The organism is Micromonospora sp. CA-111912, assembly GCF_050948415.1.
Taxonomy (GTDB): Bacteria; Actinomycetota; Actinomycetes; order Mycobacteriales; family Micromonosporaceae; genus Micromonospora.
Map to the genome: position 1 here is coordinate 2,875,343 of NZ_CP192007.1, position 461,373 is coordinate 3,336,715.

Annotated in this window: 323 protein-coding genes and 5 pseudogenes (2 of these 328 only partly in view); 197 read left to right on the forward strand and 131 right to left on the reverse strand. The window is 71.6% G+C overall.

The window, feature by feature from the left end; all coding sequences use genetic code 11:
- The 4 genes in view from ACQPZO_RS12110 to ACQPZO_RS12125 are tightly spaced (each overlapping or abutting the next) and all read left to right on the forward strand, a layout consistent with a single transcriptional unit that may run on beyond the window.
- Positions 1-178, forward strand: partial view of a cytochrome P450 gene (locus ACQPZO_RS12110; protein ID WP_433349756.1) — the 3' portion only. The gene continues 1,058 nt to the left of window position 1, outside the view; the window shows 178 of its 1,236 coding nt (coding positions 1,059-1,236); its start codon lies off the left edge, out of view; its stop codon occupies positions 176-178.
- A complete protein-coding gene (locus tag ACQPZO_RS12115; RefSeq protein WP_433349759.1) occupies positions 175-1,731 on the forward strand; it encodes a condensation domain-containing protein in 1,557 nt (518 codons plus the stop codon). Before ACQPZO_RS12110 ends, ACQPZO_RS12115 begins: the two co-directional genes overlap by 4 nt.
- Entirely contained in the window at positions 1,731-3,005 is a 1,275-nt protein-coding gene (locus ACQPZO_RS12120; RefSeq protein ID WP_433349761.1) for an ATP-grasp domain-containing protein, read from the forward strand. The genes ACQPZO_RS12115 and ACQPZO_RS12120 overlap by 1 nt, the downstream gene beginning before the upstream one ends.
- Entirely contained in the window at positions 3,002-3,736 is a 735-nt protein-coding gene (locus ACQPZO_RS12125; protein ID WP_433349763.1) for a LuxR C-terminal-related transcriptional regulator, read from the forward strand. The genes ACQPZO_RS12120 and ACQPZO_RS12125 overlap by 4 nt, the downstream gene beginning before the upstream one ends.
- Here the strand turns inward: ACQPZO_RS12125 and ACQPZO_RS12130 are convergent.
- From ACQPZO_RS12130 to ACQPZO_RS12150, 5 genes are all read right to left on the reverse strand, one after another.
- On the reverse strand, positions 3,706-5,337 hold the full coding sequence (locus ACQPZO_RS12130) for a BTAD domain-containing putative transcriptional regulator (RefSeq protein ID WP_433349764.1): 1,632 nt from the start codon (positions 5,335-5,337) through the stop codon (positions 3,706-3,708). The genes ACQPZO_RS12125 and ACQPZO_RS12130 overlap by 31 nt on opposite strands.
- A gap of 210 nt (positions 5,338-5,547) precedes the next feature.
- Positions 5,548-6,504, reverse strand: coding sequence for a GNAT family N-acetyltransferase (locus tag ACQPZO_RS12135; RefSeq protein WP_433349766.1), 957 nt, complete (start codon positions 6,502-6,504; stop codon positions 5,548-5,550).
- Positions 6,505-6,636: 132 nt separating this feature from the next.
- A complete protein-coding gene (locus ACQPZO_RS12140) occupies positions 6,637-7,893 on the reverse strand; it encodes an MFS transporter (protein ID WP_433349768.1) in 1,257 nt (418 codons plus the stop codon).
- 2 nt (positions 7,894-7,895) lie between these two features.
- Positions 7,896-9,455: an AMP-binding protein gene (locus tag ACQPZO_RS12145; RefSeq protein ID WP_433349771.1), complete on the reverse strand. Its 1,560-nt coding sequence runs from the start codon at positions 9,453-9,455 to the stop codon at positions 7,896-7,898.
- Between the two features lie 37 nt (positions 9,456-9,492).
- Positions 9,493-10,575, reverse strand: coding sequence for a ferritin-like domain-containing protein (locus tag ACQPZO_RS12150; protein WP_433349773.1), 1,083 nt, complete (start codon positions 10,573-10,575; stop codon positions 9,493-9,495).
- 268 nt (positions 10,576-10,843) lie between these two features.
- On the opposite strand from ACQPZO_RS12150, the gene ACQPZO_RS12155 reads away from it, so the two are divergent.
- The gene (locus ACQPZO_RS12155; RefSeq protein WP_433350952.1) at positions 10,844-13,678 is read left to right on the forward strand and encodes a helix-turn-helix transcriptional regulator; all 2,835 of its coding nucleotides are present in this window, start codon (positions 10,844-10,846) and stop codon (positions 13,676-13,678) included.
- A 26-nt stretch (positions 13,679-13,704) separates the two neighbouring features.
- On the opposite strand, the gene ACQPZO_RS12160 is transcribed toward ACQPZO_RS12155, so the two are convergent.
- The 6 genes from ACQPZO_RS12160 to ACQPZO_RS12185 form a co-directional block, all read right to left on the reverse strand.
- The gene (locus ACQPZO_RS12160; protein WP_433350954.1) at positions 13,705-15,276 is read right to left on the reverse strand and encodes an acyl-CoA carboxylase subunit beta; all 1,572 of its coding nucleotides are present in this window, start codon (positions 15,274-15,276) and stop codon (positions 13,705-13,707) included.
- Between the two features lie 98 nt (positions 15,277-15,374).
- The gene (locus ACQPZO_RS12165) at positions 15,375-16,607 is read right to left on the reverse strand and encodes an amidohydrolase family protein (RefSeq protein ID WP_433349776.1); all 1,233 of its coding nucleotides are present in this window, start codon (positions 16,605-16,607) and stop codon (positions 15,375-15,377) included.
- Positions 16,604-20,911: a type I polyketide synthase gene (locus tag ACQPZO_RS12170; protein ID WP_433349777.1), complete on the reverse strand. Its 4,308-nt coding sequence runs from the start codon at positions 20,909-20,911 to the stop codon at positions 16,604-16,606. Before ACQPZO_RS12170 ends, ACQPZO_RS12165 begins: the two co-directional genes overlap by 4 nt.
- Positions 20,908-25,311, reverse strand: a complete 4,404-nt coding sequence (locus ACQPZO_RS12175; RefSeq protein ID WP_433349779.1) for a MupA/Atu3671 family FMN-dependent luciferase-like monooxygenase — start codon at positions 25,309-25,311, stop codon at positions 20,908-20,910. The genes ACQPZO_RS12170 and ACQPZO_RS12175 overlap by 4 nt, the downstream gene beginning before the upstream one ends.
- The gene (locus ACQPZO_RS12180) at positions 25,308-30,458 is read right to left on the reverse strand and encodes an amino acid adenylation domain-containing protein (protein WP_433349780.1); all 5,151 of its coding nucleotides are present in this window, start codon (positions 30,456-30,458) and stop codon (positions 25,308-25,310) included. The genes ACQPZO_RS12175 and ACQPZO_RS12180 overlap by 4 nt, the downstream gene beginning before the upstream one ends.
- Before the next feature lie 17 nt (positions 30,459-30,475).
- The gene (locus tag ACQPZO_RS12185; RefSeq protein ID WP_433349782.1) at positions 30,476-31,261 is read right to left on the reverse strand and encodes a DUF5829 family protein; all 786 of its coding nucleotides are present in this window, start codon (positions 31,259-31,261) and stop codon (positions 30,476-30,478) included.
- Between the two features lie 275 nt (positions 31,262-31,536).
- On the opposite strand from ACQPZO_RS12185, the gene ACQPZO_RS12190 reads away from it, so the two are divergent.
- The 4 genes from ACQPZO_RS12190 (at position 31,537) to ACQPZO_RS12205 (ending at position 35,753) form a co-directional block, all read left to right on the forward strand.
- Positions 31,537-32,637 (forward strand): beta-ketoacyl-ACP synthase III, encoded by a 1,101-nt coding sequence (locus tag ACQPZO_RS12190; RefSeq protein WP_433350956.1) that lies wholly within the window; start codon positions 31,537-31,539, stop codon positions 32,635-32,637.
- A gap of 26 nt (positions 32,638-32,663) precedes the next feature.
- Positions 32,664-32,906, forward strand: coding sequence for an acyl carrier protein (locus ACQPZO_RS12195; RefSeq protein ID WP_433349784.1), 243 nt, complete (start codon positions 32,664-32,666; stop codon positions 32,904-32,906).
- Positions 32,903-34,117, forward strand: a complete 1,215-nt coding sequence (locus tag ACQPZO_RS12200; protein WP_433349786.1) for a beta-ketoacyl-[acyl-carrier-protein] synthase family protein — start codon at positions 32,903-32,905, stop codon at positions 34,115-34,117. Before ACQPZO_RS12195 ends, ACQPZO_RS12200 begins: the two co-directional genes overlap by 4 nt.
- A 91-nt stretch (positions 34,118-34,208) precedes the next feature.
- The gene (locus ACQPZO_RS12205; RefSeq protein WP_433349788.1) at positions 34,209-35,753 is read left to right on the forward strand and encodes a GMC family oxidoreductase; all 1,545 of its coding nucleotides are present in this window, start codon (positions 34,209-34,211) and stop codon (positions 35,751-35,753) included.
- Positions 35,754-35,861: 108 nt separating this feature from the next.
- On the opposite strand, the gene ACQPZO_RS12210 is transcribed toward ACQPZO_RS12205, so the two are convergent.
- Together ACQPZO_RS12210 and ACQPZO_RS12215 are read right to left on the reverse strand one after the other, a co-directional pair.
- Entirely contained in the window at positions 35,862-37,169 is a 1,308-nt protein-coding gene (locus ACQPZO_RS12210) for a phospholipase D-like domain-containing protein (RefSeq protein ID WP_433349790.1), read from the reverse strand.
- Between the two features lie 354 nt (positions 37,170-37,523).
- A complete protein-coding gene (locus ACQPZO_RS12215; protein WP_433349792.1) occupies positions 37,524-38,954 on the reverse strand; it encodes a helix-turn-helix transcriptional regulator in 1,431 nt (476 codons plus the stop codon).
- Between the two features lie 130 nt (positions 38,955-39,084).
- Here ACQPZO_RS12215 and ACQPZO_RS12220 point away from each other — a divergent pair, with 130 nt between their 5' ends.
- The 4 genes from ACQPZO_RS12220 (at position 39,085) to ACQPZO_RS12235 (ending at position 43,476) form a co-directional block, all read left to right on the forward strand.
- The gene (locus ACQPZO_RS12220) at positions 39,085-39,258 is read left to right on the forward strand and encodes a hypothetical protein (protein ID WP_433349794.1); all 174 of its coding nucleotides are present in this window, start codon (positions 39,085-39,087) and stop codon (positions 39,256-39,258) included.
- A gap of 68 nt (positions 39,259-39,326) precedes the next feature.
- Complete coding sequence (locus ACQPZO_RS12225; protein WP_433349796.1) at positions 39,327-40,352, forward strand: ATP-grasp domain-containing protein; 1,026 nt, start codon at positions 39,327-39,329, stop codon at positions 40,350-40,352.
- On the forward strand, positions 40,349-41,341 hold the full coding sequence (locus ACQPZO_RS12230) for a TIGR04500 family putative peptide maturation system protein (protein WP_433349798.1): 993 nt from the start codon (positions 40,349-40,351) through the stop codon (positions 41,339-41,341). Before ACQPZO_RS12225 ends, ACQPZO_RS12230 begins: the two co-directional genes overlap by 4 nt.
- Positions 41,338-43,476 carry a peptidase domain-containing ABC transporter gene (locus tag ACQPZO_RS12235; RefSeq protein WP_433349800.1) on the forward strand — a complete coding sequence of 713 codons (2,139 nt, stop codon included), beginning with the start codon at positions 41,338-41,340 and terminating at the stop codon, positions 43,474-43,476. The genes ACQPZO_RS12230 and ACQPZO_RS12235 overlap by 4 nt, the downstream gene beginning before the upstream one ends.
- Before the next feature lie 105 nt (positions 43,477-43,581).
- Here ACQPZO_RS12235 and ACQPZO_RS12240 read toward each other — a convergent pair whose 3' ends face one another.
- Entirely contained in the window at positions 43,582-44,247 is a 666-nt protein-coding gene (locus ACQPZO_RS12240; RefSeq protein ID WP_433349802.1) for a maleylpyruvate isomerase family mycothiol-dependent enzyme, read from the reverse strand.
- 174 nt (positions 44,248-44,421) lie between these two features.
- Between ACQPZO_RS12240 and ACQPZO_RS12245 the strand changes: the two genes are divergently transcribed.
- Positions 44,422-45,435 (forward strand): sigma-70 family RNA polymerase sigma factor, encoded by a 1,014-nt coding sequence (locus ACQPZO_RS12245; protein WP_433349805.1) that lies wholly within the window; start codon positions 44,422-44,424, stop codon positions 45,433-45,435.
- Between the two features lie 113 nt (positions 45,436-45,548).
- Here ACQPZO_RS12245 and ACQPZO_RS12250 read toward each other — a convergent pair whose 3' ends face one another.
- Positions 45,549-47,018, reverse strand: a complete 1,470-nt coding sequence (locus tag ACQPZO_RS12250) for a hypothetical protein (protein WP_433349806.1) — start codon at positions 47,016-47,018, stop codon at positions 45,549-45,551.
- A gap of 128 nt (positions 47,019-47,146) precedes the next feature.
- On the opposite strand from ACQPZO_RS12250, the gene ACQPZO_RS12255 reads away from it, so the two are divergent.
- The 8 genes from ACQPZO_RS12255 (at position 47,147) to ACQPZO_RS12290 (ending at position 52,872) form a co-directional block, all read left to right on the forward strand.
- A complete protein-coding gene (locus ACQPZO_RS12255) occupies positions 47,147-47,767 on the forward strand; it encodes a SigE family RNA polymerase sigma factor (protein ID WP_433349808.1) in 621 nt (206 codons plus the stop codon).
- Positions 47,757-49,163 carry a hypothetical protein gene (locus ACQPZO_RS12260; protein WP_433349810.1) on the forward strand — a complete coding sequence of 469 codons (1,407 nt, stop codon included), beginning with the start codon at positions 47,757-47,759 and terminating at the stop codon, positions 49,161-49,163. The genes ACQPZO_RS12255 and ACQPZO_RS12260 overlap by 11 nt, the downstream gene beginning before the upstream one ends.
- A gap of 268 nt (positions 49,164-49,431) precedes the next feature.
- Entirely contained in the window at positions 49,432-50,043 is a 612-nt protein-coding gene (locus tag ACQPZO_RS12265; protein WP_433349811.1) for a hypothetical protein, read from the forward strand.
- A 6-nt stretch (positions 50,044-50,049) separates the two neighbouring features.
- On the forward strand, positions 50,050-50,640 hold the full coding sequence (locus ACQPZO_RS12270; protein ID WP_433349813.1) for a MauE/DoxX family redox-associated membrane protein: 591 nt from the start codon (positions 50,050-50,052) through the stop codon (positions 50,638-50,640).
- Positions 50,637-51,185, forward strand: coding sequence for a hypothetical protein (locus tag ACQPZO_RS12275; RefSeq protein WP_433349814.1), 549 nt, complete (start codon positions 50,637-50,639; stop codon positions 51,183-51,185). Before ACQPZO_RS12270 ends, ACQPZO_RS12275 begins: the two co-directional genes overlap by 4 nt.
- The gene (locus ACQPZO_RS12280; RefSeq protein WP_433349816.1) at positions 51,182-52,117 is read left to right on the forward strand and encodes a peptidoglycan-binding domain-containing protein; all 936 of its coding nucleotides are present in this window, start codon (positions 51,182-51,184) and stop codon (positions 52,115-52,117) included. Before ACQPZO_RS12275 ends, ACQPZO_RS12280 begins: the two co-directional genes overlap by 4 nt.
- Positions 52,114-52,287, forward strand: a complete 174-nt coding sequence (locus ACQPZO_RS12285) for a hypothetical protein (RefSeq protein ID WP_433349819.1) — start codon at positions 52,114-52,116, stop codon at positions 52,285-52,287. Before ACQPZO_RS12280 ends, ACQPZO_RS12285 begins: the two co-directional genes overlap by 4 nt.
- A gap of 87 nt (positions 52,288-52,374) precedes the next feature.
- Positions 52,375-52,872, forward strand: a complete 498-nt coding sequence (locus ACQPZO_RS12290; RefSeq protein WP_433349821.1) for a hypothetical protein — start codon at positions 52,375-52,377, stop codon at positions 52,870-52,872.
- A 71-nt stretch (positions 52,873-52,943) separates the two neighbouring features.
- Here the strand turns inward: ACQPZO_RS12290 and ACQPZO_RS12295 are convergent, their stop codons facing one another.
- Positions 52,944-53,852 carry a hypothetical protein gene (locus tag ACQPZO_RS12295; protein WP_433349822.1) on the reverse strand — a complete coding sequence of 303 codons (909 nt, stop codon included), beginning with the start codon at positions 53,850-53,852 and terminating at the stop codon, positions 52,944-52,946.
- Between the two features lie 165 nt (positions 53,853-54,017).
- On the opposite strand from ACQPZO_RS12295, the gene ACQPZO_RS12300 reads away from it, so the two are divergent.
- Together ACQPZO_RS12300 and ACQPZO_RS12305 are read left to right on the forward strand one after the other, a co-directional pair.
- On the forward strand, positions 54,018-54,878 hold the full coding sequence (locus ACQPZO_RS12300) for a MerR family transcriptional regulator (protein ID WP_433349824.1): 861 nt from the start codon (positions 54,018-54,020) through the stop codon (positions 54,876-54,878).
- A gap of 54 nt (positions 54,879-54,932) precedes the next feature.
- Entirely contained in the window at positions 54,933-55,664 is a 732-nt protein-coding gene (locus ACQPZO_RS12305) for a hypothetical protein (protein WP_433349826.1), read from the forward strand.
- 309 nt (positions 55,665-55,973) lie between these two features.
- Here ACQPZO_RS12305 and ACQPZO_RS12310 read toward each other — a convergent pair whose 3' ends face one another.
- Positions 55,974-57,782 carry a S8 family serine peptidase gene (locus ACQPZO_RS12310; RefSeq protein ID WP_433349827.1) on the reverse strand — a complete coding sequence of 603 codons (1,809 nt, stop codon included), beginning with the start codon at positions 57,780-57,782 and terminating at the stop codon, positions 55,974-55,976.
- Between the two features lie 47 nt (positions 57,783-57,829).
- Entirely contained in the window at positions 57,830-59,572 is a 1,743-nt protein-coding gene (locus ACQPZO_RS12315) for a hypothetical protein (RefSeq protein ID WP_433349829.1), read from the reverse strand.
- Positions 59,573-59,884: 312 nt separating this feature from the next.
- On the opposite strand from ACQPZO_RS12315, the gene ACQPZO_RS12320 reads away from it, so the two are divergent.
- Complete coding sequence (locus ACQPZO_RS12320; protein ID WP_433349832.1) at positions 59,885-60,466, forward strand: sigma-70 family RNA polymerase sigma factor; 582 nt, start codon at positions 59,885-59,887, stop codon at positions 60,464-60,466.
- A 106-nt stretch (positions 60,467-60,572) separates the two neighbouring features.
- Here ACQPZO_RS12320 and ACQPZO_RS12325 read toward each other — a convergent pair whose 3' ends face one another.
- The gene (locus ACQPZO_RS12325; RefSeq protein WP_433349835.1) at positions 60,573-61,115 is read right to left on the reverse strand and encodes a hypothetical protein; all 543 of its coding nucleotides are present in this window, start codon (positions 61,113-61,115) and stop codon (positions 60,573-60,575) included.
- A gap of 59 nt (positions 61,116-61,174) precedes the next feature.
- Positions 61,175-63,847 carry a right-handed parallel beta-helix repeat-containing protein gene (locus ACQPZO_RS12330; protein ID WP_433349837.1) on the reverse strand — a complete coding sequence of 891 codons (2,673 nt, stop codon included), beginning with the start codon at positions 63,845-63,847 and terminating at the stop codon, positions 61,175-61,177.
- Between the two features lie 205 nt (positions 63,848-64,052).
- Here ACQPZO_RS12330 and ACQPZO_RS12335 point away from each other — a divergent pair, with 205 nt between their 5' ends.
- From ACQPZO_RS12335 to ACQPZO_RS12365, 7 genes are all read left to right on the forward strand, one after another.
- Positions 64,053-66,803, forward strand: a complete 2,751-nt coding sequence (locus tag ACQPZO_RS12335; protein ID WP_433349839.1) for a hypothetical protein — start codon at positions 64,053-64,055, stop codon at positions 66,801-66,803.
- A gap of 26 nt (positions 66,804-66,829) precedes the next feature.
- Positions 66,830-67,342, forward strand: a complete 513-nt coding sequence (locus tag ACQPZO_RS12340) for a WXG100 family type VII secretion target (protein ID WP_433349841.1) — start codon at positions 66,830-66,832, stop codon at positions 67,340-67,342.
- A gap of 48 nt (positions 67,343-67,390) precedes the next feature.
- The gene (locus tag ACQPZO_RS12345; protein WP_433349842.1) at positions 67,391-68,155 is read left to right on the forward strand and encodes a hypothetical protein; all 765 of its coding nucleotides are present in this window, start codon (positions 67,391-67,393) and stop codon (positions 68,153-68,155) included.
- A gap of 28 nt (positions 68,156-68,183) precedes the next feature.
- Positions 68,184-72,227 (forward strand): type VII secretion protein EccCb, encoded by a 4,044-nt coding sequence (gene eccCb, locus ACQPZO_RS12350; RefSeq protein WP_433349845.1) that lies wholly within the window; start codon positions 68,184-68,186, stop codon positions 72,225-72,227.
- Between the two features lie 121 nt (positions 72,228-72,348).
- Positions 72,349-72,720 carry a WXG100 family type VII secretion target gene (locus tag ACQPZO_RS12355; RefSeq protein WP_433349847.1) on the forward strand — a complete coding sequence of 124 codons (372 nt, stop codon included), beginning with the start codon at positions 72,349-72,351 and terminating at the stop codon, positions 72,718-72,720.
- Positions 72,721-72,747: 27 nt separating this feature from the next.
- Positions 72,748-73,074 (forward strand): WXG100 family type VII secretion target, encoded by a 327-nt coding sequence (locus ACQPZO_RS12360; protein WP_433349849.1) that lies wholly within the window; start codon positions 72,748-72,750, stop codon positions 73,072-73,074.
- Positions 73,075-73,113: 39 nt separating this feature from the next.
- Positions 73,114-74,505 carry an EsaB/YukD family protein gene (locus tag ACQPZO_RS12365; protein WP_433349852.1) on the forward strand — a complete coding sequence of 464 codons (1,392 nt, stop codon included), beginning with the start codon at positions 73,114-73,116 and terminating at the stop codon, positions 74,503-74,505.
- Between the two features lie 55 nt (positions 74,506-74,560).
- Here the strand turns inward: ACQPZO_RS12365 and ACQPZO_RS12370 are convergent, their stop codons facing one another.
- Positions 74,561-74,884, reverse strand: coding sequence for a YbaB/EbfC family nucleoid-associated protein (locus tag ACQPZO_RS12370; protein WP_433349855.1), 324 nt, complete (start codon positions 74,882-74,884; stop codon positions 74,561-74,563).
- Positions 74,885-75,111: 227 nt separating this feature from the next.
- Between ACQPZO_RS12370 and ACQPZO_RS12375 the strand changes: the two genes are divergently transcribed.
- The 3 genes from ACQPZO_RS12375 (at position 75,112) to ACQPZO_RS12385 (ending at position 102,943) form a co-directional block, all read left to right on the forward strand.
- On the forward strand, positions 75,112-85,623 hold the full coding sequence (locus tag ACQPZO_RS12375) for a hypothetical protein (RefSeq protein ID WP_433349856.1): 10,512 nt from the start codon (positions 75,112-75,114) through the stop codon (positions 85,621-85,623).
- A 102-nt stretch (positions 85,624-85,725) separates the two neighbouring features.
- Positions 85,726-100,791 (forward strand): hypothetical protein, encoded by a 15,066-nt coding sequence (locus tag ACQPZO_RS12380; RefSeq protein ID WP_433349858.1) that lies wholly within the window; start codon positions 85,726-85,728, stop codon positions 100,789-100,791.
- A gap of 139 nt (positions 100,792-100,930) precedes the next feature.
- Positions 100,931-102,943 (forward strand): hypothetical protein, encoded by a 2,013-nt coding sequence (locus ACQPZO_RS12385; RefSeq protein ID WP_433349860.1) that lies wholly within the window; start codon positions 100,931-100,933, stop codon positions 102,941-102,943.
- Between the two features lie 43 nt (positions 102,944-102,986).
- On the opposite strand, the gene ACQPZO_RS12390 is transcribed toward ACQPZO_RS12385, so the two are convergent.
- A complete protein-coding gene (locus ACQPZO_RS12390) occupies positions 102,987-103,646 on the reverse strand; it encodes a LuxR C-terminal-related transcriptional regulator (RefSeq protein WP_433349861.1) in 660 nt (219 codons plus the stop codon).
- 301 nt (positions 103,647-103,947) lie between these two features.
- Between ACQPZO_RS12390 and ACQPZO_RS12395 the strand changes: the two genes are divergently transcribed.
- The 3 genes from ACQPZO_RS12395 (at position 103,948) to ACQPZO_RS12405 (ending at position 108,049) form a co-directional block, all read left to right on the forward strand.
- Positions 103,948-104,751 (forward strand): zf-HC2 domain-containing protein, encoded by an 804-nt coding sequence (locus ACQPZO_RS12395; RefSeq protein WP_433349863.1) that lies wholly within the window; start codon positions 103,948-103,950, stop codon positions 104,749-104,751.
- Between the two features lie 131 nt (positions 104,752-104,882).
- Positions 104,883-106,238: an MFS transporter gene (locus ACQPZO_RS12400; protein ID WP_433349865.1), complete on the forward strand. Its 1,356-nt coding sequence runs from the start codon at positions 104,883-104,885 to the stop codon at positions 106,236-106,238.
- Positions 106,235-108,049 carry a glycoside hydrolase family 2 protein gene (locus tag ACQPZO_RS12405; RefSeq protein WP_433349867.1) on the forward strand — a complete coding sequence of 605 codons (1,815 nt, stop codon included), beginning with the start codon at positions 106,235-106,237 and terminating at the stop codon, positions 108,047-108,049. Before ACQPZO_RS12400 ends, ACQPZO_RS12405 begins: the two co-directional genes overlap by 4 nt.
- On the opposite strand, the gene ACQPZO_RS12410 is transcribed toward ACQPZO_RS12405, so the two are convergent.
- From ACQPZO_RS12410 to ACQPZO_RS12420, 3 genes are all read right to left on the reverse strand, one after another.
- Complete coding sequence (locus tag ACQPZO_RS12410; protein ID WP_433349869.1) at positions 108,034-109,014, reverse strand: DUF2804 domain-containing protein; 981 nt, start codon at positions 109,012-109,014, stop codon at positions 108,034-108,036. The two genes, ACQPZO_RS12405 and ACQPZO_RS12410, sit on opposite strands and share 16 nt — an antisense overlap.
- Before the next feature lie 114 nt (positions 109,015-109,128).
- Complete coding sequence (locus ACQPZO_RS12415) at positions 109,129-111,387, reverse strand: carbohydrate-binding protein (protein ID WP_433349871.1); 2,259 nt, start codon at positions 111,385-111,387, stop codon at positions 109,129-109,131.
- A gap of 142 nt (positions 111,388-111,529) precedes the next feature.
- Entirely contained in the window at positions 111,530-113,560 is a 2,031-nt protein-coding gene (locus ACQPZO_RS12420) for a ricin-type beta-trefoil lectin domain protein (RefSeq protein WP_433349873.1), read from the reverse strand.
- 608 nt (positions 113,561-114,168) lie between these two features.
- On the opposite strand from ACQPZO_RS12420, the gene ACQPZO_RS12425 reads away from it, so the two are divergent.
- Positions 114,169-115,131 carry a prenyltransferase gene (locus ACQPZO_RS12425; protein WP_433349874.1) on the forward strand — a complete coding sequence of 321 codons (963 nt, stop codon included), beginning with the start codon at positions 114,169-114,171 and terminating at the stop codon, positions 115,129-115,131.
- A gap of 37 nt (positions 115,132-115,168) precedes the next feature.
- On the opposite strand, the gene ACQPZO_RS12430 is transcribed toward ACQPZO_RS12425, so the two are convergent.
- The 5 genes from ACQPZO_RS12430 to ACQPZO_RS12450 form a co-directional block, all read right to left on the reverse strand.
- On the reverse strand, positions 115,169-115,477 hold the full coding sequence (locus ACQPZO_RS12430) for a hypothetical protein (RefSeq protein WP_433349876.1): 309 nt from the start codon (positions 115,475-115,477) through the stop codon (positions 115,169-115,171).
- A 677-nt stretch (positions 115,478-116,154) separates the two neighbouring features.
- On the reverse strand, positions 116,155-116,649 hold the full coding sequence (locus ACQPZO_RS12435) for a hypothetical protein (RefSeq protein WP_433349877.1): 495 nt from the start codon (positions 116,647-116,649) through the stop codon (positions 116,155-116,157).
- 618 nt (positions 116,650-117,267) lie between these two features.
- Positions 117,268-118,038: a hypothetical protein gene (locus tag ACQPZO_RS12440; RefSeq protein ID WP_433349879.1), complete on the reverse strand. Its 771-nt coding sequence runs from the start codon at positions 118,036-118,038 to the stop codon at positions 117,268-117,270.
- A 261-nt stretch (positions 118,039-118,299) separates the two neighbouring features.
- Positions 118,300-118,857 (reverse strand): DUF2087 domain-containing protein, encoded by a 558-nt coding sequence (locus tag ACQPZO_RS12445; protein WP_433349881.1) that lies wholly within the window; start codon positions 118,855-118,857, stop codon positions 118,300-118,302.
- Between the two features lie 71 nt (positions 118,858-118,928).
- Positions 118,929-119,258, reverse strand: a complete 330-nt coding sequence (locus ACQPZO_RS12450; RefSeq protein WP_433349883.1) for a DUF6204 family protein — start codon at positions 119,256-119,258, stop codon at positions 118,929-118,931.
- Between the two features lie 251 nt (positions 119,259-119,509).
- Here ACQPZO_RS12450 and ACQPZO_RS12455 point away from each other — a divergent pair, with 251 nt between their 5' ends.
- Positions 119,510-120,064 (forward strand): DUF2087 domain-containing protein, encoded by a 555-nt coding sequence (locus ACQPZO_RS12455; RefSeq protein WP_433349885.1) that lies wholly within the window; start codon positions 119,510-119,512, stop codon positions 120,062-120,064.
- Positions 120,065-120,134: 70 nt separating this feature from the next.
- On the opposite strand, the gene ACQPZO_RS12460 is transcribed toward ACQPZO_RS12455, so the two are convergent.
- A complete protein-coding gene (locus ACQPZO_RS12460) occupies positions 120,135-120,839 on the reverse strand; it encodes a TetR/AcrR family transcriptional regulator (protein ID WP_433349886.1) in 705 nt (234 codons plus the stop codon).
- A 123-nt stretch (positions 120,840-120,962) separates the two neighbouring features.
- On the opposite strand from ACQPZO_RS12460, the gene ACQPZO_RS12465 reads away from it, so the two are divergent.
- The 3 genes from ACQPZO_RS12465 (at position 120,963) to ACQPZO_RS12475 (ending at position 123,157) form a co-directional block, all read left to right on the forward strand.
- Entirely contained in the window at positions 120,963-121,733 is a 771-nt protein-coding gene (locus tag ACQPZO_RS12465) for a HipA family kinase (RefSeq protein ID WP_433349888.1), read from the forward strand.
- Positions 121,730-122,125: a DUF3037 domain-containing protein gene (locus ACQPZO_RS12470; protein ID WP_433349890.1), complete on the forward strand. Its 396-nt coding sequence runs from the start codon at positions 121,730-121,732 to the stop codon at positions 122,123-122,125. The genes ACQPZO_RS12465 and ACQPZO_RS12470 overlap by 4 nt, the downstream gene beginning before the upstream one ends.
- A 291-nt stretch (positions 122,126-122,416) precedes the next feature.
- On the forward strand, positions 122,417-123,157 hold the full coding sequence (locus ACQPZO_RS12475; RefSeq protein WP_433349891.1) for a YoaK family protein: 741 nt from the start codon (positions 122,417-122,419) through the stop codon (positions 123,155-123,157).
- A gap of 69 nt (positions 123,158-123,226) precedes the next feature.
- Here the strand turns inward: ACQPZO_RS12475 and ACQPZO_RS12480 are convergent, their stop codons facing one another.
- From ACQPZO_RS12480 to ACQPZO_RS12570, 19 genes are all read right to left on the reverse strand, one after another.
- Positions 123,227-124,891, reverse strand: a complete 1,665-nt coding sequence (locus tag ACQPZO_RS12480) for an ammonium transporter (RefSeq protein ID WP_433349893.1) — start codon at positions 124,889-124,891, stop codon at positions 123,227-123,229.
- A gap of 6 nt (positions 124,892-124,897) precedes the next feature.
- On the reverse strand, positions 124,898-125,944 hold the full coding sequence (gene yut / locus ACQPZO_RS12485) for an urea transporter (protein WP_433349895.1): 1,047 nt from the start codon (positions 125,942-125,944) through the stop codon (positions 124,898-124,900).
- A gap of 19 nt (positions 125,945-125,963) precedes the next feature.
- Complete coding sequence (locus ACQPZO_RS12490; protein ID WP_433349897.1) at positions 125,964-126,881, reverse strand: urease accessory protein UreD; 918 nt, start codon at positions 126,879-126,881, stop codon at positions 125,964-125,966.
- Positions 126,878-127,507, reverse strand: a complete 630-nt coding sequence (ureG, locus tag ACQPZO_RS12495; RefSeq protein WP_350885456.1) for an urease accessory protein UreG — start codon at positions 127,505-127,507, stop codon at positions 126,878-126,880. Before ureG ends, ACQPZO_RS12490 begins: the two co-directional genes overlap by 4 nt.
- Positions 127,508-127,608: 101 nt before the next feature.
- Entirely contained in the window at positions 127,609-128,286 is a 678-nt protein-coding gene (locus ACQPZO_RS12500) for an urease accessory protein UreF (RefSeq protein ID WP_433349899.1), read from the reverse strand.
- Positions 128,287-128,306: 20 nt separating this feature from the next.
- Positions 128,307-128,870 (reverse strand): urease accessory protein UreE, encoded by a 564-nt coding sequence (ureE, locus tag ACQPZO_RS12505; RefSeq protein ID WP_405110163.1) that lies wholly within the window; start codon positions 128,868-128,870, stop codon positions 128,307-128,309.
- A 61-nt stretch (positions 128,871-128,931) separates the two neighbouring features.
- A complete protein-coding gene (locus tag ACQPZO_RS12510; protein ID WP_433349901.1) occupies positions 128,932-130,650 on the reverse strand; it encodes an urease subunit alpha in 1,719 nt (572 codons plus the stop codon).
- A gap of 48 nt (positions 130,651-130,698) precedes the next feature.
- Complete coding sequence (locus ACQPZO_RS12515; protein ID WP_433349903.1) at positions 130,699-131,160, reverse strand: urease subunit beta; 462 nt, start codon at positions 131,158-131,160, stop codon at positions 130,699-130,701.
- Between the two features lie 42 nt (positions 131,161-131,202).
- Positions 131,203-131,505 carry an urease subunit gamma gene (locus ACQPZO_RS12520; protein ID WP_405097087.1) on the reverse strand — a complete coding sequence of 101 codons (303 nt, stop codon included), beginning with the start codon at positions 131,503-131,505 and terminating at the stop codon, positions 131,203-131,205.
- A 335-nt stretch (positions 131,506-131,840) separates the two neighbouring features.
- Positions 131,841-135,200, reverse strand: coding sequence for a CARDB domain-containing protein (locus tag ACQPZO_RS12525; protein WP_433349905.1), 3,360 nt, complete (start codon positions 135,198-135,200; stop codon positions 131,841-131,843).
- Between the two features lie 785 nt (positions 135,201-135,985).
- Positions 135,986-137,212 (reverse strand): S8 family peptidase, encoded by a 1,227-nt coding sequence (locus tag ACQPZO_RS12530; RefSeq protein WP_433349907.1) that lies wholly within the window; start codon positions 137,210-137,212, stop codon positions 135,986-135,988.
- Positions 137,213-137,596: 384 nt separating this feature from the next.
- Positions 137,597-138,619, reverse strand: a complete 1,023-nt coding sequence (locus tag ACQPZO_RS12535) for a fatty acid desaturase family protein (RefSeq protein WP_433349909.1) — start codon at positions 138,617-138,619, stop codon at positions 137,597-137,599.
- Between the two features lie 318 nt (positions 138,620-138,937).
- Complete coding sequence (locus ACQPZO_RS12540) at positions 138,938-139,561, reverse strand: bifunctional 4-hydroxy-2-oxoglutarate aldolase/2-dehydro-3-deoxy-phosphogluconate aldolase (protein WP_433349911.1); 624 nt, start codon at positions 139,559-139,561, stop codon at positions 138,938-138,940.
- The gene (locus ACQPZO_RS12545; protein ID WP_433349913.1) at positions 139,548-140,891 is read right to left on the reverse strand and encodes an FGGY-family carbohydrate kinase; all 1,344 of its coding nucleotides are present in this window, start codon (positions 140,889-140,891) and stop codon (positions 139,548-139,550) included. Before ACQPZO_RS12545 ends, ACQPZO_RS12540 begins: the two co-directional genes overlap by 14 nt.
- Positions 140,888-141,871 (reverse strand): 1-phosphofructokinase family hexose kinase, encoded by a 984-nt coding sequence (locus tag ACQPZO_RS12550; protein ID WP_433349915.1) that lies wholly within the window; start codon positions 141,869-141,871, stop codon positions 140,888-140,890. Before ACQPZO_RS12550 ends, ACQPZO_RS12545 begins: the two co-directional genes overlap by 4 nt.
- A gap of 4 nt (positions 141,872-141,875) precedes the next feature.
- Complete coding sequence (locus tag ACQPZO_RS12555) at positions 141,876-142,862, reverse strand: sugar phosphate isomerase/epimerase family protein (protein WP_433349917.1); 987 nt, start codon at positions 142,860-142,862, stop codon at positions 141,876-141,878.
- Between the two features lie 29 nt (positions 142,863-142,891).
- Complete coding sequence (locus tag ACQPZO_RS12560) at positions 142,892-143,926, reverse strand: ABC transporter permease (protein WP_433349919.1); 1,035 nt, start codon at positions 143,924-143,926, stop codon at positions 142,892-142,894.
- Positions 143,923-145,476, reverse strand: a complete 1,554-nt coding sequence (locus ACQPZO_RS12565) for a sugar ABC transporter ATP-binding protein (protein WP_433349921.1) — start codon at positions 145,474-145,476, stop codon at positions 143,923-143,925. Before ACQPZO_RS12565 ends, ACQPZO_RS12560 begins: the two co-directional genes overlap by 4 nt.
- A 19-nt stretch (positions 145,477-145,495) precedes the next feature.
- A complete protein-coding gene (locus tag ACQPZO_RS12570) occupies positions 145,496-146,557 on the reverse strand; it encodes a sugar ABC transporter substrate-binding protein (protein ID WP_433349923.1) in 1,062 nt (353 codons plus the stop codon).
- Positions 146,558-146,998: 441 nt separating this feature from the next.
- On the opposite strand from ACQPZO_RS12570, the gene ACQPZO_RS12575 reads away from it, so the two are divergent.
- Genes ACQPZO_RS12575 through ACQPZO_RS12610 form a run of 8 tightly spaced genes read left to right on the forward strand, consistent with a single transcriptional unit; the run spans position 146,999 to position 154,187 of the window.
- Positions 146,999-147,580, forward strand: a complete 582-nt coding sequence (locus ACQPZO_RS12575; protein ID WP_433349924.1) for a glucose-6-phosphate isomerase family protein — start codon at positions 146,999-147,001, stop codon at positions 147,578-147,580.
- On the forward strand, positions 147,567-148,259 hold the full coding sequence (deoC, locus tag ACQPZO_RS12580) for a deoxyribose-phosphate aldolase (protein ID WP_433349926.1): 693 nt from the start codon (positions 147,567-147,569) through the stop codon (positions 148,257-148,259). The genes ACQPZO_RS12575 and deoC overlap by 14 nt, the downstream gene beginning before the upstream one ends.
- Entirely contained in the window at positions 148,256-149,194 is a 939-nt protein-coding gene (locus tag ACQPZO_RS12585) for a hypothetical protein (protein ID WP_433349928.1), read from the forward strand. The genes deoC and ACQPZO_RS12585 overlap by 4 nt, the downstream gene beginning before the upstream one ends.
- Entirely contained in the window at positions 149,191-149,997 is an 807-nt protein-coding gene (locus ACQPZO_RS12590; RefSeq protein ID WP_433349930.1) for an MBL fold metallo-hydrolase, read from the forward strand. Before ACQPZO_RS12585 ends, ACQPZO_RS12590 begins: the two co-directional genes overlap by 4 nt.
- Positions 149,994-150,881: a MurR/RpiR family transcriptional regulator gene (locus tag ACQPZO_RS12595; protein WP_433349932.1), complete on the forward strand. Its 888-nt coding sequence runs from the start codon at positions 149,994-149,996 to the stop codon at positions 150,879-150,881. The genes ACQPZO_RS12590 and ACQPZO_RS12595 overlap by 4 nt, the downstream gene beginning before the upstream one ends.
- Positions 150,878-152,392, forward strand: coding sequence for a xylulokinase (locus ACQPZO_RS12600; RefSeq protein WP_433349934.1), 1,515 nt, complete (start codon positions 150,878-150,880; stop codon positions 152,390-152,392). The genes ACQPZO_RS12595 and ACQPZO_RS12600 overlap by 4 nt, the downstream gene beginning before the upstream one ends.
- 11 nt (positions 152,393-152,403) lie before the next feature.
- Positions 152,404-153,258 (forward strand): class II fructose-bisphosphate aldolase, encoded by an 855-nt coding sequence (locus ACQPZO_RS12605; protein ID WP_433349936.1) that lies wholly within the window; start codon positions 152,404-152,406, stop codon positions 153,256-153,258.
- Positions 153,255-154,187, forward strand: coding sequence for an NAD(P)-dependent oxidoreductase (locus ACQPZO_RS12610; RefSeq protein WP_433349937.1), 933 nt, complete (start codon positions 153,255-153,257; stop codon positions 154,185-154,187). The genes ACQPZO_RS12605 and ACQPZO_RS12610 overlap by 4 nt, the downstream gene beginning before the upstream one ends.
- A gap of 21 nt (positions 154,188-154,208) precedes the next feature.
- Here ACQPZO_RS12610 and ACQPZO_RS12615 read toward each other — a convergent pair whose 3' ends face one another.
- Entirely contained in the window at positions 154,209-154,928 is a 720-nt protein-coding gene (locus tag ACQPZO_RS12615) for an RNA polymerase sigma factor SigF (RefSeq protein WP_433350958.1), read from the reverse strand.
- A 438-nt stretch (positions 154,929-155,366) separates the two neighbouring features.
- Here ACQPZO_RS12615 and ACQPZO_RS12620 point away from each other — a divergent pair, with 438 nt between their 5' ends.
- Both ACQPZO_RS12620 and ACQPZO_RS12625 read left to right on the forward strand, forming a co-directional pair.
- Positions 155,367-155,855 (forward strand): hypothetical protein, encoded by a 489-nt coding sequence (locus ACQPZO_RS12620; protein WP_433349939.1) that lies wholly within the window; start codon positions 155,367-155,369, stop codon positions 155,853-155,855.
- A 153-nt stretch (positions 155,856-156,008) separates the two neighbouring features.
- Entirely contained in the window at positions 156,009-157,358 is a 1,350-nt protein-coding gene (locus ACQPZO_RS12625; RefSeq protein ID WP_433349940.1) for an FAD-dependent oxidoreductase, read from the forward strand.
- Between the two features lie 127 nt (positions 157,359-157,485).
- Here the strand turns inward: ACQPZO_RS12625 and ACQPZO_RS12630 are convergent, their stop codons facing one another.
- Positions 157,486-158,697, reverse strand: a complete 1,212-nt coding sequence (locus ACQPZO_RS12630) for an MFS transporter (RefSeq protein WP_433349942.1) — start codon at positions 158,695-158,697, stop codon at positions 157,486-157,488.
- A gap of 582 nt (positions 158,698-159,279) precedes the next feature.
- Between ACQPZO_RS12630 and ACQPZO_RS12635 the strand changes: the two genes are divergently transcribed.
- The 8 genes from ACQPZO_RS12635 to ACQPZO_RS12670 all read left to right on the forward strand — a co-directional run bounded on the left by ACQPZO_RS12635 (position 159,280) and on the right by ACQPZO_RS12670 (position 175,194).
- Positions 159,280-160,035, forward strand: coding sequence for a LuxR C-terminal-related transcriptional regulator (locus ACQPZO_RS12635; RefSeq protein ID WP_433349944.1), 756 nt, complete (start codon positions 159,280-159,282; stop codon positions 160,033-160,035).
- 5 nt (positions 160,036-160,040) lie between these two features.
- Positions 160,041-160,880, forward strand: coding sequence for an aminoglycoside phosphotransferase family protein (locus ACQPZO_RS12640; protein WP_433349946.1), 840 nt, complete (start codon positions 160,041-160,043; stop codon positions 160,878-160,880).
- Between the two features lie 187 nt (positions 160,881-161,067).
- Positions 161,068-164,295 (forward strand): non-ribosomal peptide synthetase, encoded by a 3,228-nt coding sequence (locus ACQPZO_RS12645; RefSeq protein ID WP_433349948.1) that lies wholly within the window; start codon positions 161,068-161,070, stop codon positions 164,293-164,295.
- Positions 164,288-166,558, forward strand: coding sequence for a beta-ketoacyl synthase N-terminal-like domain-containing protein (locus tag ACQPZO_RS12650; RefSeq protein ID WP_433349950.1), 2,271 nt, complete (start codon positions 164,288-164,290; stop codon positions 166,556-166,558). The genes ACQPZO_RS12645 and ACQPZO_RS12650 overlap by 8 nt, the downstream gene beginning before the upstream one ends.
- Positions 166,558-166,824 (forward strand): phosphopantetheine-binding protein, encoded by a 267-nt coding sequence (locus ACQPZO_RS12655; RefSeq protein ID WP_396672296.1) that lies wholly within the window; start codon positions 166,558-166,560, stop codon positions 166,822-166,824. Before ACQPZO_RS12650 ends, ACQPZO_RS12655 begins: the two co-directional genes overlap by 1 nt.
- Entirely contained in the window at positions 166,824-170,270 is a 3,447-nt protein-coding gene (locus ACQPZO_RS12660) for a non-ribosomal peptide synthetase (protein ID WP_433349953.1), read from the forward strand. The genes ACQPZO_RS12655 and ACQPZO_RS12660 overlap by 1 nt, the downstream gene beginning before the upstream one ends.
- Entirely contained in the window at positions 170,267-173,155 is a 2,889-nt protein-coding gene (locus ACQPZO_RS12665) for a beta-ketoacyl synthase N-terminal-like domain-containing protein (RefSeq protein WP_433349955.1), read from the forward strand. Before ACQPZO_RS12660 ends, ACQPZO_RS12665 begins: the two co-directional genes overlap by 4 nt.
- Positions 173,152-175,194 carry a non-ribosomal peptide synthetase gene (locus tag ACQPZO_RS12670; RefSeq protein ID WP_433349957.1) on the forward strand — a complete coding sequence of 681 codons (2,043 nt, stop codon included), beginning with the start codon at positions 173,152-173,154 and terminating at the stop codon, positions 175,192-175,194. The genes ACQPZO_RS12665 and ACQPZO_RS12670 overlap by 4 nt, the downstream gene beginning before the upstream one ends.
- Before the next feature lie 161 nt (positions 175,195-175,355).
- Here ACQPZO_RS12670 and ACQPZO_RS12675 read toward each other — a convergent pair whose 3' ends face one another.
- Positions 175,356-176,339 (reverse strand): GlxA family transcriptional regulator, encoded by a 984-nt coding sequence (locus ACQPZO_RS12675; protein WP_433349959.1) that lies wholly within the window; start codon positions 176,337-176,339, stop codon positions 175,356-175,358.
- Between the two features lie 110 nt (positions 176,340-176,449).
- Between ACQPZO_RS12675 and ACQPZO_RS12680 the strand changes: the two genes are divergently transcribed.
- The 8 genes from ACQPZO_RS12680 (at position 176,450) to ACQPZO_RS12715 (ending at position 183,060) form a co-directional block, all read left to right on the forward strand.
- Positions 176,450-177,385 (forward strand): NADP-dependent oxidoreductase, encoded by a 936-nt coding sequence (locus ACQPZO_RS12680; protein ID WP_433349961.1) that lies wholly within the window; start codon positions 176,450-176,452, stop codon positions 177,383-177,385.
- A gap of 138 nt (positions 177,386-177,523) precedes the next feature.
- On the forward strand, positions 177,524-179,071 hold the full coding sequence (locus ACQPZO_RS12685) for an MFS transporter (protein WP_433349962.1): 1,548 nt from the start codon (positions 177,524-177,526) through the stop codon (positions 179,069-179,071).
- 5 nt (positions 179,072-179,076) lie between these two features.
- The gene (locus ACQPZO_RS12690; RefSeq protein WP_433349964.1) at positions 179,077-179,649 is read left to right on the forward strand and encodes a TetR/AcrR family transcriptional regulator; all 573 of its coding nucleotides are present in this window, start codon (positions 179,077-179,079) and stop codon (positions 179,647-179,649) included.
- Between the two features lie 37 nt (positions 179,650-179,686).
- On the forward strand, positions 179,687-180,247 hold the full coding sequence (locus ACQPZO_RS12695) for an AAA family ATPase (protein ID WP_433349966.1): 561 nt from the start codon (positions 179,687-179,689) through the stop codon (positions 180,245-180,247).
- Between the two features lie 52 nt (positions 180,248-180,299).
- Positions 180,300-180,641, forward strand: coding sequence for an ArsR/SmtB family transcription factor (locus ACQPZO_RS12700; RefSeq protein ID WP_433349968.1), 342 nt, complete (start codon positions 180,300-180,302; stop codon positions 180,639-180,641).
- A 3-nt stretch (positions 180,642-180,644) separates the two neighbouring features.
- On the forward strand, positions 180,645-181,151 hold the full coding sequence (locus ACQPZO_RS12705) for an SRPBCC family protein (RefSeq protein ID WP_433349970.1): 507 nt from the start codon (positions 180,645-180,647) through the stop codon (positions 181,149-181,151).
- Entirely contained in the window at positions 181,151-181,816 is a 666-nt protein-coding gene (locus ACQPZO_RS12710) for a dihydrofolate reductase family protein (protein WP_433349972.1), read from the forward strand. Before ACQPZO_RS12705 ends, ACQPZO_RS12710 begins: the two co-directional genes overlap by 1 nt.
- Before the next feature lie 728 nt (positions 181,817-182,544).
- A complete protein-coding gene (locus ACQPZO_RS12715) occupies positions 182,545-183,060 on the forward strand; it encodes a hypothetical protein (protein ID WP_433349973.1) in 516 nt (171 codons plus the stop codon).
- 221 nt (positions 183,061-183,281) lie between these two features.
- Here the strand turns inward: ACQPZO_RS12715 and ACQPZO_RS12720 are convergent, their stop codons facing one another.
- Together ACQPZO_RS12720 and ACQPZO_RS12725 are read right to left on the reverse strand one after the other, a co-directional pair.
- Positions 183,282-183,842, reverse strand: a complete 561-nt coding sequence (locus ACQPZO_RS12720) for an HD domain-containing protein (RefSeq protein ID WP_433350960.1) — start codon at positions 183,840-183,842, stop codon at positions 183,282-183,284.
- Positions 183,843-183,924: 82 nt separating this feature from the next.
- A complete protein-coding gene (locus ACQPZO_RS12725; protein ID WP_433349975.1) occupies positions 183,925-184,683 on the reverse strand; it encodes a helix-turn-helix domain-containing protein in 759 nt (252 codons plus the stop codon).
- Between the two features lie 141 nt (positions 184,684-184,824).
- Between ACQPZO_RS12725 and ACQPZO_RS12730 the strand changes: the two genes are divergently transcribed.
- Positions 184,825-184,995: a hypothetical protein gene (locus ACQPZO_RS12730; RefSeq protein ID WP_433349977.1), complete on the forward strand. Its 171-nt coding sequence runs from the start codon at positions 184,825-184,827 to the stop codon at positions 184,993-184,995.
- Positions 184,996-185,056: 61 nt separating this feature from the next.
- Positions 185,057-186,184 (forward strand): helix-turn-helix domain-containing protein, encoded by a 1,128-nt coding sequence (locus ACQPZO_RS12735; RefSeq protein ID WP_433350962.1) that lies wholly within the window; start codon positions 185,057-185,059, stop codon positions 186,182-186,184.
- Positions 186,185-186,404: 220 nt separating this feature from the next.
- Here ACQPZO_RS12735 and ACQPZO_RS12740 read toward each other — a convergent pair whose 3' ends face one another.
- Entirely contained in the window at positions 186,405-186,680 is a 276-nt protein-coding gene (locus ACQPZO_RS12740; RefSeq protein ID WP_433349979.1) for a hypothetical protein, read from the reverse strand.
- 543 nt (positions 186,681-187,223) lie between these two features.
- Between ACQPZO_RS12740 and ACQPZO_RS12745 the strand changes: the two genes are divergently transcribed.
- Complete coding sequence (locus tag ACQPZO_RS12745; protein WP_433349980.1) at positions 187,224-187,676, forward strand: hypothetical protein; 453 nt, start codon at positions 187,224-187,226, stop codon at positions 187,674-187,676.
- A gap of 32 nt (positions 187,677-187,708) precedes the next feature.
- Here ACQPZO_RS12745 and ACQPZO_RS12750 read toward each other — a convergent pair whose 3' ends face one another.
- Positions 187,709-188,308 (reverse strand): RNase adapter RapZ, encoded by a 600-nt coding sequence (locus tag ACQPZO_RS12750; protein WP_433349982.1) that lies wholly within the window; start codon positions 188,306-188,308, stop codon positions 187,709-187,711.
- Between the two features lie 61 nt (positions 188,309-188,369).
- Positions 188,370-188,826 (reverse strand): annotated as a pseudogene (locus ACQPZO_RS12755) (transposase family protein); the annotation flags it as partial.
- A gap of 50 nt (positions 188,827-188,876) precedes the next feature.
- On the opposite strand from ACQPZO_RS12755, the gene ACQPZO_RS12760 reads away from it, so the two are divergent.
- Positions 188,877-189,815: a GNAT family N-acetyltransferase gene (locus tag ACQPZO_RS12760; RefSeq protein WP_433349984.1), complete on the forward strand. Its 939-nt coding sequence runs from the start codon at positions 188,877-188,879 to the stop codon at positions 189,813-189,815.
- Positions 189,816-190,277: 462 nt separating this feature from the next.
- The gene (locus ACQPZO_RS12765; RefSeq protein ID WP_433349986.1) at positions 190,278-191,039 is read left to right on the forward strand and encodes a hypothetical protein; all 762 of its coding nucleotides are present in this window, start codon (positions 190,278-190,280) and stop codon (positions 191,037-191,039) included.
- A gap of 79 nt (positions 191,040-191,118) precedes the next feature.
- Here ACQPZO_RS12765 and ACQPZO_RS12770 read toward each other — a convergent pair whose 3' ends face one another.
- The 4 genes from ACQPZO_RS12770 to sthA form a co-directional block, all read right to left on the reverse strand.
- Positions 191,119-192,177 carry a methyltransferase gene (locus tag ACQPZO_RS12770; protein WP_433349988.1) on the reverse strand — a complete coding sequence of 353 codons (1,059 nt, stop codon included), beginning with the start codon at positions 192,175-192,177 and terminating at the stop codon, positions 191,119-191,121.
- 82 nt (positions 192,178-192,259) lie between these two features.
- Positions 192,260-193,723, reverse strand: a complete 1,464-nt coding sequence (locus ACQPZO_RS12775) for a M28 family peptidase (RefSeq protein ID WP_433349990.1) — start codon at positions 193,721-193,723, stop codon at positions 192,260-192,262.
- A gap of 42 nt (positions 193,724-193,765) precedes the next feature.
- Complete coding sequence (locus tag ACQPZO_RS12780) at positions 193,766-194,959, reverse strand: cytochrome P450 (protein ID WP_433349992.1); 1,194 nt, start codon at positions 194,957-194,959, stop codon at positions 193,766-193,768.
- A gap of 382 nt (positions 194,960-195,341) precedes the next feature.
- Entirely contained in the window at positions 195,342-196,745 is a 1,404-nt protein-coding gene (gene sthA, locus ACQPZO_RS12785; protein WP_433349994.1) for a Si-specific NAD(P)(+) transhydrogenase, read from the reverse strand.
- 343 nt (positions 196,746-197,088) lie between these two features.
- Here sthA and ACQPZO_RS12790 point away from each other — a divergent pair, with 343 nt between their 5' ends.
- The 7 genes from ACQPZO_RS12790 to ACQPZO_RS12820 are packed head-to-tail and all read left to right on the forward strand — an operon-like array spanning position 197,089 to position 219,786.
- Complete coding sequence (locus ACQPZO_RS12790; RefSeq protein WP_433349996.1) at positions 197,089-201,447, forward strand: hypothetical protein; 4,359 nt, start codon at positions 197,089-197,091, stop codon at positions 201,445-201,447.
- A 55-nt stretch (positions 201,448-201,502) separates the two neighbouring features.
- Positions 201,503-205,192: a DUF6603 domain-containing protein gene (locus ACQPZO_RS12795; RefSeq protein ID WP_433349998.1), complete on the forward strand. Its 3,690-nt coding sequence runs from the start codon at positions 201,503-201,505 to the stop codon at positions 205,190-205,192.
- 1 nt (position 205,193) lies between these two features.
- Complete coding sequence (locus ACQPZO_RS12800) at positions 205,194-210,155, forward strand: hypothetical protein (protein ID WP_433350000.1); 4,962 nt, start codon at positions 205,194-205,196, stop codon at positions 210,153-210,155.
- Positions 210,152-214,906 carry a hypothetical protein gene (locus ACQPZO_RS12805; protein WP_433350002.1) on the forward strand — a complete coding sequence of 1,585 codons (4,755 nt, stop codon included), beginning with the start codon at positions 210,152-210,154 and terminating at the stop codon, positions 214,904-214,906. Before ACQPZO_RS12800 ends, ACQPZO_RS12805 begins: the two co-directional genes overlap by 4 nt.
- Positions 214,903-216,825: a hypothetical protein gene (locus tag ACQPZO_RS12810; RefSeq protein ID WP_433350004.1), complete on the forward strand. Its 1,923-nt coding sequence runs from the start codon at positions 214,903-214,905 to the stop codon at positions 216,823-216,825. Before ACQPZO_RS12805 ends, ACQPZO_RS12810 begins: the two co-directional genes overlap by 4 nt.
- A gap of 52 nt (positions 216,826-216,877) precedes the next feature.
- On the forward strand, positions 216,878-218,755 hold the full coding sequence (locus ACQPZO_RS12815) for a hypothetical protein (RefSeq protein WP_433350005.1): 1,878 nt from the start codon (positions 216,878-216,880) through the stop codon (positions 218,753-218,755).
- A gap of 44 nt (positions 218,756-218,799) precedes the next feature.
- Positions 218,800-219,786: a peptidoglycan-binding domain-containing protein gene (locus ACQPZO_RS12820; protein WP_433350007.1), complete on the forward strand. Its 987-nt coding sequence runs from the start codon at positions 218,800-218,802 to the stop codon at positions 219,784-219,786.
- A 119-nt stretch (positions 219,787-219,905) separates the two neighbouring features.
- On the opposite strand, the gene ACQPZO_RS12825 is transcribed toward ACQPZO_RS12820, so the two are convergent.
- Complete coding sequence (locus ACQPZO_RS12825) at positions 219,906-222,077, reverse strand: HelD family protein (RefSeq protein WP_433350009.1); 2,172 nt, start codon at positions 222,075-222,077, stop codon at positions 219,906-219,908.
- 337 nt (positions 222,078-222,414) lie between these two features.
- Positions 222,415-222,618 (reverse strand): winged helix-turn-helix transcriptional regulator, encoded by a 204-nt coding sequence (locus ACQPZO_RS12830; protein WP_433350011.1) that lies wholly within the window; start codon positions 222,616-222,618, stop codon positions 222,415-222,417.
- Between the two features lie 114 nt (positions 222,619-222,732).
- Here ACQPZO_RS12830 and ACQPZO_RS12835 point away from each other — a divergent pair, with 114 nt between their 5' ends.
- The 4 genes from ACQPZO_RS12835 to ACQPZO_RS12850 all read left to right on the forward strand — a co-directional run bounded on the left by ACQPZO_RS12835 (position 222,733) and on the right by ACQPZO_RS12850 (position 227,887).
- A complete protein-coding gene (locus tag ACQPZO_RS12835) occupies positions 222,733-224,316 on the forward strand; it encodes a methyltransferase domain-containing protein (protein WP_433350013.1) in 1,584 nt (527 codons plus the stop codon).
- 188 nt (positions 224,317-224,504) lie between these two features.
- Positions 224,505-224,666 (forward strand): hypothetical protein, encoded by a 162-nt coding sequence (locus ACQPZO_RS12840; RefSeq protein WP_433350015.1) that lies wholly within the window; start codon positions 224,505-224,507, stop codon positions 224,664-224,666.
- Positions 224,667-224,793: 127 nt separating this feature from the next.
- The gene (locus ACQPZO_RS12845) at positions 224,794-226,329 is read left to right on the forward strand and encodes a hypothetical protein (RefSeq protein WP_433350016.1); all 1,536 of its coding nucleotides are present in this window, start codon (positions 224,794-224,796) and stop codon (positions 226,327-226,329) included.
- Positions 226,330-226,471: 142 nt separating this feature from the next.
- Positions 226,472-227,887, forward strand: coding sequence for a peptidoglycan DD-metalloendopeptidase family protein (locus tag ACQPZO_RS12850; protein WP_433350018.1), 1,416 nt, complete (start codon positions 226,472-226,474; stop codon positions 227,885-227,887).
- Here ACQPZO_RS12850 and ACQPZO_RS12855 read toward each other — a convergent pair.
- From ACQPZO_RS12855 to ACQPZO_RS12865, 3 genes are all read right to left on the reverse strand, one after another.
- Positions 227,774-228,889 (reverse strand): hypothetical protein, encoded by a 1,116-nt coding sequence (locus ACQPZO_RS12855; RefSeq protein WP_433350020.1) that lies wholly within the window; start codon positions 228,887-228,889, stop codon positions 227,774-227,776. The two genes, ACQPZO_RS12850 and ACQPZO_RS12855, sit on opposite strands and share 114 nt — an antisense overlap.
- A complete protein-coding gene (locus ACQPZO_RS12860; protein WP_433350022.1) occupies positions 228,886-230,058 on the reverse strand; it encodes a WxL protein peptidoglycan domain-containing protein in 1,173 nt (390 codons plus the stop codon). The genes ACQPZO_RS12855 and ACQPZO_RS12860 overlap by 4 nt, the downstream gene beginning before the upstream one ends.
- Positions 230,059-230,148: 90 nt before the next feature.
- A complete protein-coding gene (locus tag ACQPZO_RS12865; protein WP_433350023.1) occupies positions 230,149-231,657 on the reverse strand; it encodes an HtaA domain-containing protein in 1,509 nt (502 codons plus the stop codon).
- 191 nt (positions 231,658-231,848) lie between these two features.
- Between ACQPZO_RS12865 and ACQPZO_RS12870 the strand changes: the two genes are divergently transcribed.
- Genes ACQPZO_RS12870 through ACQPZO_RS12895 form a run of 6 tightly spaced genes read left to right on the forward strand, consistent with a single transcriptional unit; the run spans position 231,849 to position 236,685 of the window.
- Entirely contained in the window at positions 231,849-232,685 is an 837-nt protein-coding gene (locus ACQPZO_RS12870; RefSeq protein ID WP_433350025.1) for a hypothetical protein, read from the forward strand.
- Positions 232,682-233,743, forward strand: coding sequence for an ABC transporter substrate-binding protein (locus tag ACQPZO_RS12875; protein ID WP_433350026.1), 1,062 nt, complete (start codon positions 232,682-232,684; stop codon positions 233,741-233,743). Before ACQPZO_RS12870 ends, ACQPZO_RS12875 begins: the two co-directional genes overlap by 4 nt.
- Positions 233,740-234,828: a FecCD family ABC transporter permease gene (locus ACQPZO_RS12880; RefSeq protein ID WP_433350028.1), complete on the forward strand. Its 1,089-nt coding sequence runs from the start codon at positions 233,740-233,742 to the stop codon at positions 234,826-234,828. The genes ACQPZO_RS12875 and ACQPZO_RS12880 overlap by 4 nt, the downstream gene beginning before the upstream one ends.
- Positions 234,825-235,715 (forward strand): heme ABC transporter ATP-binding protein, encoded by an 891-nt coding sequence (locus ACQPZO_RS12885; protein WP_433350030.1) that lies wholly within the window; start codon positions 234,825-234,827, stop codon positions 235,713-235,715. The genes ACQPZO_RS12880 and ACQPZO_RS12885 overlap by 4 nt, the downstream gene beginning before the upstream one ends.
- Before the next feature lie 2 nt (positions 235,716-235,717).
- On the forward strand, positions 235,718-236,383 hold the full coding sequence (locus tag ACQPZO_RS12890) for a heme oxygenase (biliverdin-producing) (RefSeq protein WP_433350032.1): 666 nt from the start codon (positions 235,718-235,720) through the stop codon (positions 236,381-236,383).
- Positions 236,380-236,685: a DUF2470 domain-containing protein gene (locus tag ACQPZO_RS12895; RefSeq protein WP_433350034.1), complete on the forward strand. Its 306-nt coding sequence runs from the start codon at positions 236,380-236,382 to the stop codon at positions 236,683-236,685. Before ACQPZO_RS12890 ends, ACQPZO_RS12895 begins: the two co-directional genes overlap by 4 nt.
- Positions 236,686-236,864: 179 nt before the next feature.
- On the opposite strand, the gene ACQPZO_RS12900 is transcribed toward ACQPZO_RS12895, so the two are convergent.
- Positions 236,865-237,521 (reverse strand): TetR/AcrR family transcriptional regulator, encoded by a 657-nt coding sequence (locus ACQPZO_RS12900; protein ID WP_433350036.1) that lies wholly within the window; start codon positions 237,519-237,521, stop codon positions 236,865-236,867.
- A 172-nt stretch (positions 237,522-237,693) separates the two neighbouring features.
- Between ACQPZO_RS12900 and ACQPZO_RS12905 the strand changes: the two genes are divergently transcribed.
- Entirely contained in the window at positions 237,694-239,862 is a 2,169-nt protein-coding gene (locus ACQPZO_RS12905) for an ABC transporter permease (protein ID WP_433350038.1), read from the forward strand.
- 133 nt (positions 239,863-239,995) lie between these two features.
- Entirely contained in the window at positions 239,996-241,291 is a 1,296-nt protein-coding gene (locus ACQPZO_RS12910; RefSeq protein WP_433350040.1) for an MFS transporter, read from the forward strand.
- An 84-nt stretch (positions 241,292-241,375) separates the two neighbouring features.
- On the opposite strand, the gene ACQPZO_RS12915 is transcribed toward ACQPZO_RS12910, so the two are convergent.
- A complete protein-coding gene (locus ACQPZO_RS12915) occupies positions 241,376-241,786 on the reverse strand; it encodes a hypothetical protein (RefSeq protein WP_433350042.1) in 411 nt (136 codons plus the stop codon).
- Positions 241,783-242,229: a hypothetical protein gene (locus ACQPZO_RS12920; protein ID WP_405109923.1), complete on the reverse strand. Its 447-nt coding sequence runs from the start codon at positions 242,227-242,229 to the stop codon at positions 241,783-241,785. Before ACQPZO_RS12920 ends, ACQPZO_RS12915 begins: the two co-directional genes overlap by 4 nt.
- Before the next feature lie 575 nt (positions 242,230-242,804).
- Between ACQPZO_RS12920 and ACQPZO_RS12925 the strand changes: the two genes are divergently transcribed.
- From ACQPZO_RS12925 to ACQPZO_RS12985, 13 genes are all read left to right on the forward strand, one after another.
- A complete protein-coding gene (locus tag ACQPZO_RS12925) occupies positions 242,805-243,557 on the forward strand; it encodes a M23 family metallopeptidase (protein WP_433350044.1) in 753 nt (250 codons plus the stop codon).
- Positions 243,558-243,693: 136 nt separating this feature from the next.
- Positions 243,694-244,032, forward strand: coding sequence for an ABC transporter permease (locus ACQPZO_RS12930; RefSeq protein WP_433350046.1), 339 nt, complete (start codon positions 243,694-243,696; stop codon positions 244,030-244,032).
- A 347-nt stretch (positions 244,033-244,379) separates the two neighbouring features.
- Positions 244,380-245,582, forward strand: coding sequence for a dipeptidase (locus tag ACQPZO_RS12935; protein ID WP_433350048.1), 1,203 nt, complete (start codon positions 244,380-244,382; stop codon positions 245,580-245,582).
- Positions 245,583-245,587: 5 nt separating this feature from the next.
- A complete protein-coding gene (locus ACQPZO_RS12940) occupies positions 245,588-247,204 on the forward strand; it encodes an ABC transporter substrate-binding protein (RefSeq protein WP_433350964.1) in 1,617 nt (538 codons plus the stop codon).
- A 32-nt stretch (positions 247,205-247,236) separates the two neighbouring features.
- The gene (locus tag ACQPZO_RS12945; protein ID WP_433350050.1) at positions 247,237-248,190 is read left to right on the forward strand and encodes an ABC transporter permease; all 954 of its coding nucleotides are present in this window, start codon (positions 247,237-247,239) and stop codon (positions 248,188-248,190) included.
- 25 nt (positions 248,191-248,215) lie between these two features.
- Positions 248,216-249,097 carry an ABC transporter permease gene (locus ACQPZO_RS12950; protein WP_433350052.1) on the forward strand — a complete coding sequence of 294 codons (882 nt, stop codon included), beginning with the start codon at positions 248,216-248,218 and terminating at the stop codon, positions 249,095-249,097.
- Positions 249,098-249,099: 2 nt separating this feature from the next.
- A complete protein-coding gene (locus tag ACQPZO_RS12955; RefSeq protein ID WP_433350053.1) occupies positions 249,100-250,281 on the forward strand; it encodes a M24 family metallopeptidase in 1,182 nt (393 codons plus the stop codon).
- The gene (locus ACQPZO_RS12960; protein WP_433350055.1) at positions 250,278-251,114 is read left to right on the forward strand and encodes an alpha/beta fold hydrolase; all 837 of its coding nucleotides are present in this window, start codon (positions 250,278-250,280) and stop codon (positions 251,112-251,114) included. The genes ACQPZO_RS12955 and ACQPZO_RS12960 overlap by 4 nt, the downstream gene beginning before the upstream one ends.
- Positions 251,111-252,094, forward strand: a complete 984-nt coding sequence (locus tag ACQPZO_RS12965) for an ABC transporter ATP-binding protein (protein ID WP_405109906.1) — start codon at positions 251,111-251,113, stop codon at positions 252,092-252,094. Before ACQPZO_RS12960 ends, ACQPZO_RS12965 begins: the two co-directional genes overlap by 4 nt.
- Positions 252,063-253,067 (forward strand): ABC transporter ATP-binding protein, encoded by a 1,005-nt coding sequence (locus ACQPZO_RS12970; RefSeq protein WP_433350058.1) that lies wholly within the window; start codon positions 252,063-252,065, stop codon positions 253,065-253,067. Before ACQPZO_RS12965 ends, ACQPZO_RS12970 begins: the two co-directional genes overlap by 32 nt.
- A 31-nt stretch (positions 253,068-253,098) precedes the next feature.
- Complete coding sequence (locus ACQPZO_RS12975) at positions 253,099-254,301, forward strand: dipeptidase (protein ID WP_433350060.1); 1,203 nt, start codon at positions 253,099-253,101, stop codon at positions 254,299-254,301.
- Positions 254,302-254,389: 88 nt separating this feature from the next.
- Positions 254,390-255,133: a GntR family transcriptional regulator gene (locus ACQPZO_RS12980; protein ID WP_405109897.1), complete on the forward strand. Its 744-nt coding sequence runs from the start codon at positions 254,390-254,392 to the stop codon at positions 255,131-255,133.
- A gap of 94 nt (positions 255,134-255,227) precedes the next feature.
- On the forward strand, positions 255,228-255,677 hold the full coding sequence (locus ACQPZO_RS12985) for a hypothetical protein (protein WP_433350062.1): 450 nt from the start codon (positions 255,228-255,230) through the stop codon (positions 255,675-255,677).
- 128 nt (positions 255,678-255,805) lie between these two features.
- Here ACQPZO_RS12985 and ACQPZO_RS12990 read toward each other — a convergent pair whose 3' ends face one another.
- Complete coding sequence (locus tag ACQPZO_RS12990) at positions 255,806-257,452, reverse strand: DUF4127 family protein (RefSeq protein WP_433350065.1); 1,647 nt, start codon at positions 257,450-257,452, stop codon at positions 255,806-255,808.
- A gap of 181 nt (positions 257,453-257,633) precedes the next feature.
- Positions 257,634-258,602 (reverse strand): LacI family DNA-binding transcriptional regulator, encoded by a 969-nt coding sequence (locus ACQPZO_RS12995; protein WP_433350066.1) that lies wholly within the window; start codon positions 258,600-258,602, stop codon positions 257,634-257,636.
- A gap of 567 nt (positions 258,603-259,169) precedes the next feature.
- Here ACQPZO_RS12995 and ACQPZO_RS13000 point away from each other — a divergent pair.
- Positions 259,170-260,573, forward strand: a complete 1,404-nt coding sequence (locus tag ACQPZO_RS13000) for a glycosyltransferase (protein ID WP_433350068.1) — start codon at positions 259,170-259,172, stop codon at positions 260,571-260,573.
- 140 nt (positions 260,574-260,713) lie between these two features.
- Here the strand turns inward: ACQPZO_RS13000 and ACQPZO_RS13005 are convergent, their stop codons facing one another.
- Positions 260,714-262,339, reverse strand: a complete 1,626-nt coding sequence (locus ACQPZO_RS13005) for a glycoside hydrolase family 43 protein (RefSeq protein ID WP_433350070.1) — start codon at positions 262,337-262,339, stop codon at positions 260,714-260,716.
- 252 nt (positions 262,340-262,591) lie between these two features.
- Here ACQPZO_RS13005 and ACQPZO_RS13010 point away from each other — a divergent pair, with 252 nt between their 5' ends.
- A complete protein-coding gene (locus ACQPZO_RS13010; RefSeq protein ID WP_433350072.1) occupies positions 262,592-263,884 on the forward strand; it encodes an extracellular solute-binding protein in 1,293 nt (430 codons plus the stop codon).
- 55 nt (positions 263,885-263,939) lie between these two features.
- A complete protein-coding gene (locus ACQPZO_RS13015) occupies positions 263,940-264,944 on the forward strand; it encodes a carbohydrate ABC transporter permease (RefSeq protein WP_433350074.1) in 1,005 nt (334 codons plus the stop codon).
- Positions 264,945-265,063: 119 nt separating this feature from the next.
- On the opposite strand, the gene ACQPZO_RS13020 is transcribed toward ACQPZO_RS13015, so the two are convergent.
- Positions 265,064-266,176, reverse strand: a complete 1,113-nt coding sequence (locus ACQPZO_RS13020) for an RNA-guided endonuclease InsQ/TnpB family protein (protein ID WP_433350076.1) — start codon at positions 266,174-266,176, stop codon at positions 265,064-265,066.
- Positions 266,177-266,278: 102 nt separating this feature from the next.
- Between ACQPZO_RS13020 and ACQPZO_RS13025 the strand changes: the two genes are divergently transcribed.
- The 3 genes from ACQPZO_RS13025 (at position 266,279) to ACQPZO_RS13035 (ending at position 268,842) form a co-directional block, all read left to right on the forward strand.
- On the forward strand, positions 266,279-267,118 hold the full coding sequence (locus tag ACQPZO_RS13025) for a carbohydrate ABC transporter permease (protein ID WP_433350078.1): 840 nt from the start codon (positions 266,279-266,281) through the stop codon (positions 267,116-267,118).
- Between the two features lie 99 nt (positions 267,119-267,217).
- A complete protein-coding gene (locus tag ACQPZO_RS13030; RefSeq protein ID WP_433350080.1) occupies positions 267,218-268,204 on the forward strand; it encodes a LacI family DNA-binding transcriptional regulator in 987 nt (328 codons plus the stop codon).
- Positions 268,201-268,842: a M23 family metallopeptidase gene (locus tag ACQPZO_RS13035; RefSeq protein ID WP_433350082.1), complete on the forward strand. Its 642-nt coding sequence runs from the start codon at positions 268,201-268,203 to the stop codon at positions 268,840-268,842. Before ACQPZO_RS13030 ends, ACQPZO_RS13035 begins: the two co-directional genes overlap by 4 nt.
- 77 nt (positions 268,843-268,919) lie before the next feature.
- Here the strand turns inward: ACQPZO_RS13035 and ACQPZO_RS13040 are convergent, their stop codons facing one another.
- Positions 268,920-269,663 (reverse strand): YqjF family protein, encoded by a 744-nt coding sequence (locus ACQPZO_RS13040; protein ID WP_433350084.1) that lies wholly within the window; start codon positions 269,661-269,663, stop codon positions 268,920-268,922.
- 217 nt (positions 269,664-269,880) lie between these two features.
- Between ACQPZO_RS13040 and ACQPZO_RS13045 the strand changes: the two genes are divergently transcribed.
- From ACQPZO_RS13045 to ACQPZO_RS13065, 5 genes are all read left to right on the forward strand, one after another.
- Positions 269,881-272,139: a catalase gene (locus ACQPZO_RS13045; protein ID WP_433350086.1), complete on the forward strand. Its 2,259-nt coding sequence runs from the start codon at positions 269,881-269,883 to the stop codon at positions 272,137-272,139.
- A 263-nt stretch (positions 272,140-272,402) separates the two neighbouring features.
- On the forward strand, positions 272,403-273,950 hold the full coding sequence (gene mmsA, locus ACQPZO_RS13050) for a multiple monosaccharide ABC transporter ATP-binding protein (protein ID WP_433350088.1): 1,548 nt from the start codon (positions 272,403-272,405) through the stop codon (positions 273,948-273,950).
- A complete protein-coding gene (mmsB, locus tag ACQPZO_RS13055; protein ID WP_433350090.1) occupies positions 273,947-275,245 on the forward strand; it encodes a multiple monosaccharide ABC transporter permease in 1,299 nt (432 codons plus the stop codon). The genes mmsA and mmsB overlap by 4 nt, the downstream gene beginning before the upstream one ends.
- A gap of 53 nt (positions 275,246-275,298) precedes the next feature.
- Positions 275,299-276,399, forward strand: a complete 1,101-nt coding sequence (locus ACQPZO_RS13060; RefSeq protein ID WP_433350092.1) for a substrate-binding domain-containing protein — start codon at positions 275,299-275,301, stop codon at positions 276,397-276,399.
- 110 nt (positions 276,400-276,509) lie between these two features.
- A complete protein-coding gene (locus ACQPZO_RS13065; protein WP_433350093.1) occupies positions 276,510-277,775 on the forward strand; it encodes an ROK family protein in 1,266 nt (421 codons plus the stop codon).
- 3 nt (positions 277,776-277,778) lie between these two features.
- Here the strand turns inward: ACQPZO_RS13065 and ACQPZO_RS13070 are convergent, their stop codons facing one another.
- Entirely contained in the window at positions 277,779-278,393 is a 615-nt protein-coding gene (locus tag ACQPZO_RS13070; RefSeq protein ID WP_433350095.1) for a TetR/AcrR family transcriptional regulator, read from the reverse strand.
- 108 nt (positions 278,394-278,501) lie between these two features.
- Here ACQPZO_RS13070 and ACQPZO_RS13075 point away from each other — a divergent pair, with 108 nt between their 5' ends.
- The 4 genes from ACQPZO_RS13075 (at position 278,502) to ACQPZO_RS13090 (ending at position 282,801) form a co-directional block, all read left to right on the forward strand.
- Positions 278,502-278,969: a MarR family transcriptional regulator gene (locus ACQPZO_RS13075; RefSeq protein WP_433350097.1), complete on the forward strand. Its 468-nt coding sequence runs from the start codon at positions 278,502-278,504 to the stop codon at positions 278,967-278,969.
- Complete coding sequence (locus tag ACQPZO_RS13080; RefSeq protein WP_433350099.1) at positions 278,966-280,609, forward strand: MDR family MFS transporter; 1,644 nt, start codon at positions 278,966-278,968, stop codon at positions 280,607-280,609. Before ACQPZO_RS13075 ends, ACQPZO_RS13080 begins: the two co-directional genes overlap by 4 nt.
- A 151-nt stretch (positions 280,610-280,760) precedes the next feature.
- Positions 280,761-281,612 carry a phosphatase PAP2 family protein gene (locus ACQPZO_RS13085; protein WP_433350101.1) on the forward strand — a complete coding sequence of 284 codons (852 nt, stop codon included), beginning with the start codon at positions 280,761-280,763 and terminating at the stop codon, positions 281,610-281,612.
- 316 nt (positions 281,613-281,928) lie between these two features.
- Positions 281,929-282,801 carry a hypothetical protein gene (locus ACQPZO_RS13090; RefSeq protein WP_433350103.1) on the forward strand — a complete coding sequence of 291 codons (873 nt, stop codon included), beginning with the start codon at positions 281,929-281,931 and terminating at the stop codon, positions 282,799-282,801.
- 124 nt (positions 282,802-282,925) lie between these two features.
- Here ACQPZO_RS13090 and ACQPZO_RS13095 read toward each other — a convergent pair whose 3' ends face one another.
- Positions 282,926-284,158 (reverse strand): ATP-grasp domain-containing protein, encoded by a 1,233-nt coding sequence (locus tag ACQPZO_RS13095; protein WP_433350105.1) that lies wholly within the window; start codon positions 284,156-284,158, stop codon positions 282,926-282,928.
- 454 nt (positions 284,159-284,612) lie between these two features.
- Here ACQPZO_RS13095 and ACQPZO_RS13100 point away from each other — a divergent pair, with 454 nt between their 5' ends.
- Positions 284,613-287,051, forward strand: coding sequence for an ATP-binding protein (locus tag ACQPZO_RS13100; RefSeq protein WP_433350107.1), 2,439 nt, complete (start codon positions 284,613-284,615; stop codon positions 287,049-287,051).
- Positions 287,052-287,262: 211 nt separating this feature from the next.
- Here ACQPZO_RS13100 and ACQPZO_RS13105 read toward each other — a convergent pair whose 3' ends face one another.
- On the reverse strand, positions 287,263-287,949 hold the full coding sequence (locus tag ACQPZO_RS13105) for a hypothetical protein (RefSeq protein WP_433350109.1): 687 nt from the start codon (positions 287,947-287,949) through the stop codon (positions 287,263-287,265).
- A 309-nt stretch (positions 287,950-288,258) separates the two neighbouring features.
- On the opposite strand from ACQPZO_RS13105, the gene ACQPZO_RS13110 reads away from it, so the two are divergent.
- The 7 genes from ACQPZO_RS13110 (at position 288,259) to ACQPZO_RS13140 (ending at position 295,507) form a co-directional block, all read left to right on the forward strand.
- A complete protein-coding gene (locus ACQPZO_RS13110) occupies positions 288,259-288,435 on the forward strand; it encodes a hypothetical protein (protein WP_433350111.1) in 177 nt (58 codons plus the stop codon).
- A gap of 351 nt (positions 288,436-288,786) precedes the next feature.
- On the forward strand, positions 288,787-289,935 hold the full coding sequence (locus ACQPZO_RS13115) for a hypothetical protein (protein WP_433350113.1): 1,149 nt from the start codon (positions 288,787-288,789) through the stop codon (positions 289,933-289,935).
- A 197-nt stretch (positions 289,936-290,132) separates the two neighbouring features.
- On the forward strand, positions 290,133-291,164 hold the full coding sequence (locus ACQPZO_RS13120; protein WP_433350114.1) for a 3-oxoacyl-ACP synthase III family protein: 1,032 nt from the start codon (positions 290,133-290,135) through the stop codon (positions 291,162-291,164).
- Positions 291,161-291,898 (forward strand): glycosyltransferase family 2 protein, encoded by a 738-nt coding sequence (locus ACQPZO_RS13125; protein ID WP_433350116.1) that lies wholly within the window; start codon positions 291,161-291,163, stop codon positions 291,896-291,898. Before ACQPZO_RS13120 ends, ACQPZO_RS13125 begins: the two co-directional genes overlap by 4 nt.
- A 33-nt stretch (positions 291,899-291,931) precedes the next feature.
- Entirely contained in the window at positions 291,932-293,422 is a 1,491-nt protein-coding gene (locus tag ACQPZO_RS13130; RefSeq protein ID WP_433350118.1) for a class I adenylate-forming enzyme family protein, read from the forward strand.
- Entirely contained in the window at positions 293,415-294,557 is a 1,143-nt protein-coding gene (locus ACQPZO_RS13135) for a cytochrome P450 (protein ID WP_433350120.1), read from the forward strand. Before ACQPZO_RS13130 ends, ACQPZO_RS13135 begins: the two co-directional genes overlap by 8 nt.
- Positions 294,558-294,589: 32 nt before the next feature.
- Positions 294,590-295,507 (forward strand): NAD-dependent epimerase/dehydratase family protein, encoded by a 918-nt coding sequence (locus tag ACQPZO_RS13140; protein ID WP_433350122.1) that lies wholly within the window; start codon positions 294,590-294,592, stop codon positions 295,505-295,507.
- 498 nt (positions 295,508-296,005) lie between these two features.
- Here the strand turns inward: ACQPZO_RS13140 and ACQPZO_RS13145 are convergent, their stop codons facing one another.
- Positions 296,006-298,120, reverse strand: coding sequence for a cellulose binding domain-containing protein (locus tag ACQPZO_RS13145; RefSeq protein WP_433350124.1), 2,115 nt, complete (start codon positions 298,118-298,120; stop codon positions 296,006-296,008).
- Positions 298,121-298,440: 320 nt separating this feature from the next.
- Complete coding sequence (locus tag ACQPZO_RS13150) at positions 298,441-300,006, reverse strand: class I SAM-dependent methyltransferase (protein WP_433350126.1); 1,566 nt, start codon at positions 300,004-300,006, stop codon at positions 298,441-298,443.
- 264 nt (positions 300,007-300,270) lie between these two features.
- On the opposite strand from ACQPZO_RS13150, the gene ACQPZO_RS13155 reads away from it, so the two are divergent.
- The 4 genes from ACQPZO_RS13155 to ACQPZO_RS13170 all read left to right on the forward strand — a co-directional run bounded on the left by ACQPZO_RS13155 (position 300,271) and on the right by ACQPZO_RS13170 (position 307,725).
- Positions 300,271-302,331 (forward strand): putative bifunctional diguanylate cyclase/phosphodiesterase, encoded by a 2,061-nt coding sequence (locus ACQPZO_RS13155; RefSeq protein ID WP_433350128.1) that lies wholly within the window; start codon positions 300,271-300,273, stop codon positions 302,329-302,331.
- Between the two features lie 81 nt (positions 302,332-302,412).
- Positions 302,413-303,489 carry an NYN domain-containing protein gene (locus ACQPZO_RS13160; protein WP_433350129.1) on the forward strand — a complete coding sequence of 359 codons (1,077 nt, stop codon included), beginning with the start codon at positions 302,413-302,415 and terminating at the stop codon, positions 303,487-303,489.
- 412 nt (positions 303,490-303,901) lie between these two features.
- Entirely contained in the window at positions 303,902-305,947 is a 2,046-nt protein-coding gene (locus tag ACQPZO_RS13165) for an ABC transporter transmembrane domain-containing protein (RefSeq protein WP_433350131.1), read from the forward strand.
- Entirely contained in the window at positions 305,944-307,725 is a 1,782-nt protein-coding gene (locus tag ACQPZO_RS13170) for an ABC transporter ATP-binding protein (RefSeq protein ID WP_433350133.1), read from the forward strand. Before ACQPZO_RS13165 ends, ACQPZO_RS13170 begins: the two co-directional genes overlap by 4 nt.
- On the opposite strand, the gene ACQPZO_RS13175 is transcribed toward ACQPZO_RS13170, so the two are convergent.
- From ACQPZO_RS13175 to ACQPZO_RS13185, 3 genes and pseudogenes are all read right to left on the reverse strand, one after another.
- Positions 307,711-308,073, reverse strand: a complete 363-nt coding sequence (locus ACQPZO_RS13175) for a hypothetical protein (RefSeq protein ID WP_433350135.1) — start codon at positions 308,071-308,073, stop codon at positions 307,711-307,713. The genes ACQPZO_RS13170 and ACQPZO_RS13175 overlap by 15 nt on opposite strands.
- 212 nt (positions 308,074-308,285) lie before the next feature.
- Positions 308,286-308,611, reverse strand: a pseudogene (locus ACQPZO_RS13180) (IS110 family transposase); the annotation flags it as partial.
- Between the two features lie 421 nt (positions 308,612-309,032).
- The gene (locus tag ACQPZO_RS13185; protein WP_433350137.1) at positions 309,033-309,269 is read right to left on the reverse strand and encodes a GntR family transcriptional regulator; all 237 of its coding nucleotides are present in this window, start codon (positions 309,267-309,269) and stop codon (positions 309,033-309,035) included.
- 185 nt (positions 309,270-309,454) lie between these two features.
- Between ACQPZO_RS13185 and ACQPZO_RS13190 the strand changes: the two genes are divergently transcribed.
- Together ACQPZO_RS13190 and ACQPZO_RS13195 are read left to right on the forward strand one after the other, a co-directional pair.
- Entirely contained in the window at positions 309,455-309,658 is a 204-nt protein-coding gene (locus ACQPZO_RS13190; RefSeq protein WP_433350139.1) for a hypothetical protein, read from the forward strand.
- A 54-nt stretch (positions 309,659-309,712) separates the two neighbouring features.
- Positions 309,713-310,594, forward strand: a complete 882-nt coding sequence (locus ACQPZO_RS13195) for a helix-turn-helix domain-containing protein (protein ID WP_433350140.1) — start codon at positions 309,713-309,715, stop codon at positions 310,592-310,594.
- Positions 310,595-310,741: 147 nt separating this feature from the next.
- Here the strand turns inward: ACQPZO_RS13195 and ACQPZO_RS13200 are convergent, their stop codons facing one another.
- On the reverse strand, positions 310,742-311,602 hold the full coding sequence (locus tag ACQPZO_RS13200; protein ID WP_433350142.1) for an SDR family oxidoreductase: 861 nt from the start codon (positions 311,600-311,602) through the stop codon (positions 310,742-310,744).
- A gap of 124 nt (positions 311,603-311,726) precedes the next feature.
- Between ACQPZO_RS13200 and ACQPZO_RS13205 the strand changes: the two genes are divergently transcribed.
- From ACQPZO_RS13205 to abc-f, 7 genes and pseudogenes are all read left to right on the forward strand, one after another.
- Positions 311,727-312,347 (forward strand): TetR/AcrR family transcriptional regulator, encoded by a 621-nt coding sequence (locus ACQPZO_RS13205; RefSeq protein WP_433350144.1) that lies wholly within the window; start codon positions 311,727-311,729, stop codon positions 312,345-312,347.
- Between the two features lie 243 nt (positions 312,348-312,590).
- Positions 312,591-313,028, forward strand: coding sequence for a hypothetical protein (locus ACQPZO_RS13210; protein ID WP_433350146.1), 438 nt, complete (start codon positions 312,591-312,593; stop codon positions 313,026-313,028).
- Between the two features lie 925 nt (positions 313,029-313,953).
- Positions 313,954-316,533, forward strand: a complete 2,580-nt coding sequence (locus ACQPZO_RS13215) for a GmrSD restriction endonuclease domain-containing protein (protein WP_433350147.1) — start codon at positions 313,954-313,956, stop codon at positions 316,531-316,533.
- Between the two features lie 496 nt (positions 316,534-317,029).
- Positions 317,030-317,260, forward strand: coding sequence for a hypothetical protein (locus tag ACQPZO_RS13220; protein ID WP_433350149.1), 231 nt, complete (start codon positions 317,030-317,032; stop codon positions 317,258-317,260).
- A 156-nt stretch (positions 317,261-317,416) separates the two neighbouring features.
- The gene (locus ACQPZO_RS13225; RefSeq protein WP_433350150.1) at positions 317,417-317,776 is read left to right on the forward strand and encodes a hypothetical protein; all 360 of its coding nucleotides are present in this window, start codon (positions 317,417-317,419) and stop codon (positions 317,774-317,776) included.
- Positions 317,777-317,996: 220 nt separating this feature from the next.
- A pseudogene (locus ACQPZO_RS13230) lies at positions 317,997-318,347 on the forward strand (T3SS (YopN, CesT) and YbjN peptide-binding chaperone 1); the annotation flags it as partial.
- An 802-nt stretch (positions 318,348-319,149) separates the two neighbouring features.
- A complete protein-coding gene (abc-f, locus tag ACQPZO_RS13235; protein ID WP_433350152.1) occupies positions 319,150-320,787 on the forward strand; it encodes a ribosomal protection-like ABC-F family protein in 1,638 nt (545 codons plus the stop codon).
- A gap of 147 nt (positions 320,788-320,934) precedes the next feature.
- Here the strand turns inward: abc-f and ACQPZO_RS13240 are convergent.
- Positions 320,935-321,033 (reverse strand): annotated as a pseudogene (locus ACQPZO_RS13240) (hypothetical protein); the annotation flags it as partial.
- A gap of 56 nt (positions 321,034-321,089) precedes the next feature.
- Between ACQPZO_RS13240 and ACQPZO_RS13245 the strand changes: the two are divergent.
- Together ACQPZO_RS13245 and ACQPZO_RS13250 are read left to right on the forward strand one after the other, a co-directional pair.
- Entirely contained in the window at positions 321,090-322,619 is a 1,530-nt protein-coding gene (locus ACQPZO_RS13245) for a serine/threonine-protein kinase (protein ID WP_433350154.1), read from the forward strand.
- A gap of 268 nt (positions 322,620-322,887) precedes the next feature.
- Positions 322,888-323,566: pseudogene (locus ACQPZO_RS13250) on the forward strand (YoaK family protein).
- A gap of 75 nt (positions 323,567-323,641) precedes the next feature.
- On the opposite strand, the gene ACQPZO_RS13255 reads toward ACQPZO_RS13250, so the two are convergent.
- Positions 323,642-326,314 (reverse strand): ATP-binding protein, encoded by a 2,673-nt coding sequence (locus ACQPZO_RS13255; protein ID WP_433350156.1) that lies wholly within the window; start codon positions 326,312-326,314, stop codon positions 323,642-323,644.
- Between the two features lie 130 nt (positions 326,315-326,444).
- A complete protein-coding gene (locus ACQPZO_RS13260) occupies positions 326,445-328,742 on the reverse strand; it encodes a phospholipase A2 (protein WP_433350158.1) in 2,298 nt (765 codons plus the stop codon).
- A 508-nt stretch (positions 328,743-329,250) separates the two neighbouring features.
- Here ACQPZO_RS13260 and ACQPZO_RS13265 point away from each other — a divergent pair.
- Positions 329,251-329,895: a CHAP domain-containing protein gene (locus ACQPZO_RS13265; RefSeq protein ID WP_433350160.1), complete on the forward strand. Its 645-nt coding sequence runs from the start codon at positions 329,251-329,253 to the stop codon at positions 329,893-329,895.
- Positions 329,896-330,015: 120 nt separating this feature from the next.
- On the opposite strand, the gene ACQPZO_RS13270 is transcribed toward ACQPZO_RS13265, so the two are convergent.
- Genes ACQPZO_RS13270 through ACQPZO_RS13295 form a run of 6 tightly spaced genes read right to left on the reverse strand, consistent with a single transcriptional unit; the run spans position 330,016 to position 338,079 of the window.
- Complete coding sequence (locus tag ACQPZO_RS13270) at positions 330,016-332,163, reverse strand: alpha-N-acetylglucosaminidase TIM-barrel domain-containing protein (protein WP_433350162.1); 2,148 nt, start codon at positions 332,161-332,163, stop codon at positions 330,016-330,018.
- A 2-nt stretch (positions 332,164-332,165) separates the two neighbouring features.
- Complete coding sequence (locus tag ACQPZO_RS13275; RefSeq protein WP_433350164.1) at positions 332,166-333,467, reverse strand: Gfo/Idh/MocA family protein; 1,302 nt, start codon at positions 333,465-333,467, stop codon at positions 332,166-332,168.
- Positions 333,468-333,520: 53 nt separating this feature from the next.
- Positions 333,521-334,381, reverse strand: coding sequence for a carbohydrate ABC transporter permease (locus tag ACQPZO_RS13280; RefSeq protein WP_433350166.1), 861 nt, complete (start codon positions 334,379-334,381; stop codon positions 333,521-333,523).
- Positions 334,378-335,334: a carbohydrate ABC transporter permease gene (locus ACQPZO_RS13285; RefSeq protein WP_433350168.1), complete on the reverse strand. Its 957-nt coding sequence runs from the start codon at positions 335,332-335,334 to the stop codon at positions 334,378-334,380. The genes ACQPZO_RS13280 and ACQPZO_RS13285 overlap by 4 nt, the downstream gene beginning before the upstream one ends.
- Positions 335,331-336,707: an ABC transporter substrate-binding protein gene (locus tag ACQPZO_RS13290; protein ID WP_433350170.1), complete on the reverse strand. Its 1,377-nt coding sequence runs from the start codon at positions 336,705-336,707 to the stop codon at positions 335,331-335,333. Before ACQPZO_RS13290 ends, ACQPZO_RS13285 begins: the two co-directional genes overlap by 4 nt.
- A 34-nt stretch (positions 336,708-336,741) precedes the next feature.
- Complete coding sequence (locus ACQPZO_RS13295; protein WP_433350172.1) at positions 336,742-338,079, reverse strand: alkaline phosphatase family protein; 1,338 nt, start codon at positions 338,077-338,079, stop codon at positions 336,742-336,744.
- A gap of 97 nt (positions 338,080-338,176) precedes the next feature.
- Between ACQPZO_RS13295 and ACQPZO_RS13300 the strand changes: the two genes are divergently transcribed.
- Complete coding sequence (locus tag ACQPZO_RS13300) at positions 338,177-339,199, forward strand: Lrp/AsnC family transcriptional regulator (RefSeq protein ID WP_433350174.1); 1,023 nt, start codon at positions 338,177-338,179, stop codon at positions 339,197-339,199.
- 110 nt (positions 339,200-339,309) lie between these two features.
- Here the strand turns inward: ACQPZO_RS13300 and ACQPZO_RS13305 are convergent, their stop codons facing one another.
- A complete protein-coding gene (locus ACQPZO_RS13305; protein WP_433350176.1) occupies positions 339,310-342,147 on the reverse strand; it encodes a M48 family metalloprotease in 2,838 nt (945 codons plus the stop codon).
- Here ACQPZO_RS13305 and ACQPZO_RS13310 point away from each other — a divergent pair.
- Together ACQPZO_RS13310 and ACQPZO_RS13315 are read left to right on the forward strand one after the other, a co-directional pair.
- Complete coding sequence (locus ACQPZO_RS13310; protein WP_433350178.1) at positions 342,098-342,988, forward strand: hypothetical protein; 891 nt, start codon at positions 342,098-342,100, stop codon at positions 342,986-342,988. The two genes, ACQPZO_RS13305 and ACQPZO_RS13310, sit on opposite strands and share 50 nt — an antisense overlap.
- A 119-nt stretch (positions 342,989-343,107) precedes the next feature.
- Positions 343,108-344,985, forward strand: a complete 1,878-nt coding sequence (locus ACQPZO_RS13315; RefSeq protein WP_433350180.1) for a tetratricopeptide repeat protein — start codon at positions 343,108-343,110, stop codon at positions 344,983-344,985.
- 130 nt (positions 344,986-345,115) lie between these two features.
- Here ACQPZO_RS13315 and arsB read toward each other — a convergent pair whose 3' ends face one another.
- Together arsB and ACQPZO_RS13325 are read right to left on the reverse strand one after the other, a co-directional pair.
- Positions 345,116-346,204 (reverse strand): ACR3 family arsenite efflux transporter, encoded by a 1,089-nt coding sequence (gene arsB / locus ACQPZO_RS13320; protein WP_433350182.1) that lies wholly within the window; start codon positions 346,202-346,204, stop codon positions 345,116-345,118.
- Positions 346,205-346,292: 88 nt separating this feature from the next.
- Positions 346,293-346,670 carry an ArsR/SmtB family transcription factor gene (locus tag ACQPZO_RS13325; protein WP_433350184.1) on the reverse strand — a complete coding sequence of 126 codons (378 nt, stop codon included), beginning with the start codon at positions 346,668-346,670 and terminating at the stop codon, positions 346,293-346,295.
- Between the two features lie 140 nt (positions 346,671-346,810).
- Here ACQPZO_RS13325 and ACQPZO_RS13330 point away from each other — a divergent pair, with 140 nt between their 5' ends.
- The 3 genes from ACQPZO_RS13330 to ACQPZO_RS13340 all read left to right on the forward strand — a co-directional run bounded on the left by ACQPZO_RS13330 (position 346,811) and on the right by ACQPZO_RS13340 (position 351,357).
- Positions 346,811-347,308 carry an N-acetyltransferase family protein gene (locus ACQPZO_RS13330; protein ID WP_433350186.1) on the forward strand — a complete coding sequence of 166 codons (498 nt, stop codon included), beginning with the start codon at positions 346,811-346,813 and terminating at the stop codon, positions 347,306-347,308.
- A 71-nt stretch (positions 347,309-347,379) separates the two neighbouring features.
- Positions 347,380-348,795: an FAD-dependent oxidoreductase gene (locus ACQPZO_RS13335; RefSeq protein ID WP_433350188.1), complete on the forward strand. Its 1,416-nt coding sequence runs from the start codon at positions 347,380-347,382 to the stop codon at positions 348,793-348,795.
- A 348-nt stretch (positions 348,796-349,143) separates the two neighbouring features.
- Positions 349,144-351,357, forward strand: coding sequence for a proprotein convertase P-domain-containing protein (locus ACQPZO_RS13340; RefSeq protein WP_433350189.1), 2,214 nt, complete (start codon positions 349,144-349,146; stop codon positions 351,355-351,357).
- 93 nt (positions 351,358-351,450) lie between these two features.
- On the opposite strand, the gene ACQPZO_RS13345 is transcribed toward ACQPZO_RS13340, so the two are convergent.
- Positions 351,451-352,185: an SDR family oxidoreductase gene (locus tag ACQPZO_RS13345; RefSeq protein ID WP_433350191.1), complete on the reverse strand. Its 735-nt coding sequence runs from the start codon at positions 352,183-352,185 to the stop codon at positions 351,451-351,453.
- Between the two features lie 302 nt (positions 352,186-352,487).
- Between ACQPZO_RS13345 and ACQPZO_RS13350 the strand changes: the two genes are divergently transcribed.
- Positions 352,488-352,853 (forward strand): SCP2 sterol-binding domain-containing protein, encoded by a 366-nt coding sequence (locus tag ACQPZO_RS13350; protein ID WP_433350192.1) that lies wholly within the window; start codon positions 352,488-352,490, stop codon positions 352,851-352,853.
- A 4-nt stretch (positions 352,854-352,857) separates the two neighbouring features.
- A complete protein-coding gene (locus tag ACQPZO_RS13355) occupies positions 352,858-354,942 on the forward strand; it encodes an amylo-alpha-1,6-glucosidase (protein ID WP_433350194.1) in 2,085 nt (694 codons plus the stop codon).
- A 96-nt stretch (positions 354,943-355,038) separates the two neighbouring features.
- Here the strand turns inward: ACQPZO_RS13355 and ACQPZO_RS13360 are convergent, their stop codons facing one another.
- The 4 genes from ACQPZO_RS13360 to ACQPZO_RS13375 form a co-directional block, all read right to left on the reverse strand.
- Complete coding sequence (locus tag ACQPZO_RS13360; RefSeq protein ID WP_433350196.1) at positions 355,039-357,846, reverse strand: cation-translocating P-type ATPase; 2,808 nt, start codon at positions 357,844-357,846, stop codon at positions 355,039-355,041.
- A 102-nt stretch (positions 357,847-357,948) separates the two neighbouring features.
- Positions 357,949-358,839 carry a universal stress protein gene (locus tag ACQPZO_RS13365; protein ID WP_433350198.1) on the reverse strand — a complete coding sequence of 297 codons (891 nt, stop codon included), beginning with the start codon at positions 358,837-358,839 and terminating at the stop codon, positions 357,949-357,951.
- 231 nt (positions 358,840-359,070) lie between these two features.
- Positions 359,071-360,633, reverse strand: coding sequence for an aminotransferase class I/II-fold pyridoxal phosphate-dependent enzyme (locus tag ACQPZO_RS13370; RefSeq protein WP_433350200.1), 1,563 nt, complete (start codon positions 360,631-360,633; stop codon positions 359,071-359,073).
- Between the two features lie 23 nt (positions 360,634-360,656).
- Entirely contained in the window at positions 360,657-361,979 is a 1,323-nt protein-coding gene (locus tag ACQPZO_RS13375) for an NAD(P)/FAD-dependent oxidoreductase (RefSeq protein ID WP_433350202.1), read from the reverse strand.
- A gap of 341 nt (positions 361,980-362,320) precedes the next feature.
- Between ACQPZO_RS13375 and ACQPZO_RS13380 the strand changes: the two genes are divergently transcribed.
- The 4 genes from ACQPZO_RS13380 to ACQPZO_RS13395 all read left to right on the forward strand — a co-directional run bounded on the left by ACQPZO_RS13380 (position 362,321) and on the right by ACQPZO_RS13395 (position 366,988).
- Positions 362,321-364,381 carry a serine hydrolase domain-containing protein gene (locus ACQPZO_RS13380; RefSeq protein ID WP_433350203.1) on the forward strand — a complete coding sequence of 687 codons (2,061 nt, stop codon included), beginning with the start codon at positions 362,321-362,323 and terminating at the stop codon, positions 364,379-364,381.
- Between the two features lie 43 nt (positions 364,382-364,424).
- On the forward strand, positions 364,425-365,783 hold the full coding sequence (locus ACQPZO_RS13385; RefSeq protein WP_433350205.1) for a sensor histidine kinase: 1,359 nt from the start codon (positions 364,425-364,427) through the stop codon (positions 365,781-365,783).
- Positions 365,780-366,436: a response regulator gene (locus ACQPZO_RS13390; protein WP_433350207.1), complete on the forward strand. Its 657-nt coding sequence runs from the start codon at positions 365,780-365,782 to the stop codon at positions 366,434-366,436. The genes ACQPZO_RS13385 and ACQPZO_RS13390 overlap by 4 nt, the downstream gene beginning before the upstream one ends.
- 162 nt (positions 366,437-366,598) lie before the next feature.
- Complete coding sequence (locus ACQPZO_RS13395) at positions 366,599-366,988, forward strand: hypothetical protein (RefSeq protein WP_433350209.1); 390 nt, start codon at positions 366,599-366,601, stop codon at positions 366,986-366,988.
- 106 nt (positions 366,989-367,094) lie between these two features.
- Here the strand turns inward: ACQPZO_RS13395 and ACQPZO_RS13400 are convergent, their stop codons facing one another.
- The gene (locus ACQPZO_RS13400; protein WP_433350211.1) at positions 367,095-370,238 is read right to left on the reverse strand and encodes a GH92 family glycosyl hydrolase; all 3,144 of its coding nucleotides are present in this window, start codon (positions 370,236-370,238) and stop codon (positions 367,095-367,097) included.
- 245 nt (positions 370,239-370,483) lie between these two features.
- Between ACQPZO_RS13400 and ACQPZO_RS13405 the strand changes: the two genes are divergently transcribed.
- The 4 genes from ACQPZO_RS13405 to ACQPZO_RS13420 all read left to right on the forward strand — a co-directional run bounded on the left by ACQPZO_RS13405 (position 370,484) and on the right by ACQPZO_RS13420 (position 376,922).
- The gene (locus tag ACQPZO_RS13405) at positions 370,484-371,701 is read left to right on the forward strand and encodes a PP2C family protein-serine/threonine phosphatase (RefSeq protein ID WP_433350213.1); all 1,218 of its coding nucleotides are present in this window, start codon (positions 370,484-370,486) and stop codon (positions 371,699-371,701) included.
- Positions 371,702-371,843: 142 nt separating this feature from the next.
- Entirely contained in the window at positions 371,844-372,263 is a 420-nt protein-coding gene (locus ACQPZO_RS13410; RefSeq protein ID WP_433350215.1) for a VOC family protein, read from the forward strand.
- A 544-nt stretch (positions 372,264-372,807) separates the two neighbouring features.
- Positions 372,808-375,861: a non-ribosomal peptide synthetase gene (locus tag ACQPZO_RS13415; RefSeq protein WP_433350217.1), complete on the forward strand. Its 3,054-nt coding sequence runs from the start codon at positions 372,808-372,810 to the stop codon at positions 375,859-375,861.
- A gap of 2 nt (positions 375,862-375,863) precedes the next feature.
- Positions 375,864-376,922: an LLM class flavin-dependent oxidoreductase gene (locus tag ACQPZO_RS13420; protein WP_433350965.1), complete on the forward strand. Its 1,059-nt coding sequence runs from the start codon at positions 375,864-375,866 to the stop codon at positions 376,920-376,922.
- On the opposite strand, the gene ACQPZO_RS13425 is transcribed toward ACQPZO_RS13420, so the two are convergent.
- Complete coding sequence (locus tag ACQPZO_RS13425; RefSeq protein ID WP_433350218.1) at positions 376,879-377,877, reverse strand: thioesterase domain-containing protein; 999 nt, start codon at positions 377,875-377,877, stop codon at positions 376,879-376,881. The genes ACQPZO_RS13420 and ACQPZO_RS13425 overlap by 44 nt on opposite strands.
- 233 nt (positions 377,878-378,110) lie before the next feature.
- Here ACQPZO_RS13425 and ACQPZO_RS13430 point away from each other — a divergent pair, with 233 nt between their 5' ends.
- The 4 genes from ACQPZO_RS13430 (at position 378,111) to ACQPZO_RS13445 (ending at position 391,571) form a co-directional block, all read left to right on the forward strand.
- A complete protein-coding gene (locus tag ACQPZO_RS13430) occupies positions 378,111-383,456 on the forward strand; it encodes an SDR family NAD(P)-dependent oxidoreductase (RefSeq protein WP_433350967.1) in 5,346 nt (1,781 codons plus the stop codon).
- Positions 383,443-385,626 (forward strand): lantibiotic dehydratase, encoded by a 2,184-nt coding sequence (locus ACQPZO_RS13435; RefSeq protein WP_433350220.1) that lies wholly within the window; start codon positions 383,443-383,445, stop codon positions 385,624-385,626. Before ACQPZO_RS13430 ends, ACQPZO_RS13435 begins: the two co-directional genes overlap by 14 nt.
- Before the next feature lie 181 nt (positions 385,627-385,807).
- Entirely contained in the window at positions 385,808-386,767 is a 960-nt protein-coding gene (locus ACQPZO_RS13440; protein ID WP_433350222.1) for a quinone oxidoreductase family protein, read from the forward strand.
- Positions 386,754-391,571, forward strand: coding sequence for an amino acid adenylation domain-containing protein (locus tag ACQPZO_RS13445; protein WP_433350224.1), 4,818 nt, complete (start codon positions 386,754-386,756; stop codon positions 391,569-391,571). Before ACQPZO_RS13440 ends, ACQPZO_RS13445 begins: the two co-directional genes overlap by 14 nt.
- A 3-nt stretch (positions 391,572-391,574) precedes the next feature.
- Here ACQPZO_RS13445 and ACQPZO_RS13450 read toward each other — a convergent pair whose 3' ends face one another.
- From ACQPZO_RS13450 to ACQPZO_RS13475, 6 genes are all read right to left on the reverse strand, one after another.
- Positions 391,575-391,814 carry an acyl carrier protein gene (locus ACQPZO_RS13450; protein ID WP_433350226.1) on the reverse strand — a complete coding sequence of 80 codons (240 nt, stop codon included), beginning with the start codon at positions 391,812-391,814 and terminating at the stop codon, positions 391,575-391,577.
- 9 nt (positions 391,815-391,823) lie between these two features.
- Positions 391,824-392,897: a GNAT family N-acetyltransferase gene (locus ACQPZO_RS13455; RefSeq protein ID WP_433350228.1), complete on the reverse strand. Its 1,074-nt coding sequence runs from the start codon at positions 392,895-392,897 to the stop codon at positions 391,824-391,826.
- An 806-nt stretch (positions 392,898-393,703) separates the two neighbouring features.
- Entirely contained in the window at positions 393,704-394,789 is a 1,086-nt protein-coding gene (gene trpS, locus ACQPZO_RS13460; RefSeq protein ID WP_433350230.1) for a tryptophan--tRNA ligase, read from the reverse strand.
- Between the two features lie 706 nt (positions 394,790-395,495).
- The gene (locus ACQPZO_RS13465; protein ID WP_433350232.1) at positions 395,496-396,293 is read right to left on the reverse strand and encodes an ABC transporter permease; all 798 of its coding nucleotides are present in this window, start codon (positions 396,291-396,293) and stop codon (positions 395,496-395,498) included.
- A gap of 29 nt (positions 396,294-396,322) precedes the next feature.
- Entirely contained in the window at positions 396,323-397,099 is a 777-nt protein-coding gene (locus ACQPZO_RS13470) for an ABC transporter permease (protein ID WP_433350234.1), read from the reverse strand.
- Positions 397,096-398,043 carry an ABC transporter ATP-binding protein gene (locus tag ACQPZO_RS13475; protein ID WP_433350236.1) on the reverse strand — a complete coding sequence of 316 codons (948 nt, stop codon included), beginning with the start codon at positions 398,041-398,043 and terminating at the stop codon, positions 397,096-397,098. Before ACQPZO_RS13475 ends, ACQPZO_RS13470 begins: the two co-directional genes overlap by 4 nt.
- Before the next feature lie 214 nt (positions 398,044-398,257).
- On the opposite strand from ACQPZO_RS13475, the gene ACQPZO_RS13480 reads away from it, so the two are divergent.
- The 3 genes from ACQPZO_RS13480 (at position 398,258) to ACQPZO_RS13490 (ending at position 399,502) form a co-directional block, all read left to right on the forward strand.
- On the forward strand, positions 398,258-398,524 hold the full coding sequence (locus ACQPZO_RS13480; RefSeq protein WP_433350238.1) for a hypothetical protein: 267 nt from the start codon (positions 398,258-398,260) through the stop codon (positions 398,522-398,524).
- Positions 398,525-398,621: 97 nt separating this feature from the next.
- Positions 398,622-399,236: a superoxide dismutase gene (locus tag ACQPZO_RS13485; RefSeq protein ID WP_433350240.1), complete on the forward strand. Its 615-nt coding sequence runs from the start codon at positions 398,622-398,624 to the stop codon at positions 399,234-399,236.
- A 5-nt stretch (positions 399,237-399,241) separates the two neighbouring features.
- The gene (locus ACQPZO_RS13490) at positions 399,242-399,502 is read left to right on the forward strand and encodes a superoxide dismutase (protein WP_433350241.1); all 261 of its coding nucleotides are present in this window, start codon (positions 399,242-399,244) and stop codon (positions 399,500-399,502) included.
- 89 nt (positions 399,503-399,591) lie between these two features.
- On the opposite strand, the gene prfH is transcribed toward ACQPZO_RS13490, so the two are convergent.
- The 4 genes from prfH to ACQPZO_RS13510 all read right to left on the reverse strand — a co-directional run bounded on the left by prfH (position 399,592) and on the right by ACQPZO_RS13510 (position 403,827).
- Positions 399,592-400,206 carry a peptide chain release factor H gene (gene prfH / locus ACQPZO_RS13495; protein ID WP_433350243.1) on the reverse strand — a complete coding sequence of 205 codons (615 nt, stop codon included), beginning with the start codon at positions 400,204-400,206 and terminating at the stop codon, positions 399,592-399,594.
- Positions 400,203-401,372, reverse strand: coding sequence for an RNA ligase RtcB family protein (locus tag ACQPZO_RS13500; protein WP_433350969.1), 1,170 nt, complete (start codon positions 401,370-401,372; stop codon positions 400,203-400,205). The genes prfH and ACQPZO_RS13500 overlap by 4 nt, the downstream gene beginning before the upstream one ends.
- Positions 401,373-401,620: 248 nt before the next feature.
- A complete protein-coding gene (locus ACQPZO_RS13505) occupies positions 401,621-403,324 on the reverse strand; it encodes a tetratricopeptide repeat protein (protein WP_433350245.1) in 1,704 nt (567 codons plus the stop codon).
- A gap of 323 nt (positions 403,325-403,647) precedes the next feature.
- Positions 403,648-403,827 (reverse strand): hypothetical protein, encoded by a 180-nt coding sequence (locus tag ACQPZO_RS13510; RefSeq protein WP_433350247.1) that lies wholly within the window; start codon positions 403,825-403,827, stop codon positions 403,648-403,650.
- A gap of 574 nt (positions 403,828-404,401) precedes the next feature.
- Here ACQPZO_RS13510 and ACQPZO_RS13515 point away from each other — a divergent pair.
- Positions 404,402-405,454 carry a S1 family peptidase gene (locus ACQPZO_RS13515; RefSeq protein WP_433350249.1) on the forward strand — a complete coding sequence of 351 codons (1,053 nt, stop codon included), beginning with the start codon at positions 404,402-404,404 and terminating at the stop codon, positions 405,452-405,454.
- 183 nt (positions 405,455-405,637) lie between these two features.
- On the opposite strand, the gene ACQPZO_RS13520 is transcribed toward ACQPZO_RS13515, so the two are convergent.
- Positions 405,638-406,975, reverse strand: a complete 1,338-nt coding sequence (locus ACQPZO_RS13520; protein ID WP_433350251.1) for a PLP-dependent aminotransferase family protein — start codon at positions 406,973-406,975, stop codon at positions 405,638-405,640.
- 98 nt (positions 406,976-407,073) lie between these two features.
- Between ACQPZO_RS13520 and ACQPZO_RS13525 the strand changes: the two genes are divergently transcribed.
- On the forward strand, positions 407,074-407,889 hold the full coding sequence (locus ACQPZO_RS13525) for an alpha/beta fold hydrolase (protein WP_433350253.1): 816 nt from the start codon (positions 407,074-407,076) through the stop codon (positions 407,887-407,889).
- A 38-nt stretch (positions 407,890-407,927) separates the two neighbouring features.
- Here ACQPZO_RS13525 and ACQPZO_RS13530 read toward each other — a convergent pair whose 3' ends face one another.
- From ACQPZO_RS13530 to ACQPZO_RS13540, 3 genes are read right to left on the reverse strand one after another with little or no spacing between them, the layout of a single operon-like run.
- A complete protein-coding gene (locus tag ACQPZO_RS13530) occupies positions 407,928-409,001 on the reverse strand; it encodes a zinc-binding dehydrogenase (RefSeq protein WP_433350255.1) in 1,074 nt (357 codons plus the stop codon).
- Positions 408,998-410,416 carry an aldehyde dehydrogenase family protein gene (locus ACQPZO_RS13535; protein WP_433350257.1) on the reverse strand — a complete coding sequence of 473 codons (1,419 nt, stop codon included), beginning with the start codon at positions 410,414-410,416 and terminating at the stop codon, positions 408,998-409,000. The genes ACQPZO_RS13530 and ACQPZO_RS13535 overlap by 4 nt, the downstream gene beginning before the upstream one ends.
- A gap of 49 nt (positions 410,417-410,465) precedes the next feature.
- The gene (locus tag ACQPZO_RS13540) at positions 410,466-411,131 is read right to left on the reverse strand and encodes a TetR/AcrR family transcriptional regulator (RefSeq protein WP_433350258.1); all 666 of its coding nucleotides are present in this window, start codon (positions 411,129-411,131) and stop codon (positions 410,466-410,468) included.
- A gap of 85 nt (positions 411,132-411,216) precedes the next feature.
- Here ACQPZO_RS13540 and ACQPZO_RS13545 point away from each other — a divergent pair, with 85 nt between their 5' ends.
- Together ACQPZO_RS13545 and ACQPZO_RS13550 are read left to right on the forward strand one after the other, a co-directional pair.
- Positions 411,217-412,365, forward strand: a complete 1,149-nt coding sequence (locus tag ACQPZO_RS13545) for an acyl-CoA dehydrogenase family protein (protein ID WP_433350259.1) — start codon at positions 411,217-411,219, stop codon at positions 412,363-412,365.
- Between the two features lie 42 nt (positions 412,366-412,407).
- Complete coding sequence (locus ACQPZO_RS13550; protein ID WP_433350260.1) at positions 412,408-413,580, forward strand: acyl-CoA dehydrogenase family protein; 1,173 nt, start codon at positions 412,408-412,410, stop codon at positions 413,578-413,580.
- Positions 413,581-413,715: 135 nt separating this feature from the next.
- Here ACQPZO_RS13550 and ACQPZO_RS13555 read toward each other — a convergent pair whose 3' ends face one another.
- Positions 413,716-414,282 carry a winged helix-turn-helix domain-containing protein gene (locus tag ACQPZO_RS13555; RefSeq protein WP_433350262.1) on the reverse strand — a complete coding sequence of 189 codons (567 nt, stop codon included), beginning with the start codon at positions 414,280-414,282 and terminating at the stop codon, positions 413,716-413,718.
- 395 nt (positions 414,283-414,677) lie between these two features.
- Here ACQPZO_RS13555 and ACQPZO_RS13560 point away from each other — a divergent pair, with 395 nt between their 5' ends.
- Complete coding sequence (locus ACQPZO_RS13560) at positions 414,678-418,958, forward strand: S8 family serine peptidase (protein ID WP_433350264.1); 4,281 nt, start codon at positions 414,678-414,680, stop codon at positions 418,956-418,958.
- Between the two features lie 133 nt (positions 418,959-419,091).
- On the opposite strand, the gene ACQPZO_RS13565 is transcribed toward ACQPZO_RS13560, so the two are convergent.
- Positions 419,092-419,625, reverse strand: coding sequence for a winged helix-turn-helix domain-containing protein (locus ACQPZO_RS13565; RefSeq protein WP_433350266.1), 534 nt, complete (start codon positions 419,623-419,625; stop codon positions 419,092-419,094).
- Positions 419,626-420,107: 482 nt separating this feature from the next.
- Here ACQPZO_RS13565 and ACQPZO_RS13570 point away from each other — a divergent pair, with 482 nt between their 5' ends.
- The 6 genes from ACQPZO_RS13570 (at position 420,108) to ACQPZO_RS13595 (ending at position 425,000) form a co-directional block, all read left to right on the forward strand.
- Entirely contained in the window at positions 420,108-420,689 is a 582-nt protein-coding gene (locus tag ACQPZO_RS13570) for a pyridoxamine 5'-phosphate oxidase family protein (protein ID WP_433350268.1), read from the forward strand.
- Positions 420,690-421,007: 318 nt separating this feature from the next.
- The gene (locus ACQPZO_RS13575) at positions 421,008-422,252 is read left to right on the forward strand and encodes a PucR family transcriptional regulator (RefSeq protein ID WP_433350270.1); all 1,245 of its coding nucleotides are present in this window, start codon (positions 421,008-421,010) and stop codon (positions 422,250-422,252) included.
- Between the two features lie 144 nt (positions 422,253-422,396).
- Positions 422,397-422,600, forward strand: coding sequence for a hypothetical protein (locus ACQPZO_RS13580; RefSeq protein WP_433350272.1), 204 nt, complete (start codon positions 422,397-422,399; stop codon positions 422,598-422,600).
- Between the two features lie 304 nt (positions 422,601-422,904).
- Complete coding sequence (locus tag ACQPZO_RS13585; protein WP_433350273.1) at positions 422,905-423,186, forward strand: potassium transporter TrkA; 282 nt, start codon at positions 422,905-422,907, stop codon at positions 423,184-423,186.
- Positions 423,183-423,623 (forward strand): hypothetical protein, encoded by a 441-nt coding sequence (locus ACQPZO_RS13590; RefSeq protein ID WP_433350275.1) that lies wholly within the window; start codon positions 423,183-423,185, stop codon positions 423,621-423,623. Before ACQPZO_RS13585 ends, ACQPZO_RS13590 begins: the two co-directional genes overlap by 4 nt.
- A 93-nt stretch (positions 423,624-423,716) precedes the next feature.
- Entirely contained in the window at positions 423,717-425,000 is a 1,284-nt protein-coding gene (locus ACQPZO_RS13595; RefSeq protein WP_433350277.1) for an NAD(P)/FAD-dependent oxidoreductase, read from the forward strand.
- Here the strand turns inward: ACQPZO_RS13595 and ACQPZO_RS13600 are convergent.
- The gene (locus tag ACQPZO_RS13600) at positions 424,951-425,682 is read right to left on the reverse strand and encodes a B3/B4 domain-containing protein (RefSeq protein WP_433350278.1); all 732 of its coding nucleotides are present in this window, start codon (positions 425,680-425,682) and stop codon (positions 424,951-424,953) included. The two genes, ACQPZO_RS13595 and ACQPZO_RS13600, sit on opposite strands and share 50 nt — an antisense overlap.
- 16 nt (positions 425,683-425,698) lie before the next feature.
- Positions 425,699-426,307, reverse strand: coding sequence for a LysE family translocator (locus tag ACQPZO_RS13605; RefSeq protein WP_433350280.1), 609 nt, complete (start codon positions 426,305-426,307; stop codon positions 425,699-425,701).
- An 83-nt stretch (positions 426,308-426,390) separates the two neighbouring features.
- Between ACQPZO_RS13605 and ACQPZO_RS13610 the strand changes: the two genes are divergently transcribed.
- Positions 426,391-427,893, forward strand: coding sequence for a PLP-dependent aminotransferase family protein (locus tag ACQPZO_RS13610; protein WP_433350282.1), 1,503 nt, complete (start codon positions 426,391-426,393; stop codon positions 427,891-427,893).
- Between the two features lie 110 nt (positions 427,894-428,003).
- Here the strand turns inward: ACQPZO_RS13610 and ACQPZO_RS13615 are convergent, their stop codons facing one another.
- Together ACQPZO_RS13615 and ACQPZO_RS13620 are read right to left on the reverse strand one after the other, a co-directional pair.
- Positions 428,004-429,017, reverse strand: a complete 1,014-nt coding sequence (locus tag ACQPZO_RS13615) for a cupin-like domain-containing protein (protein WP_433350284.1) — start codon at positions 429,015-429,017, stop codon at positions 428,004-428,006.
- Positions 429,014-429,298 (reverse strand): hypothetical protein, encoded by a 285-nt coding sequence (locus tag ACQPZO_RS13620; RefSeq protein WP_433350286.1) that lies wholly within the window; start codon positions 429,296-429,298, stop codon positions 429,014-429,016. The genes ACQPZO_RS13615 and ACQPZO_RS13620 overlap by 4 nt, the downstream gene beginning before the upstream one ends.
- Before the next feature lie 282 nt (positions 429,299-429,580).
- Between ACQPZO_RS13620 and ACQPZO_RS13625 the strand changes: the two genes are divergently transcribed.
- The 13 genes from ACQPZO_RS13625 to ACQPZO_RS13685 are packed head-to-tail and all read left to right on the forward strand — an operon-like array spanning position 429,581 to position 445,844.
- On the forward strand, positions 429,581-431,239 hold the full coding sequence (locus ACQPZO_RS13625; protein ID WP_433350288.1) for an ABC transporter substrate-binding protein: 1,659 nt from the start codon (positions 429,581-429,583) through the stop codon (positions 431,237-431,239).
- A gap of 19 nt (positions 431,240-431,258) precedes the next feature.
- Positions 431,259-432,269, forward strand: coding sequence for an ABC transporter permease (locus tag ACQPZO_RS13630; RefSeq protein ID WP_405109561.1), 1,011 nt, complete (start codon positions 431,259-431,261; stop codon positions 432,267-432,269).
- Positions 432,269-433,162 carry an ABC transporter permease gene (locus tag ACQPZO_RS13635; RefSeq protein WP_433350291.1) on the forward strand — a complete coding sequence of 298 codons (894 nt, stop codon included), beginning with the start codon at positions 432,269-432,271 and terminating at the stop codon, positions 433,160-433,162. The genes ACQPZO_RS13630 and ACQPZO_RS13635 overlap by 1 nt, the downstream gene beginning before the upstream one ends.
- 5 nt (positions 433,163-433,167) lie before the next feature.
- Positions 433,168-435,246 carry a dipeptide ABC transporter ATP-binding protein gene (locus ACQPZO_RS13640; protein ID WP_433350971.1) on the forward strand — a complete coding sequence of 693 codons (2,079 nt, stop codon included), beginning with the start codon at positions 433,168-433,170 and terminating at the stop codon, positions 435,244-435,246.
- A complete protein-coding gene (locus tag ACQPZO_RS13645; protein ID WP_433350293.1) occupies positions 435,243-437,294 on the forward strand; it encodes a hydantoinase/oxoprolinase family protein in 2,052 nt (683 codons plus the stop codon). Before ACQPZO_RS13640 ends, ACQPZO_RS13645 begins: the two co-directional genes overlap by 4 nt.
- Positions 437,291-438,979 carry a hydantoinase B/oxoprolinase family protein gene (locus ACQPZO_RS13650; RefSeq protein WP_433350295.1) on the forward strand — a complete coding sequence of 563 codons (1,689 nt, stop codon included), beginning with the start codon at positions 437,291-437,293 and terminating at the stop codon, positions 438,977-438,979. The genes ACQPZO_RS13645 and ACQPZO_RS13650 overlap by 4 nt, the downstream gene beginning before the upstream one ends.
- The gene (locus ACQPZO_RS13655) at positions 438,972-440,642 is read left to right on the forward strand and encodes a hydantoinase B/oxoprolinase family protein (RefSeq protein WP_433350296.1); all 1,671 of its coding nucleotides are present in this window, start codon (positions 438,972-438,974) and stop codon (positions 440,640-440,642) included. Before ACQPZO_RS13650 ends, ACQPZO_RS13655 begins: the two co-directional genes overlap by 8 nt.
- Entirely contained in the window at positions 440,639-441,910 is a 1,272-nt protein-coding gene (locus ACQPZO_RS13660) for an amidohydrolase family protein (protein ID WP_433350298.1), read from the forward strand. Before ACQPZO_RS13655 ends, ACQPZO_RS13660 begins: the two co-directional genes overlap by 4 nt.
- Positions 441,907-442,377 (forward strand): nuclear transport factor 2 family protein, encoded by a 471-nt coding sequence (locus ACQPZO_RS13665; protein WP_433350300.1) that lies wholly within the window; start codon positions 441,907-441,909, stop codon positions 442,375-442,377. Before ACQPZO_RS13660 ends, ACQPZO_RS13665 begins: the two co-directional genes overlap by 4 nt.
- A complete protein-coding gene (locus tag ACQPZO_RS13670; RefSeq protein WP_433350302.1) occupies positions 442,374-443,378 on the forward strand; it encodes a zinc-binding dehydrogenase in 1,005 nt (334 codons plus the stop codon). Before ACQPZO_RS13665 ends, ACQPZO_RS13670 begins: the two co-directional genes overlap by 4 nt.
- Positions 443,375-443,704, forward strand: coding sequence for a TIGR04076 family protein (locus ACQPZO_RS13675; RefSeq protein WP_405109535.1), 330 nt, complete (start codon positions 443,375-443,377; stop codon positions 443,702-443,704). The genes ACQPZO_RS13670 and ACQPZO_RS13675 overlap by 4 nt, the downstream gene beginning before the upstream one ends.
- The gene (locus ACQPZO_RS13680; RefSeq protein WP_433350304.1) at positions 443,704-444,702 is read left to right on the forward strand and encodes an LLM class flavin-dependent oxidoreductase; all 999 of its coding nucleotides are present in this window, start codon (positions 443,704-443,706) and stop codon (positions 444,700-444,702) included. The genes ACQPZO_RS13675 and ACQPZO_RS13680 overlap by 1 nt, the downstream gene beginning before the upstream one ends.
- Positions 444,703-444,716: 14 nt before the next feature.
- Complete coding sequence (locus tag ACQPZO_RS13685; RefSeq protein ID WP_433350306.1) at positions 444,717-445,844, forward strand: alpha/beta hydrolase family protein; 1,128 nt, start codon at positions 444,717-444,719, stop codon at positions 445,842-445,844.
- A 109-nt stretch (positions 445,845-445,953) separates the two neighbouring features.
- Here the strand turns inward: ACQPZO_RS13685 and ACQPZO_RS13690 are convergent, their stop codons facing one another.
- Positions 445,954-446,589 (reverse strand): helix-turn-helix domain-containing protein, encoded by a 636-nt coding sequence (locus tag ACQPZO_RS13690; protein WP_433350972.1) that lies wholly within the window; start codon positions 446,587-446,589, stop codon positions 445,954-445,956.
- A gap of 143 nt (positions 446,590-446,732) precedes the next feature.
- Complete coding sequence (locus tag ACQPZO_RS13695; RefSeq protein ID WP_433350308.1) at positions 446,733-447,863, reverse strand: FAD-dependent oxidoreductase; 1,131 nt, start codon at positions 447,861-447,863, stop codon at positions 446,733-446,735.
- A 24-nt stretch (positions 447,864-447,887) separates the two neighbouring features.
- Here ACQPZO_RS13695 and ACQPZO_RS13700 point away from each other — a divergent pair, with 24 nt between their 5' ends.
- Entirely contained in the window at positions 447,888-448,613 is a 726-nt protein-coding gene (locus ACQPZO_RS13700) for a TetR/AcrR family transcriptional regulator (RefSeq protein WP_433350310.1), read from the forward strand.
- A 33-nt stretch (positions 448,614-448,646) separates the two neighbouring features.
- Here the strand turns inward: ACQPZO_RS13700 and ACQPZO_RS13705 are convergent, their stop codons facing one another.
- The 3 genes from ACQPZO_RS13705 to ACQPZO_RS13715 all read right to left on the reverse strand — a co-directional run bounded on the left by ACQPZO_RS13705 (position 448,647) and on the right by ACQPZO_RS13715 (position 453,549).
- The gene (locus ACQPZO_RS13705; protein WP_433350312.1) at positions 448,647-449,255 is read right to left on the reverse strand and encodes a class I SAM-dependent methyltransferase; all 609 of its coding nucleotides are present in this window, start codon (positions 449,253-449,255) and stop codon (positions 448,647-448,649) included.
- An 81-nt stretch (positions 449,256-449,336) separates the two neighbouring features.
- Positions 449,337-450,050, reverse strand: a complete 714-nt coding sequence (locus ACQPZO_RS13710; protein WP_433350313.1) for a hypothetical protein — start codon at positions 450,048-450,050, stop codon at positions 449,337-449,339.
- A 382-nt stretch (positions 450,051-450,432) separates the two neighbouring features.
- Positions 450,433-453,549 carry a CHAT domain-containing protein gene (locus tag ACQPZO_RS13715; protein WP_433350315.1) on the reverse strand — a complete coding sequence of 1,039 codons (3,117 nt, stop codon included), beginning with the start codon at positions 453,547-453,549 and terminating at the stop codon, positions 450,433-450,435.
- Positions 453,550-453,684: 135 nt separating this feature from the next.
- Between ACQPZO_RS13715 and ACQPZO_RS13720 the strand changes: the two genes are divergently transcribed.
- Positions 453,685-454,041 (forward strand): hypothetical protein, encoded by a 357-nt coding sequence (locus ACQPZO_RS13720; RefSeq protein ID WP_433350317.1) that lies wholly within the window; start codon positions 453,685-453,687, stop codon positions 454,039-454,041.
- Between the two features lie 91 nt (positions 454,042-454,132).
- A complete protein-coding gene (locus tag ACQPZO_RS13725; protein ID WP_433350318.1) occupies positions 454,133-454,480 on the forward strand; it encodes a hypothetical protein in 348 nt (115 codons plus the stop codon).
- A gap of 188 nt (positions 454,481-454,668) precedes the next feature.
- Here the strand turns inward: ACQPZO_RS13725 and ACQPZO_RS13730 are convergent, their stop codons facing one another.
- From ACQPZO_RS13730 to ACQPZO_RS13740, 3 genes are all read right to left on the reverse strand, one after another.
- A complete protein-coding gene (locus ACQPZO_RS13730; RefSeq protein WP_433350320.1) occupies positions 454,669-456,249 on the reverse strand; it encodes a DHA2 family efflux MFS transporter permease subunit in 1,581 nt (526 codons plus the stop codon).
- Between the two features lie 320 nt (positions 456,250-456,569).
- Positions 456,570-457,862: a low temperature requirement protein A gene (locus ACQPZO_RS13735; RefSeq protein WP_433350322.1), complete on the reverse strand. Its 1,293-nt coding sequence runs from the start codon at positions 457,860-457,862 to the stop codon at positions 456,570-456,572.
- Positions 457,863-458,033: 171 nt separating this feature from the next.
- A complete protein-coding gene (locus tag ACQPZO_RS13740) occupies positions 458,034-458,333 on the reverse strand; it encodes a tetratricopeptide repeat protein (protein WP_433350324.1) in 300 nt (99 codons plus the stop codon).
- Between the two features lie 367 nt (positions 458,334-458,700).
- Between ACQPZO_RS13740 and ACQPZO_RS13745 the strand changes: the two genes are divergently transcribed.
- Positions 458,701-461,373 carry the 5' end (the start) of an RHS repeat-associated core domain-containing protein gene (locus ACQPZO_RS13745; protein WP_433350325.1) on the forward strand. Its footprint extends 7,041 nt past the window's final position, so the window shows 2,673 of its 9,714 coding nt (coding positions 1-2,673); its start codon is at positions 458,701-458,703; the stop codon falls past the right edge of the window.

The following is a 461,373-nucleotide window of genomic DNA, read 5'->3' on the forward strand; positions in this document are numbered from 1 at the left end:
CGCACCGCTGGCGCGGATGACGCTGGCCGTCTTCTTCACCGAGTTGTTCCGGGCGTTCGACCGGATCGAGCTCGACGGGCCGGTGGAGCACCTGGCATCGAACTTCATCGCCGGCATCACACATCTGCCGGTGCTGACCCGGCGGCGCACCGCATCCCCGAGGGAGTTCGACGAATGAGCGACGCGACGCAGGCCATGGTGAAGATCTGGCGACGGCACCTCGGTGACCAGCCGATCGGTCCCGATGACGACTTCTACGCCCTCGGCGGGGACTCGCTCATCGCCCTGCGGGTGGTCGCGGACGCCAACGCGCGGGGTATCCCGATCGAACTGCGCGACCTGCTGTTCTTTCCGACGGTCAGCGAGCTGGTGGCGGCGGTGGCCGGCCGCCACGGACGTGACGAACCTGGCGACGGAGGGCGTGAGCACCGGCCGTTCGCTCTCCTGGATCCCTATGACCAGGCGTTGATGCCGGCGGGGGTACGCGACGCCTGGCCCGCCTCCGCCCTGCAGGTGGGGATCATCTACCTGAGCGAGGCGTCGGGTGATCCCCGTCTCTACCAGGACCTCGTCGGTGTCGAGGTGACCGGGCCGTTCGACGAGGCGCTGTTCACCGCCGCACTCGCCGAGCTGTGTGACCGTCACCAGGCGTTGCGTTCCTCCTTCGACCTGGGCGGCTACAGCGTCCCCGCGCAACTGCTGTGGTCCTCGGTGGACCCACCGCTGGCCGTCGAGTACGCCACCACGGCCGAACCGGTCGCCCGTTGGCGCGAGACGCAGTTGTCCCAGGCCCTCGACTGGGGGCGCCCGCCGGTCCTCCGCTGCCACGTGGTGGCCCTCCAGGACCGCTTCCACCTCACCCTCACGATCCACCACGCGATCCTCGACGGCTGGAGCTACGCGCGACTCTGCTACGAACTGCTGGCGCTGTACGACGCGAGACTCACCGGCCACCCGGCCGGCCTGCCGCTGCCGCCGGAGTCTGGCCAACGGGAGTTCCTCCGGCTGGAACGGGAGGCGATCGACGACCAGGAGGCCGCCGACTACTGGCGCACCGAGGCGGACGTACCCGGGCTGCTGCTCGACCGGGGGCGGTTCGGCGGTGCGGCTGACCCCCGCGAGACGATCAGCTTCGAGGTGGGGGAAACCCTGCTGGACGGCCTCCGGGCCGCCGCCGGGACCATCGGCGTTCCCCTGAAGAGTCTGGTCCTCGGCTGCCACGTCCGGGCCCTGAGCAGCTGGACCGGGCGTGACCGCGACGTGGTGACCGGCCTGACGGTCAACGGGCGGCCGGAGACCGCCGGTGCCGACCTGCTCGTCGGGTTGTTCCTCAACACGGTGCCCATTCGTGTCCCGGTCGTGCCGGCGGACCAGGGGGAGCTGTGCCGCAGCGCCCTCGCCGCCGAGCAGCGGGGGATGGGGCACCGCCGGTACCCGTTGGCGATGATCGAGCAGCGGCTGGGCCGGCCACCGTTCGACGTGGCGTTCAACTTCACCCACTTCCATGTGTACGACCAGTTGGGTCAGTTGACCGCGATCCGGCCCGGCGCGTGGTGGGCCTTCGACAAGGCCAGCTTCCCGTTCATGGTCGACTTCATGATCAACTCTCGTGACTTCGGCACCGCCGTCGCGGTCGCCTACGACCCCGACCTGTTCGACAAGGCGCAGGCGACGACGTACCTGGAGCTGTACCGCAGTGCGCTGCACTCGGTGGCGGGGATGCCCGGCTGATGGCCGGCCCGCTGGTGGTCGTGTACGACCGCGGCGCCGCGTCGGCCGCGGAGATCGCCGTCGGGCTGGGGGCACTCGGCCCGGTGGCGTTCCTGGTCAACCCGAGCGACCACACCCGCCGGACCGGGGAGGTGCTGCGCCGGCTGGGCGACGTCGTACCGTTGACCGTCGACCGCGAGGCGGATCTGGCGGCGGTGCGGCGGCTCAACCCGGCGGCGGTGCTGACCTTCTCCGAGCCGATGCTGCCGGTCACGGCGTGGCTGGCCGATGCGCTCGGACTGCCCTTCCACCCGATCGCCACGACCGAGATCCTGACCAGCAAGGTGCGGCAACGCGAGCGGTTGCGCCTGCGCGGCGTCGACGACGTCCGGAGCCGCCCGATCTCCTCGGTCGACGAGTGGGCCGCTGCCCGGGAACACGTCGGCCTGCCCGCCGTGGTCAAGCCCGTGTACGGCCAGGGCAGCCGCAACACGTACGTGGTCACCGACGACGCGGCGGCACACCGGGTGCTCGCCTCGCTCCTGCCCGCCGGCCGGACGGCCACCGTCGTGGTGGAGGAACTGCTGGTGGGCCGGTCGGACGGACCGTACAGCGACTTCGTGTCGGTGGAGAGCTACCACGGGCCGCACGGCCTGCGGCACCTCGCCGTCACCGGGAAACTGCCGCTGGCACCGCCCTTCCGGGAGGTGGGGCAGTTCTGGCCGGCGGCGGTGACCGACGCGGAGCGACAGGAGATCCTGGACCTCGCCACGCGTGCCCTCACCGCGCTCGACCTGGGCCCCGGTCTGACCCAGACCGAGATCAAGCTGACCGGGCGCGGGCCCCGGATCATCGAGGTGAACGGTCGCCTGGGCGGTCACATCAACGCCCTGGCCCGGCACTGCGCGGGCTTCGACGTGGTCCGCCTCGCCGGGCAGTTGGCACTGGGCCAACCGGTGACCGCACCCCCGGTCGACCAGCCGGGCCAGGTCCACTTCCAGTACCACACCCTGGCCCCGGTCGAGCCCTGCGAACTCCTCTCGATCGGCGGCGCGGCCGAGGTCCGCAGCCTCGACGGCATCGACGGGTTCCGGGCGTACGCACGGGTGGGTGACGTCCTCGCCGCCGACGTGATGACCCGGCACCTCGACCTGCTCTGGGGCCGCTGTGACCGGCATGCCGACCTGGCCGCGTTGCTCGGTGAGGCACAGCGGCGGATCCGTTACGAGTTTCGGTTCCGCGACGGAGCACAGCGATCGAGCGCAGCCGACCTGCAGACAGAGGTGCCGAGATGACGATGGTCCAGGGCACGACGCACCAGTTCCGGTCGCGGCCGACGTCCGACGGTGGCGAGACCCGCCCCCACCTGCGGACCCGTGTCCTGGTCGCGGACCACGACCCGCTCTGGCGTCAGCTACTGCACGACGTGCTCAACGGCAACGGCCAGCTCGACGTCGTGGCGGAGGTGGACAGCCGCCGCCCCTTGGCGGACTGGCCCCTGCAACGCGTCGACGTGGCGGTCCTCGGAGCCAGCCACGGGGAACCGATGGTCGGTGCGATCCGGCAGTTGACCGCCCGACGGATCAGGGTCGTTCTGCTGTGCCTGGACTGGTCCCGGCGCAGTCTCGACGCGGCGGTGTCGGCCGGCGCGGCCGGCTGCCTGGTGAAGGAGGCCGACCTCGGCGGTGTGGCCGGCAGTGTGCAGGCGGTCACCGGCAGGAACCGGGTGCTCTCCCCGGCCCTGCTGAACCTCTACGTCAACCCGGCTGCGACGGACCGACGGTCCCAGGACGCCGTGCAGAAGCTGACCGCCCGGGAACGCGAGGTGCTCTGCCGGCTCGGCGAGGGGCTGACCACCGCCGAGGCGGCGGAGCTCTGCGGGGTGTCGATGGCCACCGTCAAGAGCCACGTCTCGCACGCGCTCGCCAAGCTCGGTGCCCGCAACCGGCTGGAGGCCGTGCTCATGGTGCGGGACGTCCTGGGTGCCCCGGCGACCTACGGTGCCCCGGAGGCCGTCACGAGCTGATCCCGAGGGGCCGCCACGAGGTGGCCGGTGCCGGGTACGTCGGCGGCGGCCTCGACCGTGGACCGGGCGTCGACTCGGGTCTCTGGCACCCGCAGTTCGGCGGCCAGTTCCGCCAGTCGCAGCCCCGGGAAGTTGGCCGTCTGGGCGGCGGTCACCGCCAGGGTCAGCGGGTTGCCGCCGCAGTAGTCGACGAGGTCGGTCACCGCCGCCGGCTCGGCGGCGGTCCGATCGACGCCCAGGCGCCGTTCGAGCAGCTCCCGCGCCTCGACATCGGACAACGGGCCGAGCGAGAGTGGCAGGGCCGTACCGGTGGCCAGCAGGCTGGTGAGCCTGCTGCGACTGGTCACGATGACCGGGCAGCCCGTTGCTGCGGGCAGCAACGGCCGTACCTGGTGGGCGTCCGCCGCGTTGTCGAACACGATCAGCATCCGGCGGTCGACGAGCAGGCTGCGGTACAGCGCCAACTGGCCGTCCACACTGACGGGCAAGCGGTCCGGCGGCACGCCCAGGGCCAGCAGGACGGTCCGGATCACCTCCGGAACGGACAGCGGTGGACAGAGGGCGTCGAATCCGCGCAGGTCCACGTAGAGTTGCCCGCCCGGCAGGTGGTCGGCGAGCCGGTGCGCCAGGTGGACGGCGAAGGTGCTCTTGCCGATGCCCGCCGGGCCGCTGAGGACGAGCGTCTTCGGACGCCAGCCCGCGCCGTCCAGCAGCCGGGTGCCCGTCTCCAGCTCGGCGGCCCGACCGACGAAGATCGGCGGGGCCGGCGGCAGCAGCCGGGGGACGGCCGGACGGGCCTCGACCGGAACCGTCCTCCGCAGGATCCTCCGCTGGAGGTCATGAAGGTCGGGTGCGTCGAGGCCACGGCACGCCAGCAGGGTCAGTCCCTCCCGGCAGACCTCGGCCGCCTCGTCCACCCGCTGGTCGGCATAGAGCGCCAGCGCCAGCAGGCGACGCACCTTCTCGTTGTACGGATCAACGGCGAGCATGCCGGCGAGTTCCCCCGTGGCCTCGACGTAGCTGCCGATCTCGACAAGCGCCTCGGCGCGGATCTGCATCGCGGAGCGGCGCAGGGCGTCCAGGCGATTGATCTCGGCCGTGGCGCCCCACCAGTGGGCGATGTCCGCGAACGCGGTGCCGCGCCACAGCGCCAGTCCGTCCCGGAGCAGCTTCGCCGCCTGCCGCGCCTCCGCGGTACCGCCGGTCCGCAGCAACCGGCTGCCGTCGACCACCGCGTTCTCGAAGACGTGTGCGTCGATGCTGTCCCGCTCCATTTCCAGCAGGTAGCCCCTGCTGGCCGGCGTACCCACCGTCCGCACGGTGGCCGCCGGGCCGTCCCGCCCGGGCGGGAGTTCCAGCTTCTGGCGCAGGTGCGAGACGTGGCTGCGAAGAGTCGTCTCGGCTGCCGCCGAGGCGGACCTACCCCACAGCAGGTCGACGAGCTGGCGCGCGTCGGCCGGCCGACCGACGCGGAGCACCAGCGCCGACAGCAGGCCGGAGACCTTCGGCCCGAGTGGCACGGTGCGATTGAGGTGCTCGACGCGCAACGGCCCGAGCACGGAGATCCTCGTCGCTGCTGGCACGGTCTGCTGGTCGGGCATCGATCTTCCCTGAGTGAGGTCCGTGTTCATGGGGACATCCGGAGCCGACGACGGGGCACGTGCGCCGCCTCGGCGGACGAGCAGGCGCAGACGAGCGAACAGACCATTTCCACCCTCACAATCGGGGGCTGTGCGGCTCAGGTTCCCTGGGTAGGTCAGGTCCGCAGCGGCCGGTGGGTACGACGGTGAAGCAGGACTGCGACTCAGGGCTCAGACGCTGGTAGGGGCCGTCGGCGTCGGCAGGTCGACGCGGCTGACCGTGCGGACGGTGCGGGTGGTGTACCGGTCGACGTCGACCTCCGGCCCGGCACCGTAGACGTGGGTGGTCAGTCGGGGCGCGCTGACGGCATCGTGGGAGTCGTCATCGGCGTAGCCCAGCACGACCACGGGTGTGGTCAGCGCCTCGACGGAGAGCAGCAGGTCGGCGCAGTCGCCGGCCGGGGCCCGGCCGATGGGTTTGGCGGGTACCGGCTCGAAGCCGAGGCGGGTCTTGAACAGGAACAGGCCGGGTTTGGCGACGTGCCCGTACAGGTTGGGGTCGTTGCCCATGGTCACCTCGGGCCAGCCGCGCCTGCGGGTCTCCTCGAAGGCGTGCAGGTAGATCACCCGGCCGAGGCTGTGCTCCCGCCAGCGGGGCTCGACGGCGGAGAACAGCAGCCACACCGAGTTGTCCTGCGGGTACTCCCGGCACAGGCAGCCGCCGACCAGCTTGCCCTTCTCGTAGGCGAACACGCCGAAGGTCGTCGGATTGTCGATCATGCCGGCGCGCATCGAGCCGGCGAACGAGAAGCCGAAACGCATGCCATTGACCCGGTTCTCGTACAGGGCGAGGAACGGGTCGAGCTGGTCGCCGCTGAGCGTCTGGTGCACCTCGATGCGTACGTCAGCGCCGGCCGCCCGGTCGATGGCCCGGCGGAGGTCCTGGCGGGCCTTGCGGGTGAGCCGGGCGGCGTAGTCGTCGACCGAGCACGGCGTGGGCGCCCGCCAGCTCAGCCAACTCGGTTTGCGGACGAATCCGGCCCGGGCGAGGTCCGCCCAGGCGTCCCGGGGCGGGGCGGGAACCCGGATGAGTGCGACCGGGGGCAGGTCACCGGCGCGGTGTGCGGCGAGTGCCTGGTGCGCGTCCGCTTCGGCGATGCTGAGCCCGTAGTCGTCTCGAACGTGCATGTCGTTGGCGCCTTCCGCAGTGCTGACCGGTCACGGGTGGATCGGGGGGACGTGGACCGTTGGGGTTGTCGGGACGTCGCCGAGGCTGCCGACGTGGGGCGTCGGGGTCGGCGGGATAGGCCGCAGTGGTGGTCACGTCCGGGCCGGTTCGGCGGTGGTCGCCGTGGTGGGCGGTGGTTCGTCCAGGCGGCGCCAGCGGGCGGGACGCAGCACCAGGGTGAGCGCCACCAGCAGGTACAGCAGTCCACTCAGGGCGATCGCGGTGGTCAACCCGAGCGCGGAAGCGGCCCAGCCGCCGAGTACGCCGCCGATCGGGATGCTGGCCCAGGAGACCGCCGTGGCGAGGCCGAACATCCGGGCCTGCAACGGTGGCGGGGTGCGTTCCAGGATGGTGGCGGCGATGATCGGATTGACGGAGGACAGCGCCACGCCGCAGACGAAGGTGATGGCGATCACCACCAGCAGGTCATGGCTGAACGCCAGGGCCAGGAAGCGCGGGGCCCCACCGACGAGCAGCCCGAGCGTGAAGGTGAGGTACCGGGGCAGCCGGGTGGCGGCGATGGTGAAGCCGATGTTGCCGACGAGCGCGCCGAGGGCGAGCGCGGCGCTGACCGCGCCGAGCGCGGCCGGGTTGCCGAGCACCCGGTCGACCCAGACGGGGATGTAGACGGCGACGCTGGCCTGGTTGAACAGGTTCATGATGAACATCACCGCGAAGATCCCGACGGCGACCTGGTCCTGGCGCAGGTGACGCAGCCCGATGCCGAGCGCCTTCAGGTACGGCTCCCGGTCCGCCGCGGCGGTGTGCGTGGGCCGCCCGATGGACGCCGGGATCAGCGCCGTCACGACGGCCGCGGCCACGGCGAAGGACGCCGCGTCGATCAGGATGGCCTGGGTGATGCCGAACCAGGCGATGATCACACCGGCGGCCGGAGCGCCGACGAGGATGCTCGTCCGGTGCAGGCCGTCGTCGATGGCGCTGACCCGGGCCATGGACGCGCCTGCGGCTGCGATGGTGGCGTGCGCCATCGCCCGCTTGGCGTTGTCCCCGAGACCACGGAGGACACCGATGACGGCGACCAGGCCGAGCAGCGTGGCGAACCCGAAATGGTAGACGCTGGCCAGCAGCACCATGCCCGCGGCGCTGGCCAGGTCGGCCGTGATGGAGACCCGGCGGGCACCGAGCCGGTCCACCAGCGGCGGGCCCAGCGCGCTGGTCAGCACGTAGGGCAGCATCTCGGCCGCGACGACCAGGCCCATCTGGGTGGGACTGCCGGTGGTGACCAGGACCAGCCAGGGCAGGGTCACCGTGGACACCCGGGTGCCGGTGTCGGAGATCGTTCCGGCGGTGAGCAGACCGACGAGAGCGACCCGGGACCGGGTGGGCACCGTCACTCCGGTGGACCGACTGCCGTGCCGGTACGGGCGAGATAGCGGTCACGGAGTGCGCGTTTGTCGACCTTCCCGTAGCCGATCATGGGCAACGCGTCGACGAACTCCACGTCGCGCGGGGTCCAGTTGGTGTCGAGCCGCTCGGTGACCAGGTCGCGGAGCTCTTCGGGGGTGACGGTGGCGCCCGCTACGGGCACGACGAAGGCGTACGCCGCCTCGCCGTAGGCGTCGTCCGGTACGGCGGTGACGGCCGCGTCGTGGACGTCGGGGTGGGCGGTCAGGACGTCCTCGATCGGTCCCGGGTAGACGTTGACCGCACCGGGACCGGTGACGATCAGCTCCTGGTCGCGCCCCACCAGGTAGAGGTAGCCGTCCTCGTCGAGATGTCCGGTGTCCCCGGTGCGCAGCCAGCCGTCGACCAGTGTTCCGGCGGTCAGCTCCGGCTGACCCCAGTACCCGGCCATGACCAGCGAACCGGAGATCCACACGTGACCGTGCTGTCCGGGCGGCAGATCCCGCCCGGCGTCGTCCCGGACGGCGATGCGCACGTCGCCGTAGGCCCGTCCGCAGGAGCGCAGCAGGTGAGGCCGGCTCGGGTCGTGCTCGTCGCCGTTGAGTTCGGTGATCAGGGGCGCCTCGCTCATCCCGTAGGCGACGCGCACGATGGGCCCGAAGCGTTCGAGTGCCTGGGTCAGCCGGGCCGGGGCGACGGTCGAGCCGCCCAGGGTGATCATCTCCAGGCTGCTCAGGTCGGTCCGGCCGAGCAGCGGGCAGTCCAGCATCTCGTACAGGCGGGGTGAGGCGGCGTTCGTGCTGGTGATGCGCTCCTGCTCGATCAGGGTGAAGAACCGCGCCGCGTCGAAGGAGTCGCACATCACCTGCGTCCCACCGGCGAACAGCATGCCCATGACGCCTAGTTGCGAGCTGACGTGCCAGAACACGCCGTAGTAGAGGTGGCGGGTCGGACGGCCCTCTCCCGCCCACCGGGTGGCGAGTTCCAGGATCGTCTGGAAGAGCAGGTTGCGGTGGTGGACCAGCTTGGGGCGTCCGGTGGTGCCGCTGGTCTGGAAGACCGACGCGGGCTCGCCCGTGGCGTCGGCCGGGTCCACCGCAGTGCGGGGGGCCCGCCACAGGTCGGTGCCGAGGGTGCCGGGGCCGAGGCTGAACACGGCCGGGGCAGCGGCCCGGCGGGCCAGTTCGACGCCGGCCTCGGCGTGGGTGCGGGGGTCGTACACCAGGGCGTCCGGGCGGGCCTGGTGGAGGAAGCCGAGCTGGTGCTCCAGGGGTGCGCGGGCCACCCAGACGGACCGGCAGCCCAGTAGGTGCAGCGCGAAGTGCAGCATGACCACGTCGGGGTGGTTGTTGGCGACCACCGCCACCGCGTGGCCCGCACCGATTCCCTGCCCGCGCAGGGCCTCGGCCAGGTGCTGGACGCCTTCCCGCAGGTCGGCGTAGGTCAGCCGGCGGTCCTGGTGCACGATCGCCTCGGCCGGACCGTACTTCTCGAACAGCGCCAACGCCTGCGGGACGTAGTTGATGGACTCAGCGGGGGTGCGCACGGGGCGATCTCCTTTCGGACCGGCCGCTCGGTGGGAGTCAGGACGAATCTGCGCCGAACCGGATCGCCTGCGCGACCTGTTCCCGGCGCAGCCGGTCGACCTCGTCGGCGACGGTCTCGTCCTCGGCCATCAGCCGGTCGAGGTCGGCGTCCTGGTAGCTGAGCACGCCCATGTCCCGGAAGGCCCGCTGGAGTTTCGGGCCGAACAGGCCGATGTCCTTGAGGGTGGGCACGATCCGGGAGAACAGCTTGGATCGGAAGTACTGGTAGTGCTCGGACTCGCGCATGAAGGCCACGCACTCGGCGGCGTCCAGGTCGAGTGCCGTCCAGACCTCCTCGCCGACGAAGCGCTGCTGGAGCATGTAGCAGGCCTCGATGCAGAACTCCTCGCGCTCGTCGCGCTCGGCCTGGGTCAGCTCGGGGTAGTAGTCGCGCAGGGCCAGTCGACCGAATGCCACGTGCCGTGCCTCGTCCTGCATCACGTAGGCGTTGAGCGCCTGCGCGAGGGGTTCCTTGGAGTAGTCGCGGATCTGCCCGAACGCGGCCAGGGCAAGGCCTTCGATGAGGACCTGCATGCCGAGGTAGGTCATGTCCCAGCGCGAGTCGGAAATGATGTCGTTGAGCAGGGCCTTGAAGTGCGGGTTGATGGGGTAGGCGAAGCCGATCTTCTCTCGCAGGTAGCGGGAGTACACCTCGACGTGGCGGGCCTCGTCCACCACCTGGGTGGCGGCGTAGAACTTGGAGTCGATGTCCGGCACGGTCTGCACGATCTTGGCGGAGCAGATGAGGGCGCCCTGTTCGCCGTGAAGGAACTGGGAGAATTGCCACGAGTTCATGTGTAGTCGGACGTTGGCCTTTTCTCTGCTGTTGAGTGATTGCCACGTGCGCGACCCGTAGATGGCGACCGATTCCTCCGGTATGCCCATCGGATCATCATGATCGATTTCGATGGTCCAGTCGAGTCGTTCCGCTGCGTTCCACTGCCGCTGTTTGCCCTTTTCATAGAGGCTGAGCAGTTTGTCCCGGCTGTCGTCGTAGTCCCAGTCGAATACGGTGGTGTTTCCCGCTTTGATGTGCCAGCCCGTCTGGTCGACAGGGAGGGCGTACAGCCGTCTGCTCAAATGACGCCTCCATCTCACGCATGGCTACCGTAGATTATGGACTTGTGGCTGTTTGTCGGGCACTGGGGAGTTCCCTAGGATCAAGCACATGCATGGGCGCGCGTGGCGTGAATCTGGTGTCGATAACGGCCCGCAAACCAATCCAACCCTGCTAATCTCCATTGCGGGTGATGGCTCATCTGGAAGGCGGTAGTCGATCTAGAATGGCCGGTTCCTGGGCTCGATGGACATCTGACGGCGGCGTGCCAGCGTCGGGGCAGTGGTGCTGATGACCCCGTTCGTGGGCCGGGACACCGAACTGGCGGCCCTGCGGAGCGTCCTGGAGGCGACCGGTCGAGCCGGAGTCCGGGTGGTGGCGGTCACCGGCGATCCCGGCATCGGGAAAACCCGGTTGCTTGGCGAGTTCGGTGAGCTGGCCCGTCGCCAGGGCGCCCGGGTGGTGTCCAGCTCGGCCACCCGGGGCCAGCGGTCACAACCCCTGGCCCCGTTGCTCGACGCGTTGATCGACTGCGACCGGTGCGCCAACCGGCAGACCGCCGCGGGCGGGGCGTCGGGTGCCACCGCGCCCAGCCGCCTGGTGCGTGACCTCGTAAAGCGGGCCGGTGACCCGGACGCCAACACCCTGGTCGTGCTCGTCGACGACATGCACTGGGCCGACGAGACGACCATCGCACTGCTGAACCAGCTCGTGCGCTCCCCGTCGCCGGTGCCGCTGCTGGTCGTGCTGGCCTATCGGCCCCGGCAGGCCCCGGTACGCCTGCACACCGCCCTGGTCGGCGCGCCGGGCGACGAGTGGGTGCGGGAGATACCGCTCGGGCTGATCAGCGAGCAGGACGCGCAGACCTTGCTCGGATCGCAGTGCAGCGCGCCGTGGCAGTCCGCCGTCTACCGCCACAGCGGTGGCAACCCGTTGCACCTGCACGCGCTGGCCGCCGCCGCCACCGGGTTGTGCAGCACCGCGTCGGTGGTCGTCGGTGAGCTGCCCGCCGCGCTGCGGATGAGGCTGGTCGGGGAGCTGGAGGCTGCCTCCCCGCTGAGCCGCATCGTCCTCGACGCGGCGGCGGTGGCGGGAGAGGTGTTCGAGCCGGCGCTGGTCGCGCAGATCGGCCAGTGCCGTGACGCCGAGGTGCACCGAGCGCTGGACGAACTGGCCGAACTGGACGTCGTCCGTCGGGTTCCCGGTGGCCGGCTGATCGGCTTCCGGCATGCGGTGCTGTGGCGGGCGGTCTACGACGCGGTCAGCCCGGGCTGGCAGTTGGCCGCGCATGACCGGGCGGCGGCCGCGCTGTGCCGGCGTGGTGCCCCGCCCCAGGCGCTGGCCCCGCATGTCGCCCGCACCGCCCGTCCCGGTGACCTGACCGCGGTGTCGACGCTGCACCGGGCGGCCATGGCGGTGCAGCACCACGCGCCGGTCACCGCGGCGCACTGGCTGCGCGTGGCCCTGCGGCTGCTGCCACACCGGCCCGACCACGACCAGCGGCGCGTGATGCTGCTGGTCCGCCTCGCCCAACTGGCCGCCGCCGTCGGCGAACTGCTGGCGAGCCGGGACGCGCTGCACGAGGCGCTGCGGCTGCTGCAACGTCGACCGACGACCCGCCGTGCGCACGCGGTCGCCCTTTGCATCATGGTGGAGCTGTCGCTGTCCCGACGTGCCGAGGCGGGTGCGCTGGCCCGGGCGGAGCTGGCCGCGCTGCCCGCCACCCAGAGCATCGGCCGGGCCATGCTCACGTTCGAACTGGCCTGTCTGGAACTGGCCGCCGGTCACGCCGACGCCGCCCGCGAGATGGCCGCCGTGGCGTACGCCGCAGCCCATCGCCACCGGGTCCGTTCGGCGGAGGCCACCACGCTCGCCCTGCTGGCGGTGGCGGACACCGCCGCGTTGGACATGCCAGCCGCGCGCCAGCGGCTGGACCAGGCGGTCGACCTGCTCGACGCGATGCTCGACGGCGAGTTCGTTCGCAGTCTGCGGGCCGCCGCCTGGGTGATCGAGGCCGAGATACTGCACGAACGCTTCGACGACGCGCTCCGCCACCTGGACCGGGCGGTCGCTGGCGCCCAACAGGGCGGGCAACTGCTGCTGCTCACCCGGCTCTACGCGGCCCTGGTGGTGACGATGCAGGCCAGAGGCAGGTTGATCCAGGCGCAGGAGTGTGCGCAGCGGGCGGTGGAGGTGGCCACCGCGGTCGGCGGCGACCGCGAGATCGCCGTGGCCCGCACCCTGCTGGCCTGGCTCGACAGCCAGATACGGCCCACCACGGAGGCCGACCCGGACGTGGATGCCCTGCCGGTGCTGCCCGAGGGCCCGTACGCGCTGCTGGTCCGCCGGCTGCTGGTGGAGATCGGGCTGGCCGGCGGGAACATGGCCGGGTACCTGGCCCGGGCCCGGCTGGGTGACGACGGCCCGCCCGCTTCCGACCTGTGCTCGCAGGCCAGTTGGTGCGAGGCGATGACGCGGGCGGAGCTGGTCGCGGGGCGGGTCGAGCTGGCGGCGCACTGGGCCGACCGCGCCGCCGCCGTCGCCGCGGTGCTCGACCTGCCGGGCCACACCGGTCTGGCCCTGCTCGCCCGGGCGCAGGTGCTGGCCGCCGAGGACCCGGCGCGGGCGGTGGCCGCCGCGCAGGTGGCGGCACGCGAACTGGCCTCCGCCGGCATGGTGGTGGACGCCGCCAGGGCCCGGATGGTGGCCGTCGGCCCGCTGGCCGCGCTCGGCCAGGTCGACGACAGCTACCGGGAGATCAAGGCGGTCCAGGCTGCGTTCGAGGGATGGGGCGCGCACCGGCTGGCCCGACGGGCCGTGGTGGAACGGCGTCGGCTCGCGGCGCGTTCATCGCGTCGGGCAGGCCCGGACGACCGTGCGGAGGCGGCCGGCCTCAACCTGCTCACGCGTCGGGAGGGGCAGGTCGCCGTGCTGGTGAGCCAGGGCCTGACGAACCGGCGGGTGGCGCAGGAACTGTTCGTGACCGAGAAGACGGTGGAGATGCACCTGTCGAACATCTTCGCCAAGCTGGGTGTGTCGTCCCGGGCGGTGGTCGCCCGTCTCATCGGGGCGACGGGGCCTCCGGTCGGTGCCGCGGTGCCGGCCGGGGAGGCGGCGGCTACCTGACGGTGGCCGTCGCCGTCGGCGGCAGATCACAGGGGGATGTTGCCGTGCTTCTTGGGCGGCGGGATGACCCGCTTGTTGCTCAGGGCACGCAGGGCGCGGACGACCGTGGTTCGGGTCTCCGACGGCAGGATCAGGTCGTCGACGCAGCCGTGTTCGGCTGCCCGGTAGGGCGTGAGCAGCTGGTCCTCGTACTCCTGGACGAGGGCCTGACGGAGCAGCGCCGGATCGTCGGCCCGGGCGAGGGCCTGGTGGTGCAGCAGAGCGACCCCGCCCGCCGCGCCCATCACGCCGATCTGTGCGGTGGGCCAGGCGAAGCACAGGTCGGCACCCAACTCCCGGGAGCCCATCACCGCGTACCCGCCACCGAAGGCCCGCCGTACCACGATGGTGACCTTCGGCACCGTCGCCTCGATGTAGGCGAACGCGAGCTTCGCCCCCCGACGGATGATGCCCTGGTGCTCCTGGGCGGTACCGGGCAGATATCCGGGGACGTCGACCAGGGTGAGCACGGGGATGTTGAACGAGTCGCAGAACCGGACGAACCGCGCGGCCTTCTCCGCGGCGTCGATGTCGATGGCACCGGCCAGGTGCAGCGACTGGTTGGCGACCACCCCCACCGTGCCGCCTTCGATCCGGGCGAAGCCGCAAATGATGTTGGGGGCGAAGTGGGGCTGCACCGCCAGCAGGTCGCCGTCGTCGACGATCCGCCGGATCACCTCGTGCATGTCGAACGGGGTGGTGGCCCGGTCGGGTACGAGCGTGTCGAGTTCCCCGTCGGCGGCGGTGGACTCCAGTGCGGACGCCGGCGGCCAGGCCGGGGCCGTGTCGAGGTTGTTGGCCGGCAGGTAGGACAACATGTCCCGGACGTAGTCGATGGCCTCGGCCTCGCTCGCGGCGGCGTAGTGGGCGTTCCCGCTGCGGGTGGTGTGCACCGTGGCACCGCCGAGGGCCTCCATACCCACCCGTTCCCCGGTCACCGTCCGGATGACGTCCGGGCCGGTGACGAACATGTGCGAGGTGTTCTCCACCATGACCACGAAGTCGGTGAACGCCGGGGTGTAGACGGCGCCACCCGCGCAGACGCCCATGATGAGGGAGATCTGCGGGATCACCCCGGATGCGGTCACCATGCGCCGGGCCACCTCGCCGTATGCGGCGAGGGCCAGCACCCCCTCCTCCACCCGGGCACCGCTGGAGTCGTTGATGCCGACCACCGGGCAGCCGACGCGCAGGGCGTGGTCGAGTATCTTGCTCACCTTCGCGCCGAAGACCGCTCCCGCGCTGCCGCCCCGGTGGGTCGCGTCGTGCGCGTAGACGCACACCTGCCGACCGTCGACGGTGCCGTAACCGGTGACGACACCGTCCCCGGGGGGCTGCGGCCCGGCGTACCCCCCGACCTCCCGACGGGCCAGCCGGTCGGTCTCGACGAACGAGTCGGGGTCGAGCAGGGCCAGGATCCGCTCCCGCGCGGTCATCCGGCCCCTGACGGCCAGCCGGCGGGCCGCCCGGGCCGAGCCGGGCTGCTCCGCCTCGGCGCGGCGGCGCCGCAGCTCGGCCAGCTTCTCGGCGGTGGTTGGGGCGGCCACCCTCCCGGCTATGCCGAGGACGGGCGGGGCGGTGGTGCCGTTGGGCCGGCTGTCGGCCCGGTCCGGCCCCACGGCGGCGGCCGTCGGCCGGTGTCCGTGCGGTGCCGGGGTCACCTGCGGGTGTCCTTGACGATCGTGCCGTTGCTGACGACGAGGACGACCCGGTCCGGGTCGTCGAACAGGTCCGGCGCGGTGAGCGGATCGAAGTCCACGGCGACGAGGTCGGCCAGCTTGCCCACCTCGACCGACCCGAGTCGGTCGGCGACCCCCATGATGCGGGCGTTGACCGAGGTGGCGGAGACGATCGCCGCCATCGGCCCCAGGACGTGGGCCTTGAGTACCAGCTCCAGGCCGCGGTGGTTCTGGTCCGGCCCGATCAGGTCGGAGCCGGAGCCGACCAGCACACCGGCCTCACGGGCCAGCAGCATGGCGTCGATCATGCGCTGGGCGGTGTCGCCGACCCGGTCCCGGAACCCGGGGGCGAGCCCCTGCCGCTCGGAGTCGGTACGCATCATCTCGGCGATGGCCAGGGTGGGTACCAGGTGCACGCCGTGGGCGGCCATCATCGCCGCGGTGACCCCGTCGATGCCGGTACCGTGTTCGACGCAGCCCACGCCCGCCCGGACGGCGTTGCGGATCCCGGCGCCGTTGTGGGCGTGCACGGTGACGTACGTGTTGCGGGCCCGGGCCTCGGCGACGGCGACCGCGATCTCCTCGACGGTGTACTGGGTGTCCTCCAACGAGTCGGACACCGAGATCACCCCGCCGGTGACGGCCATCTTCAGGAACGACGCGCCCTGACGGAAGCACTCGCGGGCGGCCCGGCGGACCTCCTCGACGCCGTCGGCGTTGGGGGTCATCCCGGTCAGGCCGCGTACCGAGAACGGTGACGGACCTGCGGGGGCCAGCGGCGAGCCCAGCCGACCGTGCCCGCCGGTCTGGGACAGCGCCACGGCGGCGGCCCAGATGCGGGGGCCGGGTACCAGTCCGCGGCGTACCGTGCGCAGCACCCCGAGGTCGAGGCCACCGCAGTCCCGGATCGTGGTGAACCCGGCCGTCAGGGTCTCGCGCAGGTTGCGGAAGATGTCGGCGGCCCGTTCGGCCACCGACAGCTCCCCGGTGAGCATCGCGCGTACGTCGCTGGAGTAGCCCACGTGGGTGTGCGCGTCGATCAGCCCCGGCAGCAGGGTCAGCCCACTCAGGTCGACCAGGTCGGCGTCGTCGGTCGGGGCTCGGACCCCCACCTGCGTGATCCGGTCGGCTTCGATCCGTACGGCCCGGTCGGTCACCGGGTCGCCGCCGAGCCCGTCGATGAGCGTGGCCCCGGTCAACAGCATGGTCATGGCAGCAGGTCCTTCTGGGCGGTGTCGGGCCGGGCCGGATCGCCGTCCGGCGGTGCGGGCAGGACTCCGCCCCGGGCGAGGAAGCCCAGCATCCGCGCGAACAACGCGGCGTCCAGCTCCGGTGGGCGGGCCAGGTCGGCCGGCAGCGCCGACCGGACGTTGTCGCAGCGCATCCGGGGCATGTCCCGGTCCGGGGTGTCGCCGAGCATCGCCATCAGTGGGGCGAAGCTGTTCGCCGTCTCGTCGGCCTCGATCTGCTCGGTGAGCTGGTGGCGCCAACGCTGCCAGTCGACGCTCGGCACGCGGTAGCCGCAGGCCCGCAGGTGGCGGAAGATGTCGTTCCAGTCCAGCGGGTCGGGGTTGACGGTGTGGAAGGTGCCGCCGGTGGTCTCCGGGCGCAGGGACAGGGCGACCACGGTACGCGCGACGTAGTCGACGGTGGCGGCGGCGAAGGCGTACCGGCGGGTGGGGGCCAGACCGAGCTCGACGCAGCCCTGGATGACCTTGGTGACGTAGTCCTCCCGGTTGGTCGCGCCGGTGCGGCTGTCCCCGAGCACCGCGCCGGCCCGGTACACCGACACCGGTACGCCGCGGTCCCGGGCGAGGCCGATGAGCCCCTCGGCGACCCACTTGCTCTGGCTGTAGGCGGTGTCGTGGCCCACCGGTGGTGGCAGGGGGTCGTCCTCGTTGACCTGCGTGGCACCGTCGGCGACGGCTCCGGCGAGGACGGCCAGGGTGGAGATGTGATGCACGGGGGTGGGGCGGCCCCGGGTGGACAGCCGCAGGATCTCCTCGGTGCCGCGCACGTTGGTGGCCTTGAGGGAGCGGTACGGGCGCACGAAGTTGACCCAGGCACCACAGTGGTAGATCACGTCGACCTCGTCGGCGAGGGCGTCGAAGTCGGCCGGGGCCAGGCCGAAGCGGGGACGGGCCAGGTCGGCGGGGACGACGCGCAGCCGGTGCCCGGGTGGTGCGGGCAGGCCGTAGGAGGTCAGGACGGTGTGCAGGCGTTCGGTGCCCTCCTCGGGGTTGGCGGCCCGGACCAGGCAGACGATCTCGGCGCTGGTCTGCCGGGCCAGCTCGGCGCAGAGGAACGCGCCGACGAATCCGGTGGCACCGGTGAGCAGCACCACCCGGTGCGGGCCGGTGCGGGCCGGCGCGTCCCGGTCGGGGGTGACCGCCGGGTCGAGGACGACCTCGCCGGCGAGGTCGGGGCCGGCGCCGTGCACCTCGATCAGCGGTCGCCCGGAAACGGCGGCCTCGATCCGGGCGGCCAGGCCGGCGACGGTGGGGCTGGCCAGGACGTCGCCGGCGGTGAGCTGGGGTGCGCCGAGGCGGCGCAGCTCCCGGGCGGCCTGCGTGATCATCAGGGAGTGGGCGCCGCAGTCGAACAGGTCGTCGGTGACGCCGATGCGGTCCAGGCCGAGCAGGTCGCACCACACCCGCGCGACCTGGCGTTCCCGCTCGGTACGGGGGGCGAGGTGGCCGTCCTCCGGCGTGCCCGCCAGGTCGGTACCGGCGGGCGCGTCGCCCGGATCGACGGTGCCGGAGGCCGGGTCGACAGTGCTGCCGGCGGTGTCGACCAATCCGGTGGCGGTCGCCCCCGGCTCCACCCAGTACCGGCGGCGCTGGAACGGGTAGCCGGGCAGGCTGACCCGCCGGGGCGGGCGCGCGGTGTGCAGCGCCGGCCAGTCCACGCTCACCCCGGCCTGCCAGAGCCGGCCCACTGCGGCCATCAGGTGCGCGGTGTCCGGCAGCCGGTCGCGGGGGTGGCCCAGCGAGGCGACCGCGGTCGGGGTGGGGGCGATCCCCTGTCCGGGTACCAGCGCGGTCAGCGCCCGCCCGGGCCCGACCTCCAGCAGCACCCGATCGGGCGTGGTCAGCACCGTCCGCAGCGCGTCGGCGAAACGTACGGGTTGGCGCAGGTGACGAGCCCAGTAGTGCGGGTCGGTGGCGTCCCCGGCGCGGATCCAGGTACCGGTGACACAGGAGACGAACGGGGTGTGCGGTGGCCGCAGGTCGCACTCCTTGACCCGGGCGGTGAACTCGTCAAGGAGCGGTTCGACCAGCCAGGAGTGGCTCGCCGCCGGTACGTTGATCCGCCCGCAGTCCACGCCCCGGTCGGCCAGCCGCCGGTCGAGGGCGGCGATGTCGTCGTCCGGCCCGGCCACCACGGTCAGCTCCGGCGCGTTCACCGCCGCGATCGACAGCCGTTCGTCGAGCAACTCCGCGACCTGGGCCTCGGGCAGCGGTACGGCCAGCATCCGGCCCGGTGCCATCCGGGCGAACAGCTCGCCACGGGCGTAGGTGACGGCGAGCGCGTCCCCGAGGGTGAACACCCCGGACAGGCAGGCGGCGACGTACTCGCCGAGGCTGTGGCCGAGCATGGCGACCGGTGCCACGCCCCAGGACTGCCACAGTTTCGCCAGCGCGTACTCCACCGCGAACAGGGCGGTGACCACACCGGGCCCCTCGGCGCTGCCGAGCGCGCGTCCCCGTCGCGGCCCGCCACCGTCGCTGGGGAACAACAGCGCGGTGAGGTCGACGTCGAGCCGGTCGCGCAGCAGGGCGGCGCACTGGTCGATCGCCGCCCGGAACACCGGCTGCCCGCGGTAGAGGTCGGCGCCCATGGCGCGGTGCTGGTTGCCGCCACCGGGAAACATGAACACCGCCCGGTGGCCGGTCTCCGGGGTGGTGCGGGTGACCAGCCGGTGCGGGTCCTCCCCACGCAGCACCGCCACCAGGTCGGGCAGATCGGCGCAGGCGGCGAACCGGCGGACCGGGAAGCCGCGCCGACCGTTCTGGAGGGTGAAGGCGACGTCGGCCAGGTCGAGGTCCGGGTGGGCCTCCAGATGGTCGGCCAGCCGGTGGGTGGCGGCGTCGACGGCGGGGCGGCTGCGCGCGGACAGCGGCACCAGATGCCAGCCGGATGCCGTCGGTGCCGGGTCGGGGCTGGGTGGTGGCTGTTCGAGGACCACGTGGGCGTTGGTGCCGCCGACACCGAAGGCGCTCACCGCGGCGCGGCGGGGCCCGGAGCCGGCCGACCAGGCGGTGGCGCGGGTGGGCACGTAGAAGGGGGAGGTGTCGAGGTCGAGGTCGGGGTTGGGGGAGCGGAAGTTCACCGTCGGCGGGATCTGCCCGTGCTGGACGGCCAGGGCGGCGCGCATCAGACCGGCGGCCCCGGCGGCGGCGTCGAGGTGGCCGATGTTGGCCTTGACCGAGCCGAGGGCGCAGAAGCCCCGCCGGGCGGTGCCGACGCGGAACGCCTGGGTGAGCGCGGCGACCTCGATCGGGTCGCCCACCCGGGTGGCGGTGCCGTGGGCCTCCAGGTAGCCGATGCTGCCCGGGGAGAGCCCCGCCAGGGCGTGCGCGGCGGTGATGACTCGGGCCTGCCCGTCGGGGCTCGGTGCCGTGAAACCGGCCTTGACCGCACCGTCGTTGTTGACCGCGCTGGCCCGGATCACCGCGTAGATGTGGTCCCGGTCGGCCACGGCGTCGGTGAGCCGGCGCAGCACCAGGGCCACGGCGCCGTTGCCGGGCACGGTCCCGGTGGCGTCGGCGTCGAAGGGCCGGCACTGCCCGTCGGGGCTGAACACCCCGCTGTAGGTGTGTGAGTAGCCGGCCCGCAGCGGCAGGTTGATCGTCACCCCGCCGGCGAGCGCCAGATCCGACTCGTAGGTCAGCAGGGACTGGCAGGCCAGGTGGGTGGCGACCAGGGAGGTGGAGCAGGCGGTCTGCACGGTGTAGGCGGGGCCGTCCAGGTCGAGCAGGTACGCCACCCGGGTCGCCAGGAAGTCCTTGTCGTTGAAGATGCGGGCCAGGGGCGCCATCGCCGAACGCTGGAAACGGGGGTTGGTGGCGAGGTTGGCCATCAGGTACTTGTTCATGAACATGCCGGCGAACACGCCGACGGAGCCGTCGGCGCGCTCCGGGGTGTGGCCGCTGTCCTCCAGGGCCGCCCAGGCGGTCTCGCAGAAGACCCGTTGCTGCGGGTCCATCGTCTCGGCCTCGGCGGTGTTGTAGCCGAAGAACTCCGCGTCGAAGTGGTCGGCGTCGTCGATCACCGCGCCCGCCGCGACGTACTCGGGGTCGGCCAGCAGGTGCGGGTCCACGCCGGCCGCGCGCAGTTCGTCCGGGGTGAAGTGGGTGATCGAGTTGACGCCGTCGAGCATGTTCGCCCAGAACCGGGGGACGGTGTCGGCACCGGGCACCCGGCAGGCCATGCCGATGATCGCGATCGGTTCGACCCCGTCGGGCGGATCGGCTTCGGGGGCGGTTCCGGGGCTGTCCCGGTGCGCGGTCACGACTGGTCAGCCCGTCGTACCCGCCGCGGGCCGGCGGCGGACAGGGCGGCGGCCCGCCGCCCGGCGGCCTGCCGGGCCCCGACCAGCGCGTCGGGGCGGTCTGCGGTGGGGGAGCAGGCGGCGGCGAGCGTACGCACCGACGGGTAGCGGAACAGGTCCACCAGCGACACCCCGGTGACGTCGCGGGCCTGCAGCCGGGACCTGGCCTGGACCGCCAGCAGCGAGTTGCCGCCGAGGTCGAAGAAGTTGTCGTCGAGACCGACCCGGTCGCGGCCGAGCAACTGCGTCCACACCTCGGCGATGGTCTGCTCGACGTCGGTCCGGGGGGCCAGGTAGCGGGCGGGCCCGGGGGTCTGCGGATCGGGCAGCCGATTGCGGTCGATCTTGCCGTTCGGGGTGAGCGGCAACTCGTCGAGGACGGTGACGGTGGCCGGCACCATGTAGTCCGGCAGCACGTGGGCCAGGGCGGCCCGTAGCGCCGCCGGGTTCAGCACCGCACCGTCGGCGTGGCCCGCCTCGCAGTAGGCGGCCAGGCCGCGGTGGGCGCCGGTGCCGCGTACGACGACCACGGCGGCGCGGACGCCCGGCTGGGCGGCCAGCATGCTCTCGATCTCGCCGAGTTCGATCCGGTGGCCGTGGATCTTCACCTGGTGGTCCAGCCGGCCGAGGAACTCCAGGGTGCCGTCGGGGCGCCATCGGGCCAGGTCACCGGTGCGGTACAGCCGGGAGCCGTCGGCGGCGAACGGGTCGGGGACGAAGCGTTCCGCGGTCAGGGCGGGGCGGCCGTGGTAGCCACGGGTGACGGCCGGCCCGCCGAGCAGCAGTTCACCGGGCACGTTGACCGGGGTGGGCCGCAGGTCCGCGTCGACCACGTAGGCGCGTACGTCGGCCAGCGGACGGCCGAGCGGCACGGTCGCGGCGACCGGCCCGGTGCCGGTGACCGGCTGGGTGCTCGCCCACACGGTCGCCTCGGTGGGGCCGTACATGTTGTGCACACCCCCGCTGACCAGGCCGGCGAGGTCGGCGCCGAGCGCGGCGGGCAACGCCTCCCCACCGACGAGCAGGCGGCGCAGGTCGCGGAGCGCCTCCCGGCTGTCGGGGTCCTCGGCCAGCACACCGGCCAGCGACGGCGTGCACTGCAGGTGGGTGACGTGGTGGCGGCCCAGTTGCGCGGCGATGGGCTCGTCGGCCAGTGCCACCCGGCGGCGTTCCTCGCTGATCTCCCGGGCGGTACGCAGGTGCGGCAGGGCGGCCAGGACGTGGTCGTGGTCGACCCCGAAGTCGATCAGGCAGGCGACCTCGTCCACCTCGATCGCCTTGAGCCGGTCCACCAGGTCCGCGGCGGCCTCGGGGGTGCCCAGCAGGGCGGCGGTGTCGAAGAACCGGTCGAAGGCCTGCCCGACCAGGGCGTCGAGTTCCTCCTCGGGCAGGTGGCGGAAGTCGCTGCTGCTCCCGGACACCGCGCCGAGACCGGAGAGCAGGTCGAAGGAGCTCTTCAGGTACGCGCACAGCGGCGCTCGGACCAGCTCGCGGACCTGCTCGGCGTCGGTGCCGAGGAAGGTGTGCAGCATCAGGGTGACGTGGCCGGAGCCGGCGTGGCCGGCCTCCCGCCAGGCCCGACGGTAGATGGTGATCTTCTCGGCGAGCTGTTCCACGGAGTGGCCGAGCAGGTGGGTGAGCAGCCCGGCGCCGATCTCACCGGCCATCCGGAAGGTGTCGGGGCTGCGTGCGCTGGTGACCCAGACGGGCAGCTCGGGCTGCACCGGTGGCGGGTACACCCGCACGCTGACCTCGTCGCCGCCCGGGCGGGTGCGGCTGACCGTCTCGCCCCGCCAGAGCCGACGTATCTCGTCGATGCCCGCCAGCATCAGGTCCTTCCGGTCGGTGTACCGCTGCGGGGCGAGGACGAAGTCGTTCGGTTGCCATCCGGAGGCGACCGAGATGCCGACCCGCCCGCCGGAGAGGTTGTCCACCACGGCCCACTCCTCGGCCACCCGGAGCGGGTCGTGCAGCGGTACGACCACACTGCCGGCCCGGATCCGTACCCGTTCGGTGATGGTGGCGATGGCGGCGGCGGTGACCGAGGGGTTCGGGTAGAGCCCACCGAAGTCGTGGAAGTGCCGTTCCGGGGTCCACACGGCGGCGAAGCCGTGCCGGTCGGCGAAGCGGGCGCCCTCGATGAGCAGCCGGTACCGGTCGTCGACGGAGCCGCCCCGGTCGCCGCCGAAGTAGAAGAGGCTGAAGTCCATCGGCCTGGCCTGCACCTCGGCGGGTACCGGAACACCGGTGGCGGACGCGGTGCCGGGTTCGTCCCCCCGGATGACGACCTCGAAGCCGCAGGTGAGGGTCCACAGCAGTTCCAGCACCGAGATGTCGAAGGAGGTGCTGGTGACCGCCAACCAGGTCGGCGCGGCCCCGTCCCGGTCCGCGTCGGCGTCCGGGCCGAACTCGCGGTCCATCCCGGCGAAGAAGGTACCCACGTTGCGGTGGGTGACCAGCACGCCCTTGGGACGCCCGGTGGAGCCGGAGGTGTAGATGACGTACGCCAGGTCGTCCGCGTGTGGCGGTACGGTCGGCCCGGTGGGTGCCGGATCGGCCGGCGGCGTGCCGGGGACGACGGCGGTGACCGGCAGGCCGCCCAGCCGGCCGGCGAGATGGTCGGTGGTGACCACCACCCGGGCGCCGGAGTCGGTGACCATGAAGGTGAGCCGGTCGGCGGGCAGGGCGGGATCCAGCGGCAGGTACGCTCCGCCGGCCTTGAGGATGGCCAGCAGGGTCACCGCCAGGTCGGTGCTGCGGCGCAGCAGGACGCCGACCGGGAGGTCCGGGCCGACGCCGTGGCCACGCAGCGTGGCGGCGAACCGTTCGGCGCGCTCGTCGAGCTCGCGGTAGGTCAGTCCGGGCTGGTCGCCGGGTCCGGCGTCCCGCACGGCGACCCGGTCGGGGGTGCGCCGGGCCTGCGCGGCGACGAGTTCGTGCACGAGAACGTCGGTGCGGCGGTCGACACCGGTGGCGGTCCACTCGGTGAGCAGTTGGTGACGCTCGCCCGGGGTCAGGATGTCCAACCGGCCGACCGGCCCGTCCGGATCGGCCAGGGCCGCGGCGAGGACCTGCCGGAAGCGGGCGGCCATCCGTTCGGCGCTGTCCGGGTCGAACAGGTCGGTGCTGTACTCCAGGCGGCCGGTCAGGTCCGTCCCGCGCCGGGTGAGGGACAGGGTGAGGTCGAACTTCGCGGTGGCGGTGTCGCCGGGGACCGGGGTGACCGCGCAGCCGGGCAGGTCCAGCCCCGCGGCGTCGGTGTCGTGGTAGCTGAACAACACCTGGAACAGCGGGTTGTGGGCCAGGTCCCGGCTCGGGTGCAGCTCCTCGACGAGTTTCTCGAACGGCAGGTCCTGGTGGGCCAGGGCGTCGCGGGTCTCGTCGCGGGTCCGCTCGACCAGTTGCCGGAAGGTCGGGGCGCCGGTGAGGTCGATGCGCTGCACCAGAGTGTTGGCGAAGAACCCGATCAGCGGCTGGATCTCGGGGCGTTGCCGGCCCGCCACCGGCGAACCGACGACGACCTGCTCCGTGCCGGTGTGCGCCCGCACGACGACGGCGAAGGCGGCCAGCAGCACCGCGAACGGGGTCGCGGCGACCTGCCGGGCCAGCGCGGTCACCGCATCGCTGACGTCGTGCTCGAAGTCCAGGTCCAGGTGTGCGCCGCGGTAGGTCTGCGTCGGCGGGCGGGGCCGGTCGGTGGGCAGGCTGGCCAGCAGCGGTACGTCGGCGAGCCGGTCCCGCCAGTGGTCGACGAGCCGGTCGAGGGTGGCCCCGGTGAGGTGGGTGTGCTGCCACTCGGCGAAGTCGGCGTACTGCACGGGCAGGTCGGTTAGCTCCCGTCCGGCGTAGGCGGCGGTCAGTTCCCGCTCGAGGACGGCCAGTGACCAGCCGTCGCAGACGATGTGGTGGACGGTGAGGCACAACTGGTGGTCCTCCGGGCCCAGCCGCAGCAGGGTGGCCCGTAGGACCGGGCCGTCGACCAGGTCGAACCGGGTAAGTGCCTCGGCCCCGGCCAGCGCCGCCGCCTCGGCAGGGTCGGCGACGTCGTGCACGGTCAGGGGGGTCTGCGTCGGCGGCAGGACGACCTGACGCGGCTGGCCGTCCACCGCCCTGAACACGGTACGCAGCGCCTCGTGCCGCCGGACCACCGTGGTCAGGGCCCGCTGCAGGGCGTCGACGTCGAGCGGCCCACGGATGCGGTAGCCCAGCGGGATGTTGTAGACGGGGTTGTCCGGGCTGAGCTGGTCGAGGAACCACAGCCGCTGCTGCGGATAGGACAGCGGGTGGCTGCGCTGGGCCAGTCGCTGGGCCAGGTGCCGGGCCAGTTGGGCCCGCCGGGCGTCCGTGCCGGCGTCATTCATCGATCCACCTCGTTGTCCGTGAAGTCGTGCAGCAGCTGGTCGACCTGCTCGGGGGTGAGCTGGTCGATGTGCCGCAACAGGTCCTCCATCTGCTGCCAACTACCGGGTGCGATGCCGCCCTGCCCGGTCGGGTCCGTGGCCGGTGTGCGGGTGTCGAGGGCGGCCACCAGCCCGGCGACGGTGGGCGTACGCAGGAAGCGGGCCAGTGCCACGTCGGCACCGAACGTCTCGTTCACCCGGGCCACCAGCCGCATGGCGAGCAGGGAGTGCCCACCGAGGGCGAAGAAGTCGTCGTCGAGGCCGACCTGGTCGAGCCCGATCAGCTCGGCGCAGATCGCGGCGACGGCCCGTTCGGTGTCGGTCTGCGGGGCACGGAGGGCCACCCGCAGGTCGGGGCGTTCGGCCTCGGCGGCCGGCAGTGCCGCCCGATCGAGTTTGCCGTGCTCGGTGAGGGGCAGGGCGGTCAGCGACACGTACGCCGTTGGCACCAGGTAGGGCGGCAGCCGCTCGGCGAGCCAGCCGCGCAGCTCCGTGGCGCCCGGCCCGGGTCGGCTCGCCGGGGGCACGACGTAGGCGACCAGGCGTCGACCGGCCGGGCTGTCGTCGACGACGACCGCCGCGCCGGCCACGGCCGGGTGGTCGAGCAGGGTGTTCTCCACCTCGCCCGGCTCGATCCGGAACCCGGAGATCTTGACCTGGCCGTCGGTCCGGCCGAGGAACTCCAGCACCCCTCCGCTGCGCCAGCGCACCACGTCACCGGTGTGGTAGAGGCGGGAGCCGTCGGCGCCGAACGGGTCGGGAACGAACCGTTGCGCGGTCAGCGCGGGCCGACCGGCATAGCCCCGGGCCATCCCGGGACCACCGAGGTAGAGCTGACCGGGTACGCCCTCGGGCACCGGACTCAGCTCGTCGTCGAGGACGTACGCGGTGGTGTTGGCGATGGGCCGGCCGATGGGTACGGAACTGGCCTCGTCGGGCAGGTCGGTGATGTGGTGCACCACGGCGAAGGTGGTGGTCTCGGTGGGACCGTAGCCGTTGAGCAGCCGGGCCGGGGCGTACGGGCCGCGCAGCAGTTGGCGGATGCGGACCGGGTTCAGCGCGTCCCCGCCGACGAGCAGGTTGGTCATGGTGGCGAAGCTGTCCGGCCGGTGCGCCATGACCTCGTTGAACAGGGCCGAGGTGAGGAACATGCTGGTGATCCGGGACCGGCGCACCTCGTCGCCCAGCCGGCCGGGGCTCAGGACGGTGTCGCGGGGGATGACGCAGACGGTGCCGCCGTGCAGCAGGGCGCCCCACACCTCGAACGTGATCGCGTCGAACGACGCGTCGGCGACCTGGGCGATGCGTTCGTGCGGCCCGAACCGGACGAAGTCGGTGCCGCAGACCAGGCGCAGGATCGCGCGGTGCGCGACCACCACTCCCTTGGGCCGTCCGGTGGAGCCGGAGGTGTAGAGGACGTAGGCAGCGCTGTCCGGGCGGGCGGCGGGGGATTCCGGCCCGGCGTCGGGCCGGTCCTCGGGCCCGGCCTGCGGATCGTCGCCGGTCACCACCTCCACGCCGTCGACGGGCAGCAGGCCGGCCAGGTCGGCCCGGGTGACCACCAGCCGGGCCCCGGCGTCGGCCAGCAGCCAGCGCAGTCGTTCGCCCGGGTAGTTGGGGTCGAGCGGCACGTACGCGCCGCCGGCCTTGAGCACGGCAAGGAAGGCGGTGATCAGGTCGGGGCCGCGTGCGAACAGGACACCGACCGGGGTGTCGGCGCCGACACCCCGCCGGCGCAGCAGCCGGGCCAGCCGCTCGGCGCCGGCGTCGAGATCGGCGTAGCTGAGGGTCTGTCCCTCGTACTCGACGGCGGGGGCGTGCGGTCGCCGGGCCACCTGCGCGGCGAACAGGTCGGGCACGGTGCGGTCGGCCGGGAAGGCGACGGCGGTGCGGTTGTACGTGTGGACGATCCGGGTCCACTCCTGTGCGTCGAGCAGCGGCAGCCGGCCGACCGGCTGGTCGGGGCCGGTCATCGCCGCGTCGAGCAGCCGGACGTAGTGTCCGGTCATCCGCCGCATGGTCGAGGCGTCGAACAGGGCGGTGGCATACTCCCAGATCAGGGTGATCGGGGCGGCGTCGTCCCGGTGGCCCTGCCCGGCACGCTGTTCCGCGCGGGGCAGGACCACGATGTTCAGGTCGGTCTTGGCGGTGCCGTTGTGCCGTTCCAGGACGGTGCCGGTCAGCCCGGCGAAGGTCAGCTCCGGCATCGGGGAGTCGTGGAAGCTGAACATGGTCTGGAACAGCGGGTTGCGGGACGGGTCGCGTACCGGGTCGAGGGCCTCCACCAGCCGGTCCAGCGGCACGTCGGCCCACTCGTGGGCCCGTGCGGCGCGGGTGTGCACCCGGCGGACCAGTTCGGTGAAGCCGGGGCGGCCGGACAGGTCGACGCGCAGCAGCAGGGTGTTGACGACCATGCCGATCATGCGTTCGGTCTCGGCGAGGCGGCGGTTCGCCACGCCACTGCCGATGATCATGTCGTCCTGGTGGGCGTAGCGGCCCAGCAGGGCGGCGAAGCCGGCGAGCATGGTGGCGTAGAGGGTGACCCCGTGCCGGCGGCTGTACCCGCGCAGTCGCGCGCACAACTCGCCGGGGAGTTCGATCCGCAGCGCCGCGCCGGTGAAGCTCTGGGTCAGCGGACGGGCGCGATCCAGGGGCAACGCCAGCTCGTGCGGTGCGCCGGCCAGTTCCCGGGTCCAGTGCGACAGGTGCCGGTCGAGGGTCTCGCCCCGCATCCACCCGCGCTGCCAGAGCGTGAAGTCGCGGTAGCGGCAGGACGGCGGCGGCAGGTCCGGTTCCCGCCCGGCGGCGTAGCTGGCGTAGAGGGCGGTGAGCTCCTCGACGAAGACGGCGAAGGACCAGCCGTCGTGGACCAGGTGGTGTTCGACGTGAACGAGGCTGTGGTCGTCGTCGGCGTGCCGGACCAGTGCCCACCGGGCCAGCGGTGGACTGGCCAGGTCGAAGGGTTCACGTAGGTGACCGGCCACGATCTGCTCGGCCCGCCGGCCGCGCTCCGGCTCGTCGTACGCGGACAGGTCGACCAGCGGGAGATCGACGGCGCGGTGGGCGGTGACGTGCTGCTCGGGACCGTGCGGCCCGGCGACGAAGCCGGTACGGAAGATGTCGTGGCGGCGGACGATCTCGTCGAGCGCGGCCCGTAGCGCCGCTGCGTCGAGCGGCCCGCGCAACCGCATGGTGGCCTGGGCGTGGTACGCCCGGTTGCCGGGGTCGAGCTGGTCGAGGAACCAGATCCGCTCCTGGGGCAGGGAGAGGGGCGCGACCGCGTCGGGGTCGGCCGGGGTCAGCGGCGGCGGGGTGGGTGCGCGATCGGTGTCGTCCGCGTCGTCCAGCGCGGCGGCCATGGCGGCGACGGTGGGGGATCGGTAGATGACCACGACCGGCAGCTCACGGCCGAGTTCGGTGCGGACCCGCGCGGCGAGCCGGCCGGCCATCAGCGAGTTGGCGCCGAGAGCGAAGATGTCGTCGTGCACGCCGAGGCGGAGCGCGGCCGGCGGGTCCGTGCACGGCGCCGGGTCCGGCCCGGCGCTGGTGTGGCCGAGCAGGTCGGCGAGGAACCCGGCGAGGAGCCGCTCGGTGTCGGTGCGCGGGACGGTGACGGGTCCGGTCAGGCCGGCGCTGGCCCGGTCCGGCTCGGGCAGGGCGGACCGGTCGATCTTGCCGCTGACGGTCAGCGGCAGCGCGTCGAGGGTGACCACCACGTCGGGTACCAGGTAGGCGGGCAGCCGTTCGGCCAGGAAGGCGCGCAGCCCGGCTGGATCGTGGTCGGTGGCGGCGTAGCCGACCAGCCGGGTGGCGTCGCCGGAGCCCCGGGCGACCACCACCGCGTCGGTGACGGCGGAGTGCCCGGCCAGCACGGCGGCCACCTCGTCCGGTTCGATCCGGTGTCCCCGCAACTTGATCTGGTGGTCGATGCGCCCGAAGAAGTCGAGAGTGCCGTCGGGGCGGCGGCACACCTGGTCGCCGCTGCGGTACCGGCGTGCGCCGGGCGGCCCGTCCGGGTCGGGGACGAACCGTTCGGCGGTCAGCCCCGGCCGGGCGTGGTAGCCCCGGGCGACGCCGGCCCCGCCGATGACCAGTTCGCCGACCTGGCCGTCGGGCACCGGCCGGCCGTCGGGGTCGACCACGGCGACGTGGACGCCGGTGACCGGTACGCCGATGGACGGTCGCCGGTCGTCGGGCCGCACCTGCGCCAGGGTGGCCCAGACGGTGGCCTCGGTGGGGCCGTAGGCGTTGAACATGCGCCGGCCGGGCGCCCAGCGCCGCACCAGCGCGGCGGGGAGCGCCTCACCGGCGCAGACCAGCACGGCCAGGTCGGGCAGGGGCTCGTCGGGCAGGGTGGCCAGCACCGACGGGGGCAGCGTGAGATGGCTGATCCGCCGAGTACGCAGGGTGGCGAACAGGTCCGGCCCCGGGGCGATGGCGTCCCGGTCCGCCAGCACCAGGGTGGCACCCGTGGCCAGCGCCATGGCGGTCTCGAACACCGAGGCGTCGAAGCTGGACGGGGCGAACTGGAGCACCCGGTCACCGGGGCGTACCCCGAAGGCGTCGGCCTGGGCGCGGACGAGGTTGGCCAGGCCGGCGTGGCTGAGCAGGGCACCCTTGGGGCGTCCGGTGGACCCCGAGGTGTAGATCATGTATGCGAGGTGTCGACCGGTCGGTGCCGGTGGCAGCGGGTCGGGTGCCGGGCCGGACTCCGCGGCGGCCTCGGCCGGGTCGATGCGGCGGACCCGCCCGGCCGGCAGCCGGTCCATGGTGTGCGCCTCGGCGACGAGCAGGTCCACGCCGGAGTCGGTGAGCATGTAGGACAGCCGCTCGGTGGGGTAGGACGGGTCGAGCGGCACCCAGGCGCCGCCGGCCAGCAGGGTGCCGAGCACCGCGACGACGGACTCGGTCGAGCGGTCCATCGCGATCGCGACCGGTACGTCGGGCCCGACGCCGTGGCGGCGCAGGTGGAGCGCCACCCGGCGGGCACGGGCGGCCAGCTCGGCATAGCTCAGCGACCGATCGGCGGACTCCACCGCGACCGCGTCGGGGTCACGGGCGGCATGTGCGAGGACCGCCTCGTGGAACAGCACGGATTCGCCGGGCATCGACGCACCTATCCTCATCAGGCCGGTGGGGTGAACGTCCAGTGGGCGGTGCCGTTCTGCCGCAGGACCAGTCGGGAGGTGCCGCCGAAGACGAAATCCTGGTGCTGCTGCGGTGCCTCGTGCAGGGCCGTGGTGATGTCGAGGACACCCTCGGGCGCGGTGGCCGAGCCGACGAGTCCGATGTCGACACCCGGACCGGTGATCCGGTACGTCGGCCCGGTACCGGCGGCGGGGTCGCCGGTGTGCTCAGGTGGGGTGGTGGTGGCCCGGTAGCCCAGCGCGGTGAGCGCGGCGGCCATCCGGGCCGCCCGTTGCGGGCGTACCCGGAGGGTGACGGCGGTGATGTCGCGCAGCCACCGCCGCCCGCCGGTCCCGAACGCCGCGTCGAGGTAGCCGCTGCGCAGCAACTCGCCGTCGGGTCCCCGGCGGGCGGACACCGAGTCGTAGTACTCGGGGGTGACCTCGTTGAGGAACATCAACAGTGGGCTGTCCTCGCCGAGGTCGGTACGCAGCATGTGGTACCAGGGGCGGAACTCGCCGGTGTCGGGGCTGGTGCGCTGGACCAGCTCGTAGTGGCCGCCGATGCCGGGGCCGGTGTCGAGCAGCTCCCGGGCGCGTTGCACGGAGCCGGGGTGTTCGAAGGAGAACACCAGCCCACCGGTGAGCCGACGCGGGCCGGGCAGCGCGCCGTCGAACAACTCCAGCAGGGTGTTCTCGCCGGCCAGCCCGAGCGCCGAGTACTGCCCGGCGATCGAGCTGGTGACTTTTTTCGGCTTCACCCGGGCAAATTGTTCACGCAGCATGGCGCAGGCATATGTATCGCGGAAGGCGGGCCCGTCGAGCAGTACCACAACGTGGTCAAGAAGTGGAGCGGGTATGGTGCGCGAATTCCCCGGCGTGAATGGCACGTCGATTTCCTCTCGTCGCTTTCTGGACGTTCCACCAGGGGATGTGAGCGAGATCAGCCTAATTTCGCTGCCGCGCGTCCGAGTATTGGGGGAAACCCCAACGGGCGGAACCTAGGGGGCGCGGGGCGGGTGTCGCGGTGTTAACTGGTTGCTGGTTCGGGCTCAAAGAGATGCAAGGGATTCAATATGAACCTACCCATTCGGCGGGTACCGTGACGGCCCGGTCGGCAGTGCTCGCCGGGGTGGGTGGCTGGGTGCCGCCGCGCGTGGTCACCAACGCGGACCTTTCCGCCGGACTGGACACCTCGGACGAGTGGATCCGGTCCCGCACCGGCATTGCGCAGCGCCATTTCGTCGATCCCGGCATGTCCACCTCGGACCTCGCGGTCGAGGCCGCCCGGCGCGCCCTGGTCTCCGCCGGGACGCCGGGCGTCGACGCCGTCGTGGTGGCCACCATGACGCCGGACCGGTCCTGCCCGGCCATCGCACCCGAGGTGGCCTCCCGGCTGGGCCTGACCGGGGTGGCCGCCTACGACCTGGGTGCCGTCTGCACCGGGTTCGTCTACTCGCTGGCCACCGCAGCAGGCCTGATCGCCACCGAACTCGCCGACCGGGTCCTGGTGATCGGTGCCGACGCGCTCTCCAGCGTGACCAACCCGGCCGACCGCACCACCGCTGTGGTCCTGGCCGACGGGGCGGGGGCGGTCGTCCTGCGCGCCGGCCGACGCGACGAGCCCGGCGCGCTCGGCTCCTTCGACCTCGGCAGCGACGGGGGCGGGAGCGACCTGATCCAGGTGGCCGCCGGCGGGGCCCGGCAGCGGTTGTCCGGTCGAACGCCCGACCCGGCCGACTTCTACTTCACGATGGACGGACGCGAGGTGTTCCGCAACGCCGTCGTGCGGATGGCCGCCTCGTCCCGTACGGTCGTGCGGCGCGTCGGCTGGCAGCTCGCCGACGTCGACCGGGTCGTCAGCCACCAGGCCAACATTCGCATCCTCAACGCCCTCGCCGACGAACTCGACCTGACCCGGGACCGGGTGGTGGCCAACATCGACCGGGTCGGCAACACCGGTGCCGCCTCCATCCCGCTGGCCCTCGCCGACGCCGGTGCCACCGGTGTGGTCGCCGCCGGCGACCGGGTCCTGATCACCGCCTTCGGTGGGGGGCTGACCTGGGGATCGACCGTACTCGTCTGGCCACGGCTACGACCAGCCGAACGGCCTGGCGACCCGACAGGACCCGCCGCCGGAACAGCCCCGGCCAACCGGTGACCGACAAACCACGAGGAGCGTGTGAGATGACCGACGTCTACCAGCGGGTCGTGCAGATCCTCACCACCCGCTTCGAGGTGGAACCGGACGAGATCGGTCCGGCCGTGACCTTCGAGGAACTGGAGCTGGACTCGCTGTTCATGGTGGAGCTGGCCCTGGTGCTGCAGAAGGAGTTCGACCTGAAGATCGCTGACGAGGACGCCACACCACGCACCACCATCGCGGCGCTCGCCGGCGTCATCGAAGCCTCGTTGGCCCGCGCGGCGTGACCGGGACGGAGACCGCCATCACCGGCCTGGGGCTGGTCACCCCGGGCGGGGTCGGCGTGGCACGGACCTGGCAGACGGTCTGCGCCGGGGTCTCCACGGCAGCCCACGACCCCGACCTGGCCGGCATACCCGTCGACCTTTCCTGCCGGGTACCCGACTTCGACCCGCGTGCCGCCGTCGGCCGCCGCCACTGGCAGTACGACCGTCTCGTGCAGTTCGCGCTGGTAGCGGCCCGGGAGGCGGTGGCCGACGCCGGCCTCGACCCCGCGACCTGGGACGGCGCCCGGGTCGGCGTGGTGATCGGCTGCGGCATGTGGGGGGTGTCCACCACGGCCGCCCAGCACGCCGTCCTGGCCGCCGAGGGGGCGCAGGCGGTCTCCGCGTTGTTGCTGCCGATGATGCTGTCCAACATGGCCGCCGGCCAGGTCGGCATGGACCTGCGCGCCGGCGGGCCCAACCTGGTCACCGCCACGGCCTGCGCCTCCGGCAGCACCGCCATCGGACTGGCCCACGACCTGCTGCGCAGCCGGGCCTGCGACGTGGTGGTGGCCGGTGGCACCGAGGCCGGCGTCACCCCGCTCGCCGTCGCCGGGTTCGCGCAGATGGGGGCACTGTCGCGGCGCGCCGACCCGACCGCGTCCCGGCCGTTCGACGCCGGCCGGGACGGTTTCGTCCTCGGTGAGGGGTGCGGCCTGCTGGTCCTGGAACGCGCCGAGGACGCCGCCGCCCGCGGTGCCCGGGTGCGGGCGCGACTGCTCGGCTTCGGGGCCAGCGCCGACGCGTACCACCCCACCACCCCCGACCCGGAGGGCCGTGGTGTCCAGCGGGCCGTGCAAACCGCGCTGGGTGGAGCGGGTCTCGTCCCGGCCGACGTGGACCACGTCAACGCGCACGCCACCGGCACGCCCGCCGGTGACCTGGCCGAGGCGCGGGTGCTCAGCCGCCTGTTCGGCCCGCTGCCGGTGGTGACCGCGAGCAAGGGCTGCCTCGGCCACGCCCTCGGGGCCGCCGGTGGGATCGAGGCGGCCCTGACCGTGCTGGCGTTGCAGCACGGCCTCGTCCCACCGACCGCCAACCTCGACGAACAGGACAGCGCCATCGACCTGGACGTGGTCACCAAGGCGTCCCGAAGACAGCGCATCGAGGTGGCCCTGAGCAACTCGTTCGGCTTCGGTGGCCAGAACGCCGTCCTGGTGCTGGCCGCCACCTGACACCGCACGCCCCCGCGCCGACACCGCCCCGGGGGACACCGCACGTCGCCCGCGTGGGTCCCCCGCGCCGGGCCGAAAGGGGGCAACACACGTGGCAGCGACACCTGCCGGCGCCGACGTGGTCGTCGTCGGCGCCGGCTCCGCCGGCTGCGCCCTGGCCCGCCGGCTGGTCGAACGCGGACTGCGCGTGGTCGTCCTGGAGGCCGGCGGCGAGGACACCAACCCCGACATCGGTACGCCCGGACGTCTGGCCCACCTCTGGTTCGCCAAGGAGGACTGGGCCTACCACACCACGGCGCAACCGCATGCCGGGCACCGGCGGCTGCACTGGCCACGCGGACGGGTGCTCGGCGGTTCCAGCGCGCTCAACGGCATGATCTGGGCCCGTGGCGCTGCCGCCGACTACGACCACTGGGCGTACCTCGGTAACGACGGCTGGTCGTGGGCCGACGTCCTGCCCGTGCACCGGCGCATGGAGGACCTCGACGTGGTGGCCCCGCTGCGCGGCACCGGCGGACCGGTCCACGTGATGTCCCAGTACCGCCCGGATCCGATCTTCGAGTCCTGCGTCAAGGCGGCGCAGGAGATCGGGGTCGGGATCAACCCCGACTACAACTCCGGCGAACTGGACGGGGTGTCGCTCACCCAGTTGACCATCCGCGACGGCCGGCGGCAGAGCGCAGCCGTCGGATACCTGCGCCCCGTCCTGGGCCACCCGGGGCTCACCGTCGTCACCCGCGCGCACGCCCGTCGGCTGCTGTTCACCGCTGACCGCTGCACCGGCGTGGAGTGGGAACGCGACGGAGCCGTCCACACCACCCGCGCCGACGTCGAGGTGATCCTGTCCGCCGGCAGCATCGAGTCCCCCCGCCTGCTGATGCTCTCCGGCATCGGCGACGCCACCGAGCTGCGCCGGCACGGCATCGACGTCCGGGCGCACCTGCCCGGCGTGGGCCGCAACCTGCACGACCACCTGCTCACCCCGGTCATCTTCAGCACCAACCGCCCGGTCGGCCGCTCGCCCGACCTGTCGCCGATGCAGAGCCACCTGTTCTGGCGCAGCCGGTCCGGCCTGCCGGTCCCCGACGCGCAGACGCTGCACTTCCCGGTCCCGATGTACCAGCCCGGGATGTCGGGCCCGTCCGACGGGTTCACCCTCCAGGCCGGCCTGGTCCGCCCGGTGAGCCGGGGACGCATCCGTCTCGTCGCCGGCGACCCGCACGCCGGGCTCGACATCGACCCCGCGACGCTGGCCTGCGCGCAGGACGCCGACGTGCTCGTCGACGCGGTGATCCTGGCCCGGGAGATGGGTGCCGGTTCGGCCCTGGCCGACGAGTGGGGTGCTCGGGAGGTCTACCCGGGTCCGCAGGTCCGCAGCCGCGACGACCTGCGCGCCTACGTACGCGCCACCGCCGGAACCTTCCACCACCAGGTCGGCACCTGCAAGATGGGTGCCGACGACCAAGCGGTGGTCGATGCCCGGCTGCGGGTGCACGGAGTACGGGGACTACGCGTCGCCGACGCGTCGATCATGCCGGCGGTGACCACCGCCAACACCAACGCCCCGGCGATCCTCGTCGGTGAACTGGCCGCCGACTTCGTCACCGCCGAGCACACCCGGCGGAACCAGCCGTGACGCCGGCGCTGACCGACCGGGTCTGCCGGCGCTTCAGGGCCAGCGGCGTGGGCCGCGAGATGGGCGCGGCCGGGATCGCGGCCACGCGTACTCGACGGCACCGGCCGCTCAGGACCTCGCCGAGACAGCCTCACCCGCCCCGGTGCGGCAGAGGCTGCGCACTTTGTAGAAGAAGCTCAGGTAGCTGGCGTGGTACGAGGCGCTGGTGATGCGCAGCAGCGCCTGGTCCGACGAGCGCAGCGACGAGCCGTCCAGGTTCGGGCTGCCGGTGTACACGCGCGGGGTGAGGTCGCCGTTGTAGTCGCCGTCGATCAGCATGAACTTGTTGTGCGGGCGGATGTCGATGCCCGGCGCCACGTTGACCATGCAGTGCAGCCGCTGGATGCCGGCGCCGTCCAGCATGCCCTCGACGGTCGGGTCGCTCTCCGCGTAGATGACGTCGATCCAGCACCCCTCGGCGCGCAACGCGGCGAGCTTGGTCGCGACCTGCTTGCGTGACTTGAGGAAGTGCAGCACCACGATGCGGATGTCCGTCTGGTGCTTCTTTCCGTCGGCGCCGGTGTAGCCGCACGCGACCTCGTCCAGCGCGTTGACGATGGTGTCGCTGGTGGGCTCGTTGTACGAGGAGTCGGCACGCGGGAAGAAGTAGGCGCGGTATGTGGTGCCGGTCGGGGTGCTGCGGTAGTAGCCGTTGTCGCCGGTGCTGGAGTACCGCAGCCGCCGCTGGTCCTCGTGGTGTCTCGCGTACGCGTCGTAGACCGTCGCGTCGGTGAAGGTCACCGCGTCGTTGTACGACTCCACCTTGTACCAGTCGGTGAGGTTCGACGAGGTCTGGAGCACCACCTTCTGGTACGTGGTGCCGTCGTCGAACGGGCCGACCTTGGAGAACAGGAAGAACTTGTTGTGGTTGTAGGCCGGGCCAGGCGGCGCGGTGGCGATGCAGCCGCGGCTGACGTCGTCGACGCCGTCGTTGTCCTCGAACTGGTCGTCGCAGACCACCACCCACGACGGCTTCCTGTCATCCGTGCCGAGCCCGGTAACCGGATTGCTCAGCGTGTTCCAGGCGGGGCTGTTCTTGGGGCTGCCGTTGGCGTCGAGATACGACGAGTCGTCGAGGATCACCTTTACCCGCACGCCGCGGCGAGCGGCCGCGTTGAGTGCGTCGGCCACGGCCGCGTCGCTGAATTCGAACACGGAAGCCCGGATCTCCTCGCCCGAGGGCGTCGCGTTGACCAGCGCGATGATCTGCGTGAAGATCGCGCTCTGCTGCCCCGGCGCGCCGACCGGGTCGTTGAACACGGCGCCGTTGATCACCGGCTTGGTCGCCGCGGCCGCAGGGGTGGCGCGGCTCAGGTCGGCGACCATCAGTGCGGCGAGGATGAGCATCGTGGCGAAACAGGCTGAGGATTTGCGCATCAGGTGGCGGTCCTCTCGGTGGGGAACGGCTGCGGCGGCAACGTGGGCACGAATCGCGGCCACCGGCGTGGTCGCCGTCACGCCGGCCGGTGCAGCCGGCCCGCTGAACCCGAGGTGCGCCCCGCTGTGCCGAGTGCCCAGTTGGAGGCGACAACGGCGCGAGCCCGACCGCACCGAACCGCTGGCGCAGGGGCCGCAACGGAATCGGACGGACTGGACGACCGCGACCACGACGATCGCGCCGGCGAGCCCGGGTCGTGTCCAGCTGACGCACGACGGGTGGGCTGCCGACGTCCACAGTGTCCCGCACCCCGCGTGACCGCGCTACCTTCCGGAGGCGTCCGGGTGCCCCGGTCAGCCCGTTCGGGTCCGCCGGGTGGCGAGTTCGGTGCGGTTGCGGACGCCGAGTTTGCGGAAGATGTTGCCGAGGTGGAACTCGATCGTCTTGACCGAGAGGAACAGGCGCTGGGCCGCCTCCCGGTTGCTGAGCCCGTCGGCGATCGCGGTGGCGACCCGTGCCTCGGCGCCAGTCAGCGACGGCTGGCCGGTCCAATTCGCGAGCCTCGGCACCGCGTCGAGAGCCGGCGGCCCCTCGGCGCGGACCGGGCCTACGGCCGAGGGCGTGGTGGTCGGCGGACCGCCGAGCAGCCGCAGGTCGTTCAGAACCAGCGCCAGCATGCCGGCGGCACCGGTCCGGGCGTACCCCGCACACGCCTGTTCCAGCAGCCGGGCTGCCTCGCCGCGCCGGCCGGACCGCCCGTGGTGGGCGCCGAGCAGCCAGGCGATGCGGGCCGTCAGTAGCTGCTCGGCGGGCCGGGTCAGCTCGCCGAGCGAGGCCGCCAGCGCGTCCGTGGTCACCGGCGAGTCCGGGGCGAGGATCCAGGCCCGCCACGCCGGCAGCGCCGGACCGCCCGGCCACGACGGGGGTGGGTCGTCGACGGCGGCGAGCAGGCCGGCGGCCACCCCCGGCCGGCCGGCCAGGGCGTGGTGGGTGGCCAGTTCCCAGCGGTGCTCGTAGTGCAGGCCGGCGGTCACGCCGGTGTCGGTGGCGACCACGAGTTCGAGCAGTCCCGCCCAGGCATCCAGGTCGCCACGGGCGAACGCCAGCGCGGCCGTGCACTCGGGGAGGTGCCGGGCGACCCAGGCCGACCCGACCCGCGCAGCCAACTCCCGGGCCTGGTCGAGGTGGGCCGCGGCCAGGTCCAGGTCGCCACGGAGCGCATCGCACTTGGCCAGCCACGATGTTGCCTCGGCCTGCACGTCGAGGCTGCCGGAGAGCATGGCGAGCCGTGCCGCCTCCCGAAGCTCGGCCTGCCCCCGAACCAGGTTGCCGGCCCACGCGTCACCGACGCCGATCATCGCGAGCATTCGCGCCCGGTCCACCGGGGCGAGGTCGAGGGCGTCGACCAGCGGGGCGAAGCGCCGCGCCTCATGCGGGCGCATCAGTGTCATCACGGCCGTCAGCGCGCACTCGACCAGAACCGGATCGTCTCCGAAGGCGTTCTCATCGAAGATCCGTACGGCGGTGTCGAGGTACTCCGGGCCGTCGGCGAGGCGGGCCCGGGTGGCCACGATCCCCACCAGCGTGCAGTAGATCAGTTCCGTCCGCGCCGAACGGCTTGCGTCACGTGCCTTCTGCACGCGGGCCACGAGCGGGAACATCTGGTGACTGTCGGCGGTGCGGGACAGCGCGACGAACGCCTGGAACACCAGGCGCGCGGCCCGGTCCGGGCCGGCGCCGTCAGCTGCCGACAGGATGCGTTCGGCCACGATTTCGGTAGACACCGTGAAAGCGTAGAACCGGGGTCCAAGCCCAGGGATCACCCTGGTGCCCGCCGCCACCCGCCGGCCCACACTGCTTCCTACCCGGCCGGCGATGACCGGTCGGCGTACCGATGTGGATAGAGGTAGGACCATGAGGCGCAAGACCGTGCGGATCGACACCATCCCCGCCGACGGGGTGGAGCTGGCCGACGAACAGCTCGCCCGGATGCTCGGCGGCCTGCCGCCGGCCAACGGGGCCGGCTCGTCGAAGACCATCAACGACATCCCCGGCGGGGGACGGCCGGACACCGACACCGACTTCTGATCAACTGCCGTCGACGGTCCGGCCGCACCGGTGTCCGGGCCGTCGACGGCGACCCGCCCGGAGTGCACATGATCCTCATCCTTACCGCCCCCGACGACGTGCACGCCGACGCGGCCGAGGCCGAGCTGCGCCGGCGCGGCGCCGCCTGGATCCGTTTCGACCCGGCCGACGTGCCGTCCCGCGCGTCGCTGTCGATCGCCATCCGAGACGGGCGGCTGACCCGCACCCTCGGTTGGCGCGCCGGCGCCTGCGGCACCGGCTCGGGCGGGAGCCACCGGGACGCGGCCGGCCGCCAGGTCATCGATCTCGACGCGGTCACCGCCGTCTGGTTCCGCCGCCCCGGCGTGCCGATCGCGCCCGCCCACCTCGGCGAACCGTATGCCAGGTTCGTGGTCGAGGAGAGCCGGCAGTTCGTCGGCGACGTCTGGGAGACCCTCGACGTGCCGACCCTGCCCGCGGCCCGACCGGTGGTACTGCGGGCGCAACAGAAGGTCCGCCAGCTCCAGCTCGCCCTGCGCCTCGGCTTCGACCTGCCCGCGACAGTGGTCGGCAACGACCCGGACGCCGTGCTCGACCTGTTCGGCCACACCGGCGGCCAGTTGATCGCCAAGCAGGTCGGCCACTCCAGCATCGGCGACGAGCTGATGCGTTACACCGAGCCGGTCAGCCACCGCGACATCGGGCACGTCGACGGGGTGCGGCACTGCCCGTTCATCGCGCAGGCCCGGGTGCCCAAGAAGGTCGAGCTGCGGGTCACCGTCGTCGGCGACCGGGTGTTCACCGCGGCCATCGACTCGCAGCGGTCCAACCACGCCCGCTACGACTGGCGTCGGCAGGACGACCGGAACACGCCGATGAGCACGTACGAGCTGCCCGGCGACGTCGCGGCGCGCTGCGTGGCGCTGACCCGCCTGCTCGGTCTGCGCTACGGCGCCCTCGACCTGATCGTCACCCCCGACGACCGGTACGTGTACATCGAGATCAACCCCAGCGGCCAGTACCTGTGGGTCGAGGAGGAGACCGGGCTGCCCATCACGGCCGCCGTGGTCGACCTGCTCACCGAGGCCGTGCCCACCCCCGGAGCTGCCACATGACCACCCTGGAACCCGCCCTGCTCGACGAGGCCCTCGCGCTGGTGCGTGAGCTGACCACCGGGCGCGCCAGCTCGCGCGACGCCCGGGACCGGCTCGCGCCCCTGCGGGAGCGCTGGCCACAGGCCGATCTCGCGGTCGTGCGTGACGAGGAGCCCAGCGACGGGTCGGTCTCCTTCGACGTGTTGCTCCGCGAGCCCGCCGGCACTGTCTCCGTCGCGTACAGCCCGGCGCCGGCACTGCCGTGGCCGCTGCGCGGGGCGATCCGGCACTCCGACCACCATCTCGCCCGGGTCGGCACCAGGACGCTTCGGGTGGGGGAGGCCCTGACCGCACTCGACTTCCTCTGGTACGACCACGACGTGCTCACCCGCCTGGTCGACACCTGCCTGATCGCCGCCGAACTGGAACTCCACCCCGTCGAGATACCCGACGAGGAACTCCAGGCGGCGGCGGACGCGTACCGCCGGGCGAAGGGTCTGCTCGACCCGGCGTCGACCGCGCGGTGGCTCGCGGAGCGGGGCCTGTCCGCCGAGGACTTCGCCGACCTGGTCGCCGATACGGTGGCGGTCGGTCGGCTGCGCGCGCGCGTGGTGGGCGACCGGGTGACGGCCTGGTTCGCGCGGCACCGGTCCTCGTTCGACACCCTTGTCGTCGCCTGGACCGCCGAGGGCATGCTGCCCACCAGCCGCGAAGCGGCACTCGCGGCGGTGGCCGCCGCCGTCCGCGACGGCCGGGCGGCCGGGGTGCTGCGGACGGTCGCCGCCGCAGCGGCACCCGAGGTACGCGACGCCACCGGGCCGGTGTCGACGGCGGTCGCCGGGACGCCGGTGACGGCCGTGGTGGTGGCACGGGAACCGGCCGAGCTGGACACCGCCACCCGAGCACTGGTCGAGCAGGCCGTGTTCGACGAGTGGCTGGCCGGGCGGCGGGCCACCACCGACATCGAGTGGTTCTGGCTGCCCCGTGACCGGACGGCACCGACCAGGTGATCCGCCGGCGGCGGGTGCCGGTGGTCCTCCAGGTCACCGCTACCGACTGCGGCCCCAGCGCGCTCGCCATGCTGCTGGCGGCGTCGGGTCGGGCGGTGCCCGTGTCGCAGCTGCGGGCCCGGCTCGATGTCGGCCGCGACGGGCTGAGCCTGCGCGACCTGAGGGACGCGGCGCAGGAGTTCGGGCTGCGTTGCCGGGCGATCGCGTTGCCGGCGCTGCGGGAGGACGCGACCCGCCTGCGGGAGTTGGCGCTGCCCCTGGTGGCGCACTGGAACGGCGACCACTACGTGGTGGTGCAACGGATCGGGCGGCGTGGCATCGAGATCGTCGATCCGGCCGTCGGCCGTCGGCGGCTGTCTCCCGCGCAGTTCTCGGCCGGCACGACCGGGGTGGTGCTGCTGGCCGAGCCTGCCGGCCCGGCGCCGCCGGCCGCGCCGACTCCCGCACCGGCGTGGGGGCTGCTCGTACCGGTGCTGCGCCGGCACGCGGGGCTGCTCGCGGTGCTGGCGGTGGCGTCCCTGCTGATCACCGTGGCGGGACTGGCCGTGCCGTGGGCGACGGCCGCCATCGTCGACGACGCCGCGCCCCCGCAGGCGTCGTGGCTCGTCGCCGCAGCCGTACTGGCGTTGGTGACCGGAACGCTGTCGCTGGTGCGCGGGCTGGCCGTGACTGCCCTGCAACGGCGGATCGGCATCCGGCTCGGCACCGACACGGTGAGTCGGCTGTTCGAGGTGGTCTACCGGTACTTCCACCGGCGGTCGGCCGGCGACCTGATCGACCGGGTCCGCGCGGTGGGCTCCGTGCGGGACCTGCTGGCGTCGTCGCTGGTGGCCACGGCGCTCGACGCGCTGCTGGCCGTCGGCTACCTGACCGTGGTGTCCGTGCTGGCGCCGGTGCTGGGCCTGGTGGCCGCCGGTGTCATCACCGTGCAGGTCGTCACGGCGCTGTGGGTCGGCGGCCGATCCGGCGCCCTGCAACGGGAGGCGCTGCTGGCCTCGGGCGAGGAGTCGGCCCGGCTGGCCGACGCGTTGCAGGGCATGGCGGCGATCCGGGTCGCCGGGGCGCAGGGGCGGGTGCTGCGACGGTGGCAGGAGTCGTTCCAGCGGGGGATTTCCGCGTCGCACCGGCTGGCCCGGCTCTCGGCGGTCTCGGACGCCGTCCTCGCCGCCTGGTCGGTTGCCAGCCCGGTACTCGTGCTCCTGGTGGCGGCCCGGCGGGCCGACTCGCCGGGGCAGGCGGTTGGCCTGGCGGCGCTCGCGGTCTCCGCGATCACCCCGGCGGTGACCCTGGCGCAGCGACTGCCGTCGTTCACGTTGCTGCCGCCCACGGTGGACCGGCTGGCCGACATCGCGCAGGCGCCGGTCGAACAGCCCACGCCGGGACGGCCCGCGCCCGCGCTGACCGGGCTGGTCAGCCTGGCGGGCTTGGGCTTCCGGTACGACCGGCGTTCCCCCTGGGCACTGCGCGGAGTAACCGCCGTGTTCCGGCCGGGTACGAAGGTGGCGGTGGTCGGCGGCTCCGGCAGCGGCAAGAGCACCCTGGTCGGGCTGCTGACCGGGCTGTACGCGCCGACCGAGGGACAGATCCACTTCGACGGCCTCGACCTGGCCACGCTGGACCTGTCCTCGGTGCGCCAGCAGATCGGGGTGGTGTTGCAGGAGACCTACGTCGGGGCGGGCACCCTGCGCGAGGCGCTGACCCTGTCCCGTCCCGACGCCTCCGACGCCGCGATCGCGCGGGCGATCCGCCTGGCCGCGCTGCACCACGACGTGGCGGCCATGCCGATGGGACTGCAGACCCGGATCGGCGACGGCGGGGCCGGCCTGTCCGGCGGGCAACGCCAGCGGGTCGCCCTCGCCCGGGCACTGCTGGCCGATCCGGCGCTCCTGATCCTGGACGAGGCGACGAGCGCGTTGGACACCGTGACCGAGGCGACGGTCGAGGCCGGGCTGCGGGAGCTACCCATGACCCGGTTGGTCATCGCGCACCGGCTCTCCACGGTCGCCGACGCCGACCTGGTGCTGGTGCTCGACGGCGGCCGGCTGGTGGAGTGGGGGCCGCCCGCCGTCCTGCTGGCCGCCGGCGGCCCGTTCGCCCGGCTGGCGGGCCCGACCACCCACGTCCCCGTCTTGTGAGAGGCAGCCACGACGTTGGCGGGCGGGAGGCGTGGCCGGCGGGAAACCGGTAGCGGCGCGGCGGAACGCGTGGAGCTGCTTCGGGACTGCCGCAGCCGTTGTGGATCAGGCCGGGGCGCAGCGGTCGCGGAGGACCGCGACACCGCCGCCCTTGAGCTCGTCGCAGTACCTCGTACGCCCGGTCATCGCCATGGTCAGTGCCAGGGTGGTGCCGGCCACGAGTGGCCCGGAGCCGGTGGTGAAGGGGCCGTCGTTCGCGACGAGGCGCAGGCCGCGGACCCGGCCTTTGGCCAGGACGACCTGGTCGGAGCCCCGGTAGTACCGGGCGACCTGCGTGATGGTCTCGATCGGGTAGGCCCGGCGGATGTCCAGTGGGCGGCGGATGTCCTCCCCGTGCACGATCGTCTCGCCGAGCATCGCCATGGTCGGCAGTGGCGGTTTGGTCCTGCTCATCACGATGCCCCGGAAGCGTTCCAGTGTCTCGGCGGCGGTCGCGCCCAACCGCTCGTTCAGCCGCATCGTCACCTGCTTGTCGAAGTCGAATCCGCAGCGGATCACGCCCGCCAGCCATCGCCAGGGGTTCAGGCTGGCCGCTGCGGTGAGGTGCGCGAGCACCTCGCGTACCGTCAGATCGGTGCACAACGACGGCGTCTCGAACTGCTGATCGGTCAGGCCCGCGAGGTCGGCTGCCAGTGCCGCGCGTTCTGCGTGGATCCGAGACCAGGTGTCGCTTCCACGATCGATACGGACACTTGCCTGTCTTTCGGTCATGTCGAGGTCTCCTGCGGTGCTCGAGGCGTCGGCGCTCAGCCGGGCGGATCGGCGGCCGTCCAGCGGTAGCCGGCTGCGGTGCTGAGGGTCTGTCGGAGTGGAGACCGCCGCCGCGGGGCAGAATCGTCGCTCATGGGCAAGAATTCTCTCGGGTTGGCTGGAGATCCGGCTGCGGTGAGCGCCACGGACGCTGATCTTGGCCGGGCGCGCCAGGGTGACGACGGCGCCTTCACCCGCCTGGTCCAGCCGCTGCGCCGGGAGTTGCACGCCCACTGCTACCGCATGCTCGGCTCAACCCACGATGCCGACGACGCTGTGCAGGACACCCTGCTGCGGGCTTGGCGAGGACTCGGGGGCTTCGAGGGGCGCGGCTCGCTGCGCTCGTGGCTCTACACCGTGGCCACCCGGGTCTGCCTGAATGTCGTGGAGTCCCGTGGTAGGCGGGCGATGCCCGTCGATCTCGGCCCCTCCAGTGACCGTGCGGTGCTCCAGGGCCGGCCACTGACGGAGCTCGCCTGGCTGGGCCCCTATCCTGACGCCGGCCTCGGCGACGGTCCAGCCGGTCCAGGCGCACGGTACGAGCAGCGTGAAGCCGTCGAACTGGCCTTCGCCGCCGCGTTGCAACACCTGCCCGGGAACCAGCGAGCGGTGCTGCTGCTCTTCGAGGTTCTCGGCTTCTCCGCGGCCGAGATCGCCGACACGATGAACACCTCGACCACATCGGTGAACTCCGCCCTCGCCCGTGCCCGCCGGGTCATCGCGGCGAAGGTACCGTCCCGGTCCCAGCAGCAGACCCTACGAAAGATCGACGACACCCGCGTGCGGCAGATCGTCGCCGAGTTCTCCACCGCCTTCGAACGCGGTGACGCCGACGCCCTCGTTGCGCTGCTCACCGAGGATGTCACGTGGTCGATGCCCCCGATGACGCACTGGTACCGCGGGATCGAGGCCGTCGCCGACTTCGCCGTTCAGGTCCCACTGACCCGCTGCCCGAGTTGGCGGTATCGTCCGACGACCGCGAACGGTCAGCCCGCCGTCGCGTTCTACCTCGGCGAAGACCAGTCAGGTCCACACCTTGCCTGGTCGATCACAGTGCTGACCTTGCGTGACGAGCAGATCGCGGAGATCACCTCGTTCCTCGGCGCGGAACACTTCCCGTCCTTCGCACTGCCGACGTCACTACCCTGACCTGGCCAGCCGCCCCACTCGAGCCGCAGCCTCGATCACCCCCGAGGGTAAACACGGAAATCAGGGCTCTGACCCTGGCTGTTCGAGTTCCCTCGTGCTGGTGGTTCGCGGGGTCAGACGCCGGCGAGGGTGAGTAGCCGTTCCATCTCGGCCACGGGCAGGGCCGCCGCGAGGGCTGCCGCGTGTGCCACCGACTCGCTCGGGTCCGCGAGCAAGGCACGGCGCATGTGGATCGGAAGGTTCGGGTGTCCGGCGACTGCGTGGCGAACTGCGCTGTCGGGGTCGGTGGCCAGACGTTCGGTCAACTCGACGGGCAGGTCTGCGTTCCGGGGTGCCAGGCATCGCATCCGCGGGTCCGGATCGGTGGCGAACCGCCGTAGGGCCTGCGGCGGGAACGTGAGCACGTCGGCCGGACGCCAGCGCGTCTTCTTGTCCGGCCCGAACTCACGGTCGATACGCTCGGCCGTAGCTGGGTCGACCAGGTGCGGGGCGTGCGTGGCCATGGTCGTACGTACGCCACTGTCGTCGTCGTTGAGCAACTGGATGACCGCGTCGGTCGGCAGCGTCTGGCTTCGTGCTGCGGAGCGGCGAAAGCAGATGTACGGCGAGGATACGTACGGCAACGGGTTGTCGGTGACCCAGTCCACCCGCAGGTGCCGTAGCTCGGCGACGGCCATGTGGTCTTCGACCTGCTGTAGCAGCGCATGGTCGTCGAGTTCGTCGTCGAGCAGGTCGGTTGGCGGACCGTCGTCCTGCTGGATCTGCGTGTAGATGCGGTGGCGTACCGGCTCGGGTGTGTCCGGGCGGCTGAAGACACCGACGCGCACGTTCGCGCTGGGATCCTCGGCGAGCAGGTCCCGCACCGGTGGGGGCAGCTGCGGGTGTTCGGCGACCTGGCGGCGAACCTGGTAGTCGGGGTCGTCAGCCAGCCGTGCGGCCAGTTCCGGGGTCAGGACTGCGTGGCGTACGGCCCCGGCGCGGGACACCGGATCGGCGAGTAGTCCCGTCACGAGGTCGGGCGGCGGCACCGGATGCGGCAGCCGCGCGTAGTAGGTCGAGCAGGCAGTCGCACGGACCTCGTCGACGGGGTCGGTGAGCAGGACCCGCCGGACCGCCTCGGGGGCCTGCGTCCACCACCGTGCGAGTGTGGCCCGCACCCTCGGGTCAGGGTCGCGGGCGAGCCGGGCGAGCAGACCGGCCGGTACGTCGTCACGTCGGGCGAGGTAGTCGCGCACCTGCGGTTCCGGATCGTCGATGAGTCGCTCGTACAATTCGTGGGGCGCGTTACGGGCGGCCACGGCCAGGGCAGCCCGGATGTCGGGATCGGTGTGGGCGGCCAGCCGCATCCGGACGGCGTGCGGCAGTTGGCGGTTGAGTGCGAGCGAGTGCAGCAGCCGGTGATGATCCGAGGCGAGGATCTCCTCAATCGTCTCAGCGGTCAGGTCCGCGCGTGTGGCGACGTGGCCGAAGCCGCGTCGGTAGCGCACCAGCCGGCGAATCAGCCCGGCCGGCAGCGCCGGGTTCTCGGCGAGACCGTCCAGCACCTTCGTCAGGTGGACCGGTGTCGGCCCGTCATCAGCCATCCGCCGCACCTCCCCGTATCCGGCGGGTGGTCATGTCGACCAGAACCGTCCCGTCGGCGGTCAACCTTTTCCGCCTTCTCAGGGTCATCTTCTCAGCAAAGATGCCCACGTGGGGCTGGAGGGTGCACGTGACGGATGATGGCTTCCGCGAGTTCGTCGAGATCCGGTATGCGGATCTGCTGCGAACCGCGTACCTGCTCACGGGTTCACGGCACGCGGCCGAAGACCTGGTGCAGAACGCGCTGATGCAGGCGATGCGCCGGTGGCGGCAGGTGGACGAACCGATGGCATACGTCCGCCGGATCATGGTGAACGAGCGGGTCAGCCTCTGGCACCGGTTCGGTTCCCGGGAGTTCCTGGCCGGCGTGACCGGTGCCTGGCGGCTGCACGCCGACCGGGGCCGGAGCCGGGACGTGGCGGACGACGTCGTGGTACGCGAAGAGGTCCGCGACGCCTTGCGCAGTCTGCCGGCCCGGACTCGGGCCGTCCTGGTGCTGCGTTACTGGGAGGACCTCACCGAGGCGCAGACCGCCCAGACGCTGGGTTGCTCGGTCGGCACGGTGAAGAGTCTCGCGTCGCGCGGGATCGGCCGGCTACGCGCGGCGCTGCTGACCTCGTCGGCACGATCACCGCTGCCGGACGAGCCGGGGCCGCTGCCGGACAAGCCCGTGCCACTGCCGGGCGACCGGTCACCGATGGTCGTGCCGCCCGCCGTGACTAGCTGGAGAGGTGCAAACGATGGCCGATGAGATCAAGGAAGCGTTGACCCGGCTCGCCGAGCCGGTGCTGCCGCGCCCCGACCCGTATCACCGGTTGCTGGTCCGCGTCCGGCGGCGCCGACAGCGACGTATGGCGGTGGCTGGCGTGGTCGGTCTGGCGGCGGTGGCGGCGGCGCTGCCGGTCTTCGGTGCGGCCGGCCTGCCGGGGGCCAACGACGCGGCGGCGTCACCCCCACCCGCGATCGGGACGTACCAGCCGGCGAGCCGGATCGACAAGCCGATGGTACGGCGGTTGTTGGACTCGCCGACCCGGGGCAACCTCGCCGGCGACGAGGCGCTGATCGCGGACATCAAGCGGCAATACCGCGCGGCCCGCGACCAACTGCTGGTCGACCCGGCGCTGGACGAGGTGAAGGTACTGCTCGCACACGACGCACCGGGTGCCCGGGCGGTGGTGGTGGCCTTCCTGAACGACTCGCACGCGTCGCTCCGACACGGGCTCGGTGCTGCCGGAGCATCCGTCCCGGAATTGCTGAAGAAGACCGGCACCCCGGACGAACCGCAACCCCTGGAACCGTACGTCTTCCTCGGCCGGCAGGCTCCGGTCGCCGACCACTACGTCGCCACCCTCGCGGTCGGACTGGCACCGGCCGGCTGTCGCGCCGAGACCTCCGCCGATGGCCGGATCCAGCCGGACGGAACGATCACCCGGAGCTGGCAGGCGGTCAGCGACGACGGTTTCGTGGTCCGGGGGACGGGCCAGGTGGCCGATCGGTGGCGGTTCACCTGCGACGGCGTCGTGCGGTACGCCGGGCCGGGGGGCGGTGGGCTGGGCGCGGTCAGCTCGGTGGGGAAGACGCTGTCGGGTTCCACCACCGGTGCACCCGGCTCGGTGGACGCCACTTTCGCCGCCACCGCTGTGCGCGAACTGCAGGGCATGCTCGAGAGCCACGGGCTCACCGGGCCGGTGCCCCAGGTGGTCTGGAAGGGACGGTTGCCCGGCTGGGTGTCCGGCTCGACGGCGGCCGTGCTGGTGAGATCCTGTTCCACTGCCGGCGGCTGCGCCGCCCTGCTCGTGGCCAATGCCGATTCGTCGCGGCAACCAGGGGCCGCGTCACCGGTTGACTACGTGACCGTCGCCACGGGGCAGCCTGACCTGATAGCCGTCCAGGTGCGAGGCGCGACGCCTGGCGTGCTGGTCGTCGGGCCGAAGTCGGCGGTCCGCGCCGAGTTGCTCGACGGCGCGGGGCGGACGATCGCCAGCGGCCGACTGGAAGCCGGTGCGGGCGCCATCCGCGCCGATCCCCGCCAGGTCAGCAAAATCAGGATCCTCGACAGGGACGGCCGGATCCTGCGGACCGAAGCCACGCCGAGCCTCAGCGCCGGCTCCGGCCAGATCGGCGAACCGACCGTCTGGGCCTGGTGACGACGGCACGTTGACCGCGTGCCCGGTCCGACCCGGCTGGGGACGGGCCGGGCACGCGGTTCCCGGCGTCGGAATTACTGTCGGCCGGCAACGCCGATCCACCTTGTCAAATATTTACATAGCCGTATATCGTGCCGGTGATAAGTTCCGGAACCGGACGAAGGGCGGTCGCATGGCAGCCAGAGGGGCGCCGGTGACACATCGGGCAGTCGACCAAGGTCGGTTCCTGCTCGATGGTTCACTCGATCTCAGCGCACCGTTCACGTCCGTGGCCGATGTGACGATCGGCGGCCGACTGCACGAGTTCACGGCCGGGTCGATCGGGCTCGCGGACGACGTGGCCCGGACGCTCGGCGTCGAGAAGTTCGACGAGGAACTCACCTACCAGGGCGGAACGCTGCTGACCGCGCGCATCCGATCCTACGACCCGCAGATCCAGCTGACCGAGGATCGGCTCGTGGCGGTCTGGCGGGGGCGGGGACACTGCTTCTTCACCGAGATGTACGGTGCGACGACCATCGATCTGCTCGGGGCGTTGCGGACCCTGCGCATCGAGGAGCACGACGACGGCCTGACCCTGCGCCCGACCCCGAAGACCGGCACCGAGTTCGCCGAACCCGCCACCGTGCTCAAAGAGGTTCCCGGGCTCGGTCTGCTGGAGATCGCACCGCTCACCAAGCAGCGTACCGGGCAACTGCCCTCCTGGCGGGGCCTGCAGACGCAGGCGGGCGAGCTGTTCAGGGACGTGCTCCCCGACGGGCAGCCCTACTTCGTACTGGCCGCGGCGGACGTCTGGCTCAGCCTGGTGCCGTTCGCCGACACGGCCGTGGAGCAGGTGCCCGCCCTGGTGAACCAGCTCCACGTCCAGCGGGCCAGGTAGGCCGGGATGTCCGGACTGCTGAGCAGCGTGGCCGCGTACACGGTCCTGTTCACCCTGCTCGTCAGCACCGCCGAGCACCTGTCGCGACCGGCGGCGCTCGCCGAGGCGTTGGCCGCGCACCGGGTGCTACCGGCTCCGGTCGCGGTCGCCGCTCTCACCATCGCGAGCGAAGGTCTGCTCGCCGGCGCCGGGATCGTGGCGCTGCTCCTCGACAGCGGTGCAGGACTGCTCATCGCGGTCCTCGTCGGCGGTGCCGCGCTACTCGGCCTGTACGCCGGCTACGGCCTGTACCTGATGTCGACCGGGCGCACCGGATCGTGCGGGTGCTCCCGGGTGGAACTGCCGATGACCGGTTGGGTGGTGGCCCGAGCGTCGATCCTCGCCGGGCTGGCACTGGTCGCACTGTTCCTGTCCGGCTCGATCGTTCCGGCGAATCGAATCGACGCCTCACTCGCCGTCGTGCTGCTGGCCTCCGCCACGTTCACCGCGCTGCTGTGGCATCTGCCCGCCGCGATGTACGAGCCGGCCACGGCACCGGCCGAGCGGCCCACGTACGCCCGGTCCATCGGCATGACAAAGGGGGGCCTGCCCGGATGAGCTTTCAGACCAGCGCACTGATCCTGAGCTGGATCGCGATCCTCCTGCTGGCACTCACGGTCTCGGGCCTGGTACGCCAGGTGCACGCGCTGTCGAGCGGGACAGTCCAGCGTCGTCGTGAGTCGGTCGGCCTGCGGCCGGGAGCAGCGGCCCCCGGATTCGCCCGGTTGGCGCCGGTGGCACCGGAGGTTCCGCTGGTGCTGCTCTTCCTGGAGCCCGACTGCGGGACCTGCACCGAGGTGCTGGCCGAGGCCAACGGCCACGTCGACCGCCCTGGCCTGGAGTTCCGGGTCCTCTACCGGGACGCCCCCTCGGCGCAGGCGGCGGGACTGCCGATCACCGTGCTCGGCGGGCAGGCGGAGCTGTTCGAGCGGTACGACGTCCTCGCCACCCCGTTCGCCACCGTTGTCGACCGGGCCGGGCGGGTGCTCCGCGCCGAGCCGCTCGGCTCCCGCGCGGCACTGCGCCGCCTGCTCGACGAGATCGACAGCCCATCCGGCGGCTCCGGGCCGGCGGTCGCCACGAATCAGGGAGCTCGGGCATGACTGATCTCGCTACCGTGCCCTGGCTGCGCGGAACCGACCCGGGGACCGGGTCCGCCGTCCGGCGGGTGCCGGTTGAACCGGGCGGCCGCAAGCGTGCGGGCTGGGAGCTGTCTCGACGTACCCTGCTCCGGGCGGGCACCGCGGTGGGTATGGCCGCGCTCAGCGTGTTTCCGGCAGCCCGTCGCGCCTACGCCGACGGTTACACGATCTATGCCGGGTGCCCGACGTACGCCAGCAATCACAACTGCTCGCCGGGGTGCGGCCCGAGCACGATCTTCGCCGACTCCTGCAACACCAGTGGAACGAACATCGGATTCCACAAGAACGACGGCGTCACCTGGATCCTGCGACCGAACCAGTGCTACAGCGGGACGTACGACGGCTGGTTGTGGCTCTACCAGGGGGCGTGCGGCGCCTGTGCCTGCTCGGTCGAACGCCGATGCCACGACGGATACAAGAAGACCAGCTCGGGCTGGGTGAAATCGATCTGCCGCTGGAACACCAAGTGCGGATGCCTGGGCACGGTCAGTTGGCCCACCACCCAGCGGACCAACACCGGGGTGAATGTCTACACCGTGCAGCACCTGCTGACCGCTCGGGGCCACGCGACCGAGATCGACGGGATCTTCGGTAGCGACACCGAGGCGAAGGTGAAGAGCTTCCAGACAGCGGCCGGCCTCGGAGCCACCGGCGTCGTCAACGCGACCACCTGGCCGGCGCTCGTGATCACGGTCCGCTCCGGGGTCACCGGCGACGCCGTCCGCGCCGCGCAGCGCCAGCTCAACAGGCGCGGTTACGTGCTGGTGGTCGACGGGGACTTCGGCCCGGGGACCGACGGCGCGACGCGCGACTTCCAGCGGCAGAACGGGCTGACGGTCGACGGTGTGATCGGGGTCAATTCCTGGCGGACCCTGACCGGTGCCGCTGTATGACCCGAACGTCGCCAGACCCCGTGCGGGCGGTACGCCGCTGGGGCGGTGATCCTCTCGCACCCTTCCTGCTGCTCGCCGTCGGTACGCTCGCCGCCGCCGCGTACGGGAACGTGCTCACCTGGGCGATGGTCGGAGGGCTCGCCGGTTACACGCTCTCCGGCTCGGTTTGAACGCACAACAGCGCGCACGCGCTGTCCTCGCCCGGGTGGCGAGATCGAGATCGGCAGAGCGTCGTCCTCGCCCTGTTCGTCACCGGGTTGATCGTCGGTGGCTCGCTCAGCGGGCTGGTGTTGGGGTTGCTCTCGGGGCTGTCGGCTCCCCTGCCCGGCCCGTGGCGGTACGCCGGCGTCGTGGCGGTGGCGGTGCTGGGGCTGCTCCGCGAGTTGGGCCTGGTACCGATCCGGCTACCGCAGAACGCCCGGCAGGTACCGCAGGACGTGCTTCAGCGCAGCCTGCGGCGCGGGGCGCTGCAGTTCGGCTTCGAACTCGGCACCGGGGTCCGCACCTACGTCTCGGCGAGTGCTCCGTACGTGTTGGCCGCCGCCCTTCTCCTCGGCGGTCAGCGCCTGCACGTCGCGCTGCTCGCCGGGGTCGGATTCGGTGTCGGGCGCGCGTTGACCCCGCTGGCCCGTCGTGCCGCTGGCACCGGCGACAGGTGGGACGCCGACCTCCGGGTCCGGATTCGGACGATCACCGTCGGGGCGGGCTTCGTGCTCGTGGCCGCCCTCAGCCTGCTGGCCGTGCGGCAGATCTGAGGGCGGCGCGGAGGTCTTCAGCGCCGCCCGGCCAGCGCCGGTGAGCGGGTATTCCACGCCCGCCGGCGGTCTTAGCGGGTGGCGTCGCCCGGTCGACCTGGACCGGTCCCGGAGCGCCGGTGACCGATGCGGGGAGCCCGCACCACCGGGGAACTGCCGGACGCCGGGCGGAAATCCCGGGCCGCGTCGGCCACCATCGCATCGGGATCGCGACCGAGGGCCTGCCGGATGTGCGGCGGGACGAACTCGGATGTCGCCATCGCCAGCCGGACCTGCACCGAACGGTCGTCAACCAGGCGTTCCAGATCCGCCTCGGCCAGTTCAACCGAGCGGACCAGCGCGGCACGGACATCGACCACGGAGTCCTGGGCAAGCGCGCTGCGCTGCTCGGCGGTGGTCCGCGGATTGCGGGCGACCCCCTTGCGCACCCGTGCGGTGCGGTCGGCCATCAGGGCGGTGATCACGTCGGGGTCGTGGGTGTGGGTGGCGAGTCGTTCCCGTACCTCGGGTGAGACGTCGTCGATCAGCTTGGCGGCCAGCTCAGGCTCCAACTCCCGCAGCTCCGCGAGGAGACCACGAAGCTCCTTGTCGGATGCCTCCGACATCACCTGGCGAATCGACTCGTCGCAAGCCGGGTTGCCGGCGACCGCCCAACGGACCCACCGGTCGTCGTCCTTGACGAGACGCAGGAGATTGCCGACCGAGGCCGAAGGGTTTCTCGCGACGGCCTCCCGAACCTGACGATCGTAGTCCCGGGTCAGCGGTCGCAGTGCCTGCGCGGGTGCGTCGGCCCGGGCCGCGACCGCCTTACGGACCACGACCGACGGGTCGGACGCCAACTCGAAGAGGGCCATCTGTGATGTTGCGGGGTCCTGCGCGAGGGCGAGCCGCGCGTCGACGCTGTCACCGGTCGCACGGTGGGCGGTGGTATCTGACCCGCTGTGACCGTCGGGCCCGCCGACGTCCTGCTGCTTCCCCATGGGCGCAATCATGTCACGGGCCCACCGGGCAGCTACCACGGCCGGCAGTAACCGTCAGTAGCGCTCGGCGGCGTGGGCGTGGTCGGACCAAGGGGTCGCCGTTTCGCGTGGGTGGCCAGCCGTCATGGTTGACCTCGCCCCAGGGGCAGGGGACAGACTCCCGATATGCCACGGTGGTTGACGAGCGGTGAGTTCCTGATTCAGTCGCGACTGAGTCCGAAGGCGTTGCGCCTCTACGGCGGACGGAAGCTCCTGACCCCGGCGCACGTCGACCCTCACACCGGTTACCGGTACTACGGTCTCGACGAGCTCGACCGCGCTCGCCGGATCACTCTGCTCCGCGCGATCGGCATGCCTCTGGCGGACATCGCCGACGTGCTCAGCGTCTCCGGCCCACAATCGGTCAGCAGGGTGGAGGCGTACTGGCGTGACGCCGAGACCAGCCACTCCGCCCGCCGGCCGCTGGTGAGCCACCTGTTGGAACTCCTCAACGATCAAGGAACCCCCATGGCCTACAAGGTGCATCATCGCGACGTACCTGCTCAAAAGGTGATCTTCATCCAGCGACACGTGACCGCCGATCGGCTTCCCGACTTCCTGCCCGAGGTCACGCAGTTGCTGTTCGACCACCTCACCGCTGCCCGCGGCGTGCTGTCCGGCCCGGTGTTCGTCGCCTACCACGGGCTGGTCAGCGAGGACTCCGACGGGCCCGTCGAGGTGTGTGTCCCGACGAGCGACCCGGTCGAGCCCGAAGGGCCGGTCGGGGTCCGGATCGAGCGAGCACACCGGCAGGCGTACGTGTCGCTGACGAAAGCGCAGGCGACGTACCCGGCGATCCTGCAGGCCTACGACGCGATCGGTACGTGGCTTCGCGAGAACGACCAGGTGCTGAGTGCGTCAGCCCGGGAGATCTACCTTCCGAACTGGGCCACCGCCGCCGACGAGGAGCATTGCGTCGACGTCGGATTCCCCTGCCAACCCGCCGCGCGGGCCGTTGCGGGTCCAGACGAACGGCGAACCACGTAGACCCCTGCGGCTGTACGACTTCTGCGCGAGAGCCGGTAGCGGGCTAGCCTCCTGATGGAGATCACTGAGGAGTTGGCCATGCTGAACCTGTTGATCCGCCCCGCGTCTGCCCTTCGTGCCGCTGCCGCAGCGGTGCTGACCGCCGGTGTCGCCGCATCCATGCTGGCCTGCGCAACGCAGGCCCCCGAGGCCGGGAGTTCCGCCGCCTCGCCGACGACATCGGCACCCACCACCGACAGCGGCGCGACCGGGAACGTGCCCTCGCCCACCGGCGGCTCAAGGTCGGAAGGCGGGTCGCCGGCGGGCGGCGCGGACCCGATCCTGCGGGGTGAACGGCAGGTCGTGTTGCGGCCGGTCGGGTCGTTCGAGTCGATTCTGGCGGTCGACGCCAAGGGCCGGCTGAACCTGACCGACGGCGACACGGACAAGAGTCTGTTCGTGTTGCTGCCCGCCAGCGGGAACAAGTACCAGATCAGGACCGCGAAGGCACACAACGGCGGTGAGCCCGACTGCATGGGCCTGCGCGACAACGGCAGCGCACCGGCGACGGTCGTGGCGGCCGCCTGCGACTCCCGCCGGGCCGGTCAACTGTTCACCATCGAGAAGACGCGGGAGAGGGATCAGGGCCGCCCGACGTACACCATCGGCGGCGAGGGCAAGGTCTACCTGCGCGCGGTGGACGGGCAGGGCCTGACCGCCCAACGGGTGGGCGGGGGCGACGCGGGCGAGGGCCTGACCTTCGACTTCGTCGACAACGGCGTCGCCCCCGCAGGCCCGGGCGACTGAGCCCTTGACCGGTCGTACGGCCCGGACCCCCGTCGGCAGGGGATCCGGGCGAACACGTCGAGCACCGCCTACGGCATGCCGATCAGCGCCGGAACAGCATGTCGGCCGGCCAGCTGTTGCCCGATGGGCACGGCCGGGTCTGTAGCTTCTTGTCGGACGCGGCCAGGCTGGTGCACCGACCGGTTTCCAGGTTGCGATAGGCGACCACCGTGCCGGACGGTGCCGGCCCGCTGGCCTGAGGATGATCGACGGCTGGGCCGCCTTCGTGGGGCTCTGGGCGCCCTGTCGTGCCGACTCGGACCGGGAGTTCTATTCACGTACGGAGGGGGCGGATTGCCGGGGTAGCAGGCTCGTCTTCGTCGGATCCGCGGGTGCAGGCGACATACCGGGGCCTGACCGATGGCGCCCGCCGACACCGACAGCGGCTTCGCCGACTGAGGGCACCGCGCCCCCGGGTGACGCTCCGCCGCCCCCGGTGTCCCCCCGGTCGGGGGCCTTACCCGGTGAACCGTCGGCCGGCCCGTCCTGGGCCGGGTGTACCAGTCGGCGCACCCGGAAGGCCAGCAGTCCGGCGGCGACCAGCCCCACCACGCCGACGATGATCAGCGCCATGGTCCGGTTGCCCGAGGTGGGGCCATCGTCGACCGAGCGCCGGGCCGTCGGGGCGACCGCGTGATGTTCCTCGGCCAACTCGCGGGTGACAGCGGCGGCGGGGTTGATTGTCCCGTACCCGTAGCGTTTGTCCGGCACCGCGTCCGACATCTTGTCGGCGGTCACCTGCACCCGGTGGGTGACCTGGGCCGCGTCGAGGCCCGGGTAGGCGGCCCGGACCAGGGCCACCTCGGCGGCCACGAACGCCACCGCGTATGGGGTGCCGTTGCTGGCCAGTACGCCGGTTCCGGTAACCCCGAGGGTGGTCACGTTCAGCCCGGGCGCGACGACGTCGACCATGCTGGGTCGGTAGGAGGCAGCCGACTGGCCGCCCACTCCGACACCGCCGACCCGGAGCACCCCGCCACCACCGGCAACCATGTCCGGTCCGGCGGGCGCGGCCGTGGTCGGCGCGCCGAACACCACCACGATGTTCCGGCTGACGGCCGCCGCGACCGCCTTCGCCACGGCGGCGTCACTGGTGTTCACGTAGGAGCCGAGCGCGATGACCGTGGCACCGGCCGAGGTGGCCACCTCGATGCCGGCCGCCTGGTCGGAGGCCCGGGCCTTCGCCTTGGTGGTAACGATCCGCACCGGCATCACGGTGGCGTCCGGCGCGATGCCGGACAGCGCGCTGCCCTGCGTGGGCTTGGCCACGATGATGCCCGCCATGCCGGTGCCCGAACCCAGGCAGTCGGTGTTGCCACGGCCGCTGCCGGAGACGACGTCCGCGCCGAGGGCCACGCGCCCGGCCAACTGCGCCAGGCTGCCGTCCGCGCCGGAGTCCACGATCGCCACCAGTTGACCCTTGCCCCGGCTGTGCGCCCAGGCCTGGTCGGGGGCCAGGCGCAGGGCGGCCCAGTTGGACTGGGAGTTGGAGGTGGTCGCGGCGGCGCACTGGCCGCTCTTGTAGGTGGGCTTGGGCGCCGCGCTGGGCACCACGGCCGGGTTGCCGGCGCGGGGTGCCTGGGTGTTCGTCGGTGCGCGCGGGGGCGTCGACTGCCCGGGCGTCGCCGGTGCCGGCGCCGAGCCCGAGCCCGAGGGCGCGGGCTTCGAGTTCTTCTGGGGCAGCAACCCGTACTGCACGCCCGTGCCGACCGCGTCCCAGGGCAGCACCAGTTGCCAGCCGGGACGCAGGATCTTGGGGTCGCTCAGCTTGTCGCCGTTGAGCTGCGTGCGGCCCACGTTCAGGCTGAAGATCTCCACCGACCGGTCGGTGGTGCCCAGGAACCGCTGGGAGATTCCGCCGAGCGTCTCCGGGGCGCCCTGGTAGGACGACGTGACGGTGTAGTACTTCACGTATTCGGCACCCTCCGAGGGCGCCGCGCCGGCGGGGCGACCGGCCAGCAGCAGCCCCGTCACGATCGCGACGAGACCCGCCACCGCCCCGGTCACCGTGCCGTACCGGCGGCCGGTGCTGGCCGTCCCGGGACGGCGGAAGCCAACATTCACCTGGTCAACAGCCACCGTTGGTCCTTGGCGTAGGTCTGGGTTGACATCATGATTTCTGACTCCTAGCCCCACGTGGCGTTGTCGAGCTGGAAGTTCCCGACCCAGTTCGGGTAGGTGGTGCCGACCGCCTGGAAGGTGACCTCGATCCGGGTCACCGACGACACCGAGGACCAGTTGGCCAGGTTCACCGAGAGGGTCGTCCAGGTGTCCGCCGGGGGGGCGAGGGTCGCGATCACCCGGCTGCCGTCGCTGCCGGTCAGCGCGACGGTCGCGCGGTAGCCGGTCGCGCCCTGCACCCCACCGAAGCAGTTGAACTGCACCTTGAACATGGCCTTCTTGGACATGTTGATCGGTTTCGCGGGCGCGATGTACACGCTTCGCGGGGTGGTGCTGGCGATGTACTCGCCGACGGCCTGCAGGCAGGATCCGGCGTAGCAGGTTCTCGGACGGTTCTCGAACGAGGTGACCCGCTCCACGCGAGCGATGTTCTGGCCACGCTGCCAGCCCATGGTGCCGGATTCGAAGTTGTAGCCGGTCGGCGCGGCAGGCGGGTTGGGCCGCGGCGCGGCAGGCGACTGGGCGGCGGGCGGCGGGCTGGCGGGTGACTGGCTGGGTGACGGCGCGGGCGACTTCGAAGGCGACGCCGAAGCTGTCGGTGAGGGCGGCGCGCCGAGCCGCTTGTCCTTGGCGTAGTGGTCCACGTAGGCCAGAACGCGATTGGTGTTGTCCTGGAGCGCTGGGGCCTGTGGTGCGCCGCCGGCCGCACGGACGGCGCCGGTGCCCCACTGGAACGCCGCCAGAGCGAGCGTGTACGGGTCGCCTGCGGTCAGTGCGGAGAGCTGCCCGGACAGGTCGCACATGACGCTGCCGAGCAGGGGGATCGCGGAGTGGGGGTCCCAGGGCGAGGCGCCGGGGGAGTTCGACGCGGCCGTGTACTGGGCCCAGATCTCGGGGAGGAACTGGGCGATGCCCTGGGCGCCGTTGGCGGAGCGCATGTTCGGGTCGAAGCCGGAGGCGGCCATGAGTTGGGCGGCGATCCGCGCCGGGGTGACGGCGAGGCAGATGTTGCCGGCGCGGACGACGTCGGCGACGTACTGCTGGGGTAGAGGTTTGGCGCTGGCCGCCGCGGCGGCCAGCGGGAGGCCGGGCGATGCGTTGGCGGTGGGGTCCAGGCCACCGAACTGTGGTTGGCGGCTGTACCACTCCGCGTACGCGGAAACGGTGTCGACGTAGTTCTGGGCGCTGGCCGGTATGGCCTTGACGTCGAGCACCGCTTGCAGCCCGGCATGGGTGGCGGCGACGGCAGTGCGCCAGGGGTCACCCGAGACCCCGGCGGCTCGGAGTTGGCCGACCATCTCGCAGGTGTGGTGGGCGAGGGCAACGACGTTGGCCCGTCGATCGCTGAGTTGCGCCTTCGGCCATGGCTCCCACCTGCGCCACGTGGTGTCGTCGAGGCCGGCGAGGCCCCGGACGTTGCCGCGGGCGACGGCGCCGGAGTCGAAGCCGCTGGCGGCCATGACCTGTGCGGCCAGGCGCGGCCCGGTCAGCGCGGGGCAGGACAGTGCGGCGCTCTGGATGGTGGGCAGGTCGCCGGCCGGGACCGGTTTGCCGGTCAACCGGTCGTTGCGGGCCTGGGCCGGGGCGAACTCCAGGAGGCCCACCGTGACCAGCGCCATCACCAGCACCAGGGCCAGGGCCAGGTCGATGCGCTGCAGGCGGCTCTGCCCGCGGGCCATTCGGGCCACTGGGCGGGCGACTGTCGCGGCGTGCCGGGCCAGCCGTCGGCGCAAGGCGGTTACCTTCACGGATCGCTCTCCCCTGTACGTTCGTTGTCGCGTGCACGACGAGCGAAAGCCGAAGCCGGTTCATTTTCCGGCATCACGATATCGGACGCGGTCGGACCGAAGCGGTGCAGCGGCCCGTCGGAGGCCCACGATGGACGGCCGAGTTCCGAACAGGGCACGTCTCGCCGGGAAGGTTAGCCATGTGTCGGTACCTCCGCCGATGTCTGGATATTTCGGCCCGCCGCGCCTGCCGGAGGCGTCGGGACGGCCACGATCATCTTCTGGATTGTTTCCGATGTGAACCTTGAGGGGTACTGCCACGTAGTGCAGTCCATGGACTCGGCCGTGGGACACTCGTCGCCTACTGAGGGACGTCCCGCCCGGACAGATGATGGGGCGCTACGTCACCTGTACCAGGCGCACGCCCCCATCCTGCTGAGCTACCTGCTGCGCCTGACCAACGGTGACCGGCACCGGGCGGAGGACATCGTGCAGGAGACCCTGCTGCGCGCCTGGAAACATCCCGAGGCGCAGTCGGCGGACGGCCGCTGGAGCCGGGCCTGGCTGTTCACGGTCGCCCGGCGGATCGCCATCGACCAGGTCCGCGCCGCACAGGCACGGCCCGCCGAGACGTCGGACGAGCGGATGGAATCGTTCTCCCGGCCCGACGACGAGATCGACCGACTGCTCGACGCGCGCGAGGTGCGGGCGGCGCTGGCCGCCCTGCCCGAGCGGCTGCGCACGGCGCTGGTGGCCGTCTACTTCCAGGACTACTCGATCGCCGAGGCAGCGCAGGCGCTGGACGTGCCGCCCGGCACTGTGAAGTCCCGAACCTTCTACGCCCTGCGGGCACTGCGGGAGCAACTCCTCGAGCGCGGGTTCACGCCGGGCACCCAGGCGCGCGACGAGCGCTGAGCGCACCCGCCGCGCGCCCGGCCAGAGGCGCGGCCCGTCGCCGTCGCCCCGGCGGCGGCGCGAACCCTCCGAGCCACCACCGCCGGGGCGACGACGGCCCACCCGGTCACTCCGTCGGCACGAAGGATTTCTTGTCGGCGTTGGTGTAGACCTGCGGCACCGTGTTCAACATTCCGACGTACTCGCCGACCAGGTACAACGTGTCCGCGATGGCCAGCAGGCCGTTGTCGAGCGCGGCCCGCATATCCGGCGTGTTCTTCACCAGCTCTGGGCTGGGATGGACGCTCTTGGGGGTATTACCCGTGCCCCTTCCTTCCCTCGCCGCCGAGTACACATACTTCACGTCACCGAGGTCGCCCTTATGGTCCTGCTGGAAGACCCAGTCCTTGTATTCGTTGGTCATGTTCTTCAGCGCCTCGTACGACGTCACCGCGTCCATCAACGGCGGGAGGAGAGCGTTCTGCGCGTCGTAGAACGGGGAGAGCACCACCGAGAACTCCGGCACGATGGGGACGGAGGCGTTCGGGTCCCCCTCGCCGGCCGTCGCGTCCGGCAGTTCCCCGGTGATCTGCTTCGGCCAACCAGCAGCGTTCATCGTCACGTCGGGCGGGGTGACATCCTTGAGTGGGGTCTTTACCTCGTCGGCCACTGGGCACTCCTCTCGGGTCGGGTGGTCTTCCTCCGCAGGTCGGCGTCACGGCCGCCGCCTTACTGCTCCCGCAGTGGGCCCTCCTCCGGCACGTCCGCAGGTAGCAGGGTGCTGAGCTGTTCCTTGGTCGGGTCGTTGTCGTCGGCGATCCGGTAGGCGTGCCGCTCGGTCATCTCCTGGAAGACCTGGCGGGCGAACCGACCGTTGCCGGACCGCTCCGCCTGGCGCACCGACGAGAAGTAGGTGTTCAGGGCCGCCCGGGTGACATCGGCCAACTGGTACTCGTGCTGGCCGGCGTGGTGCGCCACGATGTCGACCAACTCGTCGGGCACGTAGTCGTCGAAGGTCAGGGTGCGGTTGAACCGTGACGACAGGCCCGGGTTCGCCGCGATGAAGCGGATCATCTCGTCCGGGTACCCGGCGACGATCACCACCACCTGATCGCGGTGGTCCTCCATCAGCTTGACCAGCGTCGAGATGGCCTCCTGGCCGAAGTCGTTGGATTGGCCGTCGGGCACCAGGGCGTACGCCTCGTCGATGAAGAGCACGCCGCCGATCGCCCGGCGGAACGCGGCCTGCGTCTTCGGTGCGGTGTGGCCCACGTACTCACCGACCAGGGAACCCCGGTCGACCTCCACCAGATGACCCTGCGTGAGCATCCCCAGCGCGTTGAGGATCTGCCCGTAGACCCGGGCGATCGTGGTCTTCCCAGTGCCCGGGTTGCCGGCGAAGACCAGGTTGCGGGAGAGCGGCGGCGGGGCCAGGCCCGCCTCCTGCCGGCGCTTCACCATTTGCATCAGCCGGACCAGGGTGCCCACGTCGTGCTTGACCCGGGTCAGCCCGACGAGATCGTTCAACTGCCCCAGCAGGCTGTCCAGATCCGGTCGCTCCTGCGCCTCGGTCTCCGACCCGGCACCGGCCGCCGCCGGTGCGCCGCCCGGCTGACCGGCCAGCACCCGGCGGGCCGGCGTCTCGGTGGTCGGCATGCTGACCGACCGCACGTTGCTGGTCGTGCAGTCGACGAACGTCGGCTCGCTTCCCTCGGCCAGGTTCAAGTCGCTGTCGGTGTCCTCCACGTGGCACCGCCGGATCCGGGGACTGGCCTGCGCGCCCAGGAAGAGGGCGGGGAAGTGGCTCCCCGAGACGGTCAGGTCATCCACCACCCCGGCGCTGCCCGTGCCGAAATAGACCCCGTTCTTGCCGCAGTTGCGCACCCGCAGCGTGCGCACCACCGGCCGGGCGCCGTCCCACACCACCAGGCCGCTGCCCCCGGCGTCGAGGATCACGCAGTCCTCGATGGTCGCCGCGCTGTCCCTGTCGAGGAAGACCCCGGCGCCGCCGCTGTCGGAGAAGTGGCTGTCGCGTACGGTCGGGCCGGAGCCCGGCCCCGCCTCCAGGCCGGCCTGGGGCGTCGAGCGGACCGTGCAGTCCTCGAAGAGCGGCCGGTGGGAGCTCTCCACCCGGATCCCGACGGCCACGTTCTCGATGGTGGTGTGCCGCACCGTCGCGTCGCCGTCCTCCTCGACCTGCACCCCGGTCATCTCGGTGCGCTTCACCGTGCCGCCGGACATCCGCAGGAACGAGCGCCCGGTGACCCGTACCCCGTGCTGCGGGGTGCCGCTGATCGTGCAGTCGTCGAGTTCGACGTCGGCGTGCCCGGCCAGGTGCACCGAGCTGAACGAGGAGTCGCGCAGCGCGCAGCGCCGCAACACGACGTGGGAGTCACCGTCGGCGAAAAGGCCGTTGGCACCTGCCCCGTTGAGCGTGGACTCGGCCGCCTCCAGGCGCGCGTCCCGGACCGCCAACCCGGTGCTGCCGGTGGTGCCGATCTCGCACCCGGTCAGGACCATGCGTGCGCCCGACTGCGCGTACAGGCCGCTGCGCGTCGAATCGTCCACCTTGACGCTGCGCGCCGTGAGCTGCGCCGCGCCGTACGCCGAAAGGCCGTTGCCGCCGCTGCGGGTGACGACGGTGTCGCCCACCTCGGCCTGGCATGCCCCCGCGTCCGCCGCCGGCGGATGCGCATCGGCGGAGTCCGCGTCGCGCGCCACGCCGACCAGGCGGATGCCGTCGCCGGCGGTGTCGCTGACCCGCCCCGCGCGCAGCGTCACCCGGGCCTGCTCCTGCGCGTGTACGCCCACGCCGCCGGTGTGCGTCACGGTGCACTCGTCGAGCTCGGCCGAGGCCCGGTCCGACACCACGATTCCGTTGCCGGTCGGCCGGGTGATCGTCGTGTGGCGCAGCGTCATCCGGGCTGACTGGCCGACCACCACGGCGTCGCCGTCGACTTCCTCGATGGCGCAGCCGATCACCTCGGCCTGGGCGTCCCCGCGCAACCGCAGCCCTGCTCCGACGGTCGAGTGAATGCGGCAGTCGCGCAGCACCGGCCGGGCCCACCCGTCCGCCGCCACCTCGCCGCCCGACACGTCACAGTCGACCAACGTCAACACACCGTCGCTGGTGTGCACCGCCCCACGCACGGTCAGGCCGTGCACCATGGCCGCGCCCGCCCGGCTGACCAGGGCCGGGCCGTCGGTCGACACCAGTTCCACCGGGCCGTGCTCGCGGTCGGCCACGATGCTGATGTCCCGGTCGATCAGAACGCTCTCGTGGTAGACGCCCCGGGACACACTGATCACCGAACCGCTGGACGCCGCCCGCAGCGCCGCAGTGATGGTGCGGTGGCTGCCCCACCCCCTGGCCGCGACCCGCTGGGTGCCACGGCCCCTCACCGGTGGGGGGCTGGGCGGTGTGGTGGCGGTCATGGCCGTGTAAACGGTGGCACGCGGGCGATGGTTCATGTCCCGCTCGTTGGGTCGGCCGGGGTCGCTCGAATCGGCCACTGCCATGTCCCCGTCTGCGTCTGGCAGGCTGAGCCGCGCCCGCGCCGTGCCAGTCGCCCCGCGCGGACGAGCCGGTCGCGTGAGGAGCTAGCCGATGGCTGAACAGCAGGTCACCCAGCCGGACGGATCGACCGTCTACTACGACGACGAGTCAGGCCAGGCGAATCGCCAGGTATGGCCCGACGGTCAGGTGACGACGTTCGAGTACCGGGGCGAGCAGTACGTCACCACGACGGGTGAATCGCATGTCTTGTATACGGCGGATGGGGTTCGGGTAAAGGCGTGGGAGGGCGGGGATGAGTCGTCGGCGTCGTTTTTTGGGGATCTGGGTGGTGGCCGTTATTCGTTGACTGGCCCTGATGGCGGGGTGGCGGAGTATGCGGCGGATGGTCAGGTGTTGTTGCAGCGGTCGCCTGATGGTGTGGTGACGTCGTTCGAGCATCGTGCCGGTGGTGCATATGTGGGTACGACGGGTGATTCGCATGTGTTGTATGGGGCGGACGGTAATCCGGTCAAGGTGTGGAAGGGTGCGGACGAGGGTTCGGCGTCGACGTATTCGCGGTCGGGTAATGGTTCTTATTCGTTGACTGATTCTGACGGTTCGAGGACGAGTTTCTCGGCTGATGGCCGTATGGTGGAGCGGGTTGGTCCTGACGGCGAGGTCACGACGTTTGATTATCGCGGTGATCAGTATGTGGGTACGACCGGTGATTCGCATGTGTTGTATGGGGCGGACGGTAATCCGGTCAAGGTGTGGAAGGGTGCGGACGAGGGTTCGGCGTCGACGTATTCGCGGTCGCCGGATGGTTCGTATTCGTTGACTGATTCTGACGGTTCGAGGACGAGTTTCTCGGCTGATGGCCGTATGGTGGAGCGGGTTGGTCCTGACGGCGAGGTCACGACGTTTGATTATCGCGGTGATCAGTATGTGGGTACGACCGGTGATTCGCATGTGTTGTATGGGGCGGACGGCAACCCGGCCAAGGTGTGGAAGGGCAATGACGAGGGTTCGGCGTCGATGTATTCGAGGTCGCCGGATGGTTCGTACTCGTTGACCGACCCTGACGGTTCGAGGACGAGTTTCTCGGCTGATGATCGTATGGTGGAGCGGGTTGGTCCTGACGGCGAGGTCACGACGTTTGATTATCGCGGTGATCAGTATGTGGGTACGACCGGTGATTCGCATGTGTTGTATGGGGCGGACGGCAACCCGGCCAAGGTGTGGAAGGGCAATGACGAGGGTTCGGCGTCGATGTATTCGAGGTCGCCGGATGGTTCGTATTCGCTGACGGACCCTGACGGTTCGAGGACGAGTTTCTCGGCGGATGATCGTATGGTGCAGCGGGTTAGTCCCGATGGGGAAGTGACAACGTTCGATTATCGCGGTGATCAGTATGTGGGTACGACCGGTGATTCGCATGTGTTGTATGGGGCGGACGGCAACCCGGCCAAGGTGTGGAAGGGCAATGACGAGGGTTCGGCGTCGACGTATTCGAGGTCGCCGGATGGTTCGTACTCGTTGACCGACCCTGACGGTTCGAGGACGAGTTTCTCGGCGGATGATCGTATGGTGCAGCGGGTTAGTCCCGATGGGGAAGTGACAACGTTCGATTATCGCGGTGATCAGTATGTGGGTACGACGGGTGATTCGCATGTGTTGTATGGGGCGGATGGTAGTCCGGCTAAGGTGTGGAAGGGCGATGACGAGGGTTCGGCGTCGACGTATTCGAGGTCGCCGGATGGTTCGTATTCGCTGACGGACCCTGACGGTTCGAGGACGAGTTTCTCGGCTGATGATCGTATGGTGGAGCGGGTTGGTCCTGACGGCGAGGTCACGACGTTCGCGTATCGCGGTGATCAGTATGTGGGAACGACCGGCGACTCTCACGTCTTGTACGGCGAGGACGGCAACCCGATCAAGGTATGGAACGGCGACGACGAGAGTTCGGCGGCGTTCTACAAGAACCTGCCCGGTGGCGGTTACCAACTCGACGGCCCGGACGGCGTGGTCGAGTATTCGGCGGACGACCATCTGATGAGGTCAGTCTCCAAGGAAGACGGCACGATCACCACTTACGAGTACCGGGGCGATCAGTACGTGGGGACGAGCGGCAACACCCACGTGTTGTACGGGTCGGACGGAATTCCGATCAAGATTTGGCAGGGCGATGACGAGTCGAAAGCCTCGACATACAAGGTCCTCGATGACGGCCACTACGCGCTGACCGATCCCGACGGCGTGGTGACGGAGTACAACGAGACCGATCAGGCGGTCCGGATCGAGAAACCCGGTGAGCAGCCGCAGACGATCGATTGGCTCTCCGATAACTCCTACATCGTCACCCAGGGTGACGGACACAGCAAGTACGACGCCGAAGGCCATCTGGTGCAGACCTGGACCGGCAACGACCCGTCCACCGGCACCCACTACCACTATCCGTCCGGCGGGGGCGTCGTCACCCAAGGTCCGAACGGCACCACCTCGTACGGCCCGGACGGTAGGCCGATCGTGACGATCAGCCCAGACGGCAAGGTGACCACCTGGAGGGTCGACCTGCCGGCGTTGCACGAGGCCGCCAACTCGGTGCAGAAGGCGAGGGACCTCATCGCGGAGCGCCTGAAGACCGTCCAACGGAACTTCGACACCATCCAGTCCATGTGGATGAGCCCCGCCGGCAACACGTTCTCGTTGCTGGCAGGGAACTTCAAGAAGGCGAGCGACGTCCTCGACGAGGCGCTGGGGGAGGGGGTGCAGCGGATGCGTTCGTCCTATCTGAACTACGTCATCTCCGAGGAGCAGAACGCCGCCAACATCGCCGAGATAGCGAAGGCCGGACACAAGTAGCCAGGCAACCAGCGGAGAGGCATCGGATGACCAACCCGGACGAACACCCGAACGAAGCAATTCCCTACGACTACGCGGGGAGACGGATCGTGGTCAACCCGACGGAGGTGGCGGGCTGCGCGAAGGAGCTGGACAGGGCTGCCGGCGAGATCGAAACTCTGATCCAGAGCGTGCACTCGATCTGGGAGGGCCTCAAGCTGGGCTGGACCGGCCGGACCCAGGCCGAATCGGAGGAGTTCAACGAGCTGTGGCTCCGCGCGATGTCGGACATGTTCGCCTCGAAGGACGGTGAGCCGGGTGCCCTGTCGAAGATTCACTACATGGCGAACGCCGCTGCGGCCAACTACGCCCACGCCGAGGACTCGTTGAGCAAAACGCTCCGCGATTTCTGGCTGGCCCTGGAGGGCGAGGGCGACCGCAAGCTGCCCTCAGCAGTCCCCTATATGCCGGCGGGTGCCCCGGCACCGCCGCCCGAGCCGCTCAAGCCTGGCCCTCGCACCGCCGGGCCGATCACGGAGGTGATACCGGCAAGCCCGTGAACCCGGGCACCCGTACGGGCGTTTAGGGGGAGTTGAGCAAAAGAGCGGATGAGGCAGGTCGTGACGGGCGTCGAGACGCAGCACCGGGACAGAGGGTTCGGCCCGCCCGCTGAGCAACGGCGGGAGTTCACCCGTGCGTTCAGGGAGCAGGGCTGGGCGCGACCGAATCTGGAGCGGCCGACCGCCAAGCCGCACGTGACGATGGTCGTGGCCACGGTTGCGACGCTTATCGCGCTGCTCGGCGGCGTAATCATGCAGTTGATCAAGCCGGTGAAGCTGGAGTCGGCCAAGGCGGCCCCGGCGGCACCCACCGCCGGGGCCAGCTACACGGCGGTCGCCGGCTGGGACTGCGCGGCGGCCGACGACCACGGCTTCACCGCCAACGGGCGCGGGCCGACCTGGTTGACCGTCGGCCAGGGTGGCTGGAGCAAGGACGGCTGCCACGGCGACTACGTGGCGGTCCCGTTCTCCGGCACCGGCTCCGGCGCGGCGACCCCGGCCACCGCCCAGTGGTGGTTCCGGCCGACGACCGAGATGCGCAGCTGCACCGTCGAGGTCTTCGTGCCGGCCCCGGACCGGGCCGCCTACCGGCCGGTGGCGCGCGCCGCGTACTCGGTGCTCAACGAGCCGGGCGGCGCGGAGTTCGCCCGGTTCGAGGTCCGGCAGGACGCCGCCGAGGGCGGCTGGGTGACCGGCGGGACCTGGCTGGTCGGAAAGAGTGGCATCGCGGTGCGGTTGTCCGCAGCGGGCGACCCGCCGGCCAAGCGGGCCATGCTCGCGGTGGCGCACGTGAGGGTCAGGTGCACCGGGTGACGCGGTCGAACCGGCAGGGGAAGAGGGCATGACTCGACTGGCATTCCACCGGCCGCCGCGGTTCCTGCCGCCCGCGCTCTCCACCGAGCCGATCGCGTTGCCGCCACCACCGGAGGCCGGCACCGGCACGAACACCAGTGGCTGGGTCGCGATGATCCTGCCGCTGCTGAGCTCGGTCAGCATGGCCGGTTACATGATCACGTATGGCCGTCCCATCCTGATCGCCTTCGGTGTGCTCTTCGTGGTGATGTCGATCGGTGTGGCCATCGCCATGCGATCGCAGACGCGCAGCAGCAACCGTCGGGAGGTGCGCCGCCAGCGCCGCCGTTACCGGGCGCACCTCGACGAGGCCCGCGCGCAGGCCAGGGCCCACGCCGCCGCGCAGCGCACGGTCAACGCGGTCAACCAGCCGGACCCGCTGCGGCTCTGGTCCATCAGCACGTCGCTGGACCGGGTCTGGGAACGCCGCCCGGAGGATCCGGACTTCATGCGGGTACGCATCGGCCTGGGGCGGGTCGCCCTGAGCCCGCCGATGCAGATGAGCCAACGCCTCGACCCCCTGGGCGAGTACGACTGGGAGTCACTGACCGCCGCGAAGAAGCTCGTCTCCCGCCTGGGCTGGGTGGAGGACCAACCGGCCGTCGTGGACCTCGCCGAGGCCGGCGTGGTGAGTCTGCTCGGGCCACCGGAGAGGACCGAGGGCCTGGCGCGGGCGATCCTGACCCAACTCGCGGTCCTGCACGCGCCGGACGACGTGGTGATCGCCGTCGAGTCCTCCGGCGGCGGGAACTGGGAGTGGGCCAAGTGGCTGCCGCACGCGCTGGAGCCGGACGCCGCCGGCGAGGCCGGCGTGCTGCCCCTGGTCCGGGTGGACCCGGTCGATCTCGCCGGCTTCCTGGATCGGGAGATCCGCAAGCGTCAGGAGCAGATCGCCGTACGGCGCGTACAGATCAGTTTCGACCGCTCCCAGACGCCTCGGATGCAGCGCCTGGTGGTGCTCTTCACCGGCTTCCAGCCGGTCTCCGAGTGGGGTCGCTCGGAGCTGCTGCGCTCGCTGTTGCAGGCGGCCGGCCCGCAGCTCGGCATCACGGCGCTCTTCCTGGCCCGGCGTGAGCTGGACGAACCGAGCCGGGTCGACCTGCGCATCCGGCTGACCGAGGACGGCCACGCCGCGGTGGAGGGCCGCGCCGAGCTGATGACCGCCCCCGTACCCGACTGCGCGCCGGACAGCCTAAATATCCGCGTCGCGGAACTGGTCGCCCGCCGCCTGTCGCCGCTGCGCCTGATCGACGAACGCGACCAGGTGCTGATCCGGGACGTGTCGCTGACCGACATGCTCTTCGTGGGCGACCCGCTGGCCATCGACCCGACCACCCTCTGGGTACGACCGGACAGCAGCCGACTGCTGCGCGTACCGATCGGCACCGACAGCGAGGGCGGCACCGTCCTGCTCGACCTCAAGGAGGCGGCGCAGGGCGGCGCAGGCCCGCACGGGCTGATCGTCGGCGCGACCGGCTCCGGCAAGAGCGAGCTGCTGCGGACCCTGGTGACCGGCCTCGCGCTCACCCACTCGCCCGAGGTGCTCAGCTTCGTGCTGGTCGACTTCAAGGGCGGGGCCGCGTTCGCGCCGCTGGCCGGGCTCCCGCACGTCGCCGGCCTGATCACCAACCTGGTCGGCGACCAGACGATGATCAGCCGAATGCACGCCGCGCTCCTCGGTGAGCAGCAGCGCCGGCAGCAGATGCTGCGCGACGCCGGCGACGTGGACTCCATCCGCGAGTACCAGACCCGCCGGGCCGCCGGGGTCAAGAAGGCAGACGGTACGGAGCTGGATCCCATGCCGTACCTCATGATCATCGTGGATGAGTTCAGCGAGCTGCTCTCCGGTCGACCCGAGCTGGTCGACCTCTTCGTGCAGATCGGCCGAGTCGGGCGAAGTCTCGGCATGCACCTGCTGCTGGCCACCCAGCGACTCGAGGAGGGCCGGCTGCGCGGTCTCGACTCGCACCTGTCCTACCGGATCTGCCTGCGCACCTTCTCCGCCAGCGAGAGCCGCACGGTGATCGGCACCACCGACGCCTACCAACTGCCCTCGATCCCCGGCTCCGCCTACCTGAAGGTCGGTGAGTCCGTCTACCTGCGGCTGCGGGTGGCGCACGTCTCCACGCCGTACCTGACCAGCGAGCAGCGCACCGAGGCGGGCGGCCTGCTCCGCGCGGTCGTCCCCTTCACGGTCGGGCCGCTGCCCGACAGCGCGCTCCAGCAGCCCGCCGAGGAGGCACCGGTGGGGGAGCCGACGCCCGCCGGCCCGACCGAGCTCCAGGTCCTCGTCGACCGGATGAAGCCCATCGCCGTCCTGGCCCACCAGGTGTGGCTGCCGCCGCTGCCGCCGGTCATCCCGTTGGACCTGCTGCTCGGCACGCCGGCCGTGCGCAGCGGTCGCGGCCTCTGCGCCCCCGAATGGCCGGGGTCGGACATGAAGGTCGCCATCGGGGTGCTCGACCGCCCGCTGCACCAGGAACAGCAACTGCTGATGATGGATTTCGGGGGCACCCAGAGCAACCTCGCGCTGGTCGGTGCCCCGCAGACCGGTCGAAGCAGCTTCCTGCGCACGGTGCTGCTCAGCGCGATGCTCACCCACACCCCGGAGGAGATGCAGTTCTACTGCATCGACTTCGGCGGCGGCACGCTCTACCCGTTCGCCGACGCCCCCCACGTCGGCACCGTGGCCGGGCGCAGCGACGAGGAGTTGGTTCGCCGCACCCTCAGCGAGGTCCACACCCTGATCGCGGAGCGCGAGGAGCAGTTCCGCTCCCTCGGGGTCGACTCCATCGCCGAGTTCCGGGCCCGGCGTTTCGCCGGGCGGTTGCCCCGGGGCGTGCGGACGGCCGACATCTTCCTGCTCATCGACAACTGGGGTGCGCTGCGCGCCACCTTCGAGGAGGCGGACGCGATGGTCGCCGAGATCGCCTCGCGAGGGCTCGGCGTCGGCATCCACCTGGTGCTGACGGCCGGCCGCTGGATGGAGATCCGTCCGGCGCTGCGGGACTCCATCGGCACCCGGATCGAGCTGCGACTCAACGACCACAACGACTCGGAGATCAACCGTAAGCTCGCCGCGCAGATCCCGGCCGGTGTGCCCGGCCGGGGGCTGACCGCTCCCGGGCTCTACCTGCACATGGCCGTGCCCAGGGTGGACGGGGCCGAGACGACCGACGGGCTGCGCGAGGCGCAGGCGGCCGTCATCGAGGAGGCGGCCAGGAACTGGTCGGGGCCGGTTGCCCCCCCGGTCAAGCTGCTGCCCGCCACGATCTCGCTGCCCGACGTGCTGGCGCTGCCCGCGCGGCAGGACGACGGGACGCCCATCGGCATCGCCCAGCGCGACCTGGGGCAGGTCACCCTCGACCTCTCCGGCGACGAGCGGCACCTGCTCGTCTTCGGCGACAGCGGCTCGGGTAAGAGCTCCTTCCTGCGTACGTGGATTGCCTCCACGGTGGCCCGCCGCTCTGGCTGGGAGGTCCGGTTCGTCGTCGCCGACTACCGTCGCAGCCTGCTCGGCGTCGTCCCCGAGGAACACCTGGGTGCCTACGCGGCCGACCCGGAGACGCTGAAGGTCTATGTCGAACAGGTCGCCGGCAAGCTGCGCGAGCGGATTCCCCCATCCACGGTGACCCCGCAGCAGCTCGCCGCGCGCAACTGGTGGGAGGGGCCGGACATCTACCTGGTGGTGGACGATTACGACCTGCTCGGCGGCGGCATGAACGGCCCGCTGCGGGCGCTCGTCGAGTTCCTGCCGCACGCCCGCGACATCGGCTTCCACCTCGTGCTGGCCCGCCGCGTCGCCGGCTCCTCCCGGGCGCTCATGTCCGACCCGCTGGCGACCCGGATGCAGGAGATGGGCACCGTCGGGCTGATCCTCAGCGGCGACCGCCGGGAGGGCGCGCTCGTCGGCGACCACCGGGCGGCCCAACGCCCACCCGGCCGGGGCGTGCTGGTGACGCGCTCGGGGGCCGAGCTGATCCAGGTGGCGCTCAGCGAGGACGCGATGGCAACCAGCGGGGCCGCTTCGTGACACCCCCGCAGCGGCATCACCGGTGTCCGGTGATCGGGGAACTACCGGTGTCCTCTCCGCAAGGCCCAGGCTGTTACGGACGTGGCCGACCGGTCGCGCCGACGACGATAAGGAGCGGATTGTGACGCAGTACAACGTCACCCCGGAGTACGTGACGCAGGCCGCAGCGGACTGCGACCGCGTCGCCAACGACGTGAAGACTCAACTCACGGCGCTGCAGACCTTTGTCACCGGGCTGGGTGCCAGTTGGTTGGGGGTGTCCGCCCTGCAGTTCGCCGAGTTGATGAACAACTTCCACATGCACTCCGTCCACCTGCACGACGCGCTGGTGGAGATCGGCCAGGGCCTGCGCAGCAACGTCGTGAACTACGTCGAGAGCGAGGCGGACAACGTCCGGGGCCTCAGCTCGATCAACGGCGGCCTCAACCCGGGCGTGTACGCGCCCATGAGCCACAACCCGACCGGAAACGTCATCCCACCCGCCAACCTCTGACCTCGCCTTCGTCGTAAGGAGCCGACCGTGCCCAGCATCGAGTCAAGCAATTTGCAGGTACCGGCCGAACTGGCCGAGGCCGGAACCCACATCCGCAAGATCTCCGGCGACCTCGCCGCCGAGCTGGCGGCCCTGCAGGCCCAGCTCGCCCCGTTGGAGGAGTCCTGGACGGGTAGCACCTACCAGCACTTCAAGGGGCTGGAACAGGAGTGGAACATGGCCGCCGCGGGCCTGTGGGGCGACGGCGGGGCGGGCAGCGTCGGTCTGCTGCCGTTCATCGCGCGCGCGCTCGACATTTCGTACCAGAACTACACGAACGCCGAGCAGGCCAACACGAAGACCTGGCAGGTCTGACGCGTGTACCGAAACCGGGAGATGAGAGGGACCGCACCGATGTTGGACAGACGTAGCCGGGTCACCGTGCACGGCGGCGGGAAGCGGGTCGACGTCGCGCTTCCCAGCGAGAGCCCGATCGGGGAGTACGTGGCGGGTCTGGCCGAGCTGTGCGGTCAGACCGGCGGCGGACTGATGGCCCCCGCCTGGTCGTTGGCGCCCGCCGGCGGGGTGCCCTTCTCGATCGAGTCGTCGCTGGCCGAGGCCGGGGTCGCGGACGGGCAGGTGCTCTACCTGCGCGACGTCGCCCGCGACCCGGGCACCGCCCCGGTGGTGGAGGACATCGAGGAGCTGGTGGCCGCCGAGGCGCAGGAACACCGGATCGACGCCCGCGACCGGGGTGTGCTGACGGTCTGGATCGGCGCCGGCTGGCTCACCCTCGTCTCGGCGGTGGTCGCGGCGCGTCCGCACCACAGCGACCTCTTGGCCGCGGTCGGTCTCGTCCTGGTCAGCATCGTCGTGCTCTCCCTCGGGTGGGTGCTCAACCAGAAGCGGGCCCGGCTCCCGGCATCGGCGTGCCTGGCCATCTCGCTGTCCGCCGTGCCCTGCCTGGCCGCCGCCGGCGGCCTGGTCGGCCAGTCGCTCGGCGGTGGGCTCTTCTGGTGCGGGGTGGTGCTGGGGGCGAACGCGGGCATGCTGATGGCCCTGGCCGCCACGCCGGAGCAGGCCATCCTCGCAGTCGAGGTGCCCCTCGCGCTCGGCGGCGTGTTCGCTCTGGTGCTCGTCTTCCTCGACGCGGACGCCACCCAGATCGCCGCCGCCGCCGTGCTCGCCGTCCTGCTCATGGTGGCCGTGGCCCGCCCGCTGGCCGCCTCGGTCGCGGCCTGGAGCACGCCCATGCCGAAGGCTGCGGCCGGGGTGGCGCCGGCCACCGCCCGGTTGATGCTGAACGCGCGCCAGTTGCTGGCGCTCAGCCTGGTGTTCCCGGCGCTGGCCCTGGCCGGTGCGTTCCCGGTGCTGGCGACCTCCCGCCAGGGGTGGTCGGTGGGCCTGGCGGCGGTGGCCGGGGCGGCGCTGGTGATCCGCGCCCGCCAGGTCGGCTTCGTCAGTGAGGTGATCCTGCTGGCCGCCCCCGGCGCGATCGGGCTGTTCAGCGTGATCGCTGCGGTCGGTTACTGGTATCTCGCCTCGGGCCCGTCCGTCCTGGTGCTGCTGCTGATCGGGACCACCGTGGTCGGCGTCGGCGTCGCCGTCGCGCTTGGCTCCCGCCCCCGCGCCGCCGCCAGGGAAGACGGCCAGACGCCGTTCGGGCCGGTCGTCGACACCCGGGACCGGGGCAGGTTCGTCGAGACGATCGGCGTTGTCTGCCTCGTGCTGTCGGCGACGCTGGCGTTGGGGGTGTTCGGCGTCTTCACCGAGCTCTTCAAGATGGGCCGCGAAATGGTCGGCTAGGTCGGGCCTCGCCCGGGTACGGTTCCGGCCGCCCCGCCGACCCGGGCGATGCCCGTCACTGCCCCGGCGACAGCCGATTCAGCTCGTCGGTCAGGGGCCGCATCATCTGCTCCATGAGGTTGCGCACGTTGTCGAGCGCGTTCTGCATCGCCTCGGCGACCCTGCCCTCCAGATGACGCAGGTTGTCCGGGTTCACCGCCTGCGGGTCGATCGTCACCGCACGGACCTCACCGGATGTCGTCAGTGTCACCCGTACCGCGCCGCCCGCGCACGTGCCGGTGACCTCGCGGTCGGCCATGCCGGCGCTGGCCGCGCTGGCCTGCATGGTGAGCTCCTGGGTCTGACGGAGGAAGTCGTTCAGATCGTCCTGGTACGCCATCGTGCTCTCCTGTCCCGAATCCGGACGGCTCCCGGGTGTTCCGGCGAGCCCGTGGTCTTCCACCCGGAAGACGGCCGCGCCGGTGCCGGGGTTCACCAGGGGACCTGGGACGTCCTCGCTGGGGGGCGGCGACGTCCTCGTTTCTGGGCACTGTGCGACTAGGCGCCGACGGTGGCACCGTTGGCCAATGCGGTATCTGTCCGGTGTGTCGGTGGAGGGTACGGAGAATGCCTGAGATCGACGGCGTCTCATATCCAAACCCGGATAAACTCGACGAATTGTCCGCCGAGTGGGGGCGAGCTGCCGACAAGTTGGACGTCCTCGGCAACCAGATCGCAACCGTTCAGATGGGGTTGGCATGGACGGGCCTGGCGGCGGGTTACTTCGTCGAGGTCACCAGCCAGGTGTGGAAACAGGTGACCGAGGTCGCCGGGGTGGCCCGTTCCATCAGCGGGGACATCAAGGAGTACGCGAATCAGGTCCGGGAGATGATCGCGCAGGCCATCAAGGCCGGGCTCATTACCCTGATCTCCACCTTCCTCGGTTTCGCCGCCTTCTGGATACCAGGGCTCGGCGCGCTGATGGGGAGACTCATCCAAGGGCTCACGAAGCTCCTCACCACGGTCGGCAATCTGATGGCCAAAGTCGTGCCGACGAGCGTGCGGGCACTGGTGGCGCCGTTCGTGTCACCGAAGGTCATCGCGGAGGTGGTGGCCAGCGGCGCGGTCGGTGCGACAACCGAAGTCGCGATCTCCTTCATCGCAGAGTTCACCGCTTCCGGTGTCACCGACACGGATGTGCATATCGATCCAATGACCTTCGGTCTCGCCGCCGGGGTTGGATTCGCGGGCGGCGGGTTGTTCGCCCTGGTGGCCACTAACAGCAGATTTCGGGGCGGTGGCTTCTTGGAACGCCACCCATTCCCTTTCACTCGCACCAGCAAACCGAAAGTGTCGTCCAGCGGCGCTCCCCGAACCAGCTTCGGCAGCACCGGAAAGGGCCAGCCGAAGGTCATCGATTCGATCGACCCGGGCGAGGTCGGGGCCCCAACGACAGCCGTGACGCCGCCCTCGGGAAAGGGCGATCCCGGCAGCGGGATCGAAGGCGGCAGCGGGATCTCGCCGACCGGGCTGCCCCACGCCGGAATTCCAGGTGGCGGTAAATCGTCCGCCAACGGCCAGGCAAAATCCGGCGCGGGCCAGCGCGCAGTGCCCGAATCAGGCCGTTTCACCGACCCGCCGGAAGCCGGGGTGGGACCAAACGGCGGCGCGCGGTTGTCCGTCGACGGCAGCGGCCCGATCCTCCCCGCCCCCGCCCGGCTGGACAACGGCCCGCCCGTGAACGGCTCGGGGGGCCCGCTGACGCGTAACCCACCGGGCGGTGCCGAGGGGCGGCAGAACATCGACGTCAACCGGCAATCGGTCAACGAGCCCCCGCTCCGAGGGCAAAACGCTCCCCCTGTGGCCTCCGCCGATGGCGGGCGGGTCCACGCCGGCGGCGGCCCTCGGCAGCCCGGCGGGACGGAGGGATTCGAACCGGCCGCCTCTTGGGCCAAGGCTGGCCAGGACGGGGTCATCGACGGCATTACCGTGCCGCCGCGCGCACAGGCCGAGACCGTGCGGCCACAGCTGGACGGCCCGGGTACGCCCAGCCAGCGGGCACGCTTCCTGGGTCCGGATGAGGTGGTGCCGGGGCGTGTGGGTGAGGGGCCGTTGGTGACTGGCCGTGGCGGTGATGGGCCGTTGGTTACCGGCCGTGTGGGTGATGGGCCGTTGGTTACTGGCCGGGTGGATGAGGTGGTGCCGGTTAATCGTGGCGGTGAGGTGTCGGTCGTTCCGGGGCGTGTGGGTGAGTCGCTGGTTTCGGGCCGTCCGAATGAAGGGTCCCCGTCGGTTTCTGGGCGTGGGGGCGATGGGCCGGCTGAGCGGGTCTTTGGGGCTGAGGAGGCTGGCTCGCCGGCGGTGGGGCGTCGTGAGACTGCCGATGGTGCCGGTGCTACGCCGGTGGATGCACCGCCGGTGCGGGCTGACGCTCAGGTGTCCCAGGCTGGTTCGGCGGCCCCCCGTGGTGACGCCGCTCCGGCTGTGGCGCGTGATGGTGGGTTGGTGGGGGCGCGTGAGGCTGGCACGTCGCCGGTGGTGGGGCGTCGTGAGGTTGGCGGCAGTGAGGGCGTGGCGGCGCGGGCGGACGGAGTTTCGGCGGTAGCGGGGCGGGGTGAGGCCAAGGGCGGGCAGGGCGAGCGATCGGCAGTTGGCAGTGCTGGTGACCGCCCAGCCTCGTTGGACGCTGCGTCAGGGGTTTCCGGTGCTCGGAGCCGTTCGGATTCCTCCCTGAGCCACCGCAGCTCCGCCGTAGCCGAAGGAAACGCGACAACTCCGAGTCGTCAGGGGGCACCGGAGGCCAGTGCCGCGCCGTCGCCCACGCAGACGGGCCGGCAAGCCTCGGATTCCCCCGCACCATCCGCCTCGGGTTCGCCAGGCGAACGGACGGCATCGCCGCAAAGCGACCCCACCCCGGATGCCGCACCTGGCACTCCGACGTCGGAGCGGGCGGGCAGTCAGCCGGCCACCGAGAAGAGCCCGGGACAGCGTCTGCAACGCCGCCAGGGTCAGCCGGAGGGCATGCATCCCGACCGCGAGGGCCCGGCTTGGCGCCGCAACCGTGAGGCATACGAGCAGAGAGCACGGGAAGAGGCAGGCAATCTGGCCGAGTTCCGAAAGCGGGAGCAACAAAAGACCCACGCGCTCGGCGAGATGAAGCAGCGCATGAATGAGACGGGGGGCATGCCGCTGGAGCGCTTCCGCTCGGAGTACACCGCCTGGCAGGAGAGGACCGGCAAGAGCTATACCCCCGAGCAACTGGCCCGGGCGGAGGAAGGATTCGCCAAGCAGGCGGCGCACCTTTGGCAGACCAAGTTCACGCACGCGGAGCGTGTCCGGGGCGGCAGGTACGACATCTTCTACCGCAACTGGCCGCCGGAGGTCGCCCGGTTGGCCAGGAACTTCAGGTTTGACTTCTACGCAGATCTGCACGTGGCACAAACTCGTGCGGGCCAGGCGTTCGATGATGCACGGTTGAACATCGAGCGGGCGCAACCGGGCAGCGGTCGGACGGCCGAGGACTTCGCGGAGGCGAGGGCCCAGTATGTCGACCTGGTCACCAAGACGTACCGGATCAACTACCAGGCCGACCGGGCCGCGAGGGCGGATGGGTCGTACGAGACCTGGAAGCCGCAGGTGGACCGGAGCTTCGCGAGTTGGCAGAAACAGCTGGAGAACGGGTTGCCGGCCCGGTTCGACAAGGAGGTCGAGCTCGACACCTTCATGAAGAGCCAGTTCTCTCAGCGGCTTGGCCAGTGGAAGCAGAGCCGAGGCCTGGCCGATGGCCGGCTCCCGTGGGAGGAGAAAGTCGCCGAGGAATTCCGGCTGGAGCAGCGTCCCCTCCTGACGGACGGTCCGAGTCCGTACCAGCGGTCTTCGGCGAGCACCGACCAGCCGGGCGGCGGCGAACGCTGGCAGGATGTTGCGGTCGATGCGTTGCCGGGTCGCTTCGACCGCGCCCAGGAGGTGCTGACGCGCAGACTCGCCGACGAGCGTGAGTTGGAGAGCTTCCACGCGCTTGAGGACGGCAGTCCCTTCGACAGGGTCTTGGCCGATCTTCCAGAGGCGCAGGCGGCGGTGCTCAACAAGGACGCCATCGCCCGCGAGCGCACCGCTTTCCTGACGCGTTCCCGCGAGGCCTATTTCGATGCCCTTACGGGGGGGAACCCCGACGAGGCGGTGCCGAAATGGCAGGAGGGCAGGGCCCAGGCCGAGAAAGTGGCGGCCGACAATCTCGCCCTCGAGGTTCAACGGAATCAACTCATGGCCGACCTGCGGCAGCGCCGCATCGATCAGGCCCAGGATCCTACCCTTCCGGCCGACGGCATGGTTCGGGTACGTGAAGCGTTCCAGTCGGACCTGGAGAGGGCGTACCAGGATGTCTGGGGTGAGCACCCGGGCGCGTTCGCGAAGGGGCCGGGCGACGAGAGCCTCAAGGAGGTCTGGTCCCGCTGGGCGTTCCGCACGGAGGATCTTAACGGGCGGCTGGACGTGCACATGCTGCACGAGGAGCGGCTACGCAATGTTCTCGACATCGCGGCCCGGGATTTCGAGTCAGTCTTCGGTCTGGATGACCCGCCCATTCTACCCGGCTTGGAAAGCATGAACCCCAAGGCCCGGTACAAGATTCCGTACGAGGAGCGCGTCGCAATTGCCGACGAATTCCGTCGCCAGTACGTCTCCAACTACCACGAAAAACTCGGCCGCCCGAACGAATCTGTCGACGGTTGGCTGGCCCACGAGAAGATGTTGACCAACCAGTTCGAGCGTACGACTGAATGGTTGAGAGTTCTGCGGGAGCGGGACTCGGCCGCCGGTGGAGACTCCGGCGCTGACGCGCTGGCAGCTGACCGTCCTAACCGGGTCTCTAAAACCCGACACGGGAAGCTCGGCGATGTAAGTTGGGAGCACAAGGGTGATTATGTTGTGTGGCATGAGCCGTGGGGTGAGTCCGCGTTCCGTAGGAATGTGATTGTTCGTCGGACGACGTCTGATGGGAATGAGCTGACGGAGTTCGACGGCAGGGGGCGGCCGACTGCGGGTGTGGGGCCGGATGGTCAGCGGTTCACCATTCGTTATAGCTGGCCTGAGAGTCGCAGCGGGGTGATTCATTACCGGGACGATTCTGTGCTGTTCACGTTGGATGATTCAAAACGGTTGACGGCTGGCATGGATGCCGGTGGTCGTAAGTTCACGGTTACTTACGACGATAAGCGTGGTGTTGCACATCGCGAGTATTACGATGGCTCTGTCGAGGAGATGAAGGCCCCCGATATTCGGTACGACCCGAAGGCGTTGGCCCGGTTGGTCGATAGTGTGGATTTGCCGGAGGTGTCGCCTGTTCTTGATAAGAGTCCGGAAGGCGGGGGTGGCGGGAGGGTCTCTGACGAGGTGCTGGCGGCTGATCGTTACGTGTATGACAGTTCGGGGCGTGTCGCCGGGATCCGGAACGGAAAGCTCGGCGATGTGAGTTGGGAGCACGAGGGTGATTATGTTGTGTGGCATGAGCCGTGGGGTGAGTCCGCGTTCCGTAGGAATGTGATTGTTCGTCGGACGACGTCTGATGGGAATGAGCTGACGGAGTTCGACGGCAGGGGGCGGCCGACTGCGGGTGTGGGGCCGGATGGTCAGCGGTTCACCATTCGTTATAGCTGGTCTGAGGGTCGCAGCGGGGAGATCCATTACGGGGACGATTCTGTGCTGTTCACGTTGGATGATTCAAAACGGTTGACGGCTGGCATGGATGCCGATAATCGAGAGTTCACGGTTACTTACGACGATAAGCGGGGTGTCGCGCACCGTAAGTATGACGATGATGGCTCCGTCAAGGAGATGAAGGCTCCTGACATTCGGTACGACCCGAAGGCGTTCGCGGAGGGCTCGTTCAGTGGCCTGGCGGAGAGGCCGTTGGTGCGGGCGGAGGGTGTGAGCGCGCCGGAGGCTTCGTCTTCTGCGGGTGGGATTTCGGGTGGTGTGGTGGGCTCGCGACCCGATGTCTCGGCGCAGGTTGGTGGGGATGTTCCGGCGGTGGTGCCGGAGGGTGGGCCGGTCGGTGGAGGGTCTCGGCGGGGGCCGTCTGCTTCCACGGGCACCGGATCGGGTGCTGACGTCGCTGGGGAGGTGCCGCCGGTCAGGGATGGTGCTGACGTGGTTTTGCCCTGGCGGGATGACCCGGCCAGCGGCGTAGACACTGGCGGGCGTACCAATGGGCGGACCGGGACTGCCACGTTGGTCGCGGAACGTCCGCCGGTCGACGACGTGGTGGCCCGGATGTTCGGGGCACGTCCGCCAGCCGACGACGTGGTGGCCCGGATGGTTGCGGCGGCGCAGGGGCAGGGTGTGGATTCGCCGGAACTCTCCCCTGCTGCTGCTGTGCGGGGAGCGGAGAGCGATGGCGGCGCTAGGGCCTCTCATGACGTGCTGGCGGCTGACCGTGTCGAGTCTGACAGTTCGGGGCGTGTCGCCGGGATCCGGAACGGAAAGCTCGGCGATGTAAGTTGGGAGCACGAGGGTGATTATGTTGTGTGGCATGAGCCGTGGGGTGAGTCCGCGTTCCGTAGGAATGTGATTGTTCGTCGGACGACGTCTGATGGGAATGAGCTGACGGAGTTCGACGGCAGGGGGCGGCCGACTGCGGGTGTGGGGCCGGATGGTCAGCGGTTCACCATTCGTTATAGCTGGTCTGAGGGTCGCAGCGGGGAGATCCATTACGGGGACGATTCTGTGCTGTTCACGTTGGATGATTCAAAACGGTTGACGGCTGGCATGGATGCCGATAATCGAGAGTTCACGGTTACTTACGACGATAAGCGGGGTGTCGCGCACCGTAAGTATGACGATGATGGCTCCGTCAAGGAGATGAAGGCTCCCGACATTCGGTACGACCCAAAGGCGTTCGCGGAGGGCTCGTTCAGTGGCCTGGCGGAGAGGCCGTTGGTGCGGGCGGAGGGTGTGAGCGCGCCGGAGGCTTCGTCTTCTGCGGGTGGGCCTTCGGGTGGTGTGGTGGGCTCGCGACCCGATGTCTCGGCGCAGGCTGGTCGGCATGCTCCGACGGTGACGCCGGAGGGCGGGCCGGTCGGTGGAGGGTCTCGGCGGGGGCCGTCCGCTTCCACGGGCACCGGATCGGGTGCTGACGTCGCCGGGGAGGTGCCGCCGGTCAGAGATGGTGCTGACGTCGTTGGGGAGGTGCCGCCGGTCAGGGATGGTGCTGACGTGGTTTTGCCCTGGCGGGATGACCCGGCCAGCGGCGTAGACACTGGCGGGCGTACCAATGGGCGGACCGGGACTGCCACGTTGGTCGCGGAACGTCCGCCAGCCGACGACGTGGTGGCCCAGCTGGTTGCGGCGGCGCGGGGGCAGGGTGAGGTCTCGCCTGTTGCTGCTGTGCGGGGAGCGGAGAGCGATGGCGGCGCTAGGGCCTCTCATGACGTGCTGGCGGCTGACCGTTACGTGTATGACAGTTCGGGGCGGATCGCCAGGACCCGGCACGAAAATCTCGGCGATACGGTTTGGGAGCATCACGGCGACAATTTCACCTGGGACGGGCCGTGGGGCAAGTTCGCGATTCGTGCTGATGCGATGGCGACCTCCGGGAACTCCGCAGGAGTAGCCCTGGTTCTTCGGACGACGGCTGACGGAAATGCGCTGACGGAGTTCGACAACGTCGGGCGGCCGACTCGGGGTGTGGGGCCGGACGGCCGGCGGTTCGATATTCGTTATGGAACTGCCGGGGGCCGCGCCGGGGAAATTACTTACCAGAACGGTTATGCGCTGTTCACGCTGGATCATTTTGGTCGGTTGACGGCTGGCGTAAACGCCGGTGGTCAGTCGTTCACGGTCGTGTACGACGATAAGCGCGGTGTTGCGCACCGTCATTATTTCAATGGCTCCGTCGAGGAGATGACGGCTCCGCCCATCCGGTTGGATCCGAAGGTGGTGTTCGCGGAGCGGCCGCTGACGGGCAACGCGATGGCGGATTTGTTGTTCTCGCAGGCGTGGGCGGAGGGCTCGATCCGGCCCACGGCACCGCCATCGGCCGACGTGAGGGCGGGCGGGCCCCTGAGCGATGAGGCCGCCGACCTGGCCGGCGCACCGACCGGGACCCGAGGCGGGCAGTCCTCGTCGCCGGCTACCGGCCGCGGTCCCGAAGCCGCCGCGCAGGTCCCGCCGGTCAGGGACGGCTCCGTCATCCCGCCGTCCCGGCTGGACGGGCCGGTCGTCGGCGCTGACACCAGTGGGCGGACGGGGTCCCGCGACGTAATCGCGGAAGGCCCGCCGGTCGACGCCCAGCGCAACACCTCACGGCGCCCGGTGTCCGGGGTCGTCGCCCCGCAGGTCTCCTTGCGGAGCCCGTTGGCCACCGTCGGTGCCTCGCCCCGCTCGCACGCTCCGGTTGTTGCCCCGGCGAGCCCACGAGTGCCGGCTCTCGCCCCGCCGGTCCCACATCTGCCGGCTGTCGCCTCGCCGGTTCCACATCTGCCCAGTTCGGCGTCGCCGGCCCCACCTCTGCCAAGTTCGGCCTCGCCGGCCCCACATGTGCTGACCGATGTCGAACGGGGCGGCGGCGATGCCGTCCGCCGGATGCTCGCTTCCGGGCCACCGCCGGTTGCGGTGCTCCCGCCCGCATCCGGTCCCGGGCACCTGGCGCACCCGCCGTCCGGGCCCGCGCCGGCACCACTTCCCAGGCCACTACGCCCGATGCGGCGTACCGGGCCCGACTACTTCGCCGGCCCGCTCGACGGGCTGGCAGCCACCGCCAGCGGCCGGGCCGTTCTCCTGCACGAGGGCCCGGCTCCGACGCTGCCTGCGGCGGACCGGCCACGCGGTTCCCGGGCCGGCCTGACGGTCGCTCTCGATCTGGACGGGCAGCGGTTGGCCCAGGTTCCGGAGGCCCTGCGGCGGCTGCGCCCGGAGTTCCAGTCGGGGCTGACCCTCCAGTTCGCCGGCCGATGGCCGAGCCTCTCCCCGGAGCGGGCCGAGTCGATGGCGAACGAGCTGCTCCGGAAGCTGAATCCCACCGCCGCGCTACAGGTGCCGGCGGGCGAGCTGGTCGGTCGCCCGGCACCGACTCCCTGGGTGGTGCCCGTCGACCAGCGTGGCAACGCCACCTTCACGGCCATGGCCACCGCCTTCCGCTTTCATGCGGGCAACGCCGTCCATGCGGGCGACGACTTCCGTCCGGGCGACGCCGCGCCGGCATCCAGGATCCGTAACCCGTACGGTCTCCCGTCGGGTCCATGGCCCGGCACGTACGAGTTGGCCCTCGGCTGGTACATCGACGCGCGGGATCCGGACAGGTTGTGGGTCGGACGGCACCTGCCGGAGACCGTCGTCCCCCGGCGCGGCGGTGCCGCGGGGCCGGAGACCGCTGCCCCCCGGCGCGGCGGTGCCGCAGGGCCGGTGCCCATCGTGGTCGGCAATGCGGGCGAGGTCGTGCCGGACGAGGTGCTGGCGCAGCTCGATCGCATCCGGGTGGCCTCGGCGCCGACGGAGATTGTGCTGGTCGGGCAGACGCTCACCGACGGGCAGCGGCAGCAGTTGGCGCAGGTCCGCGCCGCGCTGCCGGACGGCTGGCAGGCGCATCCCGTCCCGGCGGGTTGGGTCGTCGCTGCGGCGGGGGCGGTCCCGGCGGACCCGGGCGTGGCGGCCACCCGCACGTCGTACCCGGGCGCGCGGGTGTTGTTCGTGGATCCGGCGGGCGTCGATGCGGCGGCGGTCGCCCGGTCCGTGGTGGGCCTGGTGGCGGCGCTGCCGAGCCCGTTGCGGGACCGGGTGGTGGTGCAGCCGGTGCCGGGCGCGGCCGTGCCGTGGCAGGCGCTTGCCGAGCTCAGTGCCATGCTGCCGGGGCGTGCCACCGGGGTACCCGCCCTGGTGGTGCCGGTGGCGCGGCTGGCCGAGACGCCGCCGGCGTCCGCGCGGGGCTTCGTGCCGATGACGTGGAGCCCGTCCGGCCCGGTGCGTACGCTGCCACACTTCGCCGACCACTACCGGGTGTACGGGCCCGGCGCCACGCCGCGTGAACCGCTGCCGGCCGGCCTCGCCGCGGGTGACGGCCACGGCCGGTTCGCAATCGATCTTCCCGGCCTACTGGGCTGGGTGGTCGACACGACGTACCCGGGCATGGTGCACATCCGTCCCGGCGGCGTCGAACTGCCGCCCCCGCCGTTCGCGGCCACCACGGCACGTCCGGACGCGGTGCGGGTCAGGGTCAGCGGAGCGCCGACCCAGTCCCAGCGGGCCGGAATCTTCACCGTGCTGGAAGGGCTGCGCGCGGGCCGTCCGCTGGACGTCGCCCTCGCGGACGAACCGGACGGTCTGCGTGCGCTGGAGAACGCCGCCGTGCGCGAGAGCCTGCCACCGGGATTCACCGCCCATCAGCTTCCGGCGGGTCACCTGGTGGCGCGGGGCACGGAAAGGCCGGCGGAGCTGGACGGCGCGCGGGACATCCCGCCGGCGGCGGACGTGACGCTCATTCAGCTCGGCGCGGGTGTGCCGGTCGGGGTGATCCTTGGGTCGCTGCCGTCCGGCGTGCGGGATCGGGCCGTGCTGCGGCGCAGCGACGACCCGCCGCTGCCGCCCGCCTGGGTGCCGCTCTACCTGCGACGCAGGCAGTGGCCCGCCGAGCGCGTCGGGGACCGGGGCGAACGCTCGCGGCTGATCGACAACGAGCGGCTCACCGCCCTCCAGACCGCGACGACCCGGACGTGGGTGGAGCAGGCCGTCGGCCAGGCCACCGTCGCGCCCGTGGTCGCGGCGTCGTCCAAGGCGCTCCGGCTGGCCAACCTCGGTCACCAGGAGCTGGCCGAACACCACCTTGCCGCGCTGCACGTCGAGTCGGACACGGACCAGTTGACCTCGCTGCTGCGTGGGGCGGGGTTCGCCCTGCCGCCGCCGGTGTCCCTCGGTGGCGGCGCGGGTGCCAACCAGTCGCAGCACGCCAATGCAGCGATGCTCGAGGCGATCCGGCTCTTCCTCTCCGACCGGCCGGATCGGGCGTACGAGGTGATTTTGCGCAATCGGAGCGCCCTGGTCGGTCGCCAGCGCATCGACTGGGTGCGCTGGCTGGGCGAACTGCGCGACGCACTCCCCGATCGACGCGAGGGCATCGGCACATTGGCCGACCACGTCATGACGTGTTGATGCCCGACGATTGAATTCCTCCCGTCTGGTAGCCGGAATGAACCTTGGCGCACGGAGAGGCGTCTTACGGTGACGGCGTTTCCACGACGATGAGGGAGCGGCATGCCCGGTACCGGCACGTCCGTAGTGATCTGTCCTGATGGGCGGGTCATTCCGGTCGCCAGCGGTGTGTATGTGCACAAGCGCGCTCCGGGGACCGGGCTCTCCGATCCGGTCGACGAGGTCTCGCTGGCCCGGGCGTCGTTCTACGAACCGCGCTCGGACGCCACCCTGGTGCACCTGGCCCCGGGGGCGGAGCTCTCCTCGATCGTCCGGAACTACCTGGAAGGGCTACCCGACCGCGTTCGTGATCATCTCGTCGTGGTGCCGACGCCGACCCTGACCGAGGGGTTGGACCCGGCGGCGGTGCGGGCCCTGGAAGAACTGACCGACCTCTACCACCTGCCCATCGAGGTCCCGGTGGCGTTGGATCTGCGCCAGTCGCCGCGCGCGGTGCCGATCGACGGCCACGGCCATCAGGTGCCCTGGCCACAGGCAACGGCGGTACGGCTGCTGGACCGCCCGCAGGCTGCCGCCCGGGTCGCCCTGGGCGCGGCACTGGCCATCGCCCAGAACTCGGAGCCGCCACCGTCGATGCGCCGCCTTGAGCAGGTGCTCACGATGGCGGCCGAGACCGAGGACGACTTCTTCGTACCGCCGGAGACGTCGCTCGCCGCAGCGGCGGCTGCGGCCGAGGTCGCTGCCGTCGTCGCCTACCTCGGTCGCTACGGTGTGCCGCCCGGGCTGGACGTGGACGCCGTGGGCCGGTCGACGCTGCCGCGGGCGGCGGTCGCCGACACGGTGGCCGGGTTCCTCGCCGACGGGGTGACCGCCGACGTCGAGACGCTGGTCGAAGAGCTGCGCGAGGCGCCCGGCTCGGCGGTGCTGGTGCGCTCGCACACCGGGGGCGCCACCCGGACCGCCTGGCTCATGTCGGGCGACGCCGACGCGCCGGGGCTGTGGTGGGTGGAGCCCCAGACCGACGGGAGCCTGCTGCCGGTCGCCTTCGACCCGGACTCCGACGACGGGCGGGTCGGGGCGCTGCGCGCGGCCGACACCCGGGTGAGCCGCGTGGACCGGGCTGGTCTGCCGGTCGGGCGCAATCTGCCGGTGGTGCCGTGGGCTGAGCTTCGGCGTGACTTGGAAGACCGGCTGGCTGTGGTGTTGCCGCAGGGGCGTGCGGTGGGGGATGCGCTTGAGGATTGTCTGGATCGGTTGGAGGCGGTGCGTCGGGGTTGGTTCGGTGCGCCGGTCGCGGTCGATGATGCGGGGTTGGGTACGGGGCGGGTGCAGGATCGGTTGGCGGCTGCGCTGGGTGGTGATTGGCGGCCGGTGGGGGATTCGTTGGGGCCTGTGGTGGGCCGGTTGCGGGAGTTGGGTGATGGTGCGGTGGCGTTTGTGTTGGTGGCGCCGCCGGCTGGGCCGCGTCATGGGATCGTGGTTGCGGCTTGGCGGGGTGGTGTCTTTGTGGTGGAGACGCAGAATGTGGTGGGGGAGCGGGTTTGGGATGTGGTTGATGGGGCGGGGAATGTGGTGGCGCCGGCGTGGTTGCCGGGGTTGTTGGGTGCGCGGGTCATTGTGGCGGGTCCTGATGGTGTAGCGGTGCCGTTCGCGGATGGTGGGCTTGGGTCGGCTGTCACCGGGGCGACCACGGTGAACGCGCTTGTTGATCCCGCGCCGGGGTTGCGTTATCTGGGATCGGCCGACGAGGGCGAGTTCAGCAACATCCTATTCGGGATGCCCGGAGCGGCAAGGCTGGGCGCGCAGATTGCTATGGGGCCTCACGGTGCCCAGCTGACATTGGAATTGAAGAAGGCCTACACCGACAGAAACCGAACGTCGGCGTGGCGAAACAGGCCAGAAAAACCCTTTACCGCGCCGACCTTGGTGCCGCTGGCTGAGTTCGTCGCCCCGGTGTCGAGCTCGTTTCCAAACGAGCCGGGCGCGGATAGGGAGGCCATCCACGAGGTGCGTAAGCAGGTGGCAGAAGCGTTTTCCACGGCGCACTTCAGCGACAAACGGCAGCCGCTGTCGGACGTACTGACGCCGGAGATGGGGTGGCTAATCCACCCTGACTGGCAGAATGTTCAAATCGGCCAGCGTCTGATCGGCGGTTGGACGGGCATCCTGCCGCAGTACAACCACGATGTCCCGTTCGCGGGAGTCGCGAAGTTCCTGGAGTTCGTCGCGGAGAACACCTGGCGGACGAAGGTAAACGGGCATCCGCACTGGGCCAAGGAGCACCTCAATGACGGTCTGAACCTTGGGCTTCGAGTGGCCGCCGACTACGTCTACTCGCAAACCGGCCGGCGGGTGCCCTTCCGGGAGTTGCTCGAGCGGCCCCACGCGGAGACCGAGACAATTCGGGGCCTCATCGCACTGAACTACGTGACATTCGCGATGGGCAGTATGGCTGAATGGAGGGCCTACGATCCAGATCGTAGCGGTCGAGGCACCTTGAAGAACGACGCCGCAGCTCTCCTGCGGAATGATAAGCGGCTCGTCTTCCAGGCATTACCCGCGGGGGTCAGAGAATTCTTCGCGGCTCAGGGTGCTGGCATCATGAGCCAGTTCAAGGCCGCATTTCGGGCCCGGTTCGGCCTTCCCCTCGGCATTCCTGACTATTACCTGACGCAGGCTTGGAATATCGAGGAACACTCGGAGATTCGCGACGGTCTGGGCCAGCCCCGCGTGGACGAAGATGGGGACGATCTCGTCGACGTTATGACGATCGTCCCCATAAATACCCGGATGGCGTTGTCCAGGCTCGTCATCGAGGTTCGGGCCTACAAGGCCCGGGAGGTGGACGTCCGTACGGTCCAGACCTACACCGAAGAGATCGTCCACCAGGAGCGCGAGGCGTACTACCACGCCGAGCGGCTGGAGGCGACGGCTTCGAGCGGCGAGGGCATCGGGGACCACTTCATGCTCGCTCATGACGACAGCCCAAGTGGTGTGCCCGGGATGGCCCTGTCGAACCTGCCGGCGTCCGATTCCGAGCAGTCGGACGCCGACGAGTCCGCGTCGGTGGTTCCTCTTTCGCCTGATTCGTATGGTGAGCCGGACCTGGCGGTTTCGATGGCTGAGGTGCGGCGTGAGTTGGAGGATCGGCTGGCTGTGGTGTTGCCGCCGGGGCGTGAGGTGGGGGTTGCGCTTGAGGATTGTTTGGATCGGTTGGAGGCGGTGCGTCGGGGTTGGTTCGGTGCGCCGGTGGTGGTTGATGATGCGGGGTTGGGTACGGGGCGGGTGCAGGATCGGTTGGCGGCTGCGCTGGGTGGCGACTGGCGGCCGGTGGGGGATTCGTTCGATCCGCTGGTGACGCGGTTGCGGGGGTTGGGTGATGGTGCGACGGCCTTCGTGTTGGTGTCTCCGCCGGCGGGCCCGCGCCATGGGATCGTGCTTACCGCCTGGCGGGGTGGTGTCTTCGCTGTCGAGACGCAGAATCGTGTGGGGCAGCGGGTCTGGGATGCCGTCGACGGGGCGGGGCATCCGGTGGCTCCGCCTTGGTTGCCGGGGTTGTTGGGGGCGCGGGTCATCGTCGCTGGCCCTGATGGTGTCGCGGTGCCGTTCGCGGATGGTGAGGCCGGGTCGGCTGTCACCGGGGCGACCACGGCGAACGCACTCGTCGACCCCTCGCCCGGGCTGCGTTATCTGGGATCAGCCGACGAGGGCGAATTCAGCAACATCCTCATCGGTGTGGCCGAAGGGACGAGGCCACAGACGCTGATTGCTATGGGGCCCCATGGCATCCAGTTGACGTTGGAAACACGAGACGTCTACAGCAACCGCGAGCGAACGTCGTTCTGGCAATCCAGGCCACACACACCCTGGACCGAGCCGGTGTACGCGCCGCTGGCAGAGTTCGTCGCCCCGGTGTCGAGCTCGTTGCCGGGAGAGCCGGGCGAGGACAGGCAGCAGATCCACCGGGTGCGCAGGCAGGTGGCAAGAGCGTTCCGTTTGGCGCACGATAGCGGAACACCGCAGTTGCTGTCGGAGTTGCTGACGCCGGAGATGGGGTGGCAGATGCATCCTGCCCGGCAAAATGTTCAGGTCGGGCAGCGTCTCATCGGCGGTTGGACGGGCATCCTGCCGCAGTACAACCACGATGTCCCGTTCGCGGGAGTCGCGAAGTTCCTGGAGTTCGTCGCGGAGAACACCTGGCGGACGAAGACGAACGGGCATCCGCACTGGGCCAAGGAACACCTCAATGACGGTCTGAACATTGGGCTTCAGGTGGCCGCCGACTACGTCAACTGGCGCACCGGTCGGCAGGTGCCCCTCCAGGAACTGCTCGATCGGCCCCACGTGGAGACCGAGACGATCCGAGGCGTCATCGCACTGTACTACGAGACGTTCGCAATGGGCAGTATGGCCGAATTCCACTCGCGCAATCCAGATCGAGCCCGACGGGGGACCCTCAAGAACGACGCCGCAGTTCTTGTGCGGAATGATAAGCGGCTCATCTACCAAGAGTTGCCCGAGGGGATCAAAGCATTCTTCGCGGCCCAGAGCGCTGACATCCTGAGCCAGTTCAAGGTCGCCTTCCATACGCAGTTCGGCCTTCCCGCCGATTACCTGACTCGGGATTGGGACATCGCGGAACACCCTGATGTCATCGGCGGCCTGGGCCAGCTCGCGGAGGTCGATCCGAATATCGATCGATTGCGAGAATTGAACGGCGAGGACTTCGAGGATGTGGACGCCGAGCAGGTGGACACCATGACGATTGTCCCTATCAACAGGCGGATGCCGTTGTCCAGGGTCGTCATCGAGGTTCGGGCCTACAAGGTCCGGGAGGCACCCGCCCGTGCCGTCCAGACCTATACCGAAGAGCTCGTCGCACAGGAGATCGAGGCGTACTCCCACGCCGAGCGGTTGACGGCGGCGGCTGCGGGCGGCCAGGACGTCGGTGACCATTTCACCTCCGATTATTTCGACAGCACGTTCGGCGCGGGTTCCTCGATATTGCCGGCGTCTGCCTTCGAGGGGCCGTATCCCGATGCCGCGTACCCTGGATCGGATACGGCGGCGCTGTACGACTTGGAGGCGGGTATAGGCGTCCCTGACCAATCGGCCCCCCCCGTCCTTTACACCACATACGGCGCGGGTCTCTCGATATTGCCGGCGTCTGCCTTCGAGGGGCCGTATCCCGATGCCGCGTACCCTGGATCGGATACGGCGGCGCTGTACGACTTGGAGGCGGGTATAGGCGTCCCTGACCAATCGCCTTATACGGATCCGAGTGCTTTCCCGGAGTCGAGGAATCCGTTCTCGCCGGAATCGTATTGGGAGTCGGCGCGGCCTGCGTTCTCGGAGTCGGAGACGCCGTTCTCGCCGGATTCGTATGGTATGCCGGACATGCCGATCATGGACAATTTTCCGTCGTCCGATGGCACCGCCGAGCCAGCGGCCGGGGAGACCAGCAGGGGCGCCGGAAGGCGCGGGAGGGGGCGGCGGGCGCCGGAGGACGTGGATGTGGTGCGTGCCTCGGGTGAGCGCCCGGCGGCCGTGGCCTCGCTGGTGGGGAGCGCCGAAATTGATGAGCTGCGGCTGACCGTGTTGCCGCGGACTGCTAATACGACCGCGTACGACGTCGTGGAGGGGGTTTCCACCGAGCGTGGGTTGCCCCAGATGGTCATCGATTCTCATGTCGCGTTTCAGGCTGAGCAGCGTGATGGGTCGGTGGCGGGTGGCCTGTCCGAGGTTGAGCTGAGTCGTGTCGATGTGCCTCGGGTGAGTTTGAGTCGTTCTGTTGAGGGGCCGGTGGCGTTTGACTATCGGGTTTTGGAGGCCGCTGATGGTCGGCGGGTGCAGGATTTCACGGTTCGGGTGTTTTTGAGTCCGCGGGACGCTACTGCTCGCGCGGCGGAGGCGGAGGTGCGGGAGCGGGTTGCGAGGGCTGTTGATGATGCGTTCAACGAGCAGTTCTGGATCGGTGCCGATCAGCTTCACGTGAATGTCGAGTTCGTGGCCGAGCCCGAGCTTGCGCATGCGACTGTGGGTCTCTTCGGCGAGGAGGGTGTCGCCACCACTCAGACGGAGTGGTCGGTGAGTGATAGTGATCTGCGGTTTGCCCACGAGATTGGTCATTATCTTGGCCTGCCTGATGAGTACGTCGACCCGGTGGGTGACGAGCGGCGGATGTTGCTGAGTAGGGATCGGTCGTCGGCGGTGTTCGGGGACAACTCCTTGATGGCCACGACGAAACCGGGCGACCGGCCGCAGTTGCAGCCACGGCACCTCGATCGGATCGCCGCGACCGTCGCCAGCGAGGTCTCCCCGCACGTCGCCGATTCCAGCCTGCCGATTGCGCCCCGCGACCCGGACGAATTCGTCCGCACCCGCCCGGCCCCGCCGACGGACAAGGGCAAGGGCAAGGCGCAAGAGGACGGGGACACCGAGGACCAAGCCCGGGTGGCCACCTGGGGCTGGAAAGCTGTCTCGGCGGAGAGCGCGTTGTCCGCGCCGGTGCAGCAGGCCCTGACCGTCAACGGCCTGCGCGGCCTGGCCGACCAGTCCGGGATGCCGTTCTTCGCCAAGGTGGCGGCGTCGGCGGGTTACCAGGGTGACCAGCAGTTGGGGTACCTGGACGCGGACTCGGTCCGAACGATGGTCCAGGCCTACGCGAACAAGCTGCGGGAGGCCCGGGACTGGTCGTCGTTCGGAGTGCCGGAGCCCGGTCCCGCACCGGTCCAGCAGATCGACGACTGGATCGCCGGCGGCCTCGATCCGGATCAGGTGCCGGGAGTGTTGACGGCTGGCCTGCCGGCCTCCTCCGCCGCGACCGAGGTGCTGCTGCGGTTGACGGCCCCGGCGCTGGCCCGGCAGATCCAGTTGATTCGGGCCGATGGCACCGTTGAGTGGCACAAGCCTTCCGACGTGGCGGCGGTCGAGTACCCGGTCATCACGTTGGTCGAGGGCGCCGCCGCCGTGCTGGCCACGGTGCCGCTCGAGACCGTACCGGCGGTGCTGGCTGCGGTTGAAGGCAGCCTGATCAGCCCGGTGGTGTCGGCCGGTCCGCCGGTCGGACTGCCCGCCGACGAGCTTGCCTTCAACGACCTGGCCAGCTTCCTGGCAGCCGTCTCAGGCGACGCATCCGTTACCCTTCCGCCGGACCTCTCCGATCGGCTGCGTGCGGCGACGCTGCGCGAGGAGGCTGGCCTGGTTGCCGGGCCGGGCCTGGAAGAAATCCTCACCGCCGTCCGCGAGGCCGTCGCGAAGAACGCCAAGCCACTACTGCCCGCTGAGCCCTCGAAGTGGCAGCGGGTGCCCGCAGGGCAGGGCTATCCGGAGCTGACCACCGACCAGGCCAACTATCTGGCCGACGGTGGCCGGGCTGCGGTGTGGAACCCGGCGGCGCCGAGCGGATTCTTCGAGGCGTTGCTTCAGGCCGCCGAACACGACCAGTACCGGTTGCGGGGCCTCTCCGATTGGCCGGCTGCGGAACTGCGCGTGATGTTCGGCGCCCTGCTGCGGGCTGACCTGGCGGCGGCGGGTGACGCCTGGCCGCTGCTCGGGGCGACGTCACAGGAATTCAGCAGCAGTCGGGACGAGCTGCTCAAGTGGGTGACGGACCTGTCCACGCCGGGGGTTCCTGCCCCGACGGACACACCGAAGTGGCTGGCCCCCGCCGTCGCGCAGCTGTTCGGGGTGAACGTGCTGCTCGTCGAGCCGGATGTGCGGCTCGGCGGAGCGATGATCGCCCCCGACTGGCCGCAGCTCGTGCTGGTGACCAGTGCAGACGGCCGAGTCATGGCCACGGTCCCGGCCGATCCCGCCGAAGCGGGCACCGTGCGACGCCTGGAGAGCGTGGAGATCCCGGCGGTACCGCACGATTGGCCGGGAGCCGAGCAGGCCGGCGGCTCGGAGGCGGAGCCGGGCCGAAGCATGGAGGCGCCTGAGACATCGGCTGCCGCCGGGTCGGCCGGCAAATCACCCGCTGAGGAGTCCGTCGAGGAGCCGTCCGCCGCGCTGGGCAGGCCGAAACCGGAGCCGGTAAACGTTCCGGCTGCGGGCGAGTTGATCGGTATAGACCCCTCGGCGTATCCGATGGGTGTCCCGAAAGAGGGTCTGCCGCACCTGGACCAACTGACCGCACAGCTACGCGACGCCCTGCGCGGTGAAGGGGTCACGCTGGGCGAGGACGAATGGCTGAAGCTGAGGCAACGGCTGCTCGCCAACTATCGGAAGATCACGTCGCCAAGCGGATATCTGGAACGCCAGGGCCACCTCGACCTGCGGTTCCGGCTCGAGATGGGTGAAGCTCGGGCGGCAGGCGACCCGGCAGCGCCGCCGGTGCCGGGCAAGCCGGCTGAGGACGCCAAGGGCAAGGAGTCGCCGATCAGGGGCGTCGGGGCGATTCAGATGACCGTGGCAACCGGCGGCGACTCGGGGAGCCGTACCGGCCAGACCTCCGCGACGCGGGGCGGCCTCAGCATCAACGGATCACCACCCGTATTGAAGTTCATGACTTTCAGGGCGGGCCCCAGGTTCACGGCGACCATGAACAAGGTCGATCGGAGCACCGGCTACTTCACGACCGCCGAGACCGCACACGTCGACGACACCCGCTCGGAATCCGTACTGACCAAGGTTGACACCAAATGGTCCTTCTCGATCGGCAAGGGCGTGCGGGGGGAGGACTACCGCTGGTCCGCGCCGACGCCGGTCGTGGTCACCGGGGAGAAGCAGCCGCTGGTCCTGTGGATGCCCCTGCAGTATGTGGGGCAGCCGAGCGCCGACCAGGTCCGGGCAATCGCGCCCGCAGCGCCACAGCCGGATGCTACGCCGCAGGAGATCGAAATCTTCAAAAAGCGGAGTACGCGGTTCGAGCAAAACCGGGAGCGGATCCCGAGGAACTTCTTCGCCGCAGGCCTGGGCGGGCTCTCCGATCTCTATGCCGACGGCGTCGGGCTGCTGCAAAGAGCCGGGCTCCGGGTGGACTCCGGCACGTTGCTCCAACAGGTGGCGCGCGCCCTGTGGAACCTCGACACGCACCTGGACACGGCGGTGAACGACCCGCGCGGATACGTCATTCCGCTCGTCGACGAGGTGGGAAGGGACATCGGCCGGCTGGTCGCGCGGGGCAGGCGAAAAGGGACTCCGCGGCCGGTCGGCACGCCCAGCAACCAGGCCCACCTGGAGAAGGTCCGGACCGCCATCTCCACGCACACCAGCGGTTTCAATTTGACCAACGAGAGCGGGTTGGGCGTCGAGGCCGCGTTCGACCTGGTGAAAGCGCCGATGATCGCTGCGGGACCCGAGGCGAGGATGACGTTCACCGCGACCAACAGTGACGGCGTCTCGGCGTCCCGTAACGGGCTGAACGTGCTGGTGTCTCGCTACACGGGTTACACCGTGGCATTCAATCTTAAATTCGACTTCGACCTGGAACTGACTGTTCTCAACGACCGGAACAAGTCGTTCAAATCCCCCCGGCCGACGCCGGGTGAGACGCTGCTTCGGATTCCGGAGAAGGACGCGTTCGACTACAGCTTCCCGGTCGACCGGGCGGCCCTCAAAGAGGACGTGCCCAGCGCGAAGGAGGTTCCGTTCGTCGAGGATGCGGTGCGTGATTCGCGCGCCGAGAACGAGGTCAGCGACGCTCGGCTTCCCGCCTACCTCCTCAGGGGAAGAGGAGCAGGTCACGCGTTGGTGGAGGTCGACACCGCCTTGCCCGGCAAGCTGTACGAAGCGGTCAGCGAAGAGCTCCGAAAGCGCGGGTACGTGTCCAATGATCTGGACCTCCCGTTCGCCAAGCAGCTGAAGACCGTCGGCCGGAGCACTTTCCTGCCCGACATCGTGAGGAGCGAGAGCGAGGCAGCGGTGCAGAGCCGGCAGCGCAACGACCGGGTGCTGCGGCACTTCCTGTCCTCGGACAGTCTGGATTCTCATTACGATCAGGCTCATCAGGATGGCATGTTCCTGACACTGCGTAGGTGGAACCGTTACGGCCACGAAAAAATCATCCGTGTCTCGGTCGTGGCCACGCAGGAGCTGACCGAAGAGATAGACCCGAAGAACAAGAGCTCTGTCTACATCAAGGACCTGACGGACGACTACTCGACCGTCAACCTGGCAATGGGCCTGGACGTTGCCGGGCAGAGCGCCGGTGGGAGCACGAACATCAACTTCGGGCTCGGCGGATATGCCCGCGTCGCAAAGGGATTCCTGGGCAGGTTCGGCCTCAGCCTCGGTTACACCCGAAGTGTCGGCGCGGTCGAGTCCAACAACATCGTCACGAACATGCCTCAGCTTCAGGAGTCCACCGCAAAGGCTCACGAGCTTGAGCTCCCCTCCGAATACAAGATCAAGCTCGAATTTGAGGACGACAAAGAAAAGAGCTGGAGCAGCGACGCCATCGGCGCAACGGCCACCGTGCACCTGTTGGAGGACTTTAACGTGGCGCAGACGACCACGCCCATGCGTGGTCGAGCTCCACAAAACACCCCGCCTGAGGTCATGGAGAACGCGGTCGTCCTGCACCTGGACAGCACGGGGGTGTTGGCAGCAGCGCGGAAGGTCCTGCGTGGGTTCACCAAGCCAGGCAGGGAGGCGGACGAGCCGACGTCGAGGTTCACCTCGAACGTCACCCTGCACGCGCACCTCAAGGAAATGATGGCGGACCGGTACACCACCGACAGCTTCTTCAGGCCCGGATTCTTCCGCCACCAGCTCGGATCGTTGGGCATCAAGGCAGAAGTTGGTCGGTCGACCTTCGTCGGCGTCACGAATGACAACTTCACTCTCGGTTTGATCAAGTTGTCGTTGACCCAGTCGTCCCAGAACGCCAACAGGTCGCACAAAGGCATCGCAAGCGGGGAGTTCACCTTCGGCGGGACCACCCCAGCCCCCAGCGGGGAAGCCGCGGACCATGGTGGGGGCGGTGGGGGCGTCGTGGGCCACGGCATTGAGGGCCCTGGCGCCACGGGTGGCAGCGCGGCGACGCCCACGAACGCGGCGGACGCCAACTACGGCGGGGCCGCCGGGCTGGCAATTTCCTACACCAGGGCCTACACGAAGAAGCGTGGTGCGCGGCAGACCGGGGGCAAGGAGTACCTGGAGCTGAATTTCGCCCGCGCGTACGTGTTCGACGCGCCGGCCGGCTTTACGGTGCAGGCCGTGCGGGAGAAGCACGGGAAGCTGATGTTGAACAAGGGTGAGATCAGCGAGCCGGAAAAGGTTCCCGAGGGCTCCCTGCGGTACGCGCTGTCCGAGCCGGATGCTCTGAAGGAGTTCGCCGCAGGGCGGGTCGACCTCCCCGAGAACCAGTTGGCCGACGTGTTCGAGCGATGGATCAGCGAAAAGACGGAATTCAGCATCAAGGCTCTGGTCGGTGCCCTGGTGCAGTGGCACAACTCCGTGGCGGACTCCGGGGTGGTGGACCCGTACCGCAACGAACGCGAGTCATGGGCGCGGAAGCTTGCCGAGAAGCACCGGAACGACACTGGTCGGATCTACGACCCTGCGGACCTCACGCTCTTCGCCGAGACGTTTCCGGAGATCCCCCTGGCACCCGTCGCGGCCGACGAGGATCTGCCGAATGCTGCCCCCAAGACCTACCTCCCGCCCTACTTCCTCGAAGGCGCGCCTCGGGCACTCGGTCATGCCGGCATCCACTCGCTCACTTACCAGGACCCGAGCGTTCCGGGCGAGAACTTTACGGCCTATGACCTGGTCCGCCGAGAAATCGACAAGGTCGTGCCGGGGTTGCTCGGCCGGGAAAGAACGGACTGGAAGAACGCGCGGGTCTGGCGTGGGTCGTTCTTCGGCGACTCGGGGAAGTCCCAGATCGGCCGGGTGCAGGGCGGGTTGGACGGGCTGCAGGCCATGCTGGCCGGTGGGCGTGATCAGCCACTGATCGAGGACATGCTCGGCGACGACCCGTTCCGGTTCTCCATCGTCAACCCGATGGGTTGGCTGCTGAGCGACGTGGTCGACGTGAAGATAAGCGTGAAGTGGCGCGACGGCGAACCAGAGCCGATCGACCTGGTCCCCGAGAGCGGTCTGGAGAACTACTTCCACGGTTACCAGATGGACTCGACGGGAAAGGGCCGCGACTCGATCTACTCGGCCACCCTGAAGGGAAACTTCGCTCCCACTTATTCGAGCAAGGGCACGACGGTGGGCGGGGCCGCTCAGGTTGCCGGCGGCCAACGCCGTTCCCACAACCAACACGTCGAGCGAATCGAGGAGGCTACTGCCTACTCCTGGACTAAGGCATACCACTATCGGCGACCGATCACGATATCGATCGAGGCAAATCGTCAGATGATGCCGGGCCGGGTCGTCAACAACATCCTCGCCAAGATCCGTCGTCCGGCGCCGCGATCGGAGTCCGCCAGCTACCCCGGCGAGCTGATCGTGAAGCTTCCGCAGGGCCTGGTGGAGTCGCCGCCGGTGCAGGGGCCGGCTCCGCTGCCGACCATGCATCCGTTGCCGAAACTGCCTGCCGATCTGGCGGTCATTTCGTTCAGGCTCGAAAACGCGCTGCCGGTCGCGGAGGAACTCCTGAGGAAAACGTTCGGCGAGGGGACCACGAAGAAAATCTTCGGCCCTTGGCTGGCGACATCCGTGTTCGGGAAGGAGGCCGACAACTACCGGCCCAGTCTCTCGCTGTCGACCCTGCTTTCTCCCCACCACCTCAGCAACCACCTGCCGAAGATGCTCGCCGGGCAACGTCACCGACTGACGCCCACGCTGTTGGAACCGGGGCATTCGCGCGTCCGGGCCGACTTCCACATCTGGGGCGAACTGCACGAACTCAGGGTGGTCCGGATGATCGACGAAGGCATGGGCACCGGTCGTTATGTGAAGGACATCAGCAACAACAGCGTCAACGTGTCGCTGGACAAGCCCGACGCCGCCGCGAGTCTCGAGGTCGGTCAGAGCGGGACCGTGAACGATAGGCAGGTCGGCTCGGAGCAGATGCCCGACAAGATGAGTGGATCGACTCCCTTCTCCCGTCAGGCCCCGCTCGGCAGCAGCGCCGACGCAAATCTCGCGCAGCGCGGGGAGCAACACTCCAAACAGCTTGGGCCGAGCTACCTGGTGGAGGTGAAAGGCCGTTTCTTCCTTGAGATGGCCCCGTACAAGCAGGGGCTCTTCAGCTCTGAGAACAAGAAGCGCGGAAATGTCGTCCGGAGCGCACCGATCTTCGGCGAGGGCTACATCCAGGCATTCGGTGAGCAGATCGAAGAGATGCAGCGGCAGCTCCATGAGTTCCGAACCGCCCCAACCAAGGAGCCGACCCCGTGGCCCGCCGCGGAGGGGGCACCGCGGGAGGTGGACCTCGATCGGAGCCTGTTCGAGGCCGCGAAGAATGGCGGTCTGGACGCGCCAGGCCAGGTGGCCCAATCACTACGCCAGCCGCAGGAGAAACAGCCAACGCTCATTTTCTCCACCCATGTCGGGCAGCGCGCCTACCTGACCTACAAGGCCGTCTCGGAATGGGAGTTCGACCTCCGCTACCCCGGCGCGGCGGCCGATTCCGATGCTGCGCGGGCGGCGAACCAGGAGCGGCTGACAACGCTCGACGGTCTGGCACCCAAGGCCGAGACCCCGGCGGGCGTCCGGGAGCTGGAAGGCCTCGTCGATGAGGCCATCGCAAGGGCGGGGGCCCTCGGCGCGTCGCCGCCGAGCACCCTCCTGCGCGCGCTGGGCGGCAATCCGGTCTACCAGGCACAGGAGATCGCCTTCCGGCTGAACACCCACGTCGAGGTCAGGCAGGCGGGCTACAGGTGGCGGGAGTCGGCGTCGCCAGGGGACCCCGAGACCGCCATCGACCGGATCTCCCCGGATGGGCGGATCACGCCGGTCAACTACCCGGGGGTCGACGCACCGGCTGGTCCGGTCGGCGAGCCGCAGGCGTCGCGGTCCGGGCGACCGCCGGCGGCCGCGCCGGCCCCGCTGCCACCGGCGAACTCGCCGGTCCAGCCGCCGGTGCCAGCGCCGCAGGGCAGCCGATGGGACGGGAACACCCTGGTGATCGGCACGTGGGGAGGGCCGTCCTTCAATGAACTCACGCAGGTGGGGCACTGGTCGGCCGAGAACCCTCCCGGAATCCTGATCGCGGTGAAGCCGACCCTCGACAAGGGCGCTCAGCTCGTCCTGGACCAGTTGCGGACCGCGTTGCAGCGGACCGCCCGAATCGGCGTGATACCGACCGTTGTGTTCTGGAACACTCCCCCAGGCCTGTTGGCGGAACTCCGCGCGGACTACGCGTTCAGCACGCTGCAGCGTCGCGTGGTCAACCTCGACGACAGCTCGTGGCAGCTCTCCGGCCCGGACGGTCGGTTGGCGGGGCTCTACGACGTCATCACCGACGCGCTCGACGCCCAGAAGAGCGCCGCTGGTCCCCCCACCGAGGAGATCTCCGCCCGGCTCGCCTCCCGGAAGCTTCCTCCGGCGCTGGCCGGGTGGCTCTCCGAGAACAACTGGCAGGACCGGGAGACGTACCTGCGAGCGCATTTCCAGGAGTTGCTCGCGCCCGAGGTCCAGGCGGTGCTCGGGCGAAACGCCGACGGCACGATGACCGGGTTGCCGGCGGGCGAGGACGGGAACCTGGCGGGAGCGGCCCAGGTGATTCTGGACCTGGTACGCGCCAACGGCGGCCCGGCTGCCGAGGACGCGCCCCGGCTCGCACCCGCTGCTGACATCCCGAGTCACAAGTTCGAGCCGCCCGTCACGCTGGAGGGGCCGCTGCGCGAGACCTTCGCGTTCGACTACCTGTTGCCGAGGCCGAAGCCGAAGCCGTCGACCGTCCGCACGGAGCGGGCGAGTTGGGATGATCTGCTGCTGCGCCTGTTCAGCATGGGGAAGCTGACCGGTCCGCAGATGGTGGCCCTGGCCAACGGGGTCGCCGAGGGCAGCCGAGGTGTCGCCAACGCGACGGTCTTCGCGGCCATCGCCGCGGTGATGCGGATGCCGCAGAAGGTGGCCGAGCTTCCCACGCACGACAACAGCGAGTTCGGGAGGTTGGCCGATGCCGTGGCGAACTGTGACGTCCTTCCGGCCGATCGGGTGAGCTGGGTGGCGCGCTTCGACGCCTTCCACGAGCAGGTGGCCGGTGGGCAACCGGGCCATGCCGCTCTCCTTCACGTGCTGCTGGAGAAGCTGACGAACTGCTGACGCGCCCGCAGCCCACGCACCCGCTCCGCACCTTGGAGGACCGATGAACCTGCCCCTGCTCATCCGAACGAATTCCGAGCCCCGACCGAAGTCCGAGCTCTGCGCCGACGGCCGCATCGTCCCGCTTCGCTCGGGCGGGATGTATCTGCATCTGGGAACCAAGGGCAAGATCGATTCAGATCCCTTCCTGCAGGAGCTCGACCGCCGACCACGGATGCCGCAGATCGTGCCGCTCAGCTTCGAGCCGGACGGCCTGAGCTCACCGTTGGTCACCAACTACCTGGGCCGCCTGCCGACCCTGACGCTCGACCAGATGATGTACGTGCCACCGAAGGGCAGCCTGCAGGAGCCGCCGGACGAGGTCGAGCTGGCAGAGTGGGCGGACGGCCTCGGCATTCCGGTGCAGGTGCCGGTGGGGCAGCTCACACCGGGCCGCACCCTGCCCTCCGGACGGCAGCACCGGGTGCTCCCACTGGACAGCGCGGGCAGGATCACCAGCGTCGGCGAGGCGCACAGCGTCCGGGTGCTGCCGAAGCTCTCCCGGGCGGTCGGCGTACACGCTAATCCGAGCCCCGAGGTGGCGCGGATGGCGGCGGGGCGCCCGTACCTCTCCGGGCGCATCGTCTTCGGCCCGGAGGGCGTCGAGCTGGGCATACCGGCAGGGCTGGTCGAAGCGTGGTTCGGCGAAACGGTGACCCGGCTCGGCCGACCGCTCGACGGGAAGGACGTCGCCGCAGCGCTCGCGGACAAGACCGCGTCGACCGTGCAGGTGGACGGGTACGTCGAGCTGATGCGGCGGCTCGAGGCCCTGCCGCCGCAGAGTCAGGCGCTGGTCGGGGTGGCCGACGGGGTGGATTCCGCCGTGCACCTGGCCCAGCGGGACCTGACCGGGGTGTCGTTCCTGGACCCGGGCGCGGCGGCGGCGGCGAGCTTCCCCAGCGACCCGACCCGGATCGAGCTCACCGTACTGCCCGACACCATGGCGCTCGCGGACCGCCTCGACGTGCTCGACGCCGCGCGGTACGCGGCCGAACCGCAGGCGAGCTGGCCCATCCGCTGGCCCGACGGGGCGGCCGTGACGTTCGACGGCACCAGCCCCGATCGGGACGTCGTGGTGATCGGTTCGGCAGAGACCGAGCAGGAAAGCTTGCTCAACACGGTCTACGGGGCCATCGGCAAGCTCGACCAACCGGTGATCGTCCTGGCCGTGGAGCACACCCGGACACCCCTCACCCCGGCGCGGATCGCGGCCGTCCGGACCCTTCTGGAGCAGTACGGCTGGCGCAACCGGGTGCCCGTGGTGGTCACCCGGGGTCAGACCAGCAAGGACCTGTTCGAGGTGCTGGACAGCTACGGTGCTGCGCTGGTGCACCGGGTCGCCGCGGCGTCGACGGCCTCCGGCGGGCTGTCGGTGAACTTCGGCCCGCAGTGGAGCTGGACGGTGCGCCAGCCGGGCAACGCGACGGGGGCCGCGACGGTGCGCCAGCCGGGCAACGCCACGGGGGTCGGCTCGACTCCGGGCGTGCAGTCGGAACTGACCCTGCCCTTGTTGCTGACCGCCGCTGGCCGGCACCGGACCCCGAGGTTCGGCCGCCCGTCGAAGCAGGTGGCGACCTTCCTCTCCACGTCGTTGACCGATCACCTCGGCGATGGTCGGTTGGCGGCTGATCTACAGAGCCCGGGGGTGAAGACGCTCAAGCCGCTGGTCGAGCAGATTGCCCTTCGCGACCCGTCGTTCGCCGCCCACGACGCCACCCTCCAACTGGCCGACCTTGGCCAGGGCGACGCCGTCGTCAACTACCTCGGCGCGGGTGAGGCGCGCGGCGACGCCATCTTCGAGCCCCTCGTCAACGTCGACGCCGAGACCGCCCAGGCGACGGTCGCCGAGCTGCTGCCACACCTGGCGACGCTGGCCGGCGGCGGTCTGAACGACTTCGCCAGCCAGGCGATCCTGATGGCCATCGCCGGGCAGCTCGACGGCTCGATGACGCCTGAGCAGATCAACAAGAGCATCGAGGGCCACAAGGCCTACCTGCCCCGGGGTGGCCGCGCCGACTGGGTCCGCCGGATCGGCGCCCTACAGGACAAGCTCCCGGATCACCAGTTGGGGCTGGCGGAGATCGGCACCATGATCATGCAATGCCCGGACTGACGGGCGTCGGCGCAGGACACCGGCCGCGTAACCGCCACGGCGGCTACGCGGCCGGGTACGTCTGCCGGCTCTCCGTCAGGTGTCCCAGCTCGATCGCCATCCGGGTCAGCTCCGCCTTGTTGCTCACGTTCAGCTTGGCGCGGATCCGCTTCGCGTAGGTGTTCACCGTGGCCTGGGACAGGCCCATCCGGGTGGCGACCTGCGCGTGCGTGAAGCCGAGCGCGATCCACCGGAGCGTCTCGACCTCCCGGGGGGCCAGGCCGCTCGGGTCATCGTCGGCCTGCCGGGTCAATTCGGTCTGGAACCGGCCGACCAGCCGGGGGCACAGGTAGAAGCCGCCCGCGGCGACGATGCGCAGCGCGTCGCGGACCGCGGTCTGCTCGGTGTGCCGGGTGATGCAGCCCTGTGCCCCGGCGCGGATCGTGGCCAGGAGCGTGGGCGGCTGCTCCCAGGACGCGCACACCAGCGGCCGGCCGATCCCGGCGACCCTGGAAATGATCTCCAGGGCTCTGCCGCCGCCATGCGCCGGCAGATCGACGATCACGACACGGTACGCGTCCCGGCCGGTGTGCGGCAGGTCGTCGACGGCGCCGACCGAGGCCACCACCTCCAGCGCTGGATCGTCCGACACGAGCTTCTCCATGCCAGCCCGGGACACGGGTTGATCGTCGACGATCGCGACGCTGAACACATCTACCTCCACGGCCCGCCTGGGTATGTCGCCGACCTGAAGACGGACAGGCCTGTGGGGTGGTTCACGGACCGGGCCACTTTCGGCGGGCGTGCCTTGCCCCCCGATCGGGGACTCCGGCGGCTTCGAGGCACCGGCGAATGTATCGGCGACGTTTCCCACACGCGTCCGGGCCCGACATCGGGGCCGCCGGCAAAATCGCCTCCCGCAACCGTGAACCGGATGACGGAGGGGCCCGTATTAAGAACAGTAGTTCGCCGGAGTGGCTTTGAGGATCGGATGCCGAGTGACGGACTCCACCGATGAATGGCATGTGCGGCAATCGCTTGGGATGTACCTGCTGGGCTCGTTGAATCCGCAGGAGCGTGACGAGGTGGAGCGCCACCTCGCGGTCTGCCCTGCCTGCCTCGCGGAGTCCGACGAGCTCGGTGAGGTGGTCGCCGTGCTGGCGCTGATCTCCGAGGAGGACAGGCGCGGGATCGTCGAGGAGTTCGGTGCGCCGCGGCTTCCGGCGCGGGACGCGGCGGCGGCGACGTCAGGGGCCGCGACGTCAGAGCCGGCACCGCCGGCGGCCGACCGGCCGGTCTCCGACGCCGCCTCGCGTACCCGAACCAGGGCGGGCACCGGGCCCGGCAGGCCCTCGTCGGCGAGCCGTCCCGGAACCCGGCGTTCGGTACGGGCCAGAAGACTGGTCGGCATCGCCGGCCCGGTGCTGGTGGTGCTGATCTCGGCCGGGTTGTTCGTAGGCCTGGCGGCCGGGGGCGAAGACGGGGACAGCGGCCGGACCGCGCCGGCGGACGTCACGCTCGCCGCCACCGCCGCCGCCGATATGGACGGAGCCACCCTCTCGGTCGTCGCCGTCGGACACGACGGGGCGGTCACCGTGCGGGCCACCGTCACCAAACTGAAGCCCGGCACCCGGTACCAGCTCTACGCGGTGACCACGGACGGCAACACCCACCTGGTCGCCGGCTGGGTCGGCTCCGACACCGTGCCGGAGGTCACCGGCGAGGCGCCGGTGGACGTGGGCGCGTTGTCGTTCTTCGCGGTCACCCGCGCCGACGGCACCCCGGTCGTCTCGGCGTACGTGTCGAGGCAGGCCCCGCCGTCGCGCTGACCGGACTGCGGAATCGACGACGCGGCCCTTCGTGGGCGGGAGCCGGTCGGGCCTGAGTTCGGGTTGGGCGTACCCCGTTCTCGCAGAAGGCGAGAGTAGTTCATCATGTGCTGACCGCCGAGGAGGTCGCCATGTCCGTCCCGCACCAGGTGCCGCCGCGCACCGACGGCCGCAGCACCACTGACGTGCCCACCGACGATCCCGCGCGGCTGCGGTCGCGTACCTGGGTCGCGGTGGTGCTGCTCGGCCTGGTGGGCCAGATGGCCTGGACGGTCGAGAACATCTATCTGAACCTCTTCGTCTACGACACGGTCACCGCCGACCCGACCGTGATCGCCACGATGGTCGCCGCCAGCGCCGCCACCGCGACGCTCGCCACCCTGCTGCTGGGCGCGCTGTCCGACCGTCTCGGGCGGCGCCGGGCGTTCGTCGCGGGCGGCTACCTGCTCTGGGGCGTCTGCACCGCCGCGTTCGGCTTCCTCACCGTGGGCGCGACGGGTGACATCGCGCCGGTGGCGAACGTCGTCCTGCTCACCGTGCTCGCGGTGATCATGCTGGACTGCCTGATGTCGTTCCTCGGCTCGGGCGCCAACGACGCGGCGTTCCAGGCGTGGGTCACCGACGTCACCCGGCCGGCCAACCGTGGCCGGGTCGAGGCGGTGCTGGCGATCATGCCGCTGCTCGCCATGCTGGTGATCTTCGGTGGCTTCGACGGGCTGGCCCGCGCCGGTGACTGGCGGACCTTCTTCCTGATCATCGGGGCGGTGATGGCCGGGGCCGGCGTCGCCGCCTGGTTCCTGGTCGAGGACAGCCCCACCCTGGTACGCAACGACGCCGGTTACCTGCGCTCGGTGTTCCACGGCCTGCGGCCGTCCGCGATGCGCGCCAATCCGGGCCTCTACCTGGCCCTGACCGCCTGGTCGGTCTGGGGCATCTCGACGCAGGTCTTCCTGCCGTACCTGGTCATCTACCTGCAGCGCTACCTGAAGGTCGAGGGGTACGCGGTGGTGCTCGCCGCCGTGCTGGTGACCGCGTCGGTGGTGAGCGTGCTCGCCGGTCGGGTGATCGACCGGGTCGGCAAGGTCCGGTTCGTGCTGCCGGCCGCCGCCGTCTACGGCACCGGCCTGCTGCTGATGTTCCTGGCCCGGGGCACGCTGCCGGTGATCGGCGCCGGGATCGTGATGATGTCCGGTTTCATGCTGGTGCTGGCGCCGCTGGGCGCGCTGGTGCGGGACCACTCGCCGCCGGAGCGGGCCGGTCACGTGCAGGGGCTGCGGATGGTCTTTGCCATCCTGATCCCGATGCTGGTCGGCCCGTACCTGGGCGCGGCGGTGATCAGCAACGCCGACGAGACGTACCAGGACCTGGGGGTGGTCAAACAGGTGCCGACGCCGGGCATCTTCCTGATGGCGCTTTCCGTGCTGACGCTCATCGTCGTGCCGGTGCTGGCGCTGCGCCGCCACCGGGTCGGGAGGGAAGACGCGTGACGCTGACGACCGAGTGGGGCGAGGCGCTCGACCCCGAGCAGGTGCTGCCCGAGTACCCGCGCCCGCAGTTGGTCCGGGACAGCTACCTCAACCTCAACGGCCGGTGGGCGTACGCGATCACCGACGACGCCCGGGAGCCGGCGCGCTACGACGGTGAGATCCTGGTGCCCTTCTCCCCGGAGGCGCCGCTGTCCGGGGTGGGGCGGCAGCTGCTGCCCGGCCAGACCCTCTGGTACCGCCGCACGTTGCGGCTGCCCGACGGCTTCCACCGGCCCGGCCACCGGGTGCTGCTGCACTTCGGCGCGGTGGACCAGACCTGCTCCGTCCTGCTCAACGGGGTGCCCGTCGGCGGGCGCACCGGCGGCTACCTGCCGGTGCGCTGCGACGTCACCGACGCGCTGCGCGACGGCGAGAACGTGCTGGTCGTCGCGGTGCGCGACGACAGCGACACGGGCTACCACGCGCGCGGCAAGCAGAAGCTGCGCCGCGGCGGCATCTGGTACACCGCCCAGTCCGGGATCTGGCAGACGGTCTGGGCCGAGTGCGTCCCCGAGGCCCACGTCGAGCGGCTCACCCTCACGCCCGACCTGGCGGCGGGCTGCGTCGAGGTGACCGTGCACGCGGGCGCGGCCGTTGGTGACGCGGAGATCCGGATCCTGGCCGGCGGCGTCGTGGTCGCCGAGGCGAGCGCCGCCGCCGGGACCGCCGTGCGCCTGCCGCTGCCCGAGGTGCGCCCCTGGACCCCCGAGGACCCGTTCCTGTACGACGTGACCGTCGGCTACGGCGAGGACCGGGTCCGCGGCTACGTGGGCATGCGCTCGTTCGGTGTCGGGCCGGACGCGAACGGGGTGCCGCGGCTGCTGCTCAACGGGCAGCCGTACTTCCACGCCGGGGTGCTCGACCAGGGGTACTGGCCGGACGGCCTCTACACCGCGCCGTCGGATGCGGCGATGGTCGCCGACATCGCCGCGATGAAGCGGCTCGGCTTCACCATGCTGCGCAAACACATCAAGATCGAGCCGCTGCGCTGGTACCACCACTGCGACCGGCTCGGCATGCTGGTCTGGCAGGACATGGTCAACGGCGGCAGCGCGTACCGCCCGTTGGTGATCACCGCGCCGGTGCTGACGCCGCTGCGGCTGCCCGACCGGGGCGGGTGGCGGCGCTGGTTCGGCCGCGCCGACGCGGCCGGGCGCGACGAGTTCCGCGCCGAGGTACGCGAGACCGTCGAGCACCTGCGCAACGCGGTGAGCATCGCCGTCTGGGTGCCGTTCAACGAGGGCTGGGGTCAGTTCGACGCCGCCGAGGTCGCCCGGGAGGTGAGCGCCCTCGACCCGACCCGTACCGTCGACCACGCCAGCGGCTGGCACGATCAGGGCGGCGGCGACCTGCGCAGCCTGCACGTCTACTTCCGTCGCTTCCGCGCGTCGCGGCGTCGACCACGACGCGACGCCGCGCCGGGCGGGGGAGCGGTCCGCGACGGCGCCGCGTCGGGCCGGGACCGCCGGGCCCTGGTGCTCTCCGAGTACGGCGGTTACCACCTACGCGTCGACGGGCACACCTTCGGGCCGGCCGAGTTCGGGTACAAGCGCTACCGCACCGGCGCCGAGCTGGCCGGGGCGTTCACCCGGCTGCACGAGGAACAGATCGTGCCCGCGATCCCGGCCGGTCTCGCGGCCACCGTCTACACCCAACTGTCCGACGTGGAGGACGAACTCAACGGCCTGTTCAGCTACGACCGGCGGGTGCTCAAGCTGCCCGAGGAGGTGGTCCGGCAGGTCAACGGCCGGCTGCGTCACCAGCGGTTCTGAGCCTCCTCGGCCCAGCCGACCAGGCCGTCCAGGTCGACCCGCTCGCCGTCGTCGGCGGCCGCCCAGCCGGTGAAGTGCCCGAAGCACTGGTGCGTCTCGTTGGCGAGCACACCGAAGTTGGTCCGGGCGATCTTCTCGTGGAACGGGTGGAACTCCACCACCACCCGCTCACCGGTGATCCGCCACGGTCGCAGCCAGTCGGTGCGGTCGTACTCCCAGCGCAGCTCGTCGCCGATCTTGTGCAGCCGGCCGTCGACGAAGAGGCCGTTCTCGGTCGAGCCGGTGCCGTCGGTCCACTTACCGCCGAGCTGGATCGCCCGACCCGGGCCGCTGCCGGCGGCCCAGTTCCAGCGGATCGCGTACGGCCACCGGCCGCGGCCGTGGTCGAGGACGGCGAAGGAGTCCGCCTCGGCGACCGGGTGGTCCACCCCGTCCACCCGCAGGGTGCCGCGAACCGGGCGGCCGACGTCCTTGACGGTGTACTGGAACCGGCGGGTGCTCCAGGGCACCACCACGCCGAGCGACTCGTGACCCGCCGGCAGCGGCACCACGAGATCGACCTCCAGACCGGGGGCGGTGGCGCGGATCGTGGTCCCCGAGGGCACCTGGTCGATGTCGATCGAGAGCCCGCCACCGTGGGCGCGCACGGCGCCTGCCCCGCTGACCGGCGGGAAGACCGTGCCCCGGGCGAAGGGGACCACCGCACCCCTGTCGATCTCGACCTTCGTCGCACGGTCGAGCACGTAGAGGCCGTGCACGCCCGCGTAGTCCAGCGACGAGGCGACCAGGCCGATGATGTGGGTCGGGGTGACGATGCCCCAGTACTCCCAGCGCTTGTTGCGGCCCCAGCCGCGCAGGTTCGCCCGGTGCACCGGGCGGCGGCTCCAGCCCACTGCGGCGGGCTGGAGCCGTCCGCCCGGAAGGCACAGGTCGGTCGGCTCGGTGATCTCGTTCTCGTGCGTCACGACGGCGAGGCTATCCGGTCGGGCGGGACCGCGTCGGCGACGGCGTGGCCGGTTCGAGGCCCTACCTCTCATCATCCCCGCCGGCACAGCCGACCGTGGTCGGTCAGGTCCGACTCACGAGTCGCGAGACAGCGCCTGGGGCGCGAGCCGGAGGTAGTCGAGGTTGAATCCCCAGGTCTCGCAGTACAGCGTGACGACCTGGTCGCCCGCCGGTAGCTCGACGGTCGCGTGCGCCGGCTGGTAGGTCGCCCAGCCGCCCGTGTCCGGTGCCGAGACGGTGGCCAGCACATTGCCCGCGGCATCGCGCAGCGACAGCGCGTCCGTGATGGGGGAGCCCATGCCGGTGGCGACGCTGACCTCAAGGTCGTACGTTCCGGCCCGGGCGACGTCGATGTGGTACTTCAGCCACTTGCCACCCTCGGTCCAGCCGACGTTCTTTCCGCCGCTGGCCGCAGGGTTGCTCTCGATGAAGTTGCTGCCCCCCTCGGTCCACCCGTGTTGCTCGACGTATGCCTCGGCCTCGACCCGCTCGCCGATCGGTGCGCCGTGCGGCCGCACGTTCACGCGAACAGTCACCGTGTCGTTCGCCATGCCGTCGGTGACGGTGAACGTCAGGTTCTGTTCGCCGGCGACGGTCGGGTGGAGCGTCACCACGCCGGTGGCGGCGTCGACGCGGACGCCGTCCGGCAGCTCGGGCGCGTAGTAGGCGAGCCGGTCGTGGTCGCGGTCGAACGCGGTCAGCGGCACCTGAACCGTGCTGTACTGGTCGGCGGCCACGTCGGCGACGTTACGCAGGATCGGGGCGTGGTTGCCGTGGGCCGACGGCAGCTCAGCCTTCCACCGGTAGGTGGCGAACGAACGCGCCGGCACCGTGACGACGAAGGACCTGTCGGCGAGCACGACGCGCGTCGTCGCGGGAGCGCCGTTGCTGTTTCCGAGGACGGCGACGAAATTGTCCTTGTCCCGGTAGACGACGTTGCTGACGCCGCCGCTGGTGGCGCTTGACTCCACCCGCACGTGCTCACGGTTCAGGTACTTCGAGAACTGCCCGAGCTGGTAGAGCTCGTCCCGGACGGTGAAATCCTGGGTCGACGTGTTCACCTTGACCAGGCGGTTCGGCCACTTCGTGGTCCGGCCGACCTCCGCCCAGTCGATGTTGTTGTCGCGCGAGGGCGTCCAGTGCAACGTCCCACCGTCCTGGTCCGTGGTCTGCGCCCACATGACGTACGAACTCGCGTCGAGCCGGAAGTAGCTCAGCACCGTGGCCGGGGACAGGTCACTCGTCTCGGTCAGGTGCACCGGCTTGCCGGTCTGCTCGTACGCGTCGCGCATGACCCGCGGGTCGCCCCAGTAGGGGTGGAAGGCGATGCCGTCGGTCGCGCGGCTGACCTGCTTACCGGTCACGGAGCCGTCCGGCGCGTCGTCGAGGATGCGGTGGTAGTTCTTCGTCTCGACGCTGTTCGGGTCGCGCCAGTCCCAGAAGTTGAAGTCGTGCACGTAGAGCTGGGTGCGCAGCCGGGCGGCGGCGAGTTCGCGCTCGATCGCGAGCGCCAGTTTCTGCTGCTGCGCCACGCTGATGTCCATGGCCGGGTAGACCACGTCCATGCCGGGCTCGTTCAGCAGCGTCAGCGCGTCGACGTGAACACCCTGCTTCGCGTACGCCTGGACGAACTTCACGTAGTAGCGGGCGAACACGTCGATGCAGTCGTCGCGCAGCTTGCCGACCTGGTAGTAGTTGGTCGTGCTGCCAGGCTGGAGCGCGACCTCGCCGGTGAACCGGTTGTTCGTCTTCATCCACGCCGGGGCGCTCCAGGCCGAGGCGAAGAAGGTGGCGCGCGGGTTGTAACGCTGGATCAGTTTGACGGTGTCGATGATGTGCAGGTCGATGTCGCGCTGGATGGAGAAGTGCTTTAGGCCGAAGTCCTCGGTGACCCCGGAGGGAAGGTCGTCCGCCGACCAGAACGGCAGGTGCTCGATCAGGTCGGGGCTGCCGATCGTCAGGCGGAACCGGTCGAGACCCGCGCCGGTCTTCGGGTCGACGAGCAGCCGGATGGCCTCCTCACGCTTTGCCGGGGTGAGCTTCCACAGGTTGGAGACGCTGGTCTCGTCCAGGGAGAACCCGATGCCCTCGTATCGCTGGCGGGTCCGACTGGGGTCGACCACGACGGTCGCGTCGACGGGTCGGCCGCTGTCGTCGCCGACGCGGACGGTCGGCAGCTGTTGCCATGCGTGTTCCGCGCCTGCGGAGTAGGTGCCGGTCACGAGCGCGCCGCGTCCGGGGCGGCCGGCCGTGCCGGCTTCGGACGGCGTGCTCGTGAGCACAACCAGGGTCGTCGATGCGGCGACCAGCGCCGTCATGGTGGAACGCCTCATGGCGCCTCCTCGATATCGGGGACTGTCCTCGTGGCCGGCGCCATTCGACGGACTGTGGGGATCGATGCGGGCCTTGTCCTGACCCGAACGAGTCCGCCGTGGGCTGACCGGGACAGGGCAGCCCACGGCGGACCCGACACGGCTATCCGTTGAGGACCCAGGTCTGGTTGGGCTGGGCGTGGCAGTCCCAGATCTGCAGGCGGGCGCCGTTGGAGTCGTTGACGTCCACGACGTCCAGACACTTGTCGGCCTGCGGGTTGACCAGGGTGCCGGCAGTGGTGGCCGTCCAGCGCTGGGCGGCGGTGCCGTTGCAGGTCGAGATCTGAACCCTGGCACCGTTGTTCGTAGCCGCACCGCTCACGTCGAGACACTTCCCGAGCGATCGAAGCGTCCCGTCCCCGGGGCGTGACCACTGCTGGTTCGGTTCGCCGTGGCAGTCCCAGATCTGTACGGGCGTGCCGTCAGCGCTCTGCCTGTCGACGACGTCGAGACACCGGCCGCCCAGACCCGTGACCGTCCCGGAACCCGTGGGCGGATTCGTCGTCGGCGGCGGCGTGGTCGGGGGCGGGGTGGTCGGCGGCGGGGTCGTCGGGGGCGTCGTGGTCGCGGGTGGCGTCGTCGGTGGTGTCGTGCCGCCGCTCCAGGTGAAGGTGGCCGTGGTGCGCGCCGGCATCGTGTAGGTGAACGACTGGCCACCCGAGTTGACCTTGACGGGCTGGGCGTTGGCGGCGGGGTTGTGCACGATGAGCGCCTTGGATCCGTCGGTGTTGCGCCACGCGACGTTCTGCACGCCCCACGTCTCGGTGGAGTCGATCCGCTGCGCGCCGGGGCGGACGAACTTCGTCAGGTGGCCGGTCGTGTAGTACTCGACGGTGTAGTCGACCTGACCGGCCCGTGCTCCGCCTTCCTGCACGGTGATCAGGCCGGTGCAGGCGTCGCACCCGCCGTTGTGCGGGCCGTGGTTCTGGTTGAGCGCAAGGCTCCATTTGATCAGGCTGCTGCTGTAGTTGCGGGCGTAGTTGACGATGTCGCTGAGATCCTCGTTGTGCTGGTTGCTGATCCAGGTCCCGCCCGAGTGCTCCGTGCTGAACTGCCGGACATTCGGGAAGTCGTGGTGCACCACGGTGCCGATGTTGGGCTCGCCCCAGTAGCCGTGCCAGGCGATGCCGCCGAAGAGCGGGTCGGTCCGGATGGCCGGATCCTGCAGGAGGTTCTGGCCGAGGGTCCAGTAGTCGCCGTAGTTGAAGTCCTGCACCATCACCTTGGTGGTGAGGCCGGCGGCCCGCAGCGCGGGGTAGACGTGGTTCTTGGTCAGGTCGATGAGCTGGTCGGGCGTCCAGGCCATACCCGGGTAGTTCATCTCCGTGGGGTTGTCGGCCTTGCAGCAGTTGGGTTCGTTCTGCACGGAGATGTAGTTGATCGGCACACCGGCGCGGGCGTACGACTGGATGTACTTCACCAGATACTGGGCGTAGAGCGCGTAGTACTGGGTCTTCAACGAACCCATCTGGTCCATCCGACCGTTGGTCTTCATCCACCCAGGCGCACTCCACGGCACACCCTTGACCCGCAACTCCGGGTTGAGTTGCTTCGCCTGTTGGGTGAGCAGGCGCACGTTGGTGTCATAGCCGTTCGTGCCGAAATCGGACAGGTCGCAGCACGTGTCGTCGAGCGACGTGTTGCCCGGCCGGGACAGGTCGGAGGCGCCGATCGGGTTGCGCACGAACGACAGCCCGATGCCCGTGGTGGGACTGAACAGCTTGGTCATCACCGCATCGCGGGTCGCGGCGCTGACGACGCCGCCGCGAAGGAGATGAGCGGTCGTGTCGGTGATCGACGCGCCGCCGCCCTCGAAGGTCTGGTAACGGACCGAGTCGTCGACGGTGATGGTCTGGTCGGCGTTCGGGCTGCTGGCGGCGAAGCCGACCGGTGTCTGCTGCTGTAGCCCGCGCGTGACCGTACGGCCGGCGGCGTCGGACGTGGTGGTGAGATGGACACCGACAGAAACCGGCGCGGCGAAGGCGGACGGGGCGGTGGCCACGGCGATCCCAGCGGCTGCCGGCACGCAGACGGCGAGCAGGGCGGTCGCCAAGCCGCGGTGGCGTGGACGTCGGGTGGCGGTGGGCGGGCGGTTGGGTGGCAGGTCGTGCGGCGGATTCCCGGAGGGGGACAAGGAGGGACTCCTTCCACGGAAGCAAGAACGCAGCGGCAAGCCGACGGGACGGGTCGGCTCGAGGCGGCGCGGGAACTGGGCGGGACGGACAGCCATCGACGCGCCCCTTGCAGGAACATCAATGAGTGCTGATCAAAGCAACGTTCAATGGTTTAGTCAAGACGCAAAAAAAGCTGTCTGCGGCCGTTTTGGCACGATTCGTCTTCTCGACTTCGATGAATCGCGTCTGACGCGGGCGCAGATCGGTCAACCGGATGTCCATCCAGGTACCGCCGGCGTCGCCTCGACACGGTCGCCCGATGTCGCCTCGGGAGGGGCGGGGCGACCACGGGCGGCCCCTCCGGTCCATGCGAAATGGACGTGTCCGCCGAAGGGGGCATGGAGCTTTTTTCGGACAGATCGTTTCCGTTGCCGTTCCCCGAGATATAGGTTTCTGCCACTGTCTTACTACGGGGGAGGCGTCAACCATGGCCGCGATGCGGGAATCTCAGTTGATCCCAGGACCTCGTCAAGCTGCCGCCGGGTCCGCCTCCGGGTGGGGCGGAACTTCCTGGAGGGGTTTCCTTCGACTGGCCCGACTGCGCTTCCTGCTGTACAACGTCCTGCCGGTGGGTCTCGCCGTGGCGGTGTCGGTGCATCAGGGCTACCCGCTCGATCTCACCTGGTACGTCGTCGCGCAACTGTTCGCGTGGACGGTCCACGTCATGACCCACTACTGCAACGAGTACTTCGACCTGGAGGCCGACCGGGCGAACGTCTACTTCACCCCGTGGACGGGCGGGAGCCGGGCGCTCGTGGACGGGTCCGTCGCACCCGTGGTGTCGCTCGGCGCCGCGTTCGTACTGTTCAGCGCCTCGACGCTGATGGTGGCCGTCATGCCGTCCTGGCAGGCGCGCGTGCTCGCCACCGCGGCCGTGGTGCTGGCCTGGTTCTACACCGCGCCGCCACTGCGGCTGAACTATCGGGGCACCGGAGAGCTGACGGTTGCCGCGATCCTCAACGGCCTGTGGCCCGCCGTCGCGGCAGTGCTCCAGGCCGGCACCGTACCGATGCTGCTGCTGGCCGTGCTGGCGCCCACCGCGGTGCTGCAGGTGGTCCGGATGATGGTGATGAACCTGGGTGACCGCCGGTCGGATGCGATGGTCGGCAAGCGGACGCTGCCTGTCATCATCGGTTATCAGCCGGCGGTGCACGTGATCGTCGGCGCGCAGTTCGTCGCGTACGCGATGCTCACTGTCCTCGCGCTGCTCGGCTGGTTGCCGTGGCTGGTCTGGGCCGCGATGGCCGCCACCGCGCCGCTCTCGGTCTGGCTCGTCAGGCAGCTCCGGGGCGGCGCGATGCGTGACCTCGACCCCAGGAGCATGACGCCGGTGGTGTTCTGGGCCTCGAACCACGTGTCCCTGATCGTCGCGGCGGCGATGCTGGGCGTGATCCTGGACGCGGCGCGCCGCTCCGCCGACGCCGGTGCGCTGGCGCTGCTCGGCGCGGTCCTCGCCGGCTACGGGTTGTTGTTCGCCCACCGGCTGTGGTTGGCCCGCAGGTCCTCGGGGCAGGGGCAGGCCCGCACCTGATATCCGGGTCCGGAGCCGGATCGACCCGTCATGAAGGTCAACGGTGAGCACTGTCCGCCTGTTCTCGGTGCTCTGGTTCGGGCTCGTGGTCGATGCTCAGGCGCTGGGGCGCCAGGTGGTGGGAGACGAAGTCGCGCCAGAGGACGATGGCCGTGGGCGTGGTCTCGCCGTGCGTGCCGGCGTGGCCGGTCAGCTGCTTGTCCCGTGACCCGAGCAGGTCGAAGAGGGCGAGTTGGCCGTCCGCGGGGAAGACCTCGTCGTGCCACTGGATGTGGAAGAGCGCGGGGGCGGTGACCCGTTGGGCGTCCCTTGCGACGCGCTTCGGTACGGCCAAGCCCTCATGCATGATGCGAGCCTGGTACCTGGCGACGGCCAACGGGGACGAAACTCGGTCGCCGTGGTAGGGCCCGTCGATCGCCAGCGCCGCGAGGCCGGCCTCAGACGCGAACCACTGGGCCAGGCTGACGATCCGGTCGCTTCGCTTATGCCCGCTGCCCCCGTGCCCCAGCAGGACCAGGGGAGGTGCGGGACGGGAGAAGGTGGCAGCCACAGCACACCCGGAACGCTGCCCGCTGCCCGGCCGAGCCGAAACGACCGCTCGACGACACCGCTGTCAGCCACCCGGCGTTCGATCCACTCAAGCGCCTCGTACACGAATGCGTCCAACCAGCCGTAAGTGCTTCATCAACCAGAAGCCGGCCGGACGGTCCGTCATCGCCGACGGCGCCTATCTCACCAACCCCGGTTGCCGAAGGAGCCGGCCGGCGTCGACGAGGCCGAACCCGCGAACCCAAAAGAAGTGCGAACCAACCCCACTGTGTGGCCGGAGGTGGCCTCCCGCCGTCCCTGGACCGGTAGGGCCGGCCACCCTTTCCCCGTACTGGCCGACGAGCAGGCCGGGGAAGCCCTCGACGAAAGCCTCGGCGGCTGCAAGAAGGAAGGCCTCGCACCAAATGGTGCGAGGCCTTCCTTCTGTTGGCTGATGTCTACGTCAAGACGCAGGTGCGCCCGCCGTCACACTGGTTAGAAGGGGGCCGGGGTCGACGCGCAGTTCACGTTGACGGCGTCGATCTGGTTCTTCAACGTGAAATCCCAGTACTGATACGAAGGCACAGTTCCCCAGTTGACCCAGGCGGTCCCGGACCAGTTGTACACCGTAATGCTGTTGCCCTGAGTCCGTGCCGAATTTGCCCAGTTACTGTACCCGTTAAGGTCCCACCAGCCGCAGCCGTCCAGGACGGTCGAGGTTCCATGGCCACCGTCGAGGTCGTATAGGCAGGGGTATCCGAAGGGGCACTCCCATGCCTGGGTAGAGAAATCATTAGGGACGAACTGCGCCTGTCCGCCCGCCAGCACCGCCGTGTTAGCCGGTGTCGACGACGACGCCTTTGCCGCCATCGATGCGCTGCGGGTGGGCTTCACTCCGTCCGCGTGCGCGGCTACCGCGGGGACAGTGGCGCTTGCGACGATCAGTACGGCGATCGCAGCGAGTTGTTTAAGGAACCTGGTTCTGATCACAGCGTCCTTCCCGTTCTCCTGGTTTGGCCGGTGGCTTATGCATCGACCATCGTCATCTTCGAATAGTACACAGATTGCGAGCGAATGGCTACGTACCGCTGTCGTTCTACCACCCTGGGTAGCCTACGAGGCGGTAGTCACGGCGTGTCTGGTCGTCGCACGGCCGTGGACCTGGACAGGCGGGTAGGCGATATCGCCGGCGTCAAGGCCTCCACCCTCAGCCGTCGGGAGACGAGGAACCAGTGTGAGTTGCCGGCGGGTGCCGCGACCGTGGGTCGGCCCGGTCAGTGAGCGGCTGCCCGCCTTCGCCTGTCGACGGTGAGGCATGGCAGGTGGTGGCCAGATCCATTCGGGTCTCGGCCGGACCGGGAAGGGAGTGCGGCCGAGGTGGCGGCGGCAGGCGGCGTGGATCGAGGCGGTGACCGTGCCCGGCGGGATGAAGTCCGCGACGACGAATGCCTTGGCCTGAGCGGAAAACGGTGGAGGGCTGGTTGCCGGTCAGCCCTCCACCGTGCGACCTTGGCGCGGCGTCAGCCAGCCCGAGGTCATACCCATCCCGTACGTCTCGGCAATCAAACTGCCTCGCCGGACCTGCCGGAGTGTTCGTTCCCGTAATGGTTATCCGCCGTACTCGACCGTCCAGTTCTTGCCGTCGAAGGTGGCGATGGCCTTGGTTGCCCCGTCCGGGAACTGCAACTGGTAGGGCCTGGTCAGAATGTCCTCGCTGACGACGGTGCCGGCCTCGTAGCTGCCGAATGCCAGCCAGTAGGTCGGGGTGATCTCGAATTGAACTCCGGTGTCCGGCTGTGTAGAGACCACGAACGTCCCCGCCCCCGACATCCCGATGCCGACACTTCCCTGATCGGAAGAATCCGGGCCGGGGACCGTGTCGTCCTCGTTGATGACAAGTGACCCGCTGGCGGCCCCTGAGGTCGGCTTGCCGAATTCAAAACCGTCCTTGATGTACGAGAGGGGAACCGTGTTCGCGGTATCGAGATCGGCTGGAATGATCTGCCCCGCATCGTAGTTGACGCCGGGCTTGAGCGTTCCGGTCTGCCCCCAGACGAAGTTGTAGTCCACCGTCCACGAGAACGTGACGCTGGTGCCCGCGTGGCACATCTTCGACAGCCAGGCCAGCGAGTGTACGTCCGACGGCTGGGTCGGCTGCTGCTGGAACACGATGGCGTTCTCGTCGTCGATCGCGGAGTTGTTGACGATCGTGACGCTGTACGACGTTGCGGCGAGGCCGGTGGTGCTCCGACTTTCTGACGCCGCATTCGCCATGGCTTGCGCCGAGGGTGTCACTGCCGCACCCAGCAGGGTCACGCCCAGGGCCAGACCCAAGGCGGCAAGCCCCTTCCGTCGGCTCACCGACGTTTTCTCCGTCATGCGTTTCTCCTGGAATTCCGGGCACCAAGAGGTGCGTTGGGAACGCAATCACTATCGCCGTAAGCGACTACTTGGAGGTTTCACGGAGCGCTGGCTTGGATCCTAGGGGCGATTCGTTGATGATCGCAAGGGCGTGCATAGCGTGGGTCGAATGGCAGTCAAGTCATGATGAGATTGTCGACCATCAATCAGTGGAGACGGATGAATGTTGCCGTTCGCAACTCGCAGGCAGCACCTCGCTCGGTCCTCGGCGTCTCTGCGTCACCGCGTCGCCCCGGATCCGCCCGGGGTGACCAGCGCGTACCGCCCGGAGTCCCGCCGCAGGACGCCGCCGTCGACGAGGAGACGCCGCAGGTGGACGGCGTCGACCGCGCCACCCGCGCACCAGGGCCGCAGGCGAGCGGTGACGTGGCGTTCGTCGTACTCGTCACCGGGGACGAAGGCCGTCTCCGCGACGTGCCGCAGCACGGTTCGGCGGGCGTCCGCGTCCTCCTCCGGCAGGTGCACGAGGACGCCCCCGCGGACGAAGCCGCGCAGCTGTGGGTCGGGCTGCTCAGCGACGGCCTGCTCCTCCTGCCGGAGGGTGGCCACCGCCGCCACCACGGCGAGGATTTCCTCGTTCACCGCGAGGCGACCGGGCCCGTCGGGCCTGAACAACCCGGTCCGGAGGAGCTTCCCGATGGCCGGGGCGGCCTTCGACGCTTCGAGACCGGAGGCGGCGAGGATCTCCGTGGGGGTCGCCCCGCCCAGGTCGACCGCGCAGAACACCCGACGCAGGGTGGGTTCGGAGAGCAGGAGGGTGAATTCTTCCGGGGTCATGAGACGGCTCGCGTCCTTTCAACTCAACGAGTGCCCGACGGCCTTACGCGCCGGGGCGCGTACCGACAGGGTCAGCGTCCCCGCCGTCGGAGCGTGTCCTCCAGGTCGCTGGAGACCGAGTGCAGGTCGCTGCTGTCCGCGCCGAGCTTGCGGACGGCGGCCGTTGCGGCCTCCTCCGCCTTCCCGAAGACGACTGCCTCGCTGTCGTCGCGGGTGACGGGTACGAGGCAGCGGAAGGTGAAGATGCGCAGGTGCCGTTCGTAGGTCACCGTGCCCTCGTCGGTGAACCTGGCCGCGAAGAGGTCGTGCTCGTCGGCCTGGGCGAGCAGCGAGGCGCGTTGCTCCTCGGTGAGCGGGGCGAACTTGCCGCGGACGATGACCCTGTAGGTGTTGCTGCTCATGGCTGCGGGGATCTCCACATCGGGGTGTAGGGGTGGCTGCCGGGGCTGCCGGCGTCAGTCGTCAGGCGGGTCGGGGTGGCGCGTCTGCTGCCGGGTCGGCCGTGGCAGCGAGGTCGGCCTCCTCGAACGCGTCTCAAATACAGGTCCATATTCTAATACGATGCTGTATCTGAAGCGCCGGTGACTGCTACGTTGTGCAAAGAATCCGGCAGCGGCCGACGTCGGCCGGCGACCCCGAGGTGAGGTGCCCGGTGCCCACTGCCGACCCTGAACCGCCGGCCGGATCCGACGAGCACCCGCCGTCCTGCGGTGACATCGTCGGACTGCTCGCCGAGCCGGCGCGCCGTGCCGCGTTCGCCGCGCTCGTGCTCGGCGCGCGCACCGTGGGGTCGGTGGCGGAGCAGACGGGCCTGACCCAGAAGGCCGCGGCGAGCGCGTTGCGCAAACTGGTGGACGGCGGGATCGCAGCAGAGGACCGCGCGACCCACTCGTACGCCCCGGTGGAGGACGCCTTCCGCCGCGCGGTCCAGGCCGAGATCCGGGTCGGTGGCCGAAGCGGCGGGCGCGGCGCGGGCGCATACTTCCGCCGTGGCCGGATCACCGCCATCCCCGGCGACGCCGAGATCCGCTCCCGGGTGCTGGCCGTGGTGGTCGACGCCTTCACCCCCGGCGAGGTGTACCCCGAGACCCGGGTCAACGCCCTCTGCGGCGAGTGGTTCGACGACTGGGTGACCCTGCGCCGCGCCCTGGTGGACGAGGGCCTGCTCACGCGCAACCACGCCGGCACCGCCTACGAGCGCGCCTGAGCCGTGGCGCCAGTACCGGGCACTCCAGTTCTCCGGTTGGTCGCGGCGGCCGGCGCGGCCGGCCACGGGCTCATGGGCGGGGGGTGTCGTTCCCGGGGTCGGGCGGGTCGGTGGGCTCGTTCGTGCCGGTCCGGGCCAGGGCGGTCCAGGACCTGATCAGGAGATCCACCGCGTCCATGACGTTTCCGGCGGGGTGGTCGTCGGGCGAGAGCGCACGTTGGATGGACAGCCCGTCGTCCAGTGCGTGCACGATCAGGGCCAGCAGCTCCACCGGTGCGGGTGGCGTGACCGAGCGGGCGGCGAAGCCCTGCGCGAGCGCCTGGGTCATCGCCTCGCGGGAACGCCGCTCTCGATCGGCCAGCAACGGCAGCATCTCCGGATCGCGCAGTCCGTAGAGCCAGAGTTCGGTACGCAGCGCCAGCCAGCTCGCGAAATTCCTGTCCCGCTCGCGGTGCCAGCCCCGCAGGTGCTCGATCGTCTCCTCGAACGAGCCCGCCCGCAGGCTGAGCGCCTGGACCTCCTTGAGCTCGTGCTCGGTCCGCTGTTCGAGCAGGGCCAGGACCAGCTCGTGCTTGCCGTCGAAGTTGCCGTAGAACGCGCCCCGGGTGTATCCGGCGCGCTCGACGATCTGCTCGACCGAGGTGCCGTTGACGCCGCACTCGGCGAACAGCTCGGCTGCTGCCCGCAGCAGCTCCTTACGGGTGATCTCGCGGCTTTCCTGCCGCGTCAGCCTCTTGTTGATGATGATCGACTCCTTCCGGAAACTCGGATACACGATCGTATGCTGATACGTTTCGGTATGTGAACTCCGGCTCGACGCGCCCGTCACCGCACGTGAGCCGGTAGGCCTGTCACCGACCTTCAGTGATCAGTAGGGTGGATTCTGTTGCAGAGAGTAATGGGAACGCAGTACCTGACTCCCTTGCGGGAGGGCGGTTCCCTACCCGGGGTGGTGGAGGCGGACAACGACGGAACCTACGTCGTGAAGTTCCGCGGAGCTGGGCAGGGCAGCGCGGCCCTGGTGGCGGAGGTCGTCGTCGGTGAACTCGGCCGCCGGCTCGGCATCCGGGTGCCCGAGCTCGCCGTCATCGGCGTCGACCCGGAGGTGGCGCGCCGTGAGCCGGACCAGGAGGTTCAGGAGTTGTTGCGGGCCAGCGCCGGGGAGAACCTCGGCATGGACTTCCTGCCGGGGTCGGTGGGCTACGACGGTGTCGGGTGGGAGCCACCGCCCGAGGAGGCCGCCCGGATCTACTGGCTGGACGCGCTGACCGCCAACGTGGACCGCACCTGGTCCAACCCCAACCTGCTCATCTGGCATCGCCAGTTGTGGGCGATCGACCACGGCGCCGCGCTGCTGTTCCAGCACTCCTGGCCATCGGTCGCGGCCTGGGCCGACCGCCGGTACGACCTGTCCCAACACGTGCTCGCGGATCTCGTGACGAAGCTGGGCCCCGTGGCCCTCGCGAAGCTGGACGCGGAGCTGGCGGCGATCGTGACCGCCGAGCTCCTGGCGGAGGTCGTCGCCCTGGTGCCCGACAGCTTCCTGGTGAGCTTGAACTCCGTGACGGAGGACGCCGACCCGGCGGAGCTGCGGCAGCGGTACGTCGAGTACCTGCTGGCCCGGCGGATGGGCGAGCGTGGCTGGTGGCCGACGGAGGCGACCGCGTGACCGCCGGCCCGATCCCCGCCCTGGGCTTCGACTACGCGTTGCTGCGGGCTGTCCCCCGGGTCGACCGCGGCGAGCAGGTGAATGTCGGGGCGCTGCTCTACTGCCCGGGTGCGGACTTCCTCGGCGCCGCCGTCCATGTGGACGTCGAACGGCTGCGCGCGCTGGATCCCGACGTCGACGTCGACATGGTCTCCGCGGCCCTCGACGCGATCCGCGCCGTGTGCGCGGGCGATCCCGGTGCGGGCCGCATCGCTGCCGGCACCCGGCGGGCACGGTTCGGCTGGCTCACCGCGCCGCGCAGCACGGTGATCCAGACCAGTCCGGTGCACGGTGGCCTCACCACGGATCCGGCCGCCGAGCTCAAGCGGCTGATGGGCCGGCTGGTGCGCTGACGGCACCGGCGGGAGGTGCGTCCACGATCACGACCTGCAACCTCGGGGGCCGTGCACCCCTTCCACCCGGTCGAGTTCGATCAGATCCGCGGTACGAGCCGACCGACGAGGCCCCGGCCTGGGCGGCTGCCGCGACGAGGCTCGCGTGCGCAACCACCTGAGGGGTGGATCTGCCCCGCAGACCCGCCCCTTGGGTATCCACCTTTATGTCCGAAATGCAGTAACATGGAGGAGGTTTGCGGCCGGTCGAGGCGACGTCCCCGACGTGCGCGCCCGGAGGTGCCGACGACAATGAGCAGCTCGCAACCCGCGCCGCCGTCCCCGGACGACCCGGCCCGGCCGGGGCCGGAGGAGTCGTACCGCGAGTTCCGTCGCCCCATCGCGGTGCTGGCGCTCTGCACCGGCACCGCGGGCTTCCTGGACGCCTTCGCGTTCCTGCGCTACGGCACGTTCGTCGCGAACCAGTCCGGCAACCTCATCTTCCTCGGTATCGGTCCGGCCGGATGGCACCCGGCCTGGCCGGCCGCGGGCGCCTCGCTGCTCGCGTTCGCCGGTGCGGCCGGCGTGGTCTCCTGGATCCGCTCCCTGCCGGGCCGCTGGTCGCCGGCCCTGCGAGGCCTGGGTGCCACGGCGCTCGGCCTGTCGCTCTGGACGTTCCTCAACGTCCTGCTCCACCACGGTCAGGACGGTCCGGTGTCGCGGGCCGTCCTGGCCGCTGCCGGCGGCCTCGCCACGGGCGCCTTCACGACGCTGTTCGTCCGCACGGCGGGGGTGACGACCACCATCACGTACCAGTCGGGCACGGTCGTGAAGACTGGTGGGCACATCGTCCGGTGGATCGCCGCCCCCGGCACCGACCGGAGCCGGGCCCGGCAGGCATCGCTGCTCGGACTGCTCACGCTCGTCTGCTACTCCATCGGGGGCGGCATCGGGGCCGTGGCGCAGCAGCGACCCCACTGGGTGCCGGCCTGGGGACTGCTCGCGCTGGTGCCGGTGGCGTTGCTGGTCCGCCGGGTCCGGGCCGGGACGTGAGAGCGGTGGACGCCGGCCCCCGCGTCCGCCCGCGCGGCCTCCGGGCACCGCCCTGTCGACCCGAACCGATCAGTGCAGGTCCGTCGCGGGCCGGACGTCCTGCACGTAGCTCTCCGACCGGTCGGCGCCGTACCGGCTGAGCACGTCCAGCACCGCGGCCGTGGCTTCCTGCCCCACCAGCACCTCGACCCGTACCCGGTCGAGGAGATCCTGCTCCTGCCAGTAACCCCGGGGCAGCGCCAGGGCGGCCGGTGTGGCGGTGGAGACCGTGGCGTCGGAGACCACGATCGAGCTGGCTCCCGCGCCGATCAGGGTGTCTCGCAGCTCCCGGGTGTCGGGCAGCAGAACCGGATCCAGCATCGCGATGACCAGCCTGTCCCGCTGGGCCGCCCCCCGGGCGGGCCGATCGCCGGGCCGGCCCCGCCTGCGCCGGTTGCCGCGCTGGGTCGCCCCCGTTCCGCTCAGTCCCGCGACGCTCCCAAGGTGGTACGCGTCGGTGTCCTGCTGGGTCCGGTCGAGGCTGTCCTGCGTGTCGGCCGGGGCGCGGAGCCCGACGACTGCCTGCACGGCGGCGGCGATCGCCCAGCTGAGCACGAAGGAGAAGGCCACCACGGTCACCACGCCGACGATCTGGTGCCAGAGCAGGGACCCGCCGCCGCCGAAGAAGAGACCGTCCACGCCCAGCGGGTTGATGCCGTTGTCGCCGAAGAAGCCGAGCAGCAGTGAGCCGAGCATGCCGCCGACGAAGTGGACCGCGAGGACGTCCAGCGCGTCGTCGAGCCGGAACAGGTACTTCAGCCGGAGCGCGGTGTGGCACACGATGCCGGCGATGGCGCCGATGGCGATGGCGGAGAGCGTGTTGACGTAGCCGGCGGTGGGGGTGACCGTGGCCAGCCCCGCGACCGCACCGGTGACGCTGCCCACGACCGTGCAGTGGCCGTCCTTGAGCCGCTCCGCCACCAGCCAGACGAGCATGCCGGCCGCGGCTGCGACGTGGGTGTTGATGAGTGCCTGGGCGGCCACCCCGTTGGCCTGGAGCCCGTCGCCGGCGTTGAACCCGAACCAACCGAACCAGAGAATGCCCGCACCGACGATGGTCAACGGAATCGAGTTGGGCGGGGCGGCGGTGTGTGGCCAATTACGGCGGCGGCCGACGACCAGCAGAATCCCCAGGACCGCGGCTCCCGCCGAGGAGTGGACCACCATCCCGCCGGCCCAGTCCTGGGCACCGAACTTGGCCAACCAGCCGTCGGGGTGCCAGAGCCAGTGCGCGACGGGCGCGTAGACCACGATGGACCAGATCGCCAGGAACAACGCCCAGCCGGCGAGCTTCAGCCGGCCGGCCGTGGCTCCGGTGACGAGCGCGGGAGTGATCACCGCGAACATCATCTGGAAGGCGATGAACGCCAGGGTCGGAATGGTCACCTGGCCGGCGGCCACGTGCAGGCTGGGCGCGGGCGGGACCTTGAGATCGGTCAGCCCGAGCAGCTCCAGGTTGCCGAAGAGGCCGGTGCCGGCGTCGTCGCCGAAGGCGATCGTGTACCCCACCAGCACCCAGGTCAGGCTGACGATCCCCAGCGCGATGATGTTCTGTTGCAGCATCGCGAGCACGTTGCGGGCGGGGACCATGCCACCGTAGAAGACGGCCAGCCCAGGGGTCATGAACAGCACCAGGCCGGCGCAGACCAGCACCCAGGCGGTGTCGCCCGGGTTCACCGCGTTCTGAGCGAGCACGGAACCTCACCTCTCTTTGTGCAAGGGTTGGATGGTGCGTTTCGCCGCGGAGACGATGGTCTCCTTGACGCGTTCGTGGCTGGGCACCGGCGCGAAGTGCCGCTGGGGCAGCAACAACAGCCAGGTGGCGATGTTGAACGGCCCGGTCAGCACGGGGATGGCCAGCGGGGTGAGCACCGTCGCGAGAGCCACGTGGACGAAGAGCGTCAATGCGATTCCGAAGAGGGTGTAGATCGTCACGAACACACCGGGACGGTGCAGCACCGCGCCCACCGCGATCGCCGTCAACACCGCGTTGAAGCCGTACAGGCCCTTGTCGAGCGAGAGCCCGTCGGCCCCGAACCAGAGCGCCAGCAGGGTCGCGCCGGCGCTGCCGACCACTGCGAAGAGCGCCGACCAGCGAGAGTTGATCAGCAGGGCGACCAGAATGAGCAGCCCGCTGACCCAGCTGTTGATCAGGAACACCTGGGAGACCCCACGGAACAGGATCGGGATGAGGTTCCAGTCGAAACGGCCGCCGGCCAGCGCCCCCTCGCCGGGGAGCTTCGGCTTCAGTCCGGTCAGGACGGTGAACCGGTTGAACTGGTAAGCGCCCAACAACAGCACCCAGGTGGTCAGCACGAACGGGAAGGTGAACGCGGTCAGTCCCCAGGTCTTGAAGACCGCGTTCAGGGCCAGGGTGACCACGGTGGTGGCCGCGGCGCCGAGCACCAGGTAGAGCCACATCAACGGCCGGTCGTCGAGGAACGTCGGAACGGCGATCCCGGTCAGTACCGGGCTGAAGCCGAACAGTCCCTTCCGCAACGAGGACCGGTCCACCCGGAGCACGATGGCGGTCACCGTGCCCACGACGAGACCGAGGACCGCGCCGCCGAAGACCCGGGGCTGCCCGTTCTCGAACGCACCCCAGGCGACCGCGACGAGGATGAGCAGGCCGGAGAGCGGATTGTTCTGGAAGACGACCTGCGCGGGGCCGCGCAGACACGCGTCGACGAACTCGATCAGCGGATTACGGTCGCTCAGACCGTCCCAGCCCCGCACGACCTGGGTCATGACCCTCTCCTTCGCCTCGTCATCGCCAGCTGAATGCCGGCGGGAAGGTCCGGCCCGTCACCTCTTCGCGGGCGGCCACGCAGAAGGCGCGTACCGCGGCGCGAACCGGCTCTGTCTCCTGCCCCAGGACCTTGAAGATGAGCCCGGCGTCGTTCGGCAGCCGGCTGACCGCGCTGGCCAGCGGCGCCTCGGTGTCCCAGACCGGCGTCGAGGTTCGGTCGAAGACCCGTGCCGCCCGCTCGGGGCTGGTGAGCAGCACGACGTTGCCGAAGATGTGGAAGTGGTCCATGACCCCGGTCCGGGCCACCTCGAACCGTCCGGGGCTGACCACGAACTTCTCGACGAACAACTGCCGACCGTCGGGCCGCTCCGCGCGCAGCGTGGAGGAGAAGAGGTCGTAGGCGAAGAACTCGCCGTCGCGGTAGTACTTCCGGCCGGGTTGCAGCACCTCGGCGTAGAGCATGGTGGCGCTCTCCGGGAGCCGCACCCGGCTGTCGGTGACGAACCGGCTGCCCCGATAGGGGATCACGGGCTCCGGGAGGAATTCGAGGTACGCGTCGTCGGCGAGGGTGAAGGTCTGGATCTGGGTGCCGTAGTTCGCGTCCATTTCCTGGATCTTGGTGGCGGCCTGGGTGACCAGGTGGGCCTGGCTGCCCGGCGCCATGTCGACGTCGATCCGCAGGCGGTCGCCCTGGAGAACGCCACCGGAGGTGGTGAGGATCATGACGCAGGGGAGCTCCGGCATCTCCTCGTCCCAGTAGAGCGCCCGCTGCACCAGCAACGGCGACTGCCGATAGAGGTCGTCCAGGATCGTCCGGTCGCCGCGTCGCTCGAAACCCATCCGCAGCACGCCGACCTTGCCGTTGGCCGCGGCGGGCAACTGGGCGGGTTGGTCCTGGTACGGCTCCAGCTCCCGGACGGCGTCCAGTGAGATCATGCGACCACTTCGGCGTCGAACAGCGCGTTGCGGCGGACCAGTGAGACCAGTTCGTCGATGCCGTCACCCGTCTTGCAGTTGGTGAAGACGACCGGCTTTCCGTTGCGCATCAGATCCGCGTCGTGCGCCATGACGTCGAGGTCGGCGTCCACGTACGGTGCGAGGTCGGTCTTGTTGATCACGAGGATGTCGGACTTGGAGATCCCCGGGCCGTTCTTGCGCGGGATCTTGTCGCCGGCGGCGACGTCGATCACGTAGATGAAGTAGTCCACCAGGGCCGGGCTGAAGGTGAGCGTGAGATTGTCCCCGCCGCTCTCGATCAGCACCACGTCACTGTCCGGGAAGCGGGCCTCCATGTCCTCCACGGCGGCCAGGTTCATGCTGGGGTCCTCGCGGACGGCGGTGTGCGGGCACGCCCCGGTCTCCACCCCGATGATCCGCTCCTCGACCAGGACCCCGGTCAGCGCGCGTCGCACGTGCTTCGCGTCCTCCGTGGTGACCACGTCGTTGGTGATGATCAGTACCCGCAGTCCGTTCTCCACGAGGCGGGGCACGACGGCTTCGATGATCGCGGTCTTGCCGCTGCCCACCGGGCCGCCCACTCCGATACGACTTGCCGACTTCATGACGTGACCTCTGCTTCTGGAAGGTTTCACCAAATTCGGGACCTGCTGATGTCGGAATCTCTCCGGCCCGGTCCGGAGGCCCGGCGGGTGGGGCCAGGGGCTCAACTCATGAACATCCGTACGTGCGCGTGCTGGTGCGCGGCCGCCAGAACGTCGATGTGGGGAGCGAAGTTCTGCATGTCGTCGAGGTTCGCCGTGCGCACCTCGCGGTAGTCGTCGGGGGCCTTCTCGTTGACCGCGTAGAGGATCGACTGCGCGTCGAGGTGGTCGACCCGCATCAGCCGGAGCGCCGCGCCGAGCACCATCGAGGCCGCGCCGTACTGGTGGGCGGCGAAGGCGTCTTCCTCGCTCACCCCGAGCTCGGCGAAGAGCACGCCGAGCGCGACCGGATAGGTCACCGGCACCCCGTTCGCCGACTCGCTGATCCGCTTCTTGAGCAGCGACTCCCCGACGATCCGGGTCGAGGCCTCGGCCAGCTTCCGTCCCATGCGTACGGACATGGTCCGCATCTCTTCGTTGATCTTGCGCAGGCAGACGGCCTCGTCGGCGTGCCGAATCCGGTCGAGGTCGCCGGAGGCGGCGCCGCGGTGCCCGGCGAGCAACGCGACGCCGTCCCCCGTGGCGGCGAGCCGGGTGACCGTCCGGACGAAGTCCTGCAGGGTCCTCCGGTCATGGACGACGCCGTGCTGGACGGCCATCTCCAGCCCGTTGGAGAAGGAGAAGGCGCCGACCGGGAAGACCGAGTCGCCGAACTGCAGCAGTTTCAGTGTCTCGACCATCGCGCGCACCGGCCGGCCCCTCAGTTGAGGTTGGCGGGGAGGTGGGTGTGCGGCGTGGAGTCCGCGCCGCCGAACAACCGCCGCGACTCGTGCGGCGCGAGGTAGGCGATGATCTCGGTGCCGGGGACGAACTCGTGGGTGATCCCGGTGAAGGCGTGGGTCCGCATCACGGAGTCCATGACCTTGCGGTCCACGGTGAGCGGGACGTACATCTTCGCGCCCTTGACCACGGCCGGCCAGTGCTGGTTGCCGATCGCGTGGCCGAGTTCGACGGCCGAGCGGATCACCAGGTCCGGCGATTCCCCGTGCAGCCCGTCGAGGTGCACGACCATCACGTCGCCGAGCCTGACCCGGGCCACCACCGCCGTGGCGGTCAGATCGTCCCAGGCCAGGATGTCCCCGTCGCGCAGCCGGACGCCACGGTTGAGCGAGACCGCCAGCTCGGCGCCGGAACTGGTCATCTTGCGCAGGCGGCTCTTCTGGGCGTCCCACTGGTCGAGCACGAGATCGTCGATCCGTGCCTCCTTCAGCCGGGCGATCCAGTTCGGCTCGCTCACATTGCCCAGCACCGTTTCGATGAGCACTGGTTTCTCCTTTCACGCGGGTGTGCCGGAACCGACACGACCGCGAAGACGTCCTGTGGGGTCAGCTGAAGAAGTAGAGCTGGCTCATCGGGAGATTCCGGGCCGCCGGCACGGTCGCTTGAACGCCGTCCATCTTCACCGCGAAGGTCTCCGGATCGACCTCGAGCTTCGGCGTCCTGTCGTTGCGGACCATGTCCCGCTTGGTCAGGCCACGCGTTCGGTAGACCGGCTGGATCTGCCGTTGCAGGCCGAGCTCCTCGCCGATCCCGTTCTCGTGGGCGGCGCGGGACACGAAGGTCACGCAGCTCTTGGCGAGCTGGCTGCCGAAGGCGCCGAACATCGGGCGGTAGTAGACGGGCTGCGGCGTGATCAGCGAGGCGTTCGGGTCGCCCATGATCGACCAGGCGATCATCCCGCCCTTGAGGACCAACTTCGGCTTCGTGCCGAAGAAGGCCGGCTCCCAGAGCACCAGGTCGGCCATCTTGCCCGGGGTCACCGACCCGAGCATGTGCGAGATGCCCTGGGTGATGGCCGGGTTGATGGTCATCTTGGCCACGTAGCGCAGCACCCGGAAGTTGTCGTTGGCGGCCGAGTCCTCGGCGAGCTTGCCGCGGGCGATCTTCATCTGCCCGGCGAGCTGGATGGTCCGCAGCCAGGTCTCGCCGACCCGTCCCATGGCCTGCGAGTCGCTCTGCATCATCGAGATGACGCCCTCGTCCAGCAGCACGTCCTCGGCCGCGATGGTCTCCGTGCGGATCCGGCTCTCCACGAAGGCGACGTCCGAGGGGACCGACGGGTTGAAGTTGTGACAGACCATGATCATGTCGTAGAGCTCGGACTGGCTGTTGATCCCGTAGGGGACCGTCGGCGTGGTCGAGCTCGGCAACACGTTCATCTCGCCGGCGATCTTGATGATGTCCGGCGCGTGCCCACCACCGGCACCCTCGGTGTGGAAGGTGTGGACGGTCCGGCCCTCGAGTGCGGCGATGGTGTCCTCGATGTAGCCGCTCTCGTTCAGGGTGTCGGTGTGGATGCTGACCTGCACGTCGTACTCGTCGGCGACGGCCAGGCAGGCCCGGATCACCGCGGGCGGCGCACCCCAGTCCTCGTGGATCTTGAAGCTGGGCGCGCCGGCCATGATCTGCTCCACGAGGGGCGCGCGGCCGCTGCTGTTGCCCTTGGCCATGATGCCGATGTTGACCGGGATGTTCTCGAAGGACCGCATCATCGCGTGGATGTTCCACGGGCCAGGGGTGATGGTCACCCCGTTGCTGCTGTCGCTGGGCCCGGTGCCGCCGCCCCACAGCGTCGTCACGCCGTTGCTGAGCGCCGCGTACGCCTGTTGCGGCGCCACCAGGTGCACGTGCGCGTCGATGCCGCCGGCGGTCAGGATGAGGTGCTCGCCGGAGATGGCGTCGGTGCCCGGCCCGACCACCAGTTCGGGGGTGACACCCTGCATCACGCGCGGGTTGCCCGCCTTGCCGATGCCGGCGATCTTGCCGTCCTTGACGCCGACGTCCGCCTTGACCACTCCGAGCGTCGCGTCGACGATGGTCACGTTCGTGATGACGAGGTCGAGGGCGCCGGCGGCATTGGTGTACTGATTGTCGACGCCCATGCCGTCGCGCAGCGTCTTGCCACCGCCGTACATGACCTCGTCGCCGAGGACGCGGAGATCCTTCTCGATCTCGATGTGGAGGTCGGTGTCCCCCAGTCTGATCTGGTCGCCCGTGGTGGGGCCGTACATTCCGGCATATTCTTTGCGTGAAATCTGGCTCATCGAAGTCTCTCCCGTGCCCGAGGTCGGGCAGCCCGCGAAATAGTGGAACTACTGTTTTTTGCTCTTGGTGTCTTCCTGCTTCTCCGGGCTGGTCTTGAAACCCCGGGTCTTGGCGCCGTGGATCGCCCTGATCCGGTCGGGTCGGTAGCCGGGGACGGGCCCGTCGCCTGTCCAGCCCTGGACCAGCCCATTGAACCCGTAGACCCGCTGGGTGCCGGCGAAGGGAATGAGCTCCACCGTCTTCTTGTCGCCCGGTTCGAAGCGGATGGACGTCGTCGCCGGGATGTTCAGCCGCTTGCCGAAGGCCGCTTCGCGGTCGAATGCCAGCATGCGGTTGACCTCGAAGAAGTGGAAGTGCGAGCCGACCTGAATCGGCCGGTCGCCGGTGTTCTGCACGACCACCTCAGTGACCGGTCGACCCGCGTTGAGCTCCAGCGGCTGGTCGCTGAGCAGGTAGCCGCCGATGGGTCGAAGGTGCTTCGAATTAGGGCCGGGATGTTGCTTGGCCATTTCGCCCCCGCTTTCCTGGAGACCGCGTCTCCGCTTGTACCCCTATCGGATGGGTGAGTGGACGGTGACCAGCCGCGAGCCGTCGGTGAAGACCGCCTCCACCTGAATCATGGGCAGCATGTCCCCCACGCCCGGCATGACGTCGTCCGCACTGAGGACGCTGCGCGCTTCGTTCATGACCTCTTCGACGGTCTTGCCGTCGCGGGCCCCCTCCAGCGTGGCGGCGCAAATCACCGCGACGGCCTCGGGGTGGTTCAGCTTCACTCCTCTGGCCCGTCGGGCATTGGCCACCACCGCCATGGAGAGAATGGTGAGCTTGTCGAATTCCTTCGGTGTCAGATGCACTGTTCTGATCCTTCGCGACTGTCGATCGAGAGAGCCGCCAGTCAGTCCGGGTAGGCGCGGCGGCCGGCCTGGTGCGGCTGCGGGCACCTCGGGCGAGACTGGAGTATTTACCCGTTACGACTGGTTTATCCCGGTCGCTCTCCGGAGGTTAGCAGTCGCTCTCGGTGGCGGTGGCCGGATGCCAAACCTCGCAGCGGTTACGCCCTGGCGGCTGCGTCCCGCCGCTGCCGATGGCTGGGCGGACAACCTGTCCTGCTCGGCCGGGGTCATGAAGACGGAGGTGTTTCCGGCCTGTGGGGCCGGAGACACCTCCGTCCTAGGTTGCCGAGCGGGGGTTAGCCGCCCGTGATGGAGAAGGCCGAGCCTGGTTCCTTCACGATGTTGCCGTCGGCCGAGTTGGTGATGGTGACGTTGGTCAGGTTGGCGTTGCCGCGAGCGCCGCTCATCGCGAGGATGCCCGCCCCGTTGTTCGATTTGTCGATCTTCACGTTGGTGAGCGCGACGTTCGGCATGTTGCCTCCGCCGTTCTTGAACTGGATGCCGTCGTAGGTCGAGTCGTGGATGTCGGTGTCGCGGATGGTGACGCCGGTGATGTCCGTCGTCGACGGGAACAACGTGATCGCCCCGAACTCCTGGTCCTCGTTCCAGAAGACGCCGCCGCACCGGTGCAACGCGTTGTTGGCGATCAGCGTCGTGCCGGAGAAGGGCAGTGGGCTGTGGTCGGTCGCCAACATGATGCCGGGGTAGTTCATCGTGTCGTAGATCAGGTTGTTCTCGATCGTGTTGCCGTAGCCCCCGTAGATCGCGATTCCGTTCGCCCGCCAGGGCAGCTGGATGGTGTTGTTGAGGAAGCGGTTGTCGTGTCCGACATCCACCGCGGTGTCCTTGACCCGGGGGTTGGCCCAGACGGCCAGGGAGTCGTCGCCGGTGGTGCGGAACGACGAGTTGAACACCCGCGAGTTGCGGGTGCCGTTGGAGAAGTTGATGCCGTCGGCGAAGGTGTCGCGGATCCGCATGCCGGTGAACTCGAGCCCGTCACCGGGGTTCCAGTAGGCGGGGGTGTCGGAGTAGTCGCGCCCGACCCAGGCGCCGACGTTGACGTGTTCGATCCACACGTTGCTGATCTTCGTGTTCTTACCGAATCGCCCGTTCAGCCCGTGCCCGCGGTTGGCGCGGTTGGTCGTCATGCCGAAGATGGCGATGTCGGAGATCTGGGTGTTGTCGTCGATGTCGAAGCCGACGTTGCCCTCGTGCGGGTGGTTGATGTTGCCCACCACGTTCTGCGGCTCGGTGGACGTGTAGAGCTGGGAGTGCCACATGCCCGCCCCACGGACCGTGACGTTCCGGATCCCCTGCTGGTTGTACTGCCCGCGCGTCGGGTCCGGCGAGAGGATCTTCTGCTCCTGCCGCCACTGGCCGGCCGGGATCCAGACACAGCCGATGACGCCGTTCTGGTCGTCCGTCACGGCCCGCTGGATGGCGGCCGTGTCGTCGACTCCATCGTTCGGGACCGCGCCGTAGGCCGTGATCGAGGTGCACTCGGCCGGTTTGGTGGCCGGGGGCGCCACCTGTTCCAGGTCGATGAGGTCGATGACGTAGAACGACGCGGTGTCGCTCGCATCCCGTTGCAGCTTGAACCTGGTGCCGGCCGGATAGGACTGCGGCAGCAGGGCGTGTGACTCGTCGAACAGCCGCCGGGCGTTGGCCTGGGGCGTGTTCGACAGCGATTCGGTGTCGTCGGTGGTGCCGTACAGCCAGCTGTTACGCGACGAGAGCGTCAGCTTCTGCGCGAACGTGTCGTTGATGTAGAGGCTGATGCTGGCGTTGATGCCGCCACCGTTGGGCGCGTCGGGGACGGAGTTGCGCACCACGATCGAGTTGGACGGGTTGGTCGAGGTGAACTCGACGAACTGCCCGGTGCTGTTCAACCGCACCGACTTGCGTCCCGAGGATTCGGTGCCGAAGTTGGTGTGCCCGAACGTGCGCAGGGCGTCGGCTTCGAGCAGGGCTCCCTGGTAGCGGGCGGCCTCGGCCTCGTACTCGACCCAGGGCGCCGCCGCGCCGCGGCCGACCACGATCGCCTGGGAGGACGAGTTGTTGGATTCGTTGGTCTCGGCGATGACGTTGGTGGCATCGGCGGTGGCGGTGATGGTGGCCCCGCCGGCGGTGGCGGTCCAACTGCCGCTCACCGCCACGTTGACCGTCGCGCCGGCGGCCACCGCGGCGGTGGTGGTGTTCAACGTGGTGCCGCCCACCGCGAGTCGGGTGACCGAGGCGGCGCTGGCGCCGGTGATTCCGCGGTTCCGGACCGCGACGGTGAACGTGACCGTCGCTCCGACGGCCGGGTTCGGCGGGTTGGAGGTGATGCCGACGACCTGGAGGTCGGGGCCCGGGGCCTGGGTGACGACCAACTGCGTGGGCGCGGTGAAGCTGTTGTTGTCGTTGTTCTGCTCGGCGACCGTGTTGGCCGGGTCCACCACGGCGGAAACGCGGTAACTGCCCATCGCCTGCGTCCCGACGTTCGCCGAGACGGTGGCCGAGGCGCCGGGGGTGAGCGCACCGACGGGGACGCTGCCCACCACGGTGTCGCCGAGCCTGAAGTCCACCTTGGTCGCAGCGGCAGCTGCGGTCCCCGTGTTCTTGACCGTGGCCGACAGGGTGATCGGGGTGGCCTCGCTCGGCGTCGCGGGGGTCCAACCGGTCGTGGTCACGACGAGGTCGGGGTTCGGGGCCCAGCCGCCCAGCACCTGGAGGTCGGCGACCTGCCCGCCCGGCGCGCCGGTGTTGCTGAAGAACTTCAGCTGTACGTCGGCCACGCGGCCCGTGACCGGGATCGTCACGGAGTTCTGGTTGCTCGCCGGGTTGAAGGCGTAGTTGGCCGGGGCGTTCAGTGAGGTGAAGCCGGTGGCCGTCTGGGCGCGGCCCAGCACTTGGAGGTTCTGCGTGCGGGCGCTCCAGATCGGGTCCGGGTTGAGCTTCACCACGACCGCCGTGACGTCGGCGTCGGCACCGAGCTTCACCGTCAGGGTCGACGGGAATCCGGCGGACTCCCAGTACGAGGTGTGGCTGCTGTCGTTGGCGTTCGCCGCGACGAAGGTGAAGGTCGACGAGGATGCCTCGATCGGCTTGCCCCCGGCCAGGTTGGCGCCGCCGGGCTCACCGGGGCCGCCGCCGTCCACCCCGTAGATCTCGAACTCGGAGATCTGGGCGGCGGGCCAGCCGGTGTTGCCGGTGATGGCCAGCCGTACGTAGCGGACGGCCGTCGCGGCGAAATCGACGGTGACGGTGTTGGCCGATGCCGGGTCGAACACCCGTCCGGCCGACCCGGAGAGCGTGCCGAAGCTGCTCCCGTTGGTGCTGCCCAGCACGGCGAGGGTCTGCGTACGGGTGCCCCACGCGGTCGAAGGGGGAAGTTTCAGCTTCACCTGGTCGATGTTGACGCTGCCGCCGAGGTCGATCTGCACCCACTGGGGAAACGCGTTGGACGGGCTCTCCCAGTACGTCTGCTGGTTGCCGTCGTTGACATTGGCCGCAACGTAGCTGCCGGTGGATCCGCTCGCCGAGACCGACTTGCCGGATGACAGGTTGGAGCCGCCGGCCGCGAGCGCAGGGGTGGGCGAGATCGCCGGAGCGCCGATCAGACCGGCGGCGAGCAGGCCGCTGATCAGTCGTCGGCTGAGCTTCCTTCGTTTCATGGCGTCCTTGTCTCTGTGAGATCGGTGGTGGACCTTGCAGCGGAGACCGCGACGGCCGGAGGCAGGGCAAGTGCGGCCCGCGATGTCGGGGAGCCGGGACGGGACAGGGGGTTTGCGGAAGCCGGCGGAACACACCGGAGGGCTCTCCTGTCGGGATCTTCCAGTCAGTAACAGAGAAATTTCTGTCTTTCTGTCGACTTCTTGCTGCGATGCCTGTCAATGTTTCAGACATGTCACTGGTTCGTCAACGGCCGATAGGCGGCAGGCCGCTTTCCTGCGGCGTTCGTCGGCCGCTGGGACGCGTGCGGCCGAGGACACAGGTCTCCCCGCGCCGCCGATGCGGGCATCCCGAACGGCCGGGGCTGAGGCGCGGGCCGTCGGGGGAGGGGACCGCCAGGGGCTGCGGCGATGGCCCCCGACGGTCTGGCATCGATCATCGGCAGCGTGGACGCCCGGCAGCGGGCAGCGACAAGGACGGAAACCTGCCGGTGGGGGTCGTGCGCGTCGGTGCCACGACCTGCACAGCGGGTTGCCCGAGGCGTGGCCGGCGGTCGCCGGCGACGGTGTGCTCGGCGGGAGTCAGGGTCGCGCGGACGAGGCCGGCGCGACGCCCAGCATGGTGTCGAGTCGGACGCCGATCAGGTCTCCACCCGCGCTACCGCGACACGGCACCGGGGCGGTGACCACCACACCTGGACGATCGAGACCGAGACTGCCGGTTTCACGCAAAGCCCGCCGACCCGCACCGGCCGACGGGCCTGTGGTGCCCGGTGGGCGCCCCGGATTCACGGGCCGCAGTAGAGCAGACGGTTCGGGGTGCCGGCGACGACGCCGGTGACGACTCCCGTGGTCGACCGGCTGACCAGGTAACTGGCGACCTGGGCCGGGGTCCAGCCCGGGTTGGCTGACAGGGCCAGCGCGGCGCAGCCGGCCACGTGGGCTGAGGCCGCCGAGCCGCCGCTGATCGTGGCGGTCGCGGCGTCGCCGGTGTACCAGGTGGACGGGATGTTCGCCCCCGGGGCGAACAGGTCGATGCAGGTGCCGTAGTTGCCGTTCGGCATCCGGGCGTCGGTGGAGGAGGTGCCCACCACGGTCAACGCGGCCGGCACCCGGCCGGGCGAGTTGTTGCAGGCGCTCCCGCCCGAGCTGCCCCCGGCGGTGACGTAGGTGATCCCTTGATTGATCGAGTTGGTCACCGCCGTGTCCAGGGCGGTGGTGGCCGGGCCGCCGATGGCCAGTTCCACCACCGCCGGCCGGAGGGCGTTCGCCGTGATCCAGTCGATTCCGGCGATCACCGTGGCGGTGGTCCCGCTGCCGGTGCAGTTGAGCACCCGGACCGGGTGGATCCGGACCTCCTTGGCCACCCCGTACCGGGTGCCGCCGATCGTGCCGGCCAGGTGGGTGCCGTGGCCGTTGCAGTCGTCCGCGGGAAGGGCGCCGTCGACGAGGTCGATCCCGCCGCTGACCCGGCCGGCGAAGTCCGTGTGGGTGGCCCGGACACCGGTGTCGGCGACGTACACGTGCACGTTGTGCGCGGTGTTCGGGTAGGCGTACCGGCCATCGAGGGGCAGTAACCGCTGGTCGATCCGGTCCAGTCCCCACGACGGCGGGTTGGTCTGCACGCCGGGGCCGATCAGCGGCGTGACCTGGTTCTGCTCCACGTACGACACCGCAGGGTCGGCGGCGAGGCGGCGAGCGGCCCGCTCCGCGAGCCGTACCTCGAATCCGGCCACGGCGCTGCCGTAGACGTGGCCGACGGTGCCCCCGTAACGGGCCCGCAGCCGGTCGGCGGCCCTGGTGACCTCGGCGGCGGCGCCCACCGACGTCCGGACCGGGGCCTCCCGGAGCACGACGAGGTAGCTGCCCGGTACGGCGTCGGCCGTGCCGGCGTGGCGGATGGTTCCCTCGGCGGCAGTCCCGGCGGATGCCTGTCCACTCGGGAGCAGCGCGGCGCTCAGGGCGGTCGCCAGGGCGAACGCGAGCACCCGACCCCGCACGCGTGAACTGGTCATCTCGTCTCCTCACCGGAGGGGACCGGCCAGGGTGGGATCGCCTCGAGGCCGGTGGAACGACGGTGCTGATCAGAAGGTGGGAGCCAGGTGCGGCAGATGCCTCGACAAACCCGTTTCTTGGGCCGGCGATCACGCCGGTCGTGGCTGGGCTGACCAGATACGAGTGTACTGATCGAAGCTAATCTATGGTAGCGCTGAGTGGCCGCATGATTGCGCGATCCGGGAGTCGGTGATCCTGGCTCGGAGCCAGGGCTGCTGCTGCTCGACCTGAACCGACAGGAACGGGTGCTCGCCGAGCTCGCCGGCGCACTTCTGGCTCCGGAGGAAGCCGAACGGGACGGGTATGCCCTGGGACCGCACCCACGACAATGCAATGACCCTGGGTTACGGGGTAGGCGATCCGACGTCCCGCAGGTGGCGCAGTGCCTCCGCCCAGGAACGGCCCAGGTTGGTTTCGTGGTAGGCGATGTCGTGTTCGGCGCAGAATCGCATGACCAGCGGCCGGGCGCGGCGCAGGTTGGGGCACGGCATGCTCGGGAACAGATGATGCTCGATCTGGTAGTTCAGGCCGCCGAGCAGGGCGTCGAGGAACGCCCCGCCGCGGACGTTGCGGGAGGTGAGGACCTGCCGCCGCAGGTAGTCGAGGTCGTCCTCGGCGCTCAGGATCGGCATGCCCTTGTGGTTGGGGGCGAAGGAGCAGCCGAGGTAGAGGCCGAGCACGCCCTGGTTGACGAGGACGAACGCGACCGCCTGCGCCGGGCTCAGGACCACGAACACGGCGGCGAGGTAGCCGACGAGGTGCAGGGCCAGCAGGCCGGCCTCGATGAGTCGACGCGCTATGCGGCGCCGGCCGAAGACCGCCCGGACGCTGGCGGCGTGCAGGTGCAGGCCTTCCAGCAGAAGCAGCGGGAAGAACAGGTACGCCTGGTGCCGGACGAGCAGTGCGCCGAGGCCGCGCCGTCGCTGGGCCTGGCCGGTGGTGAAGGCCAGGGCCGCGATGGTGATGTCGGGATCTTTGCCCTCGGTGTTGGGGTGGGCGTGGTGCCGGTTGTGCTTGTCCACCCACCAGCCGTAGCTGATCCCGGTCAGGAGGTTGCCGAGCACGATGCCGATCAGGTCGTTCATCCGGCGCGAGCTGGCTATCTGCCGGTGTCCGGCGTCGTGGCCGATGAACCCGGCCTGCGCGAAGACCACCCCGAGGGCCACCGCGACGCCCAGTTGCCACCACGATTCACCCAACCAGCCGAACAGGGCCCACAGCCCGGCGAAGCAACCGACCACGAGACCGATGCGTACCGCGTAGTAGCCTCGCCGCCGGCCGAGCAGGCCCTCCGCGCGAACCTGCCGGGACAGGTCGGCGTAGTCGCTGCCCCGCTGACGGTCGGTGCCAAGGCTGGTGTCGCTCATGATGGCTGCTCCCGCTGGTCCCTGTCCGCCGGCCGGCTCAGCGGCGTCGGCCCGACCAGCCGGTCAGGCGGGCCACCAACTGTCGAAGCTTCTGCTGAGTGCCGGGTTTGGCCGCCTGGTGGCGGCCACGCCGCATCAAATCACGCCCTCTGGGGCTGCTGAGCAGATCCTTGATCCGTCGGCTCATCGATCCCGATGTCACGGCGTGCTCCCTCCCGGTCCTTCACCAGCTGATTCTCGTGCCTCTGCACCTCCAGTGTGGTCCGATCGGCGAGCCGGCCAGGGCGGTTTGGGCTTTGTTGCGCGACCGGTAGGGGTTCAGCGCGCGACGGCCGCCACGCTGGCGGCCACCAGGTCCGCGACGCGGCCGAACTCGCCGGCCGCGATCGCCGCACGGGGCACCATCCAGCTACCGCCCACGGCGAGGACCGACGGCAGCGCGAGGTAGTCGGCGGCCGAGTCGGCGTCGATGCCGCCGGTCGGCACGAAGGAGACCTGACGGAACGGCGCGGACAGGGCGGACACCGCCGCGGCCCCGCCGGAGCTGCCGGCGGGGAAGAACTTGAGCACCGTGACCCCCGCTTCGAGGGCCGTCATGACCTCCGTCGCGGTGCTCGCGCCCGGCAGCACGAAGATCCCGTGCTCCTGGCACCGGCGGACGACGGCAGCGCTGAACCCGGGCGACACGACGAACCGCGCGCCGGCCCGCACCGCCGCGTCCACCTGGTCGGGGGTGGTGACCGTGCCGGCGCCGACCGTGACGCCGCCATGGGCGGCCATCCTGGCGATCGCCTCGGCCGCCGCCGGGGTGCGGAAGGTGACCTCGGCGATCGGCAGCCCCCCGGTCGCCAGCGCGTCGGCCAGCGGCTCGGCCGACGCGGCGTCGTCGAGGACGACGACCGGAACCAGGCGGTGCGTTCGCAGCAACTCAGGCGTGTCCATGGTTTCCTCCTGGGGGTTCGGCGGTGGTCAGGTGCACCGGGACGTCGGCCCGGCCGGTGACACCGAGCTGGGCGAGAACGGCGACGCCGAGAACGGTCGCCTCGGGCTCGTCCACGAAACTCAGTCGACGGCGGGTGGCCTCCTGGCGCAGCTGGCGCCACGTCTGCCAGCCGGCGGCCACCCCTCCGACGGTGACGTCGGTGATCTCGACGGCGCTGAGTCGGCCCAGCCGCGCGGTCGTCGCCTCGGCCTCCACCGCGAGTCCCTTCAGCAGGCTGGCCATCGCGTGAGCGCGGGTGACGTCCATCGGCATGGCGGCCAGTCGGGCGCGACGCACGTCGGCCTCGACCACCGCCGGGTCGACCTGGTCGACGACGCGGGCCAGTTCCTCCCACATCGTCGCGTCGGGGACGCCGGTGTAGAGCATGTCGTGCCAGGCCTGGTAGTACCGGCCGGACGGGGTGGCGCGGTGCACGAACCGCAGGCCGCCCGCCACGAAGATCCCCGTGTCGAGGCCCGGCCCGACCGTGTCGGGCAGTTCGTCGACCAGCAGCACCTGCGCCTCCGAGGTGCCGACCGACACGTACACGTCGCCGGCGGTGCGGACGCCGGTGCCGAAGGCGCCGCACATGTGGTCGTGGCCGCCGGCGACCACGGGGACACCCGCCGGCAGCACGCCGCCGCCCGACGTGCGGCCCACCACGGTGGCGCTGTCGACCAGGTCGGGCAGCGCCAGCGTGGTCACGCCGAGGTCCGGCAGCACGTCCGTACGCAGCAGGCCCGCGCGGATGTCGAGCAGCCCGGTACGCGAGGCGTGCGAGACGTTGAGGAACACCGGGGCTGTCCGCTCGGCGAGCAGGTCCCGGGCGACGAAATCGGCGAGCGAGGTGAAGGTGCGCGCCGCCGCCAGCTCGTCGGGCAGGTGCTCCGCCAGCCAGCGCAGCTTGAACACCGAGAAGGTCTCGTCCGTCCCGGCCCAGCCGCTGTCACCGCCCAGGGCCACCTTGGCCTGCTGGCCGTGCCCGGCGAACCAGGCGAGCACCGGCGCGGTGACGGTGCCGTCGGCGGAGAGCAGGACGACCTCCTCCCCGACCGATCCGACGCTGATCCCGGCGAGGTCGTCGGGCCGTACCGCCGGGTCGGCCAGCAGCTTCGCCAGCAGGTCGCCGACCGCCGCCGCGAGTCGCGTGGCGTCCCGCCGGCCGCCCCACGGGTCGGGGTCGACGACGGTGGGCGCGTGCCGGAGCGCGACGAGCCGGCCCGCGTCGGTGTCGTAGCAGCCGACCTTCGTCCGCGTGGTGCCGATGTCGACGCCGATGAACTGGCTCATCCGTGGGCCGCCCGTCCGGCCGTCCCCCTGGTCGCCGTCACCCTCTCCCGCAGCCGCCCGACCAGCGCCGGATCGACGTCGGGCGCGAGCGAGGCGGCGTTCGCGGCCCCCATCGCCGAGGCCAGGGTCAGGGCCGCCGCCGGGCTCTCGCCCCGGCCGAGGGCGACCGCGAGGCCGGCCAGGAACGAGTCGCCGGAGCCGGTCGCGTTGACCGTCTCGACCGTCGGCGTGTCCACCGCCAGGTCTTCGGCGCCGTCGGTCCAGACCGCCCCGTCGGTGCCGAGGGTCACCACGAAGGTGGCTCCGGTCTGCGCGTGCAGCTCGCGTACGGCGGCCGTGGTGGCGGCCCGGTCCGGCAGCGGCCGGCCCAGCACGCCGGCCAGTTCCTCCGCGTTGGGTTTTACCACGAGCCGACCTGCGGGTCGGGTGCCCCGGGCGTCGTCGACGACCCGGGCGAGGGGCTCGCCGTGCGCGTCGACGAGCGCTGTCGCCCCCCGGGCGAGCGCCAGCCGGGCGACCCGGGCGTGCAGGTCGGTGGCGCAGCCCGGCGGCAGACTGCCCGTGGAGACCACGACGTCCCCCGGGCGCACCGTCGCGTCGAGTCCGGCGAGCAGCTCTTCCTGTTCACCGGCGGTGACCTGCGGGCCGCGCTCGTTGAGCACCGTCGAGCGACCGGTGCTCCGGTCGATGACGACCGGCGTCACCCTGGTCTCACCGGCGATCCCGACGTGCCGGTCGAGCACGCCGAGGTCGCCGCAGCCGTCACGGATCACCTGGCCGACGGGACCGCCGACGAAGCCGTGCGCCGTGACGGTGGCGCCGAGGCGACGTGCCCCGCGACAGACGATCAGGCCCTTGCCACCGGCCAGAGCGCGTACCTCGACCACCCGGTTGACCTCGAACGGCCGGAACCGTTCCACCACCTGGAGCCGGTCGAGGGCCGGGTTGGGACACACGACGTGCAGCGTGAACGCCGGCATCGGACTACTCGGAGTCGATCTGGTAGAGGGCGTAGAGCTCCTCGTCGCTCGCGCCCAGCACCTCGTCCTCGCGCTCGCGGAACGTCCGCACGGTGTCGCGCACCATCTCGTCGAGCCGCTCAGGCTGCGGCGGCAGGTTCATCGCGGCGTAGGGGTTGCCGCCGGCGCCGAGAGGCTCCGCCGAGCAGTAGTTGTCGCCACGCTGGAAGCCGATGGCGTACAGCGCCATGAGCACCACGTCGAGGTCGAGCAGGCCGTGGCCGAGGGCGCGGCGGTTGCTGTCCGCCAGGTGCAGGTTGATCATGCGGTCGCCGTGGTCGAGGATCGTGGCGCCGATGTGCCGCTCGCCGCTGAGCATGTGGTAGAGGTCGCCGTTGATGTGCGCGATCGCCGGGTGGTCCACCAGGTCGAGCAGCCGAAGGGCCTGCGCGAAGGTGTGCACCACGCTGGTCTCCTCGGGCCGGATGGGCTCGACCGCGCCCCGGATGCCGGCGGCGGCGAAGTCGTCGGCCACGAGCCGCATGGTCTGCGCGGAACGCTCCAGCTCGTAGGAGTCCTGGACCGTGGGCCGGCCGACCGAACCGGCGCCGAAGAGCAGGTACGAGCCGCCGACCGCCTGGGTGAACGTCGCCTGGCGGCGGAAGTACTCGATGGCGCGGGCCCGCACGTGCGGCAGGTTGTGGGCGAACTCCTGGTCGGGGGTGACCATGCCGCAGACGCCGGAGACGGTGATGCCGTGCTCGCCGAGCACCCGCAGCGTCTCGTCGGGCCGGTACCCGAGGTCGGGGGAGTAGAGGTTGCCGTGCAGCTCGATGTACCGCACGTCGTTCTTCTCCAGCCGCGCCGCGGTCGCGGCCAGCTCCTCGGTGCCGAACCCCCAGTTGCTCCAGCCGAACTTCAGCCGCGGCTCCGTCGGGGTGTGCCCCCGACGGGCCTCGACGAACGCGCGGACGACTCGTTGGTCGTGGAGGCGGAAAGGTTGAGGCTTCATGGTGCGGGTCCTTTCGCGGGAGGCGGAGGTCAGGCCTTGCGGCGGACGAGCTGCTGGCGGAGGTTGCGCGGGTGCAGGTGCCCCAGGTTGCCCTGACGCCACTGGTCGAACACCGCCGCCAGGACGATGACCAGACCGATGCTGAGCTGCTGGAGGAACGGCGACAGGGCCAGCAGGATGAACGCGTTGCGCAGGACGCCCAGCAGGCAGGCGCCCAGGAAGGCGCCGATGATCGAGCCCCGGCCGCCGGAGAGGCTGGCGCCGCCGATGACGGCCGCCGCGATGACGTCCAGTTCGTAGCCCATGCCGGCCTGGGCCTCGGCCACCCCGACCTGCGTCGAGAAGACGATCCCGGCGAAGCCGGCGAGCGTGCCGATCAGGACGAAGGTGAGCACCCGGGTCCACGCCACGGGGATGCCACCGGTGCGGGCTGCGGCGTCGTTGTCACCGATCGCGGTGACCCGCAGGCCGAAGACGGTGCGGGTGAGCAGGAGCTGGCCGAGCAGGACCAGCACCAGGAAGATGATGACGCTGACCGGGATGCCGCCGAAGACCCGGCCCTGACCGATGAAGGACAGCTCGCTCGGCATCGCCTGGGGCAGTCCGCCGGTGATGAGCTGGGTCAGTCCCCGCGCGATGGAGAGCATGCCGAGGGTCACGATGAACGAGCTGACCCGGCCGAGCACGACGACGGAGCCGACGGCGAAACCGCACAGCGCGCCGACGCCGATGCCCACGGCCGCGGCCACCCACGGGTTGGCCCCGCTGCCGTAGACCGAGCCGGCGGTGACCGCCGAGAGGGCCAGCACCGAGCCGACCGAGAGGTCGATCTCCTTGGAGATCAGGACGAAGGTCTGCCCGACGGCGATGATGCCGACGACGACCACCGTCTGCAGGACGTTGTAGAGGTTGTCCTTACGCAGGAAGTTCTCGTTCGCCACGCTGACGATCAGGGCCAGCACGATGATCACGCCGAGCAGCCCGGTCTCCTGGCGCTTGACGAGTGACAGGACGCCGCTCTTCCAGGAGCGCTCCTGCCTTTGGGGGGCGAGAGTGGCACTCATGATGATCCTTCGGTCGCGCCCATGGCCGCGGCGACGATGGGCTGGGGTCCGGCGTTGTTCGGGGCATCGAGGGTCACGAGTCCGCCGCGGATGACGACCACGCGGTCGGCCAGCTCGACGATCTCCTCGAGTTCGGACGAGATGAACCACACCGCCAGGCCCTCGTCGTGGGCCAGCGCGCGCAGCGTCGCGTAGATCTCGGCCTTGGTGCCGACGTCGACGCCCCGCGTCGGTTCGTCGAGGATCAGCACCTTCGGCTGGGCCGCGAGGGCCCGCGCGAGCAGGACTTTCTGCTGGTTGCCGCCGGACAGCGAGGTGATGGGCGCCTCGCTGGAGGCGGCCTTGACGCCGAAGCGCTCGGTCAGTTCGCGCGCCTTGGCGTTGGTGCGGCGGGGGGAGACCCAGCCGAACCGGCCCAGGGCCGACAGCACCCGGACGGTGAGGTTGTAGCCGACGCTCTGGGCGTGGAAGACCTCGGTCCGGCGTTCCTCGGCGACGTAGGCGAGGCCGAGCCGTTGGGCCGCGCCGGGCCCGCCGATCCGCACGGGCCGACCGGCGACGCTGATCCCGCCGCCGGTCGGGCGGCGCAGCCCGATCACGGCCTCGGCGATCTCGGTACGGCCCGCGCCGACCAGCCCCGACATCCCGACGATCTCACCGCGACGGACCGCGAAGCTGACGTCGGTGAAGCCCTCGCCGGTCAGGCCCCGCACTTCGAGTGCCACCTCGGCCTGTTCGATCGCCCCGGCCCGGTCGGCCATGACCTCCGCCACGACCGCCCGCTTCCGTTCGCCGGCCATCAACGCGACGGCCCGCTTCTGGTCGATCTCGCCGGGCGGGCCGGCGGCCACGAACGTGCCGTCCCGCAGCACGATCACGTTGTCGACGATCGAGTAGACCTCGGTCAGCCGGTGGCTGACGAGGACGACCGCGACACCCTCGTCGCGCAGCCGGGCCATCACCGCGAAGAGCCGCTCGGACTCCTCGTGCGTCAGGCTGGAGTTGGGCTCGTCGAGGAAGAGGACCTTGGGCTGGCGGGAGAGCGCCCGGACGATGTCGACCATCTGCCGTGACGCCGCCGACAGGTCCCGGCACAGCGTCGACGGGTCGGGCAGGTAGTCGGCCATCTCCAGCCGGTCGAGCAGCTCGCGGGCCCGATGGACGTTCGCCCCGCGGCGGGCGCGGGCGAACCCGGAACGCTCCCCCAGGTCGTAGAGGAACAGGTTGTCGGCGATGGTCAGTTCGCCGATGAGCAGCGGCTCCTGGTTCACCACCACGACCCCGGCGGCGATCGCCTCCAGCGGGCTGCCGAAGGAGGCGTCCTCGCCGTTGAGGGTGAGTCGACCGGCGTCGGGCCGCATCTGACCGGAGCACAGGCGGATGAGGGTGGACTTGCCGGCGCCGTTCTCCCCGAGCAGGCCGGTGACCTGGCCGGCGGGGAACTCCAGCGACACGTCGCGTAGCGCCCTGACGGCGCCGAACGACTTCGTCAGGCCGGCGGCCACGAGGGCCGCCGGCCTGACGTGGTCCACATGGTTAGTCGGTTCCATGAGGTGGTGGCTTCTCCGATCAGGAGGCGCCCGGAGCGCCGAGCGGCTTCACCGAGGGGTCGTGCTCCGTGAGGTTGTCCTTGGTGACGAAGGGGGCGACAGCCTCCTGCTTCACCTCGGCGGGCTGCTGGCCGGTCGCCGCCGCGTTGAACAGCTCGACCGCGACGTTGTAGCCCTGGCCGAACGCGTCCTGACCGATCACGCCGTACATCGAGCCGTCCTTGATGGCCGCGATGTTCTCGGTGGTGATGTCGAAGCCGATCACCTTCACGGAGTCCTGCTTCTTGGCGGCGGCGACGGCCTGGGCCGCGCCGAACGGGCCGCCGGCGGTGGCGTAGATGCCGACGAGGTCGGCGCTGGACTGCAGGAAGTTCTGCGCCGCCGCGAAGGTGTTGGACGCGGAGTCCTTGGCCTCGACGCCCTGGTTGACCGGGGTCAGCTTCGAGCCCTTGAGGGCGTCGACGAAGCCCTGTCGGCGCTGCTCCGAGCCGGGGGCGGTGAACTGGCTGACGATGATGCCGACCTTGCCGGCCTTGTCACCGGCGGCCTTGATCATCTCCTGGCCCGCGGTCTGACCGGCCTTGTACTGCTCCTGGGCGTAGTTGATGGTGCCGCCCGAGCTTCCGACGCAGTCGAAGAGGGTGTTGTATGCGCCCATCTTGATGCCCTTGGCGGAGAGGTTCTTGATGTCGGCGCAGTTGCCCTCGCCGGCGATGAAGAACCCGACGCCCTTGTAGCCCTGGGCGTCGGCGGCGCGCACGGCGCTGGAGACCGTCTGCACGTCGATGTTCTCGCCCGCGACGATCCAGTCCACCTTGCCCTTGTGGGAGTCCAGCACCCGGTCGGCGTAGTCGGCGCCGGCCTTGACCGAGACCCAGTACGGGTTGTTGGCGAACCCGATCATGGCGATCTTGATCTCGGAGTCCGGCGCCTGGTCGGTCGGCGCGGGACGTCCGGAGATCGGGTCGGCCGGCTCGCCGCCGCCCGAGTCGTCGGCACCGCAGGCGGTGGTGGCCAGGGTGACGGCCAGCAGTGCGGCGACGCCCCGGGCGAGCGTCTTGCCGCGTGTCCGGTTGGACATCTTTCCTCCAGATTTGGTGGGGGTGGGACGTTCCCCGTGCGTTATTCGAGGGGTCGGTGCCCCGCAGGGGTGCCGCCCGGGTGGCCCCGGGACGCAATCCCCTCGGCGTTCGCTGTGGTCTCTGCGCGTGTGCCGTGTGCGCAGGCCCACACTTACGGAGCAACACTACATTTGACCGTCCGGATGTCAACGCGATGTTTCCTGAACGTTAGCCGGGGCTGCCACGAGTTGGTAGCTGCGCTACCGCTCTAAGTCCGGTTTATCCGTGAAGTTCAGTTATTGCACCCCCGACCATTCCACCAACTGAGTGAAATCAGGGCGGTTTCGCTACAAACGACACCTCGGGGCCGCGCAGGTGGGTGACATCTGGATGTAACTTTGCTACAAAGTGAGCCGAGGGGCGTGCCGTACAGATCCGCCGCCCGGAGCAGGAGGAGCACGGTGACCGCACCGCAACAGGGACCGGGCCTGGTCATCACCCCGAGGGGGATGGTCGGACGCACCGGTCGCTACGAGAAGAAACTGGCCGACCTCGGCGGGCTCTTCGCCGACGAGGCGGCGTTCACCGCGCGCCTGGCAACCGAGGCAGACCGGGTCATCTACCACGTCGACGAGTTCCGCCCGTCGACCGAGGCGGGCGACCTGATCACCGGGATCTCCACCCTGTCGCCCGGTCGGGTCGGCGCCGAGTTCCACATGACCCGGGGCCACATCCACGCCCAACAGGACCGCACCGAGATCTACCACTGCCTGTCCGGCCACGGACTGATGCTGATGGAGACCCTCGACGGCCGCACCGTCGTGACCGAGCTGCGCCCCGGCGTCGTCGCGTACGTGCCGCCGGTGCACATCCACCGCAGCGTCAACCTGGGCGACACCGACCTGGTGACGCTCTTCTGCTACCCGGCCGACGCCGGCCAGGACTACGGCATCATCGCCCGCTCCGGCGGCATGCGGCACCGGGCCGTCGCCGACGGAGACGGATGGCGCCTCGAGGAGAACCGCTCCTATGCCGCCCGTTGAGATCACCGGCCACGCGCTGGCCCGCATGGTCGACATCAGCGCCGTGCAGGCCCAGCACGGCCGCGTGGACGTCGAGGAACTCGCCGGTCACGCCCTCGCCGGAGACTTCGTCGCCGCTCACGTGCTGCCCTCCTGGCTGCCCGTGCTGCGCCCGCTGCTCGACGGATCGAACACCAACGCAGGCTCCCCGGTCGGCTTCCCGTCCGGCGGCACGGCCACCCCGGTCAAGGTGACCGAGGCGTGTTGGCTCCTCGACGCGGGAGTGCAGGAGATGGACGTCGTGATGAACGTCGGGCTGGTCCGCTCCGGCGAACTGGCCGAGGCCACCCGCGACGTCGCCGCCGTGCTGGAGGCCGTCGACGGACGGGTACCCGTCAAGGTCATCCTCGAGGTCGGCCTGCTCGACGAGAGCCAGCTGCGCGACGCCGCACGGGCCGCGGTCGACGCCGGGGCCGCATCGCTGAAGACCGGTACCGGCTGGCAGCCCCGGCCGACCACGGCCGAGCACGTCCGCGTGATCCGCGAGATCGCCGGGGCGGGCCGGGAGATCAAGGCGTCCGGCGGCATCCGCTCGTTGGCCCAGCTCCACACCCTGCTCGACGCCGGGGCGACCCGGTTCGGCATCAACACCGCGTACGCCGTGCGGCTGGTCGCGCAGGCCGAAGAGGTGACGCCGTGACCCCCGACGACCTGCGGCCGGCCACCCGGCCCACCATGTACTTCATCGGCGTCAGCACCGCCTCGTCGGCGATCCACCGCGTCTTCGCGGCGTGGCGTCCCCTCCTCGATCTGGACGGGGTCGACCTCGTCGGCATCGACGTGCCGGTCGGCGCGGAGCCCGCGGTCTACCGACGGGTCGTCGAGCACCTGCGCGACGACGAGCTCTCACGCGGTGCCCTGGTGACCACTCACAAGCTCGACCTCTACGCGTCCAGCCACGACCTGCTGCGACAGGTCAACGAGGACGCCGCGCGGCTGCGCGAGACCAGCGCGCTGGTCGCCCGGGACGGCTGGATCGACGGACTGGCCCTGGACACCGTCACGAGCCAGATGGCCCTGCGGTCCATCGTCGCCGACATGGCGGGCCGGGACGTGCTGGTCATGGGGGCCGGCGGAGCCGCCCTCGCCCTCTGCGACCACTTCGCCCACCGGGCCGGCGACGAGGCACCCGGGCAGGTCGTCGTCACCGACGTCACCGACCAGCGACTCGCCGCGCTCACCGCCGACGTCGCCACCGGCGACCCGGCGATCACCTGGCGGACCCACCGCCTCGACCGCGGCGAGGTGCACGACGAGCTGCTGGCGGGCCTGGCCCCGGGCGCGCTCGTGGTCAACGCCACCGGCATGGGCAAGGACCGGCCCGGCTCACCGCTCAGCGACGACGCCACCTTCCCGCACGGCGGGTACGCCTGGGAGTTCAACTACCGCGGGGAGCTCGGCTTCCTGCGCCAGGCGCGGGCCCGGGCCGAGGCCGACGCGCTCACCGTCACCGACGGCTGGCGGTACTTCGTCCACGGCTGGACCAGGGCGATCGACGCCGTGTTCGACCTCGGGATCCCCACCAGCGGCCCGGACTTCGAGCGGCTGTACGACGCGGCCCAGGAGGTGCGATGACGGTACGCGCACGGTGGCTCGGACAGGCCGGCTTCTGGCTCACCACCGCCGGCCCCGACGGCGACGCGCACCTGCTCGTCGACCCGTACCTGTCGGACTCCCTGGCCGGCAAGTACGCCGGCACGACGTTCCCGCACGTCCGGATGCTCCCGCCGCCGGTGACCGCGACCGGCCTGCCGCCGCTGCGCGCGGTGCTCTGCTCGCACGCGCACACCGACCACATGGACCCGGACACCCTCGAACCGCTGATGGCCGCCCAGCCGGAACTCCGGCTGGCCTGCCCCCGCGCGGTCCTCGGCGAGGCGCTGCGCCGCTCCCGCGCCCCCCGGTCCCGGCTGGACGCCCTCGCCGACGGCGACCGGGCCGACTACGGACCATTCACGGTCACGGCGCTGCCCGCCGCCCACGAGGAGCGCCTCCTGGACAGTCACGGCGACGACCACTTCCTCGGCTACGTTGTCGAGGCCGCAGGCACCCGGATCTACCACTCCGGCGACTGCACACCGTGGGACGGGCAGGTCGAACGGCTCGACGAGCTGGACATCGACGTGGCGCTGCTACCGGTCAACGGACGCGACGCGCACCGGCTCGCCCACGGCGTACCCGGCAACTTCGACTTCGCCGAGGCCGTCGAGCTCTGCGCGGCTGCCGGCATCCCCATCCTGGTGCCACATCATTGGGGAATGTTTGACTTCAACACCGTCGATCCGGCCACCTTCGACCTCGACGCCGCCGCGCGCCGCGGCGTCACGGTGCGCGTACCCCACCACGGCGACACCCTCGACCTGGGGGCTGCCCGATGAACGCCGGGACCGTGCTGGAGCGCATCAACAAGGGCCTGGAGACACTGCGTCGTTCCGAGCGTAAGGTCGCCGACGTCGTCCTCGCCGACCCCCACGGGGTCGTCCGGATGACGCTGGCCGAACTCGCCGAGACGGTCGGGGTCAGCCAGCCGACCATCGTCCGGTTCGCCAACGCGATCGGCTGCGACGGGTTCCACGACTTCCGCATCCAGCTCGCGCAGAGCGTCGCGCTCGGCATCCCCGCGACGCAGTCGGTGATCGAGGCCGAGGACGGCACGGCCACCCTGGTCAGCAAGATCTTCGACTTCTCGATCACCTCGCTCGACCACGTACGACGCCACCTGGACCCCCAGGCCCTCGACCGGGCGGTGGGAGCCATCACCGCCGCCAGCCGGGTCATCTTCATCGGGCTCGGCGCCTCGGGCATCGTGGCCATGGACGCGGAGCAGAAGTTCCCGCTGCTCGGGGTGCCGTGCTCGGCGCCGATCGACACGCACCAGCAGTTCCTCGCCGCGTCCACCAGCACCCCGTCGACGGTCCTGGTGGCCATCTCGAACACCGGTCGCACCGCCTCGATCCTGGACACCGTACGCGTCGCCCGGGACCGGGGGGCGACCGTCGTCGGCATCACCGGCGGCCCGTCGCCGCTGACCGAGCTGAGCGACATCGCGCTGATCGTCGAGTCCCTCGACAACACCGACGTCTACACGCCGACGATCTCGCGGCTGGCCCAGCTCGTCGTCATCGACACCATCGCCACCATGACCCTGCTGCGTCGGGGAGAGTCGGCGCTCGGCGACGTCCGCGAGATGAAGACCCGACTGGCGCAGATGCGTACCGGGATGCCGTACCAGGGTGGCGCGGACCGGCGGGAGAAGACATGAGCGACGTCGCGCTCGCCTTCGACCTGGGCACCGGCGGCTGCAAGGCGGCCCTCGTCGACCTGGCCGCACAGGTCGTCGGCACCGCGTTCGCCCCGTACCCCACGGCCTATCCGGCACCGGGACGGCACGAACAGCGCCCGACGCACTGGTGGGCGGCGGTCGTCGGCTCGTCGCGGGAGCTGCTGGCCGCCGACGCCGGCCGGCACCGCGTCGTCGCGGTGGGGCTGTCCGGCCACAGCCTGGCGATGGTGCCGGTCGATGCGGACGGCGCGCCCCTGCTGGACTCGGTGCCGATCTGGTCCGACACCCGCGGGGAGGACGCGGCGGCGGCGTACTTCGCCGACGCCGACGAGACCGACTGGTACGCGCGCACCGGCAACGGGTTCCCGCGCGGCATGTACACGGTGTTCAAGGCCGCGTGGCTGCGCTCCGCGCACCCGGACGTCGCCGCCCGCACGACGCGGATCCTCGGCAGCAAGGACTGGGTCAACGCCCGGCTCACCGGTGCCCAGCGCACCGACCCGAGCTACGCCTCGGGCAGCGGCGCCTACGACCTCGGTACCCGCCGGATGCTGCCCGACGTGCTGGCCGCCCTCGGGCTGCCGGCCGACTGGTGGCCGCCCATCGTGCCGTCCACCGAGGTCGTCGGCCGGCTCACCGCGGCCGCCGCGGCGGCGACCGGCCTCCCGGTCGGGATCCCCGTCGTGGCCGGCGGGGTCGACAACTCGTGCATGGCGCTCGGGGCGGGCCTCGACCACGCCGGTGAGGCGTACGTGTCGCTGGGATCCTCCAACTGGGTCACGGTGGCCGCGGCCGACCCGGTGCTCGACCCGGTCGGCCGGCCGTTCGTGTTCGACCACGTCCTGCCGGGCCTGTACATCTCGGCCCTGTCGACCTTCGGCGGCGGCAGCAGCCTGAGCTGGCTGGCCGCCGTGCTCAACCGGGACGACGACCTCGACGCCCTGCTCGACGAGGCCGCCGCCGTGCCGGTCGGCGCGGACGGGCTGACCTGCGTGCCGACCCTCGCCGGCGGCACCGTCGCCGAGGGCGGCGTGGGCGTGCGCGGCGCGTACCTGGGGCTGGACCTCGGGCACACGCACGGCCACCTGGCCCGCGCCCTGGTCGAGGGCATCGGCTTCAGCCTGGCCGACGCCGCGCGCCCGATGCTCGCCGCCGTACCCGCCGCCCCGGAGATCACCGCGACCGGCGGCGGCGCCCGTGGCCGGCTGATGCTCCAGGTCCTCGCCGACCTCGTCGGCCGGCCGATCAGCCGCCCGGACGCCGCGCAGCACGGCGCCGCGCTCGGCGCCGCGACCCTCGCGCTGCTCGGCACGGGCGCCTGGACGGACACCGCGATCCTGCGGGCGGCCCGGCGCGCGGCGCTGCGCGTCGAACCGCGACCGGACCTCGCCGCCTACGCGCTGCCCCGCGCCCGGTTCGACGCCGCCCGCGCGGCGACCCGCGCCCACGCCGCCGCAGCGGCGACCGACCACCACCGCACCACGACATAGGAGAAGCCGTCATGCCCCTCGCCGACCCACGCCCCCTCCTCGCCGCCGCCCGCAAGGCGCGGCACGGCGTCGGGGCGTTCAACGCCACCCTGTTGGAGCACGCCGAGGCGCTGGTCACCGGCGCCGAGGCGGCCCGCGCGCCGCTGGTGTTGCAGATCAGCGAGAACGCGGTCCGCTACCACGGCGGCCTGCGCCCCCTCGCGCTGGCCGCGCGGGCGCTCGCCGAGGCGGCGACCGTCCCCGTCGTGCTGCACCTCGACCACGCCGAGGACGTCGACCTCGTCCACCAGGCGGTGGATCTCGGCTTCACCTCCGTCATGTTCGACGGCTCCCGGCTGCCCGACGACGAGAACCGGGCCACCACCCGCCGGATCGTCGCGCACTGCCACGCCCGCGACGTCGCGGTCGAGGCGGAACTCGGCGAGGTCGGCGGCAAGGACGGCGTGCACGCCCCGGGGGTACGGACCGACCCGGGCCAGGCCCGCAGGTTCTGCGAGGAGACCGGCGTCGACTCGCTCGCCGTCGCGGTCGGCACCTCCCACGCGATGGCGTCCCGCGACGCGGTGGTCGACCTGGAACTGGTCGCCGCGATCTCCGAGCTGGTGCCGGTGCCCCTGGTGCTGCACGGTTCCTCCGGCGTCGACGACGCGACGCTGCGGGCCGTGGTCACCCGGGGGATGACGAAGGTCAACATCGCCACCCATCTCAACAAGGTCTTCACCCGGGTGGTGCGCGAGCGGCTCGACGCGGACCCCAAGCTGCTGGACGCGCGCAAGTACGTCGCGCCGGCCCGCGACGCCATGGCTGCCGAGGTCGAACGCCTGATCACGCTGCTCGGCCCGCAGACACCGCAGGTGCTGTCATGACCGCGCCCCGGATCCTCGTCACCCCCCGGTCGATGTCGGCACCGGGCTCGGCCGCCGTCGACCGGCTCCGGGCCGCCGGCTTCACCGTCGTCGCACCCGCCCCGGGGCGGCAGCCCACCGGCGCGGATCTCGCCGCCGCGCTGCCCGGCGTCGTCGGCTGGATCGCCGGCGTCGAGACGATCGACGCGGGCGTCCTGGCCCACGCCGACGCCCTGCGGGTGATCAGCCGCAACGGCGCCGGCCGCGACGCCATCGACGGTACGGCCGCCGACGCGGCCGGCGTCCAGGTGCTCACCGCCCGGGGCGCCAACGCCCAGGGCGTCGCCGAACTCGCCCTGGCGCTCGCCCTGATGGGCCTGCGCGGCCTGCCCGAGGCCAGCGCCGCCCTGCGCGCCGGCCACTGGCGGCGCGGCACCGGGCGGGAGGCCGCCGGGCGTACCCTCGGCGTGGTCGGTCTCGGCGCGATCGGGCGCCGCCTCGCCCACCTGGCGGGCGGCCTCGGCATGCGGGTCGTGGCGCACGATCCTTTCGTCACCGACGGCGGCGACGTGGCGCTGCTGCCGCTGGAGGCCCTGCTGCGCACCAGTGAGGTCGTGTCGCTGCACGTCCCGCCGTCACCGGCCGGGCCGCTGCTCGGGTCCGCCGAACTCGCCCTGCTCCGCGACGACGCCGTCCTGCTCAACACCGCACGGTCGACCCTGGTCGACGAGGCGGCCCTGCTGGCGGAGCTGGAGTCCGGCCGGATCGCGCTGTACTCGGTCGACGCCTTCGACCGCGAACCGCCGGAGCCGTCGGCCCTGCTCGCCCATCCCCGGGTGGTGCCGACCCCACACCTCGGCGCCTCGACGACCGAGAGCGTCCGCCGGGCGTCGGACGCCGCGGTGGACAACCTGCTCGCCGCCCTCGGCGTCGAGGGCGGGGGCCGCTGAACCGCCGCACGGACCGGAGGTTCAGGCGTAGTCCTCGCAGAGTTGGCCGCGCAGCTTGGCGAGCGCTCGGGTGATGAGCCGGGAGACGTGCATCTGGGAGACGCCGATCCGGCCGGCGATCTGGGCCTGGGTCAGGTTGCCGTGGAAACGCATGCTCAGGATCGTGCGTTCGCGTTCCGGCAGCGTGGCGAGGGCCGGGCCGAGGGCGACGCGGATCTCGGCCAGGTCGAGGCCGTGGTCGTTGACGCCCAGGGTGTCGCCGAGTTCCATGCTGCCGTCGGCTCCGATCGGGGTGGACAGCGAGGTGGCCCGGTAGGCCCGGGCCCCTTCCAGCCCTTCCAGGACCGCCTCCTCGGTCAGGTCGAGGTAGGTCGCGATGTCGGCCACGGTCGGCGAGCGCCCCAACGTCTGGGTGAGGGTGCTGTTCGCCTCGCTGATCGTCAGGCGTAGTTCCTGCAGGCGGCGGGGCACCCGCACGGCCCAGGTGCGGTCACGGAAGTACCGCTTGATCTCGCCGATGATGGTGGGGATGGCGTATCCGGTGAAGTCGACGCCCCGGGTGGGGTCGAAGTTGTCGACGGCCTTGATGAGCCCGACCGCGGCGGTCTGGGCCAGGTCCTCGTCGTGTGCGCCGCGTCCGGCGTAGCGGCGTGCCAGGTGGCGGGCGAGTGGCAACCACGCCTCGATGGCGCGTTCCCGCAGTGCCGGTCGGCGGGGGTCGTCGGCCGGGGTGGCGGCCATCGCGGCCAGGAGGTCGTCGGCGCTGTCGGCGTTCTGCGCGCTGCTTCGTCCGCCGAGGCGGGTGCTGGTCGCCGTTTTGAGGGTGGTGGCCATGGGGTGGTCCTTCCGCACGTGCCCGTGGATCGGATCGACCGGAAGATCTCCGAACCGGCTGTCGCCGGAGCACACGTACGGGCGGGTGCGCTGTCGCAAGGCCACGATCACGGGCCTCGCCACCGCGTCATGTCGTCCAGATGATGCCGCGAACACTACCCGAAGGATCGGCAAATTACTAGCCGAACGGACGATGCGGAAAGGTGCGTCCTTCCCCTTGTCCTGTGCCGGATCCCGGGGCGAGAGAGTTGGCGGGGCCTGCGCCGGCTCGGCCTCCGCTCGGTGCCCGCCTCGTGACCACCGGCGGTCCCGCCGGGGTGTGCGGGGCCGTGCCAGGATGTGGCGGTGTCGTACCCTCCTCAACCGTCGTACCCACCCATGCCCGGCGCCGTCACGCCGCTGATGGCCTACCCCCACCCGATTTCGCCGCCCCCGGGCCACGCGGTGCTGGCCGTCTCGGTCAACCGCGGGCCGTACATTGTGCCCGCACCGACCACCAGCAAGTTCAAAGTCGACCGCCAGGCGGTGCCGATCCCCGGCGAGGGCACCTGGTACGTGGCCGTCCCGGCGGGGCCGCACGACGTCCGCTACACCGACTTCATGGGCATCCCCGTCATGACCACCGCGCTCGTCGCCCACCCCGGGGCCCTGCACGCCCTGTCGTTCCGCTTCGGCGGTTGGCGCAACCGCGTCCACGACGGGCACGGCACCGACGTGACGAAGTTCGGCATGTGGTCGAACTACAGCATCCTGCTCGTCACGCTGGTCGTGTTCGGGCTGCTCTGCTGCGGTGGTGCCGCGCTCGTCGCCACGCTCTCCTCCACCTCGCCCTGACCCCCTCGCCCTGACCACCTCGGTTGCCGGCCACTGAGGACAGCTTTCGTCCGACCCGGGCGACGTCCTCAGTGGCCGGCCCGGATCGGCCGTCGTGCCGGTTGCGCAATCTCGAAGAGGACCGGCACGCCTCGGTCGCCTACCGTCTCGACCATGGTCCGCGCAGGCAACGCCGTGGTACTGGGTGCCGGTATGGGCGGGCTGATCGCCGCCCGGGTGCTCAGCGACGCGTACGACACCGTCACGATCGTCGACCGCGACATCCTGCCCGAGGCGGCGGCGCCGCGGCGCGGGGTGCCCCAGTCGCGTCAGCTGCACGTTCTGCTGGCCCGCGGGCGGCAGGCGCTCGACGAGCTGTTCGACGGTCTCAGCGACGAGCTGCACGGGGCCGGCGCACCCCTCGTCGACCTCAACGGGCAGGTGCACTGGTGCAACGACGGCTACCCGATGCGCCGATCCCCGTCCCAGCTCATCGGTGTGGGGGTCAGCCGCCCCCTGCTGGAGCGCACGGTGCGGGCCCGGGTGGAGAAGCTGGGAAACGTCCGTTTCCAGCCGCCCGCGGAGGCGACCAATCTGCTGAGCACCGACGACCGTCGCCGGATCACCGGTGTCCTGGTGACGCCGCGCGACGGGGCGGCATACCGGCTCGACGCCGATCTGGTGGTCGACGCCTGCGGCCGGGCGTCGCGTACCCCGGGGTGGCTGACCGCGCTCGGCCACCCGGCCCCGGCCGAACAGCGGGTCGCGGTCGACGTCACCTATGTCACCCGCAACTACGAGCGCGACCCCCGCCACCTCGACGGCCTCCTCGGCGCGCTGACCAACGCCGTTCCGGGTCGTCCGCGCACCGGCATCGTCGCCGCCCAGGAGGATGGCCGCTTCGGGGTGGCCCTCGCCGGGGTGCTCGGCGAGCAGCCGCCGCTGGACGACGAGGGCTACGCGCGGTTCGCCGAGTCGCTGGGTCTGCCGCTGATCAGCCGGTTGGTGCGGGAGGCCACCCCCGTCGGCGAACCGGCCCTGATGCGGTACCCGGCGAGCGTCCGGCGGCGCTACGAGCGGCTGCGCCGATTTCCGCTCGGCTACCTGGTGTTCGGGGACGCCCTGTGCAGCTTCAACCCCGTCTACGGTCAGGGCATGACGGTCGCGGCCACCGAGGGCCTGCTGCTGCGGACGCTGCTGGCGGGCGATCGGGACCGGCTGTGGCGGCGGTTCTTCCGCGGGGCTGGCAAGCTGATCGACGGACCGTGGTCCATCGCGGTCGGCACGGATCTGCGTTTCCCCGAGGTGGACGGGCGTCGGTCGGTGCGGGTGCGGCTCGTCAACGCGTACGTGCACCGGCTCCATGCCGCCGCCCGCACCGACGCGGTGCTCGGCACCGCCTTCCTGCGGGTCCTCAACCTTGTCGACCCGCCGCACCGGCTGCTGCGTCCGGCGATCGTGCGTCGGGTGCTGCGGGGCGGGGCTTCGCGGGGTGCCCGCCCCGGAGCCGCCCCGGGGACCTGATCCCGGCCGCGACCGCCGCCCCGGCCCATGGGCGGGTGACCGTGCCGCCCCCGGGGCGGCGTCCGGCGACGTCCGTAGGGTGCCCGGCCCGTCGGCCGGGATGACCCCGGCCGGCGGTGTGGGGGCCCTACGGGCTGGTCGCGGAGGCCGCCGCCCGGACGAGCGTGACCTCGCCCCGGCGCGCGACCGGGACGATCAGCGCCGACGCGGCCAGCGCGGCCACCGCGATGCCGAGCCAGCCCCAGAAGCCGAAGGCGATGACCAGGCCGGACAGCACGGCCGGGCCGATGATGTTCTGCGTGATCACGTGCAGGTCGAACGCGCCGAGGTACTCGCCCTGGGCGTGCTCCGGGGCGAGGCCGAAGGCGAGGCCCCACCCCGAGGCGGCCTGCATCACCTCGGCCACCGACAGGATCAGCACCGCGGCGACGATCGCGACGGACACCAGCACGACGTCGTCGTTGAGGGCGGTCACGGCTATGACGGCGCAGCCGCCGGCCAGCCAGTAGCCGGAGCGCCGGGCGAGCCTGCCGGCACCGTCCACGGTGTCCGCGCCACGGCTGGCCCGCACCTGGAACAGGATGACGAACACCGTGTTGAAGATGAGCAGCAGTGGGATCAGGAAGTGCGGCAGCGAGGTGCGGTTGAGCGCCCACAGCGGCATCGTGACCAGGATGACGGTGACGTGGGAGGCGAGCACCGTCGAGACGCCGACGACGGAGAGGAAGCGCGGGTCGCGTACGGCGGCGAAGCGCTTGAAGCCCACCGGAACGGGACGCGACGGCGTGTCGGGCAGACGGGTGACCAGCAGCGCGGCGCTGGCCATCAGCGCGGCGGTGGTGAGCGGGATCAGCACGAGCAGCCGCTGGCTGAGCGCGGCGACGGCAGCCACGCCGATGCCGATGCTGAAGCCGATGTTGAACACCGACCGCATCATGGCCTTGAGCTTGACCCGTTCCTCGGCGGGCACGAGGTTGCCGACGAGAGCCCCGTTGGTCGGGCCGGTGCCGTACTCGATGAAGCCGACGGCGACCACCAGGGCGAAGAAGTGGGTCGCGTTGTCCACCAGGGCGTAGAGCCCGAATCCCACCGCCAGCGCGGCGAACAGCATGACGAGCAGCCGGCGCGCGCCCACCCGGTCGGCGATCACGCCGAACAGGACCGATGAGATGAAGGCGGACATGCCCGCCGCGGACAGGCCCAGGCCGACCTGCTTGGGGTCGAGTCCGACGCGGAGCGTGAAGTAGACGACGCTGCCGCTGAGAAAAACTCCCTTGCCGATCGATTCGGCCAGCCGGATCGCGATCAGTTTCCTGCGTAGCGGATCGGTCGGTACCAAACGGGTTCCGGAATCAATCAATCGCGAAAAGGGCATATTCGCACATCCTGGTGTGGGGGAGCGGTCGGCGTCAATCATCGCGGTGGCGACGCCGGGCGGGACAGGGCGTTCGGTGGGCCGGAGGGTGGGACGAATTCCTGGGTCGACCGGGACGGTTGCCCGTGGACGCCCGGAGCGCGGTGGGCTAGTCGTGCGGCCCGACCAGGGCGGGCGTCCCGGGTCGGGCGAGGCGTTGAGCAGGCGGTCCGCGGGTTTCGCCCCGGCCGTCCGGTCCGATGTGGGTCGCATCGTCGTCGAGAAGCTCCCTTCGATCGTTCATATTGCTTTGATCACTGCAATTGCGTCAGAAGATAGACATGGATACCGTACGGCTAAGTACGCATGTTCTTCTGTTGGTGGTCATCAGATGTTCACGCCGATGCGGAGTCGGCGATTCCGCGACGCCTCCATCTAAGGGAGGCGTCGCGGGCCAGTTAGGACGGGTGAGGTGTTGTGATGGTCAGCGTGGGCTCGACCACCGAACTGGCTCTTACGATGAGGCGGGAGCCAGGTGGTGTCGGGTGCGAGGCAGGATCGCGTGTCGTGACAGTGGTGCTGGCCGACGCCCAGCCGGTGGTGCGCAAGGGCCTGCGTGCCCTGCTGTCCTCCTCGGCCGAGGTCACCGTGGTCGCCGAGGTGGGTACCGCGCGGGAGGCGATGAAAGGGGCGGCGTCGCTGCGCCCCGACGTGCTCGTGCTCGACATCGAGCTGCCGGACTTCCAGGCGGGGGTGACGCTGCAGGAGATCGCCCGGATCTCGCCCTCGACCGCGGTGCTGGTCTTCACCGCGGTCGAGGACGAGGGGTCGGTCTTCGCGGCCATGCGGGCCGGCGCGCGGGGCTACGTGCTCAAGAGCTGCCCGGGCGACGGCATCGTGCGGACGATCCGGGGCATCGCGACGGGCGAGGTGATCCTTGGACCCAGGGTGGCCGATCAACTCATCGCGAAGCTCGGCCGGGAGCCCCGCAACCAGCAGCTCTTCCCGGAGCTGACGGCGCGCGAGCGGCAGGTGCTGGAGCTGATCGCATCGGGCATGCGCAACGGGGCGATCGCCACGCAGCTGCACCTGTCGCCCAAGACGGTCAGCAACCACATCTCGACCATCTTCAACAAGCTGAACGTGTCGGACCGGTACGAGGCGATCGAGGTCGCCCGAAAGGCCAGGCTGGAGCGCCCCGCGCCGAGTCCCGACCGGGTGTCCGGGGGCAGCGTCCCGCTGGCCCACAGGTGGGGCGCCACACCCTTGCCGAAGGTGGGCGACTCCGCCGCGTACGCCGACGCGCGATCGACGAAGAGGTGAGTGGAATGGTCCTTGATCTGGAAGCGATCACGAATCGGCTGGAGCCGAGGTTCGGCAAGGCGGCGCACCGCTGGGTCGGTACGTTGACCCAGCGGCTGGACGAACTCGTCGAGCAGTGGGGGCTCGACCTCGGCGACCAGCTCAAGTCCGGCAACTCCTCGGTGGTGTTCCGGTGCCGGGGCCCGCAGGGCGACGCGGTGCTGAAGCTGTCACCCGACAGCTACGCCGTGCGGGAGGAGGTCGACATGCTGCGCCAGTTCGCGGCCAGCGGGCGGGTGCCGGCGGTGCTGGCGGTGGCCAAGGGCGCGGTGCTGCTTGAATCGATCCACCCGGGCACGTTGGTGGAGAAGATGCCGCAGCCGCCCTCGCCGGCGGAGTACGCGGCGTTCCTCAACGACCTGCACGGCGTCGGGGACCCGGCGGCCGCGCCGCGCCGGCTGGAGGACTGGATCGACGTGCTGTTCAACTCTGCGGTGCGACGCGGCGCCGACCTCGCCGGGTCGAAGCGGCTGCGCGACGACCTGTTCGCGGCACCCACCGACACCGTGCTGCTGCACGGCGACCTGCACCTGGGCAACGTGCTCAGCGGCGGTGTGAAGGGCCTGGTGGCCATCGACCCGATGGCCTGCGCCGGTGACCCCTGCTTCGACGCGGTCGACTACGTGCTGGAGGGCCTGGACCGTGCGGAGATGGTGCGCCGGCGTGACGAGTTGGCAGCGGCGGCCGGCATCGACGTGGAGCGGCTCGACATGTGGTGCCGGGTGACCGCCCCGATCGGGGCGACGTACGTCAGCAACCCGGGGCACTCCGCGGAGCTGGCCGCCTTCGGCCGCGGCGAGTACTAGCGACGTTCCACGGCGCGCGCGCATCCCGACCGGCCCCCGGTCCGACGGTTGACCCCGTCGGGCCGGGGGCCGGGCCGCGTCCGGCGGCGGCATCAGAAGTGCCGGGAACGCGACCCGGGAGGATTTCCCCGGGGAGCGGGAAACGATGCTCTGTCGGGTGGGACGTCCGGCGGACCACGCTCGATGCATGGTTCGTACCGGTCCTGCTTCCTTCGCTCAGGAACGACTCTATTTCCTCAACCAGCTCCAGCCCGGCAACCCGGCGTACGTGGTGGCCTTCGCGGTCCACCTGCAGGGCGCGCTGCGACCCGAGGCGCTGCGCGGGGCGCTGACGCGCGTCGTCGCCCGGCACGACGCGCTGCGCACCACGTTCGCGCTGGTCGACGGTGTGCTCACCCAGCGGGTGTCGCCCACCCCGCACGCGGACATCGACATCCAGGTAAGCGGGTGGGCCGACCGGGACACCCAGGAGACCTTCCTGCACACCCTGGTCGCCGAGCAGGCCCGGCGTCCCTTCGGGCTCGGCGACGGGCCGGTGCTGCGCGCCTTCCTGCGTTCCTGGGGCCCGGACGAGCACACGCTCGCGGTGTTGGTGCACCACATCGCCTGCGACGGCTGGTCGGTGGGCCTGCTGCTGCGGGACCTCGCCGCCGAGTACAACGCCGTGCTGTCCGGGCCCGGCGTCGCCGCGTACGCCGAACCGGCGCAGTCCCACCTGGCGTACGCGCGGCGGCAGCGCGAGTCCTGGGAGCGCGACAGCTCCGGGCTGGACTTCTGGCGAGCCCGGCTGCGTGACGTCCCGCAGCTCGCGCTGCCCACCGACTTCCCCCGGCCGAGCGTGCTCAGCGCCGACGGCGCGGTGCTCCGCCGCCCCGTCGAGCCCGCGCTGGTCGAGCGGCTCACCGGATGGGCCAGGGCGCGGGGCGCAACGCTGTTCGCGGTGACGCTGGCCGCGTACGCCTCGGTGCTGTCGCGGTACGCGCGCCAGGACGAGGTGGTGGTCGGCGTGCCGGTGGCCAACCGGATGGACGAGGCCGAGGAGCGCGTCGTCGGCTGCCTGGTCAACACGCTGCCGATCCGCCTCGACGTGTCCGGCCGGCCGAGCTTCGCCGAACTGGTCGACCGGGCCCGCAAGGCCAGCATGGCCGCGTTCGCCAACCAGGACGTGCCGTTCGAGCAGATCGTGCGGGCCACCGTGGGGGAGCGGCAGCTCAGCCACGCCCCGCTGTTCCAGACCTCCCTGACGGTGCAGAACTTCCCGTTCGCGTTCCCTGAGTTCGACGGGGTGAAGCTGACCGAGGTCGACGTCGAGATCGACGTCACCAAGTTCGATCTGGGCCTGACCCTCGACGTCTCCACCGCCACGCCGTTCCTGCGTGCCGAGTACAGCACCGAACTGTTCACCCCGGCTACCGTCGAGACGCTGCTCAACCACTACCTGACCTTCCTGAGGTCGGTCGTCGACGAGCCGGGCGACGAGCCGTCCATGGTGGCCGAGGCCGAGCGGCTGCTGCTGACCGAGGGGGTCAATCCGCCGGTCCCGCAGCGGCCGGTCGAGCACCCGTCGGTGCTGCGCCGGTTCGCCGAGCACGTGGCGCACACCCCGGACGCGGTGGCGGTGCGCCACCGGGACGTGGAGGTCACCTACGCCGAGCTGGACCGGTGGGCCGGGCGGATCGCGGCGGGCCTGGCCGATCGGGGCGTACGGCGCGGCGACCGGGTCGGGCTGCTGCTGCGCCGCTCGCCCGCGATCGTCGCGGCGATCCTGGGCGTGTGGAAGCTCGGCGGCGTCTACGTGCCACTGGACCCCGAGTACCCGCAGCAGCGCCTCGAACTGATCACGGCCAGCGCTGCGATGCCGTTCATGTTGGTGGAGGCCAGCACCGCCGACACCGCCGGGGCGCTGGCGCAGGACCGCGACATCCGGCTGGCCGACGCGCACACCCTCAACGGGACGTCCGTGGTCGCGGAGACGTTCCCCGGGCCGGATGACCAGGCGTACATCATCTACACCTCGGGCTCCACCGGCGTGCCCAAGGGCGTCATGGTCGGACACGGCGGCCTGGACGCCCTGCACAGCCCGACCCCGGCCGGCCTCGACGTCACCGCCGCCGACGTGTGGCTGGCGGCGAGCTCGTTCTCGTTCGACGCCTCGGTGTGGGAGATGTGGGGCGCGTTGACCACCGGCGGCCGGCTGGTCGTCGCCGACCAGGCCGACCTGGTGGACCGGCAGCGGCTGGCCGCGCTGGTACGCCGCGAGGCCGTCACGGTGGTCTTCCAGACCCCGGGTGCGCTCTACCGGCTGCTGCCCCCCTACCTGCGGCTGCTGGGCGCGCACGAGGTCTCCAGCATCCGCTACTTCATCCTGGGCGGCGAGGCGCTGAGCTGGTCGCGGGTCACGTCGCTGGTCGCCGGCACGCCGGGCCTGCGCGCGGTGTTCGTCAACATGTACGGCATCACCGAGGGCACCATCCACGTCACGATCTTCGCGGCGCCCGCCGCGGACCTGGCCCGGGTCAGGGAGGGCAACGTCGGTGTGCCGTTGCCGTCGGGGCGCTGCTACGTCCTCGACGACGACCTGCGGCCGACCGGTCTCAACGTGCCCGGCGAGCTGTACTGCGGCGGCGTGCTCGTCGCGCACGGCTACGTGGACAACCCGGAGCTGACCGAGGCGCGCTTCCTGCCCGACCCGTACGGCAGGGGCGTGATGTACCGGACCGGCGACGTGGTCAAGTGGGGCGTCGACGGGAACCTGGTGTACCTCGGCCGCAACGACACCCAGGTGCAGCTGCGCGGCTACCGCGTCGAGCTGGCCGAGGTCGAGGGCGCGTTCCTGACCCACCCGGCGGTGCGTTCGTGCGCCGTGGCGGCGGAGAACGACGAGCTGGCCGCCTTCGTCGTCGGCGAGTTCGGCCCGGACGCCGAACGCGAGCTGCGTGCCCACGTGCGGGGGACGCTGCCGGCGTACATGGTGCCGTCGCGGATCCTGACCGTCGCGGCGGTCCCGCTGACCGCGCACGGCAAGGTGGACACCGCGCGACTGCTGGCCGACAGCCGCGCCGCGCGCACGGCCGCCGCCCCCGAGGCGCGGCGCGACCTCACCGCCGGCACCGGGCTTCAGGAGCGCATCCGGGCCTGCTGGGGCGAGGTGCTGGACCGGGGCGACATCGGACTGCACGACAACTTCTTCGACCTGGGCGGGCACAGCTTCACGCTGATCGCGCTGCAACAGCGGCTCTCCGAGGAGGGCCTGGACGTCTCCGTGACGGACCTGTTCCGCTCCGGCACGGTCGCCGGCTGCGCCGCGCACCTGCAACAGGAGGCCCCGGTCCTCGCCGACGCGAAGACGGCGCAGCGCCGTCAGGGCCGCGCCCTGCTCGCCGACCGGCGGCGCACCGGAGGCGGCCGTGGCTGAACTCGACGACAGCGCGGCGGTGGCGGTGGTCGGCATGGCCGTACGGGTCCCGGGCGCCGAACGCGACCTGGACCTGTTCTGGCACCACGTGGTCAACGGAGTCGACGCGGTCACCTTCTTCACACCCGAGCAGCTCGTCGGCTGGGGTGTGCCCAAGGACGTGGTGGAGCGGCCCGACTTCGTGCCCGCCCGGGCGGTGCTGAGCGGCGCGGACCGCTTCGACCACCGGCTGTTCAGCTACTCGCCGTCGGACAGCGCGCTGATGGACCCACAGCAGCGGATCCTGCTGGAGTGCGCCTGGACCGCGCTGGAGCACGCCGGCTACCCGCCCGTCGCCGCCGACGGCAACCGGATCGGCGTGTACGTCGGCACCGGCCTGAACGTCTACCTGCTCGACAACGTGTGGCCCAACGAACGCGCGGTCGAGGCGGCCGGCGGCCTGGGGCTGATCATCGGCAGCGACAAGGACTTCGCGGCCACCCGGATCGCGTACAAGCTCAACCTGCAGGGTCCGGCGCTGGCCGTGCAGACCGCCTGCTCGACGTCGCTGGTCGCGGTGCACCAGGCGGTGCAGGCGTTGCTGACCTACGACGCCGACGTGGCGCTGGCCGGGGGCGCCACGGTTGCCCCACCGACGCGGCGCGGGCACCTGTACGAGCCCGGCGGGATCTTCTCCGCCGACGGCCGGTGCCGGGCCTTCGACGCGGCGGCCGACGGCACCGTGCCCGGCGACGGCGCGGGCGTGGTGGTGCTCAAGCGGCTCGGGGACGCGCTGCGCGACGGCGACACCGTGCACGCCGTGATCAGCGGCTCCGCGGTCAACAACGACGGCTCCCGCAAGGCGGGCTTCACCGCGCCCGGCCCCACCGGCCAGAGCGGCGTGATCTCGGCGGCGCTGAGCGTGGCCGACGTCGACCCGGAGACCGTCGGCCTGATCGAGACCCACGGCACCGGCACCGCGCTCGGCGACCCGATCGAGGTGGCGGCGCTGCGGCAGGTCTTCGACAGCGTCCGGCCCGGCCGGCTGCCCTGCGCGCTCGGCGCGGCCAAGTCGGTCGTCGGGCACCTGGACACCGCCGCCGGGGTGATCGGCCTGGTCAAGACGGTGCTGGCGCTGCAGCACCGGGTGATCCCGCCGATCGCCCACCTGCGCACGCCCAACCCGGCGGTCGAACTGGACGGTTCGGTGTTCGAGCTGCCGGCGACGGCCCGGCCCTGGGAGCCGATCGACGGCGTACGCCGGGCCGGGGTGAGCGCCTTCGGCATTGGCGGCACCAACGCCCACGTCGTGCTGGAGGAGGCCCCGGCCGTCCGGCCCCGGTCGCGCCGCCACGTCACCGAGCTGGTCCTGGTCTCCGCCAAGACCGCCGCCGTGGCGCAGGACAGCCTGGACCGCACCGTCGCCCGCGTGGCCGGTACGACGCCCGGCGAACTGGCCGATTTCGCGTACACGCTGCGGACCGGCCGGGCCGAGCTGCCGTGGCGGGCCGCGTTCCTGACCGGAGCACACGGCTCGCCGGCGACGGTCCGGCAGGCCGACGCGAAGGCGCGGGCGCGCGGGGTGGCGCTGTACCTCACCGGGGCCGGCGAGCTGACCGGCAACCGGCCCAACTACGACGCCGACCCGGTGTACCGCCGGGTCGTCGACGAGGGCGTGGCGCTGCTGCGCGAGCACGACCTCGACGAGGCCGTCCGGGAGCGCTGCGATCGGCTGCTGGCCTGCGTCGGCCTGGCGCGGTCGCTGCGCAGCCGGGGCCTGGCCCCGCGCGCCGTGGCCGGCGCCGGGATCGGCGCGGTGGCCTGCGCGGTCGTGGCCGGGATCATGTCCGTCGCGGACGCGCTGGGGCTGATCCGCGGCACCGGCGTCGACGGCATCCGGCTCGGCACGGCCGACCTGCCCGTCCACGGCTCGGACGGTCAGCCGCTGACCGGCGGCGGCGACCTCGCGTACTGGCGGGCGCGGGCGGCCGAACCGCCTGCGCCGGCGACGCTGCCCGTCGACCTCGACCCGGTGTTCTGGATCGAGGTCGGTACGAGCGTCACCCCACACCTGGGCCCGGACCAGCCCGTCCTGCCCGCCGACCGGCACGCCCGGCTGCTGGCGACCGTCGGCGCGCTGTGGCAGCTGGGTGTCATCGGCGCCTGGGACGGCGTGCACGACACCGGACGGCGTCGGCTGCCCGCCCCCACCTACCCCTTCGCGGCCACCCGGCACTACCTGGACGCCCCCGCGACCCACCTGGACACAGAGAGGCACCACTGATGCGCGACGTACACGACCGGACCTGGGTGGCCGAGTTCGAGGAGCTGTGGATGGAGGTGCTCGGCGTCGACACGGTCGACGACGACGACGACTTCTTCGACCTCGGCGGCCACTCGCTCAGCGCGCTGCGGCTGAGCACCCTGATCCGTCAGGAGCTCAACCTCGCGGTGATGTTCGGCCACGTCCTGGAGAACCCCCGCCTCGCCGACCTGCGTGACGTCGCGAGCCAGGTGTCGCCGGACAAGCCCGTGGCGGAGAGCGTGTGATGGCCGCCCGCGACCTCACCACCTGGACGCCGCTCGCCGCGCAGGTGCTCGGCCTCACGCCCGAGTACCTGCACGACGCGGCCGGCACGGAGTCGTTCGTCGCCCTCGGCGGCACCTCGCTACAGGCCATCGCGTTGGTCTCGCTGGGTCAGCGTGAGCTGCGGGCACACGTGGACAGCGCCCGGCTGCTGTCGGCGCTGCCGCTGGCGCGGGCGCTGGCCGGCGCGGTGGACTACGTGGACACCGCTCCGCCGGTGGCCGCGCGGCGGCCCGCCGAGCTGGAACTGCTGCCCGGCCAGCGGTCCATGCTGGCCGCGCACCTGCTCGACCAGGACGCGCCCTACCACCTGATGTTCACGCTGGAGGCGGACGGGCCGCTCGACGAGGCCCGGACCCGCTCGGCGTTGCGCGAGCTGGCGACCCGGCACGAGGCGCTGCGCACCCGGTTCGTCCGGGACCCGCGTCAGGTCCGGATCGTGCTGCCCGCGCCGTACGAGCCGAGGCTGCTGCACCAGACGTTGCCCGACGACGACGCGGTACGCGCCGTGCACGAGCTCTACGGCCGGTCGGCCGCGCGGTTGCTGCGCCCCTTCGAGCAGCCGCCGGTCGTCTTCGTGCTGACCCGTGCCGGGCGGCGCGACCTGCTCACCATGCTGGTGCACCACACGATCAGCGACGGCTGGAGCGTCGGCGTGCTCTGGCGCGAGTTCGCCGAGCTCTACGCCGGCAACGGTCCGGTGGGCGCCGCGCCGTCGCCGGACTGGGTCGGCTCGCGGCTGGCCGCGCAGGAGGCCTCCGGGGCACTGGACGCCGCGCTGGCCCGGACGGCGGCCCGGCTGGACGGCGCGCCGTTCACGGTGACGCTGCCCACCGACCTGCCGCCGGTCGTCGAGGCCGACGGTCACGGCGCGCGGCTGCACCTGCACCTCGACGCCGAGGCGGCGGGGGCCGCGACCGAGCTGGCCCGGCACTGCCGGGTGACGGTGACGTCGGTGGCCATGGCGGCGTGGGCACTGGCGGTGTCCCGCCGCGCGGGCCTGACCGACCTGGTGCTCGGGGTGCCGGCGGCGGGCCGGTTCGAGGCGGGCATGGACGCCATCGTGGGCCTGTGCACCCGGGTCGTCCCGGTGCGCTGCGCCGCGGCCGACGACGTCGACGTGCGGGACTACGTACGCGGCGTGGCGGCGGCGCTGGCCGAGGCGGCGGCCGACGCCGACGTGCCGTTCGAGCGGGTCGTCTCCGGGCTCGGCGTCCCCACCGACCCGGGTCGCAACCCGTTGGCGCAGGTCGGCTTCGCCGCCCACCACGAGCTGGTGCCCGACGAGCTGGCCGGCGGTGGCCGCACCTGGCGGGTGCACGAGGGCCACTGCCACGGCGCGGTGTTCGACGCGCTGCTCTACCTCCAGTCGTGGTCGGGTCGTCCCCGGTTCGCCCTGGAGTACGCGACGTCGGCGCTCACCGCCGCCGACGCCGGGGAGCTGGCCGAGTCGTTCCGGGCGGCGCTGCTGGAGCTGGCCGCCGGTCCGGGCGCAGCCCTGCGTACCGTCACGACCCTGTCGGCGCGGCAGCACGCCCGGCTGCGGGCGCTGGGCGCGGGCGGCTCGTACGACACCTCCGGCGACGTGTGGAGCCGGTTCGCGGCGCACGCGGCGTCCGCGGGTGAGCGGATCGCGCTGGTCGACGCGCCCGCCGGGCTCACCCTGACCTACCGCGAGCTGCACGACCATGCCGTCGAGCAGTCGCGGCTGCTGCACGCCCATGGTGTGCGCGCCGGTGACGCGGTGATCCTGGAGCTGCCGCGCTCGGCCGCCGAGGCCGTCGCGGTGCTGGGTGTGCTGCGGCTGGGCGCGTACTACGTGGCAGTCGACCACCTCGCCACCGACGAGTGGCGGGCACACCTGGCCGCGGCCGTCGCGCCCCGGGCCCGCCTCGGCGCGGGCCCGCCCGGCCCGCAGTGGTCGGGCGTGGTCGACTGCGCCCCGGCCTGCCTGCGCACGCCGCCGCAGGCGGGGGACGACGCGATCGGGGCGGCCCCGGCCGGCCCGGCGCGGACCGCGTACGTCTCCTTCACGTCGGGCTCCACCGGGGTGCCCAAGGGCGTGGTCGTGCCGCACCGGGCGGTGCTGCGGCTGGCCGACGATCCCAGCCTGTTCGCCGACCCGGCGGGCATGCGGATCATGCGGCTGTCCCCGCTGGCGTTCGACGCGTCCACGCTGGAGCTGCTGGTGCCGCTGGCCAACGGCGACACGGTGGTGGTGTTCCCGCCCGGGGAGCCGACGCCGAGCGGACTGGCCGAGTTCCTGCGCACCGCCGAAATCACCCACGCCTGGCTCACCTCGGGCGTGTTCCACCTGGTCGCCGACCACCGCCCGGACGCGTTCGCCGGGCTGCGGCAGCTGTTCACCGGCGGCGGCGTCGTCTCACCGGCGCACGTGCGCCGGGTGTTGCGGGCCTGCCCGGGGCTGCGGGTCACCAACGCCTACGGCCCCACCGAGAACACCACGTTCACCACGACGTACCCGGTCGACCACGCCGACGCGACGCCCGATCCGCTGCCGATCGGCGCGGCGGTGCACGGCACCGACCTGTACGTCGTCGACCCGTCCGGACGCCTTGTCCCGCCGGGCGCGATCGGCGAGTTGCAGACGGCGGGCACCGGGCTCGCCGACGGCTACCTCAACGACCCCGCGCGCACGGACGCGTCGTTCGTGCGGCACGCGGGCCTGGGTGCGCGCCTGTACCGCACCGGGGATCTGGTGCGCTGGGGCGCGGACGGGCAGCTGCGCTTCCTCGGCCGCAACGACCGCCAGGTGAAGATCGCCGGGCACCGGGTGGAGCTGGTCGACGTCGAGCGCAGGCTGCGGGCGCAGCCCGGGGTGCGGGACGCGGTGGTGTTCACCACCGGGGATCCGGCGACCGGCGTACGCCTGTGCGCCGCGCTCAAGCCCGCACCCGACGGCCTGGTGGTGACCGCCGTGCGCCGTGCCGTGGAGGCCGAGCTGGCCCCCTACGCCCGGCCGCAGCATTGGGTGACCGTGGCCGAGTTCCCGCTCGACCGCAACGGCAAGGTCGACCTGAGGGCCCTGGGCGCGCTGGCCGCGGTGCCGCAGCCCACCGCCGGTACGCCCGCCGCCGGCACGCCCGCAGCAGCGGCGGCGGGGCGGACGGCGTCGACCCTCGCCCGGCGCTCGGTGTCGCTGGCCGAGTTCGAGGAACTGGTGACGGTGGCCTGGGTGGAGGCGCTGGGCACCGACGACTTCGACGTCGACGAGGCGTTCTTCGACGTCGGCGGGGAGTCGCTGCGGCTGGCGATCGTGCGCCGGCTGCTGCAGGAGCGGCTGGCCGGCCGGGTCATCCCGCTGACCGACCTCTACCGCTTCCCGACCGTCCAGACGCTGGCCAGGCACCTGCACGCACAGACCGAAGGAGTAGGCGCATCCTCATGAACGGCGACATCGCGATCGTAGGCATGGCGGGCCGGTTCCCCGGCGCTGCCGACGTCTGGGAGTACTGGTCCAACGTGGTCGCCGGGACGATCACGATCAGCGAGCTGACCCGCGGCGAGCTGCTGGTTGCAGGCGTGGCCGCCGACCGGATCGACGACCCGGCGTACGTGCCGGCGCGGGGCGTGCTGGCCGACCCGGACCTGTTCGACGCCGCCTTCTTCGGCATCACGCCACGGGAGGCCGAGACCATGGATCCGCAGCACCGGCTGCTGATGCAGACGGCGTGGGCCACGTTGGAGTCCGCCGGGCTGGTTGGCCAGCAACCGTTCGGGCGGGTCGGCGTGTTCGCCGGGGCCGGCTTCAACTACTACGCGCTGCACCACGTGTTCACGCAGCCCGGCCTGGTCGAGACCCAGGGGCTGCTGTCGGTCGTGCTGGGCAACGAGAAGGACCACCTGGCCGCGAAGATCGCGTACCGGCTGGACCTGGGCGGCCCGGCGATCACCGTGCAGACCGCCTGCTCGACGTCGCTGGTGGCGGTGCACCTGGCCTGCCAGAGCCTGCGCGCCGGCGACTCGGATGTCGCGCTCGCCGGCGGAGTGTGTGTGGCCGTGCCGCAGCAGGCCGGCTACCTCTACGAGACGAAGGGCATCATGTCGCCGGACGGCACGTGCCGGCCCTTCGACGCCTCGGCCGACGGGACCGTCCCCGGCAACGGCGTCGCCATGGTGGCGCTCAAACGCGCCGAGGACGCCCGCCGCGACGGGGACACCGTGTACGCCCTGATCAAGGGGTCGGCGGTGAACAACGACGGGGGCCTGAAGGTCGGCTACACCGCGCCCGGCGTCGCCGGGCAGATCGACGTGTTGACGCGCGCGTACGCCGCCGCCGGCGTCGACCCCGCGAGCGTCGGTTACCTGGAGGCGCACGGCACCGCCACCGAGGTCGGCGACGCGATCGAGCTGGCGGCGTTGACCGAGGTGTTCCGTCGGGGCGAGCGGCCGTGCTCGATCGGCTCGGTCAAGGCCAACGTCGGCCACCTCGACGCGGCGGCCGGTGTCACGGGCCTCATCAAGGCCACGCTGGCGCTGCACTTCCGGCAGATCCCGCCGCTGGCCGGCCTCAAGCAGGCTCGGCCCGAGCTGCTCGACGGGTCGACCCCGTTCACTGCGGACAGCGTGGCCCGACAGTGGGACACCGCCGGCGGGCCGCGTCGGGCGGCGGTCAGCTCCTTCGGCCTGGGCGGCACCAACGCCCACGTGGTGCTGGAGGAGGCCGACGGGCCGGCCGTGCCCGGTCCCTCCACGGCCGACGGCGACACTGAGCTGATCGTGCTGTCCGGGCGCAGCCCGGAGGCGGTCCGTGCGGGCGCCGAGCAGCTGAGCGAACACCTGCGGCAGCGCCCCGACCTGGCCGTCGGCGATGTCGCGCTGACGTCGCAGACGTACCGCCGGCACTTCCCGCACCGGCTCGCGGTCGCCGCGCGGGACGTCCCGGCGGCGCTGACCCGGCTGCGCAGGGCGCCGGTCCGCGAGGCGGCCCGCCGGCCCAGCGTGGTGTTCCTGTTCCCGGGCCAGGGCGCGGAGTTCCCCGCCATGTCGCGGGGCCTCTACGACCGTTACCCGTCCTTCCGCGCCGACCTCGACCACGGGGCGGGGCTGCTGGCCCCGGACCTGGGGTTGGACCTGCGCGACGTGCTGGTCGACGTCGACCCGCACGGCGTCGTGCACCGCACCGACATCACCCAGCCCGCGCTGGCGCTGCACGAGCTCGCGCTCGGCAGGCTGCTGGTGTCGTGGGGCGTACGCCCGGCGGCGCTGATCGGCCACTCGATCGGCGAGTTCGCGGCTGCGGCGCTGGCCGGCGAGATGGCCGCCGAGGACATGCTGCGCCTGGTCGTGACCCGTGGCCGGCTGATGCAGGACGCGCCCGAGGGCGGCATGCTGGCCGTGCTCGCGCCGGTGCCCGCCCTCCAGGAGCACCTGGCGGGCCTGGACGACCTCGACGTGGCCGCGCGCAACGGCCCCGAGGTCACCGTGGTGGCCGGGCCGGTGGCGCAGCTCGCCGCGTTCCGGGAGCGCCTGGCGGCGGCCGAGATCCGCTGCCGGACGCTGCCCGCGCAGCGCGCCTTCCACTCGCGGATGATGGCCGGCGCGGCCCGGCTGCTCGGCGTCGAGGCGGATCGCATCGCCCAGCGGCCCCGCACCATCCCGGTGGTCAGCAGCATCGACGGCGGGTTGCTCGGCAAGGGGCTGCCGCGCGCCGAGGGCTACTGGGCCGCGCAACTGCGCAGCCCGGTGCGCTATTACGACGCGCTGCTGACGGGGCTGGGCCTGCCCGATCCGGTCCTGGTCGAGGTCGGGCCGGGCACCGCGCTGACCGGCGCGGCCCGGGAGACGCCGCAGGACGGGCGGCGGGTACCCGGGTTCGCCCTGCAGCCCCGGCCGACGGAGCGGGCCGACGCCGGTGACGTGCTCGCCGGACTCGGCGGGCTGTGGACCGCCGGAGCGGCCGTGGACTGGGCCGCGGTGCGCGGCGACAGCAGGGCGCGGCGGGTCGCGCTGCCCACGTACCCGTTCGCCCGTACCCGGCACTGGCTCGACGCCGCGCCGGCGCGACCGGCCGAGGACCCTCCGCAACCGGCGGCGGACCCCGCCGGTGCGGGTGGGGACGAGGTGCTGAAGGAGATCATTGAGCTGTGGGGCCGGATGCTCGGCTCTCCCGAGATCGGGCCGGACGCGAACTTCTTCGCGCTGGGCGGTGAGTCGCTGCTGTTCATCCGCATGATCAGCCAGGTGCAGCGCCGGTTCGGGGTGCGCGTGCAGACGGAGGCGCTGTCCGCCGACCCCACGCCGCGCGTGCTGGCCGGGCTGGTGACGGCATGACCGGCCGTGCCGATCCGACCCTGGCCGCGGCGGTGGCGGTCGTGCTCTGCCACCGCCTGTCGGCCGCGACCTCGGTCGCCGTGCGCGGCCCGTGGGGCGACAGCCTGGTGCGGGTCCTCCCGGACAGCACCCTGACCCAGGTACGCGAGCAGACGCGCGGCCCGCAGCCGAATCCCGCCGTCGTGGCCCCCGCGTCGGACGGGCCCTCGGCGTCCGTCGGGCTGGCGGCGCCCACGACGGGCGGCGCCGGGGCGTCGGCGGTGCTGGGCGGAACACCGGTGTGGTTCGCCCGCGACCACGGCGATCCCGCACACCTGCAGGAGCGCCTGGACACCCTGCACGCCTGGCTCGCCGCCCACCCGGACCGGCCGGTGCGGGAAGCCGTGCTGGTCGGCCCGGGGGAGCGCAGGACGTTGCTCGGCTTCAACGCCGCGCCGACCCCCGCGCCGCGTACGCCCGTGCACGAGACGATCTGCCGCCAGGCGCAACTCACCCCCGACGCCGTCGCGCTGCGCGGCGGCGGGCGCGACCGCACCTATCGCGAGTTCCTGGACGAGGCGGCGGAGCTGGCGGGGCGGCTGCGCGCCGAGGGAGTGGGGCCCGGGTCGGTGGTCGGCCTGTGCACCGAGCGGAGCCCCGAGATGGTGGTCGCGGTGCTCGGCGTCCTGCTGGCCGGCGGGGCGTACCTGCCGCTGGATCCGTCCCACCCGCGCCCCCGACTGGACCTCATGCTCCGCACGGCCGACGCGGTGCTGGTGCTGGCCGACGACGCGGGGCGGGCCGCGCTGGGCTCCGGCGGGGAGCCGTCCGTGCCCGTACGGCCGCTGGCGGGCGGTGACCTGCCCGCCGCGCCGGTCGACTGGCGCGGCTACCGGGCGCCGGAGGAGGTGGTGCGGGGGCTGTCGTACGTCATCTTCACCTCCGGCTCCACCGGAGCGCCCAAGGGCGTGCAGATGACGCACCTGTCACTGGCCAACCGGCTGGTGTGGATGCGGGACGAGTACCCCATCGGCCCGGGCGACCGGGTGCTGCAGAAGACGCCGTACACCTTCGACGTGTCGGTGTGGGAGCTGTTGTGGGCGTTCATGACCGGCGCGACCCTGGTCACGGCCGAGGCGCAGGCGCACCGCGACCCGCAGGAGATGGTCGAGGTCGTCGCCCGCGAGTCGGTGACCACGGTGCACTTCGTGCCGTCCATGCTCGCTCTGTTCGTCGAGGAGCGCGGGCTGGGCCGGTGCACCGGCCTGCGCCGGGTGATCTGCAGCGGGGAGGCGCTGCCGCCGAAGCTGGTCAACAAGCTCACCACCGCTCTGCCGCAGGTCGAGGTGCACAACCTGTACGGGCCGACCGAGGCGGCGATCGACGTCACCGCCTGGCCGTGCCGGCGGCCCGAGCCGGGCGACACCGTCCCCATCGGCCGGCCGATCACGAACGTCGCCGCGTACGTCCTCGACGAGCGCGGCGAACTCGCGCCGCTGGGTGTGCCCGGGGAACTGGTCCTCGGCGGGGACTGCCTGGCCCGAGGGTACGCCGGGCGGCCCGACCTGACCGCCGAGCGGTTCGTCGAGGTCGACGTCGCCGGGTGGCCGCAGCGGGTGTACCGCACCGGCGACCTGGCCTGGTGGTCGCCGAGCGGGCACCTCAACTACGGCGGGCGCATCGACACGCAGGTGAAGATCCGCGGGCAGCGGGTGGAACTCGGCGAGATCGAGTCGGTGCTCAACCGGCACCCGCTCGTCGCCAACAATGTCGTGCTGCTCCGCGAGGACCTGGGCGTCGCGGCGACCCTGGTGGCGTACCTGGTGGCCGAGCGCGACGCCGACCCTCGGCGGCTGGCCGAACCCGCGCTGCGCGCCCTCATGGCGCAGCAGTTGCCCGACTACATGGTGCCCCTGCGGTACGTGGTCCTCCCGGAGCTGCCGGCGACCGCGAACGGCAAGGTCGACCGGGGTGCCCTGCCCGCGCCGCCGGCCCGGGTTCGCCGGCCGGTCGTGACCGTCGACGCCGCTGTCGGCCTGTCGGACGCCGGGCGTCGATGACCGGACCGTGCAGGCGTCGCGGCCCGCCGCCGCGCTGGGGCGGGTGTCCCGGGTCGGCGGGGTCCAATGGCACCCGCCGACGAGGCAGGTGGCCGGGCGTCGGTCAGCTCGCCGGCGCGGGCCGGCAGGACGGGTGCGGCCGGGCGGTGCCCGGAAGCCGATCAGCGCGGCGCGCTCGTCGGCGTGGCACGGCCGGCGCGGAACGTGTGGCGGTAGGTCGTCGGCGGCACGCCGATCGCGGCGGTCAGGTGCTGGCGCAGCGAGGCCGCGGTTCCGAACCCCGCCTCGCCGGCGATGCGGTCCACCGGGAGGTCGGTCGACTCCAGCAGGCGGCGCGCGTGTGCGATGCGTTGCTGGGTCAACCACTGGCCCGGGGTCGTCCCGACCTCGTCGCGGAAGCGCCGGGAGAACGTTCGCACGCTCATCCGCGCGTGGCCGGCCAGCTCGGACAGGGTCAGCGGTCGATGGAGCCGGTCGAGCGCCCAGTCGCGGGTCATGGACGTGGTGGCCGTCGAGGGTTCGGGCACCGGACGCTCGATGAACTGCGCCTGGCCGCCCTCGCGCCAGGGCGGCACGACGCACAGCCGAGCCACCCGGTTGGCGACCTCGCTGCCGTGGTCGCGGCGGAGGAGGTGCATGCACAGGTCGACCCCGGCGGCGACCCCCGCCGCCGTGAGCACGTCTCCGTCGTCGACGAACAGCACACCTGGATCGACCTTGATCCGGGGGAACATCCGTTGGAAACGGTCGGCCTCGTTCCAGTGCGTCGTCGCCGCGCGGCCGTCCAGGAGACCGGCGGCGGCGAGGACGTACGACGCGGTGCAGATCGACACGATACGGGCACCCGGCCGGAGGCGGGTGAAGGCCTCGGCCAGCTCGTCGGGAAGCAGGTTCCGGTCCTCCGGGGGACCGCACACGAACGGGGGGATCACCAGGGTGTCCGCCGTCTCGAAGACCTCGGCCCCGTGTCGCACCGCGACGACGAAGTCCGCGCTCGTCGCGACCGGAGCGCCGTCGAGGCTGCAGGTGATCACCTCGTAGAGCGGCTCGCCGTCCTCGCCCGTCGCGGTGCCGAAGATCCGCACCGGGATGCTCAGCTCGAACGGATAGACACCCTCAAGAGCCAGGACGACGACGCGATGCATGGCCAGATCCTTTCACATGTTGGCGATCTGGCCACTCGAAGCACGTACCCGCCTCCCGCAGTGTTGGCCGTACGCCGATCGGCGACTCGTACGGGAGCAAAGGAAAGATCATGCGTGCTGTCATTCAGGACTCGCTCGGCGGGCCCGAGGTGTTGAAGGTGGTCGAGGTGGATCGCCCGGAGCCGGGGATCTCGGAGGTGCTCGTCCGGGTCCACGCGGCCGGCGTCAACCCGACCGACTGGTGGCACCGGGCCACCGGGGGGCTGCTGGGCGAGACACCGGTCAGGCTGGGGTGGGACGTGTCCGGCGTGATCGAGGCGGTCGGGCTCGGTGTGACGATGTTCAGGCCCGGCGACGAGGTGTTCGGCATGCCGCGCCTACCGCAACCGGCGGGCACGTACGCGGAGTACGTGACCTCCCCGGCCCGGCACCTCACCCGCAAGCCCGCCGTGCTCTCCCACGTGGAGGCCGCCGCGCTCCCGGTGGCGGCGCTCACCGCGTACCAGTCGTTGGTCGACACCGCCGAGGTGCGCCCGGGTCAGCGGGTACTGGTCCATGCCGCGGCGGGTGGCGTCGGCCACCTCGCCGTCCAGATCGCCAAGGCACACGGCGCGTACGTCATCGGCACCGCCCGCTCGGCCAAGCACGCCTTCGTGCACGGCCTCGGTGCCGACGAGGTCATCGACTACACGCGGGTCGACTTCGCGTCGGCGGTGAGCGACGTCGACATCGTGATCGACACCATCGGGGGCGACTACGGGCCGTGCTCACTCCAGACGCTGCGCGACGGTGGCATCGTGGTGTCGCTCGCTGCGCCGGCGGAGGCCGATCTGGCGTCGAAGGCGCGCGAGCGCGGCGTACGGGCCGGCTTCACGATCGTCGAACCCGACCACGCGGGGATGAGGGCGATCGCCTCGCTCGTCGAAACGGGGCGGCTGCGCCCCGAGATCGAGGTGGTCCTGCCGCTTGAGCAGGTGGCCAGGGCGCACGAGATCGGCGAGACCGGCCGTACGACTGGCAAGATCGTCCTTGCCGTCATCGACTGATCGAGGTCGGGTCCGGGGCGGTCCTCGCCCCGGCCCTCCGGCCCGGTGGTGCCGTGGCCGTTGCAGTCGTCCGCGGGAATCGAGGACGTGCGACACAGTTCCAGCCGACCGTCTGGTCGGTTGAGCTATGTTCGACGAATGGTAGAAGCAACCGGGCTGTCTCGGGGCGCCGGTCGGCGGGAATGGGTCGCCCTCGGTGTCCTGACCCTCGCGGTGGTGCTGCTCGCCGTGGACGGGACCGTGCTGGCCCTTGCCGTGCCGGCGTTGACGGCGGATCTGAACCCGTCCGCGACGCAGTTGCTCTGGATCGGTGACATCTACTCGTTCGCGCTGGCCGGCCTGCTGGTGACGATGGGCAACCTGGCCGACCGGATCGGCCGGAAACGGTTGCTGCTGATCGGCACCGTCGGGTTCGGGCTGGCTTCCGTCCTCGCCGCGTTCGCGCCGTCGGCCGAGTTGCTCATCGCGGCCCGGGTCCTGCTGGGCGTGAGCGGTGCCACTCTGATGCCCTCGACCCTGTCGATCATCCGCAACATGTTCGAGGTCCCGGCCCAGCGCACGCGGGCGATCGCGATCTGGTCCGCGGGCGCCACCGGTGGCGCGGCGCTCGGACCGTTGGTGGGCGGGGCGCTGCTGGAACGGTTCTGGTGGGGCTCGGTCTTCCTCATCAACGTTCCCGTCATGGTCGCTCTGCTGATCGCCGGAGCGCTCCTGCTGCCGGAGTCGCGTAACCCCCACTCGGGGCCGATCGACCTGCGGTCGGCCGCGCTGTCCGTGGCGACGATCCTGCCGGTCGTGTACGCGATCAAGCACACGGTGTCCGCCGGCTTCGAGCTCCAGGGTGCGGGGGCCGCACTGATCGGCCTGGCCGCAGGGGTCTGGTTCGTCCGGCGTCAGCGTCGACTCACGTACCCGCTCGTCGACGTCTCGTTGTTCAGGATGCCCGCCTTCGCCGGCGCGGTGAGCGCGAACACGATCTCGATCTTCGCCTTCAGCGGGCTCCTGTTCTTCTTCTCCCAGTACCTGCAACTGGTCCGTGGCTTCAGCCCTCTGCAGGCGGGCATCGCCGAGCTGCCCTCGACGATCGCCGCGATCGGGGTGATCTTCTTCGTCGGCGCCCTGATCACGCGGCTCGGCCGTGGACCCGCGATCGGAGCCGGACTTCTGGTCGCGGCCCTGGGGCTCGTCCTGCTCGCCGTGGCGGAGGGCCTGCCGACCTACCTGTGGATCGCCGTCGCCATCGCCGTCATCGGGCTGGGCGTGGGTGTCTCGATGACCCTGGCGACCGACGCCGTCGTCGACGCGGTGCCCCGTGAACGTGCCGGTGCGGCCGCGTCGATCTCCGAGACCGGCTACGAGTTGGGCATCGCCCTCGGCATCGCCGTTCTCGGCTCCGTCCAGACCCTCTTCTACCGGCTCCAGCTCACTGTTCCCGGTGACGTGTCACAGGGCGACCGTGAGGCGGTGACCGAGTCGCTCGCCTCCGCGACCCGCGTCCTCGCGGACCGCGGTCCGGAGGCCATGGCACTGCTCGAACAGGCACGGCACGCCTTCACCGGCGGCATGCAGGTCACCGCCGTCATAGCGGCGGCGCTCACGCTCCTCGCCGGCATCATCGCCTGGCGCGTGGTACCCCCCGTAGGAAAGCGCCAGGTCCAGCCAGCCGACCTGCGAAAGGAAAAATAGGAACGATGGCAAGTGCCCAGACGCCGCACACCCGGAACACCGAACGAACCCGCCGGGCCGTCCTCGATGCCACCGCCCGCGCGCTCACCACCCACGGGGGCGGCGTCACGCTGGTCAGCATCGCGGAAGAAGCGGGCGTGTCCAAGGGCGGACTGCTGCACCACTACCCCACGCGCAACGTGCTCCTGCTGGCGGTCGCCACCGACACGCTGGAACGATTCCGAGAGGAGGTCATGAGGTTCCTCGACCTGTCCGAGAACCACCCCGGCAAGGTCCTGCGCGCCTACGTCCGGGCGCTGTGCGGCGGCAGCGCCGAGGCGATGAACTTCTTCGCCTACTCCGGGCTGTGGAACAGCGTGCACATGGTGCCCGGCGTGACCGAAGCCGCCCAGGCCGACGCCGAACAGTGGGCCGACGCCTTCGCGCAGGACGGCCTGCACCCCGACTGCGTCCTCATCGTCCAGTACGCGGCCGAAGGCATGGCGGCTGCCGCCCACTACGACCCGACGATCACCGCCGACCGGCTCGCGCACGCCCGCGAACTCCTCATCGCCCTCACCAACCGCAACGCTCCGTAACACGCTGCCGGGTCGCCGGCGGGCGTACGCTGCCGCGATGAGCGCACCATCTCGCATCCTGATCTACGGGGTGTACGGCGCGGGCAAGTCCACCCTCGCGGAGCGGCTGGCCGAGCGCCTCGGGGTGCCGTGGTACCCGGTCGACGACCTGCTCTGGCAGCCCGGCTGGGTCGAGGTGCCGGTCGCGCAGCAGCGCAGCCGGATCGAGGAGATCTGCCGACGGGACCGCTGGATCCTCGACGGGGCGTACCACGGGTGGCGGGATGTGCCGCTGGCTCGCGCCGACCTGGTGGTCTGCCTGGACTACCCGCGTCGGTGCTCCTCGTGGCGGCTGCTGCGCCGTACCGTGCGCCGGCTGGTGACGGGGGAGGAGATCTGCAACGGCAACCGCGAGTCGCTGGGCAGCGTGCTGTCCCGGGACTCGATCCTGGTGTGGCACGTCACCGCGTTCGGCCGGGCCCGCCGACGGATGCGGGCCTGGCAGGCGGATCCGTCCGGGCCGCCGGTGTTGCTGTTCCGCTCCCCGGCGGCCCTGGACCGCTGGCTGGCCGGCCTACCTGGCCGCCATCACCTTCAGCGACCGCTTCCCGACTTGTAGGCGAGGGGTTCGCTAGCTTGAACATATTCCGTTAAAGGAATATGATGGTTGCATGGCACGAGCAGCGACGACGTCGGACGCGTTCAACGCGATTGCCGAGCCGCAGCGCCGGGACATCCTGGCGTTGCTGCGAGCGGGTGAGCGGCCGGTGAGCGACCTGGCCCAGGAGCTGGGGATGAGCCAGCCGGGGGCGTCCAAGCACCTGCGGGTGCTCCGGGAGGTGGGGCTGGTGCGGGTCCGCGGGGCGGGCAAGCAGCGCCTCTACGGCCTGGACGCCCGCGGGCTGCGGCCGATCCACGAGTGGGTCGGCGGATTCGAGCGGTTCTGGAACGAGAGTTTCGACCGGCTGGACACCTACGTGCAGGACCTCAAGCAGACACAACAGGAGGAATGAGCGATGGCAGAGGCAAGGCAAGAAACGCGGGCGGAGTCGGCGACTGCCGACCGGGAGACCGTCGTCTCCCGGGTCATCGACGCCCCACGGGAGCTGGTGTTCGAGGCGTTCACGCACGTCCGGCACCTGTCGCAGTGGTGGGGTCCGGACGGGTTCACCACCACCACCCGGGCCTTCGAGTTCCGCGAGGGCGGAGCCTGGGACTTCGTGATGCACGCCCCGGACGGGACCGACTACCAGGAGTGGATCACCTGGACCGAGATTGCCCCACCGGAGCGGATCGTGCTGCTGCACGGTGAGTCCCGCGACGACCCCAACGCCTTCGAGTCGACCCTGGCCTTCGCGTCGCAGGGCACCGCGACCCAGATCGTGATGCGCACGGTCTTCCCCACCAAACAACTGCGCGACCAGGCCGTGGAGGAGTACCACGCGATCGAGGGTGGCCAGCAGACGCTGAGCAACCTGGCGGCCTACGTCACCGAGATCGCACAGAAGGAGGAGGGCCGCTGATGGCCGGGAAAGTGTTCTTCAGCGTGTCGATGTCGCTGGACGGCTTCAGCGCACCCGAGTCAATGGAAGGCATGCTCGCCACGCCCGAGCAGCGGGAGCAGGACCCGAGGCTGGAGCGCTGGACGGCGCAGTGGATGGAACTGCAGGCGTGGATCTTTCCGCAGCGATTCTTCCGAGAGAACCTCAACCTGGGTGAAGGCGGCGAGGAAGGGCGCGACAACGACATCGCCCGAGAGACGTTCGAGCGCACCGGCTCAAGCGTCATGGGCAAGCGCATGTTCGACCTCGGCGAGCAGGCATGGCCGGGGGAGCCGCCCTTCCACACCCCCGTGTTCGTCGTCACCCACCAGCAGCGCGACCCCTGGGAACGGCCGGGCGGGACCACGTTCCACTTCGTCAACGACGGCATCCACAGCGCGCTGGGCCAGGCCCGCGACGCCGCCGGCGACCGGGACGTCCGCATCGCAGGCGGCAGCGAGACGATCCTGCAGTACCTCAACGCCGGCCTGGTCGACGAGTTCTCGATCGCGCTCTCACCCGTGCTGTTCGGCGCCGGCACCCGCCTGTTCGACGGCGTGGACGCGTCCAAGGTCGCGCTGGAGCCGGTCCGTTCGGAGTCGTCGTCGCGGGTGACGCACCTGACCTACGCCGTGCACCCACGGTAGCCGCGCCACCACTCCACCCATAGTGACCCGAGCACCCACGGCGCACACGCTTGAATCAGCAGGCCACCACGGCCGACTGCGAATAGCCATCAAACGCAGTGGTGGTAGGGAAGTTCGCGGCGAAGAATGGCTTCGTGAATGCGGAGAAGCCGCGCGTTTTGCTGGTTGACGACCTCCGGTCTGTCCATCAGCCCGTCAAACAACGCGGCCCATCGCTGACGTCTACTCTGTAGGCGGCAGCCACCGCCGCATCCTGTTTGGTCCACACAACCTCAGGCTCGACGGTGGCTGCTCACTGTCGACGGACGAAACCACACCGTCACAGCAGGTCAGAACGGTTCTCCTGCTGAAGTATTATCCCTATCCGGTTCCCAGGCCGAGCGGGTTTGCCATTTATTGCAGCCGATCGTTGCTCGGCATCGACTCGCTTACAGGTCAACAGCGGCCGAGCGTCAGCGCCAACCGCACTAATTAGTAGGCGGATTCGGCGTGACCAGAACTACTGGTGGAGAAGCCGCGACGCTGATCGCGCTCGCTCTCGGCTCTGGCCAACCGGCACCGCCAGTCCTCGCCGCTCGGGAGAATCCCGGCATGGTGTTGCATTTCGGTATTGTCACATCCGTCCACCATCGTCGTTACGTTCACCCTTCGCCAAACGCCAGGGTTTATCTCTCCGTGACGATCCGACTATCGTGAGTGAGAATTCCCGAAGAAAGAGAGGACTTCTCATGCCGTTGTCAGTGGCGGACCTCGCTGCGCTCGGAAACACACCGATCACGATCCTGTCGACGACCTTTCCGAAGGTGTATCTGCGCATGGACGGCACCGGGGTGACGACCTGGAACGGGTCTGGCAGTGGGATCGTCAACTGCCAATTTGGCGCGGGACCCTACGAGAAGTTCAAGGTTCTCCCGCAGGCCGACGGCTCGTTCGCCTTCGCGTCGGCGACCTTTTCGAACGTGAATCTGCGCATGGACGCCGCCGAGTTGCCGCAGATCCCCGGGGGGCCGGGCGGTGGGACCGTCAACTGCCAGGTCCACGTGGGTACCCACGAGACGTTCAAGCTTCTCCCGCAGGCAGGTGGCTCGTTCTCCTTCGAGTCGACGTTCTTTCCGAATTCGTTTCTGCGCCTGGTCGGCTTCGGGGTGACGGCCTCCACCAACGGTGGCGGTGGGGTAGTCAACTGTCAGTTCGGCGCCCCGGGTGGCGATCACGAAAAGTTCCTTCTCAACGTGGCCGCCTAGCCACGGCCCCGTCAAGTCCCTGGAATACCTTGACTAAACGGCCCTGACCGGGCATGCCTGGTGTGGTGATGAGCGGATAGGGCTAATACTTCAGCAGGAGAACCGTCTGACCTGCTGTGACGGTGTGGTTTCGTCCGTCGACAGTGAGCAGCCACCGTCGAGCCTGAGGTTGTGTGGACCAAACAGGATGCGGCGGTGGCTGCCGCCTACGGAGTAGACGTTCAGCGATGGGCCGCGTTGTTTGACGGGCTGATGGACACGGTCGGATCACGCTTTGTCCGGCCGGAACCACGGCGCCGGGTCCGGGACTTCGTGGCCGGGCTGCGGATGTTGTCGATGCCCTGGTGGCGGTACTCGACGGCCTGGACGAGGCATTCGAGTTTGTCGGCGTCGCGGGCGGCGATGGCTTCGAGGGTTTCGCCGGCTTCGTATTCGGTGACGGCGGCGGTGATGGTGTCGGTGACGGCGGGTGGGCAGTCGGCGACCTGGTCTGCGGTGATGGTGGTGTTGGGTGCGGCGGTGAGGTAGCGCTTGGCGATGTGGGGCAGGTCGGTGGTGCGGGTTTCCTGGGTGTCGTGCAGGACGCAGAGCATGGTGACCCGGGCGGGGTCGGCTCCTTCCATGGCGGCGAGGATGATGCCGATCAGGGCGGTGCGGTGGGAGTGTTCGGCGATGGTTTCGGGGTGCTTGACTCCGGCGAACCACCAGCCGGTGCGGGCGGCGCGTTTGAGGACGTCGGCTTCGAAGATGAACCTCATCGCGGAGTACTGGTCCTCGCTCATCTGACTCTTTCCGTGGAGACTGCTGCCTTCGGGCAGGGCAGGATCGGAACTCCTGCGGAGCGGGGCAGGAAAAGCCCGCACGTTACGTCGTCGAGGTGTTGTACCGATCGAGCGTCGCTTTGGAGGTCGAGGCATCCCGGAAAACCAGCTCCCATGGGCCAGTGTTGACGTCCATGTCCTTGCCGAACCCGATCCACTTTCCGGCCATCCGTCGGCCCGTGGGCTCGGCCAGGAGTTGGATCGCGCCGTGATAGCGGGCGCCTCGGTAGTAGCCGGCCGAATCGGTCTGTTCCACCCAGGTGCCAGTGACAACGGCACCGTCAACGGTCAGATCGAGTGACAGAGACGATGCCGCCGAGCCAGGCAAGCTGCGCGCGGTCAGCCGGTCGCCGTGCTGAAGCACAACTACGAAGTGCTGCCCGGCGAAGGAGTCACCCCGACCGCTGGAGTAGTACTGGTAGCGGCTGAGCCATACGCCCTCGTATGACCTGTGGACTGTGGTTGGCCTGGACGTTGGCGTCGGCGTGGCCAGGTTGGACATGGGAGATGTCAGGTCGTGACCACCGTGCTGGTCTTGAGCGACATGTTCGCCGGGCACTGCGGCGAAGCCGAGCAGCGAGATGGGCAGTCCGGTGACGACCTCCAACGCACGGGCGTAGACGGGTCGTGGTGCGGCGATCGCGCCGGATTCCCATCGCTGGACGAGTCTCTTGTTGGCGTCGTTGGGCTCGCCGACGCGGTGGCCGGCGGCCTGGAGTGCGCGAGCGAAGTCGTCCTGGCTCATGCGCATCCCGGTACGGACTGCGCGTAGGGCGGTGTTCGGGACGGTCATGACCGCCACGATAGCGGTATGTCGTCGGAATGTCGCCAGCAATGTGGTCGGTTTGTCGAACCTTGTGCCGTCGCGGTTGGTGACGTTCCAGCGTCAATGTGGACATGCGACGGCCGGTCTGCCGCCGCGCTTCCGCTGATGGAGGTGGGAATGCAGGGTGACGGCAACGAGCCGGCGGTGAGCCGGGGCGAGCAGGTTCAGGCTGCTGAGCGAGAGGCGGCGAAGCAACGGCTTCTCGCCCAGGCTCAGGCGGATCGATCACCGACGGAGGAGATCACCCGGGCGATGCCGGATCGGCGGTGGCGTCGTGAGCAGCGCTGAGGTGTCGCCGGTCGGGCGTCGGGTGGCGTACTGGCGCGGGCGGCGGAAGCTGTCGCAGCAGATGTTCGCCGACCGGCTGGGTAAGTCGAAGAGCTGGGTGGACAAGGTCGAGCGCGGTGTCCGCTCCCTGGACAAGGTGTCGACCATCCAGGAGGTTGCCACCGTCTTGCGCATCGACACGGCAGTACTGCTCGGTCGGGACGTTCAGCCCGCCGAGGTGACCGAGCGGACCGCGGAGGTCGAGCGGATCCGGGCGGCGCTGTCCCGGTACGAGATTCCCCTCGGCCGACCCGGAGGCAGCCGGCCGGTGCTGCCGGCTGTCCAGATGGCCCGCCAGGTCGCGCACGCCTGGACGACCTTTCAGCACGCCCGCTATACACACGTGGTCGACCTGCTGCCGGAGTTGCTGGCCGACGTCGAGCGCGCCCACGACACTGATCCGGTGGCGGGTCGGGTGCCGCTGGTGGAGGCGTACCGGATCACCGCGTCGCTGTTGGTCAAGCTGGGTGCCCCGAACCTGGCGTGGCTTGCTGTCGACCGGGCGATGATCGCTGCCACGGGTGACCGAGTGTTGGTGGCCGCCGCAGCGGTGCAGCTCGGTCAGGTGCTGCGCGCGTCTGGGCAGGTGCGGGTGGCGAAGTCTGCGATGCTGGCCGCCGCCTATCGGATCGCCCCACCGGTGATCGAGTTCGGCCTACCCCCGGAGTTGTCTCTGTGCGGAACACTGCTCCTCCAGGCGGCGTTGGCCGCCGCCCGCCACGGGGACGACGCGGTGGTGGCCGAACTGCTCGACGAGGCCGCCGCCCTGGCCGCCCGAGTCGGCGACGGGCATGACCACCACCGCACCGGGTTCGGGCCGACGGCGGTGGAGTTGGCCCGGGTCGCCGCAGCGGTGGAGTTGGGCGACGGAGGGGACGCCGTGGCCTGGCACGAGAAAGCGACCACCCGGGACGGCTGGCGGTGGCTACCCGCCGAACATCGCGCCGCGCACCTGATCGACGCCGCCCGCGCCTATCTCCAGGCCGACGACCCGATCAGCGCCGGCCGGATCCTGATGGAGGCCGACCGCGTTGCGCCGGCCGAGATCCGCCACCGACCAGCCGGCCGAGACCTGCTCGCCCAAGTCGTCCGCGACCCCACCGCCCCAACGGCGCTCATCCACCTCGCCGCCACCCTCGGGGTGGGCTGAGGATGACCGCGCCGTTCCTCTCCCTGGCCCAGATCCGCAACCGGCTCATCCTTACCGCCCGCTGGGTCCTCCGCGACCATCAACCCCGACCCGACGGCCGCTGCCCGATCTGCCGGACGGCAAACTGCCCGGTGGCCACCGCCGCCCATGACGTCCTCCGCGCAGCCAAGCAAGTACAGCTATGGAGTACAGCAACTCACCCGACCGAAACCGACCGGGACTACCCCCAGCAGGACATGTGACCTCGGACGACACCCGATCCGACCGCGCTGCCGACAGTTCGGGACGAAGAGGTCGTCGTTTCGGATTCGATCGATGGTCGTGGTGGTGGTCCGGCTGGTCGGGTGCCGAGGTCGTAGAACATGAGGGTGGTGGGTTCGATGCGGATGCCGATGCGGCGTCCGGCGAGGATCTCTGCGGCCAGGACGATGTGTTGGCCCAGCGAGATCCCGCCGCCGCAGTTGACGGCGCGTTCGACCTCGATCAACTCCGCCACCTGGGCGGGGATGAGCGCGGCCGATGCGACCGGTCAGCCAACCCGCCCAGTTGTTCGCTCAGATACCGGCTCGCCCATCGATGCACCGTCGACCGATCCACCCACGGTTGGCGGCCACCTCCGTCGCCCCCGAACCAGCCAGGACCGCCCGAACCGCGTCCAGACGTTGCTCGACAACCGACAAGACAACCAGTACCAATCCCGGCCTCCTGAGTCTCGACGCCCCGCGGAGACGTCGAGCCCAGAGTGCCGGAAACCGACCACTGTCGCAGATCACCTGGCGGACGCGTGTCGCACATCATTCGACGGAGGGCAGGCCGGCTGCCGGCCAGTGTGGGAGGGCTTTCTGTACGTCTATCAAGGCGGCCCTGAACGGGCCGCACGCGCCGCCGTTTGGGCGCGCGCCGGCCGCTCGCTGCCGCACTGCGGCCGGCGCGCCTGACGCCCGGCGGCTGGGCCCGCTCCCCCGACGGGCGGGTCGACGGCCAGACGGTATCTTGCCTAGGGTGCGGTCCGTGCCGCCACGCAGCGCGGAGGTAGAAGGTGCTGGTGGAAAGAAGAACGCGTCACGATGCCGGATCGTTCGGCTGGGGTGTCCCCTGGTTCTTCTGGAATCTGCCGATCGCACTGGTGGCGATCTCGCTGGTCTTTGTGGCGCTCACCCTGGCCGACCAGGTCTTGTCCGGCGACGGAGTGGATGTGTCCAGGCTGGTCAACGGTTACCTCTCCGCCGTGCCGTGCTATGGCCTCCTGGGGTGGTTGGCCGGCTCTGGCCTGATCGCGGTGGTCTTCGTAACCGGCACCCGTAGCCGTGTCGTAGCACGGCTGCCGGTCCTCGTCGTTCCCGCGCTGCTCGCCGTACCTGCGTCGGAGAACGGCTGGATGGCAACCTTCTTCGTCTGTTCCGGTCTGGCCCTGGCCTTGGCCCTCCGGCTCCCCGGAAGCTCCAAGACTGACCTGGCAAGTGGCCACAGGTGGAAGCGGCGGGGCCAGTAACTTGATCATGACCTTTGGTCAGGCTGGGTGACTTAAGAGACGTCTCGTAACTCGGGGCAGCTTGGGCGAGGCGATTCAGGAGCTCGGCGCCCGGCGGTTGCTGTTCGTTGCTGGATGAACTTGACGCGAGAGGCAACATCGCTGCGCGGCAGGGTGCTGAGCTCGTAGCCATGTTGGGTGTAGGCAGCAACCATGGCGTCGTGGGTACGCATGGCTTCGGCGAAGTCTTGGTGTCGTTCGCTGTCGGTGGTGTAGATCTGCGGCCAGGGCGGGGCGATGAAGACACGCTGGTGATAGCGGAACAGTTGCGCCGCGGCTGTCACGTGCGCCGGAACGGGCTGGCCGAGCAGGAGGTAATAGCCGACCAGGTCCGGAATCCCACGGTCGAAGAAGACTGGTCCGGCATGCCGACCGGCTTGGCGGTAGGAGCGGATCTCCCAGCTGAGCATGATCTCGGCGAACAGTCGTGAGTCCCCGTTGTGCAGCGCCTGACCGCCGATCGACATCTGGTCCTGGATGATCTGTCGTCCCGCTTCGTCGACGCAGACGTAGCCGGCATCACGCAGGCTGTCAATCAGCATGGTCTTGCCGGCTCCGGGTCCACCGGTGATGACGATGTACTGGCTGCTCATTTCGTCCTCTCTGAGGGCCTCTCGTCAGTGGATGAGGCGTTGCCCGCTGCCGTATCGACGGTCAGCCGGCCAGGATGATGTTGTGAAGGTTGGCGATGTCGGAAGCGGAACCAACCAGCGTGTGGGCGGCACGGCGGTAATCGCGCAGGATCTTGAAGCACTTCATGCGGGCCAGGGCATGTCCGACTCCGGCTCGGACGGTGCGGAGGTGGGTGTTCAGCTCTTCTTTCCAGGCTGGCAGGGCGCTGCCGTCGACAGGTTTGCGGTACGGGATGATCACCTTTGGGTTGCCTCGGTAGGCGCCGTCGGCCATGACGGGCCGCCCGTTGAGTTTCTCCTCGATGCTGCTGGTGCGGTAGACGATCGTTCGTTGCATTTGCCGGGCTGTGGGTCGCCGATGGCGATGAGCAAGCGTGTGCTTGCGTCGATGGCGACCTGCAGGGGTGCGACGCCCCGAACAGTGGCCCGATCTGACGCATGGTCAGGTTGGTGCGCCAGTACGCGGCCACCAGCAGTACCAGCAACAAATACTTTGCTCCGGGTACTTCCCAGCATGATCATGAGTCGCATGCGATTCCTTCCCGCCACCGCGGACCCCACCGCCCTGGACCGTGCCGCCGCGTACCCGGCAGACGGTCCCGTCGCCGCCTTGACCGCTGAGAGGATCCGCGAGGAGCTTGACGCCAACCAGTTCCGCCCGGAGTGGATCTGGCTTGCCGAGGACGAAGGCGGACAGGTCCTTGCCCGGGCGCTGTGGTGGGGGCGTGCCGACAGCGAGCGACCCATAGCGCTCGACTGCCTCCAGGTACGTTCCACGGTCGCCGATCCGGTCGCCGTCGCCACCAGGCTCCTCGACGCCGGGCACATCGCCTTCGGTACGCGCCCGCTGTACAACCTCGCCCTTCCAGCGGACTGGCGTACTCGATCGGAGCTGACCGAGGCGGTGGCTTGGCGCCGTGAAGCCGGCTTGCGTACAGGGTTGGGCCGGGAGATTCAACGCCTACGTTACGAGTGGACTCCTGCGGCAGGACTGCCTGAGGCCGGCGGTCGCCTGACGTTCCGCGAGGGCAGCGACGAGGAGTTCCTGGAGGCCTTCGTCCGGGTGTCGGCGGGCAGCCTCGACCAGGCCACCCGTGACGAGCTGCGTACGAAGGACGCCAGGCAGTTGGCCGAGGAGGACATGCGGTTCTACCTCGACTGCCCGGGCGAGCGCTCCTGGTGGAGGCTCGCGGAGCTGCCCGATGGCACGCTCGCCGGTCTGGCGGTCCCGTCGGCTACCCCGTACAACCGCAACGTCGGCTATCTCGGTGTCGTGCCTGAGCAGCGCGGCAAGGGCTTGATCGACGAGATCCTCGGCGAGATCACCCTCTTTCATGCGACCGAAGGCGCCGAGCGCATCACTGCGACGACGGACACCACGAACGTCCCAATGGCCGCCGCCTTCGACCGCGCCGGCTACGAAATGACGGAGATTCGTATGGTCCTGGAGGCTCCGGGGACCGCATGACGTGCCCTAACTGCATGAATTGCCGACGGGACCGGCGTTCAGTCACCTCGCGAGCCGCATTCCGTCAGTAACCCCATCAGCGGCGGGGCAGGGGACGACGGGAGAAACCTGGGAGACGATCATGGGAAGCGCGGCATCGGTCTCCTGTGCAGACCAACGGGCACCGACGGACTGAACTGCGCGTGCAGCCGGACTTCGAGGTGCTGTAGGCGGCCGGATGTAATTCGGGGCGAAGTGTGCCCGTGACTACGCCGACCATCGTGCCCGCTCTGTGCCCGACAGAGAATCAACACCGGCTTACGGTGGCCCTCGCGCAGCCGCAACTGAGCGCTGCGTATTCACTGGGTGCCTGGCGCGGCTGCCGATCGTGCAGATCAACACGATTCCGAAACTGACGGTGTCACGCACGCTGGTAGCCTGACGCGTCTCGCGCGAGAGGTGGGGTCTGCCCGGATGCTTCGGATGGTGCTGCGTAGGTTGGTCGCGGTGGTGGCCGTCGGCATGGTGACCGCGTGCGGTTCTTCAACGGCTCAAACAGCGGATCGATCAGCGGGCGAAACGATCTCCTCCACGGCGCAGGCGACGGGCTCGGCCGCAGCCACGAAGCCAGCCTCCCCAGCAGTTCCGGCGACCGGCGGATCCGGCTACTCCGCGACGCTGTCCGCACGCTTGGTGACCACGGAGTCAGTGCCGCCCGGATTCACTGTGCAGATCGCGACAGTCATGGCGCAGGATGCTGGAGATCAACGCTCAAGCGCCGACCTGTCCTGTGCGGACATGATCCCGCTGCTGTCGGCCAGGCGGCTGACCGGGACTCCGTCAGCGATGGCCGCAGCCACCCTCAGCTATGACGCGGATCCCGATGTCTTCTGGGTGGCAACCGAAGTTCTCAGGACCTACGCCGATGACGGTGCACGACGAGCGATGACGGACCTGCGAACCTTCATCGGCCGTTGCCCCACCGTCGTCGTGTCGTCCGGCCTTGGCGTCGGCGAAAGGTGCCGCTTCGCAGTGGCACCAGGGCCGCAGCTCGGCGATGACAGTATTCACGTCAGCAACATCAGTACGTCCGGTTCTGACCCGCTGGAATGGGACAGCATACTCGTCCGGATCGGAACCGCTCTGGTGGTCGTCCAGGAGGAGGGCAACGAACCCGGCGACGACAAATACCTCACCCAGCTCGCCGAAGCTGCGGTCCGCAGGTACCAGACGACCGGATCCTGAATGGCCTTACGCGCCCCCGATGAAGCGACGCGTCCTGGCGCTGGCCGAGAGGTGAGGCCGACACCCTCGGCAGGGGGCATCAGCGCGGCGTCTCCCCGGTGTTCGGCGTGCGCCGCGCCGCGTCGCGATGGCCGACGCTGGCGGCGGTGGCGGCGATCAGGCACATCCCGGAGCTGCCCAGTCGCGGTGCGGAGGGCGTGAAGCCGGCCCGGGTGAGCAGTGCGTGGTACTCGGTGGGCGTGCGGTCCTGGCCGGCGAAGAGCACCATCATCGTCAGATCCCGCAGCGCCGCCTGCGGGTCGGCGCTGTCGTGGGCCTTCTCGACCAGGAGCAGTTGGCTGCCGGCCGGCATGGCGTCCCGGACGGTGCGCAGAATGTCCACGGCGGCAGCATCCGGCCAGTTGTGGATGACCGACTTGAGCATGTAGACGTCACCATCGCTCGGCACCGCCCGCCGGATGTCGCCGGTCTGCACGGCACACCGCTGGTCCAGGCCGGCCTCCCGCACGGTTGCTGCGGCGTGTGCCGCCATCGAACCCTGTTCGACGGCGAGCCCCCGGGCCTTCGGGTAGCGGGCCAGGACACCACACAGCAACGTGGCGTCGCCCGCCCCCAGGTCCACCACGAGCCGCGCGGCGGTGAAGTCGTAGAGCGCGAGGACGTCGGACAGGGCCCGGGCGGAGTTCCAGCGCATGGTACGGGCGAAACCGGCGGCGAGGTCGGGCTTCCCCGCCGCCATCTCCCACAGCCCGCGTCCGTGCCGGGCGTGGAACGCCGACTCGCCGGTGAGCAGGCAGTGGTCCAGTTCCTGCCAGGCGCCGTAGTACTCGTCGCCGGACATCAGGGCCTGACCGTGGAGCGCGCCGGTGTCGCGCCGCAGCAGGCGTCCGAGCGGCGTGACGCGGTACGTGCCGTCGGGCTCGCACCGGACGATTCCGAGCCCCTCCAGGGCCGGCAGGTACCGGTTCAGCGCGGACACCGGTATTCCGGTCCGCGCGCTGATGCCGGCGACCGGGAGGGCGTCCTCGGCCAACAGGTCGGGGATCCGGAAGCGCGCCGCCGACGCGAGCAGTTGCGTGACGGCGTGTCCTTGAAGCAGCGTGGCGAGACGTTCGACCTGGGCAGAATCGGGCGGCACTTCCACTGTCGAACCCCTCTTCGCGTACGGGATCGGTGCCGCCCGCCCTTCGTGGACGCGTTGCCGGCCGGTGCTGCTCTGCTCAGTCCCGCGCAGGCGGGTACGCGATCTGTCGGTCCGGCCCCGCAGCGGTCGCCGCCCGGACGTCCCGGACGTCCTCGGCCAGCCGCCCGAGCACCCACGCCACGGCGGGGACGTTGGCGTCCAGGGCCTGCCGGTTGAGGGTGTCGAGCCGGTCGCAGCGCTGGTGGTAGCAGTGGTCGAACATCTGCCCGGCCAGGCCCCCGAAGCGGGCCTGCTGCGCCGGTGTCTTGACCTGCAGGTTGCCGCCGTCGATCCCGCCGGTCGGGATGCCGACGGCCTCGAACGCCAGGTGGTCGGACCCGATGGACTCCGGGCCGGTCCGCTCGTAGGGCAGCCCCCGACGGTCGAAGTACCCGGTGAACAGGTTGGCGAGCACGTGTCCGCCGCCGGTCCCCGGGTCCCAGACGAAGCGACCGTAGTTGGGCGAGGCGATCAGCTCCCCGTTGAGCACGGCCGCGACGCGCCGCCGCTCGTCGCCGGAGAGGGTGGCCACGTAGTGCCCGGAGCCGACGTTGATCATCTCCTCCGCGCCCCACCAGGCGAACCGCACCTTGTTGGTCACTGCGTGCTGGCGGTTGGCCAGCGCCAGGGCCACCTGGAGGACCGTGGCGGCCATCGTCGCGTTGTCGTTGATGCCGGCTGCCTCGGGGACGCTGTCGAGGTGGGCACCGAGCAGCACGACGTTGTCCGGGTCGCCACCGGCGGTCTCGGCGAGCACGTTCACCGTGGTCCGGGCGACGGACTGGGCCCGCAGCGTGAGGTGCACGCGGGCGCCGTCGCCGCGCGCGGCGCGGGCCAGCGCCTCCCCGTCCCGCTGGGCGACCGAGGCGGTCGGGATCGTGAACGCCTCCGGGGTGAAGGCGTGGAACCGGTAGCTGTTCTCCGGGGACGGGGTGACGTAGTACAGCAGCACCCCCCGTGCGCCCAGGCCGGCGGCGACCTGCTGCTGGCGGGTGTAGCCGCAGGCGGCCCGGGCGAGCACCACGATCGCTCCGGCGGCGTCGACGCCGGCGTAGTCGGCCGGGTCACAGCCGGAGCGCCCGTCGATCGGCGCCGCCACGGGTGCCTCGATGCCCTCGGCCGGCGTCGACGGGGTGAACCGGGTCATCAGCACCGGCACGTCACCGCCGCCGGCCCCGTCGATTCGTAGCCGCTCGGTGGTGATGTCGAAGTCGGTGTAGGGGACGGTCTGCTCCACGACCTGGTACCCCGCGGCCCGCAGCACGGTGCTGACGTACCGGGCCGAGCGGGTGAACCCGACGCGGTTGTAGCCGCGGTCGCCGCCGCTGACGTCGGCGATGTGCTGGAGCGCCGTCAGGTGACGGTGGACCCCGGCGCCGCTGACGGTCGCGGCCAGCCGGTCGGCCAGGGACCCCGGCGCGGCCCGGGCGGCACCGCCCGGGGGTAGGGCGACGCCGGCCAGCAACAACGCGCCGACCAGCCCGGCCAGTCTGTGGTACACCCTCACGCTACGCACGAAACCTCCGGTCGTTGTCGGGCACGGTCAGTCAGTCTGGTGCGACTTGCGCACCGATACAGGAAGCTCGGCCAGCCCGCGCAGGGTGGCCGTGGGCTCGTAGTTCGCCGGGCCGGCCGGCGCGAGCCGCAGCCCGCCCGCGCGCAGCGCCCCCAGCACCTCGCGCAGTTGGAGGGTCGCCAGGCCGGCGCCCAGGCAGGCGTGCGCGCCCCGGCCGAAGGCCAGGTGCAGGCCCCTGCGCCGGGTCAGGCGCACGGCGTCGGGGTCGGGGAAGACCGCCGGGTCGCGGTTCGCCGCCGCGATGAACAGCACCAGCACGTCGCCCCGCCGCACCGTCTGCCCGCCGACCGCGTGGTCGCGTACGCACACCCGCGCGTCGGCCTGCACCGGGCCGTCCAGCCGGATCAGCTCGTCGATGAGGGCCTCGTCGGTGGTCGCCGGGCCGGCCAGCAGCTCCGGGTGCCGGACGAGCCGGGCGAGGACGCCGCCCAGGAGCCGGCTGACCGACTCGTAACCGGCGTGCAGCACCGCGCGCAACGAGTTGGCCAGCACCGCGGCCGGCACGTCCTGAGCCCGTGCGGCCCGCCGGGCCGCCCCGACGAATCCCCGCTCGTCGGCGTCGGCCAGCCACCGCGTGACGAGCCGGCTCAGCTCCGCCCGCGCCTGGTTGCCCGGCTCCGCCCGGGTGGGTTCGATGCCGGCGTCCATGCTCCGCACGATCGCGTTGGACCACTGCTCGAACTCGGCGCCGTCGGGCGGCGGCACGCCCAGGAAGGCGGTGATCGTCCGCAGCGCGACGGGGCGCGCGAACCGGCTCACCAGGTCGACGGCCCCGGGCTGCCCGGACAGTTCGGAGAGTTGCCGCGCGGCGATCGTCGCGAACTGCTGTCGTACGGTGGTCAGGGGCTGCTCGTGCAATGCCGAAACGAGCAGGTGTCGAATGGCGCCGTGCTCGGGAGGATCGAGTGACTGCACGCTCAACTGGGTGTCCGGGATTTCGACACCGATCCGCCGGAAGTCGGAGCCGAAGTTCGTGGTGTCGCCGAGCACCTGTCGGCACTCCGCATGGCCCGTGACGACCCAGGAATCCAGGAACTCGTGCCAGTGGACCGTATTCGTTTCCCGGAGTTTCCGGTAGAACGGGTACGGGTCCGCGATCACGGACGGGGTCAGTGGATCGTAGATCGGGTCACGCACCGCAGCAGTGGCCTCGTCCGCCACAGGAGACGTCCCTTCCGAGGTGGTGGGCTGTTCGCGGGCACATGGCGCCGCGACCGCCCGGACGCGCCGGACGGCCGCGGCAGCGCGACATGTCAGTGGATGTAACGCATTTTGGGCCCCCCTTCCGCTCGGCTCTCGGATCGTCGGTGAAGCTGGCGGCGATCCGGTAGTAATCCGTGATACGGGTAGGACGAGGCCAGGAGTGCCACACCCCGAAACGGCGAAAACGCCGAGATTAAGTTTCAGAGGGTGGGCGCCCCGTGCCATTCGTCAACCTGCCACAGGTGCTTCGGGGTGTCAACGTTCGACGTCGAACAATGCGCCGACCTTCATATGGTGAACCTTGTGCGATGCGTCCGGCGCATAGTCGGGCGTATTTTTGCTAGCCGTCGATCCGGGTGATGTTGCGGATCTTGTTGGACGCGTCCAGGGCGGCCACCTTGTACGCCTCGGCCAGGGTCGGATAGTTGAAGACCATGTCGACCAGGTAGTCGACCGTGCCGCCGCAGCCCATGACGGCCTGCCCGATGTGGACGATCTCGGTGGCCCCGGTCCCGAACACGTGCACGCCGAGCAGGCGGCCGTCGTCCGGCGAGACGAGCAGTTTCAGCATGCCGTACGAGTCGCCGACGATCTGGCCGCGGGCCAGCTCGCGGTAGCGGGCGACACCGACCTCGAACGGCGTCGAGCTGTCGGTGAGCTGCTCCTCGGTCCGCCCGACGAAGCTGATCTCGGGAATCGTGTAGATGCCGATCGGCTGCAACTCGTGCAGCTCGCGGACCGGCTCGCCGCAGGCGTGCTGCGCCGCCAGCCGGCCCTGCTCCATCGACGTGGACGCCAGCGCGGGGAAGCCGATCACGTCGCCGACCGCGTAGATGTGGTCCACCGTGGTGCGGTAGTTCGCGTCGACCGCGATCCGGCCGCGCCGGTCGGCCGCCAGCCCGGCCGCCTCCAGCGCCAGGTCGTCGGTCTGGCCCTGCCGGCCGGCCGAGTACATGACGGTGTCCGCGACGATCTTCTTGCCGCTCTTCAGGACGCACAGCGCCGCGGTCTGGTGCTTCTCCACGGCGGCGACCTCCTCGCCGAAGCGGAACGTCACGGACAGGTCGCGCAGGTGGTACTTGAGCGACTCGACGACCTCCTCGTCGCAGAAGTCGAGCATCCGGTCGCGGCGTTCCACCACGGTCACCTTGGTGCCGAGCGCGGCGAACATGGACGCGTACTCCATGCCGATCACGCCCGCGCCGACCACGACCATGCTGCGGGGTACGGCCTCGAGGTTGATGACGCCGTCGGAGTCCACGATCGTGCGGTCGTCGAAGTCGACGCTGTCCGGGCGGGCCGGGCGGGTGCCCGCGGCGATGACGGCCCGGTCGAAGGTGATCCGGGACTCGCGCCCGGAGCCGCCGTCCACCCAGATCGCGTGCGGGTCGGCGAACCGCCCGGTGCCGGTGATCAGCGCGACCCGGTTGCGGGCCAACTGGTTACGGATGACGTCCGTCTGCCGGCTGATCACATGTTGGGTCCGGGCGGCCAGGTCGCTGACCGTGATGTCCTCCTTGACCCGGTAGCTGCTGCCGTACAGGTCCCGCTGGCTCATGCCGCTCAGGTAGAGCACGGCCTCGCGCAGCGTCTTGGAGGGGACGGTGCCGGTGTTGATGCACACCCCACCGATCATGTCGCGGCGGTCCACGATGGCGACCCGCCTGCCGAGCTTGGCGGCGGCGATCGCGGCCTTCTGACCGCTGGGCCCGGAGCCCAGCACCAACAGGTCGTAGTCATACACGGCGTAAGCCTCGCAACCCGGCGCAACCCCCGCCACCGGAGCCGGCAGGCCGGGGTAGCCGCTCATTCTGCACCGGGACGCCGCCGCCCGAACGGGCCGGGGGTCCGCTGCCCGTACGGCCGAGCGGCGGGTGTCCCGACCACCCGGGACACCCGTCTCTGGTGGACGGGCGCGACCGCCGGACAGACTGCCGTGCGCCGCTACCGCAGCGGCCGTGGCGCGTTCACCGTGCCGCGAATCAGCGGCCGCCGGCAGCGACGGGTGGGACTCCCCGCCGGCCCGCGCGGTGCACCGACCCACACGGCCGGATCCGGCCCGTGGAACTGCGAAAGGAACCTCGACGATGGACGCTCCGGGCGGACCACCCCACGTTGTCTGTGGGCCGATCGTGCGGCGGGTCGACCCGGGCAGCGTGGCGGTCTTCGTCGCCGTCCGGTCCGCCTGCACCGTCGTCCTCACCGTGTTCGAGGTGGGCCCCGGTCCGGACTTCGCCCCGGGCGCCACGGTGGCCACGGGCAGCCGGGCCGCGGTCCGGCTCGGCGGCAACCTGTACGTGGCCACCGTCCAGGCCGTCGGTGGCCTCCAGCAGGGCCGGCTCTACGGCTACGACCTGTCCTTCCCGGGCTCCACCGGCGCCTGGCCGAGCCTCCTGGCCGCGGGGGCGGTGGCCGCCGACAGGACCGCCGCCCGATCGCTGCTCAGCTACGCCGGTGACCCGTTGAACAAGGGCGGTGCGCCCGAGTACCCGAGCTTCGTGACGCCCCCGGCGGACCCCGGGCAGCTCCGGATCTTCCACGGGTCGTGTCGCAAGCCGCACGGCGAGGGCCACGACGCGCTGGCCGTGCTGGACCCGATCATCGCGGCGGCCGGCGGGAACCCGACGCTTCGCCCGCACCAGCTGGTGCTCGGCGGTGACCAGATCTACGCCGACGACGTCGCCGACGTCCTGCTGTCCATGGTGCACGGGCACGACGCGGTCCCCGCCCGCGACGGGCTGCCGGCCGTCCCGGCGTCGCCCGGCATCGGGGCCGCCCTGGGCCTGCCGCCGGAGCTGCTCCCCGACGGCTCCACCAGTCCGCCCGCCGACCGGCTTTTCACCCCCGGCAACCGGGGGGTGACCCTGGCCCGGGACGCGAAGTTCACCTCCGGCGAGGCCGACAGCCACCTGATGTCGCTGCGCGAGTACGCCTGCATGTACCTGCTGACCTGGTCGGACCAGCTCTGGCCGGCGACGTACCCGAGGTTCGAGCACGTCTTCCCGGCCGACACCCGGATCCTGCGCGACCCGCAGAGCGGCGGGCCCGGCGACACCGTCTACGACCGGCTGCTGGCCGGCCGCGCCTACGACGCCAGCAGCCAGCAGAAGAAGATCATCCACCGCTACCTGCGGTGGCGGGAACAGACCATCCGGCTGATGAACTTCCAGCGCGGGCTGGTGGCGGTGCGCCGGCTGCTGGCCAACGTGCCCACGTACATGGTCGCCGACGACCACGAGGTCACCGACGACTGGAACATGACCCGGGAGTTCGTCACCGGCGCCGTGGTCACCTCGGAGCTGGGCCGGCGCGTCGTGCGCAACGCGATGGCCGCGTACGCGGTCTTCCAGGCCTGGGGCAACACGCCGGACCGGTTCGCCGAGCAGGGGGCGGCCGGCGAGCCGGGCCGGGACCTGCTGGCCGCGCTGAGCGGCTGGCTGGCCGCCCCGGGGGCGGTGGACGACCTGCGGCTGCGGGAACGCCTCGGCCTGCCCACCACGGTCGGAACCGACGGTCGGCCGGTCCGCCCGGCCGGCGCGCTCACCTACCACTTCACGGTCACCTGGCCGCGCTACCAGCTCGTCGCCCTGGACACCCGCACCTGGCGGGAGTTCCCGGCCGGCGCCGAGCACCCCGGCGGGCTGCTGCTCGCCGACCACCCGCTCAACGAGATGATCAGCGGCGGCGGGGTGCTGGACGACGAGTCGGTCACCGTGCTGGCGCAACCGGTCGCCGTGTTCGGCATGCCGCTGCTCGAACAGGTGGCCCAGCCCGCCATGAAGGCCCTCTCCGGCCGGTACGAGGCCGACGCCGAGGACGCGTGGATCACCAGCGACGCGGCCACCCACAAGTTCCTCGGCCGGCTGCTCTCCGCCGCCCCGCCCGGCCCCGACGGGGTCCGGCGTCGGCGGATCGTCATGCTCGGCGGCGACATCCACTTCGGCTCGGCCGAGCGGATCCGCTACTCCGCGACGCTGCCGTACGCCTGCGGCCCTGACCCGGCCCACCCCTTCCAGGGGGTCAACCGCACCGAGGGCGTGATCGCCGGCTTCGTCTCCAGCGCGTTGCGTAACGAGGTGTTCCTGACCCGCATGCTGCACGACGTCGGCTACGTGCCGTTGCTGGACAGCCTCGGCCGGATCGACCTGGTCGGCTGGGCCAACGAGGAGGAACAGCGTCAGGGCCGGCGCTTCCAGGCCGGGGTCCAGGTGAGCGTGGCCGCCGACGCCGTCTCCGAATGGTGGGTCTCCGGCCGGCCAGCGGTCAGCGAGTACGACCGGCTGAAGCTGCTCAGCCGCCCGCCGGAGTGGAGCATCCAGGTGCAGTTCGCCCACCACGACGAGGCCGACCCGACGGTCCGGCGGGACGGGGCGCCGGAAGGCGTCCTCGACCCGACCGGGCTGCCCCGCGACCAGGCGCTGGCGCAGTACCTGGCCGCCGCCCGCAACCTCGACGGGTACCTTGGCAAGTGGGGCAACGGCAAGGAGATCGTCGGCCACAACAACCTCGGCGAGATCACCTTCGACTGGCCGGCGGGCGAGGGCAAGACAGCCACCCAGCGCCTCTGGTGGCACCTGCCCTCGGAGACCCGGGCCGCCGCGCTGACCAGCTACACCATCGACCTGTCGTACGGCTGCTCGCTGCTGGCCGATCCGCCGTACGGCTACGTGCTGCGCCCCGACGACCACGACGCCCGCTCCGGGGTCAAGGCGCACTACGACGGAGCCGACCGGCTGTCCGCCCTGGTCACCGACCGGTGGGTGACCCGGTTGCAGGCCGACCTGGCCACGCTGGGGTTCGGGCCGGCGCGCAACCCAGGCGAGTTCGACTCGACCACCTACTGGGCGGTGCGCGAGTTCCAGACGTACGCCCGCGCGGCCCGGGTCGCCCACGAACCCGCCGGAGCGACCGCCGCCCGGTACTCCGACCGGTTGACGCCGGTCGACGTGCCGGAGGCCGAGCGCTACCTCGGACCGGTCACCGGGGTGGCCGACCTGGCCACCCAGCTCACCGTCCGGCACTGGCTGGACAAACGCTGGCGCTGCCCGGTGGTGGTGGAGGCGTGGCAGGTCGCCGGCGGCAGCCCACAACAACTCGCCGCCGGGAACGTCTGGCACGCCGACACCGCCCACCCGGCCGACCAGCGGCTCTACTCGCGGGTGGTGACCGGCCGCCCGGCCGGCGCCGGGCCGGCACCGGCCAACCACCCCGAGCTGATCCCGCTGGGCGGCTGGAGCAGCCGACCCGCCGCACCGCAGTGGGCCGGCCCGCTGGTCGAGCCTGCGGTCGAACTGCTCCCCGAGGCGCTGATCCCGCCGAGGGAGGGGGAGTCGGCCGGGCCGTCGCTGGCCGCGTTGGTAGCCGCCGCCGGCAGCGCCGACCCCGCGACGGCCGACCCGGCCCGCCGCCGGCTGTCCACCTTCAAGGTGCTGCGGGCGGTCGCCGAGAACACCCGGCCCGGCTCCACCGGCGGCTGGTTCGACGTGCTGGACGGCACCGACGCGGGGGTGCTGCGGATCGGCCCGTTCGGCTGGCCGGCGGACGGGCCCCGCACGACGCCGGTGACCCTGCCGCCCCGGCCGGACTGGCGCACCGAACCCGGCCAGCTCTGGGCCTGGCTGGCCGCGCTGCGCGCCACCGACCGCGACGCGTACGAGGCCATGGGCGGGCTGGCCGGGCTGTCCGCGACGCCCGGCTGGGGCGTCGACGGTAGCGCCCTGCTCCACCCCGAGCTGCGGGTGAGTCGGGCCCGACCCGCGATGAGCGACCACACCGGCGGCGCGGGCCGGCCGATCGAGAACGTCGTCGAGCTGCTCGACCTGCGCGGCTGGCACTGGGTGCACCGCTTCACGGCGGGCCTGCGAACCCAGCGGGGAGTCCGGCACAGCATCTGGCGCTTCGCCCGCCAGGGCCTGCACGACCTGCTCAGCACCGCGTGGGACCCGCCCGGCGCGGCCCCGGTGACGGTGCCGGACGTGCCCGGCCCGGACGGTAATCCCCGCCGGGCCCGGGTCGGTGACCTGTTCACCTCGGAACGGGCGGTGGCCCAGCTCGCCTGCTGGCAGGCGTACCGCGCCCACCACCTCGTCGCCCTCGGGCAGCCGGTCGCCGGCGAGCCGCCCGAGCAGCGGACCGTGCCCCGCGCCGCCACCGAGCTGCGCACCGTGCTGACCGTGGCCCGGACCCTCGGGCCGGACTTCACCGGCCCGCCCACCGGCTGGACCGACACCCACGAGACCGCCCTGATCACCGCGATCGGCCAGGTCGCCACGGCCGACGCCGAGCTGCCCGCCGCGCTGGCTGCGGTGCGGGCCTGGCCGGCCTGGCCGGGCGGCACCACCTACCAGCTCCCGGTCGCCGCGCTGCCGGTGGCCGACCGGACGCTGTCGCCGCGGCGTGGCTCGCTGCGGCTGGACACCGGCGAGCTGTCCCGGGTGACCGGATGAGTCCCCGCCGAACCCGACGCGACGACCACCACCGCAGTGAAGGAGACCCGGACGCATGAGCGACGACGTCGAGCGGAACCGTAACGTCCTCGCCCTGCTCTGGGGCGAACTCCGCACCCTGGCCGAGCCGGTGCTCGGCTCGTACGACCCGTGGCGGCGGGCCCGGCTGATGCGGGCGCTGGGCTGGGACCTGGAGGCGATCAGCGGGGTCGACGCGCACACGTTCGAGACGTGGGTCGGCACCGTCGGGACGGCCGTCGACACGCTGGACGCGGCGATCGCCGACGGCCTGCCCGACTCGCTGGCCGAACTCAAGAAGATCGCCACCGCGGCCGGCACCGCGTTCGGGCAGGTCGGCACGCTGCCCCCGACGCTGCGCGGGAAGCTGCCCCCGGTGGACGGCCTGCCCGAGGCGCTGGCCGACGACCTGGTCGACCACCTGATCCTGACCTACCTGCTGCGCCGGGCGCCCTGGACGGTGCCGCTGCTGACCCTGCTCGGCCTGGTCACCCCCGGCGTCGAGCTGCCAGCGAGCCCGCCGATGCCGGCCGGTGACGCGCCGATCCGGCTGCCCCGGCACCGCGACGAGCTACACCTGGAGCGGCTCGTCGAGCTGGTCTCCGACCCCGGCGGGTACCTCAAGGACCTGTACGCGCCCGCCGGCTGGGGCACCCCGGAGGCCGTCGAGGCGCTGGCCGCGCGGCTGCTGCCCCGGCTGGCCGCGACGCTGCGCGCGTTCGGGGTGGACGCCGCGCACGGGGTGCGGCCGGGCATCGGCCCCGACCAGGGCGAGGCCGGGCTTCGGCTGGCCGACGGGCTGCTCCGGGTCCGGTTCGCCGTCGCGGGACCGCCCGGTGGCGGGGAGCCGGTCGCGCTCGCCGGCCAGCCGGGACCGCGCCCCCTGGCCGGCCCGGCCGACGCCGACGCCCAGCTCCGCCTCGGCGTCACCCTCGCCCTGGCCTGCTGGGACGGCCTGCTCACCGGGATCGTCGCCCCCACCGGGGAGACGCACCTCGAAGGCGCATTCGGTCGCTGGAACGTCGCCGCCGACCTGGCCGGGGCCGGCCCGGCCATCGCGATCAACTCGGCCGGCGTGACGGTCGCCGGCGGCGGCCCGGCGGTGAAGTTCTCCGCCGAGGTCGCCCGGATCGCGCCGAAGGACGAACCCGGCTGGGTCATCGGCGCGCCCGACGGCACCCACCTGGCCATCGGGCAGCTCGTGCTGCGCGGCCGGGCGGCGCTCGGCACCGGCCGCGACGACATCGAGCTGATGCTCACCGCCGGCCGCGCCGAACTGGTGGTGAAGGCCGGCGACGGCGACGGACTGCTGGCCCGGCTCCTACCGGCCGACGGTTTGCGGTTCGGCTTCGACCTCGGCCTCGGCTGGTCGCTGCGGACCGGCCTGCACCTGTCCGGGGCCGCCGCGCTGACCGCCGAGTACCCGATGCACCTCTCGCTGCACGGCGTACACCTGGAGGGTCTGCGGGTCGCGCTCGCGGCCAGCACGCACACCGCCAGCGTCAGCCTGACCGTCACCACCACGGTCCGGGCCGAGATCGGTCCGCTGCACGCGGTCGTGGAGAACATCGGCATCCGCGCCGACCTGACCTTCCCGCCCGCGTTGCCGGCCGGCACCGGCAACCTCGGCGGCGCCGACCTGGTGCCCCGCTTCAAGGCCCCGGACGGGGTGGGGCTGCGGATCGACAACGGCTTCGTCAACGGCGGCGGCTACCTGTTCATCGACGAGCCGCGCGGCATGTACGCCGGCGCGCTCCAGTTGGGCATCGCCGCCAAGGACGGGCTGTCGCCGATGCGGGGCTTCCTGCTCCAGGCCACCGCGATCCTCAACACCCGCAACCCGGACGGCAGCCGACTGGCCGAGGCCGACGGCGAGCACACCTTCTCGATGCTCGTCGTCGGCACCTTCCAGTGGTACCCGGGTCTGATGCTGTTCTGGGGCATCTCGATCACCGGCCTGGGCCTGGTGGTCGGGCACAACCGGCGCAGCAACCCCGAGGAGGTCCGCAACGCCGCCCGCGCCGGAACCCTGGACTCGCTGCTGTTCCCCGAGGACGCGGTGGGCCGCGCCCCGGCGGTGATCGCCACCCTCAGCCGGATCTTCCCGGTCGACCCCACCGGCACCGTGCTCGGCGCGATGGTCCGGCTGAACTTCCTCTCCGGGCAGATCGTCGCGGACCTGGCCGTGCTGGTCGAGTTCCCCGACCCGGTCCGGGTGCTGCTGCTCGGCAAGCTGGTCATCGACTTCCGGCCGGCCGGTCGGCTCCGGCTGGACTCGGTCGGCATCATCGACGTCGCCAGCAAGGAGATCAGCCTCGACGCGGCCCTGATCGACTCCAACCTGTTCGGCCAGCCGGTCTCCGGCGAGATGGCCCTGCGGGCCCGGTGGGGCGGGGACAAGTCGTTCGCCCTGTCGATCGGCGGGTTCCACCCGAGGTTCTGCCCGCCGGCAGGCTTCCCGGCGCTCAAGCGGTTCGAGATCAAGCTGCTGAAGCTGGGCAAGGGGATCAAGCTCAACGCGTACCTGGCGGTCACCAGCAACACCGCCCAGTTCGGCGCCGAACTGCTGATGCGCTTCGAGGCGGCCGGGTTCGTCCTCGACGGCCGGGCCTGGCTGGACGTGCTGTTCCAGTTCAAGCCGTTCTGGTTCACCGCCGAGATCGGCGCGTACGTCGCCCTGACCTACGACGGCACCGAGTTGCTGGTCATCCGGCTGTTCATCGGGGTGAGCGGCCCCGGCCCCTGGCGGGCCTGGGGCGAGGCGCGCATCAAGTTCCTGTGGTGGGAGGTGTCGGCCAAGCTCGACTGGACCGACGGCAAGAAGACCGACCAGCCCGAGCCCACCTACGTGGAGGCCGCGGACCTGCTCCAGCCGGCCCTGTCCACCCCGGACGCCTGGGAGATCCGGGCCGCCGCCATCGGGGCGGAACCGGTGGCCCTGCGGGCGGTCGAGGACACCGGGGGAGCGCTGCTGCTCTCCCCGGGGGCCACCCTCGGCGTACGCCAGAACGTCCTTCCCCTCGACGTCGAGTTGCAGCGGATCGGCACCTCCCGCCTCCGTGGCCCGAACCGGTTCACCCTCACCGAGGTCAGCGCAGGCACCGGCGACGGCACGGTACGCGGCACCCTCGGCGCGCCGATCCTCGACGACTTCGCCCCCGGCCAGTTCCGTGACCTGACCCCCGAGCAGCGGGTGCTCACCCCCGGCTTCGAGCGGCTGGAGGCCGGCCGGGAGGTGGCCTTGCCGGACGGCACCACCCTGCCGGCGGACGGCAGCACCGTGTTCGCCGGGCTCGACGGCGACGGCGCCTACGACCGGGTGATCATCGACGACCCCGACGACGCCGGCCGGGAGATGCCTGCTGCGGCGCACCCGCTGTCGGCCGCCGACGCCGTACCGGGCGGGTTGCTGGCCCTGTTCGCCGCCACCGGCCCGGCCGCCAACGCCCGCGCCCGCACCAGCGGGGCGGCCCGGTTCACCGGCGCCGGCCTCGGCCTGCGCGACGCCGGGCCGTCCTGGCTGGCCGGCCGGGGCGTTCCGCACCCCGCCGGCCGGCGGGCCCGGCAGGCCACCGCCCGGGTACGCCCACCGGTGACCGCCCTGCCCACCGCGACCCAGGCCGCCGAGGTCGCCCCCGGGGGCGACCGCGGCCGGCTGATCCGCCGGGCCGGTGTCCACGTGCCCGAACCGACCATTGCCCTGCCCGAACCCGAGAAGGTGTCCTGACATGGGTGGCCTCCGCTTCCTGCCCTGGGTACGCGACGGCGTCGCCCGGCTCGTCTCCGAACCCGACCCGCTCACCGGGCCGCTGCCGGCCGCCCGGTCCGAGGTGACGCTCTCGGTGACCGCGCGCGGCACCGGCCCCGCCGGGGTCGACCCGGTGGACGTCGTCGGCACCACCACCGCGCTGCTGCACGGACCTGGCGACGTGACCGGCCTCGACGGCCAGCAGATCATCCGCAGCCACCCGGCGGCGGGCGCGGACAACGTCGACGGGACGCTGTTCGCGGCGGTCGAGTTCGACCGGCCCGACCTGCCCTGGCTGTACACCCCGGCGAAGCCCGACCCGCAGGGCCGGCTGCGGCCCTGGCTGGTGCTCGTCGTCGTCCCGGTGGGCCCGCAGGGCCGGCTGGAGACGTCGGCGGGGCAACCGCTGGCCCGGCTGGGCACCACCGTCGGGCAGCTGCCCGACCTCGTCGAGTCCTGGGCCTGGGCGCACGCCCAGATACTGGTCGTCACGGAGAACGAGGACGTCGCCGACGTCATCGCCGACGCACCGGAACGCACCCTGTCCCGGCTGGTCTGCCCCCGGCGGCTGGACCCGGACACCGACTACCTGGCCGCCGTCGTACCGGCCTTCGACGCCGGCGTGCGCGCCGGACTGGGCCTGCCGATCGACGACGGCCCGCTGGTGCCGGCCTGGGGCCCCGGCTCCCCGGCGGCCGATCCGCAGGCCCCGATCATCCTGCCGGTCTACCACCACTGGACCTTCCGCACCGGCCCGGACGGCGACTTCGAGTCGCTGGCCCGGCGGCTGCGCGGCCGGGCCCTGCCGGCGGACGTCGGCCGGCAGCCGGTGGACGTCGGCGCCGCCGGCGGCGGGCTGCCCGACCTTGAGCCCGCCGGCGTGGAGGGCCGCTCCGTGCTGGCCTTCGAGGGCGCGCTCGCCTCGCCCGCGATGACCCCCACCGTCTGGCAGCCGGCCGCCGCCGGGCCCTGGCAGGCCCGGATGACCGAGCTGCTGGCGCACGTCGAGGACTGGCTCACCCCACCGCTGTACGGCGAGATCCACAGCAGGCAGGGGCAGGTGCCACCGCCGGGCAGCGAGCCGAGGTGGCTGGCCGGGCTGAACCTCGACCCGCGCTACCGGGCGGCGGCGGCGCTGGGCACCCGGGTGATCCAGAAACACCAGGAGGACCTGGCCGCCGCCGCCTGGCAGCGGGCCGCCGAGCTGCGCGAGGTCAACGAGCAACTGCTGCGCGGGCAGGCCGCCCGGGACAGCGCCGCCGCCCTGTTCGCCAAGCGGGTGGACCCGGCCGCGCCGGGGAACGCCCTCGGTGACGACCAGCTCGTCGCGCTGGCCCGGCCGGTGCACGACCTGGTCCCGGCCCCGGCCGCGACCGGGCTGACCGGCTCCGGCGTAGCCCCGGTCGAGTCGCTGGACGAGCTGCTCGACGGCAACGCCGGCGCCCGGGCGGCCACCAGCGCGCCGTTCCGCCGGTTGGCCCGCCCGCGCGGCCCGCTGGCCCGCCGGCTGCGCCCCGCCGCGCCGTCGTCGTCGGCGCTGCTGCGGCTGGCCGGCGGGGCGAGCCCGGTGCCGCCGGCCCGGATCCCGGCCGGCGGCGTCGTCTTCGACACCCTGGTCCCACCCGGGCAGGGCATCGCCCGGCTGACCCGGGCCGCCATCGAGGCGGCCGGCCGGAACCCGTGGTGGCACACCGCCGCCACCTGGGCCCCGGCGGCCTGGGCCCCGGCCGCGGCGGACGATCCGGTCACCACGCTGGCCAGCAACGGCGGCGACCTGCTCGGCCCGGACCGGTTCTTCGTCGCTGCCGCCGACGGCCGGTTGTTCGAACGCCGCCGGCTCGACGGCGTCTGGACCTGGCGGGACCACGGCGCCCCGGCCGGCACCCAGGTCGTCACCTCCGGCGCCACCGTGGCCCCCGATCGGGTGTACGTGCGTACCCGCGACAGCCGGCTCTACGAGCGCCGGTACGACGGCGACCGCTGGGTGTGGACGGACTGCGGCAGCCCACCGGGCGGCACGGCGAGCCGGCCCACCGCCCGCGGCACCGACGTCTTCATGCTCGGCCCGAGCGGTGACCTGTACCGCTTCGGCACCGTGGCCCGGACCTGGGCGTCACTGGGCCGCCCACAGCTCGCCACCGGAGAGCGGTTGTGGGGCTCGCCGCGCCCGACCCCGGTCGGCGTGTTCGTGGCCACCACCGCCCAGCGGCTGTTCGTCCACAACGGACAGTGGAGCCTGGTCGCCGACGGCCCCGGCCAACCGCCGCCGATCTGGGGCTCCCCAGCGGCCTACCACACCTTCAGCCATCCCCGGGCCGACGGCTTCGGCTACCTCACCCCGACCGGCGAACTGGTCACCCGGGTGCCCGGCTGGGGCGGGTTCCTCAACCACGGCCGGGTCTCCTTCCGCGCGCCGCTGCCACAGAACCTGCGGATCGTCTCGCTGGGCCAGCAGACCGTGGCCAGCGGCCACGACGAGGAGCCGGAGCTGCTCGTCCTGGCCCACCCCGACGCCGACCCGGCAGACCTGCGGCTGTACGGCCGCTACCAGTGGCGCAACGACGAAACCGGGGTCTACTCCTGGTACTGGGAGGAGATTGGCCGGCCGGCCAACGGGATCGCGGCGCACCGGCCCGGCCCGGTCACCGGCGACGACCGCGACGGGGAGGTCTTCGTCCGGACCGCCGACGGGCGGCTGGCCGCGTACTCCTGGGGCAACCGGGGCGGCGGGTGGGTCGACCACGGCACCCCGGCCGATCCCCGGGGCGCCGGCCCGGACACCGCCCCGGCCCCGGCCCACGTCCGCTTCGCGCCCCGGGTCGGCCTGCTCTCCTCGCTGCTGGTGTCGTACACGGTCGACGAGGGGGCCGGCAGCCGGATCCGCTCGCAGGCCGCCCACCACCTCGGCGAGGACGGCGCGCTGCGGGAGAACACCCTCACCGCGGCGGCGGCCGGACCGTTCACCGGCGTGACCGCGGTGGCCACCGCGGTCACCGCCGCGCCGCTCACCGGCGGCCGGCCGTCACAGCTGTTCGCGGTGGCGGTCCTGGCCGGCAACGTGGCCGGCACCCGGCGACTGGCCTACTGGGTGGGCAGCGGGATCGACGCCAACGGCGCCGCCACCGGCGGCTGGGCCGGCCCGTACGACCTGCCCGACCCGGTCGGCGGGTACGCCGGCGCGCTCGACGTCACCGTCGCCGACCTGGACGGTGACGGGTCACCCGAACTCGTCGTCGGTTACGCCATCGACGGCCCCGACGCCGCCGCGAACCGGGTGTACTACCGGGTCGGCTGGGGACTGGACGCGGCCGGCCGGGTCACCCGGGGCTGGACCGACTCGCTGCCCACCCCGTACACCTTCAAGGCGATCCGCTCGGTCAGCGTCGACGTGGTCGACATGACCGGCGACCAGGTGCCGGACCTGCTGGTCTTCGTGGCCGGCGAGAACACCGCCGGGCAGAAGGTGGCCCGGTACTTCACCGGCCGGGGCGTCAACCGGCGCGGCCGGATCGCCGACGGGTGGACCAGCCCGCTGCCGGTCGGCGGCGAGGCGGAGGTGGCCGCCGGCGTCGCCGCGGGGGTCGCGGTCGTCGACGTCAGCGGCACCCGCCGGCCCGATCTGGTGGTGGCGCACCGCTCCCGGGTCGGTGTGCTCACCACCAGGGTCGGCTTCGACCTGGACCCGGCCGGCGTGCCGGTGATCTGGAGCCCGCCGCAGGACATCCCCGGGGCGGCGGACGCGGCGGCCGGGCGCGGGTGCGGCCTGCTCGTCGCCGACCTGCGCGCCGACCTGGTGGCCGCCCGCGCCACGATGGGCGACCGGTTCATGGCCGCCGCCGCGAACCACCAGGACCGGCTGGCCCCGGCCCAGGCGTTGGCCGTCGACCCGAAGCCGCCGTCGGTGCCGCTCGGCCCGGCAGCCGGCGCGGTGCGTGCCACGCTCCGCCCGGAGACCGCGGTCGCCGGCGAGGTGCTGGCCGGCCTGAGCGTCGGCGGTGAACTCCTGGTCGACGCGCTGCCGGACACCGGGGACCCGCTGCGCCGGCTGCTCGCCGGGATCACCTTCGACGTGCCCAGCTACGAACTGCTGCGCGGGCTGTCCCAGGAGCACGTGGTGCCGAACCTGCCGGCGGTGGCGCCGGAGACGATGACCGCGTTGGCCGCCAATCCCAGGTTCATCGAGGCGTTCCTGGTCGGGCTCAACCACGAGATGAGCCGGGAGATGCTGTGGCGGGGCTTCCCCGCCGACCCCCGGCAGACCTGGTTCCGGCAGTTCTGGGACGTCCGCGGCGCGGTGTCGGCCGGCGCGCCGCTGACCGACATACCGCCGCTGACCGACGCGGCCTGGCTCACCGGCCCGCTCGGCAACCACCTGACCGCGGTCGGCGCCCCCGGCGAGCAGTCGCTGGTCCTGGTCATCCGGGGCGAGGTGCTGCGCCGCTTCCCGTCCACCGTGGTCACCATGCGCCGCGCCCGCTGGACCGGGCCGCAGCGGCGGGAACCGACCGGGGTGGACCTGCCGCCGATCTTCAACGCCTGGCTCTCCCCGGACCTGCTGCTGTTCGGCTTCCCGTACACCGCCGACCAGGCCCGTGGCGCGACCGACCAGGCGCTCGGCGATCCCGGCTACTTCTTCGTCCTGCGGGAGCAGCCCACCGCGCCCCGGTTCGGCCTGGACGCCGAGCCGGACGACTGGCCGGAGTCGGACCCGCCCGGCGCCCCCGCCTGGGCCGGCGAGCACTGGGACGACCTGCACTGGGGCCACCTGCCCGGGGGAGCGCGGTTCCTCTCCCCGTACGCGCCGGGCTTCCCGGGCACGGCGGTGGACGGCGCGGTGTTCGGCCGCAACGCCGCCGACATGGCCCGGGTGGCGCTGCAACGGCCCGTCATGCTCGCCCGCCACGCCAGTGACCTGCTGCTCACGCCGGAGACCCAACCATGACCGTCACCCCCCGCCGCTCAGCCGGCACCACCTCCGCCGCCCCGGCGGCCCCACCGCCGCTGTCCGACGCGCTCACCGGCACCCCGTGGGCCCTGTCCACCGGGTACCCGGTGGCGCTGCTGCCGGTCCGGCTGGAGACCCGGTTCGCCGGTGCCACCCTGCGGATCAGGGTCTACCCCGACCAGATTCACATCGACGGCCACGAGCCCCGGCTGACCGACGACGAGGTGGCGGCCGGCCGGGCGTACTGGCTCGGCTCGACCGCCGCCGGCGACCCGGCGTCGGCCGGCGCCGCCGGCCCGGCCGACGGTCCGCTGCGGGCCCCGCCCGGCGCGGAGGCCTGGACCGAGCTGGTCCGGCGGTTCGGGGCAACCCGGGCCGGTTGGATCGCCCGGGTGATGGAGCCCGACCCGGCGACCGGCGAGTTGCCCGACCCGCTGCGCCGGCCGGCGCCGTGGTGCGAACCGGCCCGGGTCCGGTTGCTGCCGACCCGCTGGTACGCGGTGGGCCGCACGACCGGCAACACGCTGTTCACCGGCGTCTCCGGGCCGGTCACCCGCGACCTGGCCGCCGGGCCGACCCCGGTGCCGCCGGGCGGCCCGGTGACCGGGACCCCGATCGGGGCGGGCGCCGCAGAGTCGCCCCCGGTCGACGAGGGCATGCGCTGGATGGTCGACTACCCGGCCGCGGTGGCCGCCGGAATGGCCTTCGCCGTCGACGTGCCCACCGACAGCTCCGGCCGGCCCCAACCGGTGGACCGCCTGCTGGTCTTCGGCGTCGACGCCGACACCGCGCCGGACATCTCCGCGGCGCGGCTGAACCGGCTGTTGGAGGCCCACGCCGCCACCGACGGGCTGGCCTTCCTGCCGCCGGGCACCCCGACCAACAACACCGAGACGGTCACCGTGGCCGAACGCCCCCCGGTCGCCCCGGTCACCGGCACGGACGCGGTACCCGGCGGCACCGGGCCGCAGGTCGAGAACGCCGCCGCCCTGGCCGGCCGGGCCCTGGCCGTGCCGCTCAGCGCCGTACCGGCCAGCGCCGTGCCGGCCAGCGCCGTGCCGGCCAGCGCCGTGCCGGCCAGCGCCGTGCCGGCCGGGTCGACCCCGACCGTGGGCGCACCGCCCCAGCCGGCCGTCGAGGACCTGGCGACCGTCCGCCGCCGGGCGGTACGCCCCGACGCGCCGACCGCGCTGGCCCGCGCCGCCGCGGCCGACCGGGACGAACGCCGGCTGGCCCGACTGGTTCGCCGGGCCCTCTGGCCGGCCGGACCGGGCAGCATGCTGCGGCACCTGCTGCCGGTGGCCACCCCGGCCGAGCAGCGCAAGCTGCGCGCCCACTTCGTCGAGCACCTGCACCCGGAGGGGCCGTTGCCCACCCTGCGGGTCGGCGCGCAGCCCTACGGACTGCTGCCGGTGGCGGCGCTGCGCGGCTGGCAGCCGGCCAGCCCCGCCGAGGCCCGCGCGGTCACCGTGCTGCGCAACCTCTGGCAGCAGGTCTGGCTGGCCACCCCGGCGCCCCGGATCCGGCCCGGGCTGGCCGACCCCGAGCAGACCATGGTGGAGATCCTGGCCACCGACGCCCGGGTGCTGGAGGTCCGGGCCCGCAGCATGCTCGGCAACGAGTACGTGAGCTGGCTGTGGCGCTTCGCCCGGCTCGACCTCGGCCCGGGCTGGCGGCAGCAGGTCGTCGAACCCGGCCGGGCGCTGCTGGCCGCGCTCGGCCTGGGCGGGCCGGTCGACCCCCGGTTGTCCCTGGCGGTCTTCGCCAAGGACGCCTTCGCGCTGGGCACCCCGCTGGTGGCCGCACCCGGTCAGGACCGCGCCGACCGGATCCGTGCCTACCTCGACGCGCTCGCCGCCGTGGGCCTGCGCGGCGACCAGATCCCGGCGGCAACCGCCTCGGCGGGGCCGGTGCCGCTGTTCCACCGGCTGCTGCGGGCGGCGCTGATCGCCGAGCACTCGGCCGCCGCGGACCTGCTCGCCGAGGCTGCCGGGCTGCCGGCCGCCGCCGAGATCCCCGAGCCGGAACTGGTCGACATCCGGCCGGGTGAGGTCACCCCGACGCTGCGCCGACGGCTGGCGGTCACCGTGCCCGGCACCGGCGGCAAAAGTGTGGGTGAGTACCTCGCCGCCGCAGCCGGGGACGACGACACCCGGCACCGGCTGGCAACCGCCGACCTGCGCGAACTACGCGACGCGCTGGCCGACCTGGCGACCGGGCTGGCCCCCACCGGGGGAGACCCGGCCGCCCTGGACCCGGACGACCTGGACCGGTACGTCGCCGGGACGCTCGGGCTCACCGCACACCGACTGGACGCCTGGGTCACCTCGCTGGCCAGCACCCGGCTGGACCGGCTGGCCGCCACCCGGCCGGCCGGGACGCCCGACGGGGTGCACGTCGGCGCGTACGGCTGGCTCACCGACCTGCACCCGGCGCCGCCGCCCACGCTGGTCGACCGGCCCGCACACGTACCGGACACCGCCGCGCCGCCGAAGCTTGTGGCGGCCCCGGCCGGCGCCGGCCACGTACACGCCCCGTCGCCGGCGCAGGCGGTCACCGCCGCCGTGCTGCGCAGCGCGTGGCGCTCACACGGCGGCGGCGACGACAACCCCGTCGCCGTCGACCTCTCCTCGCGCCGGGTCCGGCTGGCCGGGCAGCTCCTCGCCGGCATGCGCGACGGGCAGGCGCTGGGCGAACTGCTCGGCTACCGCTTCGAGCGCGGCCTGCACGATCACCCGGGCGGCCCGCTCGACCAGTACATCCCGCTGTTCCGCCGGCTGGCCCCGGTCCGGGCGCACCGGGTCGACCCGAAGGGGGACGGCCCGCCGGACATCGTCGGCACCGTCGCGTCCACCGCCGTCGCCGACGGGTTGGAGCTGCACCGGCTGCACCGGGCCGGCGCGCTCGCCACCGAGCTGGCGAAGCTGCCCGGCGGCGCCCGGATCGCCGTCCGTGAGGTGCTCACCGAGTTGGCCGACAACGCCGACGCGGTGGCCGACACCCTGCTCGCCGAGGGCGTGCACCAGCTCGCGGTGGGCGACATGGACCGCGCCGCCGCGGCGGTGGACGTCGCCTCCGGCGCGGCCACCACCCCGCCCGAGCTGCACTTCACCCGCACCCCGGCCAGCGGGGTGAGCGTCACCCACCGGGTCGCCGTGCTGTTCAACTTCGACGGCCGGTTCGCCGGCCGGCGCTCGGACTGGCCGGCCGGCCAGTCCACGCAGCCCCGGATCATCGGCTCCGCGGTCGACGCGCTGACCGCCGCGCTGCTGCCCCCCGCCAACCGGGTGTGCTGGCGGGTGCGCTGGCACGCGCCGGACGGAGTCGTCGTCACCGACCACGTCGAGGGCAGCCTCGACCGGCTCCAGGCGGCGGCGGTGGACCACCTCGCCGCGCCGCCGCACCCGGGGACCCCGGCCGGCACCGACCTGGACCGACGGATCGAACTGGTCGCCTGGAGCCGCCTCGCGCCGCCCCAGGTGACCCCCGAATGGCGGCTGGAGCTCGACTACGACCGGGCCCCCGGCTGGCCGGCCTCCCGGGTCAGCCTGGCCGAGTTCCTCGCCGCGGTCGCGGCGCTGCGCGACCTGTTCGGCCGGGGCCGGCAACTGCTCGCCGCCGACCTGGGCACCGACTCCGACGCGCCGGCGCAGGTCGACGACGTCACCCGGCACCAGGCCACCGAGCTGTGGCAGCTCGCCCTCGGCACCGCCACCGGGCTGCGCGCCGCCGGCAGCCCGGGCGACCCGGGCTGGAACGAGACCACCGTGCACACCCTGCTGCGCACGGCCGCCGGCTTTGGGATCGTCGGGGTGCTCCCGCCGCTGCCGGGGCCCGGCGCCGCGGCCACCGCGGCGGAGGCCGCCCGGTCCGCCGGGGACGAGCTGGCCCGCCGGGTCGCCGCGCACTGCCGGCTGGTGGCCGAGGCGCGCGGGCGCACCCCGTGCCCGGTGGGCGGCTGTGTCTGCGACCCGGAGACCGACTTCGACGACCCGACCGCGCCGCCGGCGGACCGGCGCGAGCTGCACGTCGCCCGGATCCGGGCGCTGCTCGGCGCCGACATGCCGGTGCTGTCGGCCAGCCGGGCCCCCGACCCGGTCGCGCTGACCACCGCGCTCGCCGCCAGCGACGCCCTGCAGGGCGGCTCGCCCCACCCGGTACGGCGCTGGCTGGCCCGCTACGGCCGGGTCCGCCCGGCGGTGGGCCGGTTGCAGGAGGTGCTGACGTACGCCGACGCGCTCGGCGCGGGCGGGGTGGTGCGGGTGCCGGCGCGGGTCCGCGTCGCCCAGCTGCCCTACCAGGCCGGCGACCGGTGGGCCGGTGAGGTTGCGCCGCCGCCGGACAGCCAGCCGACCTCGCTGGTCCTGGTCAGCCTCGGCGACCTCGACCTCACCCAGCCGGTGCACGGCCTGCTCGTCGACGAGTGGACCGAGGTGGTGCCGGCGGCCACGACGCGGACCGGGCTGACCTTCGAGTACGACGCGCCGGCCGCCGCCGCCGGCCAGGCGGTGCTGCTGGCGGTCAGCGCCGACGGCGCCGCGACCTGGCAGCCGGCGGGGCTCGCCCAGGCCGTCGAGGAGACCCTCGACCTGGCCGTCGCCCGGGTCACCGACCTCGACTCGCTCGGTGCCGGCGGGCAGTACCTGCCCGCGTTCTACCTGCCGACCAACGTCGCCGAGGCGGCGACCACCACCGACTTCGTACCGGACGCGGCACCCGTCGCACCGGGTGAGCAGGAGGGCCGATGAGCCACCTCGTGCACGACAACCAGGTGGCGCCGGACGCCGGGCCACCGGCCGCCGGCCCGGACGCGCCGGGGTCGGTGACCACCTGGACCCGGCTGGAGCCGCGTACCCGGCGCGGCGACCTGAGCCCGGCGCTGGAGGCGCGCATCGCCGACCCGCTGTGGCTGCTCGCCCGGCAGTGGCAGCTCGGCGAGTTCACCGGCGAGGACGCCGGCTCGCCGGTGGTCGCCCGGGTGCACGCCGAGGTGAACCCGTTCACCCGGTACCGCCCGGGAGCCGCCTCGGGCAGCACCATCGGGCTGCCGTCCGGCATCCCGCTGGAGGCGCTCGTCGAGCGGGAGGGCGCGGCCACCGCCGACGACCTGCGCCTCTCGGCGGAGACCGGCCAGCAGTTCCTGCGGCTGCTGGCCGAGGCCGGTGCCGGTGAGCTGGGCCCGGCGATCGCCGGCCGCTACCGGATCCCCGCAGTGCCCCCGGACGCCCCGTCGGCTGCCGACGCGGGCACGGTCGGCTACCTGCGGGTGGTCGCCGGCCGGGTGCCGCACGGCGACCTGCTGCTGCGCGCCTGCGCGGCCGGGACGGTCGAGGACGACCTGCCGGTGCCGCCGGCGCTGGCCGGCGCGCTGCGTACCGCGATCACCGGCTGGCTGGCCTGGCTCGGGGTGCCGCCCCGCCCGCCCGGCCCGCCCGGGGGGTACCTGTTGCAGCTACCGGCGGTCATCGCGCCGGGGGTCGACCCCCGGCCGGACACGCCACCGTGGCCACCGGCCGACTTCCACCCGCTGATCAGCGCGGCCGGGCTGGAGGGCACCGCCTGGCAGCGGGAGCGGATGGAGTACGAGTTCGCCGTGGGCGCCGCCGGATCGGCCGGTGAGCTGGTGCTCACCGCCCGGGAGTACGACGGTGACCGGCTGGACTGGTACCACTTCGACCACGCGCCGGTCGACACCCTGCAGGCGCAACCGGCCAGCCAGCAACTGGTCCGGATCACCCTGCCCACCCCGGTCGGCTACGCCGGGATGCCGGCCACCCGGTTCTGGGAGATGGAGGACTCCCGGATCAACCTGGGCCAGGTCGGGGCGGGCGCCGGGGACCTGGCCCGGATGCTCCTGCTCGAGTACGGCCTGGCCTACGCCAACGACCACTTCATCGTCCCGCTGGAGCTGCCGGTCGGCTCGGCCACCCGGATCCGGTCGCTGATCGTCACGGACACGTTCGGCACCCGGACCCTGGTGCCGGCCGCCCCCGGCGGCCGGGGCTGGGCGTTGTTCCGGCCGTCCGGCGCCGTCACCGACGGGCCCGCCGACGTGCTCGTCCTGCCCGCGACGGCGGCCGCCACCCTGGACTCCGAGCCGGTCGAGGAGGTCCGGTTCGGCCGGGACGAGATGGCGAACCTGGTCTGGGCGATCGAGCGTACGGTGACCGGCGCGACCGGCCGGGCGATCGACCGGAGCGCGCAGGTCGCCCGGCCCGCCGTACCGGCCCGCCCGCCGGTGCCCGACCCGCCGCCGGTCGACCCGGCGACCGGCCGCCCGGTGGTCGTACCCGAGCTGTCCTACGCCTTCGCCACCACCGTGCCGGAGAACTGGGTGCCGCTCGTGCCCACCCCACTGGCCGGCGACCCGACCGCGGTGCGGCTGCGGCGGGTGCCGATCCAGCAGCCGACCCGCGACGGGCCACCGGTCCCGGTGCTCGGGCACAGCCGGGTGCTCGACTGGCGGCCCGGCCCCGGCGGTGCCGGGGTGGTCGAACTGGCCGTCCCCGAGGAGGAGATCGGCCGCGCCGGGACCCGGGTGCTGCGCCGGTGGCAGTTGGCCCGTGGCGTGGACGGCTCGGTGCACCTGTGGCTCGGCCGCTCCCGGCACGCCACCGGCGGCGACGTCTCCAGCGGCCTGCGCTACGACGCCGTGGAGCCCCGATGAGCCCTGCCGCCCCGCCCGTATCCACCGATCTCGAAACTGCGCGGAGAAATCGATGACGATCAACTGGAAGAACGACGTGCCGCTGCCGATGGCCCGGCCCCGGTACTACGACCACCAGTACCTGCGGGCCGCCGACCTGGCCCAGGCGGTGGACTACCTGCTGTCCCGCCAGCACCTCACCGCCCGGCTGCGGCATCCGGTCGGTGTGGTCAGCGGGCTGGAGCTCACCGCGACCGGGGGCGACGTCACGGTCGCCGAGGGGGCGGCGGTCGACGCCGACGGGCTGCTCATCGTGGTGCCTGCCAGCCGCCGGGTGAGCCCGCCCGGCGACGGCACGTTCCACGTCACCCTGCGTTACCTGGAGACGCTGACCGACCGGCGCGACGAGGGCGGGGTGGCCGCCGAGACCCGGTGGACCGAGGAGGGCCGGGTGGAGCTGACCAGCGCCCCGCCGGCCGACCCGGGGCGCGCGATCGTGCTCGGCCGGGTGGTCCGTAGCCAGGGTGTGGTGACCGTGCAGGCCACCGGTCGGCTGGTCGCCGGCCTGCGGGTGCCGGCCGGGGCGATCGTGCCGTCCGTCGGCAACTCGCCGCAGGCCGGCATCCAGTTCCCCGCCAACGCCGGGGGCGGGGTCGGCGACGAGGCGTTCATCCGCTACTGGGCGGCGGCCGGCGAGAACACCGTCCTGCGGATCGGCAACAACAACGACCCCGACGACGCGATCACCTTCCACCAGGCCGGCGCGGACCGGCTGCGGATCAGCCAGAGCATGCTGCACCTGGGCAGCCTCGACGGCACCGTCGTGCAGGCCGACCAGGTGGTCGGCGGCCTCGGCTTCTGGGGGCCCGGCGTCCAGCACGGGCAGCTCTCCTTCCGGGCCGGCCGCGGCTTCGAACTGGTCGACTGCAGCTCGGTCACCCCCTCGTTGGGCTACCCGCTGCACAGCCGCGCGTACGCGGACCTGGAGGTGCAGGAACTGCGGGCCGCCCGGGTGCGCGGACGCGGCGGGCTGAACCTGCTCAGCGACGGCCAGGTGGCGGTCAGGGCCGGCGCCGGGCTGTTCGTGGTCAAGGAGGCCGGTGCCAGCGGGAACCTGACCGTGCAGGGGGCGCTCGGGGTGGGCGGGAACGTCAACCTCCCCGCCGCGGGCTATCTCGCCGGGGCCGGCCGGCTGCACCTGACCGGCCCGGAGCGGCTGTACCTGCTCAACACCCAGGGCGTGTACGTCGGGCACGGCGGCAGTTCCGAGCCGGACGCGGGCTGCCTGTGGGTGGAGAAGCGGGGCCTGTTCGGCGGTGACCTGCAGGTCAACGGCCGACTCGGGGTGAAGACGAGCCCGAACTCGATTCCCGACTGGAGCGGCGGGGGCGTCAGCACCTTCGACCTGTTCGTCTCCGGGGCGATGTACGCCGGGCCGGCCGGCGGCCCGTACCCGATCTCGTTGGAGGCCGCCAGCGGCAAGATCGTCGGCCGGACCAAGCAGTTCGTCATCGACCACCCGCTCGACGACCCGGCCGATCCGGACCGGCGGCTGCTGGTGCACGCCGCGCTGGAGGGCCCCGAGAACGGCGTCTACTACCGGGGCGAGGGACGGCTCGTCGACGGGGCCGCCACCGTCGACCTGCCCGAGTACTTCGAGGCGCTGACCCGGCTGGAGGGCCGCACCGTCCAGCTCACTCCGGTCTTCGACGACGACGAGCCGGTGTCGCCGCTGGCGGCGTCCCGGGTCACCGCCGGCGAGTTCCGGGTCCGCACCGTCGACGGGTCGACGGCGTCGCACGCCTTCTACTGGCAGGTCTCGGCGATCCGCGCGGACCTCGACCCGTTGGTGGCCGAGGTTCCCGCCGCCGCGCCGCACACCGTCCGGCCCGCCCCGGCCGCCACCGATCCGACGCCCGAGCAGGCGTCGGCGACCCCCACCGCCGCGTGACAACCCCACCGGCGATCAGCAGAGAGGAGCACGAGGTGGACGCGGTGATCGATCAAGTCGACGTCGACCGGACCCCGGAGGACGACGATCCGGGCAGCCGGATCGGGGAGGCGGTCGAGTATGACCTCTTCGCCGCCGAGGAGGAGCCGTCGCCGGAGCCACCCGGGCTCGTGGCGTACCACCTGGCGCCGACGCTGCGGCTGTTGCGCGACGAGATCGACCGGCGCTGGCCGCACCGGGACCGCGCCTCGGACGGCTGGATCGGCGACGCCGCCCACCAGGCCGGCACCTCCGACCACAACCCGGACGCGGACGACCGCTCGGTCAACGCGCTCGACGTCGACCGGGACGGCATCGACCCGCCGCTGGTGATCCGCAAGTGCATCGCGCACCCGTCCACCCAGTACGTGATCTTCAACCGGACGATCTGGAGCCGGACGCGGGGCTTCACCCCCGCCCGGTACACGGGCAGCAACCCGCACGACAAGCACCTGCACGTCAGTGTCAGCCACACCCCGTCGGCGGAGCGGAGCGACCGGAGTTGGGGGATCGTCACCGCGCCCGTGCCGAAGCTCGGTGACCGGGTGCTGCGGCGCGGCAGCCGGGGCAGCGACGTGCGCGAGTTGCAGACCGTCGCCGGCCGGCTGGGCGCCAAGCTGGCCGTCGACGGGGACTTCGGGGTCGCCACCGAGGCGTGGGTGCGTACCTTCCAGCAGGCCCGGAAGTTGGCGGTGGACGGCGTCGTCGGCCCGTGGACGGTCGCCGCGCTGCGCGAGGCCACCACGCCGCCCGCGCCGACGCCGGCCGGGCGGGCGCCCGGCTCGCGCACCCTGCGCCGCGGGACGAACGGCGACGACGTGGCCTTCGTCCAGCGGTTCGTGGGGGAGCGGCGGTGCGGCCGGGCGACCGGGTCCTTCGACGCGCGGACGGAGGCCGGCGTGCGTTGGTACCAGGGGATGCGCGGAATCACGGTCGACGGGGTCGTCGGCCCGCAGACCTGGCGGCAGATGCAGGTCAAGGTCGGCTACTGATCCTCGGACGGGTACGGCGGTCACCCGGGACCGCCGTACCCGTTCCCGTGGCCCCGGCAACGGTCACTTCGCCGCGATCTCCTGGCGGAGTGTACGGATGTACATGGGTGTGGCGATTGCTACGTGAGCACCAGCTGTCCGAGTTCCTGGGTGCATCGGGTGAGCGCGACGTAGAGGCCGTTCCAGCCGCGCGGTTCAGCGGCGATGCCCTGGGGGTCGATGAGTAGCGTCGCGTCCCATTCCAGTCCCTTGGACTGGGTGGCGGTGAGCACCGGCACATCGCTCAGCACGGCTAGGAGTTCGGCGATGCGGTCGGCGGGGGCGATGACGCCGACCGTGCCGCCATGCCACCGTTGCTGCAACTGTCGCACCGCTTGGGCGGCGGCGCCGGCAAGCTCGGCGGGCGTGATCGTGAGCTCCCAGGGGGCGATGCCGGAGGAACGTACCGCCCGTGGCGGCGCGTTGTGGCTGCCGGCTTTCTTCAGAACCGGTTCGGTGAGGTCCATGACTTCACGCGGGGTCCGGTAGCAGATGGTCAGTTCCGCAGCGGCCCAGCGGTCTCCGAAAACAGCCTGCACCGCTTGTGCCCAGCTGGTGTGCCGGTGCGCTGCCTCCGCCTGGTCGATGTCGCCGACCGCGGTGATGGAGCGACTGGGACAACGCCGTAGGACCATTTGCCACTGCATCTCGGACAGCTCTTGCGCCTCGTCGATGACGACGTGGCCGTACACCCAGCCGCGCTGCCGGCGAGCGCGGTCGGCGACGAACTCGCCCTGCGGTTGCGGGGCTTCGACCGCGCCCAGCAGATCGGCGAGGGCGTCGAGCAGGGGGATGTCGCTCGATGCCCACGGGGCGGGCTCGGCCGAGACGGCGGTGATCTCCTCCGGGGACAGCTGCGGGGCGAACCGGGCCAGCAGGGTGCGGTCGGTCAGGAGATCGCACAGTAGGGTTTCGGCGTCGCAGGTGGGCCACCATGCCTCGATGAACCGGGCGATGGTGGCGTTCTCGGCGATACGAGAACGAAGACTCTCTATTTCTTCCTCGGAGAGTAATCCGTCGACGTCGCTGCCGGTGGACCTCCTGTCGAGGTGGTGGTCCTGCTTCATGCCCCTGTCGACGCGGGCGAGGATGTCCTCGAAGCCCTCCTCCATCTCGTTCATCAGCGCCTCGCGCTGCTCGGCGACGGCTTCGGCAAGGAGGTGGTGCAGCTGCTCGGCGAACGCCGCGCGGGCGCGGTGGTACGGGCGTCCCTGCACCGCCGAGGCGAGTGCCTGTGCCACTGTTGCGGCTGTGATGACGTAGAACTCGCCCTCCCAGCGCAGCTTCAGCTCACGGGGCCGGGGGAGCAGCGACGTGACGTAGTTTTCGAGCGCGGGTTGCCAGAGGGCGCGGCCCTTGATTTCGGCGAGAAGCCGGCTCTCGTCGCGGCCCACGCGGATCTCGGGCAGCAGAGTGTCGCAGGTCGCCGAGACGACGGCGGTCTCACCGAGCGCGGGCAGCACCTGGGCGATGTACTGGAGGAACCGCGGCGAGGGGCCGAGGACCAGGACCGCTTGGTCGGCCATCTTTCGGTGGGCGAACAGCAGGTAGGCGACGCGGTGCAGGGCAACCACGGTCTTGCCGGTGCCGGGACCGCCCTGAACGATCAGCGGGCCGGTCGCCTCGGCCCGGATGATGTCGTCCTGTTCGCGTTGCAGCGTGGAGATCGCCGTCGACATGCGGCCGGTGCGCCGCTGGTCCAGGGCGGCCAGTAGAGCGCCTTCACCGACGAGTTCCGCCGTTATGGTCCCGTCCAGTGGCTCGTCGTCCACGCCGACAACGGCCGATCCCGTCGTGCGTATGTGACGACGCCGTGCCTGACCTTGCGGGTCGACAGCCGTCGCGGTGTAGAACGGCCGAGCTGCGGGAGCGCGCCAGTCCAGCAGCAGCGGCTCACTGTCCTCGCCGTTGTTGCGGAGACCGACACGGCCTATGTGCCGCACGGTGCCATCAAGACCGTCGAGGCGGCCGAAGACCAGCCCATCCTGTGCTCGCCGTAGCTCCTCGTACTGCTGGCGGAGCATGCGCAGCCGCGCCCGTTCCAACGCGTCCAGGGCGTCTGACGAGAGCTCGGCCTGCAGGTGGTCGGCCAGCCTGTCGCGCCGGGCCGTGGCCACGTCGAGAAACTCCTGTTCCTCGGCGACCGCGGATCGGCGCGCGACGCCCTCTGCGGTAGAGGTTGGCGGTTCGCCGTTGGGTGTTATTTCGCTGACGCCAGCAGTGCCGTTGTTCAGAGCAGAATTCCGGCGCATTCGCAAATCCCTGTATTGGTGCTTTCCCTCGGCCCGGAGGGGCCGCAGGTATTCCGGTGGCAAGCATAGGGTTAGTTTCTCCTCGTCGACCGGGAATCCTGTCGGCGGAGATGGGTATCTCAATGCCTTGCAGTTCGGGGCGGCTTGTGGCCTCACCCAATCTTGATTCGCCTATTGAGAGTTCGGTCCTTGTCTGATCTGGATGTCGACGGTGGCACTGCTCGCGGGCGGCGCTCGACCACCGTGCGAATGTCGGCTGGGACGAGCACCACGGATGGGGCGATACGGCCGCAGGGGACACTTTCCTGCGCCACGGCCGAGCCTCTCGCGTAGTGTCTTACTGGCGACCGTCGTAGGCACGACGGTCAGCGGCGATGGTCGGCCTGCTGCGGGCAGCCCAGTCCGCCAGCGCCTTCAGCGGGTCGACGATCTCCTCGATCAGGGGCGTCGTGGCGTACTCAACGCGGGGTGGTGAATCCGGATGCACCGTACGGGTCACCAGCCCGTTGCGCTCCAGGCTCCGTAGGCTGAGGGTCAGCATCCGACGACTCACCCCTTCGATCGCCCGCTCAAGCTCGGTGAACCGGCGCGGACCGGAACCGACGGGTCGGCGGGACACGCGGAACGGTTGGCCCGGACGAGCGGAGGGGCGCACATGGCGGACGAGACGTACGACGTGGTGGTGGTCGGTGGGGGCGCAGCCGGGCTCTCCGGGGCCCTGACGCTGGCGCGGGCGCGACGGTCGGTGCTGGTGGTGGACGCCGGCCAGCCGCGCAACGCGTCGGCCGGGCACGTGCACAACTACCTGGCCCGGGAAGGCACGCCGCCGGCCGATCTGGTGGCCGCCGGGCGCGCCGAGGTGACCCGGTACGGCGGCGAGGTCGTCGCCGGGCGGGTCGAGACCGCGTCGCGGGAGGATGACGGGTTCGTCGTGACGCTGGACGGCGGGCGCGGCGTGCGGGCGCGGCGGCTGCTGGTGACGACCGGGCTCGTCGACGAACTGCCCGACGTGCCGGGGGTGGCCGAGCGGTGGGGGCGTGACGTGCTGCACTGCCCGTACTGCCACGGGTGGGAGGTCCGGGACCGGCGCCTCGGCGTCCTGGCCACCGGCCCGACGGCCGCGCACCAGGCGGACCTGTGGCGGCAGTGGAGCCCGCACGTGATGCTGCTGCTGCACGGCGCGACGCCCGGCGCCGAGGAGACCGAGCGGCTCGCGGCGCGCGGGATCACCGTCGTGGACGGCCCGGTCGCGGGGCTGGAGGTGGCCGGCGACACGCTGACCGGGGTACGGCTGGCCTCGGGCGAGGTCGTCGCGCTCGACGCGCTGGTCGTCGCCCCGAGGTTCACCGCCCGCGCGGGCGTGCTGGAGTCGCTCGGCCTGAAGCCGGCCGACGTGGAGTTCGGTGGGCAGGTGATCGGCAGCCAGGTCTCCGCCGACCCGACCGGGGCCACCGCCGTGCCCGGCGTGTGGGTGGCGGGCAACGTGGCCGACGTACGCGCCCAGGTGATCACGGCCGCCGCGGCAGGTCTGGCCGCCGGCGCGGCGATCAACGCCGACCTCGTCGCCGAGGAGACCCGTGACGCGGTGGCCGCCTACCGGCACCAGGCGGACACGATGTTCGAGGAGGCCGCCTGGGAGGAGCGTTACCGGGCCCGGGCGGCGGTGTGGAGCGGACGCCCGAACCCGCAGCTCGTCGCGGACGCCACCGGGCTGCCCCCGGGCCGGGCGCTCGACGTCGGCTGCGGCGAGGGCGCCGATGCTGTCTGGCTGGCCGAACGGGGCTGGCGGGTCACGGCGGTCGACATCTCCACCACCGCCCTGGAGCGGGCCGCCGCCCACGCCGCGGCCATTGGTCCGCAGATCGCCGACCGCATCGAGTGGACGCACGCGGACCTGCGTGACCAGCCGCCCGCCGAGGGCGCGTACGACCTGGTGTCGTCGCAGTTCATGCACCTGCCGGGCGAGGCACGGCGGGAGCTGTTCGCCCGGCTGGCCGCCGCGGTGGCCCCCGGCGGAACCCTGCTGATCGTCGGGCACCACCCGCTCGACCTGCGAACCACCGCCCGTCGGATGCACTTCCCGGAGATGATGTTCACCGGCGAGGAGGTCGCGTCCTCGCTCGACCCGGCCACGTGGCAGGTGCTGGCCGCCGAGGCCCGGCCACGCGTGGCGGCCGACCCCGAGGGACGCGAGATCTCCGTCCACGACGCCGTCCTGGTCGCGCGCCGCCGAGACTGACGGGCCCCGACGGTCGCTGTCCGAGCCGGTGAGCCGGCGTGCCGGTGGGTGCCCGCAGCCGCCTCCCGGCCCCGGCGGGTCTCCCACCGTGGGTGCGGGGAGGAGAATCGGTCTCGGCCCAGAGGGCCGTGCTCCTCCTCGCGTCGTGGAGCCGGAGAGAGGCGATCGGTATGTCGGGTGGAATGGTCGTGGCAGTGGCAGTCGGCATACCCGTGCTCTTCGCCGCGGTGCTGCTGTCGATCATCGCGGTGCTGGGCCGCCGCGCGAGGGCGGGGCTGCGGGCGGGTCGGTACACGTCACGGCGGGGCAACTCGTCGGACAACAGCTCGTCGACCATGGGCGGTGGCTGAGGCCGGGGCGCGCCGGCCCAGCGGCTGCTCGGCGAGCGGTCCATCGGCCGGGCTGCACGGACGTTCCAGCTCGTCTTGACCGGTCGAAATAGGATCGGGGCTCGTCATTCCGCGAGGAGGGCTGTCGATGGGACGGACGCTGCGGGTGGGTATCCCGATTCTCCTGCTGGCCGCCGTCGGCTGGTACGCCTCGTACGTCACCACCATCCTCGTGTGGGAGGCGCGCAAACTGCTGCCCTGGCTGGTGGCGCCGGCCCTGGTGGCCCTGCTCGCCGGGGCGCCGTTCCTGGTGCGGCTGCTCACCCACCGGCTCCGCCGACGCCGGACCACGCCCGCGGCGGCCGGCGGGATCGTGGTCCTCGGCTGGCTGGGCGCCGCCGTCGGGCTGGCACTGGGGGCGTTCTGGCTGGCCTACGGCGAGTACCTCCAGGACCGGGCGTACGTGACCACCATGCGGGTCGTGACCGATCCGGTCCCGGAGCTGACCGCACGCGCGCCGTACGTGGTCGGCAAGGCACAGGCGGCGCCCAACCTGGGTGACGTCACCGGCGAGATCACCGACGTCAGCTACCTGCCCGACTCCGACCGGTTCGCTGTCCTGGTCGAGCGGCGCGGCTGGTTGACCGGTTACGAGGTCGGCCTGGTGCAGGAGGTGCCGCTCGGCGGCAACAGCCGGGCGCAGCAGCGGTGCCAGTTCGACGTGTCGACCGCCGACGCGCGGATCGGCGGCTGGTTCACCCACAACCTGGGCCGGAAGATCTCCGCCGAGCGGCGCGGGGTCCGGTTCTCCGCCGACGACGCGTACGTCCACTGCCGGGGCGACACCCCCGTCGTGGTGGTGCCGCTGAAGCGCCAGACCGGAGTCCTGGTGGTGACCGAGCGGCCGGCCGGCGTGGCGCTGTACGACGGCCGGACCGGGAAGGTCACGATCACCGACGACACGAGGAAGGTGCCCGGACCGTCCTATCCGATCAGCCTGGCCGCCGAGCAGCGGGAGGGCACCGCCGCCGTCGGCGGCTTCGCCGACTGGTGGTTCGAGCGCAGTGGCTGGGACGCCTCCGAGGACGGCGCGAACGAGGGCAACGAGTCGGAGTTCACCCTGCGCCACCGCGACGGCAGCGGAGGCAGCGCGTACGTCACCCCGCTCACCCCGCAGGGCGAGGCCAGTTCGGTGGTGGCGGTGTCGACGGTGCCGACCCGGCACACCGGCGGCGGGCTCGCCCCGCTGACCGTGCACCGGCTCAGCCCGACCTGGTCGTCGCCCCAGGCGATCGTCGCCCTGATCAAGGCGGAGTACCGGGACGTCTGCTGCTGGAACGACGACCAGGTGTTCGAGGTGGTGCCGACCGGCGGCAGCACCTGGACCGCCACGCTCGGTAGTGCGCAGAGCATCCGGTACCGGGTGGAGGGGCGGGGCCAGGTCAACGGGCGGGAGGCGACCTGCCTGAAGAACGCCGACGGTGCCCTGGTCCGGTGCGCGTACGCCGCCCCCGGCTCGCCGGAGGAGCAGGAACTGCAACGCCGGGAGCGGCAGAAGCAGCAGGAGGAGGCGGCGAACGGCAGCCCCGACCTGAAGGACCTGGCCACGTACACCGACGAGCGGTTGGCCGAGCTGAACCGACGGATCTCCGAGGAGGTCAACCGCCGCCTCAAGGAGCGGTAGCGGGAATTGCCGACCCGGCGGCACGGGTCGGGGCATTGATATTTCCATGTGTGCGCATGTAGGAATACCTCTGCCGTGGTTGATCAGCCACGCTCGGGAGAGGAAGCACATGGGAGTCGCGAGGAGAAGTCTCATCCGTGGCGTGGCGGGCCTGACCGGCCTGTCCGCCGGGGGGCTCCTGTTGCCGGGTCGGGCCTACGCCGGCCCGGCGATCTACAACCCCTTCGGGGGGTACCCGATCACCAACGGGTGGCAGGATCACCTCAACCGGGGCTCCCGGGGCGGCATCGACTTCGGGATGCGCGTGGGCACACCACTGCCCGCCTGCGGGGCGGGCACGGTCACCAACACGCCGTTCAACGGCGGCGGCGGACACACGGTCACCATCAGCCATTCCGACGGCTACCGTAGCCAGTATCTCCACCTGTCCCAGTTCGCACTGGCCAACGGGACGTACGTTGCGGCCGGTGCGGTCGTCGGGTTGTCCGGCGGCGCCGCGGGGGCACCTGGATCGGGCAGCTCGACCGGGCCACACCTGCACTGGCACATGATCAACCCCGCCGGGGCCTATCTCAATCCGCTGGCCTACATCGCGCAGAACCCGCCGCCGGTGGGCGCCGGCGGCCCGATGTTCCACCAGATCCGCGTCGCAAGCGGGGCCTGGACCGGATTCCAGCCGCTCAACGGCTACCAGACCCCCTCGCTCGGCAGCGCCAAGGACATGGCGGTGGCCGGCCTCCCCGACGGCACGGCGCAGATGCTGATTGTCGGCCTGGACGACGGCGTCTACCACCGCGTCCGCAACGCCAACGGCACCTGGACCGAGTTCCAGCCGCTCAACGGCGTCGGCACCACCGGCACCGCGCGGGGAAAGCGGGTGGCCATCGCCGGCCTGCCCGACGGCTCGGCCCAGGTCGTGATCGTCGGCGTCGACGACACGGTCTACCACCGCATTCGCAACGCCGACGGGAACTGGACCGCATTCGGCAGGCTCAACGGTTACGGCACCCCGAGCCCGGCCGGTGCCAGGGACGTCGCCATCTCGGGGCAGCCCGACGGCACCGCGCAGGTGGTCATCGTCGGCATGGACAGCGGCATCTACCACCGGATCCGCAACGCCGGCGGGACGTGGAGCGAGTTCCAGCCGCTCGACGGCAACGGCACCAGTACGACGGCGATCGGCAGCGCCGTGGCTGTCGCCGGCCTGCCCGACGGGTCGTCGCAGGTCGTCATCGCGGGCGTCAACGGCTACCTGCACCACCGCATCCGGTCGGCCAACGGCACCTGGAGCCCGTTCCAGCCGCTGAACGGCAGCGGCACCAGCAGCCCGGCGGTGGCCAAGGACGTCACCGTCGCCGGGCTGCCGGACGGCACCTCGCAGGTGGTGATCGTCGGCGCGGACGACGCCATCTACCACCGGGTGCGGGGCGCCGGCGGTTCCTGGTCAGCGTTCAACAGCCTGCCGGGCGTCGGAACCCCGACGCCGGCCAGGGGCAGTCGGGTGTCGCTCGCCGGCCTCCCCGACAACTCCACCCAGTTGGGGCTCGTGGGCCGATGACCAGGGTCCGGTGCTGGACGCGTTCGCGCCGAGCCTAGGGCTTCGGGCCGGTCGAACGGCCGCCGTCCAGCGCCGGCTCCCCGCCGGCCGGGGCGGGGCCTCCCGTGGCCGCCCGGCCGCCACTGGCCGCCCGGCCGCCACTGGCGGCGTCCGGCCGCCACTGGCGGCGTCCGGCCGCCCCGGCGCGGGACGCCGACGCGTCCGGGCCAGCGCCAGCACGACCGGCGCGGCGGCCAGGGCCAGCAGGCCCCAGGGATAGCGGGCCGCCTCGACGGTGAAGGCGAGCGGCCGGTCGGGCGGTTCGACCCGGCCGTGCAGCTCGTGCCGGCCGACGGTGGCGACGTCCATCGGGACCCGGATCCGGTACTGCCGGGTCTGCCCGGCGGAGATCGTGCCGAGCGCCGGGGCGTCGACCACCCCGTGCACCCGCCCGGGGCGGCCGAACAGCAACGTGAACGGGGGGTCGACGACGTCGACGGGGCCGGCGTTGCGCAGGGTGAGGTCCACGGTCAGGTTCCCGGGGAGGCCGAACCAGCCGGCGAGCCCGGAGCGGTCGGCGGCGCGCAGGTCGACGACGACCAACTCCGGCGTGCCGGCCGGGGCCGGGGCGGGAGGCGCGGTCACGCCGGTCAGCGGCAGGGTGACGGTGGCGCGGGCGGAGCCGGTGGGTGTGCGGGCCCTCAGCACGCAGGGGCAGGCGACCGGCGGGCCGGCGAGCACCACCGGCAGGGTTGCCGCCCCCGAGGGCGGTACGTGCCCGTCGCTGGCGTGGCTGGCCGCGCAGTCGAGCGCGCCGCGCCGGCCGGCGTTGCCGCAGACCTCGATCTGCACGGTGCCGGCCGGCCAACCGCGCAGGGCCACCAGGACCTGCTGACCGGCCCGGAGCGTACCGGCCGGAACGGCGATCCCCGGTACCGCCGACGGCGTGCCGGCCGGCGCGGGCGCGGGCACCGCGGCGGCCAGCGCCAGCAACGCGACGCCGATCGGCATGAGCGGGGTCACGGCGTTCCGGTCGCGGGGCCGGTGGCGGGCCGGGCCGCCGGTGGCGGACCGGCGGCCGGTTGACCCGGGTCCGCCCCCGTGGCCACGGCCGGTCCGTCGGCGGAGGAGGCCGCGGAGGCGGCCCGCGCGGCGGCGACGCGGCGGCGCCAGCGGGCGGCGAGCCAGCCGGCCAGCACGGCCAGCCCGGCGAGCAGCAGCCACGGCGGCGCCCAGGTGGTCGCGGTGCGCAGCACCGGCGGCAGCGCGGTGTCCACGGTGGTCGGTGCGAGGTCCACCTCGGCGGTCAGCCGCAGCGCCGGCGGCACGCCGGTGACCCGCTCGGTGACGGTGAAGACCGCGCCGGGCAGCAGTTCGGGCAGGTCGACCGGGGCGGTGCGGGCCAGGCGCCAGCCGAGCGGACCGTCGAGGGTCACCGTGCCTGTTCCGCCGAGGCGTACGTTGCCGGTGTTGCGCAGCCGGTAGCTGACGACGGCGTCGCCCCCGCCGGCCGGGTTGACCGGGTTGTCGTAGCTGACGCGTACCGACTCGATCGTGGCGGCGGGGCGCACCTCGCCGGCGACCCGGAGGTAGACCCGCGCGGCCAGCCGTTGGTCCACCAGGACCTGCTGCCCGTCGGCGGTGGTGCGGGCCTGCGCGATGGCGGCGATCACCCCGCCCGCGTGGTCGCCGGGGGTGGCGTTGGCGGGCACGTTCAGCCGGAACGGTAGGTCGGCCCGCTTGCCGGGCTGCACCGTCCAGCTCCGCCGCTCGAAGCTGATCCAGGAGCCGACGTCGGTGGCTGCCCGGTCCGCCGGCAGCAGGGCGAACGCGCCGTCGGCGGTGGTGTACGCGTCGGTGCCGTACACCTGGAAGGTCAGCGGCCGGTTGCTGAGATTGCTGACGCCGACGTGGTCGGTGAGGGTGCTGCCGGGGGCCAGGTCGTAGACGAAGTAGTTGCGTCCGGTCGGGCCCTTCGGCCCGGACGGCTGCACCGCCCACCGGGTGGCGGCGGGGCCGGGAGCCGGCGACGCCTGCCCGGCGCGACTCGGCGCGGGCGGGGTGCCGACCGGCGACGGCGTGGACGCGACGGCCCGCGTGGGGGCGGCGGCGGCCGGCGGCGCGAGGGCCGCCGTGAGCAGCGCGGCGGCGAGTGCGGCGCCGGTCCGGGACAGGAGGGTGACGAGGGACATGCCGGGCTCCGGAGGGGTGGACGCGGTGGGCCGGACGGCCGGTGGGGCGGGACGGGGAACGTCCCGCCCCACCGGTAACCCGGTCCCGACCTAGGAGAGGGTCAGGGTGAGGGTCGTCGTGTAGTCGCCCGCCGCGGCGGACGCCGGCACGCCCAGGTTGAGCTGGGCGCCGCAGGCGAAGGTGCCGCCGCTGGCCCCGGTGGGCGAGGTGCACAGTGCCCGGGCCGCCCCGAGGCCGGCACCGGGCGCCGCGACCGCGCCCGGCGTGACGGTGCCGACGGTGCCTCCGAGCGGGTCGTCGACCGCGACCGCGCTCGGCGTCCAGCCGAGGTTGTCCGCGGCGATGACTCCGCCGGTGGCGGAGGTGAAGTCGGACACCTCACCGACCAGGCTCCATCCGGCGTTGGTGCCCCGCAGGTCCGCCACGGTGGCGTCGTGCAGGTCACCGCTGGCCACCTGACCGTTGGTCACGGCCGGCAGCGCGACGGCGGAACCGGCCACGCTCAGGGTCAGCGGGCCGCCTGTCACGGTGGCGGTGATCCGCTGCTGGGCGTCGCCGCCACCGCCGGTACCGGCCCGGGTGAAGGTGACCGGGGCAAAGGTGTCCTGGCTGCGGTCGGTCGAGCCGTGTGCGGCGAAGGTGACCACATAGCACTGCACCGCCAGGCAGTCGACCTGCTTGCCGGTGCTGTCGGTGTAGGCCGCGCTGATCGGCAGCGTGGTGCGGAAGGTGCCGTCGGCGTCGAGCTTGTCCCGCGACTCCGTGGGCTGGTTCGTCGGGCTCACCCACTTGGTCACCTGGAACACGCCGGCGTTCAGCCAGTGCTGGTCGACCTTCGGGCCGAAGGAGACGTAGAAGCCGGCCCCCCGGTTGGCCGCCGGGTCGAAGCCGGAGCCCTCGACCGTGATCGTCGCCCCGGCTGGCTCGAGCCCGCTGGACGGGGTGACCGACACCGCCGGACCCGCCGGCCCGGTGCCACCGGTGGTGGCGGTGAACGACACCGGGTCGAGCGCGTCGCCGGCGGCGTAGAAGCCGTTGAACGCCGATGCGCCCGCGCTGGTCAGCGTCGCCGCGAGGCTGGTGCCGGTCACCGTGCCCGCGCCGCCGCCGGGGTTGCCGCCGTTCACGGCGAGGGTGGCGATGGTCGCCTGCCGCACCGAGACCGGTTCGGCCTCCGTCGTGACCAGGTCCACGTCCGCCTTCAGGGCGGCGGTGCCGCCGGAGACGTCGACGGTCGGGTTGGCCAGGGTGATTTTGAAGAAGTGCCCGGGGTACGAGAAGACCACGGTGCCGCCGTACCGGGCGCTGGTGGCGCCCGTGGCGGAGTCGTGGGTGCCCCCCGTCGACGGGAAGGTGAACGTCCCGTCGGCGTTGATGGTGGCCCCGTTGCTCACCGCGATCGGCGGGCTGCCGTTGCCGCCCGAGACGTAGGTGCGGAAACTCTGCTTGAAGCCCCAGGTCAGGCTGCCGCCGGTGATGTCGGCCTCGGCTGCCGAGGCGGGGCCGGCACCCGCGAGTGCGGCCGACAGGCCCAGGGTGGCGACCGCCGCCCAACGCATCGACCGCCGCCAGGCGTGACCGGCTCTGGATCGGACCATGCTGATTTCCTCTCTCGATCCGTTACGGACAGTGATTTAGGTTAGGCAAACCTAATTTCTGTCGCCATCCGCGATCGAGTCAAGATCCGAAACCGAACAACCCCTTGTGAGCAGCGGGTTCCTGACTTAGGTTAGGCAAACCTAAGTCTGGGTCGGCGGTTGATGCCGTCTCCTGTCGCGTGAGGAGTCCGATGCGAGCACGGCGCCACGCCATCCTGGCCACCGCCCTGATCACTCTGGGTGTCGTCGCCGCTCCGGCTCCCGCGCAGGCGGGCACCGGCCGCGGCGCGGGCGGTCAGACGCTCACCGTCACCCCGAGCACCGGGCTGGGCAGCTCGGGCGCGACCGTCACCGTCTCCGGCCGGGGGTACGACGTCACCAAGGGCATCTACGTGGCGTTCTGTGTGGACAACGGAACCGGCGCGGTGCCCAGCCCGTGCGGCGGGGGCGCCGACACCACCGGCGAGCTCGGGGCGTCCCACTGGATCTCGTCGAACCCGCCCTCCTACGGTGAAGGGCTGGCCGTGCCCTACGGCGCGGGCGGAACGTTCCGGGCCACCCTCCGGGTCACCCCCACCATCGGCACAGTCGACTGCGCCACCCGCCGGTGCGCGGTCATCACCCGCGCCGACCACACCCGCGCCGCCGACCGGTCCCAGGACGTCCGGGTGCCGGTGACCTTCGCCCGTGCCGCCGCCTCCAAACCGGCCACCCCGCGCCCGGCGCCGACCGGCGCCGCAGCCCCGGGCCGGACCGCGTCGGGCGCCACCGGTGCTCCCACCGCCCCGCCGGCCACCGCGGCCGGTCGGACCGGTCCCGCCACCCCCGCCGGTGCCCCGGTGGCCGGAACCCCCGCCGCCGACGGCGCCCCTGGGGCCGGGGCCGGCGCGACCGAGCTGGTGGTCAGCCGGGTCAGCGCCGCCTCGGGTGTCGGCCGGGGGTGGGTCCCCGTGCTGCTGCTCCTCGTGGTGGCGGCCACGGCGTTGCTGGTCCTGCGCCGGTGGCGCCGCCGGAAAGCCGCCCGGTGACCGCCACCGCCGGGCGGCGCCGGGCCGCCCCGACAGCCGCCCGCCGCCCCTGCCTGCCCGCCGTGCTGGCGCTGCTCGTCGGGGCCGTCGCCGCCTGCTCCACGCCCAGCACCAACGCCGCCCCGGCGGACCCGGCCGCCTGCGGGCCGGTCACCGCCGCCATCGACAGCACCGACGTCACCGCGCTGCGGCCCGCGCCGACGCCCACCCTCCCGGCCACCGTCACCTCCGCCGACGGCGTCGCCGTCACCGTCACCGACGCCGGCCGGATCCTGCCGGTGAACCTCTCCGGGTCGATCGCCGAGACCGTGTTCGCCCTCGGCCTCGGCGGCAACGTCATCGGGCGCGACACCTCGACCACCTTCCCGTCCGCCGCGCACCTGCCGGTGGTGACCCCGGCCGGGCACGACCTGTCCGCCGAGGCGGTGCTCGCCCTCAATCCGAGCGTGCTGCTCGCCGACGACACCATCGGGCCGCCGGAGGCGCTGCGCCAGCTCCGCGCCTCCGGCATCCCCGTCGTCATGGTCGAGGCCGAGCAGACCCTCGCCGCCGTACCGGGGCAGATCCGCGCGGTGGCGGCGACCCTCGGCGTCGCGGCGGCCGGCGAACAGCTCGTGGCCCGTGTCGAGGGCGAGATCGCCGCCGCCCGCCGCGCCGCGCCGCAGGGGAGCGCCCCCCGGATCGCCTTCCTCTACCTGCGCGGCACCGCCGGTGTCTACCTGATCGGCGGCCGGGGGGCCGGCTCGGACGCGATGATCGAGGCGATCGGCGGGGTGGACGCCGGCAGCGCCGCCGGCCTGACCAAGTTCCGTCCGCTGACCAGCGAGGGCCTGATCAACGCGGCACCGGACGTGATCCTGGTGATGAGCGCCGGCCTCGCCTCCGTCGGTGGCGTCGAGGGCCTGCTGAAGCTCCCCGGGGTCGCGCAGACCCCGGCCGGCGCGGCCCGCCGGATCGTCGACATGGACGACGGCGTCCTGCTCACCTTCGGCACCCGGTCCGGGCCGGCCGTGCAGGCCCTGGCCTCGGCCGTGTACTCCTGCGGGAAGCCGTCGTGACCGGCGTCGACACCACCGTCCGACGCCCGGCGGGACCCACCGCCGGCCGCCGGGGCGGGCGCGGGCCGACGCTCCTCGCCGGGCTCGGTGTCGCCCTGCTGCTGGTCGTCCTCGTCGCGGCGGGCCGGGGGCAGGTCCAGGTCTCCCCGGCCGAGGTGCTCGGCTCCGTCCTGCACCGGCTCGGCCTGGACATCGGCACGCCGCCGGCCAACCCCCAGGGCGAAAACGCGCTGTGGATCGTCCGCTTTCCCCGGGTGGTGCTGGCCGCCGTGGTCGGCGCCGCGCTCGGCTGCGCGGGCGCCGTCATGCAGGGCGTGTTCGGAAACCCGCTGGCCGAACCCGGCGTGATCGGGGTGTCCGCCGGCGCGGCGGTCGGGGCGGCCCTGGCCATCGTCACCGGCGTCACCGCCCTGGGCGGCTGGACGGTGCCCGCCGCCGCCTTCGCCGGCGGGCTGGCCACCACGTACGCCGTCTACCTGCTGGCCCGCTCCGGCGGCCGCACCGAGGTGGTGACCCTGGTGCTGACCGGCGTGGCGGTCAACGCGGTGGCCGGCGCGGTGATCGGCCTGCTCATGTTCGTCGGCGACGAGGCCGGGGTGCAGGCCATCGCCTTCTGGAACCTGGGCAGCCTCGCCCCGGCGAACTGGTCGGCGGTCGCACTGGCCACACCCTGCCTGGTGGTCGGGCTCGGCGTCGCGTGCGCCGACGCCCGCAGGCTCGACCTGCTCGCCCTCGGCGAGTCCGCCGCCCGGCACCTCGGGGTCGACGTCGAGCGGCTGCGGATCCGGATGATCGTGGTGACCGCGCTGCTCGGCGCGGCGGCCGTGGCCTTCACCGGCATCATCAGCTTCATCGGCCTGGTGGTGCCGCACCTGGTCCGCATGGTCGCCGGCCCGGGACACCGGGTGCTGCTGCCGGCCAGCGCGCTCGGCGGGGCGATCGTGGTGATCGCGGCCGACCTTGCCGCCCGCACCCTGGTCGACCACCAGGAACTCCCGCTCGGGGTGCTCACCGCGGTCGTCGGCGGGCCGGCGTTCTTCTGGCTGTTGCGCCGCACCCGTGGCCGGTCCGGAGGCTGGGGATGAGCCCGCTGGCAGGCGGGGCGGCGCGCGGACGGCCGCGCCGCTGGTCGGCGCCCCGCGTGCCGGTTCCGGTGCCGGACGGCGCCACCCGCGTCAGTGTCGCCGGCCTGCGGGTGGCGCGCGCCGGGCGGCCGGTGCTCGACGGGGTCGACCTGCGGGTCCGAGCCGGCGAGGTGCACGCCCTGGTCGGGCCGAACGGCGCGGGCAAGTCCACTCTGCTGTCCGCCGTCAGTGGCGATCTGCCCGCCGCAGCGGGCACCATCGAGATCGACAGGTTGCCGCTGGCCGGCTGGTCCCCGGTGGAGCTGGCGATGCGCCGGGCCGTGCTACCCCAGCGCAGCACGCTGAGCTTTCCGTTCACGGTCGACGAGGTGGTGCGGATGGGACGGGCGCCCTGGGCGGGCAGGCCCGAACAACGGCGGGACGACGAGATCGTCGCCGAAGCCCTGCGGCGGTGCGACGTGGCCGGGTTCGCCGCCCGGCCGTACCCGTCGCTGTCCGGCGGCGAGCAGGCGCGCGTCGCGCTGGCCCGGACGCTGGCGCAGCAGGCCGTTGTGCTGCTGCTCGACGAACCGACCGCCGCCCTCGACCTGCGCCACCAGGAGTTGGTCATGCGGATCGCCCGCGACCGGGCGCGAGCCGGTGACGCCGTGGTGGCCGTGCTGCACGACCTGGCCCTGGCCGGCGCGTACGCGGACACCGTTACCCTGCTCGCCGACGGCCGGGTGCGGGCCGTGGGCCCGCCGACCGAGGTGTTCACCGCCCCGCTGCTCAGCGAGGTCTACCGGCACGACATCGAGGTCGTGCCGCACCCGCGTACCCGACTGCCGCTGATCGTCCCCCGACGCCGGCCACCGGCCCGACCCCCCGTCACCCTGGAGGAGAGATGACTATGACCAGCATCCCGTTCTCGGCGCAACTTCGTGCCACCGGCCGGGAGGCCCACCAGGCCGCCGAGTCCCAGCGGTACGTCACCGCCCTGGTGGCCGGCGACCTGGACCGGGCCGGCTACACCGCGATGGTGGTCCAGCACCACGTGATCTACGAGGCGCTGGAGCACGCCGCCGAGGCGATGCGCCACGACCCGCTCGCCGGCCCGTTCGTCGACGACGCGCTGACCCGGCTGCCCGCCCTCGCCGCGGACCTGGAGTTCCTGCTCGGGCCCGACTGGCGCGGAGGGGTCGACCCGGACCGGGCGACCGTCTCCTACGCCGAGCGCATCGGCGAGGTCTGCGCCGGTTCACCGGAACGGTTCATCGCCCACCACTACACCCGCTACCTCGGCGACCTCTCCGGCGGGCTGCACATCGGTCGGTCGCTCGCCCGGAACCACGGCCTGACGGGGGAGGCCGGCGCGGCGTTCTACCGGTTCGACCGGATCCCCGACCCCAGGGCGTACAAGGACGCCTACCGGGCCAGGCTGGACGCCCTCCCGCTCGACGAGGCGGGGCGGGCCGCCCTGCTGGCGGAGGTGCTCGTGGCGTACCGGCACAACACCGAGGTCCTCGCCGGCCTGTCCCGGCTCGTGCCGGGCGACGGCGCGGAGGCGGCGGCGTGAGCGCCTCGTTCGCCCCGGAGGTGGTCGCCGCCGTCAGCCGGCACATGAACGACGACCACGCCGCGGACTCGCTGCTCATCTGTCGGGCGCTCGGCGGGCAGCCGGATGCCACCCGGGCCCGGGTCACCGGGCTGGACGTCGACGGGATGGAGTTCGCCGTCACCGTGCACGACATCGAGGTTCCGGTGCGTGTCCCGTTCGCCTACCGGCTGACCGAACGGGTCCAGATCCGGCAGGAGGTGGTGCGGATGTACCAGGAGGCGTGTCAGCGGCTCGGGCTCCCGCCACGTCCGGCCGGCTGACCCCGCCGTGGCGGGCCACCTGGTCCGCCCGGTGGCCCCGCTGCCGGCGACGATGCTGAGGGTGCCGCCGTCGGTGGCGGGAACGTCGACCACCACGGTGGTGCCGCCGTGGTGGTCGCGGCGACGGGTGGGCCGTCGACCAGGGTCGCGGTGCGGGTGCCCGTGGCACGGTCGTGCCCTTACGGCACCGACGGTGCAGGCGCCTCGGTCAACGGATTCGCGCTCCCCGGCTGGCTGATCGGGGCGAGCAGCATCCCGGCGATGGCGTCGGACAGGAAGTCGCCCACCGAGTGCCAGCGCGGGTCCTGCCCGTCCCGCTCGGCGCGTGCCTCGACCTCGGCGCAGGCGGTGGCGACGATCCGGGTGATCAGGCTCGCCCGCCCGGCCACCACCCCCGGGTGCAGGTGGCCGAGGCGGGACACCACCGAACGGGCGATGAGCGTCGCGGTCGGGGCGGACTCCGCGCTCTCCCGCATCAACATGGCGGTCACCGGGTCGTGGATGGCCTGGCTGAGGAAGCGGGCCCGCCAGCTCGGCCGTGGCAGTCGGGCCATGGCGTCCATGAACGGCACCACGAGGCTCCGTACGTCGTCGAGAACCGAGTCGGAGCGGTCGAACATCGCCCGACGTGGCTCCTCCAGTTCGACCACGTGTCGGGTGATCAGCGCCCGGAGCAGGCCCTCGCGACCGCTGAAGTAGTAGTGCACGGCCGAGTGGTTGGTGTTGCCGGCAGCCTCGGCCACCTTGCGGTCGGAGACCTGCGCGATGCCCGCCTCGGCGAACAGGTGTTCCGCCGCGTCGAGCAGCGCGGTCCGCGCTGCCTCTGAGCGGGCCACGGGGGGCACCTCCTCGCACGTCGGGGCGGGTTGTGACGGACATCAAGGTACCCGACCGCGACTTTGTAAGCCACGTGACTTACATTTGATCGGTGGGTCGGTACGTGTGGCGAATCCGCGACGGCCCTCGTCCCTTCGGTGCTCGTCCGACAACCCCCCAGGAGTCACGCCTATGGAGTCCCCGCCGGACCCCTCGTCCACCACCGCCCCCGGAAACGCACCGGCGGAGGAGGACCGCAAGACCCGGATCGCCCGTTACATCGCCCTCTTCGCCATGCCGTTCATCATGGTCACGATGATGTTCGCCACCTACATGGGCACCATGCACTCACCGCACCCGCGGGAGATGCCGGTGGCCGTCGTGGGAACGGGAACCGGGGCGGAGGCGATCGTCAACGCGCTGAACTCCGCACCGGGACAGGCCGTGGACGCGCGGCTGGTCCCGTCGGGCAGCGACGCGGTGGAACTGCTGAAGGACCGCGAGATCGCGGGCGCGCTGCAGGTTCCCGCCGAGGGATCGGACCGGGCGACGATCTACACCGCGATGGCGGCCGGAGCCTCCCAGGGCACCACCGTCCAGCAGTTGCTCGCCCCGGTCGCCGTGGGGCAGAACTGGACGACGGCGGCCGAGGACGTCGTTCCCCTGCCGGAAGGCGACGGGTCGGGCACCGCGGTCCTGTTCGCCGCCATGGGCATGATGCTCGCCGGGTACGTGCCGCTGAGCGGGCTGCTGATGGCGGTTCCCCACCTGCTGTCGCTGCGTCGGTTCCTGCCGCTGTTGGCCGGCTGGTCGGCGCTCACCAGCACCATCATCTGGTTGATCCTCGGGCCGATCGTGGGCGCCGTCGACGGCCACTACCTCCAGTTTCTCGGCGTCGGAATGCTGGCGACCGGGGCCGTCGGCCTCGCCCAGCTGTTCTTCACCAAGCTGATGGGGCCGCTCGGGGTCATCATCGGCATGCTGCTCTACGTCGTGCTCGGCATGCCGTCGTCGAACCTGGCGCTGTCGGTCGACGTGATGCCCGGATTCTTTTCGTTCCTGCACCGGGTGCTCCCGCTCCCGGCGGCGGGCGAAACGCTCCGCACGCTGCTCTACTTCGACGGCCGTGGGGCCGGGGCGTACCTGCTGACGCTGGCCGCCTGGCTCGTCGCCGCGCTGCTGTTGTGTCTGCTCAAGGAGCGCACGGGCGGATCCGCGATCCCCGGCGCCCCGGCGGTCAGCCACCCCGACGCGCCGCTGCCGGCGCTCGCCGGCGGCACGCCGAGGTCCAAGAGGTTCCGTTACGTGACGGTAGCGGCGTTCCCGCTCTCCATCCTGGTGATGGTGGTGGGGCTGATGAGCTTCTCCATGCACAAGCCGCAGGTCCGCGACCTTCCGGTCGTCGTGGTCGGCGCCGTGACCGAGCAGGCCGAGCAGGTGGCCGCCGGCCTGGAGTCGAAACTGGGCGGAATGCTCGACGTCCAGGTCGCCGCATCGGTGACCGAGGCCACCGACCGCATTCTCGACCAGGACATCGTGGCCGCCTACGTGCTGCCGCAGGAGCCCGGCGGCGAGGCGACGCTCTACACCTCCTCGGGCGCCGGGGTCAGCCAGCAGAGCGCGGCGAAGGCGATGTTCCAGCAGGTCGCCGCCCAGCAGCAGGCCCCGTTGAAGCTGACCGACGTGGCGCCGCTGACCGACACCGACACCATGGGCAGCAACAGCCTGTATGTGGGCATGTCGTGGATCATGGCCGGGTTCCTGATGCTGGCCGTGCTGCGCGGTGGGGCGCCGGAGCTGAAGCGGCTGCGCCAGTTCCTGCCTCTGCTCGGCGGCTGGTCGATCGGGATGGCCGTGTGGCTGTGGCTGCTCTTCGACGTCATCATCGGCGCGGTCGGCGGGCACGCCTGGGAGATGATCGGCTTCGGCGCCGCCACCATCTTCGCCGTGTCCCTGGTGACCGGGGTGTTCACCCGAACCTTCGGCCTCGCCGCGATCGTCCCGGTGATGGTGGTGATGATGCTGGCGGGTGTGCCCGCCTCCGGTGGTGGACTCTCGGTGTACATGGTGCCCGAGTTGTTCCGTGCCCTGCAGGACATCCTGCCGCTGCCGGCCGCGGTCGACACGGCCCGATCGCTGAGCTACTTCGGCGGCGACGGAGTCGGCAGGAACCTCCTGGTCATCGCGATCTGGGGGGCGATCGGCCTCGTGCTGAACCTCGTCGTCGACCAGTGGCAGCGGCGCAGGGACGGCCGGATCGGGACCGCCGGCCCGGGCGGTCTTCCGCCGGCAGCCGGGACGGCCGACGTCGGTGTCCGCTTCGGCGGCATCGGTGAGCTTGAGCAGGCCGTAACGCGCTGAGCCCGAGTCGGCCGGGCCGGCGCCGCGCCTCGATCCGTCGAGGCAGCCGCGGCGCCGGCCCGGCCGCACGGCTCCACGTGCCCCGAGCGTGCGCCACATCGGCGTTATCATCGCCCTTCCACATGGAGGGCTGATGTTCGCTCCGCTGCGGTACGCCGCGTTCCGTCACCTGGCTGCCGGTCGGCTGGTCAACATGCTGGGCAACGCGATCGCTCCCGTCGCGCTGGCCTTCGCCGTGCTCGATCTGACTGGTTCGGTTCGTGACCTGGGCCTGGTGGTCGGCGCAAGGTCGCTGATGAACGTGCTGTTCGTGCTCTTCGGCGGGGTGCTGGCCGACCGGATTCCGCGCCGGCTGGTGCTGGTCGGCTCCAATGTGCTCGGTGGGCTCACCCAGGCGGTGGTGGCCGCCCTGGTGCTGACCGGCACGGCGACGATCCCGTTGCTGCTGGCGCTCGGCGCGGCCAACGGCGTCGTGAGCGCACTGGCTCAGCCGGCGTCGGCCGCCGCGACGCCGCAGACCGTGCCGCCGGAGCTGATCCAGCCGGCGAATGCGCTCATCCGGCTCGGCATGAACGCCGGCATGATCGGCGGGGCGGCCCTCGGTGGCCTGCTGGTCGCCGCTGTCGGGCCCGGCTGGGGCCTCGCCGTCGACGCGCTCACCTTCGCCCTCGCGGCGGTCGCCTTCGCCGGTGTCCGGGTGGCCGCCCCTCGGTCGGCGAGCACCGGCACGGGCATCCTGGCCGACCTGCGGGAGGGCTGGAGCGAGTTCACCGCGCGGACCTGGGTCTGGGTGGTGGTGCTCGGCTTCATGGTCCTCAACGCGGCGCTGGCCGGCGGGGTCAACGTGCTCGGCCCGGCCGTCGCCGACGAGACGATCGGGCGCGGCGCCTGGGGTGTGGTGTTGGCGGCGGAGACCGTCGGGATGGTCGTGGGTGGGCTGATCGCCCTGCGGATCCGGGTGCGCCGGCTGTTGCTGCTCGGGGTGGCCTGCATGTTCGCCGAGTCGTTCCTGCTGTTGGGGCTGGCCCTGGCGCCGACCGTCGTCGTGCTGGTGGTGGCCGGGGTGGCGGTCGGGATCGCCGTCGAGCAGTTCGCGGTGGCCTGGGAGACCTCGATCGCGCAGCACATTCCCGCCGAGCGGCTGGCCCGGGTCTACTCGTACGACATGTTGGGGTCCTGGGTCGCCATTCCACTGGGTCAGGTGGTGGTGGGGCCGGTCGCCGGGGCGATCGGCACCCGCGAGACGCTGCTGATCCTCGCGGCGCTGGTGGTGCTTTCCGTCGTCGGCATGCTGGCCAGCCGGGACGTCCGCCGGCTGCGGACGGTGGCCCCCGCGCCTGCGGCCGACGCGGTGCCGGCCGGGCAGTCCGACGGCGGACCGGGGGACAGCGCTGTCACCGCGCCCGCCGAGCCGGCCGGTCGGGCCTGACCCGGCTCGGGTTGGCGCCGGCAACGACGCCGGGAGAGGTGCCCTGCCCCGCGTCGGCCGCCGAACGCCGCCCCGCAAGCCGGCTCACGGCAGGCGGCGGGGGACTTGGCCGGGCGCACGGCGATCCTCCGCCACGACTGACTGCACCCGGCGGATGGTCGCGCCCGGTGCCATGATCACTTCCCGCCACCTTTCCAGCGTCCTGGTCAGGTCCCACACCGTGCTCCGCAGCTCCTGCAGTTCACGCTGGGATGCGGTCAGCTGGTCCCGGACGGTCAGCGCCTCGGCCTCCAGTTCGGCGACCCGCGCCCGCAGCGGCTGCACCAGGGCCAGCGCCGCATCGGTCAGCGCTCCGGCCGTCTCGGCCTTCAGCTTTCGCCGCTGCACGGTCACCGTGGCCAGCACGGCAAGCCCGCCGGCACCCCCGAGCATCCCGAGCATGGAGATCATCAACTGCGCCCAGAACGGGGTGTCCGGGTTCGATGCGGCGATCATGTCTGCACCTTCGAGCACGGATCAGACTGCGGATGGTGCATCCGGATCAGCCAGCGCAGTGATCCCACGATCTCGGCTGAACGCAGCCACGATCCGAGCGCCACCGCCCCGACGAACGACGCGGCCACCACCGCCTGGTCTCCGGCGACCACCAGGACGGCGATCACGTACATCGCGGCGATCGCGCCCAGCGCCAGCACCGCGGAGAGCTCGATGCCGAGCCCGGTGCTGAGCTGCCCCGGCCAGAACATGCCGAGCAGGCCCGCGGCGCCGACCACGATCAGGCCGAACTCCCACAGGACCCTGACCGGGTCGGGCATCGCCACCTCCAGCGAATGCGGCCGGATGCCACCAATGGCCATCAGGAGGCCACACACGGGCGTGGTGGCGAGGACCGCGAACTCGTACACCCGGTTGCTCGTCCGATCCCGCAAGCTCCCCATTGCACACTCCCTTCCCCAGGTGCGGCCCCGTCGACGCACGGACAACCGATGATCTTCGAACGTGGCGCCGCGCGACGACGCTGCCGCCGCGGTGTCGGGACATGACGCCGGGAAACGCTCCGCCGGCCCGCCGGGTGCGCTGCTCGCATCACCCTCCGTGCCGCGGGCCATGTCGCGCGGCCTGACTGTGGTCCCAAACCACATGAATCAACCATATGCGCAGGTCAGACGCCTATTGGTGGCCTGGACGGTGGAACTGGATCACCGCAGCGCTCAGGGGGGCGGGTGTCGGAATGTCGACAGTTGTTTGCGTTGTCCGCAGTACCCACTTTCGCCCGTGTTTCCGCTGGTGGGTTGTCGGCGGTGCCGGCTGCCTCCGGTGCCGTCGGCACAGCGCTCGGCCGGCGCGGCTACGCCGGGTCGCGCGCCTCTGGCCGGCGGGCTGCCGTCCCCGCAGGACCGGTCGGGGGGCTGAGTACATCTGCATCTGTGGATATAGTGTCGGTCCGGGACGACCTCCCACCGAGGTCCTCGATGGACACGCGTCCCACCCCGGGCCAGGAGGGATGGCAGTCATGGCGAACGAACCGCAGTCTCACCGCGGCGACGGCGGGTTGTCGGCCGTGGGCCGCAGGGAGCTGCTGCGGGGAACGGCGGTGGTGGCGGGTGGTGTGGTGCTCGGCGGTCTGTTCCAGCCGGCGCCCGCGCTGGCGGCACCGGTGATCTACAACCCGTTCAGCGGCTACCCGATCACCGACGGGTGGCAGGAGCACATCGACCGTGGTTCCGCCGGGGGAGTCGACTTCGCGATGTCGGTCGGCACGAATCTCCCCGCGTGCGGCGCCGGGACGATCTCGAACATCCCGAACAATGGCACGGGCGGTCACACCGTGACCATCAACCACTCCGACGGGTACCGCAGCCAGTACCTGCACCTGTCCCAGTTCCTGCTGGCGAACGGGACCTCAGTGGCGTCGGGAGCCATCGTCGGCAGGTCCGGCGGCGCGGCCGGCGCTCCCGGCTCCGGCTCCTCGACCGGGCCGCACCTGCACTGGCACATGATCGACCCCGCTGGCCGCCGGATCAACCCGTTGGCCTACGTCAACCCGACCCCGCCGCTCGACCTGTGGAAGGACGACATGAGGCTGATCCAGTCCACCAACCGGGGGATCGCCCTGGTCGGTCCCGGCTACTTCCGTCAGCTCAGCAACAACGAGGAGGTGACGGCCGCCGTCGCGCTGGTCGGCAACCCCCTGATCGGCAACGACCGCCAGTTCGACCTGTGGCGCAGCATCGCCTTCGACGGCCAGGTCAAGGCCCCGTCCTGACGGTCGACCCGGGCGAACCGCTCCATTCGCCCGGGGGGTCTCGGCAAGTTCTCCGACTGCCAGTCCTGGCCGGCCTGGTGTTGCTGCTGGGGAGAGCGCGGTCATCCCGGTCGCCGGAATCCTGATCGGCGGCGCGATGACCGCCACCTCACTGGCCGGCCGGCGTGCCCTCGACCACACCGCCGCCGTCGTGATGCGGCAACCACCTCGGGGAACATCAAGGGGCCGTCCCGACGAGCTCACCGGCCGGCGCGGCGGCCCTGGCCGTCGGCCGACCGTCCCGCGCCGCCGCCCCGCCGCCGACCAGGTGTTGATTCCGGCGCTGGGCCAGACCTGCACTGTCGGCCTGGTGACCCTGCCCGGCGCCTTCGTCGGTGTGCTGCTCGGCGGAGCCGGCCCAGTCGCGCCGGGATCACCGTCCTGGTCGGTCTGCTGGCGGCGGAGGCCGTCGTCGTCCTCACCGTCGAACTGGTGACCCGGGGTGGCCTGCGACGAACTCGGCGCGAACAGCCTGCCCGCCCTTGCGAGTCGCCCAGGTGCCGGCATCCTTTGTCCATCGGAATGGTCGGACCACTGAGTCGCGGGCGTGCCAAATGCGGACCAGCCAGCCCGCCGAACGGCGGATCGGGGGGTCGGATGTTCGGCGGTCTGACTGGTCCACGTCAACCACTGCGGCCCTCAGGACTGTCCTGACCTGCGGGAATGTCGGTAACGGTCAGGTCACGAGGTATTCCGGATGCGTTCTAGCTCGGCTAGCGTCCGGTGAGGCCCGAGGTCAGACCTCATGCCTCATACCTCTAACCCGACGAGGTGAGTTGACGAGTGCAGGAACCCGCCCCCCGCTATGCCGGATACCGGTCCTTCGACTACTTGACGCCGCAGGCCGACTACAAGGTCTTCGAACTCGCGCCGCAGCTCGGCCGGGTGCCCGAACACGACCTCGGCCTGAGCGACGACCAGCGCAGCCGGGTCGCCCGGCTGCTTCACGAGCACATGGCCATCTCGCTGCACGAGCACCCGAAGATCCTGCCGGCCGACGTGTCGCAGCTGCGCGACTACAACCGCACCGGCCGCAACTCCTTCGGCTTCGAGGGCCTGGCCCGGTCCGGGATGACCGCGGTCTTCGACAACTTCATGAACGGCACCGGCTGCGTGACCAGTGAGCACGCCTGGAAGTGGGACGACGTCATCTACGACATCGGCCTGCGCTTCGCCGATGTCGCCAAGCAGGACCACGTGGTCGTGGCGACCACGCTGGAACAGATCTTCGAGGCCAAGCGCAATGGCCAGATCGCCCTGGTGGCGGGTCTGGAGGCGGCCACGATGATCGAGAACGAGCTGGACCGGATCGACATCCTCTACGGCTTCGGCGTCCGCCAGATGGGCATCGCCTACAGCCAGGCGAACATGCTCGGATCCGGGCTCTCCGAGGACCGCGACGGCGGGCTGACCCACTTCGGTCGGCGCGCGGTGGACCGGATGAACAAGCTCGGCATCGCCATCGACATCTCGCACTCCGGCGACCAGACCTCGCTGGACGTGATCGAGGCCAGTCGGGTCCCGGTGTTCATCACACACGCAGGTGCCCGCTCGGTCTGGAACACCCCTCGGATGAAGCCGGACGAGGTGATCCGGGCCTGCGCCGAGCGCGGTGGCGTGATCGGCATCGAGGCCGCTCCGCACACCACCCTCTCGGCGGACCACCCGCACCACTCCATCGAGTCGGTGATGGACCACTTCACGTACTGCGTGGAGCTGGTCGGCATCGACCACGTGGCGTTCGGCCCGGACACCAACTTCGGTGACCACGTCGGGCTGCACGACAGCTTCACCCAGCACCTGGCGATCGGGAAGGCCCACGGAGTGGTGGACCACCCCCGGGTCCCGCACGTGAGCGGCATGGAGAACCCGGCGGAGTGCTTCAGCAACATCGTCGGGTGGTTGGTCACGCACGGTTACTCCGACGACGAGATCGCCAAGGTCATCGGCGGCAACATCATCCGGGTTCTTGAGGAGGTCTGGTGAAAAGCATGGTCAAGGGTCGGTGGCGCCTCGCCGTCGCGCTCGGCGTGGTGGCCGCGCTCGGCGTCTCCGGCTGCGGTATCAACGAGGACAACGCGTCCTCCAGCAGCTCGCCGGGCGATTCGGTGCTCCGGATCGGCACCACCACCGACGTGAGCAACTTCAATCCGCTGCAGTCGCTGAGCAAGACCGACTCGTGGATCCTCAACGCGATGTACCCGCACCTGCTGCGGATCGACGAGAACGCGAAGAAGGCGCCGGAACTGGCCAAGGAGTACCGCTACGAGGACGACGGCAAGACCGCCGTGTTCGTGCTGCGGGACGACTTCAAGTGGACCGACGGCAAGCCGGTGGTCGCGGACGACGTCAAGTTCAGCGCCGAGATGATCATGAAGTACAAGCTCGGCAACGTCGCCGCGAAGCTGACCTGGGTCGAGTCGATCGAGGCGCCGGACGCGACCACGGTCAAGTTCAAGCTCTCCCAGCCGTACGCGCCGTTCGCCGAGGGCGTCGGGTTCTGGATGTCGGTCGTGCCGAAGCACGTCTTCGAGCCGGCCGGCGACCTGTCCAAGTTCCCCAACGACTCGAACTGGGTCGGCGCCGGGCCGTTCGTGCTGGACAGCATGACCAAGGGCCAGCGCTACGTCATGAAGCGCAACGAGAACTACCCGCTCGCCCCGGGTGGCAAGGCCGCGGTCAGCCAGGTCGAGTACCGGGTCTACCCGGACGTGAACACGATGATGCTGGCGCTGCGCAACGGCGACATCGACCTGATGGGCACCCCGGTGCCGGTGTCGGCGGCGAAGACCTTCGAGGGTGACTCGAAGATCAAGATGGAGAAGGTCGGCGCGCTGGGCTTCGCGCACCTGACCTACAACATGAAGAACAAGTTCCTGGCCGACCAGGAGGTCCGGCAGGCGCTGTCGATGTCGGTCGACACCAAGTCGATCATCTCGGCCGTGCTTCAGGGCGACGCCCAGGAGATGGCCGGCCCGATCTCGCCCGTCTTCTCGGACTACGACAACTCCGAGGTCAAGCCGTACGCGTTCGACCCCGCCGGGGCGAAGGCCAAGCTGACCGCGGCCGGCTACAAGGACGCCAACAACGACGGGTTCTTCGACGAACTGGCCTTCGGCGTGGCGTGCGACCAGTCCAACGCGAACATGACCCGCGTGGTGCAGCTCTTCCGGGAGAGCGCGGCCAAGGCCGGCATCAAGCTGAAGAACGAGTGCGTCGAGCGGAACACCTTCCTGTCCCGCACCAAGAGCGGCGAGTACGACATCGACGCCTCGCAGTGGGGCGTGTTCGACAACCCGATGGACCAGCTGCGCAGCACCTACCTGTCCAGCAACCCGGGTGGCATCAACTACAACCTGCTCGAGTCGGCCGAGATCGACAAGCTGATCAACGACGCGGCCGGCACCACCGACCCCGAGGCGTTCAAGACCAAGATCAAGAACCTCGACAAGGTCGTGCACGACCAGGCATACCTGACCCCGCTGTACGTGGAGAACTTCCGGTTCGCCTACAACGCCAGCAAGTTCACCGGCTTCACCCCGTCGCCGTCGGACCTGCTCGGCATGGTCACCGCGTACTCGCTCGCCCAGGTCACCCCGGTCAAGTAACCCGATAACCAGAGGGAAAGGAGGGGTCCCCCGTGGCGCGTTTCATGCTCAGCCGGGCACTGAAGGCCGTCCTGACCGTGTGGATTGCGATCACCTCGACGTTCTTCCTGCTCCGGATGCTGCCGGGGGACCCCACGGCCCTGATGGTCGAGGGAGACATGACGCCGGAGATGCAGGCGGCGCTGCTCAAGACGTACGGCCTGGACCGTCCGTTGTGGGAGCAGTACGTGTCATACCTGCGTGAGCTGCTCCAGGGCAACCTGGGCATCTCGTTCCGGCAGATCCAGCCGGTCGCCGACATCATCGTCGACCGGCTGCCCTGGACGCTGCTGCTCGCCGGCAGCGCGTTCGTGATCACCATCGCCGTCGGCATCCCGATCGGCGTCTCCGCCGCCGTGCACCGCGGCAAGTGGCTGGACCGCGTGCTCCAGGCGCTCGGCATCGGCGGGCACGCGCTCTTCGTGCCCAGCGTCGCCATGCTGCTGCTGGTCTTCCTCGGCGCCCAGCTCGGCTGGTTCCCGATCGGCGGGGCGATCGACCCGGACACCCGGGGCGCGGCGGCCTACCTGAGCCTGGCCCACCACCTGGTGCTGCCGGTGCTGTCGCTGGTGCTGGTGCAACTCGGCCCGTACGCGCTGACCCTGCGCACCAACATGATCGAGGTCCTCGGCGAGGACTACATCCGGGCCGCCCAGGCCCGGGGACTGTCGGCCCGGCGCCGGGTCTGGAAGCACGGCCTGCGCAACGCGATCCTGCCGGCGCTGACCCTGATGGGCCTGCAACTGGGCACTCTGGTCGGCGGCGCGGTGCTCACCGAGACGGTCTTCGCCTATCCCGGAGTCGGCCGGCTGATCTTCGAGGCGGTCGGGCAGCAGGACTACCCGGTGCTCCAGGGGGCGTTCATCATGCTCGCCGTCACGGTGGTGGCCGCCAACGCGCTGACCGACATGCTCTACGCCGTCCTCAACCCCCGGATCCGACTGTGACCGCCACCTTCGAAGGGAGAACGCCGTGAGCGCCCCCGTGCTGACCGAGCAGACGGTGCCGCCGGTCGCCCCGGTCCCCGTCAAGCGGTCCTGGTACGGCTACCTGCGCCAGCCCTCCGCGGCGCTGTCGGTGCTGGTGCTGCTCGTGATGGTGGTGCTGGCGGTCTTCGCGCCGCTGATCGCCGACGAGCCGGTGGGTGCCGGCTCGGATGTGCTGCAGTCGCCGTCCGGTGCGCACTGGTTCGGTACCGACGACCTCGGGCAGGACATCTTCGCCCAGGTGGTCTGGGGCACCCGGACCAGCCTGGTGATCGGCCTGGCCGCCTCGGTGATCGCGATCGTGCTGGGCACCGCGATCGGGCTGGCCTCGGCCTACTTCCGCCCGATCGACGCGGTCGCCACGGTGATCACCGACGTGATGCTGGCGCTGCCCACCCTGCCGTTGATGATCATGCTGGCCGCGGTGGTCAGCCCCAGCGTCTGGACGCTGACCATGATCATCGGGTTTTTCGCCTGGCCCGAGGTGGCCCGGCTGATCCGGTCGCAGGGCCTGGTCGTCAGCGCGATGCCCTACATCGACGGGGCCCGGGTGCTCGGCGCCACCGGCTGGCGGATCGTCACCCGGGAGATCCTGCCCGCGGTCGTCTCGCTGGTGATCGTCAGCGTCCTGCTCACCGCCTCCCGGGCGGTGATCTCCGAGGCCGGGCTGAGCTTCCTCGGCCTCGGCGACCCGGACGCCTGGTCCTGGGGCCGGATCCTGCTCAACGCCCAGCGCAGCGGCGTGATCGCCATCGCCTGGTGGCAGACGCTCTTCCCGTCCCTGGCGATCCTGCTGCTGGTGCTCTCGGCGACCGTCGCCGGCATGCGGTTCAACGACACCCGCGACCCCCGCCGCAACGGAGGCTGACCATGCGACTGCCCGACAGCTTCTACACCAGCGTCCGGACCCGGCTCGCCGAGGCGCTCGACGAGCGTGGCCTGGACGGCTTCCTGGCCACCTCACCGGCCGACGTCGCGTTCCTCAGCGGCTTCTTCTACATCGCCACCGAACGCCCCGTCTACCTCTGGATGCCGCGGGCGGGGGACCCGCTGCTGGTCATCCCCCGGCTCGACGAGGAGTACGCCGCCCAGCAGGGCGTCCAGGTGGCCACGGCCAGCTACTTCGAGTACCCGGGCGTGGTCACCGCCGAGCAGACCCTCGCCGCGGCGCTGTCCCGCCCCAACGGCCCGGTCCGCCGGATCGGGGTGAGCGCCGGCATCACGGTCGGCGCGTTCCGGGCACTGTCCCTGGCCATCGCCGGGGCCACCCTGGAGACCACCGACGCGGTGGCCCGGCTGCGGCTGCGCAAGTTCCCCGAGGAGATCCCGTTCCACGAGGCCGCCGCGCGGATCTGCGACGAGATGCTCGGCGCGGGCCGGGCGCTGATCGAGGAGGTGCTGGCCGGCGGGGGACCGCTGCCCCGCGAGGACGAGATCGCCCGGCACGTGATCGGGTACGGCACCGACCGGATGTACGCCCAGTACGACCTGGTCGTCTACACCACCAAGCTGGCCGGCGGGCTGGTCTACGCCGGCCCGAACTCCGCCCTGCCGCACGGCCTGCCGACCCGCCGGCGGCTCCAGCCGGGGGACACGCTGATCCTGTCCCTCGGCGCGGCGGTCGCCAGCCGGTTCGTGGAGAGCGAACGCACCTTCGTCATCGGTGAGCCCACCGCCGAGCAGGCGCGCTACTACGAGGCCGACCGGGAGGCGCAGGAGGTCGGCACCGAGGCGATGATCGCCGGCCGGACCTGCGCCGAGGTCAACCGGATCTGCCTGGACGTGCTGCGCGGGCACGGGCTGGGCGACTACATCCGGCACCGGCAGGGGCACGGCATCGGGTTGCAGAACCACGAGGCGCCGTGGGTCGAGGACGGCGACGACACCGTGCTCGCCCCCGGCATGCTGCTCTCCAGCGAGCCGGGCGTCTACGTCCCCGGTCACGCCGGCTACCGCATCTCCGACACCGTCCTGGTACGGGAGGCCGGCCCGCGCCGGCTCACCAGCTACCCGCGTGACCTGGCATCCAACGTCATCGAGGGGGTCCGATGAAGATCAACGGCGCGGAACTGGTCGTCGAGGCGTTCGGCCCGACCGACGCACCGGCGATGATCGTGCACCACGGCGCTCCCGGCCTGGGCTCGCGCAACGAGCCGAAGCGCTCCTTCGGCCCGTTCGCCGACCGGATGCGGGTCATCGTCTTCGACGCCCGGGGGTCCGGCGAGTCCAGCGACGACGAGCCGTTCACCCACGAGCAGTGGGTGGCCGACGTGGACGCCATCCGGGAGCACTTCGGCTACGAGAAGATCGTGATGGCCGGTGGCTCCTACGGCGGGTTCATCGCCCTGGAGTACGCCGTCGCCCACCCGGACCGGGTCTCCGCGCTGGTGCTGCGGGACACCGCCGCGGACACCGCCCACGACCACCTCGCGGTCGAGCGGGCCCGCAACACGGAGCGATCCATGATCCCGGAGTGGGTCATCGAGCGGATCGGCACCGGCCGGTTCGCCAGCAACGAGCAGTTGCGGGAGTACTGGCGGGCGATCCTGCCGTTGTACGACCACCAGCACGACCCGGCCAAGGACGAGGCGAAGCTGGCCGCCACCCGGTTCCACTACCGGACCCACAACGCGGCCTTCGGGCAGAACATGCCCCACTACGACCTCAAGCCGAAGCTGCCCTCGATCACCTGCCCGACCCTGGTCACCGTGGGCCGGCACGACTGGCGTACCCCGGTCGCGGCCTCGCAGGTCATCGCGGACCTGGTCCCCGACGGCCGGCTGGTGGTCTTCGAGAAGTCCGGGCACTCGCCGCAGCTGGAGGAGCCCGAGCTGTTCCAGCGGGTGGTGCGCGACTTCCTCGCCGAAGCCGGGGTGCTGCGATGACCCTGTTGGAGATCGACGACCTGCGGGTCGCGTTCCCCGGCCCGACCGGGCCGATCAACGCGGTGAACGGGGTGACGCTCAGGGTCGATGCCGGGCAGACCCTGGCGATCCTCGGCGAGTCCGGCTCCGGCAAGAGCGTCACCGCGCAGGCGGTGATGGGCATCCTCGACACGCCGCCGGCCCGGATCAGCGGCGCGGTGCGGCTGCACGGCCGGGAGCTGCTGACCCTGCCGCGCAAGCAGCGCGACCGGGTCAGCGGCGAAGAGATCGGCATGGTCTTCCAGGACGCGATGGCCGCGCTCAACCCGGTCTTCACGGTCGGGCACCAGATCATGGAGGTGCTGCGGGTCCGCCGTGGCATGTCCAGGGCCGACGCCCGCCGCCGGGCCGTCGAACTGGTCGACCGGGTCCGGATCCCGGCCGCCAAGGACCGGATCCGGGACTATCCGCACCAGTTCTCCGGCGGGATGCGGCAGCGCATCATGATCGCGCTGGCCATCTCCCTGGAACCGGACCTGCTGATCGCCGACGAGCCCACCACCGCCCTGGACGTGACCGTGCAGGCCCAGGTGATGGAGCTGCTCGCGGAAATCCAGCGGGACAGCGGGATGGGCCTGCTGCTGATCACCCACGACCTCGGGGTGGTGGCCGAGGTCGCCGACGACGTGGCGGTGATGTACGCCGGCCGGCTCGTCGAACAGGGCACGGTCGAGCAGATCTTCGCCGGCCCCGCGCACCCGTACACCGAGGGGCTGCTCGCCTCGATGCCCCGGGTGGACCGGCGCGACGACGTCCTCTACGCGATTCCGGGCGCCCCGCCCAACCCGGCCCGGCTGCCCGCCGGCTGCCCGTTCCACCTGCGCTGCCCCCGGGCCACCGACGAGTGTCGGACGTCCCTGCCGCTGCTGGAGGTGCTGCCCGCCAACCGGGCCAGCGCCTGCCACCACCATGAGGAGGTGCTCAGTGCCACCCGGCGATGACGTGGTGCTGCGGGTCGAGAACCTGGTCAAGCACTTCCCGCTCAAGGGGCGGATACCGTTCACCTCCGGCGGCGTGGTCAAGGCCGTCGACGGAGTCTCCTTCGACCTGCGCCGGGGCGAGACGCTCGGCGTGGTGGGCGAGTCCGGCTGCGGCAAGACCACCCTGGCCCGGATGCTGGTCGGGCTGGAACACCCCACCTCCGGCGCGGTGCGCTTCGGCGAGTCGGTGGTGCACGCGGCCAAGGGGCGGGAACTGCGCGCCCTGCGTCGGCGGATCCAGATCGTGCTCCAGGACCCGTACACGTCGCTGAACCCCCGGCGCACCATCCGGGAGATCCTGCTCCAACCCTTCGAGATCCACCCCGACGTGCTGGACCGGCGACGCCGGCTCGACCGGATCCGGGACCTGCTCGACCTGGTCGGCCTCGACGCCGACCTGCACCTCGACCGCTACCCGCACCAGTTCTCCGGCGGGCAGCGCCAGCGCATCGGCATCGCCCGGGCGCTGGCCCTTCAGCCCGACGTGATCGTCTGCGACGAGCCGGTCTCCGCGCTGGACGTGTCGGTCCAGGCCCAGGTGGTCAACCTGCTGGAACGACTCCAGGAGGAGCTGGGAGTGGCGTACGTCTTCATCGCCCACGACCTGTCCGTGGTGCGGCACATCTCCGACCGGGTGGCGGTGATGTACCTCGGCAAGCTGGTGGAGACCGGCCCCGAGGCGAGCCTGTACGACACGCCCCGGCACCCGTACACCAGCGCGTTGCTCTCGGCCGTGCCGGTGCCTGACCCGGCCGGACGCGGGCAACGGGAACGGGTCCTGCTGGCCGGTGACCCGCCCAGCCCGGTCAACCCGCCCTCGGGTTGCCGGTTCCGGACCCGCTGCTGGCAGGCGACCGAGACCTGCGCCACCACCGAACCGCCGTTGGCCGCCGGAGTGCACCCGGTTGCCTGCCACTTCCCGCTGGCCGCGTAACCGACCGGCGACCGTCCCGAAGGAGAGTGTCTTGCTGCAAGAACCCGCCCCCCGGTACCAGGGGCACAGGTCCTACTCGTACCTGGAGCCGCACTCGGACTACCGGGTGTTCGAGCTGGCGCGGGAAGTCGGCCGGGTGCCGGAGCACGACCTCGGCCTGACCGACGCCCAGCGCGAGCGGGTGACCCGGCTGCTGACCGAGCACGTCGCGATCTCCCTGCACGAGCACCCGGTGGTCCTGCCCGAGGACGTCCGCGAGCTGCGCACGTACAACCGCACCGCGCGCCAGCGCACCGGCTACGAGGGGCTGGCCCGTTCCGGCCTGACCGCGGTGTTCGACAACTTCATGGCCGGGGCCTCCTGCGTGACCAGTGAGAACGGCTGGAAGTGGAACGACCTCGTCTACGCCCTCGGGATGCGGATGAGTGACCTCTACAAGCAGGACCACGTCTTCCTGGCCACCTCGCTGGCCGACATCCACGCCGCCAAGCGGGACGGCCGGCTGGCGCTCGTCGCCGGCCTGGAGTGCGCCAGCCCGATCGAGAACGAGCTGGACCGGATCGACATCCTCTACGGCTTCGGCGTGCGCCAGCTCGGCATCGCCTACAGCCAGGCCAACATGCTCGGTGGCGGCCTCTCCGAGCGGCACGACGGCGGGCTGACCCACTTCGGTCGGCGCGCGGTGGACCGGATGAACAAGCTGGGCATCGCCATCGACATCTCGCACTCCGGCGACCAGACCTCGCTGGACGTGGTCGAGGCCAGCCGGGTGCCGGTGTTCATCACCCACGCCGGCGCCCGCTCGGTGTGGGACACCTCGCGGATGAAGCCGGACGAGGTGATCCGGGCCTGCGCCGAGCGCGGTGGCGTGATCGGCATCGAGGCGGCCCCGCACACCACCCTGTCGGCCGAGCACCCGCACCACTCGATCGAGTCGGTGATGGACCACTTCACGTACTGCGTGGAGCTGGTCGGCATCGACCATGTCACGTTCGGGCCGGACACCATGTTCGGTGACCACGTGGGGGTGCACAACACCTACGCCGCCAACTACGCGCACGACGCCGGCAACCGGCCGGAGCACCCCCGGGTGGAGTACGTGTCCGGGGTGGAGAATCCGGGCGAGGCGTTCGGCAGCATCGTCGGGTGGCTGGTCACCCACGGTTACTCCGACGACGAGATCGCCAAGGTGATCGGCGGCAACACCGTCCGGGTGCTCGAACAGGTCTGGTAGTGCCCCGCCGGCCGATTCATCGGGCGGGCACGGACGAACTAAACTCCGTAGGCCGCGGCCGGCGGCGGGGAGCGAAGAGGTGGGGCGGATGGTTCGGCGCGAGACCGCGCTACAGGCCGCGCACGGTCGGCTGCGTGAGCTGATCGGTAGCGAGTTCCGATCGGGCGACAAGCTGCCCAACGAGCGGGAACTGGCCGACCGGTTGGAGGTCAGCCGGGCCACCGTGCGTGAGGCGCTGGGTCAGCTCGCCGGCGAGGGGGTGGTGACCCGCACCTGGGGGATCGGCACCTTCGTGCACGACGGCGGCGAGCGGGTGCCCGTGTCGATCGGTGACGTGACCGCGCTGCGGGACCGGATCACCGCCTCGGGCCACCGGCCGACGCTTCAGGACGCGGCGGTCAGCCGGGCGAAGTGCCCGGCTGACTGCGCCCGGGTGCTCGGGTTGGAGCCGGGCTCGCCGGTGTGGCGGGTCGACCGGCTCTTCGCCGTGGACGGGGTCGCGGCTGCCTGGATCCGGGATCATCTGCCGCTGCGCTTCGCCGGCCGGGACCTCGACCCGTCCGGGCTGGTCAGCATCGACCTGGACATGTTCGAGTTCCTGGCCAGCGCGACCGGCATGCCGGTGCGGCGGGCGGAGATCGAACTCGCCGCCGTGCTCGCCGACGAGGAATCCACCGCCCGGCTCGGCGTGGCGCTCGGGCATCCGCTGGTCACCGCGACCCAGATCGGCTACGGGGTGGACGACGCGGCGCTGTTCCACGGTCACATCACGGTTCGCACCGACGTGTTGACCCTGCGCATCAGTCGGGGCGGGGAGCCCCAGCCCGCGTAGGTACCGCCGGGGCCGCCCGCTCCCGTGCGTCGTCCGCCGGGATCCGGCCGCAGCGGGGCCCACGTCAGGGTTCCCGGCGGCCTACCATGGCCGGGTGCGGGTGCGGGTGCGGGTGCGGGTGCGGATCGCGTTGGGTCTGGCCGTGGCCGGCGTCCTCGCCGGCCCGGTCGCCGTGCTCGGCGTCCACGTCCTCCATCCCCGGGACGAGGACGGGTACCTGGCCTACCTCAAGCAGTACGGCGACCCGAGCAACGACGCCCCGGTGCCGGTGCTGCCGCCCGAGGGCGACCTGATCGCCGAGGGCGACGCCGCCTGCTCCTGGATGCGTGAGCAACCGCACGCGCTCTGGCGGGCCGATTCGCAGTATTACTTCCAGGCCGTCTTCGAACGCTACCTGCGGCACGTCGCCGACCGCCCGCTGAGTTGGGGCGGCGCCGTCCCCGCGCACGGGTCGGTGACGGCCGCCGCGTGGGCGTACCTCTGTCCGGCCGATTGGGAGCTGCGTCAGCCCCGCCGCCGCCCCTTCGCGCCACCGCCGGACTGACCGGTCCGGCCGGACGAGCCTTGTCCCCGTACGCATGCGCGGCATCCGGAAGGTCTGGGTGCGTCGACCGAGGGCCGCCGGGCGGCCGGGGCCCGGCGTGGCATCCACGCCGGGCCCCGACACACGGGTTACCTGAAGCTGACAGTCGGCTCCAGCGTGACTTCGAACAGTCGGTCCCAGGGCAGGTCGATGCGGACGCTGTCCAGTGCGGACAGCTTGGCGGTGAAGGTTCGTGCGCCACGCCGGCCAAGAATGATCTGGTGGCCGGCGAAGTGCTCGGCGAAGTATCGCCGGGTGATCGGCTCGAGCCGTTCCCGTACCCAGCCGTCGAAGTAGGACTTCTGTTCCGCGGTGAGGCTCAGGGGGTTCCAGCCCTGGGCGCGGGCGTGCGCGTACGCCTCGGTCTGCACGATGTTCTTCCACGGGTCGTCCTTGACGAACCGGTAGAGCAGGTACGCCGCGTGCGCCCGGCCCGGCGCCGTCATCGCCGGCACGCCGAAGCCGGACGTCGAGCGGCGCAGGTATGCCCAACGCGCGGTGCCGTGCCCCAGCGCCAGCCCGAGCGCGTTGCCGCCGGTGTTCCAGCCGGAGTAGGACAGCAGCGCGGCCAGGTCGAGACCGGCTTCCATCCGCGCGACCAGTTCGTGGTCGGCCTTGTTGACGATCACGGGGTCTACGACGATGACCTGCGTGCCCGACGACACGAGCGCGTCGATCCGGGACACGAAGGCGTCGAGGTCGGCGCCCCGCTTTGCAGCTGTCGCCGACGGTGTGTTGACCGCGAGCACGATGTCGGCCTTGCCGTTGACCACGGTGCCGCCGACCGAGCGCACGTGTCGCCGGATGTTCTCGGCGAACGGGATACCCTCCAGCGCCGCGGTCCAGGTTTCGCCGGAGATGCCGGCGTACTCGATCCGGTAGGTGGGTGCCGTGCCGGCGGCGATCACCCGGGCTACCAGCAGAGCATCGACCTCGTCGGCGCCAGGGAAGATCTCCACACGGTCGGTGACGCCGAGTTCGGTGGCGAGCTGTTCCAGCGCCACCCGTTCGGCACGAGCCAGGCCGACCGGCGCGGTGTCGTCCTCGGACAACACGAGGTGGCTGATGGTGCCGTCGGCCACCCACTCGACCATCAGGCGGTTGATCTCGTGATTGCGGGCGCGTGCGGCCAGGTAGTCCGCGACGATCCCGTCCGGGATCGCGGCGCGGGCCTTGTCCAGCTGCGTCCGCAGCTGCTCCTGACCCAGGTTCTCCACCTGGTCGTACAGCTTGGCCCAGGTGACCAGCGCGGTGATGTAGGCGTCGAGTGGTGTGCCGGTCGAGGTGAGGGCCAGTCGCTGGATGGTGTCGTGGACCTCGATCACCGCGTTGGGCTGCGCGGCACGCAGGGCCCTGATCGAGGCGACGTTGGCGCGTGCCTGTTCCGGCGTCGGGGTGGCCGTCCGCGAGGCGACCAGGCCGCCGTACGCGAGCATGCTCACCGATATCACGTAGGCGTCGACGCGGAGGGTGCCGAGCCAGTCGGCGATGGCGGCGCCGTCGCCGGGTACGAAGAACCGGCCGAGCAGCTCGGCCGGAGGCAGCTGCAGCGTCACTCCGGCGCTGGCCGCGGTCATCACTGAGCAGTACGTGTTGACGGGCCGGTCGTCCAGGGGCACCAGGGCGATTCGGGCGGCACTGGCCTGCTGCTTGCCGGTGGTGGCGAGGGCGGGCGCACCGAGGGCCACGGCGGCAAGACCGCCGGCACCGGCGGCGAGGAGGGTACGTCTTCTCACGGGGCTTTCCTTTCCAGGGCGATGACCATCCCGGCGAGGGTGGCCGGGGCGGGCCGTTGGGTGACCCACGGGAGGGAGGTGACGGCGTTGCCGATTACCAGCGCCCCGGGTCCGTGCTACCTGCTTCCCTTCGTTCTCGTGCGTCGAACGGCTGGCGTGGCCGTTCGGTTCGTCGGGCGGATCAGATCTGCCGTGGACCGAGCGTCTGCCCTGGGACCAGGTCGCAGGGCAGCAGTCGCTGGTGGTCGTCGCTGGTGCCGTGCAGAACGTCGACCAGCACCTCGACCGACTGCCAGCCCATCTCGCGGCGGGGGATCCGCAGGCAGGTGAGGGGCGGTTCGAGCGTGCCCGGCCCGTCCTCCTCGCCGAGTCCGACCAGCGACAGGTCCTCGGGCACCCGTAGTCCGCACGCCAGCGCTGCCCAGTGCAGGGCCACCGCGTCTGCCGGAAGCTCACAGAACACGGCGGTGACGCCGGCCGCGAGGAGCGCCGCGAGGAGGTCCGCCGGGTCCCGGCCGGCGCTACGCTCGTGCAGCACATCCTGCGCCACCGCCCGCAGCCCGCCGAGCCGGTCGACTGCGGACTCGACGCCCTCGCCCGAGCCGGCGTACGCGATTCGGCGGTGCCCCAACGCGACGGCACGACGGGCAAGCTCGCTGGTGGCGCCGGCGTAGTCGGCGCCGACGCATGGCACCCGGGCCGGCGCGGTCCCGTCGATGTCGACGTCGTCGCGCCGGCCGACCGAGACGAAGGCGTGCCCTTCCCGGACCAGTCGGGTCAGCTCCTCCCGCGGGGTCTCGCGTCCCAGCAGGACACAGCCGTCGGCCAGGCGGAGCCGGTTGTTCTCGTGGAAGATACGTCGGGTGCCGTCGGTGACCGGCGCGCTGGTGAACAGCAGCAGGTCGCAGCCGAGGCTTTCGGCGCATGCCTCGATGCCCTGTAGGAACGGGTGGTAGAAGTCGGCGCTGCCGGCCGGGAAGACCGGCTCGTAGGTGAAGATTCCGAGGATCTGGTTGTGCTGCCGCAGCAGGCTGCGTGCCAGCGGGTCGGCGACGTAACCCGTCTCCCGGATCACTTTGAGCACCCGCTCGCGCGTCGCCGGCGCGATGCGCGATGCCGCCTCGGAGTTGTTGGTCAGAACGAGCGACACGGTCGTCTGGCTCACTCCCGCGCTACGGGCAATGTCACGCTGAGTGATTCTTCCGCCGTGATTCGTCGGCGCTCCCGCCATGCCGGGTCCCATCACTAATTCGTATTGCCGGGATGCACTTGGCGAGGAGTTTGCCGAGGTAGGCCGCAGTTCGTCAAGAGGTTTTGCGCCAGCAATACGTATTGCTGGCGCTCGGAGCCGAGGCTGTTGGCGCTCCGTCACCCTTCGACAACCCGGCGCTCGAGACTCGAAGCCTCGTCGCCGTGTGTGACGACAGTCGGTCTGGCGACGTCGGCATTGCCTCCTGGGGCACAGCCGTGCCCGGTGGGGGCCGCGCAGATCCGGTCTTGATGGTCTGGCCGAAGTTCAACAATGTTCCCGCCCACAAGCCGCCGGTGCGGTGGGCGGCGGCCCGCACCACTATCCCGTGGCCTCGATATAGCTGCATCCGAATGCAGCGATGTTAGGGTTCGGAAGGCCGTTGAGTGGCAATCTCTCAGCCCGCCGCCGCACGACGTTCTCGGGGGTGGGACGGCGAGGTCGGGCAGGATGGATGGGACGGTGTTCATGACCGGAGACGAGTGCGACAGAGCGGTGCTGGTATTCACGTACAACAGCGCCGGTCTGTTCAACCCGTTGCTCAGTATCGTGGGTGAGTTGAAGGCCCGAGGTATCAAGAAGGTCTGGTTCGCGTCGACCGAGGACCGCCGGGCGGACGTCGAGGCGCTCTCCGGCCCGGGTGAGGTCACTTTCGTCTCGCTCGGCGAGGCCCTCCCGCAGTCGTCACCGGAGACCTGGGACGACGCGACATATCAGGCCCTGACCAGCGGCGACCGGGCGGTCAGGTTCGTTCGGTACATCGACGTCTGCACCGATTACGACCACATACAGCGGCTCTATCTGCGCTGCCTGGAGGTCATCGACGACGTCGGGCCGGCGTTGGCCGTGGTGGACAGCCAGGCGAGTTGGGCGATGGACGCGGCGCAGACCCGGCAGGTGCCCTTCATGGTGAGCATCTCGACGCCGCCGTCCAATTTCCTCCAGGAGCTGTTGCCACCCCGTTATCCCGCCCCGTTCTCCGGGCTGCCGCAGCGGATGACGCCCCAGCAGCAGGCGGCCAACGCCAGCTTCCGGGGCAGGATGGTGCGGGCGTTCGTGGAGCCGGACCGGCTACGGCGGAACATCGTCGCCATGGCCCATCGCAAGGAAGCCGGTCTGCGTAATCCGGAGATGCGACCGGCGCACTACCTCGGGGATGCCGTGGCGCTCATGTCGTACACGGTCTTCGGCTTCGAGTACCCGTTCGAGACCGCTCCGGCGACCCTGCGGATGCTCGGTCCGGTGGTGCCCAGGGAGTTGCCGCCGGTCGGGCAGGACGACGGACTGAACCGCTGGCTGGACGACCATCCCTCAGTGGTCTACGTCGGGTTCGGCACCATCATGCGACCGTCCGAGGCGCAGGTGCGGGCGGTCGTCGAGGTCGCGGAGCGGCTCGGGCCGGAGCACGCCGTGCTCTGGAAGCTGTCCGCGGACCACCAGCGCCTCCTCCCGTCCGCGGCACGGCTGCCGGGCAACCTTCGGGTGGAGGAGTGGCTGCCCTCCCAGCTTCGGGTGCTGGCCCACCCGCACGTGCGGGTCTTCTTCAACCACGGTGCCGCCAACGCCATCCACGAGGCCATCTACTTCGCCACACCACAGCTGATGATGCCGTTCTGGCTGGACTGTCCCGATGGCGCGGTGCGCGCGGTCGACAGCGGTTTCGCGCTGGCCGTCGAGCTGACCGACCCCCTGGACGTCGAGGACATCCTCGCCAAGCTCAGGAGACTGCTGAGCGAGGACTCGTTCCGGGAACGGGCGGAGCTGTTCAGCCAGCGGATGCGGCAGGCCGGTGGGGTCACCGTCGCCGCCGACCTCGTGCTGCGGCACCGCGACGAGGCGGCCCACCGTGCAGCCCCGGCGGCGGTCGGCTGAGCCTCGGCTCGTACCCGCACCGGAGCCGCCGCCCGGCGGTCGTCGGCTGCGCGTCGCCCGGTCCCGGTCACCCGGGGCCCGCGCCGATGCGGCAGCCGCGAAGGGTGGTCCCTTCCGCGGTCGGCGACCCGGGCCGCCGGTCAGTCCTCCCGGTAGGTGGCCAGGTCGAAGTCGGCGTAGCCGCCGTCCCCGCCGAGATCCTGCACCCACAGGCCGAGGAACGCCCCGGTGAAACCCCAGGCCGCCGGCTCCCCGTCGATGATCAGCGCGGCGTGTTCGTCGGACAGGATCGTCGCGTCGAGGTCCACCGGTAGCTGTTGCCAGCCGGTGCCGAGGTCGTAGCAGAAGCGCACGACGGGCCCGTCGAACACCGCCCGCAGCCCGACCCGGGCGACGCCGGTGGCGTCGACCGTCAGCCCGGGGTACGGGGTGCGCCGCCCGCTGTCGGAGCTGAGCAGCTCCAGCACGGTCCGGCCGTCGTCGGCGCGGGTCAGGTAGAGGTGGTGCCAGTTGAGGGTGTTGTAGTAGGCGGTGATCCCGGCCAGCTGGCGGTGGTCGAGCGGGTCGAACTCGACCACGGTCTCCAGGGAGCACCGCGCCGCGCCGACGCGTCGCGCGACCAGGCTGGGGGTCTGCCGGCCCACCGGCGACTGCCCGCCGTGGATCCGCAGGTGGGACGGGCGGGTCCGTAGGTCCACCCAGTCCGCGGTGGCGGGCCGGCGCAACGTCGACCATCCCGGGTGGAGCTGCGCGGCGGCGAAGTGGTCGGTGGCGGGATCGGCCGGCCACGGGTGCGCGGGCAGATCGGGCGCCGGGACCTCGTCCGCCGGCACGCCCCCGGGTACGCGGGGCCAGCCCCCCGGGGCCCACTCGACCCGCTGGATCGCGGTCTCCCGGCCCAGCACGCAGTTGCCCAGCGGGGTGTAGGGGCGACCGACCAGGTGGGCCAGGTACCAGTCGCCGTGCCTGGTGCGGACCAGGCTGCCGTGGCCGGCCTTCTGCAACCGCAGGTCGGGCCGGCCCACGGAGGTCAGCAACGGCCCGGCCGGGTCCACCTCGTACGGCCCGAACAGCTCGCGGGACCGGGCCACCGTGACCTGGTGCTCCCAGCTCGTGCCCCCCTCGGCGGTGACCAGCCAGTACCAGCCGTCGTGGCGGTACAGGTGCGGGCCCTCGGTGAGCCCGACCGAGGTGCCGGTGAACAGCAGGCGGGGCCGGCCGACGAGGCGCCGCGCGGCCCGGTCGTAGCGCTGGATCTCGATGCCGGCGAAGCGGTCGCGCCCGGGTCGCCAGTCCGCGCTCATGCTCAGCAGCCAGCTGGAGCCGTCGTCGTCGTGGAACAGCGAGGCGTCGAAGCCGCGCCCGTGCAGCGCCACCGGATCCGACCAGGGGCCCGCGATGTCGGGGGCGGTGACCAGGTAGTTCTGCGGGTCCCAGTAGCCGCTGGCGAAGCTGGCCACGTCGCTGTACACGAGGAGGAACTCGCCGTCGTGGTGGGACAGGTCGGGCGCCCACACCCCGTTGGAGTCGCCGCAGCCGCGCAGGTCGAGCAGGCGGCGCTCGGTGATGATCCCGCCCAGTGCCCGCCAGTGCACGAGGTCCCGGGAGTGGTGCACGCGGACCCCGGGATACCACTCGAACGTCGAGGTGGCCAGGTAGTAGTCGTCGTCGACCCGCAGGATCGACGGGTCCGGGTGGAACCCGGCGAGGACGGGGTTGCGGATCGACCGGGCAGCGGTCGCCACGTCAGCGGTCTCGGTCGACACGTCGGCTCCTCTGGTGCGGCTCTCGGCAAACTTCCGGATGTTTCGACCCGGAGTCTCGGTGGATGCCGACCACGGTAGCCGTTTGTGTCGCCATAGGACAGACCCCTTGACCCGGGTGGAAGCTACGTCGTAGCGTGCCGGCCATCGATCGGTAATACCGGTCGAAGCACCGAAAGTTCCGGAGATCCGCGCTCGATGCCTGCCGGCTGGATCGGCATCCGAGCACCTCGTGAGTCCCCGAAGGGATGGACCATGACCGCGCACCTCTCCCGCAGAACGCTGCTCGGCCTCGTCGGCGCCGGTGCCGGCACCTATCTGCTCACCGGCTGCGGCGACGGGGAGTCCGGCGACCCGGACGCTCCGCAGGCCGTCAACTGGTGGCACATCCAGAACACCGAGCCGATGCTGCCGGTGTGGGCGGCGATGGCCCAGGAGTACCACGGCGCACACCCCAACGTCACCGTCGAGGTCCAGCCGCTGGAGAACGAGGCGTTCAAGGCCAAGCTGACCACCGCCACCCAGGCCGGTTCCCCGCCCGACCTGTTCCAGTCCTGGGGCGGCGGCGTGCTCAAGCAGCAGGTGGACGCGGGCCTGGTCAAGGATCTCACCGACGACGTGCGGCCCTGGATCGGCGGCCTGCTGCCCGCCGCCGTGCAGCCGTTCACCGTCGACGGCAAGATCTACGGCGTCCCGTTCGACGTCGGCATGGTCGGCTTTTGGTACAACAAGGACCTCTTCGCCGCCGCGGGCGTCACCGCCGCACCCACCACCTGGGCCGGGATCCTCGACGCGGTCCGCAGGCTCAAGGCCGCCGGGACCGTTCCGATCGCGCTGGCCGGCAAGGAGAAGTGGCCGGCCCACTACTACTGGGCGTACCTGGCGATGCGCATCGGCGGGCTCGGCGCCCTGCAACAGGCCGCCAAGGACAACAACTTCGACACCCCCGACTTCGTCGCCGCCGGCGACCGGCTCAAGGAACTGGTCGACCTGCAACCGTTCCAGAAGGGCTTCCTCGGCGCGGACTACAGCTCACCGGACGGGCAGGCCGCCACCATGGGCAACGGTCGCGCGGCCATGGAACTGATGGGCCAGTGGGCCCCGTCGGTGCAGGCCTCGGCCTCCACCGGCAAGAAGGGCCTTGGCGACAAGCTCGGCTTCTTCCCGTTCCCCGCCGTCGACGGCGGCAAGGGCTCCGCCTCGGAGGCGTTCGGCGGCGGCAACGGCTTCGCCGTCGGCAAGGACGCCCCCGCCGCGACCGTCGACTTCCTCAAGACCCTGCTCAGCACCGACAACCAGCGCAGGGCCGCCAGGACCGGCGCGGTGCTGCCGACGGTCAGGGACGCCACCGACGCCATCTCCGACCCCAACAACAAGGTCGTCGCGGCGAGCCTGGCCAGCGCCACCGGCTTCCAGCTCTACCTCGACCAGGCGTACCCGCCCGCAGTCGGCCAGCAGGTCAACGACAGCGTCGCCGAGTTGATCGCCGGCGCCAAGACGCCCGCGCAGATCGTCAAGGACATCACCACGGTGGCGAAGAGCCAGTAGGCATGGCCACCACCCACCGACCTGTCGCCGGTTGCGAGAACGGAGTGGAGCAGGCATGACCAGGCCATCGACCGTGTCGCACAGGTGGCACGGCGGCAGGGCGACCGACCCGTCGGCACCGGCACCGGGGCCGGGTGCCGCGCGGCGGCGCGGTCGCCGGCCCCGGCCGGGCCACCGGGGCGTCCTCGCCGCCTTCCTGACCCCGTCCCTGGTGCTCTTCCTGCTGCTGGTCATCGCCCCGATCGTGGTGGCCAGCTACGCCAGCCTGTACAAGTGGAACGGCTTCGGGCTGCCGGAGAACTACGTCGGGCTGGACAACTACACCCGCGCCTTCGGCGACCCGACCTTCCGCGGTGACCTGTGGCGCGGACTCGTGCTGATCGTGCTGTCCCTGGTGGTCCAGCTGCCCGCTGCGCTGGGCCTGGCCATGCTCCTCAACCAGCCGTTGCGGGGTCGCGGCGTCTACCGGCTGGTCTTCTTCGCCCCGTACGTGCTCTCCGAGGTCACCACCGCGGTCCTGTTCACCCTGGTCTTCTCGCCCAACCGGGGGCTGGGCGAGGCGATCTCGCGGTGGCTGGGCGCCGACGCCGGGGCGGTCTTCGCCGACCCGGACACCGTGCTGGTCGCCGTCTTCATGGTCGTCTCCTGGAAGTACTTCGGCCTGTACATGATGCTCTTCCTGGCCGCCCGGCAGGGCATCCCCAAGGAACTGTTAGAGGCGGCCACCACCGACGGCGCCAGCTCCTGGCAGGCCTTCCGGTACGTCACCCTGCCCCTGCTCGGACCGACGATCCGGATCAGCGTGTTCCTGTCGGTCATCGGCACCATCCAGCTGTTCGACATGGTCTGGGTGCTCACCGGCGGCGGCCCGATCCACTCCTCGGAGACCATGGCCGTGACGATGTACCAGTACGGCTTCCGCCGCTTCGAGGTCGGCTACGCCAGCGCGATCAGCATCGTCATGTTCGTCCTGAGTCTCGTCTTCGCCCTCTTCTACCAGCGCGTCGTCATGCGCCGCGACACCGAGGGCGCGATCACCACGCAAGGAGTCCAGCGTTGACATCCTCCACCGCCCTGAAGGGCGGGGATTCCCTCGGTCACCCGAGGGGGTTCCTGCTTCGCTGGGCCGCGCCTTCACCGCCTACACGGTTCGGGTCTTACCAGCCCTCCACAGGCGTTTCAGCTCTCCACCAGCCCGGCGGCGAGAATGTTCCTGGCTGCGTTCACATCCCGGTCATGCGTCACACCGCACCGGCAGGTCCACTCACGGACAGCCAGCGGCATGGACTCGGTGAGCACACCGCACACCGAGCACAGCTTCGACGACGGGAACCAGCGGTCAACCGTGACCAGTCCACGGCCGTACCACTGGGCTTTGTACTCCAGCATGCCCCGCAGTTCGGACCATGCCGCGTCGGAGATGGCGCGGGCCAACGAATGGTTACGGAGCATGTTCCGCACGCTGAGGTCTTCGATCACGACCGTTTGGTTCTCGCGGACGAGTCGAGTCGACAGCTTGTGCAGGTGGTCCCGCCGCCGGTCGGCGATACGTGCATGAATCCGGGCCACCTCCACGCGGGCTTTGGCGCGGTTCTGGGAGCCTTTGGCCTTGCGGGACAGTTCCCGCTGTGCCTTGGCCAGTTTGCGCCGGTCGGCGCGCTCATGGCGCGGGTTGGTGACTTTCTCTCCGGTGGACAGGGTGACGAGGGAGGCGATCCCCGCGTCCACCCCCACCGCGGTGTTGGTGGGCGGCAGCGGCTGGACGGTCGGATCTTCGACCAGCAGGGACACGAACCAGCGACCGGCGGCGTCACGAGACACGGTGACCGTGGACGGCTCCGCACCCTCAGGCAGCGGTCGAGACCACACCATGTTCAGCGGGTCGACCTGCTTGGCCAACGTGAGCTGCCCGTCCCGCCAGCGGAACGCCGACCGGGTGTACTCCGCCGACGCCCGGGACCTGCGCTTCGATTTGAAACGCGGGTAGCGGGACCGCTTGGCGAAGAACGCCGCGTAGGCGGCCTGCAGATGCCGCAGGGTTTGTTGCAGCGGAACGCTGGACACCTCACCAAGGAAGGCCAAATCTTCGGTCTTCTTCCATTCGGTGAGCGCCGCCGACGATTCCGCATAGGTCATGGACCGTTTTTCGGTGGCGTAAACGAGGGTGCGTTCGTCAAGTGCTTTGTTGTAGACGAGGCGAACGCATCCAAAGGTGCGGTTCAACTGGTCGGCCTGTTCGGGGGTCGGGTAGAAGCGGTACTTGTATGCCCGCTTCACCACCCCACCAGCCATATTCACATCCTATCAGTCCATTGTGTGCGCCCCAATTTTGAGAGGGGGAAGCGGCGTTTCCTCCCGGCCCTGAACGGCCGGGTTTCCACGCCGCGACTTCTGATGACCGGCCCTGCGAACCCGGCCCTGCGGGCCCGCCGCCTCGTGCTGCACCTCGTCTGCGTCGCCGTCGGCGCGCTCATCGTCGTACCGGTCTGGTTCGGGGTGCTCGGCGGGTTCAAGGACAACGGGCAGCTCTCCACCAACCCGCTCGGCTGGCCCGACCCCTGGGTGACCGGGAACTACACCGGCATCCTCGCCTCCGGCGTGTTCTGGCGACAGCTCGGCAACAGTGTCCTCATCGCCGTGACCAGCGCCCTCGTCGTCGTCGGCGCGGCGGCGATGGCCTCGTTCGTCTTCGCGCGCTTCGCCTTCCGGGGCCGGGAACTGCTGTTCACCCTGTTCGCGGTCGGGCTGATGTTCCCGTTCGCGGTGGCCATCCTGCCGCTGTTCGTCCTGCTGCGCGGCCTGGGCCTGCTGGACAACCCGCTCGGGGTGATCCTGCCCCAGGCCGCGTTCGGGCTGCCGGTCACCATCATCATCCTGCGCCAGTTCTTCCGCACCATCCCCGGCGAGGTCGAGGAGGCCGCGATCCTCGACGGGTGCACCCCCTTCGGGTTCTTCTGGCGGATCCTGTTGCCGATGGCCCGGCCCGCCCTGGCCACCGTGTCGGTGCTGGCCATCGTGACCAGTTGGAACAACTTCATGCTTCCGCTGGTCGTGTTCACCGACCAGAGCTGGTGGACCCTTCCCGTCGGGGTCCAGGCCTTCCAGGGCCAGTACGCCGACGACACCGCCCAGGTGCTCGCGTACGTGGTGCTGTCCATGCTGCCGGCGCTGGGTTTCTACGCCGTGGCCGAACGCCAGCTCATCGGCGGCCTGGCCGGCAGCGTGAAGGGGTGAGGCGCACCCGCTGCGGTAGCCTTCTGCGACCGTAGGCTCCCCACCAAGGCGAAAGGGCGGACCGTGGGCCCCGACAACAGCCGGAACGTCACCATCGCGATGATCGCGCGCCTGGCCGGCGTCTCCGTGCCCACCGTCTCCCGGGTCATCAACGGCCGCTCCGACGTCGCCCCACAGACCCGGGAACGCGTCGAGGAACTGCTAACCCGGCACGGCTACCGCCGCCGTTCACCGCGCCGGCGGCCCAGTACCGCCCTGATCGACCTGGTCTTCAACGACCTCGACAGCCCCTGGGCGGTGGAGATCATCCGAGGGGTGGAGGACGTCGCGCACAGCAGCGGAGCCGGCACCGTCGTCTCGGCCATCCACCGGCGCACCTCCTCGGCCAAGCAGTGGCTCGACAACATGCGTACCCGCTCCACCGAAGGGGTCATCTTCGTGACCTCGATGGTCGCGCCCCCGTTGCAGGCCGAGCTGCGCCGGCTCAACGTTCCGGTGGTCATCGTCGACCCCGCCGGGGTGGCCCCGCAGGAGGCGACCACCATCGGCGCCACCAACTGGGCGGGCAGCCTCGGCGCCAACCAGTACCTGCTCGGCCTCGGTCACCGCCGCATCGGCTTCATCGCCGGCCCGCCGCAGCTGATGTGCAGCCGCGCGCGGATGGACGGCTACCGGGCGGCGCTCGACGCGGCCGGCGTCGCCGTCGACGACGCGCTGATCCGCCCCGGCAACTTCTACCACGAGTCCGGCTACGCCGCCGGCACGCAACTGCTGGCGCTGCCCGACCCGCCGACCGCCATCTTCGCCTCCAGCGACCAGATGGCGCTCGGCGTCTACGAGGCGGTCCGCAAACGTGGCCTACGGGTGCCCGACGACATCAGCGTGGTCGGCTTCGACGACCTGCCCGAGGTCCGGTGGTGCTCCCCGCCGCTGACCACGGTCCGCCAACCGCTGGCCGAGATGGGCATGCTGGCCGCGCGCACCGTGCTGCGGCTGGCCCAGGGCGAGAAGCTCGAGAGCCCCCGCCTCGAACTCGCCACCGAACTCGTCGTCCGCGACAGCACCGCACCACCCCGGCAGCGATGACGACCGGCCACCCGACCAGCCCGCGCGCCCGCCGCAACCGGCTCCTCCGCGTCGGCCTCGCGCTCGGCGCGCTCGTGGCCGTCGTCGTCGCCGCCGCGGTCGTCGTCCCGCTGCTGCTGCCGCCGGGCCCGCGCCCGTCCTTCCAGCTCCCCGTCGCGTGCGGCGAGACCTGGCAGCTCGGCACCTACCCGGGCCACGACGACTACGACGTCGACCTGTTCCCCACCGAGGGCAAGGCGTGGGGGCGGCCGGTGCTCGCGTCCGACGCCGGCACGGTCACCGAGGCGGGGATCAACGGGTCCCTCGGCGGGCGCACCCCGGACGACCCGGACGGCCCGCGCGGCCGGGGCGGCGGGTACTGGGTGAAGATCGACCACGGCGGCAAGTGGGAGACGCAGTACCTCCACCTGCTCGAACCGCCGCTGGTCCGGGTCGGTCAGCGGGTGGCCCGGGGCGAGCAGATCGGGCGGGTCGGCAGCACCGGCAACTCCGGGGCGCCGCACCTGCACTACGAGCAGCGCCGGGGCTGGCAGAAGGTGGAGACCCACTTCGACGGCGCACCGTCCGGCATCACCCACGACGACACCGAGTACACGGTCACGCGTACCAGCAACAACTGCGGCCCCGGGGTGCCGTAGCCGCTGACCGCCGGCCGGCTCGGCAATGTCGATCGTGGACCGCGCCCGGCAACGCCGTGCGGGTGGGCGCGGCGTGGTCAGCCGGTCCGGGGCAGGGCGGCCGGTGGGCCGAAGACGACCGGGACGCCGGGGGAGTGGAGCACGCTCACCGGCGGACCTGCCGGCGCCGGCAGCCCGGCGGCGGTGACCAGCTCGTCGTCCAGGTGCAGCAGCTCGGCCCGGTGCAGCGGCCAGCGTGGATGCCAGTTCGGCAGGTGCAGGGTGCGCCCGTACGCCCGGGTGTGCAGCGCCCAGCGGGCGGTGACGAAGTGTTCCAGCGGCGTCGGGTCGGTGATCGGCTCGCCCACCCGGACGACCATCCGGCTCGTCGTGCCGGCCGGGCCGGGCCAGCGACGCCGGCACCGGTAGGTGCGGAGGTCGCCGTCGCGGTCCAGCCGCATCGACGACCACAGGTACGGCAGCCGCAGGGTCGCCCGGGCGACCAGCACCGGGACGAGCCGAGAGGCGTCGAGCGAGCGGAACACCACGGCCCGGCGGCCGGTGTCGTCGACCGAGTAGAGCCGCACGTTGGTCTCCCAGAAGGTGCCGAGGTACGGCACCCCCGGTCCCCGGCCGAGGCCCAGCCCGACCATCCGGAAGCCGATCAGCCCGACGTGGGCGACCCCGCCGAGGGTGTCCGGGCGGGTGCCGGCGGGCAGCAGCGGTGCGACGAGTTCCGGTTCGACCGCCCAGTGCAGGAAGGTGAGGTCCTCCCAACGCTGCCGCAGGACCCTCCGGCGGAACGCCCGATCGGGTGCGGGATCGACCCGCTCGATGTCCACCCGCCCATCGTGTCGCCCGTCGGACCCGCCGGGCAACCGTCACTCGGCGAGACCCGGGGCGGCGCGGGTGCCGCAGGTGCGGGTGGGCTGCATCACCGCTGAGTGCCGGCCCGGTGGCCTCTCCGTGCCGGAACACGCCCGGTCCGTTTTGCTCGCGCGAACGGGGGTACCGCGCAGGAGCCTGCAAAACAGCCGCTCCACGGAGGTAACAGAATAAATGAGCAGTAATCCCGCTAAGGCAGTCAAGGGTGTCGTGGAGGCAGCCACGGGAAAGGTGGCCGACATCCTGACCCCGGACGTGCCCGGCGCGCCGGGCAGCGCCCCACCGACCGCTGTGGAGCCGACGACGCCACACGACCCGCTGCCACCGAAGAAGGAGCAGGGGGCCCCGGAGACGCGCACCCCGACCGGCGCGAGAACCGGCGCGCCGTCGACCGCGAACGGACAGCAGGGCGCCTTCCTCACCACCTCGCAGGGGGCGCGGCTGCGCGACACGGACCACTCGCTGAAGGCCGGGCCGCGCGGCCCGGTGCTGCTCCAGGACCACCACCTGCGCGAGAAGATCACCCACTTCGACCACGAGCGCATCCCCGAGCGCGTCGTGCACGCCCGGGGGGCCGGGGCGCACGGCGTGTTCACCGCCTACGGCTCCGCCGAGGCGGTCACGAGGGCCGGCTTCCTCAAGAAGGGGCGGGAGACCGACGTCTTCGTCCGGTTCTCCACCGTCCTCGGCTCGCGCGGCTCGGCCGACACGGTCCGCGACACCCGCGGCTTCGCGACGAAGTTCTACACCGACGAGGGCACGTTCGACCTGGTCGCCAACAACATTCCGGTGTTCTTCATCCAGGACGCCATCAAGTTCCCCGACGTCATCCACGCCGGCAAGCCGCACCCCGACCGGGAGATCCCACAGGCCCAGAGCGCGCACGACACGTTCTGGGACTTCGTCTCCCTGCACACCGAGGCGCAGCACCACACGATGTGGAACATGTCCGACCGGGGCATCCCGCGCTCGTACCGGACGATGGAGGGCTTCGGCGTGCACTCCTTCCGGCTGGTCAACGAAGCCGGGGAGACCGTGCTGGTCAAGTTCCACTGGAAGCCCAAGCTGGGCGTGCACTCCCTGACCTGGGAGGAGGCGCAGCTGCTCGGCGGCATCGACCCGGACTTCCATCGCCGGGACCTGTACGACGCGATCGAGGCCGGCGCGTACCCGGAGTGGGAGCTCGGCATCCAGGTCTTCCCCGACACGCCGGAGGAGACGTTCGCCGGAATCGACCTGCTCGACCCGACCAAGATCGTGCCGGAGGAGCTCGCCCCGGTGCAGCCGATCGGGAAGCTGACGCTCAACCGCACGCCGACGAACTTCTTCGCCGAGACCGAGCAGGTCGCCTTCCACGTCGGCCACCTGCCGCCGGGGATCGACGTCACCAACGACCCGCTGCTGCAGGGCCGGCTGTTCTCGTACGTCGACACGCAGCTCACCCGGCTGGGCGGCCCGAACTTCTCGCAGATCCCGATCAACCGCCCGCACGCCGCGGTCAACGACATGCTGCGCGACGGCTTCCACCAGCACGCCGTCCACGCCGGGGTGGCGCCGTACCGGCCGAATTCGCTCGACGGTGGCAACCCCTTCCCGGCCGGCGACGCCGAGCACGCGTTCGTCGACGTGCCGGTGACGGTGGCGGAGGCGCCCAAGGTGCGCGCAAACCCGGCCTCGTTCGACGACCACCACAGCCAGGTCCGCCTGTTCTGGCTGAGCATGTCGCCGGTCGAGAAGGAGCACATCATCCGCGCCTACACCTTCGAGCTGGGCAAGTGCTACCACCAGGCGATCAAGGAGCGTCAGCTCCAGAGCCTCGCCAACATCGACCCGGTGCTCTGCGCGCAGGTGGCCGCCGGCCTGGGCCTTCCCGCGCCGGAGCCGACCGCGCCGCTCGCCGACGTCGCGCCGAGCCCCGCGCTGTCCCAGGTGGGCCGGCAGTGGCCGACCGACGGCCGCACGATCGGGATCGTCGTCGGCCCCGACAGCGACCTCGACGGCGTCGGCCAGGTGCGCCGCGAGGTGCTCGCCGCCGGCATGGTGCCGCTGCTGATCGCCCCGCACGGCGGCATGGTCGGGGACCTGCCCGTGCAGCGGACCTTCGCCACCGGCCGGTCCGTCGAGTTCGACGCGCTGCTGCTGGCCGCAGCGCCGGCACCGGCGCCGGACGCGCTGCCCGCGCGCGACGCCAAGGCGGGCGCGGCGGACTCCGCGTCCGTGGACCCGCGCGTGCTGCTCCTGGTTCAGGAGTGCTGGCGGCACGCCAAGGCCGTCGGCGCGTGGGGCGACGGCGTCACGGTGCTGGACCAGGCGGGGGTGACGGGCACGCCGGGCGTGGTCACGGGTGGCTCCGGAACCGAGGTCTTCACCACCGTGGGGCAGTTGCTGGCCGCGCACCGGGTGTGGGAGCGGTTCCCCGCATCCGTCGCCTGACAGGCCCGTCCGTTCGCAGACGAGGGGTCGTCCTCCGCATCGTCGGGGGGCGGCCCCTCTCCCGTCGCACGGCCCGCGCCCGCCCCGGGTGAGCGGCGGATGACGCCCGAACCACCCCCCGCATTGCCGGATTGTTACATCTCAGGGCCGGCCGAGCCTTGCGGTTGACCCTTCGCCGGAATACGTTGCCTCCAACAACAAAACCAGGTGAAGGTTTTTCCCCTTCCGGAGGTATCGATGATGTTGGCGAGGTGGTGCGAACGATGAGCGACGTACCCATCCTCCTGGAGATGCGCTCCATCACCAAGGAGTTCCCCGGAGTCAAGGCCCTCGCCGACGTCAACCTGGTGGTGCGCGCCGGCGAGATCCACGCCATCTGTGGCGAGAACGGCGCCGGCAAGTCCACGCTGATGAAGGTGCTCAGTGGGGTCTATCCGTACGGCACCTACGACGGCCAGATCATTTACCAGAGCGCGGAGACCCGCTTTTCCGACATCCGCGCGAGCGAGAGCGCGGGGATCGTGATCATCCACCAGGAGCTCGCGCTCATCCCGGACATGTCGATCACCGAGAACATCTTCCTCGGCAACGAGCCGCGCAGGCGGGGCGCGATCGACTGGAAGTCCGCGAACCGGATGGCGCTGGACCTGATGGCCCGGGTCGGCCTGACGGAGAACCCGGACACCCTGATCAAGGACATCGGTGTCGGCAAGCAGCAGCTCGTGGAGATCGCCAAGGCGTTCGCCAAGGACGTGAAGCTGCTCATCCTGGACGAGCCGACCGCCGCGCTGAACGAGGCCGATTCCCGGCACCTGCTGGACCTGCTGCGCGGCTTCCGCTCCCGGGGCATCACCTCGATCATGATCTCCCACAAGCTGAACGAGATCGAGGCGATCGCCGACCAGATCACCATCCTGCGCGACGGCCGGACGGTCGAGACCCTGGACGTCAAGGCCGACGGCGTCGACGAGGACCGGATCGTGCGCGGCATGGTCGGCCGCGAGCTCAGCAGCCGGTTCCCGGACCACACGCCGAAGATCGGCGAGGTCTTCTTCGAGGTCCGGAACTGGAACGTCCGGCACCCGATCTCCGCCGACCGCCAGGTCTGCAAGAACGAGAGCTTCGTCGTACGACGCGGCGAGATCGTCGGCTTCGCCGGGCTGATGGGCGCGGGCCGCACCGAGCTGGCCATGAGCGTCTTCGGCCGCTCCTACGGGGTGTACGAGTCGGGCACGATCATCAAGGACGGCAAGGAAATCGTGCTCAAGTCGGTGGCGGACGCGATCGCCCACGGGCTCGCCTACGTCAGCGAGGACCGCAAGGCGATCGGGCTGAACCTGCTCGACGACATCAAGACGTCGACGGTGGCCGCCAAGCTGTCCAAGATCTCGCGCCACGGCGTGCTCGACGAGGTCGCCCAGTACCGGGCCGCCGAGGCGTACCGCAAGGAGTTGCGGACCAAGGCCCCCACGGTCGACGAGGGCGTCTCCAAGCTCTCCGGCGGCAACCAGCAGAAGGTCGTCCTGGCGAAGTGGATGTTCACGGATCCGGACCTGCTGATCCTCGACGAACCGACCCGCGGCATCGACGTGGGCGCCAAGTACGAGATCTACGGCATCATCCAGCGGCTCGCCGACCAGGGGAAGGGCGTCGTCGTCATCTCCTCGGAACTGCCTGAGCTGATCGGGCTCTGCGACCGCATCTACACCGTGTTCGAAGGCGCCATCACGGGCGAGATCGCCCGGGCCGATGCGGACCCGGAGACCCTCATGAAGCAGATGACCTCGACGAAGAAGATGCAGACACGATGAGCCGGATCAAGGACCTTCAGAAGAACCTGTTCGGAGGCACGACCTCCAACGCCCGTCAGTTCGGGATGATCTTCACACTGGTCGCGATCGTCGTCCTTTTCCAGATCCTGACCGACGGCCTGACCCTGCGATCGGACAACCTGATCGCGCTGTTCCAGCAGAACTCGTACATCCTCATCCTCGCCATCGGCATGCTGATGGTGATCGTGGCCGGGCACATCGACCTGTCGGTCGGCTCGGTCGCCGCGATCGCCGGCATCCTGGTCGCCAAGTCGATGGCCGACTGGTCCCTGCCCTGGCCCGCCGCCATCGCGTTCGGCCTGGTGATCGGTGCGATTATCGGGGCCTGGCAGGGCTTCTGGGTGGCCTACATCGGAGTGCCGGCGTTCATCGTCACCCTGGCGGGCATGCTGCTCTTCCGGGGCGGCAACCAGTTCATCGGCAACGCGAACACCATCCCGGTGCCCGAGGGCTTCCGGGTGATCGGCTCCGGGTTCCTGCCCGAGGTCGGCCCGAGCACCGGCTACAACAACCTGACGCTGCTGCTGGGGCTGGCCGCGTGCGCGGCCGTGGTGTGGCGGGAGCTCCAGTCGCGCCGGACGCGTCGGGAGATGGACGCCGACGCGGCCCCGATGTGGATCTCGATCCTGCGGATGGCCGTGATGATCGGCGTGATCGTCTTCGCCTCGCTGCGCTTCGCCAGCGGTCGCGTCGGCACCAGCTTCCCGGTCTCCGGAATCATCCTGGTGGCCCTGGTGCTCGCGTACTCCTTCTACACCCGCAACACGGCGGGCGGCCGGCACATCTACGCGGTGGGCGGCAACTCCCGGGCCGCCGAGCTGTCCGGCGTCAAGCTCAAGCGGGTCAACTTCTTCGTCATGATGAACATGTCCGTGCTGGCAGCCCTGGCCGGCATGATCTTCGTGGCCCGTTCGGCGGCCTCCGGTCCGCAGGACGGCAACGGCTGGGAACTGGACGCGATCGCCGCGGTGTTCATCGGCGGTGCGGCCGTCGCCGGCGGCATCGGGACCATCAGCGGCTCGATCGTCGGTGGTCTGGTCATGGCCGTGCTCAACAACGGCCTGCAACTGATGGGCGTCGGCACCGACCGCGTCCAGATCATCAAGGGCCTGGTCCTGCTGCTGGCCGTCGCGATCGACGTCTACAACAAGAGCCAGGGACGGTTCTCCGTCATCGGCAGCCTCACGCGCTCGTTCCGCCGTGACGGTTCCGGCCCTCCCACCGCGTCCCCCAAGGTGGACCGCGAGCCCGGCCGCACCAAGGTGCCCGGCTGACGCCCACCGACCTTCTCTTCCCGTATCACCTCCGTAGAAGGGCATTACTGCTCATGCGTAACTTCCTCGGCAAGTCGGTGGCCATCGGTGCCATCGCAGCGCTGGCCCTCACCGCCTGCGGCTCCGGCCGCGACGAGGAGTCCGGCAGCTCCGGCGGCGACGCCAAGGGCTTCGCGGCCAACTCCCTGATCGGCGTGGCCCTTCCGGCCAAGACCTCGGAGAACTGGGTCCTCGCCGGTGACCTGTTCACGAACGGCCTCAAGGAGGCCGGGTTCACCAGCGACGTGCAGTACGCGGGCGCGTCGACCACGGTTGCCGACCAGCAGGCGCAGATCACCGCCATGGTCACCAAGGGCGCCAAGGTCATCGTCATCGGCGCGACCGACGCCGCGCAGCTGTCGACCCAGGTCGCCGCGGCGCACCAGGCGGGCGTGAAGGTCATCGCCTACGACCGGCTCATCACCAACACCCCGGACCTCGACTACTACGTCGCGTTCGACAACTTCAAGGTCGGCCAGCTCCAGGGCCAGGCCCTGCTGGACGGCATGAAGGCCAAGAAGCCGAACGGCCCGTACAACATCGAGCTGTTCTCCGGCTCGCCGGACGACAACAACGCCGGTGTCTTCTTCAACGGCGCGATGGACGTGCTCAAGCCGGAGATCGACAAGGGTAACGTCGTCGTCGGCTCGAAGCAGGTCGACGTCAAGCAGACCGCCATCCAGGGCTGGAAGGCCGAGGGTGCGCAGGCCCGCATGGACCAGCTGCTGACCTCGACGTACGGCAGCAAGGAGCTGGACGGCGTCCTGTCCCCGAACGACACGCTCGGCCGCGCGATCATCACCTCGATCAAGGGTGCGAACAAGCCGATCCCGGTCGTCACCGGCCAGGACTCCGAGGTGGAGTCGGTCAAGTCCATCATGGCCGGCGAGCAGTACATGACGATCAACAAGGACACCCGGACCCTGGTCAAGCAGACCATCACCATGGTGAAGTCCCTGCAGGCCGGCGAGACGCCCGAGGTGAACGACACCAAGTCCTACAACAACGGCAGCAAGGTCGTCGACACGTACCTGCTCCCGCCGGTCGCCGTCACCAAGGCCACCGCGGCCGAGGCCTACGCGAACGACCCGAAGCTCGCGCCGCTCACCAAGTGAGCACCGCGAGGTAGCCAGCGGCGAAGGGTCCCGGAGTCCACGTCCGGGGCCCTTCGCCGTGACAGCGTCCACCAGCGACGCCGAGCCGACCCGGGGGAGGAGGCCCGACCGTGGCGACACCCACCCGGTCCCGGCAGGCGCGGGTCGGCCGCGACCCGGACCTTGCCGCGCCGGGGGCGCCCGGCGTGACCCAGGAGGAGACCCGCCGGCGGAACCTCGGCGCCGTGCTGCGGCACGTCCACGTGCACGGCCCGACGTCCCGCGCCGAGCTGACCAGCCGGCTCGGCCTCAACCGCAGCACCATCGGGGCGCTCGCGGCCGACCTCGCCGCCGCCGGGCTGGTCCTCGAGGAGGCGCCGACCACCGCCCGCCGGGCAGGCCGGCCGTCGCTGGTGGTGCGCCCCCGCTCGGAACAGGTGTACACGCACGCGTTGAGCGTCGAGGCGGACCGGCTGCGCGCCGCCCGCATCGGCCTCGGCGGTCGCATCCTCGACCTGCGCGAGGTCGACAGGCCCGGCGGGATGTCGACCTTCGACGCGATCGGCCCGCTGGCCGGCCTGGTCCGCGACATGCAGCGCGCCGTCACCGGCGACGCGCTGCTGGTGGGCGGCGCGGTCGCGGTGACCGACACGACCCGTGACCGCGACGGGAGGATCCGGATCGGGGGGCCCGACGAGGCGCTGCGCGCCGCGTTCGAGGCCGGACTCGCCGCGGGCCCGGGGCTGGTCGCCGGGGACCTGGCCGACATCGCCGGAGTGGCCGAACACGTCCGGGGCGTGGCGGTGGGCGTCGACGACCTCGTCTACCTGCACGGCGATCTCGGGGTCAGCGCCGGCATCATCGTCGGCGGCCGGCTGGTGGCCGGCCACCGGGGGCATGGCGGGAAGGTCGGCCACATGGTGGTCAACCCGTACGGCCTGCCCTGCGGCTGCGGCTCGCGTGGCTGCTGGGAGACCGAGATCGGTGGGGCGGCGTTGCTGCGGCATGCCGGCCGGGAGCCGGGCGGGCCACCGGCGGTCGTCGAGGTCCTGCGCGCGGCGGCCGGTGGCGACCGGGCCGCCCAGGCGGCGGTGCGGCAGGTCGCCGACTGGCTCGGCTTCGGCGTGGCCAACCTCGTCAACGTGGTCAATCCGGGCGTAGTGGTGTTCGGCGGCTCGTTGCGTGACATCTACGCCGTCGGGGCGGACACCGTCCGCCGTCGCCTGGACGCCATGGTGCTGCCCGCCTTCCGCGAGCACCTGCGGCTGCGGGCGGCGACGCTCGGCCGCGACGGTGCCCTGATCGGCGCCGCCGAGCTGGCCTTCGCCGAGCTGCTGGCGGACCCGCTGAACGTCGGGGCCGCGGGCCGGTCGGGGACCGACCCCACACCGGCCTGACCGTCAGTCGGTGCCGGCTGCCCGGCCCGGGGTGCCCGTCGCGGGCGCCGCCTCGGCGAGCGCGATCCGGATCGTGTCGAGCAGCGGACCGTCCGGGTGCTCGATCCACTGCTGGATTGCGACGCGCAGGGTGGCCAGGCAGGTCGCCGCCAGGACCCGCGACCGCAGGGCCACCTCCGGCCCGGTCAGCCGGTGCGTCAGCTCGGCGGCCAGCTCCCGTTCGACCGTCGTGTACGCCGCCACCTGGTGGGCGAGCAGGCCCGGGTGCCCGCGCACCCGTCGGCGTTGGGCCAGCCAGGTCGGCGTCAGGTCGCCGTACATCTCGGTGGTGAGGTGCTCCGCCGCGCGGCTGAGCACCGTCCACGGCTGTTCGGCGGCCGGCTGGTCCCGGATCAGTTCCAGCATCCGGCGCAGCCGCACGGTGTCGCCGTGGAAGATCGCCTCTTCCTTGCTGGAGAAGTAGTTGGAGAACGTCCGCCGGGAGACGTCGGCGGCGTCGGCGATCGCCTCGACGGTCACCCGGTCGAGGCCCTCCTCGGCGGCGAGGCGCAGGGCCGCCTCGTGCAGGGCGAGGCGGGTGGCCGCCTTCTTGCGTTCCCGTAGCCCGGCCTCGCGCATGCCGTCAGGCTACGCGATGGTGACCTAGTTCTCAATGCGCAAGTTTGCCTGCTGCGCAAGATTGCTGGATAGTTGCATGCGGCAACCATCGACACCGGGAGGGTAAGCGTGGAAACCACCGCCCGCGAACTCGGAATTCGATTGTTCGACCTGCTCAAGAACGTGCGGGTAATCAAGCAGCGGCGAGCCGACGAGCGGCCGTCCGTGCCGATCGGCATGGTCGGCATGCTCCTCCAGATCGAGCAGCGCGCCAGCGGCTGCCATGCCAGGGAGTTGGCCTCCCGCACCGGGCTCGACCCGTCGACCGTCAGCCGCGCCGTCGCCTCGCTCGTCTCGCACGGCCTGGTCGAGCGGCGCGCCGACCCGGCCGACCGGCGGGCCAGCTGGCTGGCCATCACCCCGAAGGGGCAGGGCGCCCTGGCCGACGCCCACGGCTGGTACGGCGAACTGCTCGAGCGGGCGCTCGCCGACTGGACTCCCGGCGAAGTGGCGGCGCTGTGCGCCGCACTCGACCGGTTCACCCGCGACCTCGATGTCGCTCTCGGAACCAACGACAACCTGGAGGACGCGCGATGAGCGCACCCACCACCGCGGCGGCAGACGCGCCGATGACCCATCGGCAGACGCTGGAGGCACTCAGCGGCCTGCTGCTGGTGCTCTTCGTCGCCATGCTGAGCGGCACCGTCGTCTCGACGGCGCTGCCGAAGATCATCGGGGCGTTGGACGGCTCGCAGATCCAGTACACCTGGGTGGTCACGGCCACCCTGCTCACCGCGACGGCCACCACCCCGATCTGGGGCAAGCTGGCCGACCTGTTCAACAAGAAGACCCTGGTGCAGGTAGCCATCGTCGTCTTCCTGGTCGGCTCGGTGGTCGCCGGCTTCGCGCAGAGCGCCGGCCAGCTCATCGCCGCCCGCGCGTTCCAGGGCATCGGCGTCGGCGGCCTGCAGGCCCTCGTCCAGGTCGCCATCGCGGCGATGATCCCGCCCCGCGAGCGCGGCCGGTACAACGGCTACCTCGGTGGCGTGATGGCCGTCGCGACGGTCGGCGGACCGCTGCTCGGCGGCCTCATCGTCGACACGTCCTGGCTCGGCTGGCGCTGGTGCTTCTTCGTCGGCGTGCCCGTCGCCGCGATCGCGCTGGTCCTGCTCCAGATGACCCTGCGGCTGCCCACCGTCCGGCGCGAGAACGTCAAGATCGACTACCTGGGCGCGAGCCTGATCGCCGCCGGCGTCAGCGTGCTGCTGATCTGGATCTCGTTCGTCGACAGCTCGTTCGCGTGGGTGTCCTGGCAGTCCGGCGCGATGGTCGGCGGCACCGTCCTCCTGCTGGGCCTGGCGACCTGGGTCGAGTCGCGGGCGGCCGAGCCGGTCGTCCCGCTCAGCATCGTCCGGCAACGCACCACGGCCCTCGCCATCCTCGGCAGCCTCGCGGTCGGCATGGCCATGTTCGGCGGCGCCGTCTTCCTCGGCCAGTACTTCCAGATCGGGCGCGGCTACAGCCCCACCGAGGCGGGCCTGCTCACCATCCCGATGATGGCCGGCGTCCTCGGCTCATCCATCATCGCCGGCCGCATGATCACCAACTCCGGCAAGCTCAAGCCGTACATCGTCTTCGGGGCGGTCGTCCTCGTCATCGGGTTCGGCATGCTCGGCACCATCGACCACGAAACGTCGCTCGTCCTGATCGGCGTGGCCATGTTCATCGTCGGCACCGGCGTCGGCATGACGATGCAGAACCTCGTCCTCGCCGTGCAGAACACCGTGGCGCTCAAGGACATCGGTGCGGCCAGCTCCACCGTCGCGTTCTTCCGTTCCCTCGGCGGCACCATCGGCGTCTCCGTACTCGGCGCCGTCCTCGCGCGCCGGGTCAGCGACCAGGTCACCCACGACCTCACCGCCGCAGGGATCCCCGCATCCGGCAGCGGGGGCGGCAGCCTCAACCTCGAGGTCCTGCCCGAGCCCGTGGCGAACATCATCCGCGCGGCGTACGGCGACGCGACCGGGCACATCTTCCTCATCTCGGCCGCCATCGCCGTCGTCGGCATCATCGCGGCGCTCCTGCTCAAGCCGGTCAACCTGCGCACGAGCCTCGACCTGCCCGACCCGGCGAGGTCGGCGGCCGTCGGCGCCGACGCCGTCGACGGCGCGCCAGCCTTCGACCAGGTGAGCGTCGGCTCCGGCGGGACGGGACGCCCGCCCGCCGCCGGCGCCTGACGTACGGCCCGGCGCCTGACGTACGTACCCGGGGCCGCCACCGTCCGACGACGGTGGCGGCCCCGGCCTGTGTGGAGCGTCGGGTCGGGCGTACGCTGCCGATCCGCTTAGCGAGGGCCGTCACCACGGCCGTGACCGAGTCGAGGGACCCGTGGAAACTGCCGAGGCCGCACCGGCCCCGCTCGCGGTGCCCGGCCGGCGGCGCGGCCCGCTGCGCCGGGCGATGCGCGAGCTGACGCTCGTGGCCGTGCTGTTCCTGGCATACAAGGTGGCGCGCGTCGCCGTGGTCGGCCGGGTGGCGACCGCGGTGGAGAACGGGGAGTTCGTCTGGCGCCTGGAGCGCCTGCTCCGGCTGCCCAGCGAGGCCGTCGTCCAACTCCCGCTGCTCGCGGGCGACCTGCCGGTGCGCCTGGCCAACAGCTACTACGCCTACGTGCACTTCCCGGCCACGGCGGCGTGCCTGGTGTGGCTGTACCTGCGCCGCCCCGCGCACTACCGCTGGACGCGCCGAGCGCTGGCCGGGCTCACCGCCGCCGCGCTGGCCCTGCACCTGCTCGTGCCGCTGGCCCCGCCCAGGCTGACCCCGCTGACCGCAATGGTCGACACCGGCAGCCGGTACGGGCCCGCCGTCTACGGCGCACCCGGCGCCGACGACCTGAGCAACCAGTACGCCGCCATGCCGTCCCTGCACGTCGGCTGGGCCGTCGCCGTAGCCGTCGCGCTCGTCGCGGCCACCGCCGGGCGGCTGCGCTGGCTGTGGCTGGCGCACCCGATCGCCACGGTGCTGGTCGTCGTCGGCACGGGCAACCACTACTGGCTGGACGGCGTCGTGGCCGCCGCCCTGCTCGCCCTGGTCCTGTTCCTGCTGCCCGGGCCCGTCCCCGCCCGCCGGCCCGCCGGCGGACCTCGGAGCGACCCCGCCGCCTCGGGCCGGATGGCGGGGCCGGCCCGGTGCCGGGCGGCGTCCCGACGCGGTACGCGGCGGCGGGTACGGGCGCGGTGAGGGCGTCGGCGGGCGCATTCGGGCGCAGTAACTTTCGTCACAGCCTGCAATCGGCCCACCGGGACCCGAGGCGAATGGTCCCACGGCGCGGATTCCCTTTGCCAACGGGCATCACCGGGTCCCCGGTGCCCCTTCGGCGGCACCGGGGACGGCCACGGAACTGCTCGACCCTGTCTGCGCAGAGTGACGGACTGCGGCCCATTCGGGCCGGCGGTGGCCCGTCGCGGTAGCCGGCAGGTGCCCGGGCTTGTGCGGCTCACTACCCTGTTCATGTTCATCGTGCATGGGCACCCGTCGACAGCGATAAGGGCTTCAGATGACCCACAGTCAACCTCCGTACGGAGGGCAGCCGGACCCGAACGTCACTCCATGGAGCGGGCCGCCGGCCCCACCGGCTCAGCCGGGCGGATACCCCGCCTACGGCCAGCCGCCGCCGCAGTTCGCCACCCCCGTGCCGCCGCCGCAGAAGTCGAACCGGGGGCTGGTCATCGGGCTGTCCGTGGGCGCCGCCGTGGTCGTCCTGCTCGCGCTGTGCGGCACCGGCATCGGGTTTCTACTCGTCAACGATGACGACGAGGACCCCAAGCCGATCGCGTCCGCGTCCACGCCCGCGAACCCCACCGACGGCCCGCAGCCGAGCACGGACCCCTCGGCGGAGCCGCAGCCGTCCCAGTCGCAGGAGCAGCCGAACAACAACAACGGGGTGACCGCCCGCTACTCCAGCGAGCTGTCCGCGGTCTGCGACGGCGGCCAGATCCTGAACGCGGCACCGTACAACGGCCCGTCCGGCGCCAAGGCGTACGCCTTCTCGAACTCTCCTGACCGGCCGTCGTCCTGGTCGTCGAAGTCGGTGAGCTCGAACAAGCCGTACTACGCCAAGTCGGCCGACTTCCAGACGGTGTCCGTGGTCGGGTGCCTGAAGGTCGTGGCCGGCAGCGAGGGCGCGCCCAAGGAGTGCAACTACAAGGACAGCGCGGGCAAGACCGTGGCCGTCTCCTACATCTCCTCGCGCTACACGCTGACGTTCTACGCGGCGAAGACCGGCGAGAAGATCGGCGACGGCGGCACCGTGAGCGCCCCGGCCAACCGTTGCCCGAGCTTCATCTCGTACAACAAGACCACCATGAAGTCGTACGCCGCGCCGGACAGCGGCAGCATCGAGGCGGCGCTGGACAAGTTCCTGTCCTGAGTCGGCCCGCCGGACCGGGAAGGGGCGGGACACCGCCCCTTCCCGGTCCGGGCGACCGGCGTGGCGCCCCGCTCGTCGGTGGCCCCACCGCCGAACCCGTCCTGACGGGCGAGGGCGAGACGGGTCAGGCGGCGTCCGGCGGCAGGATGCGCAGGCGCTCCTGCACCGCGTCCAGCGCTGCCAGGCACTCCTGGCGGTCGTCGGCCACGACCGTGGCGTAGGCGACCCGGCCCACCATCGTGCCCTTCGGCGGCGGCGACAGTGTGGCGCCCGGCTCGGCCAGCACGACGAACCGGTCGACTGCGGGCGGCAGGCCGCCGTCGACGCGCACCGACCCGACGGCCGTGTCGTCGTGCTCCGGGTAGAAGAATCTGATCGCCGCGACCCGGGCCGCCGGCTGCACCGTGCGCGGCTGCCGGCCGCAGGCGACCGCCGCCGCCGCCAGCCCGGGGTCGGTTCCGCCGACGAGCAGCCCGAGATACGGGATCAGGTCGCCGCCGACGCGCGCGTTGACTTCGATCACCCGCGGGCCGTTGGCGGTCAGCCGCAGCTCGGTGTGGGTCATGCCGTCGGTGAAACCGAGCGCGGCGTGGGTGTCCCGCAGCAGGGCGAGCAGCTCCGGATCGGTCAGCAACGGGTCGGCGCCGTCGACGAGGTGGCCGACCTCCTCGCAGTACGGCGCGAAGCCGAGCTGCTTGTGGCCCACGCAGATCGGCCGCACCTCGCCCCGGAACACCGCCGCGTCGACGCTGATCTCCGGCCCGTCGGCGTACTCCTCCCACAGGATCCCCCAGTCGTCGGCGGGGACCTCGGGCAGCGCGGCGTGGCCGGTGTCGGCGATCGCGAACCCGGCGGCCACCTCCGCCGGAGAGCGCACCACCGTGACCCCGATGCTGCCGCCCAGCGCGCGGGGCTTCAGCACGGCCGGGTACCCGGTCGACCGGCCGGCGGCCAGCGCCGCGTCGACGTCGGCGACCGGCAGCGAGCGTGGCTGCGGCACGTTCCGGGCGGCCAGCGCCAGCCGGGTGCGGTGCTTGTCCCGGCAGCGGGCCACCACCTCGGGGTCGCCGCCGGGCAGCCCGAGCGCCTCGGTCACCCGCGAGGCGCCCAGGATCCGGGTCTCGTCCCAGCAGATCACCCCGTCGATGCGGTTCTCGGCCGACACGGCGCGGGCGGCGGCGGTCATGGCGTCCACGTCGAGGGTGTTCAGCACCGTCCAGCCGTGCAGGTACTCCCGTTCCCAGGCCGGTTCCCGGTCGCAGAACAGGTGCACCCGGTAATCCTGGCTGATGCTGTTCAGCAGGTACTCCCGGAACCACTGTCCGCCGGGGGTCACCACCAGAAGCTGAGGTTTCATGCCGGTTCTCCTTGGTCGTGGCGGGGGCGGCGGCGAAGCCGAGGACCCTCGCGATGGCCCGACCGCGACCAGCAACGCGTTGGCCGTCACGGCCGGCCGCATCAGTCGCACCGCCCACCCGGCTCGTCAGGAACTCGGGGGAGCACCAACCGCAGGAGCACCGTCCACGGTAGCGGCTCAGGGGCGGCCTCGCTGTCCGCTGTCCGGCAGTCACGCACACCGCCGTTCCCAGCGTGCTGCCGGCCCGGCCCGGCCCGCGCGGAACTGCGGCGTCTCCGGTCGCCCGTCCACTGTGGTGACCGGAGCCCGTCCGCGGGCGGCCGGCCGGAGCCTTGGCAGCGGCGGCGGTCGGCCATTCCTCGGCGGGCCACCGGCGGTCGGGACAGCACCGGCCCCGGGTGGCTACCCTGACCCCAGCTCATCGAAGCTCGTCCGTGTGTCGGGAAGGTGGGACGTGGGGGAGACCGGTCGGGACGCGCTCGTGGTGTTCGTCGGCGAGCTCACGCGGCTCCGGACGCTCGCCGGGGGACCGTCGTTGAACACGCTGGTCGCGGTCGCCGCCGGGCTGGGGCGACGGCTCGCCCGGTCCACCCTCAGCGACAAGCTCAACGCCAAGTCCCTGCCCGAGTGGGACTTCGTCGTCGCGTACGTCGACGCCTGTCGCGCCCACGCCGAGCAGGTCGGCGCCCGGCTGCCGGCGGAGCTGACGGAACTCGCCCGGTGGGAGGACGCGCACTGGCATCTGTTGCGGGCGGCCGACGCCGCCCGGGCCGGCGACCGGCTCGGCGGCGCGGCCCGGGCCCAACTCGGCCGCCGGGCCCGGGCCGCGCCACCGCCCGAGCCGGTCGGCCGGGACCGGCGGACGCCCGGGCAGTGGATGGTGCCCCGGCAACTGCCCGCGGCGGTGCCGCACTTCGTGGGGCGGGCGTCCCAGCTCGCCGCGCTGACCGCGCTGCTGGCCGACCCGGCCGCTGCCCCGGGCCCGGTGCTGATCTCCGCGATCGGCGGGACGGCGGGGGTCGGCAAGACCGCCCTCGCCGTGCACTGGGCACACCAGGTGGCCGACCGGTTCCCGGACGGGCAGCTCTATGTCAACCTGCGCGGGTTCGACCCCGACGGGAGGACGACGAGCCCGGCGGAGGCGCTGGGCGGTTTCCTGGAGGCGCTCGCGGTGCCGCCGGAGCGGACCCCGACCGGACTCGCCGCCCAGGCCGGGCTCTTCCGCAGCCTGCTGGCCGGCCGGCGGATGCTCGTGCTGCTGGACAACGCGCGCGACGCCGACCAGGTGCGACCACTGTTGCCCGGCTCGCCGGGCTGCCTGGTGCTGGTGACCAGCCGGCACCGGATGCCGGGCCTCGTCGCCGTCCAGGGCGCCCACCCGCTCGCCCTGGACCTGCTGTCCGCCGCCGAGGCCCGCGAGTTGCTGTCCCGACGCCTCGGCGCGGTCCGGGTGGCCGACGAGTCGGACGCGGTGGACCGCATCGTCGGGGCGTCGGCGGGGCTGCCGCTGGCCCTGGCCGTCGTCGCCGCGCGGGCCGCCACCCAACCGGAGTTCCCGCTCGCCCGGCTCGCCGACGAGTTGGACGACAACCGGGGCAGCCTCGACGGGTTCTCCGGCGGGGAGGCCGCCGCCGACGTGCGGTCGGTGCTGTCCTGGTCGTACCAGAGCCTGGAGCCGGCCGCGGCGGCGCTGTTCCGGCTGCTGGGGCTGCACCCCGGCCCGGACCTCTCCGTCGCGGCCGCCGCCAGCCTCGCCGCCACCACCGTCGCGCGGGTCCGGGAACCGCTGGCGACCCTGACCCGGGCGAACCTGCTCGCCGAGCCCACCCCCGGCCGGTACGCCCTGCACGACCTCCTCGCCGTGTACGCCGCCGAGCTGACCCGGACCACCGACCCCGAGCCCGTGCGCCGGGCCGCGCTGGGCCGGCTGCTCGACCACTACCTGCACACCGCCCACGCCGCGGACCTGCTGCTCTACCGGCACCGCGACCACATCGACCTGCCGGCGGCGGACCCCGGCGCGGCGCTGCCGGAGCTGCGCGACCGCGACGGGGCGTGGGCCTGGCTCACCGCCGAGCACCGGGTGCTGCTCGCCGCCGTCGCCCTCGCCGCCGGCAACGGCTTCGGGGCCCACGCCTGGCAACTCGCCTGGAGCGTCAACACCTACCTCGACCGGGTGGGGGCCTGGCAGGACCAGTCGACAGCTCAGCAGTTGGCGCTGCGCGCCGCCGCGCAGGCGGGCGACCGCAACGGCCAGGCCCGGGCGCACCGCAACCGCGCCGTGGCGTGCCTGCGGCTGGGCGCCCACGACGAGGCCCGTGCGCACCTGGAGCAGGCCCTCGACCTGCACGGTGCGCTCGGCGACCACGTCGGCAGCGCCCGGACCCAGCTCAACCTCGGCATCCTGGCCGAACGGCAGGGCCACCACCGGCAGGCCCTCGGACACGCGCAACGCGCCTTCGACCTGTTCGAGACCGCGGGTCACGCCTACGGTCAGGGCAACGCGCTCAACAACATCGGCTGGTACCACATCCAACTCGGGGACCACCGGCGCGCGCTCGACTACTGCCGGCGGGCCCTCGCCCAGCAGCAGCGCGCCGGCAACCGGTACTGGGAGGCCCACGCCTGGGACAGCCTCGGCTACGCGCACCACCACCTCGGCCAGGCCGCGGAGGCCGTCGACTGCTACGAACGCGCGCTCGCGCTCTGGCGGGAGGCCGGCGAGCGCTACTTCGAGGCCACCACGCTGACGCACCTCGGCGACACCCGCCACGCCGCCGGGGCTGCCGGGGCCGCCCGCACCGCCTGGCGTCGGGCGGTCGACATCCTCGACCGGCTCGGTCACCCGGACGCCGACCAGGTTCGGGCCAGGCTGGCCCCCGACGCTTGCTAGCTAGCAGACGGTGGGCATCTCCGGCTCGCCACCGGATCCGTCAGCGGAGCGTGGCAATACGACCGGACACGCGACCGGACCATCGCCACCGACGTGTCGCACGGTGTTCGGCCCAGGTAACGATCTTCAGGCGAGCGTCGGAGCGGAAGTGGCGGCGGTGGACGTACCGCAGTTAGGTGTGGGCGCTCGGAGCGGGTGACTCCGTGAGCTTTCACCGGTCGCCGTGACCCGTGGCGATCGCGACCGCCTCGACCACCCGTCGGGCCGCCGCTGGGTCATCGGCGAAGCTGGCGGCGGCTCCGAGGTCGACCGGCGGCCCGCCAGCGAGGCTCGCGGCCACGGCGATCATTCGCCGGTCACGGTCCGGCACGTCGGCGGTCGCCGCGAATCCGACCACCGCCGACCAATCGGTGACCTGCCCCATCCGCACGATCTCGTCGTCCCACAACAGATCCAGGATCCGCACGAGGTCACCGAAGCCCGGCTGGTCCGGGAGCCCGGTGAAGGTCAGCAGGTGCACGGCGGCCCGCTGGCCGAGCAAGGCGCCGGTGGCGATGTCGGTGCGCAGGGCGATCCGAATCGCGTCACCGGTGAATCCCGAAGCGAAATCCGGCGGGGGAGGCCTCCGATGCAGCGGCGGCGCCGTATCGGGGTCGGCCAGCAACTCCGCCACCCGCAGGCACTCCACACACGGCGGCAACGCGGCGATGTCGACGTACGTGTCGCTGCGATGCATTTCGTAGGCAAGGTCGATCGCCCACTGGTCATGGCCCCAGACCGGACGCTCCGGAGCCGAACACAGCGTGAGACCCGAATACCCGTGATCCCCAGCGCGGTCGAGAGCGAGATCCACCGACAGGTGCTGGAATGTGCCGTCCGTACACGGCCGAGGTGTCATCGGGTCCTCCTCACCACCGGATGCTTCGCCGGTCGCCCGTGACAACGAAGTCTACCTTTCTCGGCCCGGATTCTGGTTGGTCGACTACTCGGCGAAAGATCCATGGGCTCGGCCATCGCTGTGATGATTCATCGAAGTTAGCCAGGGTGCAGGCAGGGATGAACCATGTGCCGTACCGCAGCGAAATTCCGCGCTTCTTCCAAACTGGATAATGAGTGCCTCGTCTTTGAATGTTGATCGGGTAATCCGTCGGTCTGAGGATGTGTCGGGCAGGCTGTCTCCCATCGTGCTGGTCTGGGAGGTGGTGGCGTGGGTAGGCGTCCGGAGGTGTTCGTCCGGCAGGTGTCGATGGTCGAGGGTCAGCGGTTGCAGCGGGTCACCCGGACGGCGAAGGGCCCGGTGAGGTTGCGGCGGGCGATCGTGGTGCTGATGTCCGCCCAGGGCCAGCCGGCCCCGGACATCGCCCACCTCCCGGGTCGCCCCTGAGCCCGCCCGCACCGGCTGCCGGAATCCTGCCCGACCCGGGCTGACCGGGCTTACCCGGCGCAGCGACCAGTGCCCCAGCCTGAACGATGACGCAAGCGCGGGCCGTCCGGCGGATTCCCGGACGCCGGACGCCGGGCGGGCCGATGCAGGCGCGGTTTTCCCCTGCTCAGGGGCCCGGAGAGCGGCGGACGCGTGGCCGGGAGCGGCGACTCGGGGCGCCGGACGGCGGGCTGCGGAGCTCCGCCGGATGGGTGTTCGCACAGATGGCTACCCGTTCAGCCGGTTTCTGGCGATGACCTCGCCCGGGCCGAGAACCTGTCATCCCGGTATCCGGCGAACGGAGAGGACATCGTGATATCCACCCGCTTCCGGCGCCCCCGCGTCGCGGTGGCGGTCGCAGCCGCACTGGCTCTGACCGTCACCCCGACCGGGGCGCCACCCGCGCGGGCCGCGCAGGCCGCGGCGTCGCAGGTCGTGAGCTTCACCGTCGGCCAGGACGGGCGCCTCTACCTGGCGTCGTCGGCCGGCATCACCCCGTTCGGCAGCACGGCCGTGGCCCCGCCGGGTGCGGGCGTCGGCGCAGCCCGGCAGCCGGACGGCAACGTCGCCGCGTTCGTCATCGGCACCCAGGGCGGGCTCGTCGCCGCCGTCACCAGCTCGGCCACCTCCAACGTCAGCGTGTACCGGGACGGGGCGGCCGGCCTCGCCCCGCCCGGCGCCAAGGTGAGCGCGGTGACCGACTCGGCCGGTTACCTGCACGTCTTCTTCGCCGGCACCGACGGGGCGATCTACAGCGCCTCCTACAACCGCCTGGTGCGGCCCGGCGGCGGCCCCCAGCGGGTGTCCGCGCCCGGCCTCGCGCCGCCCGGGGCGGTCGTCGCCGCGACCCGGCAGTCCACCATGCCAGGAGTGGTCTTCGTCGGCGCCGACGGCGCGCTGACCTCGGTCTGGCGTACCTCTGCCGGCACCTGGGCGACGATCCCGGCCGGTCCGGCCGGCCTGGCGCCGCCCGGCGGCGGGGTCGCCGTGGCCGCCACGACCGGCGTGCAGGCGTACGTCGCCGGGCTGGACGGCCGGATTTGGCAGGTGGGCTTCGCCTTCGGCCCGCGCCCCGAGCCCTGGCAGCCGGTGGCGATCACCGGTGCCGGCGCGGCCCCGGCCGGTGCCCGCCTCGCGGCGGCGCAGTTCACCGGAGGACCGTCGAACGTGTTCTTCGCCGGCTCCGACGGCGCGGTCCGGGTGGTGACCAACATGGCCGGCGGGTGGCAGCAGTCGGTGACGACGGCGGCCGGTGCCGCCAAGCCGGGCGGTCCGGTGGCGATCGTGGCCGTCGACGACTACCTCTACTCGGCCTGGTGCGGCAACGACCTCTGGTGGTGGCTGTACTGGTGGTGGCGCCGGCCGCCGCCTCCGCCGCCGTGGTGGGGCGAGCCCTTCACGCTGCCGCTCACCCAGCCGATCCAGTACGGCGCCGAGGTCGCGATCACCCTCTACCGGTAGGCCGGCGGATCCCGCGATGCGGTCGCGGAACGGCCCCCGCCCGCCCGGGCCGTCCACCGCCATCGCCCGCCCGGGCTCGTCCACCGCCATCGCGGGGCCGGGCCCGGGCGGCGGCGGTGACGTGTCCGGATCGTCACCCGGCGAACATGAGCACCCCTACTCATCCGCCCGCCCGCGACGTTGGGCAAGCTCAACGCATGATCGCCCCCACGTCAGCGCCGCCTTCCGTCCGGGAACGAGTGGGCATCACCGCCGTCGGCGTCAGCCTGCCCGACCATGTCGTGCCCACCGCCGACCTGCACCGCCGCATCGCCGAGGCCAGCGGTCTGCACCTGCCGGACGGGCTGCTGTCGCGGATCACCGGCATCTCCTCCCGCCGGATGGCCGGCGACGGGGAGTACGCCTCGACCCTGGCGGTCCGCGCCGCCCGACAGGCGCTCGCCGCCGCCGGCCGCGAGCCGGAGGAGGTGGACCTGCTGCTGTTCGCCTCCGCCAGCCGGGACGTCGTCGAGCCGGCCACCGCACACATCGTGCAGGCGGAGCTGGGCGGCCGGGCGCACGCCCTCGACGTCACCAACGCCTGCAACAGCTTCCTCAACGGCATCGACCTGGCCCGGTCGGCCGTCCTCGCCGGCCGCGCCCGGCGCGCCCTGGTGGTGACCGGCGAGACACCGACCCGGGCGATGCGCTGGCAGCTCACCGACCTCGACCAGGCCCGCAGCGCCTTCGCCGGCTACACGTTCGGCGACGCCGGGGCCGCCGTGCTGGTGGAACCGGTCGCCCGGGGCGGGATCGTCGACGTCGACACCGAGACCTGGTCCGAGCACTGGACGGTGGGCGGCATCCCCGGCGGCGGCTCCCGGCATCCCCGGGGCGACGAGCACACCTACTTCACCGGCGACGGGCGGGCGCTGCGCGACGTGTTCGAGAAGATCGGCACGGACATCCTGCACCGGGTCCGGCACCGCACCGGGCTGGACTGGGCCGACTACGCCCGGGTGCTGGTCCACCAGGTCACCCTGCCCTACCTGGACCGGTTCGTCGAGGTGACCGGCGTACCCCGGGACAAGCTGGAGATCACCGTGGCCGAGCTGGGCAACCTGGCCAGCGCCACGCTCGGCGTGCAGCTCGCCCGCGTCGACGCCGGGCTGCGCCCCGGCGACCGGGTGCTGTTCATCGGCCTCGGCGGCGGCGTCAGCGTGATGACCATGGTCTGGGAGAAGTCGTGACCGCGCTGTGGGTGGTCGTGCCCGCTTACAACGAGGCCGCCCGGATCGGGGCCACCCTGGACGCGCTGTCCCGGCAGACCGACCTCGACTTCACCCTGCTGGTGGTGGACAACGCCTCCACCGACGGCACCGCCGAGGCGGTTCGCCGGTTCGCCGCCCGGTCGCCGGTGCCGACCCTGCTGGCCGAGGAGCGGCAGCGGGGCGTCGGCGCCGCCGTGGACACCGGCTTCCGGCACGCCATTGCGCGCGGGGCGACGCTGCTGGCCCGTACCGACGCCGACTGCCTGCCCCGGCCCGGCTGGGTGGCGGCGGCCCGCCGCACGCTCACCGGCGGCGCGGCGATGGCCTGCGGCCGGATCGAGGCCCGCCGCGACGAGCACGGCCCGTTCGGCCGTGCAGTGTTCCGCGGCCTGGTCGCCGTCGCCGCCGCCTTCGGCCGGCTCCGGCCCGCCCACCGGGGGCCCGGCTACCGGGCCCCGTACCGGATGCACGCCGGCAACAACATGGCGATCACCCCGGCCGCCTACCTCGGCGCCGGCGGCATGCCGCGCCGCCCGTCGCCGACCGACCGGGAGTTCCTCAACCGGGTACGCCGGCACACCGGCGACATCGTCCACGACCGGAGCATGGTGGTGGAGAACTCGACCCGCCGGCTGCGGGCGTACGGCCTGCGCCGCACCGCCTCCTGGTACCTGGACCGGGGCAGCGGCCGGCTGTCCCCGGACCCCCGCTGACCGACACCCCAGCACCAGGAGAGCGAGTTTCCGATGCTCGACGAACTGGCCGCCGCGCTGCGCCGCCACCCGGACCGGCCGGCGGTGCTCACCACCGCCCGGTCCGGCCGGCCCCGCATCCGCGCCACCCGTGGCGAGCTGGCCGACCTCGCCGACGGGTACGCCGCAGCCCTGCACCACCACGGGCTGACCGCCGGGGACACCCTCGGCGTGGCGGTCCGCCCCGGCCCCCGGGCGCTGTCGATCCTGCTCGCCGCGCACCGGCTCGGGCTGCGGGCGGCGGTGCTCGACCCCAGCGCCGGCCCGGAGGTGCTCACCGCGCGGCTGGCCCTGGCCCGCCCCGCCCTCGTCGTCGCCGACGCGGCGGCGCAGGCGGTCGCCGGGTGGGCGCGACCGCTGGCCGGCCGGGCCCAGCTGGCCCTGCCCCGGCTGGCCGAGCTGGGCCCGGTGCGTACCGTGGGCCGTCGGCTGCCCGGCTGCGCCCCGGCGCTGTGCCCCCGGTCGGGGCCGGTGCCCGACCGCACCGGGCAGGACGGCGACGCCGTCGTCATCTTCACCTCCGGCACGACCAGCAGCCCCCGGGCGGTGGTCCACCGGCGGGCCGGGCTGGACGCCGGGATGCGCGCCGTCGCAGACCTGGTCCGGCCGCTACCCGACGAGCCGGTGCTCGGCGGCATGTTCTTCGTCCTGGTGCCCGCCCTGGTCAGCGGCGCCCCCGTCGCCCTGCCGGCCCGGTCGCCCCGCGTGCTCGCCCGGCAGGTGGCCCGGCTGCGCCCGCAGGCCAGCTACCTCACCCCGCCCCAGCTGCGGGCGCTGCTGGCCCGGCGGCCCCGGCTGTCCGGTCGGTTCTACAGCGGCTCGGCGCCGGTGAGCGCCGCCCTGCTCGACCGGCTCCGGCGGGCCGGCGCCGAGCAGGCGTGGGGGGTGTACGCGCTGACCGAACTCTTCCCGGCCGCCGCCGTCGAGGCCGGCGAAAAGGCCGCCTTCGCCGGTGAGGGGGACCTCGTCGGGGCACCGCTGCCGGGCGTGCGGACCCGGGTCGAGCCGGGCGGGCGGCTGCTGCTCACCGGCCCCGGCCAGGCGCACCGCTACCTGGGCGAGGCCCCGCACGAGTGGGTGGACACCGGCGATGTCGCCCGGCTCGACGGCGGCCGGGTCGTCCTCGGCGGGCGGAGCAAGGACATGATCCTGCGCGGCGCGGAGAACATCTACCCCGGCCTGTACGAGCCGGCCCTGCACGTCCCCGGGGTCAACCTGGCGGTGCTGGTCGGCGTGCCGGCCGAGGACGGCGACGAACGGCTCGTCGCCGTCGTCGAGCCCGAGCCGGGCGTCGACCCGCGGCGGTTGCGCCGGGCCCTCGACCAGGTCGCGGCGGGGATGGGCACCGCCCGGCCCGACTCGCTGGTCTTCGCCCCGGTGCCGACCAAGGGCCGTTCCCGCAAGCCGGACCGGGCCGCCGCGGCCATCCTCGCCGCCGCCGCGACCGGCCGGCGTGCGCCGGCGGGCGGTCGACCCCGTGGCTGAGCAGCCGAACGGAGCCCGCACTGGGGGCGTCGACGCGGACCGGCGGCGTCCGGCGCCGAGCCGGGGACGACGCCGGGACCGCCGGGTCTACCTGCGGCGGTACCCGGTGCTGTTCACCCTGCTCGCGGCGACCCGACGCTGGCCGGCGGTGCGGCTGGGACGGACGCTGGTGGTGCACGACCCGGACGGCTACCTCGACGCGCTCACCCGGACCCCCCTGGACCGGGCCGCCGCCGGCACCGTGGGCGGCACCGCCCGCCGGCTCGGCACCGACGGGCTCCTGTTCGACCAGCAGGGCCCCGAGCACCGGCAGGCCCGCCGCGCCCTCACCGACGGCCTCGGCCCCGCCGGGGTGGCTCGGCTGCGTCCGGTCTGGACGGCGGTGCTGCTGCGGCGGCTGGCCCCGCTGGGCGCAGGCGAACCGGTGGACCTGGTGCCGGTGGTCGCCGAGCTGGCCGGGGCCACCACAGCGGCGCTGCTCGGGGTGGACGCCGACCCGGTCGCGCTGGCCGAGGCGGCCCGCCACGCCGCCGCCACGACCGCCGCCGAGCAGCTCCCCGGCCCGCGCCCACCCGGGCGGGCCCGCGCCGCCCGCCGGGCCGTCGCCGACCTGGCCGAGCTGCTCGACCTGCCGCCGCAGCACGCCGGCCTGGCCGGCATGCTGGCACTCGCCGCGGTCAACACCACCGTGTCCGGCATCCCGCGCGCGGTCGCCTGGTGCGCCGACGACCGGCTGTGGGACCGGGCCGACGCGGCCGGTGACCGGGACGTCCTGGTCGACGAGCTGCTGCGGGTCACCGCGCCGAGCCCGGTGCTGCCCCGGGTGGCCGCCGGGGCCGCTACCGTGGCCGGCTGCCCGGTCCGGGCCGGGGACCGGCTGCTGCTGGTCGCCCGGCATGCCGCCGGGGCGCACCGCGCCGGGCCGGACTGCGCCGCGCCGGCACCGGCCCGGACCGCCCGGCTCGTGTTCGGCGCCGGCGCGCACTCCTGCCCGGGGGCCCGGCTGGCCCGCGCGCAGCTCGCCGACACCCTCGCCGCCCTGGCGCCGTACCGGCCGGTCGTGGTGCGGGCCCGCGCCGACGGGCGCGCGGCGCTGCCCGGCTGGGCGCGACTGGTGATCAGGGCCGGCCGGTGAATTTCACCGGGGCCGGTGGTCCAAGCCGGCCGGTGAACCTCACCGGAGTCGAGGTGGTGGTCACCGGCGCGAGCGGCTTCTGCGGGGCCGCCGTGGCGCGGGCCGCCGAGGCCGCCGGGGCCCGGGTTCGCTGCCTCGGCCGGCGCCCCGGCCCGGTCGGCCGGCACGTGCCCTGGGACGCCGGCCGCGCCGTGCCCGACCTCGCCGGGGCCGACCTGGTCATCCACCTCGCCGCGGCCGTCGGCGACCCGGTGCCCGGCCCGGTGGCCGAGCGCGCCTACCGGGCGGTCAACGTGGACGGCACCGCCCGGCTGCTCGACGCCGCCGGGGACCGCCCGCTGGTCTGGATGAGCAGCGCCAGCGTCTACCGGCCCGGGGGAGCGACCCTGGTCACCGAGGACCACCCGGTCGACGGGCAGCTCTCCGCGTACGGGCGCACCAAGGCCGCCGGGGAGCGGCTCGCGCTGGCGACCGGGGCCGTCGTGCTGCGCCCCCGCGCCGTGTACGGGCCCGGCGACCCGCACCTGCTGCCCCGGCTGCTTCGGGCCCGCCGGGGCGGGTGGCTGCCGGTGCCCGGTCCGGACGTCCGGCTCAGCCTCACCGCCGTGCAGAACCTCGCCGACGCCTGCCTGGCCGCGCTCGCCTGGCCGGCCGGCGCGTACAACATCGCGGACGATCGGCCGTACTCGCGCGACGCCGTGCTGCGCGCGGTGCTCGCCGCGACCGGCCACCCGGCGCGGCTCCTCCACCTGCCGGTGGGGCTGGCCGCCGGCGCGGCCGGCGCGGCGACCGCCCTGTCCCGGCTGACCCGCCGGGCGCCGGTGCTGACCCGGTACGCCGTCGACCAGCTCGCCCGGGACATGGTGCTGGACATCAGCCGGGCCCGCGCCCGGGGCTACCGGCCAGCTCACCGCTTCGGCGACCACTTGGGCCGGCTCTCCGCCTCCTGACGCACGGCACCCGAGTTTCGAGCGGGGAACGGCGCGGGTTACGCATGGTGGCGCGTCATAACGCCGTGCCGATATTTCAATCTGTCGATTCTGCCTCCAGGCTCGCATATCGAAGCCGCGTGCGCGGGTGCCTCCGGTGCGGCGGTCGCCGCGCGACCGGCCACTCCATCCCGCCGCCGGTCCCGCCCCCACCCCAACGGGAGTCCCGTCCCGCCACGCTGATCGCCGCCTCCCTGCCGAACTCACCCGAAGTTGTCCACCTCCCAGGAATTCCGTCCCGCACATTAGGATGACCGGAGATCTTGGAACGCAATGGCCCCTGCAGGGGCCATTGCGTTCCAAGATCTCCCATGTGTCAGTCATGATTTGGCCTGGCGTCGGAAATGGCGCTCCTGGTGGTGGTGTACGGGGTGAGGGCCGGGGCCCTGGGGCCGCACCCGCCGGGGTGAGACCGTCGGCCCGGGACCGGCGGGTGCCGGGCCTGGGCCGACGGCGACGTCACAGCACGGTGCAGACGACGCCGTTGAGGGCGAACGCGGTCGGCAGGACGTTCGGGCCGCCGTACGAGCCGACGAAGCCGGCGCTCGTGCTGCCCCCGCCGCCGGCGATCTGCCGGTTGTCGGCGGTGTTGGTGACCCGGACGGTCCGGCCCACCTGCTCCCAGTTCGCGCTCCAGCCGCTGTTCACCTGCTGCCAGGTGGTGGGCCAGGTCCAGGTGAGCGTCCAGCCGTTGATCGGGGCGGCCCCGTTGTTGACGATGTCGACGGCGCCGACGTAGCCGTTGCCCCAGTTCGAGGTGTCGGTCAGGCGGACACCGCAGGAACTGGTGGCGGGGCTGCCCGTGGTGAAGGTGAGCGGCGGTGAGGACCAGGAGACCCGGCCGGCGGTGTCCCGGGTCAGCACGTTGACCGTGTACCTGCCGCCGGGGACGAGGTTGCCGACCGTGAGCGAGGTCGCCGGGGTCTCGCCGAGCTGCTCGCTGACCGCCCCGTTCTGCCGGCACACCTCGTACTTGGCGATCGGGCTGCGGCCCGGGGTCGCCGCGGGCCAGGAGATGGTCGCGCCCCGGTCGGTGACGGCGGTGGCGGTGGGCTGGCCCGGCGCGCCGGGCTGCCCGGTGACCACGCCGGCCGGGCGCAGCACGAGCGTGGTCAGCGAGTACGGCGGCAGGACCCGGCTGGTCGCGCTGCCGGACTGGCCGGTGGCGATGGCGGTGGCGCCGTTGGTGTGGGTGTGCACCGTCGGCGCGGCGCCCGACGGGGTGAACCCGGCGTAGTCGATGGTGACCGGGTGCTCGTTGTCCGGGTCCTTGTTGACCAGCAGCACCGCGAGGTCCCCGTTGCCCCGGCGCACGGCGTGCGCGGTGACCAGCGGCCGGTCGGTGCCGGCGCGGACGAACTGGTCGCCGGCCCGGGCGAACAGGTTCATCATGGACAGCCCGTGGTACGGCGCGAACGGCGTGTTCAGCGGTGGCTCGCAGACCGACCCGTCGGCGGTGCAGCCCCCGCTGGAGAGGATGCCGAAGTCGCCGTAGTCGGTGTGCCCCGCCACCTGCGAGACCGTGCCGATGCCGTTGTGCACGTTCCACCACTGCACCGTGAAGACCCCGTTCTCCAGCAGGTCGCTGTAGGCGTCGGCGAGGAACAGCGCGGCCGGCTGGGTGGTCCGCCCCGTGTCGACGTTCATCTCGGTGAAGCTGATGCCGATGCGTCCCGGGTTCGGTCCGGCGTACCGGGCGATCTGCTGCCGCAGCAGGTGGGCCGCGTCGTCGATGTGGCCGGTGCGCTCCAGCGACTCGGCGGCGCTGCCGCCCGGGTACCAGTGCACGTCGACAAAGTCGATCTTCGGTCCGGCGAGGGAGAGCACCGTGGAGTTCCACGGGCCCGGGTCGCTGCCGGCGGTGATGCCGTCCGGCCAGTTCCCCGGCATGGTCAGCACCGCGCCGACCTTGATCGTGGGGTCGACCGCCTTCATCGCGTCGGCGTAGTCGACGACCAGCCGGGCGTACTGGTTGGCGCTCTTGTCGGGGTGGTCGTCGGCCTCCCAGGCCGACCCGTAGTGGCCGTTGCCGTAGTTCTCGTTGCCGACCGTCCAGTACTTCGCGCCGTAGCCCTTGGTGACGTTGGCGTACCGCACCCAGTCGGCGGCCTCGGCCGGCGTGCCGGTGCCGTAGTTCGCGATGATCATCGGCTGGGCGCCGACCCGCCTGGCCCCGGCCATGAAGGTGTCGAAGTCGGTGTTCGGAGCGACGTACCCGCCGGGGGCGGTGTGGTCCTTCCAGTGGTAGATGTCGGCGTACGAGCCGCCCGGGTACCGCAGCATCTTCACGCCGGCGTCGCGCAGCAGGTCCGACGTCTCGTCGGTGCCCAGGTTCTGGTCCCAGATGGCCTGGTTGACGCCCAGCGCGGTGTCCGGCACGGTCGCCAGTCCCGCCCGCGCGTTGACGGTGACGGCGACCGGGGCGGTGGTCGCCGCGCTGACGCTCGGCGGGTTGACCGTGGCCGACGCCGCCGCGACGAGCAGCAGGCTCGCGGCGAGGGACGGCCAGCGGCGGCGGGCGGACCGGGCCGGGCGCGACGGCGGGGGCTGCGCGGGGCTGATCGGGTTCTGCATGGTGGAGTTTCCTTCGTGGGTACGACGGAGACTCGCCCGTTGCCGGTGACGGGTGGCTCGCACCTGCGGGTGCGCCGGGGCGGCGGCGGGCGGACTCGTGGACGGACTGCCCGGTGGTCATCGCAGTTGCCGCCGTCCCCCGGGGGCCGTGCTGGCCCCCGGTTGCCCATCGGACGACTGTCAGCCCCGCGCGGCGACTAATCGACGTATCAGAATCTCACGGCGGTCCCGGGTAGCTCAAGGCCGCCCCGGACGCGTTCCCGTTCCCGTTCCCGATCCGGTCCGGCGTCGTCCCCGGGACCGCCGGGTGGCCGGCCGGGTCAGGTGTTGACCGGGCGGCGGGCGACCAGGAGGACGTGGGTGACCGGCCAGTCCAGCGGCCGGCCGTCCGGGGTGGACAGGGCGGCGACCGGGTCGAGGCGATTGGTGGCGATCCAGTCGTTGCGGTACGGCCCGCTGGCGGGGCCGACCTCGAAGCCGACGTCGGCCAGCAGCGCCTTCCAGTCGGCGTACTCCAGGCCGCAGAACTGCTCCTGGGTCTCCGACAGCCAGTTGTCGGTGTAGTCCTTGCGGGTCAGGAAGTCCATCGCCGCGCCCAGCGTCAGTTCCACCACCGCCCCGGCCGGCTCTACCACCGCCCCGGCCGGCTCCACCACCGGCCGGTACGCGAACGGGAACCGCCAGTCGACCGCGAACTGATCCAGCCGGGCCCGCGTCGACAGCCCGGCGACGTGGGCCGCCGCCACCGCCGGCGGCAGGGACGCCAGGTCGGTGCGCGGCCGGGCCGGGTTCGTGCCGTCCGCCGTAGCCAGGCGCAGTCGCACCGTCCGGTCCTGGCCGTCCGGCCCGCACACGTCGCTGTTGATCCATACCCCGCCGGGCACGGTGTGGTCGTAGATGGCCTGCACGAACCGGCGCAGCGAGGCCATCCTGTCACCGTACGACCAGATCTCGTGGGTCAGCGCGAAGGTCATCGTGGTGTCCACCGAGCGCGGCGCGAACACCGCCCCGCCGAGCACGTTGCGGCGGTAGAAGAAGACGTTGGGGTTGGTGAAGAAGCCCTGTGCCTTCTTGTGCACGCACTCCTCGAACAGGTGCCGGGCCACCTCGACGCCGATCAGGTCGCTCTCCCGCAGGGCCGGCTCCCGGTCAGCCAACTCCAGCACGGCGCCGGCGCCGCAGCCGATGTCGACGATCCGCCCCGGCCGGACGCGCTCGCGCACCGCCGCCCACTTGCGCTGCGCGGCGTCGGCGAACGCCTCGGCGTACGTCCGGTAGTCGCGGGTGGGGGTCAGGCCGCCCTCGTCGCCGACTACGGGGTCGTTGACCACCGCCCGCACCAGGTCGTCGAGGCGGTAGCGGGCGTACACGTCGATCGTCGCGGGGTGGGCGAGGTCCCGCCACGACGGGTCGCCGTCGGCCAGCCGCAGGAGAACGTCCCACGGCCGGGCGGGTGCCGGCGCGACGTCGGCCTCCACCCCGGCGATGGGGAAGCCGAGCCGTTCGTACATCGCGGCCACCTCCGGGGTGGAGCAGGCGACCACCGTGTCCGCCGGAGTCAGCTCCAGGCCGGTGGCCGCCGCCACGTTCTTCAGGGTCACCTCGGCGAACCGGTCCGTCACGGCGGTGTCGAAGACCGGGACGACCACCGAGCGGAGCCCGGCGAGGACGCTGAACCGCTCGATCGCCGCCTCCCGGCGGTGGTAGGGGACCGGGTTGCGCCGGGTGTTCTCGTGGTTGGCCGAGGTGACCGCCCAGACCACGGTGGCCCCGTCGCCGGCCCCGTCGCCGTCGCCGGCCCCGTCGCCGGCGAGCTGGCGCAGGTACTCCGCCTGGAAACGGGTCAACAGATGGTGGCGGCCGGGAAAGAGCAGGTAGCGCGGCATGTGATGTTCCTAGCCGATACCGGTCGGGCACCTTCGCGCAGGGGGTCGACCTGCCTGATCAGTCAGTCGGGGCGCCGGCCCCACCACCCGTCGCGGGGCGGTGGGGCCGGCGTCGCGCGCCCAGCCCGCGTGCGGCGGCGCGTACCCACCGGTCACCCGTGAGCGCGGCGAGCACCGCGCTCACTCCCGTGGGTAGACTCCGCGTCGCGGTCGGATCACCGTGTGCTGGTGTCGTGACGGGGCAAGGGACGGGGTGACCACCAGGTGAGGACTCTGCCCGCAGCCGCCGCCTACGCCGCCCCCACCGCACTGATGGTCCTCGGCCCAGACGGCCGGTGCCTGTGGTCGAACGAGGCCGCACGGCGGTTGGGCGTCCGGCCGGAGGACCTGCCGGTGACCCAGGTGGAGCCGGGCGGCCCGGCCGTCGAGGCCCCCTGGCCCGACGCCGCCGGCACCGCCCGCTGGCTCCAGGTGCGCTGCCAGGGCATGCACCACGAAGGAAAGTGCCTGCGCCTGTACGAGGTGCGCGATGTCACCGCCGAACGCCGGGAGCGCGAGCAGGGGCGTAACCACCGCTGGCGCCTGGCCCACATCGAGCAGCTCGCCAAGGTGGGCAGCTGGGAGTGGGACGTGCCGACCGGCGAGATCGTCTGGTCCGACGTGCTGCTGCAGATGGTCGGCTTCCCGCCGGGCACCGCGCTGGACTACCCGTCGTACCGGAAGCTGCTGCACCCCGACGACGCAGCCATGATCGAGCGGACCCTGCAGACCGCGCTGCGCACCGGGGCGCCGTTCTCGTTCACCCACCGGATGTACCTCGCGGACCGCGAGACGTTGCGCGTCTTCGAGTGCTACGGCGAGGTCTTCACCGACGGGGACGGCGCCCCGGCGCGCGTCCTGGGCACCGCCCGCGACATCACCGAGAGGCTCCGGGCCCAGGACGAGCTGACCCGGCTGGCCGAGCACGACCCGCTGACCGACCTGCCGAACCGTCGCGCCCTGCTCGCCCGCCTCGACGACCTGCTGGTCCCGGGCGGCGACCCGTCCGGCGCGCTGCTGCTGATCGACATCGACAACTTCAAGGACATCAACGACGTGCACGGGCACGGCGTGGGCGACGACGTCCTGCGGGTGCTGGCCCGGCTGCTCGCCCACCACCTCCCGCCCGGCACGGTGCTGGGCCGGCTGGGTGGCGACGAGTTCGCGGTCGTGCTGCCCGACGCCTCGGCCGGCGACGCCCTCGCCGTCGCCGAGGGCCTGTGCAACGCAGCCGTGGGCACCCCGGTGCCGCTGACCGACGCCGGGCTGCGGGTCACCCTGAGCATCGGGGCCGCCTCGCTGCGGCCCGGCGACAGCCGGGACGTGGTGCTCGCCCACGCCGACCTCGCCCTGTACGAGGCGAAGAACGCCGGCCGCAACCGGGCCCGGCTGTACCTCCCGGAGCAGTACCGGCACGCGGTGCAGCGGGTCAACGTGGTGACCCGGGTCCGCACCGCCCTCGACGAGCACCGGATGCAACTCGACGCCCAGCCGATCGTCGACCTGCTGACCGGCGAGGTGGTCAGCCACGAGTTGCTCATCCGGCTGCGCGACGGCCGGCAGCCGCCGCTGCCCCCGGCCGACTTCCTGCCCACGGTGGAACGCGACGACCTGATCGGCGAGCTCGACCGGTGGGTGGTGGCCACTGCCGCGTCGGCGCTGGCCGACCCGTCGGCCGTGGCGGCGGGGATGTGCTTCGACGTCAACATCTCCGCCCGCTCGATGGAGTCGCCGGGCTTCGGCGACTGGGTGGTGGGGCGGCTGCGCGCGGCCGGCGTCGAGGCTGGCCGGCTGGGCCTGGAGGTGACCGAGACGGCGGCGATCACCAACGTGGCGGCGGTCCGCAACCTGGCCCGTACGCTGCGTAACGCCGGCTGCCGGTTGAGCCCGGACGACTTCGGCGCCGGGTTCGGGTCTTTCACCTACCTCAAGCACCTGCCGTTCAGCACCGTGAAGATCGCCGGTGACTTCGTCCACCAGGCCGACCGGGGCGGAGCCGACCCGGTCCTCATCGACGCGGTCGTCCGCGCCGCGCACGGGCTGGGCATGCACACGGTCGCCGAGTCGGTCGACCGTGAACCGCTGGTGCCCGCGCTGCGCCGGCTGGGCGTCGACGCCGGCCAGGGCTTCCACCTGGGACGCCCGGTCCCGCTGGACATCCTGCTCGGCTCGGTCCGCGACGAGGGGCAGGCCCGCGCCCCGGCCGACGCCGTGGCACGACACTCGGACCGGACCTGGGTCGCCCCGCCGGGACCTGACCGCGACAGCCGGCGAGGGCGGCGTTGACGGCGGCGAGCCCCGCACGCGATGGCGGTTCGCGGCGCGTACCCGCTGGTGGGCCGGGTGGCCGGGCGTAGGCTGGCGGCCGTGGATCAAGAAGACCGGATCGCCCTTTTCCTCGACTACGAGAACCTCGCCCTGGGGGCCCGCGAACACCTCGGCGGCATGGCGTTCGACCTGCGTCCCATCGCCGATGCCCTCGCCGAGCGTGGTCGGGTGGTCGTGCGGCGGGCGTACGCTGACTGGTCGTACTTCGACGAGGACCGCCGGATGCTCACCCGGTCCCACGTCGAGCTCATCGAGATGCCCCAGCGGATGGGCGCGTCGCGCAAGAACGCCGCCGACATCAAGATGGCCGTCGACGCCGTCGAGCTGGCCTTCGAGCGCGCGTACGTCTCGACGTTCGTGATCTGCACCGGTGACAGCGACTTCACCCCGCTGGTGCACAAGCTGCGCGAACTGAACAAGCGCGTCATCGGCGTGGGCGTGGAGAAGTCCACCTCGGCGCTGCTGCCGCCCGCGTGCGACGAGTTCCTCTACTACGACCGCCTCGAGGGCGTCGACGTCCCGCCGGCCCGGGCCAAGCGCAGCCGCCCGGCGCGGCTGCCCAGCCCGGAGCCGCAGCCGGTGGAGCAGGAACCCGAGCCCCAGCCGACGGTCGAGGAGCCCGTGCGCGACGTCGACACCCTCTCCGTCCTGGTGGCCCAGACGGTGGCCGGCCTCCAGGGCAGCTCCGGCGGCGAGGTGACCGCCTCGACGCTGAAGCGCACCCTGCTGCGCAAGGACCCGACCTTCAGCGAGTCCGACTACGGGTTCCGCACCTTCGGCGAGCTGCTGCGGCACCTCGCCGCGCAGCGGGTGATCGAGCTGGCGGAGGGCCCGGCCAAGGGCGACCCCGAGGTGTCCCTGCCCGAACACGGCGACCAGGAGGTGGCGTTCGCGCTGGTGCGCTCCGTGGTCCAGGACCTGGCCGGGGCCGACGGGGCGGTGGCCCTGTCCGGGCTGAAGAACCAGCTCCGCCGGGTCCGGCCCGACTTCAGCGAGAAGAAGCTCGGCTACCGGGGTTTCCTCCAGTTCTGCAAGGCGGCCGCCACCAGCGGGGCGGTCCGGCTGGAGTGGAACGCGGACGCGGACGACTACCTCCTCACCACACCGACCACCTGACAACTCCTGACCCTTCGAGCGCTGGTCGCCCACAATCCGGGCGTCTCGCTGCTCTCGGCGTCCCTCGACCACAGTGGGCGGACCACCCCTGCCGGGCGTCGGCGGCTTGATCGTCTGCTGATTTCTGAGACGACACGCCGGGCGAGTTCTCCACTATCAGCAGACGATCATGGAGAGCCACCTCAACGGGGCCGTGGTGCTTCGAGGCCGGCTTCAGGCGGTCGACCGGGCTCGGACCGGTTCTGGGCCGTGCTTGGGTGCCCGCACCTGAGAGTCGTCGATCGTTGCCCCGGTCATTCCGACTGCCCAGCTGCGCCAAACATCATTCAGTGGGGAGTGGTGAGGCGGCTGCCGGGCGGATCGGGCGGGAAATGGTCTGCGCGGCGCGAAGTCGGGTGGGTAGCGTGGGCGGGTGCCGCCGCAGATTCCCCACCCCGATCCCGGTGTCCCGGACACGAGAGGGCCGCTGAGCTACATCTGGTGGCTGGTCCGCTGCCAGCCCTGGCGGGTGTTGCGCGGCAGCCTGTTCGGCACGGCCTGGATGATCGGGCTGTCGGTCCGGCCGTACCTGATCGCCCGGGCCGTCGACGACGGGTTGCGCGCCGGCGACAACGCCGCCCTGCTGCTCTGGGTCGTGGCCATCGTCCTCGCCGGCGTGGGCCTGTCCTACCTGGGCATCATGCGGCACCGCACGATGACCTTCGTCCGGGAGGACGCGACGGCCCGCTCGGCGGGGGTCCTGCTGCGCCAGCTCGCCCGGATCGGCGCGGTGCTGCCGCGCCGGCTCGCCGCCGGGGAGGTGGCCACCGTCGGCGGCTCCGACATCAGCCACGTCTCGCACGTGCTGACGCTGACCGGCCCGGGGGTGGGTGCCGTGGTGGCGTACGCGGTCATCGCCGTGGTGCTGTGGTCGGTGTCCCCGCTGCTCGCGGTGTGCGTGCTGGTGGGCGTGCCGGCGATCGCGCTCGTCGTCGGGCCGCTGCTGCGCCGCCTGGAACGGGCGGAGTCGGTCTACCGGCAGCAGCAGGGTGCCCTCACCACCCGGGCGGGCGACATCGTGGCCGGGCTGCGGGTGCTCGCCGGGGTCGGCGGCCGGGGCCTGTTCGCCCGCCGGTACGCCGCCGATTCCCGTCGCCTGCTGGCCGAGGGCTACCGGGTCGGGGCCGTCTACAGCTGGATCGACGCACTGACGGTCGCCATCCCGGGGCTGTTCCTGTCGGCCGTGGTGTGGCTCGCCGCCCGGATGGCGGTGACCGGCGACATCACCATCGGGCAGCTGGTCGCCGTCTACGGCTACGTGGCGACCCTCATCGTGCCGGTCTGGTTCCTGCTGGAGGGCAGCTACCAGCTGATCCGGGGCCGGGTCGCCGCCGGCCGGATCGTCGCCCTTCTCACCCTGGTCCCCGACGACGCCGGCGGCCCGCGCGAGTCCGCCGAGCCGCGCCGGTTCGCCGAGCCGCGCCGGGCTGCTGAAGCGCGTCGGCCCGCCGAGCCGGCAGCGCGGCCCGAGGGCGGCCCGCCGGCCACCGTGCCCACCGCCCGTCCGCCCGGGAATCCGGCCGCCCCGGGCCGGCCCGGCGGCCTGCACGACCCGGCCACCGGCCTGCACGACCCGGCCACCGGCCTGCACGACCCGGCCACCGGGCTGACCGTCCCGGCCGGCCGGCTGGTCGGCGTCGCAGCCGCCGAACCCGGCGAGGCCGACGCGCTCGCCGACCGGCTCGGCCGGTACGTCCCCGGCGACGTCACCTGGGGCGGCGTGCCGCTGGCCGCCATCCCGCTTGACGACGTGCGGGCCCGGATCCTGGTCGCCGACCACGACTCGTACCTCTTCGCCGGCACGCTGCGCGACGTCCTGCGGGCCGGACGGCCCGGGGACCAGGCAGGCAGAGCCGGCGATCGGGCTGGACGGGCCGGCGGTCGGGCTGGACGGGCCGGCGATCGGGCCGGGCCGGTCGGCGGCGACGGCCGGGGCGACGAACACCGGGCCCACGCCGCCGCCGACGACGCGCGGCTGACTGCGGGACTGCGGGCAGCGTCGGCCGAAGAGGTCGTCGACGCGCTGCCGGACGGCCTCGACACCCCGCTCGGCACCCGCGCCCGCACGCTCTCCGGCGGCCAGCGGCAACGGGTCCGGCTGGCCCGGGCGCTGCTTGCCGAGCCGGAGGTGCTGATCCTGATCGACCCGACGTCCGCCGTGGACGCGCACACCGAGGCGCGGATCGCCGAGCGGCTGCGGGCCGCGCGGGCCGGCCGGACCACGATCCTGCTCACCACCTCGCCGCTGCTGCTCGGCCACGCCGACACCGTCGCCCACCTGCGCGCCGGCCGGATCGTCGCCACCGGCACCCACGCCGAGCTGCTCGACCGCGACCGTGGCTACCGGGCGTTGGTGGCGCGGGACGGCGACGCCGTCGACCTCGACCCGGCCGCCGGGGCCGAGGGGGCGCTGCGATGAGCGGGCTGCCGGTGGCGGACCGGGCCGCCGTACGCCGGGCCACGGTGGACCTCATCGGCCGGGACCGGCGGGCGGTCGCCGTCGTGCTGGCGCTGCACATCGCCGCCACGGTCGCCGGGCTCGCCGCGCCGTGGCTGCTCGGCCGCATCGTGGACCAGGTCGGCGCGGGCACCGGCGTCGCCACCGTGGACCGGCTGGCGCTGGCGATCGTCGGCTGCGTGCTGGCGCAGGCACTGATCTCCCGGTACGCCCAGTACGCCGGCCACCGGTTCGGGGAGCGGGCCGTCGCGCGGCTACGCGAGGAGTTCGTCCGGCGGACCCTCGCCCTGCCCGTCTCCGTCGTCGAGCGGGTCGGCTCCGGCGACCTGACGACCCGCAGCTCAGTCGACGTGTCAACCGTCGGGACCACCGTCCGCGACGTCGTGCCCACCATGGTCATCGCGTCGGCGCAGCTGGCGCTGCTGTACGGGACGATCTTCCTGCTGCACCCGCTGCTCGGCCTGGTCGCCCTGGTCGGGCTGCCGTCGATCTGGGCGGTGACCCGCTGGTACCTGCGCCGGGCCAGCCCCGCGTACCTCGCCGAGGGGGCCGCCACCGCCGAGCTGACCGAGACGCTGACCACCACCGCCGAGGGCGCCCGCACCGTGGAGGCGCTGCGGCTGGCCGACGAGCGGATCGGGCACGGCACCGACCGCATCGCCCGGCTCTGGGGCACCCGCCGGGCGACCCTCGCGCTGCGGACGGTGTTCTTCACGGTGGTGGAGGCCAGCTACCCGCTGCCGGTCGCCGCGGTGCTGCTCGCCGGCGGCTACCTGCTGTCCCGGGGGACGGTGTCGCTGGGTGAGGTGGTCGCCGCCGCGCTCTACCTGCAACAGGCCATCGATCCGCTGGACCGGATCCTGATGTGGACGGAGCAGGCGCAGCGCGGCATCGCGTCGTACGCCCGGGTGCTCGGCGTCGGCGAGGTGCCGCCGGAGCCGCCCGGCATGGCCGCAGCGCCGCCGGGGCAGCGGCTCGTCGCGCGCGGGGTGCGCTTCTCGTACGCCGGCGGCCGCGACGTCCTGCACGGCATCGACCTGGAGGTACGCCCCGGCGAGCGGCTGGCCGTCGTCGGCCCCTCGGGGGCGGGGAAGTCCACCCTGGCCCGACTGTTCGCCGGCATCGACGCACCCCGCGAGGGCGAGGTGAGCACCGGCGGCTGCCGGGTCACCGACCTGGACCCGGCCGAGCGGCGTCGCCGGATCGCCCTGGTCACCCAGGAACACCACGTCTTCATCGGCTCGGTCCGCGACAACCTCGCCTTCGCCGCGCCCGACGCCTCCGACGAGCGGATGCGCTCCGCGCTGGTCGCCGTGGGCGCCGACTGGTACGCCGACCTGCCCGACGGCCTCGACACCACGCTCGGCGACGGTGCCCGGCAACTCGGCGCGGCCGAGGCCCAGCAGCTCGCGCTGGCCCGGCTGGTGCTCGCCGACCCGCACACGCTGATCCTCGACGAGGCGACGGCCGCGATGGACCCGACCACCGCCCGGCGTACCGAGCGGGCCCTGGGGGCGGTGCTCGCGGGGCGGACCGTCATCGCGATCGCGCACCGGCTCAACACCGCGCACGACGCGGACCGGGTCGCGGTGCTGGAGGACGGCCGGATCACCGAGCTGGGCAGCCACGACGAGCTGGTCCGCATCGACGGGACGTACGCTGCCCTCTGGCGCTCCTGGCACGGAACTGTCCAAGAATCACGGGGGCAGTCCCAAACACGGGGCTCATTCCGAGGATGATCGCTTGTGTAGGGGGAGTAGTTCGACCTCGACCAGCACCATTTCACCCTGCCTCCGCGCGACCGCATGCCCGGGCCGGTCAATTTCATCGACTCGCATCGCGATTGGCCCTCCGTCTCTCGTGAAATTACGCCACCAACCCTTCTGGCCTGGGAGGGCGACGTCGATACTCACGCGATCTCCTGTGCGCCGGTACGCCACAGGAATCGAGAAACTTCGACCAGACCGGCGTCCCGTGTAGGTAATGACAGTCATCCGGTTCCCCGTCAGTCGACTCAAGGTGGGTGAAGACACCAGCGGGAGTACGACGTTGTTGACCACTTTCGCCATCTTCTGCAGCAATGTCACGGATTGACTCCTTGATAGTGGAAGCTCGCCTCTTGTGGTGACGTCTGCGGATGCGAGGAACAGTGCGGCGGTTGCGCGGCGCGTCCAGGCCGTTCCTGACCCCGGCGACCGGCGGAAGCTGACCTCCACCGTAGCCGGGGTGCTGGCCCCGCCCGCCAACGGATGGCGGCCTGACAAGGCCTGGGTCCCATACCTGCCGAGGTCGCGTTGTCGCGGAGGCTGTTAGCGAGGCGGGGCAGGATCGTTTCCACCGCTGTCGTGCGGGGACGGTGAGGGTCTGCTCGTCCAGGGCCGTCATGATTTTCTCGACGATCCGCTCACCCATGCGGGGCGCGTGAACAGCGGCGATCGAGAGCAGTTTGCGACGGCCGGCCCTGCGTAGACCGATCGGGCCGCCGCAGCGCGACAGCAGCTCCAGCACCGCCTCGTGCCCAATTTTCGGGCCGAGGACTCGTTCCAGTGCGGGGTGGATTTGCGTCAGCAGGCCCCGGATCCGGTTCGATATCCGGGTGGCTTCGCCGGCGAGGTCGTCGTCGAAGCGATGACCTCGGCGACACGTCGGGTGGGTTCGAGGATCAGGGCGTGGAACAGGCGACGTAGCTCGTTGACGGTGATCGGGATCAGGCCGTCTGGGCTGGTGGTGCTGGCCGCTGCTGCACGCGCGCCTACCAGATCACCAACTCGAAGTCGTTTCGCGACCCGTATTAGTCGAAGTGGCTTAAGGGGAATCAGGGTTGCCGGCAGACGCTGGGGCCTCGAGGAATCGTTCCAGGCCATCAAGACCGGCGTCGGCCTGGACCAGCACCAACACCGCCGCTGGAGGGCCTGCCCCCGCTGGAGGGCCTGGTCATCGCCACGCACGCGTTCCTCGCCGCACGGGAGATGCCGAGCATCTCCTGTACTTCCTGACTCGCCGCCAGCCGCAGCTTTCCCGCCCGGCCATGGTAGGGGCGAGCGTCCTACGAGTTCCGCTGCGGGTCTTCGGCTACGAAGACGCCAATACCCTGCCTGCCCTCCAGGATGCCTGACTCGATCAGGAATTCGACGGCCTTCCTGACGGTCACTCCCGAGGTGTCGTACTGCTCGGCAAGCTCCCTGGTGGTAGGTAGCTTCTCGCCGGGCGTCAAGATCCCGGCGTTGATCCGGTCCAGGATGTCCTGCCGGATTCTCCGCCACAGCGGCACGTAGGGCACCATGTCGGGACTTCATCACACCCGGTGAAACCTCATGCAACCAATGCCATGTTTACAATAACTAGCATGTTTGACATGTTTAGTTGTAAAGTGCCGATGTGGCGAGGGAGGACGTATGGGCAGGCGGTGGAAGTGGTTCCTGCGGTCGGGTCAGGTCGCGGTGGAGCTGACCGGGCAGGTCATGTCAGATGGGAACGTTCCGGGGCGCTGGCGGCGGTCGACGGTCGACGGTCGAGCACGTCGTACCCGAGCTTCGGGAGACCTCGCGGTGCGACGGCGCGGTGGTCTACGAGTGGCCCGACCGGCGGCCGGCGGCCCGCGCGATGAACCAGCGCGCGGAGGCCGACCGGCCGAAGCCGCTCGGCGGGCGCAACCGCCGGTGGCAGCCGTGACCGGCGGTGCGGGGGAGTGGCGAGGGTGCGGCGCGACGGGAAGGCGGGGAGCGGATGGCTGAGGACCGGGCGTCGAGCGTGCCGCGTCGGCAGCTCGGGCGGGCGCTGCGGGAGCTGCGGACCGAGGCGCGGATGACGCTGGACGGCGCGGCGGAGGCGCTGCGCTTCGGCCGGCAGAAGATGTGGCGGATCGAGACGGGCCGCAGCGCCGTGCGCGGGCGGGACGTGCGGGCGCTGTGCGAGCTGTACGCAGCGCGGCCCGAGCTGGTCGCCGCGCTGGTCGCCCTGGCCGGCGAGACGCGGTCGACGGGCTGGTTTCACGCGTACGGCGGCTTGATCCCTGCCTGGTTCGACCTGTACGCGGGCCTGGAGGCCGCCGCGTGCCGGCTGCGCGAGCACGCCGACGCGCGGGTCCCCGTGCTGTTGCAGACCCCGGGGTACGCGGCGGAGGCCTGCGCGGCCCGCCCGGACCTGAGCGTGCGGGATCGAGAGCGCCTAGCCGAGGCGTGGCTGCGCCGGCAGGGGTTGCTGCGGCGGCGGCTGCCCGCGCCACCCCGGCTCGACGTCGTGCTCTCCGAGGCGGTGCTGCTGCGCGCCGTCGGCGGCCCGGCGACCATGGCGGAGCAACTCCGGCACCTGGCGGAGGTGGGCGGCCTGCCCGACGTGTCGGTCCGGGTGGTGCCGCTGGCCGCCGGCGTGCACCTGGGCGTGGTGGCGGGCGCGTTCGTGCTGCTCGACTTCCCGCCCGGCGACCGCGCCGAGCCGGACCCGTCCGTGGTGTATCGGGAGCTGCCGACCGGTGCGCTCTACCTGGACCGGCGGGAGGAGATCGCCGCGTACGAGAGGGCGTGGGCCAGCCTCGACGCGCTGGCTCTGGGGGAGGAGGAGTCGCGGCGGCTGATGCTCAAGGTCGCCGAGGAGGTGCACCACGGCTGATCCTGCTGGCACTGGCCCGTGGTGCTGCCACGGGGCCAGGCCATGATCGTCGTTGCCCGTCGGGTGAACGATGCCAGAGGCCCCACCCGCCGACGAGTCGTCGAGCGCGTGGGGCACTTACTGCCGTCGGTGTCGTCGACAGGGTCGTCAGTGCGTGTCAGCGGGGGCCGGGACGGCGTGCTCGGCGGCCCGGCTGACCTGCTCCCAGCCCGCCCAGGTCTCCATGCGCCGGCGTGAGATGTCGAACGCCACGTCGTACACCATGCTCCCGAGCAGGAGCCGCAGCGGCGGGTCGTCGCTGTCGACCAGCTTCAGCAGCGCCTCGGCGGCCAGTCGGGGCTCACTGTCGATCGAGCCTTCGGCCCACTGCCGCTCCAACTCGGCGCGCAGCGGACCGTAGGCCTCCATCGGGGTGGTGGAGGTCATGCTGGCGTACAGGTCGGTCCAGTAGCCGCCGGGCTGCACGATGCTGACCGTGATGTCGAAGGCCGCCGCCTCCATCGCCAGCGCCTCGCTCATGCCCTCCAGCGCGAACTTGCTCGCGCTGTACATCCCGGTGCTCGGGAAGCCGCCGAGCGCGGCGATGCTGGAGACCTGCACGATGTGCCCGGCCCGCCGGGCGCGCAGGTGCGGCAGCACGGCCTGGCTCACCCAGAGCGCGCCGAACAGGTTGACCTCGAACTGGGCCCGCGCCTGCGCCTCCGTGAACTCCTCGACCATGCCCATGGACATGGTGCCGGCGTTGTTGACGACGATGTCGAGCCCCCCGAAGTGCTCGATGGAGGTGGCCACGGCGGCGAAGACCGCCGCCCGATCGGTCACGTCGAGGGTCAGGGCGAGCAGCCGGTCACCGTGGCGCTCGTCGAAGTTGCCCCGGGCGATGGTCCGGGCGGCGGCGACCACTCGATCACCGCGTTCGAGCGCGGCCACGGCGAACGCGCGGCCCAGCCCCCGGCTGGCGCCGGTGATGAACCAGGTACGGGGAGCGGTGCCGGATGAGGCGCGCATGGTGGATCTCCATCCCCTCGCCCTTGAGACGAGACGGTCCGTCTTGTTGTGGGGGCGACGGTAGACCGCGTCGTATCGCAAGTCAAGACGAGACGGTCCGTCTCAATCCTGGTACGTTCGGCACGTGACGACGCAGCGCAGAGCCACGCCCAACGCCGCCCGCCGGAACGAAGCCTCGCGGCGGGCCATCCTCGCGGCGGCGTTCGAACTGCTACAGGAGGTCGGATACGCCAGAGTGGGCATCGAGGGCATCGCGGCGCGCGCCGGCGTCGGCAAGCAGACCATCTACCGCTGGTGGCCCTCCAAGGGCGCGATCGTCTTTGACGCCTTCCTCAGCCTCAGCGAGAGCGAGGGCGGCGAGCCCCCGGTGCTGCCCGACACCGGCGACCTGGAAGCCGACCTGGCAGCGGTGCTGCGTGCCACGGTCGAGGAGCTGAACGATCCGCGGTACGACCAGCCGATGCGCGCGCTGGCCACCGAGATCGCGCACGACCCCGAGTTGGCCGCCGTCTACGCCGAACGGCTGGACGGGCCGTTGAAGGAAGCCAAGCGGCAACGGCTGCGCAGTGCTCAGCAGGCCGGGCAACTCGCCGAGGACCTCGACCTCGACGTGGCCGTGGAGATGATCTGGGGCCCCCTGCTCAACCGCTGGCTGCACCGCAGCGGGCCGCTCACTCCCGAGTACGCCGACCGCGTCGTCACCACCGCCCTCAACGGCCTGCGCCCACGCCGGTCCGACCATTGAGCCACGCGAAGGAAGCCTTACGCACGCCGCGAACCGCAGGTCAGTCCCCTTCGGATCCACGCTCTAAATCCCAGGTAGAACCTTTATCAACAGTTCGGCGACGAACGCCATGGTCTCGCGGCAGCACGAGTATCGCCTGGTATGTCAGAGTGTCGCGATGAGGTGAAGCCATGCTGATCTGTTCGATGAGCGTCTCGGTGAGCGGGCGGAGCGGGAAGCCCGGCAGAATGGAGGATGCGAGCAGTGAGTGTGCTCACCCGGATGTGGGCTCAGGACGAGATCCCGAACTGGGATGCCGTCTACTACGCCGACGGCCACGCGTTCGAGCTGGACGATGCCCCGTCCGCCCCTGCGGGACTGCGGATCGCCGAGGAGTTCGACACGGAGGAGGAACTACGCGAGGAGCCCGAGGCGACGACCTGGTTCGGCACTTTTCGGATGGTCGACCTCGACGCGGGTCAGGGCTACTTGTGCTGCGGCGAGTGCATATACCACGGGTCTGCCGGATGGTTCGCACGTCTGGACGCGGCAAGGCAGCTCGTCTGGGTTGTCCATCTGACCCTCTCCAACCCGTTCACCGAGATCGAGGTTGGCGGCGGGCAAGCCACGTTCCGGTCGACGAACGGCGTGACGGTCACTGTGGACATCCGAGAGCCAGAGTTCCGGTTCGTAGGTTCGTAGGGTCCACAGCCCCGCCCAGTGCGGCTATCGGCCTGTCGCAGCGCGGCAGCGGGACCCCGTAGGGCCATCTACCCGGGATTCCGAGCGGTTGCCGTGTGGACATGGCAGCGGTTGGTCTCAGTTCTGTTCTGTAGGCGCGGATCTGCACTGTTCTTGCCACGCCTGTCACTCCGCCCGAGCCGCGTCTGAGCCCGCCATCGGCCCGAGCCGAAGCAGCAGCCCGGCCCGGCACGTCAAGACGCCCTCGACGGCTCGTACGGCGGGCTGCCGTCTGCTCGGTTTGCCGGGTCAAAGGCAGACAGGATGGCCAGCCGTCGCCACCGACGGAGCCGGCTGCGGTAGACGGGTTCCGGCATCCTCCAGCCGGAGCGCCCCCGGTCCCTTTGCTCTGCTGTCGTCACCGCAACACCGGCACCGCGCATCCGCTTCGAGTCGCGGAGCCAGCAGGGGCGGAAGGCAGGAGGAGTCGGCCACGCTCCGCGAGCGTTGCGCGGGGGACAGCAGAGCAAAGGGGACCGAACAGGTACCACCCGCCGATCGGCGACGACGGTGCTGCCTTGCCTCCCGCCCTCGCTGAGAAACTCACAGGTGGGTGGGGGAGCGGGCGCAGCGACGATCTTGACGGCGAGGAGCACGTCGGTGACCGGCAGCCAGACTGCGTCGGCCCGGGCGATTCGGTCTGCCGGAGCACCGCCCTGGGCGAGCCACAGCATGAGCCGGGTCGCGATGATCGCTTGGACGTATCCCGGGGGCGGTGCGACCGAGAGGACGGCCTCGGGGCTGATCTCGTACCGGTGGTGGTCGTCTGCTGCCATCATCGCGGTGACGTCGTCGAGCGCGAGTCGCATTCCTGACTAACGCGTGGGTTCGCGCGGGGATTCTGGTTGGGTGTCCGGGTTATGTCCGGGGCACGACGGGAGCACAGATGGTTGCCGCACACGAAACGACGCTGCGTGAGCTGCTGGAGGGCGCGAAGCAGTATCGGGTGCCGCTCTACCAGCGGACGTACTCGTGGACGGACTCCCAACTCCAACGCCTGTGGGACGACATCCGCGGGCTGGCCGGGGAGCGGACCAAGGACCCGAGCCTCACGCATTTCATCGGGTCGCTGGTGCTCGCGCCCAGCCCCACGAACGGGCCGGCGGGCGTCTCCGAGTTCCTGGTGGTGGACGGCCAGCAGCGACTGACCACCCTGTCCATCCTGCTCTGCGCCCTCCGGGACCACCGGGCGCAGCATGAGGGTCCGGACCATCGGGATCGCATCGACCAGGAATTCCTGATCAACAAATACAAGCCCGCCCACCGATTTAAAATCGTTCCCACCCAGGCTGACCGGTCCGCGTACCAGGCATGCTTGGAGGCGACGCCGCAGGCCGGCGGAAGTGACCGGGTTGGCGCGGCGTACCGGTACTTCGTGGCGCAGCTCGCCGCCGGTGCCGACGACCCGGACGATCCACTGGACATGGAACACATTGAGGACGCGATCATCTCGGGGATGGCGCTGGTCTCGGTCGTCGCGCAGGCCGGCGACAACGTTTACCGGATCTTCGAGTCGCTGAACAATACCGGCCTCAAGCTCACCCAGGCCGACCTGCTGCGCAACTACCTTTTCATGCGGCTGCCCAGCCGTGGCGAGGCCGTCTACAACTCGCTGTGGTTCCCGCTGCAACAGCAGCTGGACTCCGGGAAGCTTGAGCAGTTGTTCTGGCTCGACCTGGTGCACCGCAACCCCGAGGTCAAGCAGACCGACACCTACACCGGTCAGCAGGCGCGGCTAAACGGGCTGCACAACGAGGAGGAGATTGAGGCCGAGGTGCGCCGGTTCTGCCGGCTCGGCGCGCTCCTGCGGATCATCCTGCGCCCCGAGGAGGAAGGTGACCCGGAGGTACGGCGGCGGCTGGCCCGGCTCAACGCCTGGGACACGACCACCGTGTACCCGCTCCTGCTCCACCTGCTGGACCGCCGGAAGCAGGGGACGGCGACGTCCGCGCAGATCGCCTCGGCGATGCTGTACGTGGAAAGCTTCTTCATCCGGCGCCTGCTGGTCGGCCGGGCTACCGCGAGTATCAACCGGATCCTGCTGCGCGTCGTGACCGACATGCGGGCGGATCTTCCCGTCGACGAGGCGGTCCGGGCCTACCTTTCCGTCGGCCGCAAATACTACGCCACCGATTCCAGCATTCGCGACGCGGTGCGGTCCATGCCCTTCTACCTCAACGGACGGGCCACCCAGCGCAACCTGGTGCTCCAATGGCTGGAGGAGTCGTATGGCAGCAAGGAGCCGGTGAAGCTGAGCTCGCTGACCATCGAACACGTCATGCCGCAGAGCCCCACCACCGAGTGGCGGAAGGTGCTGAGTCAGGACCTCCAGGGGGAGGAGAGCTTCGCCGAGGCGCACGAGGCACTGGTGCACACGCTGGGGAACCTTACCCTCACCGGATACAACTCGGAGCTGAGCAACAGCTCCTTCCTAGTCAAGCGGGCCCAGTTGGGCAAGAGCGGGATCTCACTCAACCAGGAGATCGCCGCGCAGAAGCGCTGGGGACGCCCCGAGATTCACGCCCGCGCGGACTCCCTCGCCGAGCGGATCATCGTCAACTGGCCCGGGCCTACCGAGGAGGCGGGCAACCGGTCCGAGGTGCCCTGGGACGTCATGAACAAGGCACTCGCCGCGCTGCCCGCCGGCTCCTGGACGGCGTACGGCGACGTGGCCGCGCTGATCGGCAGCCACCCGATGCCGGTCGGTGTTCGGCTGGCCAACCATCCGGCGCCGAACGCGCACCGGGTGCTCCAGGCCGAAGGCACCGTGTCACCCGGCTTCCGGTGGTTCGACGCGTCCCGCAGCGACGACCCGCGCGACCTGTTGCGGGCCGAGGGCGTGGAGTTCGACAAGTACGGGCGGGCCAGCCAGGCGCAGCGCTTCAACGTCGAGGAGTTGGCCCAGCTCGCCGGCATGCCGCAGCAGGACACGTCCAAACAACTCCTCCGCGCGCGATCCCACCGCAAGGATCTGCTCGACGACCGGTTCGTCGAGCAACTGACGGACCTTCAAGACCCGCAGGTCGCGGTCGGCGTGACCGCCGTGCTCGAAGCGTGGGCCAGTATGGGCGGCATGCCGCTCTACGGGTCGGGCGGCGAGACCTCCTGCTTTCTCATGGCGCGGGGTAAGGACCACGAGCTCGGCAACATCTGGCCGGCGACGATTTACCCGAGCGGTAAGTTCGAGATCGTGTTCCAGCACCTGAGCACCCGGACGCCGTTCGATGACATCGCGCTACGCGAGGAGTTCCGCCGGCGTTTGAACGAGCTGCCGGGCGTGAAGATCGCCGCAGCCAAGCTCGCACTCCGCCCCGGCTTCCCGCTGGACGTCCTCGTCGATCCCAAGGCCAGGGCGGCACTGATCGAGCACCTCGGCTGGTTCTACCAGCAGACGATGCATCCCAAGGATGCTGCTGCCGAGAGGCTGGGGTGGTTCGCGGGACTGCTACGGACACCACGCGCCTGATAGCGGCGGCCCGGCTCGGATCGGACACTCCGTGACTTTGCCGGGGCCCTGCGGGGCGGGCCTGCCTCCTTGAATGGGCAGGCCCCGAAGGGGGCAGCGCGAGGTGATCCAGGGTCATCGCCAACTGCCAGGCGTCGCCGGGTGGTCGCCGCGCGCAGCTGGAAGGCACCGCCCCCTCGGGCTGGCCCCGTTCCCGGTACGCCTCGCCCTCGCCGCCAAGCGCCATCGCCTGGCGGCTGCGGTCGCCGAGCCACCGTCGAATCGTGGCCGCCCGGTGCACCGCCTCAAACGCCTCGGCCGGCCGCCTTGCCCTCCTGCCCCCGGTCGTCGACTTTCTGTTGCACTGCGAGCACCCGATCCAGCAGCGCAGCGGCGAGGCCCAGTTCACCGAGTTCGTGACGGGTCTCGCTCGGTGAGGTCGCTGAGCAGCAAGGCCTGCCACCGCTGGCTCCCGAGCCGCTCGACCGCGCCAGGCTGGTCGGCCGACCGCTTGCTTGTGCACGACGACAAGAGGCTGGAGGGCGACGGCACCGGCGCCGGCATGGGAGGCGGCGGACCTGGGAAGCAGGTCACCGTCGTCGCCGTCGATAACCACGCCGGCGATGAGGAGATCCTCGACAAGCCGTTCGCCGACTGGCGGTGTTCCTCCACCCGTCGCAGCGGGGCGTCGGCCACCGCGAGCGGAACGCCCAGCCCGTTCCTGAACTGCGCGCCCGAATCCCGCTGACGGACGAACTGGCCGCCCTAAACGAGATGCTCCGCCGGCCCTCACCCGTCCTGGGAGGACGGTGGTTTGTGTCGGCCGGTTACCGTCGGCGATGACGTCGGCACCCGCGCGCAGGGCGGTGCGGGTGGTGGATCTCTCGATCGCTAGGGTAGGGACGTGTCTCTATGGATGGCCGCGATGTGGGGAATGGTCGGCAGCGCCGTCGCCGAGGCACTGAACCTCTACGGCATGATGCGCCCGACCACCGAGTCCGAGGGTCGGTGGCAGTGGCCGTGGCGGGACAGCCGGGACCGGCCGATCGTCGTCTTCGCCGTCCTGCTGCGGGCGGTGGCCGGCACCGGCCTGGCAGCCGCGGCCGGTGCGGGTGGCCTGGCGGAGACCGCGTTCGCCAGCTTCACCTTCGGGGTGGCCGCGCCGTTGGTGATCGCCAAGATGTTCGACCAGATTCGGACGGTGGAGCCGCCGACAGACCCGCCCGCCGGCGACCCGGGCGGTGAGCACGATGACGGCGCGTGACAACCGGTGGAACCGCCTGGTCGCCGCACTGGCGGCCCGGCCGGCCGTCACCGCCACCACCGCCCCGGTGCCCCGGCGCACCAGGTTGGCCGCCGCGCTGGCGGCCCGGCCGGTCACCGCCCCGAGCCGCCCGCAGGTGGCCGGGCCGGCCGATCAGCACACCGGCGACGGCAAGCTGACGGAACAGGTGAAGGGGATCCTGGCCGCCGTCCTCGGCGTCACCGCCGACCAGCTCCGGGTCGACGCCGACGGCGACGTCGGCATCCGCGCCGGCTCCGCCATGATCTTCGTACGCGCCCAGGACGACCCGCCCCTGGTGGACGTCTTCTCGCCGCTGCTCACCGGCGTCCAGCCGACGGAGAAGCTGTACCAGCGGCTGTCCGACCTGACCAACGGGCTGGTCGTCGGCCGGGTCTACTGCACCGGCGGCACGGTCTGGGCGTCGATCCCCGTCTTCGGGCAGGACTTCGTCCCCACCCACCTGCTGCTGGCCGTACGCGCCATGATCGCGCTGGCCGACGACCTGGACGACCGGCTGCGCCACGAGTTCGGCGGCAGCCGGTTCTTCGGGTCGGAGGCCACCGGGCTGACCCCCGTGCCCGACCCCACCGGGTACCTGCGCGACCTCGCCGACTCCGGTGCCGCCGGCGCGATGGGCGCGGGCAGCGTCCTGGTCGACCTGCTGGCCGACCGGGGGCACACCGACGAGCTGCGGCTGCGCGCCGACCACGGCGACTGGCACGCCGCGGCCCGCCTGGCCGCCCTCCTGGCCGAGCGGGGGCAGGCCGACGAGGCTGAGCGGTACTGGCGGGTCGCAGCCGACCACGGCGACGTGCGGGCGTACGACGAACTGGCCGCCCTGTTGGCCGCCGCCGGTCGCCCGGACGAGGCGATCGACCTGCTCCGCAGGTCCGTCGACCAGGGCAGTCGGCGCTCCCTGCCGCTGCTGGTCACGCTGCTGACCGAGCACGGCCGGCTCGACGAGGGCATCGACCTGCTGCGCCGGTGGGCGGCCCGCAGCGACTCGTCTTCCGGTGAGCCTCCGACCGGTCACGACGCGTAGCTGAAGCCCCGTCCGGTTTGGCCCGTCGCCCGGCGCGCGGCTGGCTGACAGTCGACAGCACAGGGCCGCCGGACAGAGGCGCGCCGCGCCCGCCAGGATGGTCGCGGCAGCGACCGCGCGTTATTCTTGCCCGAGTTGCCGGAGAACGGAGTGAACGTGGCAGGTGACGACGACATCTCCGGGTGAGATCCCGGACCGGCCGCCGACGGGCGCGTGATCGCGCTGTCGCCTCGGCCATCTTGTCGTCCCTGTTTCCTGCCGGGCGCCCCGCTGGGTGTGCGCCCGGATCACGCGTTCTGAGGATCTCACCATGTCCAACGCTCACATCGTCTGCTCCGCCCTGTCCTTCGCCTGGCCGGACGAGACCCCGGTGTTCAGCGACCTCTCCTTCTCCGTGCCCGGTGGCCGCACCGCCCTGGTGGCGGCCAACGGCGCGGGAAAGAGCACGCTGCTGCGGCTGATCGCCGGGGAACTGCGCCCGACCACCGGATCCGTCACGGTGCGGGGCGCGCTCGGCTACCTGCCCCAGCACCTGCCCTTCACCGGCGAGCAGAGCGTCGCCCAGCTCCTCGGCGTCGACCGGATCGTCGCCGCGCTGCACGCCATCGAGGCCGGCGACGCGAGTGAGGAGCACTTCACGACAATCGGCGGCGACTGGGACGTCGAGGAGCGCACCCGAGCCGAGCTGGACCGGCTCGGCCTCGGCGATCTCACCCTGGACCGGCTACTGGGCACCCTCAGCGGTGGGCAGGTGGTGTCCCTGGGCCTGGCCGCCCAGCTCCTCAAGCGTCCGGACGTGCTCCTGCTGGACGAGCCGACGAACAATCTCGACAGTGAGGGGCGGGACCGGCTGACCGCGGTGCTGCGCGCGTGGACCGGCTGCCTCCTGGTCGTCAGCCACGACCGGGCGCTGCTGGACGAGGTGGACCGCATCGCCGCCCTGGAGCACGGCGAGATCGAGTGGTACGGCGGCACGTACACCGACTACGAGCAGGCCGCGCGCGCCCGGCGCGAGGCAGCCGAACGCCAGGTGCGCAACGCCGAGCAGGACCTCAAACGGCAGAAGCGTGACATGCAACAGGCCCGCGAGCGTGCCGCCCGCCGGGCATCGAACGCGTCCCGCAACCTGCCCAACGCGGGCCTGGCCCGGATCATCGCCGGCGGGCTGAAGCGTGATGCCCAGGTCTCGGCGGCCCGGTCGAACGAGACCCACGCGGACCGGGTCGGCGACGCCCAGGCCCGCCTGGACCAGGCCAGCCGTGCCGCCCGCCAGGACGACCGGATCGCGATCGAGCTGCCTGGCACCAACGTGCCGGCCGGGCGCACCGTCTTTCAGGGCGAACACCTGCGGGCCGGGTACGACGGCCGCCAGGTCTTCGCCGGCGAGGGCGTCGACCTGACCATCCGGGGCCCGGAACGCATCGCCCTGACCGGCTCCAACGGTGCGGGCAAGTCCACCCTGCTCCGGCTGATCAGCGGCGACCAGCCACCGGTGTCCGGCACCGCCGTCCGAGCCGACGGCCGCGTCGCGTACCTGTCCCAGCGGCTCGACCTGCTCGACTCCGCCCGTACGGTCGCCGAGAACCTCGCCGCGTTCGCGCCCGCCCTGCCCGACGCCGACCGGATGAACCTGCTTGCCCGGTTCCTGTTTCGCGGTTCCCGCGTCCACCTGCCGGTGCGGGTGCTCTCCGGTGGTGAGCGCCTGCGGGCGACGCTCGCCTGCATCCTGTTCGCCGAACCCGCGCCCCAGCTGCTGCTTCTCGACGAACCCACCAACAACCTGGATCTGGTCAGCGTCGACCAGCTGGAGAGCGCGCTCGTCGCGTACCAGGGTGCCTTCGTGGTGGTCAGCCACGACGAGCGTTTCCTGGCCGAGATCGGGGTGACCCGCTGGCTGAGGCTGGCCGACGGGCACCTGACCGAGACCGGCGCCCCGGAGGCCGGCTGACGGCCGCCGCGCCCTGGCCGGCCGGCCAGCACGGTGCCGGCCGGCCAGCGAGGGCGAGCAATTCACCGGTTCCGCTCGCCTCCAGCACCTGTCGGGCGCCTCGTCCGGGGGCACCGCCTGCGAGGTGAGCTGGCCGCCGATCCACGCGTACGGCTCGATGACCACCACCCGGGCACTGCCCTCGCAGGCGGCCAGCGCGGCGGTGACGCCCGGACGGTGGGCGGAGGGGGCGGCGCGGCGTGGCATGATGGCGCGACCTCGGCCCGAGCCGGGGCGATCCGACGCGCGGACGGGTGAGACGAATGCTGCACTCCGGCCTGAGGCTCGGCGGCCGTTACCGTCTGGACACCCGGATCGGCGCCGGCGGCATGGGCGAGGTGTGGCGGGCGGTCGACGAGGTGCTCGGCCGGGTCGTCGCGGTGAAGGCCATGCTCCCGGAGGTGGCCGACGAGCCGGATTTCGCCCGTCGTTTCCTGGCCGAGGCGAAGGCCATGGCCAGTGTGAACCACCCCGCCGTGGCGTCGATCCACGACTACGGCCGCAGCGACGGCGTCACCTTCCTGGTGATGGAGTTCGTCGACGGCGAGTCCCTCGCCGGGGCGCTGCGCCGGTCCGGGCGGCTGGCCCCCGAGGACGTCATGCGCCTGATCGCCCAGGCGGCCGACGGCTTGCAGGCCGTGCACGACTGCGGGATCGTGCACCGCGACGTCAAACCGGCCAACCTGCTCATCCGCCGGAACGGATCGGTGCTGATCACCGACTTCGGGATCTCGCGGACCTGGGACGGCACCCACCTCACCGTCTCCGGCGCGGTGCTGGGCACCCCCTCCTACCTCTCGCCGGAGCAGGTGCTCGGGCAGCCCGCCACCGCCCTCAGCGACGTCTACGCCCTCGGGCTCACCGCCTACGAGTGCCTCGCCGGGCACCGCCCCTTCGCCGGGGACAGCCCGTACGCGATGGCCCTGCAACGGGTGCAGTTCGCACCGCGTCCTCTCAGCACTGACCTGCCCCGCCCGGTGCTCGCCGTCGTCGGCCGTGCCCTGGCCACCGACCCGGCCGGCCGCTGGCCCAACGCCGCCGGGCTCGCCGACGCCGCCCGGGCCGCCGCCGACGGCCGGTCCGACCCCGGTGGGCATCGACCGCAGCCGGCGGCGGCCTCGCCGGGGACCGGGGCACCGTCCTTGCCGGCACCGTTCCTGCCGTTACCGTCCGCGCCGGGGGCTGCGGCGCCGTCCCCGCCGGGACCGGCCTGGCCTGGCACGGCACCACCGGTTCCCGCCGTCGGCCCACGCGCGGCGCGCCGGCGGTGGCTGCTGGTCGCCGCGCTGCTGGCGATCGTGCTGGTCGGCGGAGTCTCGGTCTGGCAGACCGGCCTCGGCCGTGACGACGGGCCGGCGTCCGACGCCGGGCCGCAGGGGCCGAGCACCGCGCCGACGGACGACGCCGCCCGGCAGGCCGGGTTCACGTCCTGCGGTGCGGCGTTCTGCCCCACCCGCCCGCTCTGCTGGCGAGGGTTGACCTCGATCAGTGGCAACGCCATGCCGCCCCGTGGGGTCGACTGCACGACCGATCACGCCTGGGAGACCTTCTCCGCGACGTACCTGCCCGCCGACGCGGCCGATGTCCCCCAGGACGAGCTGATGACCCGCGCCGACGTCGGCGCCGCCTGCTCGGCGTCGGTCATGGCCGACCGCAGCGGCGGTCGGCCCACCACCGGCTGGGTACGCGAGGCGTGGCCGATCCAGCTCACCGGCACCGACGTTTGGCTCGTGCACTGCCTGGCCCGGCCAGAGACCGGTGACCCGTCCGGTTCCGCCTTCTCGGCCCGCTGACCACGCCTGACCCGTCGACCGCGACTGCTCCCGGGCGCACCGGACCGACCGCGCCTGCTCCTGGCCGCACCGGACCGGCCGCGCCGGGGCGTGCGGAGGGTGTCCCGGGCGCGGATACAGCGCACGTGTGCGGCTGGGCGGCCCTGGTCCGCGGGCCCGTAAGTCCCCAGCCGGCGGCATGGACGGCGGGGTAGCGGGAAGAAGCGCTTCGCGAGTCAGTGACACGGGCCGGGGAGAGCAGTCGTATGAGTGGCATCCGGGGCCGGGGTTGACTGGACCCGGCGATGGGGACGAGCCCGACGGGTCGGTCCTGCCCAGGCGGTTGGTGGTCCGGCTGTTGGTGGTGTTGACCGCCGCGTCCGGCTGCCTCGACGTGTTCTGTCTGACCCGGCTCGGGGGGTTCTTCGCGAGCGTGATCACCGGCAACCTGGTGCAGTCCGGCCAGGCGATCGCCACGGCGGATGCCCGGGTGTTGGCGAGTGGGGCGGCGGCGGTGGGCGGTTACGCGCTCGGGGTGGGGGCGCCGGACCGGGGCCGTCGCGGTGGCCGAGGCGGTGCTGCTGGTCGGCGTTGCGGGTGGCTGGGTGGGCACCGGAGCGCGCCCCGGGTACGCCGGCGGGCTGACGCTGCTCCTCGCCGCCGCGACGGCCAGCGGGATGCAGAGCGTGGTCACCATCAGCTCCGGGGTGCGGGGCGCGTCGACGACGTACCTGACCGGCTCGCTGACCACCGTGGTCCGCAGCGTGGTGCTCGATCCGCACCGGTTCGCGGCGGGCGTGGGCGGGGTCAGCCGGCTGCTGGGACTGCTCGGCGGCGCCGTGCTGGGCGCGTGGACGCTACGGGTGGCACCGCTGTGGGCACCCGTAGTGGCGGCGGCACTGGTGGTCGGCGTGGTGCTGGTCGCCGCGGCGTCGGCGGGCATAACCGCCCGGGCGAGGCACAGGTGAGGGCTGTCGTGAGGTGCGGCCGGTAGGCCCGGCCCCGGACAGCGGGGGCGACCGGGCGGCGGACGCGGTCGCGGATCACGGTCGAGCACCGCTGTCACCCTCCACCGCCCCGTCCGCCGCGCGGATCAGCAGGTCCAGCTCGGCGGCCCTGTCCGTGTTGCCCAGACGGGTGAACAGCGCGTGCGCCTCCTGGAACGCCTCCCGCGCGGCCCGCCGGTCGGAGCCCAGCCGGGCCCGGCCGAGGATGGTCAGCGTCGCGGCCTGGAAGGAGTGCCAGCCTCGGGTACGCCACAACGAGACGGACTCCTCCAGATACGGGACGGCCTGGGTCGGGTGGCCCTCGACCAGCTCGATCTCGCCGAGGAGCCGGAGTGCCTCGGCCACGTGGTGGGTCAGGTGGTATTCGCGGCTCAGCGCCAGCGACATCTCGGCTGCCTCCCGCGCGCCCGGGGCACCCCGCTTGAAGTGCAGCTGGGCCAGGGCCAGCAGGGTCAGCGTCGCGGTGTAGTCGTCCCGGTAGGTGCGGGAGATCGTCAGAGACTCGGTGAGCAACCGGTGGCTCTCGTCGAGTTTTCCCAGCTCGCGGTGGGCGATGCCGGAGAACTGCAGCGCGGTCGCCTCCCAGCGCGGATTGCCGAGCCTCCGGGCCCGGTCGAGTGCGGCGGCCGTGTGGGTGGCCGCCGTGTCGAACTGCTCCTGTTCGAAGGTGGACACCGCCAGCGCGAGGTGGGCCCGCGCCTCACCGCCGAGGTGATCCGACCGCGAGGCGAGGCGCAGCGCCCGGTCGCCCATCGTGACGGCCTCCGGGTACGAGCCGGCCGCCGTCAACGCCCAGGAGCACATCACGGCCGCGTCCGAGCTGCCCTGATCGTGGCCGAGTGCACCGAACATCTCCAGCAGCCGGAACGAGTCGGCGTGCAGCTGGGCCATCGCGGCGTCGTCGCTCTGGTTGGCGCTCCAGGTGGTGACGTCGATCAGACCGCGGAGCATGACGGCCTCGCCGAGCAGGTTGCCGGCCTGCCGGCAGACCGCCATCACCTCGGTGTTGAGGCGGGTCCAGTCCGCGTACATGCCGCGCAGGTCGAAGTACTTCTCCAGCAGGCCCGCGAGGTCGAAGGCGAGGTCGTCCAGGCCGAGCCGGCAGGCCTGGCGGGTGGCGGACAGCAGCGCGGCACGTTCGGCGTCGAGCCAGTCCAGGGGGTCGATGCCCAGCACGTGCTCCTCTGCCCAGTCGATCGACGGACGCGGCGCGGGGCTGGCGATGAGGGCGAAACACGGGCCCGGGATCGCCGGAACCATCCGCTCCGCGAGCGCGACCCAACCGCCGAGCCCTCGCACGATTGCCTGGGCGATGGCCTCCTCCGACTCGTCCGCCGCGGCGGACTCGACCGCGAACAGCCGGACCAGGTCGTGGAAGCGGAAACGGACCTGGTCCGCCACGTCGGTGCCGGCGACGGTGAGGAGCTGGGCGTCGACCAGCGTCTCGACGTGCTCGGCGGCCTGTTCGAACGGGCAGTTCAACACCGTCGCGGCCAGCCAGGTGGGAAAGTCGGGGAGGTCGAAGTGGGCGAGCAGGCGAAAGAGCCGCCGGGGCTCCTCGTCGAGCTCGCGGTAGCTCAGCGCCAACGACGCCCGTACGGCGAGGTCGCCGGTGGCCAGCCGGTCCAGCCGCCGACGTTCGTCGCCGAGCAGCGCCGCCAGGTGCGCGAGTCGCCAGGCCGGGCGGGCCGCCAGCCGTGCCCCCGCTATCCGTACGGCCAGTGGCAGTCCGCCGCAGTACTCGGCGATCTCGGTGGCCTGATCGAGGTGCCGCATCACGCGCTCGCCGTCGGTGATCCGGGCGAGCAGCCGGATCGCCTCCGCCGGCGTGAACAGCTCCAGCCCGATGTGCCGGGCGCCCTCGATGCCGGTCAGCCGTAGCCGGCTGGTGACCACCACGGCGCACGTCGGGGCACCGGGCAGGAGCGGGCGGATCTGCCGTTCGGAACTCGCGTTGTCCAGCACGACCAGCACCCGACGGGAGGCCAGGAGGGTGCGGTAGATCTCGGCGCGTTCGCTCTGACCGTCGGGCACGGCGCGGGGGTCGACCCCGAGGGCCCGCAGGAACCGGGCGAGCACGTCACCCGGGTCCAGCGGGGAACCCTCCACGTCGCGCAGGTCGACCCAGAGCTGGCCGTCCGGGTATGCCCCGGCGAGCAGGTGCGCCACGTGCAGGGCGAGCGTCGTCTTGCCGACGCCGCCCATGCCGGAGACCGCCGCGACCACCTGGACGCCGGGGCCGCCCTCGTCGGCCTGGGGCCCGGTGAGCAGGTCCCGCAGGGTCTCCACCTGTGCGGCGCGACCGGTGAAGTCCGCGATGTCGGGTGGCAGCATGCCGGGCGCCGAACGGCCGGGACGGGCAGCCGTCGCCGGGGGCCCGTGCCCCGCTGCGGGCGGGCCCTGGCCGCCTGGCTGCCCGAAGCCGGCCACCAGCGCGTCGCGGGCCGTCACCCATTCGGCCACGGCCCGATCGTCCAGCCCGCAGGCTCGGACGAATGCTTCGACGACCTCGCGCCTCGGGAGCGTGGACCGGCTCAGCACGGAGGCGAGTGTGCTCACCGCGAGATGGTCGCCCGACGCCCCCGCCTTGGCCGCCAACTGCCGGAAGGTCAGGCCGGACCAGAGCCTCAGCGCGCGCAGCGCGGCGATGAACTCGGCCGGTGTGGCCGGCTGCTCGGGGCGCGGCGGATCGAGACTGAGCTGGGTCATGTCCATCCTCCGGCACGAGGCAGCAGTCGATGCCCATCGTAGTGCCGGTGGACGACAGTCCCGTGTCCCGAGCGAGCCGGGCCGCCCGGGTTCCCGTCCGGATCGGACCGGACGGGAACCCGGGCGGTGCTCAGTACTCGCTGCGGTACTTCATGCTCCGGCCGCCGGTCAGTCGCACGGCCGTGTAGTAGGTGTAGGCGGTCGACCGGCAGTTGGCACGTACCAGGATGTTGTAGCGGGGGCAGGTGTGGTCGCGCAGCAGGCTGTAGAAGACCGCGTCCACGGACGCCTTCTTGGACTTGTCCCACTGCTGCGTCTTGAGGTAGATGATCCCGTAGCCGTAGTCGTGCGCGTCACAGGCGCTGCGGAAGTCGAAGCCGGACGGTCGGTCGGGCGACGACGTGCAGTGGTCGTGGGTGACCCCGACGACGGCCTTGCGGGTCGGCGTCCGCTTCCACGACGGCTGGATCTTCCGCCCGCCGTACTCCATCGGCACCGGGCCGGCCCAGCAGCCGTTCTGGCCGAGGAGGTACTGCGTGGCGTATCTGCAGTGCGTCGGTAGCGCCAGGGGCGCCGGGTCCGCCGTCGCGCCGGAGAGCTTTCCCGGCGCGGCGTACGTGAGGGTCCACGCCCCCTCCTGGGGCGTGTTCAGCCGGGTGATGTTGCCCTTCGTGTCGTAGGTGTACGCGGACACCAGTACCGGATCGCCGTCGACCTGGCGGACGTCGCGCACCTCCCGGAGCCGCTTGAGCTGGTCGTACGCGTAACGCACCACGGTGACCGGGGCGGTGGTGCCGGCGGCGGTGCGGTCGATCTGTTTGAGCTGCCCTGCCACGTCGCCGAGCTGCGTGGCGGTGGCGGTGGTGCTGGTCGCGTAGCCAAAGGTCGCCGAGGCGCAGCCGGCCGAGTTCGGCACCGCGCAGTCGTCCTGCTCCGAGGCAGGTGCGGTGATCCGGCTGATCCGGCCCTGTGCGTCGTACCCGATCAGAACCGTGCCGGTCGCGGCGTCGCCGATGCTGGTGATGAGCCGGTCCGCGCCGACCGCGCGCCAGACGTAGGTGAGGCCGTCGGGGCCGCCGCTCTGGGTGAAGCTGCCGTCCGCGTTCCGGACCACCGTGCTGCCGTCCTCGGCGACGAAGATGCCGGGTCGCGCCGGGTCGGCCTCGAATCGGAGCGACTGGGTGCCGATCGAGAGCTTGACCTGGAGGTAACCGTTCGCGCTGTAGTCCTTGAGTCGGTTGCCGAGCATGCCGCCGAGGGGTTCGAGACGCCAGTTGGGGCCGAGCACACTCTCGTTGGGGTTGGTGAGGTCGATCCGCTGCCCGGCGCTGTGGCTGCGTACGGTGAGCAGTCCGTCTTCGGTGACGTCCGAGCCGCGGGTGACCCACGACCCGGTCTCGGGCTCCGCGAGGCCCGGCCACTGGTCGGCCGGCGCGGGGCCGGGATCGGCCGGGTCATCTCCCTCGCCGGGCGTGGTCGGGATCTCCGAGGTGACCGTCAGGGTCGGCGGAGGGCCCAGCCCTTCGGTGTTCTCGGCGGAGGTGAAGACCCGGTAGTTGGCCGTCCTGGTCTCGCTCGGCGCCTGGAGGACCAGGCCGTGGTTCTTCGCGGTTCCGGCGGCCCACTGGGCCACTATCCCGGTCACGTCCCAGGACATCCGTCCGCTGCCGCAGCTGCCCAGCTGCGAGCCCTCCCGGCTCAGCACGGCGTCGGTGGTGCTGCTGGTCGGCTGCGGTGTCCAGGTCTGCGCGGCGGGGTCCCAGAAGTCGGTTACCCGGCGGACCTGGATGCCCGCGCCGACCGTGGCGCCGCACCCAGGGGCGTCCACGTTGGTCAGGGTCAGTTCCGCCTTCGTCGGGACCTGGAGTCCGCGGGTGTCGAACGCCAGGTAGGCCCGGGCTTTCTCTCCGTCGGCCTCGGTGCCTGCCTTCAGGTACTCGCCGTCGACGTTGTTCCCGTCGAAGTTGCTGTTGACATCGGTGTCCCCGAGCAGCGGAAGCGCCACCGGTGGGTCGATGGCGGCCGGCGAGGTCGCGGTGCGGCCGGCGGTGGGCTTCGCCGGCCGCCGGATCGGCGCCCACGACCCGTCTGCCCCCCGCGCGCGGACGGGTCCGGTGGTGATCTCGGTGACCAGTCTGCCGTCCGGGGTCGCCCTGCTGATCGAGGTCGCGGTGGTCGCGGCCGTCACGATCACCGGCAGGCCGGTACGCCGCGCGTCGGTCGCCGCCGCCCGCAGCGCTTCGGCGTGGACGCCGGACACCGTGTCGGCCGGCGCCGCCGTTCCCGCGCTGCCGGGTGCGGCTGGTGCGGCGTCGGCTGGTCCGGCGGGCGTCCACGGCGTCACCAGGAGCGCCCCGAGGGCGACCAGTGCCCCGGTGGTCGTCGTCCGTGACCGCCGGGGTGGTGCGGTGGTCGGTCTTGTTCCCATCAGAATCCTTAGGGGACTGGGGGCCGGGCGGGGAATCAGCGGTTGCGCTCCCCGGGAAAGAACTGCTGTCGGCCCGTTTGGAGGCAGTCCTGCGCCGGGCGGCGGTGCGGTTTTCCGTCGTGCTGGGAGAACCCTGTTGGACATCGAAGCACGGGCAGGTGGAAATCTCGTTGTCCGAGCGCTCCGAGATTGTTCGGAACAGATCGGGACACGACAGAACGCCCTGTGAGGAGGGGTTGTTCGCCGATACTCACCGATCCGAATCGTTCGAGGCTGTGCGGGTCTGTTCCGAATCACTTCCGAACGACGGTCCTGATGCTAGAAAGGCAACGCATCAGTTGGGCAGCCGAAGCCCGTCGGGATTTCGCATTCGTATCGACGGCGACCCGGTGCATCTGGTCGAGGCGCATGTCGTTGAGCGCAGATCGCTGACTGCACGCCGTAGCAGAGGCTGCGGCCCATCCCTGGAGGACCGATGAAAATCGTGAGAAGGACCGTCACCGCAGTTGTGGCTGTGACAGCCGCCGGCGCCGGCGTGGTAATTCCGGCGACTGCCGCCCACGCCGCCGACACCAACCTGGGCATCGACGTCGGCAACATCGCGTACAACCAGCTCTACTCGGACAACGCCGAAGTGCTGGAACGCTTGTCCGAGAAGGGCACCAACTGCAACTTCTACACCGGCTTCTGGGCCGACCCGAACAACGACCGGTACGACAACAACCCGGCCTCCACCTGTGGAAACTCCAGCAAGGGGTACGAGTACCGGGACGGGACGAAGTCCTGGGTGACGGTCAACTGGCGCGCCCGAGCGTGGTGCGCCGACTTCGCGAAGTTCGCCTTCTACTGGGGCACCGCGAAGTACACGGGCCTCAACGCGCTCGCGTCGAGCTTCAAGACCTACGGTGTGAACAACGGCACCTGGCACTCGAAGGGCAGCTACATCCCGCGCAAGGGCGACGCGGTGGTGTACGACTGGGAGGGCGACGGGGTCATCGACCACGTCGGAATCGTCACGTCGTTCTACGACACCAACACCGACGGCACCTTCAACTCCATCGAAGGTAACCGCTCCAACAAGGTGCAGCACTTCCTCGGCACGTCGAACAAGGCGGCATCCGTCGTCGGCTTCACCTCGCCGGTGCCGAAGTAGACAACGCAAGGGCACGCTCGTCCGGTGGCGGAGGCGCTGTTGCGATCAGGCGCCGAGCCCGCCGGGCGAGCGTGCCCTTGTCCGGCCCCAGCCGTACGCCGGGTTCAGGGGCCGCCGGGGTCAGTGTCCGAGCCGGTCGAGGATCCGGGCCGCCACGTCGAGGGTGTTCCCCTCCGGGACGGCGAGGTAGCCCCCGATCGCCCCCCGCCAGGACTCCTCGTGCTCGACGATGCGGGCCCGCAGGACGCCGACGTCCGGCTCCACCCCCGCCGCCGCGGCCCGGGCCAACCAGTCCGCCCACAACTCCCAACGGGGCAGGTAGTAATCCCGGATGAGGCCGGCCCAGTGCCGTCCGGAGTAGTCGTGCAGTCCACTCGACTGGTGTCCCCAGACGGAGATGAGACTGCGGGCGTCCCGCTCCATGACGTCGGCCTCGGCCGGCGAACCGCCCCACGCGCGGGCGTCGGCGATCCACTGGCCGACCCGCGACTCCGCGCGCGTGCCCGCGAGCTCGTCGAGGTCGAGCAGTTCCGTCCGGAACCGGGCGAAGTGGCTGAGGACCCCGTCTCCGTCGCGCTCGGCGAAGGCCGTCATGATGCCGCGGATATGGACCCGGCACCCTTGCGCCACCACGTGGCCGACCAGATCGACGACGTCCCGTTCGACCTGACCCCGAACCCCCGCTTCCGTCGCCCGGCCGAGCAGCAACCGCGCGGCCTCGGCGATCCGCGGCAGGCCGCCGAGCACCATCGGGTCGTTCTCGGCGTCGATGTTCGCCGACTGCCGCTGCGGCTCTGCGGTCTGCGGCACGAACTCGCCGGCGAGGCGCTGGGCGGCGAACGGCGTCTCGGCCGACCACGGCCGGGCGATGACCGGCGACGGGATGGATCGGGTACGTCCAGGCCCGTAGAGCGTGTCGGCCAGGATCTGCCAGGCGGAAGCGAAGTCGTCGTGCCCGGCCGCGTAGCGTTGCCGGGCGAACGAGCGCAGCCAGTCCTCCAGCTGCGGAACGTCCCAGGCGAGATCGGTGGCCAGCTCGTAGAAGACGGTGTTGTTCTCGATCGCCTCCGGCGCGAGCCCGATGCCCACAAGCCGGGACGGCCGTGTTCGCCTCAGCTCGTCGACGTCGCGGCGCAGACCGCTGAGGTCGCCGAAGAGGGCGAAGCGACCGCCGAAGTTGTGGATCGCGCACCAGACCCAGCGCCGCTCGAACATGCCGTCGCGACGCCACATGGGGGCGTGCTCGCCCCACAGGTCGAGCAGGACGAGCCGCTCCTGCGGGACGTCGGAGAGGAACGCGCGCACGCGCTCCGGCCGCCAGAAGTCGCGCTGGTAGTGGAACGGCCACCCCTGGAGCACCCAGGTCGCCTCCGGGTCGCCGTCCGTCATCGCCCGGTAGACCGCCCCGCCGACCGCCGCCAGGTAGCCGGGCTCGCCCGACGGGGGCACCGACTCGATGAACGGGTCGACGGCATAGTGGTGGTCGGTGCCGAACAGGCCCCGCTGGATGCTCAGGAACTCCGCGGTCAACGACGCGAACCGCTCACTGTCGGGACCGAGGATCGGGGTGAGCCAGCCCTGCCACTCGATCTCACCGGCCGAAGCATCGGCGAGCTCCGGAGGCACGTGCCCCCCGAACATCGGCAGGACCGGCGTCATGCCCAGCGAGCGTTGCCGCTCGAGGATCCGCTGCGCCAGCTCGACGTGACGACTGATCCAGTCCGCCGGCAGCGGCCCACCGAACGAGTTGGTGTTACCCATCCACGTCCACGGGAAGTGCGCCGCGCTGCCGATCCACTCGTCGATCCGGGCCGTGTCGAGCCCGGCGCGCCGGAACATCTCCGCCAGCACCGCCTCGTGGCCGACCTGCATGAGCGGGTGGGTGACGCCGTGCAGCGCCATCCAGTCGATCTCCTGCTCCCAGCGGTCCCAGTCCCAGTACGCCGCCGAGTAGCCGTAGGTCACGGCGTTGAGGTAGTAGCGGACCGGGAACGGGCTGGCCAGTCGGGTCGCGGGTGCCTCCGGCCACGGCTGCGGCCGGGGGTCGAGCCGTGGCTGTTCCCAGGTCACCTGGCGGCCGGCGTGCGCCTTGAGGTACTGCGAGAACGCGGACGCCGCGGCGACGGCGTCCGAGCCGCGCAGGGTGAGGACGCCGTCGCGGCACTCGTACCCGGCGACGGCGGCGTCCTCGCCGGCGGGGACCCTCTCCACCCGCACGTCGTCGGCGGTGCCGGCGACGCGAGCCACAAGAGCGCGGACCTCGTCCACCGTCACAGCTCCTCGAGGGTGTGGTTCAGCCGCGACCGCTCGGCGGCGAAGGCGACGAAGTGGCTCTCCACGCTCTCCTCCAACGAGCTCGGCGCCGCCTCGACATCCTCACCGGCCAGCGCCCGCCGGACGCGCTCGGTGAAGTCCTTCATCAGCCCGGCGTCTCCGCCCCCGTGTCCGGTGAAAGCCTCGGTGACATCGTTGACGCTCCCGGGGTCGACGGCGTCGACCTGGAACGTCTCGTCGGCCGGGTGGGCCTCCAGGCTGGGCGGCGTCTCGACGAAGGGCGTCAGGTCGATCCGACCCGTGCGCATGTCCGCGGTGATCTGGCCATGGCTGCCCATCAACGTGATCGTCCGGGTGTTCCACGCGGTGAACGCCGAGACCACCAGTGACGCCGTGACACCGTTGCCGAACCGCAGCGCCGCCGTCTGATGGTCGACGACGTCGTTGTCCATCCGGTAGACGCACCGCCCGTAGTCGGTCGTCCGCAGGGCCTGCCGTCGGCCGGCCACGCTCGTGTCGTTCGTGACGACCGTGACGGGCGGCCCGTTGACGGCGGCGAGCTGGTCGACATACAGGCGTTCGGCGTTGTAGGGACAGGTGTCGGCGACCGCGCAGCCGTCGACGCAGCGCTCGGTCGACCCCTTCGGCGCGTGCTCGGCCCGGAAGTGGCGGCGTTCGCCGAACGAGGCGACCGCCGTGCACGGCGACCCGACCAGCCACCGGAGGATGTCGATGTCGTGGCACGCCTTCGCCAGCAGCATCGGGCTCGACTGGTCGGCACGGTGCCAGTTGCCGCGTACGTAACTGTGCGCGAAGTGCCAGTACGCGATGTTCTCGATGTGCGAGATGCCCTGCAGTTCGCCGATCCGGCCCTCGTCGAGCAGGCGGCGCAGGGTGCCGAAGAACGGTGTGTAGCGCAGCACGTGGGCGACGGTCACCGTGCCGGGGCTGTCGCGGGCCGCGGCCGTCAGCCTGTTCAGCTCCTCGGGCGTCGGCGCGATGGGCTTCTCGAGCAGGACGTGGTGGCCCAGTTCGAGAGCGCGGAGGGTGGGATCGACGTGATCACGGTCTGGTGTCGCGACGATGACGGCGTCCCACGGCCCACGCGCCGAGAGGGCCTGCGGCCAGTCGGTGAACCGTTGGGCGGCCGGGATGGCGTGCGCGTCACCCAGCCGGTCGCGGCGCTCCGCGTCGGGTTCGGCGACCGCGACGACCCGAGCGGCCTCGGGGTGCTCCAGGCACCACGTGGCGTATGCGTGGGCGCCGCGTCCTCCCGCGCCGAGTACGAGCAGTCGCACTGGACCCGATCCCGGTGTCACAGGGCCTGTCACGTCGATCATCCTTTCGATGTTCACTTGTCCGCCCCCGCCGTCAGGCCGGCGACCATGTAGCGCTGGGCGAGGAAGAAGATGGCGATGACGGGCACGGTCACCGCGATGGAGCCGGCCAGCAGCACGGTCACCGGCACCTGGAAGTCGGTGAGCTGGGCGAGACCGAGCGGAGCCGTCCATCTCGACCGGTCCTGGACGAGGAACAGCAACGCGTAGAAGTACTCGTTCCAGGCGATCATGAAGACGTAGATGGCGGTCGCCACGACGCCGGGCAGCGCGATCGGCAGCACGACCTTGCGCAGCATCGTCGGCAACGAGCAGCCGTCGAGCAGTGCCGCCTCCTCGACGCTCTCCGGCAGGGCGAGGAAGTAGTTGCGCATCATGTACAGCGCGACGGGGACGGTGGCGGCGACGTAGATGACGAGCAGCCCGACGAGCGACCTGGAGAGTCCCAACCGGCTCAGGATGACGAACTTCGGCACCGCGAGCACGATGCCCGGGAACAGGTAGACGGCGAGGATGATCCCGCTTGTGAAGCGGCGGCCCCGGTACCGCAGGCGCGCGACGGCGTACGCCCCGAAGATGCACGCGACGATCGACACCACGACGGTGGCGAGGGCGACCATGAGGGAGTTGAGCACGAACCGGCCGAGCCCGAAGCCGCCCGCCGACTCGTCCTTCATCGCCGTGACGTAGCTGGACAGGTCGATCTCGCCGAGACCGGGGACGATGTCGAGAGGTTCCAGCAGCACCGCGGAGTACGGGCGCAGCGAGAGCAGCACCCCGTAGAGCACGGGCCCCACCGCGCAGACGAGCGCGACGGCGATGAGCGTCCACCGCAGGACGTTGACCGGGCGCGAGGGCCGCATAGCTGAACTCACAACGCCTCCTTCCGCCGGGAGAGCAGGACGTAGCCGGCCAGCAGCACGCAGAGAACCAGCGACATCAGCAGTCCGTAGGCCGCGGCGCTGCCGATGTCGGACCGGGTGACCAGTTCGGTGTAGACCTTGATCGCCATGACCTGGGTGCCGCCGGCGCCCTCGGTCAACAGGTAGACGTCGTTGAAGTTCTGGAACGACCAGATGAACCGGATCAGCAGCAACAGCAGGAGCACCCCCCGCAACTGGGGGAGGATGATGTGGCGGAGGTTCTGCCACCGGGAGGCTCCGTCCAGCGCCGAGGCCTCCTCGATCCCGCCCGGCACGTTCTGCAGCCGCGCGGTGACGAAGAGGAAGGCCAGCGGGAACGACTTCCAGATCTCGAAGGCGATGACGACGAGCAGCGACACCGGTACGGGCACGCCCGCCACGTCGGCCGAGGTGGTGCTGAGGAACCCGATGGGATTCTGCCAGCCGAGGTATTCCTGACCGAACGCGTTGATGATGCCGTACTGCGGGTTGAGCATCGTTCGCCAGATCATGGCCGCCGCGATGACCGGCAGCACGTACGGGATCAGCAACAGCGCGCGGACGATCCCCTGGCCGCGGAAGGGGCGGCGCAGGGCGAGGGCGAGGGCGAGGCCGACGCCGATGGACCCGATCGTGGTCAGGGTCGCGTAGATGACGGTGGTCCAGAGCGCGTCCCAGAACGCGTCCGACTGCCAGGCGTCGACGATGTTGTCGAACGTCCACTCGATGGTGGAAGGCGACAACCGGGGGATGTCGATCAGTCTCGTGTCGGAGAACCCGAAGACGAGGACCAGGAGGAAGGGGAGCAGGACGACCAGGGCGATCAGCAGCAGAGTCGGGCCGGTGAGCAGCTGGCCGTTCAGGTTCTCCCGCTGGGAGCGGCTGAGCCGCTCCCAGCGGGAAGACCGACGTGTGGACGTGCTCACAGGTCGGCCTGGACCTTCTTGACCTCCTCGGCCATCCCCTTCGTCACCTGAGCGGGCGACTCCCCGCCGTAGAGGCGCTCAAGGAACTGCGCGAGCACGTTCTCCGCGGTGACCGCCCCGGCCAGGGGCGAGTCCTTCGTGCCCATGCCCCACAGGCTCACGGCGTTGACGCCGTCGCGGATCTGGGTGACCATCTCCGGGCCGTACAGCTCGGCGACGGAGCTCTTGGCCTCCGGCCCGATGCCGAGCTTGCCCCACGCGTCGAGGTAGGCGTTCGGGTCGGCCTTGGTGCCGTTGCGCAGCGGGATCCGGCCCTCGGTCGCCGAGGCGAGCGTGTCCGAGTAGCCCTCCTCCATCATGAACTTGATGAATTCCTTCGCCCCGGCCGTGTTGGCGCCCTCGGGGATGCCGTAGCCGAGCGTGGCGCCGTACTGTGCCGGGTTGTTCCGGTCGAGCACGGTGATGAAGCCGGAGTTCTTCGAGAGGAACGCCGGGTCGGCCTTGCACTGCGGGCACGTCGGCGGGTTGGCCTTGTCCAGGCCGGCCAGCTCGTCGAGGATGTGGGTCGAGAAGAGCAGCATCGAGGCCTTGCCGGCGAGGTACGCCGCCCGCGCGCTCGTCACGTCGAAGTCGCCCTGTGCGCTCGAGTCGCGCAGGATCTTGAACTGCTCAGCCGCCTTGGTGCACTCGGGCGAGTCGATCTTGACGGTGCCGTCCTGCACGAGCTGGCAGCCCGCGCTCTGGAACATGGAGTAGATGCCCTCGGTGCTGGACGGGGTGCCGGCCTGGGTGCCCAGGGCGATGCCGCTCACCCCGGTCGCCTTCATCGTGGTGGCGGCCTTCGCCACCTCCTCGAGGCTGGCGGGCACCTTGACGTTGGCGGCCTGGAGGAGGTCCTTGCGGTACACCAGGAGGTGCACCCAGCCGTCGCTCGGCACGGCGCCGACCTTGCCGTCCAGGCTGAACGCCTTCAGGGCGTTCGCGTTGAACGTGTCGGCGCCGAGCTCCTCGACGACCTCCTCGGCGGCCTTCGTGTTCAGCAGCCCCTGGGTCCGCCAGGCGGCCGTGGTCGTGGCGCCGTGCAACATCACGTCCGGTACGTCCCCGGAGGCGGCACCGGTCGCCAGGGACTGCTTCTGGTCGGTCTCGCTGAGCGGAACGACCTTCACTGCGATGCCGGTCTTCTCGGTGAACCGGGCCGCGACCTTCTCCTGCGCGGCGACCCGCTGCGGGGTCGTCTGCGGCGTCCAGAAGGTGATCTCTTTGGCCTTCTCCGCCTCCGACTCGCCCGATCCGCCGCAGGCGGCGAGGGTGGTGAGCGCGGTCACGGCGGCGATCGCCGCCGCGAACCGGCGCTTGGTCAGGTGGGTCATGTCGTGCCTTTCCTTGATGTGCGTGTGGTGACGATCAGGACCGCTCGATGGCCCCGCGCATGACGTGCCCCTGCGAGGTGGCCGGCGGCTGCACGCCGAGCAGTGCGCTGATGGTGGCGGCCACGTCGACCAGGCCGACGTTGCGCAGCGGGACGTCGCGACGGATCCCGGCGCCGGAGAGCACCATCGGGACCTGCGACTCCGGCAGCGCGCCGTGCGAGGCGCGCGGGGCGCCGTCGGTGAGCGTGGACAGGTGGTACGGCTCGACCGGCTCCACGACGAGGTCACCGAGCTTGTCGCTGGCCTTCATCCGGCGCAGGTCCCGCTCGTCATGGACGGCCGCGATCCCCGGGATGCCCTTAATGATCTTGGCAATGCGGCGCGCGTTCTTCGCAGTGTCCGCCCTACCGCTCAGGGTGATGTCGGCGGTACGCGGGGAGGCCACGATGACGATCTCGCTCGTCGGGTCCGGTACGCCGCCCGAGGAGGAGATGACCTGGACCTTGAGGCCCGTCACGGACAGCCGGTCGAGCACCTCGGGCAGCAGCGGAACGGTCCACTCCCGGGCACCGTGGTCGGCGGTGACGAGGAAGGCCGTCCGGTCCAGGATGCCGGCCTCGCGGGCGGCGTCGCGAACCCGCCCGATCTGGGCGTCCACCCGGGCCAGGGCGGCCGGAAGGTCGGGGTCGGTGAATCCGCCGTCGTGCAGCGCGCCGTCGACGTCGTCGCAGTAGACGGTGATCAGGTCCGGGATCGCGCCCGGGTCGACCATCGTGCCGCCGGAGTTGACGGGCTCGCCACGCAGCAGCGCGATCGCCTGGTTGGCGCGGGTCTCGCAGTTTCCGCCCGGCTGGGTGTACAGCGCGGCGGGGTCACCGTACGTGGCGCCGTAGTTCTGCACCGCGTACCACTGGAGGTAGGCCGAGGTGCGGTCCTGCCGCTTCAGCGAGTGGGCGATCGTCTCGACGCCGGGCTCGATGTACCGCTCCTGGGAGACGCCACGGTTGGTCTCGTGGTTGTAGTAGTAGCCGGTGTTGCGGTGCACGGCGGGGTACGCGCCGGTCGCCGTCGTCGTCCGGGACGAGTTGGAATACGACGAGTACGACCCGTCTGCGACGCCGTGGGCGCCATTCTCGATCAGTGCCCGGATATTGGGCAGCTCCGCCAGGTCGGCGTAGCGCCCCTCAAGGAAACGGGGGTCGAACCCGTCGAAGTCGAACATGATCACGTGCTGCGCGGGCCGCGTCTGGTTCTTCGCCGTGTCGGACGACGCCGACGCCGTACCCGCCGGCAGCACAGCCGCCGCGAGCAGTACAACCGTACCCGCCGCGACGCCTCTGGCCGCGTTCGAGCGCCTGATCGGATGCGCCACCTTCTGCCTCCTCAAACCCTTGGTAGCCGTGGACGAGAGTCTGCCGGAGGCACGAGGCAGATTGTCAAGATCGTGGTGTGAGATGCAAGATTCCAGTATGAAGAACCGCTCAGGTGACGGGATCGACGGATCCTTGGACGAACTCGACCGCCGGATCGTCGGTGCCCTGCTCGCTCACCCGCGGGCAACCCACGCGCAGATCGGCGAGGCGGTGTTCACCTCGGAGGCGACCGTGTCCCGGCGGATCCCGCGGCTTCTCCGCAGCGGAGCGGTCCGGGTCATCGGCGTCATGGACGGCGAGGCGACCCGCCGGGCGCGATCGCTGTTCGTCCGGCTGCGCTGCCGCCCGGACGCCGCCAGCCGTTCTGCCGAGCACCTGGCCCGGTGGGAGGAATGCGGATCGGTCAAGCTGCTCACCGGCAGCGTGGACTGCCTGGCCGAGGTTTCCTACACCTCCAACGAGCACCTGCTCCAGCTCATGTTCAAGCAGCTGCCAGGCCTGGACGGCGTCCTCGCCGTCTGGAGCAACCAGGTGATCCGTAGGTTCGCCACACCACACAACTGGAGCCCGAGCCTGCTGCCGGCGGAGGTGGTCGACAGGCTACGGGCGCAACGGATGGATCGATGGGACGAGCAGACGCTCGTCGAGGCGCCGTCGCGGCTCAGCCCGCTCGACGAGATGATCGTCGACAGCCTCGCCAAGGACGGCCGCCAGGGTTGGCAGCAGATGGCCGAGCGGTGCGGCGCGAGCCCCGCCACCGTACGACGGCGGGCCGAGGCGATGATGGCGGCCGGATTCCTGCGCATGCGGACGGTTGTCGAGCCCAGCGTGGTCGGGCTCACGGTGAACGCGTTCATCTTCCTCAGCATCAACCCCACCCAGCTCGGGCAGGCCGGTGAGCTGCTCGCCGCGCACCCCGCCGTCCTGATGATCGCCGCGACGACCGGGGACCGGAACCTGTGCGGCGAGGTCGCGCTGGAGAATGACGCCGCGCTCTACGAGTTCCTGTCCGGCACCATTGGCCAGCTGCCCGGCCTGCAACACGCGGACATAGCCGTTGCCCTACGCTCCGTCAAGCGGGCGGGGATGGTCATGCCGCTCGTGCCGGGCCCCCGTTGACCGGAGCGCCAGGACGGTCCGCGCGTCGACCGGTTCAAGGCCCGGTGCCCGTGGCCGGACCGACAGCCGCGAGCCGATGCGCGACGGCGTCTCCGGCCGGGCGGGCCCGCTCAGCGGAAGATCGCCTTGCCCATGCCGGGCACGTCCTGCCCGAGCGACAGCAGCTGTCGGATCGCCGTGAGGTACCCGGCCCGGTTCCGGCGCCCGATGGTGAGGTCACAGTCGCCGCCCGCCCGCTCCGCCCTGGTCAGCAGGGCATTCCAGGCAGCCTGGCCCTGCGGGTCGGGATGGCGGAAGTACCGGCGGGCGCCGGCGACCCGTTCGGCGAGGTCGACGCAGCGGGGCCGCACCTCGGTGTCGATGAACGCCCAGTCGGTCAGTACCCGGTCCGACCCGTCGGCGGTGAGCTGATCGAGCCGCCGCAGCAGGTCCAGCAGGCTGGTCAGGACCTCGTCGGCCCGCTCGTCCCCGCCGAGCGCCCGCCAGGCGTGCACCTGCGCCGCCCGCACCGCGGGTGAGGTGGCCTGCGCACTGAGTGCGGGCGCCAGTGCGGCGGAGGCGGTGGGCGTCGAAGCAGGTGACCGGAGGTCGGCCACGGTCACGGCGGTGGTCAACGCCGTCATCAACAAACACGGCACCACCACCAGTGCCCGGCGCGGTGCCAGCCGGCTGGGGTGGACCGGGGCGGGGGAGTCGTCCCCGGCCCGCCGGGCGACCGCGGCACGGGCGCGCAACCGGCGGAGCGTCCTTCCTGCCAGCGTGCCGAGGGCGGCGACCGCGACGGTGAGAAACCCGCCCAGGCCCAGCGTCGTCGGAGCCAGCAACGTCAACAACGACCAGCCGCCCAGGGGATCGGGCCGGCACGACGACGCCAGGATCGTGAGCGGCCGGACGCAACCGTCGACCGAGACCAGCGCGGCGGTGGTGACCAGCCCGGCCAGCCCGGTGGCACCCGCCACGACCAGGGCCTGGATCAGCGGGCAGCGGTCCGCCAGCGCGGCGGTGGCACCGGCCGCCAGCCACATGACACCGATGACGACGACCACGAGCCACGTCGTGTAGGCGAGGAGGTGGGTCTGTTCCCGGCCGGCGATCACCGGCGACCACACCCGCAGGGCGGCGGTTGCCGCCACCGCCGCCACCGCGGCGCAGAGCGCTCCGATCCCGGCGGCGGACAGGACCGGCCGTGGCCGGGTGGGGCCGGCGGCGCGGGGAAGCCAGGCCAGGAACGGGAGGACCCAGAGTGCCCCGGTCGTCCAGAGCAGTTCCGGGCGCTTGCTCAGGGCCAGCAGCACCGGTAGACCGGGAGCGAGGGCCAGCAGCGGCCCCTCGTACCCGTGGCCGTCGGTCAGGCTCTGCTCGTGTGCGTCGACGAGATCGCCGCTGAAGGACAGGAGACCGCCCGCGAGGGTGGTGCCCTCGGCCTCCCACCATCGCCACCACAGGGCCAGCACGAAACAGCTCACGCCGAGCCCCACCAGCAGCGGCCAGCGTCGTCGCGTACCCGTCGTCCCGGCGGCCGAGACCTGGGCGTACTCCGCCGTCCACCAGACGGCCGCGAGCCCCGCGAGCACGGGCAGCACCAGGAAGGCGGGCTGCTCGGGGAGCAGGTCCCAGACACTGCCGGTGCGACCGACCGCCAGCTCACCCACGATCAGGCCGACCCCCAGCCAGCAGCCGCCCGGTAGCCCGGACGGTGCCGGGCCGGTGGTGAGCGCCGCGTGGGTCACGGCCGGCCAGAGCAGCAGCCCGGTGGTCGTGGTGACCAGGACCGCGACGACCACCGCCACGGCCCAGTTCTCCCAGTTGCCGGTGACCCCCAGCAGGGACAGCAGCGCCGGCATCCTGGTGGCGGCGATCGCCGCCGTCGCGCCGGTCAGGAAGAAGGGCAGCGCCCGTGGGGTGAACACCGCCCCCGGATCGGCCAACGACCTGAGCCGCTGCTCCCAACTCGGATGGGTGTGCCAGAGCGAGGCCCCGGCGGCCACCAGCCGCCTGGTGGCGAACCGGGGGGAGGCGGCCCGTTCTGTCACCTCCGGCCCGGCTGCGGCCTCCCAGAGCCGTACGTCCGCGCCCCAGCGCCGGGCCGTGAGGTCGGCGTGGAGCTCACGGGTACGCAGGATGTCCGCACGGGCCAGGTAGACCAGGACGACCGTGACGACCAGCATCGCCACGTGGTGCGCCACCCGGGACTGTTCCCGCGTCGCCATGTACGAGCCGGCTGTGGCAGGCAGGCTCACGGCCGCGATGTACGCCAGATCGAGTGGGACGACCACCCCCAGCAGGATCCGCCACAGCGAGACGGTCGCGTACGTGATGTCGACGTCGCGGTTGTGCAGGTGCGCCAACTCGTGCAACAGCACTGCCCGGAAGCCCTCGGGCTCACGATGGCGCTGGGCGACCAGGCCACCGTCCAGGCAGACGGTGTAACGGCGCAGCCGGCCGAAGACCACAGCGCCGGCGGTCGGCACGGCGGGAGCGATGACGAAGCGGGGTGGGCGGCGCAACCCGGCCACGGCAACCAACTCGGCCAGGGTGGCCATCAGTTCGGCGTCACCGTCGACCTGCTCGACCGGCAGGACCCGGCCCCGCCGCCCCTTCCACATCGGCAGCGCCCAGTACAGCACCGCCGCGCAGACCACCAGCAGCAGCAGCGCCGCAGGATCCCACCACCACGCCAGGGCCGGCACGAAGCGGTCCACGCAGTCCTCGAACGCGGACTGTTGGTCGACCGTCCGCAGACTCACGTCGAGGTCACTCAGGCCCGGATCGCCTCCGGCCGCGAGCCCGCAGCCGACCCGTACGCCGTTCGGGTCGGTGCGCGCCTTGATGAGGCTGGCCGTGATGACCGCGGCGGTCCCCACGAAGAGGACGATCAGCAGGACGAACCGGGGGAGGGTGCCCGCGTTCGACAGCCGCTGGTGCGCGGGCGGCGGCTCCGCTGGCATCGCCTGTTCCGGGGGCGCCGACATCATGGGGCTACCGCCCGTAGGCCTGGTCGACCGACCCCGACGGGTCGTCGCCAGCCAGGGGCAGCCGGCCACCGGCTGGGCGGCCCGTGCCGACCCGCTCGTCCCCGCGTCGCGCTACCGGCTCCATTACCGACCCCCGTGGTGTCGCTGCCACCTGCCGCCGCTGATTCTATTGATCGGCGTTGAGGAAACCCACCGGCGTTTCGGTGCCGAGGACGACGGGCTTGCCGGTCCGGGTCCCGCCGGATCGCGGTCCGGCGGGACGCTCACGCCGCACTTCCGCCCGTCCGTCCGCCTCGGCCGGCAGGCACGCGCGCTCTTGTCGGGCGATGACATAATCGGCCGGTGTCGTGAATGGAGGGTGGTCGCGGTGACCGGTGTCGAGTTGATCGCGGCGGCGTTGGCGGCGGGGGCGGGCGCGGGGACCAGTGCTGTGGCGGTGGACGTCTACACGGGTTTGCGTGACGCGCTGCGGCGCCGGCTGACAGGCCGCCGTGCCGTGGAGCAGCTCCTGGAGGCAGCCGAGACCGATCCGGGGGTGTGGGAGAGACGGATCGGTGCGGAGCTGGCGGATTCCGGTGCCGACCGGGACGAGAAGGTCCTGACCGCCGCCAGTCGGCTTCTCGATCTGGTGGATCCGGAAGGCTCCCGGGCCGGCAGGTACACGGTGGATCTGCGCGGGACGCAGGGTGCGCAGGTCGGTGACGGCACCGCACGTGTGGACACCGCCTACGGGCCGACCGCAGGCATCATGACCGGCCCGGTCAGTGTCAGCTACGGGCAGTTGCCGGTCCCCCCGGCCCGGCCGGGGGCGTAGCAGGGTCGACCGCCCCCGGCACCGGCCCCACCGACCCCACCGCAGCGGTACATCTCCACACCACCTACGGGCCGGTGGGCCAGTTTCACGCCCCGGTGACGGTCAACACCGGCCGAGTGGTGAGGTGGCCACACCTCGTCGGGGTGATCCCGACGGTGGCCGACGCCTACCAGCACCGACAGCGCACCATCGAGCTGGAGCAGGCCACCGCAGGGGGCGGGACGGCGGTGCTGTCCGGGCTGGGTGGGGTGGGCAAGACCCAGCTGGCCGCCGCCGCCGCCCGTGATGCGTGGTCGCGGCAACGGGTTGATCTGCTGGTATGGGTCACTGCCGCCACCCGGCAGGGCGTTGTCGCCACGTACGCCCAGGGCGCGTACGGAGTCCTCGACACCGCCGACGAGGAGGGTGAACAGGCCGCGACCCGGTTCCTGGCGTGGCTGGCGACGACCGACCGGCGCTGGCTGATCGTGCTCGACGACCTGCGGGCCCCCGCCGACCTCATCGGTCTGTGGCCGCCCGCCATGCCCACCGGCACGGTGCTGGTGACCACCCGCCGCCGCGATGCCGCTCTCGCCGGCGGCAAGCGCCGGCTGCTCGACGTCGACGTGTTCACCCCTGGCGAAGCGACCGCGTACCTACGGCACAAGCTGCCGCACGAGCCCGCCGACCAACTCCACCAACTCGCCGCCGACCTCGGCCACCTTCCGTTGGCGCTGGCTCAGGCCACCGCCTACCTCACCGACCGAGGGCTGGACTGCGCCGGGTACCGAGCTCGGCTGGCCGACCGGCAACGCGCGCTCGCCCACCTGCTGCCCGAGCCCGAGGCGCTGCCCGACGAGCACCGCGCGACGGTCGCGGGGACCTGGTGGTTGTCGATCATCGCCGCCGACCGGCTCCAGCCACGGGGACTGGCCCGGCCCCTGTTGGAGCTGGCCGCGATGTGGGACCCCAACGGGATTCCCGTCGGCCTGTTCACCACCTCGGCGGTCACCGACCACCTCAGCGGCCTCGACCGGGGCGGAAACGCTGAGCCAGTCGACCGGGGAGCCGTCAAAGACGCCCTGCGCAACCTGCACCGACTCAGCCTCGTCAGGTGCGGCGCTGACCAGCTTGAGGTCCACGCCCTCGTCCAACGGGCCACCCGCGACCAACTCACCCCGGACCAGCTCGACACCCCCGCCCGGATCGCCGCCGACGCGCTGCTGGAGTTCTGGCCGGCCCCGGAACGGGACGACCCGGCCGGCAGCCAGGTCCTGCGCGCAAACACCGCAGCACTGTACGAGCACCCCCGCCACGCCCTGCTCGATCTCCACTGCCACGCCGTGCTGTTCCGGGCTGGACGCAGTCTCGGCGACACCGGCCAACCCGCCGCCGCCGTGGCCTACTTCACCGATCTGCACACCGACTGCCTGCGAGTGCTCGGCCCAGACCACCCAGACACCCTGACCGCCCTTCACCACGTCGCCCAGTGGCGGGGTGAGGCCGGCGACCCGGCCGGCGCGGTCGAAGCCTTCGCACAGGTGCTGGCCGATCGGTTGCGGGTCATGGGTCCCGACCACCCCGACACCCTCTTCAGCCGCAACAATCTGGCCTACTGGCGGGGTGCGGCCGGTGACCCGGCCGGCGCGGTGGAAGGCCTCCGGCAGGTGCTGGCCGACCGGTCGCGGGTACTGGGCCCCGACCATCGACATACGCTGAGCACCAGTAGCAACCTGGCCTACTGGCGGGGTGCGGCCGGTGACCCGGCCGGCGCGGTGGAAGCCCTCCGGCAGGTGCTGGCCGCCTACCTCCGAGTGTTCGGCCCCGACCACCCACACACCCTGACCACCCGGCGTAATCTGGCCCACTGGCGGAGCGAGGCCGGTGACCGCGCCGGGGCCGTCGAGGCGACCGAGCACGTGCTCGCCGACCAGCTTCGAGTGCTCGGCCCCCGGCACCCCGACACTCTTGCCTCCCGACGGAAACTCGCCCGGTGGCGAGACCACGATGAGGGCTGACCAGGGACAACCCTCAGCGCTGGCCGCTACGCGGTGGGGCGCAGCCCGGCGAGGAGCTTCTCCACCCGTGGCCATGGCCTCGACGGGGGCGGGATTCGCGTGACTTCGGTGCCGCCCCGGTCCGGGCAGGTCATGGCCGGGGCGCCGGGGCGGCGGTGAAGAACCGTCGGCGTGCCCACAGGGAGACGTAGACCAGGCCGACGAGGACGGGTACCTCGATGAGCGGGCCGACGACGCCGGCGAGGGCCTGACCGGAGGCGACGCCGAAGGTGCCGATGGCCACGGCGATGGCGAGTTCGAAGTTGTTGCCGGCTGCGGTGAACGCCAGGGTGGTGGTGCGCTCGTAGCTCAGGCCGATGGACCGGCCGAGCAGGTAGGAACCGGCCCACATGAGGGCGAAGTAGACCAGCAGCGGCAGGGCGATGCGGACGACGTCCAGCGGCCGGTTGGTGATGGCGTCGCCCTGGAGGGCGAACAGGATCACGATGGTGAACAGCAGGCCGTAGAGGGCGGTGGGGCCGATCCTGGGCAGGAAGCGGGACTCGTACCAGTCGCGGCCCTTGGCGCGCTCGCCGAGGCGGCGGGTGAGGTACCCGGCGAGCAGCGGGATGCCGAGGAAGATGAGCACGTTGCGGGCGATGTCCCAGCCGGAGACGTTCAGTCCGGCGCCGGGCAGGCCGAGCCAGTCGGGGAGTGCGGCCAGGTAGAACCAGCCGAGCAGCCCGAAGGCGAGGACCTGGAAGACGGAGTTGAGGGCGACCAGGACGGCGGCGGCCTCGCGGTCGCCGCAGGCCAGGTCGTTCCAGATGATGACCATGGCGATGCAGCGGGCAAGGCCGACGATGATCAGGCCGGTGCGGTACTCGGGCTGGTCGGCCAGGAAGATCCAGGCGAGGGCGAACATCAGCGCGGGCCCGACGAGCCAGTTGAGGACGAGTGACGAGACCAGCAGCCGTCGGTCGCCGGTGACGGTGTCGAGGCGGTCGTAGCGGACCTTGGCCAGCACCGGGTACATCATGATCAGCAGGCCGAGGGCGATGGGCAGGGAGATTCCGCCGATCTTGACGGCGTCCAGCGCGGTGTCGAGGCCGGGGACGAGCCGGCCGAGGAGGAGGCCGGCGACCATCGCCAGGCCGATCCAGACCGGCAGGAACTGGTCGAGGCGGGACAGGCGGCCGACCACCGCGGTGGTGGGATCGTCGTGGGTGGCGGTGCTCACGGGCACTCCCGTCGGGATTCGTCGTTGAGGTGTGTCCGGTGGCGCTTGCGGGACCGGCTCGGAGGACCGCCCCCCGACAGGGCGCGGCCTACGCCACCGGGGCCGGTTCGACGGTGAGCAGCGCGGCGAGCTGCCGCAGGATGGCGGGCCGGGCCCGGTAGTACACCCACGTGCCGCGCCGCTCGGCGTCGACCAGGCCGGCCTCGCGCAGCGTCTTGAGGTGATGCGAGATGGTCGGCCCGCTCAGGTCGAACGCGGGGGTCAGCTCGCAGACGCACGCCTCCCCGCCCTCGGCCGAGGCGATCATCGACATCAACTGCAACCGCACCGGGTCGCCGAGCGCCTTGAACGCGGGCGCGAGAACCGCCGCGGTCTGTGCCGGCACCCTGCCCTGCGCCAAGGACGGGCAGCACGGCTCATCGGTGGTGAGGTCGATGGCGGGAGGCGGCGTCCCTTGCTTTGACATTCCTCTAGGTTGACATTCATCTAATCAGCATGCAAGTCTCTGATTCGACGGGCGTCGAGACAGGCGGCGTGGAGGGGTCGTGCTCGGCCGCCGACGTCGTCATGGGCCACCCCGCCCCCCAACCCGAACGGAGCCTGCTGATGGCCGACATCACCGTCCGCCCCATGACGGTCGACGACGCCGAGCGGGTCCGGGCCATCCACCAGGCCGGTCTCGACGACGGCGACGCCAGCTTCGAAACCACCGCACCCACCTGGGCGGCGTTCGACGCGAGCAGGCTTCCCGATCACCGCCTCGTAGCCGTCGACGGCGACGGCACCGTCCTCGGCTGGATCGCCGTCTCGCCGACCTCGACCCGGCCCGTCTACGCCGGGGTGGTGGAACACTCCGTCTACGTCGATCCGGCCGCCCGGGGCCGAGGGGTGGCCCGGCTGCTGCTGGACGCGCTGATCGGCTCGACCGAGACCGCCGGCATTTGGACGATCCAGTCCGGCGTCTTCCCCGAGAACGCCGCCAGCCTCGCCCTCCACCAGCGGGCCGGATTCCGGGTCATCGGCGTCCGCGAACGGGTGGGCCGCCACCACGGCCGGTGGCGCGACGTCGTCCTGCTCGAACGCCGCAGCCCGGTCACCAACTGAACCTCGTCTCCACGGCGGGGCACCTGCCTGCTTCCTTGATTCGACAGTTCTCAACACAGAGGAGTTGCCTGATGAGCACCACGGACAACCTGCCCGTCGTGGTGATCGGCGCCGGCCCGGTCGGACTGGCCGCCGCCGCGCACCTGCACGAGCGCGGCCTGCCCTTCACCGTCGTCGAGGCCGGCGACACGCCGGGGGCGGCGGTACGACAGTGGGGGCACGTCCGCGTGTTCTCCCCGTGGCGGTACAACATCGACCCCGCCGCCCGCCGACTCCTCGACGACGCCGGCTGGGTCGCCCCCGCCCCCGACGCCCTGCCCACCGGCGCCGAGCTGGTCAGCGACTACCTCCAGCCCCTCGCGGAGGTGCCGGGCCTCAAGCCGCACCTGCGCTACGGCGCCCGGGTCGAGGCGATCTCCCGCCTCGGCCTGGACCGGCTGCGCACCGCCGGCCGCGACACCACCCCGTTCCTGATCCGCCTCACCGACGGCGACGAGATGCTCGCCCGGGCGGTCATCGACGCCTCCGGCACCTGGCACACCCCGAACGTCGTCGGCGCCTCCGGCCTGCCCGCCCGCGGCGAGAGCGCAGCCGCCGCGTTCCTGGAGCATGCCCTGCCGGACGTGCTCGGCGCGGACCGCGACCGGTTCGCCGGCCGGCACACCCTCGTCGTCGGCGCGGGTCACTCCGCCGCCAACACCCTGCTGTCCCTCGCGGAACTGGCCGTCGACCGGCCGGGCACCGAGGTGACCTGGGCGATCCGCACCGCCTCGCCGGCGCGCACCTACGGCGGCGGCGGCGCCGACGCCCTGCCCGCGCGCGGCGCCCTCGGCGCACGGCTGCGCGAGCACGTCGACGCCGGCCGGATCCGGCTGCTCACCGGCTTCGCCGTGCACGCCATCACCCCCACCGAGGACCGCGTCTCGGTGGTCGTCCGGCACGCCGACGGCAGCGAGGAGGCCGTCACCGTGGACCGGATCGTCGCCGCCACCGGCTTCCGCCCCGACCACTCCATCGTCACCGAACTGCGCCTGGACCTGGACCCGGTCATGGGCGCCACCCGCGCACTCGCACCGCTGATCGACCCGAACGAGCACTCCTGCGGCACCGTCCCCCCGCACGGCGTGGACGAGTTGTCCCACCCCGAGGCCGGCTACCACGCGGTCGGCGCGAAGAGCTACGGACGGGCGCCGACGTTCCTCATGGCCACCGGCTACGAGCAGGTTCGATCCGTCGTCGCCGCGCTGGCCGGGGACTGGGACGCCGCCCGGGACGTCCAGCTCGACCTGCCCGAGACCGGCGTGTGCAACAGCAACCCCGTTGGCTCCACCGGCGACGACTGCTGCGGACCGGCCCCGGCCGCCGCCGAGCCCGCCGGGCGGGGGCTGGCCACCGGCATCTCCGGCGGCCTCCTGGCCGCTCCGTCGAGCCTGGTCACCCTCAACGCCGCCCCCACCGGCCAGGCCGGCGGCTGCTGCTCCGACTGACGCCCGCCACCAACAGCGGCACGGTGCCCGCCGGCCATACGGTCGGCGGGCACCCACCACCCGCGGCCGGAGCCTGACCCCGCAGGAGATGCGGATCGCGGGGCTGTCGCGTAATGGCTCGGCAATCGTGCCATTGTCGAAGGTCTATTATTTCCCTGCGGCAACGAAGGCGCTCCAATCAACCATCGTGGATGCCAGTAATCGGAGGACAGCGTACGGCAGTGCGAGTCCGAATCACATATCTAAACATCGATGCCTCCTGGCCCTAGCATCTGTGTCAGTAGATGCAGAGTCGTCGGTCGATGTGTCACAAGCGCGTCGGTCGGGGATCGGAAGGAGGCTGGAAAGATGACAGGTTCGTCTCGGCGCCGTTGGCGTCTTGGACTGGCGGCCACCGCGGCCACCACCGCGGTGGCCCTCGGGACACCGGCGATGGCGGCACCGGCGGAGGGGGAGATCCTTCATGCGGGCGGTGCCACCGCCGTCGCCGACTCGTACATCGTGGTCTTCAAGGACACCGCGGTGACCCGTTCCCTGGTCACCGCCAGCGCCAAGGACCTCGCGGCCCGGCACGGCGGCACGGTGGCCCGGACGTACCAGAACTCGGTGCGTGGTTTCGAGGCGCGACTGTCGGCACAGCAGGCCCGTCGACTCGCCGCCGACCCGGCGGTCAAGTACGTCGAGCAGAACCACACCGTGTCGATCGCGGGCACCCAGACGCCCACCCCGTCCTGGGGCCTGGACCGCATCGACCAGCGCAACCTCCCGCTGAACAACACCTACACCTACCCGAACAACGGCGCGGGTGTGACGGCGTACATCATCGACACCGGCGTCCGGTTCACCCACAGCGACCTGGGCGGCCGGGCGATCACCGGGTTCGACGCCATCGACGGCGGCAGCGCCGACGACGGCAACGGGCACGGTACGCACGTGGCCGGCACCGTCGGCGGCACCGCCCACGGGGTGGCCAAGGGCGTGACCCTGGTCGGGGTGCGGGTGCTGGACAATGCCGGTAGCGGCACCTACGCCCAGGTCATCTCGGGCATCGACTGGGTGACCGCGGACCACGACCCGGGCGAACTGGCGGTGGCGAACATGAGCCTCGGCGGTCCCGCCGACCAGGCGTTGAACGACGCGGTCACCGCCTCGATCGCCGACGGCGTCACCTACGGTGTCGCGGGCGGCAACGAGAGCACCGACGCGTGCACCAAGTCGCCGGCCAGCACCCCGACCGCGATCACCGTCGGCGCCACCACCTCCACCGACGCCAAGGCCAGCTACTCCAACTACGGCACCTGCCTGGACATCTTCGGCCCCGGATCGTCGATCACCTCGGCCTGGAACACCAGCGACACCGCGACCAACACGATCAGCGGCACGTCGATGGCGGCCCCGCACGTCACCGGCGCCGCCGCGCTGGTGCTCGCCGCCAACCCGTCGTACACCCCGCAGCAGGTACGCGACAAGCTGTACAACGACGCCACCAGCGACGTGGTGACCGGCGGTGGCACCGGCTCGCCGAACAAGCTGCTCTACACCGGCAACATCATCCCGCCGACCCAGGACTTCGGCATCGCGGTCGCGCCGGCCGCCGGGGCGGTCAACCCGGGCGGCTCGCTCACCGCGACGGTCAGCACGACCACGACGATCGGCAGCCCGCACACGGTGGCCCTGACCGCGGCCGGCCTGCCCGCCGGCGTCACCGCGAGCTTCAGCCCGTCGTCGGTCACCTCGGGTGGCTCGGCGACCCTGACGCTCAGCACCGCCGGCACGGCGGTGCCGGGCACCTACTCCGTGACGATCATCGGCACCGGCCCGGAGACCACCCAGAGCACCTCGTACGCGCTGACGGTCAACGGCCCGCCGGGCTGCTCGCAGACCAACGGCACGGACGTGTCGATCTCGGACAACAGCACGGTGGAAAGCTCGGTCACCATCTCCGGCTGCGCCGGCACCGCCTCGGCGGCCAGCACGGTCGCGGTGGACATCGTGCACACGTACATCGGTGACCTGGTGGTGAGCCTGGTCGCGCCGGACGGCTCGGTCTACACCCTGCACAACCGGACCGGTAGTTCGACCGACAACATCAACCAGACCTACCCGGTCAACCTCTCCAGCGAGACCAGCAACGGCACCTGGCGGCTGCGGGTGCAGGACGCGGCCTCCGGGGACGTCGGCTACCTCAACAGCTGGACGCTGAAGCTCGATGTGACCCCCGGGTGCAGCGGCACCAACGGCACGGACGTGACGATCTCGGACAACAGCACGGTGAACAGCACCATCGCGATCGCCGGCTGCGCCGGCAACGCCAGCGCGACGAGCACGGTCGCGGTGAACATCGTGCACACGTTCATCGGTGACCTGGTGGTGAGCCTGGTCGCGCCGGACGGCTCGGTCTACACCCTGCACAACCGGACCGGTGGTTCGACCGACAACATCAACCAGACGTACCCGGTCAACCTCGCCAGTGAGGCCCGTGCCGGCACCTGGACGCTGCGGGTGCAGGACGCCGCCGCCGGGGACGTCGGCTACATCAACAGCTGGACGGTGACCCTGTAACACCACGCCGACCGGTTCCCGCCGGTCCCGACGTCCGGAGCTCCGGCCCACGCCGGAGCTCCGGATCGACGCGTGCGGCCCTGCTCCGGCGGGTCAGGCGGCGCCTCCGTTGACGTACAGCACTTGGCCGTTGATCCAACGGGCCGGGCCGGCGAGGAAGGCCACCACGTCGGCGGTGTCGCTCGGGTCGCCGAGCCGGTTCATCGGCGACATCGCCGCCATCTGGGCGATCGCCTGCTCGTCCTTGCCCTCGAGGAAGAGCGCGGTGGTGGTGGCGCCGGGCGCGACCGCGTTCACGGTGATGTCGCGCCCCCGGAGCTCGCGGGCCAGGATCAGGGTGATCGAGTCCATCGCGGCCTTGCTCGCGGCGTAGGCGGCGTAGCCGGGCAGGGACAGCCGGGGCGTCGTGCTGGAGATGTTGATGATCGCGCCTCCGGGCCGCACCCGGCGGGCCGCCTGCTGGTCGACCACGAAGGTGCCGCGGACATTGGTGCGGTGCACCCGGTCCAGGTCTGCGAGGTCCAGTTCGGCTATGGGGGAGTGGATCGCTATCCCGGCCGAGTGCACGACGACGTCGATTCCGCCGTACGTCCGCTCGGCGGTGTCGAAGAGCTCGGCCACCGCGAACTCGTCGGCGACGTCGGCCTGCACCGCGATGGCGTCTCCGCCGGCGGCGATGACCTCGGCCACGGCCTGCTCCGCCTCGACCTTGCTCGTGGCGTAGTTGAGCACCACCGCGAAGCCGTCCACCGCCAACCGTTCCACGGTCCGCCGGCCGATGCCATGGGAGCCTCCGGTGACGATCGCGACACGCTGCGGGACGGTCATGATTAGCTCTCCTTGATCCCTGAAGGGCCGTCGCGGTGGGGCTGCTCCGGAGACCGGATTAGATCAAACGAAGACCTTTGATGTGCACGGCTACCCCACCTGCCCTTCCGGCTTGCGCAGTCGAGCACCGGCAGACCGCCCCGCGCGGCGTGCCTCTCCGCCTCGCTCGTCGACGGCGGCGATCGCGGCGCGGCGGCGAACTCCCACGGTCACCGGCCCGCTTTCCCGCCGCCCGCCGAGAGTTAGGACCCGCGTGCGCTGGGTAGGCGGCGTGCGCCCTTACCAGCGGTTGTGGAGGTCGTATGACGGCGATCAGCGCCTTCTTCAAGCAGTTGGCGGAAGTTGGCCACGACCCACGGTTCTGCAAGGTGCGCGGTAACGTCCGGTTCGACATCCGGGACGGGGATCGGGTGGAGAAGTGGCTGCTGGACATTGATCATGGGTGGTTGCGGGTGACGCGGGATGCTGGTTCCGCCGGGACCGTCATCACCACGTCCGCCGAGGTCGCGGATGTGATGGCGCGGGGTGAGCTGAACGGCCTCGCCGCGATCACGCGGGGCGAGATCCTGGTCGACGGGGACCTCGGCCTGGCGCTGCGGATCGGTCGGCTGTTCCCGGTGCCGCCTGCTGCACAGCGGCAAGCAGTCGCCCATCGCGGGGGAAAGTGACCCTATGGAGGACACTCCGGGCACCGTTTCGTGCATCGACGGAAGCACCTTCATCGTGTCGGACGCCAGCGGTGATGTGGACGCCTCGCCCGCCACCCCGGTCGGGTTGTTCGCCGCCGACACCCGTTTCCTGTCCCGGTGGGTGCTCACTGTCAACGGCGAGCGGTTGACCGCGCTGTCGGTGGATGACAGCCAGTACTACGAGGTGGCGTTCTTCGTGGTGCCGGGCGGGCGGGTCGACTACGTGGAGGCTGACGTGTCGGCGATCCGGCGGCGGCGGATCGGGCCGGATCTGACCGAGTCGCTGACGGTGTTCAACTACGGCGAGCAGGACGTCGACCTCGACGTGCGGTTGGAGGTGGCGGCCGACTTCGCCGACATCTTCGACATCAAGTTCGACATCCGCGACAAGGCTGGCAGTTACTACACCCACATCGGTCCGGACGAGTTGCGTCTGGGCTATCGGCGCGGCACGTTCCAGCGGGAGGTGTCCGTGTCGGCGAGTGAGCCGACCACCTTCGATCCGCGCGGTCTCCGGTTCAGGCCTCGGGTGCGGTCCGGGCAGCAGTGGTCGACGCAGCTGCGGGTGGTCATGCGGGCGCTGCGTCCGGACGGCGTCGACCTCCGCTCCGCGGTACGGACCCTGCGCCCGGACGAGTCCACCCTGCCGGAGAGCGTGCGCGCGTGGGTCGCGGCGGCCCCGCAACTGGACACCGAGAACACCGCGCTGCAGCAGGTGTACCAGCGCAGCCTGGTGGACCTGGCGGCGCTGCGCTTCGCTCCGCTCTCGCTCGGTGGCGCGACCGTCCCCGCGGCCGGGCTGCCCTGGTTCATGACCCTGTTCGGCCGGGACAGCCTGCTCACCTGCTTGCAGACCCTGCCCGTCACACCGTCGCTGACCCCGCCGACACTGCGGATCCTCGCCTCACTGCAGGGCGCCCGGACCGACGACGTCCTGGAGGAGGACCCCGGCCGGATCCTGCACGAGTTGCGCTACGGCGAGTCGGCCGCGTTCGAGGAACAGCCGCACTCGCCGTACTACGGCACCGTGGACGCCTCGCCGCTGTTCGTGGTGCTGCTCGACGAGTACGAACGGTGGAGCGGCGACGCGGCGCTGGTGATCGAGCTGGAGCAGGAGGCCCGAGCGGCCCTGGCGTGGATCGACCAGTACGCGGATCTGACATCCACCGGCTACGTCTCGTACGAACGACGCAACCGGGCCACCGGCCTGGAGAACCAGTGCTGGAAGGACTCCTGGGACAGCATCTCCTACGCCGACGGCAGACTGCCGGGTTTCCCCAGGGCCACCTGCGAGGTGCAGGGCTACGCCTACGACGCCAAGATCCGTGGGGCGCGGCTGGCCCGTACGTTCTGGGGCGACCCAGCCCTGGCCGACCGGCTGGAACGCGAGGCGGCGGCGCTCAAGGACCGCTTCAACCGGGACTTCTGGATCGACGACCGCGGCTACTACGCCCTCGCACTCGACCACGACGGCACCCCCGTCGACAGCCTGTCCTCCAACATCGGACACCTGCTGTGGAGCGGCATCGTCCCGCCGGAGAGGGCCGGGCAGGTCGTCGAGCACCTGATGAGCCCGGCGCTGTTCTCCGGCTGGGGAGTACGCACCCTGGCCGAGGGGCAACGCCGCTACAACCCACTCGGATACCACAACGGCACCGTGTGGCCGTTCGACAACTCGTTCATCGCCTGGGGTCTGCGCCGCTACGGATTCGCCGCCGAGGCCGGCCGCATCGCCGAGGGCATCATCGACGCCGCCGCCTACTTCCAAGGTCGGCTTCCCGAAGCCTTCGGCGGCTTCGCCCGCGACACCACCCGATACCCGGTCCGCTACCCGACCGCCGGCAGCCCCCAGGCATGGTCCAGCGGGGCCTCTCTGCTGCTCATCCGGACCATGCTCGGCATCGACCCCCACGAGGACCATCTCGCCGTGAACCCCGCGCTGCCACCCAGTTTCAGACGGATCGCACTGCTGGACATCCCCGGCCGCTGGGGCAAGGTCGACGCCTTCGCCCGCCACCGTCCGGACCACCTACCGACCGACGACACAGGCCACCATCTCGCACCCTGAAGCGAAGTCTGTGCCAGGACGTCCGAGGACCTTCTCGGCGATTCCGGTGGGTGTGGGTGTCAGCCCTCCGCCTCCGCCTCCGCCAGGTCAAGTTGATCAGGGACCCCAGGCCGCGCCCCGGCGGCGCAGCCTGGCGCGTGTCCAGGCCTTGCCGAGTTCACCGGAGATCAGGATGGTGGAGCCCGCCGCCACGCACGCCAGCCACTGGCCGGAGGTGAGGTCGACGGTGTCGAAGAAACGGCGCAGGGGATCCATCTCGACGACCAGGACCACCAGCCCGACGACGACCGCGACGGCGACGAACGCCGACGGGTTCCGCAGTGTCTCGCGGGCGAAGACACTGCGGCTGAAGTGCCGGACGTTGAGCAGGTTGAACACCTGGAAGAACACGAAGGTGACGAAGGCCATGGTGCCGGCGACGGTGGCCAGCCCCGGCGCGGGTTCGGGGCCGGGCGCCAGCACCAGAACCGCGAGGGTTCCGGCGGCCATCACCGCACTGGCCAGCAGGATCCGCCCGAGCCGGTGCCGGGTGAGGATACGCTCGCCGGCGGGCCGTGGTGGCCGGCTCATCGCGTCCTGACTGATCGGGTCGACGCCGATGGACATCGCCGGTGGGCCGTCCATGACGAGGTTGACGAAGAGGATCTGCAGGGCGGTGAACGGCGTACCGCCGGCGATGCCGGTCAGCGACGCGACCAGGAACGTCAGCACGAAGCCGAACGCGGTCGACACCTGGAAGCGCGTGAAGTTGACGATGTTGTCGTAGATGCCGCGGCCCTCGCGGACGGCGCGGACGATGGTGGCGAAGTTGTCATCGGTGAGGACCATCGTCGCGGCCTCGTTGGTGACCTCGGTCCCGGTGCGGCCCATCGCGATGCCGATGTCCGCCCTGCGCAGCGCGGGGGCGTCGTTGACCCCGTCGCCGGTCATCGCCACCACGTCACCGCGGGCCTGCAACGTCCGAACGATGCGGATCTTGTGTTCGGGGGAGACGCGAGCGATCACCCCGATGTCGTCGAGTCGGCGGGCAAGCTCGGCGTCGTCCTCGATCCGATCGAGGTCGGTGCCGCTCACCGCCGTCCCCGGGATGCCCAGCTCGGCGGCGATCGAGCCGGCCGTGACGACGTGGTCCCCGGTGATCATCCGGACGCGGATGCCGGCGGCCTGGCACTCGGCGATGGCCTGTCGCGCCTCGGGCCGGGGCGGATCCACGATTCCCACCAGCGCGACCAGGACCACCCGATCGAGCATGTCCTTGGGGTCATCGGTGGGTGTGAACCCATCCGCCGGAAAGTCCTGCGCGCCGACCGCCAGCACCCGCATGCCCTGCTCGGCGAGCATCGCGTTGGCCTGGTCGTAGTGGGCCCGGGCTGCGTCGTCGAAGGGCAGGATCTCCGCACCGCCGAGGTGGCGGTCGGCACGGGCCGCCAGCACGTCCGGGGCGCCCTTGACGAAGGACCGGATCGTCTCGCGGCCGTGCTCGTCGGTCCATCGGTGGAACGTCGCCATGAACTTGTAGTCGGCGTCGAACGGAATCTCCAGTAGCCGGGGGCGCTCACGGCGCAGGCCGGCCACGTCGATGCCGCCCTTCTCGGCGAGCACCACCATGGCGCCCTCGGTGGGGTCGCCGACCAGGTCGCCGTCACGCAGCACGGCGTCGTTGCACAGCGCCATGGCGATCAACGCCTCGTCGAGTGTCCCGGGCAGCGGCGAACCGTCGGTGGTGCGGATCCGTCCGTCGGTGCGGTAACCCTCCCCGGAGACGGTGAACCGCCGACCCGCCAGCAGTATCTCCCGGGCCGTCATCTGGTTGAGGGTCAACGTGCCGGTCTTGTCGGTGCAGATCTGCGAGGTGCTTCCCAGCGTCTCCACCGACGCCAGCCGCTTGACGATGGCGCCGCGTCTGGCCAGCCGGCCGGTGCCCATGGCCAGCGTGAACGCCACCACCGCGGGCAGCCCTTCCGGGATGGCGGCCACCGCCAGCGATACCGCGCTGATGAACAGGTCCCCGAATTCCTGCCCGCGCACCAGGCCCAGCACGAACACGATCACGATGACCGCGCCGGCGACGAGGGCCAGGGTTCGCCCGAGCGTGTCGATCTGGCGCTGCAACGGCGTCGGTCCCGGCTTCGCCTGTTGCAACATGCCGGCGATGCGGCCGGTCTCCGTCGCCATCCCGGTCGCGGTGACCACGGCCGCCCCCCGGCCCCGGGTGACCATGGTGTTCATGAACAGCGCGGTCGCCCGGTCCCCCAACGGAGCCTGCTCGTCGATCTCCGCGTCCGCCGCCTTCGCCACCGCCTGCGCCTCGCCCGTCAGCGACGACTCCTGCACCTCCAGCGAGGCCGACGTCAGCAACCGGCTGTCGGCGGGCACCCGGGCGCCCGCCTCCACCGCGATCACATCCCCGGGCACCAACTGCGCGGCGTCCAGCCGCACCAGCCGCCCGTCCCGGCGAACCGTCGCGGTCGTGACCAGCATCCGCCGCAACGCCTCCAGCGACGCCTCCGCCCGCGACTCCTGAACGAAGCCGATCGTCGCGTTGAACAGCACCACCACGGCGATCGCAGCCGGTGTCTCCCATTCCCGACTCACGATCAGGCTGACCAGCGCCGAGACGAGCAGAATCAGGATCAACGCATCCTGGAACTGCCGCAGGAACGCGCGCAACCGCGACTCCCGCGCCGCTTCGGTCAGCCGGTTCGGACCGTGGCGCTCCAACCGGCGGGCCGCCTCCTCCGACGACAGGCCGGTCGCCGGGTCCGCTCCCAGGTCCCGGACGACGTGCTCGGCGGGAACGGCGTACCAGGCGTGCGCCTGCGTCGCTGATTCAGCCATTGTCCCATTATTCCCGGCCATATCCCTCCGCACCCCGCAAAGATCAAGACTGCTGTGGGCGGGCATCGGCCACCGCGGTGACCCGACCGTTCGTCGGCTCGGGCCCGCTCCGAACGTTCGTGGTCGCCGGCGCTGCTGCTGGATCGAGGCGGCGTCGGGCCAGGCGTGTCAGCTCCCGGCGGTGGCGCCCCGGTGGTGGAGGATGGCCACGGGAGAGTGCGCGTGCTGGAGCACGGCGTGGCTGACCGAGCCGAGCAGCAGGCCGGCGAGCGCGCCTCGGCCGCGGGCTCCGACAACCACCAGTTGGGCCGTCTTCGACTCCTCCACCAGCACCCCGGCCGGTGAGCCCCGCGTCAGCCGCTGCTGGACCGGCACGTCCGGGTACCGCGCCGCGAAGCCGGCGACGGACTCGGCGAGAGCGCGTTCCTTCTCCGCGGCGAGCGCCTCCAGGTCGTACACCAGCGGCAGGATGTCACCCGGGCCGAGCGGCGCCGGGTAGAGCCAGGCGTGCACCGCCACCAGCGGGACACCCCGGCGGGCTGCCTCATCGAACGCGAACTCGACCGCCTCGGTGGACAATTCGGAGCCGTCCACGCCAACCACCACCGGGCCGTCGGCGCGCGACTCGCCGCGCACCACGAGCACGGGGCACGCCGAGCGGGCGGACAACTGCACAGTGGCCGAGCCGATCAGCAGCCCGGCGAAGCCGCCCAGGCCGCGGCTGCCCAGCACCAGCAACGAAGCGTCGCGCGACTCGGCGAGGAGCACCGGAGCCGGCGAACCGTCGACCACCGCGCCGGTGACCTCCACCTCCGGGGCGATCCTGCCAGCTTCGGTCACCGCCTCGGCGACGTACCGCTCGGCCTGGTTGCGCAGCCCGGCACCGGCCGGGGCGCCGGGCGCCGGATCGACCGTGACGCGCATCAGCGGCCAGATGAACGCGTGGACGATCCGCAAGGGGCGTTGGCGGCCGGCCGCCTCCCGAGCAGCGGTGCGGACCGCGTCCAGCGCGATGGCGGAACCGTCGACGCCCACCACGACCGGGGCACTGCTGTCCATGACAGCTCCCTTCCTTCGCTCCTGCTGTCCCAACTCGCCCTGATGCTGGTCAGGCTGGTGATTCAGCGTACCCAGCTCACGGGTGGTGGCCGGCCGCCGGCCCGACCGGCGTGACCTTGTCAACTCCCGGCCGTCGCCCCGTCACCGATGTCGGTGGTGGCCGCCGGTGAGCTGCCACGAGGCCGGGCGGGGCACCGGGGCAGCCTCCGCCCCGGTGCCCCGCCCGACGGACTACCGGGGGGCGCTGCCGAACGCGCTGGACAGGTACGCCCGGGAGTCCGCGATCGCGCCCTCGATGATGCGGGCCGCCTCCCGGGCCTCCTCGGGCCCGTGACCGGCCTGCACCTGGAGCCGGAACCGGGACGAGCCGGTCGGCGTGACCGGGAACTCCACCATGAACGCGAGGACCCCCCGGTCGAAGAGCAGCCGGTTCGCGGTTCGGGCGAGCTTCTCGTTGCCGATCAGCAGCGGGACGATCGGCGAAGGCTCCCCCATGCAGGTCAGGCCCCGGTTGGTCAGCTCGTCGCGGAGCGCATGGATCGCGGTGAACAGCCGGGCGCGAAGCGCGTCCCCCTCGGGGGACCGGATGATCCGCGTGGCCTCCCGGACCACCGCGGTCTGCACCGGGGAGAGCGCGTTGGAGAAGAAGTGCGAGCCGCCGAACATCTTGATGTACTGCTTCAGGGCCGGCGAGCGGGAGGCCACGAAACCGCCGTTGGAGCAGAACGTCTTCGAGAACGCGCCCATGACGATGTCGACCTCGCCGAGCAGGTTCTGCGTCCCCAGCACACCAGTGCCGCCCGGCCCCATCGAGCCGAGGTCGTGCGCGACGTCGACCAGCAGGGTGGCGTCGTGCTCCCGGCAGACCCGCTGGAGGGTCACCAGGTCCGGCCAGTCGGCGTCCACCGAGAAGAGACCGTCGGTGACCACCAGGATGCCGTTGCGGGTGTCGTGCGACCGGATGTCGACCAGGTGCTGGCGGACCGCCTCGACGTTGAGGTGCTCGTAGCGCACCACGTTGCGGGTCGCCGCCCGGGCGCCCTGCTGAAGGCAGGAGTGCGCGAGCCGGTCGATCAGCACGTGGTCGGACTGCCGGACCAGACCGACCACCGCGCCGAAGCCCGCCGCCCACCCGGTCGGGAAAAGCGTCACGTGATCGAGCCGCACCAGGTCGCCGAGGGCCGCCTCGAGGTCGTCGGAGATCCGGGTGTTGCCGAGCACCATCGGCGAGCCGGCGCTGTGCGGACCGTAGTCGCGCATCGCGCGGGCCGCCGCCTCCCGGATCGCCGGGTGGGTGTTGAACGACAGGTAGTCCTGCGAGTTGAAGTTGATGCCCCGGGTCCGCCGGCCCAGGTCGTTGGTGATCTCGGCGATGCTGTCCGGGGCCGCCTCCAGCACCCGGGAGTACTGCCAGGTCTCCGTACGACGGCGGGCCTGCACCCAGCCGTAGAAGTCCTCGGTGCGGGCGAGCAGGTTCCGGCCGGCGGGGCGGTAGAAGTCGTAGGCGTTCTTGTCCAGCGCGTACTCCTCGTCCGGGTCGACGGGGTTGCGCAGGTGGGCGGGCTCCCACATCTCCGTCAGGTCCGCGACGATCTGGGCGAGTTCGCCGTCGGCCCCGGACCGGTCGAGGGTCGCGAAGTCGTCCCACGGGATGTGGGCGGCCCAGTTGCGGGTCATCTCGGAGACCTCGGCCGCCGTACGCGCCATGGCCTCGACGTCGCCGCGCCGGGCCGCGTGCAGGACGACCTCGATCAGCTCGCCGTCGTCACGCTGGTGCAGGTCGGTGGTGATCACGGTGTCGGCTCCCTGGTGCGGCATCAGGCGAAGAGGTTCTGCTGGTACATGCGGGACGTCGCGGCGAAGTCGTCGAAGACCGCGTAGTCGGCCGAGGACTCCTTCGCGGCGTCGTTGAGCAGGAAGAGGTTGGACGCCTGGAAGAACTCCGAAACCGGCGCGACGTCGGCGTGCGTGGCGATGAACCGGTCGGTCTCCTCCTGGTTGCCGCGCAACGCGAGGAACAGCTGCAGCTCGTCGTGCCGGTACGGCTGCATCTCCGCGAACGTGCACACATAGTCGTAGTAGGCGGCGGCGTTCTGGCTGCGGCGGCGGCCCTCGTACGCGGCCATCGACTCGTCGATCGACACCTCCCCGGTCAGCCACCGGTCCAGGGCGGCACTGACCAGTTCCGCGTCGCGGAAGGCGTGGGTCATGCCGATCGCGGTGCACTGGTCCTTCGCCGACTCGGCGTCGCCGACGAGCACCCAGCCGGGCCCGTGCAGCGGCCGGAGGAAGGCCGACTGGTCCAGGGTGCCGTAGATCCGCTCCTCCCGCGTCCCCTTGGTGCGGACCACATCGCCCAGCTCGGGGCTGACGAAGTCCAGCGCCCGCTGCATGTTGCCCGGCACGTCGGTGCGGAACTCCCGGGACCACTCGCTCGGCCCCCAGACCAGGACCATGTTCTGCGCGAAGTTGGTCGGCACCACCGCGCAGCCGAGTCGGCCACGCCGGTGGATCTGCCCGGATCCGAGATCGAACCCGGACCAGTAGCTCCAGTAGGCGAACGTGCACCGGGGCCGCTCGTCGTACTTGGGCAGATCGAGGGCGCGCGCGACGAACGAGTTCCGGCCGTCGGCACCGACCACGATCCGGGCCCGCTCCTCGAACACCTGGCCGTCGGCCGCTCGCCCCCGGACGCCGACGACCCGGCCGTCTTCGACGATCAGCTCCCGTACGGTGGAGTTGGTGCGGACCTCGGCACCGGCCTTGGCCGCGGCCTCGACGAGGATCTCGTCCAGCACCCGGCGGCGGACGGAGGCGTAGCTCTGCACCACGCCCGAGTCGTCGCCGTGCAGGTCCCGGAAGTACTCGCGCAGCAGGTCCGTCGGCACCGATCCGGTCAGTCGGATGCCGTCGTTGACGATGTCGATGGTCGTGTGCGTGGGGGTGACCTCGGTGACCTGGTCCAACAGGCCCCAGCGGTTGAGGTAGGACATCCCGTGCGGCCACAGGAAGTGTGTCGAGATGACGTCACTGGGGAACGCCGACCGGTCCACCACGAGCACCCGGTGCCCTTGCCTGGCGAGCAGCAGGGCGGTGGAGGCGCCCGCACAGCGGGCGCCGACCACTATCGCGTCGTACATGATTCGCAGTTCCTCCGATGGGGGTTCGGCTGCTCAGCCGGCCGACCATCCGGCGCGGCAGCGACCGGTGCGGCCCGGCGACCGCCCAGAAGGTCGCCGGCCGAGCGGGAATTAGACCGCCACCGTACACAGTGGACCGAAGTGGAGCGCCGAGCGGTCGAGGTTTTCGCCTCGCGGCCGGCTCGTGGCGCCACCGTCTCCCACTCAGGTCGCAAACCGATTGCGTCCCTGCGCCAGATGGCGCGGCGGCGCTGCTCCAGCAGGCTGTGTCAAGGGCATTCGAGTGACGCCGAACGGACCTCCTCCGGACACCCGAAAGCCTCGGAAGGCAGCAGACGACCATGTTCGACGCAGACGCCCCCGAACGGCTCACCTCACGACCCCGCCCACCCCGGTCCGGGTCCCGCCCCCTGCGCCGCGCGGCGTTCCTGGCGACGCTGTTCGCTGTCGCCGCGACGGCGGTCGCGGGCTGCGGCGCCGGCACGTCGCCGACCACCCCGGCCCCGCCCGTCGGCACCCCGGCCGCCCCGGGCGCGGCGACCGACCCGGCCGCCCTGAACGGCAGGGACGTCAACGCCTGGCTCGACGGCCTGCTCCCGGCCGCACTCCAACGGACCGGCATCGCCGGAGCCACGGTCGCCGTCGTCCGCGACGGAAAGCTCCTCACCGCCCGGGGATACGGCCACGCCGACACGGGCACCGACGACGGCGCGGTCCCCGTGCCCGTCGACCCCGACCGGCACCTGTTCCGGGTGGGATCGGTGTCGAAGCTCGTCACCGCGACCGCCGTCATGCAGCTCGTCGAGAAAGGCGAGCTCGACCTCGACGCCGACATCCGCGACCATCTCGACTTCACCCCGCCCCGCAGCTACGACCGGGCCGTCACGCTGCGGCACCTGCTGACCCACACCGCCGGGTTCGAGGAGCGGGTCGGCGGCCTGATCGACCTGGCAGGCACCGGAACCGACCTGCGCGACGCGCTGGCGACCGACCCGCCCGAGCAGATCTACGAGCCGGGCACCGTGCCCGCCTACTCCAACTACGGCAACGCGCTCGCCGGGTACATCGTCGAGCGGGTGAGCGGAACGCGCTTCGAGGAGTACGTCGAGCGCAACGTCCTCGGCCGCGCCGGCATGACGTCGTCGACCTTCGCCCAGCCGCTGCCGCCGCACCTGCGGGACCGCCTGTCCAACGGATACGACGACGCCTCCGCCCCGGCCGTACCATTCGAGACCGTCGGCGTCCCACCCGCCGGGGCGCTCAGCGCACCGGCGACGGACATGGCCCGCTTCATGCTCGCCCACCTGGGCGCGCCGGCCGGCGGGGCAGCCCTGCTCAGCCCTGCGACCCTCGAACTCATGCATCGGCCGGCGCTCGACGCGGCCTCGCTCGGCACCCTCGCCGGCGGCCCCCGGATGACTCTCGGGTTCTTCGAGGAGGACCGCAACGGCCACCGGATCCTCGGCCACGGCGGCGACACCTCGTACTTCCACTCCCACCTGCAGATTTACCCGGACGACCGGGCCGGCATCTTCATCTCGCTCAACAGCAACGGACGCGGCGCGATCGACAGCCACGAACTGCGGCAGGCGGTCCTGTCGGGGTTCGCCGACCGCTACTTCCCGCCGGCCAGGCCCCTGTCGGTCCGGGCCGTCGACGCGGCGACCACCGCCGAGCACGCCGCGATGGCCGCCGGCACCTACGAGAGTTCGCGGGCGATGCGCAGCACCTTCCTGACCGCGATCGGCCTGGTCGGCCGTACGACGGTGAGCGTCCAGGACGGCGGACGGCTGCTGTTCGAGCCCGGCCCGCTGTCGGACTCTCCCGCCCTGTACGAGGAGATCACCCCCCACGTCTGGCGGGAGGTCGGCGGGCAGCGCATCCTCTCGATGCGGGCGGTCGACGGCAGGGTGCAGGCGATCGGCTTCGAGTCCGCGTTCGCCCTCCTGCCGGTCGAGCCCGCCCGCAGCTCCACCCTCGCCGTCCCGGTGATCGCCGCGTCGGCGCTCGTGCTCGTCCTCGCCGTCCTGTCCTGGCCGGTCGGCGCGGTCGCCCGACGCCGCCTCGGCCGCGCCCCCCGCGATCCCGCCGGGCGCACCGCGCGGGTCCTGAGCCGCCTCGCCGTCGCCGGCGCCCTCCTCGCACTCGTCGGCTGGGGGTTGAGCATCGTCAGCATCATGGGCCTCCAGGACGTCCCGAGCGCCGCCCTGCGCGCCGTGCAGGCGTTACAACTGATCGGTCTGCTCGGTGTGCTGCCCGCCGCCGTCCGGTTCGTCGACGACATCCGCCGCCGTGCCGGCTGGCACCGGAGGGCCGCCAGCGGCCTGATCCTGCTCGCGCTCGCCGGTACGGGGTGGTTCGCCGTCGAGTTCATGCTGCTCGCCCCCGACATCTCCTACTGACCCGCCGACGCGCGCCGATCCCCGACGAAGGATGGTTATCGCCATGGCAGATCACCCCGGTGCTGGCCGAGCGCCCGCCGACACCCCCGGCTCGCCGGGACTGACCCGGCAGTTGGACGAACGGCTCACCAGGCTCGGAGTGACCGGACGGTTCGCGAGGGACTGCCTGCTGGCGGCCGGTGTCACCGTGGCGACGTTCGCGATGCTGACGACGTTCCTCCGGTTCGTCGCGCCCGTCGAGGGGCTCACCGTCGACCCGGCGCGGGCCCGGGTGCTCGTCGCCGTCGCCTGCGTGCAGGCCCTGGTGCTGTGCCTGCGTCGGGTACGTCCGCGGCTCTGCCTCGGGCTCGTCGTCGGCCTTCAGGTCGCCGTCACCGCGGCGGTCCCGTCCGAGGCGACGGTCCGTGGCATCGCACCGCTCGTCGCGGCCTACACCGTCGGCACCCTGTTCCCCGCCAGGACGGCACTGCTGCTGGCCGGCGCGGCCACGGTGGCCGAGGCGTCGGGGGTGATCGCCGTCACCGCCGGGACGGCCCCCGACCTCCTCGTCACGGCGCTCGGCCACCTCGCCTCGGGTGCCCTGTCCTACCTGGGAGCGACCCTCGTCGGCAGCTACGTCGCGACCCACCGGCGCTACCTGGAACTGGTGCGGGTGCGGGCGGACGACGCGCTCCGGGCGCACCGGGACAAGGTGCGGGCGGCGATCGGCGCGGAGCGCGCCCGGATGGCCCGGGAGCTGCACGACGTCGCCGCCCACCACCTGTCCGGCATGGTCGTGCAGGCGGCGGCGGTCGAGCGGCTGATCGACCGCGACCCCGCGGCGGCGAAGGCCGGCGTCGCGTGGATCCGCGGGCAGGGCAAGGAGACCCTCGACAACCTGAGACTCGTCGTGGGTGTGCTCCGGGGGCGGTCGGTCGACAGGGACAGCGCCGGGCACGACGACGACAACGCCCCGGTGCCGGGACTGGTCACCCTCGACGACCTCGTGCGCACCGCACGCGACCTCGGCACCTCCGTCGAGTTCGTCAGGGAGGGACCGCGGCGCGAGGTGTCCCCGATCGCCGACGTCGCGCTGTACCGGATGGTGCAGGAGTGCCTGTCCAACGCCCGCCAGCACGCCCCCGGCGCCCCGGTGCGCGTGGAGCTCCGCTTCCTGCCGCGCGAGGTCGCGCTCAGGGTGTCGAACGAACCCGCCACGCGCGCCCCCGAACCCGCGGCACGGACCGGCGGGGGAGTTGGCCTGGTCGGCATGCGGGAACGCGCACAGCTGATCGGTGCGCAGTTCGACGCCGGGCCGACGCCGACCGGCGGGTGGTCTGTCACAGTGGCGTTGCCGACGGGACGCGATGACGCGCCCGCCGGTTCGACGGCCACGGCCACGAAGGGAGAGGACCCGGCATGATCACGGTGCTGCTCGTCGACGACCAGGCGGTCGTGCGGGCCGGTTTCCGCGTCATCCTGGAGCAGGCGGGGGACATCGAGGTCGTGGCGGAGGCGTCCAGCGGATCCTCGGCGGTCGAGCTGGCCCGCCGGCTGCACCCGGACGTCATCTGCATGGACGTCCGGATGCCCGGCGGCGACGGGCTCACCGCGACCCGCCAGATCGTCGCCGACGCCGCCGGGGCGCCGCCGGCCGTGCTCGTGGTGACGACCTTCGACCTCGACGAGTACGTCTTCGGCGCGCTCGAGTCCGGGGCGAGCGGATTCATCCTCAAGGACTGCGAGCCCGACGACCTCATCGACGCGGTCCGCCGCCTCGCCAACGGATACGGGCTCGTCGACCAGGCCGTCACCCATCGGGTGATCTCGGAGTTCGCGCGGCGCAGGCCGACGTCCCCGTCCGACGCCGCGGTGGCCCACCAGCTCACCGCGCGGGAGAAGGAGATCGTGGGGCTGCTCGCCCAGGGCCTGTCGAACGTCGAGATCGCCGGTGAGTTGTTCATCGAGACCAGCACGGTCAAGTCCCACCTCGGGCGGGCCATGGCCAAGATCGGCGTACGCGACCGGTTGCAGACCGTTGTCTGGGCGTACCAGAACGGTCTGGTCCCGCGCTGACCGGGCACCCTCGCGGGTGCCTCCGCGCCGCGCGCTCGAATGCCCCCTCGGCGCCGCGACGGGCAGTACATTTGTCATGGAAAATCCATACCTATGGATGTATTTGTTAGGCTGGTCCGGCCTTGTCCCGCCAGTTTCGCGAATCCCGAGGGGATGATGACCATGATCGAACGGGCCTGTCGTGGGGTGCTGACCGTCGCTGTGCTCACCACGGCCGGGCTGGCCGTCGCCGCGCCGGCGCGGGCGGCCCAGGCCGACATCACCGTCACCTCGGCCAGCGCGGTGACCGTCGACCAGCTCCAGGTCAACGGCACGGTGACCTGCACCGGATCGACCGGTGCCGCGCATCTCAGCGTGTTCGCGACGCAGGTCATGCCGTTCTCGTTCGGAACGGCGTCCGTGGACGTGCCCTGCGCGAGCGGCCCGGTGGCCTGGGAGATCTTCATCTTCAGCGGATCGGGGTGGCAGTCCTTCCACCAGGTCACCGTGAACGCGCAGATGACCGACGACGCCCAGGGCGCGGACAGCGACTCCGGCAACTGGTGGGCGTAGGCCGCCGGACCGGGCCCCGCCGCGTCCGTCGGACCGGGGGATGCCCGGTGACATCCGGGAAGGACCTGACCGTGGCTGGCCGTACGGGGCGGCCAGCCACGGGGCGTCAGGTTCCGTAGACCTCGACCTCGTACAGCCGGGCGGCGGTGTCGGTGGTCTGGGTGGCGGTGAGGACGTTGAGGCGCACGTACCGGCCGTCCGTCGAGACCTGGTGGCTGGTGATGTCGGCCGTGTTGCCCCTGACCTGCGCCACCGTCGTCCAGGTCGTGCCGTCGGCGGACAGTTGCAGGTCGAAGTCCCTGGTGTTCCACGCACGGTTCTCGCCGCCGGCACCGGCGTGGTGGATGTCGATCGACCCGACCCGGCGGCTCGCGCCCAGGTCGACGCGCAGGGATCTGGTGCCGCCGGTGGCGCACCACTTGTCGGAGCCGCCGCCCGAGGTGCTGCCGTTGACGGCCTTCTCGGGTCCCTCGCTCGCGGCGCACTGGGAGTCCGCGGTGGCCGGCCGGTTCAGTGCGAGATTGGTCTGGTTGTTCGCGCCGTACACCTCGAACTCGTCGATGCGTGCCGCATTGTTGCCGTTGTTGGTGGGGGTGGTGACGTTCAGTCGGACGAAACGGGCGGTCGCCGCGAGGATCGGGTGGTAGGTCCGGCTCGACCGGTTGCCGGATACCGAGACGCGCGTCGTCCAGGCGCTGCCGTCGGTGCTGGTCTGGATCGTGAAGTCGCCGGTGTTCCAGCCGGTGGTCTCACCGCCGAGCCCGGCGTGCTTGACCACGAACGAGCGGACCGTCTGGGGCGATCCCAGGTCGACCTGGAGGAACTTGGTGCCGGCGGCGAGCGAGCACCACTTGCTGGCGCTGCCGAGCCGGCTGTCGAGGGCCTTGTCGGGGCCCTCGGTGGAGTTGCACCCGGTCGACCCGGTGGCCGGCCTCCCGGCGGCCAGGTTGGGGCCCAGCTCGGGGGCGGCGGCCGCCGGGGTGGACCCGTCGGTGAACGACGGCGGCGCGTCGACGGGACTGGTGCCCCACGACGAGGGCGCGGCGCCCATCGCGTACGACAGCGTCGCCCCACCGGCGAGGTCGCCGTACCGCAGCCAGGTGCGCTGCGTCGCCGAGCCGTTCCGGGACAGGCTCTGCACGTACTGGTTGCCCTGCCCGGCGTTGGCGGCGTTGATCTGGAGGTCACCGGTCGGACGGTCGACCAGGATCGACGGGAAGATCGGCCCGTGCAGGGCCAGGGTGTCCGCGCCGGGCGTGGGCGGGTACATGCCGAGCGCGGACCAGACGTACCAGGCAGAGGTCGCGCCGAGGTCGTCGTTGCCGGGCAGCCCGCCGGCGCCGGTGGTGAACGACTCGTTCATGATCCGCCGGACCGCGGCGCTGGTGCCGGCCGGCGCGGCGGCGAAGTGGTAGGCCCACGGCACGCCGTGCTCCGGCTCGTTGCCGATGTAGAAGTACGGCTGCGACTGGCCGCCGTTGGTCTGGGTGAAGTGGTGGTCGAGCCGCTGGATCGCGGTCTGCCGGCCACCCATCAGGTCGATCAGGCCGCCGAGGTGGTAGGGGATCATCCAGGTGTACTGCGACGCGTTGCCCTCGACGTAGTTCGACTGGCTGGCCGGGTCGAGCGGCCACGGCCAGGTGCCGTCGGCGTTGCGCGGATGGACGTAACCCGACTCGGTGTTGAACACGTTGCGCCACCACTGGGCCCGTGTCATGTGGGTGTCGTACGTGGCCGCGTCGCCGAGGGCGCGGGCGAACTGGGCGACCGCGAAGTCACTCGCCGAGTACTCCAGCGAGTCTGAGGGGTCGCCGTCGATGTACTGGCGCTGCACGTAGCCGCTCTGCCGCCCCCGGACCGGGCTGCCCTGGGTCGTGCCGCCGGCGGAGCTCTTCTTCATCAGCGCCAGCGCGGCGGCGGTGTCGAAGTCGCGGACACCGAACTGGTAGAGGCTGCCCACGACGATCGGGCCGGGATCCCCGGTCATGACGAACGCCTCGCTGGTGTTGTGCGACCACTTGGGCAGCAGGCCGCCGTGCTGCCCGTCGAGCACCATGGACTTGGCGATGTCGGCTGCCTCGTCGGGTGCGAGGAACGCGATCAGCGCCGCCCAGGAACGGTAGATGTCCCAGCCGGAGTAGTTCTGGTAGACGGGGTGGCCGGCAGTGCGGACGACGTTGTCGAATCCGCGGTACTGCCCGTTGACGTCGTTGGACACGTTGGGGTTGATGAAGACGCGGTACAGCGCGGTGTAGAACTTCTGCAGGTCGGCGCCGGAGCCGCCGGTGACCTGCACCCGGTTGAGCACGGCGTTCCACCGGGCGGCGGCCTGCGCGCGCGTCGCGTCGAAGCCGAAGCTGGGCTGTTCGCCGGCGAGATTGGCCTGGGCACCGGCCTGGCTGACGAACGATATGCCCACCCTGACCTGCACGACGGGATTGCTGGACGTGTCGAAGGTCAGGTAGCCGCCGGAGTTCGTGCCGCTGGTGCTGGCCGATCCGGCGTTGACCGTCCCGCCCAACCAGGTGCCGACCCCGGTCGGGGCGCGGTCGAACTCCATCCGGTAGAAGATCTGGTAGGTCTTCGCGGTTCCACAGAAGCCGCCGCCGGTGACGCTGCCCGTCACGGAGGAACCGCTGATGGTGATCGAACCGTTCCGGTTGCCGGTGGCGCTGCGGCTGGTGTTGATCAACACTCTGGCCGTGGTGCTGGACGGATACGTCAGGCGGAGGGCGGCCGTGCGCGTGGTCGCCGTGGCCTCCACCCTCGTGTTGCCGTAGTTGCTGAGCACCGCCTGGTAGAAGCCGGGACTGGCCTGCTCCTGGCTCTTGTTCTGGGTGGCCCGGTAGGACGTCCAGGACGTCCCGGGTGAGGACCCGAGGGCGCCGGTGATCGGCAGGATGCCGAGGTCCTCGTTGTTGGGGCAGCCCGCGCCGTTGAAGTGGGTGAGGCTGAACTCCTCGATCTCGGTGTCGCTGTAGCGGTAGCCGGAGGGCGAGGCCGTCGGTGTGTCAGGGCTGAGCTGCACCATGCCGAAGGGCTGGATCGGGCCGGGGATCGTACTGCCACCGGCGCCGCCGCCCACCGGGTTGGGGGCGTTGCTGTCGTCGGTGCCGATGAACGGATTGACGTGCTGCGTGAGATCGGCCGCCGCGGCCTCGGCGGGCGGGGCGACGGCTACGAGCGCGGACGTGGCGGTGACGGCGGCGGTCAGCAGGCTGAGCAGACGGGACGGGCCTGGTCGGTGCATGCTCCGGGTCCTCCTTGGGCGTGGGGTGGCGCCTTCCGGTGACGAACTTACTATTCACAACTATCAATGATTTGTTCTAAGCCTTGAACTCCCCGGTGTCAACGGGCGCCGCCCGGACGGCCGGCGCACCCTCCGAGGTCACGCCGATAAGCCTGTGCCAACTGGCGGGCGGTGCGCCACGGCCCGGTCCGAGACGGGTCGTTCCCGGGGTCTGTTCCGGCCGGGGGAGGGCTACGCTTCCGGTGATGGCGCGGGGTGGTGGGAGCGACGAGCGGCTGCGCCGGATCGAGGCGGTCGCCGATGTCGCGCTGTCCCAGCTCGGCGTCACCGACTTCCTCGACGAGCTCCTTGACCGCGTCCGAGAGGCGCTCAGGGTTGACACCGCCGCCATCCTGCTGCTGGACGTGCACGCCCAGCAGCTTGTGGCCACCGCGGCGAAGGGGCTGGAGGAGGAGGTCCGCAGGGGTGTCCGGATCTCCGTCGGCAGTGGATTCGCCGGCCGGATCGCTCGGGACAGGCATCCCGTCATGTTGGACAACCTCACGGCCGGGGACGTGGTCAGCCCGATCCTCTTCGGCAAGGGGGTCCGCTCACTGCTGGGCGTGCCGATGTTCGCCGGCGGCGAGGTGATCGGCGTATTGCACGTCGGCTGCTTCAAGCCGCATCGATTCACCGATGACGACGTGAAGCTGCTTCAGTTGGCCGGCGAGAGGGCGAGCCTCGCCAGCCAGGCCGAGGCCGGCAGCATGGACCGCGCCGCCGCCCTCGCCCTGCAACGCAGCCTGCTGCCCACCCACCTGCCCGACGCGCCCGGCGTCGACATGGCCGCCCGCTACGTCCCCGGCCACGACGCCGGCGTCGGCGGCGACTGGTACGACGTGTTCACGCTGCCCTCCGGCTGGCTGGGGGTCGTCATCGGCGACGTGTCCGGACACGGACTGCGCTCCGCCGTGGTGATGGGCCGCCTGCGCAGCGCACTGCGCGCCTACGCCCTGGTCTGCGACGACCCGGCCAGCGCGTTGACCCTGCTCGATCGCAAGGTCCACCACTTCGAGACCGGGAACCTCGCCACGGTCCTGTACGCCATGATCTCCCCGGACCGCACCACCATCCGACTGTCCCTCGCCGGGCACCTGCAACCCATCCTGGCCGCGCCGGGCCGGCCAGCCATCGCGCTGAACAATCCGGTCGATCTTCCGTTGGGCACGGGCCCGCGCCAGCCGGCCCGCCGGTACACCGAAGTCGTGTTCCCGCCCGAGGCGGCCCTCATCTGCTACACCGACGGGCTCGTCGAACGCCGCGGCGAAGTCATCGACGTCGGCATCCAACGGCTCTGCTCAGCCGTCGAGCCAGGTCCCGCCGAATCGGTCTGCGCCCGCATCATGACCACACTCGCCGCCGAGCAGGCGACCGACGACATGGCCCTGCTCGCCATCCACTCAACCCGCCGGGATCAACCCTGACCTGCAAGCCGGGCGCTGGCGTCGACGGCGGCGATCAGCGGTGACGTGATCAGGCTGGCCGGCGTGTGCAGCCGCTCCAGGCCGCGCCGTAGCATCCGCCTTACTGTTCAGCGGGGGCCGACGGTTGCGAAAGGCGTGAGACGTGGCGGTAGCAGGGTTCTCAGGGATCCACCACATCGCGCTGAACGTGCGCGACCTCGATGCCTCGGTACGCTGGTACAGCGACGTCCTGGACTTCTCACCGCTGTTCCGGTGGGACACCGACAGCTTCGACCGGCAGCTGATGCGCCACCCGAGCGGAGCCGTCATCGCTTTGACGACGCACCGGCACGCGGATGCCGGCGCGGAGTTCAGTGAACATCGGACGGGACTCGACCACCTGGCGTTCGCGGTGCGGACGCGGGCCGAGCTGGAGGCGTGGGCCTCCCGGCTGACCGATGCCGGCGTCGCGCACTCCGGGATCACGGTTACGCCACCGATGGGCTTCACGCTGATCGCGTTCCGGGACCCGGACAACATCCAGCTCGAGATGTACCTCGCGGAGAACGCCCCGGATCGCTGAGCGGCGGCCTCCGGCGCGCCGCAGCGCAGCCGGCGCTCGACGGCCGGCCGCGTCCGCCTGACGGCGGAGTGCCGGCAATCTGACGCTGAGTGACCTTGGCAGCCCTCGGGGTCCCCTTGTTGCCCGAGTCTGTGTCGGTTCTACCGACCGATCGGCATCGCTGCCGCGGCGGGGGCCCGGGGCCGGGTTCGAGGGCCGGCGGTGCGGTGTGGCGGTCGGGGTCGCGTCCGCGTGTGGCATCCGCTTGATGCCACGTGACGTGCGCCGTAGCCTGTCGAGGATCATTCGTCGCGGGCGGCTCGGAGTCGCGCCTCAGGGGGTTCGTGTGCCGGAAGCCGCATTGCTCCGCCTGGTCCGGGCGGCGGCCTCCGACGGTGTGCGGGTGCGCCTCGACGCCGTCCGCGATCCGGACGGCCGGGTCACTGACTGTCACCGGCAGAGGTGGCTCGCGTCCTCACTCGAGGGTCGCTCCGCCCGCGCTCGGCGAACCGCATCAGACGACTGCCATGACGTCCTCGACGTCGATCGGGTGAGGTGAACCGTGTTGTCCGCGAAGGAAAACGCGCTGTGGATGCTGGAGCGGTTGCTGCCGGAGACCGGCGTGAACAACGTGCCGCTGGCGCTGGTGACGACGGAACGGTTGGACACCGCGGCGGTACAGGCGACGTTGGACCAGTTGGCGCGGCGGCATCGGGCGCTGCGGACCCGGTTCGTCGAGGTTGACGGGCTGCCGACGCGGGTGGTGGCGGAGTCCGCGACGGTGCCGCTCGAGGTGGTGCAGGCAGCGTCCGACGAGGCCGGTCAGGTGTGCCGGACCGTCACGGGGCGGCCGTTCGACCTCGCCGTCGACATCCCGGTCCGCGCGGTCCTGGTGCGAAGCCCGGACCGGCACCTCATCTGCCTGTGCCTGCACCATCTCGCGGTGGACGCGGTGTCCGGCGCGGTGCTGATCGAGGAGTTCGCGGCGCTGTATCCGGCGATGCTCGTCGACGGCCGGCCGCCGGCGGAGCTCGCCGGGCCCGGACCGGCCCCGGAGCTCGCCGAGCCGACGGCGGCGGCGTTCGCCTTCTGGCAGCGGCACCTCGCGGACCTGCCGGGCGTTCCGGCGGCGTTGGAGTTCGGACGGCCGGACCCGGCGGCGCCGACGTTCGCCGGCGGCACCGTCACCCGGCGACTGTCCGCGGCGGCGCTCGCCGGCATGCGAGACCTGCGCCGGGCGTGCCGCGCGACCGACAACATCGTGTTGTTGGCGCTGTACTACGTGCTGTTGATGCGCCATGGCGCGGGCCAGGACGTCGTGGTGGGGGTCCCGGTCGATCTGCGGGACGGCGCGGCCCGTCGGGCGGTCGGCTATCACATGAACACGCTGCCGTTGCGGCTGGATGTGGCACCGGAACGCACGTTCCATGAGTTGGTGCGGGAAGTCCGTCGGTTGTTCGTCACCGCGATGGACCACGCCGATGTCTCCTACGAGGGACTGGAGACGTCGCACACGCGCAACGACGCGGCGTGGTGGGTGCCGCCGTTCCGCCACATGTTCAACTACCGGCCGCCGCCGGAGCCGATGACCGGCGGCCGGGACGAGCTGGCGGCGGAGCTGTGGGAGATCGACAGCGATCACAGCAGGGTCGACCTCGAACTGGTGGTGACGCGCGAGGGCGACGGCGTCACGCTGAAGGCGGTCTACGGTTCGGACGTCCACGACGCGGACGACATCGTCGCTCTTCTGGCGCGGTACGAGGCGGTGTTGGAAAGCCTGCCGGCTCAGGTCGACCGGCCGATCGGTGGGCTCGACGTCTGGAGCGCCGCGGATCGGGCCGTGGTCGACGACGCCAACGCGACGACGGTCGACGGCCCGCGGAGAACGGTGGCGGAGGAGATCGCCGCGCAGGCGGCGGCCCGGCCGGAATCGGCGGCGATCATCGGTCGCGACGGCGTGACGTGGACGTACCGAGACGTGGTGGCGCGGGCGGCCGGTGTCGCCGCGCTGCTGGCGCGGGCCGGGGTGGGCAGGGGCGCGATCGTCGGCCTCTACGCCGAACGGGACTTCCCGTGCGCGGTGGCCGCGTTGGGCATCTGGCAGGTGGGGGCGGCGTACCTGCCGCTCGATCCGGACCAGCCGGCCGCGCGACTCGCGTACGAGCTCACGGATGCCGAGGTCACCGTGCTGCTGGCGGACCGGGAGCCACCGCCGGGCGTGGTCCCCGCCGGCTGCCGGGTGATCGAGCTCGGCACGGTGGATCCGGACGAGCGCGGCTGGCAGGCGCCGGCGCCGACCGATCCGGCGTACGTCATCTACACCTCCGGCTCGACCGGGTTGCCGAAGGGCGTCGTGATCAGCCACGCCAACCTGGCGAACGTGGTGCGGCACTTCATCGCCGACATCGGCGTGACCAGCCAGGACGCCCTGCTGTGGCTGACCACCTACGCGTTCGACATCTCCGCCCTCGAGATCTTCCTGCCGCTGGTCGCCGGCGCCCGGGTGGTCGTCGCCGACGACGCCGCCCGCAGCGACGGCGCGGTCCTGCTCGACCTGGTGCAGCGCTACGACGTGTCGGTGCTGCAGGCGACGCCGACGACGTGGCGGCTGGTGGTCCAGGACGCGAAGGGCCGGCTGCGGGGGCGGCGGGTCCTCTGCGGTGGTGAGCCGCTGCCGGCGCATCTGGCGCGGGCGCTGCTCGCGACCGGCTGCACGCTGTGGAACGTGTACGGGCCGACCGAGACGACGATCTGGTCCACCAGCGCGCTGGTCACCGACATCGACGGGGGCGTGGCGGTGGGGCGGCCGATCGCGAACACCACCGTGGTCATCGCCGACGGGGAGGGCCGGCCGCAGCCGCCCGGAATGCCGGGCGAGGTGTGCATCGGCGGCGACGGCGTCGCCATCGGCTACCTGCGTCGTCCCGAGTTGACGGCGCAGCGGTTCGGTGAGCTCGGCGGTGCGGGCCGGTTCTACCGCACCGGCGATGTGGGCCGCTGGCGTCACGACGGCACGCTCGAACTGCGCGGACGCACCGACCGTCAGATCAAGCTGCGGGGGCACCGGATCGAGCTCGGCGAGGTGGAGGCGGTGCTGGAGCAGCATCCGCGGGTGAGCGCCGCCGCAGTGGTACTGGCCGGCGATCCGAGCGCCGACGGCGCACTGGTGGCCTTCGTGCGCGGTGCCGACGCGGACATCGCCGACGACGTGTGGCGTTTCGCGAAGGACCAGCTCGCGTCGTACGCGGTCCCCACCGACGTGGCGGTGCTGGAAGTGATGCCGACGACCGGCAACGACAAGGTGGACTATCCGACGCTGACCGCGATGGCCGAACAGCGGGCAGCGGCCCGGAGGGCCGATTCGGCCGAGGGTGCTCCGGTGGTTGACGGCCTGGTCGGCGAGTTCGTGGCGTTGTGGCGGGGCATTCTCAGGGCGCCGCAGCTGCACGAACAGTCGAATTTCTTCCGCAGCGGCGGTCATTCGCTGCTCGCCGCGAAACTGGCGCAGGAGGTCACCAGGTCGACCGGGGTGAATGTGCCGTTGGCCGCGATCTTCTCGGCACCGACACCGCAGGCCCTGGCCGGGTTCGTGCTGGACCAGCAATCGGATGGGGCATGACGATGCGGCTCGGACTCAGTCTCGGTATGTTGCACGACCGGACCAGTCTCGATGATCTGTTGGCGTTGGCGCAGGCGGCGGACCAGTTGGGGTACGACGCGCTGTGGATCGCCGAGGCGTACAGCAGCGACGCGCCGACGCTGCTGGGCTGGCTGGCCCCGCAGACCGAGCGGATCGACCTGGGTGCCGCGGTCATGCAGATTCCGGCGCGGGCGCCGACGATGACGGCGATGACCGCGGCGACGCTCGACCTGGCCAGCGGCGGCCGGTTCCGACTGGGGCTGGGGATTTCCGGCCCGGTGGTGTCGGAGGGCTGGTACGGGGTGCCCTTCGGACAGCCGTTGACCCGTACCCGGGAGTACGTGGCCGTGGTCCGCGCGGCACTGACCCGCCGGCCGGTCCGGTTCGCCGGGCGGCACACGACGTTGCCGCTGCCCGGGGCGCCGGGCGAGCCGCAACGGTTGACGATGCGCCCGTTGCGGGGCGACCTGCCGATCTATCTGGCGGCGTTGGGGCCGAAGAATCTGGAACTGGCCGGGGAGATCGCCGACGGATCGCTGTCGCTCTTCCTGCCGCCGGAGGGCGTGGCGGAGACCCTCGCGCATATCGCGAAGGGCCGGGACCGGGCGTCGGGCGACAAATCCGAGTTCGATCTGGTCGCCACGTTGCCAATGGCGATCGGTGATGACCTGGAGGCGTGCGCGAACAGGGTGAGGCCGTATGCCGCCCAATTCCTGGGCGTGGGCGGCACGGCCCGCAACTTCTACGTCGAACAGGCCGAGAGACTCGGTTACGGCGACGCGGCGCACAAGGTGCGGAAACTGTTCCAGGAAGGCGACCCGGACGCGCTCGCGGCGGTGCCGTTTGAATTCCTCGACCGTACGTGCCTAATCGGCCCCGCCGAGCGGATCGAGGCCAAGGTGCGCGCGTACGCCGCAGCCGGTCTCGGCACGTTGTCGGTCGCGCCACGCGGTGCGACGATGGACGAGCGAATTGCTGGGCTGCGGGAGATGGCGGCTATCTGGCGGCGTTGTGGCTTTCCGCTGCGGCGTACTGGATGAGCCAGTCACGGAATTCGGCGGTCGCGAATATCTCCGTGTGTGAGGGGCTGTACCGGATGTCGACGCCGTCGCTGAACATGGTGGCGAGGTGTGCCATCACCTTGTCCTTGCTTTCGGCGATCGACGTCAGGTAGGAGTCGGTGAACCAGGCGGTCGCCGCGGTGGCGACCGGGGCCAGCGTGTCGCCACCGGTGAGGCCGATCAGGTCGGCGACGACCCCGAGCCCGCGGTAGAGGACGCGTTCCATCGGGTCCTGGTGGGGGCGTGGATCGTCCATGCGTTCCAGCACCTGGGCGAGCGGTGTGTCGGTCGCGGGTTTGCGCAGCAGGCGCGCGGCCGGTTCGGGACGGCGCTTGAGCTGGTGCAGCCGGAACATGACGGCGTCGCGTCTCGACGCGGCCAGGTGCCGCAGGTCCGGGTCGATGAAGAACATCCGTTCGACCGTCTCCCCCCGGCCTTCCAGCAGGTTCGCCATCGCGACGGCGATGACGGCGCCGGCGCAGTATCCGGCGAGCCGGTAGGGACCCGCAGGCTGGGCGGCACGGATCTGGTCGGTGTACCGGACGGCGAGTTCCTCGATCGACGCGGGCGTGGGCTCGTCGTACCAACCGGGGGCGCGCAGCCCGATCAGGGGGGTCGGCAACCCGATCCCGTCGAGGTGCTTGAGGAACCAGCTCACCTCGCCGTCGGCACCGTGCACCAGCCACGTCGCGGTGCCGCTTCCCCCCGCGAGGCGCAATTGCGGGCCGGGCCGGTTGATCGGCTGGTCGGCGATGAACTGGCCGAGCTGTGCCGGAGTCAGCACGCTGAGTGCCGCCGGGTCGGCGCGGAGGTGGAAAATCTCGAACAGGTCGCGCCGGATGCGTTCCCATTCCCCGTCGATGATGCCCAACTCACCGAGAGTAACGTGGATCGGCGGCAGCTGTAACAATCCCATCGCCTCGGCGATGACCATTTGACTGCCGACTGTCGCGTAATCGGCAAATTCGCTACTCAAGCGGCTCAGGGGGTCTTGTGGCACGCGTCAGTGTAGCTGGGAACCGATGAGGGAGGCGTGGCGCAGTGACCGTTGACATGCCCTGGACGCCCGACTATCGTCCCGGAGGCTGGCTGGCCCAAAAGTAATGTAAGGGAGTGTTGGTGACAGACACTCACGGCGCATTCGACAACGCCATAGCTATTGTCGGAGTGGCGGCACGGTTACCGGGCGCACGCAATGTCCGTGAGTTTTGGCGCAACCTCCAAGGCGGTGTGGAGTCTGTCGAGCGACTCGCCCCCGAGGTGGCGCGCGCACGGCAACTGCCGTCCGAAGCGGTGGACACGCCGGGTTTCCAACCGGTGACAAGTACCGCCGCCGATCTCGACCTGTTCGATCCTGAGTTCTTCGGATTCACACAACGTGAGGCCGAGCTTTGCGATCCGCAGTTCCGGCTGTTCCTCGAGCTTTCCTACACCGCGCTCACCGACGCCGGCTACGACCCGCGCGGGATCGGGCAGCGGGTGGGCGTCTTCGGGGGCGCGACCACGAACCGGTACCGGACCGACTACATCGAACGCAACCGCGCCGTCAGTCGCGCCGCCGGCCTGACCAGCATGAGCACCGGCAACAACCCGGACTACATCGCCCCGCTGGTGTCGTACCGCCTCGGGTTCATGGGTCCGAGCGTGTCCGTCTACACCGCATGCTCGACGTCCCTGGTCGCGGTGCACCAGGCGATGCAGGCGTTGCGCCGCGGCGAGTGCGATGTCGCGATCGCCGGCGGCGTGCAGGTCGACCTGCCGTTGGGCGGCGGCTACCCGTACCTGGAGGGTGGGATCTTGTCGCAGGACGGGCACGTCCGTCCGTTCGCGGCCGATGCCACCGGCACGATCTTCGCCGACGGCGGCGCGCTGGTGGTGCTCAAGCCGTTGGCGGCGGCAACGGCGGCCGGCGACCAGGTGTACGCGGTGATCAAGGGCTCCGCGGTCAACAACGACGGCAACCGGCGGGCCGGGTTCACCGCGCCCGGTGTGGACGGCCAGCTGGAGCTGGTCCGGGCGGCGTTGGACGACGCCCAGGTGCATCCCGAGGCGATCGGGATGGTCGAGGCGCACGGCACCGGCACGCGTGTCGGTGACCCGATCGAGGTGGCGGCGCTGAGCGCCGCATACCGGGAGCGCACCGAACGTCGCCAGTACTGCTGGCTCGGTTCGGCGAAGGGCAACCTCGGTCACCTCGGCCCGGCGGCCGGAACGGTCGGCCTGCTCAAGGCGATCCTCGCGGTCCGCGACGGCGTCATCACCCCGACCATCAACTGCGTCGAGCCGAACCCGGCGATGGACCTCGCGAACTCCCCGTTCCGGCTGGCCAGGGAGGTCCAGCACTGGTCCAACCCCGAGTGGCGCGACCGGGACGCGCTGCGGATCGCCGCGGTGAGTTCGTTCGGCATCGGCGGCACCAACGCCCACGTCATCGTCGAGCAGCCACCGGCGCCGCCGGAGCCACCGGCTCGGACGACGGGGACGCCGCAGCTGTGGCCGGTGTCCGCCCGTTCCGCCGACGCCCTCGCCGCCAGTTGCGCGGCGCTGGCCGAGCACCTCGGCGACGCCGGGCACGACCCGGCCGACGTGGCGTTCACGTTGCAGGAAGGGCGGGCCGCGTTCGCGCACCGCAGGCTGGTGGTGGCCGGCGACCCGCAGGCGGCGGTCGCGGAGCTGGCCGGCGAGCCGACGGTACGCACCGTCGCAGGGGTCGCGGGGTCGCCGCAGGTGACGTTCCTGTTCCCCGGCCAGGGCGCGCAGTTCCCGGGCTCCGGGCGCGAGTTGTACCGGACCTGGCCGGTCTACCGGGACGCCGTCGACACCTGCGCCGACCAGTTGGCGCCGCTGCTCGGGTTCGATCTGCGCGAGCTGCTGAACGCCGAGGTCACCGACGAGCAGGCCGCGGCGAAGCTCAACGAGACCGCCGTGACCCAGCCCGCGTTGTTCACCGTGGAATGGGCCATGGCGCAACTCCTGCGCTCGTTCGGCATCGAACCGGTGGCGCTGCTGGGCCACAGCATCGGGGAGATCGTGGCGGCGACGGTCGCCGGCGTGTTCACGCTGCCGGACGCGTTGCGGCTGGTCGCGCGGCGGGGACAGCTGATGCAGGCGCTGCCGCCGGGCGGCATGTTGTCGCTGTCGCTGGGCGCGGAAGCGGTACGGGCGATGCTGCCGAGCGAGCTGGACATCGCCGCGAGCAACTCGCCGTCGTCGTGCGTCGTGTCCGGTGAGCTGACCGCGGTCGAGCAGTTCGCGCAGGAACTTGCCGACATCGGGTTGTCCGGCTCCCTGCTGCGCACGTCGCACGCGTTCCACTCGCGGATGATGGCGCCGATCTGCGACGACCTGGCAGCGCTGGTGGACAGCTTCCCCCGGCAGGCGCCCCGGCTGCGGTACCTGTCGAACGTCACGGGCGACTGGATCACCGACGAGCAGGCGACGAGCGCCGCGTACTGGGCGACGCACGTACGGCAGGAAGTGCGGCTGGAGGACTGCCTGGCGCGGCTCGACGAGCTGGCCGACGCGGTACACGTCCAGGTCGGGCCGGGGCAGTCGATGTGCGTCTTCGCCCGCCAGTACGCCGCCAGCCAGGGCCGGTCGACGAGCGCGCTGACCACGATGGCGCTGCCGAACGACACCACCGCCACCGACGTGACGGTGCTGGCGACGACGGTGGGCCGGCTGTGGGTGTCCGGCGTCGACCTGGACTTCTCGGCGGTGCGGACGACCGACGGCGGGCGGCGGGTGAGCCTGCCCGGTTACCCCTACGAGCGGCGGCGCTGCTGGGTGGACCCGGATCCGGTGCGCCCGGGGGTGTTCGAGGACGACGTCGAGGTGCCCAACGACCCGTTGCTCACGCCGTTGTACCTGCCGGCGTGGCGGTCGCAGCCGGTGCCGCGCCGGGGCGGGAGCCTGCTCGGCGAGACGTGGCTGGTCCTCGCGGGCGACGACCCGGTGGGCGCGGAGATCATCGCGGAGGCCCGGCGGCGGGACGTGTTCGTGCTGCCCGCGTACGCCGGCCCGGGATTCGTGTCGGCGCCGGACGGCTACGAGTTCGACCCGGACGACAGCCACGACGTGGAACTGCTGGTGGAGGCGGTGTACCAGGCGGGTCTGCTGCCGGACCGCATCGTCTACGCGGTGTTCGACGGCGGCCCGGCCGTCGATCCGGAACTGGTCGCGATGCGGGGCTACCACCGGATGGCGGCGCTGGCCAAGGCGATGCTGCGGACCTTCCGGGCCGAGGTGGAGCTGGTGGCGGTCACCGACCGGGTGTGGTCGGTCAACGGCGAGCCGGCGCGGCCCGAGGGCGCCACCGTCGCCGGTCCGTTGCGTACCCTGCCGCGTGAGCTGAGCACGGTACGGGTGCGGCAGGTCGACGCGGCGCTCACCGCTGCGGCGGTCGCGGTGGCCGTGGTCGGTGAGATCGGTGCCGGCGGCGACGCGGAACTGGTGGCGATTCGCGGACATCGGCGCTGGGTGCACCACCACGCGTCGATCCCGAACGAACCGGGGAGCGTGCCGCGGCCGGTCGACGGCAGCGGCGTCCTGCTCATCACCGGTGGGCTCGGCGGTCTCGGCCTGGCGATCGCGCAGGACCTGGCGGAGCGGCAATCGACCGACTTGGTGCTGGTGAGCCGGGGCGGACTGCCGGACCGGGAGCGCTGGGACGACCCGGGTACGCCGCACGGCGTGCGGGACCAGATCGCGGCGGTCAGGCGGATCGAGGCGAGCGGCGCCCGGGTACTGGTGCTGCGCGCCGACGTGACCGACGCCGACGCGATGGCGTCGGTGGTGCGGCGGAGCCAGGCCGAGCTGGGCCCGATCACCGGGATCATCCACGCGGCCGGGATCGCCGGGGGACAACTGCTGGCACTGCACGACGCGGAGACGGCCGATCGGGTGCTGGCACCGAAGGTGCGTGGCACGCTCGTGCTCGACGCTCTCGTGCGGGCCGGTCAGCTGCCCGAGCTGGACTTCATCGCGCTCTTCTCGTCGATCGTCGCCGTGTCGGCCGACTACGGGCACAGTGACTACGCGGCGGCGAACACGTTCCTCGACGCGTACGCCACGTCCCACGCGGACGGCTCGCCGTACGTGGTGGCGATCAACTGGTGGGGCTGGCAGGAGGTCGGCATGGTGTCGACCGACCGCGCCGGGGAGGGGTTCCGCACCCTGCGACGGCTGCGGGGCGGCTCGGCGGTGACGGCGCTCGACCACCCGTTGGTGCACCGCGCGTCGCCCGACGGGGAGGGCTGGACCTTCGAGGTCGACCTGGACGTGGACAGCCACTGGGTGTTGACCGACCACCGGATCGGCGGCGTCGGTGTGCTGCCCGGCACGAGCCTGCTGGAAATGGTCCACGCGGCTGCCCGGCACGTGTGGGGTGAGGTGCCGGTACGGCTCGAGGACGTCGTCTTCATCGACCCGGTGCGCGTCACGACGGCAGCGACCGGAACGATCACGCTGTCGCCGGCCCACGCGGGCGGATTCGAGTTCGCGATCAGCTTCGCCCTCACGGGCCAGTCGGCCACGGTGCACTGTCGCGGCAAGGTCCGTGCCGTACCGGAGGGCACCGCCGAGCGGATCGACATCGCGGAGTTCCGGGAGGAACTGGTCGAGGAGGACGCGACCCAGCCGTACTCGGGGCTCGTCGCGTTCGGGCAGCGGTTCCAGGCGGTCAGCCGGTACTGGGCAAAGGACAACCGGGGCCTGGTCGAGTTGGAGCTGCCGGCGGTGGGGCGCGACGACGCGGACCGGTACGCGCTGCATCCGGCGTTGCTGGACCGGGCGGTCTACGGGTTGTCCGGCGTCGAGGGCCGCCGCTACCTGCCGTTCCTGTACCGGTCGGTGGAGGTGCACCGCCGTATTCCGGAACGGTGCTGGGTGGTGCAGACCTATCACAGCGACCCGACGCGACCGGAGTTCATGGAGATCGACGAGGTCATCGTCGACGCCGACGGCACGGTCTGCGTGACCGTGAAGGGGTACTCGCTGCGCAGCGTGGACGAGGCGGCGACGGTCACGGCCGCGGCGCCGGGGGTCGGGCAGGCCGCTCGCGGTGCCGGAATGCTGACCAACGCCGAGGGCGGCGAACTGTTCCGGCGGATCATGGGGCTGCGACCGGGGCCGCAGGTCATCACGTCGATCGGATCGCTGCCGGAGCGGTTGGCGATCGCCCGTACGTTCAACCAGCAGGCGGTCGAGGCGGCGGAGACGGTCGCCGAGCCGGTACGCACGATCGGTACGACGTTCGTGGCGCCGCAGACACCGGTGCAGCGGGAGCTGGCGCGGCTGTGGTGTGAGTCGCTCGGGCTGACCCAGGTCGGTATCGACGACGACTTCTTCCTGCTCGGCGGCTCGTCGCTGACGGTGGTGCAGTTGGCGTCGCGGATCCGGGAACGGCTGACGGTGGAGCTGTCCGCCGCGGACATGTTCGAGTACCCGACCATCCGCAAACTGGCGGGCCTGCTGGATTCGGATTCCGACCGGACCGCCAATGCCATCGGCTGAGTACGAGTTCGGCCACGGACAACGGTGGCGGGTGTGGCCGACCCTCGTGGCGCGTACCGCCGGGATGCCGTTCGACTGGCTGGAGATCGAGGCGACCGGCGACTTCGACGTCGACGAGAAGGCGGCTCACCAGGCGCTGGCAGCCGTCGACGAGCAGCCACGGCTGCGGGAGGCGCTGCTGTGGCAGAATCCCGCGGTCTACCGTCGCCGCTACCGTGCCCGCGAGAAGGCGGGAAAGCCGAGCGAACAACGCAAACGGGACCGGGCACTGTGGGCCTACGCCTCCCGGTACTGCGCCAAGAACGACATGATCGGCTTCTTCGGCCCGGTCGTCTGGGGGCAGTGGACCGACGGGCCCACCGACGTCAGCGAAGCCGGCCGGCCACCACGGCAACGTGGCACGTTCTTCGAGTCGTGGGCGATCCGCGCCGTCACCGACGCCCTGCACGAACGGCACGACCTGAGCCGCTGGACCGTACCGCGACGGGCGCCGGTGACTCACCTGGAAGGCGAGACGCTGTTGCTCGCCGACGGCACCGAACTGCGGCTGTCGGCGCTGCGCAGCCGGGTGCTGCACCTGTGCGACGGCCGTCGTACCGTCGACGACGTCGTGGCGGAGGTCGCCGACACCGACCGCGACACGGTGCTCGCCGAGATCGACCGGCTGCGGACGATGCGGCTGTTGACCAGCGGTTTCGCGGTGATCCGAGGCGTGAGACCGGAGCGCGCGCTGCGGGGCCAGTTGCTGCGGGTGACCGACCCGGCCCGACGCGCGGCGGCGCTGACCGACCTCGACCGGGTCGTCGAGGCGCGGGACCGGGTGGCCGCGGTACGCGAGGACCTGCCCGCGCTCGACGCCGCACTGACCGACCTCGACGACCGGTTCGTCGAGCTGACCAGCGGCAACGCGTACCACCGGGCCGGCGACTTCTATGCCGGGCGCACCGTGCTGTTCCAGGACTGCCTGGGCGACCTCGACGTTTCGCTGAGCACCCGGCTGCTCGCCGACGTCGGACCGGCGCTGGACCTCGTGCTCGCCGGGGCCGCGTGGTACTGCCGCCGCACCGCCGCCGAGTACGAGGCGTGGCTCACGCCGCAGGTGGACCCGGTGGCGGGGGTGCCGCTGCTCAACGTCATGGAAATGGTCGGCAGGTCGGCCACGTACGGCGACTCGTCGCCGCCCGCGGAGGCCGCCGCCGCGGAGCTGCGGCGCCGCTGGGAGAGCCTGCTGGTGCCCGATCCCGACGCCAGGGCGGTGCAGCTGACCAGCGAGGGCCTGCGGGCCGGGGTCGAGGCGGCGTTCCCGGCCGGCCCGCCGCTGTGGGCGCAGGCCCGCTGGCACAGCCCTGACCTGATGTTCGCGGCCACGGACCTGGAGCAGGTGCGCGCCGGCCGGGCGTTGACGGTGCTGGGCGAGGTGCATCCGGCCATGCAGACCATGGACGTGCTGTCGGCGTACGAGTTCCATCCGGATCGCCCGGCGTTGTACGCGCTGATCGACGAGGCGATGGGCGACGACCGGGTCATGCCGCTCTACCAGCTCGGCGCGGGCGTGCTCAACTCCCGTACGGTGCCGCCGGACACGTACCTGTCGGCGCGGTACCGCTACCTCGGACTCACCGCGGAGGCGCCGTACGGGCCGGCCGACAGGCTGCTGCCCGCTTCCCGGCTACGGCTGCGGCGCGGCGACGCGGGACTCGTGGTGACCGACGTGCGGGGCGACTTCGAGGCCCCGGCGGTGCAGGTGTTGGGCGACTTCCTGTCGCACGCGGCGGCGCAGCGGTTCGGGATGTTGCCGACCCGCCCCCACCAGCCGCGGGTCACGGTCGACAACCTGGTCGTGGCGCGGGAGTCGTGGACGGTCCCGGCGGGGCGCCTGGACGGCGCGGCTCGGGTGTCGCATGCCGCGGCCGGTCGGCTGCGCGACGAGCTGGGCCTGCCCCGGCACGTCTTCGCCACCATCGCCGGGGAACGCAAGCCGTTCCACGTCGACCTGTCGAACCCGATGTCACTGGCGGTGCTCAACCACCGACTGCGACGGCGGGGAAACGCCCAGCTCCGGTTCAGCGAGATGCTGCCAGGCCCGGAGCAGCTGTGGCTCAAGGACGCCCAGGGCCGGCGGTACACCGGGGAGTTCAGGTTCGTCTGCGTGGATCGGCTCGGCCGATGAGCGTTCACCTGGCGACGACGACGCCGGCCGCCCGCCGCGGCCCGCCCGGCCGCGCGGCACCATGCCGCGACCGGGGATTGGTTCTTCGTCGTCGACACCGAGCGGTCGGTGGCGGCGACGCTGTTTGGTCAGATCATCGGCCGCAGGGTGCGGTGGTGCTGGTGTTTCGGTGGGAGGCAGTGTGAAAGCCGTCGTGGTGGAGCGGTTCGGCCCCGCGGAGTCGCTTTCGGCGACCGACTTCGCCGAACCGGTACCGGGGGAGAACGAGGTCCTCGTCCGGGTGGAGAAGGCCGGCGTCAACTTCGCCGACAAGCACGTCGTCGAAGGCTCCTACAGTTACCGGCCCTCGTTGCCGTACATCCCGGGCATCGAGGCGGTCGGCACCGACCCCGACGGGCGGCGGGTCGTCGCGTTGCCCCGTACCGGTGGGGCGTGGGCGGAGTGGGTGGCCGCGCCCGCCGCGACGTTGGTCGCGGTGCCCGACGCCATCACCGACCTGCAGGCACTCGCGGTGGCCAACCAGGGGTTCGCGGCGTGGCACATCCTGCGTACCGCGGGCCGGATGACCCGGCAGGACACCGTGGTGGTCACCGCCGCCGCCGGCGGCGTCGGATCGCTGGCGGTGCAGCTGGCCCGGGCGTGGGGCGCCAAGCGGGTGATCGCGCTCGCGTCCACCGGGACCAAGCGTGACCTCGCGGTCCAGCTCGGTGCCGATGTGGCGCTCGACCCGACCTCCGAGGACCTTGCCGACGAGCTGGCCGCCGCGAACGACGGCAAGCCGGTCGACCTGTACCTGGAGATGTCGGGCGGTGCCGCCCTCGACACCGCGCTCGCGTCGCTGGGGCGGCTCGGCCGACTGGTCACCTACGGCGCGGCGTCGGGCCGGGGCAGCACACCGATCCGCTCCGAGTCGCTGATGCAGGGTTCCCGCAGCGTCGTCGGTTTCTGGGCGAACGACCTGGTCACCCGCTATCCGCGGATCACGGCGGAGACGATGACCGGTCTGTTCGCGATGATCAGCAAGGGCACCCTGACCCCGGTCACCGAGCACGTGTATCCGCTGGCCGAGGCGGGCAAGGCGCTGACGGCGCTGGCCAACCGGGAGACGACAGGGAAGCTCGTCCTCGATGTCACCGGCTGACGGGGAACCGTCCACGTCACCGACCGACGAGGGACTGTTCTCGCTGATCAGCGCGGCAGGGCAGCGCGCCCCCGAGCTGGCCGCGATCCGCTCCGGCGACCGGTCGATCAGTTACGCGCGGCTGCTCACCACCGCGTCGTGGCTGGCGGGGCGGCTGCGCGCCGCCGGTGTCGGGCCGGGCGACGTCGTCGCGGTCTGCGCCGGGCGGTCGACCGAGTACCTCCTCGGTATCCTCGCCGCGCTCGCCGCCGACGCGGTGTTCCTGCCGATCGACCCGGACACGCCACCGGGCCGGGTCGCCGCCGTGCTCGGCGAGGCCGCCCCGGCCGCCGTCCTGCGGGCACCATCGTCTCCCGTGCCAGGGACGACGACGCCGGTCATCGACCTGGACTGGGCGGCGGCGCCGGCCGACGCCCCGGTGGCGCAGCCGACGGCGCACGGCGACGATCCGGCGTACCTGATCTACACCTCCGGATCCACCGGTACGCCCAAGGGGGTGCTCTGCCACCACCGGGGGATCATCAACCTGCTGGCCGACTTCGCGGCGCGGCAGCCGCTCGCCCCGGGCGCGGTCGGCACGATGTGGTCGTCGGTCGGCTTCGACGCGTCGGTGTACGAGATCTTCTCGGTGCTGCTCGCCGGCGGCACCCTGCTGGTCGTACCCGACGACGTGCGGCTGGAGCCGGGGGCGATGTTCGCGCTGATGGCCCGGCACGCGGTGGCGACCGCCTACCTGCCACCGGCCGTCCTGCCGTCGCTGCGCACGTGGGTGGACGCGCACCCGGGTGCGCTCACGCTGCGGCGGCTGATGGTCGGCGTGGAACCGATCCCGGAGCGGCTTCTGCACGGGATCGCCACGGCCGTACCGGGGCTGAAGATCATCAACTCGTACGGGCCGACCGAGGCGCACGTCATCGCCACCGCGTACGACATCACCGGCGACGACCCCGAGCCGGACGACGGCCGGACCCCGATCGGCACGGCGGTACGCGGCGTCACCACGCACGTCCTCGACCCCGACGGCAGCCCGGTCGCCGCCGGGCAGGTCGGCGAGCTGTGGGTCGGTGGGGTCCAGGTGGCGCTCGGCTACCACCGGCGGCCGGAACTCACCAGGGAACGCTTCGTCCCCGACCCCTTCGACACCGCCCGGTCCGCCCGCCTGTACCGCACCGGCGACCTGGTGAGACACCGTCCCGACGGGAACCTCGTCTACTGCGGACGCGCCGACCGGCAGATCAAACTGCGCGGATTCCGCGTCGAACCGGCCGAGGTGGAGGCGGTGCTCGAACGCCACCCCGGCGTGACGGGCGTCGTCGTCGTGCAGCCGGAGTCGGCCGCCGAGACGCTCTGCGCCTACGTCACCGGCGCGGGCACCGCGGAATCCCTTCTCGCCCACGCGCGTGAGCTGCTGCCGGACTACATGGTGCCGAACTGGGCAGTCTTCGTCGCCGAGTTCCCGTTGACGGCGAACGAGAAGCTCGACCGGGCCGCCCTTGCCCGGCGTCCTCCACCGATCGCCCCGACCGGCGACAACGCGCCTCGGACGCCGACCGAGGTGACGCTGGCCCGCCTGTGGGCGGAGGTGCTCGGCGTCGAGGCGATCGACGTGGCCGCCGATTTCACCGCGCTGGGTGGGCACTCGCTGGCCGCGGTGCGGCTGGGCGGGCGGATCCGACGCGACTTCGGGGTCACCCTGACCGTGGCCGACGTCTACCGGCACCGCACCGTGTCCGCCGTCGCCGCGGCCATCGACGCTCAGGCGGCCACCACCGCGGTGCCGAGCGCCGCGCGGCCGAGCCGGCGGATCGGGCCGCTCTCGGCGGCGCAGCAGGCGTTGTTGCTGCTGCACCGGCTGTACCCGAACTGCCAGGCGTACACCCTGGCGGTGCCGCACCGGCTGACCGGTGACCTCGACGTCGCCGCCCTCTCGACGGCGCTGAACCTGCTGGTGGAACGGCATTCGGCGCTGCGCACGATCATCACGACGGTGGCCGACCGGGACGTCCAGCGCGTCGTCGACCACGAGCCGATCGACCTGCCGGTGGTGACGGTGCCGGAGGCGGAGCTGGCGAAGCACTGTGCGGCCGAGGTCGCGGCGGCGGATTTCGACCTGTCCGGGGGCCGGCTGTTCCGGGCGGTGCTGTTCCGGATGGGAACCGACCAGCACGCGTTGTTGCTGCTGGCGCACCACATCGTCACCGACGGCTGGTCGTTCAACGTGATCCAGCGCGATCTCGGGCTGGCGTACGAGGCCGTACGGGCCGGTCGGCCGCCGGCGTGGGAGCCGTTGCCGGCGCAGTTCATCGACCTGGCGGCCGAGCAGCAGACCCCCGGATACCAGGAGACAGTCACCGCTGAGCTGGACTTCTGGCGGCGGGAACTGGCCGCGATTCCGGCGCCGCTGCGGCTTCCGGTGCAGCGGGTACGGCCGGCCCGGCCACGGTTTCGCGGCGGCCGGGTGACGGTCCCGGTGCCGGAGTCCACCATGGACGCCGTCCGGGAACTGGCGCGGGCGCTGCACACCACGGTGTTCGCCGTGCTCGTCACCTGCGTCCAGGTGATCGTCGCCCGATACAGCGGTCGCGACGAGTTCCTGCTGGGGATGCCGGTGGCGGGGCGTGACGACCTGCGGGCCGAGGACGCGGTCGGGTTCTTCAACAACTCGCTGGCGCTGCGCTGCGAGGTGGCCGACGACGCGACGGTCGCGGAGCTGACCACCGCCACGCACGAGCGGCTCATGGGGGCGTTGGCGCACCCGCATGTCCCGTTCGACGTGCTGGTGCGCGAGGTCAACGCCCCCCGTACGCCGGGCGCGAACCCGCTGTTCCAGATGTGGTGCAACATGCTCTCCTACCCGCCGGCGCCGCTGCGGCTGCCCGGCTGTGTGGTCGAGCCGCTGCCGGTGCCGCTGGCCGGGGCGCTGTTCGACCTGTCCTGGTACTTCGTCGAGGACGGCACCGGCCTGAACGTCGAGGTCGTCTACGACGCGGAGCTCTTCGAGGCCGGCCACGCCCGGGCGATGGCCGAGCACCTGCGCACGCTGCTGCCACTGGCCGCCACCGCACCGGACGGCGCGATCCGCGACCTCGACTTCGGGCTGCACGACCCTGGCCGGGCGCCACGACAGTTCGTCACGCCGGGCCCGCGCATCGTGGACCGGTTCCGGCAGGCCGCGTCGCGGGACGGGGCAGCACCCGCGATCGACGACTCTTACTCGTACGCGGAGCTGGACGCGGCGGTCACGGTGCTCGCCGCCGGCTGGCGCGGAAAGGGTCCGATCGGCATCGTGGCGGGGCGGACCCCGGCGCTGCCGGTCGGCGTGCTCGCGGCACTCGCGGCCGACGTTCCGTTCGTGTTGTTCGACGCGGCGCAGCCGCTCGCCCGGTTGCGCCGGATGATCGCGCAGGCGCGGCTCAGCCACTGGTGGGATGCCACCGACGGGCAGTACCCGGAACTGGTCGGGCAGCTCGACGGCTGCGACTGGGGCGCGGGCGCCGACGTCGCCGACGGCACCGCGTACGTCGCCTTCACGTCCGGCACCACCGGTGCGCCCACGGCCATCGCCGCCGGCGAGGAACCGCTGCGGGCATTCCTGGAGTGGTACGTGCCGCGGTTCGGCCTCACCGCGCAGGACCGGTTCGTCCTGTTGTCCGGGGTCGGACATGATCCGCTCTTCCGCGACGTGCTCACGCCGCTGTCCATCGGCGCGCGGCTCTTCGTGCCTCCGCGGGCGGCGGCGGAGTCACAGCTCGCGATGGTGCGGTGGCTCGCCGAGGTCGAGCCGACGGTCCTGCACCTGACCCCCGCACTGGGGCGGCTGTTGAGTGCCGCGGCGGTCGTCGAGGGGATCACGCTGCCGTCGGTGCGGCTGGTGGGGTTCGGCGGCGCCGCGATGACGCGCGTGGGGACCGCCGATGCCCGGGTCCTGTTCCCGCAGGCACAGCTGATGTCGTACTACGGCACGACCGAGACGCCACAGGTGGTGAGCGTGGCCGACCTGGGGACCGACGCGGGCATCGGTTCCGGTGGACCGACCGCGCGGGTGTCGGTGGTCACGCCCTCCGGTGCGCCCGCACCGGTGAACGGCGCGGGCGAGATCGTCGTACGCAGCCCGTACCTCGCCCTGGGTTACCTGGGCGACCCCGCCCGGACGGCGCGGCAGTTCCGGCTCAGCGACGGTGTGCGCGAGTACCGCACCGGCGACGTGGGCCACACCCGGCCGGACGGCACCGTCGTGATCAGCGGGCGGGCGGATCGGCAGATCACCGTCAACGGTCTCCGAGTGGAGCCGGCGGAGCTGGAACTCGTCGCCCGGGAACATCCCCTGGTACGTGACTGCGTGGTGACGACTGCGGTCCGGTCGTCGTCGACCGAGGTCATCGCCTTCGTGGACGGCGACCCGGGGGCGCTGACCGGCGACACCGTGCTCCGGCACTTCGCGGAACGGCTGCCGGCGACCATGGTGCCGACCCGGGTGATGGTCATGCCGGCGTTCCCGTTGACCCCGAACGGCAAGCCGGACATGGCCCGGCTGGCGGACGTCGCGAAGACCGCCACCAACGCGCCGGCCTCTCCCGTCAAGGGAGCCGCCGCGCTGGCGGCCACGATCACCCAGGTCTGGAGCACGGTGCTGGGCACGCGACCGGCGGGGCCGGAGGTCAACTTCTTCGACTGCGGCGGTACGTCGGCCGACCTGCTGAAGGTGCAGACGGAGCTGTCCTGTCGGCTGTCGCGGGAGGTGGCGCTGCTGGACCTGTTCCGCTATCCGACGATCGCGGGCCTCGCGGCGGTGCTGGCCACCTGACCGCTACCCGCTCCAGGCGGGTGCCGCCGCGACGGCGGGGGCCAGCGTCGCCGGAGTGGGGAAGTCGAGGATGTCGAGCAGGTCGACGTCCTTCGCCAGATCCGTCCGGATGAGGGCCCGGATGCGCACCGCCGTCAGTGACGTGCCACCGAATTCCACGAAATCGCTCTCCGCGCCGAATGCGTCGTTCTTCAGCGCCGTTCGCCAGATGGTGACCAGTTGTGTAGTGACATCGCCAGACATGGGTTCCCTCTATCTTGTGTTCATTGTGCCGAGTGGCACGGCGACGCTGGTCAGTCGCAGCAGTTCGGCGCCCCGTGCGAGTTTCGCCTCAAGGCTTCCGCGACCGAGTATCAGCCGTTGCGCCCCTGCCTCGATCGCGAGCCGCAGCGGTTCGTAGACGACCAGATTGAAGTACGAATAGGTGCCCGTGGTCCGCTCGTAGTCGCAGCCCCAGCACCGCACCCGCCACATCTTGTCCTGCCGCCAGACGACCGTGAACGCGACCGGGTCGCTGCGGTCCGGATCGTCGTCGCCGAACACCGCCAGGCAGGTCGCCTGATTGCCCAGCGTCCGCGCGATGCTGGCCAGGTAGTTCTCGTAGTCCTGGACGGTGCCGGCCACCCCGTACTTCAGTTCCACGTTCCGCAGCAGTGGTGCCAGACGCCCGTGCCATGCCGACAGATCGACCTCGACGATCCGCAATCCCGCCGCCCGGAACCGCCGCTGTTCCTTGCGGATCATCTCCCGCCGACTCGAAGACTGCGCCGCCAGGTATCCCGCGAAGGAGTCGAAGGACACCGGGACGAACGCCTCGTTGCTCTCCACCAGCACCGGGTCGTCCGCCGCGACCAACGGCAACACCGCCGCCAGCAGTTCGTCGTCCAACAGCGGAAAGCACGCGAAGTCCAGCCGCTCGGACTGTTCCGTCACCAGCTTCCAGCCGGCTTTCAACAGGGCGGCCCGCACAGGGTCCGACTCGGCGGCGGGGCTCACCGCGGCCATCGCCGGTGCCCGGCCGAGTGAGCCGAGGTAGTAGCCCGTACGCCATCCCCGGGTCGCCTCCGACCCATCGAGCACCAGCCGAGGATGAGGCGCCACGGCGTACGGCTGCCCGACCGGATAAACCGGAAGGAGGCCCTTTGGGCCCGGCTTCCCGGCCCCGACGACGACATACCTCGCGACGTGGCCCATGGCCGCCAGGGCCCTGTCCACCCGCATCATTTCGAGCTGGTCGACTTGACCCGCCAACGCGGGCCCCACGTCACGCAGAACAGTGAACAAATCAGTGCTGACTGTTACATGGCTATCATCATGCTGCGACATTGTGGGGAATGCTAAGGGCTGCCCTCGGCACTGTCAATAATGTCACCCACATCGTGGGGCGCATTTCAGAACGCCTGATTCTTGGGTTACGGTGCCGGTGCGTTCGGTTAGCGGCGGCGGGGGAGAGGGCGACCTCGAACACGAAAGCGGGGACGCGGAAAGGGGCCAGGCAAAAGAATTATGTCCATCAACAGCGGAGCCGCCGAATATGTCGCCATGGCCAGCATGCCGGGGCATTGCGTTGTCGCGGGTGCGGTTCCCGGTCGGCCGGGGACGGTGGCCCGGCAGGGCCCCGGCGAAGTCGTGAGGGTCTCCGGCTTGGCAGGGCCCCAGGGGTTGCGCGCTGCCGACGCCATCGGCCCGTGCCGGCGTCGGTCTTTGCCGGGTCGGTGTGCCCTGCGTTGGTTCCTTTGGAGCTGCCCCGTTTGTGTTGTCGGTGGAGTGGGAGCGTGGACGGGGCAGCTCCATAGGGGCTGAAGGGCTGGTCCCCGACCGGGGGGATTCGTCAGGCCGCCGTCGGGCGGGATCGGACACTCCGCGACTGTGCCGGGGCCCTGGGTGGCCCGGGCGGAGCTGTGGGCGCGGCGGCTCGATGTGGTGGGACGCCGCCTATGGATCTGAGTCGTCCACGTCATCACCGTCGGTCGGTTCACCGCTGTCGCGTCACCCGCCACCCCGTCGGGTCGTTAGCGCTCCCGCCTGATTTCGCCTATCGCGCCGGGCCAGCATGCTGCCCGGGGTGACATGCTTCGTTGCGGCATCCGCCACGGCCGGGCCCTGGGTGGTGGGGACTTCCCGCACCGGGGTCAGGCGTTCCCCACCGGGTAGTAGTCGGTGCCCATGAGCCGGCGCACGTCGGTGAGGGTCTGCTGGGCGACCCCGGAAGCGTGTTCGTTCCCCGCCCTGAGGACTGACATCAGGTGGCCGGGATCAGCCAGCAGCGCGCCGCGCCGCTCGCGGATCGGACGGAAGAACTCGTTCACCGCCTCCGTCACAGCCTTCTTCAGGCCGGCAGCGCCACTGCCGGCACAGGCTGCCGCGAACTCCTCGGGACTCTGGCCCGCCGCCAGGGAGCCCAGCAACACCAGGTTGGCGACCTCCGGCCGCTGATCCGGATCGTAGGTGACCTCCCGGATCGAGTCGGTCTTCGCACCCTTGATCAGTTTTGCGGTCTGCTCGGCCGTGGCGCCGAGGTTGATGGAGTTGTTGAGGCTCTTGCCCATCTTCCTGCCATCGACCCCCAACAGCAGAGGGGCGTTGCTGAGCAGGATCTCAGGCTCCGGGAAGTAGGCCTCACCGGCACCGAACCGCTCGTTGAACCGCCGGGCGATGTCCCGGGTCACCTCCACGTGCGGCAACTGGTCCTTCCCGCCGGGCACCAGGTTGCCCTTGCAGAACAGAATGTCTGCGGCCTGGTGGACCGGATAGGTGAACATCAGGCCATTCACCTGCGGCCGGTTGGAGGAACGAATCTCCTCCTTGACAGTCGGGTTCCGCTGCAACTCGCTGACCGAAACCAGGCTCAGGAACGGCAGCATCAACTGGTTCAGCTCAGGCACGTAACTGTGCGCGAAGATCGTGCACCGCTCGGGATCGAGCCCGATGGCGAGATAGTCGGCCATGCATTCGACGACATTCTGGCCGATCTCGGCGCTGATATCACGATCCGTGAAGACCTGGTAGTCGGCGAGCAGGACGAACAGTTCGACGCCGAGGTCCTGCAGGCGGAGCCGGTTCTGCAGCGTGCCGAAGTAGTGACCGACGTGCAACCGACCGGTGGGGCGCTCCCCCGTCAGCATCCGGAACCGCTCGGGATGCTCCGAAATCTCCCGCACCAGGGCGGGGTTACGGGCTATCGCCGCAGCGAGCGGGGCATTCGGAGCCTCAGTCATCGGGCAAGTGTAATCGTGTCGAGCAGGGGTGGTCGACGGGAGGGTGGTCGGGCTGGGTGTGCCTGCCATTCGCGGGCTGGCACCACCCCAGGGCCCCAGCACAGTCGCGGAGTGTCCGATCCCGCCCGACGTTCATCCGCCTTTCGGGAATCCCGTTCCGCTCCTCGCGGATGACCCGAGATCCTGGCCAGGGCCTCCGTCTCACCGGCCCTCAGCCATGCCTCCTCTCCCCGTACCCGCCCCGGGAAGTCGCCGCTACGCCGCCCCGTACACCGGGCAGCCGGGCGGCGGCCCGAACAATGCCCCCACCCGGTCGGGGACCTGCCCTTCAGTCCCTATGGAGCTGCCCCGTCCACGCTCCCACTCCACCGACAACACAAACGGGGCAGCTCCAAAGGAACCAACGCAGGACACGCCGACCCGGCAAAAGCCGACCCGGCAGGAGCCGATCATGTCGGCAGTGCACGCATCCCCTGGGGCCTGCCAAGCCGGAGACCCTCACGACTTTGCCGGGGCCCTGGGCACCACCCAACACTGGAACACCTCGCCGTGACGCCTTCGGTCGCGCAAGTACAGTGGCCCGCCGAACTGAAACTGTTGTCGGTCGCGATGTCGGCCGACAGTTTGGAAAGGACGTCGGCGAAGACCTTGCGCCCGTCGTCCGCTGGCAGGCCTCGAACTCGTTGTCGCAGTAGCGTCCGTGCGCTCAGCTTCCGAACTCCAGACTGCCGTCGGCGCGACCCTTGGTGACCACGCGATTGATCGAGACGGTGGCCAGGGCGAACCAGCCGATGCCGACGAGCGCCTCCAGCGCGAGCCTCGGCCACACCTCGGACCAGGCGCCACCGGCGAGAACGGCACGGATGGCTTGCAGGCCGTTGGTCAACGGGAACAGGTGGAGAACCGGTTGCAGCCAGGCGGGCCAGAAGGAGATCGGAACGTTCACGCCGCAGAAGGCCATGATGGGCAGGTAGCCGAGGTTCAGCACGATCACCTGCAGGCTGCGGTAGCGCACGGCGAGACCGGCCAGGAAGCAGCCGTAGCAGTAGCAGCTGAGCGCGACGAGAAGGATGATCGTCACCGCGGGCAACGCCTCCGGCCACGGCAGCGGTACGCCCAGCAACGGCGGTAGGACGAGCCAGCCGATGACAGAGCTGGCGATACCGCTGGCGAGCCAGTGCAGACCGCGCCCGAGGTACACGGGTACGTGGCTGGTCGGGGCTATCGCGAGCAGCGGCAGGGTGCCCAGCCGGCGCTCACCGGCCATCGTCAGCACGACGATCATCGACTCCAGGCACGAGAGCGCGACGATGTTGCCCACCAGCACGAACTGCATGGTGGCGTCGTCGGCGACGAACTTCCCGATCAACGCGAAGAACGTCACCTGCGTCAGCAGCCGTGCCACCCAGCCGAACAGCCAGGTGCGCCACGTGTGCACCGTTCGCATCTCCGCGATCGAGAACAGCAGCGACTGGTACCCGAGGCGCAGCCAACCGGTACCCAACGAGGAAGCTCGGAGAGAAGAAGGAATGTTCATGAGTGACCCACGTGGGCCGTCTCGCGGCTCTGATCGATGATTCGGTTGATGAGCAGGACCCCGGCGACCAGCGCTGCCGCGCCGAGACCGACCGTCATGGCGAGCCAGGCCGGCCATGCCTCCGGCAGGTCCCCGCTCATCGAGCCGCGCAGCAGGTCGGCGCTCCACGACAGGAAGATGACCCGGCTGATCGGTTCCAGCCAGCCCGGCAGGAGCGCGACCGGCACCAGGACCCCGCCGAGAATGTAGAACGGGTAGGTGAGCGCGTTCTGGAACACGTGCAGCGCGCGCGACTTGATGAACACGGCGGCGAGCAGGGTGGCAGTACCGGCCATCGCGAAGCAGGTGGCCAGGATGGCCACGACGAACACGCCAGGTCGTTCGAGTGGTACGTCGGCTCCGAATCCGACGACTGCCACCAACCATGATTCGAAGAAGGTCAGCGCGCCGGCCAGGATGACGACTCCGATCCGCCCGAACACCACGAGACTCACCGGAGTCAGCGAGGCGACCAGTAGTTCCATCCGCCCGGCCCACCGCTCCTCTTCGATGATCGAGGCGGCCAAGTCGAGCGACATCAGCCAGAGCCCGATCAGGCCCGGGGCGAGTACGCCGTTCACCAGCGTCCCCGACCGCTGGCCGCTCACGACAAGAGACAGGAAAATGACGCTGAACAGCGGCGAGGTCAGCAGGATCAGCAGGTGGCCCGGGCTGCGCCGAGTGATGGCGAGCTGCAACCGGAAGGCCGCGGCGATGACCCGTAGCGCGTTCACACCGACATCGCTCTCGTGCCGATCAGCCGCAGGTACACGTCCTCGAGCGTGGGCTCGCTCCGGCGCGCCGACAGCACACCCCGCTCGATCAGCCACATCAGCAGCCGTGCCACGTCCGCGGGTTCCCTCAGCAGCGCCCGGTGGCCGCCGTCACGTGGTTCGACGCTCTCCACGAACGCCAACTCCGACACCTGGGCCAGCACCGCCGGGTCGTCGCAGGTGAAGTCGACGCACTCGCGGGCATCCAGGTACCGGCCGATGTGTCTGGTTGGTTCATCGAGCACGAGCCGGCCGCGGTCGATGAGGGTGACCCGGTCACAGAGGGCCTCGGCCTCGGCCATGTCGTGCGTGGTGAGAAAAACGGTACGCCCCTCCTGCCGCAGTTCCCGCACGAGTGCGCGGAAATCACGGGCGGCGACCGGATCCATACCGATGGTCGGCTCGTCGAGGAACAGAATCCGGGGTCCGTGTATCAGCCCACGAGCAAGGTGCAGTCGCTGTTTCATTCCCCGGGAGAATGTCTCCACGGGTTCATCCGCCCGGTCGGCGAGCCCCATCCGCTCAAGCAGTTCGGAGCAGCGGGTCCGAGCGGTACGGCGGTCCAGCCGATAAAGCGCGGCCCAAAAGGCGAGATTCTGTCGCGCGCTGATCCGGGGATACAGCCCCCGCTCGCCACCGAATACGACACCGACGTTCTCCCGGACCGTCTGCGGATCGGTGACCAGGTCTTTCCCGAGCACCCTCGCGGTACCGGAGGTGGGCAGGAGGACGGTGGAGAGGATCTTGACAAGTGTGGTCTTGCCTGCTCCGTTCGGCCCCAGCAGGCCGAGGACCTCGCTGTCATCGACAGTCAGCGTGACGCCACCGAGAGCGACGGTGTCCTCGGCCTTGCGCCGTGTTCGGTACGTGCGGACCAACTCGCGGATTTCAACAACCGCTGGCATTCAGATTCCTTTGTCGCGATACTGGTCTGCCCGACGCTCGGCACGTGGGCACCCCGCCGTCCTGACAGTCGGCCCGGTTGGCATGGCCAATATAGACGGCGGCGCGGGGGTTGGGAAGTCGCTGATACTGTCGTCCAGGCTTCCACATCGGGAGTTACTCAGCGCAATTCTTGCGATACTGAAACCGCTGTTGCGGCGCGCAAGGGTGGAACGCGTGAACAATCCAATGTGGCAAACGCTCAGGGTCGGTACGGGCAACGAGATCGTGTTCGTAGCCGACTTCAGTGTCGACGCCGGCCGCGAGGCCGCCGGGTTCAGCGATCTGGTCCCGCTGCTTCCTGACCGTCGCACGGTCCAGTCGCCGTGCCGCACCAGCTGGACCGACGGCGCCGACGGCGCGGTCGACCCGACCGCCCAGCTTCGTCACCCTTCAGGTCGACACGCCGGCGAGTCTTATTGCCAATCCTTGGCAACTACGTGATCCTGGCATCAGTGGCGGGTGCTTCGGCCCGAAGATCCGTACCTTCGTCGGGCCCCGTCCCGTTCCTGACCTACGACTGCGATGCGAGGAGTTGCTGGTGGGCGTCTACACCCTGCCCGACATGCCCTACGACTACGGCGCGCTGGAACCGGCGATGTCGGGGGAGATCCTGGAGCTGCACCACAGCAAGCACCACGCCGCGTACGTCAAGGGCAGCAACGACGCCCTCGAACAGCTCGCCGAGGCCCGTGACAAGGGCGACTTCGGCAGTCTCGTCGGCCTGGAGAAGACGTTCGCGTTCAACCTCTCCGGGCACGTACTGCATTCGATCTTCTGGAACAACCTCTCCCCGGACGGCGGTGACCGCCCCGACGGTGACCTGGCCGCAGCGATCGACGAGCACTTCGGCTCGTTCGAGGGCTTCGCCGGCCAGCTGTCTGCCGCGACCAAGGGTGTGCAGGGCTCCGGCTGGGGCGTCCTCGCCTGGGAGCCCCTGGGGCAGCGACTGATCGTCGAACAGGTCTACGACCACCACGGCAACGTCGGGCAGGGCGCCACCCCTCTGCTGGTCTTCGACGCCTGGGAACACGCCTACTACCTGCAGTACCGCAACGTGCGCCCCGACTACGTCGACCGGCTGTGGAACATCGTCGACTGGGCCGACGTCACCGCCCGCCTCGACGCCGCCCGCGCCGCAGCGCCGAGGCCCTGACCGGCGTGACCGGCCCCGTCCCGGACGCGGCGGAACTGGTCCAACGCGCCGCCGGGGTCGTCGCGGCCACCCGCCGCGGCGACCCCGGCGGCGCCGAGGAGCTGCTTTCGGTGTTTCCCACCGAGCAGGCCCGCACCCTCGGGTTCTACCTCCTGGCCGACCTCGCCCTCAGCCTGGTCCGCGCACACAGCGGCCAGACCATGGACGAGCTGGTCCGGGAGCTGTCTCTCCTCGTGGCCGAGCGCGCGCAGACGCCACCGGCCTGAGCCAGGCCACCCACCCATTGGCCGGGGCGCCATGGCCACTCGCACTCGCCGTCGGGTGGCGTCGACGACCGGCGGGGCCAGGTGCTCTCCTACGTCTCCGGACGTTCGACGCGGGTGGGGTCGCCGCGTACGAGCTCGTCGTGGATCCGCCAGCGGGCGGTGGTCACGGCGCGTCCTGCCGTCTCGTCGCCCTGCTCGATGCGCCGTCGCAGCAGCTGCACGGCGATGCGTCGGTTGAGGCTGAACTGCCGCTCCGTGTCGACCACGACGACGATCCCCGAGGGACGGTGGGTCGCCCGTACCGCCGTGCTGGCCTTGTTCCGGTGTTGACCGCCGGGGCCGCCGGTGCGACAGGCGACGATGTCGACATCCCTCTCCGCGAACGGGGTGTGCGGGGTGTCGACCTGGCACGGTCGGGCGATGACGTACCAGTTCTTCCGGCCGGCGTCGGCCCGGTAGGGGCTGGGCGCCTGCCAGCACAGAGTTCCGGTCCACGCCTCGGCGAACGCCTCGGCGCCGGCTCCGGAGATCCGGACCAGGACCGACCGGTAGGTGCCGGGCCGGTCACCGGGAACGGTCTCGACCCGACGGAGCGTCAGGCTATGCCGGGTGCCGTCGGCCTCCAGGCGGCGCAACAACCGGGCCAGCGCCCAGGCACACTCGCGCGGGCCACGCCCGGCCGACATGAGCAGGTGGACGCTCACGGCCGGCCTCGCCGGTGGCGGTGCTCCCGGCGATCCCGTGGGGGCATGGACCCGAGGTCGGGCGTCTTGTAGGTGACCAGGGGAACCGTGGCGGCGACGGGGGTGGCCAGGTCGTGGTCGACGAGGTCGGTGATCACCTGCTCGATGCGCTTGTAGGCAGTCGGGGCCTCCTCGAACAGCAGTTGGCGGTCGCCGCACACCACCAGCGACCCCACCGGCGTGCGGCGCAGCTCCTCGACCGTGTGCTTGGCCCGACCCCGGCGCAGGGCGTCGGCGCGCGACATCTTGCGGCCCGCGCCGTGCGCCACGGAACGGTTGGCGTCCGGTCCGGCGTGGGCGGCCACCAGATAGGAACGGGTGCCTCGCGTGCCGGCGACGAGCACGTCGCGGCCGTCACCCGGCGCCGCCCCCTTGCGGTGCAGGTAGACCCCGTCGCGGACCTCGACCAGGTTGTGGCACTCGTCGACGATCGGCTCGGTGGGCTCGGCTCCCAGGGCGTGGGCGACCCGGGCGGCCATGAGCCGCCTGTTGAGCGAGCCCCAGCGTACGGCGTCGTCATGCATTCTCAGGTAGGCGTCGGGATCCTGGGCGGGACCCGCGCCATGGACTTCGGTGTGCGAACGCAGGATCCGCTCGCCCAGCCCTCGGGAGCCACTGTGGACGATGAGCACGAGGTCGCCGGCGGCGAGCCCGAGACGATTTGCGTGGTCCGGTTCGAAGACGGTGTCGATCCGTGCCAGCTCGACGAAGTGGTTACCCCGACCGACCGTCCCGAGGCCCTCGACGTGACCGGCGGGAATATCGCCTGTCACGACGGCCCAGGCCGGGTCGTCGGCAGCACGCTCGGGGTCCAACGCGCGGTCGAGGTCGGGAAACCGGGCGGCGAGGCGCTCGGGCACGGCACGCCTGAGCTTGAGCGGGAACACGGCGATGCCGCAACCGATGTCGGAGCCGACCAGGAACGGGTACAACAGGGTCGAGGCCATGGCGGCGCCGATGGGGGCGCCCTTGCCGGGGTGCAGGTCCGGCATGGCGGCGACGTGGATCATGCCGTCGAGGGCGGCCACCTGGTGGCACTGCGCGAGGGCGTCGGACTCGATCCAGCTCGTGGGGGAGGCGAACACGGTGACGGTGGCCGAACCAGGGGCCGGAGCGGACCGGGGCAGGGGCCCCTGCCCGAAGGGTGGCTGAGACAAGGACGCTCACTTCGCCGAAAGCGGTCATGGACGGACGGCATGACGGCGCGGGTCGGCGCCGTGGGGCCGTGGAGCAACTGGGTGCGGTCCGTCAGAACGTCATGGACACACCCTCCCGGAGCCCGCCGCGTGCAGCAAGCGCTTTTCGGGCGGGTGCGCCCCCGGGTGGTTGCGCCCGTGGTGCCGCAGTCGGGACCGTCAGCCCGCCCTGCTCGCGGTCATCCGGCCATCGCGCGACGGCAGCGGTCGAGTTCCGTGCGCAGGTCGCGCCGTAGCGCCCGGTCCAGGCCGGGCTGGGCGAGCGCATGGGTGAAGTCCTGGGCGGCCTCGTCCCACCGTTGCAGTCGCATCAGCGCCGTGCCCCGGTTGTAGCGGGGCACCGGCGCAGCCGACAGCGCCACAGCCCGGTCCAGGTCGGCCACGGCGGCGGAAACGTCGCCGCGTTCGAACCGGACGGCGGCCCGGTTCGTCCACGCCTCGACCAGCTCCGGATCTCCCGTCAGGGCCCGGGTGAGCAGTTCATCGGCCTCGGCGAGGCCGCCGCGCTCCGAACGGATCAGCCCCAGGGTGCACAGCAGCGCCGGTTCCTGCGGGACCAGCGCCAGGCCGGCTCGCGCGCCCGCCTCGGCCGCGTCGAGCGCGCCGCGTTCCAGGTGCAGGTTGACCAGGGCGATCCGGGCGTCGAGGTGCCCGGGGTCGATGGCCAGCACCCGGTCCAGGTCCGCACGCGCCCGCTCGGTGCGGCCCCGCTCCTGCTGGAGCACGGCCCGGTTGTAGTAGGCCTCGGGCAGGTGCGGTCCCAGGCGGATCGCGGTGTCGTAGTCCCTGATCGCGGCCGAGGCCCGCCCCGCCGCGCGGTGCAGGGCGGCCCGGTCCACGTAGTACTCGCAGTTGCCGGGATCGTGGGCGATCACGGTGTCGAGATCGGCCAGCGCCTGCGCCGGATCGCCGAGGGCCAGGTGCACCTGCGCCCGGTTGTGGCGCAGCCGGGCCAGGTCCTGCGGGCGTTCGCCGGGGCCCAGCACCGCCGTCAGCCTGGCCAGCCCGTCGTCGATCAGCCGCAGCGCGCGGGCGGGCTCGCCCGCCCTGCTGTCCAGCAGCGCCAGGCCCTGCTCGTAGAAGACGGTGGACAGCATCCGCTGCCGCGGGTCGTCCAGTCCGGCGGCGAGGTGGACCGCCCGCTCCAGCCACTGTCGCGCCTGCGCCGGGTCCTGGTCGGCCGCCGGCAGGTGCCGGGCGTACAGCATGGCGGTGGCGTACGCGGCCGACATGGTGATCTTCGGATCGTCGGTGGCGGCCTGCGCCTCCCGGTAGAGGTCGAGCGCCTCGGCGGCCTCGCCCAGCGCCGCCAGGGCGGTGGCCAGCCCGGTGGTGAACGCCCACCAGTGCGGCAGGTCGCCGTCGGGGGTCACCGTGGCGCGCCCGCGCCGCGCCACCCGGGCCGCGTGGTGGTAGAAGCCGCGGGCCAGGCCCTCGCCGAGGGCCGTACGCGTCGCCTCCGGCGTCGGGTCGGCCGCAGCCGGTTCGCGGTCGCCGCCGTCGCGCAGGTCCAGGCGTACCGGGGACGACCCGAGCCGGCGGGCCAGCGCGTCCAGCAGTTCGCGGGTGGTCTCGTCGGCGCTGGCGACGTGGTCGAACCGGACCGTGACCGGGCGTCGGAGCTTGCCCGCCCAGGCAGCCACGAACTCGGTCGCGCCGTAGGCCAGGCAGGCGGTGCGCCGGGCGGGATGGAACCGGATCGGCTCCTCCTCGGCGGCCGGGCGTGCCGCGTGGTCGAGCCGGGGCGCGATGGAGTGCAGTTCGACCTCGTGGCGGGACGCCAGGCGGGGCTGTTCGGCGGCGACCCGGCCGAGGAAGTCCGAGACCCCGGCGTACGGCCCGTAGGCGCGGTGGCAGTCGTAGCCGCCCGGATCGCCGGTCACGGCCGGGCCCCTCGGCGCAGTGGCGGGCGCCCGAGGGCGCCCGCCGTGCCGGGAACTACCAGCACCACTCGATCCAGAGCCGACGGGCACCGGACACCAGGCGCAGCGCGCTCGTGCGACGGACGGTCATCTTCTTCATGAGGGCCTCCACTATGTCTCGCATCAGGACTGAGGCAGAGCGTAAACCCGATCAAGAAGAATATGAAGACCGCTCGCGACCATTCTGGTGCGGCCCAACCGAGGGCCCGTCAGATGGGGTGAGGTGGGGTGCGCGGTGCGTAGTCGCTGACGACGGTCGGTGCCAAACTGGTCGGCCGGCGTGGTCAGGGCAGTTGTTCGTCGTCGCCCACCGTCTCGATCTCACCGTCATGCTGGTAGCGCACGGCCAGGTGCTCGTCCGGCTGCTTCGCCTCCGCGAGGGTGTGGTGCGGGTCGCCGTCGGGGGAGAAGAGGACCCGGTCGGTCTTGGCGCTCTTCTCCTGCTCTTCCTCCGGCTCGGTCATCAGTCGCCTCCCGCTGCTCAGTCTCCGGCCCCGTGACGGGGGTGCCCACCGACAACGCTACGACGCCGCGCTCGCCCGCAGGCGCGATCGGCGACTCTCGCGGGACATGGCTCGGCCTGGGCGGTTCGGGGCGGCGTACCGCGCCGGGGCCGCCTGTTCGTGACGGGCGCGGCCGAGCCGAGCGCCCCGGTCGATCTCTCCGGCCGTGCAACCGGTGGGCGACCGACCCGCCGGGGGTGCCCGAGCAACTCCCGCCGGCACCGATTCCCGCCGAATCGGTCTTGTCCCGCCATCCGGTCGGACCGGCACGCGGGCCCGCTCGACAGGGCCGCCGACCTTGCTCACTGACCTGCGGAGACTCGGCCAATAGCCGCTAATCGTCAGACTTGCCACTCGTCGGGCTGTCGGGACCCAAGGTGTGAGAAGTGATCGAGTCCGGCCAACCATCACTCTTGCAATCATTGTTAAATCTATGAATACTTCGACGCCTCGATCGGGTGAGCCTCACCAGCCGATCGGTTGCCCGGGGTCGCCCGAAAGGGTGGCCCGTGCTCAGCTCCATGGAGGTATCCACATGCGACTCTCCGGGTCCCCGCTGCGCCACGTCACCGCTCTCTCGGTGGCCGGCGCCCTGGTCGTCGGAGCGCTGACCAGCGTTCCCGCTCAGGCCGCACCCGCGAAGAACGCCTCCCCCGACCAGGCCACCGCGCTCGCCGCCGCACTCGGCGGGCGCTCCGGCGGGGCGTACGCCCAGGCCGACGGCACCATGGTCGTCACCGTGACCGACGACGCCGCCGCCCGAAGGGTCCGCGCGGCCGGCGCCACCCCGAAGCTCGTCACCCGTGGCGCGGACGACCTGGCCCGCGCCACCGCCACCCTCGACGGCTCCGCCCGGATCCCCGGCACGGCGTGGTGGACCGACCCGGCGACCAACCAGGTCGTCGTCTCCGTCGACAGCACCGTGACCGGCGCGAAGCTCCAGCGCGTCGAGGCCGTCGCCGGCCGGCTCGGCGGAACAGTCCGCATCGAGCGGGAGGCCGGGAAGCTCAGCACCCGGGCCGTCGGCGGCGAGGCCATCTGGGCCGAGGGCGGCGGTCGCTGCTCGCTCGGCTTCAACGTGCGCAACGGCGACAGCTACTACTTCCTCACCGCCGGGCACTGCACCGCCATCGCCGCCGACTGGTACGCCGACTCCGGGCAGAGCAGCCCGCTCGGCTCCGGCGGCACCGGCAGCTTCCCCGGCAACGACTACGGCATCGTCCAGCACAGCAACCCGGCCGCCGCCGACGGCAGCGTCGACCTCTACGACGGCACCGCGCGGGACATCACCGGTGCGGCCGACGCCTTCGCCGGGCAGTCGGTGCAGCGCTCCGGCAGCACCACCGGCCTGCACGGTGGCGCCGTCGAGGCGGTCGGCGCGACGGTGAACTACGCCGAGGGCACGGTCACCGGCCTGATCCGCACCACGGTCTGCGCCGAGCCGGGCGACAGCGGCGGCTCGCTCTTCAGCGGCAGCACCGCGGTGGGCCTGACCTCGGGCGGCAGCGGCGACTGCACCTCCGGCGGGACGACCTACTTCCAGCCGGTCACCGAGGCGCTGAGCGTCTACGGGGTGGAGATCATCTGATCGACGTGCCACCAGTGAGGGCCGCCGCGACACGGGCGGCCCTCACTGGTGGCGCCGCCCGTAGAAGGCTGCGGCGGCCCCGCGCTGCCCGCACGTACTTGCACGACGTCCGCGAGACGTTCACCGCCCTCGGGGCCCGCGCTGAGGCGACGGTCTCCGCCCGGTGTCGCTCGGGTCGGCGGGTCATTCCGCCCCGGCGTCCTCGGGAGTGGAGCGGGCCAGCGCCGCGAGCGTGTCAAGCGCCCAGGACAGGGTCGGCAGCGGCGGTGCGGCCAGCCCGAGCCGTACGGCGTTGGGGGCGTGGCTGGTCCCGACGGTGAACGCGGCTGCGGGGGTGACCGCGATGCCCCGGCGGGCCGCGGCCGCGACGAATGTCTCGGCCCGCCACGGCTCCGGCAGCTCCCACCAGCAGTGATAGGCGTCCGGATCGGATCGGAGGAGCTGGCCGGCCAACCGGGTCCGCGCCAGCTCCTGCCGGGCGCGGGCGTCCCGGCGCTTGCCGGCGGTGATGGTGGCGACCGCCCCGTCGCCGAGCCATCGCGTGGCCGCGTCCAGCGCGAAGCGGGTGGCGGTCCAGGTGCCGGACCGGATCGCGGTCGCGAGCTGGTCGGTGAGCTGTGGTGGCGCGGCGGCGAAGCCGACGGTGAGGCCCGGGGCGAGCCGCTTCGAGAGGCTGTCGACGAGAATGGTGCGGGACGGTGCCAGTGCGGCCAGCGGTGTCGGGGCGTCGGTGAGGAACGACCAGACGGCGTCCTCGATGACGTACACCCCGAGTCGGTCGAGCAGGTCGGCGAGCGCGGCGCGGCGGTGCGCCGGCATGGTCGTGCCGAGCGGGTTGTGCAGGGTCGGCTGGAGGTAGACGGCCCGGAGCGGGGCGGCGCGGTGTGCCTCGGCGACGGCCTCGGGCAGCAGGCCGTCCTGGTCGATCGGCAGCGGGACGAGGGTGACGCCGAGCCGGCCGGCGATGGCCTTGACGACGGGGTAGGTCAGCGCCTCGACGCCGAGCCGCCCGCCCACCGGGACAAGGGCGGCGATGGCGGCGGCGATCGCCTGCCGCCCGTTGCCGGTGAACAGGATCTGCTGCGGGTCCGGGGCCCAGTCGGGGCGGCCGAGGAGCCCGGCGATGGCTTCCCGCGCCTTGGGCGTCCCGGCGACGCCAACCGGGGGCAGCGCGGTTGCCAGCGTCTCGGGCCGCAGCAGGCCGGCTAACGAATCGGCCAGCAGTGCGGGCTGTTGCGGCAGTACCGAGAAGCTCAGCTCAAGGTCGACGCGGACGTCGCCGGGTTCGGCGAGGGCGGGTTCCGGGGGCGGGGCCGCTGTCCGGACGAAGGTGCCCCGACCGACCTCCCCGGTCACCAGCCCGCGCCGGGCCAGCTCCGCATAGACCCGGGAGGCGGTGGAGTTGGCGATGCCGCGTTGGCGGGCGAAGCTCCGCTGCGGCGGCAGGCGGTGTCCGGCGGCGATCCGCCCGGCGGCTATGTCGGCGGCGATCCCCTCGGCGATCCGCCGGTAGTCGTCCACGATCCGGCCTCCAATTGCTCCGAGGATATTGTTCTTATTGCACTCGACTATTGCACTGCATAGCCTTCTTGTCGAGACCAACCTCGGGAGGAACGGCGATGGCCACGACACAGGTCAACGGAGTCAGCGTCGGATACGACGACTGCGGCGACAGGGAGACTCTGGTCCTCGTCCACGGGCATCCCTTCAACCGCTCCATGTGGCGTCCACAGGTCGACTTCGCGGTGGCCGCCGGCTGGCGGGTCGTCGCCGCGGACCTGCGCGGGTACGGCGAGAGCACCGTGGTGCCGGGCCGCACCACGCTCGACGTGTTCGCCCGGGATATCGCCGGCCTGCTCGACCGGCTCGGCGTACCCCGCTTCGTCCTCGGTGGACTGTCGATGGGCGGGCAGATCGTAATGGAGTGTCTGCGCCAGTTCCCCGAGCGCATCTCCGGCGTCCTGCTGGCCGACACCTCCGCGCCGGCGGAGACCGATCTCGGGCGCAGGCTCCGCAACGAGCTCGCCGATCGGCTGCTCCGGGAGGGCATGGCCGGCTACGCCGAGGAGGTCCTGCCGAAGATGCTCGCTCCGCGGAACATCTCGGCCCTGCCGGAGATCGCCCGGCAGGTCAGCATCATGATGCACACGACCTCGCCGGTCGGTGCCGCCGCAGCCCTACGCGGGCGTGCCGAGCGCCCCGACTACATCGGGACGCTGCGCCGGGTCGAGGTCCCCACCCTGGTCGTGGTGGGTCGCGACGACGAGTTCACCCCGATCGGCGATGCCGAACTCATCACCGAGTGCGTCCCGGACGCGACGCTGGTCGTGGTCGACGGTGCCGGCCACCTGCCCAACCTGGAGCGGGAAGCGGTCTTCAACGCCGCGCTCGGGCGCCTGCTCCAGCAGGTCGCGGCGGTGGCGGGACAGCGGTGACGACCATCGCGGGCTGGTCCGGCGTGGCCGGAACTCTGCTAGGGCACGACCACGGTGCGGGCCCCCTCGCCCCGGGCCATCCGGGCGAACGCCTCCGCCGCTCCGTCCAACGTGGTCCGGCCGGTGATCAGGAAGCCGAGGTCGAGGGTGCCGTCGAGCACGGCCCGGGCCAGTTCCGGCACGTCCCGGTCCGGATCGGACGAGCCGTAGACCGAGGAGCGCAGCGTACGGGCCGAGTGGAAGACGTCCATGGCGCTCAGGGTGACCATGTCGTCCTTTCCTCCCATGCCCACCACGGTCACCTGTCCGCCCCGGCGGGTGGCCCGCCAGGCGGCCCGGATGGTGCTGCCGCGCCCGACGCACTCCACGGCGTGGTCGACGCCCCGGCCGCCGGTGAGCGCCCGGACCGCCCGGCTGAGGGAGTCGTCGGCGACCAGGAAATCCGTGGCGCCCGCGGCGGCGGCCAACTCCGCCTTCGCCGGCGACACGTCGACGGCGAGCACCGGGGCCGCGCCGGCGGCCCGGGCGGCGGACACCACCGACAGCCCCACCCCGCCGAGGCCGACGACGGCCACCGACTCGCCGGGGGCCACCCGGGCGGTCCGTCGGACCGCGCCGACGCCGGTGAGCACGGCGCAGCCCAGCAGCGCGGCGACCTCCATCGGCAGCTCGGCTGGGACGGGAATCACGGCGTGCTGCGGCACCACCACCTGTTCGGCGAGGGCGCCGAGTCCCAGGGTGACGTGCAGCGGTTCCCCGCCCGTGGTCCGGCCCCGGGCGACGGCGGGCGTCCCGGCGCGTTCGCACAGCCACGGCTCGCCGTGCCCGCAGTGCCAGCACTGCCGGCACGGCGGCGCCCAGTTGAGCACCACGTGCTCGCCGGGTACGACCCGGGAGACGCCGTCGCCGGCCTCGGTTATCACGCCCGCCGCCTCGTGCCCGAGCACCAGCGGGTACGGCGACGCCACCGTGCCGTTGACCATCGACAGGTCGGAGTGGCACACCCCGGCGGCGCGGATCTGCACCCGTACCTCGCCGGTTGCGGGGGCCGGCAGGTCGACGTCCTCCACCCGCAGCAGCTCCCCGACCGCCCGGGCGACCAGCGCCCTCATCGCTGGATCGCCTTGGTCTGGAGGAACTCGTCCAGCCCGTAGCTGCCCAGCTCCCGGCCGAGGCCGGACTGCTTGTAGCCGCCGAACGGGGCGAGCGGGTTGAACGGCGCGCCGTTGACGTCGACAGCGCCGGTACGCATCCGCCGCGCGACCCGCATCGCCCGCTCCTCGTCGCCGGACCAGACCGCGCCGGCCAGCCCGTACCGGGAGTTGTTGGCCACCGCGACGGCGTGCTCGTCGTCGTCGACCGGGATCACCGCCAGCACCGGCCCGAAGACCTCCTCCTGGGCCAGCGCGCTGTCCGGGTCGACGTCGGCGATCACGGTGGGGGCGACGAAGAAGCCGCGCTCCGGAACCGGCGCGTCCGGTCCGCCGAAGACCAGCCGGCCCCCGTCGGCCAGGCCCCTCTCGATGTGGTCGCGCACCCGCTGCCGCTGGGCCGCCGAGACGAGCGGGCCGAGCCGGGTGGCCGGGTCGAACGGGTCGCCGAGCCGGTACCCCTCGGCGGCCCGCGCGGCGAGGGCGAGGGCCTCGTCGTACCGGCTGCGGTGCACCAGCATCCGGGTCCAGGCCGTGCAGGTCTGCCCGGAGTTGAGGAACGCGTTGCCGACGCCCACCTTCACGGCGGTGGCCAGGTCGGCATCGTCGAGGATCACGTTGGCCGACTTGCCACCGAGCTCCAGCGCGACCCGGGCGATGCGGTCCGCGGCGAGGTGGGAGATCCTCCGGCCGACGGCCGTGGACCCGGTGAAGGAGACCATGTCGACGTCCGGGTGGGCGGCGATGGCCTCGCCGACCACCGGGCCGGTGCCGGTGACCAGGTTGACCACGCCGGGCGGGAGGCCGGCCTCGTCGATCGCGTCGAAGAGCAGGTACGCCACCAGCGGCGTCAGCTCGCTCGGCTTGAGCACCGCCGTGCAGCCGGCGGCCAGCGCCGGGGCGAGCTTGGCCACGACCTGGTGCAGCGGGTAGTTCCACGGGGTGATCGCGCCGACGACGCCGACCGGTTCGCGTACCACCAGCGAGTGGCCGACGGTCTGCTCGGCCGGCGGCCGGGCGGCCAGCTCGACGTAGCCGCGCAGGACGGCGAGGGGGAGTCTGGCCTGCACCTGGGTGGCCACCTTGAGTGGGGTGCCCAGCTCGCACGCGATGGTCCGGGCGATGTCGTCGGCGCGGGCGGTCAACGCGTCGTGCAGCCGGCCCAGGCCCGCCGCCCGGTCGGCGGGGGCGGCGGCGGCCCAGCCGTCGAACGCGGCGCGGGCGGCGGAGACGGCCCGGTCCACGTCGTCCGCGGTGCCGGCCGGCACCGTCGCGATGATCTCCTCCGTCGCCGGGTTCCGCACCGGCAGGGTTTCCGGGGAGGACGCCGCGACCCAGCGACCGCCGAGGTGGAAGTCGGTCCGTGCGAGATCCATCGAGCCCCTCACGTGCGTCGGCCGGAAACTAGCAGTGAAAGTTTGGACTCTAGTGCGTGTCGGCGGCCGACGGGAGGGGTGGCAGCGGGCCGATGGTCCTCTCGTAGGTGCGGGCGAGGCCGTCGATGAGCGCGTCGAGGCCCAGTTCGAATGCGCCTTCGTCGACGCGCTGCTGGTGCTCGGCGAGCCGGTGCGCCTGGGTGAGGTGCGGGTACTGCTCGGCGTAGAGCCCGGGGTCCTCCACGAAGCCCCGGGCGAACGAGCCCAGCGCCGATCCCGCGACGAAGTACCGCATGAGCGCGCCGATGTGGGTGGCCCGGGCCGGTGGCCAACCCGCGTCGACGAGGCCGCCGTAAACGGCGTCGGCCATGGCCAGCGCGGCCGGCCGGCGCCCGGGCCCCCGGGCCAGGTACGGCACGATGTGCGGGTGGGCGGCGAGCGCCGCGCGGTACGAGTGCCCCCACCGGCGCAGGGCCTCCCGCCAGTCGACGGCACCGAAGAACGACACGTCCACCCGGGCGGTGACGCTGTCGGCGACCGCGTCGAGGATCTCGTCCTTGGTGGCGAAGTGGTTGTACAGCGACGGGCCGCGCACGCCGAGTACGGCGGCGAGTCGGCGGGTGGAGAACCCCTCCAGCCCGGCGGAGTCGATCAGCGCGGCGGCGGCCTCGACGATCCGCTGCCGGCTGAGCAGCGCCTCGCGCGGCCGGGGCATCCGTTCCTCCTCTGCTCGGTGGTCCTGCCGAACTGTGTCACAGCGGGTCTGGACCGATTAAAACTTGCACCGCTAGTTTGTTGGCATGAACCTCGAACTCTCCGCCGAGCAGGAGGCCGTGCGCCAACTCGCCGCCGAGTTCGTCGCGCGCGAGGTGACCCCGCACGCGGCGGCCTGGGACCGGCGCGAGGCGGTCGACCCGGGCATCGTCGGCAAGCTCGGCGAGGTCGGCTTCCTGGGGCTCACCGTCGCCGAGGAGCACGGCGGCTCCGGCGGCGACCACCTCTCCTACTGCCTCGTGCTGGAGGAGTTGGGCCGCGGCGACTCCGCCGTACGGGGAATGGTCTCCGTGTCCCTCGGGCTGGTGGCGAAGTCGATCGCCGCGCACGGTACCGCGGCGCAGCGGGCGCAGTGGCTGCCCCGGCTCTGCTCGGGCGCCGCCCTCGGCTGCTTCGCGCTCACCGAGCCGGGCAGCGGGTCCGACGCCGCCGCCCTGACCACCCGGGCCACCCGCGACGGCGACGACTGGCTGCTCACCGGCGCGAAGGTGTTCATCACCAACGGCACCACCGCCGACATCGCGCTGGTCTTCGCCCGCTCCGGCGGGCCGGGGCACCGGGGGATCACCGCCTTCCTGGTGCCCACCGACAGCCCGGGGCTGACCCGGCGGGAGATCCACGGCAAGCTCGGGCTGCGCGGGCAGGCCACCGCCGAGCTGGTCCTCGACGGCGTCCGGGTGCCCGACTCGGCACGCCTCGGCGAGACCGGCGGCGGCTTCCGGCTGGCCCTCGCGACCCTGGCCAAGGGCCGGATGTCGGTGGCCGCCGGCTGCGTCGGCATCGCCCAGGGCTGCCTCGACGCCGCCGTCGGCTACGCCGGTGCGCGCACCCAGTTCGGCAAGCCCATCGCCGGCCACCAGCTCGTGCAGCAGCTGCTCGCCGAGATCGCGGTCGACACGGCCGCGGCGCGGCTGCTGGTGTGGCGGGTGGCCGACCTGATCGACCGGGGTGAGCCCTTCGCCACCGAGGCGTCGATGGCCAAGCTCTTCGCCAGCGAGGCCGCCGTCCGCGCGGCCAACAACGCGGTCCAGGTCTTCGGCGGGTACGGCTACATCGACGAGTACCCGGTCGGCAAGTACCTGCGCGACGCCCGCGTCGCCACCCTCTACGAGGGCACCAGCCAGATCCAGCAACTCCTCATCGGGCGTGCGCTCACCGGCGTCAACGCCTTCTAGCCCCGCCCGGTGCGCGCCCCCGACCAAGGACCCGGAGGAGACATGGACTTCGCGCTTTCCGACGAGGAGCGGGCCATCCGCGACACGGCCCGTGACTTCATCGGCCGGGAGGTGATGCCGCTGGAGCAGGAGCTGCTGCGCCGGGAGCGGGCCCACCAGCCCGGCCTGCACCGCAGTGAGCTGCGCGAGTTGCAGTTCAAGGCACGCAAGTTCGGCTTCTGGGGCCTGGCCACCCCGCAGGAGTACGGCGGCATGGACCTGCCCGCCGTGACGCAGTCACTGATCTGGACGGAGTTGGGTCGCACGTTCGTGCCGTTCCGCTTCGGCGGGGAGGCCGACAACATCCTCTTCCACGCCACCGACGAGCAGAAGCAGGAGTTCCTCCTCCCGACCATCGAGGGGGAGCGGATCTCCTGCTTCGCCATCACCGAACCGGGAGCCGGTTCGGACGCGGCGAACATCCGGCTGTCGGCCCGCCGCGACGGCGACGACTGGATCCTCGACGGCGAGAAGACCTTCATCACCGGCGGCAACGACGCCGACTTCGCCATCGTGGTCGCCGTGACCGACCGGGAGAGGGGGGCCCGCAACGGCGGCGCGACCGCCTTCCTGGTGGACCGGGCGATGGGCTGGCGTTCGGAGTTCATCCAGACCATGGGGGAGGGCGGCCCGGCGTCGCTGATCTTCGACGGCGTACGGGTGCCGCACCGCAACATCCTCGGCGAGGTCGGTCAGGGCTTCACGCTGGGCATGGAGTGGATCGGCAAGGGCCGGTACACCATTCCCTCGCACGCCATCGGCATCGCCGAGCGGGCGTTGCAGATGGCCATCGACCACGCCAACACCCGGGAGACCTTCGGGGCGAAGATCGGCACCAACCAGGCCATCCAGTGGATGATCGCCGACTCGGAGACCGAGCTGGAAGCCGCCCGCTGGCTGGTGCTGCGGTCCGCCTGGACGGTCGACCAGGGCCTGGATCCCCGGCACGCCTCGTCGATGGGCAAGCTCTACGGCGCCGGCATGGTCAACCGCGTGGTGGACCGGGTGCTGCAGATCCACGGCGGCATGGGCTACACCAGGGAGCTGCCCATCGAGCGCTGGTATCGGCAGGTCCGGCTGTACCGGATCTTCGAGGGCACCGACGAGATGCAGCGCCTGATCATCTCGCGGGACCTGCTGCGTGGGTACACGAAGATCGGCGGGCACCTCGCATGAGGACCTCGGGTCGTGGCCACCACCGAGCCCGGCCCTGAGTGACCACGCGCCTCGGGGCGTGATGTGGCCGGCCGCGACGGGGCGCCCGCCCGTTGGGCCGTCATGGGCGGCTGGCCCGCGGCTGCCGGGCGAGGGTCAGCCGTCGGCGCCGCTGACCCTCGGCTGTCGGTGATCGGTCACCCGGAGCCCGACACCGCGCACCGCGACGACGGTGACGCCGGTGCCGAGCTCGCAAAGCTTGCGCCGCAACCGCTTCACCAGGGACTGCACGTCCGCCGTGCGCTGGCGGCCCTCGGCCCGCCAGACCGATCGGTGCAGCTCGGCGTAGCTCCAGACCCGGACCGGCTCGGTGATCAGGCAGGCCAGCAGGTCGTGTTCGAGCCGGGTGAGGGGGACCTCGCGGTCCCGGCAGCGGGCGGTGAGCCGGGCCGGGTCGATCCGCAGGGTGTCGTCCGGTGCCGCCTGCGCGGCGGCGGGGGCCCGCGCCGGCACCGCCCCGGGCTGTGGCTGTGGCTGTGCGGTCGCGATCAGCCTGCGCAGCTCGTCAAGGTCGGCCACCAGCAGCAGCGGCGCGATGCCGTCGAGGTGCTCGGCGAGCCGGATCCGTTCGGCCGGTGACGGTGTCACCGCGATCACCAGGGGGAACGGGCTGCCGGTCTCGTCGAACCCGGCAGGCGTCGTGCTGTCGTCGTCCTCGGTCACCGCACCCACCCGGAAACGTTGGGCAATTTTTGCCCGACTTGGTCATGGCCGTGACAGTAATTGTCAAACCCGCCGCCAGGCGGGCAACTCCTAGCGACAAGTTGCTCACGTGCCGTGCTTGATCGTTCATCTTTTTCGATCATAGTGTCCACACAGGCAGCCGGCGTGACCCGCACGGCGCCTGGGGCCTGGGGGGTTCGTTCATTCCGGTGTGATCCAGACAGGAGATGGGTCTTTGCACCCTTCGCCATGGCTTGATTAACCGCGGGTCGTTTCTGGAGGAGACAGCACCGATGCTGAGACGTCCACACGGGACGCGCCTGTTCAGGCGCTTGGCGAGCGCAGGCGCGGCGATTGCCCTCGCCGCAGCAGGTTTGGCGACAACCGGTTCCGGCGTGCAGGCCGCACCGGCGGACAAGATCCGACCCGACCTGATGAACCAGCTCCAGGCGAAGAGCGAGAGCGACTTCTGGATCCGCTTCACCGACCGGGCCGACCTGAGCAAGGCCAGCGCGATCAAGGACTGGACCAAGCGGGGCGCGGCGGTCGCCGACGCGCTGCGCAAGTCCGCCGTCGACAGCCAGACCAAGGTTCGCTCCGAGCTCGACGGCTCGGGTGCCAAGTACCAGTCCTTCTGGGCGACCAACGCCATCAAGGTCAGCAGCGGATCGCTGGCTATGGCGCAGAACTTCGCCGCGCACGCCGAGGTCGAGGGCGTCTACGCCTCGACGGCCTACGAGGTGCCCAAGGTCACCAAGGAGGCCGACGCGAAGGCGGCGAACGCCCTCGAGTGGGGCATCGCCAACATCAACGCCGACGACGTCTGGTCCGAGTACGGCGTCACCGGCGCGGGCATCACGGTGGCGAACATCGACACCGGGGTGCAGTTCAACCACCCGGCGTTGGTGGGCGCCTACCGCGGCAACAACGGCGACGGCACCTTCGACCACAACTACAACTGGTTCGACGCCGCCGGCGAATGCGCCACCGCGCCCTGCGACAGCGACGGCCACGGCACGCACACCATGGGCACGATGGCCGGCGCAGCCGGCGCCAACCAGATCGGTGTCGCGCCCGGGGTCAAGTGGATCGCGGCGAACGGCTGCTGCCCGAGCGACGCCGCGCTGGTCACCTCCGGCCAGTGGATGCTGGAGCCCACCGACCTTGAGGGCGAGAACCCGGACGCCAGCAAGCGGCCCAACATCATCAACAACTCGTGGGGCACCACGCTGCCCTCCAACGACCCGTTCATGGAGGATGTGACGCTGGCCTGGGCCGCGTCGGGCATCTTCGGGACCTGGTCCAACGGCAACAAGGGCCCGAACTGCCAGACCAGCGGCTCACCGGGCAGCCGGACCAGCAACTACTCGACCGGCGCGTACGACGTCAACAACAACGTCGCCAGCTTCTCCTCTCGGGGGTCCGGGCAGGACGGCGGGATCAAGCCCAACATCTCGGCGCCCGGCGTCAACGTCCGCTCCAGCATTCCCGGCAGCGGCTACGCCAGCTACAGCGGCACCTCGATGGCCGCGCCGCACCTCGCGGGCGCGGTCGCGCTGCTGTGGTCGGCGGCACCCGCGTTGGCCGGTGACGTCACCGCGACGCGTGCCCTGCTGGACAACTCGGCGATCGACAAGGCCGACGCCCAGTGCGGCGGAACCGCGGACGACAACAACGTGTACGGCGAGGGCCGGCTGGACGCGCTCGCGCTGCTCGACGCCGCCCCCATCGGCGAAACCGGCACCCTGGCCGGCAAGGTCACCGACGCGGACACCGGCAACCCGCTGCCGGGCGCCACGGTGGCCCTCACCGGCCCGGCGACCCGCGAGCTGACCACCGGGACCGACGGCACGTACTCGACCCTGCTCCCGGTCGGCGACTACCAGGCCGCCGTGACCGCCTTCGGCTACGCGCGCAAGACGGTGTCGGCGACGGTCGCCAAGAACGCGACCACGACGATCGACGTCGCCCTGACCGCCGTGCCGAGCGTGACCCTCAGCGGCTCGGTGACCGACGGTTCCGGCCACGGCTGGCCGCTGTACGCCAAGGTCAGTGTCGTGGGCCTGTCGGCGTCCGACTACACCACGCCCGCCAACGGCCGGTACAGCTTCAAGCTCCCCGCCGGCGCGACGTACCAGGTCAAGGTCGAGCCGCAGTACGCGGGCTACCAGACCGTGACCAAGGATGTCGTGGTCGGCTCGGGCAACACCGTCCACAATGTCGCCGTGCCCGTCGACTCCACCGCCTGCGCCACGGCGCCCGGTTACAAGTACGGCTCCGACGGCGTGTACGAGACCTTCGACGGCAACCGCGTGCCGACCGACTGGTCGGTCGTGGACAACGCCGGCACCGGTCAGGTGTGGGACTTCACCGACGCTGGCGACCGGGGCAACCTCACCGGCGGCTCCGGCAACTTCGCGATCATCGACAGTGACAACTACGCATCCGGCGGCCGGCAGGACACCTCGCTGGTCAGCCCGGTCGTCGACCTCACCGACGTTGCGACCCCGGTGATCCGGTTCAACCAGGACTACAACTGGCTGAGCTCTGACCGCGCGGACGTCGACCTCAGCCTCGACGGCGGCGCGACCTGGGCCAACGTGCTCCGGCAGGCGGCGGACGTCCGCGGCCCCCGGGTGACCCAGGTGCCGATCCCGCAGGCTGCGGGCAAGTCGGAGGTCAAGGTCCGGTTCCACTACTACGAGGCCTCCTACGAGTGGTGGTGGCAGGTCGACAACGTGCTGATCGGTAGCGCGGTCACCTGCAAGCCGACCAACGGCGGCCTGGTGCTCGGGCACGTGCGCGACAAGAACGACAACGGCTACGTCAACGGCGCCACCGTCACCAGCGGCGACAAGCCGACGGAGACGGCCACCACCGTGGCCACCCCCGACGACACCAAGCTGGCGGACGGCTTCTTCTGGCTGTTCTCGTCGCAGACCGGCGAGCACCCGTTCACCGCGAAGGCCGGCAACTACGTCAGCGAGACCAAGCAGGTCGACGTCCAGACCGACTGGGCCACGCCCGTCACCTTCCAGCTCGCTGCCGGCCGGTTGTCGGTGCAGCCGGCGGCGGTCGCCGCCACGGTGCGGATGCCCAGCGGCAAGGCCACCAAGACCGTCACGGTGACCAACACCGGCGGCGCCCCCGTCAACGTCAAGTTCAGCGAGCGGGACGAAGGGTTCGAGCTGTTGCGGGCCGACGGGTCCCGGCTGACCAAGCAGCAGATCCTGGGCTCCCCCGGCGCGCCTCCGCAGCGGCTCACCGCCGCCACGTCGTTCGCCGCGCGGGCGTCGGACAAGGCGAGCACGGCCACCTCCGCCCCGGTCGGCCCGCAGGCCGAGCCCTGGACGGACATCGCCGACCACCCGACGAACGTGATGGACAACCGGGTGGTCAACCTGGACGGCAAGGTGTACTCGATCGCCGGCGGTAACGGCTCGGCGTCGAGCGCGAAGAACTACGTCTACGACCCGATCGCGCAGAGCTGGAAGCCGATCGCCGACCTTCCCGGCGCGCGTAACGCCGTGACGGCGGGCGTCGTGGACGGGAAGATCCTCGTGACCGGCGGTTGGGGGGCCTCCGGCCCCGACGCCGCGACCTGGTCGTACGACCCGGCGGCCAACACCTGGACCAAGAAGGCGAACAACCCCGCGCCGCGGTCCGCCGCCGGCCAGGCGGTCGCCGACGGCAAGCTGTACGCCATCGGCGGGTGCACCACGGCGAGCTGCACGCCGATGTCGAACGACGTCGTCCGGTACGACCCGGGCGCCGACAGCTGGGAGGCGCTGCCCGACTACCCGAAGGCGGTGGCCTTCCTGTCCTGTGGCGCGATCGGCGGCATCGTCTACTGCGCCGGTGGCAACGACGGAACGGCGGCGCAGAAGGCCGGCTACGCCTTCGACCCGGGCACCAACGCCTGGACCGCGATCGCCGACGCGCCGGTCGACAACTGGGCCAGCTCGTTCGCCGTCGCCAACGGCAAGCTCCTGGTCGTCGGCGGTTCGCAGGGCGGTGCCATCACCAACGCCGGCTTCGCCTACGACCCGACCGCCAACTCGTGGTCGAACCTGCCCAACGCCAACACCGCCCGGTACCGTGGCGGCGCGGCGTGCGGCTTCTACAAGGTCGGTGGCTCGTCCGGTGGCTTCACCGCCACGGCGGACAGCGAGGCTCTCCCCGGTTTCGAGGAGTGTGCCGAGGCTTCCGCGGACGTCAGCTGGATGACGATCGACAAGACGGCGGCCACCCTGGCGCCGGGCGAGAAGGTCACGATCACCGTCGGGATCGCGGCCACCGTGGACCAGCCGGGCACCTACTCGGCGTCGATCCTCATCAAGGAGGACACCCCGTACACGGTGCAGCCGGTGTCGGTGAAGATGACCGCACAGCAGCCGACCACCTGGGGCAAGCTGATGGGTACGGTCACCGGGACGAGCTGCCAGGGTGCCAGCGCGCCGATCGCCGGCGCGTTGGTCCAGGTCGACTCGTGGGCGACGTCGTTGACGTTCACCACCGACGCCGAGGGCCGGTACGCCTACTGGCTGGACAAGCGGAACAACCCGCTGACCATGATCGTCGCCAAGGACAACTGGAAGCCGCAGACCCGGCAGACGAAGATCACTACCGCCACGCCCACCGTGGAGAACTTCGCCCTGTCCCCGGTCCGCTGCTGACAACTGACCGCTGACGAAAACAGATCCGGCCCGCCTGGTCACCCGACCGGGCGGGCCGGACCCGTCCCCGGAGGATGGCGAAACGGCCTGGCGGGTCAGGACCCGTCCCGGGGATGGCGAAACGGCCGCGCGGTCAGGACACCGCGAGGCGGAAGCCGACCCCACGCACCGTGTGGATCGTCGCCGTAGTGCCCAGTCGGACCAGCTTCCGCCGCACCCTGCGCACCACCGAGTGCAGGTCGGAGCCCCGGCCCAGATGCTCGGTGCCCCAGACCTCACGGTGCAGCCGCTGGTAGCTCCAGATGTGTCCGGGCGTGCCGACCAGGCAGCGTAGAAAGTCGTGCTCCAGCGGGGTCAGGTCGATCTCGCGGCCCCGCCAGCACAGCACCCGGCGGTCCGAGTCCACGCTCAGCTCCGGCGTCGGCGTACCACCGACGGCCACCGGCCCGGCCGGTGCGGTTCGCTCGGCCGGTTCGGTCGGTTCGGTCGGTGCGGTCGTCACCGGCTCCACGGCGTCGGGCCGGCGGACCACCCCGAGGAACCGCCGCGCCTGGTCGACGCTCGACACGATCAGGAACGCCTCGGTGCCGCCGAACAGCTGCGCGAGTTGCCGGCGATGCGCTGGTGAGGAGGCGATGCCGATGACCAGGGACGCGATCCCGCTCATCCTTCGCCCTTCCCCATTCACCGCATACGCGATGGTCTTCCTGACGCTGCTCGATCGCCTGGTGGCGGCGGTGTGGTGGAAACGGGGGCAAAGCCGGTCGACGCACTGACAATACGCAGTGGACCGGTGACGCCGTGGTCGCTTCCCGAGCATCGGTATAGTAATGCACGTCTATGCAGTCGGCAACGCCCCACGCCGGCTGCCCGGCGGTTGCGGAGCGGCGGCATCGATGCGGATGGCTGACCTGTCGGCGCTTGCCCTACGCGAGCGTTTCCTCTGGGCTGCGGCAATCGCTTCCGCCGGCTACGGCTGGGGTGCTGCCACCGTAATGGCAATCAGCGATATAGACGTGGGCCCCGCGCGCTGCAGATACTTGCCTGGTAGTGATCAGGCTACACCCGGTGACGCCGGAAGGTCGCGGCCGCCAGGGTGAGCACCATGATGGAGCGGGTGCCGGCATCCGCTTGCAGGAAGGGACGGCCGTGGACTACGCGGACATCGTGCACCTGGTGAACACCGACCCGGTGGCACAGACCCTGTTGGAGTCGCCGGTCGCAATGCGGCTCGGGTACGTGGGGCTGGACGGCCACCCGCGCACGGTACCGGTCGCCTACCTGTGGAACGGCAAGGCGTTCGTCTTCGCCAGCCCGACGACCGCATACAAGGTCAAGGCGATCGCGGCGCACCCGCAGGTGTCCTTCAGCGTCGACACGTACTCGGCCGAGGCGCGGAGGAAGGTGGCGGCGAAGCTCGGAGCGGAGCCGGTCGCCGACTACACGCCCGTCGTCATGCTGGTGCGCGGCACGGCGTCGATCGAGCTTCGACCGGGGGTCCCGGACGAGCACGTCGAGGCGTCCTGGCGGATGTTCGCGGACAAGAGCCTGGCGCCGGGGTGGGAAAGCCAGAAGCGCGCGCACACGACGGACATGGTGGTGGTCACGATCGTCCCGACCCACATCACGTTGTGCGATTTCGTGACGCGCTTCCCGCCGCCGGTCGAGATCAACGCCCCCGCCCACAACCCCGCCCACGGAGGGGCCGACAGCTCGCCGCTCGTCGACTGACCAGGTGCTGAGCGCCACGGTACGCGTCGAGCCTGCCCTCGCCGATGCGGCGCAGCACGTCCAGGACCACCGTGTCGTCGGGCTCGGGGCGGAACTCCAGCCGCCCCGGCCGTTCGGGCAGGCCACGGTTTGCTGGCCGAGACAATCCCGGCAGAGGCGCCGCAAGCCGAGGCTAGACTGCCGGTGCGCGGCAACGAAGCGCCGGGCGTCCGGGCGGTCTCGCCCACCGGGCCGACCGTGGTCGTCCCGGGACCGCAGGCGCCGCTGCCGCCGGGGCCGCAGCCCGCCTGTGGCGGTCACGCGTGAAGGCGAGGCGGAGTGGCGGACAACATTCGGCCGACCGGCCGGCGTCCCGAGGCTGCCGCCGCGCCCGAGGACCGTTGGCTGGCCGAGGTGGCGGCAGGCGCGAGCCGCGATGCCGGCGGGGTCGACGTGCAACTGCTGGGGGAGTATCTGCCGATGCTGGCCGACGCGGCGGTGCACGGACGCCGTCCACGGCGCGAGGAACTGGACGTGGTGGAGGCGCTCGGCAGGCGGGCCGCGGAACAGGGCATATCAGCGGGGCGGGTGGTGCAGCTGTACCTGTCGGCGGCCCGCCGGTTGTGGCACGACCTGCCGGCCGTGGCGCGCTCGCGCGACTGCGAGGCGGTGCGGGTCGCGGCGACCGCGGTGCTGCAGGTGGTCGACGACGCGGTGGCGACCCTGGCCGAGGGCTACGCGGTGGCGCGGCGCGACCTGGTGCGCCGTGAGGAGACGCTGCGGCGCGAACTCGTCGACGACCTGCTGCGCGGCGATTCCGACCTGGGCGCGCTGGTCGAACGGGCCGAGCCGTTCGGTCTGGACCTGGCCCGGGCGCACCGGGTGGCGCTGGCCGCGCCGAGCCGCCGGCTGCCCGACGCCGACGCGGCGATCAGCGCGCTGGAGGCGGTGATCTTCGACCGGCTCGGCGACCGCGACGTGCTCGTGGCCACCAAGGAGGGCCTGCTGGTCGTCATCGCGCCGGCCGACGCGACCACCGCGCAACAGGTGGCGCCGTCTCCCGAGCCGAGCGGCGAGCTGGGGCGGCTGATGCACCGGGAACTCACCCGGCTGCCGCGCGGGGACGCGTGGCGGATCGCGGTGGGCCGGGCCCATCCCGGGCTGTACGGCATCGCCCGCTCGTACGAGGAGGCACGCGAGGCGTTGTCGATGGCGGGACGGCTGCAGGTGGCCGCCCCGGTGGTCGACGCCCATGACCTGCTGGTGTACCGGGTGCTGCTGCGCGATCAGCCGGCGATCGTCGACCTGGTGCAGGCCGTGCTCGGTCCGCTGGTGAACGCCCGGGGCGGCGCCCAGCCGCTGCTGGACACCCTGCGGGAGTACTTCGACACCGGGGCGGTGGCCACCGAGTCGGCCAAGCGCCTGCACGTGTCGGTACGCACCGTCACCTACCGGCTCGATCGCGTCCGGCGGCTGACCGGCTACCACCCCGCCGACCCGGCCCACCGGTTCACCCTGCAGGCGGCCGTGCTCGGCGCGAAGGCCCTCAACTGGCCGGCGCAACCCCTGCCGACCTCCGGCTGAATGTCACCGACCCGTCGTCGGCGTCGCACCGGGATCCCGGCCCCGGCGTTCGGGTCGCCTGAGGGGTCGTGGCGGACAGGAGGCGGCTCCGGCCAGCGCAAACGGCGATCGGGTACGGCCCGAGGGGTGGGCTATAGTCGCCGCATGCACGCCGGGCACGCCTACCTCGGCGTCGACGAGCGTAGACCGCTGTCGACGCTGTTCGTGCTGGCCGTGCTCGTGGTCGTCCTCTGCGCGGCCCGGGCGGTGGGCCTGTGCATCGTCTTTCGACTGGGGCGCCGTGCCGTGCCGGGCTGTGTGCCGGCCTGGTCCGCCGACCGCGCACCGCCGCAGCTCGCCGCCGCCTGACACGTGCTCGCCGCGCACCGACCGCGACCGGGCCGGTCGTCGTTCCGGCCTGCGGCGTCGACGGCTCACGTCGACACCTGCCGCCGCGCGCCGCTGCCAGGTGTTCGCGTCCTGCCGGCCCGCTGACCTGCCGGCCCGCTGACCTGCCGGCCCGCTGACCTGTCGGCCCCGCCGGCCCGGGGTGCTCATCCACCCATCGGTCTCGGCACGTCAGCGGGGTGTACAGCGCGACCGTCGGCGAGCCCCGCGCGGCCGACCGGCCGCCCCCACGCCTCACCCGTCACACCTTCTGCGGAGCTGCCCCATGGAAGTCGAACGCACGCCACTGCCCGGTATCGGCCTACGCCACTGCTTCACCACGGAGCACGGGCGCCGGGTCGGTGTCGTCACCCACCACGCCGGCGGCCGTCGCGACCTGGTACACGACGACGGCAGGGACCCGGACAGCGCCTGCAGCCTGACCCTGACCCGCGCCGAGGCGATCGCGCTCGCCGGGTTGCTCGGCATCCTGGACATCGTCGATGTGGCCGCCGGCCCGGACCGCAGGGGCGACGACGACGAGCCGCCGACCGGACCCGGATCGTGACCGCGGCCCCGCGTGCTCCCCGCCGGTCGCGAGAGGAGAACGGGACGCGGAGCCGTCCGGTCAGCCGACAGGGCGAGCTCGACGTGCTGCGGATGGTGCTGGAGGAGCAGTACGCGCGACACCACACGCAGCTCGCCCTGCTCGCCCGGCCAGGCCGCCCGGCCGCCGGCACGGACACCGCCGCGGCGGTGACGGCCGCGTCGCGGCGCGCGCTCGACGACCTCGCCTGCGCCCTGCGCCACCTGGACCAGGGCCGGTACGGCACCTGCCGACGATGCCGAACCGACATCCCCATCGCGTACCTGGCCCACCGGCCCGCCGCGAGGTTCTGCCCGCGCTGCGACGCTGCGTCCACCCCCGCCGTTGAGTCGGGGGGCGGGGCCCGGCGCTGCGAGCCCAGATTGCCGGGCGTCGGCAAGACGGCAGGCCCAGCTTGACCGGCGGCGGCCCTGGCCGGGGCGGGTGGCGCGCGGACATGGTTGGCCCATCTGCGGCGCGGGCGGGTGCCCGCCCCAGGGAAGGAGCAGGCAATGTCACCGGAACCCGAGCAGCAGCACGCGCCGGCGTTCGTGGCCGACGCACCGCGTGACGTCGCGGTCGTCGGGGCCGGGATGGTCGGTCTGTCCACCGCCTGGTTCCTGCAGGAGGCGGGCGTGCGCGTCACGGTGTACGAGCGGGACCACGTGGGTGCCGGGGCCTCCTGGGGCAATGCCGGGTGGTTGACGCCGGGGTTGACCGCGCCGCTGCCGGAGCCCGCGGTGCTGCGGTACGGGCTGCGGGCGGTGCTCAGTCCCCGGTCGCCGGTGTACCTGCCGCTGCGTGCCGACCGTGGCCTGTTGCGGTTCCTCACCTCGTTCGTGGCGCACAGCACGGCGCGGCGGTGGCGGCGGGGGATGGCCGCCTACGTGCCGCTGAACGAGCGGGCGCTGGAGGCGTTCGACGTGTTGGCCGCGGGCGGGGTGGACGCGCAGACGTACCGGGCGAACAGTTTTCTGGCCTGCTTCGCCGGGGAACGCGACGCGCGGGGCCTGCTGGCCGAGCTGGAGCAGATCCGCGACGCCGGCCAGGAGGTCAGCTTCCACCCGGTCACCGACTGGCGGGCCCGCGCCCTGGAGCCGACGCTGACCGACCGGGTGGGTGTCGCGATCCAGATCTACGGTCAGCGCTACCTGGACCCGCCCGAGTTCGTCAGCTCTCTCGCCGAGGCGGTGCGGGCGCGCGGCGGTGAGATCGTCGAAGGCGTCGAGGTGGCCGACCTGCGGCCCCGGTCCGGTGGCGTCTCGGTGCTCTCCGGCGCCGGCGAGAGACAGCACGACGTCGTGGTCGTCGCCACCGGCGCGCTGCTCGGGGGGTTGGCCACCCGCTTCGGCGTGCGGCAGCCGGTGCAGGCGGGCCGCGGCTACAGCTTCAGCGTGCCCGTCCGGCAGATGCCGCGCGGCCCGCTCTACTTCCCGAAGCAGCGGGTGGCGTGCACGCCGCTGGGCGATCGGCTGCGGGTGGCCGGGATGATGGAGTTCCGTCGTCCCGGCGATCCCCTCGACCCGCGGCGGATCACCGCCATCGTCGATGCCGTCCGCCCGTTCCTGACCGGCGTGGACCTCGACGACCGGCGCGACGAGTGGGTCGGCTCCCGGCCCTGCACCCCTGACGGGCTGCCGCTGGCCGGGGTCACCGCCTCCCCCCGGGTGTTCGTCGCCGGCGGCCACGGCATGTGGGGCATCGCGCTCGGCCCGATCACCGGCCAGTTGATGGCCCAGACCGTGCTCAAGGGGGAGGTGCCGCCGGAGCTGGCGCCGTTCGACCCGCTGCGCTGAGCACGCCACCCACGGTCGGGAGCAGCGCCGCACGACCCCACACCGACCAGCCGTCGGCGAGCTCCACCACCAGGGTGTCCAGCAGGTGGGGCACGTCCGTCGCGGCGCGGGCGTGCACCCCCTCGACCACGATCAGCACCGACCGGCTGGTGGCCCGGATCGCCGACCAGCCGCTCTGCCGGCTCGTCCAGCGCCGGGAGTGCGCCCGTCCCGCCCCGTCCGCGAAGATCACCTCTCCGGGCTCGGGGTGCTCGGGGTCGCCGGCGAGGGTCAGGTACTCCTCGTCGCCCCGGGCGGGCCGCACCTCCAGGTCGCCGTCGATCCGCTCGACGTCCAGGACCGCGATCGGGATGGCGTACGCGAGCGAGACCGCGTTGCACAGGTCGACCAGCGGGTGCAGTCGGGGCAGGGCGCCGTCGCGGCGGAACCGGCGCAGCAGCGACTCCGCGGCGCACCGGTATCGGGTGGGTGGCAGCCCCATCCGGGCGAAGACCCGCCGCCACGCCTGGATCTCGGGGAAGCTGGCCTCGGTGCCGCCGGCCAACCGGACCCGAGCCGTCGCCAGGTGCCGGGCCACCGCCGTGGTCACGTCGGCGTCCGCGTCGACTCCGTCGACCGTGATCGTCCCGGCCACCAGCTCCGGGTACGTCGACCGGATCTGCGGCGCGTGCTCGAAACGCATGACACTCCTTGACGAATCAGCTGGTGAGCGCCAGCGCGGCACCCATGGCGAGGAACGAGCCGGCGAACCCGCGCCGCAGCCAGGTGCTCACCCATGGCCGGACGAGCACGTGGTCGCGCACCGTGCCGGCGAGGACGCCGTAACCGGCGTACACGACGAGGGTGAGCGCCATGAGCACCGATCCGAGGCCGAGCATCCGGACGAGCCGGTGCGGGTCGTCGGCGCCGACGAACTGGGGCAGGAACGCGACGAGGAAGATCGTCAGCTTCGGGTTGAGCAGGTTCGTCAGCACCGCGCCGGTGACCACCTGCCGGGCCGACGGCGCGGTCCGCGTCGCGTCCGGGTCCAACGCGCCACGGTCCCGCAACGTCGTCCATCCGAGCCAGACCAGGTACGCCGCGCCCGCGTACCGCAGGGCCTGGAAGGCCGGCGCGGCGGTGTGCAGGAGTGCGGCCACGGCGACCAGCGAGGCGGCCAGGTGCGGTACGACGCCGAGGGTGCAGCCGGCCGCGGCGAGCAGCCCGGCGCGGCGTCCCCGGCCCAACCCGGTGGCCACGGTGTACAACACCCCGGCGCCCGGGGTGACCACCACGACGAGGGCGGCGATCAGGAAAGCGATGGTCACGAAAGTCCTTCCGATGAGATGGCCGCGGCCCTGGTCCGGGCCGCCGGCTGTCGTCACCACCACTCTGCTGTCATGATGGCCCGATGGGCAGGGCCAAAGAACCATCGCCGCAGAGGTCCATAACTGCCGGGTCGGACTTCCTGCAGCTCGACATCGCCGACGCCCCACCCGGCGGCCGGGCCGACTGGCTCTCGGCCCAGCTCCGGCAGGCCATCGCCGGCGGGCGGCTCCCCGTCGGCGGGCGGCTGCCGGCGACCCGCGTGCTCGCCGCCGACCTCGGGGTCTCCCGGGGCGTGGTCACCGAGGCGTACCAGCGGCTGGTCGAGGACGGCCAGGTCGCCGGGCGCGGCCGGGCCGGCACGGTGGTCGTCGCCGCCCCGGCCGCCCCGCCACCGCCGCTGCGCCGCGCCCCGGCCGCCGCGACCGCGCCGGCCGCGCTGTTCCCGCAGGCTCCGGGCAGCGACGTCTTCGACGCGGTACGCGCCGTGCCCGCCCGGATCGACCTGACGCCCGGCCTGCCCGACCTGGCGGCCTTTCCCCGCGCGGACTGGCTGCGCGCCGAGCGGGCCGTGCTGGGCCGCGTCGCCCCGGCCGACTTCGGCTACGGGGACCCGTGCGGCGCGCCCGCGCTGCGCCGCGCGGTCGCCGGCTGGCTGGCCCGCAGCCGGGGCATCGCCGTCGACCCCACGGAGGTGGTCGTCGTCGCCGGGGTGTCCCAGGCACTCGGCCTGCTCGCCCAGGCGCTGCGCGCCGACGGGATCACCCGGATCGGGGTGGAGGACCCGGGCTCCCTCGGCGTCCGCCAGCACCTGAACAACTGGGGCGTCGACACGCCGCCGGTGCCGGTCGACGGGGCCGGCGTGTGCGTCGACGCCCTCGCCGCCGCCGGCCTGCCGGCCGTGCTGCTCACCCCCGCCCACCAGTTCCCGACGGGGGTGGTGCTCGACGGCGAGCGCCGCCGCCGGCTCGTCGCCTGGGCCCGCGACGGCGGCCTGGTCATCGAGGACGACTACGACGCCGAGCACCGTTACGACCGGCCCCCGGTGCCCGCGCTGCGGGGGATGCTGCCCGACCGGATCTGCTACGCCGGCAGCGTTTCGAAGCTGCTCGCCCCTGCCCTGCGGGTCGGCTGGCTGCTGGTGCCCCAGCGGTACCGCGACGCCGTGGTGGCCGCCAAGCGCAACGCCGACCTCGGCAACGCGGTGCTCCCGCAACTCGTGCTCGCCGAGCTGATGACCTCCGGGGCCCTGGAGCGGCAGCTTCGGCTGCTGCGCCGTCGCCACGTCCGCCGCCGGGACGCGATGATCGCCGCGCTGGCCAGGCACCTGCCCCGGGCCACGGTGCACGGGGCCGCCGCCGGGCTGCACCTGATGGTCACCCTCGACGCCGACGTCCCCGACACCGAGTTGGCGGCGGCGACCCTGGCGCGCGGGGTGAAGACGCAGCCGCTGTCCTGGCACTGCCAGCGTCCGTACCGTCCGGGCCTGGTCCTCGGGTACGCGGCCAATCCGGCCTCGGACATCGAGCAGGGGATCGCCACCGTCGCCGACGCCCTGTCCGGGCTCCGCCGGACGCGCGGGTCCTGACCGGGCTGCGCGTCCGGCGGCCGATCCGGGTCCACGGGGCCGCCGCCCGACCGGGGCCGGTGCACCACGTCACCGTGGCGTCGCCGGCCGGTGGCGCGGCCCCGGGGGTGTCACTCGTCCAGGCCGGCAGCCGGCGGGGTCGCCATCTTGTGATTCTGCCCGGGGACCTGGAAGTGGTGGAAGGTGACCGTGGCGCTGACGTCGAGGGCCTGCACCCAGTGCCACCAGCCGACGGGAATGAGCAGCATCTGTCCCGGTTCCAGGACGGTCTCCAGCACGGTGGCCTCGGCGAACCGCGGGTGCCGGGTGAGGTCCGGTCGGGCGGCGTCGACGGCGCTGAACGTGCCGCCGCGCGGGTAGACCAAGTGCCGCTCGTACGAGGGCACGAGGCGCACGTGCTTGCGGCCGAGGACCTGGCACAGCAGCACCGTGCTGTTGTCCACGTGCAGCGGGGTCACCGTGCCCGCCGGGCCCAGCAGCAGATGCCCGAGGGCCGTCGGGTCCACGATCCCCTCGGGTGGGCGCACGTCGGCGGCGAGCGGGCGCAGCGCCTGGGACCAGTTCTCGTTGCGGGGGACCATGTAGTAGTCGTTGGTGTGGGTCCCGGACCCGAGCAGCGTCAGGTAGTCGCGGAACGGCATGGTGGTGCGGTGGCGGTCGTACTGCCAGGCGTGGTCGGGGTTGGCCTCCCGCCCGGTCATCACCTCGACGACCGCGTCTCCGCAGGCCGCGGCCAGGCCATCGAGGGTCCAGTCGAGCGCTGGCCAGTCCGTCATCAGGCCCTCCAGCACGACGGGCCGGTGACCGAAGTAGTACCGGGCGAAGAACTCCTCCGGCGTGCTGCCCGCGCGGCGCTCCAGGGTCTCTCCGCCGTCGCTGTTGCGCAGCGTCCGGTAGGTGTCGAGCACGGACTCCATCCAGTCGTAGCGCAGCGCGAGGCGGCGGCACACGGCGAAGTACGGGTGGGCGGTGAGCTCGCCCAGCTCCGCGTCGACGGCGTCCGCGTCGGCGCCCCCGGCGACGGCGGCGGCCCGCGCCTGCTCGACGGGGGCGCCCATGGCCAGGTTCTCGGCGAGCCACTCCTGCCAGACCCGGTCCAGCCGGGAGGTGGCGAGCAGGGTCATGCCGCGCCGCCCGGGACGGCGGTGAGCTGCGGCTCGCGGGCGTACTCGGTGCAGTTGACGTAGGAGTTCTTCACGTGGGCCGGGAAGTGGTCGACGTCCGGGACGGCGGTGAGCTGGGCCGCGCGGGCGTACTCGGCGCAGGTGACGTAGTTGTTCTTGACGTGGGCGGGGAACTGCTCGGCGTCCGGGACGGCGGTGAGCTGCGCCTTGCGGGCGTACTCCTCGCAGTTGACGTAGGAGCCCTTGACGTGGGCCGGGAAGTGGTCCGGAAGTGAGGTCATGGATCAGAGTCAACGCCCCGGATCGACCCGGCCGCCAGGGACAGGCGTCCCGTCCGGCCGGGACGCTCCCGGCACCGCCGTATCGGTGCGTGTAGCAACTCTGTGAACTCGTGTGAACATTGGCTTCGCGGGTCATCGGCCATTCGGCCAGCATGGGTGGTCGATTTCGGGGGTTCGGCGGCGAACAGGGTTCAGGCCCTTGTTCACTCTCACTTAATCCGGTAGAACACGGGTAGGTCCTCAGCACGGACCATCTGCCTCGTGTTTCTAGGAGGACTACCCATGGCTCGTTCCCACCGTGCGGGCGGCGCCTCCTCGCCCGCCCTCTCCCGCCGCGGGGTCCTGCAGTTGGGCGGCAGCGTGGCGCTCCTGCTGGCCACCGGCGCCTGCGCCGCGAACAGCGAGCCCAAGCCCCGCGACGGCGCGTCGGGCGGCCCCACCGCCAAGGCGCTGCGTATCGCGGTCTCGAGCTACCTGTCGAGCTGGGACCAGGACTTCGTGGGCTTCGACCTGACCGCGCTGATGCTGTACAAGAACGTCTTCCCCTACCTGATCGACTACGGCGTCACCGCCGCCGGCGACAGCCAGATCCTCGACACACAGAACGTCCCCCCGACGTTCGCCGAGTCCTTCGAGCCGGACGCCACGCAGCGGGTCTGGACGCTCAAGCTGCGCCGCGGGGTCAAGTTCGCCAGCGGCAACGAGCTGACGGCCGCCGACGTGAAGTGGTCCAAGGATCGTGCCTTCGCCGCCCAGGCCAACGTCGCCGGCGTCTACCGCACCATCGGTCTGACCAAGCCCGACCAGGTCAAGGTGGTCGACGACCACACCGTCGAGTTCCACCAGGCGTTCGCCAGCGCCCTCACCCGGCAGATCCAGGCCATCTCGCTGTACGTCTTCGACTCCACCGAGGCGAAGAAGCACGCCACCGCCGACGACCCCTGGGCCAAGGAGTGGTTCGCCAAGAACCCGCCGACCGGGGGCTACTACAACGTCACGAAGGCCACCCAGGGGCAGGAGATCGAACTCTCCGCGAACGCCGGATACCCCGGCCCCGACCCGGCCAAGACGCCCACCATCCGGATCTCCGTGGTGCCCGCCGCCTCCAACCAGCGGCTGCAACTCCAGGCCGGCGACATCGACATCGCCCTCGGCATCAGCCAGCGCGACATCCAGGACCTCAAGAAGGCCGCCGGCATCAAGGTCATCTCGGCCGCCAGCAACCGTCAGGTCACCATCCAGATGTCCGTCACCACGGCGCCGTTCAACGACGTGAACGTCCGCAAGGCCCTCGCCCACGCGACGCCGTACGAGCAGATCATCAACAACGTCTACGGCGGGGACGCCCGCGCCGCCAAGAGCCCCGTGCCGCTGGACATGCCCGGCTACGACGCCGGCGGGTACCCGTTCACCCACGACCTCGACCAGGCCAGGGCGGCCATGGCCGCGGCCGGCAGGACCACCGTCGATTCCGAGCTGGTCTTCGAGGCCGACAACGAGGAACAGCAGAAGATCGCCGTCCAGGTGCAGAGCGAGGCGGCGAAGGTGGGGATCAACCTCAAGCTGACCCCGCTGGACCCGGCCACCCTCGGCGAGCGGAGGTCCAAGAAGAACGTCCCGCTGCAGATCACCTCCGGTCAGCTCTGGGTCAACGACGTCGAGTACATGCTCGCCACGAGCTTCGTCAAGGGCGCGAACCTGAACTACTCCAACTACAGCAACCCGGAGATCGAGAAGATCTACGAGCAGTCGCACACCACCGTCGACCAGGCGGCCCGCGGTCAGCTCTGGAAGCGCGTCCAGGAGATCCTCGCCGCGGACGTGCCCTGGGTGGTCGTCTGCCAACCCAACTTCAACCTGCCCGTACGCGACGACGTCGCCGGCTGGGTGCAGCCGATGGACGGCCTCGCCCGCCTGCGCTACCTGACCGCGTCGGCCTAGGTCGGGCGGGACCCTGCCCATGCGCATCCTCCGGTTCGTCGCCAGAAGACTGCTCCAGCTCATCCCGGTGCTGCTCGGCGTGATCGTCCTGACCTTCCTCCTGGTCCGGGTGCTGCCCGGCGACCCGGTGCGGACCATCCTCGGGCAGAACGCGACCGAGGCCGACGCCGACGCCGCCCGGGCCCGCTTCGGGCTGGACCAGCCGCTCTGGCGGCAGTTCCTCGACTACCTGACGGGGCTGGTCACGGGCGACTTCGGCACCTCGATCCAGAGCGGCGCCCCGGTCGGCGCGGAGATGGCGCTGCGGGTGGGACCCACCCTCGAGCTGGTCGTCATCGCCGTGACCATCTCCCTGGTGGTGGCCACCGTCCTCGGCGTGTGGTCGGCCCGTCGCGCCGACCGGCCGGCCGACCACGGCATCCGGGTCCTCGCCCTGGTCGGCAACTCCGTGCCCGAGTTCTGGCTCGGACTCGTGCTGGTGCTGGTGGGCTACAGCGTGCTCGGCTGGTTCCCGGCCCCCAACGGGCGGGTGGATCCCGACACCGACCTGACCCCGCTGACCGGCGCGGACCTCGTGGACGCCGCGCTCACCGGGAACGGGCCGGCCATGGCCTCCGCCGCGGCGTACCTGGTCCTGCCGGTGCTGACCCTGGTCATCGGCGTCGTCGCGCCCCTGCTGCGCAGCGTGCGGGCCTCCGCCCTGGAGGTGCTGCACTCCGAGCCGTACGCCGCGGCGGCGGCGCACGGCCTGCCCCGGCGCACCCTGCTGTACGGCTACCTGATGCGCGCGACCCTGGTCCGGCTGCCGTCGCTGGCCGCGCTGGTGTTCGGCACCGCCATCGGTTCCACCGTGCTCGTCGAGTACGTCTTCTCCTGGCAGGGCTTCGGCCAGTGGGCGCTGCGCGGCCTGCTCTACCGCGACTACCCGGTGGTCCAGGCATCCGTGCTGGTGATCGCGCTCTGCTACGTGCTGGTGTTCCTCATCGCCGACGTGGTCCACGCCATCCTCGACCCGAGAGTGAGGATCTGATGGCCGACCCGCGTACCAGCGGCCCGACCGAGGCCCCGGCCCCGTCCCCGCCCGGCCCCGTCACCGGCCCCGCCCCGGGCAGCCGCTTCGCCCGCGTCCTGATCGTCACCGGCGCCGCGATCCTCGCGGTGATCGCGGTGGCCGCGCTGTGCGCGCCGCTGCTGAGCTCCTGGGGCGAGACCGAGATCGACCCCGCCGCCACCCTGACCGGCCCGGGCGGCGGCCACCTGCTCGGCACCGACGGCAACGGCATGGACATCTGGAGCCGGGTGCTCTACGCCGCCCGGCTGGACCTGGGCATCGCGGTGGCCGCCGTCGCGCTCGCCGTCACCGTCGGCACGCTGCTCGGCCTGGTCGCCGGCTATCGCGGCGGCTGGATCGACGACGTGCTGATGCGGGTGGTCGACATCTTCCAGGCGTTCCCCACCTTCATCCTGGCCCTGGCGGTGGCAGCCCTGCTCGGCAACGGCACCGTCAACCTCATCATCACCATCGCGGCGGTGAACGCCCCGGCCTACGCCCGGCTGGTCCGCGCCGAGGTACGCACCCTGCGCGAGCTGCCCTTCGTCGACGCCGCCGTCACCTCCGGGGCGTCGACCGCGGGCATCCTGTGGCGGCACCTGCTGCCCAACAGCCTCACCCCGGTGCGGGTGATCGCCCCGCTCAACTGCGGCTGGGCGATGCTGACCCTGGCCGGGCTGTCCTTCCTCGGCCTCGGTGTGAGCATCCCCGCCGCCGAGTGGGGCGCCATGATCAGCCTCGGCGCCGCGGACGTGGTCGGCGGCCGGTGGTGGACCTCGGTCCCACCCGGCCTGGCGCTGCTCGTCTGCGTCCTGGGATTCAGCCTGCTCGGCGAAGGCCTGCAGGAACGCGCTGACGCGAAGCGGCGGTGACCGGAATGCTGTCGATCGAGAACCTGTCGGTGGTCATCCGCCGCCCCGGCCGCGAGGTGGCCGCGCTCAGCGACGTCACCCTCACCGTGCGACCCGGCGAGGTCGTCGGCCTGGTGGGGGAGAGCGGCGGCGGCAAGAGCATGGTCGCCCGCGCCGTGGTCGGCCTGCTCCCCGGCGGTTCGCACGCCACCGGGCGGGTCGACTTCGACGGCGCGGACGTGCTGCGGATGGACGAGTCCGCGCTCGCCGCCCACCGCGGCCGGGGAGCGGCGATCTGCTTCCAGAACCCGCGCGGCGCGCTCAGCCCCACCCGCACCGTCGGCCGGCAACTCGTCGACCGGCTCGTCACCCACCGGGACGTGCCCGCCGACCGGGCCCGTGAGGCCGCGCGGGAGCTGTTCGAGGCCGTCGGCATCCGCAGCCCGCAGCGCCGGCTCGACGCGTACCCCCACGAGCTGTCCGGCGGCATGGCCCAGCGGGTGATGATCTCCCTGGCCACGGGCTGCGCCCCCGGCCTGCTGATCGCCGACGAGCCGACCACCGGCCTCGACGTGACCCTGACCCGGGAGATCCTGCGGCAGTTCCGGCATGCCGCCGACACCGACGGCCGTGCCGTACTGCTGATCTCCCACGACCTCGCCTCCATCGCCCAGGTCTGCGACCGGGTGGTGGTGCTCTACGCCGGCACCGTGGTGGAGAGCGGCCCGGCCGATCAGGTGCTGCGCCAGCCGGCGCACCCGTACACCCGCGCGCTGCTGCGGTCGGTGCCCGACCTCGGCGGCCGGCCCGTCGTCGCCACCCCCGGCGCGATGCCACTGCTGACCCGGGCGCCGCTCGCCTGCCCGTTCGCCGCCCGCTGTGCGCACGCCGACGACACCTGCGTCACCCGCCGGCCGCCCACCGAGCCCCTCGCCGGCGGTCCGGACGGCTGGTCGCTGGCCTGCTTCCACCCCCGCACCGGCCCCCTCGACGCCGGCTCGGCCGACGTCCCACCGGGCTCCGAGGCAGCCACCGTCCCACCGGGCTCCTCTGCCGCCGACCTCGGCCCGGGACCCCACGCCGCAGGCCCTGCACCGCGCGGCACCGCGCCCGCCGTGCTGGAGATCGACGACGCGCACGTCGTCTACCGCAGCCGGTTCTCCTCCGGCGGGCACCACGCGCTGCGCGGGGTGAGCCTGCGACTCGCGCCCGGCGAGACACTCGGCGTGGTCGGCGAGAGCGGCTGCGGCAAGAGCACCCTCGCCAAGCTCATCATGGGCCTGGTGCCGCCCACCTCCGGCACGGTCACCGTCGCCGGGGCGACCCCGGGGCCCGGCCGGGGCCGCGCGTCCGGGCGGGCGGCGCGGCGGCTGCGCACCCGCGCCCAACTGGTGTTCCAGGACCCGATCGGGTCGCTCAGCCCGCGTCGCACGGTCGGCGACTCCATCGCCGAGCCCCTGCGGGCCGCCGGCCTGTCCGCCGCCGAGCGAGACACCCGGGTCGCCGCGGTGCTGGACCGGATGGAGCTGGACCGGGCGATCCTGCGCCGCTACCCGCACGAGCTGTCCGGCGGGCAGGCACAGCGGATCGGCATCGCCCGCGCTCTGGTCGGCGAGCCGGACCTGATCGTCTTCGACGAGCCCACCTCGGCCCTGGACGTCACCGTGCAGGCGCAGATCCTCGCCCTCATCGCCGACGTGGCCGCCGACGCCGACCGCGCGGCGGTGTTCATCTCCCACGACCTGGCCACGGTGCGCGGATTCGCTGACCGGGTGGTGGTGCTCTACCTCGGGCGCGTCGTCGAGGAGGGCCCCGTCGACGTCGTCTTCGACCACCCCCTGCACCCGTACACGCGGGCCCTGCTGGCCAGCGCGCCCCGCCTCGGCGGGACCCCGCCGCCCGACGCCGCCCCGGTCGAGCTGGTCAAGGACCTGGAGGAGGCGGACGCGGCGACCGGCTGCCCGCTGGCCGCCCGCTGCCCGTTCGTCACCGACACCTGCCGCACCCAGCCGCAGCAGCTTCAGTCCCACGGCGCGAGCCGGGCCGCCTGCTGGCGCGTCCCCGAGCTCCCCGCCCTGATCGGAAAGCAGGCCACCACGCCATGACACGTCGTCCCGTCCGGCTGGCCGTCGACATCGGTGGCACGTTCGTCGACGCCATGGAACTGGACACCCGCACCAACCGGGTCCGCTTCCGCAAGGCCTCCACCACCCCCGCGCGCCCCGCCGACGGGGTGCTCGCCGCCATCGCCGCCCTGGGCACCGACCTGTCCGAGGTGGAGCTGTTCATCCACGGCACCACCCTCGGGCTCAACGCGGTGCTGGAACGCCGGGGCGGACGCACCGGCATCATCACCAACGACGGCTTCCGGGACATCTTCCTCGTCGGCCGGGGCAACGTGCCCAACGACCACATGTACGACTTCCAGTACGAGCGGCCGGAGAGCCTGGTCCAGCGCCGGTTCACCGCCGGGGTACGGGGCCGGCTCGACCACCGGGGCCGGGTGGTGGAGGAACTGGACCCCGACAGCGTCCGCGCCGCCGCCCGCGCTCTCGTCGTCGACCAGCAGGTCACCTCGATCGCCATCTGCTTCCTGCACTCGTTCCTCGACCCGAGCCACGAACAGGAGGCCGCCCGGCTGATCCGGGAGGAGTTCCCCGAGGTCAGCCTGTCGCTGTCCACCGACATCGTGCGCGAGTACCGGGAGTACGAGCGGACCAGCACCACGGTGCTGGAGGCGTACATCCGGCCGATCTTCGAACGGTACGTCGACGAGCTGGAGGCCGGGCTGGCCGAGCGGGGCTTCACCGGCCGGTTCCTGATCATGCGCTCCGGCGGCGGCTCGATGAGCAGCGCGGTCGCGAAGACGTCGCCCACCCACACCGTGCTGTCCGGTCCGGCCGGTGGCATCGTCGGCGCCGCGTACCTGGCCGCCGAGCTGGGCCGCGACAACCTGCTCACCTTCGACATCGGCGGCACCTCGCTGGACGCCTGCGTCATCGAACGCGGCAACCCCGCCGCCGCGTACGAGGCACAGCTCGAACACTTCCCGCTGCTGATCCCGACGTACGACATCCGGACCATCGGCGCCGGCGGCGGCTCGATCGCCTGGCTGGACCGGGGCCTGCTCAAGGTCGGCCCGCACAGCGCCGGCGCCGACCCCGGGCCGGTCTGCTACGGCCGGGGCGGCACCCGACCGACCGTCACCGACGCGGCCGTCGTGCTCGGCTACGTCGACCCCGACCGCTTCCTCGCCGGCACCATGGGCCTGCACGACGCGGCGGCGCGCGACGCCGTACGCGAACAGCTCGCCGAGCCGCTCGGCCTGGACGTGGAGGCCGCCGCCGCAGGCGTCCTCGACGTGCTGCTGGCCCGCACGGTCGGCGCGGTCCGGCAGATCACCGTCGAACGCGGCCACGACCCCCGGCAGTTCTCCCTGCTCGCCTTCGGCGGGGCGGGGCCGCTGCTGGCCCCGCTGCTGGCCCGCGAGATGGGCATCGGCGAGGTGATCGTGCCCTTCGCGCCGTCCGGCTTCTCCGCGTGGGGCATGCTGTCGGCCGACATCGTCAACGACTTCAGCCGCACCGTCATGGCCACCCTGGACGACGCGGACCTCGTCGAGCTGGACCAGCTCTTCAAGGCCGTCGGAACCGAGGCGGTCGCGTCGCTCGAGGCGCAGGGCGTGCCGGCCGACCAGGCCCTGCTGGAACGGCAGTTCGAGCTGCGCTACCTGGGCCAGGAACACAGCCTGATGGTCACCGTCGGCGGCACGCTGGACCGTGACGCGGTCCGGACCGCCTTCGACGAGCTGCACCGCAGCCGGTATGGCCACACCATGGGCAACCCGCTGCAGATCCTCAACCTGCGGGTGCGCGGCATCGGCCGCACCGACCGGCCCGAGCTGGGCACCCGTGCGTGTGGCGACGGCGACCCGGCGCAGGCCCTGCTGGCCCACCGGGACGCCTACGACTTCGGCCGGCGGGCGGTCGTGCCGTTCGCCGTGTACGACAGGTCCGCGCTGGACGCGGGCGACACGTTCGCCGGGCCGGCGCTGGTCGACGAGGGCACCTCCACGACGGTGGTGCCCAGCGGCCAGCGGGTCACCGTCGACGACCACGGACACCTGCTCGTCACCCTGGAGGCAGCCGCATGACCACCCTGGACGGTGCCCGCGTCGAGGTCGTCCGCAGCTACCTGCTGTCGGCGGCGGAGGAGATGCGGGCCACCCTGATCCGCACCTCGTTCAACCCGGTCATCTACGAGGTGCACGACTTCGGCCTGTCGATCTACGACCCCGACCTGCGACTGATCGCCGAGGCCACCGGCCTGACCTTCTTCCTCGGCGCCAACGACCACTCGCTGGCCAAGGGCGTGGAGTACGTCGGCCGGGACAACCTGCACCGCGGCGACGTGGTGCTGCTGAACTACCCGTACTGGAACGCGGCGCACGCCTACGACGCGACCCTGTTCGCGCCGGTCTTCCGGCCGGACCCGGCCGACCCGGACGCCGACGGCGAGCTGGTGGGCTTCCTCTGCGTCCGGGCGCACTGGATGGACCTGGGCGCCAAGGACCCGGGATACGTGCTCGACTCCACCGACATGCACCAGGAGGGCCTGATCTTTCCGGGCACCAAGGTCGTCTCCCGGGGCGAGCCGGTTCGGGAGATCCACGAGCTGATCCGGTTCAACTCGCGGATGCCCGACGCCGTGCTCGGCGACCTGCATGCGCAGATCGCCGCGCTGCGCACCGGCGAACGCCGGCTGCTGGAGATCGTCGAGAAGTTCGGGCGCCCGACCGTGAGCGCGGCCGTCGACCGGATCATCGCCGACGGCGAGGCCCGCGCCCGGGCCGCGCTCGCGGCCCTGCCGCAGGGCAGCTGGACCGCCGAGGACTGGGTCGACGACGACGGCATCACCGACGATCCGGTCAGGATGCGGGTCACCGTCACCATCGCCGACGGCACCTTCACGGTCGACTTCGCCGGCTCGGCGCCGGCCACCCGGGGTCCGATCAACATGCCGTTCGGCGCCACCGAGGCGATCTGCAAGGTCATCCTCAAGTCGCTGACCTCACCCGACGAGCCGTCCAACGCCGGCACCGTCGCGCCGCTGGAGGTACGGGCCGAGCCCGGCACCCTCTTCCACGCGGTCTACCCGCAGCCCACCTTCACCCTGTGGACCGGCATCGTCGCCGTCGAGCTGATCCTCAAGGCCCTGGCCCAGGGGATGCCGGACCGGTTGCCGGCGTCCAGCGGCGGCGACGTGCCGGGGTTCATGATGGTGGGCCTGCACCCGGACACCGGGCAGATGTTCGCGGTCAGCAACAACGACCTGGTCGGCTGGGGCGGCACCCCGCACCACGACGGGATGGACGCCGCCACCCACATCTCCGGCAGCACCGGCCGGGGCACCCCGATCGAGGTCCTGGAGGCGCGGACGGGGATGTTCTTCGAGCGGGTGGAGATCCGTACGGACTCCGGTGGCGCGGGGCGGCACCGGGGCGGGTGCGGATTGCGGCGGGACATCCGGTTCGTGTCGGCGGGGGAGTTCCTCTCGGTGATCAAGAAGACGAAGACCGCGCCGTGGGCGCTCGACGGCGGGTTGTCGCCGGAGCCGAACCAGGTGGTGGTGTTCCCGGGTACGGATCGGGAGGCGCGGGTGAGCACGAAGCGGACCCCGGTCGAGGTGGGTGATCGGGTGACCCTGTTGACGGCCGGTGGTGGTGGGCACGGTGATCCGAGGTTGCGTGATCCGGAGGCGGTGCGCCGGGACGTGGCCGAGGGTTACGTTTCCGCCTCCGCCGCCCACGACCTGTACGGGGTGGACGTCGATGAGTGAGCCGGCCGTCGACGGAGCCACCGTCGAGGTGGTCCGCAGCTACCTCGTCTCCGCCGCCGAGGAGATGCGCGCCGCGCTGGTGCGTACCGCCTTCAACCCGGTCATCTACGAGGTCTACGACTTCGGCATCTCCCTCTACGACCGCCACCTGCGGCTGGTCGCCGAGTCCACCGGACTGTCCCGCTTCCTCGGCGCCAACGACTACTCCATCCAGCGCGGCGTCGAGTACGTCGGCCGGGACAACCTGCACCCCGGCGACGTGGTGCTGCTGAACTACCCGTACTGGAACGCGGCGCACACCTACGACGCGACGCTGTTCGCCCCGGTCTTCCTGCCCGGCGACGCGGAGCCGGTCGGCTTCCTGTGCATCCGCGCCCACTGGATGGACCTGGGCGCCAAGGACCCGGGCTACGTGCTCGACTCCACCGACATGCACCAGGAGGGGATCATCTTCCCCGGCACGAAGGTGTACGCCCGGGGCGAGCCGGTCCACGAGATCCACGAGCTGATCCGGTTCAACTCGCGGATGCCCGACCTCGTCCTCGGCGACCTCAACGCCCAGATCGCCGCGCTGCGCACCGGCGAGCGGCGGATGACCGAGCTGTACCGGCAGTACGGACCCACCATGGTGGACGCCGTCATCGACCGGGTGATCGCCGCCGCCGCCGACTCCGCCGCCGAGGCGGTGGCCGCCCTGCCGCAGGGCAGCTGGACCGCCGAGGACTGGCTCGACGACGACGGCGTCACCGACGACCCGATCCGCATGCGGGTCACCGTCACCATCGCCGGCGGCACGTTCACCGTGGACTTCACCGGATCGTCCCCGGCGGTGGCCGGGCCGGTGAACCTCCCGCTCGGGGCCACCATCGCCACCTGCCGGGTCGCGTTCAAGGCGATCACCACGCCCACCGAGCAGACCAGCGCCGGCCACTTCGCCCCACTGCGGGTACGCACCGAGCCCGGATCGCTGTTCCACGCGCAGTACCCGGCCGCCACGTTCACCCAGTGGACCGGCACCGTGGCCCTGGAGCTGATCTACCGGGCCCTGGCCCAGGGGATGCCGGACCGGTTGCCGGCGTCCAGCGGCGGTGACGTGCCGGGGTTCATGATGGTGGGCCTGCACCCGGACACCGGGCAGATGTTCGCGGTCAGCAACAACGACCCGGTCGGCTGGGGCGGCACCCCGCACCACGACGGCATCGGGCCGGCCAACCACCTGTGCCAGACCCAGGCCCGCAACACCCCCGTCGAGGTTCTGGAGGCGGGGACGGGGATGTTCTTCGAGCGGGTGGAGATCCGTACGGATTCTGGTGGTGCGGGGCGGCACCGGGGTGGGTGTGGGTTGCGGCGGGATATTCGGTTCGTGTCGGCGGGGGAGTTCCTGTCGGTGATCAAGAAGACGAAGTCCGCGCCGTGGGCTTTGGACGGTGGGTTGTCGCCGGAGCCGAATCGGGTGGTGGTGTTTCCGGGTACGGATCGGGAGGCGCGGGTGAGCACGAAGCGGACCCCGGTGAAGGCCGGTGACCGGGTGACCCTGTTGACGGCCGGTGGTGGTGGGCACGGCGATCCGAGGCTGCGTGATCCGGAGGCGGTACGCCGGGACGTCGCCGAGGGTTACGTCTCTGCCTCCGCCGCCCACGACCTGTACGGAGTGACCGCATGACCGCCGCAAGCCCCCCCGAGCCGTCGAGCCTGCTGCTCGGCAACTGCACCGTGCTGGACGCCCGCGTGGCGGACGGCGCCAGGCCCCTGCCCGACGCCGGCGTCTGGGTCCGCGGCGACCGCATCGCCGCCGTCGGCCCGTACGCCGAGGTGGCCGCCCGGGCCCGGGCCGCCGGCCCGGTGACCGACCTGGACCTCGACGGGGCGTACCTGACCCCCGGCCTGGTCAACATGCACACCCACTTCTCGCTGTCGCTGCCCGGCGCCGGGGGCGACAGCGTCAAGGGCATGGGCCCGCACGACCTCGCCCTCTACATGGCCGACGGTGCCCGCCGGACCCTGCACTGCGGCGTCACCACCGTGCGCTGCGTCGCCGAGAAGGACCACGCCGACTTCGCGCTGCGCCGCGCCATCGCCGCCGGTCGCACCGAGGGCCCCCGCATCCACACCGCCGGCCGCGCCCTCGTCTGCACCGGCGGGCACGGCCACGAGAGCAGCGACACCCTCGAGTGCGACGGGCCCGTCGGTTTCCGCCACGGCGCGCGCAGCCAGATCCGGGCCGGCGCGGACCTGATCAAGGTGATGATCTCCGGCGGCATCGCCGGCGAGCACGAACGCATCCACACCCCCCAGCTCTTCGCCGACGAACTCGCCGCCGTGATCGAGACCGCGCACGCCTGGGGACGCAAGGTCACCGCGCACGCCGGACCGGCGGAGGTGATCGGCGCGGCCGTGGACCTCGGCCTGGACTGCGTGGAGCACGGCTACCAGCTCACCCCGCAGGTCGCCGAGCGGATGGCCGAGCGGGGCACGGCCCTGGTGCCGACCCTGCTGGTGACCCGCTGCAAGGAGTTCTTCGACGAGCTCGGCGTGCCGGAATGGATGCAGTGCCGCTCGCTCGGCGCGGGCCCCGGGCACCTGGAGAGCTTCGCGACGGCCGTCGCCGCCGGGGTGCAGGTGCTGCTCGGCAGCGACATGCCGCCGTTCTGGCACTTCGAGGGCACCAACGCCACCGTCCGGGAGTTGGAGTACATGGCCGAGGTGATCGGGCCGGCCCGGGCCCTGCACGCCGGCACCCTCGGCCCCGTCCGGTGGCTCGGCGTCGAGGACGACCGTGGCACCGTGCAGGACGGCAAGCTGGCCGACCTGATCGCCATGGACGACGACCCGCTCGACGGCGCCGCCGCGTTCCGGGGCGTGCGCTGGGTGATGAAGGGCGGCCGGGTCGTCCGCGACGACCGGGCAGCCGCGCCGGGAGGTGCGCGATGACGTCCGCCGACACCGCCGGATCCGCCGGCCAGGACCGCACCGCCGGGTACGCCGGCCAGGACGGCACCGCCGGGGCGGCGGCCATCGCCGCCGGGATCGACGACATGTACGAGGCGTTCCTGGCCGGGGACCGCCCCCGGTTCGACGGCCACCTGCACCCCGAGGTGACCACCTGGGAGACCCACCTACCCGGCCCGCTGCGTACCCGCTCGCAGCTCGACTCGTACCGCGACCAGCGCGACGCCACCGGGCAACGGCCCCGGCTGGCGGTGCTCGCCGCGCGGGACAAGCACATCGACGTCTGGGGCGAGGTCGGCGTCGCCCGCTACGTCCTCGTCGCCCAGGCCCACGCCGAGGGGCCGCCCGAGCTCACCCGCGTCACCGACGTGCTGCGCCGGGTCGTTGGCCGGTGGCTGATCGTGCACCACCACGCCGAGCTGCTGCGGGGACCGGAGCCGGCCCCGTGATCCGCCGGCTGGTCGCCCACCGCACGGGTGAGCCGACAGACGTGCTGTCGGTGGTGGAACTGCCCGACGACCCGCCGCCCGGCCCCGGCGAGGTACGCCTCGCCGTCCATGCGGTCGGCCTGAACTTCCTCGACGTGTCGCTGTGCCGGGGCGAGTACCCGGTGCGGCCGGACCCGCCGATGACCCCCGGCGTCGAGGCCACCGGCCGGGTCGTCGCCGCCGGCGAGGGCGTAGCGCACCTGCTCGGCCAGGAGGTCGTCGCCTGCCCGGCGCTGCCCCGCGGCGCGCTCGGCTCCACGGTGACGGTGGACGCCGCCGTGGTCGTGCCCCGCCCGGCCACCGTGGACCCGGTGACCGCGGCGGCGCTGCCGGTCACGTACCAGACCGCGTGGTTCGCCCTGGAACGCGCCGGCGTCACCGCCGGGCAGACGGTGCTGGTGCACGCCGGCGCCGGCGGCGTCGGCATCGCCGTCACCCAGCTCGCCGTCGCCCGGGGCGCGCGGGTCCTTGCCACCGCCGGCGGTCCCGCCAAGACCGCCGTCTGCCGGGAACAGGGCGCGGCGGTGGCCGTCGACTACACCACCGAGGACTTCGTCGCCGCCGTGCGGGACGCCACCGACGGCGACGGCGTCGATGTCGTCGTCGACCCGGTCGGCGGCGACATCCTGGCCCGCTCGCTGGACTGCCTGGCCTTCGAGGGCCGGCTCGTCACCGTCGGTGCCGCCGGTGGCCCGCCGCCGCCGGTCGACCCGGCCCGGCTGATCGCCGCGAACGCCACCCTGGTCGGCCTGTCCTGGGGCTCCCGGTACCCGTGGCGCCGCGCCCCCGAGGTGCGCGCCGCCTACCAGGCCCTGTTCGACCTGCACGCCGCCGGTGCGGTCCGGCCGCCGGTCAGCCGGGTGGTGTCCCTGGAACAGGCCCCCGCGGCGCTGGCAGAGCTGGCCGCCCGCCGGACCATCGGAAAGATCATCGTACGGGTCGAGGAGAGGGAGCAGGCATGACGGAGACCCCGGACGGCGACATGGACATCTACGACCTGCGGGTCACCGTCGACCGCATCGAGGGCAGGTCGGTCTGCGGCATGGCGGTCGGCGACCACTTCGACCTGACCGACAGCGCCCACCTGAAGCTGCCCGCGGGCCAGCACTTCTGCGTGTACGCGCTGGCCGCCGTCCTGCCGTTCCTCGCCGCGAAGCAGCGCGACCTCGCCGCCGGGGACTGGCTGGCCCAGGACTCCCACTTCGCCTGCCCCGACCCCGAGGAGCGACTCGTCATGAAGGTGGAACGGACCTGCCGGCGACGGATGAACTCGGCGGACCTGACCTGATGGCCGTCGAGATCGGACTCGGGTTGCAGAGCGACAAGCCCGCAGGCGCGTACGCCGCGTTGGCGCAGGCCGCCGAGGCACACGGCTTCGACGTGCTGACCGTCTTCGGTGACCTGATGTACCAGCCGCCCATCTTCCCGCTGCTGGAGATGGCCGGGGCGACCAGCCGGGTCCGGCTCGGGACGGCCTGCCTCAACCCGTACTCGCTGGCCCCGTACGAGATCGCCGGTCAGCTCGCCGCCCTGGACCTGGCCTCGCACGGCCGGGCCTACCTGGGGCTGGCCCGCGGCACCTGGCTCGGGGCGGTCGGACTGGCCCAACCTCGGCCGCTGACCACGATCGAGGAGGCGGCGGCCGTCGTCTACCGGCTGCTGCGCGGCGACCGAAACGGCTACCCCGGCCGGGTCTTCACCCTGGAGCCCGGCACCGCCCTGCGCTACGCCGTGCACCGGCCCGACCCGCCGCTGCTGATCGGCGCGTGGGGCCCGCAGGGCGCGGCCCTGGCCGGCCGGATCGCCGACGAGATCAAGGTGGGTGGCAGCGCCAACCCCGACATGGTGCCGGTGATCCGCGACCGGGTGCGGGTGGGCGCCGACCGGGCCGGCCGCGACGTCGAGGACGTCGGCATCGTGTTCGGCGCCGTGACGGTGGTCGACACCGACGGCGAGGCAGCCCGGGCGAAGGCCCGCACCGAGGTCGCCATGTACCTCGCCGTCGTCGCGGAACTCGACCCGACCGTCGCGCTGCCCGACGGCCTGGTGCAGCGGGTCGGCGCCCTGGTCGACGAGGGGGCACACGAGGCCGCCGGTCGCCTCGTCCCCGACGACGTGCTCGACCGGTTCGCGTTCTCCGGCACCCCGGCCCAGGTGGCCGCGCAGGCCCAGACGCTGATCGACGCCGGGGTCCGCCGGGTCGAGTTCGGCACCCCGCACGGGCTGACCGACGACCGCGGGGTGGACCTGCTCGGCTCCGCCGTGCTGCCCCTGCTGTGCAGGTAGAAGGGAACGCGCGGATGCGCATCCTCGTCGTGGTCGGCCCGGCGGTGGTGGCCGACCCCGCCCTGCTGGAGTCACTCGCCACCGCCGCGTGCGCGGAACTCGGCGTCACCGGCCGGCTGGTGACCGCCGCCTCCGCCGCCGAGGTGCGGTCCCTGGTCACGGAGGCGGGGTCGCCCGTGGTGGCGCTGCCCGGCCCGGACCCCGAGGTGCGCGCCCTGATCGGCGACGTCCCGCCCCACGTCGTGTGGTACGACCTCACCGTCGAGCCGCCCGTGCCCGGCGCCGCCCACCTTCAGGGCCGGGGCGCCTGGGGCCTGGCCTGGGCCGTCCGGCACGCCGTGCACCGCCACCGGTCGCCGGCCACCCGGATCGCCTACGGCCCGCTGGCGGACCAGTGGGGCGAGCTGCGGCTGCCGCCCGCCGTCGGGGCGGGCCCGGTGCCGGTCGTGATGCTGCTGCACGGCGGGTTCTGGCGGTCGGTGTGGGGTGCCGACCTGATGGACGCCCTCGCCGTCGACCTGGCCGGCCGGGGCTACGCATCCTGGAACGTGGAGTACCGCCGCCCGGACCGGCACGGGTGGGACGCCACCACCGCCGACGTGGCGGCCGGCGTCGCGGCGCTGGCGGGCCTCGCCGACGCCGGCCGGCTGGACCTCGACCGCGTCGTGCTCCTCGGCCACTCGGCCGGCGGCCAGCTTGCGCTGCGGGCCTGCGCCGACCAGGCCGGCGGGGCCCACCGCGACCTCCCCGGCCCGCCCGGGGTCGCGGCGACCCGCGTCGCGCTGGCGGTGTCGCTGGCCGGCGTCCTCGACCTGGCCGAGGGCGAACGGCGGTACCTCGGCGACGAGGCGATTCCCGCCGCCCTCGGTGGCACCCCCGCGACTGTGCCACAGCGGTACGCCGCCGCCGACCCCATGGCCCGGGTGCCGATCGGGGTGCCGACCCTGCTGGTGCAGGGCGCCGAAGACAGCCCCGACCTCGTCGACGCCAACCGCCGGTACGCCGTCGCGGCCCGCGCGGCCGGCGACGACGTCGACCACCTCGAACTGCCGGGCGACCACTTCGCCGTCATCGATCCCGGCTCGACCGTCTGGCGGGCCACCATGGCCGCCGTGGAGCGCCGGTTGGGCCGCCGGGCGTAGGGCGCCGCCGCCGTCGCGGGCCCCGGAGAAGTTCGCGATGTTTCACCAGCGTGAACAAGCGCCGCTGGTGCCGCCGCCGCCCTGCGGGTGGCGAGGCGATCGACCGGCGTCAGAACAGCCGGGGGGTGACCACCGACACGACGGTCGTCACCGCGTCGGTGTCGTTGTACATCGAGTGCGGCACCGACGAGCGCAGGTGCACGCTGTCGCCCGGACGCAGCCGGTGCTCGACGCCGTCGACCTCGTAGAGCAGTTCGCCGGAGATGACATAAGCGAACTCCTCTCCGGCATGGCCGTAGGCGGCCTCCCGGCGGCCCCCCGGCGCGATGTGCACCAGCATCGGTTCGAGCACCAGGTCCGGCCCTCGCTCCGACAGCATCCGGTAGGTCTGCTGGGCGGAGACGTACTGGGTGGCCGGGGTTTCCGCCCTGGTGAGGGTGAAGTGCATGGGCAGCGGGCCGACCGCCTGGTCGGGGGAGTCGGCACCGGCGTCGAAGAACTCCGCCACCGTGTGGTCCAGGGCCTTGGCGACGCTGCCCAGCGCGGTCAGGCCGATGGAGGAGATGCCCCGCTCGACCTGGGACAGGAAGCCGATCGACAGGCCGGAACGGGCGGCCAGGCCGCGCAGCGTCAGCCCGCGCTCCTTGCGGTACTGGCGGATGCGCGCGCCCACCAGGCCGGCGGGGGTGGCGTCCGCCGCCCGCTCGCCGGGCAGGGGCCGCTCCCGGACCGGGTTACTCTCCATGGACCGCACGGGGACCTCCTGTCGCGTCCCGGCGGGAGAGCCCGCCACGCTTGTTCGATGCTATCGAAACTTCGGGGTACCCGCGATGCCCGGCGCCCGTCCTGGCGGGCAGGCGGCGGGGCGGCCGGCTGCGCCGCGCGTCATCAATCTGCGGGTGCCGGCTCGGTGGGTCGTGGCGTGAAGAAGCGGACGATGTCGTCGGCTGCGGTGGGGGACAGCATCATCGCCTGGACCCGTGCGGACATTTCGGCGATCGGGTGAATTCTGATGAACATCGCCTCCTCGTACGCACGGATCGCCGAGTCGGGGTCGGCGGGGTTGGTGGCGAGTTCGGCGGCGAGTTCGGCGGCGTCGAGCATGGCTTGGTTGGCGCCCTCGCCGACCGGCGGCATGAGGTGCGCGGCGTCACCGATGAGGGTGATGCCTGGCTGGTGGGCCCAGCGTGTACCGGTGGGCATCGCCTCGATCCTGCGTGGGATTGGCGGGCTGTCGCCGGCTTCGATGAGTGCGGTGAGGCTGGGGGCCCAGCCGTCGAACATGTCCAGCAGAGCGCGCTTGCTGCCGTAGGTGTCCATCTGGCGATCGTCCGCGCGTAAGCCGATCCCGACTCGGATGCTGCCGTCGCCGAGGCGTTGCGCTGCAAGGATCTGGTTCACGCCGATGCACCACAGGTTCCCGGGGCCGACCAACTCGGCGAGGTCCGGGTGGCGCCGGTCGGCGTCGCTGATGCTCAGCTCTACCAAGGTGGACACGTAGGACAGTGTCGCGTCGGTGAGCAGCGGCCGGACGACCGAGCGTGCGCCGTCCGCGCCGATGAGGAGGTCGCAGTCGGCGCTGTGGCCGCCGTCGAACGTCAGCCCGAAGCCTCCATCGGGTCGTGGTGTCGCCGCGACGAGCCGGTGCTGCCAGGCCACCGCGTCGCCGGGGAGCGAATCGAGCAGAAGATCACGCAGTACGCTCCGATCGATCTCGGGGCGTCCGGAGAATGAGCCGGGTTGTGGCGTGTGGTGCACGACGGTGCGTCCGGCCGGGTCGAGGATGCGATGTTCCTCGCCCTCCGGTCGCGCCTCGGACCGGAACCGGTCGGCGAGGCCCGCCTCGGCCAGGGCCTGTTGCCCGGACTCCGGGTGCAGGTCGAGCATTCCGCCCTGTGATCGCGCGGATCGGCTTGCCTCGCGTTCGTACACCACCGCGTCGATGCCTTGTCGGTGCAGGATTCGGGCCAGCGTCAGGCCGCCGAGGCCACCTCCGGCGATCGCGATTCGCATCATCATCTCCGTTACCGTACGCTGTATTTTATGGATACGCCGTACGGTAGCGCACTGCTGCCCGTCTGGGAACGGCCCGAGCCTCAACCGCGGGCGACGCCTGTGCCGCTGAGCCGTGCGAAGATCGCCGCCACGGCGATCCGGCTCGCCGACGTGCACGGCCTCGACGGGCTATCGGTACGCAAGCTCGCCAAAGAGCTCGGTGTCGGTCCGATGCGACTCTACGACTATGTGATCAACAGATCCGAACTGCTCGATCTGATGGTCGACGCCGTCTATGCCCAGATCGCCGAGGACAGCCATCGCTCCGAGTGGCGCGCCACGGTACTGGCCATCGTTCACCGGACCCGCGATGCCGCCCTTGATCATGAGTGGTTCTCCGACCTGCTCGGCGGAAGGCCACACTTGGGACCTCACGCGCTCGCCGTAGGCGAATCGACCGCGGCGGCGCTCAGCCAGGCCCCCGGCGTGCGCGGCATCGACGACCTCCAGCGGGCCTTGGGCGCCCTCAACGCCTTCATCGTCGGAGCGCTCCGCAGAGAGGTCACCGAGCGACGCACCGCCCGTTCCACCGACACCGACGTGACCGCCTGGCAGGCCGCCCTCGGGCCCTACCTGACGAGCATGCTCAAAACAGGCCGCTATCCCACCGTCGCCCGGCTCGTCATCGACGGCGCCCACCTCGACGCCGAGGCAACCTTCCACCACAACCTGATCACCATCCTGGACGGCATCACCAGCCGTCCCCACCCGTGACCTACTGCTCGCAGCCGAGGCTCGCGGCTCGGCTCACCCTTCGGTCGCGACTGCCGCGATGGCGGCGTGTGGCCGATGAGGGCCTTCGCTGGGCCGCTGAAGGCGCTCAACTTCCGTGAAGCCGGCTCGCGTCAGCCGCGCGGAGAACTCGTCGACGGGCCAGCGATAGGCGGTCACGACCTTGTGGTCGAAGGCCGCGACCTCGTCACCGTCAAAGAGACCGAGCACCAACGTTCCGGCCGGGGCCATTGCTCGCCGGAACTCGGCGAGCACGCCGTCGAGATCTTGCGGCGGTAGGTGGATCAACGAGTAATAGGCCAGGATGCCGGCGATGGAGTGGTTGGCGACGGCGAGATTCTCCATCGACCCGAGTTGGTACCTTCCGCTCGGGTGGGCCGCCCGCGCGTGGGCGATGAACTCGGGAACGATGTCGATTCCCGTTGCGTCGACGCCCAGCGACCGAAGGTAACCGGTGAGATGGCCAGGCCCGCAGCCCAGATCGAGTACCGTGCCAGGTCGACCCGCCAGATGCCGCCCGATGAAGGCGAGGTCGTCGGCGTGCACCTGCTGGCTTGTACCGAACAGCCCGATGTAGAGCTCCGCGACGGACGCATACGCCTGCCGGACCTGCGCCATGTTCACCGCGTGACTGTATGAGCTCCCGGATCGACAGAACAAGCCCGGGGACGGCGCGGAAAGCGCGGGGCGATCGCCGCAGTGTCCTCAGGCCAGCAGGCGCTCGCGCAGCTTCGCGCCGAGATTGATCCCACCCACTGCCCGAGGGGCGGTCGGATCGTGCACGTCGAGGGTGTTGTTGCGGCGCATGAGCTCACGGACCGGAGGTGGCAGCCGGGGCGGGTCGTCCATGGCTGCGAGGATCTGTTCGGCGGTGGAGATCAGTCGATCGGCCAGGGCAGCGGCGTCGGTGTCTACCCGCACCCGGCCGTACTCCCAGCCGGCGGTGGTGAGGTCGAGCACCTCGAACACGTGGGTCAGGAGCGGGTTCGGGTCGGTCACCCGGTCGAGCCGGGCCGCCTGACTGCCGACTACCGCGACGGCGGCGGTCACCTGCGCGTACGGGTGGAAGCCGCACGGCAACGTGAACAGTGGCCACCGCAGTGCTGGGCCGGCCTCCACCCACAGCGGCCGGTAGTTGCGGCGGTGCACCAGGAGCCGCCGGCCCGTTCGTCGGTGTACTTCGTGGGCCTGGGCCTTTAGGTCCGCGTGGGCCTCGTCGGCGACCTGGCTCACGATCCGGGCCGCCACCACCAAGCCGTCGTCGCCGTTCAGTAGCCCGGTGACCGCCTCGACCTGCTCGGGAAACCGGGTCTGCGCGCGGGCGCCGTACCGGTACTGGACGTCCCGTAGCAGCGCCTGCTGCCGCCCCGCATCGAGTTGGACCCGCCCGCCGCCCAGCAACCGCTGGAGCCAACGCATTTTGCCTCGTTTCAGCAGTGCCGTCCGGACTGCGGCAATGCTAGTGCGTTCGGACCTTCCAGCCCAAGAACAACCCTCGGTCTACCCGGTTCATGCTCGGAGAAATTAGATGTGGCGCACGGTAGGTGGCGCGGGCACGGGCACCCACGTCAACGTATGTCGCCGGACCCACGCCGGTCGTCGCTGGAACCTGCCGCCGGGCGAGATGTGGTCGCCCACCAGTGCGAGGTTGATCTTCGGAGCACACGACGCGGGCTGGTCGACGCGATGCTGACCATGGACGAGAGTGGGTATCTCGCCGACCGGGTCGCGGTGAGTGACCTTGGCTCCTGCGGCTGGCGCAGGTCGGCGTACCGAGGTTCCCACCGCGACCGTGCGGCATTCAGACGCCGGTGTACGCGAAGGCGGCCCAGTATCTCGGATCGACGTACGGATGTTCACCTGCACTAACGGGCGGATCGACGTCGGGTAGCAGCGCGGTCAGCTCGGCCCGGGTCGCGGTGCGCAGCCATTGCTGGGCGCGGTTCAGCGCGACAACCGGTTCCTCCCCCTCGCCGCACCACAGGTGGTAGAACGCGGTCATCAGATAAGTGGTGGCGAGGTCGTCGACCGCCCACGCGGTCGCGATCACCCCGGCGAACCCGATCTGGATCAGGGCCGACGGCAGCCCGACCACCTCGTTCGGCATGGCGGAGCCGCTGACGTTGGTGTGGCACGCGGAGAGCACCGCCAGGCGGCGTCGGCTCGGCGTCAGGGTACGTCGCAGTTTCTCCAGCGTGACCTGGCGGTCGGCGAAGTACAGTCGGCTGTCCAGGATCGAGCCGGGTTTGGCCGAACCGTGGCAGGCGAGATGCCAAACGGTGTGCTCGTCGGCTGCAGCGCGGAACTCCTCCCAGGTGCAGGCGTGGCTCGGCGACGCCGGCCGCCCCGTCCAGCGGCGGGTGACCTCGGTGGTCTCCCGGGCGACGTACCGCAGATGGTCGTCGGGGTGGACCCCGTGTCCGTCCGGTACGTCGAGAGCGAGCAGCGTCTGCTCTCGACCGGCGAGTTCCCGTGCCGTATCCCGGCAGCGTCGCAGGCCGCGGGCGTTTGGCGCGTACCGGACCGCAGAGAAGTGCCCGACGTGGCGCCACTGGGTGAATTCGTCGCCGGGCGTGCCCGGCTCGCCGGCCGCGTGCAGCGGTAGGAGGTTGAGCAGACCGACCGGTACCAGCGTGACGATCCGACCTCTCGCGCTGTATAGGACAACGTTTCGGAGACCGTCGTTCCAGAGGGTACGGAGCGCCTCGGTCATCGGGTCGGTTCTCGACTGCTTGAGTGGTACGAGGTCACGCACCCGGTTGGGCCTTCCATCCATGATCACGAAGCGGGTGGGGCCGGTCGCCGGCTCAGTTTCAGGCAGCACCTTGTCGACAAGCCGGGCGACGGTGGCCCGGTCAAGCTTGGGCAAATCGACGTACTGCGGGTCGTGCCGTGCGGCGACCACGAGCGCGTACCCGCCAGCCTTCGCCGCACCGAGGTAGACCAAAGCGCCGTCGCCGGTCTCGGCGATGATGTTGTCGTAGCTCACCGCGAGAGCCAGAGGGTCCGCCCCGGTCACTGCGTTGACGCGCCGGGCGATGTCACGCAGGCGCGTCCAGGACTGCCGGTGCCCGGTGGACGAGTGGCGTTCCCGCTCGTCGAAGTCCTCGATCGCACGTCCGTACTCGTCGGCGAGGTCCTCCCGACCGGCGGCGCGCAGCCGGTCGAACACCGCGGCATTGTCCCGCCCGGTCACCTCGGTGAGGCCGACGGCCCGTCCGGTCTCCAGCGCGAGAACCGCTTCCCGATACCGTCCGGTCTGGGCCAGCCAGTATCCGGCCTCCTCGGCGTATTCCTGGGCTGCGGCCAGCACCCGCTGCTTCGCGCGAGCGCCGTACCGCGCGACGGCGTCCTGCGCCGCCAGGTCGACCAGCTGCTGGTACGCCTCGGCGGCGAACTCTGCGACACCGGTGCCGGCGGCCCATTCCGCCCATGCCACGGCGAGCCGAGCCCTCGCTGCGGTGCTCCACGGCGCGTTCACCGAGTCACACCACGCCCGGTGCCGGTGCTCGTCGCTAGCGCGACTCGTGAGCGCGTCCCGGGCGGCCAGCGTTTCCTGTAGCAGGAGCCGATCATCCGCGCCATGACGGTGCCAGCGGCGACATCTGCGGCGGATCAGTCGTACCGCCTCGCGTACGTCATCGGATCCCTCGCCGGGCGGCGCTCCGGGCCGCAGCGCTCGCCACAACAGCAGCCTGGCTAGACCAGCGTCAGCAGGGGTGGCGGGCTGCCGTAGGCGTAGGCCGGCCCGTCGACCGGCCCGACACCACGCGATGCCCAGGTCGAGGTTGTCCGGATCGATCCGTGCCAGCAGGAGGCCGAGGGTGGCGAAGATCTGTGGTCGCAGCCGTCGGGAGAGCCGGTCGAGCGCCCGGGAGCCGCGTTCCAGTTCCCGGACGGCCGCATCCAGGTTGCCTGTCACCACGTGGCGCCGAGCCCGCAGCAGGTGGGTCAGACCGGGACAGGACCTGGCTTCGTCGAGGCGCCGGACCAGCTCGTCGAGCGGACCGGTGTCGTCGTGGGTCTCCGCGGTGACGATCGCCGCGTCAGCGAGCGCCAGCGCGAGCCCCGGGCTCAGCTCGGAGAGGGCGGGAAGGTCGCGCGGATCGTCCGTGGCGGGAGGCCGCCCGCCGAACGCAGTGGCCGATGAGACGGGCGGCAAACCGTCGAAGGCGACTGCGGACGACCGGCGGGTCCGCACAATGGCGGCCCGGGCGTGGTGGAGGGCACGAATCTCGGCAATGCGTCGGAACCCCAGGTGGTGCTGGCTTATCAGTACGCCCGCGGCGCGGCCCATGACGTCGCGCATCGCGCTCTGCAACTCCGCCTCCCGCGGGTGGTCGATGGAAGATTCGCGCTGCAGCACCGTGATGCACATCGACACGAAGGTGCGCGAAATCGTCCGCCGGGTGTTGTCCTCCTCGACGTCACGGGTGTCGATGAACGGATAGCACTCCAGCAGATCGTCCATCGCGGGGTCGAGGTCGTCGAACGCGGCGGCGAGCCGGACCAGCTCGTACATCGTGATCGACGTCGCCCAGAAGCCGTCGGTCTCCTGCCATCGCGCTGGCCTGGCCCGCCGGTACGCCCGCCAGGCCTGGTCGGCCGCCGCGTGATCGTCGCGGAAATACGCCTCCTTGTACGCCCAGACATGTTGTTCGAGCTGTGCCATCTCCCGCTGGTACCGGTCCGGGCTGTGCAGGTTGTGCCGGATTTGGTAGCCCCTGGCCTCATGCGCCCACGGTTCCTGGAAGGTGGCTTCGGTCGGACGGCCGCAGACCCCACACGGGTGCGGCCACGACGCCGGCGCCGGTTCGTCACCGGTCCCGCAGCCATCGTTGTTGCACCTCCAGCCCCGCAGCAGTGCCTCGGGCGGCGCGAGGTAGCCGTAGGAGGTGCGCGGTGGCCGTTGACCCATCGCCGATACCGTCCTCTCGCCGTACCGCCGGGCACCTTTCCGGTGGCCTCCCGTCGTTCTCTGACGGACAACTGTCCGTCAGAGAACGGCATGAGGTTTTTAAGTCGGTCGCCGCGGTCCGCGTTCTCCGACGAGATGTTCCGATGGCTAGAGATCTTCGGCCGGTACTCGTTCGACGTTTACGGCAGCGGCATCGACGGCGGTGACACTTGGAACCGCCTCGGGCCGCTCCACGACTACGCGGCCAGGGACCGGGAGGGCTTCCTAACCGGGCTGCGGGCTCTCGTGGCGGGGGACCAGGGCGGCTTCGCGACGTTCGGCGCGGCCCGCCTCGTCTGGGAGCTGTATGGCGGTGACGTCCTGCGTATTCCCGCCGCGCTCCCGCTGATCGACGCGGGCATCGAGTTCAAACGCTCGCGTGGGCTGCCGACCGCCAGTCTGACCGTCTACGAGACGGAACGTCTCGTTCAGCTCCGCAGGCAGGGCGCTTGACCGCTCTGCCGATCACCGAAGACCGCGTCCAATCCGTTTATCAAAAGGGTGGATACTGGCAGACTTCCTCTGCTTTGCCTTCGTCGCCGGTTTGATCGGTTTCCTCGTCTGGCAGTTGATTGAGACCCGGAACGCGGTCGCAACAACCACGGTCGAGACCGCGTACGATCCCGCGCAGGCGGTACAGATTGTGCGCGGCGCGTTCGGCGGTCCCCGCGCCGTGTTGTGGACCATGGCGACCGGGCCAGGCACGATCAACATGCGCCAGCGTGGAATCCACGGCGGCATCACGATGTCCATCACCATCACGCCGCGTCCGGGGGCTGGCACCCGGGTGGAGATGTGGGCCTCGGAAACCGTAGTCCACTTCGGTTTCTTGATCAGATTCGCCGATTCGGTCAACCGACGTAAGAAGGCGATCGGACGCCTACTGAGCTGATCTCAGCAACGCAAGAGGGTTGATTGGTGCGACACGGGTGAAGGTGTCGAGTCGGGCGGTGATGGAAGTAGGCGTGGAACTGGTCCCGCCCGCCGGGGTGTTCCTGCTGGCGTCCCTCAACGACGAACCCGGCCTTCGCCCATCCGGCGGCGCGGCGTGGGGCCCACCGGCCCCACGCCACGCGCCGATCAGTGGATCAACACCGGGGTGCGGTCGCCGCCCTGCTCGTCGTCGAGCAGGTGGGACTTCTGCCGCCTGCGGGGCAGGAAGTAGGCCGGGACGAACGTCAGCAGCATCAGCGCGAAGCCGACCCAGAACGTGGTGCTGAACGAGTTGGCCACGAACTCCAGGCCCCGTTGGAGGATTCCGGGTTCGACCGGGAACTGCTGGGCCAGGTCCGGGTTCTGCTTGACGGCGATCGCGAGGCCGGCCTCGGTGATCGGTGCGCCGGTGTTCGGGTCGACCGCCCCCGGGATGGCCGGCGAGCTGTTCAGCTCCTTGGTCAGGATCACCGACATCACCGCCGATCCGACCGAGCCGGCGATCTGCTGGAGGATGTTCAGCAGCGTGGAGCCACGGGCCACCTCATGGTTCGTCAGCGTCTTCAGCGCGGACGTCATGATGGGCATCATCGTGCCGCCCATGCCCAGACCCATGACGAAGAGCGAACCGCACAGCAGCCAGTACGAGGTGTCGGTGCCGACCTGCGTGAACGCGAAGAAGCCGCCCGCGATCAGCACCAGCGCGAACGGCACCGTCCGGCCGACCGGGATCTTGTCGGCCAGCATGCCGGCGATCGGCATGGTGATCATCGCCCCGATGCCCTGCGGTGCCATCAGCAGGCCGGCGTCGAGCGTCGACTCGCCGCGTACCTGCAGGAAGTAGCTCGGAAACAGCAGGCCGGCCCCCATGAACGCGACCGTGAACACGGCCAGCGTCACGGTCGCGACCGTGAGGTTACGGTCGCGCAGCAGGCGCAGGTCGAGCAGCGGGTGCTTCGGCTTGAACGAGTAGAGGATGAAGCTGATGACCAGCAGGCCGCCCACCAGCATCGGCAGCCACACCTTGCTGTCGGCGAACGTGCCGGTCTCGGGCAGCGACGACACCCCGTACAGGAAGAGGGCCAGGCCCGGCGAGAGCATCAGCATGCCGACGATGTCGAACGACTCGGACGGCTCGGGGTTGTCCTTCGGCAGCGCCCACTGCGCGTAGGCCAGGGCGATGGCGCCGATCGGCAGGTTGATCAGGAAGATCCAGTGCCAGCTGGCCACGTCGATCAGCCAGCCACCCAGGATCGGCCCGCCGATCGGGCCGAGCAGCATCGGGATGCCCAGCACGGCCATCAGTCGGCCGATCCGCTCCGGGCCGGCCGCCCGCGTCATGATCGTCATGCCGAGCGGCATCAGCATGCCGCCGCCGAGCCCCTGCAACACCCGGTAGCCGATGAGCTGGCCGATCGAGTCGGCGGTGGCGCACAGGCCGGAGCCGAGCGTGAACAGCAGGAGGGCCGCCATGTAGAGCCGCTTCGTGCCGAACCGGTCGGCGGCCCAGCCGGTCAACGGGATCACCGTGGCCAGCGCCAGCGTGTAGCCCGTCATCGTCCAGGCGACCCGGGCGTACGACGCGTCGAATTCGGTCTGGAAGGTGGGCAGCGCGACGCTGACCACCGTCACGTCGAGGATCGACATGATCGCACCGAGGACCACGACCCCGGCGATCTTCAAAACGGCGGCGTCGAGCTTGGCCGGCGCCGCGGATGGACTACTCAAAGCGAATCTCCTGGTGAAACTTGCGAATGACGCCGGTCGGCCGCGCGCCACACCGCGCGCGGCACCACGTCTGAGTCAGGGGTCAGGTGGGAAGGTCACAGACGACCGCCCGCGCCCCGGGCCCGCACGCCGTCTCCCCCCTCGCGCGCCTGGTCCGCCTGCGGACGCACGTCGCGACGGTAACAAGGCCGACGCCCAACCCACCGCCCTTTATCGGATCATCCGGCTGTGGTCACGGTCACTGATTCCGGGAGGTCGCCGGCCGGCGCTCGTGGCCGGGCCACCTCGGCGCCGCGTCACGGCCGGCCGGACCCGCGCCGTCAGAGGTTGCGGCGGCGCCACTCCGACTGGTCGTGTTCGGCGGCGGTTTGCTCCTCCAGAGCCGTCTGGCGCACCTGGCGGCGAAGCGGATCGCCGCTGCGTACTCCACCGAGCACCAGCGCGACGCAGATCAGGGCCAGGATCGCCAGGCTGACGGTCGCCGGCAACTTGCCCACGGCCACCGAGCCGGCGACGAGCACCACGAGCGCGACCACCGGTGCCGGCCGCACCCGCCGTTCGGCGCGCCACTCCAGGGCGAGCAACGTCGTGAGGTAGATGATCACCCCGCCGAAGAGGGCCACGTCGTCCAGCCCTTCCGGCCGGGCGAGCCAGGGGCTGCCCCGCGCCTCGGCGACGGTGGTCAGGTACCGCTTGAGGCCCAGCGCGAACATGATGATCCCCGCGATCAGGGGAAGGTGCAGGTAGGCGTACGCGTTCCGGGCCAGGACGAACCGCTGCGCGACGTCCCGGGTGCGGTGCATCGTCTGCTCCAGGGCCGGGGCCAGGACATCGAAGTACATCCACCACAGCGCGGCGATGACGGTGACGCCGAGGACCGCCGCCACCACCACCGGCCAGGTCAACGGAAGGCCGATGGTCAACTGTGCCCCCGTGCCCAGCGCGATGATGGACTCGCCGAGCGCGATGAGCACGATGAGCGCGTACCGTTCCGCCCAGTGGCCGGCGGAAACCACCGTCAGGCCCGAGCCGCGTGCCCTCGGCCCCATGATGAACTCGACCCCCACCGCGGCTGCCCACAGCCCGAGATGCAGCCAGCTCACCCTGGACCAATCAGGCGCGGATGGCAGCAGCCCGGCGGTGAGGATCAGGGTGATGCTGATGATCACCGGCAGGCTCAGCCGCCACAGCGCGCCGCGCCGCTCCCGACTGCGCGCCACCAGCACGAACACCTGCAAGCCCCGGATGACCAGATAGCTGGCCGCGAAGACCAACGGTCCCGGTGGCCCACCCGGCCGGTCGTTGAACGCCTCGGGCATCGCCAGCGCCAGCACCAGCAGCGCGGCCACCGTCGCCGTGCCGATCAGCGGGACCACTCCCTGGTCGGCCCGCAGGTAGTTGCCCATCGCGGCGAAGCTGACCCAGCACCACCACAGCAGCGCCAGCACCACGGCCCCGTAGAGCAGCGCGATCGGCTTCAGTTCTTCCGCCAGCAGCGTGGTGACGTTGAGGAACGCGAACACGAACACCAGGTCGTAGAACAGCTCCAGCCGGGTGACCCGCGACCCGGGCGCGGCCGGCAGGAACCGGCCGGGCTGGCGGACGGCGCTCATCCTGCCGAGTGTGGCAGCCGCGCTGAAGGCCACGGGAAGGAACAAGGAATCCCGCCCCGGCCCTCGCCTCCGCCACTGCGACTGCGCCGCGTGCACCGGCAGTGCCCGCGACCACGGGTCCCGACGGCGGGCCGCCACCCTACCGATCCGCGGGCCGTCGACCGCGCGGCCTCAGGCCCCGCGCAGCCGGGCGAGGAGTTCCCCGGCGCGTCGAATCTCGTACGCCACGACGTCGTCGTCGGCGTCCGGCACGCCGAGCCGCGGCACCTCCGCGAGCACCGCGAGCGCCTCGTCGTGGCGGCCCTGACCGTTCAGGTGTTCGCCCAGCACCACCCGTGCCCGTACCTGCCACAGCGGGGTCGACGTCTCGTCCAGGATCCCCCGCAGGATCGACTCGGCGCGTTCGGCGCGGCCGTGGTCGAGCAGCAGAAGGGCCTTCTGCAACGCCGACCCGGCGGGGTCATCCGCCACGGTGGTCCTCCCGAACTGATCCGCCGCCCGTCACACCCGCCCACAGGAGCGCTGCCGCCGGTCTCGCGCGGGAGACGCTAGCCCGTCCGCTGATCCCCTCGCCACCCACCCGCCGGGTGGGTTGCAACGGTGCGCGTTCATTTCGGAGATGCCCACTGACCTGCCCGCTTTTGTACCGGGATCAGGCAACGCAATCAACTGTCCGATAGCCGACATCGCCGTGATCGCCGCAGCCGTTTAGGCCGGTAGGCGGCCCGGTCGCCGTGGGTGATCTCGGTAAATGGGCGTCCCGTTCACCTGGCGATCTATGCCCGTTGATGGAAACCGCCTACGTTGCCCCCCAGAACGTACCGTCCTGGGAGGCAGCATGTCGGGACCGCTCGGCCCGCGCACCATCCGATCGAGGGTCTGGGCCGGTGCCCGACTGCGGTTCGGCGCGGCCCTCGCCGCACTCGTCCTGCTGCCGGCGCTCGCCGTCCGGGCGGACCTGCCGGACATGGTCCCGGCCTCGGTCTCCTGCGACTCGGTCGGCTACGCGTACGACGCCGCCGGGCAGTTGGCCGGCGTGCAGGACCAGGCCGGCCGGACCGCACGGTACCGGTACGACGCCGCGGGCAACATCACCTCCGTCACCGGAGAGGGCAGCCCCGCACTCGCCCTGCTTTCGGTGGTGCCGGCCCGGGCGGCCGTCGGCGCCGAGGTCACCCTGGAGGGCGGCTGCTTCTCCACCGTGCCGGCCGAGAACACCGTCGCGTTCAACGGCGTCCCGGCCACGGTCACCGCGGCCGCCGGCCGGCGGCTGGTCGCCCGGGTTCCCGCCGGGGCGACCACCGGGCTGGTCACCGTCTCCGTGGGCGGGGCCACCGTGAGCAGCCCGCAGTCCTTCGTGGTCGTCGGGCCGGACGAGTCCGCGCCGACCGTCACCGGTGTCTCCCCGACCGTCGTCGCCCCCGGAGGCACGGTCGCCGTCACCGGCACCGGCTTCGCCGCCGAGGCGGCCGACAACGCCGTCACCCTCAACCGCACCCGGGCCTTCCCCTCGGCGGTCGCCGCCGGCAGCCTGACCATCCAGGTGCCCACCGGCGCCGGCTCCGGTCGGATCGGGGTCCGCACCCGGCACGGCAGCGGCGACGCCGCCGCCGACGTCTTCGTGGCCCCCGCCCCGTACACCGTCGCCGACGTGGTGCACACCTCCCGGGTCGCGCTCGGCGGCACCGGGTCCGTGTCGATCCCGAGCGTGGGGGACGTCGCGCTGGTCGTGTTCGACCTGATCGAGGGGCAGCGGGCGAGCGTGCAGTTCGCCGACGGCACCTTCGGCTCCTGCGGCATCTCCACCGCGAAGGTCCTCGACCCGTTCGGGCGCACCGCGGCGTCGTCCGGGTGCGTGGGCGCCACCGGCTTCATCGACACGGTGACGGCCCGCACGGCGGGCACGTACACGCTGCTGCTGGCCGCGTCGAGCACTGCCACCGGCTCGGTCTCCGCGACCGTGCGGGAGGTGCCCGCTGACGCGGCGGCGGCCACCACGCCGGGCGGGGACCCGGTGACCGTCACCACCACCGTGCCCGGCCAGAACGCCGCCGTCACCTTCGCCGGCAGCACCGGCCAGCGGGTCTCGGTCAAGCTCAGCGGCGGCACGTACGGCACCTACAACGCCGCCGTCACGCTGCGCAAGCCGGGCGGCGGCACCGTCACCTCCAACGGATCCTGCGGCACCGCCTGCTTCCTCGACACCGTCGTGCTGCCCACCGACGGCACGTACACCGTCGCGGTGGACCCGCAGTCCACCACCACCGGGGCGATCACCGTCCAGGTGTACGACGTGCCGGCCGACGCCGCCGTGGCGACCACTCCCGGCGGCCCCCAGGTCACCGCCACCACGACGGTGCCCGGCCAGAACAGCGTCGTCTCGTTCCCCGGCACGGCGGGCCAGCGGGTGCTGGTCCAACTCAGCGGCGGCACGTACGGGACGTACAACGCCTCGGCGGTGGTGCGCAAGCCGGACGGGTCGAACCTGACCGCCAGCGCGTACTGCGGCAGCTCGTGCCTGTTCGACACCACGGTGCTGCCGGTCGACGGGACGTACACCATCCTGGTCAACCCCGACACCAGCTACGTCGGGGCGGTCACCGCGCAGGTCCACGACGTGCCGGCGGACGCGACGGCGAGCACCACCCCCGGCTCCGCCCCGGTCACCGTGACCACGGTCGTCGGGCAGAACGCGGTGGTGTCGTTTGCCGGCACGGCCGGGCAGCGGGTGTCGGTGCAGCTCAGTGGCGGCACGTACGGGACGTACAACGCCTCGGGGGTGATCCGTAAGCCGGACGGGTCGAGTCTGACGGGCAGCGCGTACTGCGGGGCGTCGTGCTTCTTCGACACGGTCGTGCTGCCGGTCGATGGCACGTACACGCTGCTGCTGAACCCGGACGGCGCCTACGTCGGGCAGGTCGCGGCGCAGGTCCACCTGGTGCCGCCGGACGCCACGGCGACCGCGACCCCGGGCGGCGCGGCGGTCACCGTGGCCACCACGACGCCGGGGCAGAACGCGGTGGTGTCGTTCGCCGGCACGGCCGGGCAGCGGGTGTCGGTGCAGCTCAGTGGCGGCACGTACGGGACGTACAACGCCTCGGGCGTGATCCGCAAGCCGGACGGGTCGAGCCTGACCGGCAGCGCGTACTGCGGGGCGTCGTGCTTCTTCGACACGGTCGTCCTGCCGGTCGACGGCACGTACACCCTGCTGCTCAACCCTGACGGCACCTACGTCGGGCAGGTCACCGCGCAGGTCAACGCCGTGCCCGCGGACGCCTCGGCGACCACCACGCCCGGCGGGGCCGCGGTCACCGTGACCACCACCGTGCCGGGGCAGAACGCCGTCGTCTCCTTCCCCGGCACCGCCGGGCAGGTCGTCTCGGTGACCCTGGCCAACGGCACCTTCGGCACCTACAACGCCGCCGTGACGGTGCGCGCCCCGGACGGCTCCACCGTGGTCAGCGAGAGCTACTGCGGCACGAGTTGCTCGTTCAACGCGGTCACCCTCCCG

What these genes read in the sequence shown, in the direction of transcription:
- ACQPZO_RS12115 (WP_433349759.1), top strand. Translation starts at nt 175, where the DNA reads ATGAGCGACGCGACGCAGGCCATGGTGAAGATCTGGCGACGGCACCTC.
- ACQPZO_RS12120 (WP_433349761.1), top strand. Translation starts at nt 1,731, where the DNA reads ATGGCCGGCCCGCTGGTGGTCGTGTACGACCGCGGCGCCGCGTCGGCC.
- ACQPZO_RS12125 (WP_433349763.1), top strand. Translation starts at nt 3,002, where the DNA reads ATGACGATGGTCCAGGGCACGACGCACCAGTTCCGGTCGCGGCCGACG.
- ACQPZO_RS12130 (WP_433349764.1), bottom strand. Translation starts at nt 5,337, where the DNA reads ATGCCCGACCAGCAGACCGTGCCAGCAGCGACGAGGATCTCCGTGCTC.
- ACQPZO_RS12135 (WP_433349766.1), bottom strand. Translation starts at nt 6,504, where the DNA reads ATGCACGTTCGAGACGACTACGGGCTCAGCATCGCCGAAGCGGACGCG.
- ACQPZO_RS12155 (WP_433350952.1), top strand. Translation starts at nt 10,844, where the DNA reads ATGACCCCGTTCGTGGGCCGGGACACCGAACTGGCGGCCCTGCGGAGC.
- ACQPZO_RS12165 (WP_433349776.1), bottom strand. Translation starts at nt 16,607, where the DNA reads ATGACCATGCTGTTGACCGGGGCCACGCTCATCGACGGGCTCGGCGGC.
- ACQPZO_RS12175 (WP_433349779.1), bottom strand. Translation starts at nt 25,311, where the DNA reads ATGAATGACGCCGGCACGGACGCCCGGCGGGCCCAACTGGCCCGGCAC.
- ACQPZO_RS12180 (WP_433349780.1), bottom strand. Translation starts at nt 30,458, where the DNA reads ATGCCCGGCGAATCCGTGCTGTTCCACGAGGCGGTCCTCGCACATGCC.
- ACQPZO_RS12185 (WP_433349782.1), bottom strand. Translation starts at nt 31,261, where the DNA reads ATGCTGCGTGAACAATTTGCCCGGGTGAAGCCGAAAAAAGTCACCAGC.
- ACQPZO_RS12190 (WP_433350956.1), top strand. Translation starts at nt 31,537, where the DNA reads ATGCAAGGGATTCAATATGAACCTACCCATTCGGCGGGTACCGTGACG.
- ACQPZO_RS12195 (WP_433349784.1), top strand. Translation starts at nt 32,664, where the DNA reads ATGACCGACGTCTACCAGCGGGTCGTGCAGATCCTCACCACCCGCTTC.
- ACQPZO_RS12210 (WP_433349790.1), bottom strand. Translation starts at nt 37,169, where the DNA reads ATGCGCAAATCCTCAGCCTGTTTCGCCACGATGCTCATCCTCGCCGCA.
- ACQPZO_RS12220 (WP_433349794.1), top strand. Translation starts at nt 39,085, where the DNA reads ATGAGGCGCAAGACCGTGCGGATCGACACCATCCCCGCCGACGGGGTG.
- ACQPZO_RS12225 (WP_433349796.1), top strand. Translation starts at nt 39,327, where the DNA reads ATGATCCTCATCCTTACCGCCCCCGACGACGTGCACGCCGACGCGGCC.
- ACQPZO_RS12230 (WP_433349798.1), top strand. Translation starts at nt 40,349, where the DNA reads ATGACCACCCTGGAACCCGCCCTGCTCGACGAGGCCCTCGCGCTGGTG.
- ACQPZO_RS12240 (WP_433349802.1), bottom strand. Translation starts at nt 44,247, where the DNA reads ATGACCGAAAGACAGGCAAGTGTCCGTATCGATCGTGGAAGCGACACC.
- ACQPZO_RS12250 (WP_433349806.1), bottom strand. Translation starts at nt 47,018, where the DNA reads ATGGCTGATGACGGGCCGACACCGGTCCACCTGACGAAGGTGCTGGAC.
- ACQPZO_RS12260 (WP_433349810.1), top strand. Translation starts at nt 47,757, where the DNA reads ATGGCCGATGAGATCAAGGAAGCGTTGACCCGGCTCGCCGAGCCGGTG.
- ACQPZO_RS12270 (WP_433349813.1), top strand. Translation starts at nt 50,050, where the DNA reads ATGTCCGGACTGCTGAGCAGCGTGGCCGCGTACACGGTCCTGTTCACC.
- ACQPZO_RS12275 (WP_433349814.1), top strand. Translation starts at nt 50,637, where the DNA reads ATGAGCTTTCAGACCAGCGCACTGATCCTGAGCTGGATCGCGATCCTC.
- ACQPZO_RS12280 (WP_433349816.1), top strand. Translation starts at nt 51,182, where the DNA reads ATGACTGATCTCGCTACCGTGCCCTGGCTGCGCGGAACCGACCCGGGG.
- ACQPZO_RS12285 (WP_433349819.1), top strand. Translation starts at nt 52,114, where the DNA reads ATGACCCGAACGTCGCCAGACCCCGTGCGGGCGGTACGCCGCTGGGGC.
- ACQPZO_RS12295 (WP_433349822.1), bottom strand. Translation starts at nt 53,852, where the DNA reads ATGGGGAAGCAGCAGGACGTCGGCGGGCCCGACGGTCACAGCGGGTCA.
- ACQPZO_RS12300 (WP_433349824.1), top strand. Translation starts at nt 54,018, where the DNA reads ATGCCACGGTGGTTGACGAGCGGTGAGTTCCTGATTCAGTCGCGACTG.
- ACQPZO_RS12305 (WP_433349826.1), top strand. Translation starts at nt 54,933, where the DNA reads ATGGAGATCACTGAGGAGTTGGCCATGCTGAACCTGTTGATCCGCCCC.
- ACQPZO_RS12320 (WP_433349832.1), top strand. Translation starts at nt 59,885, where the DNA reads ATGGACTCGGCCGTGGGACACTCGTCGCCTACTGAGGGACGTCCCGCC.
- ACQPZO_RS12335 (WP_433349839.1), top strand. Translation starts at nt 64,053, where the DNA reads ATGGCTGAACAGCAGGTCACCCAGCCGGACGGATCGACCGTCTACTAC.
- ACQPZO_RS12340 (WP_433349841.1), top strand. Translation starts at nt 66,830, where the DNA reads ATGACCAACCCGGACGAACACCCGAACGAAGCAATTCCCTACGACTAC.
- ACQPZO_RS12345 (WP_433349842.1), top strand. Translation starts at nt 67,391, where the DNA reads ATGAGGCAGGTCGTGACGGGCGTCGAGACGCAGCACCGGGACAGAGGG.
- eccCb (WP_433349845.1), top strand. Translation starts at nt 68,184, where the DNA reads ATGACTCGACTGGCATTCCACCGGCCGCCGCGGTTCCTGCCGCCCGCG.
- ACQPZO_RS12365 (WP_433349852.1), top strand. Translation starts at nt 73,114, where the DNA reads ATGTTGGACAGACGTAGCCGGGTCACCGTGCACGGCGGCGGGAAGCGG.
- ACQPZO_RS12370 (WP_433349855.1), bottom strand. Translation starts at nt 74,884, where the DNA reads ATGGCGTACCAGGACGATCTGAACGACTTCCTCCGTCAGACCCAGGAG.
- ACQPZO_RS12375 (WP_433349856.1), top strand. Translation starts at nt 75,112, where the DNA reads ATGCCTGAGATCGACGGCGTCTCATATCCAAACCCGGATAAACTCGAC.
- ACQPZO_RS12380 (WP_433349858.1), top strand. Translation starts at nt 85,726, where the DNA reads ATGCCCGGTACCGGCACGTCCGTAGTGATCTGTCCTGATGGGCGGGTC.
- ACQPZO_RS12385 (WP_433349860.1), top strand. Translation starts at nt 100,931, where the DNA reads ATGTATCTGCATCTGGGAACCAAGGGCAAGATCGATTCAGATCCCTTC.
- ACQPZO_RS12400 (WP_433349865.1), top strand. Translation starts at nt 104,883, where the DNA reads ATGTCCGTCCCGCACCAGGTGCCGCCGCGCACCGACGGCCGCAGCACC.
- ACQPZO_RS12415 (WP_433349871.1), bottom strand. Translation starts at nt 111,387, where the DNA reads ATGAGGCGTTCCACCATGACGGCGCTGGTCGCCGCATCGACGACCCTG.
- ACQPZO_RS12430 (WP_433349876.1), bottom strand. Translation starts at nt 115,477, where the DNA reads ATGCATGAGGGCTTGGCCGTACCGAAGCGCGTCGCAAGGGACGCCCAA.
- ACQPZO_RS12440 (WP_433349879.1), bottom strand. Translation starts at nt 118,038, where the DNA reads ATGACGGAGAAAACGTCGGTGAGCCGACGGAAGGGGCTTGCCGCCTTG.
- ACQPZO_RS12445 (WP_433349881.1), bottom strand. Translation starts at nt 118,857, where the DNA reads ATGACCCCGGAAGAATTCACCCTCCTGCTCTCCGAACCCACCCTGCGT.
- ACQPZO_RS12450 (WP_433349883.1), bottom strand. Translation starts at nt 119,258, where the DNA reads ATGAGCAGCAACACCTACAGGGTCATCGTCCGCGGCAAGTTCGCCCCG.
- ACQPZO_RS12465 (WP_433349888.1), top strand. Translation starts at nt 120,963, where the DNA reads ATGGGAACGCAGTACCTGACTCCCTTGCGGGAGGGCGGTTCCCTACCC.
- ACQPZO_RS12475 (WP_433349891.1), top strand. Translation starts at nt 122,417, where the DNA reads ATGAGCAGCTCGCAACCCGCGCCGCCGTCCCCGGACGACCCGGCCCGG.
- yut (WP_433349895.1), bottom strand. Translation starts at nt 125,944, where the DNA reads ATGACCCAGGTCGTGCGGGGCTGGGACGGTCTGAGCGACCGTAATCCG.
- ACQPZO_RS12490 (WP_433349897.1), bottom strand. Translation starts at nt 126,881, where the DNA reads ATGATCTCACTGGACGCCGTCCGGGAGCTGGAGCCGTACCAGGACCAA.
- ureG (WP_350885456.1), bottom strand. Translation starts at nt 127,507, where the DNA reads ATGAAGTCGGCAAGTCGTATCGGAGTGGGCGGCCCGGTGGGCAGCGGC.
- ACQPZO_RS12500 (WP_433349899.1), bottom strand. Translation starts at nt 128,286, where the DNA reads ATGGTCGAGACACTGAAACTGCTGCAGTTCGGCGACTCGGTCTTCCCG.
- ACQPZO_RS12510 (WP_433349901.1), bottom strand. Translation starts at nt 130,650, where the DNA reads ATGAGCCAGATTTCACGCAAAGAATATGCCGGAATGTACGGCCCCACC.
- ACQPZO_RS12515 (WP_433349903.1), bottom strand. Translation starts at nt 131,160, where the DNA reads ATGGCCAAGCAACATCCCGGCCCTAATTCGAAGCACCTTCGACCCATC.
- ACQPZO_RS12525 (WP_433349905.1), bottom strand. Translation starts at nt 135,200, where the DNA reads ATGAAACGAAGGAAGCTCAGCCGACGACTGATCAGCGGCCTGCTCGCC.
- ACQPZO_RS12530 (WP_433349907.1), bottom strand. Translation starts at nt 137,212, where the DNA reads ATGACCAGTTCACGCGTGCGGGGTCGGGTGCTCGCGTTCGCCCTGGCG.
- ACQPZO_RS12535 (WP_433349909.1), bottom strand. Translation starts at nt 138,619, where the DNA reads ATGAGCGACACCAGCCTTGGCACCGACCGTCAGCGGGGCAGCGACTAC.
- ACQPZO_RS12540 (WP_433349911.1), bottom strand. Translation starts at nt 139,561, where the DNA reads ATGGACACGCCTGAGTTGCTGCGAACGCACCGCCTGGTTCCGGTCGTC.
- ACQPZO_RS12545 (WP_433349913.1), bottom strand. Translation starts at nt 140,891, where the DNA reads ATGAGCCAGTTCATCGGCGTCGACATCGGCACCACGCGGACGAAGGTC.
- ACQPZO_RS12550 (WP_433349915.1), bottom strand. Translation starts at nt 141,871, where the DNA reads ATGCCGGCGTTCACGCTGCACGTCGTGTGTCCCAACCCGGCCCTCGAC.
- ACQPZO_RS12555 (WP_433349917.1), bottom strand. Translation starts at nt 142,862, where the DNA reads ATGAAGCCTCAACCTTTCCGCCTCCACGACCAACGAGTCGTCCGCGCG.
- ACQPZO_RS12560 (WP_433349919.1), bottom strand. Translation starts at nt 143,926, where the DNA reads ATGAGTGCCACTCTCGCCCCCCAAAGGCAGGAGCGCTCCTGGAAGAGC.
- ACQPZO_RS12565 (WP_433349921.1), bottom strand. Translation starts at nt 145,476, where the DNA reads ATGGAACCGACTAACCATGTGGACCACGTCAGGCCGGCGGCCCTCGTG.
- ACQPZO_RS12570 (WP_433349923.1), bottom strand. Translation starts at nt 146,557, where the DNA reads ATGTCCAACCGGACACGCGGCAAGACGCTCGCCCGGGGCGTCGCCGCA.
- deoC (WP_433349926.1), top strand. Translation starts at nt 147,567, where the DNA reads ATGCCGCCCGTTGAGATCACCGGCCACGCGCTGGCCCGCATGGTCGAC.
- ACQPZO_RS12590 (WP_433349930.1), top strand. Translation starts at nt 149,191, where the DNA reads ATGACGGTACGCGCACGGTGGCTCGGACAGGCCGGCTTCTGGCTCACC.
- ACQPZO_RS12595 (WP_433349932.1), top strand. Translation starts at nt 149,994, where the DNA reads ATGAACGCCGGGACCGTGCTGGAGCGCATCAACAAGGGCCTGGAGACA.
- ACQPZO_RS12600 (WP_433349934.1), top strand. Translation starts at nt 150,878, where the DNA reads ATGAGCGACGTCGCGCTCGCCTTCGACCTGGGCACCGGCGGCTGCAAG.
- ACQPZO_RS12605 (WP_433349936.1), top strand. Translation starts at nt 152,404, where the DNA reads ATGCCCCTCGCCGACCCACGCCCCCTCCTCGCCGCCGCCCGCAAGGCG.
- ACQPZO_RS12610 (WP_433349937.1), top strand. Translation starts at nt 153,255, where the DNA reads ATGACCGCGCCCCGGATCCTCGTCACCCCCCGGTCGATGTCGGCACCG.
- ACQPZO_RS12615 (WP_433350958.1), bottom strand. Translation starts at nt 154,928, where the DNA reads ATGGCCGCCACCCCGGCCGACGACCCCCGCCGACCGGCACTGCGGGAA.
- ACQPZO_RS12625 (WP_433349940.1), top strand. Translation starts at nt 156,009, where the DNA reads ATGGTCCGCGCAGGCAACGCCGTGGTACTGGGTGCCGGTATGGGCGGG.
- ACQPZO_RS12640 (WP_433349946.1), top strand. Translation starts at nt 160,041, where the DNA reads ATGGTCCTTGATCTGGAAGCGATCACGAATCGGCTGGAGCCGAGGTTC.
- ACQPZO_RS12645 (WP_433349948.1), top strand. Translation starts at nt 161,068, where the DNA reads ATGGTTCGTACCGGTCCTGCTTCCTTCGCTCAGGAACGACTCTATTTC.
- ACQPZO_RS12655 (WP_396672296.1), top strand. Translation starts at nt 166,558, where the DNA reads ATGCGCGACGTACACGACCGGACCTGGGTGGCCGAGTTCGAGGAGCTG.
- ACQPZO_RS12660 (WP_433349953.1), top strand. Translation starts at nt 166,824, where the DNA reads ATGGCCGCCCGCGACCTCACCACCTGGACGCCGCTCGCCGCGCAGGTG.
- ACQPZO_RS12665 (WP_433349955.1), top strand. Translation starts at nt 170,267, where the DNA reads ATGAACGGCGACATCGCGATCGTAGGCATGGCGGGCCGGTTCCCCGGC.
- ACQPZO_RS12670 (WP_433349957.1), top strand. Translation starts at nt 173,152, where the DNA reads ATGACCGGCCGTGCCGATCCGACCCTGGCCGCGGCGGTGGCGGTCGTG.
- ACQPZO_RS12675 (WP_433349959.1), bottom strand. Translation starts at nt 176,339, where the DNA reads ATGCATCGCGTCGTCGTCCTGGCTCTTGAGGGTGTCTATCCGTTCGAG.
- ACQPZO_RS12680 (WP_433349961.1), top strand. Translation starts at nt 176,450, where the DNA reads ATGCGTGCTGTCATTCAGGACTCGCTCGGCGGGCCCGAGGTGTTGAAG.
- ACQPZO_RS12685 (WP_433349962.1), top strand. Translation starts at nt 177,524, where the DNA reads ATGGTAGAAGCAACCGGGCTGTCTCGGGGCGCCGGTCGGCGGGAATGG.
- ACQPZO_RS12690 (WP_433349964.1), top strand. Translation starts at nt 179,077, where the DNA reads ATGGCAAGTGCCCAGACGCCGCACACCCGGAACACCGAACGAACCCGC.
- ACQPZO_RS12695 (WP_433349966.1), top strand. Translation starts at nt 179,687, where the DNA reads ATGAGCGCACCATCTCGCATCCTGATCTACGGGGTGTACGGCGCGGGC.
- ACQPZO_RS12700 (WP_433349968.1), top strand. Translation starts at nt 180,300, where the DNA reads ATGGCACGAGCAGCGACGACGTCGGACGCGTTCAACGCGATTGCCGAG.
- ACQPZO_RS12705 (WP_433349970.1), top strand. Translation starts at nt 180,645, where the DNA reads ATGGCAGAGGCAAGGCAAGAAACGCGGGCGGAGTCGGCGACTGCCGAC.
- ACQPZO_RS12710 (WP_433349972.1), top strand. Translation starts at nt 181,151, where the DNA reads ATGGCCGGGAAAGTGTTCTTCAGCGTGTCGATGTCGCTGGACGGCTTC.
- ACQPZO_RS12715 (WP_433349973.1), top strand. Translation starts at nt 182,545, where the DNA reads ATGCCGTTGTCAGTGGCGGACCTCGCTGCGCTCGGAAACACACCGATC.
- ACQPZO_RS12720 (WP_433350960.1), bottom strand. Translation starts at nt 183,842, where the DNA reads ATGAGCGAGGACCAGTACTCCGCGATGAGGTTCATCTTCGAAGCCGAC.
- ACQPZO_RS12730 (WP_433349977.1), top strand. Translation starts at nt 184,825, where the DNA reads ATGCAGGGTGACGGCAACGAGCCGGCGGTGAGCCGGGGCGAGCAGGTT.
- ACQPZO_RS12735 (WP_433350962.1), top strand. Translation starts at nt 185,057, where the DNA reads ATGTTCGCCGACCGGCTGGGTAAGTCGAAGAGCTGGGTGGACAAGGTC.
- ACQPZO_RS12750 (WP_433349982.1), bottom strand. Translation starts at nt 188,308, where the DNA reads ATGAGCAGCCAGTACATCGTCATCACCGGTGGACCCGGAGCCGGCAAG.
- ACQPZO_RS12760 (WP_433349984.1), top strand. Translation starts at nt 188,877, where the DNA reads ATGCGATTCCTTCCCGCCACCGCGGACCCCACCGCCCTGGACCGTGCC.
- ACQPZO_RS12765 (WP_433349986.1), top strand. Translation starts at nt 190,278, where the DNA reads ATGGTGCTGCGTAGGTTGGTCGCGGTGGTGGCCGTCGGCATGGTGACC.
- ACQPZO_RS12790 (WP_433349996.1), top strand. Translation starts at nt 197,089, where the DNA reads ATGGACGCTCCGGGCGGACCACCCCACGTTGTCTGTGGGCCGATCGTG.
- ACQPZO_RS12795 (WP_433349998.1), top strand. Translation starts at nt 201,503, where the DNA reads ATGAGCGACGACGTCGAGCGGAACCGTAACGTCCTCGCCCTGCTCTGG.
- ACQPZO_RS12800 (WP_433350000.1), top strand. Translation starts at nt 205,194, where the DNA reads ATGGGTGGCCTCCGCTTCCTGCCCTGGGTACGCGACGGCGTCGCCCGG.
- ACQPZO_RS12805 (WP_433350002.1), top strand. Translation starts at nt 210,152, where the DNA reads ATGACCGTCACCCCCCGCCGCTCAGCCGGCACCACCTCCGCCGCCCCG.
- ACQPZO_RS12810 (WP_433350004.1), top strand. Translation starts at nt 214,903, where the DNA reads ATGAGCCACCTCGTGCACGACAACCAGGTGGCGCCGGACGCCGGGCCA.
- ACQPZO_RS12815 (WP_433350005.1), top strand. Translation starts at nt 216,878, where the DNA reads ATGACGATCAACTGGAAGAACGACGTGCCGCTGCCGATGGCCCGGCCC.
- ACQPZO_RS12825 (WP_433350009.1), bottom strand. Translation starts at nt 222,077, where the DNA reads ATGCGCCGGAATTCTGCTCTGAACAACGGCACTGCTGGCGTCAGCGAA.
- ACQPZO_RS12830 (WP_433350011.1), bottom strand. Translation starts at nt 222,618, where the DNA reads ATGCTGACCCTCAGCCTACGGAGCCTGGAGCGCAACGGGCTGGTGACC.
- ACQPZO_RS12835 (WP_433350013.1), top strand. Translation starts at nt 222,733, where the DNA reads ATGGCGGACGAGACGTACGACGTGGTGGTGGTCGGTGGGGGCGCAGCC.
- ACQPZO_RS12845 (WP_433350016.1), top strand. Translation starts at nt 224,794, where the DNA reads ATGGGACGGACGCTGCGGGTGGGTATCCCGATTCTCCTGCTGGCCGCC.
- ACQPZO_RS12860 (WP_433350022.1), bottom strand. Translation starts at nt 230,058, where the DNA reads ATGTCCCTCGTCACCCTCCTGTCCCGGACCGGCGCCGCACTCGCCGCC.
- ACQPZO_RS12865 (WP_433350023.1), bottom strand. Translation starts at nt 231,657, where the DNA reads ATGGTCCGATCCAGAGCCGGTCACGCCTGGCGGCGGTCGATGCGTTGG.
- ACQPZO_RS12870 (WP_433350025.1), top strand. Translation starts at nt 231,849, where the DNA reads ATGCGAGCACGGCGCCACGCCATCCTGGCCACCGCCCTGATCACTCTG.
- ACQPZO_RS12885 (WP_433350030.1), top strand. Translation starts at nt 234,825, where the DNA reads ATGAGCCCGCTGGCAGGCGGGGCGGCGCGCGGACGGCCGCGCCGCTGG.
- ACQPZO_RS12890 (WP_433350032.1), top strand. Translation starts at nt 235,718, where the DNA reads ATGACCAGCATCCCGTTCTCGGCGCAACTTCGTGCCACCGGCCGGGAG.
- ACQPZO_RS12905 (WP_433350038.1), top strand. Translation starts at nt 237,694, where the DNA reads ATGGAGTCCCCGCCGGACCCCTCGTCCACCACCGCCCCCGGAAACGCA.
- ACQPZO_RS12910 (WP_433350040.1), top strand. Translation starts at nt 239,996, where the DNA reads ATGTTCGCTCCGCTGCGGTACGCCGCGTTCCGTCACCTGGCTGCCGGT.
- ACQPZO_RS12915 (WP_433350042.1), bottom strand. Translation starts at nt 241,786, where the DNA reads ATGATCGCCGCATCGAACCCGGACACCCCGTTCTGGGCGCAGTTGATG.
- ACQPZO_RS12920 (WP_405109923.1), bottom strand. Translation starts at nt 242,229, where the DNA reads ATGGGGAGCTTGCGGGATCGGACGAGCAACCGGGTGTACGAGTTCGCG.
- ACQPZO_RS12925 (WP_433350044.1), top strand. Translation starts at nt 242,805, where the DNA reads ATGGCGAACGAACCGCAGTCTCACCGCGGCGACGGCGGGTTGTCGGCC.
- ACQPZO_RS12930 (WP_433350046.1), top strand. Translation starts at nt 243,694, where the DNA reads ATGACCGCCACCTCACTGGCCGGCCGGCGTGCCCTCGACCACACCGCC.
- ACQPZO_RS12940 (WP_433350964.1), top strand. Translation starts at nt 245,588, where the DNA reads ATGGTCAAGGGTCGGTGGCGCCTCGCCGTCGCGCTCGGCGTGGTGGCC.
- ACQPZO_RS12955 (WP_433350053.1), top strand. Translation starts at nt 249,100, where the DNA reads ATGCGACTGCCCGACAGCTTCTACACCAGCGTCCGGACCCGGCTCGCC.
- ACQPZO_RS12960 (WP_433350055.1), top strand. Translation starts at nt 250,278, where the DNA reads ATGAAGATCAACGGCGCGGAACTGGTCGTCGAGGCGTTCGGCCCGACC.
- ACQPZO_RS12965 (WP_405109906.1), top strand. Translation starts at nt 251,111, where the DNA reads ATGACCCTGTTGGAGATCGACGACCTGCGGGTCGCGTTCCCCGGCCCG.
- ACQPZO_RS12970 (WP_433350058.1), top strand. Translation starts at nt 252,063, where the DNA reads ATGAGGAGGTGCTCAGTGCCACCCGGCGATGACGTGGTGCTGCGGGTC.
- ACQPZO_RS12980 (WP_405109897.1), top strand. Translation starts at nt 254,390, where the DNA reads ATGGTTCGGCGCGAGACCGCGCTACAGGCCGCGCACGGTCGGCTGCGT.
- ACQPZO_RS13000 (WP_433350068.1), top strand. Translation starts at nt 259,170, where the DNA reads ATGACCGGAGACGAGTGCGACAGAGCGGTGCTGGTATTCACGTACAAC.
- ACQPZO_RS13010 (WP_433350072.1), top strand. Translation starts at nt 262,592, where the DNA reads ATGACCGCGCACCTCTCCCGCAGAACGCTGCTCGGCCTCGTCGGCGCC.
- ACQPZO_RS13015 (WP_433350074.1), top strand. Translation starts at nt 263,940, where the DNA reads ATGACCAGGCCATCGACCGTGTCGCACAGGTGGCACGGCGGCAGGGCG.
- ACQPZO_RS13020 (WP_433350076.1), bottom strand. Translation starts at nt 266,176, where the DNA reads ATGGCTGGTGGGGTGGTGAAGCGGGCATACAAGTACCGCTTCTACCCG.
- ACQPZO_RS13025 (WP_433350078.1), top strand. Translation starts at nt 266,279, where the DNA reads ATGACCGGCCCTGCGAACCCGGCCCTGCGGGCCCGCCGCCTCGTGCTG.
- ACQPZO_RS13030 (WP_433350080.1), top strand. Translation starts at nt 267,218, where the DNA reads ATGATCGCGCGCCTGGCCGGCGTCTCCGTGCCCACCGTCTCCCGGGTC.
- ACQPZO_RS13035 (WP_433350082.1), top strand. Translation starts at nt 268,201, where the DNA reads ATGACGACCGGCCACCCGACCAGCCCGCGCGCCCGCCGCAACCGGCTC.
- ACQPZO_RS13045 (WP_433350086.1), top strand. Translation starts at nt 269,881, where the DNA reads ATGAGCAGTAATCCCGCTAAGGCAGTCAAGGGTGTCGTGGAGGCAGCC.
- mmsA (WP_433350088.1), top strand. Translation starts at nt 272,403, where the DNA reads ATGAGCGACGTACCCATCCTCCTGGAGATGCGCTCCATCACCAAGGAG.
- mmsB (WP_433350090.1), top strand. Translation starts at nt 273,947, where the DNA reads ATGAGCCGGATCAAGGACCTTCAGAAGAACCTGTTCGGAGGCACGACC.
- ACQPZO_RS13060 (WP_433350092.1), top strand. Translation starts at nt 275,299, where the DNA reads ATGCGTAACTTCCTCGGCAAGTCGGTGGCCATCGGTGCCATCGCAGCG.
- ACQPZO_RS13070 (WP_433350095.1), bottom strand. Translation starts at nt 278,393, where the DNA reads ATGCGCGAGGCCGGGCTACGGGAACGCAAGAAGGCGGCCACCCGCCTC.
- ACQPZO_RS13080 (WP_433350099.1), top strand. Translation starts at nt 278,966, where the DNA reads ATGAGCGCACCCACCACCGCGGCGGCAGACGCGCCGATGACCCATCGG.
- ACQPZO_RS13090 (WP_433350103.1), top strand. Translation starts at nt 281,929, where the DNA reads ATGACCCACAGTCAACCTCCGTACGGAGGGCAGCCGGACCCGAACGTC.
- ACQPZO_RS13095 (WP_433350105.1), bottom strand. Translation starts at nt 284,158, where the DNA reads ATGAAACCTCAGCTTCTGGTGGTGACCCCCGGCGGACAGTGGTTCCGG.
- ACQPZO_RS13105 (WP_433350109.1), bottom strand. Translation starts at nt 287,949, where the DNA reads ATGACACCTCGGCCGTGTACGGACGGCACATTCCAGCACCTGTCGGTG.
- ACQPZO_RS13120 (WP_433350114.1), top strand. Translation starts at nt 290,133, where the DNA reads ATGATCGCCCCCACGTCAGCGCCGCCTTCCGTCCGGGAACGAGTGGGC.
- ACQPZO_RS13130 (WP_433350118.1), top strand. Translation starts at nt 291,932, where the DNA reads ATGCTCGACGAACTGGCCGCCGCGCTGCGCCGCCACCCGGACCGGCCG.
- ACQPZO_RS13145 (WP_433350124.1), bottom strand. Translation starts at nt 298,120, where the DNA reads ATGCAGAACCCGATCAGCCCCGCGCAGCCCCCGCCGTCGCGCCCGGCC.
- ACQPZO_RS13150 (WP_433350126.1), bottom strand. Translation starts at nt 300,006, where the DNA reads ATGCCGCGCTACCTGCTCTTTCCCGGCCGCCACCATCTGTTGACCCGT.
- ACQPZO_RS13170 (WP_433350133.1), top strand. Translation starts at nt 305,944, where the DNA reads ATGAGCGGGCTGCCGGTGGCGGACCGGGCCGCCGTACGCCGGGCCACG.
- ACQPZO_RS13185 (WP_433350137.1), bottom strand. Translation starts at nt 309,269, where the DNA reads ATGGTGCCCTACGTGCCGCTGTGGCGGAGAATCCGGCAGGACATCCTG.
- ACQPZO_RS13190 (WP_433350139.1), top strand. Translation starts at nt 309,455, where the DNA reads ATGGGAACGTTCCGGGGCGCTGGCGGCGGTCGACGGTCGACGGTCGAG.
- ACQPZO_RS13195 (WP_433350140.1), top strand. Translation starts at nt 309,713, where the DNA reads ATGGCTGAGGACCGGGCGTCGAGCGTGCCGCGTCGGCAGCTCGGGCGG.
- ACQPZO_RS13200 (WP_433350142.1), bottom strand. Translation starts at nt 311,602, where the DNA reads ATGCGCGCCTCATCCGGCACCGCTCCCCGTACCTGGTTCATCACCGGC.
- ACQPZO_RS13215 (WP_433350147.1), top strand. Translation starts at nt 313,954, where the DNA reads ATGGTTGCCGCACACGAAACGACGCTGCGTGAGCTGCTGGAGGGCGCG.
- abc-f (WP_433350152.1), top strand. Translation starts at nt 319,150, where the DNA reads ATGTCCAACGCTCACATCGTCTGCTCCGCCCTGTCCTTCGCCTGGCCG.
- ACQPZO_RS13245 (WP_433350154.1), top strand. Translation starts at nt 321,090, where the DNA reads ATGCTGCACTCCGGCCTGAGGCTCGGCGGCCGTTACCGTCTGGACACC.
- ACQPZO_RS13255 (WP_433350156.1), bottom strand. Translation starts at nt 326,314, where the DNA reads ATGACCCAGCTCAGTCTCGATCCGCCGCGCCCCGAGCAGCCGGCCACA.
- ACQPZO_RS13260 (WP_433350158.1), bottom strand. Translation starts at nt 328,742, where the DNA reads ATGGGAACAAGACCGACCACCGCACCACCCCGGCGGTCACGGACGACG.
- ACQPZO_RS13290 (WP_433350170.1), bottom strand. Translation starts at nt 336,707, where the DNA reads ATGACCCACCTGACCAAGCGCCGGTTCGCGGCGGCGATCGCCGCCGTG.
- ACQPZO_RS13300 (WP_433350174.1), top strand. Translation starts at nt 338,177, where the DNA reads ATGAAGAACCGCTCAGGTGACGGGATCGACGGATCCTTGGACGAACTC.
- ACQPZO_RS13305 (WP_433350176.1), bottom strand. Translation starts at nt 342,147, where the DNA reads ATGCCAGCGGAGCCGCCGCCCGCGCACCAGCGGCTGTCGAACGCGGGC.
- ACQPZO_RS13325 (WP_433350184.1), bottom strand. Translation starts at nt 346,670, where the DNA reads ATGTCAAAGCAAGGGACGCCGCCTCCCGCCATCGACCTCACCACCGAT.
- ACQPZO_RS13330 (WP_433350186.1), top strand. Translation starts at nt 346,811, where the DNA reads ATGGCCGACATCACCGTCCGCCCCATGACGGTCGACGACGCCGAGCGG.
- ACQPZO_RS13335 (WP_433350188.1), top strand. Translation starts at nt 347,380, where the DNA reads ATGAGCACCACGGACAACCTGCCCGTCGTGGTGATCGGCGCCGGCCCG.
- ACQPZO_RS13340 (WP_433350189.1), top strand. Translation starts at nt 349,144, where the DNA reads ATGACAGGTTCGTCTCGGCGCCGTTGGCGTCTTGGACTGGCGGCCACC.
- ACQPZO_RS13345 (WP_433350191.1), bottom strand. Translation starts at nt 352,185, where the DNA reads ATGACCGTCCCGCAGCGTGTCGCGATCGTCACCGGAGGCTCCCATGGC.
- ACQPZO_RS13350 (WP_433350192.1), top strand. Translation starts at nt 352,488, where the DNA reads ATGACGGCGATCAGCGCCTTCTTCAAGCAGTTGGCGGAAGTTGGCCAC.
- ACQPZO_RS13355 (WP_433350194.1), top strand. Translation starts at nt 352,858, where the DNA reads ATGGAGGACACTCCGGGCACCGTTTCGTGCATCGACGGAAGCACCTTC.
- ACQPZO_RS13360 (WP_433350196.1), bottom strand. Translation starts at nt 357,846, where the DNA reads ATGCCCGCCCACAGCAGTCTTGATCTTTGCGGGGTGCGGAGGGATATG.
- ACQPZO_RS13365 (WP_433350198.1), bottom strand. Translation starts at nt 358,839, where the DNA reads ATGGACAGCAGTGCCCCGGTCGTGGTGGGCGTCGACGGTTCCGCCATC.
- ACQPZO_RS13375 (WP_433350202.1), bottom strand. Translation starts at nt 361,979, where the DNA reads ATGTACGACGCGATAGTGGTCGGCGCCCGCTGTGCGGGCGCCTCCACC.
- ACQPZO_RS13380 (WP_433350203.1), top strand. Translation starts at nt 362,321, where the DNA reads ATGTTCGACGCAGACGCCCCCGAACGGCTCACCTCACGACCCCGCCCA.
- ACQPZO_RS13385 (WP_433350205.1), top strand. Translation starts at nt 364,425, where the DNA reads ATGGCAGATCACCCCGGTGCTGGCCGAGCGCCCGCCGACACCCCCGGC.
- ACQPZO_RS13390 (WP_433350207.1), top strand. Translation starts at nt 365,780, where the DNA reads ATGATCACGGTGCTGCTCGTCGACGACCAGGCGGTCGTGCGGGCCGGT.
- ACQPZO_RS13395 (WP_433350209.1), top strand. Translation starts at nt 366,599, where the DNA reads ATGATCGAACGGGCCTGTCGTGGGGTGCTGACCGTCGCTGTGCTCACC.
- ACQPZO_RS13400 (WP_433350211.1), bottom strand. Translation starts at nt 370,238, where the DNA reads ATGCACCGACCAGGCCCGTCCCGTCTGCTCAGCCTGCTGACCGCCGCC.
- ACQPZO_RS13405 (WP_433350213.1), top strand. Translation starts at nt 370,484, where the DNA reads ATGGCGCGGGGTGGTGGGAGCGACGAGCGGCTGCGCCGGATCGAGGCG.
- ACQPZO_RS13420 (WP_433350965.1), top strand. Translation starts at nt 375,864, where the DNA reads ATGCGGCTCGGACTCAGTCTCGGTATGTTGCACGACCGGACCAGTCTC.
- ACQPZO_RS13425 (WP_433350218.1), bottom strand. Translation starts at nt 377,877, where the DNA reads ATGGTCATCGCCGAGGCGATGGGATTGTTACAGCTGCCGCCGATCCAC.
- ACQPZO_RS13435 (WP_433350220.1), top strand. Translation starts at nt 383,443, where the DNA reads ATGCCATCGGCTGAGTACGAGTTCGGCCACGGACAACGGTGGCGGGTG.
- ACQPZO_RS13445 (WP_433350224.1), top strand. Translation starts at nt 386,754, where the DNA reads ATGTCACCGGCTGACGGGGAACCGTCCACGTCACCGACCGACGAGGGA.
- ACQPZO_RS13450 (WP_433350226.1), bottom strand. Translation starts at nt 391,814, where the DNA reads ATGTCTGGCGATGTCACTACACAACTGGTCACCATCTGGCGAACGGCG.
- ACQPZO_RS13455 (WP_433350228.1), bottom strand. Translation starts at nt 392,897, where the DNA reads ATGTCGCAGCATGATGATAGCCATGTAACAGTCAGCACTGATTTGTTC.
- trpS (WP_433350230.1), bottom strand. Translation starts at nt 394,789, where the DNA reads ATGACTGAGGCTCCGAATGCCCCGCTCGCTGCGGCGATAGCCCGTAAC.
- ACQPZO_RS13475 (WP_433350236.1), bottom strand. Translation starts at nt 398,043, where the DNA reads ATGCCAGCGGTTGTTGAAATCCGCGAGTTGGTCCGCACGTACCGAACA.
- ACQPZO_RS13510 (WP_433350247.1), bottom strand. Translation starts at nt 403,827, where the DNA reads ATGACCGAGCCGGAGGAAGAGCAGGAGAAGAGCGCCAAGACCGACCGG.
- ACQPZO_RS13515 (WP_433350249.1), top strand. Translation starts at nt 404,402, where the DNA reads ATGCGACTCTCCGGGTCCCCGCTGCGCCACGTCACCGCTCTCTCGGTG.
- ACQPZO_RS13525 (WP_433350253.1), top strand. Translation starts at nt 407,074, where the DNA reads ATGGCCACGACACAGGTCAACGGAGTCAGCGTCGGATACGACGACTGC.
- ACQPZO_RS13530 (WP_433350255.1), bottom strand. Translation starts at nt 409,001, where the DNA reads ATGAGGGCGCTGGTCGCCCGGGCGGTCGGGGAGCTGCTGCGGGTGGAG.
- ACQPZO_RS13535 (WP_433350257.1), bottom strand. Translation starts at nt 410,416, where the DNA reads ATGGATCTCGCACGGACCGACTTCCACCTCGGCGGTCGCTGGGTCGCG.
- ACQPZO_RS13540 (WP_433350258.1), bottom strand. Translation starts at nt 411,131, where the DNA reads ATGCCCCGGCCGCGCGAGGCGCTGCTCAGCCGGCAGCGGATCGTCGAG.
- ACQPZO_RS13545 (WP_433350259.1), top strand. Translation starts at nt 411,217, where the DNA reads ATGAACCTCGAACTCTCCGCCGAGCAGGAGGCCGTGCGCCAACTCGCC.
- ACQPZO_RS13550 (WP_433350260.1), top strand. Translation starts at nt 412,408, where the DNA reads ATGGACTTCGCGCTTTCCGACGAGGAGCGGGCCATCCGCGACACGGCC.
- ACQPZO_RS13565 (WP_433350266.1), bottom strand. Translation starts at nt 419,625, where the DNA reads ATGAGCGGGATCGCGTCCCTGGTCATCGGCATCGCCTCCTCACCAGCG.
- ACQPZO_RS13580 (WP_433350272.1), top strand. Translation starts at nt 422,397, where the DNA reads ATGCACGCCGGGCACGCCTACCTCGGCGTCGACGAGCGTAGACCGCTG.
- ACQPZO_RS13585 (WP_433350273.1), top strand. Translation starts at nt 422,905, where the DNA reads ATGGAAGTCGAACGCACGCCACTGCCCGGTATCGGCCTACGCCACTGC.
- ACQPZO_RS13595 (WP_433350277.1), top strand. Translation starts at nt 423,717, where the DNA reads ATGTCACCGGAACCCGAGCAGCAGCACGCGCCGGCGTTCGTGGCCGAC.
- ACQPZO_RS13600 (WP_433350278.1), bottom strand. Translation starts at nt 425,682, where the DNA reads ATGCGTTTCGAGCACGCGCCGCAGATCCGGTCGACGTACCCGGAGCTG.
- ACQPZO_RS13610 (WP_433350282.1), top strand. Translation starts at nt 426,391, where the DNA reads ATGGGCAGGGCCAAAGAACCATCGCCGCAGAGGTCCATAACTGCCGGG.
- ACQPZO_RS13615 (WP_433350284.1), bottom strand. Translation starts at nt 429,017, where the DNA reads ATGACCCTGCTCGCCACCTCCCGGCTGGACCGGGTCTGGCAGGAGTGG.
- ACQPZO_RS13620 (WP_433350286.1), bottom strand. Translation starts at nt 429,298, where the DNA reads ATGACCTCACTTCCGGACCACTTCCCGGCCCACGTCAAGGGCTCCTAC.
- ACQPZO_RS13625 (WP_433350288.1), top strand. Translation starts at nt 429,581, where the DNA reads ATGGCTCGTTCCCACCGTGCGGGCGGCGCCTCCTCGCCCGCCCTCTCC.
- ACQPZO_RS13630 (WP_405109561.1), top strand. Translation starts at nt 431,259, where the DNA reads ATGCGCATCCTCCGGTTCGTCGCCAGAAGACTGCTCCAGCTCATCCCG.
- ACQPZO_RS13635 (WP_433350291.1), top strand. Translation starts at nt 432,269, where the DNA reads ATGGCCGACCCGCGTACCAGCGGCCCGACCGAGGCCCCGGCCCCGTCC.
- ACQPZO_RS13640 (WP_433350971.1), top strand. Translation starts at nt 433,168, where the DNA reads ATGCTGTCGATCGAGAACCTGTCGGTGGTCATCCGCCGCCCCGGCCGC.
- ACQPZO_RS13645 (WP_433350293.1), top strand. Translation starts at nt 435,243, where the DNA reads ATGACACGTCGTCCCGTCCGGCTGGCCGTCGACATCGGTGGCACGTTC.
- ACQPZO_RS13650 (WP_433350295.1), top strand. Translation starts at nt 437,291, where the DNA reads ATGACCACCCTGGACGGTGCCCGCGTCGAGGTCGTCCGCAGCTACCTG.
- ACQPZO_RS13655 (WP_433350296.1), top strand. Translation starts at nt 438,972, where the DNA reads ATGAGTGAGCCGGCCGTCGACGGAGCCACCGTCGAGGTGGTCCGCAGC.
- ACQPZO_RS13660 (WP_433350298.1), top strand. Translation starts at nt 440,639, where the DNA reads ATGACCGCCGCAAGCCCCCCCGAGCCGTCGAGCCTGCTGCTCGGCAAC.
- ACQPZO_RS13665 (WP_433350300.1), top strand. Translation starts at nt 441,907, where the DNA reads ATGACGTCCGCCGACACCGCCGGATCCGCCGGCCAGGACCGCACCGCC.
- ACQPZO_RS13675 (WP_405109535.1), top strand. Translation starts at nt 443,375, where the DNA reads ATGACGGAGACCCCGGACGGCGACATGGACATCTACGACCTGCGGGTC.
- ACQPZO_RS13680 (WP_433350304.1), top strand. Translation starts at nt 443,704, where the DNA reads ATGGCCGTCGAGATCGGACTCGGGTTGCAGAGCGACAAGCCCGCAGGC.
- ACQPZO_RS13685 (WP_433350306.1), top strand. Translation starts at nt 444,717, where the DNA reads ATGCGCATCCTCGTCGTGGTCGGCCCGGCGGTGGTGGCCGACCCCGCC.
- ACQPZO_RS13690 (WP_433350972.1), bottom strand. Translation starts at nt 446,589, where the DNA reads ATGGAGAGTAACCCGGTCCGGGAGCGGCCCCTGCCCGGCGAGCGGGCG.
- ACQPZO_RS13695 (WP_433350308.1), bottom strand. Translation starts at nt 447,863, where the DNA reads ATGATGATGCGAATCGCGATCGCCGGAGGTGGCCTCGGCGGCCTGACG.
- ACQPZO_RS13700 (WP_433350310.1), top strand. Translation starts at nt 447,888, where the DNA reads ATGGATACGCCGTACGGTAGCGCACTGCTGCCCGTCTGGGAACGGCCC.
- ACQPZO_RS13710 (WP_433350313.1), bottom strand. Translation starts at nt 450,050, where the DNA reads ATGCGTTGGCTCCAGCGGTTGCTGGGCGGCGGGCGGGTCCAACTCGAT.
- ACQPZO_RS13715 (WP_433350315.1), bottom strand. Translation starts at nt 453,549, where the DNA reads ATGGGTCAACGGCCACCGCGCACCTCCTACGGCTACCTCGCGCCGCCC.
- ACQPZO_RS13720 (WP_433350317.1), top strand. Translation starts at nt 453,685, where the DNA reads ATGTTCCGATGGCTAGAGATCTTCGGCCGGTACTCGTTCGACGTTTAC.
- ACQPZO_RS13735 (WP_433350322.1), bottom strand. Translation starts at nt 457,862, where the DNA reads ATGAGCGCCGTCCGCCAGCCCGGCCGGTTCCTGCCGGCCGCGCCCGGG.